Below are 457,091 nucleotides of genomic sequence, written 5' to 3'. Positions count from 1 at the left end.
CGCGATCCGGCGGCCCTTGTACTCTGCGTGCCATGGGAGCGCTGGTAGTCATCGAGGGGCTCGACGGTGCGGGCAAGCGGACGCTGACCGAGGCCGTCACCACCCAATTGCGTGCTGCCGGACTGCGGATCGACTCGCTGGCGTTTCCGCGGTACGGCCGCTCGGTGCACGCCGATCTCGCGGCGGAGGCGCTGCACGGGGCGCACGGTGATCTCGCGGCCTCGGTCAACGCGATGGCGCTGCTGTTCGCGCTGGACCGGGCGGACGCGCGCGACGAGTTGACGAAGTCGTTGGCGGACAACGACATCGTGCTGCTCGATCGGTACGTCGCCTCCAACGCCGCCTACAACGCGGCCCGGCTGGACCAGCCCGCCGACGGCAAAATCGTCGGCTGGATAGGCGAATTGGAGTACGAGCGGTTCGACCTGCCGGCCCCGGCGCTGCAGGTGTTGCTCGATGTCTCGCCGGAGCTCGCCGCGGAACGGGCGCGCAGGCGCGGCGAACTCGACCACACCAGAGCACTCGACGCGTACGAACGTGACGCGGCTCTGCAGCAGCGCACCCTCGCGGTGTACCGTGAGCTCGCTCAACGGAACTGGTATGGGCCGTGGTGGATATTCCGATCAGGTGACGATCCAGCCACGCTGGCTGCGCGATTGGCCGATTTGATTACCCGCTAGGGTTAGATGTGCGGCGGGTTCACACCAGTGTTGGCGTGGCAGCCCGATCCTGGCCTGGGAGATGACAACATAGTAATTATGAAGCCGAAGATTCTGGTCGTCGACGACGATATGGCACTCGCAGAGATGCTCACGATCGTCTTGCGCGGGGAAGGGTTCGACCCGCATGTGGTCGGCGACGGCACACAGGCCCTGGCGGCGGTTCGCGAGATCCGCCCCGATCTGGTGTTGCTGGACCTGATGCTGCCCGGCATGAACGGCATCGATGTATGCCGCGTGCTGCGGGCCGATTCCGGAGTACCGATCGTGATGCTCACCGCGAAGACCGACACGGTCGACGTGGTGCTCGGTCTCGAGTCCGGTGCCGACGATTACATCGTCAAACCGTTCAAGCCGAAGGAACTCGTCGCCCGGGTGCGCGCGCGATTGCGCCGCACCGAGGACGAGCCCGCCGAGCTGCTCTCCATCGCCGACATCGTGATCGATGTGCCCGCGCACAAGGTGACTCGTGGCGGCGCGCAGATCTCGCTGACGCCGCTCGAGTTCGATCTGCTTGTCGCGCTTGCCCGCAAGCCGCGTCAGGTGTTCACCCGCGAGGTGCTGCTCGAACAGGTGTGGGGTTACCGGCACGCCGCCGACACCCGACTGGTGAATGTGCACGTGCAGCGGCTGCGCGCCAAGGTCGAGAAGGATCCCGAGAATCCGGAGATCGTGCTGACCGTCCGTGGCGTCGGCTACAAGGCCGGACCGCCGTGATCCGTCGCGGTTCGCGAGTGGTGGCAGTGTTCGTGCGGACGGAGGCATCGAGCGCCGACGAGGCTCGGTCGTGACCGATCGCTCCAGGAACCAACTGGAGCGGCGACTGGCAGCGATGGGTGCCCGGTTCACCGAGCTGGGCACGTTGCTCGGTCACCTCTGGCAGCGCTCGCTGCAACTGCGGGTCGCGGTCTCGACGATCACGCTGTCGCTGATCGTGATCACGATCCTCGGCGTGGTACTGACCGATCAGATCACCAACCGGATGTTGGACACCAAGATCAACGCGGCGGTCGAGGAGATGGGCCGCGCCCGCAACGCGGTGCACAGCCAGTTGGTCGGCACGCACGACACCGGCGCCCAGCTGAAAGAGGCGCGCAATTCGCTGTCCAGCGACGGCAGCCCGCAGACCGGTGTCGCGGGCAGTTACGACGTGGCACTGGTGATGCTGAGCAGCAGCCAGCAGGAGGTTGCCGCCGGGCCGATTCAGGACGTGCCGAACGAGCTGCGCAACTTCGTGCGGCGCGGACAGGTCAGCCGCCAGTTCACCACCGTCTCGGACTCGAGCGGGTATCACGGACCGGCGTTGATCATCGGCAGCCCGAGCACCGAAGTACCCACGCTGGAGATCTATCTCATCTTCCCGCTGGCCAGTGAGGCGCGCAGCCTGTCGCTGATGCGCGGCACCATGCTGATCGGCGGCATCGTGCTGCTCGTCCTGCTTGCCGCGATCACCGCGCTGGTGACCAGACAGGTGGTGCTGCCGATCCGTTCGGCGGCGCGCATCGCCGGTCGCTTCGCCGACGGCAGGCTCAAGGAACGCATGCTGGTGCGCGGCGAGGACGACATGGCGCGGCTGGCGCAGGCGTTCAACGAGATGGCCGAGAGCCTGTCCAACCAGATCACCCAGCTGGAGGAATTCGGAAACCTGCAGCGCCGGTTCACCTCTGACGTCAGCCACGAGCTGCGCACCCCGTTGACCACGGTTCGGATGGCCGCGGACCTGATCCACGGCAGCAGCGACGATCTCGATCCCGCGCTGGCCCGCAGTGCGGAGCTGTTGGTCAACGAGCTGGACCGGTTCGAGGGACTGCTCAACGATCTGCTCGAGATCAGCCGCCACGACGCGGGCGTCGCCGAATTGCAGGTCGAATCGCTGGACGTGCGGATGTGCGCGCGGGCGGCCATCTCGACGGTGCGTCATCTGGCCAAGGACGCCAGCGTCGAGGTCGTCATCGATATGCCCGAGGAACCGTTGGTGGCCGAGGTCGATCCGCGCCGGGTCGAGCGGGTGCTGCGGAACCTGCTGGCCAACGCCATCGATCACAGCGAGGGCAAGCCGGTGCTGATCAGGATGCGCGGCGACGTCGACGCGAACGCGGTCTCGGTGGTGGTGCGCGACCAGGGCGTCGGCCTGCGGCCCGGCGAGGAGAAGCTGGTCTTCAACCGGTTCTGGCGTTCGGATCCGTCCCGGATGCGCCGCTCCGGCGGCACCGGTCTCGGACTGTCGATCAGCGTGGAGGACGCGAACCTGCACGAAGGCAGGCTGGAGGCCTGGGGTGAGGTCGGCGTCGGCGCGAGCTTCCGGCTGACGCTGCCGCTGGTGCGCGGCAAGAAGCTCGGCGCGAGCCCGCTGCCCCTGGAGCCCGTCCGCAAGCAGGCCGTGGTGCGGCAGGTCGAACTGGAGATCGTGCCGAATTCGATTGAGCCGGAGCTGGGTTCGGCAATCGGCGACGGTGGTGCGGTACCCACGGGTGGGAACGGATCGACGGCGGTAGCGGAGTCTCAGCAGGGTGCCGACGCGGTGCAGAAATCGGGAGACGTACCGTCATGAGAATGCGTGTCGGTTCTGCTAGCAGGCAGCGGCTGTTCGCGTTCGGCGCGGCGGCCCTTGCGGCCTTGGTCGTGCTCTCCGGGTGTGCCAGCCTGCCGGAATCCTCGGCGCCGCAGGCGCTCGGCACCATCAACCGCGAGCCGACCTCGGAGGGACCACCGCCGCCCATCGCCGGGCGCGACCCCGATCTGCTGCTGCGCGACTTCCTGCTGGCCACCGCCGACCCGACCAACCGGCACCTGGCGGCCCGCCAGTACATGACCCCGTCGGCCGCCGCGCAGTGGGACGACGCCGCGGGCACCACGATCGTGGAGAAGCCGGATACCTTGCGCGAGTCGCGAACCGGCGACAAGGCGACCTACCGGATCCGGGCGCGCAAGGTCGCCGAGCTGGACACCAACGGCGCGTACCGCGCCTCGGCGGACCCGCCGCTGGAAAACAAGATCGAGATGACCAAGGTCAACGACGAGTGGCGCATCGACGAGCTGCCCGACGGCGTCGTGATGGACGCCATCGCGTTCGGCAAGATGTATCGGCGCTACGTGCTCTACTTCGTCGATCCGACCAGCAGCGTCGTGGTGCCGGATCTGCGTTGGGCGGCCGTGCCCAAGGCGCAGCTGACCCAGCGGCTGCTCGGCATGCTCGGCGAGGGCACCCAGCCCGCGCTCGCCCCGGTGCTGCGCAACGAGCTGGCCGCGCCGATCACCTTGCGCGGCCCCATCACCAAGGCCAACGGCGATCCGGACGAGGTCGGCTCGCCGATCGGCGGCGTGAAGATCGACTTCGCCGGTGCCTCCGCGCTCAATCCGCACGATCGTGAGTTGCTCGCCGCGCAGGTGGTGCTGACCCTCGCGGGCGCGGACATCCTCGGTCCGTATGTGCTGCTCGCCGACGGCAAACCCTTCGACGATCGGTTCACCGGTAGCGGCTGGTCGACCGCCGACGTGCAGCAGTACAGCCAGCCGACGCTCGGGAACAGTCAGATCGGCCTGCACGCGCTGCGCGGTGGCGCGCTGGTGCAGGTGCCGGAGAACAACGCGCCCATCGCGCCTGCCCCCGGCTACTTCGGCACCGTGAACAACCTGCTGTCCGCCGCGCTTTCGCCGGACAGTCAGCTGGTCGCCGGCGTCGCGGACACCGGGCGGCCCGCTCCGGAACCGCCGCGCACATTGATGATCGGCACCTACGGCGGCAACGCGATTCCGGTCGCCGCGGGCACCAGCATCACCAGGCCGTCCTGGAACATCGACGGCACCGCCGCGTGGGCCGTCATCGATGGCGAGCGGGTGATCCGCGCGGTGCACGACCGGACCACCAACACCGTCTCGGTGCAGGATGTCGACACCTCGGCGCTCACCGCCGCGGGCTCCGGGTCCACCTTCCGGGCACCCATCACCGAGCTGCGGATCTCCCGGACCGGCGTGCGGGCCGCGCTGATCGCCGACGGCAAAGTCTATGTCGCGGTGGTCATTCCGAAGCCCGGCGGCGGCTACGCACTGGCCTCGCCGTTGCCCGTCGCCGTCAACTCGAGTGCGGCCGCGGTGTCGTTGTCCTGGTTCGGCAGTGACCGGTTGATCATCTCCAGGGAAGGCAATGTCGACCCGGTGGGCACCGTGTCGATCGACGGTTCGCAGCCGATCCCGCAGACCAGCCGGAACCTGACCGCGCCGGTGCGCCAGGTCAGTGCGACCCCGGAACATCAGTACGCCGCCGATTCCCGCGCGGTGCTGGAGCTGACCAGCAACCCGGACGGCGGCGAACCCTACTGGCGTGAGGTGCCGGGTCTGGGTGCGAACGCCGTCCCGGTGCTGCCCGGCTGAACCGGTACTCGCGCTCCCGCCGCTTGGGTACCGCAGAACGGGGTGTCCGGCGTCGCGAGCACTTTCGCCGCCGCCACCTGCCGTGGCAGGGGCGTAAATGGCTCTGTGGCAACGGAATCTGGTCGCTGGTAAGCGCGGATCGGTCCGGACGTTGGCAGGTCTGTGTCGGTGGGTGCGCGCAGACTCGGGCGATGCGGACCTTGTTGGATCTGATCCTGCCCGCTTCGTGTGCGGGCTGTCGTGTCGCGGGGGTCGGCTGGTGCGCCGCATGTGCGGCGGCACTCGCGGGTCCGCCGATGCGGGTGTGGCCGCGGACCGATCCGGGGGTGCCGTGCTGGGCGCTCGGACCGTACGCGGGGCCGGGGCGGCGGGCGGTGCTGGCGGCCAAGGAACGTGGGCGCCGGGATCTGGCGGAGCCGCTCGGGCTGGCGTTGGCGGGTGGGCTCGCGCGCTTGCGGGCGGGGGATCGGCCACTGGTGTTGGTGCCCGCACCGAGTCGGCGGGTCGCGGCGCGCAGGCGCGGTGGGGATCCGGTGCTGCGCACGGCGCGGGTAGCCGCGAGTTGGCTGCCTGATAGCCAAGTGGTATCTCTGTTGCGGGTGTGGTGGGGTGTGCGTGATTCGGTGGGCTTGACACCCGGTGAGCGGGCTCACAATCTGCGTGGTTGTGTCACCACGATACCCGCCCACACGGCGTCGCCGCAGATTCCGGGAAACGCCGAGGTAGTGCTGGTCGACGACGTGCTGACAACCGGTGCGACGGCGCGCGAGTCGGTGCGCGCGCTGGCTCGGATCGGACTACCGACACGTGCCGTACTGGTTACCTGTGCTGCTTGACTCCGGGAAATTTGCGTGAACACTGGCGCACTCCCCGATGTCGTACTAGCGTCGCGAACACACACCCGAACCGGGAGTTTGGAGGTGGCGCCTCGGACATCATGTGCCGAGAGATCGTCGATCGGCACGGCTCATTCCCGCCGCACGCACGTTGTCTGTGCGGCCATATTCGGGAGGTACGCGTGACGACTTCTTCACGACCTTCAGTGCAAGACGCCGATCCTTCGGTGTTGGATGACAGCACCTTGGACGTGACCGAACAATCCCTCGCGGACCGAACCAGGGCGCCCCGTGCGGACGTCGTGGTCAAGGGACGCAATGTCGAAGTTCCGGATCACTTTCGAATCTATGTCGCGGAAAAACTCTCCCGGCTCGAACGCTTCGATCCATCCATTTTCATCTTCGACGTCGAGCTGTTTCACGAGCGAAATCGTCGGCAGCGCAAGAGCTGTCAGCGAGTCGAGATCACCGCGCGCGGCAAGGGCCCGATCGTCCGGGCCGAGGCCTGCGCCGACAGTTTCTATGCCGCGCTCGAGTCGGTGACGGCCAAGCTGGAGAGCCGCCTGCGCCGCACCAAGGATCGCCGCAAGGTGCACTACGGAGACAAGACCCCAGTATCCGTTGCCCAGGCGACCGCCGATCTGGTGGACGATTCGCTGTTCACGCAGTCGAACGGATCCACCGCGCACGACCACCCCGACGGCGACCTGCGCCGCCGCCCCGATGCAAACCCGGAGAACTCGGAATACGCGGCCGGACCGGGCCATATCGTTCGCACCAAGGTGCACACCGCGACTCCGATGTCCGTCGACGACGCCCTCTACCAGATGGAACTCGTCGGCCATGACTTCTTCCTCTTCCAAGACCGAGAGACCGACCGACCGTCGGTTGTCTATCGTCGGCACGCCTTCGACTACGGCCTCATCCGGCTCGCATAGTCCAGGGTCCACCACCCCATCCGCCGCTCCGGGCAGTCAGCGCTCGAGTTGGGTGCCCGGAGACCCGCATCGGTCGACACGACCATCAGCCGCCTAGGCTCGGCTTCGCTACGAATTCCGCAGTTCTGTTGTGGCCATGCGATTTTCGCGACTGTTCCAGACCCGTGCGAGATCGAGCAGGCCGCGGATATCGGCGTCGATATCGTTCGACGGTGCGCCGAAGCGATCGACCTCGCGCGGGGCCGTCGCCGGCGCGGTGCCGTTGTGCTTGGCGGCGATGGCCTGCCGCAGCTGCCAGGCGTAGCGCTCATTACTCGGTGAGTCGAGCGCTGTCGCCTGGTCGGCGGGCAGGTACCGGTGCAACTGCATCAGGGCGTCCCGGATCTCCACCGTGGTGCGTAGCAGCCGCGCGTCGGGGCTCGGTTTGTCCGGCGGCAGCACGATTTCCGGCACCGCGGCGGTGAGGTCGACCCACAGCGGACGCAGCGTGCGCCAGCGTCGTCCGGATCGATCCCACCCCGCCGCGGTCAGCACCTGTGCGACCAGCGGGACGGCCAGGATGGAGCAGCCGAGGAAGGTTGCGCCGAACGCCGGTCCGGCCCAGCGGGCCAGCTGTGGGTCGTCGACCGGCCACCAGCCGGTCAGCTGTGCCGCGGACAGCGCGAGCCCGCCGCAGCCGACGACCATTGTCGCTACCAGCGTGCCGTAGAGGAGACGCTCGGCCGGAGGCGCGTCGCCGGAGCGCAATTCGCGCAGCGCCGATCGCCAGACCAGGCGTCCGCAGGTGATGAGCGGGAACCACATGATCGCCCAGACCAGGACGGCCTCCCAGGTCGGCGACTGACCGAGCAGCCGTCCCTGCTGGCGCGCCGATGTCCCGACGATCAGGATGATGACGACCGTGACCACGCCGGCGAGGTCGTAGATCCGCTGCCGCCGTCGCGCCGTGTCCGGGTCGGCACCGGCCCACAGCTTGGCCGTGCCGTACAGGCTCGCGGTCTCCATCATGAGTGCGCCCATGGCGAGTTGGTGGGTGAGACTGCCGATCTGGGGCGCGATTCCGCGTTCCCACAGCACCAGTCCGATGCCTGCCCACCCGAGGGCGCGGTTGAGCAGTCGATCGATCATCGTGTGGTGCAGTAGCAGCCTGCGTCCGAGCACGACCAGCACGACGAACACGATCACCGGCACCGCGAGCACCGCGGGAACGGGGGAGCTCACCGACGGCGGTCGCGGAAGAATGTCCGGTGCAGCAACGAGTCTCGGCGTGGTGGCCGCATGGCGTGCAGCATGACCATGTCGGCGAAGGTTTCGGCGTCGCGTTCGCGAGTGGTGCCGTAGTCCGTGCGGCCGAGGACGTGCGCGATGGATTCCGGCGAAATCGACGGCAGCAGTTCGGCGACGGCGGCCACCGTCGGGGTGGGCTGCGCGGGTTCGCCGTCGGTCGGCTGCTCGGGGCCGTGGCCAAGCAGCATGTGGCCGAGTTCGTGCACGATGATGTGCTCGGCGTGCCACTCGGTGGTGTCCGCGCCGTAGACGATGACGTCGCTGTCCTGCTTGGCGATCCACAGTCCGCTGCCGGTGCCGCAGCCGGTGCCCGCGAGCAGCGCGGTATCTATCGGGAGCAGGCTGATATGTCGGCCGCGATACTGCGCGACATCATCGAGATAGCTCGACAGATCCCACGGGTGCGGTATCGGTACGTCCCGGGTCAGGTTCCGGAACCGGGCCTGCATGGCCATGCGATCGATCTCCTACAGCAAGCTCATTGCCCCCAGTAGGTAGCGATATTACCGACTCGGCGGTACGGGACGATCCGTGCTCTCGATGATTCTGGCGAGAATCGTCTGGTCGACGTTTGAACCACGCAGCGCGATGCTGGAAACGTTGGCATCGCGCATGGTCGCGAGCAGCTCGAGCTCGCGGTCGATGGCCGCGGCCGCCGGACCCGTCGTGGTGAGGTAGTCCGCGGCGACGCCGAAGCTCTGCGCGATCGCCGCCAGCAGCCCCGGTTCGACTGCGGCAGAGGCACTTTCGCCGTCGAACTCGCCGCTGCGTAGTCGCTCCAGCTGGCTCGCCGGGACGGCCCGGTGCAGGTAGTCGGCGGCCTGCTCGGCCACCGTCGCATTGCTGCGCTCAGGGGCGGAGCGGGGGTGCACCACCGCGAACAGTCGATTGATCTTGTGGCTCAGCGTCAGCGTCGCATTGGTCGGCGCGTCGTCGGTCATCTCCGTCACTTCAGTGCCCACCGTTTCGACTCGCGGTCGTGGCCAGGTTGGCAGCCAGCCACCGTGCCCGGAACTGGCCTTCTGTCGCAGCATCCACGTCCTCCGATCGTCCGGCCAACCAGCGCCGGTATCGCCGTTCCTGCAGTTCGGTCGTGTCACTGGCTTCGGCGGGCACCTCGAGCAGGTGCGCGAACGCCATTTCCACGAGTGGGTGTAGTACTCGGCCCGGTCCGCCGTTGCGTTCCAGCATCGAGGTCGCGTAGCGCGCCGAGAGTTTGGAGACCACCCGGTTGAGTTCGCCGATCGCGGCGACCAATTGGGGGTCGGTGGTGCGGCCGTGCTCGACGGCGTCGTTGAGTCGGCCCGCGGTCGCGAGAAGTCCGGTGAGATCGGCGATTTCGAAGCGGATCGAGTCGGGTCCGGCCACGACGGACTCGCCCGGGTGCCGGGCGGTCGGCGCGGGATCGGCGGTGGCGGGCGTACCGCCCGCGTAGGTGCGTGCGGCACTGCCCGGCAGCCAGCGCAGCGGCGCGTCGAGTTTGTTCAGCGTGGTGGTGCTGATCGCCGCGTCGCCGTCCTCGATCTTGCGAATCGTCGGAGCCGACGGCCCCCCGAGGTCGCCGATCTGTAACTGCGTGAGTCCGAGCTCGTCCCGGCGTTCCTTGATGATTCGGCCGAATCTCTTCTGGCGCCGCGACAGCTCCGAAGGGCTATGCATAGTGCGTTCTAGGGTAGGGCGCGACCAGGATCAAAGGCAAATCAATAGAAAATGTTTGAAAAATCGGTGGCAACATTGTTACTGTTCTGATGCGCCGAGTCACACCCGACTTCGGCCTTGCGGAGCGTTCCGAGACGAGCAGGGGCGTTCGTCGGGACGGGCGCCTCCGGTCTGTTGCGCAACGGCGCGCGGCAGGCCGGAACCAGCGACGGTGGAGGGGATCGGCGCTGGGCACGGGATCACCGTCGGCGAAGGGGGTCGACGGTGAACTTACTATGGAGTAAGTTTGGTGGTCATAGATCTCTCGAAAGGAAATCGCATGGACACCAAGGCTGCTCGCCGTGCCGTTATCGTGTCCGGTGCGCGCACGCCGTTCGTGCGTGCGTTCACCGGATACACGCGGATGGATTCCATCGCACTCGCCGATGCCGCCGTCCGGGGGTTGTTGGAGCGGACCGGGCTGCCCGGCGCGCAGGTGCAGGCGATCGTGTGGGGCGGGGTCATCCTGCCGAGCGCGGCGCCGAACATCGCCAGGGAGATCGCGCTCGACCTGCAGCTCGACGCAGGCTGCGAGGGTTACACGGTGACCAGGGCCTGCGCCTCCGGCCTGCAGGCGGTGACCTCCGCCGCGGCCGCGATCGAGCGCGGTGAATACGACATCATGATCGCCGGTGGCAGCGATTCCACCTCCAATGCCGAGGTCAAGTTGCCGCAGAAGGTGGTGCACGCCGCCGCGCCGCTGGCGCTGGGTAAGCCGAAGCCGAAGGACTACCTGTCCGCGGTCGCGCAGCTCGCGCCGTTCACCGATCTGCTGCCGAGCCGGCCGAAGATCGCCGAGCGCACCACCGGCGAGGTGATGGGGGAGTCGGCCGAGAAGATGGCCCGCATCCACGGCATCAGCCGCGCCGATCAGGACGAGTTCGCCGCCCGCTCGCACCATCGCGCCGCCGCGGCCATCGACTCGGGCCGATTCGACGACGAGGTGCTGCGGGTACGTACCCCCGAGGGCACCGAGATCGACCGCGACGGACTGGTCCGCGGCAACACCAGCATAGAAAAACTATCGAAACTGAAGCCGGTCTTCGCCGAAAACGGCACGGTGACCGCGGGCAACGCCAGCCCGCTCACCGACGGCGCGTCCGCCGTGCTGCTGATGAGCGAGGAGAAAGCCCTGGAGCTCGGCTATCGGCCGCTCGCCGCGTTCCGCTCCTGGAGCTACGTCAGCGTCGACCCGACCGACCAGGTGCTCATCGGCCCCGCGATCTCCATGCCGCGCGCGCTGGACAAGGCCGGAATGTCGTTGAGCGACATCGATTTCGTCGACATCCACGAAGCGTTCGCCGCGCAGACCCTGTCCGTGCTGGCCGCGCTCGGCAGCACCGAGTGGGCCAAGACCCGGCTGGACCGGGACACCGCCGTCGGCGACATCGACATCGACACCCTCAACGTGCACGGCGGTTCGGTTTCCCTCGGCCACCCATTCGGCGCCACCGGCGCCCGAATGGTCACCACGATGGCGAACGAACTCGCCAGGACCGGCAAAAACGCTGCGCTGCTGGGTATCTGCGCCGCAGGCGGCATCGGCGCTTCGGCCGTCCTGGAGCGCGTCTAGCGCCTCCGAGCGCGCCCGCCGCGCACAAGTTCGCCTGCCGCGCACGAATCAGCTAGCAATCTCGTGCGCGGCAGAAGAACACGTGCGCAGCGCCGCGTCTCGTGCGAGCCTGCGGCTCCGAGAGGCGCCGCCGCGTGCAGGTTCGTTTGCCGCGCATAGGTTGGCCTGCCGCGCGCGAATCGGTGGGCAATTTCGTGCGCGGCAGCGCAATACGTGCGCGGCGCAGGCCCGGAGCGTCACGCGACGGCGGGGCGTTCTGCGGCGTGTCTGAACGCCTGCCGCGCATGGTTTGGCCTGCTGCGCACGAATCAGTTCGCAATTTCGTGCGCGGCGGAAGAATGCGTGCGCAGCGGGGGTGCTTCGGCTGCGTCAGCGCACGTTGCGGGGGCGGTCCGGGGGGATCGCCGGGATGGTGCCGTCTGCGGTCGGGCGTACGCCGTAGGTGGTGAAGGCGCGGCGGGCGCTCTGTGGTTTGCGGCCCTCGTCGGCGATGATCCGGAGGCAGGTGTCGTGGTTGGTTTCGCCGGGCCGGGCTTCTCGGCGCAAGCGCAGCATGGCGGACGCGAGATCGATGCCGAGCTCATTCGACAGCCGTACGGCGTCGACATTGGCCATGGCAAACCTCCTGAGCTGAAGAACACTGCGTCCGAGAAGAATCCATTGTCCGAGACGGATCCGTCCATGACGTACCCAATCGCTTGGTCGGCGAATCCTCGCGCGTCCGGCTGAACACCCCGCATGCTCCGTGATCTCCCGCACACTGAATCGCAGATGAAAACGTATGTAGGACAGCTGAAAGTGTGTGTCAGGCGCGGTACGTCTCGTGGTGGACCGCGTCGTGCAGCGGGCGGCCGGTGCGCCAGCCGAAACGTTCCAGGTCGGGGATCTGCTGGAATTCGTGGACCGGGCCGATACAGAGCCAGGCGATCGGGTGGATGCCCTCGGGGAGTCCGACCAGGCCGGTGAGGAATTCGGGGTCGTAGAAGGAGACCCAGCCGACGCCGACGCCCTCGGCGGTGGCGGCCAACCAGAGGTTCTGGATCGCGAGAACGGCGGAGTAGACCCCGGTTTCGGGGACGGTGGCGCGGCCGAGCACCTGCGGGCCGCCGCGGCCGTGGTCGTAGCTGACCACGATGCCGGTGCCGCTCTCGATAATGCCCTCGATCTTGATCGGTTCGAGGGTGGCCGCCCGTTCCGGCGGCAGCGCGGCCCGGAACTCGATTCGTTTGTCCGCCACGTGGTCCGCGAACGTGCGCAGGGTGGCCGGATCGCGCACCACGACGAAATCCCACGGCTGCGAATTCCCCACGCTCGGCGCCCGATGTGCGGCTTCGAGAATCCGCCACAGTGTCGCGTCGTCCACCAGCTCGCCGGTGAACTCGGCCCGCACATCGCGTCGCACCCGTATGGCCTCGTAGACGCTCAGCTCGTCAGCACTCACCCGCTAACTCAACCACCCACCCTGGCCAGCATTTCGAGCAGTCGCTAAAAGATCTTCAACAGCAACCATTCGACTCGCCTCGATGAATCCCGAGCCTCTCTCAACGGGACCACAGCAAGTCCGCACGCTGGTACCTCAGGCGTTGCCGATCTCGAGTTGCGGAAGATAAAGCCGGGTACGGTACCCGACGCGCTCAGCACTACCCGATCATTCCCTGGGTGCGTGTACCTACCGTGTGGGTGCAGTCAAGGACTCGCTCGGACGGCCCGGATCGACGGACCCGGGCCGATCGGCTCATTTCGTGAGTTGCAGCTCGCGCGCGGCGGGGGCGGAGCGGCGGGCGAAGCGCTTCTTGCCTTCGGCCAGTGCGGTGCGCAGGCCGCGGCGCTTGCCGGTTTCCGGGTCGACGACCGGGCCCGCGGTGCCGGCGAACTTGCGCTCCGAGGCGGTTTCGGGGGCGTCGTCGACGGTGTCGCGCAGGTACTTGTCCGGCAGCGACAGCTTGACGATGGTGCGCCAGGCCTTGAAGTACTGCACCGGCAGCGAGCCGGTGGTGTACGGCAGGTCGTACTTCTCCGCCAGCTCCCTGACCTTCACCGCGATCTCGGAATACCGATTGCTCGGCAGGTCGGGGAAGAGGTGGTGTTCGATCTGATGGCTGAGGTTGCCGGTCATGAAGTGGGTGAGCGGACCGCCGGAGATGTTGGCGCTGCCCAGCATCTGGCGCAGGTACCACTGGCCCTTGGTCTCGCCGTCGATGTCGGCCTTGGTGAACTTCTCCGCGCCGTCGGGGAAGTGGCCGCAGAAGATCACCGCGTTGGACCACACGTTGCGGATCGCGTTCGCGGCGAGGTTGGCGGTGAGCGTGGAGAAGAAGGCGGGGCCGGTGAGCGCCGGGAAGATCACGTAGTCCTTGACGATCTGCTTGCCCATCTTGGCGAGCGCCTCGCTGCGCTTGCGCTCGAAGTCTTCGCGCTCCGGGCTACCCGGCTTGAACCGGCCAGCGGCCAGCTTGCCCAGCTCCATGTGCTGGATCGCGACGCCGTATTCGAAGAGCAGCTGCAGCACCAGGTTGTAGACCGGGTTGCCCAGGTTGAACGGCTTCCACCGCTGGTCGCGGGTGACGCGCAGCAGGCCGTAGCCGATGTCGTCGTCCATGCCGAGCACGTTGGTGTACTTGTGGTGCAGGTAGTTGTGCGTGTGCTTCCAGTGCTTGGCCGTGCCCGCGTTGTCCCATTCCCAGGTGCTGGAGTGGATTTCCGGATCGTTCATCCAGTCCCACTGCCCGTGCATGGCGTTGTGCCCGATCTCCATGTTCTCGATGATCTTGGCGGTGCTGAGCAGGGCCACGCCAGCCAGCCAGGCGGGCGGTAAGAAGCTGGCGAACAGCACGCCGCGGCCGCTGATCTCGAGCGCGCGCTGCAAACGGATCACATTGCGGATGTACCGTGCGTCGCGCGCACCGCGCGAGGCTTCGATATCCCGCCGGATCGCGTCGAATTCCGCGCCGAGTGCTTCCACGTCGGCCTCGGTGAGATGTGCGTATTCCTTGACATCCGAGATCGCCATGCCGGTTACAGTACCGTAGGTTACGAGACCGTAGGTTACGAGGACCTGAACGCGGGTGTGGCAAATCCCGCATTGCGATCACGATCAGATGGTGCTAGATCAACCGCGTCGACGATACGGCGTAAAGCCTTCTCCCGCACGATATTCCGGCGTGACTATGCCCGCCGGTACCGCGCTTGATCCTGCTCCCTCCGGCGGCCTCGCGCAACTCGAACCGGCCTACTGGCGCGACACGCGCGCCGCCTCGGCTCCGGTCCCCACTTTGCGCTGGAGATATCCGGCCAACCAGCCACTTTGTCGAACTTTTGCCAACGAGACATGTGCCGTTCCGAATATCCACCTAACTTCCAGCGTCCCTGACGAATGGAGTTCGACAATGCGATTATGCAAGGCGTTGCTCACGGCAGTTCTGCTGGCGAGCACCGCCATGGTGGGGGCCGCGCCGCTGGCGCACGCCGACGACCACGAGCGAGTGCGCGTGCTGACCTGGAACATCCTGCACGGTGGTCGTGAGCCCACGCCGGACAATCTGAACGACCTGATCGATCAGGTGATCGACATCAAGCCGGACGTGTTCTTCGCCGTGGAGACCTACGGTTCCGGCGAAACCATCACCGACGCGCTGACCCGCCGCGCGCACAACGGCCGCTACACCGGCGTGAAGATCACCGACCGCCCCGCGGGTTCGGACAATCTGTGGATCTTCACCAAGTACGAGGTCGTCGCGACCTACCCGAAACCGCAGGGCGGCCCGGTGACCGACTTCAATCTCGGCGGGGTCCGGGTGCGGGTGCCGCACGACGGTGAGCTGAATCTGTTCGCCACCTGGCTGACCTACACCGATCCGTGGAACGGCTATCTGATCGACGAGAACGCGATCGATCGCCGCGACGGCCGCGAACCGCGCCACTCCGTCGCCGCCGTCGTGCAGGCCGAACGGGCGCAGACGCAGTACATCACCGACATCGTCAAGAACCAGATACCGAGAATGCTCGGCGGCAACACCGCACCGGTGCTGATGGGTGGCGACTTCAACACGCTGCCCGGCGCGGACTGGACGCCGAGCCAGGCGAACTGTCCCAACCACTTCGGGCTCAGCTACCCGCTGACCGCCACCAAGGCCGTCACCGACGCGGGGTTCGTCGACACCTTCCGCGCGGCCAACCCGAATGTCTGCGCGGTCCCCGGCCGCACTTGGAGCCCGCTGCCCACCGAGAAGCTGCTCACCGATCAGCGGATCGACTTCCTCTTCGCCAAGGGCAAGGTCGAAACGCGGGCGGCCCGCGTCGTCGATCAGCGCATGCGGCAGCACGGTCCGGGAGTCTTCTACTCCGATCACGCCGCGGTCGTCAGCGACCTGAAGGTGCGTTGGTGATCGACTGACAGTCGGGGCCGGTACTCAACGTGAGTACCGGCCCTCGACGGATCGACTGAACTAGGTCAGCGACGCCTGCGTCGCAGCGAAGCCCGCTGCCGCACGGCCTTTCGGCGCAGCGAAGCCTGCTCGGTGCGCGCCCGCTCCTGCAGCGCCACGGTGGCTTCGCGCAGCGCCTCCTTCTCGTGCTCGGCCTTCTCGCGCAGCGCGCGCTTGGCTTCGCGCAGCATTTCCTTCTCCTGCCGCGCCTTCTCCTTGAGCACCACCTTGGCCTCGCGCATCGCCGAACGCAGCCCGCGCCGCTGGCCGGTTTCCGGATCGACGCCGAGCCAGCTTGCGGTGTCCGAACTCGGCAGCGACGGCAGGGTGATGCCGGCGAACTTGCGCTCCGAGGAGGTCTCCGGCGCGTTGTCGGCGGTGGCCTTCAGGAAACGGTCCGGCAGGGCGAGCTTGTGGATGGTCCGGAAGGCGAGCAGGTACTGCTTGCCGAGCGAACCGGTGGTGTAGGGCAGGTCGTACTTGTCGCACAGCTCGCGCACCCGCACCGCGATCTCCGAGTACCGGTTGCTCGGCAGGTCGGGGAACAGGTGGTGCTCGATCTGGTAGCAGAGGTTGCCGCTCATGAACGCCATCGCGGGCCCGGCCTTGAAGTTGGCGCTGCCGAGCATCTGGCGCAGGTACCACTCGCCGCTGGTCTCGCCCTCGAGCTGCTCGACGGTGAACTTCTCGGCGCCGTCGGGGAAGTGGCCGCAGAAGATCACCGCGTAGGCCCACAGGTTGCGCACCAGGTTGGCGGTCGCGTTCGCCTTGAGCGTCGACATGAACGCCGGGCCGGTGAGTGCCGGGTAGAACAGGAAATCCTTGGACACCTGCCGGGCGATCTTGCGACCGAACTCGCGGTTCGGCTCGGACATCAGCCCTTTCGGCGCCTGCGAGAGTTCCTTCTCGATGTCCCAGTCGTGCAGCGCGATGCCCCACTCGAAGGTGGCGGCGAGCACGAGGTTCGCCAGCGGCTGCGCCAGGTGGACCGGGCGCCAGGTCTCGTCACGGGTCATCCGCAGGATGCCGAAGCCGAGGTCCTCGTCCTTGCCGAGCACGTTGGTATAGGTGTGATGGGAGTAGTTGTGCGCTCGCCGCCACTGCGACGACGGACCCGTCTGATCCCACTCCCAGGTGCTGGAGTGGATCTCGGGATCGTTCATCCAGTCCCACTGACCGTGGCTGATGTTGTGCCCGAGTTCCATGTTCTCGACGATCTTGGCGACCGACAGCATCGCGGTGCCGGCGAGCCAGGCCCAGCGGTTGCGGCTGCCGAACAGCACCGCACGCCCGGCCACCTCGAGCGCGCGCTGCGCGGCGATGGTGCGCCGGATGTACTTCGCGTCCCGCTCACCGCGCGACTGCTCCACCGAGCGGCGGATCGAATCGAGTTCCTGCCCCAGTGTTTCGATGTCTGCCGCAGTCAGGTGGGCGAACGCCTGAATATCGGTGATTGCCACCGGGATGTCCTTTCGCTGCTCAATTTGATTTGAGGGTACCCAAAGAACGATGGCGGCGTCCGAGCCGAGGCTCGACGCGCGCTCAGACGTCCAGGGTGCAGTTTCCCGCGGCGGCGGAGATGCAGGTCTGCACCTTGTCGCCCTCGCGATGCTCGTCACCGTTGCGCAGGTCACGCACGTGCCCGGAACTCAGTGTCACGACACAGGTTTGGCAGATGCCCATGCGGCAGCCGAACGGCATCTGCACGCCGGCCGACTCACCCGCCTCCAGCAGGCTGGTCGCACCGTCCACCTCGGCGGTGCGGCCGGTCTTGCCGAAGGTGACCGTGCCGCCCTCGCCGACCGCGGAGCGTTCGATCTCGAACCGCTCCACGTGCAGCCGGTCCGCGACGCCCGCGTCCTTCCAGTGGTGCTCGATCTCGTCCAGCATCGCGGCCGGGCCGCAGGCCCAGGTCTGCCGCTCGCGCCAGTCGGGGAACTTCTCGTCGAGGCCGGTCAGCGCGAACTTGCCGTGCTCGCCGGTGAGGTTGACGTGTGAGTTGAAACTCGGGTGCCGGTCGTGCAGGTCGCGCAGCTCGGCGCCGAACATGACGTCCTCGGCGGTGCGCGCGGAATGCAGGTGCTCCACATCGGTGACCATGCCGCGGCGGTCCATCGACCGCAGCATCGCGAGCACCGGGGTGATCCCGCTGCCCGCGGTGAGGAACAGCACCTTCTCCGGCGGCGGGTAGGGCAGCACGAAGCCGCCCTGCGGCGCGGCCAGCCGCACCACGGTGCCGACCGGGACGCCGCTGACCAGGTGACTGGACAGGAAGCCCTCCAGCATCGCCTTCACCGCGATCGAGATGACGCGCTTGCCGCCCGCCTCCGGATCCGACCAGTTCGGCGGGCAGGTCAGCGAGTACGACCGCCAGTGCCAGCGGCCGTCGATCAGCACGCCGATGCCGATGTACTGACCGGGTTCGTATTTGAAGTCGAATCCCCAACCCGGCTTGATCACCAGGGTGGCCGAATCCGCCGTTTCCTTGCGCACATCGACGATGCGGCCGCGCAACTCGCGCGCCGACCACAGTGGGTTGGCCAGGTGCAGATAATCATCCGGCAGCAGCGGGGTGGTGACGCGTGCCACGGCCCCGCGCAACACGTTCAATCTGCCGCCGCGCTCGGCGACAGCGGCGGCCGGAGCCTCCAGCCACTCGCGCACGCCCCGCACGGAGAATCCCCCAGTTTTCGAGCTCATCGCTGCCGTTCGTCTTCCTGTTCGTCGGATGCGCTGCCCACGCAACAGCCAGGTTACGGCATCGTAGGTTAGCCGAGGGTGTCGTGGCCGTCACCCCAATCATCCCGTGCGATCGACCGTGCGTCATCACGTCCGGGCGATAAGGGAATGTCAGAGCAATTCGAGCAGGAACGGCAATTCCTGCGCCGCGTACCAGGCCAGCTGGTGATCTTCGGCGTCGCCGAGCACGAACTCGGCGTCGGTGTCGCCGAGGTCGGCGGCGTCCACCACATCGACGGCCTTGGCCACCTGGGGCTCGGCCTCGGCCAGGTCGACGTGCACGCAGCCGATCTGGTCGTAGGTGATCAGATCGGCCAGTTTGACGACGGCATCGTCGAGGTCGGGGCGCAGCTTCGCACCGGTCACGTCGGCGGCGATCACCGCGCGTCGATAGACCGGCCGGCCGGACGCGACCGGCTCGGCGTCGTCCGGGGATTCGTCGCTCTCGTCACGTTCGGCGGCGAGCAGGCGCAGCGAGGCGCGCGCGGCCTCGCCCATCGCCACCTCGGCGAGTTCCTCGTCGTCGCCGGAGGCGTAGGCCTCGCGCAGCGCCGGGGTCACCGCGAACGCGGTGCCGCCGATCGGGCGCAGTTCCCGGTTCGTGACGAGCTCGCGCAGCATCGGCACCGTCGCGGGGATGTAGACCCGCATTTTCTCCTGATCAGACGCAGGCACCGAGCATCTCCTCCATGGAATCGCGCACCGACGCGGCCAGCACGCCGATATCGGCCATCGCGTCGCGGTCGGCGTTGAGTCCGTAGAAAACGCGTCCGTCATAGGACGTGATCCCGATACTCGAGGCCTGATTGCGCAGCAGCGGCGACACCGGATACATCTCCAGCATCCGCGCGCCGCCGATGAACATCGGGGTCTGCGGACCCGGTGCGTTGGTGATCACCAGATTGAAAGTGTGTTCTGCGAAGGTACTCGCCGCACGCACGCTCATGGCATGCAGGCTCGCCGGAGCGAACCCGGCCAGGTGCACCAGCGTGCGCGCGCGCACGCCGCGATGCTGCCTGCCGTTGGCCTCGGTGGCGTGCGCGATGTGTGAAAGACGCATCACCGGATTGGGCTCGCCGACCGGCAGATCGATCAGGAACGAGGACACCTCGCTGGCCGGTTTCAGCTGATCCCCGTCCGTCCCTTCGACATACACCGACATCGGCACCACGGCGCGCAGCGTGGTCGACTCGGTGAGCGCCTCGCCCCGCGACAGCAGCCAGTTGCGCAGCGCGCCGCTGACCACCGCGAGGATGACGTCGTTGATCGAGCAGTCGAAGCGCTTGCGGATCTTGCGGTAGTCCTCGAGGTCGGTGCGCACCACGTCGAAGCGGCGGTTGCGCGAGGTGCGCGCGTTCAACGGGCTGTCCGGCGCGCCGGTCGTCGCGGCGCGCACCGCGGAGACCACCGAGTCCATCGCCCGGCCCGCGGCGCCGATCACCGCGAAGGCGTGCCCGCTCGCGTGCCTGGCCACTTCCAGGGCCTCGCGCGGCTGGGCGGCCAGGTGGGTCAACGCCCCGACGAGCAGTTCCATCTCGTTGGGTTCCCGCGGCGCGAGCCACGCGTCGTCGGCGAGCTCGCGCGGCGACGGCCCGTTATCGAGGATCACGTGGCCGATTTCCAGCGCGGTATCCCCGTCGACCAGTGCCGAATGCGTCTTGGTGAAGATGGCGCAGCGGTCGTCGGACAGGCCCTCGATCAGATACATCTCCCACAGCGGCCTGGTCTGATCCAGCGGCCGGGAGGCCAGCCTGGCCACCAGTTCGTGCAGTTGCTCGTCGGTGCCCGGTGCGGGCAGGGCCGAGCGGCGGATGTGATAGGTGACGTCGAACTGGCTGTCCTCCACCCAGACCGGTCGCCCGAGGGCGAACGGGATCTCGCGCACCTTGCGGCGATAGCGGGGGACCAGCGAGAGCCTGGCGTCGACCAGGTCGACCAGGCGGTCGTAGTCCAGCACCGGATCGTCGGTGCCGCTGCCCTGCTCGGTATTTCGGAGGATCGCGAGGGAGCCGATGTGGATCGGATTGCTGCTCGACTCGAGCCGATAGAACGACGCGTCCTGCGGCGTCAGTCTCGTGATCACGCTGCCCGGTGCTCCTTTTTCGATGCCGCCTCACGCCCATTGTGCTGTCGCCACAGGGTTTCAGCTCCTCCGTTGTGGCGTATCCGGTGAAATCGGCGTTCCCCTTTACCCGTCCCGGCTGTCGTGGCAAGCTGTTCGACTCGAGCACGGGGAACTCGATTCGATCACAGGGGGAGACCGGATGCACAGTCGACGACCATCGTTGTCGCCCGCGCCACGGCTGGAGCCGCCGCTGGACGGTGATCGCCCCGGCCGCGTTCGGTCGGATGCGTTGTCGCCACGAGCCGCGTTGCCCTGCCGTCGCATGCCGTCACATAGCGGGTCGACCAATCGGGCGGCACAGCGGCGCGCCCGGCACGACGGACGTCTTTCATCGTACGGCACCGATGGTGAAACAGGTTCCGCGGCAAGTCGATTCGCGGAAAGTTCGCTGCGGCTGGTGTTGGAGGTGCTGGACGGCCGCCGCTCGGTGGTCCAGCTGCGCAGGCTAGCCGCGCCGTCGGTGCTCGCCGCCATCGAGACGCTCGCGCGGTCCGCACCGCCGGGCCGCGGGCTCGGTCCGGCCCTGCTGACCAAGCTTGGCGTCGAGCTGACCGGGCCGAACACCGCTGAGGTGTACGGCAGCTATCAACGCGGGCAGCGGGTCTTCGCGGTCGCCGCGTGCGTGGTGCTGCACCGGCAGGGCTGGCAGCTGACCGCGTTCCGCGTACTCTGAATGCCAGGGCGGACGGTGAGTACCAGGGCGGACGACACGGCCACGCGCTGATCCGGCCGAACGGCGCTGCTCGTCGGCACCTACGATCGGCACCGCATTACCATGGGGCGTGCAGCGGATTCCGCACTCGGAGCGCGAACCCGCACGCCGGCCGTGAGTCCACCCCTCGGCCCGGCGCCGAAGACACGAATGACACACCGACCAGAGGACTGACGAGACCCGTGCCTGCGCTGACACTGACGAGGTTGCTACGGATTGGTGAGGGTCGCATGGTCAAGCGGCTCGCCAACTTCGCCGATCAGGTTCTCGACCTCGAGTCGGAGTACGAGCTACTCACCGACGACGAGCTGCGCGGCAAGACCGACGAGTTCCGTGAGCGCTACTCCGACATGGTCGAGGACGATCACGCGGATCCGCTCGGCGCGCTGATGGCCGAGGCGTTCGCGGTGGCCCGTGAGGCCTCCTGGCGCGTGCTGAACCAGAAGCACTACAAGGTGCAGATCATGGGTGGCGCCGCGCTGCACACCGGCAACATCGCCGAGATGAAGACCGGTGAGGGCAAGACGCTCACCTCGGTGCTGCCCGCCTTCCTCAACGCGATCAGCGGCGACGGCGTGCACATCGTCACCACCAACGACTACCTCGCCAAGCGCGACTCCGAGTGGATGGGCCGCGTGCACCGCTTCCTCGGGCTCGAGGTCGGCGTGATCCTCGGCGGCATGACGCCCGCCCAGCGACGGGTGGCCTACGGCGCCGACATCACCTACGGCACCAACAACGAGTTCGGCTTCGACTACCTGCGCGACAACATGACGCACTCGCTCGACGATCTGGTGCAGCGTGGGCACAACTTCGCCGTGGTCGACGAGGTCGACTCCATCCTGATCGACGAGGCGCGCACGCCGCTGATCATCTCCGGCCCCGCCGACGCCTCCAGCAAGTGGTACGCCGAATTCGCGCGCATCGCACCGCTGTTGAAGAAGGACCTGCACTACGAGGTCGACATCAAGAAGCGCACCATCGGCGTGCACGAGGCCGGCGTCGAGTTCATCGAGGATCAGCTCGGCATCGACAACCTCTACGAGGCCGCCAACTCGCCGCTGGTCAGTTACGTGAACAACGCGATCAAGGCCAAGGAGCTGTACTCGCGCGACAAGGACTACATCGTCCGCGACGGCGAGGTCATCATCGTCGATGAGTTCACCGGCCGCATCCTGGTCGGGCGCCGCTACAACGAGGGCATGCACCAGGCGATCGAGGCCAAGGAGGGGGTGGAGATCCAGCCGGAGAACCAGACCCTGGCCACCATCACTCTGCAGAACTACTTCCGCCTCTACGACAAGCTGTCCGGCATGACCGGTACCGCCGAGACCGAAGCGGCCGAGCTGCACCAGATCTACAGCCTCGGCGTGGTGCCGATCCCGACGAACAAGCCGATGATCCGCGCGGACCAGTCCGACCTGATCTACAAGACCGAAGAGGCCAAGTTCGCGGCCGTGGTCGACGACGTCACCGAGCGGCACGAGCGGGACCAGCCGGTGCTGATCGGTACCACCAGCGTCGAGCGCTCGGAGTACCTGTCCAAGCAGTTCACCAAGCGCGGCATCGCGCACACCGTGCTCAACGCGAAGTTCCACGAGAAGGAAGCCGAGATCATCGCCGAGGCCGGTCGGCCCGGCGCGGTGACCGTCGCGACGAACATGGCCGGTCGTGGTACCGACGTCGTGCTCGGCGGCAACCCGGACATCATCGCCGACCTCATCCTGCGCCGCGAGGGCCTGGACCCGGTCGAGACGCCGGACGCCTACCAGCAGGCCTGGCTGCCGACACTGGAGCAGGTCAAGGCGCAGACCTCGGCTGACGCCGAGATCGTGCGTGACGCGGGCGGTCTCTACGTGCTCGGCACCGAGCGGCACGAGTCGCGGCGTATCGACAACCAGCTGCGTGGTCGTTCCGGTCGTCAGGGCGACCCGGGTGAGTCCCGGTTCTACCTGTCGCTGGGTGACGAGCTGATGCGCCGCTTCAACGGTGCCGCGCTCGAGGCGATCATGACCCGGCTCAACCTGCCCGACGATGTGCCGATCGAGGCCAAGATGGTCTCCAAGGCGATCAAGAGCGCGCAGACCCAGGTCGAGCAGCAGAACTTCGAGATCCGCAAGAACGTGCTCAAGTACGACGAGGTGATGAACCAGCAGCGCACCATCATCTACGGCGAGCGCAACCGGATCCTGCGCGGCGAGGACATGGAGGGCCAGGTCCAGAGCATGATCACGGACGTGGTCACCGCCTACGTCAACGGCGCCACCGCCGAGGGCTACGTCGAGGACTGGGATCTGGACAAGCTGTGGACGGCGCTCAAGACGCTGTACCCGGTCAAGGTCAGCTACAAGGACCTGACCGGCGAGACCGCGGTCGGCGATGCGGGCGACCTGACCCGCGATGAACTGCTCGAGGCGCTGCTCGACGACGCACACGAGGCCTACGAGCGGCGCGAGGCCGAGATCGACGGGCTGGCCGGCGAGGGCAGCATGCGCAATCTCGAACGGCAGGTGCTGCTTTCGGTGCTCGACCGCAAGTGGCGCGAGCACCTCTACGAGATGGACTACCTCAAGGAAGGCATCGGCCTGCGCGCGATGGCGCAGCGCGACCCGCTGGTCGAGTACCAGCGTGAGGGCTTCGACATGTTCGCGGCGATGCTGGAGGGTCTGAAGGAGGAGTCGGTCGGCTTCCTGTTCAACCTGCAGGTCGAGGTCCAGCAGCCGCAGCCGGAGGGCGTCTCGGTCGATCAGGGCCTGCGTTCGCCGGTCGGCGCGATGGCCGCGCCGCGTCCGTTGCCCACCGACGAGGCGCCGGTCGGCAACGGCAGCAGCGCCCCGGCGGCATTGCGCGCCAAGGGCATCGACTCCGGCAGCCAGCGTGGCCTCAGCTACTCCGGTCCGGACGAGGGTGGACACCGCGAGGTGCACAGCGACGCCGAGGAATACGGCGACGGCACCACCCGCCGCGAGCGCCGCGAGGCCGCTCGTGCGCAGGACAAGAAGCGCGCCCCGAAGCCGCGTCGCCGCCACTGACGCTAGCTGAAAAACAAAGGCGCCCAAGGACCCCGGTCCCTGGGCGCTTTGTTTTCTGCGGCAGCCGCACACCTCCTGATTTCCCGCACAAGGAATCGCATGCGAAACCCTGTGCGGGAAATCGAGAGGTGTGCGGCTGATCGGTGCCCGGCCGGTGAGACCGCGTTTGCGGCGGAACCCGCCCGTAGCGGGTCGAACAGGCGTAGTTTCGGCGGTCGTGGACCGCAGCACAGTTGAGGCGTGGGTCGGCGAATACGAGCGGGCTTGGCGATCGCCGGGCACCGATAAGTTAGGCGACCTCTTCGCCCCCGAAATCGGATATCAGGTTTCCCCATGGGCCGAACCGCTCACGGGGTTACCGGCGCTGGCGAAGTTCTGGGAGACCGGACGCGACAGCCCGAACGAGTCGTTCACCATCGAGCCCGAAGTCGTTGCCGTGGACGGACTCACCGCCGTCGTTCGGGCGGAGGTCGACTACCCCGATCAACCCGCCCGCTGGCGCGACCTATGGGTGCTGCGCTTCGATCAGGAAGGGCGCTGCACCTGGTTCGAGGAGTGGCCGTTCGCGCCGGGCCAGCCCGACGGGCAGGAACAATCCAGCACGGCGCTGTCCGGCTGAGTGCCGTTGGGGAAGGTCCCCAGCTGTGTCGAAGCCGTGATCTGGTCGCTAGTCGACAGGTCGGGGAGCGTTGTTGGTCTGCCAGTGGTCATTGGCGTTCAGCGCGGTGAGCAGGAGGCGGATGGCGGCCACTCGGCGCTCTTTGCCCGGCAGTTTGTCCAGCGCGCACTCGGGATCGGCCGGTGGGCCGAGATGGGTGCAGCCGCGCGGACAGTCCTCGATGGCGGCGGCGAGGTCGCTGAAGGCAGCGACCACGTCGTCGGGGGTGATGTGCGCCAGGCCGAAGGAACGGATGCCCGGTGTATCGATGACCCAGCCGCCGCCGGGCAGGGGTAGCGCTACCGATTGGGTGGAGGTGTGTTTGCCCTTGCCGACGCCGGACACCTCACCGACGGCCCGATACGCGTCTGGCACAAGACGATTCACCAAAGTCGACTTGCCGACACCGGAGTGCCCGATGAAGGCGGTGAGCCGACCGGTGAGCAGTTCGAGCACCGGTTCGAGCGGATCGTCGACGCCGCCGTAGACGATGGTGAGGTCGAGATCCTCGAAGGCGGAAGCGAATTCGGATTCGGCGGCCAGGTCGTGCTTGGTCAGGCACAGCACCGGATGCAGCCCACCGGCATACGCGGCGACCATGCAGCGTTCGACGAATCCGGTGCGCGGCGGCGGGTCGGCGAGCGCGACCACCATGAACAACTGCTCGGCATTGCCGACGACGATCCGCTCGAACGGATCGGTGTCATCGGCGGTGCGCCGCAACACCGTTCGGCGATCGGTGACCCGCACGATGCGGGCCAGCGAATCGGGTCGGCCGGACAGATCGCCGACCACGTCCACCTGATCGCCGACCACGATGGGGGTGCGGCCGAGTTCCCTGGCGCGCATGGCGACGATGTGCCGGTCCGGATCGTCGCCGAGCACACAACCCCAGCGGCCGCGATCCACCGACACCACCATCGCGGATTCCGCATCGCTATGCTGCGGACGGGTTTTCGTGCGAGGACGCGAACTCTTGCCCGGGCGCACCCGGACGTCGGATTCGTCGTACTCGCGCTTTCTCAGTGCGCCGCCCCTTGATCGGAGAGCGTCGGATCGAGCATCCGCTCCCACAGCGCAACGAAGTTCGGCAAAGTCTTGGCGGTGGTGCCGATGTCCTCGATCTCGATACCGGGCACGCGCAGCCCGAGAATCGCTCCGGCCGTTGCCATTCGGTGGTCGGCGTAGGAATGCCAACGGCCACCGTGCAATTCGGCGGGCACGATCTCCAGCCCGTCCTCGGTCTCGGTGACCTTGCCGCCGAGCCGGTTGATCTCGGTGGACAGCGCGGCGAGCCGGTCCGTCTCGTGCCCGCGCAGGTGCGCGATGCCGCGCAGCCAGGACGGGGAGTCGGCCAGCGCGGCCAGCGCCGCGACCGTCGGGGTCAGCTCGCCGACGTCGTGCAGATCGATATCGATGCCGGCCAGGCGATCGGGGCCGTGCACGGTCAGCACGCCGTCGAAGACGCGCGCCTCCGCGCCCATCCGGACCAGGATCTCGCGGATCACGTCGCCGGGCTGGGTGGTGAGCCGCGGCCAGTGCGGGATCTTGACCTCGCCGCCGGTGACGGCCGCGGCCGCCAGGAACGGGGTCGCGTTGGACAGATCCGGCTCGACGTCCCAATCCACCGCGCGGATCGGGCCGGGCGTCACCTGCCAGGTCTGCGCCAGCCGGCTGTGTTCGGGCGCCTGCACCTGCACGTCGGCCCGGCGCAGCATCTCCACGGTCATCTCGATGTGCGGCATCGAGGGCAACGCCTTGCCGTCGTGATGCACGATCAGGCCCTCGTCGAACCGCGCCGCCGACAGCAGCAGGCCGGACACGAACTGCGACGACCCGGAGGCGTCGATGGTCACCGTGCCGCCGCGCAGCGCGCCCTTGCCGTGCACCGTGAACGGCAGCGCGTCGCCGTCGATGTCGGCGCCGAGGGTGCGCAGCGCGTCCAGGATCGTGCTGAGCGGGCGGACCCTGGCCTGCGCGTCGCCGTCGAACGCGACATCGCCCGCGGCCAGCGCGGCCACCGACGGCAGGAAGCGCATCACGGTGCCCGCGAGTCCGCAGTCGACGCTCGCGCCTTGCAGCGGGGCGGGGGTGACGGTCAGCGTGTCGTCATCGCCCTCGATCTGCGTGCCGAACGCGCGCAGCGCCGCGATCATCAGGGCGGTATCGCGGCTGCGCAACGCACCGGACAGCGTCGATGGACCGTCGGCCAGTGCGGCCAAGATCAATGCCCGGTTCGTGATCGACTTCGATCCAGGCAGGGTCACGGTCGCGTGTACAGGGACATCGACATAGGGCGCTGGCCAGAAACTCACGTGTTCCATCTTCACCCATCAGCCAACCGGACACACGGGCGGTCGCCTTAATGCAACGCAATTCGCCCGCACGGACTCGCCCCACAGATCCGGCCGCCCGCGCACCGCGATGGTGCGCACAGTGCGGCGGCGAGCAGATCTGTGGGGCGCAACGGATTTCCCGTTCTTACTTGTGCCTGCCGTGCAGGAACGGAACCAGCTTGCGCAGCAGCTTCATCGTGGACTGGGTGCGCGAGTAGCTCAGCAACGCCATGCCGGGAATCGCGAAGCGCTGCACCGCGATCGAGTGCGGGCGGGCGAATTCGCGCAGGCCCGGCTCGCCGTGGATGCGGCCGATACCGGAATCGCCGACGCCGCCGAACGGCAGGCCGGGAATGGCGGCGAAGGCGAGCACCGAGTTCACCGAGGTGGCGCCCACGTGCAGCCGGCGCGCGATCTCCAGACCATTCTTCTTCGAGTACACCGCCGAGGACAGCCCGTACTTGGAGCTGTTGGCCAGCTCGACCGCCTCGTCCACGCCGTCCACGGTGCGGATGGTGACCGTCGGGCCGAAGGTTTCCTCCTGCACCGCCTCGGACTTCTCGTCCACGTCGACCAGCACCACCGGCTCGATGAACGGCGCCTTCACCGATTCCGGGCCGCCGAGCACGGCGGTGCCGCCGTTCTTCAGCGCGGACTCGATGTGGCGGCGCACGATGTCGACCTGGCTGGGCATGGTCATCGGGCCGTAGGAGGCGTCGGCGCCCGAGCCGGGCCCGACCTTCTCCAGGATCTTCTTCACCTCGGCGACGAACTCGTCGCGCACCGACCGGTCGACGTACACCCGCTCGACGCCCGCGCAGGTCTGGCCGCTGTTCGCGGTGGCGCCCCAGGCGACCGCGTCGGCGGCGGCCTTCACGTCCGCGTCACCCGCGACGATCACCGCGTCCTTGCCGCCACACTCGAGCAGCACCGGGGTGAGGTTCTCCGCGGCGGCGGCCATGATCCGCTTGCCGGTCGCGGTGGAGCCGGTGAACGCGAGCTTGTCGACGCCAGCCTTGACCAGCGCGGCGCCGGTCGCGCCATAACCGTTGATGGTGATGAAGACACCCTCGGGCAGGTCCGGGTTGGCCTTGGCGAACGCGGCGGACAGGAAATTGCCGATGCCGGTGGAGAATTCGCTCGGCTTGAACACCACGGTGTTGCCCGCGGCGAGCGCGTAGCCGATGGAGCCGTTGGGGGTGTAGACCGGGTAGTTCCACGGGCCGATCACGCCGACGACGCCGAGCGGGCGCTGCTCGACCCGGGCCGCGAAGTTGGCCATGAACGCGCCGGGGGAGACCTTCTTGGGCGAGAGCACCTTCTTGGCGTTCTTGGCCGCCCAGGCGATGTGCTCGAGCGCCAGCATCAGTTCCAGGAAGGCGTCGTCGAGCGGCTTGCCGTTCTCGGCGTGGATCAGCTGGCAGAACTCGTCGGAATCCTTGACCAACTGACTCGACCAGCGCAGCAGGTGCGTCTTGCGCTCGTCGTAGCTCAGCGCGCCCCAGGTGGCGGCGGCCGTGCGGGCCTTCGCGACGGCCGCGCGCACCGCGTCCTCATCCGCGATCGGATGGGTGCCGATCACCTCGCCTGTCGCGGGATCGACCGACGTGAGGATCGAATCAGGTTTGGTATCGGTGGAAGTCACGATGAGTCTCTCCTCTTGCCGGTGGGTGCTCGGGACGACGTCGATCCCGGATACTCCTGGCGGTGGCCGGTCGGTGCGCATGCGTCAGCGGACGGGCACAGACCACCCATCCTCTGAGAGAATGTTAGGTCAAAACTCTCAACTGGTCACCAGCTATGGATCAATTGTCCATGAGATTGTCGGTGGTGGGTGGGAGTATCGGGATATGTGCGGACGATATGCGACCACCACAGACCCCGGCCGGCTCGCGGTCGAGCTGGATGCGATCGATGAAACCGAAAGCACGGGCGCGGGCACTTTCACGAACTACAACGTCGCGCCGACGACCCAGGTACTCACCGTCGTGGAGCGGCACGAGCACGGCCACAAGGACGACGACCCCAAGCTGCGCCTGCGGCGGATGCGCTGGGGCCTGATTCCGTTGTGGACCAAGGCCGCTGATCCGGGCGTGCCCGTCAAGGGCAAGCCGCTGTTCAATGCCCGCGCCGACAAGGCCGCGACCACCCCGTCGTTCCGCGACGCGGTGAAGTACCGGCGCTGCCTGGTCCCGATGGACGGCTGGTACGAGTGGGTCGTCGAGCCGGATCCGAGCGCCAAGGGCAAGGCCGTCAAGAAGCCCTTCTTCATGGCGCAGGCCGACGGCTCCCGCCTTTACATGGCCGGACTGTGGTCGGTGTGGCGGGACAAGTCCCTCGAGGAGAGCGAGCCGCTGCTGTCCTGCACCATCTTGACCACCGACGCGGTCGGCGACCTGACCCGCATCCACGACCGCATGCCGCTGCCGATGCCGCAGGGGCACTGGGACGCCTGGCTCGACCCGGACCACCCGGCACCGGCCGAGTTGCTGGCGACACCGAGTGAAGCGGCGATCGCGGGGATCGTGGCGCGACCGGTGCCGTCGCTGGTCAACAGCGTGAAGAACAATGGGCCGGAACTGCTCGAGCACCTGTCGGAAAAGGCAGAAGCCGAGCAGATCAGCTTGCTCTGATCGCCCGGCTCCGCCCGCGGAACTACCTCAGAGCGAGCACTTCACGGCCGGGCTCGCGATATTGAGCCCGCACTTGACGATGTCGGTGGCCAGGTCGATGACCTGGGTGGTCACCGTGCCGCCGAGCTTCTCGGCCTTCTTGCCCTGCTCGTCCGGCTTGGGCGCGTTCGGCGTGCTCGGGGCGTCGTCGGTGCCCAAGCCGTCGAACGGGAAGTCGACCTGGGTCGCGCCGGGCGCGGCGGTAGCCGTCGGAGCCTGTAGCGCGACCGCGCCGAGGGCCAAGGCGAAGGTTCCGAGCAGGGCGACGATCACGGTGCGTACACGCTGGTGCGCGGGCATTTCGCATCACATCCTCGAGTCGGACGAATCTGGCCCGTCCATTGACGCACAGATTGTGTCGAATCGAGTGAATTACACGGTCCTCACTGTGGCGGTCACCGCCGCGGTCAGCCGGATCAGGTCGGCGGGCGCCACCTCGATCTCCAGCCCGCGGCGCCCGGCGCTGCACAGGATGCGGTCCCAGGTCAGCGCGGAGTCGTCCACCACGGTCGGCAGCAGCTTGCGCTGACCGAGCGGGGAGATGCCGCCGAGCACGTATCCGGTCGTCCGTTCCGCCTTCGCCTTGTCGGCCATGCTCGCCTTCGACACGCCCAGCGCGGCCGCAGCGGCCTTGAGCGACAACGTATTCGGCACCGGCAGCACCGCGACGGCGAGCGACCCGTTCGCCAATTCGAGCACCAGCGTCTTGAAGATCTGCGCCGCCGTCACACCCAATTCCACGGCGAGCGCGTCCACCGCCTCGGTGCCGTAGGAATCGGCGCGCGGATCGTGCTTGTAGGCGTGCACCCGATGGGCAACTTTGGCCTGGGTCAGCGTCCGGATCGCCGGTGTCGAGGCTCCTGCCATGGCGGAAACCTTAACGACGAGACCCGCCCGGCCCGCAACGGGTTTTCGGGTGCCGGTGTTTCGCGGCGGGAACAGAGGACGTGTCCCGCATGTTGGAAGCGAGTACATAGCGCTCGGACGGGACGGAATGTCCCACCGTCGCCACTGATCAGCCCCGTAAATGACGTGAAGGAGATGTCGGTGCCCGTGCTGCTCGACGAACGTCCGATCTGGACGAAGGCGTCACCGACGGAAGCCGGATTCCCCGACGAATTGCCAGTGCCGGTAGATTTGGCAGGTACGGCGATCGAAGGGACAGGTGTGACGAGCGACCATGCGGCGCGAGCGACGGGCCCGGAGGCGGCAGCGGAGCAGGACCACGCAGGGACCCGTGAGGGCGGCGAAGCAAATCCTGACGCGGTGACCGACGGTGTCGTTGCCGCGGTCGACGAGACCGAGCTGGCCCAGCGGTTCGAGCGGGACGCGCTCCCGCTGCTCGACCAGCTCTACGGTGCCGCGCTGCGGATGACCAGGAACCCGGCCGACGCCGAGGACCTGGTGCAGGAGACCTACGTCAAGGCGTTCCAGGGGTTCAAGTCCTTCAAGGAGGGCACCAACCTCCGCGCCTGGCTGTACCGGATCCTGACCAACACCTACATCAACTCCTACCGCAAGAAGCAGCGCCAGCCCGCGCAGTACCCGACCGACGAGATCACCGACTGGCAGCTGGCGGCTACCGCCGAGCACACCTCGCAGGGTCTGCGTTCGGCCGAGGTCGAGGCGCTGGACGCCCTCCCCGACGACGACATCAAGGCCGCGTTGCAGGAACTTCCGGAGGAATTCCGGATGGCCGTGTATTACGCGGATGTCGAAGGCTTCCCATATAAGGAAATCGCCGACATCATGGGCACCCCCATCGGTACCGTGATGTCCCGGCTGCACCGTGGTCGCAAGCAGCTCAAGGGTTTGCTCGCCGATGTGGCGCGCGAACGTGGATTCAACCGTTCGGGGGAACGCCAGGAGGTCAAGCAGGCATGAGTGAGCGCAGCGAACGAATCACAGGCGCAGCGCCGTCGGGCATGCCGGAACTGAGCGTTAGCGAGGTGCAGGCATGACCGAGCGGGACCCGGACATGGACCTGGACTGCACCGCGGTTCTCACCGATATCTGGCTGATGCTCGATGGTGAGTGCAATGACGAGACGCGTGCTCGGTTGCAGCACCACATCGATCATTGCTCGCCGTGCATCGAGGCCTACGGCGTCGAGGAGAAGATCAAGGGTCTGCTGAGCCGCAAGTGCGGCGGCGACCGCGCGCCGGACGCGTTGCGCGAGCGGCTGACCATCGAGATCCGTCGAACGGTCACGGTGGTGGAGACCAAGATCGACCCGGCCGCCTCCTAGGCACCTCGTAAACAACTGAGCGGCACGCCTTCCTTCGTGGAAGTGCGTGCCGCTCCGCGTTTTTCGGCCCGAGCTCGTGCTCAGGCGTTTGGCCGCTTGCCGTGGTTGGCCGCGTTGCCCTTGCGACTACGCTTCTTACGTCCGCGCTTGCCCATGAGTAGTCTCCCTTCTGATTGAAGGCCATTCTTTCACGTGTGGTTGGCTATACCTTCAGCGGATGCAGGCCGCACGGCTCGGCTGCTCGGACTCGCCGAGTGAGCTGCGGTGAACCAACCGAACGAATGGGGTGTCAGATGGCTGAGGAAGTGCTCGCCGAGCTGGTGTCGGTCGTCTACCAGGTCGTCGCCAAAGAGGGCGATACCGTCCAAGAGGGCGACACCCTGGTCATCCTCGAGTCGATGAAGATGGAGATCCCGGTGCTGGCCGAGGTGGGCGGCACCGTCACCTCGATCGGCGTCAAAGAGGGCGACGCCATCAAAGCCGGCCACCTAATCGCAGTCATTTCCTAGATCGATAGCGGTAGATCTTCATGGCCACGCTGAGCGAGCTGTTAGCCGAACACACCGACCTACCCGGCGTTGCCGTGGATCATCTGCAGCGAGTGGTGGGTGATTGGCAGCTGCTTGCCGATCTCTCCTTCGCCGATCTGCAGCTCTGGGTCGGTGCGGGACCGATCGCGGCGGGCGCCGACATCGTCTGTGTCGCGCAATGCCGTCCGACCACCGCGTCCACCGTGCATCACGAGGACCTGGTCGGCACCCTGGCCCTGCAGGCCGATCATCCGCAGGTGTTCGAGGCGCTGATGTCCGGCAAGATCGTGCGCGCCGATCGGGATGTGGAGACCGCGGGCGTCTATCACCCGACTCCGGTGCACGCGATCCGCGAGGCCATCCCGGTCCGCTGTGGTGACGACGTGATCGCGGTGCTCAGCCGGGACACCGATGTGCAGCGCTCCCGGGTTCGCAGCACGCTCGAAATCGCCTATGTCGCTTGCGCCGACGATCTGTGCCAGATGATCGCCGACGGCACCTTCCCGACCACCGAGGATCGCGCGGCCACCCATTCCAGCCCGCGCGCCGGTGACGGATTCATCCGCCTGGACACCGAGGGCATCGTCGTCTACGCCAGCCCGAACGCCCTGTCCGCCTATCACCGGATGGGCCTGCAGGCCGATCTCGCGGGCCAGGATCTCGCGGTGCTCACCCGCTCGCTGATCACCGATCCGTTCGACGCCCAAGAGGTGGTCGGCGACATCCAGGCCGCGCTGGCCGGACGCACCGGCCGCCGGATGGAGGTGGAGGCGCGCGGCGCGACCGTGCTGCTGCGCACCCTGGTGCTGCGCCCGCACGGCGAATTGGCCGGTGCCGCAGTGCTTGTGCGCGATGTCACAGAGGTCAAACGCCGGGATCGGGCGTTGCTCAGCAAGGACGCGACCATCCGGGAGATCCATCACCGGGTGAAGAACAACCTGCAGACCGTCGCCGCGCTGCTCCGGCTGCAGGCGCGCCGCACCGAGAACGAGGAGGCGCAGGTCGCGCTCACCGAGTCGGTGCGCCGGGTCACCTCGATCGCGTCGGTGCACGAGATGCTGTCGATGTCGGTGGACGAAGAGGTCGACCTGGACGAGGTCGTCGATCGGCTGCTGCCGATCATGGCCGACGTGGCCACCGTGCACACCGCGCGGATCAAGGTGCGCCGCGCGGGCTCGCTCGGTGTCTTCTCCGCCGAACGGGCGACGCCGCTGGTGATGGTGCTGACCGAACTGGTGCAGAACGCGATCGAGCACGCCTTCGATTCCGGCGAGAACGGCACGGTGACAATCCGTTCCGAGCGCTCGGCGCGCTGGCTCGACGTGATCATCAGCGACGACGGCCGCGGCCTGCCTGCCGGTTTCAGCCTGGAATCCTCCGACCGCCTCGGCCTGCAAATCGTGCGGACCCTGGTGACGGCGGAACTCGGCGGTTCGATCGGCCTGCATCCCGGTGCCGACATCGGAACCGATGCGGTACTTCGGGTTCCGCTGGGTAGACGTTCCGGCCGTTAGTAAGCCTTTTCGTTATATGCGTTGTGGCACAAGAGAGCCCGGCACCTCGGGGGTGCCGGGCTTAAATGCGTTTACCGGACCGGGGCTGAATGGTCCGGTAAATCCGATCGTCTGCTAGACGACGGTGCGGGTGCGCGTGCGTGCGTTGCGACGCTTGAGCGCCCGGCGCTCGTCTTCACTCATACCGCCCCACACGCCGGCATCCTGTCCGGACTTCAGGGCCCAGGACAGGCAGTCAGCGGTAACGGGGCAGCGAGCGCAGACCAGCTTGGCATCGGCAATCTGCGCGAGCGCAGGACCACTGTTACCCACCGGGAAAAACAGTTCGGGGTCCTCGTCGCGACAGATGGCCTTGTGGCGCCAGTCCATTCCTCTGCTCCTTTGCTGGGCGCCGCAAATGGCGCCGACGGTTTGTGGATCGTTCACTTGTGCGACTCGAATGTTTCCGCACGGTTGCTTGTGAATGCTTTCACGAACACCGTAGATGTCAATAGGTATCTGGTGCACCGTGGGGAAGCTCACGCTCTATCGGCCCCCGTTAGGGGAACCTGCCCGGTCCTTTGTACTCGCTCTACCCAGTTTTCGCAGCACTACCACGATGTTTTTCGTGCGTTTCCTGCATCACTCTGGTCGCGGCGCCACGACATCCAAGACGGCGGGCACGGCCGTGAAATCCACCACGTTGCGCTTCCCGATAAAGTCGCCATCGATTTGCAGACCGATGGGTTCCTTTGTCTCGATGCGCACGGACGGAACGTTGTCTTCGCGAAACAAATTGCGAGACTTGGGGTTTCCGTCGACGGCCAACAGCTGCCTGGCGAGCAGTAGTGTAGGCAGTACCGCCATGGAACGCACGGCAAACACGCCGAGACCATCCTCGAACCTTGTGCCGGGGTTGGTGTGCACCGGCGTGGTGTTGAGGTAGGTCCACGGTGTCGTGTTCGTTACGAAGGCGTAATGCACGTCGGTAACTGGTTCGTGGCCGGGGACCTCGATCCGGACGCTCGGCTCGTTGCGCTTGGCGCGGAAGAACTGTCGTACGGTTGTTCGAAGGTAGCGGGCGGGCGTGGCGGTCTTCCCGTCGGCGCGGCTTTCGTCGATCGCCTCGCATACGTCGGCGTCCAGGCCGACGCCCGCGCTGAAGGTGAACCACCGGTCATCGGCCAGGCCGAGGCCGATCCGGCGGTCCCGGTCCAGGGTGAGCAGATCGATGAGCTGGTTGGTAGCGGTCACCGGGTCCGGCGAGATGCCGAGGGCCCGCGCGAATACGTTCGCCGAGCCGCCGGGGATGACGCCGAGGCGCGGCAGCCAGGCCTGCCCGTCGTTGAGCTCGGGCAGCGGCAGGAAACCGTTGATGGTCTCGTTGACCGTCCCGTCGCCACCGTGCACGACGATCAGATCCATCTCGTTGGTTGCTGCCCACTGCGCCAATTCGGCGGCGTGGCCGCGATGCTGGGTGTGCGCGACGGTCAGCTGGGTGCGGCTCTCCAGCGCGTGCGCCAGCAGATCCCGAGTCGCCGGAGTGGTCGAGGTGGCATTCGGATTCACGATCAGCAGCGTCCGCACGTCCCGCAGCCTAATCGCCGTCGGATCCGGTCCGAAAAGCCGCTGAACCGCAACGGTCGCGGCGACGACGACTACGGCGGGTCGTAGGCTTGGCGGGTGGCTGAAAGCGTGGGTGACGACGTATCGAGGAGCGCGCCGAGGACGGTGCGTGGCGCGGGCGGGCTGGTGACGCTGGAAGGCGCCGTCGCCGTGGTCGTCGCGTTGGTGTTGATCGTGCGTGGGCTGCTCGGCCACGATCAGTCCAAGGCCAGCGGGTACGGCACGGCCGCCTGGTTCGGCATCCTCGGTGGTGCGGTGCTGGCCGCGGGCATCGGGTTGCTGTTCGGAAAGCGCTGGGGGCGCGCGATCGCCGTGATCGCCCAGCTGCTGTTGCTGCCGGTCACCTGGTCGTTGCTCACCGACTCGCATCAGCCGGTCTACGGCACCCTGCTCGGCATCGTCGTCATCGCCACCCTGGTACTCCTGTTCGCCCCGGCCTCCACCCGGTGGATGGCCGACGATTACGCCATCGAGCCAGAGAAATCCTGATCAACGGGGCTTGACCGCGGTGCGGCCTATCCGGCGACGACGGTGCGAAGTGCGGCGCGGCACGACGACGGTGCGAAGTGCGGCGCGGCACAGGGAGTCGGCGCGCCGGGGTGGTTTCGGGGAGGCGGTAGTCCGGTGTGAGGGCGAGGACACGGGCGCACGCGGTGTCGAGGTCGATGCGGTGGCCGACCGAGACGAAGACGGGTTTGACACCTGTCCTCGTGCGCAGGGCGCTGCCGACGACCGTGCCGTCGATGGTGATGTCGGTGCGGGCGCCGCGGTCGGGTCCGGGTTCGCGGTAGTCGCCCCAGACGGATTTGGCTACGCCGATCGTCGGCACGCCGGTGCGTACGCCGATGTGGCAGGCCAGGCCGAAGCGTCGTGGATGCGCCAAACCCTGTGCGTCACAGATCAGTAGATCCGGTGCGGTGTCGAGGTGCGCCAATACCCGCATGGTCGTGGGTAATTCGCGGAAAGCGAGCAGGCCGGGGTGGTAGGGGAATTCCGTAGTGCCATGTGCGACAGCCGAATCGACGGTTTCCAGGGTGGTCGCGTTGAGCACTACGACTGCCGCGACGACCTCGCCGGTTTCCGCGTAAGCACAGTCGAGCCCGGCGATGGTGCCGAATTCCCGTCCCGGCCCGGTTGTTTCGACCTTCGGTCGCAATTCGTCCTGGATCGCCATGGCCTCGTCGGGCATGGTCGGCCAAGAGTCTTCGTCGATCGGTGCGAGCCAAGTCATCGTCGGTGCGACTACTGCGCTTCCTTGGCAAGCTTGCCGAGCGGCTCGCCGGTGAGGCGGTAGCCGACCCATTCGTTCTGCGGTGCGGCGCCGAGGGATTCGTAGAAATCGATCGAGGGTTTGTTCCAGGTCAGCACGGCCCAGTCGAGCCTGCTGTAGCCGTTGTCGACGGCCTCCTTGGCCAGCGTGGCGAGCAGGGCCTTGCCGTAGCCCTTGCCGCGCGTTTCCGGCTTGACGTAGAGGTCTTCCAGGTAGATGCCGTGCACGCCGTTCCAGGTGGAGAAGTTGAGGAACCAGATCGCGCAGCCGACCAGCTCACCGTCCTCTGCCACCACATGGGCGAAGACCTTCGGCTCCGGGCCGAAAAGCGCGGTGTCCAGCTGGGTCACCGTGACGGTGCACTCGTCGCTGGCCTTCTCGTATTCGGCGAGGTCGTGGACGAGGCCTACCAGGCCGGGCACGTCGGCGGGGACGGCGCGGCGCAGTTCTGCAGTCACAGTGTTACTCCATCAGCGGTGGGAATCAGGTTGTGCGCCAGGATGGTTCGCACCGCGTGCTCGTAGCTGAGCACGGTCAGCGCGCCGGTCGACATGGCGAACCGGCGTCCCTCCGGCAGGTCGAATTCAGCCCAGCGGGCGATCAATGCCCGGGAGAAGTGTCCGTGCCCGACGAGCACGATATCCCGTTCGGGCAGTCGCGGTTCCACCGCGGCGAGCACCCGGTCGGCCCTGGCGCGTACCTCGGCAGCGGACTCGCCGCCGGGCACGGCGCCGGTCCAGATGGTCCAGCCCGGTGTGGTCTCGCGAATCTCCGGGGTGGTCAGGCCCTCGTAGTCGCCGTAGTCCCATTCGGCCAGGTCGTCGTCGACGGTGCCGCCGGTGAGACCGGCCAGCTCCGCGGTGTGGATCGCGCGGCGGCGCGGGCTGGTGAGCACCAGCGGATCGCGCAGCTTCAGCGCGGTCAGCAGGGGGCCCGCGGCCCGGGCCTGCGCCTCGCCGTGCTCGGTGAGCGGCAGGTCGGTACGTCCGGTGTGGCGGCGCTGGGTGGACCAGGTGGTCTCACCGTGTCGAAGCAGCACTAGTCGGGCATCGTCGAGTACGGACATGGATCCATCATGGTTCACGCGCGCCGCGCCCTACCGTCCGGCCGGTGTTTCCGCCGGTCAGCTGGCCTGTCCGAGGGTCAGCACGACCAGCGGCAGCGGTCGCTCGACCTTGGACTGGTAGTCCGCGAGCAGCGGGTTGTTGGCGAGCGCCCACCCGGCGAACTCGTCGTACTCCGCGCCTACGAGGGCGCGTGCGGTGCCCTGGTAGGTCTCGCCCCCGAACTCGAGCGTGACCCGCTGGTCGGCCTTCACGTTGTGGTACCAGGCCGGGTAACTGCCCTCGATGAAGGAACTCACGTACAGGGTCTCGTCGCGGCGCAGCACGCCGAGCGGGACCACGTGCTGCTTGCCGCTCTTGGCGCCGGTGCTCGTCAGCAGCACCAGTTCGGCGCCCGCATAGGAGCCGCCGACCTTGCCGTCGTTCGCGCGGAACTCATCGATGACGCCGTCGTTCCACTGCGCGACGTTTGCCGCGGAGAGTTGATTCCACGGAGCGTCGGGATCGTCGAACGAGGTGATGTTCTTGGCCGAATCCGTTGCGGGGGTCTGCGGTTCGCTCATGCCCGCAGTCTGCCGGAGCCCACCGACAAGTTCGGGTCAGCCGAGGGCGTAGAGCTCGGTGCCGCGCTGCTCGAGGATGGTCGTGCCGAGTACCGCGAGCGAGATGGGCGCGCCGTTGTAGTCGGAGCGGCCCACCGGGATGCGGCCGACCTCGGCGCCGGAGGTGGGATCGAGGGCGGCGATCGCGCCCGCGGTCGGCATCAGCAGCCTGCCCGCCATCATGGTGGGCGAACCGAGCGCGTTGGCCGCGGTCCAGATCGGGTCGAAGGTGCTGCCGTTCAACGCGATTACGCTGTTGCCGGTGAAAACCAGGTAGGCCGAACCGATTCGGGTGGTCGTCGTCTTGTCGCTGAGCGGCGCCGAAAGCTGGTGCACCACAATCGGATTACCGGTCGCGTCGTAGACGGCGAGCCGCGGTGCCGCCGCTTCGACGCCCGCGGCTGCGGGGGTGCCGGGCAGGTAGAGCACGATCCTGCTGTCCGACACGGCAAGTACGCGTGCGTCGGGGGAATCCGCTCCCGGACCGGCCAATACGTGCGAGCCGAATTCCTCGGGCACCGTGTTGTCCTTCGGTGCGGGATTCAGCATGGTCAGCCGGTCGGCCGCGTCGTCGGGGCAGCGTTCCAGCACGCCGAGCCGGGACGGGCTCGAGCCCGACGACAGCAGCGTGCAGCCTTTGCGCGGTTGGGTTTTCACGTTGACCGGTGCGTCGACGAACCCGTATTCGATGGTGCGCACCAGGTCCGAGCGCCACATCTCGAGCCGCTTCGGTCCTTGCGCCAGCACGTAGGTGCCGTCGACCGACAGGCGTACGGACTCGTCCATGTAGCTGCTGCGCGCGGTGCGCCGGGCCCCGCTGTCCCCGGCCAGCAGGGTGGACTGGCTGCAGCCGCGTTCGTCGCGGTAGACCGCGACCACGGTGCTGAACTGGCCTTCGATCCCACAGAGCGGCATGTCGCGCCGGTAGTGCCACAGGTCCTGGCCGGTGCGCGGATCGTGGCCGGTGACCGTGCCGTCGTCGCCGGTGACGACGACGCCTGCCGAGGTCAGTGCCCGGCTGCTCGCGGAGTCGGGCGCATGCCACAGCTCACGGAGCGAGGTGGGTAGCTGGTCGGCCGCGATGGGGGTCGGCACGGGCGAGCTCGCGGTCACCGACTCGGTGCCGTTCGCATCGCCGCGCACCCAGACCAGCACCGCCGCGATCACCACGAGTACGGCGATCGCGGCAGCGGAGACGACATCGGCGCGCGTTCGCCGCTCGGGTGCGAGCACGGTTGCGAGAGTAGCGGATCCGGCCGGTCAGACCGAAGCCGTGGCAGGCTCTACCGTGCTACCACTGTCTTCGGTGGCGTTGTTACCGGCGGGCTTACGGCGCCGGCGCCTGCGGCGCACGGGCTGATCGCCCGACTCCGCGTCATCGGATCCGTTGTCGTTCGAGGCGTCGACGGCAGTGGTTTCGCCGCCGTTGTCACCCTCGCCCGCGGGCTTGCGCCGACGGCGCCGGCGACGGGCCGGCTGGTCGCCGTTCTCGTCGGCGGGTGCGTCATCGGCGGGGTGTGCGCCGTTGCGCTGCGCCGAGTCCTCGGTGCCATTGGCGGCGGTGCCGTTGGTGGCGGCGCCGTCCCCGTTGGTCCCGTTCTCGTCGATCGGCTGGCCGCGCACGGTGCGCTTGCGGTTGCGCTTACGCGGGGCCCGCGCCGTGCGTTCCACCACGACCGCGTCCTCGTCCCGCTCCACCTTGGCCTTGCGGACCATGCCGGACACGCCCTCGGGGATGCCGAGTTCGGCGAACAGGTGCGGCGAGCGCGAGTAGGTCTCCACCGGCTCGGCCATACCGAGGCTGAGGGCCTTGTCGATACCGGCCCAGCGGCCCAGCTCGTCCCAGTCGATCAGCGTCACCGCGATACCGGTGCGCCCGGCCCGGCCGGTGCGCCCGATCCGGTGCACGTAGGTCTTCTCGTCCTCGGGGCACTGGTAGTTGATGACGTGCGTGATGTCGTCGATGTCGATGCCACGCGCCGCGACGTCGGTCGCGACCAGCACGTCGATGCCGCCCTTGCGGAACTTGTTGAGCGCCTTCTCGCGGGCGATCTGCCCGAGGTCACCGTGCACGGCGCCGACCGAGAAACCGCGCTCGGCGAGATCGTCGGCGACCTTCTGCGCGGTGCGCTTGGTCCTGGTGAAGATCATCGTCGCGCCGCGGCCCTCGGCCTGCAGGATCTTGGCGACCAGCTCGGCCTTGTCCAGCGCGTGCGCCCGGTAGACGAACTGCGCGGTGCGATCGTGGATCGCCGTCTCGTGCGCTTCCTCGGCCCGGATGTGCGTCGGGCGGCTCAGGAACGTGCGGGCCAGGGTGATGATCGGGCCCGGCATGGTCGCCGAGAAGAGCATGGTCTGGCGCTTGTCCGGGACCATGGTCAGGATGCGCTCGATGTCCGGCAGGAAGCCGAGGTCGAGCATCTCGTCGGCCTCGTCCAGCACCAGCACGCCGACCTTGCCGAGGATCAGGTGGTTCTGGTTCGCCAGGTCCAGCAGGCGGCCCGGGGTGCCGACGACGACGTCCACGCCGGTGCGCAGCGCCGCGATCTGCGACTCGTAGGGGCGGCCACCGTAGATCGAGGCCACCTTCAGCGGGCCCTGGTGGTTGGTCAGGTACTTGCTCGCGTTCTCCAGGTCGGAGGTGACCTGGATGCACAGCTCACGCGTCGGCACGATGACCAGCGCGCGCGGCGTGCCGTCCAGCGGCGTGGTGCCGGTGTCGGCGGTGGCGATGCGGTGCAGCAGCGGTACGCCGAAACCGAAGGTCTTACCCATGCCGGTGCGCGCCTGACCGATGAGATCTTCACCGGCGAGCGCCAACGGCAGGGTGAGTTCCTGAATGGCGAAAGTACGTTCGATGCCGATCTCGTCGAGCGCGCGGACGATTTCGTCGCGAACGCCCAATTCGGCAAATGTGGGTGCGGTATGTGTCGCGTCCAGTTCAGCGGTCAACAGCGTCTCCGCTACCCCGGGTTCCTGTTCGACAGTGATCTTGCTCAGGTTCGTGCCTTCCTCGTAATCGCGTCCCGCGCGCACGAGGTGGGGCGGACCGGTCGGCCCGCGACGACCACGTCTCCGCCTGTGATACTCACCCGGCCACGCTCCGGATGTCTTCGGGTGCTGCGACTGGGCGGCGACCTCGGGAGACATCGGCGCGGCGCACTGGTGATGCGGAGCTGGTGCGCGCACATTTTCCTGGACGACGAAAGCTCGGCTCGTAATGCCGATCGGCCGGTACCGCGGGGCGGTGCACGCACAGATCTGGCAACTCATCGAGCGAAACTTTTCGTTGTCCGGTGCGATTGTAGCGTGATATTGTGCGCGACTCGAATTAGCGTCGGCGTTAATTCGGAAACCGAACTCCGGTTTCGCCGCGCCGTTCATCGACGTACGCTGCGCGACATGGCAATTCATCCCGCGCGGAAACTCTGGAAGACTCTCGAGCCACTACATGACGTGGTCTATTTCGGGACCGGTGTCAAGGAGGCAGGAGTCGCGATCGGTCTGCGCGGTTACTGGCAAACCTACTTCGCATTTCGGGCGGCGCCGCTCGGTGCGGTGACCCCGGCCACAGTGCAGGCGATCTTCGCCGGTTTCCATCCGGAAATGGTGCGCAAAGCGCTGCCAGGGGCCTGGTCGCGGGCCACACCCGAGCAGTGCCTCGAGGTCCGGCTCGACCTGTCCACCGCGCTGCTGCGTGGTCTCGGCGCGGGCGAGGCGGAGTGTTCCCGCGCGGTCTCCCTGCTCGCGCCCGCGCAGGAACAGGCCGACCCGACCGGCAGGCCGCTCTTCGCGGCGAACGCGGCGCTGCCGTTGTCCGCGGACCCGGTGGGCGCGCTGTGGCAGCTGACCACCTCGTTGCGCGAGCATCGCGGCGACGGCCACGTGGCCGCCTTGGTGACGCACGGCCTGACCGGGCGTCAGGCGATGGTCATGCAGGCGGCGGCGGGCAAGGCGACGGAATCGGTGCTGCGCGGGGCGCGCGGGCTGTCCGAACGGGAGTGGGCGGACGCGTTCGACGAGTTGCGGGCCAGGGGAGTGGTCGAGGGGGAGCCGGTCAGCCCGGCGCTGACCGGCAGCGGTGCCGAACTGCTCGGACGGGTCGAGGCGAGCACGGACGACGCGGCCTGGAACGGCGCGCTCGCGGTGCTGTCCGTCGACTCCGTCACCGAGTTGACCACCTCGCTCGCGCCGCTGGCCGACCGCGTGCGCGACACCATCGTGCCGCCGGCGAATCCGCTCGCCATGGGCAAGGTGTGACCGCAAACCGGACTTGCCTGTTACCGGCGGTACCGAGATGTGAGACATTTTCGGGGTGAATATCGCGGACACCGTCACGACCGCCGCCCGCAACGCGTGGGCGTTGACCTTCGGTTCGGGCGTCGAGGCACCTGATCCCACCCCGTCGACGGTGCTGTGGGACGAGCCGCACCGGCAGCTGCGTCGCTTCGAGCATCGCCCCGGCGATGCCGAAAGCGCCGCGACCGCAACGGATTCCGCGGTGCTGCTGGTGCCGCCGCTGGCCGCGCCCGCCAGCTGCTTCGACCTACGCCCCGATCAGAGCCTGGCCGGGTTCCTGCTGGAGACCGGCCGCGCGCCGTACGTGATCGACTACGGCGACATCACCTTCGCCGACCGGCGGATGGGCTTCGAGGACTGGATCGACGAGATCCTGCCCGAGGCGGTGCTGCGCACCTCCGCCGATCGCGACGGCAAGCCGGTCGATCTGGTGGGCTGGTCCCTCGGCGGCACCCTGGCCTTGCTCGCCGCCGCCGCGCATCCCGAGCTGCCGATCCGATCCATCACCGCGGTCGGCGCCCCGCTGGACTACGACAAGATGACCGGCATCCCGCAGCTGCGCGCGGTCGCCAAGCTCACCGGCGGGATCGGCACCTCGACGCTGGTGCGCGCTGCGGGCGGCGTGCCCGCGCCGCTGACCAGAATCGCGTACAAGATCACTTCCTGGGACCGTGAGCTGACCCGCCCGTGGTTCGTCGCCAGCAATATCGCGCGCACCGAGACGCTGGCCCGAATGGAAACCATCGACCGCTTCATGGCCGAGATGCCCGGCTACCCCGGCCGCTTCTACGGCCAGCTGTGGGGCCGGTTGATCCTGAACAACGACATCGGCCGCGGCGTCGTGCAGCTCGGCAAGCGGCGCATCGAGCTGGCTCAGGTGAGCGCCCCGGTGCTGCTGGTCGGCGGTCCCACCGACGTGATCACCGCGGCCGCCGCCGTCGAAGCGGGCACCCGAACGCTCACCGGCGCCGCCTCGGTTCGCTACGAAACCTCGCCCGGCAGCCACCTCGGCATCCTCACCGGGCCCGAGGCGCGCAATTCGACGTGGGCGTATCTGGACAAGTTCCTCACGGAGAATGCGTGAAATCGGACAAGTTTCGCTCCCCATCGGCATGACCGGTGACGAGTACTAGGCTGGGGTCATGGGAGCACAGTCACCTACCGCGCTGGGTGTTTCGTCGACCGATTCCGTTCTCGCCGATCATCCCGGCGTCGTAGATCTGTTCGCGGTCCTCGCCTACGGCGAGATCTCCGCGTTCTACCGGCTGGCCGAGGAAGCCAAGCTGTCGCCGACGCTGCGCGGCAAGGTCGCGGTGGCCAAGATGGCCTCCGCCGAGATGGGCCATTTCAACGCGCTGGAGTCGGCGCTGGCCGAGCGCGGCGTCGACATCTTCGACGCGATGGCGCCGTTCGTGCGTGCCCTCGACGCGTACCACGCGTCCACCGACCCCTCGACCTGGCTCGAGTCGATGGTGAAGTTCTACGTCGGTGACGGCATCGCCGCCGACTTCTACAACGAGATCGCCGGCGCGCTGCCGCCCGAGGTCGCCGAGGTGGTCCGCGACGTGCTCGCCGAGACCAGCCACTCCGAGTTCGTCGTCGAGGAGGTGCGGCGCGCGGTCGCGACCAGCCGCTCCGAACGCGACCGGCTCACCCTGTGGGGCAGGCGGCTGCTCGGCGAGGCGATCACCCAGGCGCAGTACGTGATGGCGCAGCGCGACGAACTGACCGAACTGGTGCTCGGCGCGGCGGGCGACCTCAATGGCATTGCCGCGCTGTTCGAGCGCATGCAGGCCAGCCACGCCGAGCGCATGGCGAAGCTCGGGATCTGACCCTATTCGTTGACGGCCGCCGGTCGGACCAGTCGCAGGCCGTGCGTCTGCGCCTGGGCCTGATCGGTGAGCCACACGATGACGCTCTGATCGTGGTCGGCCTCGAGGGTTTCGAACGGCACCTGCACCAGACCGTGTACCGGATGATCGATGTGCAGCATGCCGGAAACCCGGGCCCCGACGTGATGCGGCTTCCACCGGGCCGCGAAATCCGGGTGGTGCCGTAGCGCCTCGATCGTTTCCAGCAGCGAGTCGTCACCCGGCCAGCGCAGCTTGGCGCGGGACAGCGCGGCGGTGAACATATCCGCCGCCTCGGACCAGTTCCGCAGCACCTGCCGCGCGGTCGGATCGTGGAACGTGTACCAGGCCAGGTTCGGCTGGCCCTCGTTGTCGAGCAGGCCGAGCGGCGAAACGAAGTCCTCCCAGGCCGCGTTCCAGCCGAGCACGTTGAGCCGGCGGCCGACCACGAACGCCGGTGTCGGCTGCAACGCGCGCAGGATCGACTGAATCGTGTCGGCGACCTTCTCCTGGGCGGATTCGCTGCCGGGACACTGTGATTCGTTGCCGGAGGCCAGCGCCAGCATGCTGAAGTGATGGCGCTCGTTGCCGCGCAGCAACAGCGCGTCGGCGATGGCGTCGACCACCGACACCGAGGGGTTGGTGTCGCGGCCCTGCTCGAGCCTGGCCAGGTAATCCGCGCTCACTCCCGCGCGGACGGCGACCTCCTCGCGGCGTAACCCCGGCGTCCGGCGTCGCCTGCCCTCCGGCATGCCGACGTCGCCGGGTCGCAATTCGGCGCGCCGTGCGATGAGGAATTCCGCGAATCCGTTCCGTGCCATGGGTTCCATCGTGCCGTGTCCTAGGAGGCTTAGCCTCGCCCTGTCAGGTCCAGGATAACGGCGGTCTGGTTAACGGACCGTGGTCCGGCAAAGGTGGTTGGTATGACAACTTCTTCCGAATCCACCACGACCGCCCAGTCGCTCAAGCCCGGCTCCTGGACCCTGGACACCGCGCACTCGTCGGTGGCCTTCACCATTCGCCACCTCGGCATCTCCAAGGTGCGCGGCGGATTCACCAAGTTCGAGACCGAGTTCGTGGTCGACGAGTCCGGCGCCGCCACCCTCGGTGCGACCATCCACCTCGAGTCGTTCGACACCGGCAACGCCGACCGCGACGCGCACATCCGCACCGCGGACTTCCTGGACGCCGCGAACCGCCCGACGCTGACCTTCCGCGCCACCGAGCCGGCGCAGATCGCGGAGAGCTTCGAGGTCGAGGGTGAGGCCACGATCGGCGGCATCACCAAGCCGGTCACCCTGGACGTCGAGTGGGGCGGCGTGCAGGAATTCGGCGCCACCGGCGACCGGCACGCCGGATTCTCCGCCACCGGCACCATCAAGCGCACCGACTTCGGCGTCGGCGGCCCGCTGCCCGGCATGCTGAGCGACAAGGTCAACATCGAACTCGAGATCCAGCTCATCGAGCCGAAGGGCTGATCTCGGACGCACATGGGTAACTCGCCGGGGACGGGCTAACCCGACAAGCCCGTCGCCGCCGGTCGCCAACGTCACCGCATTGGCACCTAGGTCTGGCCTGAATACGCGGAGAGGCGGAAGAGCCCGTCTCCATGTTCGCTGTAGGCGCAGGCATGCGTATGCCATGGCGGCGTTGCCCTGCACTAGCCTTGGATCGACAGCACAGGACTCTTACGTTCGGAGGTTGGCCGTGGAGGTCAAGATCGGTATTTCGGATAGCCCGCGCGAGCTCTTGATCAACAGCTCGCAGACCCCGGAAGAGGTCGAGACGCTGGTGTCCGGTGCGCTGAACGGCAGCGGCGGCGTCGTGGCCCTGACCGACGACAAGGGTCGCAAGTTCCTGATCCAGGCCTCGAAGGTCGCCTACGTCGAGATCGGCACCGTCACGAGCGGTCGAGTCGGCTTCGCCACCGTTTGATTTCTCGGCCTCGGGCCGACAGCAACGAGCCCCTGCAACCTTCGGATGCAGGGGCTCGCTTTGTTCGAAGTACTTCAGTCGATCGGGTGCAGCGGGACGCGCGACAGACCACCCCAGGCGAGGGAGACGGTCGTGTCGACGGCCTCCTCCTTCGGGATGGGCCGGTCGGCCTCCAGCCAGTAACGCGCGGTGAACTGGCTCGCACCCACCAGGCCGACCGCGAGGATTCGCGCCCGGTAGGGGTCCAAGCCGGAATCGTGCGCCACCACATCGAACACCGCGTCGACGCAGGCCTCGGTGGCCTGCTCGACCCGGCGCTGCACCTGCGGCTCGCTGGTCAGGTCGGACTCGAAGACCAGTCGGAAGCCCTGCATCTCGTTGTCGACGAAATCGAAGTAGGCCTGCACGGCGGCGCGCACGCGCTGCCGGTTGTCGGTGGTCGACCGCAGCGCCTGTCGCACGCTGGACACCAGCATGTCCACGTAGTTCTGCAGCACCGCCAGGTACAGCTCCAGCTTGCTGGTGAAGTGCTGATACAACACCGGCTTGCTCACTCCGGCGCACTGCGAGATCTCGTCCATGCCCGCGGCGTGGTAGCCGCGCTGAACGAAGACTTCGCTGGCCGCCGCGAGTAGCTGCAGACGACGCTCATCACGCGGAAGCCGGGTGCCGCGTTTGGCGGGCTCGGACGACGATCTACGAGACGCCATCCGGTCCACGAGGTCAGTCATTTCGGCTCTCCCAGTTGATTCCCCGGCAAGGGGTAAGCACCGGGTATCCCAAGAACGATACTCGGTTGTTGCCCGCCCGCAGACCGGCCCCGGAGAACTGGTGGAGCGCGGTGAGAAATGTCGCACCCCGCGGCCGATGTGGCGTGCCCGACGGCGGCGCTTGCACCCTGTGAGAACCTGGTGTTCGTGACTTTCCGCGCCGACCGACCCGGGGAGCGGCATGCCGACCCTCCGGTTACGTCCGGCGGCGGGCGCGATTCGCGCCGCCGTGCTGGCCCCGGCGCGTCCGGTTCCGTAGGGTCGGAACCCGTGGCAAGGTCAAGCCCAGATGCCCGACCGGGCGCAGCGGCCCGCACGGGTGCTGCGCCACCGCTCGATGCCGAAGACGGCGCCAGCCGTCGACCGGACCGTGCCGCGCGACCCAACGGGGCCGCGCGATCAGCGGATCCCCTTGCTCCCCAGTCCGATTCGCCCGCGCCGCGCCGTGACCGCAACGGCGTCGAGATCTATGACCCGCTCGGCCTCTACGGTCAGCCGGACCGCTCTCATCAACCGTTGCGCGCCAGTTGGGATCCCACCGCCGCGACCGAGGGCCGAACCAGGGACCGTCCCGAGCGCAGCGTCAAAAAGCAAAGCGCCCTAGGACGATTCGTCTCCACCTACGGTTGGCGGGCGTACGCGCTGCCGGTGCTGTTCGCTGTCACGGTACTGGTGGTCGTCGACGCGGTGCGCGGTTCCGACCCGGCGGCCACGGTCAGCGGCATGCCCGGCCTCGGCCATCTGAGCCCCCGCGCCGCGAACAACGGCATCATCGGCGGACCGACCGGGGACGGCCACTTCCCAACCGACCTGCCCACCGGTGCCCTGCCGCAAGGCGGCAACTTCGCCGAAACCGGCACGGGCACCTGGCATGTGGTGCCGGGCAGCACCGCCCAGATCGGCACCGGAACCGACTCGGTCTTCCGCTACACCGTCGAGGTCGAGGACGGCGTCGACACCTCGGCGCTCGGCGGCGACGAGTCGGTGGCGAAGCTGATCGAGTCCACCCTCGCCAACCCGAAGAGCTGGACGCACGACCAGAAGTTCGGGTTCCGCCGGGTCGACCAGGGCGACACCGACTTCCGCGTCTCGCTCACCTCCCGCGAATCCAGCCGCAAGGCCTGCGGCTTCGAGATCCCGATCGACTCGTCCTGCTACAACGCCGACCTCGGCCGGGTGGTGCTCTCCGAGGTCCGCTGGGTGCGTGGCGCGATCGCCTTCGACGGCGACATCGGCTCCTACCGGCAGTACCAGATCAACCACGAGGTCGGTCACGCCATCGGCTATCACCAGCACCAGCCGTGCGAGACCGACGGCGGCCTGGCCCCGGTGATGATGCAGCAGACCTTCGGCACCAAGAACAACGACATCGCCGCCCTCGAGCCGGACGGCGTGGTCCCGATGGACGGCAAGCGCTGCCGCTTCAACCCCTGGCCGTACCCCCGAGGTTGACCCGATCGCCCGTGCGCGACGATAGGTCGGGAAGAACGGTCTGATCGCGGGTGTTGCACATGCAGATCGACCCATTCGATTCGAGGAGTCCTGGACGTGTCATCACCTAAGTCCCTGCCGCCGCTGGTCGAGCCGGCCGCGGAGCTGACCAAGGACGAGGTCGCCCGCTACAGCCGCCACCTCATCATTCCCGACCTGGGCGTGGACGGGCAGAAGCGACTGAAAAACGCCAAGGTGCTGGTGATCGGCGCGGGCGGGCTCGGCTCCCCGGCGCTGCTGTACCTGGCCGCCGCGGGCGTCGGCACGCTCGGCATCGTCGAGTTCGACGAGGTGGACGCGTCCAACCTGCAGCGCCAGATCATCCACGGCGAGTCCGACATCGGCCGCCCGAAGGCCGACAGCGCGCGCGACTCGATCCTCGAGATCAACTCCGGCATCGACGTGCGGCTGCACAAGATCCGGCTGGAGCCGGAGAACGCCGTCGAGCTGTTCGCCGACTACGACCTGATCGTCGACGGCACCGACAACTTCGCCACCCGCTACCTCGTCAACGACGCGGCGGTGCTGGCGGGCAAGCCCTACGTGTGGGGCTCCATCTACCGCTTCGAGGGCCAGGTCTCGGTCTTCTGGGAGGACGCACCGGACGGGCGCGGCATCAACTACCGCGACCTCTACCCGGAGGCCCCGCCGCCGGGCATGGTGCCGTCCTGCGCCGAGGGCGGCGTGCTGGGCGTGCTGTGCGCGTCCATCGGTTCGGTGATGGTGACCGAGGCGATCAAGCTGATCACCGGCATCGGCGAGCCGCTGCTCGGCCGCCTGATGGTGTACGACGCACTGGACATGAACTACCGGACCATCAAGCTGCGCCGCGACCCGGAGCGTCAGCCGATCACCGAGCTGATCGACTACGAGGCGTTCTGCGGTGTGGTGTCCGAGGAGGGTCAGGCCGCCGCGGCCGACTCGACGGTCACCGCGCGCGAGCTGAAGGATCTGCTGGACGCGGGCAAGGAGATCGAGCTGATCGACGTGCGCGAACCGGTGGAGTGGGACATCGTGCACATCGAGGGCGCGAAGCTCATTCCGAAGGACCGCATCCTGTCCGGCGAGGCGCTGTCCGAGCTGCCGCAGAATCGTCCGATCGTGTTGCACTGCAAGACCGGTGTTCGTTCCGCCGAGGCACTGGCCGCGCTCAAGCGCGCCGGTTTCTCCGACGCCACGCACCTGCAGGGCGGTGTCATCGCCTGGGCTCGGCAGATCGACCCCTCGCTGCCCGTCTACTGATCCACCGAAGGACGCTGTGACCCCGGCCGAAGCGGTCGGGGTTGCAGTTCGGCGCGGCGTCCTGTACAGCGTCCACCCCGGCGGTACGGTACGGCCGTGACTTCTGTGGAACCCCCCGAGCACGTGCGTGCCACGTTCGGTCTGCGCGAGGTTTCCCCGGTCACCCTGGGCGACTGGGAGGGTGGCTGGCGGTTCGGGGATGTGGTGCTCAGCCCGGTCGCCGATCACGCGCGCGCGGCCTGGTCGGCGAAGGTGCGCGAGACGCTGAAGGTGGACGGGTTACGCCTGGCCCGCCCGGTGCGCGCGACCGACGGTCGCTACGTGGTCTCCGGCTGGCGTGCCGACACCTATCTCGAAGGCATTCCGGAACCCAGGCACGACGAAGTGGTTTCGGTATCGCTGCGCCTGCATCAGGCCACCACGCATCTCGAGCGGCCCCGGTTCCTGGTGCAGCCGCCGGTGGCGCCGTGGGTCGATGTGGACGTGTTCGTCGCCGCCGACCGGGCCGCCTGGGAGGCGGTACCGCTGCGCAGCCTGCGCGCGGGCGGCACGCTGCCCTCGGCGGACTCGCCCGACGGGCAGCGCAGCATGGAGCTCATCGGCCAGCTGGCCACCCTGCGCAAGCCGGTGCAGACGCCCGCGCAACTGGTGCACGGCGACCTGTTCGGGACGGTGCTGTTCGCCGGCACCTTCACACCCGGCCTCACCGACATCACGCCGTACTGGCGGCCCGCGCCGTGGGCGGCCGGGGTGATCGTGGTGGACGCGCTGGCCTGGGGCGGTGCCGACGACGGACTGTTGGAGCGCTGGCGGGATCTGCCGGAGTGGCCGCAGATGTTGTTGCGCGCGGTCATGTTTCGGCTCGCGGTGCATGCACTGCACCCACGTTCGACACCGGAGGCGTTCCCCGGTTTGGCGCGCACGGCGGACATGGTCCGCCTGATGGTGTAGCGACACAGAAACGTCGGCCGCCGAAAGCCGGAGCCTTGTGGCTCGCTGACTTTCGGCGACCGACGTATTGATTACGTTGCGCCGCTTACACCTTGGCGTAGGCCAGCGACGGCACCCGCTCGACGGCGAACGAGGACCGCAGGTAGAACCACCAGGTGACCGCGCCCATCAGCAGGAACGCCACCGCGTAGCCCCAGAACGCGGGCGCCATCGTGTGATAGTGAATGTTGGACAGCCGCAACGCTTGTTGCAGCAGCCAGCCGCCCGAGGCGCCGACCGCGCCGATCACGCCGATCGCCGCACCGGCCTGCCGCCGGGCCGAGGCGGTCGACTCGGTGAGGTCGAGACCGTGCTCGGCGGCGTACTTCTTGGAGATCACGCTGAAGATGGTCGGGATCATCCGGTAGGTCGAGCCGTTGCCGATGCCGGTCATCACGAACAGCACCAGGAACGAGATCAGGTACAGCGGAAAGCTTTTCAGCTCCAGCGAGGCCATGATCAGCGCCACCGAGACCGCCATGCCGCCGAACACGAACAGGGTGATCTTGGCGCCGCCGATCTTGTCGGAGACCCAGCCACCGAACGGACGGCTGAACGAACCGACGAACGCGCCGAGGAAGGCGAGATTGCCGATGGTGCTGATCCAGCCGATATTGGCCAGGCTGGGGAAGTTGGCCTTGATCAGCGTCGGGAAGGCGAAGGAGAACCCGATGAACGAGCCGAAGGTGCCGACGTACAGCAGCGCCATCACCCAGGTGTGCTGGTTGGTCAGCGCCAGCTTGTAGGACTTACCGTCGGACTTGGCGGTTGCGATGCTGTCCATGTAGCGCAGCGCGCCGACCAGCGCGGCCAGGATGAACGGGATCCACACCAGGATGGACAGCGTGATGCCGAAGCGGTAACCCGCCGGATCCTTGGCCATGATGTGCGTGCCGAGCGTGATCAGCAGCGGCAGCACCAACTGAGTCTGTGCCACACCGAGATTGCCGCCCGCCGCGTTGATGCCGAGCGCCGCGCCCTTCTTGCCCTCGGGGAAGAAGAAGTTGATGTTCGACATCGACGAGGAGAAGTTGCCGCCGCCGACACCGGCGAGCGCGGCCAGGATCATGAACACCCACATCGGCGTGCCCGGCTGGTTGACGAAGTACGCCAACCCGAGCGTGGGAATGAGCAGCATCGCCGCGCTGAACGCGGTGAAGGCCCGGCCGCCGAACTTCGGGATGGCGAAGGTGTACGGGATGCGCAGGGCCGCGCCGACCAGCGTCGGGGTCGACGACAGCAGCAGCGCGTTGCTCACCGCGGTCGGGTCGCCCTTGCCGAGTCCGGCCAGGAAGCCGAAGCCCGCGGCACCCATGCTGGTGACCACGGTGCCCCAGATGACCCAGATGCTGAAGCCGAGGTTCTCGGCGAACACCGAGAAGATCAGGTTCTTGCGCGCGGTCTGCGCACCGCCGGACTCCCAGAATTTCAGGTTGTCCGGCTCCCACTGCTCCAGCCAGCGTCCGCGGGTCTGGTGTTGGAAGGGCGGCGGGTCCGATGGAGCGTCAGTCGCGGTTTCCGACTCGGTGCCGGTGGCGGCTGCGATGGCAGTCATCGGCTTCCTCTCGTTCGCACTCGACCGGCCCTCATCGCGGCACTGGCGCCGCCGGCGGAGTCGAGTTGCTTAGCTACGGTCGTTTCACAACGTAGGGGCCGGTTGTTGCGGCATCGTGGCTTCGCGTGACGTTCGAGGCAATTCCGACTCACACGGACAACGGACGCCAAGTGAGAGTTGCCCATTCGACGTCCGTTCCGGCGAAGTAGTGCTACCGCACCTCGGGGTATTCGGCGATGAGGGTGTTGAGGAAGCAGCGGGCCGCCTCGGCCGCGCGCTGCGGATCACCGTCGATCACCGCGTGTACCAACTCGGCGTGTGCCTCGGGGTACGAGTCGTCGGACTTCAATGTCCGAGCCCGGATCACCTGTTCGATGATCGGCAGCAGCGAGTCGTAGAACTCGAGGTAGACCGCGTTGTGGCTGGCGACCACGATGGCGCGGTGCAGCTCGACGTCGGACTCGATCGCGGCCGGGCTGTCGTCGTTGTACGCCTTGTCCCGCTCGCCGAGTAGCTGGAGTAGGTTCGCGATGTCGGCGTCGTCGCGGCGGCGCGCGGCCAGCGCGGCGGCCGTGGTGTCGAGGGCCAGGCGGAGTTCGAGGACGTCGCGTTCTTCGGCGTCGGCAAAGTACTTGCCGAGTGTCCCGCCGAGGTCGGAGGAGGCGATCACATAGGTTCCCGAACCTTGGCGTCGCTCCAGCATCCCCGCGTGGACGAGGGCCTGGACGGCCTCGCGCACGGTGTTTCGACCCGTTCCGGTGAGCTCGGTCAGCTCCGGTTCGGTAGGGATGCGGGAGCCGATGGGCCAACGGCTGGAACGAATTTCGGCACGCAGCTGCTCGGTGACCTGGGCGATGAGGCTGGTGCGCCGGACTGGTTGCACTGCCATAGAGTACCGCTCATCACAAATCATTGCCTCCTATCATCCGGTCATCCTATGATTTCGCAGTGACTGCAACCCTCCAGAAAACCCCGACCCAGCCGGAATCACCCCAGGTCGGGCAGCGTCGGCGCGCGCTGACGGAGGGTCGTCTCCTTGTTCTCGCGGCCATCGTTATGTCCGCGCTCACCCTCCGCGTCGCCGTCACCGCGTTCAGTCCGCTGGCCGAACGCATCGGTAACGACGTGGGCTACGGCACCGCGGTGGTCGGCGTCTTCGGCATGATCCCGACCGCGATGTTCGCGCTGTCCGGCCTGCTGACCCCCGTGCTCGTCCGTCGCTTCGGGCTGGAGCGCACCGCGCTGATCGCCATGCTGATGGCGGGCACCGGCCAGCTGGTCCGGGTGCTGCTGTCTGGCACCGCCGAACTCCTCGTCTTCTCCGCGCTGGCGCTGGCCGGCATGGGCATCGGCAACGTGGTGATCCCGCCGCTGGTGAAGCGGTACTTCGCCGATCGGCTCGCGGTGGTCAGCTCGCTGTACATCATGTCGGTGCAGCTCGGCACCGTGGTGCCCGCGTTCATCGCGGTCCCGATCGCCGACGCGCACGGCTGGCGGATCTCGCTCGGACTCTGGGCGGTCCTCGGTTTCGCGGCCATGGTGCCGTGGATCGGCGTGCTGCGCGACCGGCGCGGCCGCGATGTCAACGACACCACCGCACTGCCCACCGACGCGCCGCGTGCGGGCCGCGTCTGGCGTTCCCCGGTCGCCTGGGGCATGGCGGGCATGTTCGGTATGACGTCGTTGATCACCTACGCGATGTTCACCTGGCTGCCCAAGATCCTCAGCGACGCCGGAGCAAGCGCCGGGTTCGGCGGCTCGATGCTCGGTCTGTTCGCGGTAGTGGGTCTGGCCGCGGCACTCAGCGCGCCCACGATCGTCACGCGATTCCGCAATCCGTTCCCCGTCGTGGTCGGCTGTGCCGTCTTCTTCATCGCCGCCTTCATCGGACTGCTCGTCGCCCCGATGAGCGTGCCCATCCTGTGGGTGGTGTTGCTCGGCCTCGGCCCGAGCACCTTCCCGATGGCGCTGACCCTGATCAACTTGCGCACCAACACCCCCGGTGGTTCCGCCGCCCTCTCCGGATTCACCCAGGGCGTCGGCTACGCGGTCGCCTGCATCGGCCCGCTGCTGTTCGGCGTGCTGCACTCGGTGACCGACGGCTGGCTCGCGCCCTTCGCGCTGCTCGCTGTCGCCGTGCTGGTGTTGCTCGCGGGTGCCTGGCTGGCCTGCAAGCCGCGCATGCTCGAAGACACCTGGAGCTAGCCACATTCGGACCCACGGCCTGGTATGCCCGGCCGTGGGTCCGAATAGCGGCGTCAGGCCGGGACCCTCGCGACTACGGGTTCTGCGTCACCGTTCGGCGGCGGCGCTGATCAGTTCCGCGATGGCGTCGGGTGCGCCGAGCATGGCGACATGGCCGGTGGCGACCTCGACGGTGGTGGCATTCATCCGTTCGGCCATGAGCCGTTGTCCCGCAACGGGAATCATCTGATCGCGGGTAGCGATGGCGTAGTAGGACGGCAGGCGCTGCCATGCAGGCGGCCCCATGGCTTGTTCATGAGTGTGGCCTCTCTGGTGGTCCTGGTAAGTTGACGGTGTCAACTTATGGTTTCGATAAAACAGCGGTGGAAAGTGTGGTGACTGCGGATGGCCGGCTCGACGGTCCGACGGGAGCACTACCACCATGGCGACCTGCACAATGCGCTGGTGGCGGCGGCTGTCGCGCTGGCCAGAGACGGTGGTCCGCAGGCGGTGGTGCTACGCGAGGTCGCGCGGCAAGTCGGGGTTTCGGCGACCTCCGCGTATCGGCATTTCGCCAACCATCTCGATCTGCTTGCGGCGGTCAAGACGCACGCGCAACGGGCGCTCACCGCGGCCATGCTCGCCGAACCGGTGCCGGATCAGGCCGATCCGGGTTTGGCGGGCCTGCACGCCTTGGGCCGCGGGTATCTCAGGTTCGCCAAGACCGAGCCGGGCTGGTTCCGTGCCGCGTTCGATCAGCACACGCCGACCCCTGCGGGCTCGGAGTCGTTCCGCCTGCTGTCCGAGGCGCTGGACGAGCTGGTGGCCAGCGGGCGCATGCCGGCCGCCCGGCGCCCCGGCGCGGAACTCTCGGTGTGGGTCACGGTGCACGGCCTAGCCGAGTTCCTGCTCGACGGTGGCCCGCTGAGCACGCTCGGGGATGCCGAACGAGAAAACACCATCGCACGGACCCAGCGCTTCATCACCGACGCGCTGACCGGTTGAGCCGCAAGCTGTTCGGGGTCATCAGTGGTGGCGTTGCTGACGCGCCGCGCGCCGCTCGGCATGGCGGTCGTCGCGGGCCGCTCGTCGGGTGGCGCGCTCGTCCCGTTCGGTCTGGTAGCCGGTCGCGTCGGTGATGACCAGGCGACCCCAGGTGACCTGGCCGGTGATTCGCAGCCGGGGCATGCCGGGTTGCGGTCGGCGGCCGGGGGTGAGATCGACGCCCGAGCCGGTGGCGCTGAGCTGATCGGTGTCCACTGCCCACTCGTCCGGCACGATCAGGACGATCTTGCCTGCCCGGCAGTCGACGCGGATCTCGACCTCGTCGTGCGCGCACTCGGCCGTGGTGAAGTCCAGGGTGACGGCCCCCATCGTCGAGGTCGCGACGATCGAGGCGGGCACCTGCCAAGCGCCTGTCTTGACCACGGCGCCAAGGGAACTGTTCAGGATCAAGGGCTCGGGCGTCGGAGAAGTCATGGTGTGTCCCGTCTTTCGGAGTGGGGTTATTCAGGCGCGGTCGGCCCGCGCGCGTTCGTCGACGCTGACGCGGTGGCGACCGGTGCGGTCATAGAAGGCGGTGACGGCCAGTCCGGCGGCGAGGGCGGCCACCAGCCACAGGGCGATGGCGACGACGCTGACGATCACACCGTTGCCGGTGACCGGAAAGATCAGGTCGCGGGCGGCGTCGGTGGTGTGGCGCATCGGCAGGATCTGGCCGAGCCACCGGAACACCTCCGGCTGTAGTTCGGGCGGGTAGGCGCCGCCGGAGGACGGAACGCCGAACACCACGAGGACGATCGTGGCGACCAACGCGCCCGGTGCGCCGAAGACGGCGAGCAGGACGAGCGGAAGTACACCGGCGGTGGCGACCGCGAGCACGGACAGACCCCACAGGCCCAGCGGATGCTGGGCGGGCATGCCGAGCGCGAGCACCGCGACGGCCTCGATCACCGTGCCTGCCACGACCGCGCAGCCGATCATCAGCCCGGTTTTGGCCAGTAGCGTGTGCACCCGGTTGATCGGCAGCGGCGGGTGGGTGGCGCGCTTGTGCAGGAACTCCCGTGGCGTGAAACCTAGGACGCCGTCGACACCGGAGTGCAGCAGTTGGGCGAGCAGGAATCCGGTCAGGATCAGCACCAGCGTGTAGTAGAACGCGGCCATTCCGCCCGCGCTGTGCGCCGGGATCGGTCCGACGGGAGTGAGCGTGACCCGGATCGGGTCGGCGACCAGCGCCGAGGTTCCTGGGTCCGCGGTCGCTGCGGTGAGGTTCGCGGCGCGAGCCGACTCGAATCGCAGCTCGGGGGACAGTTCCGCCAGCACGGCTTGTGCGATGCCGCTGGCGGTACCGCTGGCCGCGGGGCCCGCAATCGGGTTGGTCAGCACAGTGACTCGGACCGTGTCGGGTCCGCCCCGCAGGTCGTTCAGCGCGGCGACACGGGCGGTGAAATCGGCCGGGATCACCACCGCGGCGTAGGCGGCGCCCGTGGTGAGCAGCTCGCGGGCCTGCGCCTCGGTGGTGACGGGAAGCCAGTGTGCGGCCTCGTGTGCGCGCCCGGTCAGGACCTCCCCGGTCAGTACGGTGCCCAGATTCTGGGTGCCGTTGCCCTGGTCGGTGTCGGCCCAGACGATGGGCACCCGCTGGGTCGGGGTGTCGGTGTTCAGTGTGCCGCCGAGGTATCCGACGGTCAGCACGACTGCCAGCAGCGCGCCGAACAGGGTGAACACCCAGATCTTCGGGCTGCGCAGGAGTGCGGTGGCGTGCATATCCTTCGTCCTTTGGTTCGCTGACCGAGCGTGCCGCTCGCAGACACTCCATGATGTTGACGCCGTTAACTTAACCGGCTATGTGAACACCGTCAACATGGCCGAGAGTGACGCTGCCCATAGCTGCCTGCGTGGCGGGTCGTTGCTGCTCGCCGTACTCGACCGGCACCGGTTCCGGACGATCTCACCGTTCGAGTTGCGCGGCGGTGCGGCGGCGTTCATGCTTTCCGCGTCACACCTCACCGGCCGACTAGCGCAAGGCTGGCTTCTTGGTGACGCGCGGAAACCGTTGCGTCACATCCGCGCAACATAGCGCCGAGCTCACCCGGGCGTCCGGGCAACCGTGAGCAACCGTTGATGCTCCGGTCATCGCGCGCAGCATGGCGGCAATACCTGTTTCCTACCGTTGGGCCAACCGGATCATTGGAGGCCCTTCTTGAGCACGCCGACGAATCACTCAGTCGCACCTGCCCTGCGCAAGACCGCCGTGGTCGTCGGCCACGGCATGGTCGGGCACCGGTTCGTGGAGGCACTGCGCTCGCGGGACGAGGTCGGGCAGTGGCAGGTGGTCGTGCTGAGCGAGGAGCGGCTGCCCGCCTACGATCGCGTCGGCCTGTCCGCCTACGTGGGCGCCTGGGACACCGCCGCGCTGGCCTTGCCCGGCAACGAGTACGCCGGTGACGCGCTGGTCGAGCTACGGCTCGGACAACGCGCCGAGACGATCGACCGGGACACCCGCAAGGTCACCACATCGGCAGGCGACACCATCGCCTACGACGCGCTGGTGCTCGCCACCGGCTCGTACCCGTTCGTTCCGCCGGTGCCGGGCCATGACCGACCGGAATGCTTCGTTTACCGCACCATCGACGATCTGGACGGCATCAGAGCGGCCGCTGAAGCAGCCGGACCAGGTGCCGTCGGCGTCGTGGTCGGCGGTGGCCTGCTCGGCCTGGAGGCGGCGAACGCCCTTCGGCTGCTCGGTCTCACGCCGCACGTGGTCGAGTACAACCAGCGGCTGATGCCCGCCCAGGTGGACGAGGGCGGCGGCGCCATCCTGGAACGCCTGGTCACCGATCTCGGCGTGCACGTGCACACCGGCGTCGGCACCGCCTCGATCGAGCAGGCCGACAACGGTATCCGGGTCAGCCTGTCCGACGACTCGTCGATCGAGGCCTCGCTGGTCGTCTTCTCCGCGGGCGTGCGCCCACGCGACCAGATCGCCCGCGACAGCGGACTCGAGGTCGGCCCGCGCGGCGGCATCAGCACCGATCTGGGTCTGCAGACCTCCGATCCGAGCATCTGGGCCATCGGCGAATGCGCCGCGGTCGAGGGCACCTGCTACGGCCTCGTCGCGCCCGGCTACACCACCGCCGAGATCGTCGCCGACCGATTGCTCGGCGGCGCAGGCGAATTCCCCGGCGCGGACATGTCCACCAAACTCAAGCTGCTCGGCGTCGACGTGGCCAGCTTCGGCGACGCGCACGGCACCACCGAGGGCGCGCTGTCGGTGGTGCTGCACGACGCGGCCAAGGGCACCTACGCGAAACTCGTTGTCTCCGATGACGCGCGGATCCTGCTCGGCGGCATCCTGGTCGGCGACGCCACCGCCTACGCCGCGCTGCGCCCGCTGGTCGGGCGGCCGCTGCCCGCCGAGCCCGCCGCGCTGATCTCGCCCGCCGGTGCGGAATTGGGCGCCGACGCGCTGCCCGACGACGCCCAGATCTGCTCCTGCAACAACGTCTCCAAGGGCGCGATCTGCGGCGCCATCGCGGACGGCGCGTGCGATATCCCCGGCATCAAGAAGTGCACGTCCGCCGGAACCTCCTGCGGCGGTTGCGTTCCCATGCTCAAGAAGCTGCTGGAGCAGTCCGGCGTGCAGCTGTCCAAGGCGCTGTGCGAGCACTTCGGCCAGTCGCGCGCCGAGCTGTTCCAGATCGTCCAGGTCACCGGCATCCGCACCTTCTCCGGCCTGATCACCAAGTACGGCAAGGGAACCGGCTGCGACATCTGCAAGCCGACCGTCGCCTCCATCCTGGCCTCGACCTCGAGCGAGCACATCCTCGACGGCGAGCAGGCCGCACTGCAGGACACGAACGACCACTTCCTGGCCAACCTGCAGAAGAACGGCACCTACTCGGTGGTGCCGCGGATGCCCGGCGGCGAGGTGACCCCCGATCAGCTCATCACCATCGGCCAAATCGCCAAGGAATTCGACCTTTACGTGAAGGTCACCGGCGGCCAGCGGATCGATCTGTTCGGCGCCCGCGTCGAACAGCTGCCGCGGATCTGGCAGCGCCTCGTCGATGTCGGCATGGAATCCGGTCACGCGTACGGCAAGTCGCTGCGCACGGTGAAGAGCTGCGTCGGTTCCACCTGGTGCCGTTACGGTCAGCAGGACTCGGTCGGCATGGCCGTGCTGCTCGAAAAGCGTTACCGCGGACTGCGTTCCCCGCACAAGCTGAAGCTGGCGGTGTCCGGCTGCGCCCGCGAATGTGCCGAGGCACGCGGCAAGGACGTCGGCGTTATCGCCACCGAGCACGGCTGGAACCTCTACGTCGGCGGCAACGGCGGGCTCACCCCGAAGCACGCCGTGCTGCTCGCCGGTGACCTCGACGATGAGACGCTGATCAAGTACATCGACCGCTATCTGATGTTCTACGTCCGCACCGCCGACCGGTTGCAGCGCACCGCGCCGTGGCAGGAAGCCCTCGAGGGCGGCCTCGACTACCTCAAGCAGGTCGTCTGCGAAGACAGCCTCGGCATCGCCGACGAGTTGGAGGCGTCGATGGCCCAGCATGTCGCCGGCTACCGCGACGAGTGGGCCGCGGTGCTGGAGGACGAGGAGAAGCTGTCGCGCTTCGTTTCCTTCGTCAATGCCCCCGATGAGACCGATCCCACAATCTCGTTCGACGAAACCGGAGAACGCAAGGTGCCGGTGTTGCTGGGTATGCCGGACCTGCCGGTCGCCACGCACGGGAAATGACGGCTTAACCCCATAGAAACAGCTCGCCTGTACCAATGGGTAAGGCGTTTGGAGGATGACACCCATGACCGTGATCGATACCCCCGGCATCGCCGCAGTTACCGCCACCGGTTGGACCCAGGCGTGCCGACTCGACTACCTCATTCCCGGCCGCGGCGTCGCGGTGTTGCTGAAAGGTGGCCGCCAGGCCGCCCTGTTCCTGCTGGCCGACGGCATGCTGTACGCCGTGGGCAACATCGATCCGATCGGACGCGCGGCGGTCATGTCGCGTGGCATCGTCGGTGACCGCGGCGGCGTCCCCGTCGTCGCCTCGCCGTTGCTGAAGCAGGCGTTCTCCCTGGTCGACGGGCAGTGCCTGGACGACGAATCGGCGCTGCTGCCGGTGTACGCGGTCCGCGTAGCCGACGGCATCGTTTCGATCTCCAACGAGCCGGTAAGTTCCGGGCTCGCTTCCTCGGACGGGTAAACCGCATGACAACCATCGACGCCGGCCCCTGCCTTGCTGGTTTCACCATCGGCATCACGGCGGCCAGGCGAGCCGACGAGTTCGCCACGCTGCTGCAGCGGCGCGGGGCCGACATCGTGTCGGCCCCGGCCATCCGAATCATCCCGTTGGCCGACGACACCGAGCTGGAGCGGGTGACCCGCCAGCTGATCCTCGATCCGCCACGAATCACGGTGGCCACCACCGGCATCGGCTTCCGCGGCTGGATGGAGGCGGCCGAAGGCTGGGGCGTCGCGGAGGACCTGCGCGCGACGCTGGGCGCCACCCGAATGCTGGCGCGCGGCCCGAAAGCCAAGGGCGCCATCCGTGCCGCCGAATTGCGTGAGGAATGGTCGCCCGCCTCGGAGTCCTCTGCCGAGGTGCTCGATCACCTCCTCGCCGAGGGCGTCGAGGGTGTGCGAATCGCGGTGCAGCTGCACGGCGCCACCACCGAGTGGGAGCCGGTGCCCGACTTCTGTGAGGTATTGCGTTGTGCCGGTGCGGATGTCGTGCCGGTGCCGGTGTATCGGTGGATGCCGCCGGAGGAGCAGGGTCCGATGGACCAGCTGATCGAAGCCATCGTGACGTCCAATCTGGACTGCGTGACCTTCACCAGCGCGCCCGCCGTGGCGTCGATGTTGATGCGCGCCAAGGAAACCGGACTGCTCGAAGGTGTGTTGCACGCGTTGCGCGGGCGGGTGCTCGCCGCGTGCGTCGGCCCGATCACCGCGGCGCCGCTGGAGGAGCTCGGCGTGGCGACGTCGATGCCGGGCCGCGCCCGGCTCGGTGCGCTTGCCCGGCACGTCGCCGAGGAACTGCCACGGCGGGCCAATCGGATCTATGCCGCCGGGCACACGCTCAGCGTGCGCGGCGGCTGTGTAGTGGTCGATGGTGCAGTGCGTCAGCTCGCGCCCGCGCCGATGGCGCTGATGCGGTCGCTGGCTCGCCAGCCCGGCCGGGTCGTGTCCCGGGAGAACCTGCTCGCCGCGCTGCCCGGCGGCGGTGACGACACCCATGCCGTCGAGACCGCGATCGCCCGGCTGCGCGCCGGACTCGGTGCGCCGAAGGCGATTCAGACGGTGGTGAAGCGTGGGTATCGGTTGGCGTTGGACGCGGCCGAATGCATCGACAACAACCCGCGACCCGAAGCGGCGCCCGGCGGGCCGACGCGGTATGTGCAGACCTTGGGGACGTCATGAATGACCCCGCCCTAGTGCTGGTGGCGCACGGCACCAGGAGCACCCGTGGGGTACAGATGATCGCCGCGCTGGCCGAGGCGGTGGCCAGGGAGCTCGGCGTCGCGATTTCGGGGCGCGATGCCGAGCTACCCGGGATGCCCGTGCCTGCCGTGCGAACCGCTTTCGTCGATGTGCTCGGTCCATCGCCTGCCGAGGTGCTGCGCGATTTGAGCGAAGCGGCGGGGGAATCCGTTCCGGCCGTGGTTGTTCCGGCGTTCCTCGCCTCCGGTTATCACGTGTATCAGGACGTCCCACGGGAAGTGGCGGAGAGTGGTCACACTTCGGTGGCGGTCACCCCGGCCATGGGCCCGGACCCGGCGTTGGCGCGGATCATGACCATGCGTTTGCGTGCCGCGGGTTGGCGGCCCGGTGACGCGGTTGTCTTCGCTGCGGCTGGTTCCTCGGATTCCCGTGCCCGCCAAGATGTTCGCCGTGCCGCCGCCATGCTCACCGAACGTCTAGGCACTCCGGTTCGGCTCGCGTATATCGCCACCGGAACACCTCGGGTACCGGAAGTCGTTGCTGCGCTGCGTGATTCCGGTGCCGAACGCGTCTTCATCGCGTCGTACCTGCTGGCGCACGGCCTGTTTCAGCAACGTCTGCACGAAGCGGGTGCCGACGGCGTCGCCGAACCCATCGGTGTTCACCCCGCCGTGGTCCGGCTCATCGCCGACCGATACTGCGCCGCCGCGCGGGACCTGGTGCGAACCCGCGTCGTCTGAGCGAAGGGTGCCCGCCGATCCGGGCTAGCCGGACGGGCTCGAGGACGTCTCGGTCGAGGTGCCTGCCATCGCGTAGCGAGAGGTACTCCAGGAGGGCTTATCGCGCCGGGCCGGACCGGGCCAAACGGCTCGGCTCCGACCATATGTGCTGACAGAAGCCTCAGCACGCGCCGATTGTGCTGGAATTACGGCTTGTTCGGGTTCGGATGCCGTAAGTTTGCCGTGGATGATTCAGCGGTGGCTTCCGAATCCGAGGGAGGCGTGTTGACCGGAGCCGACGACGCCGTGTCGCTCGACCGGGCGGAGGCAACGGCACAGTCGATGTATCCACTGTCGACGGCGCAGCTGCGCTGGTGGGTGGCCCAGCAATTGCACCCGTCGGTGCCGATCGCGGTCGCGATGTATCTGGACCTGACCGGTCCGCTCGACGTCGCCCTGATGTCGCGATGCGCCCGCCGCGCGGCCCGCGAACTCCAGTCGCCGAACCTGCGATTCCGCTTGGTCGACGGGTATCCACGCCAGTACGTCGACACCACCGCGGAACTCCCGATACGGCTGGCGGATCTGACCGACCATGCTGACCCGATCGCCGCGGCGCAGGAGCAGATGGAACGCGACTACGGTTCGCCGCTCGATCCGCTCACCGACGATCTCACCGTCGCGACGGTGTTCCAGGTGGCGCCGGACCATCATCTGCTGTACCTGCGCAGCCATCACATCGTCGTCGACGGCGTGGGAGCCGCAGCGGTACTGCGTCGCACGGGCGAGCTCTACCGCTCGGAAGTCGTTGCGGGGCAAGGACTAGGTAGTGCGATCGCGACGTTCATCGGTCGTGAGTCGGGCAGTGGTCATCGTCGACCTACCGCAAGGGTGCTGTGGCGATCGGCGGACGTTGTCTCGGACAGCGAATCCGGCAGTGCGGCAGCGGGTTCGACTCGCACCATGGCCCCCGTTGAGACGACGGTGGACAGCATTGCGGCAATGCGTGATTCGGTGACCGAACCGAAAACAATCCAGCCATTGTCCGTGCCGGAACTACTGGAAGACGAACGCAGATACCAGGATTCGGCCCGCGCCGCAGCCGACCGGGACTACTGGCACAACCAGCTCGAAACGCTCGGCGAACCCCTCGGCCTGGCCGGACGCCCCGCCGCCCCGGAGCCGCGACCGCATCGCGTGACCGCGACGCTGGACGCCGCGACGGCGGAACTGGTCGCCGCCGCCCGCGCCCGCCACGGCGCGACCTTCCCCGAACTGGCCGTCACCGCCTTCGCCTGCTACCTGGCCAGGATGACGGGCCGCGGCGAGGTCACGCTCACCCTGCCGGTCACCGCGCGCCCCACCGCCGCACTACGCCGTTCGGCGGGCTCGATGTCGAATGTGGTGCCGCTGCGGCTGACCGGCCTCGATACCGCCACCGTCGGCGCGGTCATCGCCCAGGTGCGGTCGCGGGTGATCGGCGCGCTGCGTCATCAGCGATACCGCTACGAGGACATGCAGCGCGACCGTGGGCAGCATCACGTGGTGCGCGGGAGCTTCGGACCGGTCGTCAACGTGCTCGGATTCACCGAACCGTTCGGCCTCGGGGCGCTGACCGGGCAGGTGCGCCTGCTCTCCCTGGGCCCGGTCGAGGACCTCCTGATCAACGGCTATCAGGCCGGTCCCGACGAGCGCTCGATCAGCATCGACTTCCACGCCAACCCGGCCCGCTATCGGCCAGACATGCTCGCCTGGCAGCACCGCATGTTCCTCGACTACTTCGGCCACTTCCTCGCCGCCGAATCCTATTGCCCGATACCGGCTTTGGATCTCACACCGCCCGCACCGGTGGCGACGGAGCCCGCCGGCCCGATCCGCGTGTTGCCGGATCTGCTGCGCGCGGGCCTGATGCCGGACGCCGTCGCCGTGCAGGACGGCAGTCGGACGATGACCTACCGCGAGCTGGACGAGGCGTCGTCTCGATGGGCCCGCGAACTGATGGCGGGCGGCGCACGGCCCGGCGAATTCGTCGTGGTCGCCATCCAGCGGTCGCTCGAATCGGTGCTCGCGCTGTGGGCGGTCGCCAAGGCCGGAGCGTGTTTCGTGCCGGTCGACCCGAACGATCCCGCCGATCGGATCGCCACGGTGATCGCGGATTCCGGAGCACGGCAAGGGCTTACGGTCGCTGCGGTGCGCGACTGCCTGCCGTGTGACACCGCCTTCGCCGCCGGGGAGGCCGAACCCATCCTCGCTGGGGAAGGCAGGCAGCGCGCCACCACACGGCCTGATGGCGCAGTCGGTGAGCGCAAGGGCTCGGGTAGGCGCGGCATCCATTGGCTGATGCTCGACGACTCCCGGACGGCGGCAGAGGTCGAGCGCCGAGCCAGCACGCCGATCGACGACAAGGAACGGCCACGGTCGCTGCGGCCGGATCACCCGGCCTACTTGATCTACACATCGGGCACCACCGGTGCGCCCAAGGGTGTGCTGGTTACCCATCGCGGGCTCGGGTCGCTGACCGACTACATCACCGAACACTATGGGGTCGGCCGGGATTCGGTCGTGCTGCACGCCCACGCACCATCCTTCGACGCGCATCTGCTGGAACTGCTCGCCTGCTTCGCGGCAGGCGCCCGACTGGCGGTCGAGCCGCCGTCGGTGGTCGCGGGCGGCGCGCTGGCCCGGCTGATCGAAGACAGCGGCTGCACCCACTTCCTCACGACGCCAGCGGTGCTCGCCACCCTGACACCCGCCGACCTGCCCGGCCTGCAAGCCGTCGTGGTCGGCGGTGAGGCATGCCCACCGGAGCTGGTGCGCGAGTGGGCACCGCACGTCCGCCTGTTCAATGGCTACGGCCCGACCGAAACCACCGTGATGGCAACGCAAACCGCGGCCATGGTGCCCGGTGAACCCATCACGATCGGCGCAGCGCTGCCGGGAGTGCTTGCGGTGGTGTTCGATTCGCGACTGATTCAGGTTCCGCCGGGCGCCAGGGGAGAGCTGTACCTGGGTGGTATCGGTGTCGCGGACGGCTATCTCCGCAACCCGGCAGGCACCGCCGTCCGGTTCATCGCCGACCCGTTCGGCATCGGGCAACGGCTGTATCGCACGGGCGATCTGGTCAGCACGGGCCCGGACGGCGCGTTCGAATTCCTCGGCCGGGTCGACGGGCAGGTCGAAGTGCGTGGACGGCGTATCGAACCGGCTGAGATCGAGTCGGTATTGCTCACGGAGCCGGGGATCGCCCACGCGGTGGTGACCGTCGCCGATGCCGGGCGACCGGAGGCCCGACTGGTCGGATATGTGGTGGCGGCAGCGGGAACTCGATTCGATCCCGCCGAGACGTTGCGCCGACTACGCGGCGCACTTCCGGCCGCGCTCGTCCCGTCGGCGCTGATCGAACTCGACCGACTACCGGTGTCGGGCAACGGCAAACTCGACCGCGCCGCCTTACCGTCCCCGGTAGTAGCGCCCCGTCCCTACCGCGCCCCCGAGACCACGGCACAGCAACTGGTCGCCGAGCACATCGGCAAGGCAACAGGGCAATCGCGCGTCGGCTTGGACGACGACTTCTTCGAACTCGGCGGGAATTCCTTACTGGGCGTTGCAGTCTCGGCGGAACTGGCCGCCGCGACCGATGTCCCGGTGACGGTGCGCTGGCTCTACACGACACCGACCGTCGAGGCGCTGGCCGAACGCATCACCGGCTACGACGCCGCGGATGTCTCCGGTGACGATGCACTAGGCGTCTTACTGACCTTGCGCCGCAGGGGAACTCGACCACCACTGTTCTGCGTCCACTCCGCCGTACCGCTGGCATGGTGCTACGCCGGGCTGGCCCGCTACATCACCGACCGCCCGGTGTACGGCTTGCAGGCGCCGACACTGACCGGCCCCGACCGTTCGATCGACACCATCGACGACCTCGCCGACAGCTACGTCGAGGCGATGATCCGCGTCCAACCGGACGGCCCGTATCACCTGCTCGGCTGGTCGCTCGGCGGCCAGATCGCGCACGCGATCGCCGTCCGGCTGCGCGCCCGCGGCGCCTCGGTCGCCGCACTGGCCATGCTGGACAGCATCGTCTTCCCCGACGGCGCGGACCCGCCACCGGTGCCGCGCATGCGAGATCTGTTGACCCACTTGCTCGGTGACGAACCCGTCGACGCCGACGCGGCCCCCGAGGTGACGGCCGCCGAGGCCGCCGCCGAATTGGCCCGCGCGGGTGCGTCATTCGGCACCGGCCTGTCGGTGACCCAGCTGGAGCGACTGCACCGCGGCTACGTCGACGGTGTCGCCGTCTCGCACAGCTACCGCCCCGGCGTCTTCGACGGTGACCTGCTGTACTTCTCGGCCACCCAGGGCATGACCGAACTCTTCGGAGCCGACCTGTGGCGCCCGTTCGTCACCGGCGACCTCATCGAACATCCGGTCGCGGCCACCCACGCCCAGCTGACCAACTCGGCCGTCGTCGGCGTGATCGGCCCGATCCTGGCCCGCCACCTCGAGCGCATCGCCGTGCCCGCCGCGGCGCGGACCGCACCGTGACCGCCTCGACCGCGCGCAGACACGTAGGCGCGCGTACCGGTTTCGAGTGGTGCAACGTCTATGACGAACCAGGGGAGTGGGCGCGGCGGAACCCGAACGCCGCCAACCTGATTCGCTATATCGGCGACCACTTGGTCCATCCGCATCCCCAATTGGGCAGGGACGGTCCGGTGTGTCCCTTTGTCCGCCATACAATTACGCACCACAGCCTGTGGGCGGCGATCGTCCCGGGCGGCAACGACCTGACCGTCGAAACCATGTCCGCGGCAATGGATGACGCCTTCGAGATCTACCGCTGCCTGCGCACCGACGCGGACGCCCGAATGCTGACCTCCGTCACCATCTTTCCTGACCTCACCCGCCACGAACTGGTCGACGCCGTGCATCTGGCGCACAAGACCGCCGTGGTGGAGCAGGGGCTGATGCTCGGCCAGTTCTATCCGGGCTGCGGCGTATCCGGCCTGTGGAACAAGGACTTCCGCCCCCTCGACGCCCCGCTGCCGATGCTGGTGATCCGGAAGATGATGAACACCGATTTCCCGTTCCTGGTCGGGCGCACGGAATGGTTGTACGCGTATCTGACGCAGGTGGCGCCCGACCTGCCCCGGCGGTTGCGCTGGTCGATTGCTGAGCGCCTGCGCATGACCGATGTCGCCGACGATGCCATCACCGACCTGCGCGTTCATTCGTTCGGCGAACACGCCCGGTGAATGCCGGGAGTCCCGGCGACCCTGATAGATACTCGACGCCATGCGCCGGCCGATGCGTTGCCTGGTTCCCCTTCTCGCGGTTGTCGCCGCGCTCGTCCCGGCCGCGACGGCCGCCGCCGACCCCGAGTCCCGCATCCTGGATGTGCGACCGCTCGGCGGGCGGGAACACGAGGTCGTCGTGCACTCGGCGGCCATGAACAAGCCCATCACGCTGTGGATGTCGCACCCCGGCTCCGGTGCGCCCGCGCTGTACCTGCTCAACGCCGTCGACGGCGGCGAGGACGGCGGGCCGTGGACCCGGCGCACCGATGTCGCGGAGTTCTTCGCGGACAAGAACGTCAACGTGATCGTGCCGATGGGCGGCCGCGCCAGCTACTACACCGATTGGGTGCGCGACGATCCGGCGCTCGGCCGCAACCAGTGGACCACCTTCCTGACCAAGGAACTGCCGCCCCTGCTGGAAGCCAAGTTCGGCATGACCGGCCGCAATGCCATTGCGGGACTGTCCATGTCGGCCACCTCGGCCTTGAATCTCGCGACCGGCGCACCCGGCCTCTATCAAGCGGTCGGCGCCTACAGCGGCTGCCCGCGCACCAGCGATCCGGTGGCACAGGCGTACGTCTCGGCGCAGCTCGCGGTATTCGGCGCGAACGCGACGAACATGTGGGGCGGGCCGGACAACCCGGCCTGGGCCGCGAACGATCCGATGCTGCAGGCGGAACGCCTGCGCGGCCTGGCGCTGTACGTTTCGTCGGGCAACGGCGCACCGGGCGAGCACGACAACATCGGCGACCGCGGCGTCGACGGCAACCCGGGCCGGCTGATCGACCGCATGCTGGTCGGCGGCGTGATGGAGACGGTCGTCGGCGGCTGCACCCGGCCGTTCGTCGACCGGCTGCACGAACTCGGCATCCCGGTCACCGCGAACCTGCGCCCGGCGGGCACCCACGCCTGGACCTACTGGCAGGACGACGTGCACCTGTCCTGGCCGCTGTTCGCCGCGGCGATCGGTGCTTAGCGTTTCGCCCAGAATCTGTCGGTGTCTGGGTCGACAATGCCGCTATGGCATATGACGAGGAACTGGCCGATCGCATCCGGCTGATGATCAAACCGGGGCCGGAGCTGTCCGAGCGGAAGATGTTCGGCGGCCTGGCCTTCTTGATCGGCGGCAATATGGCGGTGGCGGCCAGCGGGCAGGGTGGGCTGCTGGTCCGGGTCGACCCGAAGGAAAGCGACGAGTTGCTCGGCATCGAGTTCGTGCGGCCCATGGTGATGGGTGGCCGGGACATGGTCGGTTGGCTGCGCGTCACGCCCGACGCGGCCGACGACGACGCGGTGCTGCGGGAGTGGGTCGACCGCGGCGTCGACTACGCGCGGACGCTGCCGCCGAAAAAGAAGAAGTAGCCCGCGTCGGTCAGTCGCGAACCTGCCTGCGGTAGGTGACCCGGTCGAACTCGCGGCCGTATTCGTCGACGGCGGTCACGTCCATTTCGCTGGCGAAGACGCCGGGACGGACATCGACGCGCAAGAACGAGTAGTTGCGGAAACGGACCCGCGACCACGGGGCCGCCTCGTCCACCTTGTCGCCGCCGCCTGCCCACACGTAGCTGTTGGGCACCGTGGTGTCCGGTAATTCGTTGCCGCGGTAGGACTCCCGTGATCCCGGCTGGAAGTCGTAGCGGGGTCGCCCGCCGCCGCCGACCGTGTAGTAGACCGTGCCATCGGTTTCCGGATAGACCACCGAGTTGTCGCCCGCGACCTTCGTCGCGACGTTGCCGCGGATCGGGTCGGTGCGTTCGAAAACGTGATTGTGCCCTTGCAGCACCAAATCCACCTGGTACCGGTCGAACAGCGCCACCCAGGCGTCGCGCACCCCGCCGTCGCTGGCGTGTGCGTCGGTCGTCGAATAGGCGCAGTGGTGGAAGAAGCAGACGAGGAAGTCGATGCCGGGGTTCGCACGGTAGGCGGCCAGCGTGCGCTCCACCCAAGTCGTTTGTGCCCCAACGGAATACCCGGTGTTGGCGCGAATCTCGTAGGAGACGTCGTTGGCGTCGAGCGAGAGCACCGCGACATTGCCGTAGGTGAATGAATACGCCGACGGGCAGCCGGACGGCCCGTTGCCCGGAAAGTCGAGCCGCGCCGCGTGCCCGCCGTAGCCGAGGGCGCCGTAGGTCGCCTCCATGTCATGGTTGCCGGTCGCGAACATCCACGGTGTCTGGGCGGCGCTGGCCTCGATGGCGCCGAAATAGACGTCCCACACGTACGGGTTGAACTTGTCGAAGCCGTCCGGGAGTTGCGCACCGTGCGAAACGAATTGGGCGGGCTTGCCCGCGCCGGACGGATCGGCGTAGGCGATGTCACCGGCCAGGATGTGGAAATCCGGTCTGGCCGCGGCGATTTGGCGCAGCACGTTGGTGGCGTGCGGTGCGTTCGGATCGTTGTCCGCCTTGTAGTACTTGTCGTCGTAGTCGCCGGGCGCGACACCCGCTGGCAGCGCCGGAGTTTCGTCGGTGCCCTGATCGCCCATCATGGTGAAGCGGAACGGCACGAGCGCGGCCCGCGCGGTGGGCATCGCGGTGGCCGCGGCGCGGATGTCGCCGGCGAACCCGTCGGCGGTGCGCCAGCGATAGAAATGCGGCACCCGGCCGGGCAGTCCGTCCACCGGCGCGTGCGCGTAGAACTGTTCTGCCGCAAGCACTCCGCCGTCGCTGCTCGGCAGCTGGGTCAGCAGGTTGCGCACCTCGGCCTCCACCGTCGCGCCGAGCGCGGGTGTCGGGCCGTGATCGAGAAACACCTTGGCGCCCGCGGGCTGCCTGGACAGCTGGGCCGCGAAGCGCAGCTGGCTGGTCGAGTCGGGTCCGAACCCGACGTGCCGCCCGCCCACCGCGAGCTGCGCGTCCTGGGCGTAGGCGCGCTGACCGAACGGCGAGGTGCCGACCGCCGCCACGGCCGCGGCCGCCGCCGCCCCGCGCAGGATGTTGCGGCGCGACACCGGATGCCGTCGCAGGTAGTCGCGGTGCCAGTCGTGCTGCTCGGCCATCGTCATCTGGGCGGAAAGCCCGCCTGGGATTCCGGTTTCCGGAATGTCGCCTGCGGGATTCAGCGGATTCGACGCCATACCGACCGATGCTCTACCGCTCGAGCGCCCCCGGCAACTCGACACCACGAGACGAGTGCGAACACTGGGTGAACTCTGCCGATCCGGACGCCCGTATCCAGGTAATCCCGGCAAACCGGCCGTATCCGGGAATCCCGCCGCGACCAGGCCCGATTCGGGTATTCCCGTGCTCCGCCCTGCCCCGATATGCTCCCGCGATGACGCCATTCACCCGCGGAACCGCCGTCACGATCATGCTCGCCGCCGCCCTCTGCACCGGCGCCCCCGCCAACGCCACCCCCGGCACCTACATCACCGCCGTCACCCTCGCCGCCGCCCAAATCCCCGCCGGCCTGCTCCCCTTCGTCGCGGGCACCGACCTCGTCGTCCGCGAAATCACCATCGCCCCAGGCGGTTCCACCGGCTAGCACTACCACGACGGCCCCGTCTTCGGCATCATCCGCGCAGGCACCCTCACCCATCCCGGCCCCGACTGCGTCGCCCCCGTCTACCACGCAGGCGACTTCATCTACGAACCCGAAGGCGACTGGAACGTCCACATCGGCCGCAACCTAGGCCCCGACCCCCTCATCCTCGACGTCGTCTACGCCCCACCCACCGGCAAGCCCCTCTTCGAAGACGCCCCCGCCCCACCCTGCGCCTAGCCCGTTTCGCACCCATATTGTGACTCGAACATACTTTCGATTCTCGAGGTATCTTCGTCGGCATGGTCGGTTCTCAGCATGAAGCGTTGCACCGGATCTTTCAGCACGACCCAGGAATGTTCGCGCGCGCATTTCGCGAATTGAAAGTTCCCCTGGGCGACCCGAGCGAAGTGGCTTTGCTACCAACCGATCTCACCGAGATCAGACCACTCGAGCGCCGAGTGGACACCCTATTACGATTCACCGTGCCCGCGGGCCGATTTCTGCTACTCGTTGAGGCCCAAGGCAAAGACGACCCCGACAAGCCTGCGGCGTGGGCGTACTACCTGGCCCACGCGCACGCGAAATATCGCCTTCCCGCGGTGCTGCTGGTCGTCTGCCACGACCGCGGCACCGCGGCGTGGGCGGCCCGCACCACCCAGCTCGGACCGTCGTTCTGGGCCAGCAGCCTCACCATGTCCCCCCTTGTCCTCGGCCCTGACAACGTGCCGGTCGTCACCGATCCGGCCACGGCCGCCGACGACGTCCCACTAGCCGCCCTCTCCGCAATGACGCACGCCAACGACCCCAGCATTGATGCGATACTGAAGTCGCTGGCCGCAGCACTGCGGGGAATCGACGAAGAAGACGCCCACGTCTTCGCCGAACTCACCGAACTCGGCCTGGGCGATGGCCCGGCCGCCAACACTTGGAGGCAACTGATGTCCCTCGACCCAGCATTCTTCCGTTCGGAGACCTCGCAGCGCCTGCGGGAAGAGGGGCGGGACGAGGGGCGGACCGAGGGGGTTGCGGCAAGCATTCTGCGGGTCCTGGAACGTCGCGGATTCGCCGTAGCGGACGATATGCGAGATCGGATCACGTCGTGCACCGACCTCGAGGTGCTGCGTGGCTGGCTCGATCAATCGGTGACGGTAACCACGGTTACTGAGCTTTTCGAGGTCGGCTGATGACGCTCGACCTGTCGTTCTTCCGTTCGGAGACCTCGCAGCGCCTGCGCGAAGAGGGGCGCATCAGGGGCTTGGCCGAGGTGCTCGCCAGATGCATTCTCGACATCCTCGATGCGCGATCGATCGAAGTCCCGCCTGACGTCCATGTTCGCATCACTTCGTGCGACGACCAGGTCATGCTGCGCTCGTGGCTTCGTCTTTCGGCGACGGTGACCAACGTCGCCGATCTCTCTGCCGCCGGGCAGGCGTAATCGAAGCAAGCCTTCTGACCGACAAACTCTTGGGGGAGTGAGATCTGTGGGCGAACATGTGCGCTGGGCTGACTGGCGTGCCGGAGCGATGAATCGGCCAGGGGCCGAGGCTCGCTACGAGGCGGCGCGTATCCGGTTCGAACTCGATGCCGCGGAGCGTGCGACAAACTCTTTGTCCGCTCAGGATCCATCGGGCAGCATTGTGATCATGGATGACTCGGTGATGGCGGTTGCGGGGGACGAACCGATTGTGGGGCGGGTGGTGGAGTGGGCTCGGGGGCGGGACGATGTTCGGGTTGTGTTGCGGACGGGGTCGCGGGCTCGGGGGGATGGGGCGGTGGATGCGTTGTCGGATCACGATATTGAGCTGTTCACCACGGATGTGGAGTTGTACCTGGGGGAGGATGGGTGGGTGCGTGAGTTGGGGGGAGGTGTGGGTGAATGTCGAGTTGGAAGGGCCGTATGACAATCCGGCGCATCTGGTGTTCTTCGAGGGTGGGGTGAAGGTCGACTTTCAGGTTGTGCCGGTCGAGTTGTTGGCGGAGATGGTCGAGGACGGCCTGGATGAGTTGCACGAGCGGGGGTATCAGGTGTTGTTCGACCGGGATGGGGCGGCGGCCGGGCTGCCTGCGGCGAGCGGGTCGGCGCCGAGCGTAGAGCTGCCGGATCAGCAGGAGTTCACGGAACTGTGTTCGGAGTTCTGGTTCGAAATCGCGCATTTGCCAAGGTATTTGGCGCGAGGTGACATGTGGGTCGTCAAGTCCAGGGACTGGGAGACCAAGGAACTGCTTCGGACGATGATCGAATGGCATGCGTCGGTGCGGTACGGCGTCGGACACGATGTCTGGCATTCGGGCACCAAGATGCTGGAGTGGGCGGCGCCGGGAGCGGGTCGAGCGGGTCTTCGCGATCGATGACCCGTTGCGGCAGGCGCAGGCGACGGCGGATCTGTTCGGTGAACTCGCCAGAGAGGTCGCCGCGGCGGGCGGGCTCGACTATCCGGCGGCCGCCGAAAAGGCTATCCGCCCGTACCTCGATCAGCTACCGCCTCGCTGAAAGCCCAGGTCGGACCCGGCCAGAAAAAACTTTCGAGAAATGTGGCGAGATAGGTCGAAGCGGGGATGACGGCTCCGACCAGAGGGTGACAGCAAGTCACACACCACCGGCAAGGAGCACATCATGTCCGTCAACACTTTCTTCTGGTTCGACAGCGCGGCCGAAGAGGCTGCCACCCTGTACACCTCGTTGCTGCCCAACTCGCGGATCACCGACGTCACCCGCAACGCGGACGGAGTCGCGTTCGTCGCCACGATCGAACTCGACGGCCAGGCGATCACCCTGATGAACGGCGGCCCAGGCCACCCGCTCACCGACGCCGCCTCGCTGCAGATCGTCGTCGAGACGCAGGAGGAGATCGACCAGCTGTGGGACGCGCTCACCGACGGCGGCGAGCCTGGCCCGTGCGGCTGGCTGTCCGACCGCTTCGGCCTGTCCTGGCAGGTCACGCCCGCGGCCCTACAGACGCTGATGAGCGGCGACAACCCGGCCAAGACCATCGCCGTCGGCACCGCACTGCGCAGCATGTCCAAGCTCGACATCAAATCGCTCCAGGACGCCTACGACCACGCCTGAGTGCGGGGACCCGGGGTTAGGGTCGATCCCATGCAGCAATTCGAAGCGACCAACGAGTCCGGCGCAGGCGGCGGCGCTTACGTCGCGGTCCCGGCCGAGGTGGTCGCGGCGCCGGGCGGTGGCGGCCGCATTCCGGTCGCCGCGGTATTCGACGGCGTCGAGTACCGCGGCTCGATCGCCGACATGGGTTCCGGGCCTTGCCTCGGAGTACTGAAGGCGATCCGTACCGAGTTGGGGAAGGAGCCCGGTGACCGTGTCAAGGTCACCGTGGCTCGCGACGATGGCGAGCGAACCGTCGAGGTTCCGGACGACCTGGCCGACGCACTGCGATCGGCCGGTCTCCGCGCCACCTTCGACAAGCTCTCCTATTCGCGACGGCGCGAACACACCACGGCGGTCACCGAGGCCAAACGCGCGGAGACCCGCCCCCGGCGGATCACGAAGGTCATCGAGTCGCTGAGCTGATCCCAGCTCACTCGGCCGCAGGGTCGATGTCGGCGAACGTATCGACCCAACGATGCGGTGGGCGTGGCGGATTGGGCTCGCCGGGCCGGGCGAGCCCAACGGCGTGCCAGCCTGCCGCGACGGCAGCGTCGAGCTCGTCCGGATGGTCGGACAGGAACAGGATGCGGTCGCCGGAAACACCGATCGCGCCCGCGATCTTCTCGTACGAGGAGGCCTCGCGCTTACCACCCGCCGTTGACAGATCGAAGTGACCGCTGACCAGCGAGGCCAATTCGCCGCCACGCGCGAACGCGAACCAATCCTGTTGGTTGCGAACAGATCCCGACGAATACACGTACAACGCGAGACCATCCGCATGCCAGTCCCGCAGTGCGGGAGGAACATCGGCGAAGAACTCACCGTGCAGCGCACCGCTGCGGAAACCCTCCGCGCAGATCAACCCCTGCGCCGCCTTGAGCGACTCCGCCTTGACGTCGGAATCGAGCCACCCCCGCAGGATGGCAGCGACCTCATCGGTATCGGCATCGGGGTGCCCCGCCTGCGCACGGGCGGCGGCGATGATGGGCGCCGCCGCGTCGGTGCGGTTTTCGGCCAACCACGCCGGAAGTCGTTCGCGGGTATACCCGTACAGGTCTTCGCGCACCGAACTGGTTGGGCTGGTGGTCCCTTCGATATCGACGACGATCGTCGTGATCATGAGTTGGTGAGCAACTCGTCGAGGGTCGGGAACCCTTCACTGATCCGATCACCACTGAAATCGCCGACCCAGCCGTCCTCTTCCTCGAAGAACCGGATGGCGATGAAATCGGGCCTGCTACCCATGTCGAACCAGTGCAGGGTGCCCGCGGGCACCGAGAGCAGATCGCCGCCCTCGCAGACGACGGCCAGCACTTCGTGTCCGAGGTGCAGGTAGAAGCAGCCGCGGCCGGCCGCGAAGTAGCGGACCTCGTCCTCGGCGTGCCGGTGCTCGTTGAGGAACTTCTCCCGCGCACCCTTGGCGATCTGCGGCCACTCCGGGTTCGCGTCGTCCGGATGGATGCGGGCGATGTCGATGTGCTTGTACCGCCCGGACTCGTTCAGCTCGGCGACCTGGTCGGTGTAATGCGTGAGCAGCTCATCGGACTCGACCGCGGCGGCATTGTCCACCACCGGCCAGCGGCCGAAAGTGATGCCGTGCTTTGCCAATTCGGTGCCGATCACCGCGTCGTCGGTGGTCCGTACCCGCACATCGGCCGCGTTGTCGGCGGCCATCACCTGGAGCAGGGTCATGTCAGTCCAATCTCGAGTGTCTCGTCGCGCGCACCGAAGGCCTGGCGCCGCCCGGTGCGGGCCACCAGCTCGCACAGCGCCTCCAGGCATTCGGCGCGATCGCGCGCCTGGGAAAGATTGTCCCCCCACGCGGTGATCCCGTGGCCGGAGATGAACAGGACCGGGGGAGCGGCGGGATGGTCGGTGAGATAGCGCTCGATGTCGACGCCGATGCGCGGCACATCCGCCCAGTTCGGGAAGACCGGGATGTCGATGACCGAGGGATCGGTGCCGCCGAGCCCCTTGATCAGCTCGTAGTCGCTGATGCGCAGCACGGTCACCGCGTCGGACGCACCGGAACGGGTCGCCAGCGCCGTCGCATAAGGCGGATGGATGTGCACGACGGCTTGCGCGGCAGTGGCTCGATACGCCGCGGTGTGAATCGTGGTCTCCGCCGAGGGTTTCCGGCTGTTTCCGGCGGTCGGCGTCGAATCGGTTACCTGGACGGTGACCATATCGTCTTCGGTGAGTTCGCCTTTGGACAAGCCACTTCCAGTGATGACGGCAGTGTCACCGGTCCGCACAGAGATGTTGCCCGCGGTGCCTGGCATCCATCCGCGTTGGTACAACCCGCGTGCGATATCGGCAATTGCCTTGCCGGGCAGCGGGTTCGCCGTGCGCGCACCATCGACGGATGACGAGTCGGTCCCGCGATGCACCACACCGAGCTCGGTGACGACCGCCGTAACCAACTCACCGGGCGTCACATCGAACGCCGGATTGAACACCTCGGTCCCCTCGGGAGCCGTTGCGACACCACCGAATCCGATCACCTCCGCGGCGGCCCGCTCCTCCACCACGATGTCGCGCCCGGTCGCCATGTGCGGATCGCGGGTCGATTCCGGCGCCACCACGATGAACGGAATGCCATGATGCCGAGCCGCGAGCGCGAGCGAGTACGTACCGATCTTGTTCGCCACGTCCCCGTTCACGGTGACCCGGTCCGCGCCGACCAGCACGCAGTCGACCTGCCCGGTCGCCATGGCCCAGGCGGCCGCGGAGTCGATGGTCAGCCGATGCGGGATGCCCGCCTCGGCCAGCTCCCAGGTGGTGAGCCGGGCACCTTGCAGCAGCGGTCGCGTCTCGTCGACCAGGACGTTCTCGATCGCCCCGCGATCGGACAGCACCCGCAGCGTGCCGATGGCGGTCCCGAACGCGCTCGTCGCGAGCCGTCCGGTGTTGCAGTGGGTGAGCACGCGCAGCGGGCGGTCCGGGCAGAGCCGCTGCACCAGATCGGCGGCGTGCGTCGCGGCGGCCCGGTTGACCCGGCCGTCCTCGGCGAGCATGTCCAGGGTTTCGGCGAGCACGGCGGCGGCGCCCTGCGCGACCTTGGCGCGCACCCGGCGCACCGCCCACGCGAGGTTCACCGCGGTCGGCCGGGCCGCCGCGATGCGATCGGCGTCGGCCTGCACCCGAACCCCGTCGACGACGCCGTCGACGGTGTGCGCGGTGGTCGCGATGACCACGCCGAACGCCCCCGCGATACCGATGGCGGGCGCGCCGCGGATGGCCAGCACCCGGATAGCGTCGATGACCGCGTCGACCGTGTCGAGCCGCAGCTCGCGGACTTCGTGCGGCAGTCCGCGCTGGTCGATGGTGACCAGCGCACCGTCGTCCCAGATCAGGGAACTGTCGTCCATCAGGCGCATCCTTTATCGCGTGGAGCCGTGTTGTGCCTGGTCAACGGTATCGGACGGGGGCGGCCCGGAGAAAGTCGGCCGAACGTCCGGAACCGGACACGCTGGGCTCCGGCAGACCACGGATTCGCGGGCCGGTTTACCCGGCAGCGGCTTCGGCGCGCAGCTTCGCAGCCCGTTCGCGCGGGTCGTAGTCCGGTCCGACGCCCTCGATCAGCAGCAGGTCCCCGTCGATGTGATCGGTGCGCAGGCGGACGATCGCCTGATACGCGGGGGAGCGGTACCAGTCCCGCGCCGTGTCCAGATCGGGGAATTCGATCAGGACCATGCTGCCCGGCCAGTCGCCCTCCACGATCTCGGCGGGCGGACCGTGGATGACGAAGCGGCCGTGGAACGGATCCAGGGTGTTCTGAATGCGTTCCAGGTACTCGAGGATGTCGGCGTGCGGCCTGCGGGCGCGCAGGTGGGCGAAGCCATAGGCGGACATGAGGGAATCCCTTGTTCGACGGCGCCGCCGAAACGCGACGCCGATCCGAACGTAGGCCGCACGGTAGGGCGAGACAATTACCTCCGAGGTAAGCGCCGATCCGCTTACTCCGCAACGAATTCCGCTTCCCGCTCCACCGCCTCGATGGTGCCCGTCGGCACTCGGATCGGGCCGGGGGTGTACGTGATCGCGCGCAACGTGCCCGTGTAGCGGAAAGCGCCACGACGCTCCCGCAGGTCCCACGAAACCGGCCCGCGGGCATCGACACCGACGGAGATGCCGGTCCACGGCGACATGCCGACCAGCTGCACCTGGTCCCGGAGTTCGGCGACCCGGGTGCCGTCGACCTGGATCCCGAAATCCCAGCGCAGGCGCGGACGGACAGTCGCGGACACCGAGATCCGCCGGGCGCCAGGGGCGAGCGGACCCGTCGACACCGAGTCGTATCTGCCGTAGCTGTTCACCCCGAACGTCAGCCAGCCGTCTTCGATGTACAGCAGATAGCCGCCGAGCGGATCACCATGTGCGACAAGGACTCCCTCCTCGCCCGGCCGATAGTTGTCCAGCTCCGCACTGATCGTGAAGTCCCGGTAGGCGATCAGACGTTGCGAGCGGTAGCGCTCCAACGTCGGAGTGCCCGGCAGCAGCCGCAGCGGCTCGCTCAAGCGGCGTTCCTCGGGCCGCCTGCGGGCCAGATCCTGCCGGGTGAGCAGCGGGAAAACGGTGTTGGCCCAGGCTGATTCGTCCCAGGCAGCGGCCAGCTCGGCGGCCTTCTCCGGGAACTGCGCCGAAAGGTCGTGCAGCTCGGTCGGATCGGCGCGCACATCGAACAGCTGCCAGTTCGGCGCGTCGACGTCGGCGCCGCGCTCGCGCAGCGACAGCAGCTTCCAGCCGTCGCGATAGAAGCCGCGATGCCCGGTCATCTCCGAGTACTGCTCGGCGTGCTTCGTGCGCGCCTGCTGGTCGCGCAGCAGCTCGGCGGCGGAGATACCGTCGAACTCCTTGGCGGGCAAGCCGTTACGCACGCTCGGCCGCTGCAACCCGGCGAGCTCCAGCAGGGTCGGCGCGAGGTCGGTGACGTAGGCGTACTCGTGGCGGATGCCGTTGTCGTCGTCGGTCCTCGGCAGCCCCTTCGGCCAGGACACGAGCAACGGCACGCGCACGCCACCCGCGAAAGTCTGTCCCTTGTAGAAGCGGAACGGCGTGTTCGACGCCTGCCCCCAACCGCGCGGGTAGTGCACGCCGAGTTGCGCGGTCCCGATCAGTTCCTCGTCGAGCGGTACGTCACCGACCCAGTCCGGGTCGTCGATGTGCGCGAATTCAGCGAAGTAGGTGCGGGTTCCCTCCGGTCCGCCCTCGGCGGTGCCGCCGTTGTCGGAGGTGAACACCACGATGGTGTTGTCGAGTTCGTCGAGCTGTTCGAGGGTGTCGAGGATGCGGCCGAGGCTCTGGTCGATGCTGTCGACCATGCCCGCGTACACCTCCATGTACCTGGCGAAGCGGCGCTGCTCCGCCTCGGACAGCGAATCCCATTCCGCCGCTTCATAACCGGGCTCGGTGTTGCGCGGTTTCTGCTCGGTGCCCGCGGGAAATAGGCCTTGCGCGAGCTGAGCGGCGAACCTGTTCTGCCGCAACTTGTCCCAGCCCTCGGCGTAGCGGCCGCGGTACTTGGCCAGATCCTCGGGCTTGGCCTGCAACGGACCGTGCATCGCGACGTGCGCGAAGTAGAGGAAGAACGGCTTGGCCGAATCGTGCGCGCGCAGATCCTTGATGTAGGAGATCGCCTTGTCGGTCAGATCGTCGGTCAGGTAATAGCCCTCCGGGTACTCCTCGACGTCGACTACGGAACTGTCCGAGACCAGCTGATTCGGGTAGTAGAAGGAGTTCAGGCCCTCCAGCGAGCCGTAGTAGCGGTCGAAACCGCGCTGCGTCGGCCACGAATCCCGGTGCGCCGCAGGGTTCATCGTGGCGTCGCGGACCAGATGCCACTTGCCGACCGCGTACGTCGCGTATCCGTTGGTGCGCAGGATCTCCGGCAGCGTCAGCACGTCGTCGGCGAGTTCCAGGCGCAGGCCGGGATATCCGGGATCGGCGTTGGCGACGAAGCCGAAACCCGCACGGTGCGAGTTGATTCCGGTCAGCAGCGCGGCCCGCGACGGCGAGCACAGCGGCGTGGTGTGGTAGTTCGTCAGGCGGACGCCGCGGGCGGCGAGCCGATCCAGGGTCGGGGTGTCGATCTCGGAGCCGAACGGGCCGATGTCGCTGTATCCCATGTCGTCGACCAGCACCACGATGATGTTCGGTGCGTCGGCCGGTGCCGTCGGCGGGTAGGTCCACTCGGGGGTCGAATCCGCGGTGGTGCGTCCGATGGTGCCGGAGAAGGACTCGTAACCGCGCGCATGGGATGGAACAGGCATCCTTCCAGTAAACAGTGGAATATGACCAGGTCACCAGCATTTCACGCAGGGTGCGCGGAACCGGTGCCCGCCGAGTCGCTACCTGTTAGCGTCACCGGCATGGACGCGAATCAGCCCTGCGCACCCCAGGCGGAGTGCGCGCAGGACCCCTGCTGTTCGTGTTGTCCGTCGCGTGGCTGACGCCCGCCACCGCTGATTCTTTAGCCCTTCTCCCGGCGCCGCTCAGGTGCCGTAATCGGCCCATGTCCCGGCCGATGTGTCTTCGAGGATTGTCAGATGAGCTCTTCCCCCGGCGGGTTAGATCGCCGTAACTTCCTGCGTGGCACGGGTATTGTCGCGCTCGCGATCTTCGGCACCGGTGCCCTGGCGGCGTGCACGTCGGCGGTGAGCGAGCAGCAGGCCGCGGGCGGCGACAATGCCGCACCGGTGCGCGGCGGCACCTTGAAGGTCGGCACCCCCGTGGATATCGTTCCCGGCAATCTGCTGACGAACACCGGCGCGACCCCCGCGGTGATCGGACTGGTCTACGAGACGCTGACCCGCTACCCGAACGACAAGCTGGAACCCGCACCGCGACTGGCGAAGTCGTGGACCCTCGCGCCCGACGGCCTCTCGCTCGCCGTCGAACTGCGCGACGACGTCAAGTTCCACAGCGGCCGCCCGTTCACCTCGAAGGACGTCGAGTTCTCGCTGCGTACCTACGCCGACCCCAAATGGTCGGCGCAGCTGAAGAGTACGGCCGCGGCGATCACCGGCTTCGACACCAGCGCGCCGCATCGCATCGTGCTCCAGTTCGCCCATCCGCTCGGCAACGTGTTCGACCTGCTCGACACCGCGCCGATCCTGGACAGCGAATCCATCGAGCAGCTCGCCACCGGCGACAAGTTCGTCGGCACCGGTCCGTTCAAGCTGACCCAGCGGATCCCGAACACCCAGCTGATCTTCGAGAAGAACGAGCAGTACTGGGTGCCCGAGCGTCCGTACCTGGACCGCGTCGAGATCGCGATCATCCCGGACAGCCAGGCGCTGGTGAACTCGCTCAAGTCCGGACAGATCGCGCTGGCGCACGACCTCAACTACCGCGACACCGAAAACCTCGCCAAGAATGGCGGATTCAAGGCCATCGACTACGAGGGCGCCGAACTGCAGCTGTATGTCGGTGCGAACGTGCAGGAACCGGCGCTGGCCGACGTGCGCCTGCGCCAGGTCGTCGCCTACGCGATCGACCGCGAACGGATCATCGCCGAGGTGTTCCGTGGCGCCGGGTATGCACTGAATCTGCCGTGGCCCAAGACCTCTCCCGCCTTCGACGACAACCGCAACAAGAAGTACGCCCGCGACCTCACCAAGGCCAAGCAACTACTCGCGCAGCTGCCCAAGCCGCCGAAACTGCCGCTGACCTACGAAACCAGCACGCCCTACTACGAATCGGCCGCGCAGATCGTGCAGGCGAACCTCGCCGAGATCGGCATCGATGTGACCCTGGATCCGATCGACTCGGCCACCTTCATCAAAAAGCTTGTCGGCGCGCAATTCCCGGGCCTGTGGATCACCGACCACTCGTGGGCACAGTTCGTGCCGTCCACGCTGACCGTCAGCGCCTATCCGTTCAACGCGCGCAAGAACGCCTCGCACTACGAGTCACCCGCCTACGTGGCCGCGGCCGACGCGGCCTGGCAGGTCACCCAGGGCACCGGACCAGAAGCGGTGCGCGCCTACCAAACCCTCAGCGAACAGCTGCTCGACGGGCTGTTCCTCATCGAGATCGGCGCCAGGTTCAAGCAGGTCGCCACCGCCGGCAAGGTGCACGGCCTGTCCTGGACCAAGCGCCGCGAGACCGTGCTCACCGACGCCTTCCTGGCCTGAGTCCGATGATCCGATACCTGTTGCGGCGCTTACCTTCCGCCGTCCTGGTACTGTTCGGTGCCTCGGTGCTGATCTTCCTGCTGCTGCGGCTGGTACCCGGTGATCCGGCGACCACCCTGGCGGGTGCGGACGCCTCGCCGCAGACGATCGCGGCGATCCGGCACCAGCTCGGCCTCGATCGATCCATACCGGCGCAGTACGTGACGTGGCTCGGCGACTTGCTCAGCTTCGATCTCGGCCGCTCCTACATCATCGGCGGGCAGATCGCCGATCTCGTCGGCCGTGGCTTGACCAACACGGTGGTGCTGACCGTGTCGGCACTAGTGCTTGCGGTCGTGGTGAGCCTCGTGGTCAGCGTGGCCTCGGTGGCGTGGCCCAGTCGGTGGCTGAATACCCTTGTCTCCGCAGCGAATACGGTGGCAATCGCGCTGCCCACCTTCGTGACCAGTGTGCTGCTGGTGCTGGTCTTCGCGGTGGCGATTCCGGTGCTGCCCGCGGGCGGTGTGCCGCCGGACGGCTTCATCGCGCGCCCGGATATCGCGGTGCAGTACCTGCTGTTGCCGTCGATCTGCCTCGCCCTGCCGGTGGCGGCGGCGTTGACGCGCTTTCTCACCGAGTCGCTGCGCACCGAACTCGGCAAGCAATACGTGCTCACGGCTCGGTCGCTGGGTATCTCGCACTGGCAGATCGTGACTCGCGGGGCGCTGCGCAATGCGCTGCCGACCATGTTGACGGCGTTGGGCATTCAGACCGGGCAGCTGCTCGGCGGTGCCGTCCTGGTGGAGGCGGCGTTCGCGTGGCCGGGCATCGGCCAGCTCATCGAGCAGGGCATCAGCCGCCGCGACTATCCGGTGGTGCAGGTGCTGTTGCTGCTGTCGGTCTCGGTGTTCGTGGCCATCCAGCTGCTCACCGATATCGCCCACGCGTACTTGGATCCGCGGATCCGGATCGGGGGTCGATCATGACCGAGCTCGCCGTCGAACCCCTTGCGCTGGAGGTTGTTTCCGAGCGGCCGCCGCATCCGCTGCTGCGCGCCTTCCGCACCGGCCAGGGGCTGACCGGCGTGCTGCTCGTCGGCGTGATCGCCGCGGCAGCTCTCTTCGCCGGGGTGCTCACCTCCTACGATCCGATCGCGCAGATCCCCGGCGCGAATCTGCTGGGGCCCAGTGGCGAACACTGGCTCGGCACCGATCACCTGAACCGGGACGTGCTCGCGCGGGTGCTGCACGGCATCCGGATCGATCTGCTCATCGTGTTCCTCGCGGTCCCGCTCGGCGCGCTGATCGGCGCGCTGGCCGGGCTGCTGTCCAGCCTGAACGCGGTCGCGGATGTGCTGGCGCAGCGGGTGTTCGACCTGATCCTCGCCTTTCCGGCGCTCATCTTCGCGATCGCGTTGACCGCGATCACCGGGCCGGGCGCACACGCGGTGGCCGTGGTGATCGTGGCAGCGGAGGTCCCGATCTTCGGCAGACAGATCCGCACGTCCATCCTGCAGGTCCGCGAACAGCCGTTCGTCGAGGCGGCCGAGGTGATCGGTGCCGGGCCGTGGTGGACGCTGCGAAAGCATGTGCTGCCCAACGCCGCCGAGCCGCTGGCCGTGCAACTTGCGCTGTCCATGTCGGTGGCGGTGTTCCTCGAGGGTGCGATGAGTTTCATCGGCATCGGGGTGCGTCCGCCCGATCCCTCACTGGGGTCGCTGATTTCGGAATCCATCGGCAATCTGGACGCCAACCCGGCGATGGCGATCGGCCCGTTGGCCGTGGTCGCCGGGCTGACCCTCGGATTTCTGTTGATCGCCCAGGCATTGGGCCGGGCCAGGAGGATCGGATGACCGAGGACGCGCTGCTCGAGATCCGGGATCTGGTGGTGCGCTTCGGATCACGGACAGTCATCGACGGGGTCGGCTTCGCGGTGCGCCGCGGTGAGGTCGTGGCGCTGGTCGGCGAATCCGGATCCGGCAAGTCGCTCACCGCCCGTGCCGCGCTCGGCCTGCTACCCGATGGGGCGCACGCAACGGGGTCGATTCGATTGGGCGACAACGAGATCGTCGATGCGCCGGAGTCCGACCTCCGTGCCTTGCGCGGCACCCGCGCGGCAATGGTGTTCCAGGAACCACAGACCGCGCTGAATCCGGTGCGGCAGGTCGGCACGCAGATCGCGCAGGCGCTGCGGGCGCACCGCCGGATCTCGAAGTCCGACGCACGGGCGCGGGCGGTGGAACTGCTTCGCATGGTGGACATTCCGGAGCCGGAGCGTCGCGTCGACTGGTATCCGCACCAGCTCTCCGGCGGCCAGAAGCAGCGCGTGGTCATCGCACTCGCGCTCTCCGGCGAACCGGATCTGCTGATCGCCGACGAACCGACGACCGCCCTGGATGTGACGGTGCAGGCGGAGATTCTTGCGCTGCTACGCACATTGCAGCGCACTCATGGCACCGCGATTCTCTTCATCACGCACAACCTCGGCGTGGTCGCCGAGATTGCCGACCGGGTCGTCGTGCTGCGCGCTGGCAAGGTGGTCGAGCAGGGGTCGGTGTTCAACCTGTTCGCCGAGCCGCGTGCGGACTACACCAAGACGCTGCTGGCCGCGGTGCCGCGACTGCCAGTGGACGCGTCGGGAGTGAAGTCTCAGCCCACCGCCCCAGCCGTGCGCCAACCGGTCGACTCCGCGCCTTCGACTGCTCAGTCGCCGCCCGACCGGGTACCGGCTCCGGCGGACTCCGAGCCGTCGCCGGAAGCCGCCCCGGTGCTACGGGTCAGCAACCTCACCGTCGTCTACCGCGGTCGCGGGGGAGCAGGTGAGTTCCGCGCCCTGCACGACGTGTCGCTGTCCCTCGCCCCTCGCGAAGTGGTCGGCCTGGTCGGCGAATCCGGTTCCGGCAAGAGCACACTCGGCCGCACCGCGCTCGGCCTCGTACCCGCGCACGCGGGACAGATAGAGCTGCAAGGAGTTTCGCTGCGCGGCCTGGCCGCCAAGGAACTACGCGCCCTGCGCAAGCATGTCGCGCTGGTGCACCAGGACGTCGCCGCCTCACTGGACCCACGTCGTTCCATCGAGGACTCCATCGGTGAGCCCTTGCTGGTGCACCGCGTCGCGTCCGGTTCCCTGGTGCGCGCGAAGGTCGGTGATCTGCTCGAATCCGTTCGGCTGCCCAGGGATTACGCGTCGCGCCGTCCCGGCGAGCTGTCCGGCGGCCAACGCCAGCGGGTCGCGCTGGCTCGTGCGCTGGCATTGGCGCCGCGACTGCTCGTCGCCGACGAACCGACCAGCGCCCTGGATGTTTCGGTGCAGGCGCAGGTGCTCGACCTGTTCGCCGATCTGCGTGCCGAGTACGGCTTCGCCTGCCTGTTCATCAGCCACGATCTCGCGGTGGTGCATCAGGTGGCGGATCGGGTGGTGGTGCTACGCGCCGGTTCGGTCGTCGAAACCGGTCCGGTGGCAGAGGTTTTCGCGCGGCCGACGGCGGAATACACGCGGCGGCTACTCGACGCGGTGCCGACGCCCGATCCGAGGGTCGCGCGTGGCCGCGGCGATGGTTCGTTGCTGGTGGCCGTCGGCGCCTGAGGCGCGGCGGAACGACCACAACCGCGGCCGCCGGCTCCACTGTGAACCGGCGGCACGCGGTGCAGATCAGTTAGTTGTGGCCCATCCGGCGCTGATCGTCATTGCGCCGGTCGTCGTCCGACTGGCGCTGGTTCGGCATGCGCTGGCCATCTGAATTCGCGCCTGGGCGGTTTGCGCCCTGGTTCTGGTTTTGATCCTGGCGCTGTTGTTGCTGCTGCCGATCCATCTGCTTCGGCATTTTCTTAGGCGCGTTCTTAGACTTTTCAGCCATCTCCACTCGGTCCTTTCCGGGGATTGATATTCGCCTAACGTCACTCACGATAGCGAGCCTCGAGCAATTCCGGAAGGGAAAGTGAAAAAAGCCTGTCACACCGGCGATCCTAGTTGTTTCCGCAGGTAGAAGCGATATTGCGGTGTTAAGGCTTGCGTGCTTCGATTAGAAATCGGGTCGAGTGGGCGACGGATGGACCATTTTCTTCGATCTCGTCGTGCATCGCCCGGAGTCGGTCGTGGTACCGGTCGACGGTGAAGTCGGGGACCATCCACGGCACCTTCCGGAGGAAGTAGACGACCGCTCCGATATCGCCGAACTCGACGCGCAACCGTTCGTATCGGAGATCGATGATTTCGAGTCCGGCGGCCGTTGCCGCGGCGCGATCATCATCGGGATTGCGGCGCTTGCGTATTTCTTCGGTCTGCGCGCCGATGAAGCACTCGACGAGTTCGAAAACGCTTGCATCGCCGACGTGTTGCGCCAGATAGGTGCCCGACGGCCGCAGCACTCGCGCGATCTCGGACCACCACACAGTGACCGGGTGTCGACTGCTCACCAGATCAAAGGCATTGTCCCCGAATGGCAACGGCGGCTCATCGGGATCGGCGACCAACGCCACCCCTAGCGGATGCAGCAGTTGCGTGGCCTTGGCGATGTTCGGCGGCCACGACTCGGTCGCCACCATCAGCGGCGGCAGGTTCCCGGCCCCGGCGAGCACCTCCCCGCCACCGGTCTGAATGTCCAGCGCCGCAGCGACTTTCCCAAGCCGCTCGCCCAGCACCCGCTGATAGCCCCACGACGGCCGCTGCTCGCTGGCCCGCCCGTCGAGCCACCCGAAGTCCCAACCGGCCACGGAGACCGCACCGGCCTCCGCTACCAGATCCTCAAAGCTGCGTCCCATGCCTCGATTGTTGCCGAGAGGTTGCCGCCGCGGCAACAGGTTTCCTACCTGGGCAGCGGCAGGAACTCGACGGTCGCGCCGTCGACGGCGTCGGCGGGGACGATGACCAGGCCGTCTCGGTCGACCAGGCCGCCGAGGTGGGCGGTGCGGATGTGTGGGTCGCCGAGCCAGCCACCCTGTGGGGCGAAGCGGGCGGGGACGACGCGAGCGACCGGGCCCGATATCTCGGCGGCGTTGTGCAGTGGGCCGAGGAGGGGGCGGCGGGGAACGCTGCCGGTGCGGCCCTCGACTAGGGCGGGGGCCAACGCCATCAGGGTGGCCACGGCGGCGAACGGATTGCCGGGTAGGCCGAGAACCGTGGTGCCCGTGGCCAGTTCGGCCACGACCGTGGAGCCACCCGGCCGTAGTCGTAGTCGCCGCACCAGGACTCGTGCCTCCGTGCGGGCCACCGCGGCGCGGAGCTGATCGGCCGCGCCGCTGCCGGTCGCGCCCACGATCACCAGCAGGTCGCACTCGGGCGGCGCGGTGAGCACGTCATCGAAGCCGTTGGGGGTGTCGCGCAGGTGCACCCGATCGGCGGTGCGAATCCCGTACCAGGACAGCAGGTCCGGCAGGATCGGCCCGATCGAGTCACGGGTCTGGCCCGCGTGCAGCGGGCCCTTGCTGCGGATCTCGTCGCCGGTCATCACGATCCTGGCCCGGACCGGTCCGCGCACCGGCGCCGCGGTCACCTCGACGCTCGCGGCCGCGGAGATCAACGCGGCGGTGACCGGAGTGCCCTGCGGCGCAACGAGATCGCCGGGTTGCCGGTCCTCGCCGCGGCGGCGGACATCGTCCCGGATCGGGGTGTCCGGTAGTCGGTGCAGGCGGTCATCCGGTGCCACCCGGACGAATTCGTCGCGCAGCACACCGGTGGTGCCGTCCGGCACGTGCGCACCGGTGGCGATGCGCACCGCCTCCCCGGGCAGCAGCCCGACCGGCCGCTGGCCGCCCGCGAACCCGATATCGCGGCGCAACCGCCACGGTCCCTCGCCCGCCACTGCGTACCCGTCCATCGCGGAGACATCGAAGCGCGGCAGCGGCCCGACGGCCGCCAAGGGCGCGGCGAGCGCCGCGCCGAGTACCGAGCGTAGGTCGGCTTCGTAGCTGGTGAGCCGGAAGAGGTTGGCGCGCAGGATGTTCCGTGCCTCGTCCAGCGCGAGCGCGGGTTCGGCGACCGATGCGCGGGCCTGCCGCACCTCCTCGTCGGTATCGCAGTCGGCGACCCCGGGCAGCGCGATGATCGCGGAATCGGCGGGAATCAGCGCCTTCATCGGCTGATTGATCAGCGAATCCAACCCATCGAGCGCGGCCGCCAGCGCGGTGCGTCGCCACACCCCGATCAGATACTGCGGCCGCCCCGACTCGTCCGCCGCGAACACCGCGTCGGCCCCGGATTCGCAGGTATGCCTGATCAATTCGGTGATCGACCAGGCGGACAGGAACGGCAGATCGGCCGCGAGTACCACCACCAGCGGCGCCGCCGAGCCGAGCGTGCGCAGCCCGGCGCCGATGGCCGCGACCGGTCCGGATCCCGGCGGCACCTCACGAGTCTGTTTGATCTGCGGCGGCAGCTCGGGCCGGTGCGGTCCGACCACGACGGTGTGCGCACACGCGGCGACGGCGGCCAGCGCGGCGTCGAGCATGGAGCGACCGCCGATGACGATCGCCGGTTTGTCGACACCGCCCATCCGGCTGGCCCGCCCACCGGCGAGCACGATCGCGTCGGCAGCGGTCACCGAGCGCAACCTCGAGCTAGGTACAACATGGCGGACATGCTAATTCGTCGCCGCCGCGAACCCGGGAGGCGGACGGCTCAGACGGTCGAGCAGTCCCGCACGGGCCGAAGCAGGCAGAACTCGTTGGTCTCCGGATCGGCGAGCGCGAGGCTCGCCGCGGTCGCCAGGTTCACGCCGTCGCGATCGATCCGGGTGGCACCGGCGGCCCGCAGCCGGGCCTCCTCGGTGGCCTGATCGTCGAACGAGGCCAGGTCCAGATGCAGCAGGTTGCGGCCGGACTTCTCGTCGGGTGTGCGCACGAACTCCAGCCACGAGCCGAGCCCGGTCGCCGACCGCAGCCCGGCGACCTGCTCGCCGCCGTGCGTGACCGGCCAGCCGGAGGCGGCGGCCCAGAACGCGGCCAGCCGCAGCGGATCTCGGGTGTCCATCACGATGGCCGCGACGGCGCCGGTGTCCACGTATTCCTCCCGCGGCTCCAGCACGCAGAATTCGTTGCCCTCGGGATCGGCGAGCACCACCCACGGCACCACGCCCTGCCCGATGTCGACGCGGCGTGCGCCGAGGGACAGCGCGCGATCCACCTGTAAGCGTTGATGGTCGATCGAACGGCTGGCCAGGTCGAGGTGGATGCGGTTCTTGCCGTGCTTGGCCCGCGCGGCGGGCAGGAAGGCGAGGGCCAGGTCGGCACCGTCGGGGTCGTGGGCCGCCACATCTACTTCTTCCGGGCGGTCGATGGTCACGCCCCAACCGAGCAGCTCGGCCCAGAAGTCCGCGATGAACCGCGGCCGGTCTGCATTGAACACGACACACGCCAGGCGGGTGGACATGAGTCAACGGTAACCGTCGGGCGGCTCGCTGCGTGCGCGTTTACGGAAACGGAAAACGCGCCGCCCGCAGGTTCACTCGACCCTCGCGGATCGGCACCCCCTCGGTCGCGAGCAGCCGCAGTTGCCGGTCGGCCAGATGCGCGGCGGGCTTGCCGCCCGCGCCGATCACCCGATGCCACGGCAGGTCCGCGGCGTCGGTGCGCATGATCCAGCCGACCGTGCGCGGCGTGGACAGTCCGGCGGCGGCGGCGATGTCGCCGTAGGTCGCCACCCGGCCGGCCGGGATCGACGCGACCAGCGCACGCACCCGCTCGACCTGATCGTCTGTGGTGGCCATCGCGCTCAGAGCACCGAGCGGATCAACGCGGCCGTCTCGGCGGGCAGGGCCTGGGGCACCATGTGATCGCTGTCCCACTCGTGCACGGTGAGGCGGTCGCCGAGGTGCGCGGTGAGCGCGGCGCGGAACTCCGGCGTGACGAACGGCGGCTGCACCTTCAGCGCCTGCACCAGCACCGTCGGCAGGTCCTGCGGTGGCAATACGAAGGGGCGGGCCAGTTGACCCCAGTAGGAGGTGATCGCGGGCAGGCTCATCCGCCAGGCGAAGCGGCCCTGCGCCGTCGGCACCAGATGTTCGGTGAGCTCGGCCGCCAGCACGTCCGGTGCCACATCGGCCCACGCGGAGGCAAGTTTGTCCTCGCGAGCCCGGGCCACGGACTCGTAGTCGGGCTCGGCCAGCAGCGACTCGGCGATGCCGCCGACCAGATCAGGTGCCAGCGCGATGGCCGGATCCAACAGCACCAGCTGCCGGACCAGGTCCGGGCGGCGCTGCGCGAGATACAACGCACTCGCGCCGCCGAACGAGTGCCCGACCACAGTCACCGGGTCCGTGGTCTCCGCGTCGAGCAGCTCGATCAGATCGTCGACGACGGCCTCGAAGGTCCACGGCGGCAACGAGCTCGATCGCCCGTGTCCGCGCAGGTCAGGTGCGATGATCCGGACTTCGGGGAGATGGTTGGTGGCCAGGTGTTCCCAGCGTTTGCCGTGACCGGTCACACCGTGCAGAGCCAGCACGGCCGGTCCGGTCGCCGGGCCGAATCGATGAACATTCAGAGCAGACACCGGTCCATTCTGACCTGTACCGCAGACGGCCGTTGGGCGAGTCGCGCGAGGGGCGCGTCGGCGTGTCGGTCGTGTCTGTTGCAATAGCCCGCGTGGTGCGATCGGATAGCGCGGTGCGACTTGTTCGCCGGAATGTGGCGGCACCCCGGCCGCGCGCCTGGGGTGCCGACGTTCGCGCGCTGTTGGATGCCGCGGCCGCGGCCGGGCCGACGCGCCCGGGGTGGCGGCCCTGGCAGGTGCTCGGCGGACCAGGCACGGGCAAGACCGCCCTGCTCGTCGACTTCGCGGCCGAGCGCATCGCGGCGAGGGACGATCCGGAATCCGTGCTGGTCCTTGCCCATTCGAAGCAGGCGGCGAGCGCGGCCCGCGACGCCATCACCGCGCGGCTGGCCGGTCCCGACGCCGAAGGCGGGGTACCCGGCGCGACCAGGGAGCCGCTGGCCCGCACCCTGCACTCCTACGCCTTCTCGGTGCTGCGCAGGCACGCGACCGCGCACGGCAACCCGCCGCCGCGTTTGCTGACCGGTGCCGAGCAGGATGCGGTGCTGCGCGAAATGCTGCGCGGCGACCTGATCGACATCGCCGAAGGAGCGGATGGGCTGTGGCCCGAGCGCCTGCAACCCGCGCTCGCCCTCGGTGGGTTCGCCGAGCAGTTGCGCGATCTGATGCTGCGGGCCACCGAACGCGGCCTCGGGCCGGAAGATCTGGTGCGCCTCGGTCGCGAGCACGGTAAACCGGAGTGGGTGGCGGCAGGCAAGTTCGCAGTGCGTTATGAGCAGACGATGCTGTTGCGCTGGTCGGTCGGCGTCGAGGCACCGGAGGCGACGGCACCCGCGCTGGACGCCGCCGAACTGATCGGCGCCGCACTGGACGCGCTGGCCGGTGACGCCGATCTGCTTGCCGCCGAACGGGCTCGGATCCGGTACCTGCTGGTCGACGACGCGCAACATCTCGATCCGCAGGCCGCGATCCTGGTCCGGGCGATCGGGCACAGCGCGCACACCACCGTCGTCGCGGGCGACCCCGATCAGGGGATCTTCGCCTTCCGGGGCGCGGACGCGCGGTTCGTCGCGGACCTGGCCGCACCGGACGGGCAGCGAATCGTCTTGCGCGACAACCATCGGGCCGGCGGGCCGGTGCAGCTGGCGGTCGCCAGGATCGCGGCCAGGTTGCCGGGCAGTGCGCCGCAACGCTTTTCGTTGCCGAAGCGGGCCGATCAACCGGTGGACGACGGCACCGAGGTGCGGGTGCGGGTGCTCGCCACACCGGCGAAAGAGGCCGCGCTCATTGCCGACCACCTGCGGCGGGCGCATCTGACCGGTGGGGTGCCGTGGTCGCGGATGGCGGTGATCGTCCGTTCGGTGCCGCTGTCGTTGCCGCCGTTGCGGCGTGCGCTGCTCGCGGCGGGGGTGCCGGTGCAGCAGCCTGCGCTGGATACGCCGTTGGCGCGGCGGCGGGGTGCGGGCTGGATGCTGTTGTCGCTGCGGGCGTTGCTCGCGGGGGAGAAGGGGTCGGCTTTCGAGCCGGAGGACGCGTTGGACTTGCTCGCGGGTCCGCTCGGTGGCGCCGATCAGATCACGTTGCGGCGGTTGCGGCGTGGTGTGCGGCGCAGCGTGCTGGAGTCCGGGCGGAACAAGGCGCGGTCCGGCCGGAGTGCCGAAGAGGCTTCGGAGAGCGAGTATTCCGAGCCGAGCACTGAGGGGCTCGAACGGGCTGTAGAAAGCTCGGAGCGGAGTTCTGGACTGCCTGAACCAAGTCCCGGAAGTCTGGAGCGGGCCGCCGATGACGCCGATTGGTATGGCGTAGAGCCGGAATGGACTCCGGAGGACTCGGAATGGCGTGGCAGCGAAGCTGAACAGAGTGATGAAGCCGCCGAACCGACGGCTGACGCCACCGACAGCTCCGAACAAGATGCGGCCGATCCCGAGAAGCCTGCTGAGAGTTCTGAAGAGAGTGGCGAGTCCGTCGAACTGCGGCACGGCATCGACCAATCCTCTGCTGAGGTGCTGCGGGATCTGCTGATCGGGGTCGGGGACGCGCGAATCCTGGATCGGCTGACCGATGTCGAGGCCGCACCGCTGCGGCGGGTGCTCGACGCATTGGAGCGGGCCCGCAAGGCGCGTCGTCGCGGGGCGGGTCTCGAGGACGTGCTGTGGGCGCTGTGGACCGCCTCGCGACTGGAACGACGCTGGGTCGGGCAGTCCGAACGTGGTGGCGCGGTCGGCATGCAGGCCGACCGCGACCTCGATGCCGCCGTCGGGCTGTTCGATGCCGCTGCGGCCTACGTGGACCGGCTGCCCCGCGCGAGCATCGAAGGCTTCGTGGAATACCTGGTGCAACAAGAGATTCCGAACGGCTCGGCGCCACGCAGCGCGCCGAAGGAGGCCGTCGCCCTGCTCAGTGCGCACGCAGCAGCTGGCCGGGAGTGGGACGTTGTCGCGGTTGCCGCTGTGCAGGAAGGGATTTGGCCGAACCCGCGGTCGCGCGGCACGCTGCTGAACACCGAGGATCTGGTGGACCTGACCGCCGGTGTCATCGATGGCGGTGAACAGGTGAGTCGCGCGGCGCCGATCCTCGCCGAGGAACGCAGGCTGCTGCTGGTCGCGTGCAGCCGGGCCCGGCGTTCGCTGCTGGTCACCGCGGTGGAATCGGTGTCGGGCGAACGGGATCTGGTGCCGTCGCGGTTCCTTGCCGAGCTGCTCGGGCACGACGAAGACGGTGAACCCGGCGCACTGCCGATCGCCGACCCCGGTCGTGCCCTCGTAATGCATTCACTGGTGGCCGAATTACGCGGCGCCGTCTGCGATCCCGAGTCCGATCCGGATCGTAGGCAACGTGCCGCACACCAGCTGGCGCGTTTGGCCAGTGCCGGTGTGCCCGGAACCCATCCCGACGACTGGTATGGCACAGCGGAATTGAGCTCGCAGCGGACGCTATGGGAGGAGGATGACAGCGCCGTCGGCCTCTCGCCGTCCACGGTGGAGCTGCTGCGTACCTGCCCGCTGCGCTGGGCGCTGGAACGGCACGGTGGCACCGACGGCGACAACCCGCACGCCGTCAAGGGCAACCTGGTGCACACGCTGGTGCAGGCGCTGGCCGGGCAGGTGCCCGAGGCGCAGGTGCGCGCCGCGCTCGACAAGGCCTGGCAGTCGGTCGATCCCGGGTCCGGCTGGCATTCCCGGCAGGAGCTGCGCCGCACCGAGACCATGCTGGAAACCTTCATGGCGTGGGTGCGCAACACCCGCGGCGAACTCACCCAGGCCGGGGTCGAGGTGCCGGTCGACTGTGTGCTGCCGCCGCGGACGGAAGACGAACGGCCCGTGCGGATTCGCGGCCGGGTGGACCGGCTGGAACGGGATGCGCTGGGCCGCTTCGTGATCGTGGATGTGAAGACCGGGAAGTCGCCGGTCACCAAGCAGGCGGCGGTCGATCACGCACAGCTGGCGACGTATCAGGTGGCGGCGGCGATGGGTGCGCTCGACGCGGCGACCGAGGAGGCGGGTGAATCGGGTTCCGCCGACGGTGAATCGGATGCGGCAGCGGATGATTCGGGTGCTGTCCAAGGCGAATTGGATACAGCAACAGGCGATTCGGACGCCGTTGCCGACAAGCTGACCGCAGGCGAATCAGGTGCGGACGAAGACGAGCCGAGTTCCGACGCGGACGAGCCTCGACCAGATGCGGACGGACCGAGTGCGGGCGAACAGCGTTCAGCTGCGGGCCAATCCGGCCCGCTGGGCGAGCCGGGTGGCGCCCGGCTGGTGTACGTCGCCAAGCCGAGTAGCAAAGAGGGCGCCACCCAGCGCATGCAACCACCGCTCGACCCCGAAGCCCTCGACAAGTGGCGCAACACCATTCACGATGCCGCCGCCGCCACCCAGGGCCCGAGCTACCTCGCCATGCGCAATGACGGCTGCCGCCACTGCCCGGTCGCAGGCAGCTGCCCCGTCCAGGACACCGGTCGGCAGGTGACCGACGAGTGAGCGAGAAACGCTTCCGCGTACCGCTGCCGATCTGCGGAGTCGCGTGCCTGTGCTGCACGGTCATACCGGAGCGAGCGATCGACGCCGCGGCACACTCGCGTGTCGGTCGTCGTCGCGGCACCGCCGGGGGTGGCCGCACCAGGCCCCCGGGAACGTCGGCCTGCGACGCCGACGAGGTGCAACCGTGACCGACATGCGGGTAACGCCGCATCAGCTGGCCGACGCGCTCGGTCTGCCGCCGCCCACCGATGAACAGGCGGCGGTGATCGCCGCACCGCCGGGGCCGACGCTGGTTGTCGCGGGTGCCGGAGCGGGCAAGACCGAGACGATGGCCGCGCGCGTCGTGTGGATGGTCGCTAACCGCTTGGTGCTGCCCGACGAGGTGCTGGGACTGACCTTCACCCGAAAAGCCGCGCAGCAGTTGACCGCTCGCATCCGGACCCGGCTGGCCCGGTTGGCCGGTGCGCCGCTGCTGCGCGACCTCGACCCGTCCGGTCAGCTGCGGGCGCAACTGTCCGGCGCCGAGCCGGAGATCAGCACCTACCACTCGTACGCGGGCAGGCTGCTCACCGAACACGGCCTGCTGCTGCCCGTGGAACCCTCGGCGACCCTGCTCACCCAGACCCAACTCTGGCAGCTCGCGCACCAGGTGGTCCGCACCTGGGACGGCGACCTGGACACCGACCGCACCCCGGTCTCGGTCACCGAGGCAATCCTCGCCCTGTCCGGACAACTCGCCGAGCATCTGGTCGAACCGGAACAGCTGGCCGAGGCACACACCGACCTCGAGAAGCTGGTGCACACTCTTCCGCCGGGTCCGCGCCAGCGTGGTGGGCCGAGCCAAGCCCTGCTCGGCATCCTCCAGGTCCAGCGCGAACGTATCGCGCTGCTGCCCCTTGTCCAGCAGCTGGCCGACGCGTTACGTCGCCGTGGCGCCCTGGATTTCGGTGCCCAGATGTCCCTGGCCGCCCGTCTCGCCGCCGAACATCCCGAGGTCGCCGCCGCCGAGCGTAACCGCTTCCGCCTCGTCCTCCTCGACGAGTATCAAGACACCGGCCACGCCCAACGAGTCCTGCTGGCTGCTCTGTTCGGCGGTGCGCCCGAGGCAGATTCGGCCGCGCGCGCCGAGCAGTCATCAGGCGAATCGGCATCGCGGTCGGACGCGGAACAACCATCAGATGGAGTGCAGGGCGGGCCGCGTGCGCACGAACCGCGGCACGTCAGCCAACCGGTCGACGAGGAGTCAGGGCGACAACGTTCGGGCAGGCAGCGGGCCGCCAAACAAGCGAATACCGCTGCCGAGGAAGCCGAATCCCGCCGCCGCCAACGGTTGGCAGTGACGGCGGTCGGCGATCCGATGCAATCGATCTACGGTTGGCGCGGTGCGTCCGCCGCGAACCTGCCGCGCTTTGCCACCGACTTCCCCACCGCCCCCGGCGTTCCCGCGCCGACGCTGCCCTTGTTGACCAGTTGGCGCAATCCGCCCGAGGCGTTGGCGCTGGCGAATCTGGTCGCGGACCCGTTGCGCCGCAAGGCCATCGAGGGCGGTGGTGTGACCGTCGACGCCTTGCGTGCGAAACCCAATGCGGGACAGGGCGTGGTTGCCCTCGCCTTGACCGAGACCGTCGCCGAGGAACGCGACTGGCTGGCCGTACGGATCGCCGAGGAATGGGCGGCCCGCCGCGCCGCGGGGGAACCGCCACCCACCTCGGCGGTGCTGGTGCGCCGCAACGCCGACGCGTCACCGCTCGCGGAAGCCTTACGCGCGCAAGGGCTGCCGGTGGAGATCGTCGGGCTCGGCGGCCTGCTCGCCACACCCGAGGTCGCCGATATCGTCGCCACCCTGCGCCTGATCGCCGAACCCGGTTCGGGTAGCGCGGCAATGCGCGTACTCACCGGCGCCCGCTGGCGCATCGGTGTCGCCGACATCGCCGCGCTCGCCCGTCGTGCGCGCACCCTGTCGATCAGCCGCTTCAACAGCGGTGACGCGCCGGAGATCACCGACGGAAGCACGCTGGCCGCGGCACTGCGCGAAGTGGCGCCGGAGCCCGCCGAACAGGCGGGCCTGGCCGACGCGATCGCCGATCCCGGTCCGCGCGAACAGTATTCGGAGTCCGGTTTCGTCCGCATCGAGGCACTGAGCAGAGAACTCGCCGCGCTGCGTGAACGTAGCGGCCAGTTGCTGACCGAGCTGGTCGCCGATGTGGAGCGCACCATCGGCGTCGGCGTGGAGACCCAGGCCCGGCGCGCCATGTCCGGCACCGGCGCCGGGCGCGAGCACCTGGACGCCTTCGCCGAGGTGGTCGCCGGGTATGCCGCCGACTCGGGCGCGGCGCTGAGCGGGTTGCTGTCCTTCCTGGCCGCCGCCGAGTCGGTCGAAAACGGCTTGGAGCCAGGCGAAGTCGAGGTCGCCAAGGATCGGGTGCAGGTGTTGACCGTGCACGCGGCGAAGGGTCTCGAATGGGAGATCGTCGCGGTACCGCACGTCGTGCGTGGCGTGTTCCCGTCGGGCACCGCGTCGGGCACCTGGCTCGGCGCCCTCGCCGAACTGCCGACCAAACTGCGTGGCGACCGCCAACAGGACGACGCGGCCGAGGGCGTCCCCGTCCTCGACCTGGCCGACCTGTACGACCGCGCTGACCTGGAACGCGCCATCAAGTCACACAAGGAAGCCCTGGAACGCCGCCGCATCGATGAGGAGCGCCGCCTCTTCTACGTCGCCCTCACCAGAACCGAACGCGTGCTGCTCGTTTCGTCGCACCACTGGGCCGAAACCGGAACCTCCCCCAAGGGCCCCTCCGACTTCCTGCTCGAACTGAAGCACGCCAGCGAATCCGCCGACAGCCCCGCCAACGGCGTCGTAGACATCGCCCGCTGGGACGACGCACCCGAGCACGATGCGGTGAACCCCTTCACCGACAACCCAGCCACCGCCGAATGGCCCCGCGACCCACTCGGCGACCGCCGCGACCCCATCGAACAGGGTGCCGCCCTGGTCCGCGCTGCCCTCACCGAGCTCCGCGCCAAGCCCGCCGCGCCGCGCGACACCAAGACGACAGACACCACGGCCGGACAACTGAACCTCGCGCTCGAACCAGCCAGCGTCCCCGAGGGCCTCTTCGACGAAACCACCTTCGCCACCGAGGAATTCAGCGAGCCCTACGCCTTCGAACCGCCGGACGACCTCGACGCCCTGCCGCCGGACCCCATGGACGAACCAACCTACGATCCCGGCCACGTGCCCGACGAGCCCCTCACCGGACCACACATCAGCGACATCCCACCCGACCCGATGCACGACCACATCTCCGACGAGGACATCGCCTTCGCCGCAGCGGAATTCGCCGACGACTACCCGATCACCCCGGCCCCCGACCCCGACGACCCCGACGGCTGGGCCGCCGACGTCGACGCCCTACTCGCCGAATTCGAATCCGAGCAGGCCGCCGCCGAAGAGGTCGAACTCCCCGGCCAGATCGCCGCGACCGCGCTGGTGGAAATGCGCGCCGATCCGGCGAAACTCGCTGCGCGCCTGCGCCGCCCGCTCCCGTTCCCGCCGAGCCCGCTGGCCCGCCGCGGCACCGCGTTCCACGCCTGGGTGCAGCGCTGGTTCGGCTCGACCCGCCTGCTCGGCCTCGACGAACTCCCCGGCGCGGCCGACAGCGCCGCCGCCGACGCGGGCGTCGACGACGAGCTGACCGCGATGCAGGACGCGTTCCTGAACTCCTCGTGGGCCAACCGCAGCCCGATCGACGTGGAGGTACCGTTCGAAACCTCCCTGGCGGGCACCGTGATTCGCGGCCGGATGGACGCGGTGTTCGCCGAGCCGGGCGGCGGCTGGATCGTGGTCGACTGGAAGACCGGCGCCGAGCCGACCCCCGCCGAAGAGCCCGCCGTCGCCATGCAGCTCGCCGTCTATCGGCTGGCCTGGGCCAGGCTGATGGCGTCCACGGAGGGCAGGCCCGAATCGGAGATGCTCCAACGCATCGGCGCCGCTTTCCATTACGTGCGCACCGGACGCACCATCGCCCCGGCCGAGCTGGCCGGCCCCGACGAACTGGCCGAGCTGATCAGGAATTCCGCGCCAACCGGCTCACCTTCAACGCCTGGGTGATCAGTGGAATCTGCAATGGCAGCCGCAGCACCGTCCCGATCTTGAACAGCTGCGAGGCTTTCTTGTTGCCCAGCGCGTCGACGGCCATCTGCACGTTGCCGGGCAGGACCGCGAGGAACAGCAGCGCGGCCAGGCGCCCGCCGAGGCCGCGGGTCCGCGGGATCACCAGTGCCGTGGCGACGCCGAGCTCGGCGACACCCGAGGCGTAGGTGTAGTTCCTCGGCTCACCGGGCAGTGCTTTGGGCACGATCGAATCGAAGGGCTTCGGCATGACGAAATGCAGCACCCCCATGGGGAACAACAAGGCGGCGAGGGCCAGTGCGGGCCGTCGTCCGGAGTTGCGGACGGGTGTGTGCGCGTTATCTGCCATGAGGGCACCTTTACATCTATTAGGTGTTCGCGTCGAGACCGGGTGGTATCGCGGGCAGCGGGTAGGCTCCCGTGCTGTGCTGGCGGGACAAGCAATGCCGGAGACATCCGACGTGAGGTATAGCAGGGCGGGTGCGTCCGGTGTTCGGTGATCGAGCGCGCACGCTCGGGCTGTCGAATCGCCCACATTTCGCCCTGGTCGGCGTGCTGCGCATCCCCGAAGTGCAGACCAGTCCGTGGATTTCACTGTCCCGGCGGGTGTTGTTCGCGGTCGCGCTGCTGTTCGCCGCGGCCCTGGTGGTGTACATCGGCCGGGACGGCTACCACGACAACGCGGGCGATCCGCTCGGCTTCCTCGACGCGTTCTATTACGCGACGGTGTCGCTGTCCACCACCGGTTACGGCGATATCGCCCCGGTGTCGGCCGAGGCGCGGCTGGTGAACATCGTCGTCATTACCCCGCTGCGCATCCTCTTTCTCATCGTTCTCGTCGGAACCACCCTCGGCGTGCTGACGGAACGGTCCCGGCAGGCTTTCAAGATTCAGCGATGGAGGCACAGCGTGCGCAATCACACCGTGGTGGTCGGATACGGCACGAAGGGTCGTACCGCGATCGACGCCATGCTCGGCGACAACGTGCAGCCGGCCGACATCGTGGTGGTCGACACCGATGTCATCGCGCTGGACGCGGCCGCGAACGCGGGCCTGGTGACGGTGCACGGTTCGGCCACCCAGTCCGACGTGCAGCGGCTGGCCGGTGTGCAGAACGCGTCCTCGGTGGTGGTCGCGACCAACCGGGACGACACCGCGGTGCTGGTCACCCTGACCGCCCGCGAGCTCACCAAGAGCGCCAAGATCGTGGTCGCGATCCGCGAGGCGGAGAACACCCACCTGGTCCGCCAGTCCGGCGCCGACTCGGTGGTGGTGTCCTCGGAGACGGCGGGCCGGTTGCTCGGCATCGCGACGACCACGCCGTCAGTGGTCGAGATGATGGAAGATCTGCTCACCCCGGAGGAGGGGTTCGCGATCGCCGAGCGCGAGGTGGAGACGTCGGAGATCGGTGGCTCGCCACGGCATCTCGGCGACATCGTGCTCGGCGTGGTGCGCAGCGGCGTACTGGCCAGAGTCGGCGAGCCGGAGGTGGACTCGCTCGAAGCGGGGGACAAGCTGCTCTACATTCGCCGCGCGGCCAACTGAGCCCGCGTGAGGGGCGCCGGGTGTCCGGCGCGATAGTCTCGATGGGTGCCGGTCTTTCAGCTCAATGGTGTGCCCTTGCTGTCCCGTTCCGTGCTCGATCGCGCCGAGGAGACGCGGGCCGACGCCGAGGCCTTGAAGGAGGGCTGGCGCGACGCCAAGCTGCTCCGGGTGAACGCCCGCGGCCAGGTCAAATACGAGAACAACGCGCTCATCCTGGACAAGGCGATCGAGCTGTCACCCGAGCCGAGCCCCGATGCGGTGTTCCTCGGTATCGATGGCGGTGTCCACCTGTGGGCCGTGCGTGACCGGGACCTGGCGGGGTCGCTGACCGATCTGCGCGGCATGTCGAACACCGTCGACGATCTCACCGCGGCCGTGCTCTCCACCGCGGCCGCCCTGCTGAACTGGCACGACAAGGCGGGATTCAACAGTGCCGACGGCACGGTGACCACGCCGAGCAAGGCGGGCTGGTCCAGGACGACCGAGGGCGGTTACGAGGAGTTCCCGCGGATCGATCCGGCGGTCATCTGCCTGATTCACGACGGCGGTGACCGGGTGCTGCTCGCGCGGCAGCACAGCTGGCCGCAGACGCTGTTCTCGCTGCTCGCCGGGTTCGTCGAGGCGGGCGAGTCGCTGGAGCGCTGCGTCGAGCGGGAGGTCAAGGAGGAGGTCGGCGTCGATGTCCGCGACATCAACTACCTGGGCAGCCAGCCGTGGCCGTTCCCGCGGTCGCTGATGCTCGGGTTCGCCGCGACCGGGGATCCGGAACAGCCGCTGGTCTTCTCCGACGGCGAGATCGCCGAGGCGCACTGGTTCACCCGCGCGGAGGTGCGCGAGGCGTTGGCCGTCGGCGACTGGTCGGCGCAGGGGACGGGCGCTCGGCTGTTGCTGCCGGGTTCGATCTCCATCGCCCGCACCATCATGGAGTCCTGGGCCGCGCTCGACTGAGCGCGAGCGAAATCCGCGCGGGCCGAGTCGGCCCGCGCGGATTTCGGAACTGCGTAGTGCTCAGGCCAGTGCGGCGAGTGCCTGCTTGACGGCCACCAGCGTCGGATTGGTCGCGGTCGAGCCGTCGGCGAACTTCACGGTCGGCACCACATGGTTGCCGCCGTTCACGCTGCCCACGAACTCGGCCGATGCCGGATCTTGTTCGATGTCGATCTCGATATAGCTGATACCGGACTCGTCCAGCTGCTTCTTCAGCCTGCGGCAATAGCCGCACCAGGTGGTCGAGTACATCGTCAGGTCGGGCGTTGCTTCAGTCACGGATTGTGCAACGCCGATCAGGGCGTCGGTGTTCCAGTCAAGTCCTTTTTCGCCGCTCTTGCGCTGGTTTTAGTAAGCGCGCATACTAAATACATGACGATCATCGCCACCGCGCAAGCCAGCTCGACCGCCGCACCCGCCGCCTTCTTCGCCAAGTGGGCCGATATGGCCACCTGGCCGGAGTGGAACAACGACACCGAATGGGTTCGGCTCGACGGCCCGTTCGTGCAGGGCGCGACCGGAACCCTGAAGCCGAAGGGCGGACCGAAGGTGCCGTTCGTCGTCGAGCGGCTCAACGACTCCGAATTCGTCGACGTCTCCAAGCTCATCGGCGCTCGACTGACCTTCGATCACCAGGTCGCCGTGGCCGACGGCCGCACCACGATCAGCGTCACCGTCTCGATCGACGGACCGCTGCGCTGGCTGTGGACCAAGGTCATGGGCGGCGATCTCGCCAAGTCCGTGCGACCCGACCTGGACGCACTCGTCGCTGTCGCCGAGGGCGTGCGGGCATGACCCGGTATTGGCTGGGCGTCGTATCCAGGGAACACGTGCTGCGCGGCGTCGAACTCGGCATCGCACAGGCCAATCACGGCAAGCGCACGCCCGTCGAACGCATGCAGCCCGGCGACACGCTCATCTACTACTCGCCACGCGAGGGCATCCGCTCCGGCGCTCCGGTCCGCGCGTTCACCGCGATCGGCACCATCGACGACCGCCCCGCCTGGCAGGCCGACCCGGTCGACCTCCCCGACGGCGGTTGCTTCCAACCGTGGCGCCGGTCGGTCAGCTATCGGACCGAAGCCAAAGAGACAGCGATCGACGATCTGCGCGACGAACTCGATCTGACCAGGTCACCGAACTGGGGAATGGTATTGCGGCGCGGCCTGATAGAACTCACCGCACACGATCACGCGGTGATCGCGAAGGCGATGGTGGGCGAGTGAGGGAGGCCGATGAGGAGTGAAGGGCTACGTACCGAGTTCGAGCAGGCCGACGAAAGTCCCGGCTTGCTGCTCTGGCAGGTGACCAACCGGTGGCAGGCGGCACAGCGCGCGGCACTCGCGCCGTTCGACCTCACGCACGTGCAGTTCGTGCTGCTCGCCTCGCTCACCTATCTCGCGGTCGCCGGCGACCCGGTGATGCAGCGCGACCTGGCCGCGCAGGCCGCCACCGACCCGATGATGACCTCCCAGGTGTTGCGCGCGCTCGAGCAGAAGGGCCTGGTCGAGCGGCGCGATCATCCGAGCGATCGGCGGGCGAAGTCGCTGGTACCCACCGAGGGCGGTGCGGCGCTGGCGAATCGGGCGGTGGTCGCGGTGGAAGCCTGCGATCGCGAGTTCTTCGGGCCGCTCGGCACGCGGACCGGGCAGTTCGCCACCGACCTGCGTAGATTGCGGCGACTATAGGACCTCGTCGATGCCGAGGCCATGATCCGGCCGCCGCCAAAGCTTCCGGCGCGGCCGATCGGAACCGGCTCCGGCGCCCCACTGACCCGCGGCGTGCGTCTGGCACAGCACGGCCCAGATGCACAGGGCCACAACGCCGTAGACCAGCCCCAGCGCCCCGATGTACGGACCGAAGGCGCCGAGCACGATCGCGAGCACCGCGCATGGCAACGGCCAGGACAGCATCCAGCGCCACCCCGCCCCGCTGCGCGCGCCGCCCAGTCCGGTGATCACGAAATACGCTGCGGTACCGCCGGCCAACGACCACCCGATGCCGGTGGACACATGCCCGTCCGCGTGTTCCACGGCCAGTCCGAGACCGGCTGCGACCGTGGCGATCGCCCCGGTGACCCAGCAGTGCATGGCCATCACGTATGGCCTCGGGATCGACCCGTCCGTCTCCGCACCCGTCATCAGACGCGGCACGAAGCCGTACAGCAGAGTCAGTGCCCACATGCTGGCCAGCACCACGAACGCGCCGAAGCCGAGGGCCAGCACCCGCACATCCCATTGCACGCCACCCACCGCGCCGATCACCGCGATGACGCCCTCGCCGAGCACGATGATCACGTACAGGCCGAGCCGTTCGCCCAGGTGCGCCGAATCGGTATGCAGTGCCTTGATTTTCGGGGGTTCGACATTCTCGAACCGGCGCGAGTTGCGGATCCGGCGATCGATCGCTTCCTGTGCACCGGCCATCATCTGTTCGCCGGTCACCGCGAACATCAGCCATAGATCCAGGGCCAGGCCGAGCGCCCATAGCCAGTACTTCCACGGTTCGGGCACCCAGAGCGAGACGATCCACGGCAGCACGCCGATGGACAGCTGCGCGATCGGCCAGTCGACCACCAGCGTGCCGCGTCCCCAGACCTGCGCTGCGACGAGCCGCACGAGCACGTAGACGGCCGCGAACGTGGTCGCGTGCCGATCCGGGATCCCGGCGACCGCCGCCGCCATCAGGCCGAGGCCGAGCATCGCGCCGAGCATCAGATGGATCCGGGTGTGGTCGCGCGCGATGTTGCCGTACAGCATCATGCACGCCCAGATCGTCCAAAATGCCAGGTAGAGCAGTACATACAGGCCGAAGTCGCCCAGCGAGGGCCCCCGGTGCAGCAGGTGGGTGAGCTGACCGATGCCGGCGACCGCGACGAGGTCGAAGAACAACTCCATCCAGGTCGCGTGCCGGTCGGTCGGTTGAGCGTCAGCTGACGGCGTGTCGTGTGCCACGAGGCGACAGTATTGCGCGCGCGGCGGGAGTTGTCGGCGGGCACTGTCATGATGGGTGCCGTGTCGTCAACCAGTACACACCAACCGACCGGCCGCGAGCTGGACTCGCTCGACCCCGAACAGGCCGCCGCCGTGCGCGCGCCACGGGGTCCGGTGTGCGTACTAGCGGGGGCGGGCACCGGCAAGACCAGGACCATCACCCACCGCATCGCACACCTGGTGTCCACCGGACATGTGAAGGCCGACCAGGTACTCGCGGTCACCTTCACCGCGCGGGCGGCGGGGGAGCTGCGCAACCGGTTGCGCGCGCTCGGCCTCGGCGGCGACGCGAATCAGGTGCAGGCGCGGACCTTTCACGCGGCCGCGCTGCGCCAGCTCAAGTACTTCTGGCCGCAGATCGTCGGCGACGTGCCGTGGCGGCTGATCGACGGCAAGTTCCCGATCGTCGCGCAGGCGGCGACCCGCGCCGGGCTCTCCTCGGCCACCGACAGCGTGCGCGACCTGCTGAGCGAGATCGAATGGGCGAAGGCCTCGCTCATCGCGCCGGAGGACTATCCGGCGGCGGTGGCCAAGCAGCGCCGCGAGATTCCGTACGACGCGCTGCGGGTGGCCGAGGTGTACGCGGGTTACGAGAAGCTCAAGGCGACGCCGGACGGGCTGCTGCTCGACTTCGACGATCTGCTGCTGCACACCGCGGCGGCGCTGGAGGACTATCCGGCGGTGGCCGATGAGTTCCGCGGCCGCTACCGCAGTTTCGTGGTCGACGAGTACCAGGACGTCACCCCGTTGCAGCAGCGGGTGCTCGATGCCTGGCTCGGCGATCGCGACGACCTGACCGTGGTCGGCGACGCCAACCAGACGATCTACTCGTTCACCGGCGCGACCCCCGGTTACCTGCTCGACTTCTCCCGCCGCTTCCCCGACGCCACCGTGGTCCGGCTGGAACGCGACTACCGCTCGACCCCGCAGGTGGTCTCGCTGGCCAATCGGGTGATCGGCGTCGCCCGCGGGCGCATCGCGGGGACCCGGCTGCAACTCATCGGCCAGCGCCCAGACGGGCCCGACCCGGTCTTCGCCGAATTCGAGGACGGCCCCGCCGAGGCCGCTGCGGTGGCCAAGTCGATCAAGCGGCTGATCGACGCGGGCACGCCCGCCGCCGAGATCGCCGTGCTCTACCGGATCAACGCACAGTCCGAAAGCTACGAGCAGGCGCTCACCGAGCGCGGCATCGCCTATCAGGTGCGCGGCGGCGAGGGGTTCTTCTCGCGGGCCGAGGTCAGGCAGGCCGTTTCGGTGTTGCGCCAGGCGGCTTCGCGCGACGATCTGCCGGACGAGTCACGCAGCGGTGCCGCGCTGGTCACCCTGGTCCGCGCGGTGCTGGCACCGGTCGGTCTGACCAAGGACGAACCCGTCGGCGCACAAGCGCGGGAGAAGTGGTCCTCGCTCGTCGCGCTGGTCACGCTGACCGAGGAACTCGTCACGCACGACGACAAGCTCGACCTGTCCGGCCTGCTGCGTGAGCTGGCCGCCCGCACCGAGGCCAGGCACCCACCGACCGTGCAGGGCGTCACGCTCGCCTCGCTGCACGCCGCCAAGGGCCTGGAGTGGGACGCGGTCTTCCTGGTCGGAGTGGCCGACGGCACGCTGCCGATCGCGCACGTGCTGGCCGACGACGGCTCGGTCGGTGACGAGGCGAAGCTGGAGGAGGAGCGACGGCTGCTCTACGTCGGGGTGACGCGGGCGCGCGAACATCTGCAGCTGTCCTGGGCACTGGCCCGCGGCGAAGGTAAGCGGCGAACTCGACGCCGGTCGCGGTTCCTCAACGGCCTGGTGCCCGATGATTCGCCTGCGTCGAGGATTGCGGCGCCCGTCTCAGAGACCGCCAAGGGCATCCGTCCGACCTGTCGAGTGTGTGCGAAACCACTTATCGGCACCTATGCGACAATGCTCGGGCGCTGTCGTCGTTGTCCGGCGGAACTCGATGCCGAACTTCTGGCGGCGCTGCAGGAGTGGCGCGCGGAGAAGGCAGTGGCGTTGCAGGTGCGCGAGTTCGTGGTGTTCACCGACACCACGTTGACCGCGATCGCCGAACAACTCCCAGGTGACGACGCCGCGCTGGCCGCGATCGCGGGCATCGGCGCGAAGAAGCTCGAACAGTACGGCGCCGACGTGCTCGCGATCATTGCCTCGCGGCTGCGCGCAAGACCCCAAAACCGCAGGTAGAAAATAGGTTGTACCACCCGGCGAACTTGCCTATGGTGGGTTTTACGCACCGGGAGGTTATCCCGTTGCGCACAGTCCAAACACAGCACACAACGAGTTAGGAGGGAGGCGACATGAACACAGCACACTTCAAAGCGAGCGGCGTTGCGGTGAATTCACCCGTGTCCGCCTCCCGGGGGATCCTCACCTTGCAGGGGATCGGTGTGTCCGAAATGAGTGTCATCAGCACGCAGGCGCAACTCGCGCCCACGCATGCCCCGATGTGCACCGCCATTTTGGACAAGCCCAGCGCGGGTGGTTGGCACCCGTCTGTCGTCGATACGGCAGACAACGTCGTCGTCGCAGCAGAAGCCGGTTATGAGCCGGCGGATCTGCAGGCAGCACGCCTCCGCCCCGCAAACCAAGCGATCGTGATCAGGACTCGACAGAGATGTCGAATACCTAGGTAGGGAACTTCCCTCCCAGACCTCCTGGCCACGGATCGCACACCGCGAAACCGTGGCCATTCTTATTCGGCCCTTCAGCCAGCCGGCCCCGGTTTCGCGGACAACACAACGAACCGCTGCAACGAGCTGAAGGAGAACGACGTGTTCACCGCCCAGGAATGGCCAACGGCCACTACTGACGTGACATGCGGAACCGTGGCGCCGACCACTCGGACCCGGGAGGGCAACAAGTCCGTGCCTTGTCGAGCCGGAGATCCCGATCTCTGGTTCGCCGAGAGCCCCAACCAGTTGGAGCAGGCCAAGGCGCTGTGCGCCAGCTGCCCCATCCGGAAGGGCTGCTTGACCGCGGCCATGGATCGGCGCGAGCCGTGGGGTGTCTGGGGTGGCGAGATCTTCGAACAGGGGGTCGTCATCGCCCGTAAGCGCCCGCGTGGACGTCCGCGCAAGGTCGCGGTCCCGGCATGAAGCTGGGGTTGGATCGGCGGCGTTCGCAGGGCCCTACGTGGTTACGCTTCGCTACCGCCTCCGGGCCCGGCGCTCACGCCGCAGGAGTAGCTTCCCTCCCTCCGGTCGATGTGCTCGATTCGGTTGGTCCTGACACGGGCCGAGCCAACGAACGAGAAAGCAGACGAACCGCTCACCGTCGCCCGGTGAGCGGCTCGTTTGCGTTGTCGTGCAAGTATTTTGGGGGTATCTGGGGTGGGGATCAGGTTCGTCGTGGCCCGTGGGGTGCCCGGCGGACCGTCAGCCCGTCGGCAACGGCGAGCAGCAGTGTTGTGGTGTCGTCGGCGTGTGCCCACCAGCGGTGGCGCACGCCCGACGGGCAGTAATAGGAGTCTCCGGTGGACAAGGTCACCTCCTCGCCGTTCGCGATGACCGTGATCGTCCCGGAGACCACGTAGATCAATTCGTCATTGTGATGGGTGAATTCGCGCTCGCCCCGCTTGGTTCCGCCGGTGAACTCGAGCGCGCGCAGGTCCCTGGTGCCGTGCACCAGCGAGCGCACCGATCCGTCGTTATCCCAATCGGCCTGATCTAGGCCACCCTCGCCCGCGCGGACGATCACCGAGCCCGGCGTGCTGTCGGCCACCGCGAGTAGTTCCGTCGCCGTGGTGCTGAGCGCGTCGGCGATGCGCTGCAGCGAACGCAGACTCGTGTTGGTCCGCCCGTTTTCCAGTTGGCTCAGAAATGACTGCGACAACTCGGTCTTCGCAGCCAGTTGCGCCAACGTCAGTCGCGCTGCCCGTCTGCGGTCGTGCACGACGTTGCCGAGCCCGGGCCAGCGCGCCTGGTCGTCGCTTCCGTTCTGCTGCACTTACTCAAAACCTCTCTCGTTGCTTCGCACATTGTCAGCAGCGGGGTACTGAATCCTCGTGTTTACATCACGGTGATCGAAATGCTTCCAGCGCCTCCTAGCGTACTGAATATTCAGTGATACTGAATATTCAGGAGGATCGGTGGAACAGAACACCCTCAAACGCCGGGGTACCGGGCTGATCGGCATCGATGCGGCGGCGGCGTCGCCCGGCTACACGCTGTACGCGCCGTTGGCCGGGCGCGGTCTCGTCGAACTGGTCGATCTCGCGGGCGAGGTGGTGCATCGCTGGAACCTGTCGTATCGGCCGGGCAGGCACGCGCGGATCCTCGCCGACGGGTCGCTGGCCTACAACGGCGCGACGCTGGCGCGGCCCGCGTTGTTCGCGATGTGGCGTAAGTACAGCGGCGGATCGATGGGCCGGTACGACAAGGACGGAACGCTGCTGTCGGAGCATCGCGACGACTTCCAGCATCACGATGCGCACCACTACGACGACGGTCGTGTCCTCTACACCAGGGTCGAGCCGCTGACCGGTGCGGCCGCGGCGCGCATCGAGGGCGGGGTGCCCGGTACCGAGGCCGATGGTGTCGTTTGGTCGGACGTCATCAAAGAGGTCGCGCCGGACGGCAGTCTGCTCTGGGAGTGGCGAGCCGCAGAGCAGCTCGATCCGAAAGACTTTGCGCTGCAACCACATTACTGGCGTGAGCACTGGCCGCTGATCAACAGCGTGCATCCACTCGACGACGACACCATCGTGGCGAGCCTGCGCAGCGTGTCCGCGGTGATCACTATCGATCGACGCACCGGCGCCGTCTCGACCCTCGCCGACCGTTCGGTCGTCGCCCAGCAGCACCACGCCACACCGGTCGGCGACGGCAATATCCTGCTCTTCGACAACGGCACCTTCCGCACCGGCGAATCGGTGACCTACAGCCGGATTATCGAAATCGACCGGGCCACCAGCGAAATCGCCTGGAGCTACCAGGACTCGCCGCGCGAGGCGTTCTTCACCCCGTTCATGGGCGGCGCGCAGCGGCTGCCGAACGGCAACACTCTGATCGCCGAGGCCGCGTTCGGGCGCATCTTCGAAGTGACTCCGTCGCAACGGATCTGCTGGGAGTATGTGGTGCCGTCGTTCACCGCGTACCCGGATCCAGATACCGCGCAGGTCTTTCCGGGCATCTCCAACGCCATCTTCCGCGCCTACCGCTATCAGGACATCCCGTGGCTGGAGACGCCGTGAGTGTCACCGAGTCGGCGGCCGTGCATCCGGTCGACGAGGTTCCGCCGCCCGGTCGTGCGCTCGCGTCGGCGGTGCAGCACCTGGTCGTCATGGTCGCGACGCCGATCACCTCGGTGCTGTTGATCAGCCGGAGCCTGCATCTCGACGACGGGCAGTCGCGCGCATTGCTCTGCGCTGCTTTGCTTTTCAGCGGTATCGGAACGATCCTGCAGTCCAGTGGACGGTTCGGGCTCGGCGCCGGATTGCCGTTCGTGATGCTGCCCGGCGGGGCGGCCGTGGTGCTGTTCATTCAGATCGCGCAGGAATCGAATCCGGCCACCGCGAGTGGTGCGGTGATCATTACCGCGCTGGCCGGGATCGTGCTCGTCCCGCTGGCCCGGCGGCTGGTCACCCGGCTGCCCGCAGTAGTGATCGCCAGCATGATCGTGGTCATCGGCATCAACCTGGTGAAGGTCGCGGGCAACCTGATCACCATGCCCGACGATCGGTCGCCGGTACGTTCGGTTGTCTTGGCGGCCATCACCATTGCGGCGACGGTGCTCGCCTATCGACTACTCCCTACCGGCTGGCGGCGTTTGTCCGTGCTGCTCGGCATGGTGGTCGGTAGTGTCGTCGCGGCGAGCTTGGGCCAGTTCCATCTGCAATCGGGTTCCGCGCTTGCTCAGGCGCCTGACCTATTCCTTTTCGGCACACCGCATTTCGACCTGCTCGCCGCGATTCCGTTGCTGGTGTTCAGCATCGGATCGATGGCCGAGGCCACCGGCCAGACTGTGCTCAACGCGAAGATCGTCGACAAGGAGATCGACACTCCGTCGACCGTCGGCCGCACCATTCGCGGCGACGCCGTCACTTCACTGCTGTCCGGCCTCTTCGGCGGGCCGACCATGGTCACCAGCGGCGAGAACATCGGCCTGATCCGCCTCACCAACATTCGCAGCCGCTACGTCACCACCATCACCGGCGTGCTACTCGTCATCGCCGCGTTCCTCGCCCCCATCGGCCGCCTCGTCAATTCGCTGCCGGGTCCGGTCGTCGGCGGCACCGCGGCCATCACCTTCGCCATGATCATCACCGCGGGTCTCGGTATGTTCCGCGACGTCGACTTCACCTCCGACCCCGTACTCCTCACTGCCACAGCGGCTTTGACCGCGGGTCTGCTCCCGATTCTCATCCCCGGCATCTACCGGGGGTTCCCCACGGATCTACGCCTGTTACTAGGCAGCGGAGTAACGATGACCGCCGTCGTCGGCGTGCTGGTGCACCTAGTGTTCGCCACCCGCCTGCGCCGCACCGAAACCAGCGCTGATCGTTCACCTTTGGCGAGGCGGCTTCAGAAATCGAATACCGACACCGTCGTGGCCCGTAATACGCACGCATTGGAAAAGAAGCCATGATCGGAGATCGGCCGCCCGCGCCAGACACCGTCGATGGTGGCGACAACAGGATCGAAATCCTGCGGGCAGATCGGCGGCACGGCGAATTCCGCCAGCTGACGGATGTTTCCGTCGGCCGCCGTCAGGTTCTTACAGGCTTCCTTGGCCTTCGGATGGGTACCGCCGATCGTCGGCGCACAGATCAAGCTGACCACGCGCTTGTCGACGACCTCGATCGCTACCCCCGGCCCGACCGACAGCGACACCACCGACTGCGCCTCTTCGTCCGCTGTGGCACCGACCGGCGCGGCCATCGATGACCCGAGCACCACCGCCGCGCTGATCGAAACACCGACTATCCGACCGGTGCACGACATGGCCATCACCCTTCGTCGACGGAGCCGATCCGACCTCAGTCGAGGTTAATCGACCATCGATCCGGCTCCCCGCAATTGGAGTCGCACGGGCCGAGTCACCGACGTCAGGCGGTATCGCCCCCGCTCAGCTGGCCGTGCGCTCCTCGCGGAAGCCCGGCATCCAGGTGCGGACCAGTTCCATGAAGGGAAGTTCGGCGTCGAGTTGCGCGAGGATGCCGACGGAGCCGCCGAGCACCCGGAAGATCATCACGTATTCCGCCGGGAGTTGCAGGGCGCGTGCGGTTTTCATCTCCTGGCTGGAGATGTCGGAGGCCTTGCCCGCGACCCGCTGCATCCACCGGCGGGTGAAGTGGAACGAGTCGGACTTGATCGGGTCGGTGAAGGGCCGCAGGTAGTCGGCGATCTCCTTGTGCGTGACGGTGCGACCGGGGATGACCCAGCCGTTGTCGTACATGAGCTCGGTGAGTTCCTCGTAGCGCTCCTCGACCGAGAGCGCCAGCATCCGGCCGAGCACGACCGGAAAGCCGTTCGGCATCGGTGCGCAGGCGCCGAAGTCGATGACGGCGAGCTTGCCGTCGGCGAGCATCATGAAGTTGCCCGGGTGCGGGTCGGCGTGCAGCAGGCCGACGGTCTCGGGGGAGGAGAAGTGGAAGCGGCCCATCAGGCCCGCGACCCGGTTGCGCAGTTCGCGGGTGCCCTCCGGATCCTCGGCGCCCGCCTTGATGATCGAGGAAACCGCGGTGCCGTCCAGCCATTCGGTGACGATCACCTTCGGCGCGCTGGCCACCACCTTGGGCACCACGATCTCCTGGTGCCCGTCGAAACCCTTCGAGAAGGCGCGCTGATTGGTCGCCTCGTTGCGGTAGTCGAGCTCTTCTTCGGTGCGCTCGGTGATCTCGGCGAGGATCGGCTTCACGTCGGCGCCGGGGATGACCGTCGCGAGTAGCCCGGTCATCCGGTTCAGTGTCTTGAGGTCCGCGCGCAACGCCTCGTCCGCGCCGGGGTACTGCACCTTCACCGCGACGGTGCGGCCGTCCGACCACACCGCCTTGTGCACCTGGCCGATGCTGGCCGACGCGGCCGGGTTGTCGTCGAACTCCTGGAACCGCTGCCGCCACTGGGTACCGAGCTGCTGGTCGAGCACCCGATGCACGGTCTCCGCGGGCATCGGCGGCGCGGCGGCCTGCAGCTTGGTCAGTGCCTCGCGGTAGTGCTCACCGAACTCCTCGGGGACCGCGGCCTCCATCACGCTGAGCGCCTGGCCGAACTTCATCGCGCCGCCCTTGAGCTCACCGAGCACGGTGAACAGCTGCTCAGCGGCCTTCTGGTTCAGCTGTGCGTTGATCTCGGACCGGTCGCCGCCGACCAGCTTCTTCCCGAACCCCACGGCGGCCCGCCCGGCGATGCCGAGCGGAATCTTGGCCAACTTGGCGTTGCGGGACGAGCGGCGGCGCACAATCTCAGACACGTACCCATCATGGCGGAAGGAACCGCTACTTAGCCATGGCAATCTTGAATCGGCACCGCCGACGGGAGTGACCCCGATCACTTGATCTTCGATCCGGTCGGGGTGCCGGAGCGACTTCGACATGCGGTGAGCCCAGCGGGAATTCGACGGCATCCGCAGTCCGCGTGGCGCGGCCACTGCCGCCGATCGAGCAGGTGCGCGGCCAGGTCCAACTCGAGTGTCGCGTCCAAGGTGGCCAGCTTCCGGCGGGTCGACAGCGCCAGGATGTCTTCTACTTCGCTGACCGCGAGGGCGGCGGTGGCCGCGATCTTGGCCGGGGACGCGTGCCCGACCCGGCCGAGCAACTGCGCGGCCAGGTGCGGCCAGTCCGCGTCGTTGTCGGCGCGCAGCAGATCGGCACAGCGCAGGCAGCTGGTCGCGCCGGGCAGCACGAGCGGCCCGATCACGCCGCGACCGTCGCGCAGCCGCACCGGCAGGTGGGCGATCCGGTGCCGCACCAGATCGTCGATGAGGCGCGGGTCGGCGATCATCGTGTCGGCCAACACCACCAGGTCGGCCTGCCAGCCGGACACCGGCGCCGCGTGCGGCCGGTAGTCGCGCGAACGGCTCGGCCGGACACCGAGTTTGCGCAGCCCCGAGGCGATCGCGTCCGACATCGGGCCGAGCCCGTGCACCCGCACCGACCGGATCCGCCCGCTGCGATCCTCGGGATGTTCGAGCAGTCCGGCCTCGTCCAGCACGTCGAGCAGCGCCATCGCGTCATCCGGCGCGATGCCGCATTCGCCTGCGCGCCAGACGATCTGGGGCCGGGTCTGGGTGCCGTCCAGCAGGCGTAGGAAGGCGAGCACGGTGTCGGCGTCCAGCCCGTCGGCGTCGAGTAGCAGCGCGGTCTCGGGATGCCAACCGAGTTGCACGACGCCGGACGGGCGCACCAGCACGGCGACCTGCGGGGGCAGCATCGGACCACGACACAGTGATGTCATGCCGGGCAGTATGCGCAACCCGCGATGCCCGGCCAGCGCCGAATCCCCTGGTTATCCACAGGGATTCGGCGCTACCAACAGGACAATCAGGCGGACGTGCCGCTGTCCTTGCCCAGGTCCGGTCCGGACTCGCCGCCGTCCGCACGGCGCTCGGTGGCCTCGCCGGACTTCTCCCGCTCGGCCTTCTCGCGAGCCTCGGTCTCTTCGAGCTGCGCCAGCGGATCGTCGAAGGCGGTGGTGCCGCCGCCGATCACCGAATCGATGAAGCCCGCGGGGGAGTCCAGGTCGTTGGAGTCGGGTAGCAGGTCCGGGTGTGCCCAGACGCCGTCACGCTTCTGCACGCCCGCGTCGCTGGTGAGCCTGCGCCACAGCGCCGCAGCCTCGCGCAGCTTGCGCGGCCGCAGCTCCAGACCGACCAGGGTCGCGAAGGTCTGCTCGGCCGGACCGCCGGTGGCCCGCCGCCGACGCAGCGTCTCGGCCAACGCGCCCGCACCGGGCAGCCGATCACCGACGGCATCGGTGACGACGACCTCCACCCAGCCCTCGATCAACGCGAGCAGGGTCTCGAGCCGTTCCAGCGCCTGCTTCTGTTCCGGTGTGGTCTGCGGCTCGAACGTGCCCTGCGACAGGATCTCTTCGAGCTTGCTCGGATCGGTCAACGCCGACGGGTCGATGCCCTGTGCGGCCTCCTCCAGCGCGGAGAAGTCCATCCGGATGCCGCGCGCGTAGTCCTCGACCGCGGCGAGCACCTGCTGGCGCAGCCACGGCACGTGCCCGAACAGCCGCTGATGCGCCGCCTCCCGGGCGGCGAGGAACACCATGATCTCGCTCTCCGGCTGCTCCAGCCCGGCACTGAACTCCGCGATCGCCGCGGGCAGCAGCGCCGCGGTGCCGGACGGGCCGAGCGGCAGACCGATATCGGTGGAGGTCAGCACCTCCTTGGCCAGCTGGCCGAGCGCCTGACCGAGCTGCGAGCCGAAGGCGAGGCCGCCCATCTGACCGAGCATGCCGACCATCGGCGCCGCGAATTCCCTGGCTTCCTCGGGCAGCGACGCGGTCCACATGCCGGAGATCTGCTGGGCGACCGGGTCGCACAGCCGCTGCCAGGTGGACAGGGTCTCTTCGATCCAGTCGTTGGCGGTCCACGCGACGGTCTTGGTCGCGCCCGCGGGCAGGTCGGTCGCGCCGTCGAGCCACAGCTCGGCGAGGTGCGCGGCGTCGGCGACGGCACTCGCGGTGCTCGCCGACACGGGCGTGATGCTCGCGCCGAGCTGCTGGCGGGCCAGTCGCTTGGCGACGTCGTAGTTCACCGGGCCGGCCCCGGCCGAGCCGGGCTGCCCGATGCCGCTGAGCATCTGACCGAGCGAGGTCAACATCTGCCCGAGCTGTGACGGATCGAAACCGCCACCGGGTCCACCCACTCCGAACGGGTTGTTCGACTCGGGACCGCCCGGCTCGTCACCGCGCTTGCGGTCGTCGTCGTCGCGGTTCGAAAATCCGAAGGGGACGTCACTCATATGCTTCACGTTACGCGTGTAGTGCAGGCAGTTGATGTTCGCGCAACGCGAAACCGGGGACGCGCGGGAGCGCCTAATGTCCGCCTCCGGCGTCCTTCGACGGCGGCCATCACTACTGTGGTCCAGGTGAATCGTCGGATCCTCACCCTGGTGGCCGCTCTGATCCCGGTGCTCGTGCTCGGCGCGCTCGGCAGCGTGCTCACTGTGCCGTTCGTCGCACTCGGCCCCGGCCCCACCTTCAACACGCTCGGCAAGGTCGACGGCAAAGAGGTGGTGGACGTCCGGGGCACCGAGGTGGACCCGACCACCGGCCATCTCAATATGACCACCGTGTCGGTGCGCGACGGGTTGAGCATCTTCGAGGCGTTCGGCTTCTGGGTGAGCGGCAAGCACGGCCTGGTGCCGCGCGCGGAGGTCTACCCGCCCGGGGTGTCGCGGGACGAGATCGACAAGTCCAACCAGCAGGACTTCAAGGATTCCGAGGGCAACGCCGAGGTCGCGGCGCTGCACTACCTGAACATGCCGACCGTGGTGCTGCTGCGCAAGGTGGCCGAGGACGGTCCGGCCAAGGACGCGCTGAAACCCGGCGACGAGATCATCAGCATCAATGGCGCGCCGATCACCGCACCGAAGGATGTGGTGACGGCCGTGTCGTCGCAGCCGCCGGGTGCCCAACTGACCGTGCAGTTGCGTCGCGACAGCGCCGAGCAGACCGTGCAGGTGACCCTCGGCCCCCGACCGGATGACAAGGACAAGGGCTACCTCGGCGTGACACCGGGGGAGGGTGCGCGCCCGCCGCTGCAGGTGGACTTCAACCTCGCCGACATCGGCGGCCCGTCGGCCGGGCTGATGTTCAGCCTCGCGCTGATCGACAAGCTCACCCCCGGCGAGCTGGACGGCAGCAAGTTCGTCGCGGGCACCGGCACCATCGATCAGGACGGCAAGGTCGGACCGATCGGCGGCATCCAGTACAAGATGATGGCCGCGCGCGACGCGGGCGCGGAGACCTTCATGGTCCCCGCCGCGAACTGCAACGAGGCCAAGCAGCGCACCCCCGACGGCCTGCGCCTGGTGAAGGTCGAAACCCTCACCGGCGCCGTGCAATCGCTCAACGACATCAACGCCGGTAAGGAAACCGTCAGCTGCGGCTGAGCCGGGTCAGTCGAGCCCGGACCACTCCAGCGTGGCGTGCAGCGCGTCGATCAGGTTGGGCGCCAGGTTCGGGTAGGTGCGCAGGTCCATATCGCCGAAGTCGTCTTCGGTGTCCTCGGGGCGCAGCTGCAGCAGGCACAGCGACGCGCCCTCGCGCAGCACCGCGGCGAACAGGCGGGCCTCGCGTCGATCCGGATGTGCCTCGGCCGCGGCGCGCGCGGCGGCGTCGGCCGCCTCGTGGTCGGCGAGCAGCGGCACCAGCGCCTCGTCCAGGGTGGATTCGGCATCCGGCGGCAGCACCACGATCTCCTGCACCAGCACGCAGCCCTGGACGGCGGGCGGCCAGCTGGTGGTCGCGAGGAACTCGTCCAGTGCCACCGAACCGCCGGTGATGTCGTCCGGAAACAGCTCCTGTGCAACGGGAGTGAGCTCGGCCGCCTCGTCGACCTCCTCGAGCAGCTCGGGCTGGGCCGCGACCAGGTCGGCGGTGGGCACCAGCGCGAACATCTGCGGCGGTCTGCCCCATCCTTCGACGTCGACGAATTCGGCGACCTCGCGGACGGAGCGGGCGAGGACGAGTTCGGCGTGCAGATCTGCGGGGGTCACGGGGGATATCCAATCAAATGGACCGCGCGGGCAATCCACAAACCCGCCGCTTCACACTTCACGTGAGTTTTGCGACTGGCGAACAACAGGCAGAGCGTGGGATCAGTGTCCGATTCCGTAGAGTGGGGCCGACGGTCCGTAAGGACCACCCGCAACATCGGACTGCGGCAGCTCGGCCGGACGTTATCGGCGCGAGAGTGCCGCCGGACCTTGGAGAGTGGCATCGTGGGCATGCGGCCCCCCACCGGCTTACCTTCGCTTTCCCGACGCAGCCGCGTGCTGCTGCTAGCAGCCATTGCCCTTGCGGCATTGCTGTTGCTCGGTCCACGACTGACCGATACCTATACCAATTGGTTGTGGTTCGGCGAGGTCAACTTCCGCAACGTGTATCTGACCGTGCTGCGGACGCGGATCCTATTGTTCCTCGCTGTCGCGCTCTTCGTCGGCGTGGTCGTCTGGCTGGCGTTGCTGCTCGCCTATCGATCCCGGCCGGTGTTCGTGCCGGTGGCCGGGCCGAACGATCCGATCGCGCGCTACCGCACCACCGTGATGAGCAGGCTGCGGTTGTTCGGTGTCGGCATCCCGGTGCTGCTCGGGCTGTTGTCCGGCCTGGTGGCGCAGTCGAATTGGGTCACCGTGCAGCTGTTCCTGAACAGCAGCCCGTTCAACCAGCAGGACCCGCAGTTCCATCTCGACGTCAGCTTCTACGCCTTCGAGCTGCCGTTCTATCGGATGATCCTGAACTGGTTGTTCGTCGCGGTGGTCATCGCGTTCTTCGCCAGCCTGGTGACGCACTACGTCTTCGGCGGGCTGCGGCTCAGCGGTCGCGAGGGCACGCTGACCCGCGCCGCGCGCATCCAGTTGGCCGTGCTCGCGGGGCTTTTCGTGCTGCTCAAGGCGATCGCGTACTGGTTCGATCGCTATGAGTTGTTGATGAGCAGCCGTAAGGAGCCCACTTTCACCGGTGGTTCCTTCACCGATATCAACGCGGTGCTGCCCGCCAAGCTGATCCTGTTGTCCATTGCGGTGATCTGCGCGCTCGCCTTCTTCGCCGGCATCGTGCTGCGCGATCTGCGGGTGCCCGCCATGGCGGCCGCGCTGCTGGTGCTGTCCTCGATTCTGGTCGGCGCGGTGTGGCCGCTGGTGGTCGAGCAGTTCTCGGTGCGCCCGAATGCCGCGGACAAGGAAAGCGAATACATCCAACGCAATATCGCCGCGACCAGGCAGGCGTTCGGGATAACCGACGACAAGATCACGTATCAGGACTACAAGGGCGAGAGCGCCAAGAGTCCACTGCAGGTTCCGGTCGACGCCGCCACCATCGGCAATGCCCGGCTGCTCGATCCGAACATCTTGTCGCCCACGTTCACTCAGCTGCGTCAGCTGAAGAACTTCTACGGCTTCCCCGAGTCGCTGGACATCGACCGCTACAACCTCGACGGCGATGTGCAGGATTACATCGTGGCGGCTCGCGAGCTGTCGCCCGCCGCGTTGAGCGGTAACCAGAAGGACTGGATCAACCAGCACACCGTCTACACGCATGGCAACGGTTTCGTCGCCGCGCCCGCGAACCGGGTCAACAAGCCGCAGTCCGAGGACCCGAACGCGACCGGCGGCAGCAGCGACAGCGGCTACCCGATCTTCATGGTCAGCGACCTGTTCACGCCGACGGACAAGCAGCGGATCAAGGTCGACCAGCCGCGCATCTACTACGGCGAGGTGATCTCGCAGGCCAGTCCGGACTACGCCATCGTCGGCGCCAAGGACGCTCAGCGGGCCCGCGAATACGATTCCGATACCGCGCAATTCACCTACGACGGCAAGGGTGGCGTGCCGATCGGCAACTGGTTCAACCGGCTCGCCTTCGCCGCCAAGTACGCCGAGCGCAACATCCTCTTCTCCTCGGCCATCGGTAGCGACTCCAAGATCATCTTCAACCGCGCCCCTCGCGATCGGGTGCAGAAGGTGGCGCCGTGGCTGACCACCGACGGCAATGCCTACCCGGCGGTCGTCAACGGTCGGATCCAGTGGATCGTCGACGCCTACACCACCCTCGACAACTACCCGTACGCCCAGAAGACCTCGCTGGACAGCACGGTCGAGGACAGCATCGACAAGAAGACCGGCAGGCTGCTGCCGCGCAAGGAGGTCAGCTACATCCGTAACTCGGTGAAGGCCACCGTCGACGCCTATGACGGCACGGTGACCCTGTACGAGACGGACTCGACGGATCCGGTGCTCAAGGCGTGGCGCGGGGTGTTCCCCGGCGCGGTGAAGCCGGAGAGCGAGATCTCGCCGGAGTTGCGGGCGCACTTCCGCTATCCCGAGGACTTCTTCAAGGTGCAGCGCGAGATGCTGACCAAGTACCACGTGGACGATCCGCGAGAGTTCTTCACCAACAACGCTTTCTGGTCGGTGCCGAGCGATCCGACGATCGAGGGCGGCACGTTCAACCAGCCGCCGTACTACGTGCTGCTCGGTGACCAGCAGACCAACAAGCCGGTCTTCAATTTGACCAGCGCGATGGTCGGCTACAACCGGCAATTCCTGTCGGCCTATATCTCGGTGCGTTCGGATCCGGACGGCTACGGCAAGTTCACCATTCGTAGATTGCCGACCGATACGCAAACACAGGGTCCACAGCAAACACAGAACACAATGACGACCGCGCCGGAAGTTTCGCGCGAGCGCACATTGCTGTCCAACTCGAACAAGATCAAATACGGCAATCTGCTGACGTTGCCGATTGCCGACGGCGGCATCTTGTACGTGGAGCCGTTCTATAACGAACGCAATACCGGGCCGAATACCTCGACCTTCCCACAATTGTTGCGAGTGCTCGTTAGCTATCGCGACGAGGCGGGCAGTGTGAAGGTCGGTTACGCGTCCACGTTGGCGGAGGCACTGAATCAGGTGCTGCCGGGCGCGGGTTCGCTGGCGACACCGTTCGGTGGCGATCCGGCGGTCCGGCCGAAACCCGGCACCGCGCCACCGCCGGTGGAGGGGACCACGCCGCCGCCGAACACCGGTGGCACGCCGACGCCGCCACCGGGCGGGGTCACCCCGCCGCCCGGCTCGTCGGCCGCGAAGGACGCCGCCGCGGCGGAGCTGAACCGGAAGATCGATGCCGTGCGAAATGCCATGCGCAGCGGCAACTTCCAGGACTTCGGCAAGGCCCTGGATGAGCTGGACGCGGCAGCGAAGGCATACCAGGACGCCGGTCGCTGAGCTAGGTCCAGCCCGAAACATGAAGCGGCGCTGCTATCCCCAGGGATAGCAGCGCCGCTTGCGTTGTGCGGTAAGGCTTTTACCGACCGGCGATCGACTCGATCAGCGAGCCGTTCTGCTGCAGGATCTGCTGGTACTGGGCGTCCAGGCCGTGCTGCTTGGCCAGGTCGCTGCCGACGGACTTGGCCTGCTCGACGAGGGCCTTGGGGGTGCCGGGAACCGCGGGGAGGGCGGGTGCGGCGGGCTCGGAAGCCTGCTCCGGCTCCAGAACCGCCTGGGGCTCCGGCTCGGAGGTGCCCGGACGCAGGTATTGGCCGCACACCGGCCAGGCGCCCTGTCCCTGGGAGGCGAGCACGTTCTCCGCGACACGGATCTGCTCGTCCTTGCTTGCGTTGTTGGCGGAGCCGTGGCCACCGTTGGCGGCCCAGGTGCTCTGCGAGAACTGCAGGCCGCCGTAGTAACCGTTGCCGGTGGCGATGCCCCAGTTACCACCGCTCTCGCATTGTGCGACGCCATCCCAGTTGTGGGCAGGCGCGGCCGATGCGGTCGCGGTGGAGAGTGCGAACGGGACGGCAACAAGGGCGCCGGTAACAGCGGCAAAGCCGAGGGCGCGGGCGTTGAACTTCCGGTTCTCAGTCATAAGTGCATTTCCCTCCCTGCGCCTACCAACTCGGCGATCGAGCACGCCGGTCCCTGCCCCCAGGTTGTCGGGGATCCTCGAACCGTGGGACAGGGTCGCCGGTATTCGAACGGTTCGAGTTCGAGCCCTTCACGGATGATCCGGGCCGTGAACGCACGGTAACGAAGAAATCTCGGCAGATCACGTCTTGATAACACTCGAATTGCATGAAGCGAATAACCCGAATATGGCCCTTTGTGCAGGTCGCAAATGCCGCCGACACGCATTCTGGACGGTCTGTTATAGCAACGTTATGTGTTCGAGATCACTACGAAATTGTGACCCAGGTCACGTTTAACGAGTTGCCACGCCCGGTGATAGGCCCATCTGTATCGACCAACCGAACCGCCGCCAGCTCGACCCATCGTGTGACCCTGCTCTCCGTCCCCACTTTCCCGCCGCCGGGACTCGCGCCGCAGCCTGCCCCCAAGCAGGGGAAATCCGCCCACAACCAGGCGATTTGGCGTCAACGTGAACCCGTGTGTAATGTTGTTTTTACCGACGCGGGGTGGAGCAGCTCGGTAGCTCGCTGGGCTCATAACCCAGAGGTCGCAGGTTCAAATCCTGTCCCCGCTACAACGACGAACGGCCCGGAACACACAGTTCCGGGCCGTTCGTCATTTCTATGAGCACTTGGTCGCGCCCGAAGCCGGTCAGCCTGCGGCCACCTGGACACCCTCTGTTCAAACAAGAGAAGAAGGAGCAGGGGAAGCTCGCCGACCAAGTGCGCCCGCCGAAGTCGTGAGGCGTACCCGTTGCGGGCCGGTCAGCGGCCTTCTGTCGGCACGGTGAAGTGGTGGGCGCTGATCCGGAGGTGGTGGCGCATGTAGAGGCGGTGGGCGGCGGCGCGGTCGGGGCCCACTCCTGAATCGAGATGGACGCCTTCGCAGTTCAGCCGCTGTGCTTCCTGTTTCGCCCATGTCATGAGCAGATCCGCGTGGCCGTGTCCGCGCGCGGTGGCGGCGGTGATCAGGTCGTCCACTTACAGGTGATGACCCCACGCGCTGTGCCATGCCTCGCGGAACCCCAGCACCGAGACAGCCGAGTCGTCGCTCCCGGTGAACACCCCGGCGAGCCGGTAACCACGCGGCCGCAGGTCGGTGTCGACGAAGTCGACCAGTGCGTCGGGCGTGCCCCACCTGGGGCGCAGCTCGAGCAGCGTCGCCGCAGCCAACTTGGTCTGGTCTGCGCTGATTTCGCGAATCTCGGTCACAGCAGCGACGTTAGCGGTGCCGGCCCGCCCGAACCGAGGTCCACTTCGCGCCAACTCCGACAGGCCATTACACCGTTCGGTACCCGGATGTGACCGCTCAGGACGGTGCGCGCTGAGCGAGCAGACCATCGATGATGACCCGCAACTTCCACGACTCCCGCGCGCTGCCGCCCGCGGTGAGCAGTGGGGCCAGCTCCCGGATCGTGGGGTAGTCGTCGGCGGGCAACGCTTGGTAGACGGCGTCCAGCCGAGCCGCGGTGGCGTCTATCGTCTCGGCGGTGCTGTCGGTCCTGGCCGCCGCCTCCAAGGCGGCCGAGGCGATGTACTGGCCGAGCAGGTCGACGGCCCAGACGCCGGCGGCGTCCTGGATCCCGCCGAGCCGAAGCAGGCGCAACATCTCCTCGACGAGCCGCAGGATGTGCGGGCCCGTGGGCGCCTCGGTGAATCCGACGGCGGCGAGGTCGCGGTGGCCGGCGAGCACGGCGACTACGCGTTCGACGAGAAGTTCGAGGCGGGCGCGCCAATCACCGTCCGCGTCGGTCGGCAGCTCGACGGCGGCCACGGCGCGGTCGTGCGTCAGCAGCATCAACTCGCGGCGGTCGTGCACATAGACATAGAGAGAGGCCGAGCCCGTATCGAGAGCCTGGGCCACCCGGCGCATGCTCACCGCCGCGCAGCCCAACTCGTCGACCAGATCGAGGGCGGCGGCCACGATCGCGTCGAGGCTCAACGGGGCCTTCGCGGGACTGGTGCGGGGATTGGGGCGGGGGCTGCCGGGCATGGGCCGATCCTATCTTGACAAACAGTGTTCGGAGCGAGCACCGTTCTGAACGATCAGTGATCGTTACGATCACTGATCGTAAGACTGAGCGCAGTCAGATCAGGAGATGCCATGAGCAAGGTGATCGTCTTCGGGGCGGCCGGACGGGCGGGTCGAGCCATCGTGACGGAGGCGCTGAGCGCCGTTCACGATGTCACCGCGGCGGTACGCACTCCGGCGAAGCTGTCATCGGCCGATCAGCCGGAAAGGTTCACCGTGGTCCGCGCCGACGTACGCGACGCGGACAGCGTCCGTGCCGCGGTCGCGGGCCACGACGTGGTGGTGAGCGCGATCGGCCCTTCCGGTCGACACGCAGATGCCCTGTATTCCGACGGCGCCCGCGCCATGGTCTCGGCGATGCGAACCACCGGAGCGACCCGCCTGATCGCCATCACCTCCAGCGGCGTCCGCCGAGACGACCCGAACCACCCGCTGTGGTACCGCCTCGTCGCTCGAACCCTGATGAACGAGCTCTACGGCGACATGCGCCTGATGGAATCCATCATCAGCGAATCCGACGTGGACTGGACCTTCGTCCGCCCCGCCCGCTTGACCGACAACCCACCGACCGGGACCTACCGCGTCCAGGACGGCGAAACCCCAAGCGGCGGTTGGCAAGTGCCGGTAACCGACCTGGCCCGTTTCATCGTCGGCGAACTCGACGAGCACCGCTGGTCACACGCCGCACCCACCCTCGCCCAATGAACTCACACCTCGTCCAGCGCACGCCTGCCGGTGATCGGCCCCCAAACCCCGACCAGCGCAACCATCGCGAGCAGCGCGACGGTGATCACGGAGAACACCAGCCCCGGCCCGTTCGGCCGATCGAGCAGCGGCAGCAGCAGGAACGGCAGCAGCGCGGTGCTCACCTTCGACAGCGAATAGGTCGCGCCCGATGCGGTGCCGCGCACGGCGGTGGGGAACGACTCCGGTAGATAGGCGTGGATCGCGTCGGAGAAGACATTGCTGGCGATCGTGAACAACCCGCCCGACAACAGGATGAGCGGCACGCTGGTGGCGAAGCCGAAGGTCAGGCCGAACAGTGCCATCAGTGTCGCGGTCCCCATGACGAGATACTTGCGTTCTATCCGCTCTATCAACGGGATCGCCAACAACGACCCCAGCGGATAGCCGAGATAGGTGATGGCCAAGTAGCTCAACGAGGTCACCACCTCGAATCCCTTGCGGTCCAACACGAGTACGGCCAGGGTGCCGAACCCGTAGTAGCCGAACACCTGCAGGATCATCACCGCGGAGAACAACGTCGTCCTGGCCCGATACGGCGGCCGGACGATCGCACTGAACGGCAGGCCGACCGTCTTGTTCTGCTGCCGGGCCAGCCAGTGCGGCGACTCCGGCATGTCCCGCCGCGCGACGACCACCACCGCGGCGCCGAGCCCGCCGATCACGAACAGCCAGCGCCACCCGTCGACCCCGAAGGGCTGCAACGGAACCAGCCATTTGGCGAGGAACCCGACGGTCGGCACCGCACAGAAGCCGATCGTGTACGCCATGGCGATCATGCGCCCACGCACCTGCGGCGGAACGACTTCCGACAGATAGGTATCGGACACCGTCATCTCGGCGCCGATGCCCAGCCCCGCCAGGAATCGCGTTGCCATCAGAAAGAGGATGTTCGGGCTGAACGCACCGAGCAGCGTGAACCCGGAGTACAACGCGATGTTGATCATGAACATCCGGCGCCGACCGAACACATCCGACAACCGGCCGATCACCAGTGCGCCGAGGAACTGACCGGCGAACGCCGACGCCAGGATCCCGCTGAGCTGAAACGTGGACAGGTGCATCTCCTGCTTCAGCACCCCGGTGATGGTCCCGGCGAGGAACAGCTCATACAGATCGAAGAACAATCCGGCACCGACGAGAGCGACCAACTTGCGATGAATGGGACGAACCGGAAGTTCGTCCAGCCGTAGCGGTTCCCGGCCGACGTCGGATGTTGTGGTCATCCCGCCATCCTGCTGATCAACCCCTGTTCCGGCAACAAATGAGCGTGGTGTGTCCGGTTCGTGAAGCTTGCCCCGCCGTTGCCGGAACGTGCCCATCCGGAACTGCGATTCGCCCCTTTCCGGCAGTGTGCGGTGGTTGACTTGGCCGCGTGCCGGCCGCGTCCGGCCGCACTTCTGTACACCGAGGTCAGGAGGCCACGGATATGCCCACTCACGACGGAAGCTGGCAACCGGGGACACCGTGTTGGGTCGACAGTCAGGTCGACGACACCACCCGCGCCCGTGAGTTCTACGGGGCGCTATTCGGCTGGGAGATCATGGATAGCCCGCCGGACGCGGGCGGCTATCTGATGGCGCTACGCCACGGCAGGCCCGCCGCCGGGATCGGGCCCAAGCCCGACGGTATGGCGACGCCGTCGGTGTGGTCCACCTACTTCGCCGCCGACAGCGCCGACGCGATTGCCGAAAAGATCACCGCGGCAGGCGGTTCGGTGATGATGCCGCCGTTCGACGTGCTCGACGTCGGGCGGATGTTCGTCGCCGCCGACCCGGTCGGCGCGGTCTTCGGGGTGTGGGAAGCCAAGGCGCACACCGGTGCCGGCATCTACAACGAGGACGGCGCCTACTGCTGGAACGAACTGCACACCGACCAGTACAAGCAGGCGCAGGAGTTCTACGCGGCCGTATTCGGTTGGCACTACACCGAAATCGGTGACGGCCAGAACTTCGTCTACTCCACCTTCGGTCTGACTCCGGACGGTGCTCCGCTCGGTGGCGTCAACGACGCGAGCAAGACGCCCGGCGATTCCCCGTCGCTCTGGTTGACCTGGTTCCAGGTCGACAACACCGACGCGAGCGTCGCCAAGGCGACCGAGTTGGGCGCGACGGTCCTGATGGGCGTGCACGACAGCCCGTTCGGCCGGATGGGAGTACTGCAGGGGCCGCAAGGCGAGGCGTTCGGCGTCATCGACCCCGAGACAACAGTGAGTGAGCCGCAGGCAGGCGCGTAATCCACCCGAAAGATAAAGGAAGGGCCAGCGTTTCGGCGCTGGCCTTTCGTCTGAGTTCGGTAGCTACGGCTTTTTGATCGGGGGCACGGCCACATCGGTCCGCCGAGTGGTCGCCTTGACGGCCCTGTTCTCCGCTGCCGCAGCGGCATTGGCCAGTTCGACATCTTCGGGGTGGGCGGCGGCTTTGTCGGCCGCCCGAACCGCTCGATCGGCTTCGAAAGCGCCGAGGAAGCTGTTGGCGGCGTCTTCGGTGGCGAGGACGGCGCTCAAGGCGGCGCGGGCAGCGTCGGCGGCGGCCTGCGCGGCGGTGGCGGCGGTCGAGGCGGCCTCGGCGGCCTTCGTCGCGCTGTCGATCCCGGTGTGGATGGTGTCGCGCGGGCTGCCGGTCTTTGCCTTGCCACTGGTTTTCGCGCTCGGGCTGTCGGCGCGGCCGGCGGATTCGGCGCGATCACGAGCACTCGCCGCCCGCTGCCGAGCCTGTTTGATCAGCGCCTGCTGGGTGGACTTCTCGACCGAACGAGCACCGGGCGCCTGGCCGCCGACATCCTGGGCACCCGCGACACCGGCTCCGGACAGCAACAGAGCCGAACACGCGACAACCATGACAACGGCTCGGGGGCGATCCCTACGCATAGCGCTCCATCCATGGAAGTAGACCAGGCAGTCTCATTAACCGTACGTCCATTAGGTCGGTTTTCTGGAGACCTCGGGTGGGCCCGCCGTGTCGCTCGGCGGCCCGCTGATCAGCGATATCCGGGTGGCGTGCGGGAGATCAGACCGTGCTGATGGGCATAGACAACCGCATGGATACGGTCACGCACACCGAGTTTGGCGAGCACCCGGGACACGTGGGTCTTCACGGTTTCCTCGCCGACGCCGAGCAGCGCGGCGATCTCGGCATTGCTGCGGGCATCGGCGAGCAGGAGCAGCACCTCCAGCTCGCGGGCGGTGAGGTGCTCGACCTCGGGCGGGGTATGCGGCGGGGCGAGGGTGGTCGCGAAGCGGGCGGCCAGACGACGGGTCATCGACGGATCGATCAGTGCGTCCCCGCGGGCGGCGATACGGATGGCGGCGACGAGCTCCTCCGGCGGCAGGCTCTTCAGCAGGAACCCGCTCGCCCCCGCCTGTAGCGCGCGATAGAGGTTGGCGTCGCTGTCGTAGGTGGTGAGCACCAGGACATGGGTGCCGCCCGCCGCAACGATGGCCTCGGTCGCGGCGAGCCCGTCCAGTTTGGGCATCCGCACATCGAGGATCGCGACATCCGGTCGCAGCCTTGCGGTTTCGGCGATGGCCGCACGACCATCGCTCACCTCGGCGACGCAATCGAAATCGGCTTGGCTGTCGACGACCGCACGCAGCCCGGAGCGGAACATGCTGTGATCGTCGGCGATAAGCACCCGGATCGGCCGGTTCATGATCCACCGATCGGAACGGAAACCGTGGTGTGCCAAGAGGTTCCGGCCGGGTCGGGACCGTAGTCGAGTTCGCCGTCGAAAAGCTCGGTGCGACGGCGGATCCCGCCGAGGCCGCGCGGCACGGCGGTATCGGACGCTGCCGGTACGGGTGGAATCGGATTGGTAGCCCGGATCACCACCCGATTCGGCTGATACACCACCGCGAGCCGGGCATGCGCACCGTCACCGTGGCGCAGCGCGTTGGTCAGCATCTCCTGCACGATCCGATACACCGTGACATCCAACGACTCCGGCAACTCGACCACCGCGCCACGCACGGCGACCTCGACCGTCAATCCGGCGGCCCGCACGTGCTCGACCAGCCCGTCGATATCGGCGAGCCCGGGTTGCCGCTGCCCCTCGTCGTCGCGGCCGTGCAGCAGATCGAGCTGCCGTCGCAGGTCCACCATCGCGGCCCGGCTGCTCGACTCCACCGCCGCCAGCGAACGGGTCGCCGCGCCGTTCATGGTGTCCGCCATGGCCATTCGAGCCGCACCCGCGTGGATGCCGATGGCGCTCACATGATGCGAGATCACATCGTGCAGGTCCCGTGCGATAGCCGCGCGCTCCTCGGTGACCGCCCGCTCCAGCGCCACTTGCTGTTCCTGCCGCCGCAGCCGTTCCCGCTGTTCCAGATCGGCGATGTAGGCGCCCCGGGCCGCGGTGTACCGCCCGACCAGCCATGGCACACAGCCCGCGGCCATCGTCGACGTGATCAGCAGTCGCCAGTCGTGTTCGGCGTGGTCGCGCGACAGCAGGTGGGAGGCAGCGACGCCACCGCACAGCATGAGCATGGTCAACACCGATTTCGGTCCCGAGAGCCACGCCCCGGTCCGGTACCCGGCGACCAGCAGGCCGACCCCGGCGAATTGCCCATCGAAACTGTGCCGGTGCAGCAGCCAGGCGGCCAGCAGCCGGACCGCGACCTGGGTCACCGCGACCACGCCCGCGGTGCGTGGCGGCGCGGCCAGGGCCAGATCACTGACGACGATGCCCGCCATCACCGCGACGGTCTGCCACGGTGCGACGGCGAACACGCCACACAGTCCGAGCGCGACGGCGTCGATCACCGCCGCGACCGCCGCGACCACCAGCGACTGGCGGGCCAGCGACCTGCTCACGTCCAACAGTTCGCCACCGCCTTCGGGTCGTCGGAGCCGTCGCGGGCGATCCTAGCGAGATCTGCTACCCGGTCCGGGCTGCCGCACGCTGACTCTGCCTGTCGATCGACGCCGTCGCGTCCCCCGCGCGGGGGACGCCGAATCCCTCGGCGGCGCGATGTTTGCGCAGGCCATCGCCCGTACCGTCGGAAATCTAGGCCGGACGATCAAGGAGATCACGTGGACCGAGTGGAGCTGTTGACCTATGCCGTCCCCGCATTCGCGTTGTTCATGCTCGTGGAGTGGATCGCGTATCGCCGCGATCCGGATCGTCCGAAGAACGGCGGGACGGGGCGCGACACGGTATCCAACGTGGCGACCTTCACCCTGGGCCGGCTCACCAAACCGCTGACGCAGTACCTGATTCCGTTCTCCGCGGTGGTGGCGGCCGCCGCGATCACCCCGTTGCACTTGTCGGCGAAGTCGTGGTGGGTGTGGGTGCTCGGCCTGGTGGTCACCGATTTCTGCTACTACTGGGCGCATCGCGCCGATCATCGGGTCCGGTTGCTGTGGACGTCGCACAGTGTGCATCACTCCAGCGAGCACTTCAATCTGTCCACCGCTATCCGTTTGCCCTGGGTGCATCCGGTGGCCAATCTCCTGCGTGGAATGGCTTGGGTGCCAGCGGCTTTGCTCGGTTTCCCGGTCTGGATGATCTTCCTGTTGCAGAGCATCGGCCTGCTCTACCAGTTCCCGATCCACACCCAGCGGGTCGGCACGCTGCCCCGTCCCATCGAGTTCCTGTTCAACACCCCGGCGCACCACCGCATCCACCACGGCTCGAACCAGCCCTACATCGACCGGAACTACGGCGGCATCCTCATCATCTGGGATCGCATGTTCGGCAGCTTCGCCGCCGAATCCGAGCCCATCCGCTACGGGCTCACCAAGAACATCGGCACCGACAACCCGATCAAGGTCAACTACCACGAGCTGGCCGGACTCGTCCGCGACGTGCGCGGCGCCACCACCTGGCGCGGCCGCCTCGGTTACGTCTTCGGCCCGCCCGGCTGGGCCGAGCACGAGCTGGTCGTGCCGGAACCGTTGCCTCAGGTCAAGTCGGTCCAACTCACCTGATCGAGACCGGGCGGTGCCGCGCATCGCCCGGATTCGCCTGTCCGGCAGCTTGTCTCATGCACCATCGAGGAAGAAGCGAAGGCGGGCGATGCTCGGCGAGCCCTCGGCGAATTCGACGAACGCGACCCCACGGGTATCGCCGAAACGCACCGACGCCGTCACCGTACGACCGGCCGCGATCAGCTTGCCCCACCGCATGTTTCGCGCCCGATTGGTGAACTCCTCCACCGAAACCGGTGTGCCCGCTGGCAATTCGACAACCGCATAGTGCCCGAGCAGCCCGCGGACGCGGACGATATCTGTACTGCCCGCCGCGGCGAACAGCCGGGACGTCACGCGCCGACCCGTCCGTCCGATCCCGCCGAGCGCCCGCATCATGCCGAGCGCGCCGTCGACCCCCAGATTGCCGATCAGCTGCGGTCCGAGCCGCAGCGCGGCACCGAGCCCGCTGGGCCCGGTTCGCAGGAGCTGCACGATCATCGGCCCCAGCTCCCAGTGTGCGGCCAGGCGCGCGATCTTCCAGTCGCCGTCTTCCTCGGCGAGCTGATAGCGCAGGTGCATCGGCACCGAGACCCTGGCTCCGGTCGACATGGTGGTCTCGATGGTCAGATCGCGCACCACCGTCGGCGGCTGCACGATGTCGCGTTCCACCCGGAAGGCAATGCCGTTCGGGCCGATGAAGGTGTCGTAGAACCGCTCGATGGCGGCGCGGCCGACGTGCGGGCGGGAGCCGACCGGGTCGTTCACCTCGGCGTCGGCGGCGAAGAGGTCGACCCACGCGGACTTGTCGTGCGCGGCGACCGCACGCGGTGACGCCTGGACGGCCGTCAGTAGCTCCGCGGCCGAGGGTTCCAGCGGCATGACAGATCCTCCGATGTCGACGATGACTCGACCCATGGTAGAACAAGTTCCAATTGGGCTATCGCGTTCCGGGGCCGCCAGACCGGCTATCCGACGGCGATACCAGCGGCTTCCCGGCAGAACAGCCAGAGTCGCCATGCCTCGTCGGGGGTGTAATGCGTGCGGCTCAGGTAGTGCTCCGGGCGCACTCGGCGGTCGTGCCAGAACCGGCCGGACGGTAGCGCGGCCGAGGTTGCGGCGAGCCAGATCGCGGTGTCGGCACCTTCCGCGGGGGTGCGCAGCAGTGGCCGCATGAGTCGATGGAAGGCGGGTAGCGACGTGATCACACCGGGTGTATCCGCCCAGCCGGGATGCATGCTGTGTACCGAAATACGCTGGGGTGCATAGTGTTCGGCCAGTAACGGGGTCAGCGCGACTTGCATGCGCTTGGTGCGGGCATACGCGGTCGTGCCGGAGTATCGACCGTGCCGGTATTCGGGATCATCGACGGCGAGCCGCTGGGCGTACATGCCGCCCGAGGACATCAGGATCACCCGCGACCCGTCGGCCGCGTCGAGCAGCGGCACGAGCCGGTCGGTGAGCAGGAGCGGGCCGAGTACGTGCGTGGCCAGCGTCGTCTCGTGCCCGTCGGCGGTTTCGATGCGCCGGGGTGGCAGCAGGCCCGCGTTGTGGATCAATACGTCCAATTGCGGTAGTCGATCGGTGAGCTCGTCCGCGCAGGCTGTCACCGAACTCGGGTCGGAGACGTCGCACACCGTGACGGAGACCTCGGCCGCCGGATCGGCCGCCCGGATCTCCTGACACGCCTGCTCACCTCGCTCGCGGTCGCGCACGGCAAGAACCACCGAGCAGCCGAGCCCGGCCAGTCCGGCCGCAATCGCTTTGCCGATACCGGAATTCGAACCGGTCACCAGCGCTGTGCGGCCTTGCATGGCGTCCCGTTGTGGATCGTCCGCGGGCCAGCCGCGGCGGCGCAGCCGGAAACCGAGGCGGCTGTAGCCCGGCACGATCGTCCGGTCGAGCATGGTGTCGAAGAACGTGGGTGTACCTGACGCGTCGGTCATGAAGCAATATCTCCTGTGTGATGCGAAAGTCAGCGAATAACGATGCATGAACGTTGCATCGGGCCGTCGCCTCGCTAGAGTCGAGGGATGGGCATCGAGTGTTCGAGCGTCGTCGCGGCACCCCGGTCCGAGGTCTTCGACTGGCACACCCGACCAGGCGCGTTCGCGCGGCTCGCGCCGCCGTGGCAGCCGGCCTCGGTGCTGGCCGAGGCCGATTCGCTGGCTGACGGCAAGGCGGTGCTCGGTCTGCCCGGCGGGCTGCGCTGGGTGGCCAAGCATGATCCCAACCGCTACGACCCGCCGCAGCGGTTCGTCGACCAGATCGCCGTCGACGGGCTCGGCTCGCTGCCCGCGGGCTTGCTGCTGCGCTGGCGGCACACACACGATTTCGAGGTCGTCGACGATACGCACACCAGGGTGCTGGATCGGGTCGAGTCGCCGGTGCCCGCGTTCGTCCTGCGCCCGATGTTCGACTACCGATATCGCCAACTGGCCGATGATCTGGCCGCCCACGCCGACGCGGCGCGAGCGGGCTTCGTGGCCAAGACAATCGCCGTGACCGGCGCGTCGGGACTGGTCGGCTCGGCACTCACCGCCTTCCTGACGACCGGTGGCCACACCGTGCTCCGCCTGGCCCGGCATTCGCCGCAAACCGGCGAAAGGCAATGGAACCCGGACGATCCCGCGCCCGACCTGCTCGACGGGGTAGACGCGGTGGTGCACCTGGCGGGCGCGTCGATCGCGGGCCGATTCACCGACGAACACAAGCAGGCCGTCCTCGACAGCCGAATCGGCCCGACCGAGCGGCTCGCCGCGCTGGCCGCCCGCGCGGGTGTGCCGACCTTCGTCAGCGCGTCCGCCGTCGGCTACTACGGCTACGACCGCGGCGACGAGCGACTGCTCGAAGACGCTCCGCGCGGCGACGGTTTCCTCGCCGACGTGGTCGATGCGTGGGAGACGGCCGCCGACGCCGCCAGTGGGGTCCGAGTCGTCAAGGTGCGCACCGGCATCGTGCAATCGCCGCGCGGCGGCACCCTGCGCCTGCTGCGGCCGCTGTTCGCGACCGGGCTCGGCGGCCGGATCGGCGACGGCGAGCAGTGGCTGTCCTGGATCGGCATCGACGATCTGGTGGATATCTACCATCGCGCGCTGTGGGACAGCACCCTGTCCGGTCCGGTGAATGCCGTTGCCCCACAACCCGTTCGCAACAGCGAATACACCCACATCCTGGCCGGTGTGTTGCGCAGGCCCGCACTACTGCCGGTGCCCGAGTTCGGCCCGGCGCTGCTGCTCGGCGAGCAGGGGGCGCGTGAACTCGCCGCCGCGAGCCAACGGGTCGTGCCCGCCGTGCTGGACAAGGCCGGACATCGTTTCCGCACACCGGATCTCGCCTCGGCGCTACGACATCTGCTCGGACGCGCCCGCCGCTGAGCCACGAGTTCAGCGGGTGAGCAGTATCTGGTGCACATCGAGATAGCCGCACCGGAACCCGGCTTCGGCGTGCGCCAGATACAACCGCCACATCCGCCGGAAGATCGGATCGAAGCCCAGTTCCGCGACGCGGTCCGCGCGGGCATTGAACCGCTGCTGCCAGAGCCGCAGCGTGTGCGCGTAGTGCTCGCCCATCGACAGTTGTTCGCGGACAACGAGTTCGGTACGGCGACCGGCCACGTCGGCGAGCAGCCGGGTGGACGGCAGGAAGCCGCCCGGGAAGATGTACTTCTGCACCCAGGTGTAGGTGGAACGGGTGGCGAGCATGCGGTGGTGCGGCATGGTGATCGCCTGGATCACCGCCCGGCCGCCCGGCGCCAGCACCTGATCGATGGTCTCGAAGAACGTCTCCAGGTATTCGTAGCCGACCGCCTCGATCATCTCCACCGAGACCACCGCGTCGAATTCGCCTGTCACCCGGCGATAGTCGAGCAGATCGATGGTGACGCGATCCGAGAGCCCGGCGGCGGCGATGCGATCCAGCGCCAGTGCGCGCTGTTCCGTGGACAGCGTCACCGAACGCACCGTCGCGCCACGGGCGGCCGCGCGCAGCGCCAATTCGCCCCAGCCGGTGCCGATTTCGAGCAGCCGGGTGCCCGGCCCGACACCCGCGCGGTCGAGTATCCGATCGATCTTGGCCTGCTGGGCGGCGGCGAGGTCGGCCCAGCGCGGCGGTGGCGCGGTGGCCGGGAACAACGCGCTGGAATAGGTCAGCGTCTCGTCCAGGAACAACTCGAAGAGATTGTTCGACAGGTCGTAATGCCTGGCGATATTGCTCCGGCTGTTCGATTCGCTGTTGCGTTCGGCGACGGGGTGTTTCGACACGTAAAGGCGGCGTAGCGCCCGTAGCGGTGCCGGGACGAGCGTGTCGATGTGCGCGGCGAACACCGTGAGCGTCGCGGCCGGATCGGGTGCCGACCAGTCGCCCGCCATGTAGGACTCGCCGAAGCCGATCAGCCCGCCGGCCCCGAGCCGGGCGGTGAAATCATCCGGTCGATGCAGGATCAGCCGCGGCGCGTCCGCCGCGCCGGCGCCGAGGACCGTCCCGTCCGGGTACTCGACCCGGATCGGCAACGTGCGCACGGCGCGCCGGAACAGCCGGTCCGCCACCGCCGCGGCGATCGCGGCCCTGGTGCCGGTGGGCACCCGCTCGACATCGGGCCAGTACGCCGAGGGTCGTGCTGTGACGTGCGATTCTGTACTCACGACTCCGCCTCGCTAGCGCTCGGCTCCGTCGCGCGCACCAGCACGCTGTGTTTTCGGTTCGCTCGCTGACGCTCACTCACCACGAATACTCCTCGAAATGCTTGGCCGGTCGGGGGACGAGAGGCAGGCCGCGCGCCCAGAGATGCACGCCGTGCCTGCGAATGAGCGCCGAGACCACAAGTGGGGCAAGGGGTACCGCCACTGTCGCGCGCAGGATGGTACGGACGGTGGCCGAATGGCAACGTCCGGTCATCGAGGCGGCGAAAATCGGCTGGTGCTCGGTGAGGGTGATGGATACCCGCAGGCGATCGGTGGGTTCGGGCAGCCGCATCCGGTAGTCGCCGCGTACCTCGTTGAACGGGGAGACATAGAAGCGCTTCTCGGTGGTCGCGACGCCGTGGTCGTCGGTGCGCACCAGGTAGCAGTGCCGTTCGCCGTAGGTGTTGTGCACCTCCGCGATGACGCAGACCAGGTCGCCGGTGTCGTCGCGGCACCAGAACAGGGTCAGCGGGTTGAACACATAACCGAGGACCCGCGCGTTGGTGAGCATCAGGACACGACCGCCGCGCAGGTCGATGCCGTGCTCGGCGAGGTAGCCGTCGACGTTCTCGCGTAGGGTGCGGTTCGGGTCGCCGAGATGGTCGGCGGCGCGGAATCCGGCGAACGGGCGCAGCCACCGCGGCAGCCTCGGCATGTCGTCGAGATCGACCAGCCAGCTGTAGCTGCGGTGGCTGAACTCGTGATGCAGCGGGGCGAGGCGCACGTGGTGGATCCGGGTGCGGACGATCTGCGCTGACGTGTTCACGAGGTACGCACTGCTGCAACAGGTTTGGCAGTCCAGCTGGCGCCGAGCCGCTCGGCGGCACGCAACCCCGACAACGCACCGTCTTCGTGGAAACCCCAGCCGTGATAGGCGCCCGCGAAAGCCACTCGTGCACAACCGATCTCGCCGAACCTGCGCTGCGCCGCCACCGAACTCGGGGTGTAGCGCGGATGTTGATAGACCATCCGGTCGATGATCAGATTCGGATCGACCCGGTCCCCGTCGCCGAGGGTGACCAGGAAACGCGGCTCGTCGTCGAGCCGCTGCAGCCGGGTCAGGTCGTAGCTGACCAGCACCCGATCCGTCTGTGCCGTGCAGGACGGCAGCCTGTAATTCCAGGATGCCCGTGCTCGCGCAGCCCGTGGCAGCACCGACACGTCGGTGTGCAGCACCGTGTGATTCACCGAATATGGCATGGCGGAAAGGATTTCCGTCTCCGCGCCGGTCGGTTCGGCGAGCATACGCAGCGCCTGATCCGGATGGGTCGCGATGACGGCGGCGTCGAACACTCTGATCTCGTCCGCGTTGTCGCGTACCGCGATGCCGTCGGCGAGGCGGTGCACGGCTCGCACCGGAGTGTCGACCAGCACGGTGTCGAGTTGTTCGGCGACGGCGCGGACATAGGTGGCCGAGCCGCCGGTAACGGTGCGCCAGGTGGGGGACCCGAACACCGTCAGCATGCCGTGATGGTCGAGGAAGGTGAACAGGTACCGGGCCGGGTATTGCAGCGCGGTGGCCGGATCGCACGACCACACCGCCGCGACGAGCGGTGTCAGGAAGTGCGTGACGAAGTAGTCGGAGAAGCCGTTCGCGAAGACGAATTCCGCCAGGGTGCGGCCTGTTTCGGCCTCGTGGGCAAGTTCGGTGCGGGCCAGTCGATGGAACCGCGGCACCTCGGCGAGCAGGCGCAGATAACGTCCACGGACCAGGGATCGCGGGGTGGCGAACAGTCCATCGACACCGCGCGCGCCCGCGTATTCGAGGCCGCAGCCATCGCAGCGCACCGACATGCTCATATCCGATTCCTGGGTCGCGATGCCCAGCTCGCCGAACAGTCGCAGCAGCGTCGGGTAGGTGCGGTCGTTGTGCACGATGAACCCGGTGTCCACGCCCACCGCCGCACCGTTGCGAGCGGTGACCTCATGGGTGTCCGCGTGACCGCCGAGTCGGTGGTCGGCTTCGTAGAGGGTCACCTCGGCGGACCGCGACAACACCCACGCCGCGGTCAATCCGGCTACTCCGCTGCCGATGACGGCGATCCGGCGGACGCCGTCCGTCCTCGGCTCGGTGTGCTGGCCCATATGTTCCTCCTCGTCGCCCGCGAAGGCTGGTGGCCGACCGGTTGCCACCTCGATTAGGTGAGCAGGTCGCCGATGCCGTCCCGACGAACCGTTCCGCCGACTCCGTTGCCTCGATTATGCATCGTTTAGCATTTGGGGCAACATCCGATGGATCTCCTGGGCAGCGCTGGAACCGACGCGTGGTCATCGACAGGGTGCGGTCGGGAAGGACTTCGCCTGGGTGTCGGCGGCGGATTGCTCGCGGAGTGAAATCAGATCCGGCGCGTGAACGGACCTCGTGTACGACCCGAGCGGGTCAGCTCAGGTAATCGATGGCGTCGGCCAGACTCGCGACGCGTTCCGCCGCCTCGGGCAGGATCACCGAATCCCAGCCCGGCCCGCCGACCAACACCCGCGACCCCGCGTCGAGGCAGGCGCGCACCGCCGAGGTCAACGCGGTCGATTCCTGCTGTGACCACAGCATCACCGGGACGGGCTGATCGTGCCGCGCGAGGCTGTCGGTCAGCGCGCCGGTCGGGACATCCGCGCCGAGCATGTGCGCGTTGACCGCACGCTCGGCGAGTCCCGCACGCAGCACTTCGAGCGGAAGTGCGTGCGTCTCACCGCTGGTGCAGGCCAGCACCACCGGCCTCGGCGCGGGCGCATCGGGCGGCGGATTGGTGCGATGCAGCACCGAGGTGATGCACCACGACAGCATGTGCTCCACGTCGATACAGCGCTCGCCCGCACCCTGGCGCGCGACGATGTCGGCGAATGCGGGGCGGCACAACCGATCCCAGGTGTCCACCACGCCGTAAGCGCGGAAGTGGGCCTCCAGATAGCTGGACACCGCGCGCGTCTCGAGCACGAATGCCGCAGCGAGCAACGGGATTCGGTCGCCGAGCCGCGGCGTGGGCCCGCGCACTGCCGCCGCCGCACCCGCCGGGCTCGCGCCGTCCTGGATGAGCGTCAACATCTGCCCGAGCAGCGCGATGTCGGCCTCGGTATAGAGCCGATGCTTGCCGGGCCGATGCAGCGGCGGGCCGATGTTGTAGCGGCGGTTCCAGCTCCGCAGCGTCGCCGTCGGGATGCCGAGGCGCTCGGCAACCGCGCGGACCGTGTATCCGGCCGCGTCGGAAGCGGGAGCGGAACCGGCGGACATCTCCCTATTCTGCCTGTTCCGGTTCGCCCGGTTCGCCATGCCCGGGCGGCCGCGCATCGCGCGGAGGGTCCGGCGCCCGCGGCACGGCGATCAGCTCCGCACCGTGGTCGCCGCTGTCGCGCCGCACAGCAGGCCCCAACCTGCCGCGACCGCGATCGCCTTGCCGCGCTGTGGTCGGCCGCGCAACGCGATCCCGAGGATCGTGGCATCGGACAGATCGGCCATGACCCGCGCGGCAATCGCCAGCCGGAGTGCGTTCGTCGTCGGTGCGGCCAGCATGGCCAGCCCCGACGCGACGTCCCGAAGGGCGGTCATCCTGGCGACGGCACGCAAGGCGGGATCGTCATCGGACCAGCCGCACGGTCCGAGCATGACCGCGGGCCGCGCCGCGACCGCGACGCCGTACCCCGCCGTCAACGCGCCAGCGATCCGGGGCAGCCAGGGCAAGGTCACGGGTTCCTCCTCGATTCGGGGCATTGAATCAATCATGCATCGTTATGAGCTAACATGGGCAGTGTCGTCGATTTCCGAGGAGTTCGCGTGACATCTCGAACGAAGCGGTATCCCGTTCGCCTGTTCGTTGCCATGGCCGGATCGGTCGGCGCGATGTTGGCGGCGGGCAATGCGCAAGCGGCCCCCGTTGCCGCACCTGCGCCGGTGTCGTCGCTCGATCTGAATCGGTACCTCGGTACCTGGAATCAGCTCGCGGCGGTGCCGCAGTACTTCAACCTCGTCTGTGCTCGCGATACGCAGGCGAACTACGCGCTGGACCCGCAGGGCAACGTCTCGGTGCGCAACACCTGCACCACCTGGTCGAACATGAACAACGAAATCACCGGCACCGCAACGGTCAACGACCGGATGACGGGTGCGCAGCTGCACGTCAGCTTTCCTGGCGTGCCCACCCAAGAACGGATCGACGGACCGACCAACTACATCGTGACGGCGCTCGGCCCGGACTACTCGTGGGCGGTCGTCACCGATCCCGGCCGGACCTCCGGTTTCGTCCTTGCCCGCGCACCGATGCTGGACGCGGACGCGTGGCAGCAGGTGCGCGCGGGAATCGTTGCGGCAGGCCAGGATCCGTGCCTGTACCTGACCTCGCCGACCACCGGTGGTCTGGCCGACATCGTTCCGCTCTGCACACTCTGACCTAGTTCTACGGCGCCCGCGAGGGTCGCGTCGACGGTGTCCAGCATTGAGCCGCCGGGCCATCGTGGCGCCACCCTCGTGGCCGCCGGAAGAGTTGTCCCTTCATCCGCGAAGAGGAGTAGATGACCGTCACCATCGCCTTGTTCACCCGTGACCTGCGGGTGCACGACAACCCGGTGCTCACCGCGGCCCACCGCGAAGGTGCCGCGGTGGTACCGCTTTTCGTCGTCGACGACGCCATCGCGGCCGGTCGATTCGCCGCGCCGAATCGCGCGCGGTTCCTGGCCGCCGCGCTGGGCGAGCTCGATGCCGAGCTACGGGCCATCGGCGGTCGGCTGGTGGTGCGGCGCGGTGATGTCGTCGCGGAAGTGGCGAAGGTGGTCAGTGAGGTGCATGCCGACAGCGTGCACATCGCCGCCGACGTGAGCGGGTACAGCCGCAGGCGCGAACAAGCGCTGCGGGAACGGCTGGAGCAGTGCGATTGCCTGCTGCACACCCATGCGGCCTCGATCACCTCCGCCGATCCAGAAGCGCTCGTACCCTCCACCGGGCGGGACCATTTCGCGGTCTTCACCCCGTACTTCCGGCGCTGGGCCGACACACATCAGCGCAAGCCGTTCGGGAAGCCCCGCGAGCTCACCATGCCGCCGGTCGCCAGCGACCCCCTGCCGGAAGCCGAGGAGCTCTGCACGGGCCCGACCTCACCGCAGCTCTCGGTCGGTGGCGAAACGACTGGACGAAAGTTGCTGCGGGACTGGCTGTCCGGACCGATCGCGGGGTACGAGGAAAGCAACGACGACCTCGCCGCCGACGCCACCTCCCACCTGTCGCCGTATCTGCACTTCGGTTGCGTGTCGCCGGTGGAGCTGGTGCACCGGGTCGACATGGCGACGCCCGGCGGCCACGCCTTCGCCCGGCAACTGGCCTGGCGCGACTTCCATCACCAGCTGCTCGCCGCCCGCCCGGACGCCGCTTGGTCGGACTATCGGCCCCGATCGCTCAGCTGGCGCGATGATCCCCAAGCCGTCGCGGCCTGGCAGGACGGACGCACCGGCTATCCGGTCATCGACGCGGCCATGCGGCAGTTGCGTGCCGAAGGCTGGATGCCGGGGCGCGCCAGGCTGATTGCCGCAAGCTTCCTTGCCAAATCACTGCGCGTGGACTGGCGCGTCGGCGCCGAACACTTCCTGCGCTGGCTGGTCGACGCGGATCTGGCGAACAACCAACTCAACTGGCAGTGGGTGGCCGGTACCGGCACCGATACCAGGCCGAACCGCGTGCTCAACCCGCTGCGCCAAGCGAAGCGCTACGACGCCGAGGGCGAATACGTGCGCCGCTGGCTGCCCGAACTGGCGCACATCTCCGGCGCCGCGGTGCATACGCCGTGGCGCGAGAACATCGATCCCGCCGTCTATCCCGCGCCGATCATCGAATGTGTCGGGATGTAGCGCACCGATTTCGACGCAGATGAAGCGATGCCCTTCCTAATCCGGGGTGCCAGGTCTTGAATCGATGCATCGAGGCTTTGCCTTCCTCGAGGAAAGGGGCCTGTGATGATGGGCACCGTCGATTTCGTGATCACCATCGGTCGCGTACTGGACACATTGCAGAAAGCGCTGTTCCTGCTGATCCTGCGCGGTTGACCGCCCCGCCGTGGCGGTCCCGCGCAGATATCGGTTCGTCGCGCACGAACCAGCTGGCAATTCCGTACGCGGCAGGCTAATTCGTGCGCGGCGCCCGCGTGGTCGCGATCACGTGCGAGTCCACGAAGTGGGTACCCGAGCCGCCGAGCTGGCTGGTGTGTCGCGGGTACTCGACGCCACCATGCCGCGCGAAAACGTCGCTCGCATAGTGCGTTTTCTCCAATTGCTGCGAGTCCGCGTCGGCCCTTCCGTCATCGGCTCGCTCTACAGCGCCGGTTCCGAGGTCACTCATCGCATCGATGTGAGCAGGTACGCGGCCCAGCGCAAAGCCGCTGTCGCCGCGCATCGTTCGATCATCGAGGGCTCCGGCTCCTTTGCCGCGATCGCCAAAGTCCTGCTGCGACTGCCGACGCCGGTCCTGGGCCGAGTGATGCACTGGGAGTGGTACATCGAAGAGGACGCTCAGCCGGTGGCCAATCCGCTCGACGACCTCTTCGAGCCCGCACCGCGCTGACTCCGCACTTTCCTTGGCACCCAACCGATGTCGGTCAGGTTGACGCGTCGACCGCCTGACCGCGGGGCAGCACGACCGTGAAAACGGCACCCTCACCTGGCTCGCTGTGCACCGTGACCCGACCGCCGTGCGCCGCGACCAGCGCGTGCACTATCGACAGACCGAGCCCGCTGCCGCCACTCGCCCTGGTCCGCGAGCTGTCCGTGCGATAGAAGCGCTCGAAGACGCGGGCGGCGGCATCGGGTGACAAACCGGGCCCGGAGTCGATCACGTCGACGCGGACCTCGTCACGAAAGGGCTTGAGCCGCACCATGACCGCGGCCTCGGGTGGGGTGTGTGCGAGGGCGTTGCCGAGCAGGTTGGTGAGCACCTGTCGCAGTCGATGTTCGTCGCCGATCACGTCCATCGTGCCCTCGCCGGTGTCCACCACCACGCCGATGCGTCGCTCGGGTGAGGACGGTGTCGGCTTCTGGCGGGCGGCCATGGCTTGGGCGTTGTGTACGGCATCCCCGGCCAACGCAAGCAGATCCACCGGTTTGCGCTCCAGCGGGCGCTTTTCGTCCAGCCGCGCCAGCAGCAGCAGATCCTCTACGAGCAACCCCATGCGCTCGGCCTCGGACTCGATGCGCCCGACCACCATGGTGGCGTCGGTGCTCGCGCCCTGCCGGTACAGCTCGGCGAAGCCGCGAATGGTGGTAAGTGGCGTGCGCAACTCGTGGCTGGCGTCGGCGACGAACCGCCGCATCTTGGCCTCGGAACGGCGGGCCGCCTCCTCCGACGCCTCGGTGGCCGCCACGCCGTACTGGATCTGGGCGAGCATCTCGTTCAACGAGCGGGCCAGATGATCGACCTCGGTGTCCACGCCGCGCACCGGGACCCGCCGGTGCAGGTCGCCGCCCGCGATGGCCGCCGCGGTGACCTCCACCTCACGCAGCGGTCGCAGGCTGCGTTGGATCACCAGGTAGCCCACCACGCCCAGGGCGACCAATGCGATTGTGCCGGTGGCGATCTCGAAGAAGATCAAGCGGGAGACCGTCTCTCGATTGTCGGTCAGCGGCAATCCGATGGTGGTCGAGCCGAACTGGTTCGAGGTGGTCAACACGCGCCAGTGCACCGACGAGTCGTCGGCGGATCCGACCGTCGTCGGGGTGTCACCGGGCTGTCCGCTGAGATCCGGTACGCCCGAGGCGTTTCCGCCGCCGGGGATCTCGAAGAACACCTGACCGCCCGCACTCTTGTGCAGCTCGAAGAAGCGGCGCGGTTGGTCGCCGAGCGATCGGAGCTGCTGCGGCGGTCCGGGGGAATCGGCCGGAACCCATTGCACGGAAACGTCGTTCGTGCGCACCTGCTTCATCGGTCGCGGCTGTGCCCAGCTCCGGGTCGCGTCGTAGAGCTGTTCGTCGGTGCGCTGGGTCAACGACTGGCTCAACGCCGACGTCACCGCCGCTCCCGACGCGATCAGCGCCGACGCCGTGAGCAGCAGCAACGCGATCACCAGCCAGATCCGCAGCGGAACCGACGCCACGCGCCGGGACAGTCGTGCGCGCGCGTTCATGTCCGGCTCGACTGTGCTTCGCGCGGCCGCGGACCAACGCCGAGCGCGCCGATCCCGATTCGTGCGAGAGGTGTGCCGATCATGAGCCCCATGATTGCGCCGCTACCGCAGTCGGAGCTGCGAGCGAGCTGGGTATCTGCTGTGAGGGAGCGACCAGGGGCGCCCGCACCGCGCCGTTGCGCTACGGACACCCGGGCCGGTTGGCTCATGCCGATCAGCAGCGATGCGGCGTAAAGAACTAGTACCCATTCAGTCACCCGGCCACCCATACGTTCTTCGCATAGCAAAGGAGGCTGGCCTGAACCCTTCCGCATGGTGTCGTGGGCGAGCGAGGACTTCGATCGCGTGCGCGGATTCGCTGAATCTCGGAGAACCGTAACGGCGTGCTGGATACCGTGGCGGCATTGACCGATCCGGTATCCGTGGGGAGTGGCGATGACGATCATCGATGCGTGGGCGCAGCATCCGACGCTACGGATGGTGGAGCACGACATGTTCGATTCGCTGCGGCGGTGGGGTGCGCCGATGCCGACCGAACAGCCGCCGGTCGCCGCCACCGTGGCGGCCATGGACGCGGGCGGGGTGGACCTTGCGTTGATCAGCGCCTGGTACGGGCCGGAGGGGGTGTTGATCTCCAATGACGAGGTCGCCTCGTTCGTCGCGGAATCGGATGGCAGGCTGGTCGGTGTCGCCTCGGTGGATCTGCGCAAGCCGATCGCCGCGGTCCATGAATTGCGCCGTGCGGTAACCGAATTGGGGATGAAGGCGCTGCGCATCGTGCCGTGGTTGTGGGGCCTGCCGCCGAACGACCGCCGCTACTATCCGCTCTACGCCGAGTGCGTCGAACTGGGCATCCCCTTCTGCACCCAGGTCGGCCACACCGGCCCGCTGCGCACCTCGGAGACCGGGCGGCCGATCCCATACCTCGACGACGTCGCCCTCGACTTCCCCGAACTGACCATCGTCGGCGGCCACATCGGATACCCGTGGACCACCGAAATGATCGCGGTCGCAACCAAATACCCGAATGTCCACATCGATACCTCGGCCTACACCGTGCGCCGATACCCACCCGAACTGGTGGCGTATCTGAAGGCCCACGGCCGCGAAAAGGTCCTGTTCGGCACCAACTTTCCGATGATCATGCCGGACCGTGCCCTCGCCGGACTCGATGATCTGGAGCTGGACAACGAAGTTCGCGAGCTGTTCCTCTCCGGCAACGCCCGCCGCGTCTTCCGCCTGGACGACGCGTGATCAGGGATGCCTGATCGGTGCCCTGCTTCGATGGCCGGTATCGGGATCCACCACTGACAACTCGAGCTGACCTGCTTCACCAGGTGCAAACGGCTCGAAATGGCTGAAGTGGAAACCTCCGTGCGCATCGGTGTCGGCCTGACCCCAGTTCCGCGTTGTCGGCAGAAGGGACCAGCCCGCCACATAGATGTGCACGGTGGCGTCGCGAGTCCACCCAGCACCCTCGACGTTGTATGTGATGCCGGTAGGCAAAAGACTGGTGCGAACCTCCACCGAGAACCTGCCCTCGGGCCGAACCTGTTCCGCGACAATCGTTATGGGCTCGGCAACGGCGAGCGGCTGCGCTGTCAGCCCGAAGGCGGCCACCGCCAGCAGCGCCGCGAGTGGAATCCGTGTCATCGAGGGGCCTCCTCAGGCAGCTGCGGCGTGCGCATCATGCTCACCGACATGTGACCGTCTACACCGTAGATAAGCAGCCCGCGCGGTGAATCACCAAGCGGTCCTTCGCTGATCACACCCTGCTCATCGGTGTCGAGATATGCCACCAACTCCCAGGTCCCCACAAGGTCCGTCGCGCTCATGCGTCCATCATGCTGCCCACCGCAACCGATATTCGAACTTCCGACTCTCGGTTAACACCGCTGGACACCGCGGCGAAACACCACTTACCCAGCGCCGAGCCAACCGCGCTGATCCGCAAGGTCGCAGGACGCCGACGATGGAGGCCAACCGTGTTCGACCGCACCCACCTGCTCGCCCTACCCGTACTCGCCGCCGCCCTGGCGATCACCGCGGGCCCCGCCGCCGCCCAACCCAGCGACCTCGACGAATGGACCCCCGTCGACTACACCGAATACCTCGCCACCGACGCCGAACACAGCGGCGGCCTCTATTTCCGCACCCCCGACGGCCGCAACTGCGGCTTCCACTGGAACAGCGGCCCGGCCGGCTGCGACGCCGTCTCGCTCGACGCCCCCGCAGGCACCAACCAAATCCGCTCCTCCATCATCGAACCCGCCCATTTCGTCACCGCCGACCGCCCCACCTTCACCCACCCCAACGGCGCCAAGATCCTCCCCGAAGGCCACAAAGTAACCTTCGCCGGCACCACCTGCGGCATCGGCTACCAGGGCACCGTCGACTGCGAAACCGGCAACCACGGCTTCATCCTCTCCGCCGTCTACAGCGTCCTGTACTGACATCCACGAGTCACCCACACATCACCGGACATGATGGGTCGGTGGCTGAATTCTTGGTGCTGGTCAACGGATTACCGGGATCCGGCAAGTCGACGTTGGGCCGACCGTTGGCGGCGGCGTTGGACGGCAAGTTCTTGTCGAAGGACGCGGTCAAGGAAGCCTTGATGGGCTGCGTCGACGACGATGCCGTGATTCCCGCGCTGGGCGGCGTCGCGATGGATGCGGTGTGGGCGTTGGCGCGGGCGATCTCGGGGACTGTTGTCATCGACTCGTGGTGGTTCAGGCCACGGGACTTGGTGTTCGCCAGTGCCGGGATCGAGAAGACCTGTGCCGAACGGGTTGTCGAGGTTTGGTGCGATGTTCCCGTCGAGGTGGCGAGGGCTCGCTATGCAAGTAGGCGCCGGGCGGCGATGTATGGCGATGGGCAGCGGCTTGCCGATGACTGGGATACGTGGGCTGAGCAGGCCGCACCCCTCGGGCTTGGGCCCATTGTTCGAGTCGATACGACGCAACCGGTTTCCTACGTGGACCTGGCCGCGCGGATCATGCGGCTAGCGGTGTTGTGATCGCGCGGCCGGGTCGGGTGGAGACCGGGCAAGGTTCAGTGGCGGCGGATGCGGAGGATGTTGTCTTTGCGGGTGCCGGGTTGGCCTTCGGGGCCTGGTTGGTCGCGTTCGGCTAGGGCGTCTACTTCTACTGTCCATTCGGCGGGGGTGAGGTCGAGGGCGGCCAGGACCTCGGTGGTGGTGGGGAAGTGGACGTCGTGGGGTGGGGTCTCTACCCAGGAGGGCCATTCGGCGTGGCCGACGATCAGGAGTTGGCCGCCGGGGGAGACGGCTTCGGCGGCGCGGCGGAGGATCCGTTCGCGTTCGTCGGCTTTGGCGACGGGGGAGTGCAGGTATTGGGCGGTTACCAGGTCGAATTGGCCGGTGGGGAAGGAGTTGGCGAGGTCGTGTTGCTGCCAGTCGATGTCGGTGATGCCTTGCTCGGCAGCGCGGGCTCGGGCGCGGCCGAGTGCGGTCTCGGAGACGTCGACCGCGGTGACCCGCCAGCCGCGCTCGGCCAACCAGATCGCGTCGGCACCCTCGGCGCAACCCAGGTCGAGAGCGGAACCCGCTGGGGCCGAATCCATTTCGCGGACCAACAGGAAGTTGGGCGAGCCCGACCAGACGCGTTCCCGCTCCTGGTAGAAGTTCTCCCAGAACTCGACTGTGCTGCCGTCGGTCTCGTGGGTGTGTGTCTCGGTCATGGACACCACGATCCACGCGCGAGGGAGATAGCGGCAAACTTCTTTGCTACTTCGGCAACAACTACTCGGTAGTCGGCTCGGTATCCGTGCGTTTCACCAGCGAGGTCTTCTCCTGCGCAACCGCACGGTCCTCGACGAGCATGGCGGCCCGATGGTCGGATCCCCACCCCGCGTGCGCCTCGGTCCGCATCCGCTCGACCATGTGCGGATAGTGCAGCTCGAACGCCGGACGCTCGGACCGGATCCGCGGCAACTCGTAGAAGTTGTGCCGCGGCGGCGGACAGGTCGTCGCCCATTCGAGCGAATTCCCGTAACCCCACGGATCGTCCACGGTGACCACCTCCCCGTAGCGATAACTCTTGAAGACGTTCCAGATGAACGGCAACATCGACCCACCGAGGATGAACGCACCGATGGTGGAGATGGTGTTCAACGTGGTGAAACCATCGCTGGGCAGGTAGTCGGCGTACCGCCGCGGCATCCCCTCGGCCCCCACCCAGTGCTGCACCAGGAACGTCGTGTGGAACCCCACGAACGTGGTCCAGAAGTGCCACTTACCGAGGCGTTCGTCCATCATCCGCCCGGTCATCTTCGGGAACCAGAAGTAGATACCCGCGAACGTCGCGAACACGATCGTCCCGAACAACACGTAATGGAAGTGCGCCACAACGAAATACGAGTCGGTGACGTGAAAGTCCAGCGGCGGGCTGGCCAGGATGACACCGGACAACCCACCGAACAGGAAGGTGGTCAGGAACCCGAGTGAGAACAGCATCGGCGTCTCGAACGTCAACTGCCCGCGCCACATGGTGAAGATCCAGTTGAAGAACTTCACCCCGGTCGGCACCGCGATCAGGAACGTCATCAGCGAAAAGAACGGCAGCAGAACCGATCCCGTCGCATACATGTGATGCGCCCACACCGCCACCGACAGCGCGCCGATCGAGATGGTTGCGTACACCAGCGCGCTGTACCCGAACAGCGGCTTGCGACTGAACACCGGGAAGATCTCGGTGACGATGCCGAAGAACGGCAACGCCACGATGTACACCTCGGGATGCCCGAAGAACCAGAACAGGTGCTGCCACAGCAGCACACCACCGTTGGCCGTGTCGTAGATGTGCGCGCCGAGATGCCGGTCGATCGCCAACGCGAACAGTGCCGCGGTCAGGATCGGGAAGGCAAGCAGCACAAGGATACTGGTGATCAGGATGTTCCAGGTGAAGATCGGCATCCGGAACATGATCATGCCGGGGGCACGCAGGCAGATGATCGTGGTGATCATGTTGACGCCGCCGAGGATGGTGCCGAGACCGGACAGGATCAGACCCATGATCCACAGGTCGGCACCCGCGCCCGGGGCGTGCTCGAAGGTGCTCAGTGGCGTGTAGCCGGTCCAGCCGAAGTCGGCGGCGCCGCCGGGCGTGATGAAGCCCGCGGTCGCGATGGTGGCCCCGAACAGGTACAGCCAGTAACTGAACGCGTTGAGCCGCGGGAACGCGACGTCCGGCGCCCCGATCTGCAAGGGCAGCACGGCATTTGCGAAACCGAACACGATCGGTGTCGCGTAGAAGAGCAGCATCAGCGTGCCGTGCATGGTGAACAGCTGATTGAACTGTTCCGTCGACAGGAACTGCATCCCCGGCCTGGCGAGCTCACCGCGCATCAGTAGGGCCATCAGCCCGCCGATGAAGAAGAAGGTCATCGCCGTGACGAGATACATGACCCCGAGCACCTTCGGATCGGTGGTCGTGATCATCTTCCAGATGTAGGAACCCTTCGGCCCCATCCGCCGCGGATACGGTCGAACCGCCTGAAGTTGTTCGGTCTGCGTCACACTCACGACCGCCGCCACCTTCCGAACCGCCGTCTGGAGGCCGGCGCGACCGGCCTGCATCAACCAAACCATGTGACCGCAGTCTCACGCCACCCCTAGATCGACTTTGCCAAAGGTTTGCCATAGCGGCTTGAATTGGGTTCTCCAACTGGGCTTCTGTGCGCGATTGCCCGTGCCGAGCCCCCGCCGAACTGATACGCCCTGGATATCAGGGATATCTGCGACCGTGGCACGATGCGCCGCGCCGCATCGGTGCGTACCGTGAGGGCACTCGAGACCACAGGCGGGGGCCGAAATGAAGAGTTGGATTCGCTGGGCAGTACTGCACGGCCTGCCGCGCAGGTACCTCACAATGCGTGCCCGCGACGGCGAGCCCCTGCCCCAGATCCTGATGGGCTCCGGTGCCGAACAAGACCCCTACCCGTTCGGTGACCGCATTCGCGAGCAAGGCCGACTGGTCCGCACCTCGATCACCTGGGTCACCGCCGATCATGAGGTTTGCCGAAAGATACTGCGCGACAAAAACTTCGGCGTGTCGACGCCGGACACGCTGGAGCTGCCCCGACCGCTGCTGCGCCTGGTGCGGGCGACCGACCTGAAGCTGGCCAACCCGATCGAGCCGCCATCGATGCTGATGGTCGACCCGCCGCAGCACACTCGATATCGCAAGCTCGTCGCGCAGGAATTCACGCCGCGCGCGATCGGTCGGCTGCACGACCGCATCGTCGAGGTCACCGACGAACTGCTGGCCGGGCTGGCGGCGCGCCGAAACGCCGACCTGATCGAGGACTTCGCGAAGCGGCTCCCGGTGGCGATCATCTGCGAAATCCTCGGTGTGCCAAAAGAAGAGCAGGACTACATGCTCGAACTGGGGCACGCGGGCGCGCCGCTGCTGGACGTCGGCATCTCATGGCGCGCGTTCAGTCGCGCCATTGCCGCCTTACGGGCGAGCGAGGAGTTCATCGAAGGACACGTCGCGCGGCTGCGGGTCGACCCCGGCGACAACATCCTGAGCGAACTGGCGGTCAGCGGCATCCTGACCATGCCCGAACTCAAGGCGACCGCCGCGCTGATCGCCGGTGCGGGCTTCGAAACCACCGTCAACCTGCTCGGCAACGGCATGGTGGCGCTGCACGAGCACCCCGACCAACTCGACCTGCTGCGGGCCGAGCCGGACCGGTGGCCCGGCGCGATCGAGGAGATCCTGCGCTTCGGCAGTCCGGTGCAGCTGACCGCCCGAACCGCGTTGTGCGACACGGAGATTGTCGGCCACCCGATCGCCCGCAGCGAGTCGGTCACGCTGCTGCTCGGTGCGGCCAACCGTGACCCCGCCGTGTTCGCCGACCCGGGCGCCTTCGATGTCACCAGGGCGAACGCGCGCGAGCACCTGTCCTTCAGCAGCGGCGTGCACTCCTGCCTCGGCGCCAGCCTGGCCAGAATGGAGGGCGCCGTCGCCCTGTCCGCGTTGTACGAGCGCTTCCCCGAGTTGCGGCTCGCCGGCACCCCCGAGCGCCGCGGGCTGGTGAATCTCCGTGGCTATCAACGGATACCGGCCGCGCCGGGGCTGCCCGCGGTCAGGCGGACGGTATGAGCCCGCTCAGCAGTCGAGCGGGTCGCGGATGAGCATGCCCTCGACGGCGCGCAGGCGGTCGCTCATGGTGGAGAGCAGGTCGATCGAGTCGTGCGAGAGGCCGACCGCGGTGTTCATCAGCCTGCGCAGCCGCGGGCTGTCGATGGAGCGGGCCACCGTCGCGTCGTAGTCGGTCGGTGTGGTGTCTAAAGGTCGGACGAGCTGGTCGAGATCCACGGCGAAGTACTCACAATCGGTCATCTGGCCCCCTGGGACCATTGTGGGCGCGCTGGGCCGCGCGCCTGCGCGATGTGCCGCCGGCGAGTACTGCCTGATGCCGCGACGCACACCGCATTCACTTCGTCGCTGCGCCGACCCGGAACGTTTCGTGTGTAGTTCTGGACAATACGAACGTAAACGCCAACTACACATCATTCCACCGTGAAACCATGGGTTCGGCCGAACGAATACCGATCTGGTGAGGGGCCGACATGGGCAATCTCGACGACAAGGTAGCGGTGATCACCGGCGGAGCCCGAGGTCAGGGGCGTGCGCACGCGGTGGCGCTGGCGGCAGCGGGCGCGGACATCGTGGTGTGCGATATCGCCGAACAGGTCGCGAGCGTGCCATATCCGATGAGTTCGGAGTCCGATCTGGCCGAAACGGCCAAACTGGTCGAGGAAACCGGACGCCGCTGCGTGCCGCTCAAAGCCGATGTGCGCAGTCGAACGGAAATGAACGCGGTCGCCCAACGCGCCATCGATGACTTCGGTCACATCGACATTCTGGTCGCCAATGCGGGCATCGCTTCCAACTCGATGATCGCCGAGATGGACGACGCGATGTGGCAGGACATGATCGACATCAATCTCAACGGTGTCTTCCACAGCTTCCGCGCGGTGGTGCCGCACATGATCGAACGCCGATGGGGCCGCATCGTGGCCACCTCCTCCATCGTGGCCAGGATGGGCGTGCGCAACGCGGGACACTATGCGGCGGCGAAGTGGGGCGTGCTCGGGCTGGTCAAGTCGCTGTCGCTGGAGGTGGTGGAGTACGGGATCACCGTCAACGCGGTGCTGCCCGGCGGCGTGGACACGGACATGATCCAGAATCCGGCCATGTATCGAATGATGCTGCCGGACAAGGAGAATCCCACGAAAGAGGACGTGATGGCGATGTTCGCCTCCGGCCCGCCGAACTCCGACCTGATCGCGCCGGACGAGGTCGCCGACGCGGTGTTGATGCTCGTGTCCGAGCGCGGACGGCACTTCAACGGCGAGGCCTTGACGATCTCCGGCGGGATCAGCGCCAACACCGTCTGATCCCCGACCTCCGACGAAATGTGACCTGCATCGCAGTCGAGCGGGTGCCGGAACTTTCCCGGCACCGCATCCGACCGGTCAGCGAGACCTGGTTCAGGTGCAAACTTTCGTTCTCGAGGATGGTGGACGGCAACGTGCAGGTGAAACGCTCGACAGTCCACCTTGTCTGGCTGGTCGCGGCGGCGGTTCTGCTTGCCCTGGTGATCGGATCGGTGGTGGAAGCGGGCGACGCGCCTTATCGGGCTGCCGGTACCGCCTATCCCGGTTTCGCGGACGTCCTCGGCTACGTGCTGCTGCGCGTTGCCGCCGCACTCGCCGGCGCGACCGCGCTCGGCGCGCTGGTCTACGCGGTGTGCTGTACCGCCGTCACCGGTCGCGGCCGCCTCGACGTCGACGGCTACTCCGGTCTGCGGCTCGCCGAGCGAGCCGGTCTGGTGTGGCTGGTGTCGGCGCTGGCCCTGATCCCGGTGACCGCGGCGAATGTGGGCGGGCTGACGGTCTCCGGGCTCTTCCGGATAGGTGCACTCGGGGCGCTGATCGACGCCAGCGAGAAACCGAAGGCGTGGATCGTGGTCGCCGTGCTGGCCGGTGTGGTGACGCTGGGTGCTCGAATCCTGTTGTCCTGGAACGGGGCAGCGGTGTTGCTGATGGTGGCCGCCATCGCCGTGCTGCCGCCCGCGATGGTCGGCAATGCGGGGGAGGGGCCGAATCACGACTACGGCACCGGCGCGATGATCATCTTCCAGCTCGCGGTGTCGGTGCTGCCCGGGCTGCTGTGGTGCGTCGCGGACCACCTGCGCCGCAACGGGTCACATGCACCCACCGCGGTCCGCCGTGGCGCGACGATCGCGTTGCTGTGCCTGGCCGCGGCCACCCTCAGCGGGCTGGTGCTCTGGGTGATCCTGCTGCCGTGGTCGGATGTGTTCACCACCGGCTACGGACGACTGGCGCTGGTAGTGGTCGCCGTCGGCGCCGACCTCGTGCTGACGATGCGCGCCGTACTGAAACACCGTGACCCCGGCGCCCGCACCGCCTTCCTGATCGCCTGCAGCGGAGCGCTTTCCGCGGTCGCGCTCGCCGCGACGGTGGCCATGGCGGTACAGCCCGCCCCGGCCTTCGCCGACCGATCGTTCACCGCGCAGGAGGTGTTCCTCGGTTTCGACCTGTTCGATCGGCCAAACCTGCTGCGCCTGATGACGTTGTGGCGCTTCGACATTGTGCTCGGCACCGCCGCGCTGGCCGCGATCGTGCTGTACGTGCTCGGCGTGCTGCGGCTGTGGCGGCGCGGCGACGAATGGTCGCGGTGGCGGACCATCTCGTGGATCGGCGGCTGCGTCGCGCTGCTGATCGCGACCTCGTCCGGCATCGGCACTTACGGATTCGCGATGTTCAGCATGCACATGATCACGCACATGGCGTTGAACATGTTCGTGCCGGTGCTGTTGGTGCTCGGCGCACCGGTGACCCTGCTGCTGCGCGCCGTTCCGGCGGCCAAGCGCGGCCAGGTGCACGGTGTGCGCGAATGGGTGCTCGCCCTCCTGCATTCGCGGCCGACCGCGGTGATCGCGCACCCCGCGACGGCGCTGTCGTTGTTCGTGATCTCGCTCTACGGGCTGTATTTCACGCCGCTGTTCGAGAGCCTGATCCGATACCACTGGGGGCACGTGCTGATGAACGTGCACTTCCTGATCGTCGGCTACCTGTACTACTGGGGCATCATCGGCATCGACCCCGGCCCGCGGCGGCTGCCGCACCTCGGCAGGCTCGGAGTCCTGTTCGCGGTCATGCCTTTTCACGCCTTCTTCGGTGTCGCGGTGATGTCGATGAACTCCGTCATCGGCTCGCGCTTCTACACCAACCTGCAGCTGCCGTGGAACATCGATCTGCTCGCCGATCAGCGCGTCGGCGGCGGAATCGCCTGGGTCTCCGGCGAAATCCCGATCCTGCTGGTGGTCGGCGCGCTGCTCACCCAGTGGGTGGCGCAGGACCGGCGCACCGCGGTGCGCACCGACCGCAAGCACGACGACTACGGCGACTCCGACCTCGCCGCGTACAACGCCATGCTGGAGCAGCTGGCGCAATCCCGCCGCTGACCCCTGCCGACCGAATGCGCCCTTCAGCCCATCCTGCCCGCTGAAGGGCGCCTTCGGTCGGTTGCCCCTGGTTGACCGAAGGTGGCCGTCGGCCTGTGTGAGGGGGTGAAGGGCGCCTTCGGTCGGTTAGCGGTTGAAGCGAACTCGCCGCAGCCGCAGGCTGTTCGAGACGACGAAGAACGACGAGAACGCCATGGCGGCACCGGCGATCAGCGGATTCAGGAAGCCGAGCGCGGCGATCGGAATGGCGATCACGTTGTAGCCGAACGCCCACACCAGGTTTCCCTTGATGGTGCGCAGCGTGGCATGCGCCAGCTCGATGGCATCGGCGACCGCGCCGAGATCCTCGCGCACCAGGATGACGTCGGCGGCCGCGATCGCGACATCGGTGCCCGCGCCGATGGCCATGCCGAGGTCCGCGGTGGCCAGCGCCGCCCCGTCGTTGATGCCGTCGCCGACCATCACCACGCGTCGTCCCTGCTCCTGCATGCGGGCGATCAGGTCGACCTTGCCCTCCGGAAGCAGTTCGGCGACAACATCATCGATGCCGATCTCGTCGGCCACCGACTGCGCCGCGTAGGCGTTGTCGCCGGTGAACATCATGACCCGCAGGCCGAGCCGGTGCAGCCGGGTAATCGCGGCGGCTGCGGTCTCCTTGACCGTGTCGGCCACCGCGATCACCGCGACGACCGCGCCGTCGACGGCAACCAGCACAACGGTGCGTCCGGACCGTTCCTGTTGCCGGACAGCACGATTCAAGTCCTGCGGGATGCCGATGCCCTGATCGTCGAACAGCCGCGACCGGCCGACCAGCACCCGGCGGCCGGCCACCAGGCCGCGCGCGCCCAATCCCGGTAGGGCTTCGAAGGATTCGACCGAGGGCAGTTCGTCGACCGTCTCGCGCGCGTGGCGGGTGATCGCCGCGGCCACCGCGTGTTCCGATGCCGCCTCCACCGCACCGGCCAGGCGCAGCACCTCCGCCGCGCTGAACGGCTCATGCTCGATCACCGCGACCACACTCATCGCCCCGTTGGTGACGGTGCCGGTCTTGTCCAGCACCACGGTGTCCACGTCGCGGGTGGCCTCCAACGCCTGATGGCCTTTGATGAAAATGCCCAGTTGCGCACCGCGTCCCGAGGCCACCATCAACGCGGTGGGAATGGCCAGACCCAGCGCGCACGGGCACGCCACGACGAGCACCGCCAGGGCGGCCGCCGCCGCGCGATCCGCACCCGAGCCGGTAGCCAGCCAGACCACGAACGTCACGGCCGTCACCAGGAAGACGAACGGCACGAACACCGATGCCACCCGGTCGGCGATCCGCTGCATGCGCGCCTTGCCGGTCTGCGCCTGCTCGACCAGGCGGATCATCCCGGACAGCTTCGTATCCGCCCCTACCGCAGCGGCTTCCACGATCAGCCGCCCGGTGAGCGCGGTGGTGCCGCCGATCACCGCCATGCCCGTATCGACATCGACCGGGATCGATTCACCGGTCATCGCGCTGGCGTCGACGCTCGACTCGCCGGACACCACAAGGCCGTCCGTGGCGATGGTCTCGCCGGGCCGCACCACGAAGCGCTGCCCCTCCACGAGTTCACCGATGGGCACCCGCATTTCGCGGCCGTCGCGGGTCAGCACGGTGACCTCGCGGGCGCCGAGCGCGGCGAGCGCACGCAACGCACTGCCCGCCGAACGCTTGGCCTTCGCCTCGAAATAGCGCCCCGCCAACACGAATGCGGTGACGCCTGCGGCAACCTCGAGGTAGATCGCGTCACTGGCCCAGATCGCCGCCCAGACCCCGTCGGGCGCGGGCCCGGAACGGTTGGGGTGCAAGAACATTGTGTCCAGCGACCACAGCGTCGCGGTGAGCACGCCGACCGAGACCAGCGTGTCCATGCTGGCCGCGCCGACCTTGGCGTTGGCAAAAGCCTTGCGGTGGAACGGCGCCGCCGACCAGACCACCACGGGCAGCGCGAGCACGGTGAGGATCAACTGCCAGCCGGTGATCCGGGTGCTGGGGATGGTGGCGAACATCACCGACAGGTCGGCCAGCGGGAAGAACGCCATCAGCGCGACGACCAGCCTGCGCAGCAGATCGTTGACCTGCGCGTCCTCCGGGGCCGAGCTGATCGGCTCGGTGCGGTCGGTGATCGGCGACGCACCGAACCCGGTGGCGTCGACCTCGGCGCACAACTGCTCCGCGGTGATCTCGCCGACCGCGTCGATCGTCGCGATCCCGGTGGCGTAGTTCACCGACGCGGTGATCCCGTCGATCTTGTTGAGCTTGCGTTCCACCCGGGTGGAGCAGGCCGCACAGCTCATTCCGGTGACGGCGAGGGAGATGCGATTCGGTTCGGTAGTCGAGTCGGTTCGAGTGATCGGGTCGAGCTCGATGGTCATGAAGTTCCGTTCATTACGCGGCGGGATCTTGGGTCGAGCGAAGGTGGCGGGTCCGCCTGCCGAGCTGGGCACCCGGCGGTAGCACCAGATCGGTCGGGACGCGGTCGCTGGTCGGCGGTGAGGTTTCCGGGCGTCGTGTCCGGTGCACGACCACGACCAGCACCAGGGCGACGACGAGCAGTCCGTGCGAGAGCACCCGGGAGATCGGGACCACGCCGGAGTACAGGTCGGACACGACGAACGCGCTCAACGCGGCAACCAGCGCGCCGAGCACCGGCAGCACACCGGCGGCGGCGTGTGGCCGCAGTGCGCAGTAGATGAACCCGACGCCGATGGCCAGGCTCCACGCGGTGCTCTCGTTGAGCAGGTGGCGAGTCATCTCGGCGGCGTGGTGGTGGCTCATGCCGAAGTCGAGCCCGGCCAGTTGGGCCAGGGCCAACACGCATTGCAGAACGCCGAGCACACCGAGCAGGACACGGGCCAACGCGGTGCGTGAGGTGGGTACCGCGGCGCGCAGCCTCGCCAGCGGCGACGGCTGCGGCCGCTCCAACTCGGCGGCGGCGAAGATCGCGTCGGTCAGGTCCGGCGCGTACGACGACGCACCGCGCAACAACTTCGAGGTCTCCACCGCGGCGACGTACCAGGAGCAGCACTCGGCGCACTGCTCCAGGTGCTCGTCCACCCGGGCCGCGGGAACGGTTTCCCGCTCGCCGTCGATCCGGGCCGACAGCGCCGTCCGGCACACTTTGCACTCCACGTCCAGATTGTCGTCTATCCGGACACCGAAGTTCCCGGCGGTTGTTATTGGTGGCCGCGCTCACGACTCCACCTCGCTAGCGCTCGGCTCCGTCGTGCGCGCGGGCGCACTGTGTCTTTGGTTCGCTCGCTGACGCTCGCTCACGACTCCACCTCGCTAGCGCTCGGCTCCGTCGTGCGCGCGGGCGCACTGTGTCTCTGGTTCGCTCGCTGACGCTCGCTCACGACTCCACCTCGCTAGCGCTCGGCTCCGTCGTGCGCGCGGGCGCACTGTGTCTCTGGTTCGCTCGCTGACGCTCGCTCACGACTCCACCTCGCTAGCGCTCGGCTCCGTCGTGCGCGCGGGCGCACTGTGTCTCTGGTTCGCTCGCTGACGCTCGCTCACGACTCCACCTCGCTAGCGCTCGGCTCCGTCGTGCGCGCGGGCGCACTGTGTCTTTGGTTCGCTCGCTGACGCTCGCTCACTGAGATCGGCGTGGTGAGCTGCGTTACCTCGCCCGGGGCCGGTCCGCTGACGCTGCGGTCGCCGGTTATTGTCGGCACCATGCCGACGCCCGCCGAGGATGACGAGACCACCCGCCTGGCACTGGCGGCGGCGCGTGGCGACCGGCGGGCACTGGAGGGTTTCATCCGGGCGACCCAGAAGGATGTGTGGCGGTTGCTCGCCCATCTGACCGAGGTCGGCCGGGCAGACGACTTGACCCAGGAGACCTACCTGCGCGCGCTCGGCAGCATCAAGCGCTTCGAGGGCCGCGCCAGCGCACGCACCTGGCTGCTGTCCATCGCTCGCCGGGTCGTGGTCGATCAGGTGCGGATGGCGGTGGCCCGCCCGAAGATCGCGCACGGCGTCGACTGGGTCGCGGCGGCCGACCGGCAGGTGCCGCGGCGCGACGGGCTGACCGAGATCGTCGAACTCAACCTGCTGCTGGACGATCTCGCGCCGGAGCGGCGTGAGGCGCTGGTGCTCACCCAGGTGCTCGGACTGTCCTACGCCGAAGCCGCCTCGGTCTGCGGCTGCCCGGTGGGTACGGTCCGCTCCCGCGTGGCCCGCGGCCGCGAAGATCTAGTCGCTGCAACGCGATTCGGCATGCGGCGCAGCGCCAACGGCTGACGCCGGACGGGCTCAGGGCGTGGCGTCCATGCGCTGGGTGCCGATGACCGACAGCAGCTGTAGCGCTTGCTCCGACGGTGAACCCGGGGTGGCGGTGTAGATCACGACGCGCTGGGCTCGGTCGGTGATGTCGAGGACGTCGCAGTTGACGGCGATCGGGCCGACCAGCGGATGCTCGAAAGTCTTGCAGAGGGTGGGTTCCGCACGGACGTCGTGCGAGGCCCACAGCTCAGCGAACTCCGTGCTGCCTGCGCGGAGTTCGGCCACCAGCTCGGCCACTTCGGGATCGTCGGGGTAGCGGGCCGCGGTGGCGCGCAGATCCTGAGCCGAGCTGCGGGCGAACGCATCTGCGTCCGATACGCCATACAACCGCCGCCCGTTCGGGCGTGGCCCGAGGAAGGCCCGCCGCACCAAGTTCCGGTCGCGTCGCGACAGCGCGGAGAAGTCCTCCATCAACGCGCACGCCAGATCGTTCCAGGCGATCACCTCATACGTCGCGGACGTCACGATCGCCGCGGCCTGCGGCAGCCGACGCACCAGGTCGAGGATGCTCTGCCGCACCTCGCGCGACGGCCCGGCCGGCGGGCCGGGCGGTGTACCGGCGAGGTGGTGCAGGTGGTCGCGCTCGGCGTCCGACAGGCGCAGTGCGCGGGCTAAACCGCTCAGCACTTCGCGGGACGGGCGCGGCCCACGGGCCTGTTCCAACCGGGTGTAGTACTCGGTCGAGATGAAAGCCAGCTGCGCCGCCTCCTCGCGCCGCAGGCCCGGGGTGCGGCGTCGGGACCCGGCGGGCAGACCCACGTCGGCCGGGGTGATCCGCTCGCGCCTGCTGCGCAGGAAGTCCGCTAGTTCTCGTCTGTCCACACCTTCAGTGTGCTCGGAAGCCGCAGCACCGAGCCAGGTACAGCCGGTACGTGGCTCGGCTTCGCATCCGGGCCGAGGCTCGATGCCATGGACAACACACTGACTACATCGGGCCTACTTGCAGACAAGGTCGCCTTCGTCACCGGTGCCGGACGCGGTATCGGCGCCGCCGCGGCGCGGCTGTTCGCGGGGGAGGGTGCCCGAGTGGTGCTCGCGGCCCGGACGGAGGCGCAGCTGAAGGCAGTGACCGAGGAGATCAGAGCAGCGGGCGGCACCGCGGACTACGTCGTGTGCGACCTGGCCGACCCGGCCGGCGTGCGCGCCGCCGTCGACCACACTGTCGACCGCTACGGGCGGCTCGACGTCGCCTTCAACAACGGCGCAGCGGGGGTGCCGCCCGGCCCGATGGACCAGGTGCAGGAGGCTGATTTCGACTATGTCTACGCCGTGAACCTCAAGGGTCCGTGGCTGGCCATGGTCGCCGAGGTCGCCGCCATCCGGGCGACCGCGGGCACGGGTGCCATCGTCAACACCTCCAGTGTCGGCAGTCTGATGGGCAACCCGGAATTGCCCGCCTACGGCGCGATGAAGCGGGCGGTCAACAGTCTCACCGAATCGGCGGCCGTCACCTACGGCCCGGAAGGCATCCGCGTCAACGCGATCGCTCCGGGCACCACGCTGACCGAGATGATCCATGATTGGGAAGCTGGCTCGCCCGGTGTCATCGAGCGACTCAACGCGGTCACACCGCTGCGCCGCGCGGCCGATCCTGACGAAATCGCCCAGGCCGCCGCGTGGTTGCTCAGTGACCGCTCCTCCTATGTGACCGGCACAGTCCTGCGCGTCGACGGCGGCCTGCGCGCGTGAGGTCAGGCGTCTGCCAAAGGTTTTGCGGCGTAATGCAATCGGATGACACCGTCGTCGTGACGGGTTGCGGTGGCGTGCACGCCGAACACCTTTCGGAGTAGTTCGGGCGTCATCACCTCCAGCACCTCGCCCGCCGCGACGACGCTGCCGTGGTCGAGGACGACCAGCCGGTCGCAGCAGCGCACAGCGAGATCGAGTTCGTGCAGCACCGCGAGGGTGGTGATGCCGGTCGTGCGGATCAGGTCGAGCAGTTCGAAGCGGGCGCGGACGTCGAGGTGGTTGGTCAGTTCGTCGAGCACCAGTAGGTGTGGCTGTTGCGCGAGCGCCCGTGCGAGCAGGACGCGTTGGCGTTCGCCGCCGGACAGCGAGCCGATGGTGCGGTCGGCGTAGGCGGTGACGCCGGTTCGTGTCATGGCGTCTTCGACGGTTCGGTGGTCGGTCGCGGTGTCCCGGCTGAACAGACCGTGATGCGGATTGCGGCCGAGGCCGACCACCTCGGCGACCGTGAGTTCTGTTGAACCGGAGCCGTTCTGGAGCACCGCCGCCGTCGTGCGTGCCGCCGTGCGGATCGGCATCGCGGAGATGTCGGCACCATCGATCGCGACGATTCCGGTGGTGGGCTGTAGTGACCGATAGATGGTGCGCAGCAGGGTGGTCTTGCCGCTGCCGTTCGGGCCGACGATGCCGACGACCGTGCCCGGCGGTGCGTGCAGTGACACCTTGTCGAGGACGGGGACGTCGCCGAACGTGACACTCACTCCGGCAACGGACAACTCGGCCGAGGATGTCATGTGAGTCCGCCGTTCCGGCGCAGCAGCCAGAGGAAGAACGGTGCACCGAACGCGGCGGTGAAGATGCCGAGCGGCAACTCGTTGGGCGCGTCGATGGTGCGCGAAAGCAGGTCCACTGCAACGAGATACGCGGCACCGACCAAAGCGGACAGCGGTAGCACCCGCCGATGGTCCAGGCCGAAGGCGAGGCGGACCAGATGCGGAATCATCAAGCCGACGAAGCCGAGTCCGCCTGCCACCGCGATCAGCACACCGGTCAGCAGCGAAGCAAGCACCAGCAGGATGATGCGGAGCGCGCGCACGTCGATGCCGAGCGCGGTGGCCTGTTCGTCGCCGGTGCCGAGCACGTTGAGCCGACGGCCGAACGCGAGCACCACGGCGACAGTCAGCAACACGACCACGGTGACCGTGCCGAGCCGATCCCAGCTGGCACCGGCGACGCTGCCCATCGTCCAGAACATCACCGCCCGTAGCTCATTCGGTGTGGCGCGCAACTGTAGGTAGTTCGTCGCAGCGAGGAGCAGATAGCCCACCGCGACACCGGCCAGCACCAACCGGGTCGGAACCAGGGTGCCGCGCTGCTGCCCGAGCAGGAACACCACCGCGATGGTCGCGATCGCACCGCAGAACGCCGCGGCGGCCACCCCGACACCGCCGAGTACGCCGCCTGCGGTGACGACTACAGTCACCGCGCCGAGCGAGGCGCCGGAGGACAACCCGAGCACATACGGGTCGGCCAGCGGATTGTTCACCAGCGCTTGCAGAATCACGCCCGCCACCGCGAGACCGCAGCCGCACAGCGCGGCCAGGATCACCCGGGGCAGCCGGTAGTTCCAGACGATCTGGTCGACGGTGAAGCCGACATCCGGTGTCTTTCCGGACAAATGGGCCAGAATCACCCGGCCGGTGTCGGCGGCGGACACAGTGACCGAGCCCACGGCGATCGACAGCAGCATCACGGCGAGCAGCACCGCGGCCGACGCGGCGAGCGCGATCGGTAGCGGTGTCGCCGCCAAGGGCGGACGGGTGGTCGTGCGGGTCATCGGAACTGCTCGGGGTGCACCAGTTTCGCGATGCGCTGCACGGCGACATCGTTGCTCGGGCCGAGATAGATCGAATCCGCCAGCACCGCATAGTTATTGGTCTTGGTGGCGTTCCACTGCGGGAACTGCGCGAGGATCCGCTTGGCAACCGCGTCGATGTCGGGGCTGCGGTAGTTGACCACGACGAGCCCGTCGATCGGCGTCACCGCGAGCTGCTCCTTGCTGATCGTCACGAAGGTGGTGCCGTCGTCGCGGTTGAACGGGTTCACCCCGCCCGCCTTGTCGATCACGTCGTTCCAGAGGCCGCCCGCCGCGATCGCGGAGAAGTCCGAGGAGTCACCCATACCCATGCCGGGGAAGACGAGCAGCACGTTCTTCTTCGGTTGCCCGGCGACGCGTGCCGCCGTCTCGGCGATGGCGCGTTGCGAGTCGGCGATGAGGCGGTCGGCTCGGCCGGGCACGTCCAAGATGGTGCCGAGATCGCGTAGCAGGGCGTAGCTGTCCTCGATCGTCGGTGTGCCGGTGACGGCACCGGTCACGCCGCAGTTCGCCCGGGGCACATAGGTATTGGCACCAGCGGCGGCAAGCTCCTCGCGGGTCGCGAAACCCTGATCGGCGGCGAAACCGCCACCGCCGGTGGAGATCACCAGGTCGGGGCGCTGGTTCAGCATCGCCTCGCGGGGGATGTCCTGGAGGCTGTTCGGCGTGATGTTGCCGGTCGGGAGGGCATCGATCGCGGCGGCTCGGTCCGGCACGTCGGAGGCGCCGTAGGACTGTGCGTTCGCGACTACGCGGTCGCCGACACCGAGCGCGATGAGCGAGGACACCTCGCCGACAGAACCGCCGTTCATCACGACGACCCGCTTCGGTGTCTCGGTGAACGTGTAGGTCTTGCCGCAATTCTCCAGGGACACCGGGTATTTGGTGACGCCCTCGGTAGCCGACGACGGCCTGTTGTCCGCCGCGTCGGTCACCGAGGTCGTGCAGCCGGTGACGGCGAGGGTGCTTGCCGCGAGTGCCAGCAGCAGCGCGCGTTTCATCAGCATTGGTGCCTCTTCGATCGTTGCGCCATGGCCGGGACGGCCGGTGGCGTAGGGAGGAATCGGGTCTCGATCAGGTAGTCGATCCCGGCGGTGAGTGCGGCTGCCGAATCCGGTTGGGGGAGAGCTGAATCGATGAGTTCGGCGCGGAGGTTGTCGCGTCCGTAGGTGACGGCATCGCCAGGGGGTGCCAGGTGGGCGGTGTGCGCGCGGGCAATGCTCAGTGCGTGGTCGTTCTGTGCCGACGCGCGATCCGCCATGGCGGTCAATCGGGCGTGCCAGGTCGAGGCGGGGATGGCCGCGACCGGGTAGCCGCGATCGCGTAGCGCGTCCACGATGGTGGCGAACGCGAGCGGGCGTTGGCTGGTCAGGTGGAAGGTGCGGGCCGTCGGCCGGTGGGCGACAAGGTGCGCGATAGTGTCGGCGACCCAATCCACCGGCACCATGTCGATGGCGCCCGCGTCGTAGATCTCGGCCGGGACGGCCTCGAGCACGACCATCGCGCGGATCAGGCTCCAGAACGCGTCATCCGGGCCGGAGGCTCCGGTCAGCGAGTGACCGCCGATGCGACCGGGCCGGTACACCGTGACCGGCACGCCGCGGTCGGCGGCGGCGTACACCAGACCCTCGGCGACCCACTTGCTCGCGACGTATCCGTTGTGCGGCAACGAAGTCGCGGCCACCCGGCGTTCTTCGGTCAGGATCGGTGGGTTGCCGTCGACGGCGAATGCGGTGTCGACGGAGGACACGAAGTGGACCGGTTTCGGCGTGCCGGTGGTCGCGAGCCGCAGAATGCGTTCGGTGCCTTCGACATTCGCCGGACGCAGCCGAGAGTACGGCTCGAAGTGATGGACTCGGGCGCCGTTGTGGACGATGACATCGACGGCGTCGGCCAGCTCCTGATAGCGCGCGGGTGACAGGCCGAACTGGGGGAGGGCGAGATCGCCCGCGATCGCGGTGACCTGGCCGGTGCGGCCATCCGCTGGTGCGTTGTCGAGACCATAACGGGCGAACGCGGATTCGATGCGGTGGAATGCTGCGAGGTCATCGTCCGCTCGCACCAGGCAGTACACGTGTACGTCGGTGCGTTCGAGCAGAGCTGCCAGCAGGAACGCTCCGAGGAATCCGGTGGCGCCGGTGAGCAGCACCGTACGCAGCTTCGCCGATGGTTCGGCCGTCGCGCGGATTGCGACATCGAGTTGGGTGTCTGCCTCTAGATCCGCTGCCGTCCAGGTCAACTCGTCGCTGTCGCGTCCTGATCCGAGGCGTTCGGCGAGCCCGGCGACGGTAGGTGTGTCGAACATCGCGCGCAGATCCCACCGCACCCCGAAGGCCTCTCTGACCCCGTTCAGCACCCGCGCCGCGCGCAGCGAATGCCCACCGTGCGCGAAGAAGTCGTCATCGATGCCGACCGACTCGACCTCGAGTGCCTCAGCGAACAACCGGACCAGCGCGCGTTCGGTGGGCGTACGCGCGGGCCGCTCGGTGAACGCGGTATCCGGCGGTGCAGGCAATGCCGCGCGATCCAGCTTTCCGTTCGTGGTGTGCGGCAGGCGATCCAACATGACGAACACCGACGGCACCATGTAATCGGGCAGCCGATCGGCCATGTGCCTGCGCAGGGACTGAGCCTCTGGTTCGCCCGCGCCAGAGGTAGGCACGACATAGGCGACGAGGACCTCCGCGTGCAGGTGTACCGCGGCCGCGTCGACCTGCGAATGTGCCGCAAGTGTCGACTCCACCTCGCCGACCTCGATTCGATAGCCGCGCAACGACATCTGGCTGTCGCCGCGACCCAGGTACTCGAGGTGACCGTCCTCGTGCCATCGCACCAAATCACCGGTGCGATAGAGGCGGCTGCCGTTCGCGTCGAACGGGTCGGCGACGAATCGCGACGCGGTCACCGACGACTGGCCGAGATATCCCTGCCCGACCGGTATTCCGCCGACATACAGTTCGCCGACGACCCCGGGCGGCACCAGGCGCAGGGCTTGGTCCAATACGTGACAACGGCCGTTGATAACTGGGACTCCGATGGACGGCGCGGTATGTGCGGCGACGGTGGTCCACGTGGCGTCGACGGTGCATTCCGTTGGGCCGTACAGGTTGTAGACAGTCACACCCGGCTCCTTACGCAACGCAGCCCACAGCGCCGGATCTGCGGCCTCACCGCCGAGCGCGATCACCGTCGGACGATGTACGCCGGTGAGTAGCCCCGCCGCCAGCAGTTCATGGGCGAAAGTCGGTGTGACATCGAGAAAGTCGATGCGCTGCTCGCCGATGTATCGCACCAGACGATCCGGATCGCGTCGCAAGTCGTCATCGATGAAGTGCAACTCATGCCCCGCGAGCAGCCAGAGCAACCCTTCCAACGCGGTATCGAATGTCATCGACGCGGTGAGTGCGGCCCGCATCCGCCGCCCGCCCTGCGTCGTCACCGCGGGCTCGATCAACTGCTCGCGATGGTGGTGGTACAGGTTCACCACCGAACGATGCGAAATCACCACGGCCTTGGGCGTCCCGGTGGTGCCCGACGTATGAATCACCCAGGCCGGATGGTCGGGGTGCAGCCGGACCGGAAGAGATGGCTGTTCACCGGCTGGTTGTGTTGCGCTAGTAGGTAATTCGTCGAGCCTGACGGCGCGGTCACGAAGGGCGGCGGGGATCAGTGCCGCCAGCTCGGTTGTGGTGATGATGGCGGCGAGTTCTGGCCCGTCGGCGAGGCCCTCGAGGAGCAAGGCCAGTCGCGGGACAGGCTGACCGGGATCGAGCGGGACATAGGTTGCACCACAAGCGAGTACGGCGAACAGTGCGGCGATCGCGTCGCTGGTGCGCGGCAGCATCACCGCTACGGAGTCGCCGCGATCAGTACCTGCTGCGGTCAGCACGCCACTCAATACCCGTGTTCGCGCGGCGAGTTCGCCGTAGGTGAGAGAGCGCTTCGCGCCTTCGGCATCGGTTGCGACGAGCGCGGTAGCCGTCGTGGTTCGAGACACCTGAGCGGCCAGCAGGTCATGCACGGTGCTGTCGGGCCGAGGGCGGTCGATGCCACGGCTTCTGGCGCGTAACCACTCTCGTTCCCTGGATAGGAAGAGGTTGGCCGCATCGAGGGGCTGATTCGGCTCGTCCAGGATGCGGCGGAGGAAGGTCGTGAAGCGCTGTAGATGGGTGGCCAGCTCGGCCGAGGTATAAGAGCTCGGATGCCCGTCGAGATACAGCGTGGGCCCGGTGCCGTCGATCCGGTCGTACAGATTGAAGACCAGGTCGTCGATCATGCCCGCGGTGACGTTGTGCACCGCGCTGGTGCAGTCGCCGAAGCGCAGGTCGTAGTCGAACAGCATGATGTTCACCGACGGGCCGTACATGCTGCGGTCGCTGCCGACCAACCCCAGGTCACGGCGCACCTGCTCGCTGCGATACCGCTGATGGCGTCGGCTGCGGACCAGGTGACGGGCGACCCGGCCGGTCAGCTCCGTCAGCGTCGGATCATCCGTGAAGTCGGCCCACAGGGCGACACCGTTGAGCGTCATGCACGGCACGCGCAGTGCGGGCGTGCCGGTGCGCAGCATGACCGGAAGCGCGAGACACACCTCAGCGGCTCCGGTCATCCGGTGCACGTACGCGGCAATCGCAGCGGTGAGCACATCGGTCCAGTTGGCGCGGGAGATCTCCGCGACGCCACGTAACAGCCCGACCGTCTCGGAATCCAGCGCGGTGAACTCCCGAAGTGTCTGGCCCGCAACCGATATCGAGCGCGGAGCCGCACCGGACAAGGTCACCGGGGCAGGGCGATCACGAAGGTAGTCGAGCCAGAACCCGCGGTCGCGGTCGAGATCCGCGGAATCGGTGTACGCGGCATCCGCCTCGATGACAGCGTCCCAGGATCCGAATGCGTAAGGCGGCGGCTCGGTTCCGGTCACGCTCGCCGTGTACAGCTCGGCAACACGTCGCGCGATCAACGCCATGCCATAGCCATCGAGCAGGATGTGATGCACCCGGTGGTACCAGAGCGTCCGCCGTGCACCGAGCCGGAACACTATGTGCGCGAACAGAATCTCGCTGGTCAGATCGACCGGTTGCGAGACATCGAGGTGCATCAGATCCAGCGCGGCGCGCAGTGGATCCGGCTCGCCCGAAACGTCTACCACCTGGACATCCCAGTCGGGTGATGCCACCACCTGCTGCGGACCGTCATCGATGAACCGAATGTGTAGCGCGGCAGCCTCATCAACCGTCGCGCGGATCGCGGATACCAGTACGTCTACCGCTACCGGCCCGGAAACATCCACGTATTCGGCGATATTGAAGACCGCCGCACCAGGATCGAGCTGTTGACCGAGCCACACGCCCAGCTGTGCGGAGGTCAACGGCCGCGTGGCGACCGAAGTCACGGCCCTGGCCGCGGCGCGAGCAACGGCCACCACGCGGCGAGCGTTGGATTCTCGGCCAAGTCGACGAAAGCCGGTGCGGCGCCACGCGATTTCCAACGCTCGATCAAGCCGATCAGCCGCACCGAATCCAATCCGGCGGCGAACAGATCGTCGGTGTCGGCCAGCTCGTGTGGCTCCAGATACAGCACATCGGCGATATCCGCCCGTACGGTGTCATAGGTGAGTGATTCCATCGCGCTCAGTTCACCTGCCTCTCCCGGTCGGCCCAGAACCGGTCGCGCAGCTGCCAGCGCAGGATCTTGCCGCTCGGATTGCGCGGAATGCGTTCGATGAACTCGAATCGCACCGGAATCTTGAACCACGCCAGGTGCTCCCGGGAGAACGTCATCAGCTCGCGCGCTCGAACCTGCTCGCCGGGTCGGCACGCGACGAACGCGTACACCGATTCACCGAGCGCGTCGTCCGGTACGCCGATCACCGCCGAATCCGCCACGGCCGGATGCCGGGCGAGAGCGTTCTCGATCTCGGCGGGATAGATGTTCTCGCCGCCGACAATGATCATGTCCTTCAACCGGTCTCGGATGTACAGGTAGCCGTCGGCGTCGATGTATCCGGCGTCCCCGGTATGGATCCAGCCATCGACGAGGGTTTCCGCGGTGGCATTCGGCAGATTCCAGTAGCCGAGCATGGCGGCCGGTGAGTGCAGGCAGATCTCACCGACCTCGCCGGGCTCCCGCGCCGCGCCGTGCGCATCGATGATCCGCACGGACACACCGGGATACGGGCGTCCCGCCGCCGCCAACCGGGGATTGCCCGCGACATGATCCTTGGGCGGCAGGCAGATCGCGGTGTTCCCGGTTTCGGTCAGCCCGTAGATCTGCGCGAACTCGGCACCGAAGAGCTCCAAGGCTTCCCGCAGCAGCGTCTCCGAAATGGGCGATCCGCCATAGACGACCTTGCGCACCGAGCCGACCGCCTCCGGCGTCACGCGTGGCTCACCGAGGATCAGCCGCAGCATCGACGGGACGACGCACATCGTGGTGATCCGGGCTTCCTCGATGATGGCCACCGCGGTGCTGCTGTCGAATCGCGGCATCGCCACATTGGTGACCCCCGCCATGAAACCCTGCATGGCCCACCAGATTCCGCCGACATGAAAGCCGGGTATGCCGATGAGGTTGCGGTCGCCGTCGCGGAAGTCGATCCAATCCAGCCCGGCCTCGTCGAGCGCGTCCGCGATGGCGAAGAAGCTGCGCTGCGCCAGCACAACACCTTTGGGTAGTCCGGTGGTTCCGCTGGTGTACAGCTGGATCACCGCGTCATCGCGACCCGACGGACGCTCGTCGGGATCCGGATCAGCGACATCGGCCAGCCAACCGGCGAACTCGTCGCCGTCCAGCAGGACCGACCGCACGGCCGGTGCGGCGGACCGGGCGATGTCGGCGGTATCGGCGTCGACCAGCACGAGCGCACTGCCCGAGTCGCGAATGATGTGTTCGACCTCCGGCGCGGTCAGCCGGAAGTTGATGGGCACCAGCACCGCGCCGAGCCGCGCGCAGGCGAAGAACAGGCCGTAGTAGTAGACGGACTCCTTGCCCAGGTATGCAACGCGGCTGTTCTTGCCGATGCCCGCGGCACGCAGGGCGCGGGCGAGCCGGATGCTGTCGGCACGCAGCCCCGCGTAGTCGAGTCCCACTCCGGCGCAAGCGATGGCGAGGGTGTCCGGCCGATTCCGCGCGTGCTTGGCGAGGATCGAGGTCACGGTGGGTGCACTCATCGCACCGCTCCCAATGGGCGGGCCGCCGTCACGATGGCCAACCGAACAGTGCCCGCGCACTGCCCGCCCTCGTTGTCCCAATACCGAAACGACGTGTCCAGCGAGGTGAACGGTGCACCGTCGACCGAACTTGTCCGTTCCTGACTACCGCCGAGGACGAACTCGCCGTAGAACCGCCGCGGATCGATCGGCCGTCGATATTCGCTGTCGAGCCGGGTGATCAGGATGTCGGGCAGCTGGCGTCGCCAGTAGTCGTCCATGGTCCAGTCGCCGAACAGCGATCCGGCGCGATGCCGCACCAGCACCGCGATGGTCTGATAGAGCATCTGGTTGTAGCAGATGTTCACCTCGACCGAATTGAGATGACCGGTCGCGTCGATGTAGCAGGATTCGGGAATCTCGAATGTTCCAGTGGCAGTGGCTTGTTCGCCCTGTGCCTCGACCGTCAGCTCGCGCAGATAGCGGCAATGCGGTTTGTAGCAGCGCAGCACCTCCGACAGCAGCCACGGATCGTTCGGGAACACCTCGCCGGTCATGCCGGGATGCCCTCGTCGTCGTACACGGTGACCCGGTGCGACACCGCGGGCTCGCAGGTGGAGTTGTGCAGCGCCCGGTGCACCAGGCTGCGGTTGTCCCAGATGAGCAGATCGCCCCGGTCGAAGGTCTGCAGACGGATCGCGGGATGCTCGAAGGTGTCATCGAGCTGCCCTGTGGCAGAAAGCAATTCGTGCAGCAGATCGGGTCGGTCGGTGCCATCGGCCGCGGTGATCGACTCGGTGAGGCCCTCGCTGACGTACACCACGGGCTCCTCGGTGTGCGGGTGCGCGTGCACCGTAGGCAGCGTCACCGGCGGCGTCTTACGGTCGATCTCGGCGAGTAACTCCGAGACGGGCTTGTAGACATCGCTCGGCCGGATCTTGAAGTACCGGCGGACGCTGTGCGTCGCCACCGTGTCGGCGACCGAACGCCGCAACTCGGGGCTGAGCTGCTGGTATGCGCGGGCCAGGTCGATGAAATAGGTGCCGCGACTGTGCGTGGGCACCACCTGGGTGTGGGTGAACGTCAGGTCGAACGGGCGCGCCATGAACTGGTAGTCCGAATGCCAGAACTTCCCGGTCTTGGGCACGCCGACCCGCTGCTTACCGGTGTCGACATTGGACGAGACGAACACCTCGGGCACGTCCGGGTGGTGGTAGATCGGCTCGTAGTACCGGACCGGCTCGCCGAAACCACTTGCCAGCGCCACGAATTGGCGCGGATCGAGCTCGATGCCCTTGATCACCGCGATCCGCTCGCGGTACACGGCACGCTTGACCGCGCGGATGTCCTCGTGCGATGTGGGGTCGAAGTCCTCGACCAGCACACCGAAATCTCCCTGCGGGCTGATCCGCATGGCTGTTCGCTGCATAACCACTTAGTCGTCCCACTACGCCCTGTAGTTCCCGGCAATTTCGCGTGTTTTGTCCGTGTCACGGCGATCGCTGTGAGCTGGCCGACACTCGGCGAACACTGGTTGCACGGCGAGCCCGACTGGGGCTAGCGTCCTTCCGCGGTACCGAGTACCGCTCCGCACGGCGACCCGACCAGTCTCGGCTGACTCGCCAATACTGCTTCTTCGCAACAACTTTCGTATTCAACAGGGCACCGTCGGTGTACTGGCGACCGCGCGCCCGGATTGTGCCGAGGCGAGAAGATGAGGGATCCCCATGGGTAGAACAACATTCGTGACACTGGCCGCGTGCACGGTTGCCGCGCTGGTCGGTTCGGCGGGCACGTCACACGCCGACCCGGCACCGGAAATGCACTACACCGCAAGCGCGGTCGACAAGTCGGTGGTGCTGACCACCGATGCGGGCTCACTGACCGCGGGTGACGGGCAATTCCTGATCAACGACCGCACCGGACGGCTGCTCGTTTCGATGCCGCTCAGCTATCAACGCGACAACAAAGTGTGGCCCATCACAGCGAAGATCGACGGCAACACCGCGACTCTGACCCCGAGTACCGACCCGGCCGCCGCCCAGCCCGCCCAGCCCGCCCCGGCCGAGCTGCGCGACATCGCCATCGACCCGCAATCCACCGACTTCAACACCGCCGTGATGAACTTCGCCACCGTCGCCGGCCTCGGCGTCGCCCTCGGCACCCTGATCGGCACGGCCATCGGTGCGGGTATCGGCTGTGTCGCGGGCGGCGCGCTGGTCGGCGCGGCGGCGGCCGTCCCGACCATCGGTGTCCTGGCCGTCCCCGGTTTCCTCGGCGGCTGCCTGGTGACCGGCGCCGCCGCGGCCCCCATCGGCGCGATCATCGGCACCATCGCGCTCGGCGTCCCCGCCGCGGTCATCGGCGGCCTGCTGTTCGCGGGCGCGATGGGCAAACAAGCGACGAGCTGAGCGGCTCAGGACCTGGCGAAGTCATCCGGATCGCGCAGGCCCGCCTCCTCGGCGCGCGCCCGGACGACGCCGCGAATGTTGCCGAGCCGGTGCGACTGCTGTTCGACGCTGTACAGAGCTGACCTGCCATGCTTCACTAGGTAGACAGGTCTGTCCCGTGTGGAGACAGGCCGAGGAGTCGGCATATGTCCCTCAACGACAACGAGCGGTTCGCTGCCCCACCTCTGGACCGGTCGGCACTGGAAGTCGCTGACGTGCTTCGCTTTTCGGTGTGCTGTCCGCGCCGCAATATCGCCATGATGCAGGTGGGCGGCGAGATCGATCTACGTACCGCGCCGAGCTTCCGTGATCAGCTCTGCCGGGTGTTCGGCGCCGGTCCCGTCCTGGTCGTGCTCGACCTGTCACCGGTCACCTTCCTGGGGGCCGCCGGACTTCGGGTACTGGTCGACGCCCAGCGCCAGGCCGAAAAGGCCAGGCGCCGAATGGTTTTGATCACCGAGGCGCGCTGTGTCGATCGCGCGCTCGAGGTGACCGGCTTGGCGCCCAGCTTCCATCGGGTGAGGTCGCTGGGCGCCGCCCTGGCCGACGGCACGGTCGGATACGAAGAGACGGCCTAGCTTTCGGCTCAGTTCAGCCTTTTCCCGACCCGGTGCCGAGCGGTGTCGGCGAACCGACCGCCGCGCTTACGTGCGGTGTCGGCGAGTTCGGGACCGCGCTCCCGCGCGGTGTCCGCCAGCTCGGCACTGCGCTCCTTGGCGACCTCCGCGAACTCGGCGCCGCGCTCCTTGGCGAGCTCGGCCCATTCCGCGCCGCGATGCTTGGCCACATCGGCCAGTTCCGCCCCGCGTTCCCAGGCGAGTTCGGCCAGCTCGGCGCCGCGCTCCTTGGCGAGCTCGGCCCACTTCGGTCCGCGCTCCCGCGCGAGCTCGGCCCATTCGGCGCCGCGGTGCTTGGCCACATCGGCCAGTTCCGCGCCGCGCTCCTTGGCCGTCTCCGCCAGCGGGGCGGCGTGTTCCTTTGCGGCAGCGGCCCATTCGGGGCTGTGGTGCTGCACGGACTCGGCGAGCTCGGAACCCTTGGCGGCCGCCGCGCTGCCGAAACTGCCTGCCGCCGAGGCGACTTCGTGCGCGCGACGTTTCAGCACCTCGCCGGTCGTCCCGTCCGAAGAGCCGGTGAACGGCAGTGCGGCGGTGACCGTCGCGGCGGCATCACGGGCGGCGCGCTTACCGCGCCAGCCCAGCGAAGGCTTGCCCTCGGTATCGGCGGCGGCGATCATCAGCCCGCCGAGCAGGCCGAGGTCCTTGAGGAACGCGTTCCGCTTGCTCGCCTTCTGCGCCGGGTCCGGTTCGTTCCAGAAGTCCTGCTCGGTGACCGTGGCCGGGATGACGGTCGCGGCCAAGACCAGCGCGGCCAGGCGTGGCGCCTTGCCGAGCGCGAGCAGCACACCACCAGCTACCTGAGCGCCCGCATTGATCCGTACGACAGTCCCTGGATCACTCGGCAACTTCGCGGCGTATTCCTCGGGCAGCTGACGCTGGCCTCGCTGCACCAGCTCGGTCGCCGCCTTGACGCGTGTTTCCGGGTGCCGCAACGTATCGACACCCTCCACGACAAAGACAGTGGCCAAAAGCGGGCGGGCAAGTCGGCGTAACAACATGACGGATCCCTTTCCTCGACGGCTCTATTCGACCGGGTTCCCGGAAGGTGTCGCATCAAACCCGGTGGACGGGGAGTAACGGGCGTATCGGACGTCGAATCTACACCGAGTAACGGCAAATATTTGGCGAACGATCAGCAGGGTGTGGATCCGAGTAGATCCGCCCGACATGGTCCGCCATGCTCCGCCGGAAGGTACCGCCGATGAACTTCATCACCGCCCCAACGGCTTTCGAGGCGATCGTCGCCCCGCTCCCGGTCGCGCCCGGCTGCACCTTCCGCTTCGATACGGTCCCCTGCCGACATCGCGCCGAATGGTTCATCCGTAAGCGCGCCTGCTGCCACACCGAGGGCGTCGACTTCATGTGCGATACGTGTCACACCCGGATCCACTGGCTGCTCAACATGGGCATCGAATTCGAGTGCGCCGGTTGCGGTGTGCGTTCGGACAGTTTCATGGAGCTGTACCCGACGGCGGCACCGCTGTGAGCCGAGTGCTCAGGAACCGCCGACGGCCTTCGGAACCGTGGACCGGCTCGTCGTCGCCAGGAAATCGGTGATGATCGAGGTGATCCGGTCCGGGTCCTCCACCATCGGGAGGTGGCCGCAGTCTGGCAGCTCGACCGCCGTCTGGACGTGCAGCTTGCGATTGAGGCGGCCGCCCGCGCGGGCTGAGAGGATGCGGTTCTGCCGGCCCCAGACCGTGCAGATCGGGGGGAAGTCAGCGGGCGGGTCGAACCGGTCGAAGGCGGCGTAGGCCGGGAAGTCCTGGACGAGCTCGTGCAAGGCGAGCAGGCGGCCGCGATCGGACCAGTGCGCGCGCAGGCGCGGGGAGTGCTGCAGCTGCTGGCTCTTGCCGCGGGAACCGAGCTGGTTGGCGACGATCATCGAGACGGCGCGACCGGGCAGCGCGAGCCTGCGGGCCAGCGGTCCCAGCGGCAGCCGCGCGTCCGCCCAGGCCATGGCCGCGGACTGGCCGGAGCTGACGGTGTCCCAGGTCAGTGGATTGATCAGGACGAGCGCCCGGACCCGGTCCGGATGTCCCATGGCGTAGCTCAGCGAGGTGGCGCTGCCCAGGCAGTTGCCGACCAGCACCACGTCGTTGAGACGGTGGGTATCCAGGAAGGCGCCCAGCATGCGCACATAGTCGGCGAGGCGGTAGCCGTCCGCAGGCTGGTCGGACTGACCGTAACCGGGCAGGTCGAGGGCGAAGACCTGATGGTCGCGCTGCAACGCCGCCACCTGGTCGTCCCAGATATGGCGTTGGGTGCCCGCGTTGTGCAGGAACACCACCGGCGCGCCGCTACCGGCGCGCTCGAAGGCCACAGCCCTGCCCTGATGCTCGAAAATGTCCACATTGACTCCTTGCGAGCGGCCGGGCGAACACGTCACCCGATCCGCTGCCAATTTTACGATGTTGTCAAGCGGTGAGCTGGGACTTCGGCGGTTCTGGTGTTCGCTGGATTCGTCGTAGGCGGGTTACACCTCGATGCCGGTGCGCACCACCTTGCCGGTCGCGTTGCGCGGCAGTGCCGTGGTGGTGAGGCGCCAGCGGGCAGGCACCTTGTAGTACGCGATCCGTTCGGCGGTGAAGGCGCGTAGCTCTTCTTCGGTTGTCGCCGAGGCGTTTTCGATGACGACCAAGGCGGCGACCTGTTGGCCGAGGTCGGGGTGCGGTACGCCGACGACCGCGCATTCGCGGACCGCCGGGTGTTCCTCGAGGCACTGTTCGATCTCGGTGGGGTAGACGTTCTCGCCGCCGCGCAGGATGAGATCCGAACGGCGACCGGACAATCGGAGCCTGCCGTCGGTCAGCACGCCGATATCGCCGGTGCGCAGCCAGCGGTCCGCGGTGATCGCGGCCGCGGTCGCCGCCTCGTCGTCCCAGTAGCCGAGCATCACGTACGTGCTGCGCAGACAGATCTCGCCTTCGACGCCGTCGGGAACGGGGTTGCCCGCGCTGTCGCGGACCTGCACGGTGGCCCCGATCACGGGGCGCCCCACCGTATCCGGGAAGGCGGCGAGTTCGGCGGGGCTGGCCAGGGTGGCCGCGGTGCTGCACTCGGTGAGTCCGTAGCTGGTCACCAGCGCGGTCTTGGCCACCGGAAGTTGTTCGCGCAGTTGGTGTTGCAGCGCCGCGGAGGACGGCGCCGAGTTCAGCGAGAACGAGGCCAGCGAGGACAGGTCGTACCGGGACAGATCCTGTTCGAGCAGTCGGGTGGCCATGGTCGGCATGGCACCCCAGTTGGTGATGCGCTCGCGCTCGATCAGCCGCAGCACCCGATCCGCGTCGTACGAACCCTGGTAGATCACCGCCGTGTCGCCGGTCACCAGCCGGGGCACCACCAGGTTGTGCAGGCTGGCGATGTGGAACAGCGGGGAGGTGAGCAGGAACCTGCGGCCGCTCGGCGGCTCGGTCGCGCCCGCGAACTCGGCGCCCAGTGCGTCGTTGAACTGGTGATAGCCAATGACCGCCAGCATGTTTCGGTGCGAATGCACCGCGCCCTTCGGCCGTCCGCTGGTGCCGCTGGTGTAGAGGATGACCGCCGGGTCGTCCTCGTCGATTTCCGCGAGCGGAAGTGCGCCGGAACCGAATTCGGCGCTCAACGCGGGCAGTTCGTCCTCCATGGTGAGCACGGGCACCCGAATATCCAACTCTGCCACCAGTGCCGCGCGTTTCGCGTCGACGACCAGCACGGCGGGCTTGGTGTGCTCGACGCCGTAGGCGATTTCGCGCGGTGTCCACCACGCGTTGTAGCCCACCGCGATCGCACCGAGGCATTGCGCCGCCCAGAACGTCATGACCCATTCGGGGGTGTTCGCGGCGAGAATGCCGACGCGGTCGCCCTTTTGGATGCCGTAGCGGTCGCGCAGCGCCCTGGCCAGCCCGCCGACCGCCGCCGCGTGGTCGGTGAACGACATCCGGCGGTCCTCGGTGACGAGGTAGTCGCGCTCACCCCAGGCGATCGACCCGGCCAGCACATCGCCGAGCGACTTGCCGCGGTCGCGCAACACCGGCAGCGGTGCGCCGAGCACGTCCTCGACCACCATCTCGAAGCGCCCACCGGGGCCGGTCAGCCGGGCCACCGCCGCAGCGGCGAACGCCTGCGGGTTAAAAGGCTTTGTCATCTACCGCCACTCCCTAATCTACGGAACCAATACCGCGCGGCCGGTGACCAGACCGCGCTCCAGCCGGTCGAGCGCGTCGCGGCCTGCCGCCAGGTCGTAGCGCTCGACCTCGACCCTGAGCTTGCCCGAGCGGGCCAGGGCGACGGACTCGATCAAGTCGGATTTGGTGCCGCCGTACGACTTTCGAACGGAGGCGCCCCATGGCCAACCGGGCCCGCCCGCCGGACCCGCAGTGATCTCCGGTGCGCCGCCGCCGAGGCCGATCATCCGGTAGGCGCCGTTCGGCGCCACCGATTCCACGGCGAGCGTGGCGGTCTGGTCGACGCCGACGAAGTCGAAGACCGCGTCGGCCCCGCGACCGTCGGTGCGGTCGAGAATGTCGCGCGCGGTGCCGGCACCGGCGAGCAGCCCCTCGGCCGCGCCGCACCGGGCGGCCAATTCGAGCTTGTCCGCGCCGATATCGACGGCGATCACCCGGGTCGCGCTGGTCGCGGCGAGGATCTGCACCGCGACATGACCGAGCCCGCCGATGCCGATCACCACCGCGACCGAACCGGGCCGAAGGTGTTCGCGGGCACCACGAATCGCGTGATAACTGGACAGCGCCGCATCCGCGAGCGGGGCCGCCTGCACGAAGTCGAGGTCGCCGATCGGCACGAAAGAGCTTGCCGGAATGCGGATGTACTCGGCCATGCCGCCATCTGGCCCCAACCCGGGACACGGCGGCATCGCGGTGCGCCCCGCGGCCAGGCAGACATTCTCGTTGCCGCGCACGCATTCCCGGCACACGCCGCACGACCAGCACAGGTAGACGATGCCGCGGTCTCCGGCGGCGCGGCCGTCGACCTCCGCACCGACCGCCTCGATGGTGCCCGCGACCTCGTGTCCGAGGGTGAGCGGCTCGTCGCGTATGCGGAACGGAATGTGCAGCACATGCAGGTCGGAATGGCAGATCCCGGCCGCGCCGACCCGCAGCAGCAGATCGGTCGGGCCGATCGCGGGGATCGGCACCTTGCGCAGCTCCAGCACACCCGGCTCGGTGAGTTGCAGCGCCCGCATCACGCGCCGACCCCTACCGCGTTGAAGACCGAGCGCAGGTAGGCGTCGGCGCGCGCGGAGCCGATCAGGCCCGGTGCCATCTTGTTCATGGTGTAGGCGAAGGTGATTCGGCGATCGAGGTCGTTGACGACGATGGCGCCGCCGAGTCCGGCCCACCAGCACACCCGACCCTCGGGAACCTGTGGTGCGGTTTGCGACTGGGGGAGTCCGTACCCGATGCCGAAGCGCAGCGGCACCAGCAACGCCAGATCAACGCCGTCCGACTGCTGTTCGAAGATCAGGTCGATCGTCTTCTCCGACAACATCCTTCGGCCGTCCAAGGCGCCGCCGCAGGACACCAGCGACTGAATGCGTGCCACCGAACGGGCATTGCCGTGCCCGTTCACCGCACCGATCTCGGCCTGCCGCCAGGCGGCGCTGTTGGCCTCCTGGAGATCGAGCAGCGGACTGGTGAGGGTCTTGACCAGGATGCTCGTCTGATCGAGCGAGGCCATGTCGAACTCCAGCTGCGGCGGCGGGATCAGCGGCGCGATGCGGTGGTGGTGTTCGGGGCCGGTGCCGATATGGAAGTCAGCGGCCAATGGACCGGCGAGCTCCTCGGCGAAGAACTGCCCGAGGCCGCGGCCGGTGATCCGGCGGATCACCTCGCCGACCAGGTGCCCGTAGTTCAGCGCGTGATAGCCCGACGCGGTGGCCGGTGCCCACCAGGGCGGCTGGGTGGCGAGCCGGGCGCTGGCCGCTTCGGTGTCGAAGATGTCGGCCAGCTCGACCGGTCGTTCCCAGCCGGAGACACCGGAGGTATGCCCGAGGATGTGCCGAATCTCGATGTCGCCCTTGCCGTTCGCCGCGAACTCCGGCCAGTAGTGCGCGACCCGCTGCCGCACGTCCAGCTCGCCGCGATCGACGAGCAGTAGCGCGGACAGCGCGGTCATCGTCTTGCTGATCGAGAAGACGTTGACCAGGGTGTCCTCGGTCCACGGCACCGTGCGTTCGATATCACGGTGCCCGCCCCACAGATCGACGACGGGTTCGCCGTCGACCGTCACACAGATGGCCGCGCCGAGCTCCTCGCCCGAGGCGATCTGGCTCGCCAATTCTTCTCGTACACCGGCGAATTGGTCGGAACAGAATCCAGAAGTAGTCATCGTCTTACGCGTTCTCGAGCGCCCTGGCGGGCACCGGTAGGGCGTTGCCATTGGCTGCGGCGCGCTTCGCACCCTTGGCCATTTCCTTGTTCATGTCACGCACATACGGCTCGAACTCGATCTGGATGGTGTGCCGCGGCGAATTGTAGTAGCGCCCACTCCGGCGCTCCTCGGCCGCGCGGATCGCCTCGTGCATCTCCGACTCCGAGGGCGGCAGGTACTTGCCGGTCAGGTAGGCGGCGACCAACTTGCTCTGCTGCTCAGCGAAGTTCACCAGCGTCGGCAGGGGTTGTGCGAGCCCCATGAAGAACAGGTTGTCCACGCCCGGCTTCATCATCTGCTTGAACAGCGGGATGCGATTCTGCTCGTCCGGCACCAGGTTCGGATCCGAGAAGAACGGGAAGCTGATGTGATATCCGGTGGCGCAGACGATCACGTCCACCTCCTCGGTGCTGCCGTCGGCGAAGCGCACGCGCGAACCCTCCAGCGCGGTGATGGCCGGCTTGAACGCGATGTCACCGCAGCCCGCGCGGTGCAGGAATTCCTCGCTGGCCGACGGATGCGCCTCGAACGGCAGGTGATCGGGCTTGGGCAGCCCGTAGAACTCCATGTCGCCGCGAAACTTGCGGACGAAGCGCTGCTTGAGTTTCATGCTGATCTTGCGTGGAATCCACGGCGGCACACTCTGCTTGTCGCCGACCTTGCCGTTCACGTATTTCGGCAACACCCAGACGCCGCGCCGGGCCGAGACGGTGAGCTTTTCCGCGACGAAGCGCTGCGACAGTTCCGAGGCGATGTCCAGCCCGGAATTGCCCATGCCGACCACCACCACCTTCTTGCCGCGCATATCGACCGGATCGAACGGATCGTTGTAGGCATGGCTGTGGATCAGCACGCCGTCGAATTCGCCGGGGTAGTCGGGGGTGCGCGGATCCCAGTGGTGCCCGTTGCAGACGATCAGCACGTCGTAGTCGCGGGTGCGGCCGTCGGTCGAGGTGACCAGCCAGCGGCCGTCCGCCTGCCGTTCGGCCGCGGTGACTTTGGTATCGAACAGGATCTTGTCCCGGAAGCCGAAATGGTCGACGTAATCCTTGAAGTACTGGAACAGCTGCGAATGGTGCGGGAAATCCGGCCAGCCTGCCGGCGCCGGATAGTCCTCGAATGCCAGCCGGAACTTGCTGGTATCGATGTGCAGCGACTGGTAGCACGCCGACATCCCGTTGGGATTCTTGAAGTACCAGTTCCCGCCGACCTCGTCGGACGCTTCGAACAGGTCGAATGGAATACCGAAGTCCTGCAGACGTTTCGCGGTGGTGATCCCGGACGGGCCCGCGCCGATGATGCAGACCTTGGGCAGATCGGTTTGAGTCAATTCACTTGTCCTCGTGCTGGGAGGGCTGTCACCCTGCCTGCGGCGGCGCGCCCGGCGCCGAAACCGTCCGTAGCCGTTGGGCTTCCGGAGTGACGTAGGCAACAAGGTAACACTCGGTAGACACGGTGTCTAGTGAATGACGTATTGTCTAGTGAAGGCGGTGGATATCGCGCAGATCAGTAGACTTGCTCACCGAAAGTCGCACGTCAGCAGAACTTTCGACCGACAAGAGGTGGCCGTTGCGTACGAACCCGAATCCGGCGGGCAGCAGTCTGCGGGACGAGCAGAAGCAGCAGACCAGGGCCCGGCTGATGGCCGGTGCGAAGGAGCTGTTCAGCACGCGCGGCTACGCGGCGGTGCGGGTCGACGACATCGCCGCCGCCGTCGGCTGCAGCCGCGCCACCTTCTATCTGCACTTCACCAGCAAGCTCGAGGTGCTGCGCGCGATCGCCGAACAGAGCACCGCGCCGAGCGCCCTGCACTTCTACGAGGACCTGGACCGGGTGCTGGACACCGGCTCTCGCGCCGAATTCGTCGCCTGGATGACCCGGGCCATCGAGTGGTTCCACGAATACCGCGACCTGCTGCCCGCCTGGGACGAGGCGACCGCGCTGGAGCCGGAGTTCCGCGAGATCGCCCGCAACGGCATCATCGCCCTGCCCAACGCGATGACCTCCTACCTCGCCCGCTGGCCCGCCGAGCGTGCCGACGAGGCGCGGCTGCGGGTGGAACTGCTTGTCGCCCAACTCGAGCGCTTCTTCACCCGCTGGGCGGTGCAGGGGACCATCAATGTGTCGGCCGAGCGGGCCGCCGAGGTGCTCACCGATATCTGGTTCCCCGCGCTACAGGCGCCTGCCGCAAAGAGCTGACCGACGGGGCGATTCGTGCGCTCCGGCCGCCGTAGCTCGGTATTCGCTGGCTTCGCGGGAATCGTGTTCTGGGACTCGATTTCGTAGCGGCCTGCAAATCTGTCGGTGCGGTGCGGCATCATCTGTGCACGCAGCCATCCACGAATATTGCTCGGAGTCACCATGCCGTCGCCTAAAACCAAGCCCAAGCCATTGTCGGACAGCGAGATTCAGCGGATCGCCACGGATATCGCCGGCGGCCGACCGCCCATGGTGTGGTTCACCGCTGCCGCGGTGGGCGTGCCGGAAGGACGGTCGGGAAAGGTGATCTCCCTCGGCGACCCGGCCGATGGAGACTTCCTGCAGGTCCGGCCCACCGGATCGAAGGATGTACTGTCCTTTTCTCCGACAGAAGTGACGTTGACCAAGCCGCCACGAGGGGCGGCAACCGTTTCCACTGCCCAGCCGAAGTCGACAACCAGGAAGGAATCACCCGTGACCCAGCCGTCGACCTTGACGAGCACTGCGACACCAACCACTCCCAGTTCTGTCACGCCGCCACCGGTCGTCCCGAAACCCGTTGCGAGCACCCCGGAATCGGACGAACAAGACAGCGGCGCGAGCAAGCCCGCCGCCAAGTCGACCCCTGCGGGTACCGCGGCCAAGGCCGCCAAGGCACCCGCTCGACCGAAGGCGAAGACGCCCGAGGTCACCGTCACGCTGACCGGAACCGCCGACGGCGAATGGTCCGTCGATGTGGTCAGCGGCAAGAAGCGCGCCGTGCGTGGTCTCGCGGTGCCGAGTTCCGCTGTGGCGCAGGCTGCCAAGATTCTGCATCCCGAGGTGGCCGAAGTGGTGGCGGGCATCCTGGACGCGGCACGCGAGGCGCAGGAGGCCAAGGTGCGGCAGTTGCAGGAAGAGCTCGAGGCGGCCAGGCGGCTGCTCGACGAGCTCGTCGACTAGTTCAGACCGCGGTGCTGGTGGATCTGGTGCTCGTGCGCCAGATCCGCCGTCCGGACTCGTTCGCGCCGTGCCGCGCCGGGTCGTTCGCCATGTGCCGCACGGAGTCGGGCGCGTGCCGCGCGTCGTCGTGGAACGCGTAGCCGAGCGAGTATTCCTTGGCGTGGTACATGGCCGAGTCCGCGTCGCGGATCAGGTCGTAGATGGTCGACTCGGTGCTGCGCGGGCTGCCGCAGGCGATCCCGATGCTGGCGGTGATCGGGATCTCGCCCGCGCTCAGCTCGAACGGCCGGACGAACGCGCCCAGTAGCCGCTCGGCGAGCGTCGCGGCCTCCTGCCGGTCGAGCGGGGAGAGCACCACGAATTCGTCACCGCCGTAGCGGGCGACCACGTCGTCGCGCAGCACCACCCGTCGAATTCGAGAGGCCGCGTTCGCGATCAGTTCGTCGCCGACGGCGTGTCCGTAGCTGTCGTTGACCATCTTGAAGCCGTCAAGGTCGATGAACAACAAACACAGCGGCTGCTCCGCCCAGCGCTCGCTGTTGCGGTTCAGCGCACGCAGCAGGGCCGAGCGATTCAACAGTCCGGTGAGCATGTCGTGGTCGGCCTGATACTGCGCCCGCCGCTCGCTGCGGGAGCTGCGCACGATGGCCCGCTCGCTGCGCACCAGCACCCCGATGAGCAGCAGCGCGAACATCGACGACACCACCACCCTGTTCAGCGGGTCCAGCGAGGAGCCGACCACCGGCACCAGCGACGCCACGATCAACGCCACCGCGATGAAGCTGGCGCGCTGGCGTGAGTGATGCGGATGGATCTGCCGCGGTGTTCCCAGACTCGTCATCGTCGGGTGGAGTGCCGCGACACCGACGATCGCATACGCCGCGAGCAGTGGCGCCAGCTGTATATCGCGGCTGATCGTCGCGGTGCCCGCCGCGGTCAGGTTGTCGGCGAGATCGCCGATCAGCGCCGCGATCAGTCCGAGATGCACCAGGTCCAGCGAGGTTTCCGAGCGGGTCGAGGTGGCCACCGAATGCGCGACCAACGTCAGCAACATCGCGTCGAGCACCGGGTAGGTGGCGGCCACCGTCGTGTTCAGCACGGTGTCGTGCGACTGGAGGATCGGCGAGATGAGGAAGGTCCACGACGCGAGGAGCGCGCCCAGCCCGATCAGCCCCGAGTCCAGCAGCAGGTCATAGTTGCTGCGCACCTGCCGCGGGCGCAGCCAGATCAGGGCGGCGAGGCCGACCGTCAGATAGCCGAGCAGCGTGAACGCGTCATTCAGGCTGTTGTCGGCATCGCGCAAGGTGGCCCCCGTCGCGGACAGCACGGCCGAGCACGACAGCAGATACCAGGGCAGCGGATTGGCGGGCCGGTGTGCCCACAGGCCGAAGCCGATCATGGCCAGCGTGCCCGCCACGATGACCGTCATCGTGAGATACGACATCAGGGCGGAATCGACCGTCAGATGGAGCGCGATGATGACTCCGCTGACCCCGAGGAGCAGTGCGTACCATCGTGTTCGGAGCAGGCATCGCCGCGCCGACTGCCGCTCTGCGACTGTCATCAGCCCCCCCTAGGTCGCTCCATCCCCGGTGAACCAAGCCCCGTAGAAGGTTAGTGAGTCCTCCACCGAGACCTCGAGGTTCGCTGTGCCGAGCATCGTCAACACGCGTTCAGTGAACCAGGACCGAGTGTTGTTGTACGAGCAGATGTCCCAACCGACCGCAGCACGGTCGGCAACCAGAACTTGGACAACTGATTCGATCATGGCATGAAATGCGGGTCCTTGTCGCGCACTTGGCGCAACAAGAGTGATACCGACATAGTAGATCGCCTTGCGCGCCGCATGGTCCGGGAATCGAGCGGTGAGGTACTCCGGACTGATCCACGAGACAGTGTCGAGGTGGTTGGTCAGTGTGGTCAGCCCGATCGGTTCCCCGGCATCGTTCCATACCACGTGTTTATCCACCCTGGGATCGACCATTTCCGCGCGGAATTCGTCGCGATCCAGCACCTGCTTGACGAGCGTTTTAGTGCGTAGCGGGCCGAAGGCCTCCTCGTAAAGGCGGTGGAATATCTCTATCTGGTCGTCCGGGATCTTGGTTTCGATGGTGATGTGTAGGTTGTTCACTGGCGCCAACTCCAAGGGATGGTGTGGGTACGCGGCCAGCCCCAGTGCGCAGATCAGAGCGTTGTCGGAGCGAGTTTCGGTCGTGCACAGGCGGACCGGACCGAAGGTTATCGGCCGGTTGAGTGTCATGTCTTCAAGGCTTGACAGGATCGCTTGTGTGCCCGCCCAACGCGTGCGCCCGCCGCAGGGGAATCGGCCCGGTGAACGCCAGCTCTGCCGGTGTCGTCGACGCTAACGCTTCATCCGGGGTCGGCAGCCGCGACAACGATGCCACCTGGTGTATCACTGTGTGGCGGTCGATCTCGTTCTCGCGACGGAGGTTGTGCAGCATCTGTGGCTGCGACATTCTCCGCTGCGGATACCACTCGTTACGCGCCAACTGCAGATACCCAGTGTTTGTCCCGCCAGAAGTCTTGCGGGACAACACTTCCACGTACACGAGGCCACATTTTAACACCGGCACTGATTAGCCGCATCCGGAATCACCCCACGTCAAGACACGCAGCGACACGCCTGTGTCGCTTGGCAATTGCGTGACCACCGCTGGACCGCGAGCCTCTGACCCGGGCACTCCCGTACCGTCGCGATCGTGAGCTGGGTCTTGAATGACCCATATTTCGTCTTCATCCCTAGAATTGCCGAGATGACGTACGAACCGGCGGTGTGGGCCGCCGTCGTGATGGGGGCGGTGACGGTATATCGGATGCGCTGGTGGCGGGGCTTCCCTGAATCGCGGCTGTTCACAATGGCGTTCGGAGCGATCAGTTCCGCTTACATCCTGGCCGTATCGCCGGTTGTCGAAGGACTCAACCAGATCTCGATCAACGTCACGGGCAACGCGATCGCACTGCTCGCCTCCGTCCTGCTGGCGACGCTGTCCTTCAGCTCACTTGCCACGGTCGCGCTCGAAATCCTCACCGGCTCTCGACATTCCGGCCGTTATGTCGGCACCGTATGGGCGATGGGGGCGGTGGTGATGATCGCATGCTGGTTCACGGGTGACGCGCGCCACTCCAAGACATTGAATTCGTTTACTGCTCTGGACGTGTCCGCGCGGGTTTTCGCCATCACGTACGTGGTTCTGTCGATCGCCACAGGGCTGGTGACCTTGGTTGCCACCTGGCAGGTACTTCAGCGAAAAGGCTTGCGCCCCAAGCTCCGTCGTGCCGCTGCAGGATTGTCTGTGACGGCAGCCTGCTTGATCGGGCTGGCCGCTACACTGCTGTTCAACGCGCTGGTGTTGGACTTGTCGTCGGGAAGCGCCCAGATCATCGAGCAGATTTGGTGGGTGCCTATTACTATCGCTCTCACGGTCGCGGGGTTGTGATCGAAGCGCGGTGGTGGGACAGGGTTTTCCAGAATCGCTCGTTATACCGAATTACTCCAGACCAATCATTCGGCCATAGATTCTTGCCGCACGAGCGGATGATTCCTCCCCACCGTCGAGAACCTCGAGTGGTCCGGTCGTGTGATGAGGACGAACGTGAATCGCGCACCTCCGCCAGCTGGAAGCAGTGTTCCCGTGGCGTGTCTCGTAACGTGTGGCAGGGCCAGTGGACACGACAGACCAGGAGAGCAAGTGCGGATGTGGGTTGCGCCGGGACGGGTCAACATCATCGGTGAGCACACCGATTACAACGACGGTTTCGTCTTGCCCATCGCGCTGCCGCTGGTAGTCGAATGCCAGGCCAGGGTGCGGACGGACGCGCAGGTGCGGGTGGTCTCGCGGCAACGACCAGCCGAGGTCGTGCTCGTCGCGGTGGCTGATCTCGCGGCCCAGCGTGATCGGGTGCCCGGGTGGTCGCGGTACCCGCTCGGCGTGGTCGCCGAATTCGTGCGCCGCGGCCACCCGATCGGCGGGGTGGACCTCGAGCTGGACGGTGCGGTGCCGATCGGCGCCGGGCTGTCGTCCTCGGCGGCGCTGTCCTGTGCGGTGGCGATCGCGCTGCGAGATCTGTTCGCGCCCACCGTCACCGATCGCGAGCTGATCGAGCTCGCCCGCGCCGCGGAGAACGACTATGTCGGCGCGCCTACCGGTTTGCTGGATCAGTCGGCCTCGATCCTCTGCACGGCGGGGCACGCGCTGTTCCTCGACGTGCGGCGCTTCGCCGCTGACGGCACCGGGGCAGACGCGAATGATGTTGCACACGAACAGATTCCGTTCGATCTCCAGCGATTCGGACTGGAGCTGTTGGTAATCGACACCGGCCAGCCGCACGAGTTGGTCGACGGCGGCTACGCCGAGCGACGTGCCCAATGTGAGGCTGCCGCCGCGCAACTCGGCGTGCCCGCGCTGCGCGACATCGATGCGGTGACCGCGCTCGACCGGATCGCCGACGACGTGTTGCGCCGCCGGGCGCGACACGTGGTGACCGAGAACGCCAGAGTGTTGACAGTTGCCGAAAGATTGCGAAGCGGTGCGGATCCGCGCACGATCGGGCCGATCCTCACCGCGGGACACGCCTCGCTGCGCGACGATTTCGAGGTGTCGACGCCCGCGCTGGACGCCGCCGCCGACGCGGCGGTCGCGGCCGGGGCGCACGGCGCGCGGATGGTCGGCGGCGGATTCGGCGGCAGCGTCATCGCACTCGTCGATCGCGAGCACACCGACGCCGTGGTAGCCGCCGTGCGGAATCGGTTCACCGCCGCCGGCTTTGCCGAGCCGCGCACGTTCGTCGTCGGCCCGGCGGCCGGCGCGCACCGCGCCGACTGAGCGACCGCGCGGGTTTGTACCCGATTGTGGCCCACGAGTGAGGCACAATCACGCAGAGTAGGTGTCGGCCGACACCATTCGGCCGGCGACGAGTGAGTCGCGCGCGCTTCGCTCGTCGCCCGGTTTCACCGCCAGGAGGGACGCTGTGCCGCTTGCCGATTCACCAGTTCTGACGTCCGCGCTGTTCGCCGCCGAACCGCGGTCGACGGCATCGACCTATTTAGACGCTTCATCGACTCTGCGGCTGGATGCGGCGCCCGTCGACTTCGCCCTGGTCGCCCTGTATTTCGTGTTCGTACTCGGCATCGGCCTGCTGGCCAGGCAGCGCGTCTCGTCCAGCATCGACTTCTTCCTGTCCGGGCGCTCGCTGCCGGCCTGGGTGACCGGTCTCGCGTTCATCTCCGCGAACCTCGGTGCGGTCGAGATCATGGGCATGTCGGCCAACGGCGCCCAGTTCGGCTTCCCGACCTTCCACTACTTCTGGATCGGCGCGATCCCGGCCATGCTGTTCCTCGGCGTGGTGATGATGCCGTTCTACTACGGCTCCAAGGTGCGCAGCGTGCCCGAGTTCATGCGCCGTCGCTTCGGCACCGGCGCGCATCTGGTGAACGCGCTCAGCTTCGCGGTCGCCCAGGTGCTGATCGCGGGCGTCAACCTGTATCTGCTCGGCACCATCCTGAACGTGCTGCTCGGCTGGCCGCTGTGGCTGTCGGTGGTGATCGCGGCGGTGATCGTGCTCTCCTACATCACCCTCGGCGGGCTGTCGGCCGCGATCTACAACGAGGTGCTGCAGTTCTTCGTCATCGTGGCCGCGCTGCTGCCGCTCACCCTGGTCGGCCTGCACAAGGTCGGCGGCTGGGATGGGTTGCGGGACAAGGTGACCGCGTCGCCGGGTGGCAGCGCGCAGCTGCAATCGTGGCCGGGCAACGAGCTGAGCGGATTCAGCAACAACATCCTCTCGGTGATCGGCATCGTGTTCGGGCTCGGGTTCGTGCTCTCGTTCGGCTACTGGACCACCAACTTCGTCGAGGTACAGCGCGCGCTGGCGACGCACTCCATCTCGGCGGCGCGGCGCACTCCGATTCTCGGCGCCTATCCGAAGATGTTCATCCCGCTGATCGTGATCATTCCCGGCATGATCAGCGCGGTGCTGGTGCCGCAGATGAGCGAGTACAAGGCGGCGAAGGTAGCGAATCCGGACTTCACCGGGGACACCACCTACAACCAGGCGTTGCTGTATCTGATGAAGGACGTGCTGCCGAACGGCCTGCTCGGGGTCGGCATCGCCGGTCTGCTCGCGGCGTTCATGGCGGGCATGGCGGCCAACATCTCCGCGTTCAACACGGTGTTCAGCTACGACCTGTGGCAGCAGTACGTGCGCAAGGAACGCCCGGACGGGTACTACCTGACCATCGGCAGGCTGGCCACCGTCGGCGCGACGGTGACCGCGATCTTCACCGCCTTCATCGCGTCGAGCTTCAGCAACATGATGGACTACCTGCAGACCCTGTTCAGCTTCTTCAACGCACCGCTGTTCGCGACATTCATCCTCGGCATGTTCTGGAAACGGATGACGCCGACCGCGGGCTGGATGGGTCTGGTCTGCGGAACCGGTTCCGCCGTGGTGATTTTCATCCTGCATCAGACCAAGGTGTTCCACCTGTCCGGGCAGGGTTCGAGTTTCGTGGCCGCCGGTACCGCGTTCGTGGTCGATATCGTGGTCAGTGTGCTCGTCACGCAGGTGACCAAGCCCAAACCTGTGGAAGAGCTTGTCGGCCTGGTCTATTCGGAAACGCCGAAGGAAGTGCGCACCGATCCGGATCAGGCCTCGCTGCCCTGGTACCAGCGTCCGGTACTGCTCGCGGGGATCGCCCTGGTTCTCGTCATCATTCTCAACATCGTCGTCGGATAAGGAGCCGCAATGCTTTTCGACATCCGCACCATCGTCGGCGCCCTACTCGGCTGCTACGGGGTCGTCCTGGTAATCACGGGCCTGGTCAGCAATACAGCTGCCGATCAGGCCAAAACCGGCAATATCAACATCAACCTCTGGGCGGGGCTGGGGATGTGTGTAGTCTCCCTGCTCTTCATCGCCTGGGTTGTGTTGCGCCCGATCGTCGTGCCGGAGAAGACCCCGGTCGCGGACATCCCGGACGAGCCGTCGGAAACCCCCTGAACTCATCCCTGACAAGTGCGAAACCCCGTCCGGACAGTCCGGGCGGGGTTCCGTGTTTTCGGGGCTTCGCAGAGCTGTTCGGACGACCGATCGGTCTGGTGATTCTGTTCACAAGTTGCTGACCAGCAGGTATTACTGAGTGAAATGCGTTTGTTCGATGCCCGGCGCGGCCCGTAACGTCACTTCGGTTTGTTCAACCAACTAACCAGAACGGAGTGAAACGCCATGAAACCAGTGACCGAGCGCGACATCAGGTCGTCGTTCATCAACTGTTCCAAAACGGAGGCCAAAAAGCTGCCGGTGCCAAAGGATCTCGACGATCGCCCCTGGGACGATCTCGACTTCCTCGGCTGGAGCGACCCGTCGCTGCCGGGCCGGTGCTACCTGGTCTTCCCGAAGGATGACGACGAGCTGATTGGTGTCGCGCTGCGCTACGAGACCGGCGGGTCGGGTCGAGCCCAGATGTGCTCGATCTGCCTGACCACGCACACCGGCCGCGGGGTGTCTCTGCTGACGGCGGCCAAGGCGGGTCCGTCCGGACGCAAAGGCAACACGGTTGGCACCTACATGTGCACCGACCTGGCCTGCTCGTTGTACGCGCGCGGCAAGAAGACCCCGGCGCTCGGCAATCGGTATCGGGAGAATCTGAACCCCGAGCAGAAGGTCGAGCGAGTGATCGCCAATATGCAGGCGTTCATCGCCAGGCTCTCCAGCTAGCTCCAGCCGCTAGCTGACCTGGTCCGCTAGCTGACCCAGCCGCACCATTCGAAATGGAGGTAGATGCCATGCGCCGACACTTGACACTCGGCCCGCCGAACCCGCACCCCGAGTTCCGCGATAGCGCAAGCACACTCGGGGTGCGCGAGGTTCCTCTCCGGTCGAGACGGCCTGGCTGCCGCACAGGTAACCAGACCGCCTCATCCGGAGAGGAACCACCACTAGCTACGCGGTCCGCATCCTCGCGTGACACCCACCAGCACGTCGATCGCGAGGAAGGGGAGCAGGCTCAGCCCGACCAGCGGGACGAACCAGCCGACCAGCAACGCCGCGGCCAGCACCGGCACCGCCAGCCACGGCGAGCTCCGGCGCAACGCACCTCGCCGCGGGGCCCGGCCCAGCGCGGGTCGTCCCGTCCGTCGGGTCGGCCGCCTGCGCCACCACATCAGGTAGCCGCGCACCAGCACGGTGATCAGCCCGATCGTGACGGCGAGCAGCAGCAACTGGTTGAGCAGGCCGAACATCAGGCCCATGTGGAATTGGATGCCCCAGTTGGTGAGCTTGGCCATCAGCGGCCAGTCGGCGTATGCGAGCCGGTCGGTGACCGCGCCGGTGGCGCCGTCGACCGCGACCGCGTCGACCGTGTAGGTGCCGGGCATCCGCCGTTCCTTCACCGCGAACGCCTGACCCGGTTTGGCCGGGATGGTGATCTCGGCGCCCTGGGTTACGCCGTTGGCGCGTGCGGTCGCGTAGACGCGGTCGACCTGGGCGATCCGGTCGCTCGGGTTGACCGGTGCTGGTGCCGGTGTGTGGCCGCCGTGATGATCGCCGCCCGAATCATGTTCGGGCGCAGCGGCTCCCGGCAGTGCCGTGGTGATGGTGGGGGTGACCCAACTCAGCTGCTGACGCACGTCGGTGATGTTCGCGCCCGCGTAGGTCGACCAGGTCATGCCGGTCGCGGAGAGCAGCAGGATGATCGGCAGCACCCACATGCCGACGGAGCCGTGCCAGTTCACCGTGCGGCCGCGGCTGTTCTGCGAGCGGTCCGGTGCGAAGAGCCAGGCCGCCGAGTTCCGGCTCCGCCGGGTGCGCACTCGGCGCACCCACACGACGAGACCGGCCAGCGCGATGACCCACAGCCAGGACGCGGCCAGCTCGCTGTAGAGGCGGCCGGGTTCGCCCAGGTGCAGATCGCGGTGCAGGCGATCGATCCAGGTGCGCATGGGGAGGGCGCCGGAGCTGCCGTAGACGACGGCATCGCCGACCGGCTGAGCCGTGTACGGGTTGACGAAGACCGCGCGGCGCTCGGATTCGCCGAGCGAGGGATCGTTGAAGAGCACTCGGGTGGTGTCCTCGGCGCCCGGGGCGGGTGCGACCGCGGCCAGGTTGAGGTTCGGCTGGGTCGCGACGGCGGCGCTGATCTGCTCGGACAGTGGCTTCGGTGCGCCGCCTGCCTCGACCGTCAGCAGGTCGCGCGAGACGATCGACTCGAGGGTGGGCGAGATCGCGTAGAGGGCGCCGGTGACGGCGGCGACGAGAATGAACGGGGCGACGAAGATGCCCGCGTAGAAGTGCAGTCGCATGGCCAACGCGTACAGCCCATTTCGAGCCACCGGGTTGCCGCGCGCGGGGGTCTGCTGCGGCGCGGGTTCCGGTGCTGGCGGGGGTAATTCGGCGTCGGGCTTAATGGTTTCTGTTGTGCTCACGGTCATTTCGTTTCTGCGGTTCGGGAACCCGGTGGGGGAAGTGCGGCAGGTGTTCGGGCGACAACACATGTCGAGCGCTGCCGTCGGATCGACACGATTCAGCGCTTTTGCGCACGGCAGGGCCTGGTGTGTGGCAAGGCATCGCGAGGTCGACACAGTGCGAGTGCCGTAGCGGTGACGATGTACCGACCGCGGCGACGTTCTCATGCTGCGATGTGCCGGTGGATCGACTCGGGCACGCGACGACTTGCCGAATGTTCGCGGGTACGAGTAATACGCACGCGGGAACACGCGCTTCGTGCGTTGAGCGCTAAGGCGAGGTCAGCTGGCGGCGGCGAGTGGTGGTCCGCGAGTCCGCAACGACTCGGCGGCGAAGACTCGCAGGATGACCCGGTCACGATGGGTGGTGCGCAGCGGAGCCGGGTCGGCGAATACGGGCGCGGGCCGGTGCGGTCGCAGCACCTGGAAGAGCACCGAGGTGCCGGTCCGGTAGGCGGCTTCCGCGCCGCGGATCACGATGGCGGCGGCAACGGCCGCGAGCAGATGTGCGGCGAGCATGGTCGGCGTCAGCTGGGCATCGCCGTGATGCAGATGGCCCGAACTGAATCCCATGGTCAGATGGCCGAGCAGCTGCCCGCCGACCAGCGCGGTGATCAGTCCGACCGATGTGTCACGCAGCGGCGCGAGCCCAGCCACCAGCGCGCCGATCACTGCGGCGGCGGCGACCAGCAAGGCGAGCGTCGTACCGTCCGGCGACATGCCCCCGGACGCCCAGCCGTGTGCCGCAACGGAAATGGTTCCCGAGATCGCTCCGGCCGAACCACCGCGCACCCGCGCGACGGCGCCGCGATGTGCCGCGGCGGACCGGCCGAACTCGATACTCACGCGCTGATAGTAGCCGACGAATTGCGCGCATCTTCCCCAGCGACAAACGCCGGAAAAACAGCTGGAATCCGAATGCGCTGCTGCGGCGCCGATCACATGCCGATCACGACGTACCTACGTGATCTCCCCACACGATTTCTGCTGCGAATCCGTGCGGGGAGATCAGGCGGTTCAGCTGGCTTCGATTTCCATCTCGATCAATGGCTTGCGCAGCAGCTTGCCGGTGGCGTTGCGGGGCAGCTCATCGAGGAAGATCACCTCGCGCGGCACCTTGTATCGGGCCAGGTTCGCCTTGACGAAGTCCTTGATCTCCTGCGGATCGCGCTTGGAATCCGGGCCGGGGACGACGAACGCCCGCAACCGCTTTCCGAATTCGCGATCATCCACGCCGACTACCGCGGCCTCGAAGATGTCCTCGCGCCCGGCGATCAGGTTCTCCACCTCGAGCGGGAAGACGTTCTCACCGCCGGAAACGATCATGTCGTCGTCGCGGCCGTCGATGTACAGCAGGCCGTCGGCATCGAAATGCCCGACGTCGCCGCTGTTCATCATGCCGTCCACGGTCTCCTTGGTGCGGCCGTCGGTGTAGCCGGTGAACGCGAAGCCGTTGTCGACGAAGATGGTGCCGGTGACGTTCGGCCGGGTGATCGGCTTGCGGTTCTCGTCGAGCAGCACGATCCGGATGCCGACCGGCGCCTTGCCCGCGGTGGTCGGCGCTTTGCGCAGGTCTTCGGGGGTGGCGACCGTCATCACGGCGCATTCGGTGGAGCCGTACAGGTTGTAGAGGCTGTCGCCGAAGTAGTCGAGGGTGCGGGTGACGACGTCGGGCGCGATGGCCGAGCCCGCCGCGAAGATCACCTTGATGGTGCTCGGGTCGTACTTGGCCAGCACCTCGTCGTCCAGGTCGAGGATGCGCTGCAGCATGGTCGGCACGACCACCAGCGAATCGGCCCGATACTTCACGATGTTCGCGAGGGTCTGCTCCGGGTCGAAGCGGCGCTGCTGGAAGATGACCCGGTTGCCGAGGGCCACGCCGATGGTGAACTGGGAAAGGCCGGTGCCGTGGAAGATCGGCGCCGCCATCACCATGGTGCCGTTGTGCGGCAGCGGCACCCGGTCGACGAACTGGGCCGAGGCGAACGGGCTCACCTTGTCGCGCGGCGCGCCCTTGGGCGTTCCGGTGGTGCCGCTGGTCAGGATGATCATGCCGCCCGCCTTCGCGGGTGCGGGCAGCGACCCGGTGGACTGGCCCGCGGACAGCGACTCGATGGTCGCGATCGACGGATCGACGTTGTCCTTCTCGTCGACCCAGGTGAGCACCCGCGGAATCTCGGCGGGAATGGCGCTCATCAGGTCGACGAACTCGCTGTCGTGCAGCACCGCCTTCACCTTCTCGCGCGCGGCGACGTCGGCGAACTGCGGCTTGGCGAACCCGGTGTTCATCAGCACCGCGCGCACGCCGAGCTTGCCCGCAGCGAGCAGGCTCAGCACCATGCCGCGGTGGTCGCGGGCCAGCACCGCCACCACGTCACCGGGCTTGATGCCGTGTGCCGCGAGGCCGCGGGCAAACGCGTTCGACTGCTCGTTCAGCTGGCCGAAGGTCAGCTCGCCGCGCTCGTCGACGATCGCGCCCGCCTCCGGCCTGGTCTGGGCGGCGTGCATGGCGACGCCGGCGAACGGGCCGAACTTGACCACGTTGAACGCGGAACGCAGGGCGTGATCGAGCCGGAGCGGATTGAACAGCCGCCGCTTGACCATGACGTTCACGCCGAGGGCGAGATCGCCCGCCTTGCGGGCTGTGCCACTCAACGCGGGGAAGGAGACAACCATTCGACAACAACCTTCCGGCGGTCCCACCCGATGCGAGCCGATGGGTGGTGCGGACCGCAGCTTCGGGATCCAGTGCTATCGCTAACAATAGCAAGCATCTGTAACCCGGTGTGTCAGGTATCTCAACAGCAGCTACCGATGGGTAACCAGTTGGGGTCGCCGCGCCGGGATCAGCTGGTGACCTCGTACTCCACCAGCACCCGGCGCAGCAGCTTGCCGGTCGGGTTGCGCGGCAGATCGTCGAGGAAGACCACCTCGCGCGGCACCTTGTAGCGGGCCAGGTTGTTCTTCACGTAGGCCTTGATCTCCTCGCCGTCGGGCGTGTGGCCCGGCTCGGGAACGATGAAGGCGCGCAACCGCTTTCCGAATTCGGGGTCGTCCACGCCGACGACCGCCGCGTCGAAGATGTCCTGGCGCTCCAGCAGCAGATTCTCCACCTCCTGCGGGAAGACGTTCTCGCCGCCGGAGACGATCATGTCGTCGTCGCGGCCGTCGACCATCAGGAGACCGTGCTCGTCGAAGTGACCGACGTCACCGCTCGACATGAAGCCGTCGATGATCTGCTTGTGGCGGCCGTCGGTGTAGCCCTCGAACGGCGTGCCGCTGCGGATGAAGATGCGCGCGGTCGTGTTGATCGCGCTGACCTGCTTGTCGTTGTCGTCGTAGAGCCGCACCTCGCAGGTGATCGGCGCGCGCCCGACGGTGCCGGGGGCCATCGCGAGCTCCTCCGGATTCGCGACGCTGGCGACCGAGCATTCGGTGGAGCCGTACAGGTTGTACAGGACGGGCCCGAACGCCTGGGTGGCCTTGATGGTGAGCTCCGGCGACAGCGCCGAGCCCGCCAGCAGGATGACCTTCAGCGAGGAGGTGTCGTACTTGGCGCGGATCGCCGGGTCCAGTTCCGTCATCCGGTGCAGCATGGTCGGCACCGCGACCAGCATCTCCGCCTTGTTGTCGGCGACCAGCTTCAGCGTCGCCTCGGCGTCGAAGCGTCGGCGCATCACGATTTTGTTGCCCATGGCCATGCCGACGAGCCAGCTGGCGAACCCGGTGCTGTGGAAGATCGGCGACACGACCACCTGCGCGCCCTTGGACGGGAACGGGATTCGGTCGAGGAACTGCGCGGTTGCCAGCGGCGACAGCTTGGCGCGGGTGGCGCCCTTGGGCAGGCCGGTGGTGCCGCTGGTGAGGATGATGAAGCCGCCCGGCTTGCTCGGCTTCGGCAGCTCGGCGCTGGAGTTGCTGGTGATCAGATCGTCGAGCGTCTGTGCGCCCTCGGGCAATTCGATGCCCTCGTCGACCCAGGTGAGAAAGCGCGGGAGGTCCGCGGGCAGCGCGTCGAGCAGGCCGAGGAACTCGCTGTCGTGCAGCATCGCGGTGACCTTCTCGCGCTGGCAGACCTCGGCGAACTGCGGCTTGGCGAACCCGGTGTTCATCAGCGCGACCCGCACGCCGAGCTTGCTCGCGGCGACCATGGCCAGGATGAGACCGCGGTGATCGCGGGCCAGCACGCCGATGACGCTGCCCTCGGTGATCCCGGCGGCCTGCAAACCCCGCGCGATCGCGGTCGTCTGCTTGTCGATCTGGCTGTAGGTCAGTTCGCCGCGCTCATCGGCCAAGCCGGGGGAGTCCGGGGCGATGCGGGTGTTGTGCCGGATCAGCGTGGCCTGCGGGCCGAATATCTGCGTTTCCTTCACTGTCCGAAGGGTTTCCAGCGGCTTGCGGGGATCGGAGACCCCGCGAGACCGGAGCACCCCGAGCGCTTTGACGTTCTCGATCGCGTGCGCCACCTTCATGTCGGACACCTCCACAGCAAACTCGCGTCGGTACTCGACCTAGCGATATCGAACGGCGTAACTGAGGTCATAACCGTAGCAGCGGCGTGTCGGGTGTCACATGGCTACGTCTCTTGCGCGGGCGTCGGCGTTTCGTGCCGGGCCGCACCGGTGGCTATTTGACAGCGCTTCGCGGAGCGCGTTCGATACCGGTAGGGGGTAGTCGAACAGAGAATGGAGCTGAATCAACGATGATCATCAAGCTTGTTCGATCGACTTCGGTACCGGCGGACTGCTCGTGCGGTCCGTCCTGTCAGTGCGGCTGCCAGGCCGGCGGCTCGTGCAGCTGTGGTGGCAATAGCTGCTGAGCCTGCGGTCAGCGTCGTGCGCTGGCCAATGCGATGAGTAGTGGTACCACCCGGGCCGCGGGCACCTCGAAACGTCCGCGGCCCGCGGTGTGCAGCCAGCCGACCGCCGCGAGCTGGCGCAGATGGTGATAGACCTGCCCGGACGTGCCGACGCCCTCCAGGCCGACCAGTTCGGCCGCGGTCCTTCGGCCACCCATGATCTCCCGCAGGAGTCGTAGCCGCACCGGATTGCCTAGCGCGGCAAGGCATTCCGCCGTCTCGGCCCAATCGTCTTCGATCAGGTCGCCGGTGGTGAACGTCGCCTGCCACCCGTAATGCTCGTCGGTCGGTAGCCGGATCGAACCGGCGAAAAGGACGCCGCCGTTCGGCTCGTCATCCGCGACGAACTCGTCGTGCAGGCGGATCGCCGCCCATCGATCATCTGCGGACACTGCCGCTTCTTTCCCGTTTCCGTACTCGCCGTCGGCCAATTCGTCGAGCCGCCGTTCGAGTTCCGCAACCCGCTCTTCCAGACTCACGCCACAAAAGCTACGGAACTACGTAATTCCGGACAAGAGGTCAATCGAGGGTGGTCCGGTGGCACTTCGGGCCCCACGGCACATACCGCGGGGCCCGAAGTGTCGACTCGATCAGTTGTAAACGGCGCCGAACGAGGGCACCGAGATGGTGCCGAGCTGGTACTGGAACCCATCCGGATTCGCATCGCTCACCGGCACCGACCAGCGGTGCCACAGGCTGCCGTACACCGCGGCCACGATCATGCCGCCGCCGGTGTCGAGCGGCCGAGTCCGGATCGTGGTGTCCACCGGAACGTCCTGGTGCTCGTAGAGCAGCTCGGTCCCGCTGCGCCCGCTGGACAGGTTGATCCACAGCACTTCCAGCTTGGCGCCACCCTGATTCGGCGCGATCGTGCCCGGTCCGCCGAAGAATCCGAACCGGAATCCGTCGATGCCGAGTGCGATGCCCGACCCGTACACGCCCGGCCCGTCACCACGCCCGATATCCGACTGCGCCGGAATCTGGAACGGCTGCGCGGGCAAGGCCACCTGCCCGGCCTTCACCTGTCCGGTGGCCACCAGCCGGTCCACCGCCTGCTCGGCCGCCGGATTACCCGCGGCAGCCGCCCGCAGCTGCCGCACGGCACCGGCCCAGTCCACGGTCGCCGGTTCGGCACCGGCACTACCAGCAAAAACACTCGCTACCACCGCCGTGGCGGCAAAGACGGTAGCGAGGCGACGGGTCACGCTCAGTCGTTCCATATCCAGTTGCTCCTAGAGGTCTCTGGTACAGCTCGAAAGAAATTCGTCCGCTGATTGTCGATCAAGAACCGCGGGCCGTTATGGTGACTCACCAGACGAAATCGCCTTTGGCCTCGGCGAGCGGCTTCTCGCGGTCTTCGTTCCAGATCCGGGCGTATGCCGTGCCCGACCCCGGTTGTTCGAAGCCCATGTCGTGGAACCCGATGGTGTCGATGGCCTTCGTCCGGTCGGTGCCGTCGCAGGTGATTTTCTTGCTGTACTTGCGAGTCGTGATGGGCTCGTCGCCCTTTGCCGACGGCCGTGTCTGCTGGACTCCGGCGGTAATGCCCTTCGCTGCGCCCTCGGCGCAGTTGTAGGTGAACGTGACGATCATCTTGCCGCGACTCACGTAGTCCACGCCGGTGAGGGTGATCGTCGGCGGCGGGGTTCGGCAGATGCCATGGCGGGCAAGCCGCTACATGAGGCGACCGCGGCGACGATGGCAGCGGCGACACGGACTTTGGAAACTGTCATAGAGCACGCTCTCCTGTCGAGTGGTGACGAGGGATGTGGTGCGTGATAGCGGCAGATACCGTAACCCGTTCGCGGACTGGAGATGTGAACGCCTGGGGGTGCCGCGCCGGTCGCGGAATGTGAAACGGAAGTGTTCGCACGAGTTTTCGAATGCGGCCGAAAGGTGTTGGTGGGCACAGGTATTGTGGTGCCACTTCCTTCCGAGGGGCGATGGACACGGTCCAGACATCGCGCCCAGGAAGGAGGTGGTGGGGAATGGCAAAACATCGTCGGAGTAAGAGCAAGGCCCCGGTCGATTACGGCATCATCTTGACAGCCGCTGTCGTAATCGCCGGGGCGCTCATCCTGGTCCGCCGAGTTTGGCTGGCTAGGTAACCCACCAGGTGGGGCCGCTGTTAGCGCAGCGGTCCTACCGCTCGGCATCACTCGCGTGATGATCCGATCCTACCAAGTCCCCCCGCCTGTGTGCAGGTAGTTCGAGGCGTCCTGCTGCGGTGTCTTCCTCGGTGAAGAGTGAGCCGTAGCGCTTAGCTTTCTAGGATGCTAGCATTCTAGCGTGGGCGACGAGGAGATCAAGCAGTTCAACGTGTATCTGCCGATCGGGCTGATCAAGCGGGTCAAACACCACTCCATAGAGTCGGGCCTCTCGCTGTCGGCGTTGGTCGCCGCTGCGCTGCGCGCCTACCTCGACGACGCCGACAGGCAACGACGGAACGCGACAGAGAAGGAAACCTGATGACGACCAATGGCATTGAGGCCGTGTTTCTGGAAACCCACAACTGGGGTAAGGCGGCGAAGTTCTTCCAGGCACTGGGCTATGAACTGGAGTTCGCGACCGACCACGACTCCGGTCAGCTCCGAAACGGTGACGGCCCTTACGTATTCATCGCCGAGGTCCCCAAGAACAAGACGCCCGGGATGCAGCTCGTGCTGAAGGCGACCGATACGGACGCGATCGCGGCCGATCCCACCGTCGAGGTGGTCACGCCGCTCGAGGAAACCCATTACGGGACAAGGGAGATGACCGTTCGTGACCCGGACGGGCGGCTCTGGAGCCTGCAGGCTCCGGCGGAGCAGTAACCGTAAGGAGAACGCCTGATGGTGACAGCAGACGAGCAGACCGAGGCGCCGGACAACACTGCCGTGCGAGTGGCTCTGTGGCGGGCGATGCACGTCCGGGTCGACTCGCCACCGCACGTGCTCGAAGACGAGGTCGGCCTGCAACTCGTCGCCCCCGACGACGATTGGCGCTCCCGTCCGGACATGGATCCCGTTGGCACCAGCGGATTTCGGGCATCGATGGTGGCCCGCGCCCGTTTCATCGAAGACCTGGTTGTCGGGCAGGCCGACCACGGCGTCACCCAATACGTCCTCCTGGGTGCAGGTCTGGACACCTTCACCCAGCGCAGACCCGAGATAGCCTCCCGCCTAACAGTTTTCGAGATCGAACAACCCGGCACCCAAGCCTGGAAGCGGCGACGGCTGATCGAACTCGGCTTCGGCATCCCAGACTGGCTGCGGCTGGTGCCAGTCGATTTCGAGGCGAACGAATCCTGGTGGGAGCAACTGATCACGGCCGGTTTCGATCCCAGCCGACCCGCGGCCTCCGCCCATCGACCGGCGAGGACTTCCTCGTCGCCACCACGTGACAGAAACCGGCACCGATCCAAAGTGGATCGACGCCGGTTTCCTGTTGTGCAACTTACTACTTCAGCTCGGCACTCGTCTTGCCGAGCACCCGGCGAGCGACGATGAGCTGCTGGATCTGCTGGGTGCCTTCGAAGATGTCGAGGATCTTCGAGTCGCGGCCCCACTTCTCCAGCAGGGTGCGCTGCGAGTAGCCGATGGCGCCGGCCAGTTCGACGGCCTTGAGGGAGACGTCGGTGCCGGTGCGGCCCGCCTTGGCCTTGGACATCGAGGCCTCGAGCGAGTTCGGCTTCTTGTTGTCGGCCATCCACGCGGCGCGCAGCGACAGCAGGTAGGCGGCCTCGTAATCGGCTTCCATGCGCAGGAATTCGGCGGCCGCGGCGTGCTGGTTGTTCGGCGGGGTGTCGTAGGAGATCTCGACACCGGCGTCGGTCAGGATGGCACGCAGCTCCTCGAGGGCAGCGCGGGCAACGCCGACCGCCATCGCGGCAACGAGCGGACGGGTGTTGTCGAAGGTCTGCATGACCCCGGCAAAACCCTTCTCCACGTTGACCTCCGGGCTACCGAGGATGTTGTCCTTCGGAATCCGGCAGTCCTGCAGCAGCAGCACGGCGGTGTCGGAGGCCTTGATGCCGAGCTTGTGCTCGAGCCGGGCCACCGAGAGACCCGGAGCGTCACGCGGTACGACGAACGACTTGATCGCCGCGCGGCCCAGGCTCTTGTCGACCGACGCCCACACCACGATGTGGGTGGACCGCTGGCCCGCGGTCACGAAGATCTTCTCGCCGTTGAGCACCCACTCGTCGCCGTCGAGCACGGCGGTGGTGGTGACGGCGGCGGAGTCGGAACCGAACGATGGCTCGGTGATCGCCATCGAGGCCCACACCTTGCCGAATCGCTTCAGCTGCTCGTCGGTGGCGACGGCCGCGATGGCCGCGTTGCCGAGTCCCTGGTAGGGGATCGAGAGCATCAGGCCGACGTCACCCCAGGAGGTCTCCAGGGCGTTCAGCAGCGCGGACATGTTGCCGCCGTTGGAGTTTCCGAGCAGCTCGGTGGCGTGCGTGTCCGACTCGCTGTCGTCCTCGCGGCCACCGGCGGCGCCGCCGATCTTCTGGGTGCCGGAGTCGGCGAGGCCTTCCACCATGGCGGCCATGGTGTCCAGCTCGACCGGGTAGTCGTGCTCGGCGAGGTCGTACTTGCGCGAGATCGGCCGGAAGATCTCGGTCGCGACCTGGTGGGCCTGGTTGGCGCTGGCCCGCAGCTTCTTGGGGAGTTCGAGGTTGATCATGGGAGGTCTCCTGGAAGGTAAGGAACGGGCCGGTTAGATGAGCACGACACCTTCGGCGACGCCGATACCCCGCAGATCGCGGTACCAGCGCTCGACCGGGTGTTCCTTGGTGAAGCCGTGGCCGCCGAGCAGCTGCACGCCGTCCAGACCGATCTGCATTCCCTTGTCCGTGGCCAGCTTTCGGGCCAGCGACGCCTCACGGGCGAAGGACAGACCCTGTTCCGCGCGCGAGGCACCCCGCAGGGTGACCAGCCGCAGGCCGTCGAGCTCGATCGCGATGTTGGCGACCATGAAGGCGACCGCCTGACGGTGCGAAATCGGCTCGCCGAATGCTTCCCGCTCGTTCACGTACGGAATCACGTAGTCCAGCACGGCCTGTCCGGTGCCGACCGCGAGCGAGGCCCAACCGAGGCGGGCCAGCCGAACGGCGTCGGCGTAGTCCTCGGCGCGCTGCTTGGCGTCACCGTCACCGAGGATCGCTTCGGCGCCGACCGCGACGTTGTCGAGGAGCAGGCGACCGAGACCGGCGGCGCGCAGACCCATGCTCGGGTCCGCCTCGACCACCAGGCCGGGGGTGTCCGACGGCACGATGAAAAGCGAAGGGCGGCCATCGAGTTCGGCGGCGATGAGGAACAGCTCGGCATCCGCGGCGGCGGGCACCAGGCTCTTCACACCGGAGATCCGATAGCCGCTCGGCGAGCGAACGGCCTTGGTCTGCAACGCGAACGGGTCGAACAGCGCGCGCGGCTCGCTGATCACCACGGAGGCCTGCGGCACGTTCTCGCCGGTGAAGGCGGGCAGGTAGGTCTTCTGCTGGGCGTCGGTGCCCCACTGGGACAGCGCCACCGCGACACCGCTCGGCGCGAGGATCGGCAGCGCCAGGCCCATGTCGCCGTGCGCAAGCGCCTCGGCCACAAGGGAATTGGTGACCGCACCGCGCTCCGAGGCAGCGCCCTCGAGCTCCTCGGGGACGTTGATCAGGGTGATGCCCAGCTGGGCGGCGCGCTCGAGCAGGTCGCGCGGGGCCTTCGCGGCGGCGTCGGCGTCGTAGGCGGCCGGGCGCAGGATCTCGGCGGCGAATTCGCGCACCGTCTCGGTGATCATCTGCTGCTCGTCGCTCGGGGTGAGGTCGAAGAAGTCCTTCGTCTTCGCCTCGTTCGGCGCGAGCCGCTTCGGCTGACCGTTACCGGTGACCTTGGCGAAGGCACGGGTGGCGGCGCCGAGCGTGCGGAAACCGGTCTTGGTGCCCTCGTAGGTGACTCGCTCGATCGGCTTGCGCAGGTTGTACTTCTCGGCGAGCTCCGACCCGGTAATGGTCGTCATCACCCGCATGGCCGCGCCCATCCAGTCCCGCTTGGGGTGGCTGAGGCCGACTGCGGACGTGTCTGGACTTCGCTTCGTTGCGCTGTCTCGAGTGCTCATCATCACCTGTTTTCTCGGGTGGGTGGGGTGAGGTCTTGGCCCCGGCTATCTTACTCCTGAGTAAGACTATCTTACTCCAGAGTAAGAACCGCGTCGAGGTGCAGCATACGCCCCATATCTATGCCAGGCTGGTCGGGTGCCCATTGTCGCGGTGCTGTTCGCCGTTGTTCTGATCGCATGTACCCCGCGCTACGGGTATCACCGCGACGAGCTCTACTTCTTGGCGGCCGGTCGCCACCTCTCGTGGGGGTACCCGGATCAGCCCCCGCTAACGCCGCTGGTCGCGAAGGTGATGGCGGCGATCGATCCCGATTCGTTATTCCTGCTGCGGCTGCCCGCGGTGCTCGCGGCCACCTTGGTGGTGGTGTGCGCCGGGCTGATGGCCCGGGAGTTCGGCGGCGGGCGTGCGGCCCAGGCGTTGGCCGCCGGGGCGGTGGCGAGTGCGGCGCTCCTCATGGGTACCGGGCACTTGTTGAGTACGGCGGTGTTCGATTTGGCCGTGTGGTCGGTGGTGTCGCTGTTGGTGCTGAAGTTGATTCGGGAGATCGGTGGACCAGACAAGGTCGATCGGCAGGGCGAGGCCGAAGATCATGCCATCGTGCCGGAGCGCCGAAATGCGTTGTGGCTCAGCGGCCCGCGGTGGTGGCTGGTGATCGGCCTGGTGATCGGCATCGGTCTGCAGAACAAGCTGCTGCTGATCTTCCCGGTGCTCGCGCTGTTGGTGTCGCTGTTCGCGTTCGGCCCACGAAAGCTGTTCGCCACCAAGTTCTTTCCGATGGCTATCGGGATCGCGGTGCTGATCTGGCTGCCGTATCTGGTGTGGCAGGCGCGCAACGGGTGGCCGCAGTGGGAGATGAGCCAGGCGATGGCGGGCGGGTCGTCCGGCACGTCGGATTCGCCGATCATGTTCGTGCTCTTGCAGTTCGGGCTGATAGGTGCGCTGCTGGTGCCGCTGTGGATGTTCGGTTTGTGGCGGCTGGCTAGGGACAGCCGATATCGAGCGTTCGCGGCGGCCTACGGCCTGCTCTTCGTGCTGTTCGTGGCGGTCGGCGGGAAGGCGTACTACCTGAGTGGGATGTATCCGATTCTGCTCGCGGCCGGGGCGGTTCCGGTCGCCACGTGGCTGGGCGAGCGACGAATACGTTGGGCGGCAGTGAGTTTCGTGGTCGTGGTGAACGCGGTCACCTCTGCGGTGCTGTTCCTGCCGGTACTGCCGATCTCGATGCTGAAGGACTCGCCGGTCCTGGCGATCAACTACGACGCGGGCGAAACGATCGGCTGGCCGGAATTCACCCGCCAAGTCGGCGACGTACGCGCCCGACTCGGCCCCGACATCGCGATCCTCACCGACAACTACGGCGAGGCCGGTGCCATCGAACGGTTCGGCGCCCCCTACAACCTGCCGAAACCCCACTCCGGCCACAACTCCTACTGGTGGTGGGGCCCGCCGAGCGATACCGCCACCGAGGTGCTCACGATCGGTATCGCGCGCGACGACCTGGCGCGTGCGTTCACCGACATCCAACCCGCAGGTCGCATCGACAACACCCGCGACATCGACAACGACGAGCAGGGCGCACCCCTCTTCATCTGCCGAAACCTTCGTGCTCCCTGGTCCGAGCTATGGCCACAGGCAAAGCACCTCGGCTGACCGCTCGAGGACAAGACGGCACGCTCACCCGGGGGGACACACCAACAACGCGCGCCGAGCGGGACGTGGCGGCGGGCCTACTCGACCGATGCCGCCGCCATGCGCCGTTCGGTGCCCGAGTCAGAGCCGGTGATGGGCGAGGAAGTCTTCGACGGTTTTGCGCCATTGATCAGGCTGCTCGGCCATGAGGACGTGCCCAGCCGCGATCTCGACGTAATCCGCGCCGGGAATGGCCTCGCCGAGGAAGCGGGAGTTCGCCGGGTCGATCAAGAGATCCTCGGTGGCGTTGACGACCAGCGTCGGCACGGTGATGCGCGCCAAATCGCTGGTGGTGTCGACGATTTCGACCAGGCTGGCCTGCTGGAGTGTGCCGCGCGGAATGGTCGTCGCGCCGATCCGCACGAACTCGTCGACCTGGTCGGCGGGCAGTCCGTTGAGGAAGGCGGCGCTGAACGCCTGCGACAGGGCGAGGCGAGAGAACGTCGCGGTGTCACCGCGATCGAGCAGGTCCTGCCAGATCTGCACGGCGAGGCGGGCCCGGTTGTCGGCCTTGGCGAACCCCGCCGCGAGGATCAGCCCGCGCACCCGATCCGGATGTCGCACCGCGGCACGCACGGCGACCGTGCTGCCGAGCGAGTAACCCACGATGGAGAACGTCTCGACCCCGGCGTCGACCGCGGCCGCGACGAGCGCATCGGCGAGACCGTCGAGGGTGAGCTGGATATCGCTGTCCGGATAGTCGGAGGCGACCACGGTGTGCGTCGCGGCCAGTGCGGGGATCAGGGCGCCGAAGTTGGTATCAATGGTGCCGCTCGCCCCGTGTGCGAGGACGAGGCCGGGCCCGGTGCCGGTCACCGTGGTCCGCAGGGGAATTGCTGTCATGCCAGCCAAGTTAGGAATTCACATGAGTGTGAAGGCAAGCCGAGGGTGAGCGAGGTCATATGTTGATCGGAGAACTGGCGCGCCGCACCGCCGTGAGCACCCGCCTGCTCAGGTACTACGAGGAGCAGGGCCTGCTGCAACCGCAGCGCGATTCGCTCGGCTATCGCGCGTATGGCGACGACGCACCGGACCAGGTGCGCCACATCAGGGACATGCTGGCCGCGGGTCTGTCGACCGAGGACATCCGCAGCTTGCTGCCGTGCGCGATCGACCACGTCGACAAGTCGATTCAGGCGTGCGACCAGTCGCTGGACATCGTCGAGAGCCGCCACAGCGAGTTGGACAACAAGATCGCCGTACTCGAGCGGCAACGCGAACTGCTCGCGGTGCAGCGCACGTCGATCAGAGAGCGAATGCCCGCACGCTGACCGGTACCCGGTAACCAGCGCGAGCCAGCCCAGAACTCCTGGACTGGCTCGCGCTGAGTCGTCTCGACGCTATTCGCGCACGTAATACCGCAACGTGCCATACGCGGTCAGCGCGGCGAAGACGATGCCCACCGGCGCGATCACCAACGCGACCATCGCGATGTCGTCGCCGGTGATCCGCGGAAAGACCTTGCTGGCGAACAGATCTCCGAGCGCCCGATCGATCACCAACGGCCGCGCGAGCAACAACCCGACCACCGCGACGAGCGAACCGGCCAGCGCGGCAACCACCGCTTCCAACAGGAACGGCAACTGCGTATACCAACGCGTCGCACCGACCAACCGCATGATGCCGACCTCGGTCCGCCGGGTGAACGCGGCGATCTGCACCATGTTCGCGATCAACAGCAGCGCGGCCAACGCCTGCAGTACGGCCAGACCGAACGCGGCATTGCGCAGCCCGTCGAACAGGCTGACCAGCCGGTCCACGATGTCCTTGTCATTGCGCACCATGCCGACGCCTGGTCGTTGATAGAACTTCTCGTAGATCTGCGGATACAGCTCCGCGTTCTTCATCTTCACCCGCAGCGACGCGGGCAGCGGTGTCTCGCTGACGTACTTGGCCAGCTCGGGCTGGTCCTTGAACGTCTTCTCCTTGGCCTCGCGGACGGCGTCGTCGCGGCTGAGGTACTGGACCGATTCGACGTCCTTGGTCGCCTTCAGGTCCGCCATCAGTGCCTTACACGGATCGCGGGAGCAGTCCGGATCGTTGGCGGAGATGTCCTCGGTGAGATAGAGCCGCACCTCCAGTCGATCCAGGAAGTACTGCTCGGTCTTGTCCGCGATCCGCACCGCGAGCAGACCACCGCCGAGCATGGTGAGCGAGACCGCGACGGTCAGGATCATCGCGACGGTCATCGTGACATTGCGCCGCAGACCGGCGAAGACCTCGCTGAACAGGAAGCTCGCGCGCATCAGCGATCCACCCCGTAGACACCGGTCGCCTCGTCGCGCACCAGCCGGCCGCGATCGAGTTCGATCACGCGCCTGCGCATCGCGTCGACGATGTGATTGTCATGGGTGGCCATCAGCACCGTGGTGCCGATTCGGTTGATTCGCTCCAGCAGCATCATGATGTCGCCGCTGGTATCGGGATCCAGGTTGCCGGTCGGTTCGTCGGCCAGCAGCACCAGCGGCCGGTTCACGAAGGCGCGGGCGATCGCCACGCGCTGCTGTTCGCCACCGGAAAGCTCGGACGGTAGTCGATCGGATTTGCCGCCGAGACCGACCATGTCGAGCACCTCGGGGACGGTGCGGTCGATGAACTGACGTCGCTTGCCGATCACCTCCAGCGCGAACGCGACGTTGTCGTGCACCGACTTCTGCTGCAACAACCGGAAATCCTGGAACACGCACCCCATCCGCTGGCGCAGCTTCGGCACCTTGCGGCCGGGCAGCTTGTCCACTCGGAAGTCGGCGACCTGGATCTGCCCGGCGGTGGGGCTCTCCTCCTTCAGCAGCAGCCGCATGAAGGTGGACTTGCCCGAGCCGGACGGTCCGATGATGAAGACGAACTCGCCCTTGCCCACATCGACGGTGATGTTGTCCAGCGCGGGTCGCGTCGAGGTCTTGTACGACTTGGTGACGTTCCGCATGGTGATCACACCAGCCCCCTAGCCGGGCGTCGTAGACCCGCACGTCCAGGCGTCTGATCCCTTGTCTTGCAGGGCATTTCGCTCCAATCGTGGCACTGCTCTACATCGGTGTACATCGGTCCGCATCGGCACAAATCGGGCTCAATTCGTGCTATCGCGGGGTACCGGCCGACATTCCAGCAAATCCAGGGGTAACCCGCGCCAGCGATCCTAGCCCGTGCCAGGGCAGGGCTACAGGACCATGGACGATGAGCGAGGCGGCGTCCTTGAGCTGTCGCAGCATCCCAACGCGATTCGGCGCTTGGCCGTCCTATCGACTCGGCGTTAGTCGCCCGTGAAGTCGTCTCCGTACTGCTCGCGGACCGACGCCGCGATCGCTTCGAGCTTCGGCGCTGCGGCCGGCGGTTGGCTTGACCATCAACGGGTGCGTTCTATGCCGCGTGCGTCTGGTCCCCTGCCACCTCGTTGGACGCTGGGTGCTTGTCCAGGCGGAGTCCGTACGGCCGCCTCCGGCGCCTGTGCGTGCGACAGCGCCAGTCGCACATGCTCCGGCACCTGAGGTTGATTCAGCATCTCGCGATACGCCGCGTCCCGTGCCTGGTCCAACTTGGCCTGCTTCCGCGCTGCCTCGCGTGCTTCGGCTTCTCGCTGCTGTGCAGCTGTCTCGCGAGCCTTATCGGCTGCTGTGCGCTCGGCGCGTTCCGGAGTGGCCTTCTCGGGTGCTTTGCCTGCCGGGGTCGACCCGGCCGTAAGCCTGGCCTGAACTTCCTGCACGGCCTTCTCCGCAACTGCGCGGGTGGCCCGATCGCGCTCGGCCTGCGGTGTTTCACGGGTCTTAGCCCGTTCGGCTCGCTCTTGTGCCTGCTCAGCGCGTTCAGCCTGTATCCGTTGTGGAGCTTCGGCTCGGCCACGCTCAGCGCCTTGGCTGAACCTCTGCACCGCCTGGAACTTTTCTCTCGCTTCACGCGCCTTCGCGAGCATGACTTGCTTGTCCCGACGTTTTTGAAGGTCTACGCCCTTTTGCTCACGTGCTTTCTGCGCCACCCCCGGCAACTCGAGTTGGACGGCCTTGCCCTCCTTCTCGAGCTGCTTGCTTCGCTCCAATTCCACGCCCCGCGCCCAAATCGCACGAGCATCGGCGCGTGATATCTGTAGATGCGTGAACTTGTTCGGGAATTCCTCACGGATCTTGTCGATGATTTGCTGACAACGTTCGGATACGACCTCGCGTTCGACCGATCGCAGGGTGTGATGCTTGATCTCACCCTTTTTGATCAGCTCGTATACGACCTCAAGCTGTTTCTCGTCCTTCGGCCCACCGATTCGGCCTGACTTGTCTTCGATGGTGGACATCTGGCCGTTTTCGACTTTGACCTTGTCGAACTGGATTTTGTCGGATCCGTGTTCGTATTTCCGCGAGTCGGGGACATATCCATTCTCGCGGTCGCGGAAGTGCCGATCAGAGCCGGTCTCGAAGATCTGTCCGCGCCGATTCGGATCGAATCCTTGCCGGTCATTGTAGTATCCGTCGCCAGGCAATTCGCCGCCCCCGAGCTTGCGAAACAAACATGACAGTCGATGTCACACGAAAGGAGGTTGACCGGTAGATTCTGCGCCCAAGTCCGCAAATGACTGCCCGAGGTCGTTGTCCCCACGCAAAAGCCAGAACCCAACGGACGCCAGTTCGTAAAGTTCGATGAATTCGTTCTCGACAATGAATTCGACAAAAAGGTTGGCGGTGAATGTCTTCCAGTTCTCGAACTCGAAAACCAAACCGGGCCTTATTCCATCGTAGATGGATACTCGTTCACTATCGTTGTACCCAGGTGGGATATTGGACAGATCTACCCATCGTGCATCGAGGTACTGCACGAAGCACTCTCCCGTGAAGCACACCAGCTGATCTACGATGTCCGCGTTTTCGGGTTGTGACACAGATTCGAGATCGGGAAGTATTTTCCGGATCATGTCGTTGACGCCGCATATCTCGTGCGACTCGAAGTCCCAAGGCTCCTCCGGCAGCGGGGGTAATCCAGCGCGGCTGAGGAAGTTTCGTACCTGCGCCGCGTGGCGGTCACGGTCAACCCATGTAGCCCATTCTGACTGCTCGGCATTGACGTCCAGATCCATCGTCAGCTGTTCGTCGTCACTCACGTCTACTCCTCTCGTCGTGCCTGAACGGCCCGGTGTCCCGCGCCCAGGGGTCAAGATACAAGCAGCTCATGACAAAGATCGGTCTTCCCCGTTCGCGTCCTCGGGGCGCTGAGCACGGCGGAAGCGCTCACCTGCGGCGGTGAGCCGATCGCGGACAGGGCCGGACCGTGGTGCACTCTGAGCGTTGAAAGCGTCTGTAGCCCTGAGCCATTCGGCTGGAGCTGCCTCGTACTCGTTCATGGCCCCTCGTACAGTCGCTCGTTCGGTAGTCGGTCCAATCCTGTTGGTGAACCAGGGATTACGGTTGCTTCATCGACGTAGTGGTGGTCTCGGTGCTCTTGCACGAAGTTGTCGGCGGCGGTCGGGGATGCGGCGTAGTCCAGTCGTAAGCCGTGCAGCACGACGGTGAGGTGCACGTCTGGCTCCTCGGGATCACCAGCCACGATGCACCGCCAACGGTCTCGGATCGCGATTGATACCGGTACATCCCCGGATCGCTACAACCACCGCGTTGCATGAGGGGTGAAACATATTGCGCGGTAGGTCAATCCATCGTCTGCTGCCACCTCCAGGTTCCGCTGTCGGCGACGGCAACGCGATAGCTCCGGAACGCACGATCATGACGTTCAGCCGGAACAGGTCACTGAACTGTCGTGTGTCGTCATCGGGTACGTCAGACCGGACCAGGGTGGCATCAGGACCTTATTCTCAAGCGGTCTGATTCGGACAACTGCTGGCTTGCGGCGACCCGGGTACGCGGTCTGCAACAGGCCCCTGATTTCCAGCACATGAACGACGGGTTCCGTGACCGCTTCGGCGATCCCGCGTGGATGGATTGACATGCCGCCGTCTCTGAACGGACCACCCGGCGCCGTCGAACGGGCCGCGTGTCAACAACAAGGCGGCCCCCTGAAGGGCCGGTGATTTGCTCTCTACAGAAGGTGTACCCGGACATCGGCAAGAGAGCGGGCATTAAGAATGCGCTGCCAGCCAACCGAATTGGACGGCTGACCATCGCGCGCTCGACGGCATTACCGGGCATCGCGAACAAGGTAGATCACCTCGTCGCGATCATCGGTAATGCTGTGGTCCACCAGCCACACCGACCTACATAACGAGCGGGCCGGAGGGCCGTCACGACATAACGTCGACCAGGACCTTGCCGACCGCGCGGCCCTCGACTGCCCGGTGGGCATCGGCGGTGCGGTGGAGCGGAAACCGGACCAGGGGCAAGCCGTGCTCCTCGCCGACCGGCAGGGCGCCGTCACCGACGGCGGCGGCGACGTCTGCGACGGCCGCGGCACGGACGTCAGGACCGGCGGTGTAGAGCACGATGAACTGCATGCGGGTGTTGCGCACCATGTGCTGTCCCACGTTCAACTCGACCGGATGACCACCGTCGTTGGCGTAGGTCGAGATCGTGCCGCGAGGCCGCAGCACGGCCAGGTCCAGGGCGAGGTTCGCGCCGAGCGCCACCTCGGCGACGATGTCCACGCCTTCCGGGGCGATCGCGCGGATCTCGGCGGCCGGGTCACCCTCGCGATAGTTGACCACGTGGTGGGCGCCGGCGGCGGTGGCCAGCCGTGCCTTCTCGGGGCTGCTGACCGTGCTGATCACGGTGGCACCGGCCCAGCAGGCGAGCTGGATCACCGCGTGCCCGACCGTCCCGGCCCCGCCCGCAGCGAGTACCACCTTGTCCGCCAGCGCGCCGGGCCGAAGCCGGCGCGGCCCGTCCTCGGCGACGGTGAGTGCGCGTTGCGCGGTGAGCGCGGGAACACCGAGGGCGGCGCCGACGTCGAAACCGGCCTCGTCCGGCAGCGGCACGGCCTGCCCGTCCGGCACGACGGTGAACTCCGCGGCCGTGCCGGTGGGCCGTCCCGCGGCGGCCAGGAACAGCCATACCCGCTGGCCGACCCGACTCTGATCGACCCCCGTGCCGACGGCGTCGATCACACCTGCGCCGTCCAGGTGCGGCGTGATCTCCGGGAACGCCATGGCCTGGGCGGCGCGGGCCTGCCAGTCGGTGGGGTTGACCCCGGACACGGCCACCCGGACGCGGACCTCGCCGGGAGCAGGCACGGGCGGTTCGCGGTCGACCAGCTGCAGAACGTCGGGACCGCCGTTGGCGCGGTAGACGACGGCCTTCACGACGACGCGCCGATCGCGACGTTGTTGGACCGAGACTCGACGGCGTCGAGGGTGGCCAGCGTGTCCGCGTCGAAGGTGATCTCGCCGACCGCCATGTTGGCCACCAGGTGGGCGGTGTCGCCGGTGCCGGGGATGAGCAGGATATTCGGCGCGTGGTGCAGCAGCCAGGCCAGTCCGACCTGGGACGGGGTCACGTTCAGGGACTCGGCCACGGCGTGCACGGCCGGTTCGTCGGTGACTTTGGGCAAGCTCGGGAATCCTCCGCCGAGCGGGAAGAACGGCACCCACGCGATGCCCTCGGCCGCGCACAGCCGCAGCATGTCCTCGTCGTCACGGGAGACGAGGCTGTACGCGTTCTGCACGCAGACGATGCCGGCCGGCAGGGCGCGGCGCAGGACATCGAGGGTGACGCTGCTCAGCCCGATCGCGCCAATCTTGCCCTCGTCACGTAGGCCGGTCATCGTCGCCAGCTGGTCGTCGAGGTCGACCACCTGGTCGCCCTCCGGACGCAGTCCGGGGCCGGTATCCATGCGTCGCAGGTTGACCACGGGGAGCTGGTCGACGCCGAGACTGCGCAGGTTGTCCTCGACGCTGGCCCGCAGCTGTTCGGGCCGCTGTGCGATCCGCAGCGGCACTCGCCCGCCCGGGTCGGGGTCGGCGCCGACCTTCGTGACGACCAGCACGTCGTCCTCGGGGCACAGGGCCTCGCGGATCACGGCGTTGGCGAAGCCGAAGCCGTAGAACTCGGCAGTGTCGACATGGTTGACGCCGAGCTCGACAGCACGCCGGAGCAAGGCGACAGCCTCGTCGTGGCGGTCGCGCAGCCGCGGGAGTTGGGCAGTGCCGTAGCCGATCCGGGACACGGAGCGACCGGCGATGGAAGCGGTGGAGGTGTTGATGACGAGTCTCCTTGGTCGGTGATGCCGCTACCTTATGGAATTGTGATGACAGATTTCAATAGTTGTCAGTCAGATGACAAGGTTTGACCGCCGGCTCCGTGGCGACATAGGTTCACGAGGCCGATGACGTGACCAGCCGACAAGGAGGCCCGATGCGCGCAGAGCCGCTCGACGCGGAGACGATCGTGTCGGCCACCGAGGAGATCCTGCGCCGTCACGGTCCGGACAAGACGACGGTGCTCGACGTCGCACGGCAGCTGGGCGTGAGCCACGGCAGCGTGTACCGGCACTTCGCGTCCAAGGCCGCGCTCCGCGAGGCCGTGATCCGGCGCTGGCTCGACCAGGTGCGCAACGAACTCGCTACTGCGGCGCACAACTCCGAACTGCCCCCGGCCGAGCGGTTGCGAGCACTGCTCACCACCATGTTCGCCATCAAATGGGCGAAAGCCAGGGAGGATCCGGAGCTGTTCGCCACCTTCCGAGTGCTGGCAGCCGAGCACAGCACCGTATCCGCCGACCATGTCGGCTTCCTACTCGCCCAGGTCCGCGACATCATCATCGACGGCGTCGCTACCGGCGACTTCGTTGCAGACGACCCGGAAGTGATCGCACGGGCCGTCCTGAACGCGACGAGCCGCTTCCACGACCCGACACACGCTGCGCAATGGCACTTCCCCGAGACCGAAGCGGACTCCGCGGCGGTCGTCTCGCTCATCCTCGACGGACTTCGGGCCCCGATGACGTCCGCGAGGTGACGTTGGTCCGCAGTCGTAGGGCGGTTGCTGCTCGGAACTAGAGATGTCTGACGCACAGACCATCCTGTAATCGGCATGAGCGCGCATTCAGAAGTGCTGCCAGCCAACTAATTCGGACGAAGGGCCAACACGCGCCATATGGCCTCTGCGGACGTTCATAGCGGGGTTCTGACAGGCCCGGCATGGAAAGTGTCGAGCAGCTCGCACAGGACCTGGACGTGACGTTCGTGCTCTGATGCAAGGGCAGTCCGCGACCGCTCGACCGTCACCATCACCGGAAAACCCCTGGCCCTGAGCGAACCGGTCCGTCTAGCCTCACACCGGTGCAGCTCCAGATCAGCGTCCACCGCGCACGACTGGGACGGGACGAATACCGGGTCATCCGGCCCTCCCGCCCGATCAGGGGTGCTGTGCTCACCGACAGAAATCCCCGGTACAGCTTCGAATTGACTGCAGAGGCAGCTTTCCAGGTCACCGGTCTGTGGCTGCTCGCGGCCCGATCCCGGCACAGCCTCGTGCATATTCCATTGCGCGGTAACCCGCCACCGGACCCCGATTCCCCGACCACGGCTGGCGAGCTCGATCTGGTGCTGGGCCATTCCCACGGCGGTTTCGCACCCAATCAATGGAAAGCGCTGCGCCACAGCCTCGATCGCGGCCGGTCACAGACGGTGGTATGGAACCCCGACGACGTGCTGGACTGGCAGGAGGTGCACCGCGACAACGCCAAGTGGCGCTGGCGGCGGCCCGCCGGGGCTCGGTTGCACGAGCAAGTGCAGGCGCACACTCTGATCTTGCTGGGCACCGCGGGCAACTTCTTGCACACCGCCCGCTACATCCTGGACCTGGCGCTGTGGCAGCCCGAACCCGACGGCTTGGGTTATCGCTCCGCGACCCTGCACCCCTCCGACAGTCAGCTCGATCGGCGCGGCCAGGGGATCAGTCTCATCCGGTGGAGCTGAGGCTCAGCTGGCGACAGTTCGGATCTGGACTTCGACGTTGCGGACGTTGCGGAGGCATTGGTGGCCGACCGTCCGAGGCCGGCCACGGTCCGCTCGGAACGCGCGCTCCGCGGCAATATAGGACGTTTGCACCTGGAGCCCGGTCGAGCCGCGATGGCAGACCGGCGTGCCGGTCACACGTTGAGCCTCACTGGCGGCGCGTGGCAGGCTCGTGCTCAATGATCGATCCACCGTCACCGAAGCCGAACTAGGCACGGCCAGAACGGCTTTCGCCAGAACGCGGCCAGCCTTACAGCCGGGACGAGCCCACCCCCGGGCAGGGCTGGGTCAGGACGATACGTTTGCTGCTGTCGACTGGTTGCGACCAGGCGCGTTCGACATCGGACAGCGGGATCGGGTCGGCCTCCACGGCGAAGGTGCCGCGAGCGATCTCGGCCAGGACGGCCGAAGCTTCGGCCGCCATCTCCGGGCCGGTCAGCGAACCCTGCCCGCTGCCGATCACTTCGAGCCGTGACGACCGCAGTGCGCCGGCCGACAGTGCTGCCCGGGCGCCGACCATCTCGCCGAGGTTGATCCAGGTCAGCGGACGTGCCGGGTCGGAGCGTGCGGAGACCAGAGCGTCCATCGTCGCGGTGGCTGGTTCACCCCAGAGGAAGTCAAGGACCACGTCGACGTCCGGGGGCAGCGGGTCGCCGATCAGGGCGGTTTCGGTGGCGCCGTGAATCGTGGCCAGACGTGCCGGGTCGCGGCCGACAGCGGTCACTTGCGCAGCACCGAATAGCCGGGCCACTGCTACGGCCATGCGCCCGGTGCCGCCGGTCGCGCCGAGGACCAGGAAGTTCTGCCCCGGTTGCAGGGAGATCCGCCGTTTCAAGGCGAGCCAGGACGCGATCACACAGTTCAGCGTCGCCGCCACCGTCACCGGGTCGGACCCGTCGGGGAGGACGAAACTGCGCCGAGTGTCGATGACCACCTGTTCAGCCATCGAGCCGTGCCGGCCACCGAAGGACACGAAGAACCAGAGTCGGCCGTCCGGACCGCGGCCCACCCCATCGAAGCCCGGCACCAGGGGCAGATCGTCGGGGGAGCTGGTGTAGTGCGAACCATCGGCCTGCATGCGGACCCGCGGATGGAGCCCGGCGGCCAGGACATCGACCACGATCTCGTAATCGTTTGTCACCTGCGGCGAGGGCGAGTCCATGTAGCGCGGTGCCGTGCCGTAGGCAGTGACTACTGCAGCCTTCATTTCCGGAGTCCTTCCAGATCGGAGCGAGTGGATCAGCGTCCCGGGGTAGAGAAGACCACCCAGGTACGCGAGCTGAGTCGGAATATCGGGGACGAGACGGCGGCTCTCGGCCAGAGATCCGACGTCGTGCGGGTTGGAGCCGAGCGAATCGGCCAGGTCAAAATCTAAGCGAACGCCGACGTACGGCCTATGCTTGAAAACCCTGATTTTGTTCGCGATCGTCCGGAGGGCCGATGGATCCACTGAGCGAGGTACTGTCGCTGCTCAAGCCTCGAAGCGTCAGCACCGCCGAAGTCGACGCAGGCGGAGCATGGGCGATCCAGCTCGACGATCTGGCCGGGCAGATCAAGTGCTACATCGTCGTCAAGGGCTCGTGCTGGCTGACGATCGAGGGCGGTGACGCGCCCGTCCGGATCCCCGAGGGCTCCTGCTTCGTCATGCCGACCGGTCGCGGCGCCGTCATCGGCAGCGGACAGGACGTAGAACCGGCACTGGCCTCGGAGGTACTAGGCCCGACTCGCAGCGGCAGGGTCATCACGTACCAGGGTGGCGGTGACGCGTACGTGATCGGCACCCGGTTCGAGTTCGCCAGCCCAAACGCCCCGACTCTGCTGCGGTCCATGCCCCCCGTCATGCCAGTGGAGACGTCCGGCGACCGCGCCCGGCTGCGGGGATCGATCGAGCTCATGATGGAGGAGTTCCGCGAGGCACGCCCGGGCTCGGATCTGATAGCTCAACAGCTGGCCCACCTGATACTGGTCCAGGCGCTCCGGCTCTACATGTCCACCCGTTCCCACAACGACATCGGCTGGTTCGCCGCCCTGGCCGACCCTCAGTTGAGTACGGCGCTGGAAGCCATGCACGCCAACCCCGCCCACCCATGGACCGTGCAGAAACTCGCCACCCTGACCGGCATGTCCCGCACGACGTTCGCCGAACGTTTCCGCGCCCGCGCCGGCGAGACCCCGATCGCATACCTGACTCGCTGGCGCATGATATTGGCCAGCGAGAAGCTTCGCGCCAGCGAGGATACGGTCGGCCGGATCGCAAGCTCCCTGGGCTACGAATCCGAACACGCCTTCAACACAGCCTTCAAGCGCGAAATGGGAACCCCGCCCGGCCGCTACGCCCGCGCCGCCCGCCCTATTGGCTCGTCACACAACCTTGACCGGGTAATGCTTCCAGGTTCGGGTCAGTGAGGTGGTGGCTAATCGGATCCCGGGGTGCACAGGCGTCGCGCCAGCAGAGGTACGCGGCGTCTCGAGTCTCGATGTTGGCGCCGCACCGGGTTTCGATCGATTGCCAACACAACGGATCGATATCCGCACGTCGGCAGATCCGGACGTTCGTCACCCGGCCGGCTCGTCCTGGACGACGGGTCAGCCGAACACACTCAATTCGGCATTACCGCGCGTTCTGCGGGCACGCCCATCCCGCGTGACACGCTCGTCGTTGACGTCAGATCGGACCGTAGCAGCTGATCTCAGCTTCGTCGTCCGACATCAGAACTCGCTGATGAGCGACGTCGGAGTTCGCCGCCGTAGCCAAGCGCTATAGGAAACGACCGTGCGTTGGTGGACGTCCACGACTGAATTCGTGCCATAAACGTGCTATGGGGGCTGAATATCAGTATTTGTGCAGCTCAGAGCGCCCGGCAGTGATTCCGCATGGTGATCACGGGGAGCCAGTGTAGCCAGCAACTCCGTGTCCACCGCGTTGCCGATCACCGATGCCCGGCGAGTCCGCCGAGCTCAGTGTGGCGTTTGTCTGGATCAGCGCGGCGCGACCGCTGGATTCACCGCTGCTGGAACGGTGTTCAGGCTGGGTTCCGAGCCTGGCGCAAATGGTTGATCCGGCTTGACGAATAGGTAAAGCACGAACGTGGCGACCCAAGTAGCTATCAGGATCGCGGTGGAGCGACGTGGTCTCGATTCCTTCAGGAGTGCGGTGGGTCGCACCGCTTCCTTCAAGAGCGAGATGGTTCTACGTGGTCTCACTGATTCCCTCCCGGCGCAACGCCGCGGCTACTCGTACCCGCAGTTCGCGTCCGACTTCGAACTGTTTGCCCGGCAAGGTGCGGGCAACCATTCGGATATTCATCTGGTCAACGGTCAAGTCCTCGACGCCCATCACCGTGGGCTCGTCGAGTAGCAGTGGTTTGAGTCGAGGATCTTCGTACGCCTTTGTACCGACCTCGTGCAGGATCTCGTTGACCCTGGTGATGTCCGCGCTCGCGGACACCGGAACGTCGATTGCGGCGCGTGCCCAATCCTTCGACAGATTCGTCACTTTCACGATCTGGCCGTTGGGCACGGTGATCACTTCACCGTCGGAATTGCGCAGTGTGGTGATCCGCAACGTGACGTCTTCGACCGTACCCTCTGCCATCTCCGCGGCTCCAGTCACCGCGATGCGAACTACGTCACCGAAGCCGTATTGCCGTTCGGTGATCAGGAAGAACCCGGCCAGGATGTCCTGCACGATGCGCTGCGCGCCGAAACCGAGCGCGGCGCCGAGCACCGCGGCGGGCGCGACCAGGCCGGTGACCGCGAAGCCGAGCCGCTGCAGCACCTCCATGCCGATCAGCACGTAGGCGATGGTCAGCACCACCCAGGTGACCACCTGCGCCAGCGCGTGCCGGTGCTTGGCCGCCTCGGTGCGCACCAGCGCGTCGCCGCCGCGGAATTCGGCGTCGATCTTGCGGGTGATCCGATCCCGGAGGAACGTGGCGAACCGGCTGAACAGGATGGCGCCGAGGATCAACAGCACGATCTCGAGCCCGTTGGAACGTAGCCAGTTCGTGGTTTCCGAGGTCGTTGCGAGTGACATGGTCAACACCTCGACTGAACTCCCAACTGGACGCACGCCAGACAGGTTACCGCCGTACGTCCTACCATTCCGTGCAAGCGGCCGCGTCTGGCGGCGATTGCGCTACCCGCAACGATTTAGTTCGGCTGTTCCCGCATGCGCCAGCGGATGCCCGACTCGATGAAGCCGTCGATATCGCCGTCGAGCACCGCCGACGGGTTGTTGACCTCGTAGTTCGTCCGCAGGTCCTTGACCATCTGGTACGGGTGCAGCACGTAGGAGCGCATCTGGTTGCCCCAGGACGCGCCCTCGTTGGTCTTGAGCGCGTCCATCTCGGCGCGTTCTTCCTGCCGCTTGCGTTCCAGCAACTTGGCCTGCAGCACGCGCATGGCCGAAATCTTGTTCTGCAGCTGGGACTTCTCGTTCTGACAGGTGACGACGATGCCGGTCGGGATGTGCGTCAGGCGCACCGCCGAGTCGGTGGTGTTGACGCTCTGGCCGCCGGGACCTGAGGACCGGTACACGTCGACGCGGATATCGCCCTCGGGAATCTCGATGTGATCGGTGGTCTCCACCACCGGCAGCACCTCGACCTCGGCGAACGAGGTCTGGCGGCGGCCCTGGTTGTCGAACGGGCTGATCCGCACCAGGCGGTGCGTGCCCATCTCGACCGACAGCGTGCCGTAGGCGTAGGGCGACTTCACCGCGAAGGTGGCGCTCTTGATGCCCGCCTCTTCGGCGTAGGAGGTGTCGTAGACCTCGACGGAGTACTTGTGCCGGTCGGCCCAGCGGATATACATGCGCATCAGCATCTCGGCCCAGTCGGCGGCGTCCACGCCACCGGCACCGGAGCGGATGTTGACCAGCGCGTCGCGCTTGTCGTACTCGCCCGACAGCAGGGTGCGGACCTCCAGGGCCTCCACGTCGCCGTGCAGCGCGGCACGTTCGGCGTCGGCGTCGGCCAGCGCGGCCTCCTGCGACTCGCCCTCTTCGCCTTCGGCCAGTTCGTACAGCACCGGCAGGTCGTCGAGCCGCTGCCGCAATTCCTCCACGCGGCGCAGCTCGCCCTGCGCGTGCGAGAGCTCGCTGGTCACCTGCTGAGCGTGATCCTGGTCGTTCCACAGATCGGGATCTGCGGCTTGGTGCTCGAGCTCGTTGATGCGTCGGCGCAGCTCCTCGATGTCGAGGACCGATTCGACCGTCTTGAGGGTGGCGTCGAGTTCGGCGAGATCAGCGGAAACGTCAGGATGCACGATGGTCAAGCCTACTGGTATGGCGCAGCTACCAAATCAGCAGTGCGGCTCGAATGGGTTGCGTTCGGCGAACGGTGATCCGGCCGCGCTCGGAGCTAGACCGCGCGGAGGGCTCCTGGACGCAGGCCCGCGAGTTGATCGAGGGCTGTGGCCGTGGCTTCGTCGGCGGGGAGGTGGACGATCAGGTGCTGGTCATCGTCGGCGGAGAGGTCGAGGATTTCGTAGGCGAGGCGCAGTTGGCCCGCGTCGGGGTGGGTGAAGCGGGTGATGCCAGTGGCGGCGGGGAGGCTGGGGACGGTCTCGACGCGGTCGGTGAATTCGGGGCCGACGGTGACCGTCAGTTCGTCGGCGAGCGCGGCCATGTGCGGGTCCTTGCGGAACGGGCCGCGTTTGAGGGTCGCGACCGTCTGGTCGGCGAGGTGGGCCCAGTCCGGGTAGGTGGCGCGGGCGCGCGGGTCCGTGAAGACGAAGCGGGCCAGGTTCGCGGGAGCGGTTTCGAACAGGCCGAACGGTGCCATCAAGCGGCGGTAGCCGTCGGTGTGCGCGAGGACCTCGGTGAGTCTGTTGACGACCACCGTGGGTGCGGGTTCCAGACGGTCGAGGATGGCGCGGACGGTCGGGCGCACGTCGCGCTGCGGTTGGGCGCCGCCCATGCAGTTGAAGCCGACGTCGGCGGATTTGGTGAGGACGTGCAAGTGCACTCGTTCGCTCGTGCTGAGGCGCAGCGCATCGGCGAGCGCGGACAGCACCTGCGGTGACGGGCGGCGATCGCGGCCTTGCTCGAGCCGCGTGATGTATTCGACGCTCACTCCGGCCAGCGTCGCGAGCTCAGCGCGGCGCAGGCCGGGCGTGCGGCGGCGCGTTCCGGCGGCCAGGCCGACCTGGGCCGGGGTGACCGCCTCGCGCCGGGTGCGGAGGAACAGGCCCAGCTCGTTGTCGCTCACCCTTCGAACGTAACAAGCGGCGGCGGTCGGAGGGTGTCCCTGCCACTACCACTCTCACGGCGGTCTTCCTGGGCGTCGCGGCAGCCAGCAGATTGGGACCTGCGGCCGAGACCTCGGTCGCCGAATCTGTTGGAGGAACTCGATGTCGGCATTGAAACTCGCGGTGATCATCGGCAGCGTCCGGGAAGGACGCTTCGGACCGGTGGTGGCCGAATGGTTCACCGAGCACGCCAGGAGTCACGGGGCGTTCGAGGTGGACGTCATCGACCTGGCGGAGGCGCATCTACCGCTGGCGTTGCCCGCCGTGTCACCAGCGCTGGATCCGAATCCGGAACGGCCGGACGGCATGATCGATCTGACCGAGCGGCTCGACGCGGCCGACGCGTTCGTGATCGTCACGCCCGACTACAACCGCAGCATCCCGGCCGCGCTGAAGGCCGCCATCGACTGGCATTTCACCCAGTGGGACGCCAAGACAATAGGTTTCGTCGGGTACAGCGGCGCGAGCGGTGGGTTGCTCGCCATCGAGCATCTGCGGCAGATCTTCAACGAGCTCAACGCGCATACCGTCCGCAACTACGTTTCGTTTCCGCGCTACTACCTGCTCTTCGACGCCGAGGGGCAGCTCAGGGAACCGGACGAGCCTGCCGAGGCGGCGTTGGCGATGCTCGACCAGTTGCAGTGGTGGGCCGATGCTTTGGCGGCGGCGCGGACGGTCGGCGCAGTGGCATGACGTGATGTGTATCCCGGCAGGCAGGTCCGACCTTCCGCCCTGCTCACGGGCTCGCGGGCGGGTGGTCGGTGGTCGCGCGGATCGGGTGGTGGGGTGACCCGATAGGGTGCGGAAGTGGCTGTGGACTCTGCTGATCTCGAACTTGCGCTGCGGTTGGCCGATGCGGCCGACGGCATTACCCGGGCGCGGTTCGGTGCGCTCGATTTGAAGGTGGACGCGAAGCCGGACCTGACGCCGGTGTCGGATGCCGATCTGGCGGTGGAGAAGGCGATCCGGCAGGTGCTGTCCGATCATCGGCCCGACGATTCGGTGCTGGGGGAGGAGTTCGGTGGCGACGCCGAGTTCACCGGGCGGCAGTGGGTGATCGATCCGATCGACGGCACGAAGAACTTCGTGCGCGGCGTGCCGATCTGGGCCACGCTGATCGCACTGCTCGAAGACGGTGTGCCGGTGGTCGGCGTGGTGAGCGCGCCCGCGCTGTCCCGGCGCTGGTGGGCGGCGGCGGGATCGGGTGCCTGGACCAGCTTCGATGCCGAAGTGCCGAAACCGATTTCGGTGTCCGCAGTTGGTGAGCTCAGTTCGGCGAGCTTTGCGTTCTCCAGCCTGTCCGGTTGGCGGGATCGTGGTTTGCGGGAGAAGTTTCTCGCGCTCACCGACGATGTGTGGCGGGTTCGTGGCTATGGCGATTTCTATCCCTATTGCTTGGTCGCGGAGGGCGCGGTCGATATCGCCGCCGAACCCGAAGTCTCGCTGTGGGATCTGGCGGCTCTCGACATTCTTGTTCGCGAGGCAGGTGGGACCTTCACCTCACTCGAGGGGCAAGCGGGGCCGCATGGTGGGGACGCGGTTGCGACGAACGGGCTGTTGCACGACGAGACGTTGAGTCGTTTTCAGCCCTGAGTCGGGTGCGGTTGCCGCGCTTGTTCGGTGTGGACGGCCGGTCCACTTGCTCAGAGGTGGAGTTCCGGCGGGAACCCGGTCCAGCGCAGGTCCGGTGGCAGGTGGCCGGTGTCGTTGAAGAACAGCACCGAATCAGGTCTGCCTGGGGCATAACGGATCACCGTAAGTGCGGCATTGGCTGGACTGATGCCCATCCAGCGCCACTTCGGTGCGTCGAGCGCGGCCCGCACCAGCCAGCCGATGAGGAAGGCGTGCGTGACAACCAGCTCGTGCCGTGGGGTGTCGCCCTCGACCGGGCCGGTGAACTGCTCGACGGCCGCCCGCGCCAGCTGCGGTCCGCGCTCGCGCTGCTCGGCGGGGAACTGGGCGAGGAAGCCGAGGATGTCATCCGCGGCCGTCGCGGGCAGCTCGTCCTTCCGCGGCAGGTAGGGCAGGTAATCACCGGCCGAGTCCGTGGCGCGCAGCGGCACACCGTCCAGGCGATCGCCGATCAGCTGCGCCGTCTGCGCCACCCTCGGCAGCGGACCGTGGTGGACCTGCGTGAGCGGACTACCACGCAGCCGCTCACCGAGCAGCCAGGCCTGACTGCGACCTCGTTCGCTCAGTGCGCTCTCGTCCGGTGTCGCCTCGCCGTGCCTGGCGAGATAGAGGTACCGGGTGGCCGTTCCGGTCATCAGGCCAGCATCTTCTCCATCAGTACAACGTTGATCGTGCCGTGGGATTGGAACCGGGGTGGGAGCGGCGCCTCGCGAAGCTCGGTGAAACCCCTTGCGGTGTAGTACTTCCGGAGCACCGGATTGTTGGCGGCGAAGTCGAGACGCTGCCGAGTGATGCCGTTGGCGAGGGTGTGGTCGGCGCAGAACTGGATGATCCGGTCACCGAGGTCGTGTCCGCGCCATTCGGGGGCGACCATCAGCCCGTGGATGTAGCCCGCCTCGGCGTCGTCGGCGCCCCAGAATTCCGCGTCGCGCCAGACCACCCGTACCACGGCGATCAGCGTGTGGGTCTCGTCGCGCCAGACGAACCATTCGCCGCGCGCCACTTCCTCGGCGACCGTCGCGGCGGGGTACTCGCCGGGTGCCCACTGCACGATGTCGTTGTCGACCATCCACTGGGCGAGCCGGTCACGCAGCTTGGCGATGTCCTCGGCATCGTCCGGTGTGGCCGCGATCATGGGAGCCGATTCCGGCATGCTTGGTTCCTTTCCGCGAATGCGCGCCCGATCCGCGCTCGGAATTCGGGCGGGCTCCTTCGTTTCTACCTGTTGGGGGTAGCCGGGGTGAGGTCTATGCCCGACGGCGGGCGTAGTCGGCGCAGTGTTCCGTCCATGCCGGTGATGTACAACGCCCAGCCGTTGCCGTCGCGCGCGATGCGGACCGAGGTGGTCCCGTCCGGTGGGTTGCGCATCGGGCCTGGCTTGATCAGGCCGGTGACGATGGCGCAGGCGGCACCGGTCGTTGTGTTCACCTGGTTGATCGAGCCGAACGCATGGTCGGCGACGTACAGGGTGTCCGCACGGGTGGCCTCCATGTCGTCGGGTAGCGAGATCAGGTTCGGGATTCCAGCGACGACGACCTGCCGGTCGGGGGCGTCCAGCGGGATGCGGAAGATCCGCATGGTCATGTTGTCGGCGTAGACGGACTTCCCGTCGGGGGCCAACGCGATGCCGTTGGACAGCGGCACATTGGACCAGGTGCGCGTGTAGTCGCCCGTGGACGGCCGGTAGCGGGCGATCCCGGTCGGTGGTCCGTTGGTGCCAATGGTGGTGAACAGCAGATCGCCGTCGGGTAGTAGCAGCAGACCGTTCGGGCCGTTCAGACCGTTGAGCAGGACTGTTACCGCGCCGGTCGCCACCTCGTACCGCTGCAACGTGCCAGGAGCCTCCGTCAACCCGTCCCCGGTGAGGAAGTAGACGTGCGGGCCGTCAACCCGCACGCCCGCAGGGTGATCCAGCCCGGTCAGAACCTTCTCGAATCGACCGGCGCTGTCCACATGGGCGAGGAACCCGTCGAGGAGGCCGGTGACATAGAACCCGCCGTTGCCGTCGGAGTCGAGGTTCTCCAAATTGCCGACCCCCTCGACCAGCGTGGTCGCCTCCCACCCGTCCGCACACATCGGCGCAACGGTATCGGCGGTCGCCGTCGGGGCCGCGGCGACGATCCCCGCCGCGACTGCCGCGGCGACAAGCAGTGCCCGAATTCGATCACTCCCCATCCCTATTGCCATGTGCGCCAACCTAACAGCAGCTACAGACATGGGCAGTGCGGTGATTTCGGCCATCCGACAGGACCCGCAGGTCAGTGCCTTCGGCTTCGCGGCGCCGGTGATGGTTTGTCCACATGTGGACCGTTCGACACCCGAGCTGGGAAATCCGGGCGACGTACCGGTAGCGCCGCGAGCGCGCGCTCGTAGGATGGGCCGGGTGACTCCCACCGATGCATTCGCGGCCACGGCGACCGACACCGACCCCGGTGTGGACGCCGGATCCGGTGCGGCGCAAGAGGTTCTACGCCGAGTGTTCGGCTACGACAGCTTTCGCGGCGATCAGCGCGAGATCGTTGAACACGTGGTCGCGGGTGGTGACGCCCTGGTGCTGATGCCGACCGGTGGCGGTAAGTCACTGTGCTATCAGGTGCCCGCGCTGGTGCGGCCCGGGGTCGGGGTGGTGATCTCGCCGCTGATCGCATTGATGCAGAACCAGGTCGACGCGCTCAGCGCGCTCGGCGTGCGCGCCGGGTTCTTGAATTCGACCCAGTTCCCGGACGAACGCCGTGCCGTGGAGGCGCAGTTCGTGGCGGGGGAGTTGGACCTGCTGTACCTGGCGCCGGAGCGGTTACGGCTGGAGACGACGGCGCAGCTGTTCGATCGCGGCAAGGTGGGGTTGTTCGCCATCGATGAGGCGCACTGTGTCTCGCAGTGGGGCCACGATTTCCGGCCGGACTATCTCGCGCTGTCCATGCTGCACGAGCGCTGGCCCGATGTGCCGCGCATCGCGTTGACCGCGACCGCGACCGCGAAGACCAGCGACGAGATCGTGCAGCGACTCGACCTCGGCGCGGCCCGCCGCTTCGTCGCGAGCTTCGACCGGCCGAATATCCAGTACCGGATCGAGCCGAAGAACAAACCCGATCGTCAGCTGCTGGAATTCATCCGCACCGAGCACGCGGGCGACGCGGGCATCGTCTACTGCCTGTCCCGCAACTCGGTGGAGAAGACCGCGGCGTTCCTCACCGAGAACGGTGTCAGCGCGGTGCCGTATCACGCGGGCCTGGACAACCGCACCCGTGCGGACAACCAGACGCGGTTCCTCCGCGAGGACGGCCTGGTGGTGGTCGCGACCATCGCCTTCGGCATGGGCATCGACAAGCCGGACGTGCGCTTCGTCGCGCATCTCGACCTGCCGAAGTCCGTGGAGGGCTACTACCAGGAGACCGGCCGGGCGGGCCGCGACGGGCAGCCCTCCACGGCGTGGATGGTGTACGGCCTCAATGATGTTGTGCAGCAACGCAAGATGATCGAGTCCTCGGAGGGCGACGCCACCCATCGTCGTCAGCTGCAGTTGCACTTGGACGCGATGCTCGCGCTGTGCGAGACGGTGAGCTGTCGCCGGGTGCAGCTGCTCAACTACTTCGGTCAGCACGACCAGCAGGCGTGCGGTAACTGCGATACCTGCCTCACGCCGGCCGAATCCTGGGACGGCACCGTTCCCGCGCAGAAGCTGCTGTCCACCGTGCTGCGGCTCAAACGCGAACGCGGCCAGAGCTTCGGGGCGGGCCACATCGTCGATATCCTGCTCGGCAAGAAGAACCCCAAGGTGCTGCAGCACGATCACCACGAACTGAAGGTCTTCGGGATCGGCACCGATCTGCGCGATCTCGAATGGCGTGGCGTGGTGCGGCAATTGCTCGCGGGCGGGCTGCTCGCGGTGCACGGCGACTACGGCGTGCTGACGCTCACCGACGCGAGCAACGAGGTGCTCTTCGAGGGACGTCAGGTGCTGCTGCGTCGCGAACGCGAACGGCCGACCAAACCGGCGCGCGCCGCCAAGGCGGGCAAGGCCCCGGCCGCCGACATGGCACCGGCGGATGCGCCTGTGTTCGAGCGGCTGCGCGAATGGCGGGCCGCGACCTCCAAGGAGCAGGGCGTTCCCGCGTACGTCGTCTTCCATGACGCCACCCTGCGCGAGATCGTGGCGCGCAAGCCGACGAGCCTGGCCGAGCTCGGCACGGTCAACGGTGTCGGCGAGAACAAGCTTGCCAAGTACGGCGAACAGGTGCTGGAGGTCCTCGCCGGAGAGTGACATTCTGCACCTTCTGGTCAAATGGCCAGAAAGCCGGTTTGACACTGCGGTTTGTGTGAAAATCGCTGTGCAGCAGTGGTATTCACTCGCCGCACGGCTAGCCGACCCATGCGGACATGCTAATGGGAAATCGTCCGGTAACCGCCTGGTTGCCCGCTATGCCCTTTTTGTTCAGAAGACGACGCAAGGCTCCAACCAACCGACGTATCTACGAACAATGGAGTTTTCGCTCATGCCCCCTGTCTCGTCGCGTTCTATGCCCCGCCGGTTCCGTGCGGGCGCCATCCTGGGCGCCGCAGTTCTCGTCGGGACCCTGGCCGCCTGCGGTTCGTCCGATTCCACGAAGCAGGGCAACGGCGATCTCCTGAGCCCCAACGCCAAGGGCACGGTGACCGAGAACGGTGGCGCGCGCCGCACCACCGGCGACCGGACCGACGCGCTGCGCGCCTCGCTCAACGGCAACCAGGCCAAGAACGTCATCCTGCTGATCGGTGACGGCATGGGCGACTCCGAAATCACCGTGGCGCGCAACGTCGCCGAGGGCGCGGGCGGCTACTTCAAGGGCATCGACGCCCTGCCGCTCACCGGCTCCTACACGCACTACGCGCTGGACAAGAACACCGGAAAGCCGGACTACGTCACCGATTCCGCCGCCAGCGGCAGCGCGTGGTCCACCGGAACCAAGACCTACAACGGCGCCATCGGCGTCGACCTCAAGGGCGCCCCGCAGACCAACCTGCTGGAGATCGCGAAGGCCAACGGCAAGGCCACCGGCAACGTGACCACCGCCGAAATCCAGGACGCCACCCCGGCGGTGCTCGGTGCGCACGTCACCGACCGCAAGTGTTACGGCCCGGAGGAGACGGCGCTGAAGTGCCCGACCAACGCGCTGGAGAAGGGCGGCCTCGGCTCGATCAGCGAGCAGCTGCTCAACACGCGCGCCGATGTCACCCTCGGCGGCGGCTCGAAGAGCTTCGACCAGAAGGCGGCCGGCGGCCAGTGGCAGGGTCAGAGCCTGAAGGACCAGGCCAAGGCCCGCGGCTACAACCTCGTCGCGGACAAGACCGGTCTCGACGGCGTCACCAAGGCGGATCAGGACGCGCCGGTGCTCGGCCTGTTCAGCTCCGGCAACATGCCGGTCCGGTGGGCCGGTGACAACGCGGTGCAGAACGGCCTGAACCTGCCCGCGCAGACCTGCAAGCCCAACCCCGAGCGCGCCGCCACCCAGCCCGACCTGGCGACCATGACGCGCAAGGCGATCGACCTGCTCAAGCCGCGCAAGGATGGCTTCTTCCTGCAGGTCGAGGGCGCCTCGATCGACAAGCAGGACCACAACGCCAACCCCTGTGGTCAGGTCGGTGAGACCGTCGACCTCGACGAGGCCGTGCAGGCCGCGCTCGAATTCGCCAAGAACGACGGCAACACCCTGGTGATCGTCACCGCCGACCACGCGCACAGCAGCCAGATCGTCCCGCTGGAGACCAAGTCGCTCTCGCTGACCAGCAAGGTTGTCACCAAGGACGGCGCCGAGATGGGCGTCTCCTACGGCAACGCCGAAGCGGGCGGCTCGCAGGAGCACACCGGCACCCAGCTGCGCGTCGCCGCCTACGGCCCGCACGCCGCCAACGTGGTCGGTCTGACCGATCAGACGGACCTGTTCTTCACCATGTCCGACGCGCTCGGCCTGGACCGGAACAAGAAGCCGGTCGCCGCGGCGAAGTAGTTCTCCCCAGTTGATCCGGCCCCACCCGGCATCGCCATTGCTCGCCCGATGGGCGAAGATGGTCGCCGGGTGGGGCACCGGACTGTGGAGGACATCGCATGCGTGACAACAGTTTTGGTCGTCGGAGCTTTCTGGCCGGCGCGGCGGGCGTCGTATCGCTGGTCGGCCTGTCGCCCGCGCAAGCGGTGCCGGTCGCGCCCGGTGTCACCAAGTTCGGCTTCCCGACCGGGCGCCAGTTGCGCGTGTTGGTGACTGGCGATGCGGGCACCGGAACGCGCACCCAGTGGGCGGTCGCCAATGCCATGCGCGAGTTCCATCGCCGCGAACCCGTCTCCCTCGCATTGGGTCTCGGCGACAACATCTACGAGTTCGGCCCCAACAGCGGCACCGACCGCCAGTTCGCCGACAAGTTCGAAACCCCCAATGCCGGACTGGATTTCCCGTGGTTGATGGTGCTCGGCAACCACGACACCAGTTCCGTACTGCCCGGTGACGGCGGCTGGCTGGTGCGCGGTAACCACGAGGTCGAGTACCACGCGAACTCGCCGCGCTGGTGGATGCCGAGCCGGTACTACTCGGTGCGGGTGCCCGAGCAGAACCCCGTCATCGAGTTCTTCGTCCTCGATCTCAATCCGCTCGCTGCCTACATTCCGCCGATCCTCTCGCCGTACTGGGCGGTCGACGGGCCGTTCATGAACGAGCAGCGCGCCTGGCTCGACCGGGCTATCGCCGGGTCCAGCGCCACCTGGAAGGTCGCCTGCACCCACCACCCGTACCTCAACAACGGCCCGCACGGCGACGCGGGACGCTACGAGGGCCTGCCCATCGAGCCGATCAACGGCGTGCACGTGAAGCGGTTCATCGAGGAGCACGTCGCGGGCGCCTGCCAGTTCCTGCTTTCCGGGCACGACCATTCGCTCCAGGTGCTGGAGCCGACCATCGAGTCGAAGGGCACCCGGCAGATCGTGTCCGGCGCCGCCGCCAAGACCGTCGCCGCCGAACCCGCGGCCACCCCGCATGGTGCGCACCCCGCGCTGTTCGAGAACTATCACGACCTCGGTTTCATGGTGTTGGATCTCACCCCGACCAGTGTCGACCTGCGCGTGTTCACCGTCGACGTCGCGACCGCGGCCGCCACCCAGGCCTTCACCCGACGTCTCGCCTGAGTACCAACTATGTTGCGGCACGCGGGAATTGCGGCGTGTCGCGGCCGTGCGAGCTACCGTGCTGGGCATGGCTACCGGTGATGGCCCGGACGACGGGGGCGACTCGTCGGGCAGTTCCCCCAGCTCCGAGGTGCCGGACGCGCCGCCGAACACCCGCAGGGGGACCGACCCGACCGTGGAAAGTGTGTGGCTGCGCCATCGCCCGCCCCCGCGACCCGGTAGACCCCGGTTCTCCACGGTGTTGCTCGTCGCCGCCTTCATCGCGCTGCTCACACTCTGGGTCACCGTGCGCCCCGGCGGCTAGCCAGTGTTTTGAAAGTGGGTGAGGGCGGGCAGGTGCCCGCCCTCACCCGTGTCGGAGCCATTGGTCGATGGCTGTGATGTGGACGGTGGCCTGGTAGCGGACGGCGAGTTTGTCGTATCTGGTTGCCATGGCACGGTTTTCCTTCAACTGGCCGATACCGCATTCCACGGCATGGCGTTGCTTGTAGTCCTCGGCGTCGAACGCTGGTGGTCGCCCACCGGCGGAGCCTTTCTTCTTGCGGTTGTCGGTTTGGTCGGTCTTGATCGGGATGGTGGCTTTGATCCCGCGTCCGCGCAGGTGTGCGCGGTTGGCGCGGGAACTGTAGGCCTTGTCGGCGCGTACCCGCTCGGGCCGGGTGCGCGGGCGTCCCTTCCCGAGGCGGGGCACCGCGATACCGGCGAGCACGGCGGTGAACTGTGGGCTGTCGCCGCGCTGACCGGCGGTGATCAGGAAGGACAGCACCTTACGGCCCTGCTCGGACGCCAGGTGGGTTTTGGTGGTCCATCCACCACGGGAACGCCCGAGCCCGTGATCGGCGGGCTCGATGTCGACCCCGCCAGGCGGCTCGGACTGGGCGTGGCCGTCGCGGCGGGCCCCGGCGGCATGCCGATGCGCTCGGGCGATGGTGGAATCCACACTCACCTGCCACCCGATGCGACCGGCGGCATCGGCGAACGCTTGCAGCATCTTCCAGATCAGCGTCCACACCCCCGCACGCTGCCAGCGACGGAACAGCCCATATACCGTCTGCCAGTGCCCGTAATACTCGGGCACGTCCCGCCACGGTGTCCCGCATCGGGTGCGCCATCGAATCCCGTCGATGAGCTGTCGTTTCGTCCACTTCGGCGGGCGGCCCGCCTTTTTGCCACGAGGCAACAGCGGTTCCAGCCGCGCCCACTGGGCATCGGTCAGATCCGCGCGCCTCGCCACCGATACGCTGGTCACGAGGTCTCCGGTATTCAGGTTCTTCTTCGTCGCTGAACCATCTACCGGAGACCTCCCTTCATCTGGTCACCGACACGCCAACGCAGGCAACACCTTCCGCATTCCACGGGTTGAGGGGCGCCGCTACACGGCGCCCCTCAACCCGAAACACTTTCAAAACACTGGCTAGTACCGCGAGTGCCGCGCCCCGACCTGGGAATAATCCGGTTGCCGCGTCACTTAAGGTTGATCGTTATGAAGGAACAGGGGCGCAAGGTCATCGCGACCAACCGCCGGGCGCGGCACAACTACACGATCCTGGACGTCTACGAGGCCGGGATCGCGCTGGTTGGCACCGAGGTCAAGAGCCTGCGTGAGGGCAAGGCCTCGCTGGTCGACGCGTTCGCGACGGTCGACAACGGCGAGGTGTGGCTGCGTGGGCTGCACATCCCGGAGTTCAGCCACGGCACCTGGACCAACCATTCGCCGCGCCGGATCCGGAAGCTGTTGCTGCACAAGCGCGAGATCGACCGCCTGGTCGGCAAGTCGCGCGAGGGCAACCAGACGCTCGTTCCGCTGTCCATGTACTTCTCCGACGGCAAGGTCAAGGTCGAACTGGCTCTCGCCAAGGGCAAGCAGGACTACGACAAGCGCCAGGATCTGGCGAAGCGCGACGCCGAGCGTGAGGTCACTCGCGAGCTAGGGCGGCGGATCAAAGGCATGCGCTGACCGCCGTCCTGTTGGCGCTGGTAGCCGCGCTCGGCTACGGCGTGAGCGACTTCTACGGCGGTGTCGCGGCCCGAAAGGTGACCGCGCTACGGGTCGTCATCTACTCGTATCCGCTGTCGGTCGTGCTCGTGCTGATCCTCCTGCCGTTTGTCGGCGGGACCTTCGACGCCGCGTCTATGGGTTGGGGCCTGGCAGCAGGTGTCGCCAGCGGTGTCGCCGTCTGGTGGTTCTATGCCGCGCTCGCCAGCGGTCCGATGGCCGTGGTGTCACCACTGACCGCGGTGCTGGTAGCCGGTGTTCCGGTATTGGTCGGCCTGGTGATCGGGGAGCGACCCGGGCCGCTCGCGTTCGCGGGCATCGTGTTCGCGTTGATCGCGGTGCTACTGGTCAGCCGGGAATCGCCGGACGCCGTCACCGAGGAGATCACCGGTGGGCGCGAGTTGCGGTTCACCAAGAAGGTCGCCCTGCTGACCGTCGGATCCGGTCTGGCATTCGGCTTCATGTTCGTCTTCCTGCACGAAACCGCCGCGTCAGCCGGGCTGTGGCCATTGCTCGCGCAGCGTGGCGCGGCCACCGCGGTGGTGTGGGTAACCGCCTTGTCGGCCGGGCAGTTCAAGCGATTGCGCGGTGAGCCGTTGCGGCTGGCCTGCTACATCGCCGTACTGGACGTGATCGCCAACATCGCCCTGGTACACGCGTTCCACGGATCGCTGCTCTCACTGGTCAGCGTGATCGGCTCGCTGTACCCCGCGGCCACCGTCCTGCTCGCGATGGTGCTGCTCGGTGAGCGCGTCGGACGCCTGCAGCAGATCGGCATGGTGCTCGCCCTCGTCGCGGTCGGACTCATCGCCGCGGCCTGAGGACACCCGCCGGATAATGGGAAGAACCGGGCTCTGGCCGGTGTTAACATGAACAGCCCGGCAAGGTGCCGGGACGTGCGGGGCTGAACGGTTTCGACTTTGTACGTAGATTCAGGGGAAGCGTGTCGGTGCAGGCGAGAGACCACCGTAAGCGTCATCGCAACCAATTAAGCGCCGATTCCAATCAGCGCGACTTCGCTCTCGCTGCCTAAGTAGCAGAGCAAGTCTGTCAGTCCGGGTTCGTCCCTCGACCCGGGTACTGGCATCAGCTAGAGGGAATTACCGTCCTGGCCGGTCGCGGACCAGGATGGGACATCAAACAGCGACTGGGATCGTCATCTGAGCTTGTTCGCGAGACCCAGAGATCCAAGTAGAGACACAGCGAACTGCACACGGAGAAGCCCTGGAGACGCGGCAGAGGACCCGGGTTCGATTCCCGGCAGCTCCACCGCAGGCCCTTCACTTGCACCGCAGGTGAAGGGCCTTTTTCATGCCCCGACTACCCGCAGATTGGGCTGAGTGGGCACATTCTGGGCACACCTCGCAGCGGCGGCCCGGAATCCGACGCCCGTTCGGTCGGCCACGCCGTCGAGATCGTCATCGAACAGGTGCCCATAGTTGTCGAGCGTCATGGTCGCCGACTTGTGGCCGAGCCGGCGTTGGATCTTGGCTCAAACGAAGAGTGGTCGTGGACACGGTCCGACTGACCGGTTGTACCAAATTCGACCAGCGGGCGATATACCGCCTATAGCGATCCGACAATCTAGGAGACATTCATGAAGGTCAAGGTGGACGCTTCCGATGTCACCATCGCCCTCGGCAACAAGGGGATCACGTTCGATATCGCCGACGAAGAGGGCAAGCACGTCGGACACCTCCGGATTGGGCAGGCCACCATCGAATGGCGGCGAGGACGGACGCGAGCCGGAAACGGCACAAGGGTCAAGCTTCAGAAGCTGATCGAGTTACTCGAAGGACAGTAGGGCGACCTACGACAAGAAGAGGCGAGCCCGCGCTATTGCCGCCGAGCGCTCATTCGGTCTCGTCACGCCGAGGTCAGGACGTTGCCGCTGTGGCCGCCCGTTATGTGGCCGTTCAGCGACCAGGGCCAACGGTCGGCGGTGACTCGTCTTCGTCCTCGATGCGCCGCCGAATGGCTTGCACGGTGCGGTCTTTCGGGATGTGCTCGGGCCACAGGATCACGGCCACCAGAACTGCCAGGGGCAGGCCGATCACGGCCGCCCACCCGAGCACGATCCATCCGAAGCTCATCGAGTTTCGTTGTCCTGTAACCAGATTGGCTTTACGTCAATCACTCGCTGGGACACCGCCGCAATGGCATCAGCGTGGAGTTCCGCGTACTCGTCGGGGGTGACCGGCCATCCGTCCGGGCCGACCATCGACCATGTGCCGTCGGGGTGTTGGAGGTAGCGCGGCCCGTCGTCCGGGGCCAGCGCCAGTTTTCGAGCGTCTTCGTCGTCGCGTCGTGCGGGAAGGCCCACCACCCGCCCCCTTCGATTGCTCGGTTGATGAGCGCCCACCGCTGGGGACCAATGGGGGCACCGTGTCTACGCGGCTATAGGGGACGACCGGCGATCGGGTTGTGTTTCTCTCCGTAGCCGCGCGTTGTGCACACAGCGTCTCGTTGATCAGTGGGACGACGGAACCTCCTACGTTTCCCACTTCGGGACGTCCCGAAGGGTGTACAACGTCCCTATGTCGAATGAGCGGTTACGGGCCGCCATGGCGGCCGGAGGATGGACCCAATCCAGCTTGGCCGAGGCGACGGGGGTCGATCCGAAATCGGTTGAGCGATGGGTGAATCTCGGTCGGATCCCTCGTCGGCGTACCGCAATTCAAGCCGCGGAGACCCTGGGTGAGGACGTTCACGCCCTGTGGCCCGCCCTGCGGCAGGCGCGCACAGCCCGCGCTGTCAGCCCTGAACTCGTCGCGCTCTACGACCAGCGGGCCGACGTCCCGGCGTCGATGTTCGTCAACCTGTTCGCGGCAGCGCGCCAACACATCGACGTCCTGGTGTACGCGGCGGTCTTCCTCCACGAGGCGTACCCCAGGCTCAATGACCTGTTGATCGAACGGGCCGAGGCGGGCTGCGCGATCCGGATAGCCGTGGGTGATGCCGACAGTGCCAACGTCCAACAACGGGGCAGGGAAGAGAAATTCGGCCACGGCATCGAATCCCGTTGCCGTCTCGCGCTGATGCACTACCGGGCTCTGCACGCAACGCCCGGTGTCGAGCTGCGTACGCACGACACGACCCTCTACAACAGCATCTACCGTGCCGACAACGAAATGGTGGTTAACCTCGATCTTTCGCCGGGTTGATGTGCTGGCCTGATCGGGTTCGGATTGGGTGTTTCGGTCGTAGTTTTCCGGTTGCGGGCAGGGCAGCTGGCCCGCGCAGCGGGCTGGCTGCCGGGTTCCACTGGCCCGGGTGGTTGGTTTCCTTGGTTGCAGGGACGGTTTCTGGCTGGTCAGCCGGGTTGCAGGCGTGCTGCGGCGGTGGTGAGCAGTTCGGTGTAGGGGGCGTGCCGCGCCAGGTGCAGTGTGGTTTTGCGGGCATGGCGGGCGATGCGTCCGGCGGCTGAAAACAGCCGCAGCCGTAGCGTTTTCGGTTCCCAGCGACGTGCGGGGTGGTCGTGCAGGGCGAGTGTCTGCATCCAGGCGGTCAGGTCGAGTGCGAGCGCGACGACGGCGAGCCAGATGCGGTTGGCGTCGAAGCTGTGGAACGGAAGATTGCGCAGGCCAGTGTCTTTCGCGTTTCTGATCCGGTCTTCGCAGCGGGCCCGCTGGCGGTGACGCAACTCGAGGTCGGGCAGCTGGCCGCGGGTGGTGTTGGTGACGAACGCGGTCAACCGCATCCCGTCGCGGTCGGTGAACCGCAGCTGAGCACCGGGGTGTGGTCTCTCTTTCCTGACGATGAGCCGCATGCCGGGCGGCCATCCGGTCAACTCGGTGATGCCGGTGACTTCCACGACCCAGGCGCCGTCGCGGACCTCGCCGTCTGCGTCGTAGGCCGGTGTCCAATCCTGCGGATTCAGGTGGGTGCCCATGGCGGTGACGATCTCGTCGGTGAGAGTGAACCCGACCGAGTACTGCAGCCGGCGGCGGTGGCAGTAGTCGAGGAACTCGTGGGTGCCGCCACCGGAATCGGTGCGCACCAGCACTTTCCGGCCGACCCGCCATCCCGGCTGCCACGGCAGCTGAGCGAGGGCATCGCGGAGAACCTGCTTGTGGTCGGCAGCGGTATTACTACCGGCGTTGCCCGGCCGCAGCATGGGCGCGGCGGGCTCGCCGGTGCCGGTGCGACCGTGGTCGATGAACGACCACAGCGAGTGGAAGCCGAAGCCCCGCTTGAACGTCGGTGTGGCGTTCTGTTTTTCCGAGTGCGCGTCGGTCAGGGTGGCGTCGAGATCGATGATTAACGGATCATCGATGTTGATCCCGTGACCGGGGGCGTTCGGCCCAGCCACGGCCCACGCCTGCGCCCGCGCGTCCGCGCGTGCAGAAGCGATGGCGGCCAACGCTTTCGGTGCCTGGGCAGCCAGCGCGGTGATCGTCCGCGACACCGTCGGATCCGAGGCCACCAGACCGAACACGCCCGGCTCGGCCCGTAACAACGCCACATCCGCGGCGCAGTCACCACCGACCGCGAGTGTCACCGCCAAATCCAGCACGATCTTGCCCGGGTCGTGGACAGCCATCGGTTTGCGCCACGGCCCCAACTGTTCCGACAAACCCCAGGTCAAACCAGTTATCTCGGCAGTACGCAGCAGCAGTGCCGCACCTGCGTGTGACACCACGCCCGCACCGTCACCGTCGATGGTCAGCCGCGGATACGGCGATATAGACTTGCCCACCAGAAAGGTGCTCCAAAACCTCGATCAATTCAGCCTTCGCAAGTCGAATTATCGCAGGTCGGAGCACCTTTCGCCATTCCCGCCGCAGGTTAGGCGCCATTACCATGATTGGCCGAGGTTAATGCCCACGTGTGGGGAGTGAATGCCTACGGCGCGCCCGTCTGGCACCTGCGCCGTACCGTCGACGGGGGCCTGTTCGACACCTATACCGACAGTTTCGACGCGGTCTGGCACACGGCCCGACCGGTGGAAGGGTAAACCGATGGCGCGCACCGAGTTCTACGACGACCCCGCCGCACCCGAGCCGAACAGTCTCGTCGTCGCGGCCTCCGCTGTGGTGTGTGACGACCAGGGCCGCATCCTGCTACAGCGGCGTGCCGACAGCGGCTTATGGGCATTGCCCGGTGGCGGTATGGAGATGACCGACAGCCTCCCCGGTTGCGCGGTACGAGAGGTCAAGGAAGAAACCGGTCTCGACATCGAAATCACCGGGCTCGTCGGCACTTACACCGATCCCCGCCACGTAATCGCCTACAGCGACGGCGAGGTCCGACGCCAGTTCAACGTGTGCTTCCTGGCCCGTGTCATCGGGGGCGACCTCGCCATCTCCGATGAGTCCACCGAACTGCGGTTCGTAGCCCCCGCCGAGCTGGACAGCCTCGACATCCACCACACGCAGCGACTCAGGCTGACCCACTACCTGGAGGGGCGACCTGCGCCATATCTCGGGTAGAGATTCGGTGTAGGCGGGTGGTGAGAGGCTTTCTCCGCCCTGAACATTGTTTCGCACGGGTGTGTGGGCATATTTTGGGCACAATCGGCCGGAAAAGAGGCTGATTCACCGTGAAACACAGTGATGTGTTTTCGCAGGTAGAACCCGGATCGCTACCCCTGCCAGAGGCCTGATCCGGGTTCGATTCCCGGCAGCTCCACCGCCAAGGCCCGGTCCACATGACCCGGCCTTCGTTGTTCCAATCCCCACCTCATCTGCCATGCTCCACGCCAGTCCCAACCTCGGCTCGCCAGTCCCGATGCCACGCCCCCGGACCGCCTCCCCGCCCGCCAGTCCCGATCCAGCGCGCCGCCCGCTCAGTCGCCAGACTCGATGCTGCGCCGCTCTGGATCAATGATGCGAAGGTCCGAGAAGTTCAGACAGGTGCCGACTGCACCAATCAGACTGTCAGGCATGAGTGTTAGGAGCGACTGGACGCTGGAAATCATCCTCGAACAGGCCCGGGATCGCTGCAGCGACGACGACGTACGATCCGCGGTACAGGACGCGCTCGGTCACATCAACGGCGGCAACAGTGGTCGTCGCGGCGGCCGTCGACTCATCGATCTTATGCGCGTCGCGTTTGAAAAGGCCAAAAAATGCGAGGGTGACGACGTAACTCAGCGACTGCATGAAGGTATCGCCTATTCCGAAGGTCATCTTTACAAACAGGATATGGACGACCGCTATCCGCTGTTCCGAGTGCAGCGCAGCGATATCAACCTGAAATTTGTGAGTGAAATGATTACCGCATCGAGTGCATACTGGCGCGAGATCGCTAAGGGGTTTTTGGAGAAGCAGCCAGACGCGACGGCATCAGAGCTTGTGTTACATATTGAGAGTATATCCGAGAACGTACCGTTCATGGATGCGCCGCAAGATCGGCCCGGACGGTACCGAATAGCCCGCGGGCGTGCCGAGACGGCAGCGTGGATCGCAGAAGTGTTAGCTAACCGCATCGACATCGAGGATATAGACGACGCTGCACGCAGAATCGTCACCAGTCCCGACGCACTCGCAGTCATTGCGGCAGATAAGGCAGGCTTGGTATTGCTCCAAGCGGTGGAACTCCAGCGTCGCCACGACGGCCTGGTCTCGCTCAGGGCTATCATCGAGAATCCCGACTCGAATGAGCGAGATATCCATCTCGCTCTGAGTGAACAATTGTGGATATTTGGTGGTCGGTTCGTGGGAGTCGCGCCGCATCGCCGACTGGTATCGGGTGATGAGCTGGATATACCACTTTTGCGCCCGGACGGCTCCCTGTGCGTTGTTGAGCTCAAGCAGGCTAATGTCCGCGTGGTCAAGAAGCACAGAAATTCTTTAGTGGCCACCGACAACGTGCACGCGGGTGTCGGTCAGGCGCTGAACTATCTATGTGGTCTTGATGAGGACCGTGAACGTGTCCTGGCCGAGTTTTCGATTGACACCCGGCGAGCCAACGCGATCGTACTTGTCGGTCATCCGAAGTTCCAGCCTGATGTACCGGAATCTGCGATTGATGAGACTTTGCGTGTTCAGAACGCTCATCTGAACAGGATCGAAGTGTTGACCTATAAGGAATTGTTGGATGCTGCCGAACGATCATTGACTACCGAACCCTAACGCAACCTCGGCCTTCTGTGTTTTGTTGGTTGGGATCGGAGTATCGAACAACGTGTTCAGTTGCTATCAGAGGAGACGGATCTACCGATGAGTGGCACCGGAATCAGGCCCGAGCGGGCAGATAAGCCTCAGCGGCACAAGATAACTGGCGATGTTCACCTGTTGCTGCGTCGTGGTGACGAAGTGTTGTTCGGTCGGCGCCGCAACACTGGCTTTGCGGATGGTGCGTGGCATCTGCCCTCCGGGCATCTCGAGGCGGGTGAGTCCGTTGTTGATGCTCTGGTTCGTGAGGCGGAAGAAGAGATCGGCGTGCTGATCGAGGTAGGAGACGTGGGGTTCAGTCACGTTATGCACAACTCGTCGGCTGGTGGTCGTGTGGCTTTCTTCTTCACGGTGTCGAAGTGGCAGGGTGAGCCCGTCAACCGGGAGCCTGAGAAGTGCAGTGGCCTTGGCTGGTTCGCGCTCGATGCGTTGCCCGATCCGATGATCGAATACTGCCGGGTGGCGATGCGGCGCATCGGTGGGGGAGCATCCTTCTCGACGTTTGGCTGGTAGATAGCGGCAGGCGTGTATGCACTGGCTCAGTGCGGTCCTGCGGCGATCAGACGGTCATTGAGTCCCGGGCGTCGTTGGCGGCCTGCACGAATGCCTGGATCCTGCTGGTGAATCCGGTGTTGAGCCAACCGAGACCGAACTCCAGAGATGGTGCGTCGGGGACGGGGACGTAGGTGACGTCTGGGCGGAGATAGAACTGCGGCGCTTGTTCGGTGGTGAGGTAGACACCTTTGCCCGCCCCGACGAGAGCAAGAATCTCCGGGAACGTGGCGGCGGTCGGGCCGGGTTCGATGGGTTGACCGGATGGAGTGCGTTTGGGGTGGTGGAACTCATCGAAGTACGCCGGGAGTTCTGGGGGATTCTGGATCATCTTGACCTGGGCCAGGTCTTCCAGGGACAACGAGGGGCGACGAGCGAAGGGGTGTGCGGACGAGACGGCGAGCATTTTCGCCTCCGAGTACAGGGCGGGCCCGATTGTCATATCGGGTTCTTCCATTGGGAAGCAGCACATTTGGAGTTCGGCGTCGCCGCTGCGTAGTCGTCCTGCACCGTCGCTGAGCTGCAACTCTGTGATCTGCACGGTGCAGTCGGGGTGCCTGGTGTGGAAGGAGTCGCTCACTTGGAGCAAGAAACGTCCACCGGCCGACCCGAAGTAGCCGACGCGCAGGATGCCGTGGATTCCGCGGCCGGCATTCTTCGCGTTCTTGACGCTCTGCTGGACCTGGTCATAGGCGGGGCGGAGTTCCTCGCGCAGCTGCGATCCGACCGGCGTGAGGGTGACTTTGCGGCTGGTCCGTTCGAACAGCGCGACGCCGACCTGACGTTCCAGCTTTTTGATCGTCTTGCTGATGTGCGCGGTTGACACGCGCAACCGGTCTGCGGTGCGGCCGAAATGCAACTCATCCGCGAGCGTCAGGAACGCTTCTATCTCGTATCGCTCCACTGTCGCTCTCGTAATCATTAACCACCGGTTAACGGTCTTTGGGTGATTTGCCGTTGATCACGCCCGGTGGACGCTTGATCGTAGACGGGTCTGTTGGACACGTTTCAGAAAGGTCGGCATGACATGTCGGTAGTCAACATTCCGCACATCAAGCACAGATTCGTCGAGGTCGACGGAGTGCGGGTCTTCTACCGGGAGACCGGCCCGGTAGACGCGCCGGTGCTGCTACTGCTGCATGGCTTCCCGTCGGCATCGCACCAGTTCCGGCGGCTGATGGATGCGCTGGGCGGCCGGTACAGAATGATCGCGCCCGACTACCCGGGTTTCGGGTACACCGAAGTTCCGGACGGTTTCCGCTACTCCTTCGACCGGCTTGCCGACGTCATCGAGGACTTCGTGGAAACCCTCGGCGTAACCGAATTCGTGCTGTACGCCTTCGATTTTGGCGGGCCTGTGGGTTTCCGGCTCGCCACCCGGCGCCCGGACTGGATCGCCGGGCTGATCGTCCAGAACTCCAATGCCTATGACGAGGGTCTGTCCGACATGGCTCGGGCGATGAGTGCCAACGTGCCGGGCGTTGAAGGCGCAGAGGAGAACGTCCGGCAGATCCTGGAGCTGCCGGTCACGCGCAGCCAGTACGAGGGCGGCACAACCGATGTCGAGCTCATCGCACCCGACGGCTGGACCCTGGACCAGCATTTTCTGGACGCACCGGGCCGCAAGGACGCGCAGGTCGAGCTGGCCCTCGACTACCACAGCAACCTGACGCTCTACCCGGTCTGGCAGCAGTGGCTGCGCGACCACCTGCCGCCGACGTTGATCATCTGGGGCCGCAACGACGCCTTCTTCCCCGAATCAGGCGCCCACGCCTACCTGCGCGATCTCCCGGACGCCGCACTCCACCTCTTCGACACCGGCCATTTCGCCCTCGAGGAGAACCTCCCCGAAATCGCCCCGCTCATTGCCGATTTCGTCGATGACCTGCACAAGGAGAAACCCATGAAGATCGCCGTCATCGGGGCCAGAGGCAACCTCGGCAGTGCGGTCGCTCGCGAAGCCGCCGCCCGCGGAATCCAGGTGACCTCGCTCGACCGGGACACGATGGACGTCACCGACCCGGCTTCGGTCAAGGACGCCGTCGCCGGTCATGACGCCGTGGTGGTTGCGATCAAGGGAGACGATCGGCTGGTACCGCGCGGAGCCGCGACCCTCCTCGAAGCGCTTCCCTCGCCGGAGTCGACCGCCTGGTGTTCCTCGGTGGCGGCGGCAGCCTCGAATACGCACCCGGGCAGCGCTTCGTCGACTCGCCCGACTTCCCGGCCCAGTACCTGGAGACGGCCCGCGACCAGTCCGAAGCCCTGGAGATCTTCCGCGGTTCCGACTCGACCGTCCGGTGGTCCTACGTCAGCCCACCCCCGGTCCACCTGATCCCGGGCGACGCCACCGGAACGTATCGAGCCGAGGCTCGGGACACCCCGATCGCCGACGTCAACGGTGAAAGTCGCATCAGTGTCGGCGATTACGCCTCCGCCATCGTCGACGCGCTCCAGAACGGTTCGTTCATCCGTCAGCGCTTCACCGTCTCCTACTGAGCTGTAACCCGATGCCCGTCCGCGTAATCGGACGGGCACTCCGGGCCGAGTCCATGGACGTGACTACCGATGTGTTGTGATTCGACGGGCACTCGACGCGCGACCAGGTAGGCAACGACCGGAGGTAGTGGATGGTGGGAGCAGGCTTCGAGACCAAGCTGAGCCGCCGTACTGTCCTTGCCTCGGCCTTGGCTGCAACGTGGGTGCTCGCGGGGTGTTCATCGGACAGCAAGACCGCTGCTGATACGACGCGGGATCCAGCTCATACCGACGTCTTGTTCGTCGGCGCGCACCCCGACGATGAATCGAGCAACCTGTCCACCTTCGGACGGTGGCACGACGAGTTGGGGTGGAGCACCGGCGTCGTCACCGTCACCCGTGGTGAGGGCGGCGGCAATGCCGTTGGACTGGCGGAGGGCCCCGAGTTGGGTCTGATCCGCGAGACGGAGGAGCGCAAGGCGACTGCCCTCGCCGGGATCGAGAACATCTACTACCTCGACAAGCCGGACTTCTGGTACACCCTGTCGGCACCGCTGACCGCGCGCATCTGGGACGAGCAGGACACCCTGGCCAGGTTGGTGCGGCTGGTCCGCCTGACCACGCCGCACACGATCGTGGTGATGGATCCCCGGCCGTTCAACCAGCATGGCGGACACCAACTTTCAGCCCGTCTCGGTATCGAGGCGTTCCAATTAGCAAGCGACCCAAAGGCTTACCCCGAGCAGCTCACAGACGAGGGTCTGGCGCCATGGCATCCCACCAGCCTCCTCGCTCAGAATTACGGGTTCAGCTCGCTGCTCGGACCCGACGCACCCGAACAGCGACGCACAGATCCCGACACCGGCTTGCCGATTCTCGGCGTGTGGTCCGGCACCCGTTCACGCGCACACAACATGACCTGGGCACAGATCGAGCGCGACGCGACTCGCCTTTATCTGACACAGGGTTTCGCCGCGAAGCCCGCGCAGGTGCCGTCGGACCCGCAGCAGCTCGAATCTGATTGGTTCACAGTCTTGGCCGAGGATGGCAGGTTCGTCGAGGTGCCGGTGCACCGGCAAACGGGACTGAAACCGCTGTACGCCGAGTTCGCCGATTGGGCCGACCGAACCGGGTTGCCGTGGCTGGCCAACCGAGTCCAGCCGGACTATCCACCGAATCCGACCACCACGATCCCGGCCGTTGCGATCGCACCGGCGCTGAACGGTGTCGAGGGACCAGGGGAGTACCCGGGACCCGCACTGCCACTTGCTATTTGGCAGGGCGGCGGCAGCTGCGCGGCGACCGCAAAGCTGGCCAGGCACGGCGACGACCTGTACGTGTTGGTCAACGTGACCGACGACCATAAAGGCGCCGAACTGGCCGCTGATGACATCAAAAGGCATTGGCGCACCGACTCGGTCGAGATCACCCTCGACCCCCGCGGCGATTCCGACGACACCTCAACCACTTTCAAAACCGGCATCCTGCCGTACACGCGAGGTGGCCCCGCTGCCGAGCGTGACGCCGACAACCAGCAGGGCGCTGCGGTACCGGGGATGCAGGTAGCCGCGATCGTCACCGAGCCGTATCGGGGCTACTCGGTCGAGGTGAAGATCCCGCTCACCCAGCTTCCCGCACCGGTCGATCCCGCCAAGTTCGCGATGAACATCCTCGTCTACGACTCCGACACCGACGACAAGACCGGCCAAACCCGCTTGGCCTGGTCACCATTCGGCAGCGCCCAGGCCGACCCTTACGTCTGGGGCACCGCAACCCTCGCCGGCTACCAGCCCCCGCCGACCGCTGAAATACCGCCCGCCATACTGCAAACCGCCGCCCACAGCGCCGACTCACCCGCATCGCTGGCTCAGACCAGGCGCACCGGAGTGCCGATCGCGGGCAACCCGAGACCTCGTCCCACCCGCTAGCTCAGCCCGCCTCCATTCCTCCCGGTACGGTGAAAACACCAGCGAGTTAGGGACTTTGGTCCCTGTGGAGGACGTCATGACCGAGCAGCGATCGCGCGCTTACGACATCGAAACGATGCCGCGCGGCGGACCGAACGCCTCACGGCTGGACCGGCAGATGCAGACCGGCGTGCTCGAATACATCGACCGCTACGACGTGTCGGACAAGATCAAACAGGTAGTCATCAGCGAGCTCGAGCGCAGAGGCGATCGTGACTGGCACGAGGACAATGCCCGCACCGCACTGTCATTGGTCGCCGATATCGACAGCCCGCGGATCCTCGAACTCGGCGCGGGCCACGGGAAACTGTCGGCGAAGATCCTCGAACTACACCCCAGTGCCACGGTCACCGTCACCGACCTGGACCCCGCCTCGGTCGCCAACATCGCCTCGAGCCCCCTCGGCACGCAGCAACGCGCAACCACCCGAGTTGTCGACGCCACCGCCATCGACGCCCCCGACAACAGCTATGACCTCGTCGTATTCGCCATGTCGTTTCACCACCTACCTCCCGCGCTGGCCTGGCGCGCCATCGCCGAAGCCACCCGCATCGGCACAAAGTTCCTGGTAATCGACCTCACCCGACTACCGACCCCGGCCCTCCCACTGATCCCCGCCTTAGGAATCCTCATCGCGGCACCAGGCGCACTACGCCAAGGTCCACTGACAATCCTGCCGTTCCTGCACGACGCGATCATCAGCATGCTGCGCGCCTACCGCCCCCAGGCCCTCACCGCCCTCGCCGAATTCGCCGACCCCGCAATAACAGTCGAGTTCCTACCCAAACAACCACCCCTCATGTGCGCTGTCTTCTCTCGATCCTGATCGAGTGCCGACACCAACAGCGCTGCACGAAAGGCGGTTTCAGCTAGCCGAGGACGTCTGCTCTCGAAACCCAGTCGGTCGGTTGGAGGAATCGGGCGGTGTCGGCTTCTGGGCTGCCTGGTTGCGGGGCGGCGTGGAAGTGCCAGGTTGCGACAGGTGGGAGGGACATCAGGATGGCTTCGGTGTTGGCGTGGGTTTGCAGGCCGAAGCGGGTGCCTCGGTCGTGGGCGAGGTTGAATTCGACGTAGCGGCCTCGGCGGAGTAACTGCCAGTCGCGTTCTCGTTTGGTGTAGGGCATGGGGGAGCGGCGGTGCAGGATGGGGAGGTAGGCGGGTAGGACCGTGGCGATGCCGTCGGTGACCAGCGCGAGTAGGGGGTCGTAATCGCCGGTGAGGCGGTCGAAGAAGACTCCGCCGATGCCGCGCATCTCGTTGCGGTGGGGGATCAGGAAGTAGGCGTCGCAGGCGGCTTTGCCAGTGGGGTACCAGTTCGGGCCGTGCCGGGTGCACCAGGTTCGCAGGGTGCGGTGGAAGTGGATGGCGTCTTCGTCGAATCCGTAGGTGGGGGTCAGGTCGCAGACTGCGCCGAACCACCAGGTGTGGGAGTCGATTTCGAAGTAGCGGAAGTTCGCGTGGAAGGACGGGGCGAAGGGGTTGGTGGGGTGCAGGACCAGTGAGATTCCGGTCGCGGTGAACGGCTTGCCTGCGATATCCGGTCCGGGTGCGGCGACTTCCGGCAGACCGCTGCCGCTGACCAGCGAGACGTTCACCCCGGCTCGTTCGAAGATCTGCCCACCCTCTAGCACACAGGCCAGTCCGCCGCCGAGTTCCGGCCGCTGCCACGGGGCGGGCTGGAACCGTCTTGTGTCGTCGAGCTTTTCGAACGCCGACACCAACTGTTGCTGCTCGATGATGAGCTGATCGGCGATGGTCTGTGCACGTGAATTCCCCACCCCGGCCTCCTCGGTCTCCCATCCGCTTCGGCTGGTATCCAGCATCGCACGCGATGTCTATGTCGGGGAACCCGAATTCTCGTGGCACCGAAGACTCGGCCGTACCGGGTGAAAGTCGTCGGGTACGGCACGCCGATACGGGCTGGTGTGGAAAGTAGAGTTGCGGCGACTGAAACTCCGAGCCATTGAAGGGGCGGCGCCGATGCTGGCCGATCAGCTTGTCGCGAAGTTCAACGCTGTTGACACGACTGCGCTCTGCGATGCCGACAAGTCGATTCGGTTGGTGGACAGCGCGATTCGGCTGCGGTCGGCTGAGGTGCGGGTGGTCGGGCCTGCGTTCACGGTGCAGTGCCGGGGTGACTTCTTCGCGGTGTTGCGGGCGATCGAGTCCGCGTCGCCGGGTGATGTGATTGTTGTCGACGGTGGTGGCAGGGAAATCGCCTTCGCTGGAGAGATGTTCGCCCGCGGGGCGGTCGTTCGGCGGCTCGGCGGGATCATCGTCGACGGGGGATATCGTGACATCGGGTATGTCCGTGGTTGCGGGCTGCCGATCTACAGCCGGTTCATAACTCCTATGGCGGGGACCACGTCTCAGCTCGGTGAACTGCAGATTCCGGTGACCTGTGGCGGTGTGCCGGTGGCTCCCGGTGATCTGATTCTTGCCGACGAAGAAGGCATGATCGTGGTCGAGCCCGAGCGGGTCGAGTCCCTGCTCGATGCCGCTGCGGCGATCAAGGAGGCCGAAGCCGGGGTCGTCGCGAAACTGGATGCGGGCTTGACCTTGAGTGATGGAATCAACGTCGCCGCACACACCGAGGCCCTGCGAAGCGGCGAGAGCTCGACCCTCCAGTTCCTGCCCTGAGCGTCAACCGCGGGCTACTTCGCGCAGCGAGCCAGCTTTCAGAGCTGCGGCCCTATCTCCCGGATGACCTGGATCAGCAGATCCGCTTCGGGCTCGGTGATCCGCCAATTCACAAAGGTGGGGCGCAGCGCCGTCATTCCTCGATAGGTAGTGGTGCCGACATACACGCGCCCATCTTCGAGAATGGCTTCGCCGAGTCGGGCGTTCAGAGCGTTCAGGTCCGATTCCGGCACGCCTGGCGGCCGGTAGCGGAAACAAGTGACGCACAACTGAACTGGTGCCAGAAGTTCGAAATCGGGTGCCTCGTCGACGACAGTGCCGAGGTGGGCGGCCACGTCCAGATGACGTTCCACCATTTCCCGATAACCGGCACGGCCGTAGGCACGCAGTGTCGCCCAAATGGGGAATGCCCTTGCCCGACGCGAGGATTCGGGACCGTGCATGTTGTAGCTGATCTGTTCGTCATCGAGAGTCGGCAGATAGGCCGCGCCCCAGCCACCGAACGTCTTGCCGAGCAACGAGTTGTCCTTGATGAACGAAAACCCACTCTCCTGAGGCACATTTAGCCACTTGTGCCCGTCGGCGGTGATCGAGTCGGCCCGCTCGACACCGCGAGCGAGATGCGCCGTGCGTGGCGAGACGGCCGCGAACAGTCCGAACGCACCGTCGACGTGTAACCACGCGTGGTACTGCTCGGCAAGATCGGCCAACTCGTCGATGGGATCGGAGTCGCCGGTGTTCACCTCACCGAGATTGCCCACGATCACCGCGGGCGCTCCATCGAGCTCGGCCAACGCCCGCTCCAACGCCACCAGATCGATCCGCCCGGCATCGTCACGAACGAAGGTGCGCAACGTATCTCGCCCACAACCGAGGATCTGCAGCGCCTTGCGGGTGCTGGCATGCACATATCCACTGGTCAGCACCGGCATCTGCGGTAGCGCCGCCAAACCTTGGGCGACCACGTCCACCCCGTGCCGCTCGGCCCACCAGCACCGGGCCGCCGCCAGACCGGTCAGGTTTGCGAAGGTGGCGCTCGGGGTGAGCACCGCGCCGAAGTCTTGCGGCAGACCGAACAGGTCCTTGAGCCATCCGAGCACGACGGTCTCGGTGCGCGACGCCAACGGTGAGGTGACCCACAGCCCCGAGTTCTGGTCCAGCAGCGCGGTTATCCAGTCACCGGCCAGCGCCGCCGGGGTCGCCCCGCCCACCACGAGATGGAAGAAGCGCGGCCCGGAGGTGTGCACCGACGCCCGGGTGCCGACCGCGAGCAACTCCTCGACCGCCGCCAGCGCGCCGCCGCCGTGCTCGGACAGCGGTCCGCCGAGGTCGTCGATGAGCGGGTCGTAGGTGGCGTCGTGCACCAGACGCTCCGGCAGACTGTCCAGATACGGTCCCGCCGCCTGGTGTACCAATGTCAGCGCGTGCGCCGCGACATCCTGTTCTTTGAGCGGATCAGCCATGCCTCACCGAACCGCGCACAAGCCCCCTTTGTAAATAGCCAGTCGGCCAAGGTGATTGGTCACCGGCAATCGCGGCACGCCGAGGCCATATGTCGTCTTCGGGCTCAGAACAAACAACAAACAGCCGAAATCGCCGCTTCGAGATTTGAGTGTCAAAGTAACTTCATAGGAGACTTCAAGTAGCTGGCTAAACTGTCGTCCGTGACAGCGGACCTGCCTGAAGCGGACCTGGGTTATCGCCTGCTCGCCGAGCTCCGCACGGTATCCGACCAGCTCGACGCCGCGCTCGTCAGCGTCCTGCGTGAATTGGATCTCACCGTGCCCTCCGCGAACTTGCTCTGGCATCTCACCCCGATGGCCGCGCTGCCATCGATGTCGGAGCTCGCCCGCCGAACCTGCAGCGACCCGTCGACGGTCACCTTCATCATCGACAAGCTGGAGAAACGCGGCACCGTCGAGCGACTACCCGGACCGGACGACAAGCGGGTGAAAGTGGTTGCCCTGACCGCCGCCGGTGTGGCGCAACGGGAAAGGCTGGTCGCGGCGATGACGCAGCATCTGCCGCTGCGCCGACTGTCCGCCAGGGAACAACGTCAGCTGCACCGGTTGCTGTCGAAAGCCAATTCCAGCGCATGAGCAGCAACGAGAGCTATTAGCTATCAATAGGTTTCGCTATCGTGCAGCTGTTCTCGTCGATTACCCGAATGAGAATCTTTCTGGCGCTTGGAGTTACGAAACCCCCGCTAACCTGAACGCATGATCACGCTCAAGAAAGAAGACGGCGCCGCGGATCTCGCCGGCGTCACCAAGCTGAGTGTCGGCGTGAGCTGGGATCCGTCGGCGGGGACCAGCGGCGGGGCACTCGGCTGGGCACGCCGCAAGAAAGGCGTCGACCTGGACCTGATCGCCATCCTCATGCAGGGTGCCGAGCCGGTCCGCTTCGCCGGACTCGACTCGCTCGACCCGCTCGGCAACAGCTCCGTCCTGCACAGCGGTGACGAGCAGACCGGCGCCGCCGCGGGCGACGACGAGACCGTCTCGGTCACGTTCTCGGACGTGCCGGGCGGCATCGACGCCATCGTCTTCGTCGCGGCTGCCTTCAAGAAGGGCAGCTCGTTCGAACGCGCCAACAACATCAGCTTCAAGGTCTATGACGCGAGTGGCGGCAGCAGCCAGCAGGTCGCCGACATCTGGCCGTCGCTGCTCGGCACGGACAACGCCAATGCCGTCGCCCGCGCCTTCCGCTCCGGCTCCGCGTGGCAGCTGGAAGTGCTGAACCGCAAGGGCAAGATCAAGCAGGGCGACAAGCAGGCGCTGCTCCGCTTCGCGATGGCCTAGTTCAGGTCAGGTGATCGAATTCGCCGCTGACCCAGCGGATGTGCCGCTCGGCTGACCGGCGCACGGCCTGCGCGGCGTCGTGGTCGATGGTGTGCGGATCACTCGATGTGCTCGGTCTTCGCGACGGAGATCGGGTCGCCCGCGGTGAAGACGTCCAACAGCATGTCCTCGTCGTGGTAGCCGGCCAGCGCCGTCAGGCCCTTGGTGGTGCGGGCGATGGCGTGCACGTGATCGCCGGACAGCGGGTACTCGGGCACCTTTCGGCGCCAGTGCACACAGAGCAGTGTGCCGTCGGGTTCGAGGTGCTCGACCGCGTGTCCGAAAGCCAGCCGCAGGCTCACGGAGTCGAGATAGTAGCAGACCTCGCTGAGGACGATCAGGTCGAAGTGTTCGTCAGGCCAGGGCTCGCCGAGTGCCCAGCGGCGGAATTCGACTGAGCCGCGCTCGGATTCGGGCAGTCGATCGATGCGCTGCCCGGCCGAGTCGAGGGCTTGGGCGGCGATGTCGGTGCTCACCAGTCGATCGCATCGGTCGGTGAGCTCCGCAGAGAGGGTGCCGATCGAACAGCCCGGCTCGAAGGCGTTGCGGTAGCGGGTCTTCGGCAGCGCCGCGATGGTGAGTGCGCGCTTGCGTCGCTCGTACCAGCGGGTGGTGAAACCCCACGGGTCCGGGTCGCGGGCGTACATGTCCTCGAAATAGTCTGGGGCCAGCCGGGTCTCGTTCATACGAAGAACGTTTCGGTGTTGCCGGTGAACCGGTCCAGCACGTATGGCGGCAGGATCGGTTGGTCGGCGGGATCGTCCGACATCGGCAGGATCTGGCTCTGGAATTGCGCGATCGCGCGCACCTTGGCGTCGACCGCCGTCGCGGGCAGGGTCAAGGTCCGGGCGCGGCTGGCGGGGACCACCGGGTGTTCGGGAGTTGCCCAGTGCCACATCCACACCGGGAATTCCAGCAGCCGGGTCGCGGTGCCCGCACAGGCCGCGGCGGCGGCCCGGCCGACCGCCTCGTGGTCCGGGTGGCCGTCGCGCCGCCAGGTCGTCGCACACCACGCGCCCGCGTGACTGCACTCGGCCAGGATGTCGGACAACGCGTCGGTCACCGCAGTCTCGGCGGCGGCCACTCGGCCGTCGCCGATGCCTAGTCGAATCGGCGGGTCGACGCCCAACTCCTGTGCGGCACGCCGAGATTCCGCCACCCGCAGATCAGCGAGTTCGGTCGGCGAACAGGTGGGCGAGCCGGGATGGGACGCTTCGCCGTCGGTCACCGTGACGACGGTGACCGGCAGGTCGTGCGAGCGGGCCAGTGCGACCAGACCACCCACACCGAGCACCTCGTCGTCGGGGTGCGGCGCGACGACGATCAGGTGTCGCCACCCGGTGAGGGAGAGTTCCGGGCGACGGTTCCGCCACCGGGTCCAGGTGCGCTCGGGAGTGCCCCGGGCGGCGAGATCGATCAGCGGTTCGGCAACCATGAGAACTCCTTTTCCGCGTAGTCACGGCCGAGATCGGCCAGATCCCGCTCCGCATGACTCTGGCGGAGGTAGACGGTGAGGTCGGCGACGCGACGCGCGTGCTCGGCGTCGCCGCACAGCGGACCGGCCCCCAGCGCGCGCCCGACCCGGTCGATGGTTGCCGTGGCCGCGTCCTCGACCACCGCCCGCACGGTCCTGGCGCGCAGCCGCGCGGTTCCGGAACGGTCGGCCGGGTCGGCGTCGATCTGCCGCGCGGCGTCCGCCAAACACAGTGCGGCGGCGTGCAATCCGCTCATTACCGCACCGAGGTGGGCCAGGGCGTGCTCGTCGGTGGCGCGGTCGTGCAGGGTGCGGGCGACTGCGCAGGCGCCGCCGTACCAGCAGGCGGCCACGCCGATGGCGCCGTGCCAGAAGCCCGGCCGGGTGAGATACGCGCCGGATCCACCGACGGGCTCGGCGGCCGCCTCGGTGAAATCCACTGCGCCGGAGTCGGATTCCTGCATCCCCACGGCGTGCCAGGTATCCGGCACGGGGCGGACCGATGCTTGGCCGAGGTCGACGGCGAACAACCTGCGCTCGTCCCCGGCCCGCGCGGTGACCAAAGCATTGGTGCAGATCGATGCGCCCGAGCACCACGGCTTGCGGCCATCCAGGGTCCACCCGTCGGGCCCGAATCGCGCCTGTAGCACCGGTTTCGGTGGCTCGGCGGCCCATACACCCCAGATCTGACCGCGCTCGACGACTGCACTGCCGAGCTCAGCCAGAATCGCCTCGGCATCGGCGTGCGCTTCCACCATCCGTCCGATCACCACATTGCCGAACGCGAAATCGGCGAGCGAGCGCCAGCGATCGAGGGTGCGGCCGGACCCGGGATAGGGCAGCTCCAGTCGACCGGAATCAGCGAGCCGCAGTAGCGCGCCCGCAGTCGCGCTGGGCGCGGCCGCATCGTTCAGCACCTCGGTGGGCGGCATCAAGCACTCCTGCTCTCGGCGCGGTACGTATTCTCGAGTCGTCGCAAATGGGCAGCGAACCCCTGCGGCGCCCGCCCGACCCGGCGCGCGGAGGTGGTGACGAGGACGTCCTCGGCCCACGCGATCCGCGCACCCGCCGCCCCCATGCGGGACACCAGGTCGACGTCCTCACCGGTCCGCAGGTGCCGGAAGCCCCCGACACGCCAGTAGGCATCGGCTCGGAAGCCCAGATTCGCGCCGTGCACATGGCCGTGCGCGCTGCCCGTACGGTATTGCTTCTCATAGCTCTGCCGGGTGCCTGCGGCATGGTCTGCCCAACTCCGCACGCCGACGATTCCGGCAACCACATCGCTTCCGGTGCGCGCGTACTCGAGCTGAATACGCAACCACTGCTCATCGACTTCGGAGTCGGCATCCGTTGTCGTGAACCAGGTCTCGGCCGCGCAGGTCGCACCCGCGTGCTTGAAGCCGAGCGCGCGAGCGGCGCCGACATTGCGCTCATCGATCGCCATCACGTCGACATCGGACGTGGGAACCTGCGCGGAACCATCGGTGCACCCATCCAAGACGAGTTGCACGCGGACCGGAACGTCGACCCGTCCCGCCGCCCGCGCCAACGCCGATAGGCAGGCGGGTAGCAGCCGCTCCTCGTTGTGTACCGGAACGACGACCAGAATCCGCGCGACGGCACCGCCGCGCACGAAACCTTCGGGCCGGTCGACGTGCGGGGTATGGACTCTGTCGCGGGGACGGGAGTCGGTCATGGTTCTCGGCTACCCGGCGACGGCCCGGGCAAACGGTCAGCGAGTCTCGATGTGGTGAACCTCGCTGCTCTGGTTGGGCTGCTCGTCGGCGGGTATGACCGCCGAAGCACGCTCGGTTCCGGCGTGTACGACCAACGTCAGGAGGACATCATGCTTGGTCTCGGGATTATCGGGTGGATCATCATCGGCGGTCTGGCCGGCTGGCTGGCCAGCAAGATCATGAAGACGGACGCCCAGCAGGGCATTCTGATGAATATCATCGTGGGCATCGTCGGTGGTCTGCTCGGCGGTTTCCTGCTGAAGGTGCTCGGAGTCGACGTCGCAGGCGGCGGGCTCTGGTTCAGCTTCTTCACCTGCATCGCCGGCGCCGTGATCCTGTTGTTCCTGGTGGGTCTGGTCACCGGTCGACGAGTTTCTCGATGACAGCGGCCGCCCAGCAGAACCGACTATGACGCGGAGGAGCCGATTATGACCACGGTTGCCGAAATGATCGTCACTGCGCTGGCCGACGAAGGCGTCACCCAGGTCTGGGGTGTCGTCGGCGATGCGCTCAATCCGATCACCGACGCGATCCGTCGCGAGGATCGAATCGAATGGATCGGCGTGCGACACGAAGAGGTCGCCGCCTATGCCGCGGGCGCGCAGGCCCAGCTCACCGGCACCATCGGGGTGTGTGCGGGCACCGTCGGCCCCGGTTCGATTCATCTGCTGGGCGGTCTCTACGACGCCAAGAAATCACACGCACCGGTGCTGGCCATCTGCGGTCAGGTGCCGACCTCCGAGATGGGCAGCGAGTACTTCCAGGAGGTCGACAACGACGCGGTCTTCCGCGACGTTTCGGAGTTCACCGCAACGGTCACCAACGCGGCGCAGATGCCGCGGCTGCTCGAACAGGCCGTGAACGCGGCGGTGTCCCGTCAGGGCGTCTCCGTGCTGACCATTCCGGGCGATATCGGTGGTCTGAAGCTGGATACCGACGTGCGCCCCCGCTTCGTCGCGCGCGACCGCACGATCATTCCCGGCGTGACGGAGATCGTGCAGGCCGCGGAGACCCTCAACAAGGCGGCGAAGGTCACCCTGCTCGTCGGCATCGGGGCCAGGGAGGCGCGCGAAGAGGTGTTGCGGCTCGCCGAACAGCTCGCCGCGCCGATGGTGCTCACCATCAAGGCGAAGGAAGGCCTCGAGCAGGACAACCCGTACGCGGTCGGTCAGACCGGTTTGATCGGGAACCCGGCCGCCAACTCGGCGCTCGAGGACTGCGACGTGCTGTTCATGGTCGGCACCGACTTCCCGTACCGCGACTGGTATCCCACCGGCAAGACCGTCATCCAGCTCGACGCCCGGCTCGACCACATCGGTCGCCGCACACCGGTCGACGTCGCGCTGGTCGGCCACGCGGGCCCGTCGCTTCGCGAACTTCTGCTGAAGCTGGACACCAAGTCGTCCGACAAGCACCTGAAGAAGGCGCAATCGGAATATCAGCGCTGGACCGGACTCCAGCAGCGGCTGGCCGAACCCAAGCACGACCGCAAACTGCTCGGCCGGATCCGTCGTCACCTGGACAACCCGGACCAGCTGATCCGTCCGGAAGCGGTGGCCGCCGCGGTGAACACGCACGCGGCCGACGACGCGATCTTCACCTCGGACACCGGTATGTCCACGGTGTGGCTGTCCCGCTTCCTGAACCTGCGCGGCTCCCGCCGGCTGCTCGGCTCCTACAACTTCGGGTCGATGGCCAACGCCATGCCCCAGGCCCTCGGCGCCCAGATCCTCGACCGCGAACGTCAGGTCGTGGCCTTCTGCGGGGACGGCGGGCTGATGATGCTGCTCGGCGATCTGCGCACGGCGGTCACCTACGATCTGCCGGTCACGCTGGTGGTGTTCAACAACGGGCGCCTCGGCATGGTCAAACTCGAGCAGGAAGAGGGCGGCCTGCCCGAGTTCGGCACCGTGCTCGACAATCCGGATCTGGCCGCGGTCGCGGCCGCGATGGGGCTGGAATCGCGTCGGGTGACCGATCCCGACGACCTGGACCAGGCGGTCGCGGACGCCTTCGCGCAACACAGGCCGGTGCTCCTCGATGTCGTCACCAACCCCGACGAGATCTCGATACCCCCGAAACCGACCTTCGACCAGGCGTGGGGCTTCGCCATCGCCAAGGTCAAGGAGACCCTGGAGAGTCGCGCTTGACGGGTTGCCGCCCCCGCTGACCTGCCCACGGTCCGATCATCGGTGGATCCCATGACAACCGTCCTCGGAATGGCTAGTGTCCGAGGACATTCCAAGGTGATCGGGTTGGGGCGCGGTTCGTGCCCCGGCGTGCCCCGGTGGCCTGTTCGAAATCGGGAGAACGCGTGAGATTCACAAGAGCTGGTGCGCTGCTCGCGGCGGCGCTCATGGCCACAAGCCTGGGGCTGACCGCATGCTCGTCGGATGACGGTGACGATGCAGACATCGTCACCACCAATGCCGGTGAGCCGCAGAATCCGTTGGTGCCCACCAACACCAACGAGAACATGGGCGGCAGAGTCGTCGACCGGTTGTACGCGGGGCTGAAGTACTACGACAAGGACGGCGTCGCGCACGACGAATTGGCGCAGTCGATCGAGACCACCGATCGGACGAACTACAAGATCACCATCAAGTCGGACTGGAAGTTCTCCGACGGTACGCCGGTGACGGCGAAGTCGTTCGTCGACGCGTGGAACTACGGCGCGCTCGCCACCAATGCCCAGCTGCAGAGTTACGTCTTCGCCCCGATCGTCGGGTTCGACGAGGTGCAGGCGAAAGACGCCAAGGTACAGACGATGTCGGGGTTGAAGGTGGTCGATGACCGCACCTTCACCGTGGCATTGAAGCAGCCGTCGATCGACTTCGAAACCGAACTCGGTTTCGCGCCGTTCTATCCGCTGCCCGAGGTCGCGTTCAAGGATATGAAGGCGTTCGGTGAGAACCCGGTAGGCAACGGCCCGTACAAGTTCGCGAAGAACGGGGCCTGGGAGCACAACGTCAAGATCGACCTCGTGCCCAACCCGGAGTACAAGGGTGGCCGCCCGCCCAAGAACAAGGGCCTGCGGTTCGTGATGTACCAGACGTTCGACACGGCCTACGCGGATCTGCTCGCGGGCAACCTCGACAGCCTCGATGTCATTCCCGACGGTGCGATGGCCAGCTACAACAAGGACCTCGGCGACCGCGCGATCACCAAGCCGATCGCGTACAAGGCGGCCATCGGTATCCAGACCAATGCCCCGCACTTCGGCGGCGAGGAAGGGCTGCTGCGTCGTAAGGCGATCTCGATGGCGATCAACCGAGAGCAGATCTCCCAGAACATCTTCCACGGCACCCGCGTTCCCTCGCTCGACTTCACCGCGCGCACGCTGCCCGGGTTCAACCCGAACCTGCCGGGCAATGAGGTACTGAAGTACAACCCGGAAGAGGCCAAGAAGGTGTGGGCCCAAGCCAACGCCATCTCCCCATGGTCCGGTCGCTACGAGATCGCCTACAACTCCGACGGCGGCCACCAGGGCTGGATCGAGGCCACGGCGAACAGCATCAAGAACACCCTCGGTATCGAGGCCATCGGTACGCCGTACCCGACGTTCAAGAACATCCGGGACGCGATCAACGCCAAGACCATCGGCACCGCGTTCCGCTACGGCTGGCAGGGTGACTACCCGACCATGCTGCAGTTCCTGACCTCGCAGTACTACAGCTTCTCCGAGACGAACAACGTCAACTACAACAACCCGGAGTTCGACAAGCTGCTGAATGCCGCGCTGGCGGCACCCAACCTGGACGAGTCGTACAAGATCGTCGCCCAGGCGCAGGCGCTGCTGCTCAAGGACATGGCCGACATCCCGATGTTCGACTACGCGGCCGCCGCGGGTCGTTCGGAGAAGGTGAAGAAGGCCGAGCTGGCCTGGAACGGCCTGTTCGACTTCGAGGGCATCGAGAAGTAACCGACCGCGAAAGGCCCGCTGACACATGTTGTGCCAGCGGGCCTTTCGGCTGTCTCAGCCCTGTTGGGTTGGTACGACGATCACTCTTCGAGCCGATACTTGCGCCGCCCGAGCAGCGCGACCTTCGCGCCGTCGGCCGCGAGCCGCTGGGCGGTGGCGGCGCCGATTCCACTGGATGCTCCGGTGACGACCGCGACGCGGCCGGTGAGGTTGTTTGTCATGATGACAACATTCGTGCTGGTCACTGCCGGAAGGCAAAATTCCTTGTCACGCATTCGCCTTGAAGCCTTTGAGAAGGGCACGGCCACGCTCGCTGCGAAAGGGCACCCGGTTGTGCCTCGTTCGCGTCCTTCTGCTCGGCCTTGAGTTCACCTGAGAAAACCACACCGGACACGGCCGAATCACCGCCCGGGTGCCCCGAATAGAAGAGGCACACCGCAACAGCTGCCGTTCCAGCGCATCCGGGTCCTGGATCACACCATGTTCTCTTAGATGTGAGCCGAGTCCGCGTCGGCTTGCCGGCCCTCTTCGGGAAGCCGATGTCGTCGGCGATCAACGCCGCGTCGAGGTCATCGAGCCGATCGGCAACGTAGTCGCGCACATCGTCACGGACACCATCGAGATCTCAATCCGCGCGCCGCAGCAACCGTTGCGTCCCGTCCGGAGCAGTCCATCCCTACCGTGCAGGCAAACTACCCGAACCGGGTGTCGTTGCAGTACTAAGCTTCGTAACGAAGTGTTTCCGCAGAGCTATATCGGTGGGTACGAGAGCGAAGTGGGGCTCCCGACATGCACTGGTAGCTGTGCGAACGCTCGGTCGAGCGAGGGGAATGTACGTGGTCGAATGGTTTCAGGAAGTGCCTACGGAGAGCAGCATCGTGCTGCCTCCCGATCCGCGGGTGCTGGATTCCATCGGTCGCAACCACTCGCTGGAGACCGCGCTCGCGGACCTCGTCGACAATGCTGTCGACGCACAGGCGACTCAGGTCGTTATCCGTTTCATCCGCACCCAACGGGGGCTCGTCGCCCTGTATGTCCTCGACAACGGATGCGGGATGACGGCGGAGACCATCAATACGGCGATGACGATCGGGGGCAAGCGCGAGTACAGCGGCAACGATCTCGGCCACTTCGGTCTGGGGCTCAAGGCTGCCTCCTTCAGCCAGGCCAAGAGCCTGACCGTGATGTCCCGCTTTGCTGGTCGGCAGCCGGTCGGACGACGGTGGCGACCGGATATCGTGTCCCGCAGTGACTTTCGTTGCGATGTGGTTGCGTCGTCGTTCGTCGCCGCGGAGCTCGACAAGGACTGGCCGTTCAACTCAGCGAGCAGCGGCACGCTGATCCGCTGGGATGACGTCTCCGCGTTCCCGGCGACTACCGATGCCATGCAGATCGAGGTGTATCTGGACCGCACGATCACCCTGATCTGCCAACACCTGGGGTTGACCTTCCACAGGTTCCTCGCTGATGGTCGCCTCCGGATCGACGTCGAGGTGTTGGACGTCGAGAACGCTCTCCTAAGCATGAAGGTCCCGGTAGACGCACTGGATCCCTTCGGTTATCCGCAGTCGGGGTTGGACGACTATCCGAAAACTCTGATCGCCGAGATGGATGGGCATCGAGTCGAATTTCGTTGCCACCTTTGGCCCAAACCCTCCAACCTTCCCCAATATCGCCTCCTCGATCGCTCGGACGACCATCAGGGCCTGTACTTCTACCGCCGCGATCGCCTGTTGCAGTCGGGTGGATGGGATGGAGTCCATGCCGCGGATCGGCGGCTGAAGTTGGCTCGCGTCGAACTCGATATCGACGGTGACATGGGCGGCCTGTTCCAGATGAACCCGGAGAAGTCGCGGGTGCAAACCGGCCCCGAGTTCGCACGTTTGGCTGCGACCGCCCAAGCGCACGACGGGACCACGCTGCGCGGATACCTTGAGGTCGCGGAAAGCCTGTTCCGAAAGTCGCAGGCGCGAGTGTCGAGACGGACCGCGATGATCCATCCGGGACAAGGCCTGCCGCCCCGTGTGCGCACCACCATCCAGAACGAGATTCCGGCAGTCCGCGGTGAGGATCCCATCGCGATACGCTGGGATAACTTCATCGATGACGCGTTCTTCCGAGTCGACCGGGACACGCAGACCCTCTGGTTGAACAAGCGATACCGCAATATGCTGCTCGGCGGTAAACACGGCGGCCTCAACGATGTCCCACTAGTCAAGTCTCTGCTGTACCTCCTAGTCGCGAACGTCTTCGAAGGTGAGTATCTCGGCAAAAAGGACAAGGACAACATCGAGATGTGGCAGTCCATCCTCACTGCGGCGGCACGAGCGGAGCGACAGTGACCGAGGACCATTCAGTCGACGGACGTCACCTGTCCGCAGAGGGGTTTGACCAGTACGTCAACAACCGGGTGCCGATGACTCTACCCGTCGCCGGCACGCCAGCCGCCAGCGTCTTCATCAATCCGATCACGCCGGAACTCGGTCTTCGTATCGAGATCCCCACTGTCAGTGCGGCACCGGATACAGGTCTCAGCAACATCGCGACGCGGGTCACCACTTTCGATGGCCACTGGTACATGGAAGTCGTCGTGACCAACGGAGCTCTGTTCCGAGACGCGTATCCGGTTCTGTGCGCGATGATCGATCGCGTCCAACTCGATGGAATGAAACCCGCGGTCGCCCTGCGCGCGACGCTGGCGAAACTTTCGTCGCTGCTCCTTTCCCCAGCGACGCTCTCCCGGGAGCGTGAAGTCGGACTGTTCGGCGAGCTGCTGGTGCTCGGTGGGCTCGTCGATCCTCTCGGCGCGCGAGACGCGCTGCAGGCGTGGCGCGGCGGGGATGCCGAAGAGCATGACTTCGGGCTGCCTGAGCTCGATATCGAGGTCAAGACAACCTCGGGTGAGCGGCGTACGCACTGGATCGAGTCGCTCACCCAATTGGTGCCGACCGGCGTCCGACCCCTGTGGGTCGTCTCGCACCAGATCACTTCGGCAGGGGCAGGAGCGGGCAGGACGCTCCCCGAGCTCGTGGACATCATCCGGAGTCAGGTGTCCGACGACGCGCTCCGCGACAGGTTCGAGACCGAACTTGTCGGATCCGGCTGGTATGAATCTGCCAGAGACCAGCTCTCGACCGTCTGGACCAGGCGGACCCCGAGCGTCCCGCACGCTGTGATCGGCGACTTCCCACGTCTGACGCCGGACGCCGTCCGGACGGACTGGGTGCCGATGGGTCGGATCTCAGATGTGAAGTATCGAATCAACCTGGACGGATTCGAAACCACTCAGCCGGTCCCCGACATCGTCTCCAGGGCAGCCGAATTCGAAGGATGACTATGACCAACGCACTTGCCGAGGCATACAGCACCGCAATTCGTGGCATGGCGAACAATGCGCCCAGGGCCCTGGTCCGTCGGGCACTCATCGAGGCCGAGGACCTCGATCCGTCCCTCGACGCGTCCGAGGATCGGATGCGGGAATACGTAGCGGCGGCCGCGACGAATGACCCACTCCGCAGGGCACTGCACCTCAATATCGCGAGGTGGGACAACGCGCCGGAAGACAGCAACCCCTGGACCAACCAGACACCGGCGAACTCGGAGGAGCGTCGCGCGACGATCATGGCCGCACTCGGTCTTTCCGAGCTCACGGCCAAGGAGTTCGCCCAGCACTTCCCGATCACCCATCAGAGCGGCCCGACAGTCATCGCCTCCCCATGGGATCCGTGGTACAGCGACGAGATACAGCGCGATCGGGCGTTCTATTGGACGCACTACGAGAACTATCTTCGCGAGGGCCGGGGTTGGAGTGAAGGTTCGATTCACGATCTCGACCGTGCGACGAACCATGTCGTCGAGCGCCTCATCGATCCCGCACGACCGAAGCCGGGCCAGACCAAAGGTTTAGTGGTGGGTTACGTGCAGAGTGGTAAGACCGCAAACTTCACCGGGGTCATCGCCAAGGCCATCGACGCCGGGTACCGGTTGATCATCGTCATGACCGGAACAACCAACATGCTGCGTGAACAGACGCAACGCCGCCTGGACATGGAATTGGTCGGCCGGGAGAACGTGCTGCGAGGAGCGGACGAGTCCGATGAGACCGCACGCCAACGCGTCGATTATCTCGATGATGAGGATTGGGCGAAAGGGAGGTTCGTCGGCCACGGTGTCCGGCCCTCAGAGGTGGGCCGCCCCGATATTCACCGGATGACCACCCGGGACTTCGATTACCGAAAGCTCCAACAAGGCCTGCCCGCACTCGAATTCGAGCGGCGCGATCGAACCAAGCCTCTATGGCATCCGGAGAACCTGTACACCAGTGATGCCCGGCTGATCATCGTCAAGAAGAACAGCTCCGTCCTGAACAACATGGTGAAAGACCTCAAGACGACAGGTGACCGGCTCGGCGACATCCCAGCGCTGATCATCGACGACGAGTCGGATCAGGCCTCCATCAATACGACCGACCCGAAGACTTGGACAGCGGAGAACAAGAAGCGCACCGCGATCAACAGGCACATATCCAACCTGATCAGAATGCTTCCGCGGGCACAGTACGTAGGCTACACCGCGACACCATTCGCCAACGTCTTCGTCGATCCACACGATGTGGAAGACATCTTCCCGAAGGACTATCTGATCGCACTGGAGCGGCCCTTGGGATACATGGGAGCCTCGGACTTCCATGACATGGACTCATCCATTCAGGACGACGAGAAGACGTTCGCCAACTCGGCAGAGAAAGCCCATCTGAGGATCCCGGACGCACGGAACAACGACAAGGACGCCGAGGAGGAGCGCCAACTCCAGACCGCGCTCGACTCGTTCGTCTTGGCGGGAGCCATCAAGCTGTTCCGACAGGAGATCGACCCCGAGAAGTACAGCCGCCCGTTCCGACACCACACGATGCTGGTCCACGAGACGATGCGTAAGGACGGGCACCGCAGTCGCGCGGATGCGATTCGCGACAAGTGGCGGACCGGTGGATACCTCACCGGCAGCGCACTCAGCAGATTGCGTACCTTGTACACCGAGGACTTCGCCCCCGTGACAGACGCGTTGAAGTTCGGCGATCCGATGCCCAGCTCCTTCGATGAGCTCGCCCCGTACATCAGCCGGGTCGCACGTCGGATCGCACCGAACGGTGCCCCTGTGCTGATTGTCAACAGCGAGAAGGATATCGAGCAGGAGGAACTCGACTTCGACAAGCGGCCGATATGGCGGATCCTGGTCGGCGGCAACAAACTGGCGCGTGGCTTCACCATCGAAGGGTTGACCGTCACCTACTACTCGCGGAACGCCGGGCACGCCGAGGCACTCATGCAGATGGGCCGCTGGTTCGGATTCCGGCCGGGGTACCGAGACCTCGTGCGGCTGTTCATCACCGCCCCGGTGCGCAACGCCCTCGAAGCCGCATGCTGGGACGAAGAGGACTTCCGCGCGGAGCTGCGGCAGTACGCGGCGATGGTGGATGGCCGTCCGACCGTAACGCCGGAGGATGTCCAGCCCTTGGTATCACGGCATGGACTTCGGCCGACGGCGCCGAACAAGATGCAGAACGCCGAACTCGTCGAGCGCAGAACGCTGTCCAAGGAGCCCAGCTCCGGTTACCCCGCGATAAACAATCAGGCGCTCTTGGACGCCAATATCGATGCTTGTATCCCGCTCCTCCTTGCGGCCAAGACGAGCGTCCAGTTTCCGACGGCGGGTCGGCCATTCGATGCACTGACTGGCCTGGTCACCCACGAACAGATGGTGGAAGTATTGAAGAGACTGACCTGGAAGGAACCGAAGCACTTCGCAGCGGACCTGGCGTGGATCGCCACACTTCCGGATGACGTATTGCGTGAATGGCAGATCGTGATGCCGCAACAGAAGAATCGTACAAAAGTCAATATTCGCGGAGTCGGAAAATACTCCATTCATGGCCGAATGGTCGACCCCAACGGCCATATCCGAGGCAACGCGGAAAGCCTGCACCGCACAGCATGTGATCTTCAGGTGGCTTCGACCGAACATACCGGATTCGCGCTTCTCTACCCCGTTATCGACAAGACGACGACAGGGGATGAGATAGCGGACGACGGCTACCCCCAGGGTGTGGTCATGGCGTTGAGTCTTCGACTGCCGCGCGCGGCGGCACCCAAAGATCGCAACCCCCTGGTATACCGAGTCAAGAATCGCGCGATGCCGAAGTACGCGATCGTCGATACGGACTAGGACGTCGCTGGTCGACATCCACTCCGTCGACCCGCTGCGCTCGCCTTGACCGACCTGGGCATGTCCCGGGATGATCAACATTCACCACCGACAAGTAAGGATCACACCTGTGCCGAACCCGCCAGCGTCGACACCGAAGACCTCGGTCGAATTGTTCGCTGGCGGAGGAGGTCTGGCGATGGCCGTCGATCGTGCCGGGTTTCAGCCCCTCCTCCTGAACGAGTTCGTCAAGCACGCCTGCGACACCCTGGAAGCCAACGGGGCTGAGCCGAGAGGCGAGGACGAACGGGTACCCGAGCACGGCAAAGGGCTACTGGTTCGTGGTGACGTCACCACTCTCGATATGCGCTACCTGCGCAACAAGATCGATCTCCTGGCCGGCGGGCCTCCGTGTCAGCCGTTCAGCCTAGGCGGTATAGCCAAAGGTGACGAGGACAAGCGGAACATGTTCCCGGAGATGTTTCGCGCGATTCGGGAGATTCAGCCGAAAGCTGTTATTTGCGAGAATGTCCGCGGCCTCCTTCGGCCATCGTTCAGGCCGTATTTCGAGTACATCCTCCGCGAGCTCGAATTCCCGTTTGTCGAGCGAGACGATTCCGTTCCCTGGACGGAGCACAATGCCACCCTACAAGGTCGTCAAAAGATTTCCTCGGGAGACGCGACCGAGCGCTACCAGGTGTACAAATTCGAAGTCAACGCCGCCGACTATGGCGTCCCGCAGATCAGAAATCGCGTCATCATCCTGGCATTTCGCAGCGACCTCAAGATCGACGAGTCGATTCTTTTCGAAAAGGTGAAGAAGACCCATTCGGAGGCCGCATTATATCAATCTATCGCGAATGGCCAGTATTGGGAGAATCATCCAGGAGTACCAAAACACGTTCGAGAGCGGGTCATCGCGGAACTCCCTGCGCAGTCATCGCTCGATTTCGACGAACTGAACCTCCGACCATGGCGCACGCTCCGCGACGCGATCTCCCCACACGAGGGGCCGCTGCCGCGACTGCCCAAGATTCGCTGGAACCGGCTCGACCGCGTGCAGTACCCGGACACGCCGATGGATCACGTCGGGTGGCCGGACGCGCGCATATACAACGGCCACACCCCCAATGTCCTCGACCGCCCCGCGAAAACGGTAAAGGCTGGCGTGCATGGGGTTCCCGGAGGCGAATCGGTCCTGCTGACAGATGATCTGATACCTGGGTCCAAAGGTGCTCGTCGACGCTATCGCCATCGGTACATGACGGTTCGCGAGGTGGCTCGCGTGATGACCTTCCCCGATGACTGGATCCTGAGTGGTCCGCGTAGCGAGAAGATGCGGCAGTTGGGCAACGCGGTTCCGCCATTGCTGGGAGAGGTCTTCGCCAGGGCCGTCGTCGAGGTCCTGGAGGATGTCGAGAACCGCGCGTGACAGTGGTGCCCGCTCGATCGTGGAAGCCGCAAACCGGTCGCCCTAGAACCGCAGTGGACAGCGAGCAGAATCGCAGTGCCGGTGGCGCTCATCGGCGCGTTGTACCGCTGGACGATGGTCGCACTGCAAAGGGTTCCGTCGTTTTGCGGCCGAACGCCGCTGGCCGAAGCGTCCGCGCGTATCTGAGATGGCGGTCCGATGGTCGTACCGTGTCCAGGTCTTTGGGAACAGTGAGCAACTCGTCGTCCCGGTTCGAGAACCTGGTCGAGGGGTGGGAGCTGGCGCGCGCGGTCGGCCGCGTGCGAGATGAGGTACCGCCTGCGGAATCGTGGGCCTCATCGCCTTCAGTACAAGCGGTGATGCGGGCAAATCGGGGCCGCGACACCAGCCCGGAGCTCCAGCTCCGGGCACTTCTGTTCGAACACGGCCTTCGGTATCGTGTCTCCGTGCGGCCGATCTCGGAGCTCCGGCGCACTGCGGACATCGTCTTTCCGCGCGCTCGTGTGGCTGTGTTCGTCGACGGATGCTATTGGCACGGCTGCCCCGAGCATTATCGCCCATCGACCAAGAACTCGGAATTCTGGGCCACGAAGATCGCCTCAAATCAACTGCGTGATGTGGACACCAATCGTGCACTGGCAGAGGCAGGATGGACTGTCGTTCGTTGCTGGGAGCACGAAGGTCCTGAGGTGTCCGCCGAACGTGTGATCGACGCGCTCGACAAGTCGTCGCCCTGACAGACCGATGAGAGAGAGTGCCGTGCCCGAGATCAGTGTTCCACCCGAGGTTCGCGACGCCGTCCTCCGAGAACTGTACCGACAGGTCGGCATGCTCGACTGGGAAGAAATGTCGTCACGCGACAAGACCAAGTACTACACGCAGTGGGTGGAAGACCCCATGATCGGGGGCGAGCTGGCCGACTACTACACCGCCGAAGGAATGCGCGTCTGGATCAAGGACGGCCCACTGAAGGAATACGCCCGCGCATTGGAGAATGTCGGTCCGTTCGCGAGGTATGCCACTCGGCGACTATCACCACCCAGCGAGTTCATCCGCGAGGTTCTCGGCGACTCTTGGACCATGGTGCCCGGCAGCCTCGGGGAGAAGCCGATGCACTGTCGAGCGGAATCGGGTGCGACGCGACGATACCTCTGCTGGGGACGCCCTCGAACGTTCCGAGACCTGTTGTGGGCGGCCGTCAATCAGGCGGTCACCGGCGGAAGCCGGCCACTGATCATCGTGTTCGTCACCGGAACCCAACCGGTCGAGGACAAGCTCGAGCCGCAGCACGAACGGATCGCCCAACACTGCGGCGTCGACCTCGCCTACGTCCGCCGTCAGTTGACGGAATGACCGTATTCGGCAGTGGGGCGAGGCGTCGACACGCTCCCGGGTCCGTCGAGCGAGAAACCTGCGACGGCCTGCTCCAGCCGATTCGAGTTCCCGGCGGTCGGCACCTGAGGTCGTGAGCGAGATGTGCTGCCAGGCTCTTTCGCCGCCCGTGCTCAGGATCTCGGACGGCTCGTGGTCGAAGTAGGTGCCGTCGGTCATCAACGAACGAAGCCGGTCCGCCTAGACTAGGAACTGAGCGAGGTCGACGACGCCCTCGGCGGCGACGTCCTTCGCGATCAACTCGCGGAACGTACGCGTGTTCACCCGGTAGGCCTCGATCCGGCGGTTCGTAGTCCTCGCTGGGAGCCGCCCAACCCGACCGTCCCGCAGAAGAGTTCCATCATGGTGATTATAGATCACGGCGCCATGCTGTCCCCGTTCGCGAATACAGGATCAACGGGATGACACGTCCGCTCACACCTACTTGGAGCTCCCATCGGGTTCGGTCGGGTGCCGGTGAGACAGCCTGTTGTGCACAGGGTTTCGTCGTGGCAGCACCGTGGATCGTGGATGATGAGCGGTGGACGGTTATCGAACCGCTGCTACCAGTGAGGCCAGCGGGCACACCCGGTCGGCCCAGCACGATCCCCAACTGGTTGCTCTACTCATCGCGAAAGGCCCGCTGACACGTGTTGTGCCAGCGGGCCTTTCGGCTGTCTCAGCCCTGTTGGGTTGGTACGACGATCATTTCGGCGACATTGACCCGCTTCGGGGCGCCGACCGCGTAGGCGATCGCGTCCGCGATGTCTTCGGAGACCAGGATTTCGATCTCGCTGCGCCACTCGGCGAGGCCCGCCTTCTGGTCTTCGTCGAGCATGCCCGCGCCGAGTTCGGTGCCGACGAAACCGGGTTCGATGGTCTTCACTCGAACGCCGCGCGGCCCGAACTCGCTGCGCAGGTTACGGGTCAGGTGTGCGACGGCGGCCTTGGTCGCGCAGTAGACGCCGTAGTTGGGGAACGCCAGGTGCCCGCCGACCGAGCCGACGTGCACCAGGTCGGCGCGTTCGCCGTTGCCCGCCGCGGCGAGCAGGTCATCGATGAAAGCCCTTCCGGTGTAGAGCAATCCGTTGATGTTGGTGCCTACCATCTGGTCCCACTCGTCGGTATCCGCCGACTCGTACGGGGCGCCGAGCATGACGCCCGCATTGGCGACCACGAGGTCGATCGGTCCGAACGCGGCCCGCACGGTCGACGCGGCGTCGCGCACCGACTGCTGCACGGACACGTCGGCCTCGACGGCGAGCACCTCGCCACCGATCTGGGCGGCCAACTCTTCGAGCCGATCCTTGCGCCGCCCTAGCAGCGCGACCTTCGCGCCGTCGGCCGCGAGCCGCCGGGCGGTGGCGGCGCCGATTCCACTGGATGCTCCGGTGACGACCGCGACGCGGCCGGTGAGGTTGTTTGTCATGACCACAACATTCGTGCTGGTCACGGCCTCGTGCCAGGGTACGGACTTCCTGGTAGTGGGAGGGCCACCCAGCGGGCGCGGCCCTCACCTACCCTCGAAGGATGGACTCCGATAACCGACTGGGCGCCTTTCTCCGGGCACGGCGCGAGCTGGTGCGCCCGGAGGATTTCGGGATGTCCGGTGGCGGCCAGCGCCGCGTGGCCGGGCTGCGGCGCGAGGAAGTCGCGATGCTCGCCGGGATGAGCGCCGACTACTACGTGCGGCTCGAGCAGGGGCGGGACAAGCATCCGTCCGAGCAGGTGGTCGCCGCGCTGGCGCGGGTCTTTGCGCTCGATGAGGAGGGTGCGGCGCATCTGCGGGAACTGGCTCGCCCGGTGGTGCGGCGCAGGCGGGCGCCGCAGCGTCCCGAGCGGGTGAGCCCCGGTCTGCTGGCGTTGATGCAGGCGTGGCCGAACACGCCCGCGTTGGTGTTGGGCAGGCACCTGGACGTGCTCGCCGCGAATCCGCTTGCCGCCGCGGTCAACGCGTGTTCGGTGCCGGGCATCAACCAGGTGCGGATGATGTTTCTCGATCCGGAAGCGCGAATCATCTACCCGGACTGGGCTATTCACGCCGCGGAGACGGTGGCGAGCCTGCGGGCCAGCGCGGGCGATCTCGATGACCCGCGGCTGACCGAACTCGTCGGTGAACTGTCGCTGAAGAGCGATGAGTTCCGCCGACTGTGGGCGCGCCACGATATTCGGGGAAAGATCGCGGGTACCAAACGCTTTCGCAATCCGATGGTCGGGGAGCTGAAGCTGTCGTATGAGACGTTCTCCGTGAACGGCGCGCCGGGGCAGCTGCTCATCGCCTACCACGCGGAACCCGGCTCCGCGTCGGAGCGTGCGCTGGCATTGCTCGGCAGCATGATCGCCACGGGGGAGCTGCCCCTTCGGAAATCGCACGCGTCGTCGCTCGACTAGCCGGTCGGTTCGTTCAGCGATCCGGCTACTGGCGGTGGTTGCGGCAGCCGGACATACTCGATCGTGGGCGTGATTGCCGCACGGACAGACCTGTGCAGTTCTTCGGGAACTCGATTCCCGGCATCGGTGACCGGGTTACCCTTCGGGTGCGGGCAGTGACGCCGATTCGATTGCGGCTGGACCCGATTGGGGGCAATGGTGACCGGACAGGCAACAACGGCGACCGAACTGCTTGCGGCGGCGCGCGCCTTCGCGCCGGAACTGGCGAAGCGGCGACAGGAGATCGACGCCGCGCGCCAGCTGCCCGCCGACATCGTCGAACGGCTGCGGGCGATGGGCATCTACGCGATGGGATTCAGCGCCGAGCTCGGTGGGCCGGGACTGACCTCGCTGGAGCAGCTGGAGGTGTTCGAGGCACTGGCCTATGGCGACACCGCCACCGGTTGGTGCGCGATGATCGGCGCGGCGACCGGCGTCTACGCCGGATTCCTCGACAAGCAGGCGCTCGCCGAGCTGATGCCGACGCGAGACCTGATCACCGCGGGGCTGATCGCGCCCTCCGGACGCGCCGTCCGGGTTGACGGCGGCTATCGGCTGACCGGTCGATGGAAGCTGGGCAGCGCCATCAACCATGCCGACCTCGTGGTCGCCGGTGCGATGATCTTCGATGGCGACGAATTGGCGCTCGCCGATGGTGCGCCGATCGCCAAGATGTTCTGCATGCGCCGCGACCAGGTTCAGGTCTTCGACACCTGGGACAGCACCGGTCTGCGCGGCAGCGGCAGCAACGACTACGCGGTCGATGCCCTGTTCATCCCCGAGCATCACTGCTTCGACTTCTACGAACCCAGAAGCGGCACAGGCAAACTCGCCGAACCCGAGACGCTGGCCCGGGTGATGCCCGGCATTCCGCTCGGCGCGACGCGCGCCGCACTGGATTACGTTCGCGATCTCGCGCAGGGCAAGGTGGTGGCGGGGACCGGGCGGAAGTGGGCCGATGACTATCGGGCGCAATACATTCTGGGTGAGTGCGAGATGGCGTACATCGTCGCGCGCGGCGCGGTCTTCGACAGCATGCGCACGCTGTGGGATGCGTTGGACGACAAGCGTTTCGCCGAGCTGCCCGCGGACATTCGGATCCAGACCTTGCTGACCCGCACGCATTCGTACCGCGCCTGCCGCCACATCATCGCCCGCCTGTGCGAGCTGGTCGGCACGGATTCGGTCTACAAGCCGAGTCCTCTCGACGTCTGGTTGCGCGACACGAGCACCATGACAACCCATCTCATGGCGCACGACCAGATGATCCAGACGGCAGGCGCGTTCCTGCTCGGCGGTAAGCCGGAATTCCCGCTCGTGCTCGGCGTGCGCTAGGCGGTCATTCGAGGCGCTTCACGTAGCGGTGGGCCGGTACGGCGACTGCGCCAGGGGCGTCGTGGCTGAAGGGACCTTTGTCGGACCAGCCGTGTTTTTCGTAGAACTTGCGGGCGCGGGCGTTGCCGGGGACGACGGCCAGCCAGGCTTCGTGGTGGCCGTTGGCGCGCACCCGGGCTTCCGCAGCGGCGAGCAGGATCGCGGCGATGCCGGAGCCGCGGTGGTCGGCGGCGATGTAGACCTGATGGACCTCGTCGTCGAGCACCATGACGAATCCGGCGATCGCGTCGCCTACCGTCGCGACGGTGGTGTTCGGGATCTGTTCTGCCGCACGGGTATCGAAGGACTCGCGGGGGCGGGCCGCGATCAGCTCGTCGGGGACGTTCCCGAGGTGTGCGTCGCACCAGCCCGGGTACCAGATCTCCGCGATCGTCAGCGCGTCCTCGGGCCGCGCCGCCCGTAGCGCCCCGGCCGCAACACCGTCCGTCATCCGCGCACCTTAACAACATCGCCCGACGAGGGGGAAGGTGCTGTCGGTGGTGGGTCTGCTGTCGGCAGACACAGGGACATTCAACGGTTCAGCGGCGATAGACCTGACGCATGATCGAAACATCGCACCTGGACTACCGAGGACAACTAGCCGACAGATTGTTCCGCCATCGGACGATCCAACTGACCGGTGAGGTCGACGACGCGATGGCCGAGCGGGCGTGCAGCGAACTGGTGCTGCTGGCCAGCGAGGACGACAAGCGCGACATCGTCCTCTACATCAATTCGCCGGGCGGCTCGGTGCTCGCCGGGCTCGCCATCTACGACACGATGAAGCTGATCCCGAACGACGTGGCGACCGTGGCCGTCGGATTCGCCGCGAGCATGGGGCAGGTGCTGCTCGCCTCGGGCACCAAGGGCAAGCGAATCAGCTTGGCGCACAGCCGGATCATGATGCACCAGCCTTCCGCGGGTATCGGCGGCACCGCGATGGACATCGCGATCCAGGCGGAGAACCTGGAGTACATGAAGCTGCAGTCGGAGCAGATCCTCGCCGCGGAGACCGGGCATTCGCTGGAGGAGATCCGAACCGACAGCGACCGTGACCGCTGGTTCACCCCGGAGCAGGCGCGCGAATACGGCATCGTGGACGAGATCGCCGCCGACTTCGCCCAGATCGCACCATTCACCAACGCACACCGAGCGGGGTTGTGACCATGAGTGAGCGAAGCGAACGAATCAATTACACAGCCGCCTTGGGGCATGACGGAGCCGAGCGCCAGCGAGGCGTAGTCATGTCCCAGTACACGATTCCCCATGTCATCGAACGGACCCCGAACGGCGAGCGCTCGTTCGACGTCTTCAGCCGGTTGCTCAACGACCGAATCATCTTCCTGGGCACCGAGATCGACGACGGCGTCGCGAATGTGGTGATGGCGCAACTGTTGCACCTGGAGTCGGAGTCGCCGGATCGCGAGATCAGCCTCTACATCAACTCGCCGGGCGGCTCGAACACGGCGATGCTGGCCATCTACGACACCATGCAGTTCCTGCGGACGCCGGTCGAGACCTACGCCATGGGTCAGGCGGTGTCGGCCGCAGCGGTGCTGTTGTCGGCGGGCACGGCCGGGCGACGGTACGTCCTCAACCACTCCCGCGTGCTGCTGCATCAGCCGTCCGCGCAGGGACAGGGGACCATCTCGGACCTGGCGTTGCAGGCCGCGGAGGTGATGCGGATCCGCTCGCAGACCGAGGCCATCCTCAGCAAGCACACCGGTCAGAGCGTCGAACAGCTACGCAAGGACACCGCGCGCGATCGCGTGTTCACCGCGCAGGAGGCCGTGGAGTACGGCCTGGCCGACGAGCTGATCTTCACCCGCGACCGCTGACGGTCAAGCCGCGACGAGCAGTTCTACGCGCGCCTCGGAGACCGGGCGGCGGCGCATATGCCGCAATGCGCCCAGTCTCCGAGCGCCGCGGAAGAGCAGCGACTCGATCGGCAGCCCGAGCGCCCCGCAGATCGAATGCAGCATCTCCGAGGACGCCTCCTTGCGTCCCCGCTCGATCTCGGACAGGTACTGCTTGGACATGCCGACCTCAGCCGCGACGTCGGCCAGCGTGCGGTCCTGATCCTGGCGCTCGTCGCGCAGTACTTCGCCATACACGGCACGCAGCAGCGGCGAGACCGTCTCGATCCGATCCTGGCGGGATTCGGGTGCCTCGACCCGTCCCCGTCGTGGCTCGCTGCGACGGTGCGCATCGAGATCGACTACGACGCCATCCTCTTCTGCTGCCATATCGACGAGTCTTACACCTCGCGGATCTGATCCGGCCGATGTTCGCCCACGGCAGACAACTACCCGGCAGCGAGCGTCAGCCGGGCGGCGTAGGTGCGCAGCAGGTCGATCAGGGCGGGGTCGTGCACGGCGATGCGACCGGTCGTGCCGATCGCCGCCAAAGCGCCGACAAGCGTGCCGTCATCGGCGTGTACGGGTACGGCGAGGGCGCTGCGGCCGACGCGACATTCATCGATCTCGGTGGCGACGTCGGCGGTGGTGACCCGGCGCAATTCCGCGGCCAGCACGATGGGGGAGGTGATGGTTGCCGCCGTGACTCGGCGCAGCAGGCCACCGGCGAGTGCCGGATGTGCGGCGAGCAGGAGTTTGCCGATCGCCGAGGCGTGCAGGTGCGTGCCGAGCAGCTGCTCGCCGCTGAGTTCGTGGTCGGGGTCCTTGTCCACCAATCGAACTCGATCGTCGGTGAACGCGGCGAGATGGATGCCGAAGCGGACCTGGCCGCGCAGTTCGTCGAGAATCTGGCCGTTGTCCGCGGGCGGCGGTGCGGCTCCGGCGAGTTCGCGGGTGCGGCGGCCGAGGGCGAAGCCGGACAGGTCCTCGATGCGCACCAGGTAGCCGTCGGCGACGAGCAGGTTAAGCAGTCGATACGCGGTGGCGGGCGGGATACCGGTATGTGCGGCAATGGTTTTCGCGGTGTCACCGGAGCCGAGTTTGGCCACCGCCTCCAGCAGGGCCAGCGCCTTCTGCACGGCGCGCGGCTCGTGCCCGCTCGGCGCGCCGTGGCGTTGCTGCGTGGTCACGGCCCGCTGGCGTCGGTGCGCTGCGCGCCGACCAGGGCGATGGTGCCGCGCGCGTTGACGGCGAACACCCCGGCGCCGGGCAGCACATCGGCCGATTCGGGACTGTCGAAAACCCCGATGGTGGTGAGGCTTCGCGGGTGGGCGTCACGTAAATAGCGGTGCCACAACAAGCCTGCCGTGACCACGGCGACGGCCGTCACGGCGAAGGCGAGAACGCTACCGGGGGCGCCGAATACGAGCAGGGCACCGAACATCGCGACGATGGCCGAACCACCGGCCAGCGCGAAATACGCGTCCTGAGGACGTATTTCGTGGATTCGGCGTAAGAACCGCACCGAGGCCAGCGCGACCAAGAGATACGCCGCGGATAGTGCGGTCCGGACGACCATCTTCGCCTCGTTCGGCACCCCGTCGAGCGCGGCGAAGGCCAGGACGCCGCCGGTCACGACGAGCACGATCGCCGCGAGTGCGACGTGCGGGGTGCGCAGGTGTCGGCTCACCTGCGTGAACATCCGTGGCAGCACGCCTTCCAGGCTCATCGAATAGACCAGTCGCGACGCGGCATTCGACGACGCCATGGCGGACGCCAGCCAGGAGCAGGTGAGTCCGGCGTCGAGCAGGATCACCACGAGCGGACTCACCCCGGTCGCGGTGCCGTGCAGGTAGGCGTTGACCAGTACCCCGGCCCGCCCGGACCAGGCGGCCCAAGCCGCGAAGATGAACAAGGAACCGCAGAGCACCGGCGTGAGCAGCACGGTGCGCGGCACCGTCACCAGCGGCCGCCGCGTCTCGGGTGCGAAGAAGGTGGCGCTCTCGAACCCGGCGAGCGCGAACATGGCGGACAGGGCCACCAGCAGCACACCCGGTCCATCGGGGCTCGGTGACGTGATCGGTACTTCCCCTGGCGTGCCGGACAGCAGCATCAGCCCGGCGATGAAGGTCAGCGAGCATGCCTCGACCGCGAGGATCACCACCGCGGCGAACCGCACACCACGGATGAGCGCGCCGCCGATAGCCGCCGCGATCACCAGATAGACGGCGCCGACCGGCCATCCGTGTAGGTGGAGGCCGAGCTGTGCGGCGACCGCGATCGCCGACTGCCCGCCGAAATACATGGTGAGCGCCGCGCTTCCGAGGTACTTCACCAGCATGCCGACGCCGCAGGTCAGTGCGGCCCGGGTGCCCAGCCCCTGGAATACGAACGTGTACAGACCGCCGGACGCGGCCAGTCGCCGGGCGAATTGCGCGACGCAGTAGGCGATCAGCGTGGTTACCACCGTCGCGACGACGATCGTGATCAGTCCGGGTAGCAGCGTCTCGTGGCTGAGCATGGTGACCGGCAGCACGACCATCGACGCGGCCGGTGCGGTCGTGGCGACCGATTGGCCCAGCAGCTCGGCACCGGACAGTTGCCTGCGCCCGAGGGCGCGCAGCGGCGAAATGGCCGGGCGCTCCGGCTCACCCGCCGAGAACGACCGCGCGACGGCGTCGGCAAGAGCAGTCATCGCCACACCTCCACACACTTTGTGCGGTGAAGTTATCTGCGTCGCGTTAAGCGGATATTGCGGTTGCGCTTCTGTTGCCGGTCGGCGAGTGGGAAACACAGCCGGTACCGCTCTCACTCGGTGACCGGCGAATCGTTGCCTCGCCGTAGCGATGCCGACTCGCACCCGTCCGACGATTTTCCCAGCACGGACATCTCGGCGGATGGAGCTCGAATTGACTGTCACCAGGCGATCTTTGATACAGGGCCTCGGCGTGACCGGTGGCGCGGGACTGGCCTACGGCGCGTTGTCGACGCTGGGCCTGGCACCCGCGTTGGCCGAGGCGCCGCAGCGCTTCGACCCGCCCGCGATGGGTGATCTGATCGGCCGGGCCTCCGGCAAGAACTCGGTCGTCGTCCTGGGTGGGGGACCGGCGGGGCTGTGCGCGGCCTACGAATTGCGTAAGGCGGGCTACGACGTCACGGTGCTGGAGGCCAGGCAGCGTCCGGGCGGGCGGGTCTGGTCGATTCGCAACGGGACCACCGAGACCGACCTGAACGGCGAGACCCAGCGGTGCACGTTCTCCGACGGGCACTTCTTCAACCTGGGTGCCACCCGCATTCCGCAGGGCCACATCACCCTGGACTACTGCCGCGAATTGGATGTCCCCATCCAGCCTTTCGGCAATCAGAACGCGAACACGTTGGTGCACTACAAGAGTGACACCGCGCTGTCGGGTCAGCCGGTGCAGTACCGGGCGGCTAAGGCCGATGTGTACGGATACCTGGCGGAGCTGCTGCAGAAGGCGGCGTCCAGGGGAGCGCTCGACGACGTGCTTTCGGGCGCGGACAAGGAGGCGCTCTCGTCCTTCCTGCGGGACTTCGGCGACCTGTCCAGCGACGGTCGCTACGTCGGATCCGCCCGTCGCGGTTACGATTCCGAGCCCGGTGCGGGCCTGAAGTTCGGTACGCCGCGGCAGCCGCACGCCATGTCCGACGTGATCCGCGGTGGCCTCGGCCGGAGCTTCAGCTTCGAATTCGATTACGACCAGGCCATGATGATGATGACCCCGATCGGCGGGATGGATCGCATCTACTACGCCTTCCAGCGCCGGATCGGCCTGGACCGCATCAAGTTCGGCGCCGAGGCGACCGCGCTGCACAACACGACCGACGGGGTGCGGGTCGAGTTCACCCAGGGCGGCAAGCAGCAGGCCATTACCGCGGACTACTGCGTGTGTGCCCTACCGCCGAATCTGGTCGGCCGCCTCACCAACAACCTGCCCGCCGATGTGCTCTCGGCGCTGAAGGCAGCGGTGCCGGTCTCCTCCGGCAAGCTCGGCATCGAGTACTCGCGGCGCTGGTGGGAGCTGGAGGACCGAATCTACGGCGGTGCCAGCAACACCGACCAGGACATCGCCCAGATCATGTTCCCCTACGACCATTTCAACTCCGATCGGGGCGTGGTGGTCGGCTACTACAACACCGGCAAACGGCATCAGGCGTTCGAATCCCTCACGCACAAACAGCGTTTGGCGAAGGCGGTCGCCGAAGGCAAGACGATCCACGGCGAGAAGTACGGCCGCGACATCACCGCCTCCTTCTCCGGCAGCTGGCGGCGCACCAGGTATTCCGAGGGCGCCTGGGTCGGCTGGTCCGGCAGCGACTCGCACGGCGGCGTCGCCACCCCGGAGTACACCAAACTGCTCGCGCCGGTGCAGCGCATCTACTTCGCCGGCGACCACCTGTCCAACGCGATCGCCTGGCAGCACGGCGCTTTCACCTCGGCCCGCGATGTGGTGACCGCATTGCACACCCGCGTCGCCGCCAGCTGACCTCATCCAGGAGTATCGAATGACCCGACCGTATGCCGCCGCCGCTCTGCTGGCCGCCGCGCTCGCCCTCACCGCCTGTTCTGCCGACTCCGAGGAGACGGCGGCGCCGACGGTGCGTACCAAACCCGTCCTCGAGGCGGGGCAGTCGAATCCGATGATCGCGCAGGGCGTGGCGATCGCCAATGGTGCCGCGCTCTACAAGACCAGCGGCATCGGCCCTGTCGCGACGAACAAGGCGGCAAGGGAGGGCAGCCCCGAGTTCTATATCGACACAGCACAATTCACCGGCGGGGTACTGCCACCGGGTGTCACGGTCACGGAAGCGCAAGGCATGGCGGTGCTTTCACGGATCAAGGAGAACCTGGAGGCGCAGGGCCTTGCCCTGGACAATGTGACGACCATGCGGGTCTTCCTGGACAACGCGCCAGGCACCGATCGAGCGGACTACGCGGGATGGAATCGCGCGTACCGCCAGTACTTCGCCAATACCAACCTGGACAGCGGCGATACCGAACTCGTGCCGCTCGGCACGGCCGCCCCCGCGGCGCCGGCGGTCCGTAATGCCGCACGACCGACCCGTTTCGCGCTCGAGGTCGCCAGCCTTCCGGCCGCAGGCTGGTTGGTGGAAGTCGAGGTCGACGCCGTCTATCCCACGAAGGGGGCCGAGTCGTAGCTCAGGCGCCGTTGGTGTCGATGTATTCGATGCCGGTGATGATGTCCGGGTCGATCACGATCAGCTGATTGTCCAGCACGGTCTCCGGATGCAGGTGGACCTGGTAGTGCGCGAGTTCCTGCTGATCGGTGACGGTGTCGGCGACGCCGGTGATGATCACGCAGCGGCCGAGGTTGGTCTGATGATCGATGGTGTCGACCTCGTAGGCGACGACCTGCCGGTGCAGCGTGCGGATCATGGCCGGGTCGGCGGCGATCACGATGCAGCCGTCGACGATCGTGTGCCGGACCGGGCGGATCGTGGGTAATGCATGCCGCGAGAACGCGATACGGCCGAATCGGACGGTGTGGAGCAGGTCCAAGGAGTCCTCTACCGACAGCTCACGCGTCTCGCTTGCGCGGTAGGCGGGCATGCCTCCATTCTTCCACCTGTTGTGGTTCGTTTCGGGGCATGGACAGCCGATGGCGCAAATTGCACGAGTATCCGTAAAATTAGGCAATGCCTCGAGTCTCGCAGCATGCTCGGGAGTGGTGTCGAGCCATGTGTTGATCGAGGAGGATTACATGCCCTATTCTGCGCGGCTCGGCTATACGGGTAATCCCACCCGCGTCCGGCTGCCGCACCGATCCGCCGAGCTGCCCATCGAAAAGCCGGGCAGTAGTACGGAATTCGCCGACGCCAGCGATCGGCTGGTCCGCCATCTCTTCGACGTCGGCCTCCAACTCCACCACGTTCTCGATGCCCTCGAACCGACCGCCCAGCCGCAGGTCCGTGACACCATCACCGCCCTGGTCGACGATCTAGACATGCTGATCCGCGATACCGGCCTCGCGATGCTCGCCCTGGCCAGCGAACGTCAGGGCCCCGCACCGGCCGACGGCCAGGTTCCGCGAGCCCGCCTCCGTCGGCGCTGATCCCTGCCCTTATTCGGCCACCGGGCGTGCCGTCACGCCCGGCTGCCTGACACTCGCGATTGACCCGTGCGCTTCAGGTGAACTGCCGAGGATGACTTGACGTTCGTCGTGTGTTGTTGCTGGGTGTGTTGAGTCACTTTGCGGGAGTGGTTGTTGACGTACCCCTGTGTTTGGGTGGCTGTGGGGTGGGGATGACGGCAGGGCTCCGGCGTTGTCGGATGCGGTAGCGCTGATCTGCGGAAACATAGTGGGCGACACGACATGTCGGCGTCTTGGGCGGGCACGGGTTCTTCGGAGACGATGAAGGTCTCTTACGCCTGAAATCGATCCCGGAGTTGCCCCGTGCCCGCTGGAACAGTATCCCCTGCCGAGACCGTTGTGGGGGTGTTGGGGCAGTGCTGCGGCGAGGGGAACGCAATCAACGCAACCATTGCGCCGTCGTTGCTGGAAGTGCTTCGCGAGGTCCCCGATCCGCGCGATCCGCGCGGGATCCGGTACCCGTTGGCGACGCTGTTGGCGATCGCGATCCTGGCCGCTGCGGCGGGCATGCGGTCCTTCGCCGGGTTCGTGACCTGGACGCGCACGGCCCCGGTGGAAGTGTTGGCGGAGTTGGGTACTCGGTTCCGGCGGCCCAGCGAGAAGACCTTCCGTTCGGTGTTGAGCAGGCTTGATGCCGCAGACCTGGACCGTCGGCTCGGTGAATACTTCATGATCGTCGTCGCCACCACGGTCGACATCGAGGCCGGGGAGTTGTTGGCGGTCGCGTTGGACGGCAAAACGGTGCGGGGTGCCCGCACCGGTGGTGGACGCGCCCCGCACCTGGTGTCGGTGTAGGCCCACCACGCCCGGATGGTCCTCGGTCAGATCGCCGTGGCGATGAAGACGAACGAGATCCCCACTGTCCCGACCCTGCTGCGGCTGCTGAACCGGACCCGAATGTTGGTAACGATCGACGCAATGCACACCCAGGTAGCGACGGCGAAACTTATTTGCGGACAACTGAAGTCGCACTATTTGATGACCGCGAAAGAGAATCAGCCGAAGTTGCTCGCGCGGATCAAGGCCCAGCCGTGGGCGCTCGTGCCGACCGTGCTGCGTGATGCCGACGACAAGGCGAGCCATGGCCGTTTGGAGACCCGGACCTTCAAGATCCTCACCGCGCCCCGCGGTATCGGATTCCCCTACGCCCGCCAGATCATCGAGATCACCCGCGAACGGGTCGAGGTCAGCACCGGCAAACGGAGCCGCGAGGTCGTGTACGCGCTGTGCAGCGTCGCTTTCGAGCAAGCCCCGGCCAAAATGATTGCCGCATGGTTGCGGAACCACTGGGATATCGAGAATGCCATCCACTGGGTTCGTGACGTGACCTTTGACGAGGACAGGTCGACCGTGCGGACCGGGAACGCCCCACAGGTCATGGCGACCCTCAGAAATACCGCGATCAACCTCCACCGGCTCCAAGGAGAAATCAACATCGCCGAGGCATGCCGCACAACGGCATTCACTCCGGACCGAGCGCTACACCTCGTCACCAAAGGACAAAACTACTGGTCAGAGCTGGCTTAACCGACAACGCCGTAGCCCTGGGGATGACGGATTTTGGTCGGGGGCAGCGTAGGGAGGGAGTGCAGTGGTAGCGATCGATGTCGAGCGGTCGGTGGGTTGGGGCGGGGCCCGAGTGGCCTGGCGGGGTGTCGCGGCGCGTGGGCTCGGCGGAGTGCCTCCTACTGCGTTGGTGCTCGCCGGGATCGTCAGTGTGCAGATCGGTGCGGCGCTGGCGATGCAGTTGTTCGCCGCGACCGGGGCGGCGGGCGCGGTCAGCATGCGGTTGGCGTTCGCCGGGGTTGTGCTGCTGGTGTTCTGGCGGTCCTCGTTGCGGATCGGGTGGCGGGCGGTGCCGGTCGCGCTGGCGTACGGCACGGTGCTCGCGCTGATGAACCTGGTGTTCTATGAGGCGCTCGACCGGATTCCGCTCGGGATGGCGGTGACCATCGAGTTCCTCGGTCCGCTGGCCGTGGCGTTGGCGGGGTCGCGGCGCTGGATCGATCCGGTGTGGGCGGTGCTGGCCGGCGGCGGCGTGGTGCTGTTGACGCAGGCCGATGGGGAAGTCGAGTGGGTCGGGGTGTTGCTGGCGCTGGCGGCGGGGGTGCTGTGGGCGGGCTACATCCTGTTGAGCGCGGCGCTCGGCCAGCGGACCAGCGACGGCGGCGGGCTCGCGATCGCGATGGCGTTCGGTGGCGTGCTGATCGCGCCGGTCGGCATCATCGACGCGGGCAGTGCGCTGCTCGACCCCGCCGTTCTCGCGGTGGGATTCGGGGTGGCGCTGCTGTCGTCGGTACTGCCGTACTCGGTGGAATTGGAGGCGCTGCGGCGGATTTCACCCCGCGTGTTCGGTGTGCTGATGAGTCTGGAACCGGCCGTGGCGGCGCTCGCCGGTCTGATCGTGCTCGGCCAGTTCATGAACATCCAGCAGTGGGCGGGCGTCATCTGTGTGGTGGCCGCGTCGGCCGGAGCCACCCGTACCGCCGAGAAACGTTGACAGGCCGCGATTTTCGCAACGCGTCGAGCGGGTTGGCTGCCCGGTGGGTGGGATGTGTGGTCGACGGCGGATCGGGCCGCGTGTTACGACGGGCGGTGTGAATCCGATCGGACCGCTCGGCGCTGCCGACGAAGGCTTCAATCATCAGATCGTCGACACCGTTGCCACGGTCGGCACCAGTGACTTGGCGTGGACCGAGAAGGTGTGTGCGATGGCATGCGCACCGGACGGGTCGGTGCAGCTCGGATTCGGGTTGGGGCAGTACAAGAATCGCAATGTGCTCGACGGGTACGCGGGGATTTCGCGGGGCGTCGAGCAGGTGACGGTGCGGGGGAGCCGGACGTTGATGCCTACGCCGGAGACGCTGGCGGTGGGGCCGATCGAATACGAGATCGTGGAGTCGCTGCGGCAGATTCGGTTCCGGTTGGCGGAGAACGATTGTCAGCCGGTCGCTTTCGACTGGCTCTTCGAGGCGGCGTTGCCTGCGCAGCTGGAGGATCGCACGCACATGCGGCGCGGGTACCGGGTGATGTCGGATCTGGTGCGTTATCACCAGATCGGTACCGCCTCGGGGTGGGTCAGTATCGATGGGGTGCGGACCACGTTCGCGGACTGGGTGTCGACGAGGGATCACTCGTGGGGTGTGCGGTACGACGTGGGGGTGCCGCTCGGTGATGTGGAGTCGATGGATCTGCCGCCGGAGGTGTCGTTCCGGATGATCTGGGCGCCGATCCTGATGACCCGCCCGGACGGTTCACGGTATGGGCTGCACCTGCACTACCAAATCGTCCAGCTGGACGGGTTTTTCAGCAAGACGGTGATGGGTGGGGTGGAGCACGCGGACGGCCGGTTCGAGAAGTGGACGGACCTGGTGCCCGAGCTGTCCTTCGACCCGGAGAACCGGCGGCTGCGTGGCGGCGAGATCCAAGCGACGACCGAAGACGGCACCGAGCGGGTGCTGAAGTTGGCGGCTGTGTCGGACACTGGGTTTCATCTCGGCGCCGGACTCTACTTCGGATTCGAAGGGCGACACCATGGTTCGTGGCTCGGGCCCGGTCTGCACCTGGACGGCGAGCGGATCGAGGACTGCTCCACCTACGAATCCGCTTGCCACCTACACCAGATCCGCGACACCGTGGTCCGGGTAACCGATTCCACCGGCGCGACCGGCGTCGGCAACTGTCAGCCGATCATCACCGGCGGCGACGAATCCCTCGGGTTGACGAAGGAATCGTCCTTCATGTGAAGAGGCTCGGCTCGATACCCCGGCCTCGTTATCCGTGGTGTGTCACTAGCCGCCGTTCGCGCCGTTTCCGCCGTTCCTGTCGTTCGCTTCGTCGCACTCAGCGTCGTCCTCAGGACAATCGCCGTTCGCGTCCGTACCGGCCCTGCCGTCTGCGACGAACTCCAGGCCGGGGTACTCCGCCTTGACGCCGAACTCGTCGATGAACGCCACGCTCACGTCGCCTTTGGCACCCTTCGTCCATTTGCCGCCCTCGCCCGCTTTGACTTTGACCGTTACCTGGTCGGCCTTGCCGGTGCAGTTCGTCTTCCCGTCGAAGTCCTGCTGAACGAAGCCCGACGCAGCCTCGGTCTTGCCGTCCTTGGCCACTTCGTCGACCATGACGCTGATCTTCTCGTGCTTGGCGTTGGTGCAGTTGTAGACGACGTCGACCATCAGGGTCGATCCGTCGTTGGGGTCGGTCGCGACAGCGGCGACGGACAGGGACTCCCCGGCGTCGGCCGATGCCGTACCGCCCATACCGATCTGCATCGCTGCGGCGATCGCGAACGCGCTGCCGACCAGAACCTTCGATGTACGCATAGAAACGCTACCTCCCATTGCTGTTTCGGCGACGCCGGTGGCCGAGCCGAGAGCCACCTGCGCGTCATGAATTCTTGGTATTGCTGCCAGCTCGCGCTGTGCAGCATTGTCCGGGGCCCAATTGCCGACCGGAATCACGGCCGCAAGGGCAGGCTATGCGCGGCGGCCGCATGCCTTACCAGCGGAATCAGATGGATCGCGGAAAGGTTAGCGCATGCCGTGGGGTGCGGCAAAATGCCAGTTCAGGAGGCATTTCCAGGAATTCGTGCAATGTTTCGAAATGACTGGAAATTACACCCATCCAGAACTGTCGTGGCAACGAATACGTTATTAGAGCTCGAATTGGTCGCCGACTGACAAACGTCGGTGAATTCTGCCGCTAGGTAGCCCGGGGCGGTCCCGCCAGCGCGGCACGGATCTCACCGATACTCGGATTCACCAGTTCGTGCCCGTTCGCGAGGACGGTCGGCGTGATCTCGTCCCCGCCGGTGATCGCCCGCACCTCGGCGGCGGCCTTGGGATCGCGGATGTCGACCCTGCGGAACGGGATGCGCGCAAGCCGCAGGCGGGTGCCGAGTCGCAGGCAGAACGGGCAACCCCAGCGCCAGTAGACGGTGATCGGAGTAGCGGGATCGGTCATCGTCAGTCCTCAGCGCGTTCGTTGTCCGGGGCAGCCGGTGCGTTCCTTTGAGCGTATACCGGCACTTTCATCCATGTCAGCGCCATATCGCTTGCCGGACTCCGCGCGAGGGCCGCCCGGAAATTCGGTCGACCTGGACGGTCGCTATATCTACGGTCAGGAGCGTGTTCGATCGACCTCTCGATAACGGGCAAGCCACCGAGATCCTCCGTTCGGTCTGGCCGGATGTGGTCGTCACCGACGTCCGCGCCCGGACCGGAGGGCAGTTGAGCTCCGTCCATGAAGTGCGATGCGCGGAGCCCGCGGAGTCGGTGATTGTGAAGGTCTATGCCGATCAATGGCGGTGGAAACAGGCCAAGGAAGTCTCGGTGTACCGACTGTTGCGCACGCACGAAGTCGGTCCGATTCCGGAGATCCTGCGGGTGGAGCCGGACATCGAGCCGCTCGGTTGCGCCTGCACTGTCATGACGATGCTGCCCGGTCAGCCGCTCTCGCACATCAGCGCCTACCTCGACGATGCGCAGATCGCTCATCTCTACCGCCAATTGGGCGCGAAACTGGCCGCGATCCACCGCATCGAACAATCCGCCTACGGCTATCTGACGACCCGGATACTCGATCCGGAGCCGGACAACACCGCCTACATGACGCGCCAGTTCGCCAAGAAGCTCGCCGAGTTCGCGGAGCTCGGCGGTGACTCGGCACTGCATGCCGCCGCTCATGCTTACGTCGCGACCCGGACAGGTCTGTTCCGTCGTTGCCAAGCACCGGTGTTGTGCCACAACGACTTCCATGAAGGAAACGTTCTCGTCGAGCGCAACGGAGACGGCTGGACGGTGACCGGATTCATCGATGTGGAGAACGCCGTCGCCGCGGACCCGCTCCTGGACCTCGCCAAGACCGACTACTACTCCGTGCACGGCGACCCGGTAAAGCGGGCCGCGCTCGTTGCGGGCTATGGCGAGCTCCCCGACGACTGGTCCGAGAGATCGAAGCTGTACCGGCTCTATCACGCCCTCGAACTGTGGGACTGGTTCGCCTCCATCGGCGAGACCGCGCCGCTATCCGGGATCGCCGACGACATCCGCCAACTGATCTGAAACATTCGGCCGTTTGTGTCACAGCGGTGCGCCGGGCGAGTGAGGATGCAAGGTAACTCGCCGGGGCGTGCTGTTCCGGCGCCCAGGACTAGGACCGGATTCATGACGGATAGGACCATCAGGATGCGCGTTGGTGCTGTTGCGGGAATTGTGGGAATCGCGGCGGTGGCCGCGCTGAGTGCCGTGCCGAATGCGGGGGCGACGGTGACGCAAATCGGTATGTTGCCGGGAATCAATGCCGGATCGGCGACCAATTACGGGACGGGTTGTAGTTATCAAGCGCGGGCGACATTGACCGATGTGGTGCAGCCGGTTGTGTTCTACGACAACGCTGTTCCGTTCGCGGTGGTCAAGCCGTCCGGTGGGACCGCGCTGGCCGATTGGGTGCCTGCGACGCAGGGGCTGCACACGATCAGTGCCGTGCAGGCGCCGGACGACAGCGTGATTGCGAGCGTGGATGTCCGGGTCGGGACCGGCGTGCACCTGGGCTATGGGTGCAACGTCTTCGGCGGCTGAGCCCTACTCGCCGTCGACCAGATGCCGTAGGAAGCGGTCCGGTTCGGCGAGAAAGTCCCTGGTCAGTCGGACCGGCAGCGCTTGGTCGTAGCTGACCTCGCCGATGGCACCGTCCTCGGCGATCTCGTAGATCGTCGCACCGGGTAGCGCGAGCAGGATCGGCGAATGCGTCGCCACCACGAACTGGCAGCGCCGTGCGGTCAGGTCCGACAGCAGCGCCAGCACGGCCATGCAGCCGCGGGGCGACAACGCCGCCTCGGGCTCGTCCAGCAGATACAACCCGTTCGGGAAGAAGCGATGTCGCATCAGATCCACGAACGACTCACCATGCGAGCGCTCGTGCGGCGACACGCCACCGAAGACCGCCAACTGATCCGGCCCGAGTTCCTCGGTTTCCGTGGCGACGTTGTAGTACGACTCGGCGCGCAGGAAGAACCGGCTGCGGGGCTTATCGATGCCCCACTTCACCACCACGTGGTCGCCGAGAACCGACTCGGTCGACCGGGTGGTGAAGCGATAGTGCTGGCTGCCGCCCTCCGGATTCATTCCGAGGGCCACCGCCAACGCCTCCACCAGGGTCGACTTTCCGCTGCCGTTCTCGCCGACGAAAAAGGTCACGCCCGGCGACAGCGGCAGGCCGCCTGCCTGCGCGAGATGCGTCACGGCGGGCAGGCAAAACGGATACTCGTCCATGTCGACGCCATTCGACGCGAGCCGCATCTCGCGGATGTATCCGGTGGTCTCGACGTCCCTGCGCACGCCCCATCGTAAGCACAAAGAGCAATGTCGGAATTGCCTGGTCAGAATTTGTTTTCGCCGACTGGTGGGCACGGCGAACCGGGGCTACCATCACCCCATTCAGTCGCCCGTGAGGAGAGCAGTGATATCGAAGACTCTGCTCGGGACGGCTATGTCGTCAGGGGGATTGTGATGATCAGGGTCGAGCTCGACCTGCATTCCGACAAGCCGAATCCGAAGTGGCAATTGGCGCCGGGGGACGAAGCGCAGCTACACGGTTTGATCGCCGCGGCACCGCGGTCCACCGTGGGTGACGTCGAAAACGACGGCGGCTACCGGGGTTTCGTCGCGCAGCTGTCGGACGAGGAGATCCTGCGCGTGCGGCGCGGCATCATCGAGATCGCGCGCGGTGAGCAGCGCACGTATCGCACCGACGGCGATCGCGCGGTCGAGCGGTGGTTGCTGGCGACGGGGCGGCCGACGCTCGCCTCGGGCGACTATCAGACTGTCGTTGCGGCGCTGTGGGATTGACGCGCGCGTAACTGCCGCTGTCTCCATGATCCGAGATCCGGGCCGCCGAAACATGGCCCCACCAGGTATCTAGCTCACGAATCCGAGCTCCCGGCAGCGGATTTCGGTAACGCACTCTTGACGCTTTGAACATTCTGACGCAATATGTTCAATATGAGCAGCGCGGCGCAGGAAACTCCTTGGGGAGACGCCTCCATCGAACTGGTCCGCGGCGCGGCGGAATGCGTTCGCCGCTTCGGGGTCAACGGGTTTCGGCTGACCGAGGTCGCCAAGATCGCCGGAGTGTCCCGCGGGACGGTCTACAACGGCTTCGGCGACAAGGAAACCGCGATCAACGCCGGGCTGGCGTACCTGTGCAACGCCTTCATCGAGGGGTTGGCGGCGGGCGTGCGTCCATTGCCGACGCTGCGCGAGCAGATTGGCGCGGCGGCGGCGATGATCTACGACCACGTCAAGACGCCGCAGGCCTTTTCGCCCGCGCTGCGCACCGAAAGCATCATCGTCACGCTGCTGGAGCATTACGGCGACAACCTGTGCCACAGCTGGGCCGCATTCTGGTCGACGCTGGTCATCGATGCGCAGGAGCGTGGCGAAGTGGACGGCGGGTTGGGGCCGTTGCATGCGGGTGACTGGATCGTGCGCGTGCTGCTCAGTTTGGAGATCTTGCCGTTCGCGGTGGCCGGTTTCGGCAGCGCGGACGACGTGCGGGCGCGCACCAGCGACTTCCTGCTGAACGGTCTCGCACCCCGTGTCACCTAGAGAGTAGAAACAGATGGCAAGTGAAGACTTCGAGGTCGCGATCATCGGTGCCGGACCGGGTGGCATCACCGCGGCTCATCACCTATTACGTTCCGGCATAACGAATTTCGTGATCCTGGAGCGGGCGGGCGACTTCGGCGGCAGCTGGCGCGACAATGTGTACCCCGGTCTCGCCGTCGACATCCCGACCCTCTTCTATCAGTTCCCCTTCGCGCGCAAGGCCGATTGGTCGCGGCTGTTTCCCGAAGGCGCCGAGATTCAGCGGTACAACCAGCAGGTCGCCACGGATCTCAACCTGTACAAGTACTTTCGCGGCAACTGCACGGTCGAACGCGAGGTGTGGAACGACCGGGACCAGGTCTGGGTGCTCGACATCGCCGGAGACGAGCCGGTCCGGGCGCGGTTCGTCATCAACGCCGTGGGCGGTTACATCAACGCGAAATCGACCGACACCATCCCGGGCACCGACGAATTCGGCGGAACGATACTCCGGCCGAACTCCTGGGATCCCGGATACTCCTGTCGCGGTAAGCGAGTGGCGGTGATCGGCACCGGATCGAGTTCGGTGCAGATCGTCGCGGCGGTGGTCGACGAAGCCGAGCGGGTGGACGTGTACCAGCGGACACCATCGTGGATCCTGCCCAAGCCCGACTTCGCGTTTTCACCACGCGCACAACGGATTCTGGGCCTACCGGGGGTCGCTGCGGTGATCAACGGATCGGTGTTGGCGATCATGGAGATCCCACTGCAACTGATCTGCAACGTGCTACCGGTACTGCCGCGCAAACTGCTCGCCACACTGCTACCGCAATACGACAAGATCTGGCGCGGACTGTATCGAATCCTGTTGCGGAGCAAGGTAAGTAACGACACCGACCGGAAAGCGATGGTGCCGCGATACGGCATCCTTGCCAAGCGCCCCGTACTGTCGAGCAGCTTCTTCGCCGCGCTCGAGTCGGATTCGGCCTCGCTGGTCGCGAATCCGATCGAGCGAATCACCGCCGACGGCACTCGCACCGCGGACGGCACGGAACGTCCGTACGACCTCATCGTCCTGGCAACAGGCTATGAGCTGTTCACCGATCCCGAGACTTACCAGCCCGGAAAGACCCTGGGCCCCAATGGCTTCGACCTGGCCGACGAATACCGCAGCAATGGACTGCGCAGCTACGGCGGCTCGGCCCATCCCGGCCTGCCCAACCGCTGGTCACTGGTCGCGCCGCAAGGTTTCGTCGGCGCGGCCTGGCACACCTTCGTCGACCTCACCGCCCGGCATGCCGTCCGGATCATCAGCGAGACCGGGCGCCGGGAAGCCGCTGTCGCACAGGTCCGTACCGAGGCGTTCGGCCGCTGGGTGCGCAAGATGCGCAGGCACGGCAAGGTCATCAGCACCTATACCGTCGACTGCAATCCCGGTCTGCGCACCTACTTCGTCAACTCGCAGCGCGAGGCGCTCTACTACCGGCCGCAAACCATCAGTGGCGCACTGTGGTTCAGCCGGTTCTCGTCGATCGACGACTACTCCTTCACGTCACACAACTGAATCCATCGAGAATCGAGGGAACACTATGACCGCACTCGCCGGGAAAGTCGCGCTGGTGACCGGAGCCGCTCGCGGACAAGGACGTTCGCACGCGGTCCGGCTGGCCCGGGCCGGGGCCGATGTCGTGGCCGTCGACGTCTGCGCGCAATCCGCGAAGTTCAGCGGCTATCCGATGGCCGAACCCGAGGATCTGGCCGAGACGGCCCGGCTGGTCGAGGCCGAGGGCCGCAAGATCCTGACCAAGCAGGTCGACGTGCGCGACCTGGCCGGACTGCAGGACGTGGTGACCGACACCGTCGCCACCTTCGGCCGCCTCGACACCGTGGTCGCCAATGCCGGGGTGTGCACCTGGGGCCGGCTCTGGGAGATCTCGGCCGAACAGTTCCAGGAGGCCATCGACATCAACCTGGTCGGGGTGTGGAACACCGTCAAGGCGACGGTGCCCGCGATGATCGAGGCGGGCAACGGCGGATCGATCATCACCGTCAGTTCGGTCGCGGGCGTCAAGGCGCCGCCGGGCTGCGGCCATTACGCCGCAAGCAAATTCGGCGTCGTCGGCCTGACCAAATCGCTGGCCGTCGAGCTCGGCGAGTACGGCATCCGGGTGAATACCGTGCTGCCGTACGGCACCAACACCCCGCTCGGCAACGACACGTCGATGTTCTCGATGTTCGAGCAGCATCCGACCTTCGTCTACAGCTATTCAGCCGAACCTGCTGAAAACCGACGGACTGGTGGAACCCGAGGAGATCTCCGAGGTCGTCGTGTGGCTGGCCGACGACGCGTCCGGCGTCATCACCGGCGCTCAAATCCCCGTCGACAAGGGCTACCTGGCCAGGTAGCCCGGCATGACATCTGTCATGCCGCAGTCGTGATGGTTGACAGATCTGATCACTCGTCGGCGTCCGTAGCGTCAATTCTCGTAGCGCACCGCTGAATACGCCGACGAGGAGCATCCCGATGACCATCACCGCATCCGACACCAGCAAGGTCGACCAGCCCGTCGAGTCGTCCGCCAAGCAGTTCGGCTGGGTAGCGTCGATCGCCCGCGATATCGCCGTCCCGGTCGGCGCCTACTTCGTCATGCACGCGCTCGGTTACAGCGACTTCGCCGGGTTGCTCGCCGGGACCGTGCTCTCGGCCGTGATGGTGATCGGGCAGGCGATCCGGTCGCGGCGGCTCGAGCTGATGTCGTCGATCATTCTGGGCGGCTTCGCCTTCGGGCTCGTCGCCTCGTTGATCAGTGGCGATCCGCGGATGATGATCGCCAAGGATTCCGCGGCGACGGTGCTGATCGGTCTCGCGTTTTTGATCAGCGCCTTGATCGGCAAGCCGCTGACCTATGTGGTGGCGCGCAAGGCGGTCAGCGCGGGCGGTGCCGCCAGGGTCGCCGAGCTCGAGGCGGCCTACCGCACCGATCCCGCCAAGCGCCGCGCCTTCACCGCGCTGACCGTGATGTGGGGCGCGGGCCTGGTGGCCGAGGCCACGATCCGGATCGTGCTCGCCTACCAACTGCCGATCCACACCATGGCGTGGCTGTCGCCGGTGCTGATGATCGCGGTGGTCGGGCCGCTGATCGCGGTCAGCATCGTGGCCCGCAATCGGGGCCGCCGCGCCTGAGTAGCGGCGGTGCAGGCCCGGTCCGACGCGGACCGGGCCTTTCCGTATGACATCGGCCACACGGTTCGCGCAGGTAGTGTCGGTTTCGTGGAGTTTGCTACCTAACGGAATGGAGAAAGCTGTGCAGATCCAGATCAATACCGGAAGCGGCATCCACGGCGGCGAAGATCTGATGCGGTGGGCGGAAGCCGAGATCGCTTCGGTGCTCGACCGTTTCAGCGATCAGCTGACGCGGGTCGAAGCCCATCTGACCGACCTGAACGGCGAGAAGGGTGGACCGGAAGACAAGCAGTGCGTGCTCGAGGCCCGGCCCGCCGGACAGCATCCGGTGGCGGCCACGCATCGTGGCGAGACGCTCGAAGAAGCGGTTCGCGGTGCGGCGGACAGCATGGCGCACCTGCTCGACAGCAAATTCGGTCGGCTGCACCACGCCAAGGGCGGCGAGACGATCCGGCACATGGCCGCGCCGGAGTAGGCGTCAGGCCCCGGTCGTCGAACCGGGGCGGACGATCATCAGCACGGTGACGACGACCCAGAGCAGGTTGAAAATGCCTGTGTCCATGCCGAGCCGGCGGATCAGCGTCGGCGTGGTGCCGGGCAGGTCGGCGAGGATCTTGTGCTGGCCGGGCAGGATCAGCAGCACGAGCACGCCGGCGGCGGCCGCGGTCAGGCCGATCGAGACGATGAGCCAGGTGTTGGTGAGCACGCCGAGGCTGAGTGCGGTGAGCGCGCCGAAGACGGGGACGAGAATCCCGAGGTAGGCGTAGACCCGGCAGATGCGGTGCAGCGTGCTCAATACGGCGGGCTCGCTGCCGCCGCCTTCGGCGAGGGCCCGGCGGGTGGTCGGCGCGAACATGCTCGCCGCGACCGTCACCGGCCCGACGGCGAGGATCACGGCCAGCACATGGACCGACAGCAGAAACTTCGTCACAGCGGCGAGGCTAGCGGTGAATCGGCCGACGAGGAACAGGCGAAACTGCCACACGCCGGTTGATTCTCGCCAACTGCCTTGCCGTCGTCATTTGCTGAATGTCACAGGTCACAGGCATTGGCTCGAATCCGGTAGCGACCTATCCTGGTGCCATGCATGTCGTGGCTGTGCTCGCCCTGGACAAGGTCATCCCCTCGGACCTCACGACGCCGATCGACGTGTTCGGCGCGGCCCGGCTGCCGGACGGTCGGGCCGCCTACCGGGTGCGGGTCTGTGGCGCCACGCCGACGGTGGATGCCGGGGCCTTCACGCTGCAACCGCCGTTCGATCTGACGGGCTTGGCCGATGCGGACACGATCATCGTGCCCGGCGTCGCCGATCTCGCGCTGCCGGTCCCGGACGAGGTCCTCGACGCGCTGCGGCAGGCGGCGGCCCGGGGCACGCGGATCGCCTCGATCTGTGTCGGCGCGTTCGTCCTCGCCGCCACCGGGCTGCTGGACGGACAGCGCGTGACAACGCACTGGGCCGCCGCCACCGAGTTCGCGGCGCGCTATCCCGCGCTCGAGGTGGACCCGGATGTGCTCTACGTCGACAACGGCCAGCTGCTCACCTCGGCGGGCGCGGCCGCGGGAATCGACCTGTGTCTGCACATGATTCGCCGCGATCACGGATCCGCCGTCGCCGTCGACGTGGCCCGCCTGTCCGTCGTTCCGCTGGAACGCGAAGGGGGACAGGCGCAATTCATCGTGCATGACCAGCCACCTACCCCGCGCGGCTCGGTGCTGGAACCCGTAACTCGTTGGCTGCAAGACAATTTCGCGAAGGACCTGACCCTCGACGAGATCGCCGCGCACGCCGGGATGAGCACCCGCACGCTCAACCGGCGCTTTCGCGAACAGACCGGAACCACGCCGCTGCAGTGGTTGCTGCGGGCTCGGATTCGGCAGGCTCAGTATCTGCTGGAATCCACCGCGCATCCGGTGGACCGGATCGCGGGACAGGTCGGATTCGGTTCGCCGACCGCCTTCCGGGATCGTTTCAAGCGGGTGGTCGGCACCAGCCCGCACAGCTATCGTGCGGCCTTCCACGGGTCCGCCGTCGGGGGCTGAGTCGCGCCGAAAGTAGTCACGTCAAACCGGAGACACTTGCTCCGTTTCTGGTTAGAATTCATCCGTCGAATTCCCGATCCACCATCTAGGCGAGGGACAGGTTAGCTATGACCGACAAAGACGGAACACCCGAGCTCGACCCATCGAGCATCGATTTCGAACAGGCTTATCAGGGCAGCACCCTCGTCGAGGGCATCGTCATGGACCGGCTGCCGTGGGAGATCGGCAGACCACAGCCGCTGCTCGTCGAGTTCGAGCAGGCGGGCCGGATCACCGGTGACGTGCTCGACATCGGTTGTGGCCCAGGGGATACCACGGTCTATCTGGCCGGACTCGGATACCAGGTGACCGGCCTGGACTTCGCGCCGACGGCGATCGAGAAGGCCCGCGCCAAGGCGGCCGAACTCGGCGTCGCCGCATCGTTCGCCGTCGCGGACGCGACCGTGCTCACCGGGTACGACGGACGGTTCGACACCGTCGTCAGCAGTGCCCTCGCGCATTGCCTCGACGCTGAGCAGCGCAAAGCGCACGTGGCGGCGCTGCACCGGGTGATGCGGCCCGGCGCGCGGTTGATCCAGTTCTGCTTCTCCCAGGCCGCCTTCTCCGACACCTACGCCCCGTACGCGATCGGCGAGGACGAACTGCGTGCCACGTTCCGGGCCCCGGACTGGAACCTCACCGAGCTGCGCCCGGGCACGCTGACCGCGATCAAGCCGTCACCGGAGTTCAAGGCGGTGATGGACCGCAGCGGTGCGCAGCTGGATTTCGACGCGGAGGGCTCGATGTTGCTGCCGATCTGGGTAGTGGAGGCTGAACGGGTCTGACCGCGACCGATGAGTTTCCGAGTACGGCTCCGTCAGATCAGACAACACAGGCACTACTGATCCAGGAGTTGGACGATGAGGAAAATCACCGCAGGCATGTTTGTCGCCCTCGACGGCGTCGTCGCGGACCCGCAGGACTGGCACTTCCCGTACTTCAACGAGGAGATGGGTGCGGCGGTCACCGCGCAGTTGGGGACCGCCGAAACCCTGCTGCTCGGCCGCGTGACCTACGAAGGCTTCGCGGCGGCCTGGCCGGACCGGGAAGACGCGGGCGGCGAGGACGCGGGCATGGCCAGGTCGATGGGCGACGCCCGCAAAATCGTTGTCTCGCATCAGGATCTGGAACTCACCTGGCGCAACTCCGAGGTGCTGAAGGGTGATCTGATCGAGGCGGTGACCGCGCTGAAGAACGAGCCCGGCGGCGATATCGGCATGAGCGGCTCGGTCTCCATCGTCCGCCAGCTGCTGGCGGCCGGGGTGCTGGATGAGCTGCACCTGCTGGTGCACCCGATCACGGTCGGCAAGGGCCTGCGGCTGTTCGGCGACAGCGACGAGACGCTGCCGCTGCGGCTGCTCTCCTCGGAGACTTTCAGCACCGGCGTGCTGCACCTCGTCTACGCCAAGGACGAGGCGGCGCCCACCGGCGGCTACGAGGAAGCGAAAGCCGCACTGCCGCAGGATCAGTAGTCGATTCGATGCGGGCCGCCGTGCGCGGCCCACATCGCGGGGTTCTCGAGCAGGTGGGCGAGCTGCTTGACGACCTGGGTGGCCATGACGGCCTGCCCCGCGGTGGCAAAGTGAATGCCGTCCGCGCTCAACAGGTTCGGGCGATCGTTGATCGGGTGGTCCCACATGTCGATCACGGTGGCGCCGAATTCCGCGGCCAGCGCGCGGGTGAGGTCGTTGACCCGGCGGACGCGGTCGCGCCAGTCCGGAAAGACCGGCACGACATAGGCTTTGCCGAGGGTGAAGACGGTCAGCTGAGCGCCTGTGCTTGCCGCCATGCGATACATGTCGCGCAGCGTCTGCTCGATTTCGCCGAAATCGGGTGTGCGGCGGACGAGATCGTTCGCGCCGGACGGTAGGTGCAGCAGGTCGGGGGCGAACTCACGCATCCGATCGGCTTGGCGCCGTAAGGTTTCCAGGGTGGTCGCCCCATCCTCGGCGGTATTGAGATACGCGAGGTCGGGACGCACCCGCCGCAGGATGTCGGCGACGCGATCGGCCCAGCCGAGGGTCGCGTAGCCCGGGCTCGGATCGCCGGTGCCCGCGGAGAGGCTGTCGCCGATCACGGCGAATCGTTGCCAGGGGGCGTCGTAGAGCAGTGCCGCGGCCTCCAAGGCTGGCAGGCAGAACGGATCGGTTTCTTCGGTGGTGGGGATCGCCACGGTCATAGAACAAACAATACGTCCGTACGTATGTCTAGCTCAAGTGGTTTCAATCCTCGGTATCGGCCGACATCGCGTGCAGTAGGTCGCGCAGCGCTTGCTGTTGCGTGGCGCTGAGCGAGCCGAGCGGGGATTCGGTGCCGAGGAGCTCGACCGCTGCGGCGCGGCGGCGCTTGCCGGTGGGGGTCAGCACGATCTGCTTGGCGCGGCGGTCGGTCGGATGCGGTTCGCGGCGGATCAGGTCCTGCTGCTCGAGGCGGTCCAGGACGAAGGTCGCGTTGGACGGCTCACAGGACATGCGGGTGGCCAGTTCGCGCGCGGTGATCGGCTCCGACAGTTCGCGCAGGGCGATGACCTGCGACGGGGTGAGTTCGAGCTGCTCGGCTACGCGTCGGACGTGCACATCGAGGCGGTGGGTGAACTGGTGCACCAGCTTGCAGACGTCCCGGTCGAGTTCGGTGTCCACCGTCGGTGGGGGCTGGCGCGTCATTGCTCCGAGTCTAGCGCTCTTGGTTCGAACTGTGATAGTTCTAGTTCGTATCATTTGAGTTAGAACTATCTGAGGATACTGTGATGCGGCCTGCTGTCTATTCGTTGATGTTGGTGGTCTTCAGTCTCACGACCGGGGAGTTCGTGATCGCCGGGATTCTGCCGGAAGTGGCTGGGGGATTGGATGTTTCGGTGTCGTCGGCGGGAATGCTGGTGACCGCTTATGCGATCGGCATGATCGTCGGCGGGCCGGTGGTCACCGTGTTGACGGCTCGGGTGGCGCGCAAGCCGCTCGTTGTCGGGCTGGTGCTGGTCTCGGTGCTCGCGAATCTGGGCTCCGCGATCGCACCGAATTACGCTGTCCTGCTGGTGATGCGGGGTGCGGCGGGACTGGTTGTGGCCACGTTCTTCGCGGTGGCGATCGCTACCGCGGTGTCGACCGCGGCGCCCGGCAAGGCGGCTGCTGCGGTGGCTCGGGTGGCGCTCGGGATGAATCTGGGCATTGTGTTCGGGACGCCGATCGGTGCTGTTATCGGCCAAAGTCTGGGTTGGCGTGCGACTTTCGTCGCGGTGGCGTTGTGTGCGGCCGTCGCGTTGCCGTTGGTGCTGCGGTTCATGCCGGATCGGCCCGGTGCGGTGAGCGGCTCGGTGCTCGGTGAGTTGCGGGTCTTCGGTGACCGCGAGGTGTGGTGGGCGATCGGGCTGATGGCGCTCGGCAATATCGGTGTGGTCACTGTTTTCACGTTCATCACGCCGCTACTCACCGATATTGGTGGGTTCGCAGCGAGTACGGTTCCGGTCCTGCTGTTGGTGTACGGCGTTGGTGCGGTTGTCGGCAACCAGGCCGGTGGGTGGCTGGCCGATCGGGCGTTGCTGCCTTCGGTGGCGGGGCTGCTCGCGGCTCTGGTCGGTGCGCTGGCCCTGTTCTGGATGGTCGGTGGCAATCAAATAGCCGCGGTGGTAATGACTTTCGTGATCGGTGCGCTGGCGTTCGCGATCATTCCGGGGATGCAGACGCGGGTAGTCGCGTCTGCTGTCGCCGCGCCGACACTGGCAGTCGCGGTGAACGCGTCCGGGTTTCAGCTCGCGGCGGCGTGCGCGGGCTGGTTGGGCGGCAGGGTGATCGGCGCCGGGTCGGGCCTGCGGTCGATTCCTCTGGTCGGCGCAGGGCTCACTGCGGCGGGGTTGGCGTTGGCGTTGGGTCTGCTGTGGCGTGATCGCACGGTGACCGAAGCGCAGCAGGCCGTGGCCGAGAGTCGTTAGCGCGCCAGTGCTTTGGCGACGATGCCACCGGTGATCGCCTTCGTCAGATAGTGCGTGGAGTCGTGTGGGCTCGCACCGTTGTCCAGGGGCTCCTCGGTGATCGGGGCGACGTCCGCGCCGGGGAACGGCGGGAAGTACGGTGCGAGGTCGAGGTGGGCGGCGACGAGGTCATCGCGGTCGACCAGGTTGTGCCAGCTGGCAACGGCTTTGGGAACGGTGGAGGGCTGCGGGCGCAGCCGGTCGTAGATGACAGTGCGCAGGCCGAGCGGCGAGCCCATGGTCAACAGGGCCACCTCCTGGTCGACGCGGTGCAGCGCCTCGTAGGCCACCACCGAGCCGAGGGAGTGCGCGACAACGAGTTTCGTGTCCGAGCCGAGGTGGGCGAGTACCTGCTGTTGCGCGTACTCCCGCACCGCCGGGTCGGTGAAGTAGCGGGTGACCTGGGAAAGGGCCCGCACCACGAACTTCTCGGCGAGCCCGACCCCGAACGGCGCGAACCAGCGCAGCCGGACCAGCGCGTTGAGTGCCGGGCGCAGTGCGGCTTTGGCGCCCTGCGGCCGGGCGTCCAGCGGTGGCAGGGCGGTCAGCCGCTGGGCGGTCGCCCGGTCGCGCTGGTCGCCCGCGTACTCGGCGGCCGTCGCCAACCACTCCTCGGCTAGTTGTTCCATCAGCGCGAGTTGCTCATCGTTCAGGTCGCCGACCGCGGTGCCCTGGGCGCCCTCGGCCAGGAACTGGTTGCCGTAGAACGCCATTCTGGTCGAGATCTCGCCGGGTAAGCCGTTGCGCCACAGGCGATCAGCGAGTTCGTTGTCGCCGTGGTTGCGCACCCCGCCCGCGAGCCCCGGCAGCCACTGCGCTTCCAGGGTGTCGGCCGCGGCCTGCTCCTGGGCGATCCCGTGTACGAGGACGATGGTTGCCAACGTCCCACCCCTTTCGTCGGACGGTCAGGTCCTGCGACGTCGTCTTGCGTTATCTTCGCCCACTCGGCTCTGCTTGTCGCGCGCGGATTTCAGTCCGCGCGCCACTTGATCGAGCAGCCCATGCTCGGCCGGTGTGGTTCCGGTACCGGCTTGCCGTCCAGGACGGTTTCGATAGCGGTGCGTAATTCGTTGCCGGTCAATGGTTTTCCGTTGCCGGGGGTGGATTCGTCGAAGGCGCCGCGGTAGGCCAGAGCGAGGGCGGCGTCGTAGAGGAAGAAGTCCGGGGTGCACGCGGCCTGGAAGGCACGGCCTACTTCCTGTGCCTCGTCGATGAGGTACGGAAACGTCCAGCCTGCGCGAATGGCTTGATCGCGCAGCCGGATCGGGGCGTCGTCGGGGTAGCCGGTGGCGTCGTTGGTGCAGATCGCCACCGTCGGCATGGGTAGTGAGTCGACAACTGCGCCCAGCGCTGATTCGAGGTGTTTGACGTAGGGGCAGTGGTTGGACGCGAAGACGACGAGCAGGCCGGGCCCGGCCGCGAAGTCCGCGCGCGAATGTGTTCGCTGGTCCAGGTCGGGCAGCGTGAAGTCCGGTGCCGGTGTGCCGAGGGGAACCATGCGGGATGCGAGCGCCATGGATGTGCTTCCGTCGGGATCGAAGACGGGTACGAGCCTAACTCCGCTCGGTGGTGTTCGCCGGAAATCCGGTTTACGTCGCCAGATCGGACGGATCGGTATTCGCGCCGCACACCACGACGCACACCTGCTCGCCGGGCTCGGGCCGGAAAACCGGCGGGTTGGCACCGCCGCGCAGTGCGGCAAGCGCTGTGGCGGCACCGTATTCGACGGCGAGGCGGCGGTCTTCCCAGACGGCGCGGCGGGCCGCGATGATGTCCGCGTCGTCGACGAGCACCGAGGTGACGTTGTAGTTCTGCGCCGCGTACAGCGCCAATTCGGTGGCCCGGCGGGCGCCGAGCGAGTCGGCGGCGATCGAATCGACGTCCACATCGACCAGCTGCCCAGCCTCGATCGACGCGTTGAGGGCGCGGCAGCGGGTGGGCTCCACCGCGATCGTGCGGACGCCGTAATGGTCTGCGGCGGTCGCGATTCCGGCGAACAGGCCACCGCCGCCGACCGCGACCACGACGGTGTCGAGGTCGGGGAGCTGCTGATGGATCTCCGCCATCAGGGTGCCTGCGCCCGCGGCGATCAGCGGGTTGTCGTAGGCGTGCGACAGCAAAGCGCCTGTCTCGGCGGCGAATTCGCGACTGGCCGCGAGCGCGTCGGCGTACTGCGTGCCGATCAGCGTGACCTCCGCGCCATAGGAGCGCAGCCGGTCCACCTTTACCTTCGGGGCGGTGGTCGGCAGGAACACCCTCGAACGGACGCCCTGGCTGCGCGCGGCCCAGGCGCAGGCCAGCCCGGCATTGCCGCCGGAGGCGATGGTCACGCCCGCGTCCGGCAGCGTGCCGTTCTCCCGATGCGTGAGCAGGAAATTCAGTGCGCCACGGGCTTTGAAGCTGCCGGTGTGCTGGAGGAGCTCCAACGCGAACCACAGCTGTTCGTCGTCGCCGGGCGCGATGGCGATCGGCCGGACCTGGCCTGCCACCCGCTCGACGGCGGCCTTGATATCGCTGTGGGTGAGTTCCATCGGCTTCCTCAGTGTTCGCGGCGGTGCGGTGCGAACTCCAGGGTAAGCAGCGCGGCGGCCGCGATGACCACCTCGCGCCAGCGGATCAGCACGTATCGCTGGTCGGTCAGCGCGTGGAACTTGCGCAGGAACCGATACAGCGACTCGAGCCGGATCAGCGGATCACCCAGGTGCACAGCGGCATAGATCAGTTTCGCGGTGCGCGACTTGTCCTTGTCGGCGAACAGCTCGGGAAAGGGCGCGAAGGCCAACGAGATCCGGTGGATGTCGTGCTCGCGGGCGTAGTCGATCAGGTCGATGATCATCCGCTCGTCCAGGCCGTTCGGGGCGTCCTTGCGCCGCCACGGCACGTCGAGGGTGAGTTCGCGGCCACGGTTGGAGATGCCGTAGCGCTGGAAGCCGGACAGCGTGCCGTCCTCGTCCTTGGCCATGACCACCAGCATGTTCGGGTTCCGCCCGTCCAGCAGATGGTCGAGGATCATCGAGAAACCGCGGGTCTGCCTGCCTCGGCCCCACGAGTCGACGATGGCGAGCAGCCCGTCGCGTTGCGCATCGGTGAGCGCGGACTCGTCCACGATCTCGGTGCTGACGCCGAAATTGCGGGTGCGGCTGACGGCTTGGCGCAGGTTACGGAAGTGCCTGCCGACCATGGCGAAGTTGTCCACGTCGACCACCACGTCGCGGCCGATCGGGACGGCATGCAGCCCACGGTGATCCAGCGCGCGGCGCTGCCACATCTCGGCGAGCTCGGGGCTCGCGCCGAGTATCGCGACGCGCCAGCCCTGGTTGATCGCGAATTCGGAGAACTCCGTGAGCAATTCGGGGAAGGCCGCGCGGTCGCCGATCGGGTCGCCCGCGACCACGGCGATGCCGAAGCGGGTGCGGTAGCCGATGCCGGCGGTCGAATTCGCGTTGAAGAAGTAGGTTTTCGAGGAGTGCAGGGCGAACGGCGCCAGCGGGTCCAGTTCGGTCCGGCCGACCAATTCGGCGACGCGATAGAGCTGTTCGGGCTGCGGCCTGCTCGACTGCGGCAGCACCATGATGAATCCGCTGGAGGCGAGCAGCACGAAACCGAAGCCGGGGTGTTCCGCGCGGTAGGCGAGACTGGCGATGGCCAGCACCAGGACGGCGACCGCGAAGTGCGCCAGGGTGATCGGCCGCCGCAGGTGCAGGCCGCGGGCCACGAACACCCCGGCCACCGCGATGCCGACGAACCACGCGTGATCCGCGCCGTCCTTTGCCGCCGGGTGGGCCGCGTACACGAGGAATACGCTGACGATCAGCGCAACGCCGATGAAGACCGGACGAGTAGATGGGCTTGCCGTGAGTGCGGCCTGCCGGTACCCGGTGAGTGCCGAGTAGCGCTGCGCCGCCGCTGCCGTTCCCCGTTCGTCACTCACGCCGATACTCCGCCCCGTTGTCGCGTTCCTCCATCCACACCAGCTTCGCCATGTGGTCCTCCCGATGATCGCCTACTCACAACACTATGCGGAACCGGCGGTTCCGGCGGCAACGGCCCCCGAAAACCGGCCGGTTGGTCGCGTAGCGGCACAGTCCGGCCTGGCGGCTGGAGTCGATGCCGACTCCAGCCAAAACATCGGATGATATGGCCTTTATTCCGGGGCGAAGGCGCGATTCAGTAGAGCCAGGAGATCGTGCAGGTGACGCTGGTATGCGTCCTCGCGATAGGCGGGGGTGTCCCGCATGGTGAAACCGTGCGCGGCGTCCGGATAGACGACCGAGGTATAGCGCACGCCCGCCTTGTCGAGTGCCTGCTCGAGGCGGGTGATGTCCGCGGGCGGCATGGACGAGTCGTGGTCGGCGTGCGCGACGAACAGTTCGGCGGTGATGTCGGCGGCGGTGTGGTGCGGGCTGTCCGGCCGATCGTCGGCCGCCAGATAGCCGCCGTGGAAGCTGCCCGCGGCGGCCACCTGGTCACCGAAGGTCGCCGCGGTGCGCAGCGCGAGCCTGCCGCCCATGCAGTAGCCCGTCGTCGCCAGCGCGCCAGGCGCCACCAGATCGTTGGCCGACAGCCACGCGAGATAGCCGTGCGCGTCCTGCATGGCTTTGTCGGGGGTGAGTGCCTCGCGCACCGGGCCGAGGGCCGCGAAGAACTGTCCCATCGCGTCCGGCTCGCTGAAATCCGGCAGGGGCATCACGGGGGCGTGGCCGGAGCGGTAGAAGATGTTGGGCGCGAGTACGGCGAACCCGTGCGCGGCAATGGTTTCCACCATCTCGCGCAACCACGGTCGCAGGCCGAGCGCGTCCGGATAGAACAGCAGGCCGGGATGTGCGGCACCGTCGTCGGGATGGGCGAAGTAGGCGTCGGCGGTGCCGTCGGGCAGTGGAATTTCGACCGCGTGGAACGCGACAGGTGAAGTCATCAGACGAGTCTCCGTGGAGTAATGGTGACAACGAACGAGCCAACATTACTCCGGCAAATTACTGAATAAATCGTCGTTTTCGGGCGCGTGTAGTCTCCATTCGACTCCGAAGTTGTCATGCTCTGTCTGTTGGCGGCGTGCACCTTGTCACGATGCGCACCCCACAGTTCGATCGCTGGTCCGTACCAATCGCCTGGTAAGTGGGCGCGACGAGAGGGTTTGATCTGTGAAATTGATTTGGTTGGTGGGTCCGGCGCTGGTCGCGGTCGTGGTGTCGGGGTGTTCCGACGACAAGTCATCGAGCAAGGAATCGTCCTCGTCGAGTAATCCGGGGACATCCAGTTCGGAAGAGACCACGCCCGCTGCCGGTGACGACAGCGAAACCGGTGGTGGCGTGCGGATCGCACTCGGCGAGACCAAGAAAGTCGCGGTACCCGCCGACGCGGTGATGGATATCCGGGTGCCCGCGGAGTGGGGATCGGCCGCAAATGAGCTGCGCTGCACGGTGGTCGACAGTTCCGGCCGGAACGAAGATCTACGGTCCTCGGACGTGAAAAAGACCGAATCGGTGAATGGCAAGGACTGGATGACGGTGTGGACGTTTTCCGCCGCACCGGTCGGCGATGTCACGGTCGGCTGCAAAGACCCCGAATCGAAAATCGCCGCCGCCCACCCGGACGCCTTCGTGCGGGTCGTGCCGCGCGGAGTGTCGCCGGTTCCAGCGCAGCGCTGAGCCTGCTTCAGCCCCGCTGGGAGGCGGGCGCCCAGTTCGGATCGTTGGCGCGGGAGAACTCTCGATGCGGGTCTACCGCGTAGACGATTTCGACCGAGCCGCCCGGCAGTGCGCGGGAGCTCTCGAAGGTGAGCCCGATGTTCGGATCCAGCGAATCGGTCAGCCGCATGCCCCCGCCGAGCAGGAACGGCAGCACCACCAGTTCGAGCTTGTCCAGCGCGCCGAGCGCACGAAACGTCTCGACGGTGTGCGGCCCACCGATGAGGTGGACGTCGCCGCCGCGATTGGCCGCGCGCAGCTGCTCCAGCAGGCGCACCGGATCGCTGTCGACGGTGACGTGGTCGGGCGTGCCCGCCGGACGATGCGAACCGAGCACGAACACCTGCAGATCCGGCCACGGCCACCGATCATTGGTGAGCGCGGGCTCGAAGGTAGTGCGGCCCATCAGCGCGGCCTCACAGCTGCCGAGGAACTCCGCGATGCCGTGGCTGCCCGGAGCATGGACGGGGTCGACCACCTGCGGCGGCCATCCATTCGGGGTGGTGACATACCCGTCGGCACTCGTGCACAGGCGAGCCAGGATCTGCATGGTCATTCCTCTCCACGGCGAGTTCGGTCTTACGTAAGACGATGGTGCGTGCCGAAACTCATCGCAGGGTGTCGTCCTCCACGGCAGTCTCTCAGCACCGTCCCGGCCGCATACGGTGTTCCGTCGAACGGGTGGCCCGCAACCCCGGCGCGACCATCGAGCACGTCGAGCCGGAGACCTGTGGCGAGCAGGGACGTCGCCGAGAGACCGAACATACGGTGGAAGGTCTCACTGAAGTGGGACAGCGTCGCGAAGCCCGCGTCGACCGCGCAGCGGGTCAGATCATGTCCAGCTGTGTAGCCCTTCGCTACGTACAGCATTCGGGCCCACTGGCGATAGCGGCGGAAGCTGGTTCCGGTGTGCTGGGTGAACAGGTGCTGGAAGTGCGATGGGGACAACTCGAATCGGGCCGCCATATCCCTCGCGCCGGCTCCGTGCCCCGGATCGGTCCGGAGCATGCGCGCCGCCTGGACGATTCGCGGGTCGATCGGCTCGATGATCGGTATGCCCGCGAGGTTCGAGATGTGGTCGAGGTCCAGTGGCTGGTCGGCGCAGGCGGCGATCAGCTCGGCCTCCGTCCGGTGGGTAAAGCCATAAGGCCCGACCATCTTCCGCATGACGCTCGGGCGGCGTGCCCCTTGCGCGGAGTCGATGAAGAGGTACAGCGTGCGTCCCTCGGTGGCGAAGAGTCGGTGCACCCAGCGAGCGGGCGCGAACGCACTGCGCGTCACGACCTCACCGCATTCGGCGGCATGAAAGACGAAGGGCGCGTCCACACCGACGGCCAGGCAGGCAATCGAGGTCGAATGCGCGTCGAGGTCGGGCGTCGGACCGAGATATCCGGCGTGACCGGCCCTGATCCACAGCACCGGCGGATCGCACGTTTCCGAAAGCGCTCTGCCCGTCATGAACGCGAGGCTAGTGCGGTGACCGAAGATTCAGCACAGACAACGAGCCCCGATCCACGTGAGTCCGCGGCGTTGGCCTCGCTTACTGCGGGCATCGACGCCGATGTGCGGCACCATTTCGCCGAGATCGACGGCTTGCGTATCCACTACGCCGAGGCGGGCAGTGGGGATCCGTTGATCCTGCTGCATGGTTGGCCGCAGCACTGGTGGGAATGGCGCCAGCTGATCGGCCCGCTGGCGCAGCGATATCTGGTGATCTGCCCGGATATTCGTGGGATGGGATGGTCGCAGGGGCCGACCACCGGCTATACGTTCGAACGGCTGGCGCGTGATCTGCTCGAGCTGATGGACCAGCTCGGCGTGCGGCAGACCAGGCTGGTCGGCCGAGACTGGGGGTTGGTCATCGGATATCGCGCCTGTCTCAACTGGCCCGACCGGTTCACGCAGTTCGTTGCACTTGCCGGGGTGCATCCATGGACGGTGCTTGGGGCCACATTGCCGGTTTATACCCGGCCATGGCACGTGTATGCACTTGCGGCGCTGGGGCGTTCGCGGTCGTTGCAGTCGCGGTTGATCGCACGTAGCTTTCACGCCTGGCGGCATCAAGGGCAGTTCACTGATGATGAGATCGATGTGTATCTGCGGCGGATGCGCACGCCGGATGCCTTTTCGGCGACTCTCGGCTTCAATCGCAACCTGATGGTGCACGAGGTTCCGCATTTCGCGCGCCACTATCGCATGCTTCGGCTACGAGTGCCGACATTGCATTTGAACGGGGATCGAGACCCGCTGTCGGCGGGTGTGCCGGAGAGCTACTGCGACTATGCCGAACACATGAGCCTCGAGCAGGTCGCCGATTGCGGCCATTTTGTCTCCGAGGAACAGCCGGATGTCCTCGCTGGCCGATTGCTCCAGTTCTTCGATGCGCCGACCGAGCATGGCCGGTTGCCGTGCTTGGCAGAGACTCGCGGTTAAGGCGGAGGCTGATGCCGGGTGCGCCCGGGCCACCGCCGAACATCGCCACTGGAAGTGTCAGGGGTCGACGGTAGCGTCGAGGTGTGGACGATGCCTGGGATGAGGTGGGGTATCGGGAGCGGCCGTCCAGGTTCGGGGAGGCCGTTGTGTGGACGCGGACGGTTACGGGGGACGACGTCGCCATGCCGGTGTTGCCGGATGGGTGTATTGATCTGCTGTGGGTTGGTGGGCGGCTGGTTATTGCCGGGCCGGACACGCGGGCTTATCGGCCGGTGGTGGCGGTGGAGACGCGGTATGTGGGGATTCGGTTCTTTCCGGGGACGGCGCCCGCGTTGCTCGGGGTGCCTGCGGATGAGTTGCGGGATCAGCGGATCGAGCTGGGGGATGTGTGGTCGTCGGGGGTGGTGCGGAGGCTGAGTGAGCGGCTCGGGGAGGCGGACGATCCGGTGCTGGCGTTGGAGGGGATTGCGTTGCGGCGGGGCGCGGAGGTGGCGCCGCCCGATCCGGTGTTGCGGCGGGTGGTGGCGGCGTTGGACGCGGGGTGGTCGGTGGGGGCGACTGCGGAGGCGGCCGGGCTGAATGCGCGTGGGTTGCATCGGCGTTCGCTGGCGGCGTTCGGTTATGGGCCCAAGACTTTGGCGCGGGTGTTACGTATGCAACGGGCGTTGGCGGCGGCGCGGAGCGGTATGCCGTTCGCCGACACCGCCGCGTCGACCGGGTTCGCGGATCAGGCGCATTTGGCGCGGGAGGTGCGTGATCTCACGGGAATGTCGTTGGGGCAGGTGCTGACTCGGTCAGGTGCGACGGTGCCGGAAGGAATCCGCCCCTTGTCAGCGGCTGGCTGACCACGCCGTGTCCATCGGGGCGGGTGACTCGGTCGGCTGGGGCGGTGTCGGAGTCGGGATGCGGCTAGGTCGGCCCGCGGCGGTGACCGACCATTCACGGCGTCGGCTCAGTCGGCGGTCGGGAGGGCCGCGTAGAGGTCGATGCCGTTGCCGTCCGGGTCTTGGATGACGGCGTAGCGCTGGCCCCAGAAGGCGTCCCACGGCTTCATCTCGCCGTGGTAGCCAGCTTCGATGAGGGTGGCGTAGACGGAGTCGACCTCTGCGGGGTCGGCGCAGCGGAAGGCCAGGCCGATGCGGCCCGCGCTGGTCGGGGGTTGCCAGTCGGTGTGGAAGGACTTGATGGTGGCCTCGGTGTCGAGGGCCAGCCGGAAACCGTTGGGCAGGGCTACTTCGGCATGCGGCTCGTCCTCGGAGCCCGCGGGGAAGTCGAGGCCGAGGCGGCGGTAGAAGGCGACCGAGGCGCTCATGTCGGTGACCACGATGCCGATGACGTCGAGTTGAGGAGTCATACCTGCACGGTAACCAGCCGCGCCACCGCCGGTCTTGAAGGAATCGGACAGCACGAGGTTCTTCGCACAGGCGGTTCGTCTTTCACATACGCACCGGCCGTGCGGCGGGTGTGCGAGGAACGAAGCGGATGTGCGAAGACGCTCAGCGCGCGAGGGCGGGGACGAGTTCGGCGATCAGGTTTTCGACGAGGATCTGGATGCGGTCGCGGATGGTGCGGACCACGTCGATGGTCTGGTCGGACGGGTCGGGGAGGGGCCAGTCGCGGTAGCTGATGCCGGGGAAGAAGGGGCAGGCGTCGCCGATGCCCATGGTGACGACCACGTCGGAGATGCCTACCGCGTCCATCGTCAGCGGCTTGGGGGTCTGGCCCGAGATGTCGATGCCGACCTCGGCCATGGCGGCGACGGCGACCGGGTTGAGTGCGGCGGACGGTGCGCTGCCCGCGGTCCGGACGTCGATCCGTTCGCCCGCGAGCGCATTGAGGAACCCGGCGGCCATCTGCGATCTGCCCGCGTTGTGCACGCAGATGAACAGCACGCTGGGCTTGTGCGGCATAGAAGCGCCTTTCGGTGAGCGGAGCTGAAGCAAGGATTGTCTGTGCTGCCAGATAAGGGTTATCCGGCGTGTTGGGGCCGAAACGCTGTCGAAGCGTACGGGATACGTATACCAGCGCGACGAAGATCGTTACTGCGGACAGGCCCTCGTCCGCATTGACGCCCGATGCTGTTCGGCGTCACCACAGCTCAGCGGCTTCGAAAGTTGTTGCCGCACAGTGGTTACGAGAATGGTCATCGATTGACCCGGTCCGACGCAGTACGGGCTCGGTAGGACGCGTTTTTCGGACTGGACGGTTTTGTAAGAGTGCTGGCGGCGCCGTCGGTCCGAATGGTTGTGCGTGTCGAGAGTCGTTGGCGTGCAACGGGTTGCCCGGCGCGGAATCGACGGGTATCCAAACTGGACGGTATCCCCTGTGTGCACGGCGGTGGCGAGCGCGTCCTCCGACGTGTCGGTGGCTACTGAATCCATTGCCACACAACAAATACGGCGCTGCGGCCACAATGGCCACAGCGCCGTAGCGGCAAATCCTCAGATCGGACGGAAGTCGATCATCTTGCGCAGCCGCGCACGATCACGCTCGAGGCGACGCGCCTCATAAGCAATCGGGAAGTACCGCACGCGTTCCGGCAGCAACGGAACGGCACGAGCGATCACCCAGCCCAGCGCCCGCAGCTTGCGCTCATCGGACTCACTCCAGGTCAGGCCGAGCTTCTCCCGCGCGACCTCGGGTGTCGTACCGACTGTCACGAAGTACTGCATCCGCCCGACCGGGGCGACGGCCCGCCGCCAGATCGGCGCGAAAACGCGCGGCAACTGCTTCGGCGGCGCGACGGACCGGATCACCCGCAGGTAGTCGCGCGCGGTACCGGTGGCCTGCAACTGATTCGCGACCATGTCGGCGAAGAACGTCTCGAACTCGGTGTAGCTCGCCGGAATCTCCTTGGGCGCCACCGAGAAGTTGCGCATCAACTGCACCATCTCTTGGTAGACCGCCTCCTTCTCCGTCGGGGAGAGCGGGTTGCGCGCGAAGTACTTCGCGTTCTCCGCGAAGGCGAACGTTCCGGTGTGCAGCACCCAGGCCCACGGCCCGGAGGCCAGCGCCTTGTGCCGGACGCCGTGTGCGTCGGTGGTGTTGAGCGAGGCGTGCATGGTGCGCAGCCGATCGGCCTCGGCGATCGCCTCCTCGCCGCCGTAGATCCACATCATCACCGACGCGATGCTGCGCAGCGCGCGCCCCATCGGGTCGGTGCGGAAGGTGGAGTGCTCGTCGACCACCGCGGAGATGCTCGGCTCCATCGTCTGCAAGAGGAAGGCCGAACCGGCGGTCAGCGAGAAGGTGATCAGTCCGGTCTCATCCCACAGACGCGTCCCCGGCTCGAACGGGCGGCGCGCAGGCGTCTGCGTGCTGGTGGATTCGAGGGCGGCGGTCATCGTGATCTCCTTTGATCAACACCTCTAAAGCGATGAGAGGATTAGCGTAACATTCTCTCATCGTCTTTGTAGGCCGAATCGTGCGGTGGTTCCGCGATGCCCCGCCCCCTAGGCTTTGGTGCTATGACGAGCGAGTGGCGCAGCCGCGACGGCCGCATCGGGGTGCTCACCGGCGCGGGCATCTCCACCGACTCCGGCATCCCCGACTTCCGCGGCCCGCGCGGCGTGTGGACGAAAGACCCGATCGCCGAACTGCTTTCGACCTACGACAACTACCTGGCCGACCCGGAGCTGCGCCAACGCGCATGGCTGGCGCGGCGCGACAACCCGGCCTGGCAGGCGCGACCCAATGCCGCCCACCTCGCGCTGGCCGAGCTGGCGCAGGCCGGGCGCGCGATCACGATCATCACCCAGAACATCGACCGGCTGCATCAGCAGGCGGGTTCCCCGGCGGACCGGGTGATCGAGATCCACGGCAACATGTTCGAGGTGGTCTGCGTCGAATGTGACTACCAGACAACGATGGCCGCGACCCTGGACCGGGTCGCGGCGGGCGAGGCCGACCCGCCGTGCCCCAACTGCGGCGGCGTGCTGAAATCGGCGACCATCATGTTCGGCCAGCAGATGGACCGGCGCACCATGATGAAGGCCGCGCTCACCGCGCAGACCAGCGACATCTTCCTGGCGATCGGCAGCTCGCTCCAGGTGGAGCCCGCGGCCTCGATGTGCGCCATCGCCGTCGAGAACGGTGCGGACCTGGTCATCGTCAATAACGAAGAAACACCGTATGACTCGATGGCCACCGAGATCGTCCGCGAACCCATCGGTACCGCGGTCCCGCGACTGGTCGCGGAGATCCTCGCCGCCCGCGCATAACCCGTCTGTGCGGTCAGTCGACGGGCCCGAGGACGCGGTTCAGGTATGCGTTGCTGAAGCGGCCCTTGGGGTCGAAGCGGCGGCGCACCTCGGCGAAGCGATCCCAGTCGGGGTAGCGCCCGCGCAACGTGTCCGCGGTCTGGAAGTGCCGTTTGCCCCAGTGTGGTCGGCCGTTGTACTTGTCGAACACGGCCTCGCACGCCCGGAAGTACGGCTCGTACGCCATGCCTCGGTACTGGTGCACCGCGATGTAGCAGGTGTCGCGCCCGGTGGCGGGGGACAGGAACGCGTCGTCGGGCGCGACCCAGCGGACCTCGATCGGCATCGCCGTATGGAACTTCGTGGAGAGTTCCTTGATTTCGCGGATCGCCGTCACGGCGTGCTCACGCGGAATCGCGTATTCCATCTCGGTGAACCGAAGCAGGCGCGGTGACGCGAAGACCCGGTAGGAGCGGTCGACCTGGCGACGGTAACTACCCGCGTAGGCGGCACCGCGCTGGATGTACGGCACCAGCCGCGGCTGCCAGCGGCCGAGTTTGCACAGCGCGTCGAAGGTGTAGTTCGACATCAGGATGTCGGTGAACCAGTCGACGGCCTTGCCGCGCGGCTGTTCGGGCAGGTCGACGGGGTTGTTGCGTTTGGTCATCGCTAGCGGGCTGTGCCCGAACATGTAGAACTCGAAGTGCTCGTTGTCGTCGACGTGGGAATCCAGGTCGGCGAGGATGTCGTCCACCGCGACCGGTCGTTCGATGCCTTCGAGCACGAACGACGGCACCAGCTGCAGCGTCGCCGCGGTGATCACGCCGAGCGCGCCGACGCTGACCCGGGCCGCGCGCCAGCCCTCGGGATCGGTCTCGGCGTTCAGCTCGACCCGGCTGCCGTCGGCGAGCATCAATTCAATGGAATGCAGTGCGGCGGAAAGGTTTTGCAGAGTGGACCCGGTGCCGTGGGTGCCTGTCGCGGTGGCGCCCGCCACGGTCTGTACGTCGATATCGCCCAGGTTGGGGAAGGCGAGGCCGTGCTCGTGTAGCGCGTTGCTCGCGGCGTTGAGGGTGATGCCCGCCTCGACCCGGACGCGGCCGGTGGCGGTGTCCACGTCGAGGACGCGGTTGAGGTTCGCGAGGTTCAGCAGCACACCGTCGGTCAGCACGGTGTCGGTGAACGAATGCCCGGCGCCCGCGACGCGCACTACCTGTCCGGCATCGCCGGCCCGGCCGAGGATCTCGGCGACCTCATCGGTGGTGCGCGGGGAGGCGATGGTCGCCGGCGCGCAGTGTTGATCGCCAGCCCAGTTCACCCACGAGTTGGTCATGTGACCAACTGTAGGGGATCAGCGTGTGATATGGCCTGCTAATAACGTAGTTGTTACCTTTTGCGTCCCGCGCACGCGCCTTTCGCCTGCTCCACCTCGGTGTCGTTCAGCGGTGGTACGAGCAGCTGCTGGGGCGGCGTGCCGTCGGCCCGCACGCCGTTGAGCACGATGGCCATGTAGCGCTGCCAGACGTCGGGATTGACCGGCCTGGCGAACTCGGCGATGCCGTCGACCATGTGGATCAGCGCGAAGAAGTCGGACGGCTCGATGCCGGGAGCGAGCACGCCCGCATCGCGCGCTCGATCGACGATGGCCATGACGGTCGGCTTGATCCGGTCGCGGACGACGACGAACCGGTCGACATCGTCTTCGAGCTCGAGCATCACTTCGCTGAAGCCGCGGTTCATCGCCATGTGCCGGCAGGCGTACTCGAAGAACTCGACGAGTCCGAACCAGGGATCGGCGTGCCGCAAGGCATTGTCGGCCGCCTCGGCGAACTCGCTGATGCTCTGTTCGAAGACCTCGGTGATCAGTTCTTTCTTGTTGGCAAAGCGGCGGTAGACGGTGCCGACGCCGACCCCTGCGCGTTCGGCGACGTCGTCGAGGGTGATCTCGAGTCCGTGGTCGGCGAAGAGTTCGCGCGCGGCGGCGATGATCCGCTGCTGGTTTCGGGCGGCATCGGCACGCAGGCGCCGGGGTGGAGAAAGGGCCGTGGCGTGATTCACACTCACATCCTATCAAGTATCGGGATTAAGCGGAGGCGTTCTCTCCGTTATGGTGGTAGCTTCTTACGGTAACCGGAGGCGTCAACTCCGCATCAATACTTGAGACAAAGGGGACACATGACTACCACGTTCGACCGTGGGGCACCCGCCCCCGCTAAAACGGACCAGGGCCGTCGCGGCTCGCACGCCCTGCGTTGGTGGGTGCTCGCCGTCCTCGGCGTGGCGCAGCTCATGGTCGTGCTGGACGCGACCGTCGTGAACATTGCCCTGCCCGCCGCCCAGCGTGACCTCGGCTTCACCGATGGTGACCGGCAGTGGGTGGTCACCGGTTACGCGCTCGCGTTCGGCAGCCTGCTACTGCTCGGCGGGCGGCTCAGTGACCTCTTCGGTCGCCGCAACACCTTCATCATCGGCCTGATCGGCTTCGCCGGCGCCTCCGCGGTCGGCGGCGCGGCCACCAGCTTCGAGATGCTGGTCGCGGCGCGCGTCGGGCAGGGTGTGTTCGGCGCGCTGCTGGCTCCGGCCGCGTTGTCGCTGCTCACCGTTACCTTCACCGAACCGGGTGAGCGGGCCAAGGCCTTCGGCATCTTCGGTGCGGTTGCGGGTGCGGGCGGCGCGATCGGCCTGCTGCTCGGCGGCATGCTCACCGAGTGGGCCAACTGGCGCTGGGTGATGTTCGTCAACCTCGCATTCGCTGCCGTCGCACTGGTCGGCGCGGTGCTGCTGCTGGCCAAGCACGTGACCACCGACCGACCCAAGCTCGATATCCCCGGCACCATCGTGGTGACCGCGGCGCTGTTCGGCATCGTGTACGGCTTCTCGCACGCCGAGTCGACCAGCTGGACCAACCCGGTCACGCTGAGCTTCCTCATCGGTGGCGCGGTGCTGATCGGCGTGTTCGCCTGGCTGGAGACGCGGGTCGCGCATCCGCTGCTGCCGCTGCGCATCGTGTTGGACCGCACCCGCGGTGGCTCGTTCCTGACCGTGTTCATCATGGGCATCGGGATGTTCGCGATCTTCCTGTTCCTCACCTACTACATGCAGCTGAGCATGGGCTACTCGCCGATCAAGACGGGCCTGGCGTTCCTGCCGATGGTGGCGGGCATGGTCCTGTCGTCGACCACGGTGCCGTCGCTGCTGCTGCCGAAGGTCGGCCCGAAGATCGTGATGGCCGGTGGCTTCCTGATCGCCGCGGGCGGTATGGCCTGGCTGACCCAGATCGGCCTGGACACCGGGTACTCCTCGCACATCCTGCCCGCGCTGATCCTGCTCGGCCTCGGCCTCGGTGGTGCGATGTCGACCGCGTTCCAGGGTGCGACCTCCGGGGTGCATCACGAGGACGCCGGTGTCGCCTCGGCGATGATCAACACCAGCCAGCAGGTCGGTGGCTCGATCGGCACGGCGCTGCTCAGCACCATCGCCGCCTCGGCCGCGACGAACTACCTGTCGACTCGTGGGCAGGATCCGTTGACCGTCGCGCAGTCCGCGGTGGAGAGCTACACCACCAGCTTCTGGTGGGCGACAGCGATCTTCGTGGCAGGCGCGGTGATCACCGCGGTGCTGATGCCGAACACGGTGCCGGTGCCGTCTGAGGGCGAGCCGGTGCTCGCGCACTGACGTTCCGCTCGAACGACACAGCGCCCGCGTTCAACGATGAACGCGGGCGCTGTGTTTTTGGCCGCGCGGGCGCGGCGTGTTCGCGGCCCCTGGGTGTCTCGCGTCCGAGTGGTCGAGACTCGCGCCTGCGGCGCATGCGCTTCGACCACTCGGACGCGAGACGGGCCGCGAACGGCGCTCGATGGCCTCGCGCGTGGTTGGTCGCCGAGGCCTCGAGTGTTGCGTTCTGCTCAGCAGTTACTAGGGGCCGGGAGACCCGCGAAGCGGTCGCCGAGGTAGTTGAACGCGTTCATCGCGCCCGGTGCGATCGCGGTGCCGTGGTCGGCGCCGGGGATCATGTCGAGCTGAACGCGGACACCCTGGCTGCAGTACCGGCCGAGGACATCCCGCACGAGCTGCGGTGACACCTGGTCGTTGGCGCCGTGCCATTCGTAGATCGGGGTGCGCGGGACGCCGGGGTAGATCTCGATGCTGTTCTCGTGCAGGATCCGGACCACCGTCGGGTCGGCATCCATCGCGCCGTAGAAGACATCGCTGAAGCTCTTGTTCGCGCCCGCGTCGATGATCTGGTTGGTGCAGGCGTTGGCGATCTGGTCGCGCAGGCCGTAACCGGCCGGGTTCAGGATCCGGTCCATCTGCAGCTCGGCCGGGTACTCCCGCTCCAGCCCGATGGCGGCGGCGAAGCCGAGGCCGAACAGCGGGCTGCGCTGCAACCCGACGTCCTGGGCCAGCTTGCCGATGTTCATCGGGACACCACCCTGGGCCGCGCCGACGATCGGCAGCTCCGGTGCGTACTCGGGTGCGAGCGCCGCGGCGAATCCGGTCGCCATGCCGCCACCCGAGTAACCGGCCATGCCGACCGGGCTACCGCCGAGATCGGCTGGGCCGAAACGCTTTACGGCGCGAATGCCGTCGAGGGTCAGCCTGCCGCCGAGCCGCGCGGCACCGTAGGCGCTGGTCGGTCCGAGATGATCGGGCACCGCGACCGCCCAGCCCCTGGCCAGCAGCGCGTTCAGCGCGGGCCCCTCCTGCATGGTGCCGTTGAAGATGCTGTGCGAGGGCGCGCACTGCATGCCCAGCGAGTTGACGAACGGCTGATACGACACGACCGGGCGGTTCATGCCGCCACCCGGCGGCAGCAGCAGCGTGGTCATCGCGCCGATCGGCGCGTCGGCCGAATTGGTCGATCGGTAGAGCAGCTGCCAGGCCGTCGCGCCGGGGAATCCGGCCGCGGGCACCTGCCTGCTGCGCATCACGTCGCCCGGCTGGAAGTTCGCGACATCCGGCGGCGCGCTGTAGAAGCCGTCGCCGTCGGGTACCGGATAGATCGGTGCGGCCGTCGCGGGGGCGAGGTGTCCGAGCCCGGCCGAGGCCGTCGCGAGTGCCACGATCGAGAGTCGACGCAGAGTACGGCCGACGGCTAGCTGCCGTCTGCCTGAGGTTTGCTGACGCCCCGGTGGGCTCGGTTCCGCCGTCTCCGGGTGCGCATTCGGTTGTGCCCGCTGTGCCGCCATCGTTGCTCCGACCTTGTGAGTGAGGGGTGGAGGCAACTTCGGCCAAACCTTCAGGCCATTCGTACGCGGAACTCGGGCAGATGTCAATGAACAACGCTGTTCGTAGTGTCCGGAACGATGGGTCCGGCTGAACGGACCGACCGGTCCAACCGATAACATTGCGCAGGTGGCATTCGGCGCGGGAGGTCGGCAGGTGGGGTGGCCCTGCTGATCGAACCGATGGTGCTCGAAGGGATCTCGCTCGGCGGCGGCATCGGCGCGCGGGCCGGCTATGGCATCGGCGCGCGGCGGCTGACGTGGCAGGGACTGGTCCCCTGGACGACCCGCGCGGTAAATGTCATGGGATGCTTTGCTATCGGGATTCTGATGGTTCTGATCACCGAGGTGTGGGTAGCCCACAGACTGCTACGCCCCTTTCTCGGTATCGGAGTGCTCGGCGGCTTCACCACCTTTTCCACCTACCTTCGCGAGGTTCGTAGACTGCTCGAATCGGGCGCCGCGGTCCACGCGCCCGGCTGTCCCGGGGGGAACGGTGGTGGCGTCGCTGGGTTGGACAACTGGAACCGCTCGGCGGTCAACGGCACGACGGAAGGGGGCCAGGCAGTGGGAGAAGCAGGACAGTGGCAACCCGCGGCGCGACTGACGGTGCTGCTCGACGAGGACGACAAATGGCGGCACACGCCCCTGTATCACGAGATCATCCGGCGAGCCCGCGACACCGGCCTGGCCGGTGCGAGCGTGTGGCGCGGCATCGAAGGATACGGTGCGGCTTCCCGTATCCACACCACGCGCGTCCTGGACATGGCCGACCATCTGCCGCTGGTGCTGATGCTCGTCGACGAACCCGCCCGACTGCGCGCCTTCGTCGAGCAGAACGCCGAACTGTTCACCACCCTCAACGTCGCCCTCTCGCCACTGGAGCTGTGGCAGGGAGCCGCCCGATGACCCTGCCGCTCGGCGGCGCGCCCGTGCCGCACCGCGTAGACCGTGTCGTACCAGCACGTTTCGGTTCTCTGCTGCCGCTGCGGACGCCGACCGTTAACATTGTCGGTTCGGCGCTGCTCGGTGGATCGGTCGGCGCGGCTGCGGGCAACCGGCTGCCGGCCACCACCGGTACGGGCTTTCGCGGCCTGATCGCGGTCTTCGTCGCCGCGGCTACGACACAGTGGTTGTGGCCATGATCCTGATGACGAGCAGGGCGCAGCCGATACGGAAGGGAGACCCGAGCATGGCCCATGATCGAGCAGGGCGACTCGCGCGTCCCACCGACCTGGAAGACATCGCACATCTGGTCACGGCGTACTACAGCCGGATTCCGGATCCGGAGGATCCGGCGCAGCAGGTAGTTTTCGGCACGTCGGGACATCGCGGCTCCAGCCTGGACACCGCGTTCAACGAGGCGCACATCCTCGCGATCACCCAGTCGATCGTGGAATACCGTGCGACCCGCGGGATTACCGGTCCGGTGTATCTGGCCAGGGACACCCACGCGCTGTCCGAGCCGGCCATGGTCACCGCGCTCGAGGTGCTCGCCGCCAACGACGTGACCGCGATGATCGACGCCCGCGACCGGTACACCCCGACGCCCGCGCTGAGTCACGCTGTGCTGCGCCACAATCGGGGCGGCACCCGGAACCAGGCCGACGGCATCGTGATCACCCCGTCGCACAACCCGCCGCGCGACGGCGGCTTCAAATACAATCCGCCGCACGGTGGTCCGGCCGACAACACCGCCACCGACGCCATCGCCGCGCGCGCCAACGAACTACTGCGCAGCGGGCTCGCCGGGATCAAGCGCACCACGCTGCAGCACGCGCTGGAGACCAACGTCCAGCGCTACGACTACCTCGACCACTACATCGCCGACCTGCCGAATGTGTTGAACCTGGACGCGATTCGCGGCGCGGGCATCCGGCTCGGCGCCGACCCGATGGGCGGCGCGAGCGTCGACTACTGGGAAGAGATCGGGCAGCGCTACGACCTCGAGCTCGAGGTCGTCAACCCGTTCGTCGACCCCACCTGGCGATTCATGACCCTCGACAGCGACGGCAAGATCCGGATGGACCCGTCCTCGCGCTACGCGATGGCCTCGCTGATCGCGATCAAGGACGACTACGACCTGTCCACCGGCAACGACGCCGACGCGGACCGGCACGGCATCGTCACTCCCGACGGCGGGCTGATGAACCCGAACCACTTCCTCGCGGTCGCCATCGAATACCTCGTCGCGAACCGGATGGGCTGGGACGCGCTCACCAAGATCGGCAAGACGGTGGTGACCTCGTCGATGATCGATCGAGTGGTCAGCGTGCTCGGCCGCGACGTGCACGAGGTGCCCGTCGGCTTCAAGTTCTTCGTACCCGGATTGTTCAGCGGCAGCCTCGCTTTCGGTGGCGAGGAGAGCGCGGGCGCGTCGTTCCTGCGGATGGACGGCACCGTCTGGACCACCGACAAGGACGGCATCCTGCTCGCGCTGCTCGCCGCCGAGATTGCCGCGGTCACCGGCCAGAGCCCGTCGGCGCGCTACGTCGAACTCGAACGCCGCTACGGCAGTCCCGCCTACGCGCGGATCGACGCCGCCGCGACGACGGAACAGAAAGCGCTACTCGCGAAGTTGACTCCGGACATGATCACCACCGAGGAGATCGCCGGTGAGCCCATCACGTCCGTGCTCACCAGGGCGAAGGGCAACGGCGCGCCGCTGGGCGGGCTCAAGGTGACCACCGAGAACGCGTGGTTCGCCGCCCGGCCGTCCGGCACCGAGGACAAGTACAAGATCTACGCGGAGTCGTTCCACGGTCCCGAGCACCTCGCACAGGTGCAGGCGGCCGCGGAGGAAGTGGTGGGACAGGCGCTAGCCGGTGAGTAGATCGTGGGCAGTCGGCACGGCACGGTCCAACGGCCGGGCGGAGCCACTGCCTATCGAGATCTGGGTGCTGGTCGGCGGCGCGTTCGTCATCGCCATCGGCTTCGGGCTGGTCGCGCCGGTCCTGCCGCAGTTCGCCCGCAGCTTCGGAGTCGGCGTCGCGGCGGCCTCGGCGATCGTGAGCGCGTTCGCGTTGATGCGGTTGCTGTTCGCGCCGGTGAGCGGACGGCTGGTGCAGCGGCTGGGGGAGCGGTCGGTCTATCTCGGCGGTCTGTTGATCGTCGCGGTGTCCACCGGCGCCAGCGCGCTGGCCCAAAGTTATTGGCAGCTGATGGTTTTGCGGTCGCTCGGCGGGATCGGGTCGACCATGTTCACTGTGTCGTCGCTGGCGCTGGTGATCCGGATGTCGCCGCCCGCCGCGCGCGGGCGGGTGTCCGGGCTGTGGTCGACCGGCTTCCTGATCGGGTCCGTCAGCGGGCCGATGGTCGGCGGGGCGCTGTCCGGGCTCGGCCTGCGGATGCCGTTCGTGATCTACGCGGTCGCGTTGCTCTTGGTGACCGGCGCCGTCTATCTGGCGCTGCGCAATTCGCAGCTGGCCGCGCCGGAACCCGTTGGCGGCGTGCGGATGATGTCGTTCCGGGAAGCGTGGGCGCGGTCGGAGTATCGGGCGGTGCTGTGGTCGAACTTCGCCAACGGGGCCGCGATATTCGGTGTGCGGATGGCGTTGGTGCCGTTGCTCGTCGTCGAGGTGTTGCATCAGACGCCGGGCATGGCGGGGGTGGCGTTGACCGTGTTCGCGGCGGGCAATGTCGCGGTGCTGTTCCTGGCCGGTCGGTACTCGGATCGCTGGGGGCGCAAGCCCTTCCTGATCACCGGGTCGCTGATCTGCGCGCTCGGCACGGCTGGTCTCGGCGTCGCCGACACGCTGCCGTGGTTGCTCGGCACCTCGTTCGTGGCCGGTCTCGGTGCGGGGTTGTTCACGCCGACCCAGCAGGCCGCGGTCGCCGACATCATCGGGCCGAACGCCCGCGGTGGGCCTGTGCTCGCTGGGTTCCAGATGGCGGCGGATCTCGGGACCGTGCTCGGTCCGGTCGCGGTGGGTGCACTGGCGCAGCAGGCGTCGTACGGTCTCGCACTCGCGGTCACCGGCGGGCTGCTCGCCGTAGCGGCGGTGGGCTGGGCAGTTGTGCCGGAGCCGTCGCGTAAACGGGAAGAGCCGTCGCGCAAGCGGGCTGTGGAAGACGAATGCGACCACATCTGTGGTGCGGACGGGGCTGATCATCAGCTCGCGGTCCACGATGCCGAGGTCGACCATGCGGTGAACGAGGTGGCAGGCGCGCCCAGTGCCGACAGTCCGGTGCCGCCGATCGCGGAGCCTGCTGCCGGGCAGGTCGACGGCGATGCTCTCGGCTCTGGCCGCCCGGCGCGGCACGCAGGACCGACTCCTTCGGACACCGAGCCGACTGCCCGCGACTCGATTTCGCGGTAACTAGCGCGCATTACGTCGGGCGCGTCCAGGTTGTTGCGCCGCAGCGGGCAGCGGTGGGAACTGCGCACGGAATTGCCTCCGGCGCACGGAATTGCTGGATGAATCGCGCGCGGGTCCCTGATGTCGGCGCGGCAGATCCGCCCGGCTTCCGCTGTGAGTACACCTCGGGCTGTGCTAATCACCCTCCGGCCGATACGTGCGTCGGCCCGTCCGCGCACGTATTTTGCCTGCTGCGCACCAATCCGCTGGCCGAAATGCGCGCGGGGCGCGAATGTCTGCGCGGCGGATTCGAGCGCCCGGCTTCCGCATTGAGTGCGCCTCGGCCGTGCTACTCGCCCTCCGTCCGGTGCGTGGGTCGGCTCGGCCGCGCATAGGTTTGCCTGCTGCGCACGGAATTGCTGGATGAATTGGGCGCGGGGCGCCAATGCGTGCGCGGGGCTCTCGCTGCGTGCACTGAGAGCGTGCTGGCGGCGCAGCGGCTTCACATATGCCCTTCATTCGGCGCATAGCGGTCAGCGGTTCGACAGCTATGCGCAGGCGGACCCAGGTGTGCGGAGGTTCGCAGCGGGTGGGGGTTGGCGGCGGGGGCGTGGCGTGGTTGCGGCAGAGTGTTGGGGTGAGCGAATCGCGTTCGAACTACACCCCGCGGCCCATGTCCAGCAAGACCACCTACGCGTTGGGCGCTGTCGCCCTCGCGTTGATCGCGGTGATCGTTTTCGTGGCGATCCGCAATGGGCATGACGAGGTGAGCGTGCGGAACGACGGGTACGGGTCCGCGCACGACCCCGGCGTGCACGTGATGTTGGAGCCGGACGGTTCGATCTTGCTCGGCAGGCCGGCCGCGCCGAAGACGATCGACATCTTCGAGGACCCGATCTGCCCCGCCTGCGGCAACATGGAGCGCGTCTACGGTCAGGAGATCGCGCAGAAGATCGACGAGGGCAAGCTCGCGGTGCGCTACCGGCTGGTCAACTTCCTCGATGCCCGCTCGCGGAGCAAGGACTACTCAACGCGCGCGATAGCCGCCAATCAGTGTGTCGCAGAAGGCGGTTCGGGCCCGGTATACGCTAAGTTCCATACGGAACTGTTCACCACCAAGCGTCCGAGTGAAGGCGGTGCGGACCTCAGCAATGACGAACTCGCCGCGCAGGCCCGGATCGCGGGCGCCCCGGAATCGGTGCTGCAGTGCGTCTCGACCGGTGCCAAGGTCGACGCGGCCCACACCAGTGCGAAAACCACCACAGACGCACTCGAAGCGCTCCTCGGCGGCTCCGCGGCCACGCCGTCGGTGTTCGACGGCAAGACCAAGATCGACGTCAGCAAAGAGGACTGGGTGGACGTGCTCACCCGCTGATGTCGACTTGACACGGATCGGCCAATTGCGCCGCGCGACATCCACCTGCGTGGCTAGGCTTTTCGAAAGCGGTCAAGTGTCCGAGTATCGCGCGTAAAGGGATGAACGATGACGAATTCCGAGTCGGCCCCAGTCGAGTTCGACGTGTCGAAGCCGAGTATCTCGAGAGTCTATGACGCGCTACTCGGCGGTAAGGACTATTACCCGTCCGACGAGCTCGTGCTCGAGCATCTGCGCGAGACCATGCCCGAGGTCGATGAACTGGCCAAACTGAATCGGGCGGTACTCGGTCGCGGGGTTCGCTATCTGGCCGGCGAAGCGGGCCTGACGCAGTACCTCGACCTGGGTGCCGGGCTGCCCACGATGGAAAACACCCACCAGGTCGCGCAAGCGTTGCAGCCGGAATCGAAGGTCGTCTACGTCGACAAGGACCCGATCGTGTTGGCGCACGGGCGGGCGCTGCTCGGGGAGAACGGTCAGACGCGCGTCATCACCGCCGATCTGCGCGACCCCGCCGCGGTGCTGGCTCATCCGGACGTGCAGAAGATGATCGATTTCTCGCAACCGGTGGCCGTCATGTTGGTCGGCATGCTGCATCACCTGCACGACGACGAGGATCCCGAGGGTGTCGTCGACGGTTATCTGGATGCCGTGCCCGTGGGCAGTCACCTGTTCATCACCCACTTCCTCGATACCGGTGACGAATCGCGCGCGTTGGAGAAGTCGTTCCTCGACTTCCTCGGCACCGGGCGATTCCGGACCCGCGAGGAGATCATCCGCCTGTTCCGCGGTTGCGAACTGGTGGAGCCGGGTTTGGTGCCGCTGTCGTATTGGCGACCGGACGGCATCGTGCGCGACAAGCTGACGCTCGTCGAGGAAATCATCGTCGGCGGGATCGCTATCAAGTCCTGAGCTTGTGATTTAACCTGCCCGCCTCGGCTTGGTGCCCTTCTTGTGGTGGGTGGGGCGGGTGTGCGCCTGGCCGGTAGCCAGGATGAGTCCGACGTCGTGACGGGTGGCGCGCTGGCGGTTTTTCGAGCCCGTGGGGCGTCCTGGACCCGGCTGGGTGAGTTTCGGTGCAGCCGTGGGAGATCCGGTCTTCGTGCGGATGTAGCGAAACCCGCGCCGCACTCTTGCTGGTGTAAGTCTTTGTGGCTCAGCGGGTTTCTCCCACGGGCGTCGTAGGTCTTCGGCGAGTGGCCGGGTCAGCCGTAGCTGGGTGTAGGCCACCAAGGTCAACCAGGTCCATCGGTCGGCTGCTTGCGGGTCGCGCAACTGCGGGCGGGTCCATCCGAGGGTTTGTTTCCACATGCGGAATGTGTGCTCGATATCGAAGCGGCGCAAGAACATTCGCCAGCATCGGTCCACATCGTCGGCGGTGGCCTCGACCCCGGACCACCACAGCCACACCGGTTTGTTCACCCCGCCGCTGGGCAGATGCTCGACCCGTAGCCGGATCACGGTGCCTTCGATGATCGGCAGTTCGCCCTCGTGAGTACTCCAGGCCGAGCGGCGGGTCAGCATCGGATGAACACGATCCCACGCCTGGACGGCCGCGGTTCCGTAGAGGCGGGTGTCGGTGCTGGTCACGACGTCCTCACCGCCCCAGGTGCTGGGATCTTTGAACACGAACTCAGCCCCGTGTTTGGGCGGGCGTCCGCCGGCCGGGTTGTGTCGGTGTTCTCCGGCCGCGCGGCGCAGCACCCGGTCTGAGCGCATGCGGGCCAGGATCTGCACCGGCAGATCACGCAGCAGGTAGGCGATGCGCGGGGCGTCGTAGCCGGCGTCGAGCACGAACAGCATGCGCGGGTCCTCCTCGCGCCACTGACCGGCGGCGATAAGCCGCTGCGCGAGGTCGCGGATCTGGGCGGTGGTCACCGCGGCGAGGTCGGCGCCGGGTGCCAATCGCTGCGCATCCAGCGGCGCGGTCCATGAGGTGCGGCCGGTTTCGAGGGCAGCGATGATCGAGTACGGCCAGCCGGGGATCATCTGATGCTCGTTGCGGCCACGTCCGTAGGTGTGGCAGAAAGACCGATCCGGGCACGTCGCGCCATCCGGACGCAACCATGGTGAGACGTCGACGGCCATCACCAGGCGCCCACCGGCCGCCCTCGGCAACCGCACACCGGCCAAAGCCGTTCGGAGACGTTCGATTTCGACCTTGCCGTGGTTCACCGCGTCGTAGAGGGCACCGTGTCCGCGGCGGTGTTCGGGCGCGAGGGACAACCCGACCAGCGACCGGACCGGCCCGTCGGTGCACAGCACCGCCTCGCACAGCTCGAACAACGCATCCGCCCGCGCGGTCAGGCAGTCATAAAAGCCCTGCCGGAACGCTACAAGTTCCCCGAGCGCGCTGCCGCGCCCGCCATCGGTCATACTGATCAATGCAGCCCTTGTCTGAAGTTCCTTGTGTCGCAACAGGAATCATCAGCCAAGGGCTGCTTGCATGATCAACCGGGGTCACACCACCGGCTCGCACTGGTTAAATCACAAGCTGAGTTCGGGTGGGGCCGGGCCGGACACACCACCTTGTCGCGGCCCGGCCCGCTCGACGTGGGCGATCCGACTCCAGGAGATCCCCGGGACCACCGGCGCCGAGCATTCGGTTGGTTCGGGGGCCGAGCCGACGAACCCGTCGAAGACTCGGCCCGCCCGGCGGGGTGTCCGGCGTCCCCAGTCAGCCGGACCGCCGAGCATTCGGTTGGTCGGAGGGCCGGACCGTCGCATCCATCACCCGACGGCCCGGCCCGTTCGACGGCACGGGCTGAGATCCCCCTGCACCCGCGCGTCGAGTTGTGCGGCCGAGCCGCCGACTCCACCAGTCGACGGCTCGGCCGGTTCGACGGCGCGGTCCTGCTTCCCCAGTCGGCCGGGACCGCCGCGCGTCGAGTTTTCAGTTGGTCAGTGGGGAGCGGCTGCTCGATGGTGTGAGCTGATTTCCGCATTTCGTCGGTCCCGCCGGTTCAGTACGCTCGGTTGATCGCGGGAGTTGTTGCGTCATCGGGTATTTCGTCTTCCGGGGTGATTCGGCACAGTTGGCGGTGGACCAGGACGTGGCCGCGGAATGGGTAGGCGATGTCGTCGGGGAGGTTGCTCGCAGGTGCTGTCTGCGCTGCACTCTCTTTCGGGCTGGCCGGCACGTCGATGTCCTTGTGCGGGAACAGATATCGGGCGCCTTCACTGGAGGTGGTGTGCACGTCACCGGTCGGCGCGGTCCACTGCAACCGATCCGGGTCGGCCAACCAAGTCTCCCACGGCACTTTCTTGTTGTCTGCCAACGTTTTCAAGCGGTGATGGCGGGCGCACAGTACCGCCGCGTCGGCGCGCGACGGATCCAGCTCGGATTCGGCGGCGGGAATCGTGCACCCCGGGAACCGGCACATCCCGTCCAACGCCCGCACTTCCCGATCCAGACGCGGTGCCGCCGACCTCGCGACCTGTTCGGCGGCGACCTGATCGTCGGCCTCCGGTCGTTCCGGAATCACTTGGAACCGAGCATGTTCCGCGAGTATCCGAGCCAACGCGGCATCGATCGGTCCATACCCCGCCAGAAACGCGGGCGCGTCCTGCATTCCGAGCAACGTGTCCGCCGGAATCCCGATCTGGATCAACGGCCGCCGCGGCGCTTCCGCCACATCCTTTTTCGGACATCGCGCACCGCGCCCACACGCACACCGCAACTGCCCCGACCCGTCGGCCAACGCCACCAGCGCATCGGCCCGTCGCTGCGGCATCGTTCGCGGATCCGACGCGCACACCTGCAAACTCATCTCCCGCAGCCGCATCGCCACCGTCTGCGCGCCCGGTGCGGGCAGCAACCCGTCGAACACGGCCATGCTGTCCTGCATCGCCCGAATCCGGACGTCCCGATCATCCTGCCGCCGCTCCCGCCGCCGTTGCGCCCCACCGGGATCCAACCGCGCCGCCCAGCGCCGCGCCGCCTGTCGCAACCGCACCGGCGTGGTTCGCTCCGCGGTCTCCAGCAACCGCGGCTCCAACTCGCTGAGCGCACCCCTGTCCACCGCACGTGTGCTGTCGATGATCACCCGCACCTTCGCCAGATCGACCCGCCCCGCAGCGAACTCCGCCCGCGTACGCGGCAACCAATCCTCCAGCGCCAAACCGACATCGATCATCGCGGCCGCCGACCCCTCGTCGACCTGCAACGCCACCGCGGCCTCCGTCGCCGCGAACTCACCGGCCCGCACCCCACCGGGCCCCGGCTCCGCACTCGCCGCCCGATGCCGCCGATACAACTCGCGCACCGCGAACACCTCCGCCGCCTGTGCGGCCGCCGAAGCCCCATGCGCAGTCCGAAGGGCGTCGATCAGCCCCTCATCGCTCATGGCCTGAAAGTCCAGCACCGAGAGATCGCTTCCTTCGAACATGCGTTCGAGTGTACGACCGTCGACCCTCCACCGCCACCCCCGATTCAACGCGATTTGGCCGCCACCACACCCGTGGTGTAACTTCGTTCAGGCAGTCAGGGAAACCTGAAGGCAACCCACTCGGGGCTATGGCGCAGCTGGTAGCGCACCACACTGGCAGTGTGGGGGTCAGGGGTTCGAGTCCCCTTAGCTCCACCACGTACGTGCAGGTCAGGGCTATGATGTTACGACTAACAGGTCGTCATCAACAAGAGCCATCAACAAACTGACCTCACGTCGGGGGACAACCGGGGGACAACACGGGGTGTTGAGTGGCTCTGAACGGAGCCGTTTCTATGTCGAGCGTTCGAGTCGAGACTCACGACGACGGATCGTCCTACACGCAGATTCTCTTTCGTGTCGTCAACCCGCAAACCGGCAAGAAGACCGTCCAGACCTCAGAGTCGTTCGTCGATCACGGCGCCGCGCTCGCCTGGAAGGCGATCCTGGACAAGGTAGGGCCGGACAAGGCGCGCGAGATCCTCGCCTCCGAGAAGGCCGCACGCGCGGCGAAGGTGGTCACGCTGCGCACGTTCGCGCCGACCTATCTCAAGAGTCTGACGGGCAAGCAAAAGGGCACGACCGACAAGTACCTGAGCTACTTCGAGAACGATATCTACCCGTACATGGGTGATCTGCCGCTGATCATGTTGTGCGAGGCGGACGCGGAGAAGAATTCCATTGTCCAGGACTGGGTTTCGGATATGGAGGCCGACGGCTCGGCGGGCAAGACCATCGCCAACAAGCACGGTGTTCTGAGCGCGTGCCTCAAGCTCGCGGTGCGCCGGCGCTTGATGCCGTGGAACCCCTGCGAAGATTCCGACCTTCCACCAAGGACCTACGAGCCCACGTTTCTCGAGCCCGAGGAGTTCGACCGTCTGCTCGAACTCACGCCTGAGCGTTGGAAGCCGACGGTCCGGTTCCTGGTCCTGTCCGGGTGCCGGTGGAGTGAGTACACCGCGTTGCGTAAGCGGAACGTCATCAGGGATCGTGAGCACGAGAGCGACTGGTTGTGCCGTATCGCTCGCGCGTGGAAGTACACGGGTACGGCCGAGCAGCTGCTCGGCGATCCCAAGTCCAAGGCGGGCATTCGTACGATCAACGTCCCGAGCGAGGGTCTGGACGGGTTCGATCTCGGCACGCTCAAGGCCAACGATCTGATCGTTTCCACCGAGGCGGGTGGGCGGATCTCGAGCCAGCTGTTCCACAACAAATGCTGGCGTCCGCTGGTGTTGAAGTTCGAGGCCGAGGTCGGCAAGAAGCCTCGGCCGCACGATCTTCGGCACACCTGCGCTAGCTGGATGATCAACAACGGCGCCGAGTTGACCGACGTTCAACGACACCTCGGGCACGAGAAGATCACGACCACAGTCGACCTGTACGGACACTTCGATCGGCGATCCGGCCGACGAGCCTCGACCGCGGTATCGAAGGCGTTGGTTCGCACCACAGTTGGTGAGGCCGCTGCTTAGGGTGGAGGCTCGACCAATGCGAGTCTCTCAACGCCATTCGTCGTCGAAGTTTCCTTGCTCGGGTGCGGGTTCGACCGACAGAAGTCGATAGGTTTTATCGCCGTAGCGTCCAAGGCGTTTGTGCCATTGAGTGGTAGCGAGGCGGGCAATGACGTGGCGGCCGAGTAGCTCATGCACTTGGGGAATGAGGTCGGCCTCGACTGCTCCAGATATCTCGGATCTGTCCGCGTCGACAAGGTAGAAGACTCGGCGTGTGCCGCGCATTCCGTCGAGCAATCCCTCGACAGTTTCTTCATCTTCGATGAATTCTTTGTCGCTGAGGAATTTGGTCAACAACTGGGCTTTGTCGTACGACAAGACCGAAGTTAATTCGTTCTCGCCGGTCCGGAATTGGAGGCCGAGTCCATCTTCGGCTTGCAACGCTGCCCTGCTGATTCTGTGTACCGCCTCACGGACCAGCGGCGGTGCCCCTAGGATCCCTTGCAGGGATTCGTCCGCGGTTTCGGGGAGTGTCTCCATGAGCTCTGCCAACGCTTTGGACGCACGTCCGGCGTATTGGCCGATATCGAGTCCGTACATCTCCGGCGCGACAGCAGGTACCCGAAATACGATGGTGCTTCCTGCCTGGCCTTCGAGCACGATTTGCGCACGTTCTCGATCTCGTCTGGAAATTCCTGTGCCGCGTGCTCGTGGGTTTCTCCGATAACGGTCGATCAGTGCCGTGGCGCTCTGGAACTGCTTGAGAATTTCTCCGGCGGCGTAGGCGCCTATGATGTCTTCGCCGCGCATCTCCACTCGAAGAGTGTCCATGAGAGGAAAAGCATTCTCGCCGGTGTGGCTTTCCCATGCCATCAACATGGCTTCGCGTTCGTAGTGGTCTCCGGGCGAGTCGCCGAGCTCGGCGAGGATGTCATCACGGAGACGGCGCAGCTCGGCCCACGGATCGGGGGTCATACCGTCACCTCCACAAACCCTTGTCGCCGAGGAACTAGAACCTGTCCGTCCGGATCTCGGCCGCTGCTACAGATGCCTTGCCAGTACGGCTGCGTCTTCGGCGTAGCCAGAAAAGCATCCACCAACCCACCGACAGGTTTGAGCCGAATGATGCCCGTTGCTGCCGGACTCGACACGAAGCCATCTCGCAACGTAAGCAGACTCGGCCATCCGTCGTGGTCGAGTATCGCCATCATGTGGTCCAGATCCCGGCATTGATAGACGGTGATCGCGTGTCGCGGCGGCTCGTTGGTGAAGGACAAGAAGTCGCCACCGATCCAGGTCGGCGCCTGTCCGGCTGCTTCGTTCATCAGCTCGGCCTGCAACCGCAGCGCTGAGAAGATTCGCTCGCGCTCCGTGCGATGCACGCTGCCGTCGACGAATCGGTCGTAGAGCTCGAGCAAGGTAGTCGGGTAGGGGTCATCGCGGTAGTCCAAGCAGCCATCGCCATTGACCACCGGTATCGCCATCACTTCCCCCTGTTGGACTCCTCGTACCGCACTGCCACGTCATCGCCATAGGTTGACGCCTCGATCTGCTCGGCCATCCGTCGCCGGAGGCCGGTCTCGTCGTACCCACCCTCGTGCGTCCCGCCTATTGCATGATCATTCTCATCTAAATTACCTGGCGTTACAGCATCTTTGAATATGTTGAGTTTCCCAAGGTCGCGTACCCACGCGATGTCGAAGTTCGTCCGGCGAATCCGATCCATGCGGTGGGAGAGTCCCTCGACCAGCTCCTCGACACTGAGATCGCGCACATCGGTGCGGACGGTAACGGTGCTCGCGGCCTCTTCGGTCTCGAGATAGCCGGCCGCGACCAGCGCCTCGACCGGGCTCGCACCCAAGGCGCGAGCGAACCGGATCACATTCTCTGCGCGTGGGGTGCTCTGGCCTGTCTTCCATCGCGATATCTGCGAGGGATCAAGATCAGCTACCTCAGCAATCTCCTTGAGGTTGCGTCCCGGTGCAATCCGCTCCACATATGCCCACCAGTTCCTGTCCATGCGGGTCACTGTACTTGCATGTATGCAATCACGGGCGATAACCCTACTAATCGGTAAGTCGCAGCTAGCAGGCGGTTCGGCTCACGTGCGGCCTAATCCTCAGTGCGTCAACGCAAGTGATGTCGCGACACGCCGTGCACGCTTACACTCACATGCTTGTAATTCACTCACATGTATGGATACAGTCGGCGCGTGATCGCAACAACTGAGCTACCCCGGAGGGGGAACGCACCCGTGGCGCGCCTGGCGTTGAAGCACGAGGGATTGGCGAAGATCCGTCGTCTCGCGAAGATCGAACAAGACAGTCGGCTCGCCGAGCTCATGCACATCGACCCGGCCACCATCTCCCGCGTGCTGCGCGGAAAGGCCGCACCCGGTGTCCGATTCATCGCGGGCATCGTCGACGTGTTCGGGTCGGAGTGGTTCGACGAGGTGTTCGAAGTCATCAGCGAGACCGATGACGAAGACGGCACCGACTAAGTACCGCCACGCGGCCATACGCGTCTTCCCCCACCACGGCGGCCGGTCATCCGGCCAAGAACGCCCGACCGCCGCGGTATCCCTTCACCTCAACCCCGAAAGGGCTGAAGCATGCCAGACCATAGCAACAACGCAGCACCGTCCTCCGGCGGATTGGCACGGATCCGGGTTCCCGGCACCGACGAGTCGCTGGTCGCCACCCTCATCGATGACACGGCGTTCGTCGCGCTCAAGCCGATGTGCGAAGCGCTCGGCATCGATACCGAGAGCCAGCGTCGCAAGCTCAAGGCCAAGTCGTGGTCAGTTGCGGTGATGAACACCGCAACTGGGGCTGACGGCAAGAACTACGAGATGTTCATGATCGACCGCCGCACGATGACGATGTGGCTGGCCACGATCGACGAGAACCGCGTCGCCGAGCAAGCCCGCCCGACCGTGCAAGCCTTCCAGCGCGAGGCCGCCGACGCCCTGGACGCCTACTTCCACACTGGCGGCGCGATCAACCCGAACGCCACCACCGACCAGCTCGGTCAGCTGGCGCGACGTGCCCACATGCAGATGGAGGTCATCCGGCTCGCCGACGGCATTATCGATGCGAAACATCTGGAAGCCAAAGCGCGCATCGTCCTCGCCTCGGCAATGGGCGAGAAGCCGGAGATCGATCCGGCGAACGTGCCGCTGTACGTCAGCGACTACCTGAAGGCCAAGGGCCTGGCCTCGGACATGATCGCGGCCAAGGCATCCGGCTTCGGGCGCCGGCTCAAGGGCCTCTACGTCTCCGAACACGGGCAGGCACCGCAGAAGTTCTACCAGGAGTTGCCCAACGGCACGGTGCGCGAGGTATTCGCCTACACCCAAAATGACCGGCCGCTGTTCGACCAGGTGTGGAACCGCCACTACGAGGGCGTGACCCGCGCAGTCGGAGGTGCGGCATGACTCCGATCGACGAGTTGCGTCTCTACACCGTCTCCGAGGCCGCCGAGCGGCTCCGGGTCACCGAGGACTGGTTGCTGAAACGTCTGCGCGCCAGGCGATTACCCGGCCGCAAGAGCGGGCGCAACTGGACCATGTCGGCCGACGACATCAGAGTCTCGATCGAAAGCATGGCCGTACCGGCCATCGTGGTGAAGCCGGACCCGTCCGGTCTCACCCCGACCAGCCGCCGCCGGGCCAACCGTCGTGCGGGTGCGGCATGAAACCTATCCTGTGCCGCTATGCCGACGGCACGCCCGTGCCCGAGGTCGAGGCCGACATGATCATGCGAGCGTTGGGTTTCACCTGTGCCCGTGAGGCTGAGCGCATCATCGGTGATGGCGAGCGTCGCCGTCGTGAACGTCGCGACCTGGGCGCGGCTGAGTTCACCGACTCCCGCGCGGAGTGGGACGAGGCACACGCGACTCTCGCCGAACGCGGCGTGCTGACCGGCAATCTCACGGCCGACGCCCGCCGGATCACGCGCTACCTGGCTACGAGCGCGGCATGAACGCCAGCGTTCGGCACACCGACCTGTCCGAGCTGCCGCCGGATCTCGCCGACGCGCTGCGTTATGGCGCGGTCGTTGTCGTGATCGGCCACAACCCAGACGACCCAGACACGATGCGGGTCGAAACGTTCCGGCTGGTGCCGCCACTCTCGGTACCGCGCAAGGTCATTGCCGCCATCGATGTAGCTCGCGCGCTCCAGTGGACCGCCGACGAGGTCGTGACCGAAGGGCAGGCGCTGTGATCGGCCGTAGGCGGTTCGCCGCCTATGCCGTTTGCCCGGACTGCGACGGCACCGGCGCGGCGGTCGGGGGATTCGAGGGTGAGGACTGCCCGACGTGTTGGGGTACCGGCGAGGTTGACGACAACGACGGCACCGCTGAATGGGACCGTGCGCGCGACCGCGCGACCGATGCATGGGCCGGGGTGTGGTGATGGCGCGATACACCGATCACGACGAGCTGGCCCGCGAGGCACTCACCACCTGGGTTCAGACCGCGGAAGCGCGGGTGGCCCTGTGAGCGCCTTCATGCCGCCGATCCGGCGCAAGCAAGCCGGACGCAATCACTACTACGTCGACGGCAACGGCACCCGGATGCCCGGCGTGACAACGATCCTCGGCAACGGTCTGCCGAAAAAGGCGCTCATCAACTGGGCAGCGAACGCGACCGCCGACGCCGCGGTGAACGGCTGGGACGAACTCGCCGAGCTGCCCGTCGCAACCCGCCTCGACCGACTCAAGAAGGCCCGGTACGAGGACCGCGACGCCGCCGCCCGCCGAGGCACCGAGGTGCACGGGCTCGCCGAGCAGCTCGTGAAGGGCGAGCGGGTCACTGTGCCCGAGGAACTGCGCGGACACGTCGAGGCGTACGTGAAGTTCCTCGACGACTGGGACGTCGAGCCGGTGCTCGTCGAGTTCGTCGTCGCCTCATACCGGTACGGCTACGCCGGAACCTGCGACCTCATCGCCGACCTGACCATGCTTGACGGACGGGTCGTGCGCTGGCTGCTCGACATCAAGACGACCCGATCGGGTGTGTTCGGTGAGACCGCCCTACAGCTCGCCGCCTACCGGCACGCCGACATCCACCTCGCCGCCGATGGCACCGACCAGCCGGTGCCCGAGGTCGAACGAACCGGCGTCGTGCACGTGCGCGCCGATGGCTACTCGCTCGTGCCCGTCGAGGCGGGCGAGCAGCAGCTCACCGATTTTCGCTACGTGCAGCAGGTCGCCCGGTTCGACGACGAGTCGCGCGGCCTCATCGGCGAGGAACTCACCCCACCCGACCCGGACGGCGACACCGCCCGCGTCATCTACGAAAGGCCCAGCAAATGAACCAGATTCAGCCCTACCGGTTCGGCGAGACAACCGCGATTCAGCTTGCCGAGACCACCACGCAGAGCCGCGGCGAACGGTCGCGGGAATGGCTCGAATTGTTCTTCGAGACGGCCAAGGCCGCCGAGGTGCTCGCCGGAACTGATTTCGTGCCGACCACGATGAAGGGCAAACCCGCGCAGGTCGCCGCCGCGATGATGAAGGGCTACGAACTCGATATCGACCCGCTCGACGCACTCGGAAACATTTTCTCCGTGCACGGCCGTATCGGGTTCTACGCCGAATTCATGCGCCGCAGGATCATTCAGGCCGGGCACGAGCTGCGCATCGTCGAGGCGAGCGACACCCGCGCCGTGATCGAGGGCCGCCGCGCCGGCGCCGAGGAATGGCAGCGCGCACAGTTCACCGCGGCGCAGGCCAAGGCCGCCAAGATCGACCTCGGCGGATACCCCGAGGACAAGCTAGTCGCCCGCGCGACCTCGCGTCTGTGCAAGCGCGTGTTTCCCGAGGTGCTCTCAGGCGCGGCCGTGGCCGAGGACCTCATGGACGAGCCCGCGCCGGTGTCATCGGTGCGAGTCGCGGCCGAGCGCGTCGACGTCGACGAGGACCCCGTCGAGCCCGGCACCGTGGCGCGCAAGCGCCGCACCCGCCGAGCACCCGCCGAGCAGCCCCCGACCGAGCAGCCCCCGGCGGCAGCAGCAGCCCCCGCTGGAGAAACGGTGCCCGCCGACGCGCCTGCGCTCCCCGGTGACGAGCCCACCTCGGCCGAGCCGATGAGCACGACCGCGCAGCAGCAGAAGCTCGCGATCCTGCTCGACGGGCTCGGCGTCAAGGTCCGCGACGACAAACTCGCCTACCTCGGCGAGCAGTTCGCGCGCGAGTTCACCAGCTCGAAAGAGCTGACCAAGACCGAAGCCGCGGGTCTTATCGACTATCTCGAGCGGCCCGTCGACGAACCCAATCCCGCACCCGCACAAGGAGAGTGAACATGCCGAAGCTTTCTGCAAACCTGCCCAAAGGTGACGCCGATGGACTCGGACCGATCGCCCGAGACTTGATCGAGTTCCCGCACCGCCAACACGTCGTGATCGCTGTCGTCGACTGCAAGGGAGTCACTACCGATTTCGATACCGGCGCCACCGTTCCTACCGTGCGAATCCGGCGAATCGAGGTCGTCGACCGCGCCGACCTGCCCGAGGCCGAGCGCCTCGTACGCCGCGCGCTGGAACGCCGCTCCGGTCTGATAGTCCTGCCGCTCGACCTCGAGGACGAGCTGACGGTCGCGTTCAAGCGCATAGACCCCAAAACCGGCGAGCTTCTCGACGACGAGCCCGTAGATACGACACCGGAGGACTGATGCCGTGGTTCAAGGTCGATGACGGATTCGCCAACAGCGCCGCGGTTGTGCGGATTCCGCGGCGCTACCGCGTTACGGCCGTCGGCCTGTGGACACTGGCGGGCACGTGGTGCTCGAAAGAACTCACCGACGGCTTCGTACCCGTCTATCTGCTCGACGAACTCGGCGCGAGCAAAGCGATTGCCGAGCACCTGGTGAAAGCGGGGCTGTGGCACACCGTCGAGGGCGGCTGGCAATTCGCCTGCTGGGCACCGGATCAACCCACCCGCGCACAGGTACTGGAGGCACGGGAAAAAGAGGCCGAACGCAAGCGGCGATGGCGCGAGGCGAAGACGGGAAAGTCTCGCCCGGTCGCGTCCGGCGAACGTCCCGGCGGGACAACACCGTCCGTCCCGCCGGGGTCACACCCGGAGTCCGTTCTTCCCGACCCGACCCGTCCCGACCCGACCCGACCAACTACTTACTTAGAGCGGCAATCTCACGTAAGCACCGCGCACGACGACGAAACGCCGCGCGGTCCCGCCGTCGACGGGCACGGCTGGAAACTTGTCCGGGAAGCCATCCCGGACGAGCACCCGCACGCCACCCGAACCGATCTCGCGATCCGCGCCGGTGCGCTGTTGAAGTCCGGCACTCCCGAGGCCGATGTGCGCGAGGCGCTGACGTTGTGGCTCGGTAAGCCCAAACTCGGCCCCGCGACGCTGCCCTCGCTGGTGTCCGAAGTCGTCCGTAACCGATCCCGGCCCACTACACCGACCGGTGACGGTGCCGCGACCACCAAGGCCCGCGGTTGGCTCGATCTCGCCGAGGGCCTCGACCACGGCCCGCCCGGTATGGAAGCAATCGACCCGAACCCGCTCGAGCAGAAAGCGATCCAGGCATGACCACACCCGCCGAAGCCGCCCAGGTTCTCGCGAAATGCGCGTGCTACGACCCCGTATTCAGCCGCCCGGACACCGCGCTGGCCGTCGGATGGGCCGAAGCGTTCACCCGCTACAACCTCACGCTCGCCGACCTGCTCGACGCCGTCACCCGGCACTACTGCGAATCCGCAGACCGTGCCATGCCCAAACACCTCATCCACCACGCCCGCGAGCTTCGACGCGACCGCGCCGAGCGCGAAAAAGCCCATCTCGCAGCGCTTCCCGCACTGCCCTCCACATCCGCGCGTCGCGCCGAGGTCATGCGCCTCGTTCGCGACCTCGCCGACCGAAAGGCGGTCTGAATGCCTGACGCCGACGTGATCGCACTGCACGGACCGCGCGTGCAGCTCAGCCAGAACAACCAAGCGTTACGCACATTCGCCATTGCTCGCACTGAGTGCCCCGACTGCCCAGCGAAAGTCGGCGAGCCGTGCGTACGGTGCACCGCCGCAGGTAGCTGGGTCCAAACGCGCATCTTGCACACTCGTCGCACCCTCGCCGCCGAGCGCCTCATCACCGACAAGGCCACCCGATGACCCGAACACGCAAGAGCGCCAAGGTCGCCGGCACCCGCCACGAAACCGCGACCGCCGTCTACCTCGCACAGCACGTCGACGACCGCATCGAGCGACGCGCCCGCAACGGTGCCAAGGATCGCGGCGATCTCTCCGGAATACGTGTCCACGGCGGGCGCCTCGTCGGCGAATGCAAAGACTACGGCGGCCAGCTCAAGCCCGGCCCCTGGCTCGACGAGGCCGAGCTCGAGCGCGGCAACGACGACGCGCTCGCGTCATTCGTCGTCGCCAAGCGGCGCGGAATCGCCGACCCCGGCGCACAAATCGTCCTGATGACCGTTCGCGACCTCGTCGCGATCCTGACCGGCGTCCGACCCGAGGAGGCATGAATGCCCGCCCATGAACCTTGGTATCTCGCCTACGAGCGCGACGTACTCGGCGAGCCCGGCAAGCCCTGGCCCACGCGACCGCGCCCTGTGCCTCTACCCGAGCCACCCGCGCGGATCGAATCGGCCACGGCAGCCCAGGCAGAGCCCGGAGCGATGCTGCTCGGCTTGCTGCTCGCCGCAATCTGCGCTGCCGTCGCGGCGGTGCGCCGATGACGGAAACACCGTGCGCCGAGTGCGAGCGGCCGGTCGGCGACGGCCTACCGTTGTGCCAGACCTGCGCCGACAGCGTCGTCACCGACCTGCGCGAAGCTCCGAGCCTGCTCGCCGAACTGGCGATCACGCGCGCCGGACTCGGACGGCTCGGGCCGCATTCGGCCGGCGGGCGATCGGCCGAAACACCGCTACCGATCCGAGCCACCAACTATCGCGCGACTATGCAAGGCGACCGCGCCGTGTCACGACTGGAAATCACCGTGAACGGCTGGACACGCGCCCTCGCCGAGGATCTGCGCGTCACCCCGTATATCGACGGCCCGGCACTCGTCGAGCTGGCGCGCCAACACCGAGGCGACACCAGCCGCGACCCCGGCACGCTGCCGATCACCCCGCCGAGCCAACTCGAGCAAGCCGCGGTGTGGCTCGCCCAGCACCGCCGCCAACTACGCGCGCACGAGGCCGCGCACGAGCTGCTCGTCGAGGTATCCGGCGCACTCGCCGAAATCCGGTCCATCGTCGACCGACCTGTCGAACGCCGCTACCTCGGCCCATGCCCGGCCCAGGTCGCGGAGGGGATCGAATGCCGATGGGAACTGCGCGCCCAACTCGGCGCGTCCTGGGTGCGTTGTGGCCGGTGCCGAACCCAACACGACATCGCCGAGCTCCTCGACGCCGTGCGCGCAGCGGCCGAGGATCTGCTGTACAGCCTTGGCGACCTGGTCCGAGTGACCGAGAGCATCGGTGCTGCCGTGCCGAAATCCACGCTGTACAGGTGGGCGCGGGAGCGCCGGATCGAGCCGCGCGCATGGCAGCACAGCGACGCCCACGGCGTCCGGATCACCGACCACCCGATCGACGCCGATTCGGTGCATGTCTACCGGCTCGGTGACGTGCTCACCCTGACACGGCGCGAGGGCTAAGGCTTACTGTTTGTATAGGAAATTGCGGTCTTGCTGTACAGTGGCACTCGAAACCGCTACTGACGACCCGACCCCGGATGTCGAACAGGGCGGTTTTTTCATGCCCGAATGAGGGCCGACCGGCCCTGCACGGCAGGGAGGCCGCACCCATGGACGAACCCACCGACCTATCCGATCTCACCACCGGCGACGCCGAAATCATCCGCGGCGAAGCCCTCGCCACCATGCGCGAACTTCCGACCGCATCGTTCGATGCTCTGATCACCGACCCGCCCTACTGCACTGGCGGTACGTACAGCTCAGACCGCGTCGCACGCACCGCCCACCAGAAGTACACCGACTCCGCGTCGTCGGCGCGGCAGACATTGCCGGACTTCGGTGGCGATCAGCGTGATCAGCGCAGTTTCACGTTGTGGTGCACCTTGTGGTTGACCGAGGCCCTGCGCCTGGTACGCCCCGGCGGGCAAGCACTGGTGTTTACGGACTGGCGGCAACTACCGGCATTGACCGACGCTGTGCAGGCCGCCGGATGGCGCTGGCGCGGAATCGTGGTGTGGGCCAAGACATCCGCACGCCCACAGCCAGGGTTCCGCAACGATTGCGAATACATCCTGTGGGCATCGAACGGGATCATCGACCGCGATCACCAACCACCGTGCCTGCCCGGCGTATACACCGTCGCCAGCGCCAGAGGCAGAAACCGTCACCACATCACCGCCAAACCCGTAGACCTCATGCGATACCTGGTCCGTACCGTGCGCCAGGATGGGCGCATTCTGGATCCGTTCGCCGGATCGGGCACCACCGGTGTCGCCGCACTCGCCGAAGGCCGTCGATTCCTCGGTATCGAAGCGGCCCCCGCCTACGCCAAGATCGCTACTCAACGTCTGGCCGAGTAGCCAGCATCAACGACGCGGTGTAGCGCAGCGGTAGCGCGCTGGCCTCATGGGCCAGAGGTCGCCGGTTCGAGTCCGGCCACCGCCACGATCGAGCCCCGATCAACCATCTCTGATGTCAGGAGTACTGCTGTGCTGTCCACCTTGTCTGCTGTCCTGTCCGCTGTCGATTGGGTCGAGGTCGCTACCGGTCTCGCGAAGATCATCGGCGCATTCGTCAAGGCCGCGTTCTAGCCGGGCTCGTCTCCTAATGGCTTGGTCTCGAGAGCCTGGTCGATACCGAGGCGTCGCGCAACCGCAAGCCGAGCGGATCCGACAACGGGATCGCTGGACGTGCCAGAAGTGCGGCGACCATGGTTACGAGGTCGACCACGTCGAAAACGTTGCCGCAGGGGGCAACGACGACGACGCGAATCTGTGGGTGCTGTGCCAACAATGCCACCAGATCAAGACCGCCGACGAGGCGGCGACGGGCCGAGCTCGGTACAGCCGGAAGCGAGCGATCAAGCCGCACCCAGGGCTCAGACAGACCGGGGCGGTAGCCCCCTCCCCCCGGTCGCAGCGCGGGCGGATGGCATAGGGCCTGCCAGTTTGTACGAATTCCGAGGTTCTGCCGGCGTCTGAGTAGGGGGTGAGCAGATGCCCGGACCAGCTCCGAAACGCAACCCTCGCCGCCGCAACGCCGGGCCGGAATGGCGCTCGCTTCCCACCGAGGGACGCAGCGGCCCCGCGCCGAAGTGGCCGACCGGACGCTCGACCGCCGCGCAACGCGAGATCTGGGAATCGCTATGGGCGACACCGCAAGCGGTCGCGTGGGAGTCCCTCGGCTGGACGCGCGTAGTCGCTCGCTACGCACAGGTACTCGCCCGCTGCGATAGCCCGAAAGCACCGGCCTCGATCCTGGCCGAGGCCCGCCAGCTCGAGGACCGGCTCGGCCTCTCGCCGATGTCTATGCGCCGGTTGCAGTGGGAAGTCACCGAAGCACCGCGCAACGACCGGGACGCGCAGGTAACTAGCATTGCCGATTACCGAGCCCTCTGAACTACCGCCGGGCTACCGACTCGACCCGATCACCGGCGCCTGGCTCACGATCCCCTGGCCGAGCGACCCGGACGAGAAAGCTGCGCTGATCGCGTCGTCACTGGGTCCATCGCTGATCGACTGGGCCGAATGGCGCACCGACGAACCAGGATTGACCGACTACCTCACCGGCGAGCCGTGGCGATTCACCGATGGACAGAAACGGTTTCTGATCCTCTGGTACGCCTACAACGAGCGCGGCCGGTGGCGATACCGCTCCGGGGTGAAGAGGGGCGCAAAGGGAACCGGCAAAGATCCGTTCGGCGCGGCGATGTGCGATCTCGAGCTCGTCGGGCGTACGCAGCTGGTGTGGGATCCCGAGGCCGGCGGGTGGAACGGCCAGCGCCACATGTTGCCGCTGGTACAGATCGCCAGCAACAGCGAAGCGCAGAGCAAAGACATGCTCAGGATCGCGAACGCGATGTTCGGCAGCGAGGCCCGCGATTACTACGGCATCGATTGCGGTGAGACGCGGACCATCCTGCGCGACGGCGGGCGTACCGAGGTTTTGACGGCGTCGGAAATGTCGTCCGAGGGTGACCCGGCGACGTTCATCGCGCTCAACGAAACCCACCACATGACCGCGTCATCAGGCGGGCACAAAGTCGCCGCGGTGGCGCGCCGCAACGTTGCGAAGTCACCGAAAGCGTTGCAGGCGCGGGTGTGTGAGTACACCAACGCGCACCGCGAAGGGATGGATTCCGAGGCCGAGCGCTCGTATGAGGCGTGGCAGAACCAGGTGTCGGGCCGCGTGCGCAAGCTCGACATTCTGTACGACAGCATCGAGGCCGACCCGGCAACCGATCTCGCCGATTACGTCCAGCTCATGCGCGCGCTCGAGCAGGCGTACCAGGATGCGCCGTGGGCCGATCTCGAGCGGTTGGCCGACGACATCCAAGTCGACACCCGCACCACCGAGGCCGACGCGATCCGCTACTACCTCAACGGGTTGGCGGCCGCCGAGGATGCCTGGGTCGACCCCCGCCGCTTCGACGCGCTTGCCCGGCCCGAGGTCGTGGTCGCCGACGGGGAGCGGATCGCGATGTTCTTGGACTGCTCGAAATCCGAGGACGCGACCGGGCTGGTAGCGGTCCGGCTGTCCGACGGGCATGTGATGACACTCGGTGTGTGGCAGCGACCGCACGGTGAGCGCGGAAAGAATTGGCTGGTACCGCGTCACGAAGTCGACGCCGCGGTGCGCGCTGCAGAAACCCGGTACCGGGTTTTCTGGTTCGGTGTGGATCCCTCGCCGGCGCGTGAGGACGAGTCCGAGTCGTCGTACTGGCTGCCACTGATCGACGCGTGGCATCGCGATTTCGGGCGCAGGCTCGCGGTCTGGGCTACCCCTGGGGCGCAGGGACATTCGGTCAAGTTCGACATGCGTCTGTCCCAGCGCGGCGGCGCGGAACGGAACAAGGCGTTTACCGAGATGGCCGAACTCGTCGTGACCGCGATCGACGATGACCAGGCGCTCACCCACGACGGTGACGCGACGTTGCGCTCGCACGTCCACCACGCCAAACGGCGGCCGAACCAGTGGGGCACCAGCCTCGGCAAACAGTCGCGCGACTCGAAAAGCAAGGTCGACCTCGCGGTCTGCATGGTCGGCGCGCTGCTCGGGCGCCGCATCGTTCTCAACTCCGGCAAGGTCCGCGCCGGCGGTAGCGGAAAGGTGGTGATCATGTGACCGATCTCGTTGCCCTGGCAGAAATCCCGCAGGTCACCGGCCTGGATCACACCGACCAGAACACCCTCGACCGCCTGATTCGCCAGTTCCGCCACAAGTGGCCGCGCAACCACCTGCGCGCCCGCTACTACGACCACAAAAACGTGCTCAAAGACTTCGGTATCTCGATCCCGCCGCAGCTCAAGACCGTTGAGACCGTCGTCGGGTGGCCCGAGAAGGCGGTCGACTCTCTCGCCCGCCGGATCCGGCACGACGGGTTCGTGCTTCCCGGTGGGGACGCGGACAGCCTCGGCATTACCGATATGTGGACCGCCAACCGCATGAACGTCGATGCACCGCAGGCACATACCTCGGCGCTGATTCATTCGTGCGCGTTCATCGCAACCACCCTCGGCGACGTGGCTTCGGGTGAACCGGATGTGTTGATGACGGCGCGATCGGCGTTGTCGGGCACTGGAATCTGGGATCCGCGGCGGCGGCAACTGTCCGCGGCGTTGTCGATCGTCGCCTACGACGAGGCATGGCCGCATGACCACCGCATTACCGAATTGGTGATGTATCTGCCCGATCGGGTGGTGATCATGAACCGCAACAGCACCGGCAAATGGGCGATCGACGTGCGTAAGCACACGCTCGGGCGCGTCCCGGTCGAACTGCTGGTGTTCCGCCCGCGCCTCGACCGGCCGTTCGGTGCCTCGCGCATCTCCCGCGCGGTCATGTCGATTACCGACGAAGCCGTGCGGACCGTCCTGCGCACCGAGGTATCGGCGGAGTTCTACAGCTCCCCACAGCGCTACATGCTTGGCGCAGACCCCGACGCTTTCGTCGACGCCAAGGGCCGCGTACGTACCGGGTGGGAGGCGATTCTCGGACGGATGCTGGCGATCGGACGCGATGAGGACGGCAACGTGCCCGAGGTCGGCACCTTCCCACAGATGACGATGCAACCCCACATCGAACACATGCGCAGCGTCGCAACACGATTCGCTGGCGCGACCAACCTGCCCGTCGGGGCGCTCGGCGTCGTGCAGGACAACCCCTCCTCAGCCGAAGCGATCTACGCCGCGAAAGAGGAACTGATCACCGAAGCCGAATACGCCTGCGACGTGTTCGGCATGGCCTGGACCAACGCCGTGCGCACGGGTCTCATGCTGCGCGCCAAACGAACCGAGATGCCCCCCGAATGGGCGCGGCTGCGCGTGAACTGGCGCGACCCGGCAACCCCGTCGCGCAGCTCGGCCGCCGACGCCGTGCAAAAGACCGTGACCGCGTTCCCGTGGCTGGCCGAATCGCGAGTAGCGCTCGAACAACTCGGCTGGGACGAGACAACGATCGAACGGGCGATGGCCGACAAGCGACGGTCAGCGGTAGGCGCGTTGACTCAACGGCTCACCGCCGCGCAGCAGCAGCCACCGGAGACACCGGCCGAGACACCGACATCCGAGAACGGGCAGCCTCGGCGGTGACGCCCGTCATCGAGCGGCAACAGCTGCTCGACCAGCTGAACATGCTTGCAACACAGGACATTACGGCGCTGTGGCAAGAAATCTCGCTCGCCAGCAATGAGCAGTTCCGCGACATCGTCGTTCAAGCATTCCCGGAACTGCTCGAGCCGTACACGGTGGCCGCGGCCGAACTCGGTGCCGAGTGGTACGCCGAGTCGGCCCCGCCGCAGGCCACATATCAACCAACCTCGTTCCTGCCCGAGCCGGGCGGGCTGACGAAGTCGGCCGAGTGGGCGCTCGGCGCGACCGGCGAGGCAGCACTCGACCGGCTCGCCGGCATCGCCCAACGCCAGATCTGGAACGCCAACCGCGACACCATCATCGGCAACGCCGAGACCGAACCAGGCTCGACCTGGGCACGCGTCGCGCGGCCCGGCGCGTGCGCGTTCTGCGCCATGCTGGCCACCCGCTCGGATTTGTACGCGTCCAAAGCCGCTGCGCTGCGCGTGGTCGGGCGCGGCAAGTACGGCCGGACCCGCGGTAGCCGCCGCCGCGGCGAGCGCTATCACGACCGTTGTCACTGCCAGGCCAAAGAGGTGCGGCCCGGCCAGGTCTACACCCCACCGGCCTACGTGCAGGAGTGGGAAGACGCCTACATCAAGGCCACCCGAGAGACCCCAGGAATCGGCCGCTACGGCGCAATCGACACGAAAGCCGTTCTCGCGCACATGCGCGTGACCCTCGCCGAGAACCGCGCCGCGACACAGCGACCCGTGCCTGCTCCGGTCCCCACGATCGCCGAGACGCCGCGACCCGACACATCTACCCCGCCCGCCCCGTCGGCGGTCGCCGACTCACCAGCACCGCGGCCGCGCAAGGGATCACCGTTCGCCGGTCAATCCACCGACGACCTGATGAGCCGGTTCACGGCCAAGATCGAGGCCGAGGAATTCGACGACGAGTTCGACGCCCTCGAGGCCGAGATCAATCGTCGCGACCGGCGCGCACAGGCCGAACGCGACCGGCGCACCGCGGCGCGCGAAGCGAAAGCCCAAGCCCAAGACGACGAGTACGAGCGGCTGATGCTCGACGGCGTCGACGACGAGACCGCCATCGAGCAGGCGTACGGGGTGCCGGTGCCCGAACAGCGACGCCGCAACGCACGCTCGACCCTGGCCGGATGGGGCTACGACGGCAAGGGCCTCGACGACCAGGTGAGGGCGTGGCATCGCGACGAGGCACACCGGGCCTGGCTGTCGGCCGAGGACGCGACCAACGGCTACATGCTGTCCAAGGCTGGCGAGAAATCCGGTGTGGACCCGCGGCAACTGTGGTCAATGTCCGAGGACCGTGCCCGCAAACTCGCCAGCGAGGAACTGCGCGGATGGTGGGATGAGCACGGGCGCATCACAGTCGCCGAGCTGAAAGCGCAGATGCTCGACCCGGTCGAGCTGGCTCGCATCCAATCGCGTGGACGGGACTACTTGCAGTGAGCGACTACCGCGACGCCTACACCGCCGGACGCGCCGCCTACGACCGCGGCGAACCGTCGGTGCCGAACCCGTACATCCCCGCCAACCCCCATGCGGGACACCCGAACCCGGCACTCGCCGCCGACCTCGACAGCAAAGCGGCGCGCCTGGCGCGCATGTGGCTCTCGGGCTGGCAATCCGGCCGCGACGCCACCGAATCCGCGCGCAGCTAGCGCAGGTACACGCCCACCCCCGGCGGACAAACGGGCGGTATTCGTCCCGACCGGCGCGAGGCCGGCCGGAGTTCTCCGCGATGGAGGAGCACCACCAATGAACGACTCGACTCTGCCTGTCCATCCCACTTTCGGTACCGCAATCGGGTTGCGCCGCAACGGCGCACCGATCTGGCCGGTACGCGGCGCATCCACCGAGGGCGATCCTCCGGCCGCCGACCCACAACCGCCCGCCGACCCGGCACCCGCACCGGCCGATACGGACTCGCCGCCGACCCCGTCCACCGATGAGGGCCTGGGCGACGGCGGGAAAAAGGCACTCGACGCCGAACGCCAAGCGCGTAAGGACGCTGAGAAGGCGCAGCGAGCGGCCGAGGCCAAGGTAAAAGCGTTCGAGGACGCGCAGAAAACCGAAGCCGAGAAGCAAGCCGACCGCCTCGCCGCGGCCGAAAAGGACGCCGCCGACGCCAAGGTCGAAGCGCGACGCTTCAAAGTCGCTGCCAAACACTCGATTTCCGACGAGGACGCCGAGCTTTTCCTCACCGGTGCCGACGACAAGACCATCGGTCGCCAAGCCGAGCGGATTGCCGAGCTCATGTCAGGCAGTGCAGCACCGGCACCTCAACCCGGCGCATATGTGCCCGGCGAAGGGCGCACCCCCGCGAACCCGAACCTCGATGAGCAGATCGCCGAGGCGACCAAGGCGCGGGATTTCCCTCGCGCTATCGCGCTCAAGCAGCAGCGCGCAGCGCAGCAACGACCATCCTGATAGGAGGCTGACATGTCCGGAATCACCGGCATCGGCACAACTTTCAACCTGCCGAACTTTCACGGCGAGCTCTACGCGCTTACCCCGGCCGACACCCCGCTGTTGTCCGCGATCGGCGGAATCGGCGGCGGCGGCCAGGTCGACTCGACCTCGTTCGAGTGGCAGACCTACGACCTGCGCGACGCCGCATCACGACCGCGCCTCGAAGGGGCCGACGCACCCAACGGTGAGGAACGCGTCCGCGCGCGGGTCGAAAACGTTTGCCAGATCTTCCACGAATCGGTCTCGACCTCCTACACCAAGCAGGCCGCGACCGGGCAGTACGCGACGCCGAGCTCGGCCCCGTTCTCCTCCGCGGCCGGTGAGCCGAACCCGGTCGGCAGTGAACACCCCTGGCAGATCATGCAGTCGCTCAAACAAATTGCGCGCGACGTGAATTACACGTTCTGGCACGGAAACCTGGTCAAGCCGACCGACAACACGGTCGCGCGCCAAACCGCGGGCCTGCTGTCGATCATGTCCAGCAACGTCCAGGTTGCGGGTGGGCCGGGCGCGGTGAAGCGGACCGGAGCAACCTCGGCGACTGACACGGTCACCGTGACGCATTCGCTCGTGGTCGACGACAAAGTCGTGTTCACCGCGGTCGGTGCGGCGACCGCGATCGTGCCGCACCGTGCTTATTGGGTGGTGGCCAACTCGACGACCGCGAGTTTCAAGGTCTCCGTCACCAAGGGCGGTGCGCCGATCACCATCGGCACCGCGACCGGCATCGACTTCTACGAGGCCAAGGCCGCCCAGGTCGTCACCCCCGATCTGATCGGGCAGCTTCTACAGAGCGTGTTCGACAACGGCGGTATCACCGAGCAGGGCACCGCGACTCTGTTCGTGCCGTCGGGGCAGAAGCGCGCCATCTCCAAGGCGTACGCGACCGCCTACAGTTCGACCGCGGGAATCATGGGCGGAACCCGCAACGTCGGCGGCGTCGACATGCAGACGATCATCACCGATTTCGGTGAGCTCAATATCGTGGTCGACCGGGTGCTGCCCGCCGACGCGGTCGCCGTGGCGTCGCTCGAGCAGGTCGACCCGGTATTCCTGAACATCCCTGGCAAGGGTGTGCTGTTCGAGGAACAGCTCGCCAAGACCGGCGCGTCGGACAAGACACAGCTCTACGGCGAAATCGGGCTCAAGTGGGGCAACCAGGCCGCGCACGGCGTCCTGCGCGGACTGTACGCGTAGCGGGCGGGCCGACCCATGGCATGGGCAACAGCGCACGATGTGCGGGACCGCTGGGTCGGCCCCGACCCGTTTCCCGCTGAGGTCACCGACCAACAGCTCGGCACGCTGATCGGTGATGTCGAGGACTCGGTCGTTTCCGAGTTCCCCGACATACAGCGGCGCATCGACGACTACGACACCCCGCCGACACCGCCGAACCTGCGCGCCATCCCGAAGAAGCGCGTAGTCAAAGTGGTGTGCCGCGTGGTCTTGCGCCACCTGCGCAACCCGGAAGGGACGCGGTCGAAAACCCAAGGCACAGGACCGTTCTCGATGGCCAACACCTACGGCGGCGAGGACTTGGGCGCGCTGTACCTCACCGACGAGGATCGCGACGAGTTGGCCGGCCTCGGCCCGCTCGGCGGCGGACAGAAAGCGTTCACCGTCGACACCATCCCGACACCGTCGTGACCGAATTCGTCACCCGCCACCGCGGCGGCGGCCGCGACAGCGACAACAACCCGATCGGATGGGTCGACACCGCGCTCGAGGTGTTCGCGGTCGCGCCCGGCGCCACCGCCGAATACGTCGAGCGAGGCCGCGACGGCGACCGCGTCGACTTCACGATCTACCACCGTGCGGCCCTGGACATCACCAACCGCGACGAGGTCACCGTGCGCTCGCGCCGGTGCCGCGTGCAGGTCGAAGCGTGGGTCTCGCCCTACACCGGCGCTACCGGAACCGTCGTGTTGTGCAGCAGCGGGGAGGGCTAGCCATGGTCCGCGTCACTGTGACCCTCAACCACGGCGAGGTTGGTCGCTTGCTGCGTACCGCGTTCGGCGAGGACGTGGCCGCACTGGCACGCCGTCTCGCGGCGCAAGCCGGCAAGGGCGCACGGGTGCACCTGTACACCACCGACCGGCAGGCAGCATCTGTCAGCGTGCCCGCGTACCGGCAAGCCAAGCACGGTGCACTCACCAAAGCCGCGGCCGCGGTCGGGCTCATCATGCGCGGGAAGCTATGAGCGGCAGACCGTTCCGTGTGCCCGCCGACCCTGCGCGGATCGCCAAGAACTACCTCGCGGCCGTGGTGCCCGCGCTCGCGCCACCGCCGCCGACCTTCGCCATGGTCCTACCGCCGGACTGGACACCCGTAGCCGCGCCGGTCGTTGTCGTTTTCGACGACTCCGGACCGGTGGTGTGGCCGGTGAGCACCTCGCCGACTCTGCGGGTCACCGTCTGGGCGGCCGGGCGAGACCGGTCGCGCCGCATCGCCGGTGTCTGTCTCGGTGTGCTACTGGCGCACCGCATTCCGGGTATCGGCTCGATCACCGATCCGACCGGCCTCGTCGAGGACATCGACGCCCACACCAAGGGCGTCATGTGCTCATTCACGGTGCGGGCGCTCGCTCGCACGCTCGCGGTCTGACCGCGTCCTAGCCACCTGCCCCGATCCGCCTGGGTGGGGAAATCACCGAATCCTCACGAAAGGGGATACGCATGTCTCTGGTCCGCAATCCCGACGCCGTCCAAATCTTCGCCGACGCAGCGATTTTCGTCGGCAAATCTCTCTCGCCGAACATGCCCGCGACCATCGCCGCCGAGTTCGATGCGACGTGGGACAACCTCGGCATCCTCAACGGCGACGACGGCGTGAAGAACGCGCGCGAGTGGGACACCACCGAACATTTCGGCTGGGGCATCGGGCTCTACAAGAAGGGCTACAAGAACTACAAAGAGAGCAGGGTTTTCACCTGCCTCGAATCCAACGGAACGACCCGGCGTATCGCGCACCCCGGTTCGACCGCGTCCCAGATCCGCGTGCCGCGCCCCGGCAACTTCATCTTGGGATTCGAGTTCGTCAATGACCTCGGCGTGCCCGAGCGGCTGATCACGGCGCGGCCGGCGACGTGCTGGATTCCGAATCTCGACCGCAACGAAAGCGATCCGACCGGCCATGAGGTCACCGCCGACATTTTCGCGCGTGGTGACGGCCTGCTCTACACGCGCCAGTACACCCCGATCAACGAGGCGCAGCTCGTCACGGTCCTCAATGCGACCGCAGGCACGTTCAAGCTGCTCTATGACGGCACCCCTACCGGCACGATCGCCTACAACGCCGCCTCGACCGTGGTGCAAGCCGCGCTCGTGGCGATCCTGGGCACCGGCAACGTCACCGTGAGCGGCTCCGCCGGCGGCCCGTACACGGTCACCCTGGCCGGAGCCTTTGCCGGACAGGTCAATTCGCTGTTGGCCGCTGATGTAACCGGGCTGACCGGCACCGGTGCGACGGTCAAGGTCGAACCCGCGCCCGTGCCGTAACCAGACGCGGCGGGCCGGAGTTTCTGGCGTGGTTTCCCCGTGCCCGCCGCACCCTTGCCAACCACGCCAGCAGGGAACCACGCCGTGCCGAACCCGATCCTTCCGACCGAGGACGAAATCCGCACCGCGGCTAGAGAACTCGGTCTCACCGACCCGCACGGCAACTACCGGCCCCGCGACCGCAGCCGGATCGCGGCCGCCGTGCAGGCGGCCAAACAACACGAGACCGCGGCCGCCGCCCCCGGCGGCTGGTCGACCGCACACCAGATCGCCTCGTTCTGGGGCGAACTGATCGGTGCCGGCGTCGACGCAGCCAGCACAGCGCCGCTGCTCGCTGAGGTCGGCCGCTATCTGCTCGAGACGCAAGGGTTGCGCCTCGATTCCGACAGAGAGGAAACCACGTCATCATGACCACGCCCCGATCCCCGCGTAAGACCCCCGCCAAGCGCGCGATGCCCGCCCGTCCAGCCGGGGTGAAGCAGCCAACCGACCACCTCAAGCCTGCCGCGCAGCGTGAGGCCGAGGCCGACGAGACCGTCGAATTCGAGTTCGAGGGTGTCGTCTACACCGCGCCGGCCAACCTCGACCGGACCAAGGGTGTCGCGCGCGCTCTCGACCAGCGCCGCGGCACTGTCGCGCTCGAGCTGCTGCTCGGCCCCGCCGAGTTCGCCAAGTTCCTCGAGACCGACCCCTACGACGCCGATTACGGCAAGATGCTCGACGCCTGGGCCGATGCCTGCGGTTTCGAGAACGCGGGAAACTAGCGACCCTGCTGCGGCTGCTGGCCGACGTACCGGACAAGGTCGAGCGGGATCTGTCCCGTTACCACCGTGTCCGGTACACCGACCGGTGGCGGGCCGACGAGGCCGGGGTGCCGCTGCTCACGCTGCGTGAGATCTGGGTCCGCATCAACGACCTACCCGGCGACTCGGCTATCGCCGCGCACGAGAACAACGGCGTGCCGCGGTGGGGGACATCTGAGCACCTGCTCGCCGACATCTGGGGCGCACTGACCGGCCAACAACATGCCGGGCGTCCGAAATCCGTGGCCCAACAAGCTATTACAGCTGCCCGCCGTCGAGCGACGAAGCGGGTCGAAACACGGTTCATGCGCCGTCGCCGAGCGATGGGCATCGACAGCCAGTGAGGCGGTGATCTCTTGCCAACCGCTTACGCCACCCTCGATGTCATCCCCACAGTCCGGGGAATCAGCGGCAGAATCGAGCGGCAGATTTCGGCGCCGCTCACCGCCGCCGGGCACAAGGCAGGCCGGGACGCCGGCGACGCGATCGTGTCGAGCATCGAAGCCAAGAGCTACGAGGCGACCGGCGCGTCGGTAGCGGCCAGGATCCGGGCCGGGTTCACCTCGGGCATCGCCGGTATCGGTGCCGGGTTCGGCGTCGCCACCAAGGCGGCCGGGCTGTTCGTCGCCAACGCTTCCACGATCGCGACGGCTATGGGCCTGGCGTCCAAGGTCGTGCGCAGTTTCAGCGCAGCGACGTTCATTTCAGCGCTTGCACTGCGATCGGTGGCGTCTACGGGTTTGACCAGACTCGCGGGGGCGCTGCGCATCATCGCAGCGATTGCCAGTCGGGTAGCGCGGGAAATCGGCCAGATCACCGCGGCGTTCCTCTTGCTACAGGGCGTCGTGCGGGTCGTGTCGTTCATGACGAACTTCGCCAAGCGGCTAGCGATGATGACCGTCGGCACTGCCGCTGCCATCGGCGTTGTCTCCGGCCTGGGCACCATGATCAGCGGACCGCTGATTTCGGCGCTCGGCGTCGGCGTGGTGGCACTCGGTGCGTTCGCCGGCGCTGCGGTCGGTCTCGGTGGCCCGGCATTCCTCGCGCTGAAAGTCGGACTCAAGGGACTAACCGACGCCGCCGGTACTTTCACCGAGCAATTCAAGGACGCCGACGACGCGTTCAACAAAATGGTCGGCCAACGTATGGGGCCGATGCTCACCGCGGTCCGCAGTCTGCGGCAAGAGATGGTCGATGCCTTCTCCAAAGAGCTAGCTAAAGAGTTCGTTACTGGTGCGGGTTCTGCGTTCAGTCGTGTCGGTGCCCTAGCGGACAATCTACGGCCGAAGATGGGCCTTCTATCTGCGGTCGTAGCGCAAATCGGTTATGAGATCACAGCGTCGCTGACCGGTCCGGCCGCAACAGGCGCATTCCGCAATATTACGGATGCGTCCATTAATTTCTTTCAGCATCTCAATGCCGGCGAGAACGGGCTAGCGCACGTTGCTTCGGGACTGGTCCAGTTCGCGAGCACTGCGGCAACCACGTTCCAAGATTCGAGTGCGCGGGTTAATGAATTCGCGTTGAATCTCGGGGACAAGCTGACCTCTATTACCCCGGATCAGATTCGCAATTCGTTTGCCCAACTCCGGCAGGTATTCGAGAACATCGGCAACGTAGCGGGGCCGCTGTTCTCGCTGTTCCGTCAGATGGGACAGGTTTCGGCAACCGCTCTCGCACCTGGATTCGCTGCCATCGGTCGGGCTGTCCGGGATGCCACGCCGGGCCTGATCAATATGGCGAACATCATCATGCCCGCCATCGGCGAGGTTATGCAGCGGCTCGCCCCGCTGATTCCCAAGCTCGTCGACGCCTTCACCCCGTGGGCAACCGTGCTCGCGACGATCGCCCCGCCGCTGGCCACCGTCGTAGCGCACATGGCACCACTCGCCCCGTATCTGCTGATGGCGGCGACAGCGTTCCGGGTGGCCGGCGCGGCGATGCTGGTGTGGAACGCCACGATGTTCGCGGCCTCGGTGGCTCAGGGTGTTTTCGCTGCCGCTACCGGCCGTAGCGCTGTCACGCTGACCGGCAACACGATCGCCCTCGCCGCGCACCGGGTCGCCTTGATCGCTGGTGCTGTCGCTGCCCGCGCGTTCGGCGCTGCCATGGCGTTCGCCACCGGACCTATCGGCCTGATCGTTTTGGCAGTTGCCGCGGTCGGTGTCGCCTTGTGGGCCTTCTTCACCAAGACCGAGACCGGTAAGAAGTGGTGGGCGGCGATCTGGAACGGGATCAAGGTCGCGGTCTCGGCGACGTGGGAATTCCTGAATGTCGCCTGGAAAGGGATTCTCACCGGTATCCAGTGGATCGGCGACAAGGCGAACTGGCTGTGGACATCGGTATTCCAACCGGTATTCGGGTTCATCGGTTCGCTGATTTCGTCGTGGTGGACCGGCGTCGTGCAACCAGCATTCAACGGGGTAAAGGCTGCATTCGAGGTTGTCGGCAACGTGATTTCGTGGTGGTGGAACAGCATCGTCACTCCAGCATTCGCGGCCGTGGGCGCGACCATCTCGTACTTCTGGGACAAGGTCGGCTCGCCAATATTCAACAACATAAAGGTTGCAGTCTCGGCGGTGGGCGACGTTATTTCGTGGTGGTGGACGAGTATCGCTGTGCCAGCGTTTCAAGCAGTCGGCGCGATCATTTCGTGGCTCTGGGACACTGTCGGGTCGCCGGTATTCGAGAACTTCAAAACCGGAATCGGTCTGGTCGGAACAGCAATATCTTTCTTCAAAGACAACGTGGTCGACCCTGTATTCAAGGGCATCGGTGCCGCGATCGAGTTCGCGTGGAAAAACGTCGTCTCGCCGACCTTCGACAATATGAAAAAGGGCATCGGCCTTATCGGCGACGCTTTCGGTGCGGCCGGTGGCGTCATCAAAACCATTTGGTCCGGGATCGCCGATACGCTGCGACCGGCGGTGCACTTCCTCGGCAACATCCTCGCCAAGGTCCCGAGCAAGCTCGGCCCTATCGAGATCCCCGGTGCCGGGGTCGCCCAAGATCTCGGCAAGGCAATGCAGTCGTTCCGGACCGGCGGCATGGTGAACGGCCCTGGCACCGGGACCTCTGATTCGATCGTGGCGCGAGTCTCGCGCGGTGAGTACATCGAACCGGCGGCCGTCATCACGCCGCAGACTCTCCCGATCCTGGAAGCGATCCGTGGTGGCTGGGTGCCCTCGCCCGAGCTGCTGCACGCCATGGTGCCCGGTTTCGCCGGCGGCGGCCTGGTCGACGTGCAGCAGTGGGCACGCGGCGAGGCGGGCAAGCCCTACGGCTACGGCAAGGTTGGGCCGCAATCATGGGACTGCTCGGGCATCGCCGGGGCGCTGTGGGCCAAGGTCAGCGGGAAGAACCCGAACGCGCGCTACTTCACGACCGACTCGGATTTCGCTGCGCTCGGGTGGAAACCAGGACTCGGCGGCGCTACCGATCTGAGCATCGGCACCAACGGCGGCAGCGGCACCGCCGGCCACATGGCGAGCACGGTCGGCGACCTCAATGTCGAGGCCAGTGGCACCGACGGCGTCGAGGTCGGAGCAGGCGCGCAAGGTGCCGCGGACTTCCCCAACAAGTGGCACCTTCCCGTTGGCGGCAACCCCCTCGGCACCGGCGGCGCGAGCGCGGACTCGAACGGGTCCGGCGGCTTGGGCTCTGGTGCTGGCAGTGGCACCGGCGGGTCTGGGACGAGCGGCGGCACGAACTCATCGGGCGGCACGGCGCGCCCGTCCGGGACCGCGGTCCCGGTGTGGGTCGATAACTGGCCGTCCTCGCTGTCGTCGAGCACCTCGGCCGCGAGCACCGCGGCCGCGGATACGACCACCGCGCCGGGAACCTCGTCGGTCAACCCGACCAGCGACAACACCGACACCAGGTTCGACCAGCAGGCGGCCATCACCGCGGCGTTCGCCAAGTTCAACGCGGCCATGTCGGGAGCCGGGAGCGAGTTCCTCAAGGGGCAGCGATCCAGCGTGCCGGGGATCGGCGGCTACGCCGACGGGATCGAGAAGACCGTGCAGAACATCACCCTCGTTGTCGCCGATGTGGCCGAGGCCGTCAACCGCATCACGCGCGAGCAGAAGCGCCAGACGGCCGGGAAATAGGGGGCTGACGTGGGTGTATACGCAACGGTCGAGTTGCACGGGTGTGACGGCTCGTATTGGTGCCTGTCCGGCGACGGTGCCGGCGAGCAAGGCGTCGTGCTGGGCACCGGTCCGCAGGGGCTCTACGACGCTCCGGTCAAAGTGACCATGAAGCGCGGCGCGTTCGAGATCGGGGGCAAACCGGCCAAGATCGACCGGCCGCACCGTGAGATCGACCTACCCCTCGGCGCGTTCAGCGACGATCCGGAGGAATGGGCCGACATCGACAGTCGGTTGCGGATGGCGTTCGACTACGAGGTCGACCCGTGGGACCCGCACGCAGGATCGGCGCGGCTGGCGATCACGACACCGCGGCGCAGCGGTACCCGCTGGCTCGACGTGCTGTTGCTCGAGTCGCCGATCATGGCCATGGACACCGACCCGTGGGATTACGGGCACAGTGACCTGCCCGCGACGCTGGTTGCACCACAACCGATGTGGCGTCAAGACGACTGGCTCGGCGACGCCGAACACCCCGCCGGATGGCAGATCGAGGGAGCCTCGTCCGGGTCGGGTGAGGTCTGGCTGTGCAACCCGACTGATCGGCCGATGGCGCACGAGTGGGTGATCACCGGCGACGGTATCGCGCACCTGCCCGATTTCAGCTGGACCGGTCCCAAGGGCCGGCGGGTGCCGGGTGTGGATTTCCGCACCGGCCGCGACGATTCGGGCCGAGTGCTCAACCTGCCGCCGATCGGTGCCGTGAACGGGCACGGCGCGACGTGCCGGACCGACCGTATGCGTATCCCGCTCGAGGACACGACCGGCACGAACATCACGGGGCTTATGGGCGGTAACCGGCTGCTCTACGTGCTGCCGCCCTACACCCCGTGGACTGCGGTCCCGGTCTCGGCATCGTCGGTCACCTCGCCGAAATTCGGCATCTTGGCCCGGCAGCCGCGGTTCTGGTCGCGCCCGTGGGGACTAGAGAGGTTCTGACGTGGCTGTAATGACCGCGGACACCCTCGCCGAGTGCGAGGCGATCTGGCAGGTAACCGAGGAACGCGAGCGCCAGCGCCAGGCACGGAGCCTCGAACCACCCGAGACCACGATCTACGACGGCGAAATGCGCCTACAGGGCTGGCTCGACGCCGAGTACCTGGGCGATTTCGAGTGGAAAGACAACGACACCGGCGCGGGAATTACTGAGATTCCGTGGGATCACTATGTAGCGCAATGGATTTGGGACGAGTGGGGACGACTACAGCGCGGCGAGAAGCGGGTCGTTGTGATCGTCGTCGAATGCCCCAACGGTGCCCGCTGGTCAGGAAAGCTCGAGAGCTGCTCGGCCGAGAAGCGCGAGGACGGCACGAAATGCCTTACCGTCCAATGGCTTTCGGACTACGAGACGGTTCGTTGGTACACCGTATGGAGTAACGCGGCCCTGCCGAGCGTCCTGCAATTTCCGCGCGTTTTTCTGCTGGCTGGTGGCGCGCGGTGGTGCCTGCTGACGGCCCTCCATCTCCAGATCATGCGCGCCGAGCAGAACTGGTGGAATCTGCCCGACGACCCGCTCAATCCCGCCTCGTGGGTGCCCGCCTCGGTCGAGAACTGGTCGGTGGTAGTCAAGCCGCACAGCTACCTCGACGATCTCAACGACGGCATTCTGTGGGCGTTGTTGGCTAGCCGATTCAAGAACTGGCACGCCCTCGCGACCCCCATCCTCGAGGACGCCGAGCTGTCGGTCGTATGGCGACGCTACATGCCGAATCTCGGTGATGCGCAACCGATTCCGGGCCTGAACCTGCGGCCGGGCGCGCTGGTAATCGACATCGTCGACCGCTCGGGGTTCTACAACCAGGGCACCTCGCGCGGCGGCACGCTCTGGGATGGCCTGATCCGCACCGTCGCGAGCTTTGTCGGCAACTTCATCGACCCCGTGGTCGCCGAGGTCGCCGACATCGACGAACCGACCTACAAGGTCCCCGGACTGCTCGGCACGAGCAAGACCACGCCGTACGTGGTGTGGCTCGAGGGCACCGAAACCGGCATCCAGTCGAGCAAGTTGACCCGCTGGCCCTCCAAGGGCAAACAGGTAGTGGTCGGCGGGCACAGCATGTTCGGCGTCAACGAGGCGATCTCAGCGGCCGTCCAGCTGGCATTCGACCTGCTCAGCGCTGCATTATTCGTTCCCGCGGTGGGCGGCTCGGTCGATACCCTGCTCGCCCCGCTCTACACCGACACCGTGCTCGCCTGGATGAACGTCAAGAGCCTCGAACGCTCTCAAAACGACGGTTGGGCTGGGTACTTCGAGCATTTCCAGGACGGCGCAGATCGCGCATTCACCCTCGAAAGCCTGCTAGTCCTGCGGGCCGGGTTCGCTGCGACCCGCACTCGATTCGGTGCCGAGGTCAACGTAAACGACGGCAGCCCATGGATTTTGGGCGACCAGGGCAAGGGTCACTGCTGGGTCGGCGACCGCATCGGATTCGGTCTCGTCGGCGACCGCACCGGCCGTATCCATGTCGACCGAATCAGCTCGATTCGACTGCGCTACAGCGATTCTGAGCCGCTGTCGTGGATACCGACGATCGGGGACACCTCCGCGGACAAAGACCCCGCAGTGCGCGCGATCGAGCGACTCGAGATGGCGTTTTCTGCGCTGCACGATCTCGGCGTTTTCGGCTGAGAAACCCACCACGCCACCGCGATAGGAGAACCAACCGTGCCGCAACTCGTCTACTTCCAGATACCCGCCAAACGTCGGCCCGCCTGCTCGTCGTTCGCCGTCGGTGGTGTGATCGACCGCCCGCGACATCTCGCGATGCGCCTGCTCGTCGGCGAACTTGCCCAGTTCGACGAGGTCGAGGACGAGATCGACGAGGCCACACAGGTCCCGGTGCGCTACCGCGGCCGTGTCATGGCTGCACCACTGCACGCGATCAGGCCCGTGCTGTGAGCGAGCAGACGCCACCGCAAGCACCGGCCGCCGATAACCCGCCCCCGCTGCGGCACGAGTGCACGGTCTGCGGCACCCGGCGTTGCCCATGCGTCCACTGTCACCGCAAGTGCGGACTCGACCACTCACCGCGGCTACCGACCGGCGCGTTCCCCACTGTCGACAACTGCAACTGTGACTGCCCGACCGAGGCGTTCTTGCCGTTCCTGGTCGGTCTTCCCGGTATGCGCGGGGCCAGTATGGCGATTCCGATCGCCGGACTCAGGCAGTGGTCGCAACGGCTGTGGAACGGTGGCGCGCGCCGCGTCGAGCGACAGGTCGAGTTCTACTGGCCGCCCAAGGCAGGCGAGCTGAACCCGATGTTCGCCTCGGGCGAATGGAAAGCCGAGCCCCCGCCGGCGGATTGGTCCTCCGAGGTCGACATCAACGCGCTATCGGGTGTCATGCAAGCCGAACTGCAACGGCAGTTCGCCGAGCGTGAGGCCGCCGCCGAGGCTGCCCGTCCCGCCGATGTGGCGCGGGCGACGGTCTCGCATATCACCCGATTCGACCCGAACGAGCACACCGTCGCCGTCGTCCTGGCGCACCTGCGCACTGCGAGCCCGGCCGAGGTCGCGCGGGTTATTGCGCGCGAGCGCGCCACAAGCCAGCGCGCCGGAATTCTCAAGCGATACAAGGAGACCTGACCATGCCCGAGAAGATCCTCGATCACGCCTACTCGGTGCAAGAGACCGGGTATTGGTGTGGTCCCGGCTCGACACAGATCGCGCTCACCGCTCGCGGTATCGACGTGCCCGAGGCCGACCTCGCCGCCGAGCTGGGCACCGACACCGACGGTACCGACTGGATCGGCCAGATAACCGGACTGCTTGCCCGGCGCACCGGACAGCCGTACGTCACGGTCGAGATTGCGAACGATCCGCCGACACGCGAACAGGTCGAACGATTGTGGGCAGATGTGGTCGCCTCGATCGAGGGCGGCAACGCGATCGTGGCGAACATCGTTGCCGTGCCGAGTAATCGGCCGCCGGGCTACCCGGCTCAGACGATCTATCACTACGTGACGATTGTCGGGCACGACGGCGTCGGCGCGGTATTGGTCGCCGATCCGGCGCGGTTCGGCGGTATCGAGCACTACTGGCTGTCGGTGCCGATGATGGCCTCGCTCATCGCTCCGAAGGGCTACGCCGCGGCACCGACCGGCGACGCCGAGGGCGCGGTATGGGCCGAGGTACTCGCACAGTTTGTCGGCCCGATCGGCGGTGCGTGATGACGCGCTGGGGCATCGACATCTCGGGTTGGCAAGCAGGCATCGACCTCGACGCCGTCGCGTGCGAGGGATTCGCGGGCGTCATCGCCAAGGCCACCCAAGGCGCGAACTACACGAGCCCGGCCTACGCCGAGCAGAAGGCCGGCGCCCAACGAAACGGGCTGGCATTCATGGCCTACCACTACATCGAGCAGGACGCGAGCGCGTCGGCGCAGGTCGACAACTACGAGTGCGCCGAGCCCGACCGCGCGGTGCCGGTCATGCTCGACCACGAACAGGGCTCCGGGGATGTCTCGGTGCTGCGTGCCGTGCACGCCGAGTTCGTCGGCCGCGGCTACCGCGTCGCGCTGCTGTATCTGCCGCGCTGGTACTGGCGCGACCACATCGGTAGCCCGGACCTGTCCGGCCTGCCCCCGTTTATGGCCTCGGCCTACGGCAGCGACCAGCCCGGTGATACCGCGGCGCTCTACCCCGGCGACACCGCGCCGGGCTGGAACGACTACGGCGACAACCGCGTCGCCGTCCTCCAATTCACCCAACGCGCCATAGTCGCCGGTCGACAGATCGACGCATGGGCCTACCGCGGCACCGCCGCGGAATTCGACGCGCTGTTCGGCGCAGAAAGCGAGATACCCGTTATGTCCGATGCACAGGAAGTCGCAACCCAGTTGTTCGGCCCGGACCGCGCCGGGTTCGAGATCCTCGGCCGCGCAGTCGAAACCGACCCTGCACGCAATCGCTACCTCACCGAGGCGGTTGCCGTGATCCTCGCCCAGCTCGGCGGCGGCCCCAACTTCGAGGGCTGGTCCCAGCTCGGCGACGGCGAGAACAACGCCACCCCGCGGCGCACCCTCGTCGACGGCATCGCCCATGTGATGCGCCAGAACGAGCAGATCCTCGCGGCACTAACGGACAAGGCCGACCGGTGACCGGGCGAAACGTGCGACCAGACGCACCGACACAGGTCGCCTATCCGTGGCGGGCAGTGGTGCGCACCGGGTTTCAGCTCGTCGTCGGCATCGCCGCGGCAATGCCGCTCATCGTTGCCTCGTCCGGGTTGCCGCAAACCGCGGCCGGTGTCGGTCTCGCGCTCGGGATTTCGGCCGCCATCACGCGCGTGATGGCGATCCCTGCCGTCGACGCCGCTATCGGCCGATGGTTGCCGTGGCTCGCGGCGTCCGGCACGTCCGAAGGGTGATCGCCCGTGGCGCTGGCATTCACGACCGGAGGTGATGACGTGCAGGAGTGGGCAATAGCTCTCGGTGGCCTGCTCGGCGGCGGTGGCCTTACCGGCGTAGTCGCCGCCCTCCTCGGCAGGCGAACCCAACGCATCGACGCACTCGCCAAGCTCGAACAGATCGCGACCGGTATCGCCGAGAAGGCCACCGCCGCCGCGGACGTGCGGGCCGCCGCCGCGGATTCCCGTGTCGAGCAGGTCGAGCAGCAGCTCGCGGTGCTCAAGCGAGAATCCGATGCCGCGGCCACGCGTCGCCGCTTGGCCGCTGCGGCACATGCGATGTGGGACGAGCAGGTAGCCGCGACCCTGCGCGACCTCGGCGGGTCGGTGCCACCGCCCCCGCCGCTCGAGGTGCCCTGACATGACCCAACCCGACGGCGCGAATCCCAACGGCGCACACAACCCCACCCGGCCCGGCAGCTTCCTCGAATGGCAGAACCTCACCGAGGCGAGCATCTACGACAAATCCAAGGCCCCCATTGTCGGCACGACCGGCTCGGCCACCAGGGCGCAGCAAGACATCGCGGCCACCGACCGCAACGTGATCCCCACCGGGTCGGGTCTGTGGAACACCTACGTTCGCGACGCCGACCCGACATTTCCCCGGATCCTGTTGACCCCCACCGCGAACAGCACCGGGTCGGCAGGGTCGAGCGGCGGCGGCTCACATTCGCACTCGATTACCTTCGACGATCCACCCGACTACCAACCGGCCGGACACGGTGCGAATTTCACCGAACTCGGGTTTCTCGAATGCTCCAAAGACCGGAAGTACAGCCGCATCACTCTCGGCACTGGCAACTCGAATACCGCGCTCGGTATCCAAGCAATGTTCGCCATGGCCTACCTGATGAACAAGACCACGGGCGACCTCACCCTCATGGCCGCGACCGGCGACATCAAAGACACGATATCCGCGACCAACCGCGAGTACACGCTCGCGCTTCCGTCCTCTTTCGACGCACTCAAAAGCGAGGTATGGGCGGTCGGTGTCTTGCAGGTGACTGCGCTCGGGCAGACCTGCAAATCCCTGCTTGCCCGGTCGGTGTGGCCGATGACACCGCCGCCCGGCGTACGGCCGTCCGCGCTCTATGCCTACGCGCCCGCGTCAACGACCCCGCTCCCGACGATCGCCTACTCGTCGTTGACGTTCGACGCCCGGTTGATTCCGTACTACGCGCTGAGTTAGGAGGCTCCGACATGCCTATCGGATGGCGAGCGATCCAAGACGACATCTACCTCACCGCAGGCGATTTCATCGTGATACTCACGCACCCGGCCGGGGTGCTGCCGCCGGGTACCACCGCCGAAATCGTCTGGCAGACAACGCCGACGCCGACCACATGGCCCGCCACCGTCGACGGCGCAACCGTGGCGTGGCGAGTCCAGCAACCACAAGTCGCCGCCATCCCTGCCGGAACCCGGTTCACCCGGTGGATTCACTACCCGAACCCGGCAACCGGCACCACCGACGATTACGAGTGGGTCAAAGGCGTAGCTCGCCGGTGATCCTGAGCCGCAAGGAGATTCACTATGTCCAGCACAACCGCCGTCAAGAACGGCATGGCCGATCACTGGGCGACGCTCGGCAACACCTACAGCCTGCACACCGGCGACCCCGGCGCGGGCGGCACCGCCAACGAGGCCACCGGCGGCGGCTACACGCGGCAGCCGACCACGTGGGGCGCAGCAGTCGGCGGCACCGTCACCGGCTCACAGCTCGTCTTTCAGGTAGTGGCGGGCAGCTACACGCACATGTGCCGGTGGAACGGGACAACCCTGCTCACCGTGCTCGACACCCCCGACGCCGCGGTGAGCCCAGCCGGCGAGGTCAAGGTGACCCCGTCCTACACCTACCCGAGCGGCGCTGACTAGATGCTCTCGGCGTTGCCGTGGCCGGGACCGGACACGCGACAGGTCCGGTTTCCCGGACCCGACTCGCGCACGGTGCCGTTTCCGGGGCCGGACGCGAGGGCTGTGCGCTGGCCGACCCCGCCGCGGTTCTCGGTCTCGCTGCTGGCGCAAGCGCTCGGCGGCGGTTATGCGAGTGCTGCGGTGTCGGTCATCCCGTGGCGCCGCGCTGACGCGGTCGGCGGTGGCGTCGCTGCGGTGTCGGTCGTGTCGTCGGTCGCGATCCTGGCGCCGGCCACCGGCGGTGGTGTCGCCTCGGCCGTAATTGTCGGTGCCGAGATCCTGGCAACCGGGGTCGGTGGTGGTGTCGCCTCGGCGACGATCGTCGCCTCGGTCGTCCTGGTCGCCGATGCGCTTGGCGGCGGCTCGGCAGGAATTGTCGGCCGTCCGGTCGCCTCTATTACGGCGACGGCGGTCGGACTCGGCGCGGGCACAGCGACGCTCACCCCCGGCGCGCTGATCGCCGCCGCAGCGACCGGCGGCGGACTCGCCTCGGCGGCCGTCGCTGTGGCCGCGAAGTTCGTCGCCGCAGCGACCGGCGGCGGCACGGCGACCGTTCTGCAGCGGGTCGGCTACCGGTATTCCGATCCGTTCAACCGCGCCAACGCCGCCACGCTCGGCCCGGATTGGCGGCTCGACCGGAACACGCAGTTCAAGATCGACACCAACCGGGCGCAGATGAAAACCATGGGCAACGGTGACGGTCGCTCGGGTTGCTGGGTGTCCTACCAAGGCGGCGGCACCGCCGCCGGCCGATTCGGCACCGACAACTACGGCGTGAAAACACAGCTCATCGCGCCGGTAGGCAACCTGGCAACCGACAACTTCACTGGCATAGTGCTCGCCGTCGCCGACACGTTCGGCGCAGGCACCATGTGCTACGCCATCGTCTCAACCGGCCTCGGGTGCGCGATCTACACCCAGGCCGGACTACCCCCAACATCCGGCGTCTCGACAGGCCAGACCGGACAGCAGAACCGGGCAGTGTCCGAGAACAGCATCCTCGCAACGGATCTGATCGAGTTCCGCCGACTACCCGCCGCCGCGGGAACCGTGTTCACGCTCTACCGCAACGGCGCGATGTTCCTGTCCTGGCCCGACACCGACAACGCCGTGTCGAGCGGGCCGACTAATCGCCGCTGGGGCATCCTCACCGAAGGCAACTATCCGCTGTTCCAATCGGAGTTCAGAGCACCAGCCGTCGACGCGGTTGTCGAGGCATACGACCTCTAGGGATTGCCCGCCGCTTAACCGGCGTCGATGAGCACTAGCAGGTGCCGCCCGCTGCGTCTCGGATTCCTGCGATCGTCGCCTGTCGGTCGCTCTCGCTCAGTGTCGGCCATTCCGGCGTCTGAGGCAGATTCGAGATCGTGTCCTCGGCTGACTGCCGTGCAGCGTCCGCGCTGATCGCCCGCAGTTGATCGAGCAACGGCAGTATGTCCTCGCAACTCTGCTGTCGTAATCTGCTGCCCGGCCGCTCGGCAGACGTCCCGGCCGTGTTCGGCACGGCTGTGGACGGCGACGCGGCTGTCAAACTACTCGTCGCGGCCGGAGCCGCAGTCACGGCCGTGGCCGGCTCGGTCTTGTCCTCGGTCTTCGTATCCGAGCCACACCCCGCGACCGCTACCGCGGCAGCAATGGTCAGTACTGCAACGAATCTCATGATTACCCCTCATTGGCCCCGACGTTGCCGTGACGCTACCGGCGCAGTTGCGGGCACGCATCGGTTCCGCGTGACGTACAACACCTGATAGGTTCGCTCCCATGTCTCGCCGCGACGACAAGACCGTCGGCCTCATCCTGGTGACGTACCAAAGCGCGGAGGATCTTCCGCCCTTCTTGGAATCACTAACGGCTGCGGTCGAGCCGTTGGCGCTCGACGTGATCGGCGTCGACAACGTTTCATCTGATCGAAGCGTCGAACTTGTCGAGGAATTCGGCGGCCGGGTAATCCGCAACAGCGAGAACGTGGGCCTTGCCGCCGCGATCAACCAGGGAGCCGCAGCGACCAACGCTGAATGGATCTTGGTCGCCAACCCAGATACAAGGCTTGCGCCGGGGTCAATAGCTGCGCTCGTCGAGACGGCGATGGCCGACGACGGAATCGGCATGATCGGGCCGCAGGTGGCCCGGCTCGATGGGACGCCGTACCCGACTGGGCGCCGGTTCCCGTCGCTGGCGGTCGGGATCGTGCACGCGCTGCTCGGCGGGGTATGGCCGGGGAATCCGGCGACCCGTAGGTATTTCGGCGAGCCGGTCACTACGGTCAGCGATGTCGACTGGATTTCCGGCTGCTGTATGTTGTTCCGCCGCAGCGCATTCGATTCGATCGGGGGGTTCGACACACGGTATTTCCTGTACTTCGAGGAGACCAAAGCGGCATTGGACATGCACCGCGCCGGATGGCGAGTGGTCCTCGACCCGAATGTCGAGATCCGCCACCGTGAAGGCGGCAGCATGCGGTCTGCGCCGTTCCGCAAGATCCGCAGCCACCACCGCAGCGCGTTGCGGTTCTATTGTGACTACCACCAGCGTTCTCCATGGTTGGTGTTCGCGCCGGTGATAGCAGCTGGGCTGGTGGTGCGAGGTGCGATATCGGTACTGCGGACCGCGATCACGCAACGTGCCGCCCGCTAGCTGAACGGCTGCTCGTCGAGCCGGATCCCAGAAGCAAGGTCGTCGAGCAGCTTGTGCAGGATACGGTTTCCCGTGCGCGAGCTGGGCATGCACTGCACACAGTCGTCGGCGACGCGCCGTTGCGAGGACACAGCGACCACGTCCAGCACTTGGGAGCGCTTGACCGAGCCGAGATCGTAGCCAGTCTGGGCGAACCGCGGCTCGGCTTTGAGATCGCATGGCGTCAGATGCCCGTAGGCGCCGATGGTCGGTCGGAAGTACCGGCCGAGGCATTCGGTCGTGCGCGAGCGGTCCGGGCTATGTCCGTTGGCGATCGACACCAGCTCGTCACCGATGTCGATCCGCGTATCTACAGGCGGGCGTCGTCTGATCGCGCGCACTTGATCGCGCACGACCGTGAGCTGATCGGGTGTCAGTCCGTCAGTGACGCCCACCTCGTCTTTGCGGAGGTCGAGCCAGTCCGCGCTGGTGTCGGCAGCGAAGTCGACCATGGCCGCGATCTGGTCGTAGTTGAACGGCTGGATCACGAAGCCGATTCCGACAGTGGGTAGCACATCACGCTCGCACAGCAGAGCACCAAGGTTGCCAACGACCCGGTCGAGCGCATGCTGACCCGGTCGCGTGCCTGCAATGCGGTCGTAGGTGATGGGCTCGGGTGAGTGGATGCTGAACCGCACCCGGTGACATCGCAACAATGCCTCGAACAGTGGACTACCCGGCCGGATGCTGAAACCGGTTGTGTAGACATGGATCTCGAACCCCAGTTCGGCAGCTCTGGTCAGAATCGATGGCAATTCGGGGTTGATCAGTGCCTCACCGCCGCCCGAGATGACAAGGCGGTGCACGCCGTTCTCACGAAGCTCGCCCAGCAGGCGAATCCATCCACCGGCGGTCATCAGGCCGCCGGTGTCGAGTTGTTTGGTCGCGTAGGTGAGTTCCTGCTGATCTGACCACAGGCACATCGCGCACCGGTAGTTGCAGGTACCGCGCGTGGGATGGATCTCGACGGTTTCCGACAGCACCGGTTCGTGTGCCCGGATCCGCTCGGGGCGGTCGGGCACTCGCTGCCATTCCTGCACTGTCGTAGTTGCGAACGACCAACGCATGCGGTGCGGGTAGTACATCGAATTGACCAGCCGAGTCACGGCCGCGCTGCCCTGACATGCACGGTAGGCCGCGCGCACGATGTCGAGACTGGTACAGAGGTCGTCAGCCAGCCGTGCGGCCGGAGTCGACGGCTCAGCCAGATGGCACAGCAGCGCGGCGCGGACCAGCTCATCGGCGGGCGCCGCGCGCACAGCTTCGGCGTAGATTCGCGCGAGGGTCGCATCGGCGTGCATGACCTGACTCGCTATCTGGACTGCCGCTGCGGTCATGACATCACCGAACCGGTTGCCGCGATCGACAGCTCACCCAGGACCATCGGCCATTCTTCCGGACCTAGCAGCGTGACCAACGATCGCCGCCGGTCGAACACGAGAACCTTCCCGGTGGGATGACGCGTAATCCGGTGCTCGGTCGGTTCGGCACGCAGCCGTGCCGCGACCGCAGCGGCATCAAGGTGGTTGCTCATCAGCCAGTGCTCGTCAACGCTGGCGATCGGAATCATGTCGACTGTGGGCGGCTGTCCCTTGATACGGCCGATCAGATGTTGCGTCGCTTCCCGGTCTGCCTCAGCTCCGAGTTGGAACTTGTGCCGGGCTTCGGTCTCGCGTGGAAGCTGGCCTGCCGAACCGGTAGCGAGCAGTGACTCGGCCGTCTCGATCAAGTCCGGAACACGCTGCGCGTGAACAGATCCGACGACGGCGTTGCCGACCATTTCCCGGCCCCACGTGCTTGCCTGTAGCCGGAACTCTCCGTTAGGCCGAATGTTGCACAGCGTGTCCTTTACCTGCTCGGAGAGCTGTTGCAAGGTCATCATTCGCCCTGGGTTCGTAACGTCGCTGGACAGCCCGGTAGCGGGCCAGAACGAATTGAACGTCAGATACACCCCTCGGTCGAGCAACTGCCGGTGGTGCTGGTCCACCAGAGCTTGCACGCGATGGAAATCGTTCTCGTGCAACGCGAGTCCGGGATAGTGCTCGCGCGCTTGGCCCGAGAAGCTCGGCGCGCACAGGTGGTGTTGTTCGGCTAGCTGATGGTCGGCCAGGTACTCGGTCAGCTCGACCACGCGTTCCCAGTTGCCCTGGTGCACAACAGTGATGACCGTGATCGGCTTGCCGGTGTCGCGCAGACGCCGCAGCCCTTCGAGCACCTTCGGCAGGTTCTTGCCTCGGGCGAATCCGTGCAGCTCGTTTGTCACGCCATCGACGCTGGTGCAGATACGTGTCAGGTTCGATACCTCGAGGCCGTGCCGGGTAGCCGAGGTGATCTTTGTAGCGTTCGTGATCAGCGTCGATGCGCAGCGCTTGAGCTGGTGGGTAGCTTCCAGAATCCCTTGCAGGTCGTCGTGCAACGTGATCTCGCCGCCGGTCAGGACAACCTCGAGGATCCCGGTTTGTTCGGCGGCAGCGAGGGCCTGCACCACTTCGGCGAGCGGTAACTGACGCTGCAACCACACCTCTCCGGGGTGGCAGTACTTGCAGCGCAAGTTGCATTCGTTGACGGCGTCGATGACCAGGCGCAATAGCCGCCCGGTGGGCTCGATATGCGATCCGACTTGCCCGGCGTATCGAAATGGGTCGCTTGTCTTCATCTGTATTCCCTTGTGTGCGTTAATAATTCCGTCTTCTTGCTTAGCCAGCGGTCGACGTGGTCGTCGGATAGCGCCCTCACCGAACACATCCCGAATCAGGTACGGGCGGCGGCCAGTGATGCCCACGCGGATAGGTCTGTTCGGGGGTGATCAGGTCGCACAGTTCGGTGATCGCCCGCTCACCTCCGGCGAGGTGAGCGAGATTTGCAGTTAGCACGGCCTCGGCCTTGGCTGCTCGGATGTGCTCGATCATCAGCGCGTTGTGTGTCTGCGCGTCGCCGCTCTGGTCGAACTCGATGACCTGCAACAAGAAATAGCCGTGCGTCGCAGCCAACAGCCGCAGCGTGCCGCCGTACAAGCGGGAAAATTGGGGTGACGGGGTGAGTCGAAGACATCCGATAGCGATGGGTTGCACCTGCCCGTCACCGCCTCAACGGTGATACGCAGGACCGGACCGCGTCAACGACCTCGGTGCCTGGTGGCCGGAATCCGTCGCGAGGTTCACACACCCACTCTCGGTAACTCAACAGTTCCGAACCGAATCGCGGTGAAGGCAGCGCGACCTCAGCACCGATCGGAACGATAGATACGTTGTGGCGGAACAACTCTGCGCACAACACGATGTCGCCGGGGAGGTCTGGACAAACCAGGAATGTCCACCGTTTCGAGCGTGGGTGCGAAACGATCGGCCCGACACGGCCGTTGGGCCGCTCCTCCATACGCACCCTGACTCGCGCGCCGATGTGGGCGGGCATCGTGACCGCGCCGACGCTTCCGGCTGGGAACACGATCCGTGCCAAGTCGGGCCGCACGAGGGCGGGTAACCCACACGTGACTACGTAGAACCGGCATTGTGATTCCAAGGCCGCAGCACGCTTGACGTGGAGAAGCTCGGTGTTCTCCATGGCGGATCACTCGGTCCCGGCCGCTGGTGGTCGCTGACCGGAATCAGGTTCGACCATGCGAGCTTTCAGCTCGGCGACGCCATCCGCGCGCGACAGCCCCGCGACCTTCTCCCGAACTTCGCTGGTGATCCAGCCGCCCTTTTCCATCTCCGCGAGCAGGCCGGCGAACTCTTCAACCGTGGGCATGTTCGCCTCGTAGAACAGGATCTTGCCCGTTACCCCGTCCGCCTTCAGTGGTGGCGGTGGCCCGCCGGCCGAGAACTTCGCTACCTGCTCGGGCGTACCGAATTGCTCGAGGTGAAACCTCTGCCCGAAATAGATCTGTTGCGGCGTCGCGGCACCGCCGCCTTCTTCGTCGTAACCCATCGCTTACGCCTCCGGCTCGCTCGTTGGTGGGTTCCAAGCACCCGGCGTCGAGGAGGCGCCGCACCGAGGGGCCGGGCCGTTCGTAGCGAGTCGGTGTGCCGATAGGGGGAACGCCATCTACCCCGCACCGGGTGCACAGCCCCAGATTCCTCTGCTGCGGTACCTGCGAGGAATGTCGTTTGATCGCCCTTTCGGGGGAGATCCGGGGGAGATCAGGTACCGATTGCCGACGCGGCTGATCCGTTGGTGCGATGATTTCGATAGAGGTTGCCGAGCAAGGACAACAGACCATTGCCTGAACCGAACCATCAACTTCGCACGGCTCGCGCTCGAATTCGTTCCCAGACGACTGGGCACGAGTTGGAGCGTGCCGAGCTAGCTGACCTGGTGAATGCCTGGGTCTATCGCACCAGCGGGCGTGTGATCGAGCTGTCCGGCAACTACATCGGCAAACTCGAACGGGGTGCTTTTCGGTGGCCGAATGAGGATGTCCGTGCCGGTCTCCGTGCCGTACTCGATACAGCGACCGACGCCGAACTCGGATTTCGTCCCGTGCGTCGCGCCGCACGCGTCACTACCATTGAGCCGGATAGGGATTCGCCGATAATTCTCCAGTCGGCAGCGAAGGAGGTCGACGACGTGCTACGCCGTACGTTCCTCCTCAGCGCTACGGCGGCTGGCGTCGGCACGATGCTCGGGTTGGAGTCTGCGCGTCATGGCCTGAACCGCGCGGTGACCGGCGGTGCACTAGCCGATCTGGCGGACTGGTACGAGGTCGTCCGAGAGTACGGCGATGTATACGTGACGCAAACGTCCGCCGAACTGCGCGAGATGCTGCTCGTTGACATCCTGAATCTTCAGATGGCACTGAGCATGTCGACGGACCAGAGCGAACGTCGCGAGTTGTACAAGGTCGGTGCGCTCCTGAGTCACTACATGGCGCAGGCTGTCGGCGATGTCGGGCAGCGACGGGACGCAGCGCGTTGGTGGCGCACAGCCCGGTTGACCGCTGATTCCTCCGGTGACCTGCACACCATGCTCTACATCCGAGGACGGAAGGCGATTCGCGCAATCTACGACGGACAGCCGCCGCAGGTGATAATCGACGAAATAAGCGAATCCGACGATCTGATCGAGCAAGGACCGATCGCCGGCCGGCCAAGTCTGATTGCGGCCCGTGCGCAGACCCTTGCACTGCAAGGCCGCGCCGACGAGGCCGAGGAAGCTCTCATAGATTTGCGAGATACGTTCTCTGCATTGCCATCTGACATGACTGGCGACCACAGTTGGCACTGTTGGGCCTATCCCGAGGAGCGTCTGAGGTTTGCAGAGAGTTTCGTGTACTCACATCTCGGCGATGTGCACTCCGCTGAGAAGGCCCAACAGGCAGCGCTCGCGCTCTATCCACCTAGCAGCGTGCGAGGACCAATCCAGATCTACCTCCAACATGCTCTGTGCCTGGTCCGCAGTGGAGGCCACGAAGACGGTGCCAGTCACGCGACCGAGACTATCGAGGGCCTGCGCAGCGACTACCGAACGAGATTCGTGATGGGTCTAGGCGAACAGGTGCTAGCGGCGGTTCCTCCCGAGCGACGACACAGGCCCGCGGTCAAGGATCTGCACGAAGTACTACGCGCAGACGCCGAGCGTTCACTGAAAGCAGTTGAATCGTGATCACTGACGACGCCGGATTGAAGCTGGTCCGCTACGACGCTGCGGAAACGCTCCGCCACGCTGAGGAGATACAGGCTGTCTACCTCGCTGCACATCTCCCACAGCAGGACAATCCGTGGTACAGCCCGGCGAAATTCTGGGAGCGGCTCGAGGACTTGTACGCGCCGATCCCTGACTTTGAGTTGGTAGCCGGTTGGCGAGATGACCGCATGGTTGGCTACGCCTTCGGCACGCCATATCGCCGGCCGCAGGATGTTCGGAACAAGGCGGTGCACGTCTTCGCCGAGGTCGCCGCCGAGCCCGTAGATGCACCTGTCTACATCTTCCGAGAGTTCGCCGTCCACCCGGACCATCAAGGTCAGGGATATGCACGAATCATCCACAACGCGTTGTTGTCGGAGCGCCCCGAACGGCTTGCCTACCTCCTCGTACGCGTAGGGAACCCAGCGAGATCGATGTACGAGTCGTGGGGCTGGCGAGGCATTGGCCAAGACCAGCCGTTTTCTGATTCTCCAGTCATGGACGAGATGGCGAAACAGCTCGACTGACCAAGGTGGAAACGCTCGCCGCACGACGCCGACACGCTCACACATCAGCGGGCTACCCTGACGTTCCCAGGTCCGGGCAATTCGCCCAGTAGGTCCCTTGCATCCACTCGTTCCAGCGTTCGCACTGGCTCAACAGGCCCTCAGCGGTATACCCGTCGAACAGCGGATTCCAGTCGGCATCGGTGTCCAGGTGGTCAGTCATGAACAGTTGGACGCGCCAAGTTGCGCGGTCGGTTCCGCCAGGCGGCCTGAATGTCCTGAGGTGTCCTCCGCCTGTCACCTCACTACGTCCGGCGCTGCGCCGACGACACCCTACGGACCGGCCGAGGGCGCGCTGATCGCACTCGCACGGCACCGATGTGCCGTGCCGCCGATTCGACTCCGGCTTTCACTGCGCCGCGCAAGTCCTCGGCGTGCTCGCGGCGAGCATTGTCGAGCTGTTCACGCAGGCCGCTGATTTCGCGATTATGGGCCTTCCGCTCGTTGGCGAGGTGCGACTCAAACCGCTCGGCATCCAGACGTCGACCGTTGGCAACTCGCGCCATCTCGTCGGCACGCGTTTCGGCCTTTCTCTTCGCGGCTTCGACCTCCTCTAGCCGTGTACGCATAGCTCCCAGTTGACGGCCCGCGTCGGCCGCGGTCTGCTCGCCCGCGGTCTGCACACGGGCGGCGGCGCTCTCGACCGCGTCGGCTCGTTGCTCGGCATCGGCTATCGCCTCCTCAGCTGCTTCCTCGGCGAGGTCGCGGGCCGACACCGCGGCGTCGCGCTCGGCGCGCATGAGCACGGCGGCGTGCTCGGCCTCGGCTTGCTTGGCGCGCGCCTGTGCGACATCCGCCTCGGCGGCTGCGCGAACAGCGGCAATCTCGCCGTCGATCGCTGTTCGATCCGTGACAAGCTCGAGCACGGCGTCGGTGTCGCCGAGCAATTCGGCGAGCGCGGCGCGGTGGGCGCTCAGCTCGGCGACCAGCTGGCCAAGCTCGGTGAGCCCAGCTGTGACCGGCTGATCGGCGACCGCGAGTCGGCCGCCCTTCGGCCTTTCGCGGAAAGCGGTCTGTGCGTTGTGGTCCGGGCGGTCGCAGTAGGACGAGGGACGACCGGGGCGGCCGGTCGCGGCCACGCGGCGGCTGCACTCGGGAAACCGGCACTTGCGGGGGCGGATCTCGAGCACGCCGAGATTCGTTTCATTGGATTTCATTTCGTCTCGGCGAGTGGTCATCTGAGTACTCCTGGCGCGATCGGTCCGGTGGCCGTCCGTGTTGATGGATCAACGCGTCTCGGCGTCGATCCGTGTTGATGCCATCAACATCGGTTCGGTAAACCAGCAGGTCGCGGTAGGTCTCCGGGAAGTCACCCAAAATTGCTAGATAGCAGCTCAGAGGGCATAAACCCAGGAAAAGTAAGGGGTTCGAGTCCCCTTAGCTCCACCTTGGGGGTCTTACTAGAACACAGGGCTGAACCAACACCCTGTAGTAAGATCCTGACACCATCCGTTAATGCAGGTCCGTCTCCTCGTTGAGGGGCGGGCCTGTTGGTGTTTTCTGGTTCGGTGCTGGTATCTGGGTCGGGGGTGCTGGTTTGGGTGGCCTGCTGGATTGTGTGGAGTTGTCCGAACGGTTCCCGGAGGCTGCGGTCGGTGATGTGGTCGTCGTCTACGTAGAGGCCGTGGAAGATTGTTTGATTGAGTAGACGGCGCTGTTGGTCGTCGCAGCGGCGGTAGAGGTCTTGGGGGTTTTCCAGCAGTTCGAGGGCGGCTTCGATGAGCCGGGCGCTGTCGGAGAGGTTTTCGGTCGTGGTGGTGAGGCGTTCGGTCAGGCGGTTTCGCTGGTGTGCGAGTTCCCGGAGCTTGGTTTTGATTTTGGGTTGGGGGATGGTGGCGTCGGCCGCCAGGTCGATGAGGTTCTCCTCGCGGATGTCGAGTGCCTGTAGTTCGGTGGTGAGTTGGTCGTGGAGAAGCCGTTCGGCGGTTTCTTGTTCGTCGATGACGCGGGCGATGTGGGCGCGGATGTCGGCGATGAATCGAGCGCTGAATCGGATTGAGGCGTAATGGGTTTCGACAGCGTCTTCGATGAGTGTGACGTTGATGTGGGGTGCTTGGCAGCTGCCGTTCTGTTTGTTGCGGCAAAAGAAGTAGGTGTATTCGGCGCCTCGGGAGTTGGTCGTGTGCTGGACGATCATTCGCTGGGTGATGCCTGCTCGATGACAGAGTCCGCAGAACAGGGAGCCTTTGAGGTAGTGGTGATGTACTCGTCGGCGTTCTTTTGCGGTGCTGCGTGGTTGGAGGATGTCCTGGACGCGGTCGAAGAGGTCGTTGTCGATGAGTCGCTCGTGACGGCCGGGGATTTCCTCGTCCTTGTAGATCACGTAGCCGAGGTAGTAGCGGTCACGCAGCATTTGGGAGAGTTTGTTGATCGATACTTGCTTGGCGGGGTGGCGGGCGGTAGGCCGGGTGCGCAGGCCGCGGTCGGTGAGTTCATCGGACAGTTCGTCGAGGGTGTAGTTGCCGGTGGCATACAGTTCGAAGGCAAGCTGGACGAGGGGCGCGCGTTCTGGATCTACGGCGATGGTGCGGATCTCGCGGCCGTCGAATCGGTCGAAGACGTTGAGATAGCCGAGTCGGGCGCGACCGATCGTGCCGCCGTTGCGGGCTTTCTGGCCCATCTTGTAGGTGATATCGGCACCGGACTCGCGTGACTGGTATTCGTTGAAGGTGGCCAGAATGCCGTGCATCAGTTGGCCGACTGGCGAGTCGTCGATGGACTCGGTGGCTGATACGAGGGCGACGCCGCGTTTGCGGAGATCGGCCATGACGATGGCGTCGTCGAGGCGGTTGCGGGCCATCCGGGAAAGTTTGTAGACGATGATGTAGTCGACGTCGTGGAGGTTCCGCACTCGGGTTAGCATTTGTTGGAAGGCGACTCGTTTCGACATTTCGGTCGCTGTGCGCCCCGGCTCGATATATTCGTCAACGATGGTGATGCCGAGTTGTTCTGCTTTGCGCTGACACGCGACGCGCTGGGCAGGAATCGATATTCCTTCGGGGTCGTAGTCGGTTTTGACCTGGCCAGCCGATGACACACGCAGGTAGATGACCGCACGACTACCCGGTTCCGCTGTTGAGGAGTCTGCAGATAGGGCGACGGGAACAGCGTTATCGTCCGGCCGCTCATCGTCGGAATCCTGGTATGCGCTTGTCATTACGCAACTCTTCTCGTTTTGTTCGGAATGGCGACCTTCGGGATGGCGGATGCCGCTCGGATTGATGTATCGAGTGATGTTCGTCGAATAATCGATACTTGCTCAGTTCTTTGTTACCGCTCGCTAATTGGATGTATTCTACCCAATTAAACGCGGCATTTTATGCTGCGTTTGAATGGTTCTCGGTCCCTTCCCTTCGGTTGCCATTGGCGATCCTTGTAGGTGTGGGTAACTCCTTCTGACGGTTCTCCTCGCCAAACGTTTTCGCCAGGCTAACAATTACTTTTGCGAGCTGGTGAACATCTGGTGGGTCATGCCGGATGTCGCGAATCGCGACTCGCCGAGCACCGTGATGGGGCTGTTTGCGTTTGGTGTGGTGCATACGTTCCTCCAAGAGCCGAGGCGATGACCTGCACTGTGGCACAGGTCGTCTGCGTACTTGTTCACACCGGAAACCGGGCCTGAATTCAACACCTGTCCTGCGAAAAGATTGCGCATCTCGTATCGGAGCGAGCGCGGCACCTGCGGACGGCTCACCGCGAAGCAGTGGCGAAGGAGAACCCACGCGGGTCAACAGCAGTGCTGGCCGGGGTGGCCCGGCACCGCAAGGTCGACAACCTGTGCAGGCCGCCCCCTTCCTGGCCGCAGCCAAAATTAGCGGCACAGCGGTAGCCAGGCGCGCCTGACCTATTCCGTCCGATCGTGCGGGGACTGAGTAAAAGGGACGATGTCGAGAAGCGCTTGTGGTCTGTCGCTACCGTGAGGCAAGGACTTCCAGGTGCAGTGGACCTTGCACCACTCTTGGTTATCGCTGAAACGGACTCGGAACGCAGCACTGACTGTTGGAGTGCCAGTGAGCAGCCTGCGGCGGCAGTCTCCGATCGTTGCGGTGTCCTCGGGGTGCATTTCAGGATTGTGATGGTGCCATTGGCTGATGGGTGGCGTGCCGTCTGCGATCCAGTCGTAGACCAGCCAGGATTTGATATCGATCATTCCAATGGTGTGGCCGTGTGAGGTGGGTATTTGGCGCAACGCCGATGATCCAAGGTCTGGGTGTGGAGCGGGCTCGGCAGCACTGATGTCGTAGAGGATCGCCCTGACAGCAGGTCCTCGATCTGTTGCTGCTGCGGCGGCTAGGTAAATGTGACGGCGTTCGTGCGTGTCGGTGTTCGCGGAAGTGACCGTCCCTGCCCATCTTCTGATGTCGGGAGTGGTGTCGAAGAGTGCGAGGAATCCGAGTAGGTCATCCCATCGGTCGATTCGGGATATCAGCTCGGGAAGTGTTTGGGCTGAGTATCTCTCGTTTGGCGGGATGCCGAGGAATGTGGCTGCGGCTGTTGACAGGTGTGCCACACCTGAGCGCGTGTCCCACTCGATTGTGCCGACCGGGGGCGGCAAATTGCGTGTTCCGACGTGGAGGTAGACGCCATGTGCATGGTTGGAAGGGCCGAGGATCGGCACTGCTTCGATGCGCATCGGTGGCCCGGATGGAAGCCGGAATTCTTCAAGCTGGTAGGTCGCGGTGGTCGCGGCTTGCCGCACGATCGTTGGGAGCTGTCGCGCGACTGCGGCATTGACGGCGAGTTGGACTCTGGTGAGCTTGGCAAAGTAGCGCCGGTAGTTGCCGTCGATGATGACTGAAGCGGATCCGGGACCGTTGAGGGTCTCGATCAGCGCCGATCCGGCGGGAGTGCGCGTTTGGTTTCGGACGTCGTCCGGGCGTCGTCGCGGCATTGCTGCCGGAGACGGATGTGAGGTTTCGGGTGTGAAGTCTGAAATGGTCATGGCCTGCTGCCCCCCAGCTCGGTCCCAGTCCGACGTTGTATGCAAAGTACGTAATCGTGGCTACTGGAGAGGATGAGCAAATCTTCGGTTACCAGCCTTGCCCATGCGGGGACGCGGACTCCTGATGGGGCGCACATGGCGGACGGCGCTGGGCAGCGCAGGGCTGACTCCCGAGCCGCAATCCACCGTTCAGCCCTGGGTGCACGCCCCGATTTCGATGCCCGTGTGTGGGCACAAAGGTGCAGATGAGTCGATGACGGCAGTACTGCCTGTCGCGCGGTGAGGTCGTGAACCATATCGGCCATGTGAAGCATCCCTTTGCTTGAACACGATGCCGGTTGGTCTTCGTTGTTACGAAGACACCACCAAGTGTCAGCGGGACGCGCGGTACCGAGAGAAACAAGTACTGGCCGTCTCCAGCAAATGGTAATAGCTGGCTGCTATAGGCGACGGTAGCTCAATTGCCGGAAAATTTCCAGCGAAAACCGAGCTTGATCATGATTCTTTCGAACGCACCTTGACCAACGCCGCTGTTGGAGCCACGTGTTTGTCCAGCACCACCAGTGAGGCGACGATGTGCAGCGGGATCCATCCTCCATCGCTGCCGCGGACCCGGATGCTTCCCTCGACGGGCGCTGTCCGCACCGCTTTCGCGAGCGCCTCGGCCTTGGCGACGTCATCCGGATGTATCGCCGGATCCCGCTCGGGGCGACCGGTCATCTCGCACTGCACAGTCGGCATCGGTGCCGACAGCCACCGGATCGCGCTCAGCGTCCGCAGGTCGACCAATGCCGCATGTGCCCCCGCATGAGAAGCCAACTCCGCCTCCATGAGGCTGTCAGCGAAAGTCAGCGGATCTGCGATAGCTGAAGACCCCTCAGTGATGTCTTGTGTCACCCCGTGTAGCCACCGGTGGCCGTCCTCATCGACAGTCAGTCTGGCGGCGAAGTGGAAATCGCGAAGGACCTCGTCGTACCTCCAGATTTTCCACACTTCATGGACCTCGGTACCGACTTGGCCTGCCATCACTCGCGCCAGCGCAACTTCTTGATGCCGGGCAGCAGTCGTCACGCCGAACATCGATTGGACCCGGGATATCTCGGTCAATGCCCGTTCCGGGGGCATTCGGTATACCGCGTGGACCTCAGGCGTTGCGAGACACGTGCCCCGATCGACATCCCACACCCACGCACCCGTGGGGAGTGGCTCGGGCGGGTCTTCTGCCTCCGGTCCGGCCCAGACCTGCACGGCATTCACCACGCCGAGCGGGGACCGAAACGGTTCAGCGACAACGTGGAACCCGCTCGAGCGGGTCTTCGGACGGTACGGCTCTTTCGACTGATAGGCCCGAGCTACCGCTTCCAGGATCGCCTCACGGTGGGCGCCTCGCAGTTCCTTCTCCAGCGGTCGTAACGGTCGCACTTTGCGTCCGATCGTCATCACTTGTGGCGCGCTACCCCCGAGCGTCTCGACCAGAATCCAGTTCGTCGCCATAAGAACGACGATAGGCCAGTCGGTAGGCCCCCACCGGTGTGTTGCGGACCGCAATTTCGCCGTGAGAATGAGCGGTGCTCGGGACAACATGGTTGCTCATCGGTTGCGCGGTCGTTGTGATCGGGGTTACATTGATCTTCATCCCCCGATTGCAGGGGTTTCCCGGTAACCGCGCAGCGGAACCGGATGAAGACTCTGGAAGATTCCGCGCTGATCTGGCGTGCAAATCCTTGGGAAGCGAACGGCATCCGAGGTACGCGGTCGTTGTGGGTCTCCAGAACGGGGCTCCCTTTGCGTGAACCGACTTCTGCTCTGGTACAAGCGAATTCGGGGTGCGCGTCTGGGGCTGGCGTAGGAGCAGTTGCTATGAAGCCTGAACTTCGGCACGGAAATGAAGTAACCGGTGCACTCAGTTGCCGTCTGTCGGATCAGAAGCGTTCGGCGGAACTGGTGGAATCGGCGTTGATCGTGGTTGCTCGCGCGACCGGTAGCGAGCACACGACCGTTGGGATCTGGTTGGTGTGGATGCGGGAGCGGCGGGTGATGTCGTGGGAGTGGGTCAACCGCCTCGATGTGGCGGTCCCCGCCTGCATGCCGACCGGTGCCGATCAAGTAGTGGTTATCGCGGTCGCCCCGTTCCGGGTCGCGGGTGCGGTCATCAGGCGCGTGGATGTGATCTGCGAGCAAGCCGAGGCAGCAGGGCTGGTCGCCGACGCGGTGCATGTGACGGCGTTGCACGCTGGGGCGTTGTGGACGCGCCTGCGTACGAGTGGTTTCGGTGGGATCGTCCCCGAACTCACCGCTGCCGACCGAACGGCGGCACGCCGCCGCAGATTCACTCGGTTCATCGGAATCGGCGCACCGTGGCGGATCGCGATTCTTGTCATGGCACCGGTTGTGGGCGTTTTCTGCGCCATGACCGGATACGCCGATCCCGGCGGCCAGGCCGGGGTAATCGTCGCGCCGGGCACCGGGCAAGCAGGCGTCACCACCGCACCCGCGGCCCCTGTGAGCTCGCTCAACCACGAGCCCGGCCCCGCCGTGGTGATGGGCGTTCCAGCCTCACCTGCGCCGGTTCCGCAGCCGATGACTCCGCGCGTGTGGTCGGGGTCGGACCGGTACGACGAACCCGGTCAGTACGCAGCAGATGACGTCGTCGACAACACCCTGCACGTCGGTGCGTCTACCGTTGCCCGCCCGGAGTGGTTTCCGCCCGAACTAGTCGATCCCGAGCAAGCATGGAACGGCTATCTGGCTCACGAGATTACGGTCGGTCTCGATCAGGCGGGCGCGCTCGTCAGGGTTGGTGGAGATGTCCTCAGCGATGCCGGGTTCGGCGACCTCGCCACCGTGGCGTCGGAAGTCGCTTCGGCCGCGGTGACCGATGGGAGTGCGGCGGTCGGTTCCGGTGACGGCGAAGTCCGAGGGCCTGGCATCGCGGAATTGACGGAGATCGCCGCAGCGACATTGCCGGAGTGGGAAACCCCGATACCAGTGTCGGACGGGATGTTCGAAGTCATCGCGGCAGGGGAGCCGGTGTTGCCGCGAATCCAACGGGAGATCGATGGGTGGCTATCCCAACAACCACCCATCCTGGGCTGAACGGGGGGTTATGCAATGCGCGCAGACGGCGTTTACGAGCCGGACTCTGAGATGATCGCGATCGACGAACCGGCCAGCCCGACCTGGGGGTTCGCGGAATTGCTCGCCGATCTCGCCAGAAATAAACACAGCACAGGCGATCCACGATGGCTTGCTCCATTACCTGGGCGTGCACGAGTTGGAGGTACTCGATACCGCAGAGCCGCTGCGTTATTGGCTGTGGTGTCAGTGCTCGGGGGCGGTGCTTTCCTCGCGCTTGATTCCGACGGCGCAACAGCAGAGGCCAGCAGCACGGCCTCCTCGGTGCAGACACCACCTGCACGACCCCCAGCGTCTCTGGTCCTGACCGGAAACGCATACGAGCGTTGTGGCCCAGATGCCGAACCCGGTGCTGCATGGCAGCGACCCGAGGGTGGCCACCAGGCCATCATGGCTTTCGAGTACGCGTATTACGTCGCCCGCGATGCGGGCCAGGCCCGAGGCGTGGTGGCTGCGGATGCGGCCGTGCCACACGAGGATCAGATCCAGGCTGGGATCGATTCGGTGCCTGCAGGCACGACATACTGCGCTCGGATCCAGGCTCTGACGGTGGGGCAATACCTGCTCGAGCTCACCGAGTGTCGTCCAGGTGAACCCGAAACCTCATGGCGGCAAAGGATTTCGACCATCGAGCTCGATGGGCATGCGGTGATCATCTCGATCGCGGCAGCTTAGCGAAGACAGCGAGTCAAGGACCGAGCAGGAAATCATCAGCGAGAGGGGGTAGGACGATGTTGATCGCGATTACCGGTGTTGGACTCCGGACTGGGGTGACGACCGCTGCGGTGGCCATGGCTGCGGCGTGGCCCGGACCTGAACCAGCAGTGTTGGTCGAGGCCGATCCACACGGAGGCCATCTGGCCGACCACGTCGGTAACAGGATCGGCCTCGGGTTGGCGCGGCTCGCCGCGGCGGCACGGACGGGCCCGTATGGCTTGGCGCAGCTGGTCGAGCACGCCCAGCTGCTTCCGACCGGTGTGCCAGTGATCACCGCACCTACCCTCGCTGAGCGGGCTCGCGCGATGCTGGCTGCTGCGGCGCGCCGTCCGCGAGTGCCGGAAGACGCTGATTTGGTGGTGATCGCGGACTGCGGTAGGGCTCACCCGTGCTCGGCGGCGATGCCGATCATGCGCGGCGCCGACGCCTTGATCGTGCTCGTGCGCGCCGAGGACACCGACCACGGTCTCGCGGCACGGCGGATCAACGAGATCGGCGGGTGGAACACTCGAGCTCGGGCGGTCGTGGTGGTGGGTTCGGATCCGGCCGGCGAGTCCATGGCCGACCTCGGAGTACCGGTGATGGGACGACTCCCCCGCGACCCTCGTGGCGCGAACGCAATTCTGCACGCTGATAAGGTCTCTCGTCACAGCGGCGCACTCGGGGCCGCAGCACGCGAGATCACTGTGGCACTGCGAGCTCAACTCGTGGCTGAGGTGGCCCATCGCTCTGAGCAGCATCGGTCGGGACAGTGGTGGCGTGGCCGCCGTACCAGTGGCGACCTGATGCCCACGGTGTATCGCCTCCAAGGACTTTCATCGATCCCGCAACGCAGCGACGTAGCCGAACCGAACACCATGCGGGCATGCCACCAAAGCCTGAAATCAGCGGGCAACGACACTGAACCGGACAACGTTGCGCGCAGTGTTTCCGTGCGCGGCAGCCACCCACGCGGTACCGGCCAAATGAGCCCGCAGAAACCCGCACCAACGAACAATCCCGGTGCTCCGGCCACCACGCTGACGGTGAACGTTTTCGGGCCGCTGCGTGTCACCTGGCACCCTGGACCCGGTTGCGCTGAGGGCGTCGATATCACCGGCAAGCTACAACGACGTGGCCGTGAACTACTGACTTTGCTGGCTGTGCATCCTGACGGGGTGACCCGTACCGCGCTGATCGATGCCCTCTGGGGTGAACAAGGCCCAGCCCGGCCAGCCAACACGATCAACACCACCGTGAACCGTCTGCGCGCCGCGCTCCTCGCCGCGACCGACGGCACCGCGGCCGAGGTCATCTGCGATGACCGGATCCTGTATCGGCTGAACCCGGCCAGAGTCAGCGTGGACTATCGGCGATTCATCGAGGCTGTGCACTCGCGGCGGCAGGCAGACTGCGACCAAGCCCGCGTCACCGCATACGAGCAGATCATCGACGTGGCGAGTGGAACGCTGGCCGAGGACCTCCACACCACCTGGGTCGAACCGATCCGTGAGGCCGCACGCCGCGACGCCGTCAATGCCCTGGCCGCCCTGGCCCAGATGCTCGTCGCCGACGACCCACGCCGAACCCTCGACCTCCTCGAAACCGCCGTCACCACAGACCCACACAACGAACAGATCTACCGCGACATCCTGCGCTTACACGCGCGACTCGGCCAATACGACGCCATCGCCCGAACAATGGCTCTGCTGACCCGACGACTCACCGAAATCGGAGAACAACCCAGCCTCGAAACACGAGCAGTAGCCCAGCGGCTCCAACACGCCAAAGACCACTAGGGCCGCCTCGGGGGGAAATCTCGACCGCGCGGAACGCTTTTCCCTTGGATGGCAACTCGTATCACGAGTCTCTTCGGTCGCGCCGAGGGAATTTGTGCGCGACCTCTCTGTGGTCGTGATCTTCATAGCAGTATCGAGCGTGCTCTTGCCTCTGCAAGCAGCGAGGCTAAAAGACCTGATCCGCATATGGCTCGGGCAGATGGATGCGCTAATGTGTACTCCATGGATTCTGGGATATAATCACCAAACAGTAGATAGTTGGTTATCCTGCATTATTTGTTAATTGCGGCTGGTTGCCATTCCGCATTTCACGTCGTCGCTATTGAATATTCGGGTGGCCTGTTTTTGGGTGCGCTTATCGCGCCCGAATGATTATTCGAACGATCTCTGTACGGGGTTCGCGGCGGGATGGACTCGCTGAGCGGCTCTCGCGAATACGCTGTGGCCAACGGGTGGTCCAGGCGGGGGTCCGCGCTCCGCTCCTGCGACAGATCCGCCTATGCGACCACCATTGCCGCAGCATCTGTGCAGTTGGCGGCGTGTTTCGCGGTGCGATGACCGCCCAGACTGTATGGCACCAGCAAGGGGAGAAACATAGGGCGGGCAGCGGTGTCAGGACGATCGACTCCCCTCCGGCAGTGGTACTCAATCCTCGTTACGAATTTCATCAGCTCCGCTGATTCTTCATTAGTCTCATCCCGTTGCTATGTTTGTTCCTTGTCGTGTTGCCGTGCCGTCGGAGCTGAGTAGCGTTCAATCAATTGTCATTCTTTGCGGCGATTTCCGGATGAAATGGACTCGAAATCGAAGATAATTCATGAAATTACTTGGCGAATTGTATTGAACTGTGACGGCGAGTCGAGTTAGCGTTGATGTGCACCCGAGAAATCCGGAAACCATCAACCCGAATTCCGATAGCGCCACCCGTATGCAACGATCCGGTGTGAACGGCACGGCGTCACTATTAGCAAAGGAGAACGCGATGACATCACCCACTACGTCGGCGGCACCCGTCGCGGGGGCTCGACTGGGTAATGGGGAGTTACGGCGTATGGTCGCGCGGGTACTGGTCGACAACCCGGGAACTGATTACAGCCCCCGGGAAATCGCGAAACTTCTCGGCCATTCATCCGGCGCGATCGGCAACGCCCTGGCGGCACTGGTGACAGGGGGCAGCGCTGAACAGACATGCGCCGCGCCGCGCCGCTACCGGGCCAACGCGGGCACCGCTGCCGTGGCCGCTGTCGCACCCACCCCAGCGTCCCCGGTAGCTCCCGCCGCGCCGCGACGCGCCCGCAAAACCGCCCCAGCACACACCCTGCCCAGCCCTGCGCCCCCGGCGGGGCGGGGTGTGACCGGTCCGGTGGCGCGCCCTAGCGGGCAGCTGTACCACCCGCGCGCGCTGGCCGGGATGGCTGATGTCGATGTGCTGGCCCGCATGCGTGCCAGCGAGATGCCGGTGCTGTTGTACGGGCCACCCGGAACCGGCAAAACCGCGCTGATCGAAGCCGCCTACCCGGATCTGCTGACCGTGCAGGGTGACGCCGACACCACCGTCGCGGACTTCGTAGGTGAGTACATCCAAACCCCCGACGGCCGATACGAGTTCGTGCACGGCCCGCTGGTGCGCGCGATGCGGGAAGGCCGGGTGTTGTTCGTCGATGACGCGACGTTGATCCCGCCCAGTGTGCTGGCGGTGGTGTATCCGGCCATGGACGGGCGTAAAGAGATCGTGATCAAAGCCAACAGCGGCGAGGTAATCACTGCTGTGTCAGGGTTTTTCGTCGTCGCCGGACACAATCCGGGCGTACACGGCGCGATCTTGTCCGATGCTTTGTCGTCGCGGTTCGGGTTCCAGATCCACGTGTCCAGCGATTTCGAGCTCGCCACCCAACTCGGCGTCCCAGCGAACGCGATCAGGGTCGCGCGCAATCTGGCCACCTGCCACACCAAGGGCCAGATCGGGTGGGCACCGCAGCTACGGGAACTGCTGGCGTTCAAGAAGATTGCCAACACCCTCGGCATCGCGACCGCTGCGGCGAACCTGGTCGGCACCGCCCCCGAAGACGACCGCGCCATCGTCGCGGGAGTCGTCAAATCCGTGTTCGGCACCGACTACCAACCGTTGGCGCTCGGCACCCGCATCACCTAACCCACCCGCCCAGCCCGTCGCCCGAATTATGGAAAGGACACCCCATGGCTACCCACGTGATCGCCGATCCCGCTACCACCCCCGCCCCGCCACCGACCGGGAAGGGCTGGGACATGCTCTCAGCCGCGCTGACTGCCGAAGTCGAGCCCATCGCTGAGCGTGACGATCTGATCGTGACGATCGCCCCCGGCGCGGCACACGGGCACCCGGCGGTGTTCTTCCCCGCCCATGCCGCGATCGAACTTGACGGTAACCACTTGGGGATCGACCCCGCCACCGCCAAACCCCACCGGAACAGCGACCGCACCCGCTACGCCCCCACGTGGGGCGCGCTGACCCACGAATGCGCCCACGCCCAGCATTCGGTGTGGGAACCGCCCATGGTCGCCGATCCGGCCGTGGTCGAGGTCGCGATGCTGCTGGAAGAGTCCCGCATCGAGGGCGCGCATATCCGTCGCCGCCCCGATGATCGGCATTGGTTGCGCGCCAGCGCCACCGAGTTCGTCATCGGCGACAACGGCGGACCCACCGGTGCCGCCGCGCTGCCGATGAACGACTACGCCGCCGCCCACAATGCCGCGCTGCTGCTGGGCCGCGTGGACGCGGGCATCCTCGAACCCGCCGAAGCCGCACCCGCCGCCGCCGCGATCGAGTCGGTCCTCGGGACCGACAAACTGGCCCAGCTGCGCGCCATCTGGCGTGAAGCACACGTCACCGCCGACGACGACGCAACGACCATGCTGGACTTGGCGCGCCGCTGGCTCGATATCGTCGGCCCCGACCCGCACGCCGAACCCGATCCCGGCTCGGAATTGTCGAAAGCCGTTACCGCCGTCGTCGCCAACGTCGCTCGTGCGGTCGCCGCGCACGTCATCGAACCCGACCCGGCCGAAGTCGCGGAAGCCAAAGCACGCGCCGAGGCACAGCGTGCCGCCGCCACCGAGGCCATCGCGCGCACGGTGTTCGGCACCCGATCGGGGGTGAGCACCGCCGTGCACACCACCCGCGCACCCAGCGACGACGAACGCAGTGCCGCCCGGGTTTTGGGCCGCGCGCTGACGACCGCGAGCGGGCGTGAACGCGCGGTGATCAAGACCACCTCGGCGCTGCCACCCGGGCGGTTGCGGATGCGGGGCGCGCTGGCCCGCGACGCCCAACGCGCGGCGGGCGCGGTGCCCACCGCTGAGCCGTTCACGCGTGTTGTCCGTAAACCGGTCCCGGTCCCGCCGTTGCGGGTCGGTATCGCCTGCGACATTTCCGGGTCGATGAGCTCCTACGCCGAACCGGTCGCCTCGGCAGCGTGGATTATTGCCAACGGTGCCCGCTTGGCGACGCTTCTCGCCGGAACCGCTACCGCCACAGTCACATTCGGAGAGAAGGTCGGACCGGTCACCTATCCCGGGCTAGCACCCGCCTACGTGAGCGAGTTCTCCTCCGGTGATTGCTGGGAAGCCATCGACGAGGCCATCGACGCACTCGACGGCGCGCTCGGATTGTCGCGCCCGGAGAACACACGGCTGTTGGTGATCATTTCCGACGGAGACTTCCGCGCCGATCCCCGCGCGAAAGCCCAGAAACGGATCAATCGACTGCGTGCCAGCGGGTGCGCGGTCCTGTGGCTGGCACCGCACAAGCGTGCCAATCCGTTGACCGGCGCGACCGTGCACACCGTGACCGACCCCGCCACCACTGCCCACGAAATCGGCCGCGCCGCGACGACCGCCGTGCGTACCGCCTGAATGCGCCGCCACCATCTGCCGGGCCTAGCCCGGTCGAATGTTAGGAGCCAGTGATGGCACGAAAGATATTGACCCACAAGGGTTCTAGCCACATCACGAAAGTAGGTGAATGAACATGCACAGCCCGAGCAGCAAGCGGCCAGACAGGTACGATTGGGAACGAGCACGGGGGCAGATCCTTGCATTCGGTGAAAACAAAACGTTGACCCGGTGGTCGATAGACCCGCGTTGCGTGGTGAAACGAGAGGCACTGAGGACCCGTCTCGCGTTGGGGTGGGAACCCGAGGACGCCATCACCCGACCCAAACACGAGCGGCCCCCGCTCGAATTCACCCACCACGGGCGGACTCTGACCTTGCGGGGATGGGCAGAACAAAGCGGAATCAAATACCAAACCCTGTACCGACGGATCACCAAGGGGCGCATGACATTTGCTGACGCGCTCGCCAAAGGGCCCGACGGAGCGCACTTCTTGATTCCGGTGACCGCCTTCGGGGAAACGAAACCGATGTACCGATGGGGTGTCGATCCCCGCGCGAACTGCTGCACCGAAACGCTTCGGCGACGACTGCGCGAGGGATGGAATCCCGAAGATGCGATCACCCACGAACCCGGCAACCGCAGCACATTCGGTACCGGTGTGCCCTTCGACGCGTTCGGTGAACGTATGGGACTTCAGGACTGGGCACGTCTGACCCAGATTCCGGCGGAGGTGATCAGGCAACGAATGGACGACCACGACCTCACTCTCGAAGCCACCCTGCGTTCGTTCGGATGGGTGCCCGACGACACCGCTGCCGTCGAGCCGGACCTGATACGCATCCGACCCGATCAACTCAGACCAGGCGACACCATCGTGTCTGTCGCTACCGGTGATGCAGCCACGGGTGACAGCCCTCGTATCACGGTGCGGCGAATCGACATTTCCTGACCCTGTCATGACACCTGGCCACACGTTCGGTGAACCGGACCTTCACACGTCACCCTGGTACGAGATACGCCCTGAGCCCCCGAATGAGTTCGGTGGCCCAGGACGTGGTTCGTCGGAACGCTGGCTGTTGTACTGGTTGGTGCGTTCGATCAAGTGGGTCGCGGGCGGGCCGGGCACACGTGTGCGATTCCGTGCTGTGCCTGGCAGTTCTAACGAGAGAAGGTGCGGATTCGCGCGGGTCGAACAGGCTCCAGCTTGCATGCAGGCTGGCCGACACCACTACGAACACCACGTATTGCCTGTCTCGCCAACCAACTTACCGTCGAAGCCTGCGCCGGGCTCATGTTGGGCCGCAGCTTGATCGCGCACGAGATTCTTGTGCTATGCGTTTCAAATGCCTTGTCGCTGAGCAGCTATCGCCTCCGCTGTCGGTCCCTTCCGCTAGATTTCGGGGATGGGTTACCTGATGAGCATCGACCGCCTGCCGTACCTTGTAAGGGACGACACGTCAACTGTGGACTCCTTCAGTGAGCCTTTCCTCGCGAGCCTGGGCCGGCCACCCGCGGCATTCCCGCACCTTTGCTACTTTTTCTGCGAAGTTCCTCGACAGAGAACCACTGAAACGAAGCTCACCCACGTTGGTGTGGTGTTCGGCCAGGGTCCCCACATGACTCCGCGCTACATCAGGTTGGATGTGAATAATATTCGTGCTTTGCAGAATCCGATCACTAAGATCGAGCTCAGAAGTGCGATCCGGAAGCCCCACAGTGACAATCTGGCTAAGATCCTTATAAAGGGGCAGGGAGTGTTCACTGAAGCTGCCGACAACGCCATCGTTGACGCCATTACCAGGCTGCGCCCTGAGTTTGCCGATATTCTGCGGAGGTTGCGCGAGCTTAGGAGGGGAACAGTTCGGTCACCTAGCGCGGATAGGTGGGAACTAGGTATGGACGCACTTCGGACAGCATTGCGTATCGGAAATTTCGATAGCGAACGCTTGAGAATGTGGCAAGCGCCAGACGACGAGGCGGCGCCGGTTTTGTCGGGCATCAAAGAGAGTCCTACCGAAAAGGACCTGATCGCACATGATTTTGAGGCGATGCCTGGTTGGAAACAGCAGAATCGCCCCAAAGTTCATGTTCGAATCTTCAGCGACGGTATACGTCACATGGAGATCGTCAACGTAGATACTGACATGCCGGAGCGTGTGCTAGGTGTCGACCTAATTTATTATCATCGGGAATCACGCAGCAGCGTTATGGTCCAATATAAGAAGTTGGAGGAAGGTAAGGAAGTTCACGTCAATAAACGCCTTGATGATCAGCTCGATCGCATGGAGCAGCTGTCCGGGTTCAACCGTGAGCCGGGTAGCCATGAAGACTGGCGAATCGGCCAAGATTTCTGCTATCTGAAATTGTGTCGCACTAGAACAGATTCTGGTGAGATCGATCCGTTCAACATGGAACTTCTGCCAGGTCTCTACCTGCCGCTGTCATATGTACGTTTAGCGTTACTCGATGAAAGAGTGCTGGGACCCAGGGGTGGACGATACCTTGGCTACGACCGCGTCGAACGGTACATAACCAATACTCTGTTCCTCGATCTGGCAAAGGAGGGATGGATCGGGAGCACAGGGACCACGCGAGAGGACCTAGTTGCAATGGTTAACGAGTCACGCCGAGCAGGTCACGAGACCATCGTTGCTGACGATCGCAGCCCAGAGACGCCGAGACAGCGCCTCCAGCGGCAACGATCGCGAGACCGAGGCAGAGGGCAGCGTCGAGCATTGCCCGGTCAAGAAACACTGTTCTGACACATCAATACACCCGAAATAATGGCCCCTGATCTCCGGGCGGTTTTTTCTACAACCACACATCGCCATTCTGCGGTTTCGCCTGGATCGACAGCGCACGTGCCCGGCCCGGTCGAACCGAGCCGGGCCGGGCACGTCCTGGGGGACTTGGTGAGCACCCTATGTATCGAGTGCCGTCTGGAGCGGTGAACCCTCGCTGAGCGCGCCGAGATTGTGACCGCCGTGCAGCCGCCAGGTCGTCTGGCTGTCGACCGCGTGGCTACCGGTCGTGCGGGCTACGATCGCGTGCGCTGCCTCGGATGGTGTGCGGTAGTGCATGCCTGTCAAAGGGCCTGAAATCACGTACACGGCGGTGGTGCGGGGGTCGAACACAGCTTCTGTGCGTTCGTCGTGGTAGATGGCGAATATCGGTACCGCCGAGGTGTTCTCGGATGAAGGCGATGTGGTGAGTAGCCGTGTCGCTTCCTCGGCGATGTCGAGCCATACCTCGATGCTGTCGGGCCCATGTGCGGCGGAACAGAACACGGCGTGTAGCGCTGCGGCCAGTGTGGCGGGGCGTGAAAGCGGCTGTGGGGCAGTCGGTGTGAGCGTTTCCGGTAACGCGGAGTTGCGCCTGTGCGGTCGAATACCGTTGGCAGCTCTATCTGTTCGAGGGCTCATCGCTGGCCTACGGTGATGTCCAGGACAACCGTCCACCGGTCCGAGTCGATCGCGGTTTTTGCTTTGGCCGCGTTGTTCCCGACGATCTCGGTGATCCCGCTGTCAGGGCGGCGGGCCCAGGCGATGGTCCGTTGCTCGGCTTCCGAGGCGCTGGTGGCGTCGATGGCCACAACGACGACTCGGTCAGTAGCGGGATAGTGGGGAATCTGTTCGACGTGCCAGCAGTCCGGCGGTACCTCAAGCAGATCGCCCGAGTTTGCTTGAGTTGGTCGTGGGCAGGTGATCGCGTTCTTGGCGGCGGCAGGGTTGTCGAAGATACGGCCATCTGGCAGCAGCAGGCCACCGTCACTGGTGATGACCCCGGCATCGCCGGTACCGAGCCCGATTTTCTGGCCCGGCCGCAGTGTCCCGGCCTCAATCAGTTCGGCGATCCGTACCCGGCGGGTGCGGGGGAAGGGGAATCGGTCGTCGTGGAAGGCGTAGTCGAGCTGCCAGCCCGGTGCACATGTGCCGCAGATCGAGCCCTCGTGGTGATCGCACTGGGTGGGGGCGTGGACCCGGAATGCGACTTCACGAACGTGCTGCACCCGTTTTCCAGTGCTGGAGTAGTGGGACTCATCGAGCAGGGCGATCAGTACCTCGCCATTTCTTGCGCGCCCAGCGGTCGTCGTGGCCTCGGGAGCGATGGTGTCAGGGATACGGTGCTCGATCACGTCGTCGCCTGCGGTGAACCGGTACACGATTCCGCTGGTTATGGCGTTGTCGTAGCTGTCGAGTTCGTCGATCTTCACGGTGAAGCACTGGCCGTCCTCCGCGGCGATCACCTCCGGTGACAATGCTTCTGGGGTTGTGCCGGTGTGCTGCCAGGCCAGGGCGTACTGAGCGAGGGTGCCACACACCGCCTCGTCGTTGTATCGGTAGACGTAGCGCGGGCCTAAGCCGCGGATCGCGGTCTGCGCCAACTCGGCGAAGGCTAGATCGCTGGCTGAGTGGCTGTCATCGTTTGCCATCGGAGTCTCCTTCGGTTCGTCGCTCATGGGTGGTCGGATCGGTTGCGGCGTTCTCGGGCGTGGTCAGGGCGACGGTCCAGCGGCGGGGCCCGATACGGTCGAGTGCGAGCGCACTCCAGTCCTCGCCCGCTTGTGCGTGCCACTGGATCCAGCTGATGGCCCGTGCGACGGCGTGGCGGCGATCCTCGGCAGTGATCGCGATGACGATCACGTGATCGGCGGCGACCGCGCTGGCGGGAATGGCGAGCTGCTGCACGTCCCACAGATCCGGCCACATCTGGCATGTTTCGGTTTCGGCAAGCTCGTTGTGAGGTGGTTCTTCGGCCTCGACCTGGACAGCGTTGGCGGCGGCCGAGGGCTTGGCATAGACACGGCCGTCGGCCAGCATCACCCCATCGTGGGTGACGACCGCCGTCACGCTGAAAGGCTCCAAGGGCCGTACTGAATCGCCCGCTTCGAGTTTCCCGGTCCTGATCAGGTCGCCGATTGAGAGACAGCGTTCGACTCGGGCGAAGGGAAACGGGTCGTCGAACTCATAGTCACGTTGCCAGCCACTCGCGCAATCCGGGCAGATGGTTCCGCCGAGGTGCAGGCATTCCTCGGTCGGGGCCACGACGAATTGAACGAGCCTGACTCGCTGGATACGGACCCCGGTTTCCATGTGGGTGTAGGACTCATCCAGTCGCGCGGTGAGAATCTCATACATCGCTGGCCCCCGTCTCGGATTCGATACCGGGAATCGGAATGGGTGGGGGTATGACGAAAAAAATGCCACCGCGATAGATGGCGTTGTGCAACGCGCAGGCGCTGGTGATGTCGTCGCGGCCACCGTGGGCGAATGCTTTCTCGAGTGGGCCATAGGCGATCAACAGCCAATGGTGATGGGTGCGGCCCGGACAACCCAGCCGCTCACAGGTCGCGCCGATGTGGAGAGGTTCGTCAACAAGGTAACCGGCCTCGGCGAGTGTCGCCGCTACCGCGCCGACACACTCGGCGTCGGGACCATAGATCGAATGCGCATATTTGGGCATGACAATTTCTCCCTGTTCATGACTTAATCGCGTCTAATCCGGCGCGGCACCTTCGGAGACGCTGTGCGCCTGGAGGTTGGCATCGGATGACGAGGCCGTCTCCGATGCCACACGCGCCGGTCGAGCTATGCAGTGGCGAGACGGAATTTCTTCGGAGCCGCCGAGGTCTGGGTGGCGATGCCGGTCTCGGTGAGTTTGACCAAGGCGTTGTGCACCGCGCCGCTGGAACGGTCCAACTCTTTCCCGATCTGGTGCGGACTGAATTCATCGGCCGGGTGATCGCGCAAGTGGTCTTCGACTTGCCCGCGCAGTGCGCCCGGAGCCAGCTTCTCCGGCTTGTCGGCGCTGGTGTCCGCCGGTTGCCCAGCTGCGGCGTCGGCGGGTTCGGTGTCGGCAGCCGGTTCTGCGGTTGGCTGCGATGGTGTTTCCTCGACCGTGGCTGGTTCTGGGGTCGTGGTCGCGGAGTCGTCGCTGTCGGTGGTTTCCGTCTCCGGGGTCGCTATGTTGACGTCGGCGGTTGTGTCGTCGACAGGTCCGGAAGTGGTTGTGTTGGAGGTGGTTTCGGGTTCGGTGGCGAGGAAGATGTTCCATCGGTCGGCGGAGTGGGGGTCGCTTCGGTGGATGCGTTTGACGCGGCCATCGACAGACCATCGAGCCAGGATTTTCCGGGCAGTGGATCCGCTGATCGCGGCGATGTCGGCCAGTTCGGCGGCGGTGTGGTCGGGGTTGGATTCCAGTGCTGACCACAAAGCGTTTTCGGAATCTGTTTTCACGGGGGTTGTTGCGGTGGTGGACATGACTACTCCAGTGGTGTTGGTTGGCTTGGTCGTCATGTCCCGGCCGAGACAGGTGGCCCCCGGTTGCGCTACCGCTTGTGTGGGGCCCCACCTATATGGACGCTCGATACCCGATGAAATGTCAAGCGATCATCAAACAAGACACCCATCTTGTTTTTTAATGGCCCTGTATGTGGCAATGCCGTGTGATTTCAGGGTCTATTTCGCGTGGGCCGATTCCTTCCCAGTGTCTCGCTGAAAAGGTGTTCGCGTTGCCCGGCGGAGACACATCCCGGGCATCGGGTATCGGTGTGTTCGCATTTCTGCTTTAAGTGTTGATAGGGCGAGTGGTTTCCTTAGCCCTGTGGCGGGTTTAGCGGGTGCGGTCGATACTCTCGGTCAGATAATCCAGGACTTGGCGTACCCCGTCGGTGTAGCCGGTCTGGTGGACACCGGAACCGTAGAACGCGGCTGCGTCGCCGCCCTGGCGTGCCAGATCAGCCAGCGCAGCAGCGGTCGCGGAGTCGGTGGAGGTGGTCAAGTTCGAGGCCAGGCTGACGATTTGACCGGCACCTTGCCCGGTCAGGGCTTGTGCTGCGGTCGCGGCGAGGTCCGCGGCGATCGGGATGAGGCCGACTAGTTCGAGCCCACCACCGAGCCAGTCTCCGGCCCTGGCCTTCTCAGCAGCCCGCCACGCCACCTCCTGGCCCGCACCGATGTCCGTGGCGGCTCGGGCGACATCGATGCGGGCGAGGATGTCGGCGACCTGTGCGGCGACCGCTGTCCATCCCGAGGTGTCCAACGGAGCCGCCATCGACAACGCCTGTGCGGCCAGGTGCAGGTCTACGTGATCGACCATACGAACTAGCGGGTTGAACGCGATGTTGAGATCTCCAGTGATCTGATGGGCTCGTCCGATATCTGCGGCGGCCAATGCTTGCGGGAGTTGGGCGAGGCCGTCGACAATGGCGGGGATGTTCGCCGCGACCCCACTCAACCCACCGAGCACGATCGCAACTTGGCGCACCACCGACGACGGATCCAGCCCCGAGGCGCCCGTCGAGTTGGCCGACGCTGCGTTGATCAGTGTGCCGTTGCCGGTGAACGCGCGTCCCAGTGCGGCGATGACCGGTGAGTCCTGATGTGAGGTCGCACAGTACAGATCGCCTTGTGCGCATACGGTTCTCACCTTTGCGCTGAGCTGACCGAAGTCCTCCCGGGGCCCGCCGATGCCTTCGCCGGGGCTGGTCTCGCCGAGCTCGGCGGTGGTGGGGTCGCGGTGTGGGTCCGAGAGCAGCCCGACCGCGAGGACACGGTCCGCGGGGATCGGTCCGGCACCGCGGCCGATCTGTGAGGCGACCTCGCCGGCGGCGTCGGCGCCTTGGCTGTAGCCGGCGAGTACAACCTGAGTCGACTCACACAGTCCAGCCAGCAGGGCCCGCAACCCGTCCACTCCTGTCGTTTTCGATGTCACATAAGGCAAGGGCACTGCGGTGTAGGGCAGGTAGTTGACCGCGATGTCGGGGCCATAACGGGCGGTGAGTCCGTCACCAATCGGGGACAGCAGCCCCGCCGGTTGGCCCGGGTTCGCGGTCGGGCCTGTTTCGCCCGTGCCGGGCACCAGCACGGCCGTCCAGCGCGCGCACCCCCCAACCCCGCCCGGGTCGGCTAGGACGTGCCCAGCGGCGACGCTGAGAGAAACTGTCGCCGCGCACGCGACCGCGAAAGCGGTCAGCGTTGCAGCCCCACGACGACGCCGGGGTTGCTTGCTGTCGTCTCGATGTGTTTCGGTGCCGGTGTTGACCATCGTTGCCTCCGAGAGTTCGAGTCCGATGCGGGCGGTGTGATCCCCGCACCCTTCGACTCCGGTCTCCGGCTGGTTTTTCAACAACCGAGACACAAACCCGTTCCGGGATGGCCCGAGGCGCGAAACATGAAGTGCCCCATGCTCGGGACAGAACGCTCCGGAACATGGGGCACGACAGTGTGGTCTGGCACGCGCCTCGGCAACCGCCGAATTTTGTCGCGGTGCCCAGGCGTGTTTCGCCCAGGCGAGTGTGCGCCGTTCGACGTCGGTGGCGTCATGGCCACGACCACGAGCCGTTTGCGGTTCGGACAGCGGGGACCAGTTCGGTCTCGATGAAATGTCAAGCAGTCATTCAAAACAAGACATCCATCTTTGTTTATTCGATGCCGAATGCGTGCTGAAATTACCTTTTGTCGGTTTGGTATCGTGGCGGTTGATCCCAGGGAAGTTTCTCGGTGAAGAGATGTTCTCGCTGCCACTCGGAGACGCACTGCGGGCAGAGGGTGTCGGTGTGTGCGCATTTGTCGGCGGCGGCGAGTGGTATCTCGACCTCGTCCATGCGGAAGACGAGCTTATTTGTTCCGGGAAGGGTGTATGAGGAGTCGTGTAGGGCCCGGATTGTGGCTTTGTTGCGCATTGGCCGGTCTCCTTTTCTGTCCGAGGCAATCAAGCCGCTGGCGTCTGGGTCATCGTCGGCAGATTGGTCGGGCGCGTAGCGTCGAAATAGTCATCTCCGGAATACCGATACCGCTGGATTTGTACGGGCTGGTCGAAGGTCGCAGCGTTGACCATGAGTCCAGACCCGAGAAAAAGACCGACGTGGTGAATATTTCCGGCGTCGCCGTAGTAGACGAGATCACCCGGCAGGAGCTGATCTTCCGGGATCGGGGTTCCGGCGTGGTATTGGTCGGCAGCGGTGCGGGGCAACTCGATTCCGGCGGCGGCGTAGGCGGCTTTGGTTAGCCCGGAGCAGTCCCAGCCGCCCTCGGAGCCGCCATCTCCGCCCCACACATATGGTTGACCGAGCTGGGAGCACGCGAAGGCGATCGCTGTGTAAGCGGCAGGACCGGGGGCTTGGGTATCGCGGCAGTCACCACCGAGGGCCGGTGTCTGGGTGCTGTAGCGGGCGGCCTGGTCGAGAACTTGGGTGACGTACCAGTCGGCATGGTTATATGCCCAGATCGCGGAGCGTATATCTGCTGGCGCACCGGAGTCACACAGGTAGTAGGCGGCGGCGTGAATAGCGTCGGAAGGGTTGTACCGCGAAGGTGGGCTCGCGCCACCCGGTGGGAGCGGGTGCCGTGCCACGACACCGTCGAAGGTGGGAGCCAGGAACTGCATCGACCCACCAGCTCCCGCGAAATTCTCCCCTGACGACACCCCGGGCAGCGGGGACCGTCCGTGATCGGTTTCGACTTTCCCGATCGCGGCCAGCACCGCCCAATCCAGGCCGGGACACATCCCGGCGGCCCGCTGGTAGAGAACGAGACGGTCGGCGGGGATGTCGGAGACCGCCAGGGCGTTGGGAGTTGTCCCGGTGCCGAGTGATGGGGCGACCGAAACGGTGGCGGCCCGGTCGATCGCGACCACGGTGCCGGTCACCGCTCCGATCACGACCGAGATGAACATGATCGCCCCGCCTCCGGCGGCGAGGGCCTTGGCGAACATCACTGATCGCTTCGGGTTGGCGACGGTGGTAGCGGTGCGGGCGGGGGAAGGATGGTCAAGGGATCGACGGCGGTGTCGTCGGTGCTCTGCTCAGGGGGAGCTGTGACCCGAGGCCAGGCGTCGGTGAGTTTGTGGAGTTCGACTCGGCCTGTGGTCCCGGATGCGTGCAGGGGCAGCCAGACTCGGTCGGCGGCGCTGGGATGCGGGCTGGTCGGGTCGAGCAGGTCCGCGGCGGCGGTGGCAATCGGCACCGCGCCGGGGTCATCGAGTGCGCTGGCCGCGTCGCGGAGTGCGCGGCGGGCGTTGGCTTCGCGGCGGGCGGTCGGTAGCCAGAACAGGACCGGGGTGAGGATGCCGGTGGAGCTGGCCAAATCGGCGTAGCCCTTGAGCTTATTGGCGACTTTGTCGAGTTTTTCTGTGGCGAGGTCGAATTCGAGGAAGAAATCCAAGCGTGCCTGGTTGCGGTTCCAGCGGCCGTATCCGTCGGGCTCGGTGAGGTCACCGTAGAGGCGTTTGCAGCGGGTCTGTGACCACCAGGTCGATAGGGTGCCCGTGTCGGTGTCGTGGTGGAAGTTATGGGTGGCCAGGCTGATGAACCACTCGTTGACGCCGATGGTGTGGGCCAGGCGCATGCTGACGGCGATGCCGATGGATCTGTCTCGGCGCCACCGTAGCTCGCGGACCTCGATGCCGTGCTCGGCGGCCAGCACCGCGGCGCCGCCGGTATCGAGGACGTAGTGGGCGGGGGCGGGGCCGCCGATTGCGCGTTGCGGGGTGAATCGGTCGATGACGCCGTAGCGGTAGAGCTCGAGTAGCCGTCGCCGCCCGACGCGTTCGCAGGTGAACGCTAGCTCGTTGATCTGCTGGCTGGTCAGGACGCGATGCTCGGCGAGCATCCGCAGCAGCCAACGGTCGCGGTCGGTGAGTCGTGCGGCGAGCGATAACAGATCGAGTCGATGACGGGGCTGGGTGTCGTGGCGGCGGGGTGCACGGTACTCGGCCTGGCGGGTCGGGTGGGTCATCATGGCGGGCCTCCATCTCGGGCGCGAGGATGAAATATTCGGGGAGACAACAGCAGTCAGCGACGCCGCGCATCGGTGCTCGTTTGCCGCGTGGTCGGCGCGGCCGTGGCCGGGGTGGGTTGGGTGGTGTTGTGGGCGCGGGCGATGGCCCGGATCTCCCGCGCTCGTCCGGGTACCGGTGGAGGCAGTGGTGTGGTGGTGAGGGTGAATGGTGGGGCTTGCTGACCGTTGACGAGCAGCCGGGCGGCGGCGTGGTAAGCGTCCAAATGGGTCAGGTCGTGCTCGGACAGGAACGGTGCGGTGTGCCGTGCCAGCTCCCGTGCGTCTTCCGGCGAGGCGGTGAAGGTGATTTTGTTGCGGGCGTTCGCCGAGATCCCGTCGCGCAACTCCCTGGGCAGTTGGCCGAGGTTCTGATGGGCCAACACCAGCGAAAGGCGCAGTCCGCGGGCTTCGGCGAGCATGTCCTCGATCGGGGAGCTCAAATTCAGGAAGTTATGGGCTTCGTCGAGGACCAGGCTGGCGTCGCGACGCGAGGTAGCGGGAGTGCGCGCTCGGGCAGCGGTGGCCTGCCAGGTGCGGGCCACGATCAACGACCCGACCAAGCGTGTCGTTTCCTCACCGAGAGAACCCTTGGGCAACCGGGCCAGGCAGATCCCGCCGTGGTCGAGGACCTTGCCCAGATCGACAGTCGAGGGGCCTGCCGCGATCGAGGCTTTCACAAACGGCCGCAACAGAAACGCCCGTAACTTGTTCAACAATGGGCCGATGACCTGGGTACGGCCCGCATCGGACAGTGCCTCATACGAGGACCAAAAACCTTGCAGGACAGGGTCTGTCACCGTCTTGGTGATCCGCGCCCGGAAACCCGGTTCGATCAGCAAACGCGGCAGATCCGCCAGGGTCGCCACACCACCCTGGTTACACAGCGTGAGCAGGCTCGCGCGCAGGACGTCGTCGGTGCGTGGGCCCCAATATTGGGCGTAGATGCGGCGAAAGATCGTCACGAGATTGTCGGTCGTGCGATCGACATCGGCGCGGTCGGCGTCGAGAGGGTTCAAACACGGTGGCCGGGAGCGGGAATCAGCGTCGAAGAGCACCACCCGCTCGGCGTGACGATGCGGTAGCCGGTCCAGGATGTCGGTGATGAGGTCGCCTTTGGGGTCGACGACGACCACCGAACGTCCGGCCTCGGCATCGTCGAGGATCATCCGCCCCAGCAGTGTGGACTTACCGACACCGGTCGCCCCGAGGACATGGAGGTGATGACGTGCGTCGGTGACGCGCACCGCGACAGCGCGCCCGGTGCCGGTGTCGCTGACACCGAGAGGTTTGGCATACGCGCCACCAATGGCGATCGTGGGAGACGGAGCGACCGCGCGGGCACCGGCGCGCGCGACGCCTGGGATATCGGAATCGGTGGGCACGTGCGCGATCCCGGCCAGCTCGGGCACCGACAGCAGATCGCCTCGCCCGAGATACCTTCCCCGCAACGCTGTTTCGAGTCGCCAACGGCGGTGTCGGCGGTAATAGTTGTGGTCGGTGCAGGCGGCGAACACCGCGCCGATCGTGTGCGCGCGGCCCCGGGTAACCGCACGGGCCCCACCGATCACCGTGCCCTGGGCATCAAGGGGAACCTCCGTGCTGACCGCGTAGCGAATCACCGTCGCCCAATGCGCCCCACGAGCTTTGGTGGCCGCTGCCCGGGCTTGGGTGGTGTACTCCATCGCGGTTTGCCGGTCCGGTGAGGTGGGTAGCCGCGCACCCTGATAACGGCTCGCGTGCGCCCGACCGGGCGTGATCAGGTCCAGCAGATCAGCGAATACCGCCACGTACCATCGCCGTCCGATGCCAGCGCGGATGCGGCGTACGCGGCGGCCGGTAGCGGGGCGGGCGAGGATCTGCACGCAGGCGGCCTGGCCCGCTTCGAGGTTGGAGGCGGCGGCGATCAGGTCCCGGATCGGATCGTTGCCGCTGTAGTCCAAGCGGATCGGTAGTCCCTCGCGGCGAGCCAACCGTTGCTCACCACCGATCAGGACTTGTCGGTGTCCCGGCGTCGGGCCCGGTAGTGGTGAGTTCGCGTGCTCGGCGGTGCGGGTCCGTGCCCCGGGCCAGGCGGACTCGACAGCGCGTTCGACCAGGCCGGGTGGGATGGTGGCGGGCACCCAGATCGTGATCGTGACGCCCGTCTCCGGGGTGATCCGATACTCGAAGCCCAGGTGCGGTTGCCCGAACAGGGCGCGTTTCCATGCCGGTCGTGTCACTCCGATCAGGTGCGCCCACAACCCGGCTGCGCCGGCGGGATCGACCTTGGGTGGGGCGAGGACAGTGACCTCGCGGGCACCTGCGGCTAGCCGGCGCCGACGGCGACGGGCGAGCACGACGAGGGTGGCGAGCACGGCCGCCACCGCCGCGGCCACGATGACTCCGCCTGGGCTGAACAGATGGCGGAGGTGCTCACCCAGATCCGGAACCGGATTGCCGGTGCCCGGGTCACGCAAGAAATCGGGCAGCCACGCACGATGTGCTGGGATCGGCAGGGCAGCAACGGTATTCATGCCGCGTCCTGCAGGTCGATGTAGGAGTCACCGTCGCCGTCGTCAAGATCACTGTCGGTGGCGATGGCGTCGAGACCCTCGTCGGTGTCGGTGTCGGCGGTACCGATGTAGACGTTCGTGTCGCTGGTTGTCTGGGTGAGCTCGCCGGGGTTGCTGGTGATGAGGTCGTGCTCGGCCGCGGAGGCGACCGCGGCGAATACCGCCCGATGAGCGCCGGTGGAGAGCAGGCCGTGTCCGCGTGCGGCGGCAAGCAGGAACCGGCGTTCGCCGTCGGAGACCGAGAACGCCGCGGTGACTTCGTTGATGGCTTGCGGAGCCTGACGTAACAAGATCTGAGTGGCTGAGTTCGCCACGATTGCTTTACCCAGGTCACTGCCGAGGACGTCGGCGCAGTCCTGTGTAGCGACAGTTAGTCCCGCCCAGAGTTTGCGGAATGCTTTCGCCGCCCGGAGCAGGAATTCGGCTCCGGCGGGTTGGCGCATCAGGATCCACGCCTCGTCCACATTGACCAGGCGCGGGCGGCGCGTTCCGGGGTTGGATACCCGCCGCCACGTCGCGTCCAATGCGAGCAGGGTGCCGATCGTCTTGAGCTCATCGGGTAGCTCGCGCAGGCTGAACACGATCATCGCCCCGTCGGGCACGGTGGTCGTCGGTCCATCGAGCAATCCGGCGAACGCTCCGTCGCCGACGTAGGGCTGCAACGCCGCGGCGAGGTCGACCCCGACTCCGGCACCGCATTCGAGGAGTTGTTCCCGCAGGACCCGCATGGTGGGCGCGGGTGTGGTCCAGGTGGTGGGGTCCTCGGTGATCCCGACACTGGCATAGGAGGCGGTGATCGCGGCATCCAACACTGCCCGCTGCGCGGGTGTCGGTTCCCCGAACAGGACACGGAGGACGGTGTGCAGGAACAGTTTCCGACGGTTCAATGCGTCAGCTGGTGCGGCACGGCGACCGTCGGGACGGGTGTGGACTTCCAGATCGAACGGGTTGAGCCGGACACCGGCCGCGCCGAGGTGGATGTAGGTGCCGCCGACGGCCTCTGCCAGGCGCCGGTATTCGTCCTCGGGATCTATGCAGATGACCTCGATCCCGCGATAGAGCGAGCGCAGCATCTCCGCTTTGAGGAAATAGCTTTTACCCGACCCGGAACGACCGAGAACAACCGCATTGTGGTTGTCGACGGTCGAGGCGAACCGATCCCAGAACAGAAGCCCTGATCCGGCGTCGTGTCCGTAGAGCACGCCGGTCGGGTTGGTGACAGTGACCGGGTCCTCGGCGGGCAGCTGCGGGCTGCTGAACGGGAACGCTGCCGCCAGCGCTGCGGTGTCGAAGGTGCGGCGCAGCTTCACCAGATCCAAGCCCAGGGGCAGCGTGGAGACCCATCCTTGGACGCTGCGATAGCTGACGTGGCAGGTGTCGATGAGCAGGCTCGCCGCCAATGCACGGACTGCGGCGACTTCCTCGGTGAGCTCGGCCGCGGTGCTGGCGTGCACGGTGAGATACACCCCGACACGGAACAACCGGCCTTCACCACGTGCCACGCGGGAAGAGAGGTCGTGGGCGTCCTCGACTGCGACCTCGATCTGCGGGTCGGCCATGCGACCGTGGTCGGCGTTGTGCATCCGCGCAGCCTCGAGACGCCCGAGCTGGCGTCGCAAACGCGATGCCGCTGTCACCGGGTCCACCGGTTCGATATGCAGGGCCAGCTCGAGGCGACCGGGGTGGGTCAGTAGCGGTGCGAGCCAGCCGGGGTGGACCTCACGCGGATATCCGGTGATCGCAAGTGTGGCGACGTGATCGGAGCCGACGTCGAGGTGCCGGGCGCCGATCGACAGTGAGTCCGGGGCGAACTCGTGCCCGACACCGCTGTGGCGGTTGCTACGCCACCGGCCCAACCATCGACCCCGAACGTCATCACCACCGATGGCCGCGTCGGCCTCGGTGGGGGCGTCGTCGTCGAGCTCGGTACCCGCGAACTCGGAGTCGCCGGTGGTGATGACCGTTGTCCTGGAGGCGGTTTCAGCCGACGACGGAACAAGGCTGGCGGGGTTGGCGGCATCGGTGAGGATGGCGGCGGCTTGCGCGTCGTCGAGGGCGGTGACGGTGATCTCGGCGGCGGCGAGGAGCTCGCGCGCCTCATTCAGCCGCCGCAGCAACCGCGACTCCGCCGCACGCCGCACTGTGGCGGTGAGCTGCTGGTGACGGGCGCGGTGACGCCCGACCATCAACCATTCGAATACCGCACCCACCGACGGCCCACCCAAGGTGCCCGCCGGAATCGTGGCCAGGTCCAGGGGTTCGCGGAACACCAGCAGCACCTGGCGGCACAGCAAGTCACCGTCGCGTCCCAGTTCACCGAGATGGTTCGCGTGATCGAGGGCAGCGAGGGCCAGATCCGGCGACATCGCCTCGGTTGCGGCCTGCAGCTCGGTGATGCGGCCGTGCAGATCCAAGCGGGCGGTGCGGATCAGGATCTGCACCCCATGTCCGGACAGCGCGTGCAGGTACCGGCTGAGGCCGTCGACGAGACCTTCTTGTTCGTCGGGTGTGCGCAATCCGAGATTGACCGTCCCGGCCGCCGCGATCACCGCGAGGCCGTCGCGGCCGAGGTCCACGACACCGACCTGGTCACTGCCCGCCGAGGTGACCGCTCCAGGAAGATGAAGATCCGAAGGCGAAAGCGGTTGCGGGGTGCCACCTTCGCTGCCGTCGGCGGCACGTTTGGTCAGCCATCGTGGAGCGGGATCGATGCCTTCGGGGGCGAGGAGTTGGGTGCGTGGCCGTAGGTGTTGGTGGATCGCGGCGAGCAACAGCTGGTCGGCGGCCAGCCCGTCGCGGGTCGTCAGGACCGTGACCGCGACCGTGACGCCGACCGGGACAGCAACGGCGAGGAACACCGGCGGTGTGATCACCGTGCGGGTGAGAATCCAGGCGAGGTAGCCCAGCAGGGTGGTGGCGGCGAGGACCAGGAGCTGGCGGGCGGTGAACGGGCCGACGATGCGGTCCGCGCGCTCGACATCAGCGGGGATACGGATCGGAGTAGTCATTTCGTGGAACCTCCAGAACGACGTGCACGGGATGTGACGGGCAGGTTCGGCAACGGCAGCTGCAGTTGCCGTCCCGGACGCGATGACGGCGGCGGTGATGGCGGTGTCGGCGCGACCGCACGCGGTGGTGCGGCGGAGGCCGGTCGTCCCGGAACTCGGCGGACCCCGAGGGGCAGCGGATACTGGCCACTGCGGGTGGGCCGGTTGCCCTTGAACGGATCGGGGTCGAAATCGAAGGCGAGCTGACCGCGGTGACTCGGCGCCGGTGGAGGTGGCGCACCAGAGCGGCGGGTAGTCCGGACTCGGGCCACGGTGATGGGCAGCCGGTACTGACCGTCCCGGCCCAGCGGCGGTGTCGGCTCAGGTGCCCACAACGGCAAACTCAGCTGACGGCCTCGCCGCTGATTCGGTTGCACCCGTTGCTGGCTGGGCGTTGGGGGAGTGCTTGCGGTGGGCGCGGTGTGTGGTTGCGGCCGGGTGGTTTCGACTCGGCGGACACCCGGCAAGGGCAGCATCAGTTGCCCGTCGCGGGTAGCCCGGACCCGCGCATATGGGTCGGACTCGCTGCCAGCCGCGCTGCCGCTGCGCGCACCCACGGGAGCAGGCCCGCCACGGCGCGGGGTCGGGCCTGCGCCGTGGCCTTTGATCAGTCCGAAGGTTTTGTAGGCAATGAAGCCCTTGACCAGTGAACCGGCCATCGAGCGGCCATGGCCGATGTTGAGCGCCGACAGCAGCCAGAACGGGATCTTGACCAGAATCGTCATCAACGCCAGCGCTACGAGCAGGTTCACGATCCCGGTCTGGGTGGGGGCGAAGAACACGAACCCACCCGGAGACAGGAACACTCGCAGCGCGGTGACCAGGACCAGCGATTGCACGACCTGGATCGCCAGGCACGCCCCGAACGCGCGCCACCACCAGCGGGCGATCGACTCGGTGTGGGGCAGCCCGTGACACATCAACGCCAGCGGAGCGGCCACGATCAAGACGATGGTGATGGCGACCCGCACGACGTAGGTGATCAGCAGCACCGTGATCGTGACGGTCAGAACGTTGAGCAGCAGGATCATGAAAATCCCTGAACCCGGGCTCGTGGCCGTGAGCTGTTCGAGCGCAGCGGTCGCCGAGTTCGGGTCCAGTGCGTCTCCGCCGATGGCGGCAGCTAGTGCGTTGGCCCAACTGATGGCCTGGGTGGCGATCAGCATGCTCATCGCCCCGGCCACGAATCCGACCACCAGCCGTGGGGCGAGTTCGTGCAGGGGCCACCGGGTTTGCAGTGTTTCGTAGGCCATCAGCAGCATCCCGGCCGCGATCACGATCAGCCCATAGCACGCCAAAACCATCTGCCATGACGAGTCCCACAACTCCCCGACCCTGGGTAGTGACTGCGGTTCGGGGGTGGTGAGCAACGTTGTGGAGAGCAGATCCAGCAATGGGTTGAGTGCCGAATCGACCACGCGTTGGAAGAACCCGTCGATAGCTTTGGCGACACAGCCGCTGATGTGTCGGACACCGCATTCGGGGTCCTCACTGCCCGCACCTGTGGGGCCCGACGGTGCCGGGCTGGGGGCTGGTTGGGCCGGTGTCGGGGCCGTTGGTGGTGTCTGCCACCGAGTCGGTGATGGCGGCGTGGGTTGAGTCGGCGTGGGTTGGGTCGGGGCTGGTGGGGTCGGTGTCACGACCGGGTCCGCGGCAGCGAGCGCGGTTCCTGATCCCAGCAGCGCCGCGAGTAGTGCCAGGACCCCGAGTATCCGTCGCCATCGACGGGGGGTCGTTGACGGTGGGGGTGGCGGGTGGATCGCTCGTGGGTCGGCGGGTTGCCGTGTTGGTGTCATGGTCAGCCGCCGACGATTGATTTGAGGACGCTGACGATGACCGGTGCGAGCAGCGCGAGGCAGTAGCCGATGGCGGCGGCCCGGATGGCGGATTTGGCTTTCTCGACCTCGCCAGGGTCACCGGAGCAGATGAGGTAGCGGGCGCCGCCGATAGTGAGGCAGACGGTGGCGGCGGCGGCGAGGATTCCGACGATCCAGTTGCGCAGGTTGTTGAGGACTTCGTCGAAGGAGCTCGCGATCGCCAGCACCGAGATCGGTTGTGCCGAGGCCGGTCCCGCAACCGCCGCCAGTAGGGCTACGCAAGCCACGACGACCAACGCCACGAGTCGGCCTCGACCTCGATACCGGCGCGTCGTTGGGGCCGCGGTGCCGCTGCGGGGCTCGAGGACAGGGAATGAGTTCATGCACATCGGCGCACCTCCGGAGACGTCGCCGAAGCCGGGGTGCGCTTCGGCGGGGCGGTCTGAGCGGGGGCCGCTGATGGGTTCCCGCACCCTTTGACACCGGCGGCAGGGACGGTTTTCAACAGCGGCCGACCAGATTTCTTGGCCCGGCGCTGTGGCCGCCGGGCCGTGGTGAGAACCGAGGGCGAGGACAAGGCGGCGGCCTCGACGACGCTGGTGCGGGCGCCGTCGGTGTCGCGGGCGGCCTGGGCCAGGTGGGCGGCCAGCTTGTGCTCGGCGCGGCGGCGAGTCTGCTCGAGCGCCTTGTAGGACACACCACGTTCGGCCGCGACTGAGGTCAACATTCGCCGCTCCAACCGGGTGCAGGCGATCAACTCGGCTTCACGCTCGCTGATCACCCCTTCGGCGACCGCTTGGGCGAGAACGAATTCCGGATGGCCGACCGGGGCGCGCATCACCCATCGCTGGGCCGGGGAGTTGCCGTCTGCGCCGGTGGGGTTGACCAGCCACTGCTGCGGGGTCGGGCACTCGGTGGTGTCCTTCGCGCAGGCGTAGCCGCTGCGGTAGGCCGCCCAGCGCAGCCGGTGCAGCACGAACCGGCGATCCAGATCCACCTGCGCCAACGCGGCCACGAACCCGGCCAGAATCGCCGCTTCGAGATCGCGTTGGTCACGCGCCCATCGCGACAACCGGGCCGCGACTCCGGTCAGCATCGGCCACGCGATCCCCGCACACGCCAGCGTGGCGTCCCCACCCTCGGCGCGCGAGCGGCCCACCAGATACACCCACGCCGCATCGACGGTGGTGATGGGTAGTGCCGGGTCGAGCAGCAGGTCGCGTAGCTGATCGGCGCGCAGATCCTGATCGCCCAATCCCGCGACGACCCCGGCCGTCAAAAACACCGGGTTTCGTGCGATCTGATCGAATTTCGACCGCACTACTGCCAGCGCGGCCCCTCGTCCCAGTGATCCGGAATTAATCTCCATCATCATCAGCTCCGTTGAGTAGGCGTGAAAAGAAACGACGACTCAAGGGAAAAGACGCGACGCCACCAAAACGCCACCGAAGTACCTCCAAATGACCTCGAGATGACTTCACGGCGCCGGTTAAGTCCGCCCGCGAGGGCAGATTCCGGGCAGGCTTCAGGACTTCTGACGACTGCCTGAAACCACGATTGAGCAGGGTCTGTGGCGTTTTGGTGGCGTTTTGGTGGCAGTGCGGTGGCGCTGGATCAAGGTAGAAGTCATGCCGGTTCAGAACTCCGAAAATAATTATTTTGGGCGTGACGCACGCCGACGACTATTTGTCCCTGTGCGACGCGAATTCGACTGGACTGTCGTTGGCAATGACATCTCATTGAATAGAGAAATGTTGAATAGGGGGATCTCTGTCGGTGTGTATCGGATGCAAACACTCACGCATTTGTTCATCCGAGAGGGGTCTTCCATGACCGCACCCCAACCCGCCCGGCGATCGGGCAGGGCGAAGTCCACCACCGCATCCCACCGGCCAGACCGTTCGATCCCGACGACGATCTGGGCGGCTGGAACCGACCCGACCCAGGCCACCGCCGGGTGGCCGATACCGGTCGTGTCCCGCGCTGTCACCGAGTTCAGTCACTCGAAAGCCAAGGTCATCCTGCTGGACTGGCCCACCCACCCCTTCGGCTCCCACCGCAACTCCGACGCTCACCGCTCACGCAGAACAAGTAACGACGTCGCGGCGGTGGTCGAGTCGCTCGACCGGACAGTGACGGTGATCGACGCAGCCTCGGCATCGGGAGTCTGGGTCGCTGCCTCGTGTGGCGGGGCGGATCTGGTCATCACCAACCCGACACCCGAACATCACGACCTGAATGCGGGGGACTCGATCGCCGCAGCGGCAGCGGCGTTGCTGTGTGAGGCAGGGGTGCTCGTGGTGCTCACCCACAGCCTCACCACCAGCCGTGGTGAGCTCGTCGATCCGACCAGCCACGTCGTGGCCGCCGCCCAAGGTGCTGACCTGCTCTACCTCCAGCACATCGTCGCGGTCCCGATCCGAGAAGACACCGTCCTCGCCGCTGCCCCGGACTTCGAGACTCTCACCCCGATGCCGGTGCATCGCAGGATCCACACCGACGTGCTGGTCTTCCTCCAGCCCCACGACTTTCAAGCCGGTAACCCCGGCCTCCCCGCCTGACCCCCGACGTCGCCAGCCACCACGACCACCTGCGCGGTCGTCGACGACGACCGCACCCACGAAAGGCAACGCCCATGACCACAACAACTCCACAACCCCGCCAAGCGGGCGATCCCACCGCGGTCCCGGTGTCGGTGTGGGCGACCGCGCAGTCGGCCCCCGCCGCGCAACGCAGCGGCCGATATAGCCCTGAGGGCACCGCGCACCCGGCGAAAATGTTGCCCGCGATCGCCGCCCATGCGATCACCGCCTACACCAAGCCCGGCGACCTCGTCCTGGATCCGATGTGCGGCATCGGAACCACCCTCGTAGAAGCGCTCCACTGCGGCCGGCGAGCCGTGGGAGTCGAGTACGAAGCCCGCTGGGCCGAGATCGCGCGCACCAACGTGGGCCTGGCCCGCGAGGCAGGTATCGAGCACGACGCCGCGGTATTCACCGGCGATGCACGACGGCTGAGCATCGTGCTCCCCGCCGAGTATTTCGGCGCCGTCGACCTTGTGATCACCTCACCCCCCTACGGGGACTCCACCCACGGGCAGGTCTCCGTGCGCCCCGGCGAAGGTGTCCACAAACGCGACCACCGCTACGGTGCGACACTGGACCGCGGCAACCTGGCCAACCTCGGCCTCGGCCGCTTGTTGACCGGATTCACCCGCATCCTCACCGCCACCGCTACTTTGCTGCGCCCCGGCGGATACGTCGTCGTCACCGCACGGCCTTGGCGACAGCACGCCGAACTCATCGACCTACCCGCCCACATCATCACCTGCGGCACCCTGGCCGGGCTCGTCCCTGTGGAACGTTGCGTCGCGCTACTAGGACGTCTCGTCGAGGGTGACATCGTCGGTCGCAGCTCGTTCTTCCAGCGCGACTTCGTCGTCAAGCAACGGGCGGCCGGGCTGCCGATGCATTTGATAGCGCACGAGGACGTCTTGATTTTCCGGTCGCCGACACACGCCGAGGCCCGAACCCAAGCGAACGACATCGATCGCAGTGCCATCCCTGTTGCGGGGCTTCCGCGTTATTTCCACACTCCGCCCGCCCTGGCTGCCTGAAACCAGGGCCCGTGCGTGTCACAGCAGGGGACCGTACGCTGCTTGAAAGTGACAGCTGCGCGGGCAACCGAGGCAGCGAGCGGTCGGTGCGTCGGCGGCTGCACTCCTGGCGTGAAGCGACGGGTTAGGCCCTGTGCTGACCGCGCCGCCGCCGATCACGCCGTGTCGGTTCACTGGGCGGATGATAAGGCCCCGGCACAAGCTCACCGCCGACCTACAGCGCATTCTCGACCGCTGCGACACCCTCCGCGAGTTCGATCGGCTCGTCACCGGCTTCGCCGACATGCAAGCGGTCCTTGGGACGAGGTGCTGACTTGCGGAGTTTCAGCATGCTGGCCAACTGGCCAGGAGTAGCCGTCATCCTGAGACGAGCGGCCACCAGTTCCAGGACCTCAGACCGCATCCGCGAGTTGCAGGAAGTCGAACTCGCCGTCGGTCGCACCGGCGACGAAGGCAGTCCACTCAACCTTGTTGAAGCGGAGCCGGATGCTTTCCGTTGCGACCAGCGTGTCGTCACCGTCATGTTCAAGGGCGATGCTGCCGCTAATGGGGCGACCGCCCAGAGCTGCGGAGATGAAGTCCGACCATTGGCAGGCCGAGAACTCGATCACTCCTTGGTCGTGATGTTTGGCGTGGCGAACGAAGACGCGTTCTGTCGCTGGTGCAACATCGACACAGCCTTCTCCGTTACCGCTGTAGCTGGACGTTCGCCACGGCAGGCGGTCTGCGGTGCTCATCTGTACTCCTACTTCCGAAGGGCTGCCAGCCGACGTTGGATGGCTTTGGCGGAGTCAGATTCCGACAACGCCGCCGCACACAGTCGGTTGGTAGCCATTTTATAGAGCTCCACTTGGTCCTGATCCTGGACGTAGAGCGCGCCCGCCGGATACTCGATGTACCCAATGCTGTTGGCGGATGGGAAGTTGAGAACAATGAAGTCACCGTCGAGACCATCGTGAACGGCAACGCTAACCGGCATCACATGCAGTTCGACGGTTGGGAGCTCAACCAACGCCAAGAGATGTTCGAGCTGTTCCCGCATCACCTCCGGACCGCCCGCCGCACGATCCAGAACGTACTCTTCGATGACGGCACGCAGGTGTAGCGGGTTCTCGTCAATCAGGCGTTGGCGTGCCATTCGGCCTCGGACAACTCCGGGTGCGTCCGCAGGCGGAACACGAAGGTGCCCTTCAAGGAGGGCCGCAGCGTAGCCGGGAGTTTGGAGCTGGCCCGGCAGGTGCATCGAGGTGTAGCAGAACTGGCTCTCCGCGAGCCCTTCCAGCCCTACGAAGGTGGTGAACCAGTTCGGGAAGGATGCACCGAACGGTGCCCACCATGTCGTCTGGTCGGCCTGCCCAGCTAGAGCTGAGATCCGTTCGACGTCGGCCGGTTTGGCACCGTAGAAGCGCAGCAACACCGTGACTTCGGCTGGTTGCTGCGTGGTTTTGCCGGTTTCGAGATAGTTGATCTTCGTGGGAGTGCAATCAAGCTCTTTACCCGCCTGAGTCTGAGACTTGCCGGCCTTCTCGCGTGCGAACTTCAGCTCTCGGCCGATCAGAAAACGCAGGGCGTTCGGGTCCGCCCGCCTGCCTCCATCGGTCACACCGGCCTCCATATCTACGACATCCAGTAGCACCCTAACTGGCTCACTGGTCGTACATCGACATGTATTGCTGGATGTAAATTTACAGACTATATTACCGACATCATTGTGATGTGCATTACATGTAGGTGTACTGCCCATCCAGGACTCCGAGGTAGCAGACAGGGGTGATGACGATGCAGCTCCGTTGCCGGGTGTGGCCGTGCGGGCCGTCCGACGTTAAGGCGGTGACCACATGAGTGTCGAAATTTACGGATATATGCAACTTCCGCTCGTGGGTTCTCAGAGCGCGGAAGTAGAGGCCCAGATGGAAGCGCTCGCTGCCGACTGCGGTGGCAGTCTCGCAGGGCGGGTGTTCTGCGAAGCTGATTCACCGGCCGCAATTTTGTGGTCGTTGCTGGTCGCTCTGGATGAGCGTTCGGGTGGCCGGATCATGGAGCCACTGCATGAACTCGCGGCCCGAAACGGTGTCGATCTGGCCCGACTGGTTGCTTCCCCGCCACCGACACCGGCGTTCATGGCGATGTTGAATGCGTTGTCACGGTGGGGCGGCGAGTATGTGATCGCACCGGACCCCGCCCATTTCGATGGTCTCGGCGCACCGAGAAATGTTGTACTGGAACGCATCTCGCAAGCCAGTCGATCGGTGTCGGTGGAGTATGTGCATCCGGTCTCGATGCCGCGTGCTATTCGGTTGGACCGAGGCGAGGATCGTCTCGCCGAGGAAGACGAGGGATGGGATGAAGACCGCCCGGTGGAACTGGGTGTTGAGCAGGTCGACGCCTACGGTTTGGCACTCGAGGTCATCCGGCTCAGTTCCCACCGGTACCTCTCCCGGACCGGACTCTGCGATCTGGTCGACCAGGTAGATGCGCTACTCACCGAAGTCGTCAGCGCGGCAATTCGTTTCACCGCTCGTGCGAACCAGACACCGGGTGCGAACCAACTGACCGTGCGCTGGCTGCGCTACCCGGATCGGTTGGTGGTGACGTTCGAGGAGACCCGCGAACACGCCCACGAACCGATCAGTGTCGCACTGCAAGGGCTGTGCGATCAGCATCGCGCCAGTGTCGGCCGCGACCGGCGCGAAGGCGGGGGCACGGTGACCTGGTTCGACCTTCCCTTGCCGCTGTACCGCTCATACGGCAAGGAAACCCGGCCACCATTCACGGCCCAGACACCCGGGGGCCGGTCATGACCGTGCACGCGTATGCGATTGTGCGCCTGGATTATTCGGGTCCACAGGCCGATGTTCACGTTGCCGGTCTCGAAACGCTAGCCGCCAGTCATGGTGTCGAGTTGGCTGCTGGTGGAGTTCTTCTGGCGCAGTCGGATTCGAGCTTCAGCCGGTTGCTCGCCGGTCTGGATTTCGAGGCCGTCGATGTCGTGATGGTGCCCTCGGCCGCGCAGATCAAGGGTTGGCTGGGCGTCTTGCGGCACAGCGCTGAGGTATGGACAGCGCTACCCCCACAGCGCTGGCCTCGATGCCGCGCAATCCCAAGGCAGACTGCCGAATCCGTTCCCAGACCGATGTAGCCGGACGGGTGTGGTCGCGATGTCGCAGTGTCATCTGACTGTCTGTTTCTACGACGGAACGGTCCTGCATTTCTGCGGCGAGGAATGCGCCGCCCTCGCGTTCGCGCACGCGGCCAACATCCAGCATCTGGCAATGGTCACGATCGACCACAACCTCCTCCCGGGGTTGAAACCCTTTCCCTGCCAACGGTTGTGGATGCCCTAGGCAACTACGCCAGAAAGCGCGGTGCCCCATGACTTCTGTAGAGCTGACCGACCGGCCGTCGACGAATTGGGCGGCGCTGGCCACCACCGCAACAGTGCCCATGAGAAGCGATCCAGTCGGCCGTGCGGTCGAGGCGGCGTCTTGGTTCTGTCAGCACTGGAACGTCCACCGGGACGCGCTATTGGTCGAGAACACTATGCGGCTGATCGTCGCCGATGTCGTGCACCGCTGCTGGTTCGAGCACCAACCCCAGCTGCGTGCACAAGCGGTCAGCGTCCGGATCCGCTGGACCGACATCAACACCCTGGTCATCGAGGCATGGGACACACCGCCCCATCAACCCATCGGCAACGCGCCTCGCCTGCGGTATCGGCTGTTCCAGACAACACGACTACGCGTCGGCCATGGCTAGCCGAAGTCGAAACCGTCACGCGGCCCGCGGACTCCCGGTCAAAGCCACAAGGCCCTCATCTGCCCGCCCGACACGGCACGCCAGAAGGGACACCCGAGAATGCTCGAAACCACACAGCTCTCCAGTCAACAACCCGCAACACCCCATCGACCAGATCCCAGCAAGAGTCTGGTGATTCTGGACACCGACATCGGTTACGACCCAGACGATTTCGTCGCTTTAGCTATAGCGGCGCGCACAGTAGATGATCTCGCCGTCATCACCGCTGACGAGACACTCGGGCGTCGCGCGCGCCTGGCCCGGTGCGCACTCGATGCCCTAGACCGCCACGACGTCCCCGTCATCACCGGCATTGACCTCGGCGGAAATCACCGATTTGTGATGCACGACCACCCGTGCCAGCCACCCCACCGACCCGACGACCCCGTCGATATCGTCGACGAGCTCCTCGACGCGATCGCCGGAGTGTGTGAAAGAACGAGCGGGCCGATCGTGTGGGTCGGGATGGGACCGATGACCAACCTCGCTCTGGTCTTGTGCAGCTTCCCCGATCTGGCCGACCGCCTGTCGGTGGTTCAGATGGGGGGCTGGCTCGATCACTACCGCGATAAAACCCGCGCCTCGCACAATCTGCACACCGATACCTCCTCGGCAGGACTGGCACTACGTGCGGTCCAGAGCCCGCGACTGGTGCTGTCGGACTTCACCAACTCCCCCCACATCGACATCACCGCCGACTCAGCGTTGTTGCGCCACTTACGATCCACGACCGCCACCGGGTGGCAGCGCCTGCTCGCGGCGAACTTCCAGGCATGGTTCGCCCGCCGCAGCGGCAGCTGGATGCACGACCCTTTGACCCTCAGTGCTGCGCTCGATCGGCGTTTCGTCGCCTTCCGCACTGAACGGATACGGATCGAACGCGACGCCCGCCTCTACCGCGACCCCGACGGCCGCCCGATCGACGTCGCCTGCGCGGTCGACTACCCGGAGTTCCTGGAATGGATGCACGAAACCCTGCTCCGATGAACCACCACCGTTCCGACCTCAGGAGGTCCGCTGTGGACCGGATTCCCGGCAAGGACCTGCTGCTGGCGGCATGTCGCGGGATGCCAATGCTCGACCCGACCCACCCGATGCTCGACGCCGCCGCCGAACTAGCGAAGGTCCACGAGACCCGCGATATCACCGCAGCCTGCGACGGCGGGAAGTTGGCGCTACGGCGCATCGAGTTGATCCGAGAGATCGACGAATGGATCGCCAAGGCGGCACCGCCGCCGTTGCCCGCCGCCACCCTGCACACCGAAACCCTCGGCCAGATCGTCGACCGACTCGCCCAGCTGACCAACCAGACCTTCATCGCCCTCGCCCACGCCCCCGACGACCTCTACCAGGACTCCTGGGCTCGACTGTGCGATCTCGCCTCCGGCTACCAAGACCTAGTCGACGAACTACACAACGGCACCCGCCGCCTCCCCAGCACGTTCCTCCACCTCTGGTAACCCGTCCACCACATGGCCCGAGCGGACGGAAGCACCCACCAAACCCGACCGGCCACGCAGTCACAGAAGGGACAGCAGTCATGCCAACCGTGATGCTCGACCACCCAGGCTGGTTCCACGCCCCCGACGGACGCACCCACCGTCTCGTCACCGACGACAGCCACCAGCTGTCGCTCGTGACCGCTGAACACCTCGCTCAGGGACTGTTCATCGACTGCACACCCATCGGCCCGGTCGGGGGACGCACCGATATCGGTTACTTCGATCCGGGCACACTGAGCGGCCCGCTCACCCTGACCGCACCGCTTCGCGCCCTGGGTCCGGTCTCCCGGCTGGCCAACCCCTGGCTCTGGGACGCCCTCGGCACCGCCATCCTCGGACAACTCGCGACACCCAAACAGATCCGACACCTCTACACCCGGCTGTGCCACGCCTACGGGCGGCTGGTCCGAACCCACGTCGGCGACGTGTGGCTGTTCCCCCGCCCAGAAGTGCTGGTCGGGTTGGGATTGGAAGACCTCATCGACCTGCAACTGCGGGTGAAACAACCGACCCTGCATCTGGCCGCCAGCGCCTACCTCGACCACGGCGAGAGATGGAGCCGGTTCCTGAGCTCCGACGCGAAACCCACCGACCTGGTCGAGGCCATCGCGGCGGTCCTGCCCCAGCTCGACCAGCAGACGATCCGTCGCGCGGTCGCCGATCACAGCAACGACTTCACGATCTATCCGGTCGACTCCCTACTGCGGTCGAGCGTGTGCCGATTGTCCGCACGCCACTCCTGGCCCGTCGACGACACCGAATTCCACACCGAATGGCAGGCCATGACCGGCGATCAGCAATCAGCGTGGACCGTGCTGACCCTGGCAGCGGGAACCGGCTGCTGCATGACAGCGTCATCGATGGACGAGGCCAGCCGCCCCGATTCGTAAATCCGGCCGCCTGGCCCAGGTTTGACCCCGGCGATGCGCGCAGTACGAAGTCAACGATCGCACCGTGCTCTGGTGCGAACTCGCACACCATCTTCACGACGTCGCCAGGACACCTCTGAACTCATGACGCCCCGCCGGAAATCCAGCCGACACGAAGTCGTACAAGTCCGAAAGCCGTGCGTAGCAGTACATATTGCCGCGTGCATAAGCGCAAGGGGGATCCGGCGTCACCGGCCAGCCCGTCAACAAACTTGCCAGGCCCATCGAAGAGGCGGAAGCCCGGCCACCCCGGCGCAGATGCCCGGCCCAGACCTAGGAAGACGAGGTGGCGGATGGGATTCGCGGAGAACTGTGGCAAATACTGGCGAGGTCGCTATCGGACTTCCGACGGCAAACACAGGACCGTACTGGACGACAACGGCAAACCCGTCAGGTTCGCGACGAAAGCCGAAGCTGAGCACGCCGCCGACGCCGCAGCGGTCGAGTTCCGGCGAGGCGATGGCGCACAACTCGACTTCCGAGCTGAGCGCGAACGGCTCAGCCGCGAAGCAGTCGCGCTGCTAACAGCGGCGGCGCGGCAGGAATGGCGCCCCGGACACCGGGCCGACTTCACGGAGTTCCTTGCCCACGTCTTCGCCGCTGTAGCGGCGAACCTAGGTGGGATCAGCCACCTTTTGGCAGAGGGACCTTCCTCCAGCGCGGAGTCTGTCCGCATCCGCCAGCTGCTTCATGTAACCGTAGTGAATCACGGCGAGTGCTGATAGCCGCGAGTTCCCGATACGGCAATGAACCAGCGCACTTGGACCTGAGCCTGCATTCCTCCCGTAACACTAGGGCGTCGATACGCTGGCTCAGTTCGGAGGAATGGAAACCGTAGCTGGTCGGCTACGAATGGACGATCATGCGATCGGGTACCTGGCCATCGAGCCACGCTGCCGCGATTTTCCTGACCACAGCCCGGTAGAGCATGTCCTCGGAGCCGGTCTCAAGGGAGATTGTCTCGGCCTCCTTGTCCAGCACCAGCGTCTGTTGTACGCCTTCGACGTCGGTATATCTATAACGGACGTGCTGGTTATCCTCATCCAGCTTCTGGATCTCTGCGTAGAGCGCCATCATTCGCCCCTTGGTGTACGTGGGTTGTATTCGGCTGCCGGGTGGTGACTTGATATCGATGCTATCTGGTCGAGACGGCTGACGAGCCACTTGCGAAAGCTGCTGTAGTCAGCGCTCGTGACCATGAATGCGGCGCTGCTGCCGGATTGGATACGATCGGCTTCGTCGAGACTGATGTTGGCGGGTGTGGCGGTGAGGAATGGCATTCCGATCCCGAGGGAAAGCGTCAACAGTCCGTGGAGGCCAAAGCCGGGGACAACATCATCGAACCATTCATCCATATGCCTGCGAAGTAGAACGCGTGCAGGATCATCGCTATGGGCGATGACCTTGTACTCAGTGGTCTCCTCTGTGATTACGGTGGTTACGTGGAAGGTTATATCGCCCGGCACAATCCAGGGTCGCAGATCAGCATCGAGGATTGTGCGGGCCGCGGAAGGATCCATGATGACGTTTTGTCCGCCACTGTCGGGAAATACCCTGAATGCCGCTTCCTGCTGTGTGACAACCAGTTTGGCGGACAGGGCAGGGCTGACTGTGAGTAGTTCGGCGAGATTCGACATCGGCCCTAGGCCGATCCAGCCGACTTGGCCGTCATGTCGGTCGAGTACTTTCGAGACCGCCGCGGCGATGTCGGTCGGTTGGGCGGGCACATACCCGGGGATGAGGGTCTCGGCAGCCCAGTTGAACCTGTTGCCGAGATCCCGGCCTGCCACGACTGGGACGTCGGTGCGTCCTAGTAGATCGAGCAGGTAGCGAGCCAGGCGTGCTCGGTCGCCGTCGCGCTCATCGCTCGTGAGCACGAGCTCGAGGCTGGGCAGGCCGGCTGCAACGGCAAGTGCGAGAGCATCGTCGGGTTCGCTGCCGATATCGCTGTCGAGGATCAACGGCATCTGTGATGGCTCTGGCCAAGTGTCCATTCTGCTCAGGAGCAGTTGCTCGGCGAGTGAGCCCGGCCTGGCATTGACCAGCGGGTCCGAGGATGTGCCGCTTCCGTCTGTCATCGGGGTTCCCTCTCCGGTGCGTGGACTCGCATGTTACTCGGATCTGCAGTCGCTGGTAAAACGGACATAGTTCTCACCATGGCTTCTATGGATATCGTCATTTACGAGCATGGCTACAGTATCGTTCTCGATCAACGGTCTCGACTGAGACCAATTTCCTGCGCTCTGGCCCGTGATCGTTCGGCACGGTCCCGTGCTTCTTTTATTCGAGTCTCACGCTCACGCGCTAATCGTTCAAGACCTACTGATCGTAGCAGTCGCGTAATGGGATCACGCCCCTCCAGCTCTAGCGCCCGTTGTTGCGCTATTTGAGCCACACGCTGTTGGTGGTCTCTTTGGCTCCAGTCGAGCATTTCCCGTTGGAATTTCGTCACTTCTATACCCGCTTGTAGATACTCCCGTTCCTGTTGTATTTGCTTGAGTTCTTTCGCGTCGAGCCTTCGTTCTTGCGCATCGAGTTCGCGGACACGTTTTGGCAAGGCTCGTCCTTCTCTTTCGCGTTCGAGTTGCCGAGTGATCTGGGCACGTTCGCGTTCGATGATCTCGCGTTCTCTGGCGTCGAGTTCGCGTTCGAGTAGTTGCTCTCGGGTGAGTCGGCGTCCGTCTTGTGCGAGTTCGCGTTCTTGGTCGACACGAGCACGTTCTCGCGCGTCGATTACTTGTTCTTTTCCGTCGAGCTCGCGGACTCGGGCGCGCTCTGGACTCTCACGTCCGTCTTGCTCGAGCGCTCGTGCGAGTTCGAGTTGCCTTACGACGCGTTCGCGTTCGCGTTCGATGATTTCGCGTTCTCTGGCGTCGATTTCTCGTTCTCGTGCGTTGAGTTCGCGTTGCTTTTGTTCTTCTGCGGTCGGCTCGCGGCCTTCTCGTAAGAGGGCACGTTCTAGGTCGATGCGGGCAAGTTCACGTCCATCGAGTTCGAGTGCTCGGGTATCGAGTTCACGGATCCGCTCCGGCGTCTCCCGTCCTTCTCGTTCGCGTTCGAGTTGCCGGGTGATTCGGGTGCGTTCGCGTTCGATGATCTCGCGTTCTCTGGCGTCGAGTTCGCGTTCGAGTAGTTGCTCTCGGGTGAGTCGGCGTCCGTCTTGTGCGAGTTCGCGTTCTTGGTCGACACGAGCACGTTCTCGCGCGTCGATTACTTGTTCTTTTCCGTCGAGCTCGCGGACTCGGGCGCGCTCTGGACTCTCACGTCCGTCTTGCTCGAGCGCTCGTGCGAGTTCGAGTTGCCTTACGACGCGTTCGCGTTCGCGTTCGATGATTTCGCGTTCTCTGGCGTCGATTTCTCGTTCTCGTGCGTTGAGTTCGCGTTGCTTTTGTTCTTCTGCGGTCGGCTCGCGGCCTTCTCGTAAGAGGGCACGTTCTAGGTCGATGCGGGCAAGTTCACGTCCATCGAGTTCGAGTGCTCGGGTATCGAGTTCACGGATCCGCTCCGGCGTCTCGCGACCCTCTATCGCGTGTTCACGCATTCGGATGGTCTGTGCCCGGGCACGTTCGATTGCTACACGTTCTCGGTCGTCGAGTTCGCGTTCAACTACTTGCTCTGGGCTGAGTTCGACGCCTTCTCGAGCGAGGAGGCGTTCTCGATTGATTCGGTCGGTTTCGCGTCGGTCAAGTTCTCGATCGCGGTCATCGAGGGCCTGCTCGATGCTGTCTAGTTCCTGACTGTGCTCCGATGAGTCGCCTCTGAGCGTGCGATCATAACGCTCGATCTCCTGCTGATCTCGCATCCAGTCGCGCATGAGGCGGGCACGTTCTCTGGTATCCAGATCCTCTTCACGTGCGTCTGCGGCACGCTGCTCTGGTGTGGGCTCATCGCGTGCTCGTTGGTCGCGCTTGTGCTCGGACGCGTCCAACTTTGCCTCGTCGACGTCGCGAGCACGTTGCCTCTGTTCGATCATTTGTTCGAATTCGTCGCGCTCACCCGGTGTTTGTGCCCAATATCTTTCACTATTGTGGCTAGCGAAGATTTCCTTTCGCCTGTCGCGGTCGCGCCTAGCTTCGTCGCGAGCATTTTCGCGTTCAGCTAGAGTCATATCGGCGCGATCATGTGGATCTATCATCTTGGGGCTCAGGACCTCTGCATCGCTGCGCTCAGGTCTGGTCTGTTCAGGTGGCTGTGCGAGCCCTTGTTCGTACCTGGCGGCGAGTGCATTACCGCGGTCAGGTTCCCATTCGGGAACATCCTCGCCGCGGCCATAGCGCTGTGCCTCCTCGATGGTGCTGACCAAAATTTCAGCGTGTCCGGTAACCAATCTGCCATGGGAATCCCGGCTGATGTGGACGATATCTCTTGCCCCTCGGGCTTCTTGCAGGACGTTGGCAACAAAATGCTCGTACGAATTCGCTGATGTCAGCGTGCCGCCCTCTGGTCCATCATCGCGAATAAAGACCATGCGTATTGGATTTACGCCGACCTTAAGGTCGATCGGGACTCGCTGACGATTGCTCGTCCATGCCTCGAAAGCTTTGGGATCAAAATCGACTCGCCGAATCGCGGCCCAAACCTCATTCCGTAGCTTCTCATACTCTCTATCAATATGGTTGAGTTGCTCTCTCTCGATTCTTCGTATCTCCCGCTTGCTCGTAATACCCTGCGCTTGCGCAATAGACTTTGCCTTCTGTTCAGCCTGTTGCAAGAATTGTTGCTTGACGCCCCAAATCTCGACCTCGAGGCGCTCTTGAATTCGCGGGTAATGACTGTACGGCACGGTTCCGTGTCGCATTTCCTCTGGCCAATGAGGAGGAGGAAACACGCCTTCTTGGTTGGGTGCCGGGTTGACAGGCGCTACTCTGTCCAGTTTTGAGGTATTGCAATGGTCGCACGCCGGAGTGACGTTGTGGGGGCCCAGGTCGCCGCTGCTTTTACGCGGCAAGACATGATCGATGTCCGTCGCGATGTTGCATCGGCAATACGAACACAGTGTTGGGGGGAGTGTGGGGTCGGCCTTAGCGCCGACATTGAAGAGCCTCCGTAGCTCGTTAGTGATGTCAGAATTCGTGCCTTCTCCGAATCTGGACCCCCGTGGTATCTCCCATATTCGCTCCCCGTTCGGGCCGGTTATATCACTTGGTCGGCGTATTTCGGCGCCGGTCTGCCCAGGTACTGGTTGTCTGCCGTCAGGAATTTGTTCAGCCGAGGGCTGGGTTCGTTCCTCTCGATGAACTGGACCATCCCACGCAGTATCCTCGCGCGGCGCCGGTTGTCGATTTCGTTCCCAATTCGCTATCTCATTTGCAGCTCTGTGTGCATCGGCGTAGGTCGCGTCGGGGTTGCGCGTTAGGTAGTCGTGTTCGGCGAGCTCATGCTCCAAAAGCCGTACGTCGGACTCGGTATACTTCCCCGACCTGAGCCGCACCCAGGCCTCAGCGATGTCGGGATTTGCTTCGAAATGCGCATGGACGATGCTGCCATCGACGGCGGTCAGCGGGTGCTGCTCGTAGAAGAGATGGTCTTTGATGGCTTCGATGTCAGCGTGGGTATATCGGGATCCGTCGGCACGTCGGACCGTGTCCAGTTGTTCGACGATCGCATTGATGTCGTCGGCGTTCCGAATGGAGTTGTAAGCATCGACAGCCGACGGCAGCTCGTCTCTGAGAGATGAGATTTCGGTGGGCTTGCCTCGAGGGTCGTCTTGGCGTGGCGGCTGGGTGTGCGGTTCGGATGGATTTCTGGCGTCGATCGGCATGTCGGCGTCGACGCGGGTTCTGTCGTGGAGGGGCGTCGGACGTCGCGTCGGCGTAATTTCGGGGTCGACGATTGACCGAGCGTCCAGCCCTTTTGAGTTGGACTCGCGGGTATGGGATTGCTCGTGAGGAAAATCCGAAGGCTCATGCCTCGGTTGAGAGTCGCGACCAACGGCATCGGTTGCCTGTGGCGAGCCGTCGCGTGCTGGCACAACGTATTCAGTGGCCGGGTGCGCAATGCCGCGGTTGGTTCCGGTGGGTGCGTCATCGACTGCGCCAGTACGTGGTACTCGATCGTCTGGGAGTTCTCTTGCGTGCGTTGGATGCTCACCCGCCACAGGGGTGGGTAGATCAGCGTCTAGAACTCGAATGTCCCTTGGGCTGGCCAGGTCCCGTCCGTCCGGTTGCGCATCTCCGCCCATGCGACTGTGCGCGCTGTCGTCCTGTCGGTCGGGCTGTAGGACAGGCTCTGCTTGTTGATCACCAGTCGATGGTCGAGATTCGATTCCGGGGGCTCGGTTAACGACGTCGCTTCCATCAGGTACTCGATCTCCTGCGAGTCTTCCCGTGTCCGTTGGATGTTCATGCGCCACCTCGGTGGATATACCTGATGTCCTTGAACCGGTTGTCCCGTACGGATCGCCTCGTCGTACATCTCCCCGATCAGATCCGGGGGGAGACTCGAGTGCGCGGTCACCACTCCGGTGTGGGCGTTGATCACGTAGCTCCCCAGTCCCAGTCCCAGCCCCTCCTCGATTTGCTCCGGTGTCAAGATTTTCTGGCAGGCCCAACCGAACTCGGTCTGGAATATCTGGAACTGTTGATCCGTCCCGAAGATGCGTTCCAGGTACTGTTTCGCCTGTTCCCGGGTTCGAATCTGTTCTGGCACTGTGCGATCCTCCAGTTGCGTCGTTGGTCATGAACCACAGTTCGGACGACCGGCCAGTAAGACGCGGCGGCGGCGAATCCGACATCGTTTTCGCTTGCGGATCCCACCACACAGGACCATCGGCACCGTGCGGGTAGACGATGACCGTGGCGTGAGATGACAAGCTCACCGGCGTTCCATCCTGGTTGTACAGAAACTCGCCAGTGTGTGGATCGCGGGCGTGCCAGGAGTTGACGAGCAACGCCGATGATCCAGGACCCATCTGCTTCACCCAGTCTTGAAGGGACTGGAATTGCTCAGGTATCGGCATACCTGGGCCATCGAAGGTTTGCCACCGACCGCCGAGAAACCTCTGAGCTCGGTCAGGACCACCCGTCTCGCCGTTGGTGTCGATGCGGCCGTCTGGCAGCAAATCGAGCCATCGGGGCGCGCCGACCTGGGGGTCACCATGGAAAGATGACAAGGCAGACAACGCCAGCTCGATGCAGTTGTTGTTGCGCCCAGGCCATTGCGACCCGCCATCGTTGATCAATTCCCCGTACGGATTGGTTCGTGGGTCCGCGCCGATCACGAACTGGTTGCCCGCACGCAACGCATCCTCGACCGCTGCCTGAAACGCTGGGTCCTCTATTGGATTGAGCCGTCGGGGGCTGAACTCTCTGGTTTCAGGAAGTTCGCGGAACTTGGCAGGAGTATTGGCTCGTGCGATGTCGTTGCTGATCTGCCGGATATCGGCCGGGCGGAGTTCTTGGAGTGGCCCGGTGTCGGAGAGTCCGAGGTGTTCGCGGATCCGGTCTACCAGTGCGCTCGGTCGATCGTTGGGGTGCCAAGTGTTCGGCCCGGGTGTGTGGTCGACGATGGCGTGAAGGTGAGCCGTGGAAGGGTCGTTGGTGAATACGACATCCACCATGAGCCAGTCGCCGCTGAGCAGCCGACGTCCGTCGTTGAGAGCAAGATCTATTGCCCGGTGCGAGTTTTCGATGAGGTTGTGTAGTTCGTGGGGAGAGATGTGGTCGCCAGCTTCGATGTGGACTCGCACGCGGGCAACGGCCACATGTTGATTCGGTCCTTCCGCGTAGCGCCGTACTTCGTAGGCGGGGGTATTGTTTGCTCGGCTTCGGGGAACATCGATGACTCGGTCGTCTTCGGGCGTTTGGTGCCGGTAGTTGTCACGGGCGTTGCGTGTGTCGAGTGCCCGTTGCGTTTCCGGGTCGATCGGCCGACGGGGCTCGGGCGGATCGGGATGGTGCGGTGATTTTGATCCTGGCTCCGGTGCCGAGAGGGGGTCGTGGTCTTGCCTCGCGTCGCGGTCGCCAAGGCGGTGCCGCGGTTCTCGGTGTGCGGGAGCAGTGGGGTGTCCTGCGTCATGTGGCCCAGGCGCGGCATGCGTGGGACTCGGTCGCCGTGGTGCAAAGCCGTCAAATGTGTGCGGGGTTTGGTTTCGGGGTGGCGAAACGGGCATGGTCGACGCGTGTGATTGCGGTGGCGTCGACCGAGGACGAGGTGTCGGTGGTAACGATTCAGGGGCTCGTGTCGACGGCAGGCTGGCGACCGGCGGGCGGGATTCAGCGGTCTGCGGCGGTGCGGATTCGGTACGTGGCCACCAATCGGGTAGACGAGCGGAATTGGCGACGTAGTTGGGATCCTGGTGGGCCCATCTCTGCGGCGTCGACTCCGGCGCAGGTGGCGGCACCGGTGAACGTTGCGCCGTGGCGGACTCGTCCATCGGCTTCTGTTGGGCTGTAGCTGATTCCGGACGATGGGGTGGTGCCTGGATGCCGCGGTCGCGTTCCTGTGGACGAGAACTGTCCGGATGCGTCTGCGCTACTGGGCGATCGACAGGCTCAGGAGGGGGAAGCCTGAGGCGTTCCGCTTCGGGATGCGGCTGGACCTGCTCATGCGGTCGTCGATGGCTGTCCCTGTTTTCGGGTATCGCGTCAGAGTGTGGCCAGTGCCGACTATCCGATGACTGCTCGTCGCGGAGCGTTGGTGAATCATATTGGCGGACAGGAGTTTCCGTCGTTACTCCGTCGTCTCGCCGCGTTCCCGATCGATCCGTTTCAGTTCCGAGTCGCCCCAGGCTTGCCAGATCTTGATCTGCTCCTCGGTCGCGGGACGACGCCCGCTCGCTTCCATCTCTCGAACGGTCTCCAAGTTCTTGTCTACTACTGCTTGTCTCTCTGGGGACAGCGGGGGCAGCGTCGCGTCGTGTTCCTCCACTTTCCGCATGATCGCTTCCCAGTCCTCGGGACTGATGGGCATCGGGACTCCTTCCGAGATCTTGAAGATGTATGTAGACCTTTTGGCCGTCGCGAACAACCGACTCGACTTGGAACCGAGTGCCCGGCGGGAACACGACCTCGTCCTGCTGGCTGCTGGCCCATGACACATCCTTGCCGTGACGGGAGTCGATGACGAGCTCGATATTTCCACCGGGCATGGATGACCCTTTGTCCGCCGAGGCGAAGCCGTGGTCTGTCGGTGTATTTCCGCGCCGGTATTCGTCGATGAATTTTGCCAGTTTGACGGGATCGTCAATGTAGAGCGACCGATAGATGACCCCATTATGGTCGGGCAGTTTGTTGTATGCGCTTACCAAGGCCCGGATCTCGACGTCGTGTTTGTCGAGTAGTGCTCGGTCACCATTGCGAGTGCCGTCGTTGACCGGTTCGTTCAATGACATGAACTGGTTGCGGCGGATGAGTTCGATCTCCGCGTCCGACAGCCGTGCAAGTTCGGGGTACTCGCTGATCTTCGTGGCGCGGATCTCGGCGGCCTCGGGCCCGATGGTGCGGTTGCGGGCGTATTCACGCTCGGCGGTGGGGTCGTGGTAGGCGGGGTTCGAGTAGTAGGGCTTGTCCTCGACGGGCAGCTTGGTTCGGTGGGGATCGCCGGCCGGTTCGAGTCGTCCTGGTGGTGCCGCGATATCGCGCGGTGCGTGCTCGCTAGAATTCGCGGGGGGCTTGTCTTGGACTGGTGGCCTGTGCTCGCCGGGCTCGGGTTTCGGGTGCGTCGCCGAGGTATTCGGGGCACGTGTGTCACTGCTCGGATGCGGGGGCACCACGACTGCCACGGTCGGCGGCGTCTGGTCGCCGACCGCGCGTGTGTGGGTTGCTGGCTGGGGTGTGGGACGTTCGGTGGGGTCGGGCCGTTGCGCAAAGTCCGGAGTAGGTCGGGCGGAGTTTCGGTCAGGCGTGCGGGGGCCGGTGTTGTGGTCCGGGCCCAGAGGTTGAGTCGCCGAAGGACCATGCCTACTGGGGGTCGTGGCTGGTCCGGGGTCGCTGCCGCGCGGATGCTCCGGTGTTACGGCTTCTCGCGGTGACGGCGGGGGCGTATCGCGTGGCACCGGAGTGGGACTGGCTGCCCCTTCGTGCGTCGGGCTTGAGGCTGTCCGGCTGGTCTCGGTGGAGAATGTCCGGTCGGTCGACGGGAGCGGTGCTGAGTCGACACGTGCGGCGCTGCTGATGGTTTCGCGAGCCGGAGGTGTTGCCGCAGCGCGATCCGGCATGTCGACACCGCTGGGCGAGCGGGGTGTTTCGGCGACGCGTTGCGGTGGCGCGCCACGGTCGGTGGGCGGGGCCGGGGTCTCCGAGCGGGGTGTGGGTTCCACGCGTTGTGGGGTGTCAGCGGGGACTCGGGGGGCGCTCGTCGCCGCGGAACGGTCCCCGGAGGAGCCGATTCCGTTGGGCGGCACTGTTTCTGGCGTGTGTCCGGTGGGGCGTCCCGGTGTGGGCGTCGCGCTTGTCGCTGGCGGTTGTGCGGTTGAGCCGTGGTCTGGTGCTGGAGTTCCGGCGGTCGCTGGATGAGGGTCGGAGGGAACGGATCGGGTTTCGGCGGGCTTACCGGTTGTCGAATCCGATTGGGGCACAGCTGGATTCTCGTGAGTTGCCGCAGCGGCCGAGGGTACGCTCGGAGCATCGTTGACCGCCGCAGTGGTGGCGGTTGCTGGTGTGGTGTTCGTTTCGGTGTGTGTTGTGGCAGGTGGCGCTGTGTCGGTTTGCGTCGCCGAAGCCGAAACAGCTGCGGGTGATGATTGTTTGCTGCCAGTCGACGTGGGGGATTCATGGATAGGCTCAGGGTGTGCGCTCGGTGTCGGCGTGGCCTCGGGTGCGGTATGCGGGGTCCCGCCAGGTTTCGTCCTGGCGAACCCCGCAGCACCGGCACCATCGACTACCGTGCTGAAATCGAGATGGCCGCCGGTGGTGGCGGCCGAAGCCGCTGTTGCCGCGGTATTACCGGCGATGTTGGCCGGGATCACGACGGCGCCGCGGGCAAGGATAGCGCTGGCAGTGTTGGTTCCGATATCGGTGCCCAGCGTGCTGGCCAGGTGCTGGGTAGATCGCTCAGCGATCGGCCCCGCCACCGCACCCGCGACGGCTCCAGCCGCAGCCGCTGTACCCACCGAGCGCAGGTCGATGCCATCGCGATGACCTTGCGCCAGTTGAATGCCCTGAGCAGCTACATCGGTACCTGTACCGAATCCTGCGCCGATGACCGCCTGGGTGCTCGCCTTGAGCACCACCTCTGAGGCCGCCTTCTCTCCCAGCTTGGCGGCGACTGCCAAACCGGCTCGCTCAGCCAGAAAGGCCGCACCTTTGAGGGCAAGTTTATTGATGAGTTCTTCAACAGTCTTACGGATGAACAATTTGACCGCGAACAAAGCTGCGGCATCGAGAACCTCGCCGACGCCGGGGATGAACGCCATCGCGACCATCGCGGCAACCGATATATAGATAGCGATTTTGGCGTATTCAATGTCTGTAGCGCCCTGTTCAAGCTGCTTGGCGAAGCTGTCGCAAGCCTGGATCATACTTTTCAGGTCGCTACCGTCTCCGCCGACGATGTCTTGCCAATAGCTCGACATCGCGTCGTGGGTCTTGCCGTCGATAGCCGAAAGTGCGGTGTTCATCGCATGGTCGGCGGGCTGCTGCAGTTCACGCAACGCGGTAGCCATATCCGACCAGTGCCCAGCCACCCGGCGCATGGCGTCTTCATCCCCCTCGGGCCAATGCCCGATCAGGAAGTCCTCAATCCAGCCGGCAACACCGGAAAAGTGCGGAAACCACAGAGTCACGCCAGCTCCCCCGACTACACCTGCCGGATCTGGTCAGCGTTATGTTCATCCCGGGCTTGTAGACCGTTGGCTGTGACGGTGATCCGTTCGCCTGTCGATTTCAGCGCATCCGCCAACTTCGCCAACGCGGTCAGGTGTTGTCCGACGCTACCGTCGCCGTCGCCTTGTGGATAGTTCTTCTCGAACTGCTGACCGGGCTTGTCCTTGCCCCAGCAGTGCCCCTCGGACTCGATACCCTGCTTCAGCTTTTCCAAGGCGGTATTCACGTCTTGGCCGAGCTGCTCGAACTGCGGCGTGACCGCCCGCAGTCGATCTGGATCAGCCCACAGGTTGCTCACGGTCGCACTCCCTCATCAGGTTTCGGTCCGGTCCCTAATCTCTTCGACGCGACGGCGGCCTCGACGGTTCCATCGATTTCGTTTCAGCTTATCGTGATCGCCTACTGCGGCTCCTGCGGCAGCTGGGACAACTTCGCCTGCAGGCCCCGCAAACTCGGTGCGCCCGGGATGATTTCGTTGAGATCGGGCATGCCGTCCACGATCGAGGTGATGGGGGCCAATACCTTCTGTCGGGCCTCGGTCGCCGCTTCGACTGCGCCACGGATCGCGGTATTGAGCTCTTCGGTCAGCTGGCGTGGGGTGCTGCGGCGGTAAGCATCATCGGCGATGGTTATCTCGGTCACCACTCCGGAGGCGTTCACGGTCACCCGCGCGAGGCTGGTCGGTGTCGTTGCGTGCACCTTCATCGCGGCCAGTTTGCGCTGGACAGCACCCAATTCCTCAATCTCGCGATCGAAATCGTCCTGAATCACATCTAACGTCGAACGAAGATCGGCGTTCGACGACCGTATCTGCTCCCGCTCCCACTGCTCCATGCGATCACTTCCCGTCGGTTCCATTACGAGACCGGCACTTCGGCTTCACACCGCTCAGGTGGCTCCGACCGCAACTCGCGAATCCTCGGCTGATGCAGCGCTATTCCAGCCAGGATTTCGGATTACGGTAGCCTCCCTCTTCATCCTCTTCGGTCCAGTCGGAGGGGAGGACATACACGTCCCTGCTGCGTTTCGATGCTGGTGTGCGCTGGACCGGTGAGGCCGTCGCCGGTTCGAGAGTACCGCGCACGATTCGGTCGTGTTCCTCCCGCGCCTCGCCTGCCGTCTGCTCTTCCGGAGTTTCCTGCTGGTCTTGGTCCTGCGGGATCAGCTCACGGCGGAGCTCATCGAACAACTCTGTGCCGCTGCGCGTCGTACGTGCGTCGGTCTCGAGGAACCGGGTGATTACTGTGCGTGAAGCCGATGTGTATTCGGCGATGATTCGGTCCATCTCGGCCGCGTAGTTCATCTCTGATCACCCATCTCGATCTCGATCCGCACACCGTCGTTACGCAAGGACGACACGGATGCTGGATCAGATTGTGGCGCTTCGAGTGGGGGTGCTTCGATCGGCAATTCGTTGTGTCTATCCGCAACCGCTGCCTCAGCGACCAACGGCCCTGCCTGCGCCAGTTCAGGTTCCGGCGAGGATTCGAGCACATTCCCAACTGGATCCGGAAGGACACTCCACAGCGGCTGGGGTGGCACAATTCCACTGGATTTACGGTCGTGGTCGGTCGCCCCGTTCCCTCCGGATGCACCGCCCATCGGGGAACCGCTCATCGGGGAGCCGCTCGGTATCGGTCCTGCAGCCGATTGCGAGGCCGGGGCGAGCGGGCTGGACGAACTGTCCGTCCGCGTGATCGGTGTGGCCGGTCTCGCTGGAGTTCCCGGGTCACTAGTCGGGGTTCCAGAATCATGGGACACACCAGCCGCGGTGGATGGCACCGTCTTGTCGTTCTCGATGGTGAAGACCGGAGCCCCATCCCTGAATCCCATCGAGTACTGCCGGGCCTTACCGTCGTGATCAGTGACCGTCGCTTTGATCGTTCCATCGGCGGCCTGGGTCAGCGCCACGTTGTCGCCACCCAGATTGAGGTTTGCCAAGGCTTTAGCACCGGCCGGCGTGCTGGTAACCGGTATACCGGCGTTGGTCTCGGTGTTGTTCTTGGTCTCGGTCTTGTTGTTCTTGGTGTCGGGGTTCAGCCCACTCAGTCCGTGTTGTATCGCGGTATCGAGCTGGCTGATGCCTTGCTGCACCGATTGTCCAACCTGGCTTATGCCCTGCTGCACCGATTGTCCGACCTGGCTGGCCACGCTCGTCAGTGTCTGCAGCGGATTCAGTGGGGTTGTTGTCGTCGACGCTACCGTTGTTGGCGTCTGCGTGGGCGTCGGAGTCGTTGTCTGCGTTGGTGTTTGAGTCGCGGCCGGACGAGTATCGGTGCTTGCCGTGGTGGTCTGCGTCGGCGAAGTCGGCTGCGGTGCCGTCGGCTGCTGGGTCGGCGAAACCGGCTGCTGCGTCGGTTGTTGATCCTTGGGCTTGGGAAACGGTGTCTGGTCGTGGTTGTCCAGCAGGTCCGTTACCGGCTGGTATGCCTGTTTGATGTAGTGGTCGGCCAGCGCGCACTGATGGACGAACGCGGTGAACGCCTCACGCACCGCTGGCGCGAAATGGTTGGTCAACCAATCTTTGATCGCCGCTTGGAGCTTCGGGTATTTGCTGCTGTCCCCGTAGCCGCCGCCAAAGTGCAGTTGCTCGTCTGCGATTTTCGGCGCGTCGCTCAGTTGCAGGGACCAGTAGCCTTCCTTCGCCACGGTGATCATGGTGCTCACCGGATCTTCAGTACCTGCAAGGCGCATAGCGTGCCCCGCCACCGGACACTGCGCGGTATTGAATCCGGCGACGAAATTCGCCTTGTCCTGCACGATCTTCAACAGCACCGCAGGCAGCCCGTTCAGTGCGCTCGTGACCGCTTGCAGGTATTGGTTCTGCTGGTCGGCATGCGCGGAGAAACCGGCAAGATGATCCTGTGCGGCCGAGCCCGCCTGTCCCTGCCAGACTTCGGGCACGGCATTCGCCACGCCAGCCAGGTCGGCCTTGATTGTGTCGGTGCTCGGGTGGTTGTCGGTTCCTGTGGCGGCCTTCTGCAGAGCATCGGCCAGAGTGGTCAAACTGGTAAGGTCCATACCCCGCTGTTGGTCGTACCACTTGCCGTCCAGGCGGCGCATCTCGCCATCGGGATCCTTTGTCGCGTCGATAGTCTCGCCACCGATCACCGCACCGTCAACGTTCAGCGGCGCCACCACGATACTGTCGAAGCCGGGTAGCTTCAGGACATCCCACACCCGGTGGTAGCGCACCAGCGCCAGGCGGAACCATTCCAATCCGGGGGCAGCCTGATTCAGCACGTCGTTGACATTCGTGGCCGTGAGGTTCGGCTTCTGGTTCCAAATCTCCTGGGTGAAGATATTTTTGCCGTCTTCCCGGAAGAAGCGTTCGAGATCCTTCTGCGTCTTGGTCAGGCCGTCCTGATACGTCCTTTCGTACTGTCCGGGATTCGTCATGCGTTACCCAACTCGCGCGCAGCCGCCTCGGTCTGGGCCCGCCGCTGTTCATCTGTGGATATGTTCGCAGTGACTGCCTGTTGCAGCGCTGCCGCCGTTGCGCCCGAAGCCTGCGACCACGAATGCAACATGGCGACGATCCCATCAACCCCTGTCGCGAGCTTGCGTCCCTGCTCCTGGTAGTCCTGCCCGGTGTGTGCCGAATCGAATCCGGCGTTCGCGATCCCCGTCGCGTGAGCACGCGTCGCGTCGGCTGTCGGCTCGATCGCGCGAGCCATAGCCAGTACTGACTCTGGGACGAAAAGCATTACCCCTCCGCATCTTCCAAGCCACCCACAGAGCTGACCCACTGCGAGCAGGACGCTGGCACGATGATGACAGATGCCACGGCAAGCCGCCAGAGGCGGGACCAAAGCTTGCGACGTCATTGTCCGCATGTCACTCCGGATGAGCGATGCCGCACATCTCCGGTTAATACGGCCTGTCAGCCCTATAAGCAGAGGCGACATGCGGATGGGGAGCCGGTGTGTACTGACTGAGAGATCGGTTACAGGACATCGTCGGCGTCCTCTCTGAGTCGTTGAACGGCACTGTCGACCCACGAAGTGAACTGCAGAGATAGTTCCTGCGGCGTGGTCGGACGGATTTTGATGTGGTCGGCGGTTCGCCGCTCGGTATAGCGGCCGTCACCGCTGATGTCGTACCAGCGCACCGTATTCCGAGGAGCGGGGCGATCAAGTATCGATCCGACCAGCAGACCTGCGCTGCCGCCGCCGTCGGATGAACGGCCCAGCAAGCGGTTGTACTGCTCGCGTGCCGCGTTGCGAGTCGCGTTTTCGAAGTAGCCGTCGCGATGCAGATCCAGATCCTGCACATGGAAGATCGCAGGCTTCATACCACCTGGATTGCACCCTGGGAGAAAGTTCACGATGCGGGCGGGTAGGGCATCGGTGCGACACATGCGGAGCCGGATCGGGCCGTCCTCGCCATTGATGGCGGACTGGAACATCACCACGGCGTGCTGCAGGTTCCGTGCCCCGACGATCCGATACTCCCGCGTCGTGTCGTTACTGCTTCTGTGTTTGGTTGTGCCACCGCGGATTTCGATTCGCATGTCCGACGTGGTCAGCGTGTGCAGAGCGAGCTGCACCTGCTCGAATTCGTCACGACTGTAGCGTTCTCGTACCGTGCTGCGGTGGGCGTCGAAGTCCTCGGAGTACGCGAAGCGGCTGCGGTAGTGCAATGGCCGGGGAAACCGATCGTTCGCGTTGCTCAACCAGAGAGCGGCGAAATCGTCAGGTTCCCAAGTCCATTCAGCCGTCATTCGGTCCCCAAGGTCGTGCTGGAAGCGTGGAGTTCTGACCGGAGAGTGTTCATCAGTTGTCTCGATCGACCCAACGCTGATTGGCTCGGCCGATGTAAATGAACGCAAGTGAGGTGAACTTTCCGGCTCGAACACAGGTTCAGTCTTCGTTGTCGAGTGGCCGCTAGCGGGAGAGCACCAACCACTTGGTGTGCTGATTATTCCGTGCCTCGTTGTTGGCTGCGATCGCGTGCGAGCCTTCCAGATGCTGCTTGCGACGTCGGCTCGCCTGTGGTCGGCACTGGTGCCGCCGCTGGCACGTTTCCGCCAATTGCATTGCCGGGAAGTGTTTTTGGCACCTCGCCCAGTAGTTCATCGGTGTTGTTCTGGTTGATGAGGTAGTCCGGCGACTTGTGTTCGGAACCTTCGTCTTTCTTCCCGCGACCGGCACCGGCACCAGGTGCCATCATTCCTGGCGTGCCTGCCACGCCGCGGCCCGTGGCTGCCGCAGCCGGGGATACACCTGTGCCAGGTACCGCTGGTCTGCCAGGGATGCTGCGGCCTGGTCCGCTGGGTGATCTACCGGGGCTGCCCGTGCGTGGCATGCCGCTCGGGACCCCTGTAGGTGTGCTGGCGGCGGGAACAGTCGGGGTGCCGGTCGTTGGGGTGCCTGTGGTCGGGGTGGCGTTCGGTAGGTCCTGAGTCCCCGGGTTGGCGCCAGCGGGAGTGGTCGACGTCCCAGCAGGATTGGTTGAGGCAGTCGTCTGTTCAGTTGCGGGCTGCTCACCGGGGGTGTCGGCGGTTTTGGGACTGTCCGGGCTGCCATTGCTGGTTTCACCGGTCTCGGTAGAGCCAGGGCCATGGCTGGTGTTTTCGGGACGACCACCGGTGTCCCCACTGTCACCCGGTAGCGGTGCGGGGATGTCCAGCGGCTGGGTCACGCTGGCCGGTCGCGGTAAAACCGGTATCGCGGAGTCGGTTTGGGCGAATGGCGTCACATACCGGTGGGCCATCTTGTCCCGTGCGTCGTCCTCGGCATCGCTGCGCTCACCTTCGAGCACGTTCCTGTTCCATGGCCAACCGTTGGGTTTGTACCAAGCCGGATCGCTGATCAACTCGGGTATCGCGTTCTTTGTATCGGTAGCTGCGGTCGCTGCGGCGGTCACCTGTGCGTGCACTGCGGTGAACGCACCCGTCAGTTGATCCGCGTCTGTCGTGTAGCGCTGGATCGCCGCTACCGACGCCTGCGCTGCCTGCCCTTCCCACGCCGCCGCAATGGACGACTGCATGCGCTGCCGGAACGCCTCAAGCCCCTGGCTCCACTTCGTTCCAGCCTGGCTGTACTTGGTTGCGGCGCCATTCGCCGGCTCGGCGGCGACTTGGTCGAACGTTTCCTTGATGCCCTTGTGAGTCCAGCACATCGGGAACTCGGTGGCGGGTGGAATCTTGGGTCCTTCGTTCCCGCTCACCGCTGCGGCCCCTGCTCTAGGGACGTCAGCTCGGCCTGGAACCGAGCGGCCCACTGGCCGTCCTGCCCCATGAAGCGATTCCGTACTTCTTGATGGAGCAGGCGGATGTCCTCGACGATGCGGTAGTGCTCCTCGAGGACGTCATAGAACGAGTCCGGCCCGCCCTGCGCCTTCTCACGAAACCGCTGAGCCATCGTCGGCGCGGACGTCAGCTGAGAACCCGCATGATCACCGATCCCCCAGGTCGTGATCTGGGAGATCTCAGTCATGGTTCGTTGGATCTCGCGAATTACGAGCTCCTTGAAGTTTTCGCACTCATGGTCGATCTTGGCGAACTCTTCCGGTTCCATCCGCACGTTCAACCGGCCCTCACGAGCTTCCGTGATCAGGTTCGCCAGTGGGCTCGGCTGTGCATCGTCGGCCATGAGCGCTCCCTCCCGAGCAATGGTTCAGTGTCGGTTTCTTATGCACCAGCTGGCACGCTGGGCATGACCTTCTCGGCCAGGCTGCGGGCGAGCTGGCAGGAGTCGAGCGACCCGGTGTCCTTGTTGGACGGCGGGTTGTTCAGGTTGAACTCGAGACTGCCGCCCTTCATCTCGACGTCCACCGTGCAGGCCTCCATGACGTGTGGGCCCTCGAACTGGCGTGTCGAGATCGCCCGGCGGCCGTCGATGGTGAACTCCTGGGCATCGGTGAAATGACGGTCACGCACCGCCCCCACCGACAGATTCGTAGTACGGATGCTCACCGAATATCCGTTCCGCCGCACCCACGCGCAGCCGCGCCACATGACACCACCCGGCGCATCCACGTCCGCACGGTCGGTAGCCCTCAGGTTCTCCGAAGCCAGCACACTCTCCGGAATGCCCGTGCATGGGTCGAACCCTTTCGGCACGTCTTTGGCCAGCCCCGACCCCGACGTGCTGGTCGTGCTCGCTGCGGGTGTGCCGCCACCGTTTACAGACGACCCACAACCGGCGAGCACCGGCCCGGCCGCGACCACCGCCGTCGTCAGGAACACTCCGGCGATTGCCCACATGCCCACACGCCCTGTGTTCCCCTCGACCGCGTACTCCGTTGAGGCGTCCCGCTGCCCTTTGTCCGGTAGCGCCATCGATGTCTACCCCCTCGTGATGCGGCACCCGGTGCCCGTCGCGGGGAGTTTATCAATCTTGGAGCGATCCTGGAGCGGAGCGTACCCATCGACTCCCTCACGAGCCGCCGATTCGTGGGGGAGCTCCTCAGTCGGTCTGAACTCCACAAATTCTGTTCGGGCGATTCCAGTCCTCGCCGTCATAGTCGGATGTCGTTAGGAAGTGGAACCCGTTCGGCGACCGCGGCAGCCAAGTCACGAAGCGAAAGCTGCCCCCTTCAACGGCGCGCCAGCCACCGCCTCGCCTGAATTCGCATGTACGGAAGCGCCCCGGGATGTCAGACCCGACGGTTACCTTACAAAGATGACTCCAGCACGAGGTGCGGCAGAGTTTTTCAATCGAACGAATACCGTCACCTTCGCGAGTGGGTGGCCTGCCTTGACGGAGTCGTTGAGGCTCAAGGACTCCCCGCTCAAATCATTTATGGCACAGCGGTTTCCGTTTACCAAGCCGATCTTCGATCGGTACAAGTCCTCGGTGGGCCCGCTGGTGGTTGGCAGTGACTCGCCCACAGGCGGGGGAACCGGTGCGGGGGGGCTTCGACTATCTCGTCCGGTTTCTCGTAGATCCGCAGCCTGATGTCCACCTCCCCGCGATCGGTGCGTTTCGGTTCAGGGGAAGAATGCCGACCGCTCTTGCCGAACTCGCTGCAGCCCTCCCTGCTGTGGCACCGCCAGCCGAGGCAATAGATGAGCCCGTCGCCGTAACGAAGTTCGCAGGGCCGAATTTCTCGACGCACCAGGATCCGGAGTTGCTCGCACGGGGCCGCTGGGCGCTGTCGTACCTGACCGAACTCGGACGTGGGATTCCTCCCGAACGATCTCCTCTGGCTGACTTCGCCCCCAGATCTGTCAGCGGCGCCGATCTACTTGGTATGGCCTCGCCAGCCGCGCTTGCTCAACTCGCGGCGTTGCGCGAACAGGCCGAAGGAGTCCTCTTGCCCGCGCTGAGGTCGCGCGTCGGCGAGTGGGCAGTCGGGCCGACGTTCGAGGGTTCGGTGCTGATGAACGCCGATGCGGACCTGATCGCGGCCGGAACACTCGTCGAAATCAAGACCGTACTCGGAAGTAAACGTAAGGACGGCAGCCGATACGCCGTGCTGGATGCTCCCAGTTGTTCCAGATGGTCGGCTATGCGTTGCTGGACTCCCAGGACGAGTTCGCCATCCGTGAGGTCGCGTTCTTCAATGCCCGCTACGGCCACCTCGCCTGCTGGGGGCTACAGGAACTCTTGGACTTTCTGCCGGGGCGTCAGGTTGATTTGCCCACTCTCAGAAGCGAATTCGCACGCTTCCTTCGCGAGCCGCTGCTCGGTGGATGAGGTTTGTACGGGTACTGTTGTGCCACTGGAATGGACGTCGCCCGCAGCCCTATGACCGTTTGATCGCCACCACCCTGACCTCGACGTTCATCGTGCGAAGCTCGATCAACGACCCAACTAGGGACATCTGAGAGAACGGAAACAGCGAGTTGGTGGTGATCTCCTCGCCCTCGTTGAGCAGGATCGCGAACACGACTTTCAGGGTGCCGATGTCCCGGACCATCGGGTGGTCGGGATTGTGGCGCGCGATGCGATCGCGGAACTTCCTCGCGACTTCTTTGTCGTTGCGCAACACTGTGACCGCGTTGACGGCCTGTGCGAACAGGTGGCTCAGCGGTGCGCTGCTGGTGGCCTTCTTGACGCAGATCAGCTCGCAGCCGGGGCCGAGAACGTCGCATATCTCAAGCCCACCGCCACGGTAGAAGCCGGTGACTATCTGCTTCTTATCGAACAGCTGGTATCCGGCTTGCTTCGCAACTTTATGGTTGAACCAGTCTTCGTCGTGGGAGTCCTGCCCCTTTTTCGGTCCGCTGGTGCGCCGGTTGCCTTTCGTCCAGGTCGGGAAGGTGATATCGCTGGTGGAAGTGAAGAGTTCGTGGAGCTCTTCGCGCAGGGTGTTGAGGTACCAGGCACCGATCTCATGCCAGCAGCCCTGCCCGTAGTAGTAGCGTTCGTCGTCGGATTCCACTTCTGCGACCAGCCAGTCGGTGCCCCGAGTTTCGGGGCCAACCAGCACGGTCTGGTCCGAATCCTCGTACATGGTGACCCGGAGTTGGTGCAGGTCAAGCAGACGACGGTGTTCGTCGCGGTCGTGTATCTGTGCCAGCAATGCGCCCAGGTCGATGTCATCGACGCCAGTTGCATTGCCGCCCAGCTTGATTCGGAACGATCGCGCGGCACCGTAGTAGTCGGCGCAGTTGTCGGGCAGGGTGATCCCGAGCCGCGCGTTGTCGGGGTCGCCAAGCAGCTTCGCCAGGATCTGGTCAGCGGCGAGGGCTGCCAGGCTGTTCTTGTGCAGTCTCCGGAATCGCTGAACGAAGGCGACGCCGTGGAGCGGGTCTTCCTTGTCGCAGACCCGTTCGATCTCGGCGAGATCGGCCAGAAATTGGGTGGGGGTGGCGGCGAGCGGCAGTTTGATGGCGTGACCCGAACATTCAACCCGCACCGCCCGCGCCGCCCGCGACGTGCGGGACTTGGCGGTGAGGTTCAGATACGCGCCACCGCAGATCCTACGGACCAGCGAGCTGAACTTGTTGAGACCGAACCCGGCGACGTCGCTACCGCCAAGCATGGTGTAGTCCTCGACCCGGCCCCGCCGATCCATGATCTCGCTGCGGAATCGGGTGACATCGTTCTCATCGAGGCAACGCACTGCGAACCCTAGTCCGAAGTCATCGTCGCGGTAGGCGGGGTCGAGAATGTGGTGTCCCATGCTGCCGTAAGTCAAGGCATAGAGCCTGCCAGTGGTGCGGGTGAGCAGCAGGCCTCCGGTCTGGCTGGTGGTCACCGACACCTGAAGGCCGGTGAGGCCCTGGGCGGACGGGCACCATTCGGCTCGCTCCGGGGGCGTCGCGCCGCTGACCAGCAGCCCGATTAGCCCGTCGTGGCTGAATTCACGCACCTCATAGCTGTCGTCGTGGAGGTACTTCTCGCGAACGAAGGTGCGCAGGTCGACCGGGTCGCCGACGGGGTCGATCAGGCGGTGCAGGCTCGACCACCGGGTAGCGGTCTTCGGCATCTTCGCGCTGTCCAAGCTGATCTTCCTATCCATCGGCGTTCAAGGGCGGTGAGCTGTCACCTCGTACCCGCTGGTCAGAGGTCGTGTTACGGGCTGGTCAATGAGTTTCGAGCCCTATGCCTCCCGAGTGCGTCTCGGAGGCGATGACGGTACAGTATCAGCATTGTGAACTGTGTCAACAATGTTCACAAAGATTATGACTTTCCCTATGTGAACCAGGTCAACTAGTTGTGGCGTGAACATTGTCCGAGTACGGTGACGGAACATGGAGGCCGAACAGGAAGACATCACAGCCGCCGCCATTGCGCGGCTGGCCGGTGTTGGCCGCGCGGCGGTGTCGAACTGGCGCAAGCGATACCCGGACTTTCCCGACCCGATCGGTGGCAGCGCCGCCAGCCCGGTTTTCTCCCGCAGTCAGGTTTCGGCCTGGCTGGTGGAGACCGGAAAAGCTGACCAGCTCGCGACTGCGGGGCGAACCGACACCGGCACACAGCGCATCGAGGAGTCGTCGACTGCCTATCGAACGGTCGCCGATCTCAGTTCAACGGAGTTATTGGGACGCGCCATGGCGGCACTGCTGCCCTGCGCGACGGCTGCAGAGGGGTTGGCGACCGCAGAGGCTGCGACCGTGCTGGATCCGGCTTGCCGACGCGCGACCCCGCTCGCTGCGGTGGCCGAGCGTTTCGGTGACCGAGTCACTGTCATCGGGCAGGCTGCAACCGAAACAGACGCCAGAGACGCGGTCGACTCGCTGCACGGTTACGCAAAGCCGCCCTATGACGTTCGGGTTGGCGATTCGCTGCATGGCAGTGCGTTTCGGGAATACCTCGGCCGCACCGCCGCGGTCGTGTGCGTGGTACCGCCCGATCGGACCCCCTCACCCTTGGAGTCGATGGCTGGTGATATCCGCTGGGAGTTCGGCGTCCCCGACACCCGGGACGTGGAGTTGGCGTGGGTCCAACACTGCTATGCCCACCTGCGGCCGCAGGGGGTTGGTGTGGTCGCCGTGTCGCCGCGCACCTGCATGCAGCCGTCTGGACAAACCATGCGAGCCGCGCTCATCCGCGCAGGCGTCCTGCGGGCGGTGATCGCCTTACCCGCCGGCATCGGGGCGAACTCCGAAACACCACCATGCCTTTGGCTGCTACAAAGACCGTACGGGCTCACCGACCGGCCTATCATTCGCCTGATCGACCTGACTCACCTCTCCGACCCGGCTGAAGTGCCACAGGACTACGCGTCCTGGCAGGAACTGTTCAGTGATGAGGACCCAGCGGTGTCCACCACCGTCTCTGTGGTCGACCTGCTCTACGGCGACACCAATGTTCTTCCATCTCGTCACCTCTCTTCCAGAGGCGACGCCACGGCAGCCGATCTCACGCGCGCGATGGACCGGCTTCAGGCCCTCTACCACCACCTGGGTCGACGGCTGCCGCATTTCGCCGCCGCGCCGACGCCACCGAGACATGCCTTTGTAAGCCTCGCCGAACTCGAACGGTCCGGAGCGCTACGCATCCGCACCCGGGCCACCGAACCACACGCTGGCGACCTCCTGATCCGCACGCTGAACCGCCCTCCCGTAGTCGCAACCGACGACGATGTTGACGACTCCGGTGTCGCCTATGTTGTCACTACTGACCCCGAGCGGCTCGACGTCCACTTCCTGGCGATGTTCATTCGGACCAACTCCAACGCCGTGCCCGTTGCCAACACGCTTGGCGCTGTCAGCCGCGACGACCTGCGGCGATGCCGGATCCCGCGCCTCCCGCTCGCCGAACAACGCCGCTACGGCAGCGCGTTCCGGCAGTTGCAGGACCTCAAACAAGTGCTGAACTCGCTGGCAAAGACCGGCAATTCCCTGATCGACCAGACACTGCACGGGCTTACCCTGGGTGCGTTCGCTCCCCCGCCGCTTCCCACGAGCAACACTGACCGCACCAACCACATCAAACGCGATATGGACTAACAGTGACCTCCGGACCCACACACGAACAGATGGCCGCCCGAATCTGGTCGATCGCTGACCGCCTGCGCGGAGATTACAAACGCCACGAATACGGCAGCGTGATCCTGCCGTACACCGTGCTGCGTCGACTCGACGCCGTAATGGGCCCCACCCGGCAGGCCGTGCGGGACAGGGCCGAAGCGACCAAAGACATCGAGAACAACCAAAAGGTGCTGGAGGGAGCGTCGGGTCTGCCGTACTTCAACACGTCGAAACAGGACTTCGAAACGGTCGGCAGCGACGACAGCGGCGTCGCCAAGAACCTCCGCGACTACCTCAGAGGGTACTCACCCAACGTCCGGCTGATCATGGAGCGGTTCGACTTCGACAACCAGATCACCCGACTCGCCACAACGAAACTGCTTTACCAAGTCCACAATCGGTTCGTCGCGATGGCCGACCTCGGCCAGCTCAGCAATGAGGATATGGGCTACGTCTTCGAGCACCTCATCCGGAAATTCGCCGAGGACTCCAACGAAACCGCTGGTGAGCACTTCACTCCTCGCGAAGTCATCGAACTCATGGCCAACCTGCTCATCGCCCCCGACAGCAGCACCGTTGCCGGACGAGGCCATGTCATCAACATCCTCGACCCGGCCTGCGGGACCGGTGGCATGCTCAGCGTCGCCGCCGACCACATCACTAATATCAATTCTCGGGTCAACCTGTTCCTGTTTGGCCAAGAGATCAACGCGGAATCCTGGGCGATCTGCGAGTCTGAGATGCTCATCCGCAATCAGCGCGGCACCATCCACTACGGCAATTCGTTCAGCGATGACGGCTTCAAAGACACGACCTTCGAGTACATGCTCGCCAACCCTCCCTTCGGCGTCGAGTGGAAGAAGGTCGAGCCAGAGGTCAGAGACGAAGCTGACCGCGGCCACGGCGGCCGGTTCGGCGCCGGTCTCCCGCGCATAAACGACGGCTCCCTACTGTTCCTCCAGCACATGATTTCCAAGATGGTCCCGGTCGAGGACGGCGGCACCCGCCTGGCCGTTGTTTTCAACGGCTCTCCGCTGTTCACCGGTGCCGCCGAGTCCGGCGAATCCAAGATCCGGCAATGGATCCTCGAAAATGACTGGCTCGAAGGAATCGTCGCCTTACCCGATCAACTGTTCTACAACACAGGCATCTCCACCTACTTCTGGATCCTCTCCAACCGAAAGAGCCGAAGCCTGCGCGACAAGGTGATCCTCCTCGACGCCCGCGACCAGTGGGAGAAGCTGCGCAAGTCTCTAGGCGACAAACGCAAATTCATCACCAAGGACCAGATCGCAGACATCACCCGCTTGTATCTCGACGCCGTCACCGTCGGTGCCGATTCCGACCACCCCAGCCACGGCAAGGTGAAGATCTTCCGTACCCGCGACTTCGGCTACCACCGCATCACTGTCGAACGGCCCCTCAAGCTTCGCTTCGAAGTCACCGACGACACCCTCGATGCCCTCGCCCACGCAAAACCCCTCGCCGATTGGGCCGATCGCGACGATTTCATCGACGCCCTCCGCCCACACATTGGGGCCATGTGGTGGACCAAGAAAGAAGCCACCAACGCGCTCCACAAAGCCGCCGCCGACCACGCCACCCCATGGCCGAAAGCCGCCGCTCTACTGAAGGGTATCTGGGCCGCCGTGTCGATCTCCGACCCCGAAGGCGAAGTCCAGAAGAAGCAGGACGGCACCATACTGCCTGACCCCGACCTGCGCGACTACGAGAACATCCCCCTCGACGAGGACGTTGAGGTGTACTTCTCTCGAGAAGTGATCCCGCACGTTCCCGACGCCTGGATCGACTACAACAAGACGAAGGTTGGCTACGAGATTCCGTTCACCCGACACTTCTACGTCTACTCTCCGCCGCGGCCGCTGGCGGAGATCGACGCGGAGCTACGGGAGCTGGAGAACAGGATTCAGAAGCTGTTGGGTGAGGTGACCGGGTGAGTCACCAACGTGTGAAGTATCAATACCGAGTCATCGACACCCGTGCGGGAATCCGTCAGCTTCCTCTTATGGCGGTGTCGATCCACCACGGTGTCGTCAGACGTGACAGCCTGACTGACGACTTACCGCGCGCCGAAGACTTGAGCAACTACAAAGTCTGTTCAGCCGGTGACATCGTCCTGAATCGCATGCGAGCATTTCAGGGCGCCATCGGGATTAGTCCTGAGCGTGGGCTCGTCAGTCCAGATTACCTCGTACTCCGACCCAACGCAGACGTAGACTCAGGATATTTACATCACGTCTTTAAATCGACCTGGTTTGTCGGCGAAATGACGTCCCGCCTCCGGGGAATAGGCAACATCGAGAGCGGAGCAGTTCGTACCCCGAGGATAAATCCAGAAGATCTGGGAGACATATCAATACCGATCCCGCCACTTGGCGAGCAACGAAGAATTGCCGACTTCCTCGATACGATCGTGGCACAAATAGACCAGATGTGCGATGCGCGAAGAGCTCAACGCGCAATCCTTGAAGAACGGCGACGTAGCATCATCGATAACCGTATCGATAACCTTAAGCCGGCCCGGTGCATACGCCTCGGATACCTATCCATCGTTCAATCTGGAATTACCGTCGACGCTAATCGTAAGGTAGATAAAGACAGTATCTATTACCCATACTTGCGAGTCGCCAACGTCCAAGAGGGCTACGTTGACCTGACCGAGCTGTCAACGATTGCAATTCCCAGAGCGATGGCGAGGTCGTCGAGACTTCGAAACGGCGATGTCCTCATGACGGAGGGCGGCGATCTGGATAAACTCGGGCGCGGCACCGTGTGGCGCGGAGAAGTAGACAACTGCCTACATCAAAATCATGTCTTCGCCGTACGCCCCAGGCGTGACATAGTAATTCCAGATTATTTGGCTATGCTAACAGGATCATCATTCGCACGTATCTATTTCGAGAGCACCGGCAATAAAACAACCAACCTCGCCTCGACCAGTAGTAGCAAGATTCGAGATTTCCGGATTCCCGTTCCCGATCTAAATACTCAGCGAACAACTTTCGCAGAAGCAGAAGCAGAACAATCCTACGTGCATCAACTCGCGCGAGAGCTCGATCGCCAACTCGCAGTACTTGTCGAACGCCGCCAAGGTCTGATTACTGCAGCCGTCACCGGGCAGCTCGACGCCACCACAGCTCGTCCGTCCCTCTCCTGAATCTGAAAGTGCCGCATGACCCCAAAAGCCGCAAAAGAGGTCGCGTTCGAAATCGCAGCAGAGAAGGCGCTGCTCTCGCAAGGTTGGTCACGTCCAGAGGGCGCGTTCGATGCGGAGCTTGGCTTTTACCTGGAGCCGATGTTCCGGTTTGTTACCACAACTCAGCCCAAGCAGTGGAAGCGTCTCGTCATCTTCGAAGGCGGCGATGAGGTGCAGGCGCGCAATCTGCTCTCGCGCCGGGTGGCCACGGATGTGAACGAACGCGGGGTCCTCGACGTCCTGCGGCAAGGGGTGAAGGAAAGAGGGCTGCAATTCGACTTGGCGTACTTCCGGCCGGGACATACGCTTGCGATTGACGCGCTTGTGGGTTACGAGGCCAATGTGCTGACGGTGGCGCGGCAGGTGTACTTCAGCAAGCGGTTCCCCGACAAGTCGGTGGACATGGCGTTGTTCGTTAATGGGCTGCCCACGGCGACAGTGGAGCTGAAGAATCCGAACACGGGGCAGAACGCCGACCATGCGATGGCTCAATACCGCGAACGGGATCCGAACGAGCTGCTGTTCGCGAAGCGGGCGCTCGTGCACTTCGCGGTGGACCCAGACCGGGCATTTCTCACAACGGCGCTGCGGGGCGCAGATACACGGTTCCTTCCTTTTAATGTTGGCACGAATGGCCCGGGAATATCCGGCAGCGCCGGGAATCCGCCGACGGAGGGCGACCGCTATGCCGTTTCCTATCTGTGGGAGCAGATTTGGCAGCGGGACAACTGGCTGGAAATCCTGCAGCGGTTCATCCATCTGGTGCTGCCGGACAAGAAGGGGCTGAAGGCGGACCCGCATACCTTGCCGCGGATCTTCCCCCGGTTCCATCAGTGGCACGCGGTGCACCGGATGGTGGCGCATGCGCGGGAGCACGGTGTCGGGCACAGTTACCTGATTCAGCATTCGGCTGGCTCGGGGAAATCGAATACCTTGGCGTGGCTGTCGCATCGGTTGTCGAACCTGTTCGACGCAGGTAACCAGCAGGTCTTCCACAAGGTCATCGTGATCACCGACCGCTTGGTGCTAGATCGTCAGTTGCAGAAGACGATTTACCAGTTCGACCACACTCCGGGCGTGGTGCGGAAGATCGATACGGACTCGAAGGAGTTGGCGCGGGCGTTGATGGACTCGACCGCGAAGATCGTCATCTCGACGTCACAGTTGTACGGATATGCGTTGGACAAGATCGACCAGGAATTGGCGCATCGGCGGTACGCGGTGGTGATCGACGAGGCACACTCCTCGCAGGGTGGGGAGTTCTCGGCCAATATCAAGAAGGTCGTCGGCGCCAACGCTATGCGGGAAGAGGGTGAGGACGAAGCCACCTATCAGACCCGGGTGCGAGGCAAACAGCCTAATCTGTCGTACTTTGCGTTCACGGCGACGCCGAAGTCTTCCACGCTCAAGCTGTTCGGCATGTTTGACCCGACGCGTCGCAACCCGCACACCGGTAAACTGGGCATGCAGGTGCCGTTCCACGTGTATTCGATGCGACAGGCGATCGACGAGGGTTACATCCTCGACGTGCTGGCGAACTATTTGACGTATAAGAGCAGATGGAGGCTACGGAACGCCGCAGCCGACCACCGGAAATCGCAGTTGACAAACCCCGACGTGGCCGCACGGCGGGCGCGACGGGAACTTATCCGGTACGCCGAACTGCATCCGAAGGCGATCAGCCAGAAAGCCGTCCTGATCGTCGATGACTTTCGGGAGAATATGGCCTGGCGGCTGGAAGGGCGAGCCAAAGCGATGGTGGTAACCAGTGGGCGTGAGCACGCGCATGATCTCTATCAGGCGATGAAGACATATATCGCCCGTGCTGGCTTCACCGACTGCGGCACGCTGGTGGCGTTCTCCGGATCGTTGAAAGACAAGGAGACCGACATCGATTTCTCCGAGTCCATGCTGAACGGATTCTCCGAAACTCAACTGCCGGAGATGTTCCGCTATGTGAAAGCCGATGATCCGTATGCCGCCACACGACGCCAAGACGAGTACCGGCTGCTGGTGGTGGCTGATAAGTATCAGACTGGTTTCGATGAGCCGTTGTTGTGTGGCATGTATGTCGACAAGGCCCTTACCGGAATCGCGGCTGTCCAAACACTGTCTCGGCTAAACCGAATCCACAACCTCAAGACGCAAGAGGATGTCCGAATCCTCGACCTTTTCAACAAGGTCGAGGCGATCAAGGAGTCGTTCAAAGATTGGTACGAGGCTACGATCAGTGACCCGCCGGCTTGGGATGTGTTGTACCAGAAGCAGCGGCTGGTGATGTCGTATCAGATTCTAGTCGCCTCCGAGATGGACTCATACATGAAGATCCTGCAGGAGGCCGCCACCAGCAAGTTGACCTCAACCGCCGAGAGCAGGCTGCACGCGCAGTTACATAACCTGATCACCCCGGCTCTCGACCGCTTCGCCGCCCTCGACACCGACGACGAACGCGAGGGCTTCCGCGGTGAACTCTCGGGCTACCTGAGCGCCTACAGCCTGATCGCTCAAGTGGTCGACTGGGGTGACCCGGACCTTGAGCGACTGTACGAATACGGCCGGACGTTGCTCAAACGGTTGCCAGGACGCCCGACCGTCGCCGTAGACATTGGCGACCCCGATCTGACCCACTACCGGCTGTCTGAAACTGGCCGACACAACCTGGCGCTGACGCCCACCGGCGACAGAGACGTCCGCGGTCACGCCGCCGACGGCGGGTATCACGAGCCAGATATGCGCCCCCTCGCCGAGGTTATCGACGAACTCAACGAGCGGTTCGGGCTCGACCTAGGTACCTCCGACCAGATCCTCTTCTACCAGCAGGTCGCGGGCATCGTCGAGAACCCGACAATGGAGGAGATCGCGCTAATGAACGGGGAGGAACGCTTCGCCCAGGTTATCGACGGTGCCCTCGACGGTGTCGTCGCCGAGAACGCCGAGCGGAACCTACGGTTCGCCAAGGTGTATTTCGACAATGACGAGTTCCGCAAGGTCTACAAGGAGGAAGCTACCAAGCAGGCGTACCGGATCTTTACCTCACCTGTGCGGGATCAGGCCCTGAACCGGTTGCGGGAAGCGATGCGACGCGACACCCTTGAAGGCACTCCAAAGGGTTAATCGGACAAGAGAATTGGGCATAGTGGGGAATCTCGGTATGACAGAAGGCGACGGAGGGTGGCTACTCGCGGGACGGTACCGCGTCAAAGGCATCGTCGGCCGCGGTGGGATGAGCGAGGTGTTCTATGGCCACGACGAGCGTCTCGACCGGGCTGTGGCGATCAAGTTCCTGAAGCTGGGTGATGTCGTCGTCGCGGACAGCCCGGAGAACGCGGCGATCGTGGACCAACTCAAAGCCGATCGCGTCCGGTTCGTCCGCGAGGTACGGACCATGGCCAGCATTGAACACCCCGGTATCCCCGCGGTGTTCGACACCGACCAGGAGCAGGACGGGCTGCGCCGCCAATGGATAGTGATGCCGCTGCTACGCGGCGCAACACTGGCGTCTCTGCTTGAGACCGACTTCGCAGAGACCTTGCCGAGCATCGCCTGGGTCGCCGCTGTCGGAGCGCAAGCGGCCGCCGCCCTAGACTGTGTGCACACCGCAGACGTCGTGCACCGCGATATCAAACCTGCCAACGTCATGGTGCTCGACGACGGCACTGTGAAGGTCCTCGACTTCGGCATCGCGCTGGCACGCGGCGCCGGCGCGATGCCACGCCTAACGCAGATCGACCGTACCGTCGGCACCGCGCCGTACATGTCGCCCGAACAGTTCAACTGGGAACCGGTTACCCCGGCCTCTGATATCTACTCGCTGGGATGCGTCCTTCTCGAAACGATCACCGGAGACCCGCCATTTCCCCTGATCGAAGGCTCCCAGCAGTCGCTACGCGCACAACACCACGGCTCCGCACGGCCGTCGGCAGCATCGCGACGACCTGACGTTCCTCGCGAGGTCGATCAACTGATCACCTCGATGATGTCGGTCGACCCGCAGCAACGCCCAACGGCGAGACAGGTGTACGACGCGTTGCGCCAGTGGGCCGCGACCGGTACAGCCACAGACGGTTACCGCGATCCGACGCGCCAGTTCCACAGCCCGCTCCTGACACTCCCTGCGCCTACCCGCTCCAGGCAACCAAGCGATGCACTGTCTCCCGTCGAGTTCGAGTCGCTCCAGTCAGCGGTCGGAGAACTCTTCAGGGAAGGACACTTTCAGCAAGCAATCGACCTGCTCGAAGGAACGCTGGCCGAGCGTAAGGCTGATGCCGTCGACGTTGTGATTATCCGACACACCCTCGGTACCGCGTTGCACTTCGCGGGGCGGTACCGGGCCGCGGTCTCGCACCTTGACTACGTTGCCCAGCAAGTGCGACGGCACCAGCAAGAAGACTACTTCAGCCTCGACTGTGCGTTCCTGATCGGCTCGGCCTATGCGGCCCTTGGCGAACCCACCAAGGCACTTCCCCATCTGGTGTTCTATCTCCACAACGCCACCGACGAGTTCGATACTCAAGCGCACGAGCGTCGAAGAGAAGCGGAGTACTTGGTCGCGGCGATGCACGAGGCTGAAGGTCGCACTGACGAAGCCATCGATGAATACCGGCAGCTCCGGGGTCGCGTTGCCGAAGAGCTTGGGGCCGACGCTGTGCAGGTCGCGAGCATCGACAGGCGAATCGCGCATCTGAACAGCAGGAATGGTGCCAAAGAGGTATGAGTCGGCCGAATAATCGACAGCGTTCGGCCGACCGCGTAGCCGCCCGCGAAGCGACTCGTCATCGAGTCACTGCCAGCCGTGACGAGGGCGAGACTGTTGCCTGTTGTAGAGCAATCCGCGGCGGCGTGGGAGCAAACAATGAACAGCTGCACCTCAAGGTCCCGGGGCCAGTCAATCTCGCTCAAGTCAGCATCGGCGATCGGTAGCAGGAAGCCGATGCCCCGAGGTACAGCGAGGATCTTCAGGCTGCAGCGTTTTCGCGCCATGCGCCCGCCGGTCGGCCTAGCGAAACCTCGACAGCAATGTCGGACCCTTATGGTTCCATGATCGTCAACTTCCACTAGGGCAGGATGATTGACATGGATGATGCAGAATTGGTTGCCATCATTGAGCTTGATGCCAACTCGAACGAGGATGCCTGGACTCAGGCCAATTGGATTGGGAAGCTCGCTATATACAAGGCGGCGGGGGTAACCGACCAGAGCGCCGTCGAGAAGGCCCCCGTGACTTGGATCAGCGGCGGCCGTGGGTTGGCTGTCACCGCAGCCGATGGTCGAACCTACAAAGCAGAAATAGTCACACGTGAAACCGGAGGTCCCGCCACAAGCATCCCGCGCCGCGTCCTATACCCCGGAGACCCCGACTGGCCATCTCGAATCTGACGACCACAGGAAGGGTGATTCAGGTACTCGAACTTCAGGTTATTGCCAGCCGGACGGCGCCCGGTTCGGTTCGGCCCAATTATGCCGCGTGATCAGTCGACAGCGGTTCCGGGGTGCATGACCGCAACGCGGTAGTCGGGCCGACGATCGGATCGAACCTGACAACGCGGCGGCATTCGCGGCCACCGAGCGGGCATGTGCGGTCAGCCGGTTGGGTAGCTGTGCGAGGTCATCGATGATGGTGGGGATGTTGGCGGCGAACCCGGCCAGGCCGCCGAGCGTGATCACCACCTGCGGCGTCACTGAGGATGGATCTAGCGTCGACGACACTGTGCTGGGGTTGGTATCGAGTGAGGGGATTGCCGGTGACGGCACGCCCGATCGCCGAGAGCGCCGGTGAGATTTGCGGAGAGGTCGAGCAGTAGAGATCGCCGTGGGCGCACACAGTTGCGTACTTGGCGGCGAAGGCGTCGGGGCCGCCGATCATATGACCTCAGTGGCGTGGTCGGCTGTGGGTGTCGCGTCGAGGGATGCCGCGGCGTTCGAGCGCGGAGCGGACGGTGGTGTGGGCGACGCCGAGGTGGTCGCCGATTCGCTGGAGTGATTCGCCGTGCTGGTATCTGGTGACGGCGTGGTCGATTTCGTCGTCGGTGAGGCGCCGCTGTTCCCGGATGTTGGCGCCTCCTGTGCGGAGGATGGTGAGGATGCTGGCTTTGGCGAGTTGCCATTGGGCGGCGAGTTGTTTGGCGGAGGAACCGGTGTCGTAGGCGGCGATTATCTCGGTTCGGTCTGTGTCGGTGAGTCGTCGTTCGAGTTTCCGGGCCCGGGATGGGATCTCCCGGCGGGGGAGCGGGGGAGTTGGTCCGGTGGGGTCCGGCAGCTTGGTCAGCAGCTTTTCCAGTGCGCCTACCTGCATCTTTGTGTTGTAGTAACCTCCCCCAAGGTCCACTCAGCGGACAGAGTCCGCATGGATTACACCGGATCCCGGGGCTCTTTTCAACAGAGCTTCGGGATCTTTTGCTTGTTCTGGCAGCAGTTTTGTCAGCGTGGTGGCCCCACTTTCGCGTGGACTCACACGTCCAGGGGCGTCGTCATGGAGCGCAGGACGCTCGGCCAGCGGACTGACTGTGTCGGCGCCGGGCTAGGGTTTGATGGAGGCCGCGGTATCAAGCCCTCAATCCACTCGGATGCGATGCAGCGCCGGAATCAGGCAGCTCGCCTAGTCGTGGAACGCTGCGACGAGCTGTCTGCCTTGAGTAGGAGAACGGACAGCAACAGTGGGCGCGACGGACTTGAATACGTGCTGGAAGCAGAAGCTCGTGATCGAGATGCTCGGTCGGCTGACACCTGCACAAGCCGACGTGATGCACATGTCTATGGACGGATGGAAGCCATCCGAGATTGCCGAGCGCACAAGCGTTTCTGCTGACCGTCGATGTGTGGCACCGGCACAGGCCGTGGGAGTCCGCAAAGCGCCAGTTGCAGTTAATACGTAAGTTTTGCGAGCTTGTTGCTTCCTCGTGCTAGACGGAACTGCTCGCCGAGGTCCGGCGGGCTTGCGGACCCTCGATTCGTCGTCGACCTGCCGGTTGAGCGCCGGTACCTCGGATCGTCCCCGACCCCTACGCAAGGCTCGCCGCCAACCGCATCGAGTCGGTGGTGCTGCCGTTCTGAGCACCCTCAAACCGCGGGCTCTCGCCCTGGGAGGATGCGGAGGTTGCCGTCGCCGCTTCCATGCCGACGTTGCGGGCGGCGGTGGCTCGCTGATGCGCTCTCCGGCTTGCGAGGCGAGGGCGAGCGTACGCGCAGTTCTAGCATCCGTCTATCCTGGGTTCTGCTGAAAACGAGCCTGCTGTCTTTCTGTGAAAGATGCTGTCCGCAAATGGAATTCGTTGGATGCCGGATTTCGTCTCCTCGACGGGACGCGATGCAGGGGAGGCTGTTGCGATCGGTGGATTCGCGGTGGCCAGCCGATCGCAGAAGCCGATTTCGTGCTGTGGGCAGATGACCACTCGAACGCTCATGCGGGGTATCGCGGTGTGAGTCGCTGGAAGGCCGTTCGCGGAGTACAGGGATTGTGGGACTGGCTCTGTGTGGAAATCACCCGGATCAGGACATCAACAGGCCAACGCAGCCAACACCTTTCAACCCACCAACACCAGAGCGCCCCATCAGCACCTATCACTGCGCAACACGACATACTCGCTGAGGGATTGACAAACGTCGGAGCTTAGGTGATCCTCTTGGAGGCGCTATAGTTGTGCCTTCATCCCTTGATTCGCGGGATTCCCTCCCCTCCCGGCCGGTATGCAGCCGAACTTCGACTGTTGTTGCCGTACAGCCACTTTGGTGGATCTGAGAGACGTGCTCGGTTCCTGCGCCGCGTTTAGCTCCCCAGTCGGCATGGGCGTTGGCTCCCCATTTGATCCAACTGTACCGTTATCCGGGTGGCAGGGGGTCTTCGTCCCAATATCGTTCGTTATCAGTCAATCCCGTGTGATGGAGTGTGCATCGATGAGCAACGTCTTGAAGTAAGGGTTTCCAAACAAGTTACGCAGCATGCTGTAAGTCTGTACATCGTCAGCGTGCGCGATCGGCAAGACGCTCGATTCTGTGAGATGTCCTCCTAATAAAGCTATTTGAAACTCTGACCCCTTCTGTTGCCGCGTGGGATGACTGCCTGGTGTGTCGAATCCACATGGACTACATGTTAGTTTCGAGCGAACCGCAGGCATGATCCATGCGTAGATTCCAAACATGCTGGCCTGGTAACGAATTGGAGGATCAGCTCTGAACGGGAACCTGAGGTAGGGCACTGAAGTCCGCGGTTGTAATACGAGCCGCGGCGCGTGTAGTTCCGGCATCACGAATTCCGTCTGGAATGGGTTGGTCCCGTTGCTGCTGTTCTGTCGGATTTACGCTGCCCGTCTATGGGCTCGGGGATTGTGGAGTGTGATGAAATATCGCTGTCAGGGCGACGCTTCGGTGCGTTGGCTCTTTGCTAATTGGTATCGCTTGAGCGCGGTGGCGCTGTCAATTCTGCTGGTCGCGACATTGGTGCAGATAGTGGTGTCGCCGCCAAGTGCGGCGGCTCCGTTGCCGCCGCGGGCTGTGCCGCTGCTGGCCTCAGGGGACGGCCCGTCTTCGAAGCTCGAGCTCGAACCGGAGCCCCCTCTGCCCGCCGCCGATTTCGTGCCGTTGGGGCGCGCTGGGGCGGTCGACAGTCCTGGTGCGGGTCCGCGGAAGCGGGCGCCGGAGGATCTGAAGACGGTGTTGGTTGCCCCGGCCGATAACGCCATTCTGGCTTCCGAGACACCCCTGTTGAAGGTCGCCGTAACCGGCGCTGGAGAAGGCACGAAGTTTTGCTTCAAGGTGTCGACCGGTTTCGACGGTCGCACCGGCAGCGTGGCGCAGTCGGGGTGTCTGCCGGAACCGCAGTGGACGGTACCGCGAAATGTGGTGGCGAACGGGGGCCGATACACCTGGACCGTCGAGACCGTCGCCAAGGGTGCGCAGACACCGACACCGGCGAGCTGGGTCGGTCATTTCACCATCGATCAGCGCACGGGTGATCCGAAACCGACCCCGACCGATTCGCTGGGGCCGGTGACAGTGAACTTGTTCAACGGCAACGTCCGTCTCGATGCCGCAGGTCCGACCTTCTCGGCGCTGGGTGGGCCCGCGGGGGTGACGTTCGCCTACAACTCACGCCAAGGTGAAGCCCGGGGTGTGCGGGCCTCTTATTTCAACGATCCCGCCCACAACGGGGTCCCCGGTGACGTTCCGGTGCTGGTGCGCACCGAATCTGAGGTGGACCTGTTCTGGGGTAACAAATGGAACGACGAGACCAACCGAGACCCGCTACCGCCCGGTCTGGCCGACGACTGGTACGTGATCCGGTGGGAGGGCTATTTTCAAGCCCCGGTCGACGGCGATTACCGCTTCGCGGGCGCGCACACCCCCGGAGCGAAGATCTGGGCCGGCGATCGGCTGGTCTACAACAACCCTGAGGCCGGGGGCATCTTCTATGACAAATTCACCGAAGCCGGTCCGAAACGTGCCGACGAGGTGACGCTGGCCGCTGGTCAGCGGGTGCCGATCAAGGTCGAGCTATATAACCATTCCGCTGATCCGCCGGCGATGGTGTTGTGGGTCAAGAGCACCCAGGGTGCGCCAAGTCTGCGCATACATAATCTGGGGCCCCGGATCGTGCCAGCCCAGTGGCTCTATCCCGCTGATCCGCCGCCGTTGCCTGCGGGTTGGACGTTGTCGATGCCGGCCAGCAGCTACAACCACGCCGCGATGCTCGACGGCGCGGTGGTGCTCACCGACGGTGCGGGCGGCAAACACAGCTGGGCCAAGACTGCCGGTGGTTATCGCGCACCGCCGGACCGCGATGGGGTGGTGGCCTTCGATACCAAGGGTCGGCTGTCGGTCTCCGAGAACGGTGTGGTGTCGCTGTTTCATGCCGACGGCACCCTCGCAGAAGTCTCGACCGTGCTCGACAGCAAGAAACCCGCGTCGTTGCAGTACCGCTACAGCGGTTCCCCGGCACGGCTGACCGAGATCGTCGACCCGGTATCGGGGCGCTCGCACACCCTGCACTACAACACCAACGGCAGCGATAGCTGCTACGGCGGAGTGCCGCTCCCCTCGGGGGCCAACTCCGCACCCGCACAACAGTTGTGCCGCATCACCTATTGGGACGGCACCGAAACCCGGCTGTGGTATCTGCTGAACGTTCTCGCTCGGATCGAGAACCCCGGCGCGGCCATGCAGGACTTCAGCTACACCAACCTCGCCGAAGTCCAGAAGGAATACCGCAAGACCAGCAGCGAGATCAAACGCCAAGAACTCCTCGCCAGTATCGGGCCATTGAGCTTTGTCCGCGGCAACCTGGGCCACGACTGGGCTTCGATCCAACAGTTCCCCTCCCAGGCGCTCGTACACACGGCGATCCAGTACAAAAAGTTCGTCGAAGAGCCGGGGGTGCCCGAACGCCTGCGTGCTGTCGCTGTCACCGGACCGTCCCCCGATGGCGGTTACCTGGGCAAACGGCCCACCCACTATTACGGCTACGACATCGGCGGCAGGCAAGCGATCGTCAACGTCGACGGGATCGGCGGGCTCAACTCGCCACCGGAAAACACTGTTACCTGGGACGATGCTGGTCGCCTTCTTGCCTCGACTAACGCTGTTGGCGACACCGTCCGCAGCGAATGGAACGCGAAAGACCAGCGAACAGCCACGATTGACTCGACCGGTCGCCGCTCGACGGTGATCTACGACCACGCGGACCGGCCGACCGACAGTTATGGTCCGGCTCCGGCGGCCTGTTTCACCGGCCAGTTGCCGACCCCGCAGTGCGCGAACACGATGCCCCACACCAATACTCGGTACGACAAGAATCTGGCCGGGTTGGAGGCCGCCTACTACGACAACCCGTTCACTTCCGGAGTCCCGAAAGACTGGGCGACCGGTGTCGGCTCCGCCGACGGCAGTCTGAAACGTAGCTGGGGATCGACCCCGCCGGTCGCGAACAAGGGCGGCTGGTCTGGCCGATTCACCGGCGAAATCAAGTTCCCCGCGACCGGCGACTATGCACTCGGGTTCACCGTCGTCGATGGTGTCCGGGTGTGGATCGATGACGTGCTCATCGTGGACAGCTGGACCGATAAGGCCGCCACCGCTGTCCCGGGCACCTACACCAACACCACAGCCGGTAGTTGGCATCGTGTTCGGGTCGACTACTACAACCGCAGTGGCAAAACCGGGGCACTCGATTTCACCTGGAAACCCCCGGGCGCTGGATCCGCTGTCACAGTGCCAGGGCAGAGCCTGGCACCCCGCTACGGTCTCCAAACCGACCAGATCGCTGAGAACACCTCCGGCGGCGACACCGAACGCGCGCCCGCGAAGAAACTCGAGACAAGTTACTCAGACCCCAACAATGGGATCGACCCCGTGCTCGGACTGGCAGTGTCCAAAACCGGAGACCCGGGCGGCATCAACCTGACCGGCCGGACGCTGATGGAAAAGCCCGGCCAAGGCTATCTGCGGCAACTGGCCGCAGCCCTGCCTGGCGGTGACCTCACCAATGCCGACAAGCGCGGCACTGTCACCTACTACGGGGACCGCGAAACCCGCTCGAACCCTTGTCAATCGAACTCCGCAGCTGCCGACCAGGGCGGCATGGTCAAAACCGTTCGGGGACCCAAGAACTCGGACGGATCAGCCAACGCGGTCGAGTCGGTGTACGACGGCGCAGGCCGTCTTGTCGCTGCCCGCACCAACAGTGAGCCGTGGTCGTGTGTGAGCTACGACGCCCGTGACCGCGTCGTGGAGAAGTCGTTCCCGGCGATGGGTGACAAACCGGCCCGCACCATCACCTACGACTACGCCGTCGACGGCAACCCGCTGAAGCTGAAGGTCAGCGACAACAGCGGATCGACCACCACCACGATCGACCTGCTCGGCCAGACCGTGTCCTACACCGACGCGGGCGGGGTCACCACCACCAACGCCTACGACCCTGCCGGGCGCAAAATCAGCGAAACCACTTCGGTCAAGGCGGCTACCTCCACCCTGAACTACCACTGGGATGACGCGTCCCGACTGACCGGCCTGGACCTTGACGGGGCCGGGGTCGCAACCCCGGGCTACAACGCGGGAATCCTGGACAAGGTCGCCTACGGCAACGGATCCAACCTCGCGATCACCCACAACGCCGCCGGCTCAACGACCGGCCTCTCCTGGAAGATATCGGGCTCCACCGTCGCCAGTGCCGTCACCCGATCGCGTGATCAACGCATCACCGACGAAACCATCACCGACACAGCTGGTTCCGGCACCACCTACAACAGTTCCTACACCTATGACGGTGTCGGTCGCCTGGTCGCTGCCGCCGTGCCGCACCACAAGCTCACCTACAGCTTCGCTGGCGACAACGGGTGCGGGCCGAACAAAAAGGCAGGGTCCAACACCAATCGCACTGCCTTCACCGACAGCTTCAACGGTGCTCCGGCGACCACCACCAATTACTGCTACGACGACGCAGACCGGTTGCTGTCTACCAACGGGGCTACCGCCCTGTCGTTCACCTACGACGCTTACGGCAACGCGACCAAAATCGGTACCGACACCCTCGGATACGACTCCACCCTCCGACACATCTCCACCACCACCGCGGCCGGACGCTCCGTCGTCTACACCCGCGACGTCACCGACCGCATCACCACGCGAACCGTCCGCGACAACGCCAAACCCGCACAAGTCACCCGCTACGGTTTCACCTCCAACGCCGGCGGCCCCGATTTCGTCCTCGACGATTCCGGAACCCTGCGCCAACGAATGCTGAAACTACCCGGCGGCGCTCTGCTCACCAAGAACTTCACCGACACCAAAACCGCCAACTGGTCCTACCCCAACATCCACGGCGACATCCTGCTCACCACCGACCACACCGCCACCCGCACCGGCGCACTCCATCTCTACGACCCCTACGGCCAAAACATCGACCCCGCCACCGGCACCATCGGTGACATCCCGATCCCGGCCACCGCAGAGGGCGGGATGGACTTCGGATGGCTCGGCCAGCACACCGTCCCCATCGAACACGTCGCCAGCCAACAAGCCCTCGAAATGGGAGTACGCACCTACCTACCCATCCTCGGCAGATTCCTGCAAGCCGACCCCATCTCCGGCGGATCAGCCAACAACTACGACTACGTCAACGCCGACCCGATCAACACCCTCGATCTCACCGGTAAAAAGGCCGACCCCACCGTCCACAGATGGTTGGTCGATCAATGGGGAGAACCCGTACCGTATAGGGTCGGATACTGGGATCCGGTTGCGGATAAAGGCCTGGGCCTTGAGAAGGCTGTCGGAAAGCACAATCTCACCAACTCCGATGTTGTGGCTGAGGTGGTCAGAAGTCCGACGACATCAGACTTGCAGCCCGACGCAAAATGGGTTTACCGAAAAGAATTCGTACGCCAGATTAAACAACGAAACGGAACCTGGATGACTATCGACGAGGTGTGGGTCAGAGTGGTGATAGATTATGGGCCATTGAAGGACGATCAGAAAGCAGGAGAAGGCGGAGTGATAACCGCGCACTGCGAAGGTACGACGAGATGCCCGGACTGGATCAACCAAACGCTCAGTAACCAGAGCAAGACGTTTTCGGGGCCTCCGCACCGATGAGCGACGAACGCGTGCTGACAGGTGGAAGCGACTCGACGTGTCCCTTCCACCTCGGCGGCCGAGGGACCTGGTACCTCAAAGGCCGGACAATCCGCACTAGCTGATCTCATGGTCGGGTCGCTCTCCCGGGCCTGTCGCGTCAGTCTGGTCTGCCGCTCAATCCGACTGGCGCCAGGCTCGACCGCAGCTTCCGCGCGATGGCAGGCATCGAACCTCCTTCGATGTACGGCTTGCCGGTGGCGCGCCTGACCATTGAGACTGGGGTGAAGAAGATGGTCGCGAATGATATGGGCGGCGGCCATCGGCCATGGGGCTGGCCAACGTGGTCGATCCAGCCAGTCGTGTGGTCACGATCCGGTCGCAGGCCGCGTGAACGTCCGGCCACGCCTGTCGACCATGTTGTCCGCGGCCTGCTCGGGCCGAATTTCTGATCGGGCACGAGCGCCGGCCGGACTTCCCAAGCGCAATCCATGCTTGGACATGACCATGGTCATCAGGCTGTTCAGTCCAACATCGGCTATCCGGACCCGCCGCTCACGGCTTACGCTTCCCTCATAGCAGTCTGGCTTTCCGTGTGGACGGCGCTCACCTCGACGCAGAACCTTGGGTGGGTGTAGTCGGTAAGGTTCCCCACCAGTGAATATCGCAATCATCGACTCGGAGGTGGTCCAGCACCGTGCCGGGCGGCTCACCGATATCGAAGTCGGCGACATCGCGACCATAACGCTTCGGGTCCGGCGCGGCAGGCAGCTGTGAGGCGTACATGCTGGAGAACGTGTTGTCACGAGCGTTGTAACTCGAGCGTCGCAACGCGAGACGGCCATCGAAGTACGGGGATCGGTAGACTACCGCGAACGTCCACTCGTCCTCGACCCATGCATCCTCGACAACGATGCGCCAAGCCTCTGTGGTGTTGCTGATCATCAGCCATCTTAAACATTCGACCACAGCTTGTTCGGACCATCGGGGCGAAACAACCGCACCGAACTCCTCTGCGAGGCATCGATGCGCAGCGGTGATCTCGCGAGGGTGCGGCTGATAGTTGGGGTTCGTCAGGGGCCGTCGCCGATGCTCTGACTCTGGGTTCACACTGATCATTATGTGACCAGAACGCCAGTGTCCGCTAACTAGCAGGATGAACCGCCCCCAATTTCCTGCCGCTCTGGCCTGTCTCAAACCGATGACGATTCAGTCTGGTCCGCAGGGTTCTGGCTGGTGAAGGTGCGGCTCGTGACTCGATTATGAGTGGGGTGGACGGCCAAGCGAAGGCGTCAGGGGCGCCGTTCACATGACCTTCAGTGGTGTGGTCGGCTGTGGGTGTCACGTCGGGGGATGCCGCGGCGTTCGAGTGCGGTGCGGATGGTGGTGTGGGCGACGCCGAGGTGGTCGCCGATTCGCTGGAGTGATTCGCCGTGCTGGTATCTGGTGATGGCGTGGTCGATTTCTTCGTCGGTGAGGCGTCGTTGTTTCCGGATGTTGGCGCCCGCTGCGCGGAGGATGGTGAGGATGCTGGCTTTGGCGAGTTGCCATTGGGCGGCGAGTTGTTTGGCTGAGGACCCGGTGTCGTAGGCGTCGATGATCTCGGCTCGGTCGGTGTCGGTGATTCTTCGTTCGAGTTTCCGCGCCCGGGGTGGGATCCCCCTGCGGGGGAGCGTGGGAGTTGGTCCTGTGGAGTCCGGCAGCTTGGTCAGCAGCTTTTCCAGCGCTTCTACCTGCATGTTTGTGTTGTAGTAAGGTCCCCCAACGTCCACTCTTGGGCATAGTCTGCCCATAGGGGTACTGGCAGTCCCGAGGTCCAAATTCCACTGGACCTCGGGATTTTTTCTTGGCGACCTCGGCCTAACCTCGGCCAATCATGGTAATGGCGCCTAACCTGCGGCGGGAATGGCGAAAGGTGCTCCGACCTGCGATAATTCGACTTGCGAAGGCTGAATTGATCGAGGTTTTGGAGCACCTTTCTGGTGGGCAAGTCTATATCGCCGTATCCGCGGCTGACCATCGACGGTGACGGTGCGGGCGTGGTGTCACACGCAGGTGCGGCACTGCTGCTGCGTACTGCCGAGATAACTGGTTTGACCTGGGGTTTGTCGGAACAGTTGGGGCCGTGGCGCAAACCGATGGCTGTCCACGACCCGGGCAAGATCGTGCTGGATTTGGCGGTGACACTCGCGGTCGGTGGTGACTGCGCCGCGGATGTGGCGTTGTTACGGGCCGAGCCGGGCGTGTTCGGTCTGGTGGCCTCGGATCCGACGGTGTCGCGGACGATCACCGCGCTGGCTGCCCAGGCACCGAAAGCGTTGGCCGCCATCGCTTCTGCACGCGCGGACGCGCGGGCGCAGGCGTGGGCCGTGGCTGGGCCGAACGCCCCCGGTCACGGGATCAACATCGATGATCCGTTAATCATCGATCTCGACGCCACCCTGACCGACGCGCACTCGGAAAAACAGAACGCCACACCGACGTTCAAGCGGGGCTTCGGCTTCCACTCGCTGTGGTCGTTCATCGACCACGGTCGCACCGGCACCGGCGAGCCCGCCGCGCCCATGCTGCGGCCGGGCAACGCCGGTAGTAATACCGCTGCCGACCACAAGCAGGTTCTCCGCGATGCCCTCGCTCAGCTGCCGTGGCAGCCGGGATGGCGGGTCGGCCGGAAAGTGCTGGTGCGCACCGATTCCGGTGGCGGCACCCACGAGTTCCTCGACTACTGCCACCGCCGCCGGCTGCAGTACTCGGTCGGGTTCACTCTCACCGACGAGATCGTCACCGCCATGGGCACCCACCTGAATCCGCAGGATTGGACACCGGCCTACGACGCAGACGGCGAGGTCCGCGACGGCGCCTGGGTCGTGGAAGTCACCGGCATCACCGAGTTGACCGGATGGCCGCCCGGCATGCGGCTCATCGTCAGGAAAGAGAGACCACACCCCGGTGCTCAGCTGCGGTTCACCGACCGCGACGGGATGCGGTTGACCGCGTTCGTCACCAACACCACCCGCGGCCAGCTGCCCGACCTCGAGTTGCGTCACCGCCAGCGGGCCCGCTGCGAAGACCGGATCAGAAACGCGAAAGACACTGGCCTGCGCAATCTTCCGTTCCACAGCTTCGACGCCAACCGCATCTGGCTCGCCGTCGTCGCGCTCGCACTCGACCTGACCGCCTGGATGCAGACACTCGCCCTGCACGACCACCCCGCACGTCGCTGGGAACCGAAAACGCTACGGCTGCGGCTGTTTTCAGCCGCCGGACGCATCGCCCGCCATGCCCGCAAAACCACACTGCACCTGGCGCGGCACGCCCCCTACACCGAACTGCTCACCACCGCCGCAGCACGCCTGCAACCCGGCTGACCAGCCAGAAACCGTCCCTGCAACCAAGGAAACCAACCACCCGGGCCAGTGGAACCCGGCAGCCAGCCCGCTGCGCGGGCCAGCTGCCCTGCCCGCAACCGGAAAACTACGACCGAAACACCCAATCCGAACCCGATCAGGCCAGCACATCAACCCGGCGAAAGATCGAGGCTAATGGGACCGTCTGTTCGGCAACCGAACGCACTGAAATGCCGATTTTCGAGCGCGAACACGGTGATCGAGTCCGTCGGCAACGGTCTTCACCACATCAGAAAGATCGCCTCCAGGCCTACGACGTAGCCGATGACCACCGCGGCCGCACCACCAAGCACCGCCACAAGCCGGGACTTGCCGCGCCACCGAAGTGTCACCACCACGAGGGTGGTGAGCACGAGAATTCCGATGAGCAAAGCTACGGCAGGTGCGTGATCAGAGTGCATAACGTAGCCAGGTGCGTGATTGGACTCCACGGTGGTCGAATCGGCTCATCGGGAGTCGATGTTCCACCGAGCAGGGCTGCCAGGAGATCATGGCCAAACTGGCTATGCCCAGCCGAGGTGTGCGCTCACGCCGCGACCCGCGCGTTCTGAGCGGACAGTGGCCAGGCCTCGGAACGGTTGGCCACCAACACCTCTGGAACGTCCGGATCTGCATGAGCGATCGATGATCAGGCCACCACGGTGGTAGCGGTGAGATCCAGGTTGGAACGTGGGCCCGGAATTGTGGGCGCCCGCAGAACTCCTCCTCGCGTCCCAGCCAGGCCGCCAGATTGCGTCGGGGACCATGCGACCGGGCTGCTGGCCATCGCTGGGCTATGCCCAGCTCCCCAGTGATCTTGGTGAATGCTCCCCATTTGATTCGACTGTACCGTTGTTCAGGTGGGCGGCCGTCGCCCCAATATCGTTCGGTATCAGGCAAGTTCGTGTTGGCGGAGTGTGTATCGATCAATGACATCCTGAAGAGAAGTTCTCAAACAAGTTGCATCGCAGGGGTGTACGTCAGGGCATCGGTCGGTCCGGTGGGTTGCACGTTGACAACTGCTCAAGCATGCCGGATATCCCACCCCCCGTCATTTAACCCTGCTCAGTCCCTAACTGATGGTGTAGACGCGCCCTGACTCGATGTGTCGAACCGCATAGGGCTGCAACGTTATCCGATCCGTAACGACAATTCTACTTCTGTGTCGCATCTCAATCTGTTGACTCTTTTCGCATTGGAGCCCTGCTACTGGATGGAGATCTGAAGTAAGACACCGAGGGCTGTAATGGCGATGTGGTCGAATATTGTCCAGTTTCAGCCGATCCAGATTCCACTCGGAATTGATCTGCCCTCTTGTAGCGGTTTGTCCAATTCGGGAGATCCGTCGATGGGCTCGTTATTGGGGAGTTTGATGAGTACTCACCGTCGGGTACCACGCTGCGTTGGTGGCCCTCTTATCTGCATGGCTCGAGCAGGATTGCGTGGGCGGCCGTATTGGTCGCCGCGCTGATTGCCACATTGCTACAGGTTGTTGTAGCGCCGCAGGCTGCTGCGGCACCGAAACCGAAGGACCCGCGCGATGTTCCGCTGATAATGTCGAAGGCTGTTTCGAAGCCTTCGCTAACCGGTAAGCAGGCCCAACCGGAGGCCGATTTCACGCCACTGCTCGCTGGCGGCGCGGCTGCTGCTCCGGCGAAGGGTGGTTTCGATCCGAAGACCTCGAAAGAGTCGGCGCGGACCGAGGATACGGTCGAGTTCACCAACACCAATGGCACCAAGACGATGGTGCTCTCGCAGGTCCCGGTCAGCGTACGCAACAGCAAGGGCGGTTGGGATCCGATCGATACCCGGCTGGTGGAGCAGAAGGATTCCAAGCGTGTCACCGCAGCGCGCACCGGTGTCGGGATCGATCTGGCCGAGTTTGCCAACGACCCGAATCTGTTCCGGGTCAACCAGAACGGCACACCGGTCACCCTCGAGTTGAAGGGTGCCGGTAAGGCAGGCCGTAAGGTCACCGGGTCGACCGCGACCTATGCCAACGCCCTGCCGAACACCGATGTCACCTACGACGTGACCGCGGACGCGATCAAAGAGTCGATCATCCTGAAGTCGGCTTCTGCTGTGGGAGAAGGGCGTTGGGTATTCAAGTTGAACACCGGTGCCCTGACACCGAAGGTCGACGGCAAAACCGTCAAGATCAGCGACAAGGCCGGCAAGGTCGTCGCTTCGCTGCCCCCGATCGAGGTCTGGGATTCTTCGGGTAGTGAGAAGGACAAGAAGCCCTCGGCGCGTACTGATGGCAACTACACCCTGTCCCGTGACGGTGAAGCATGGCAGCTCACCGTGGCTGTGGATACCAAGTGGTTGAAGGACTCCGCCCGCAAGTTCCCCGTGGTGGTCGACCCGACCTACACCTTCGGATTCGGTCAGCAAGCCGAGGCCATCGCCTACCTGAAGGGCGCGGCCCCGTGCACGGTAGCCGACGACTGCGGCATTCGAACCGGCAACGCAAGGTCCGTACTGGGCCAAGATTCGTTGTGGCGCACGGCACTTCGCTACAATCTCACGCCGCTGGCGGGCAAGACCGTGACCGGCGCGCGCATGGACTTGAAGGTGGCGACCCCGCTGTCGGAGATGAAGCTCCCCTCCAAGGTGACCCTGTACCAGCCCACCACACCCTTGGGTTACGCGGCGATCGGTCCGGAGCTGGCCTCAGCCAACATCGGCGAATCAGGCTCCCTGACTGGGCCTGCGCTGACCACCTACCTCGGTGATCGTGTCAAAGCCACCGACAAGAACGCCTGGCTGATGCTCGGCGGCGCTGACGGCACCACCTACACCTATAAACAACTACAAGCCGCGTTGCTGGTCGACTACGGCGACGGCACCAACCCGACCGACCCGACCAATCCCACACCGGGCCCGCAGGTGAATATGATTGCACCGGTGGAGGATTCGGTGGTCGCGACCGACATGCCGGTCCTGGAGGTCAGTCCGGCCGCGTCCGGTACCAAGTACTGCTTCAAGATCTCCACCGGTTTCGACGGCCGCTCCGGCAGCGTCGTTGACTCCGGCTGCCTGAACGCACCGAAGTGGACGGTGCCTGAGCATGTGCTGCACGACGGCGCCCGCTACAGCTGGACCGTAGCGACAGTCGCATCCGGCGCAACAACGCCAACGCCATCGAAATGGGTCGGCCACCTCACCATCGACAAGCGCATCGGTAAAGCGGGGCCCGCGCCGATCGAGCAGATAGGGCCGGTCACGGTCAACTTGTTCAACGGCAACCTCCAGACTTCTGCCGCGGGACCGGTATTCGAGGCGATGGGCGGGTCCGCCGGAGTCACATTCGCCTATAACTCGCGCCAGGGCAGCGATGGGCATGGTGTGCGGGCGTCGTATTTCAACGATGCCGACCACAATGGTGCTGCGGATGCGACGCCGGTGATGGTGCGCAGTGAGGCTCAGGTGAATCTGGACTGGGGCAATGTCTGGTCCAACGTGCCGGAAAATTCTCCCTTCCGGGAAGATCCGATGCCTGCCGCGTTGGACAAACAGTGGTTCGTAGTGCGGTGGGAGGGTTACTTCCAGGCTCCGGTGACAGGTGATTTCAGCTTCGCGGGCTCACACGCCGACGGCGCGAAAATTTGGGTCAATAACAAACTTGCCTATGACAACCCGAACAAGGCCACTGTCGGTACAGATTTCTCCACCGCAACGGCGAAGAAGGACACCGATGCCTCATTGACTGCTGGCCAGCGTGTCCCGATCAAGATCGAGCTGTATCACCGTACGACCGATAGGCCGCAAATGGTGCTGTGGGCCAAAAGCACCACAGGAGCAAACACTTCGCGCACCACCAACTGGAACCCTCGGATCGTCACGACCGAATGGTTGTTCGCCCAGGACCCGGCACCGCTTCCGCGCGGGTGGACGCTGGGTTTGATGGGCAGCGAGTATGTCCAGGCCGAGATGCTCGATGGGGCGGTCGTGCTCACCGATGCCACAGGCGGCAAACACGGCTGGGCAAAAGCCTCGAACGGCGGTTACACCCCGCCGAAGGGTGGCGACGGTGTCCTAGCCGTTGATGCCAGTGGCCGGATCTCGATCACCAAAGACGGTGTGGTGTCGGTCTTCAACGTCGACGGCACCCTCGCTGCGGTGTCGAAGGTCGCCGACAGTAAAAAGCCCGCCTCGCTGCAGTACCTCTACAGCGGAACTCCCGCACGATTGACTCAGATCAAGGACCCTGTTTCGGGTCGGGCACACACGCTGTACTACAACACCGATGACAGCAACAACTGCTATGGCGGAGCATCTTCCCCACCGGGAACCCATTCAGCGCCACCGCAGAAACTGTGCCGGATCAAATACTGGGACGGCACCGAAACCCGGCTCTGGTACATCGTCGGAGCTCTCGGCCGGATCGAGAACCCCGGTTCCGAAATTCGGGACTACAGCTACCTGAATTTGGCAAACGCGAAACGCGATTACGACGAGGCAGGCAACGACACCGAGAAGAAGCTGAAGGCGATCGACGCCGTCGGGTCGCTGAGCGATGTCCGTGACAGCTTGGCGGTGGACTGGCGGGCCACACTGCCGTCCTACAACTTGAACGCCGAACGTTGGCTGATCGAGTACGACGAGTTCCGTGAAGACGTCACTGTCCCTCGGCCTCCGCATTCGAGGCCGATCAAGGTCATCGCTCCCAAGTGGGACGGCAGCGACATGGGATTCCGACTGACGCACGGTTACCGATACGACATCGTCGGCAAAACCGCCTATGTCGATATCGCTGGCATCGACAAGATGGGTGTTCGCACCGCGACTTGGGACGATGCCGGTCGTCAACTTACCCATACCAATGCGCTCGGCGACACCATCCGGTCCGAATGGAGTACGAAGGACAAGCTGACCGCCAGGGTCGACACGATGGGTCGGCGCTCGACGCTGGTGTATGACCACGCGGACCGGCAGACCGACGAGTACGGTCCGGCGCCAGGGGCCTGTTTCGACGGGCAGTTGCCGAAGCCGGAGTGCGCAGCGACAATGCCACATACCCGAAAGGGATACGACGAGAACCTGAATGGGCTCGAGACTGCGTTCTATGACAACCCGTTGTTGGCTGGAGTGCCGACGGAGTGGGCGACCGGTGTCGGTTCCGTCGACGGAAGTCTGGCGCGTGAGTGGGGTTCGACCCCGCCGGTCGCGAACAGCGGTGGCTGGTCCGGTCGGTTCATGGGCGAGATCAAGTTTCCCAACAC

At 66.0% G+C, this 457,091-nt stretch carries 428 protein-coding genes, 3 tRNA genes, 1 other RNA gene and 6 pseudogenes (1 of these 438 running past the window's edge); 236 read left to right on the top strand and 202 right to left on the bottom strand.

Going from position 1 to position 457,091, the window contains the following annotated elements; all coding sequences use genetic code 11:
* The first annotated feature begins 32 nt into the window (after positions 1–32).
* From ACQPW1_RS41455 to hpf, 6 genes are all read left to right on the top strand, one after another.
* The gene (locus ACQPW1_RS41455; RefSeq protein ID WP_433658598.1) at positions 33–680 is read left to right on the top strand and encodes a dTMP kinase; all 648 of its coding nucleotides are present in this window, start codon (positions 33–35) and stop codon (positions 678–680) included.
* Between the two features lie 78 nt (positions 681–758).
* Positions 759–1,436, top strand: coding sequence for an MtrAB system response regulator MtrA (gene mtrA / locus ACQPW1_RS41450; RefSeq protein WP_069163595.1), 678 nt, complete (start codon positions 759–761; stop codon positions 1,434–1,436).
* Between the two features lie 115 nt (positions 1,437–1,551).
* Positions 1,552–3,270, top strand: a complete 1,719-nt coding sequence (gene mtrB / locus ACQPW1_RS41445) for an MtrAB system histidine kinase MtrB (protein ID WP_433665483.1) — start codon at positions 1,552–1,554, stop codon at positions 3,268–3,270.
* Positions 3,267–5,090: an MtrAB system accessory lipoprotein LpqB gene (gene lpqB / locus ACQPW1_RS41440; RefSeq protein ID WP_433658595.1), complete on the top strand. Its 1,824-nt coding sequence runs from the start codon at positions 3,267–3,269 to the stop codon at positions 5,088–5,090. Before mtrB ends, lpqB begins: the two co-directional genes overlap by 4 nt.
* A gap of 191 nt (positions 5,091–5,281) precedes the next feature.
* On the top strand, positions 5,282–5,926 hold the full coding sequence (locus tag ACQPW1_RS41435) for a ComF family protein (protein WP_433658593.1): 645 nt from the start codon (positions 5,282–5,284) through the stop codon (positions 5,924–5,926).
* 227 nt (positions 5,927–6,153) lie between these two features.
* Positions 6,154–6,864 (top strand): ribosome hibernation-promoting factor, HPF/YfiA family, encoded by a 711-nt coding sequence (gene hpf, locus ACQPW1_RS41430; protein ID WP_433658591.1) that lies wholly within the window; start codon positions 6,154–6,156, stop codon positions 6,862–6,864.
* Between the two features lie 108 nt (positions 6,865–6,972).
* On the opposite strand, the gene ACQPW1_RS41425 is transcribed toward hpf, so the two are convergent.
* From ACQPW1_RS41425 to ACQPW1_RS41410, 4 genes are read right to left on the bottom strand one after another with little or no spacing between them, the layout of a single operon-like run.
* The gene (locus ACQPW1_RS41425) at positions 6,973–8,085 is read right to left on the bottom strand and encodes an MAB_1171c family putative transporter (protein WP_433658589.1); all 1,113 of its coding nucleotides are present in this window, start codon (positions 8,083–8,085) and stop codon (positions 6,973–6,975) included.
* Positions 8,082–8,606: a hypothetical protein gene (locus ACQPW1_RS41420; RefSeq protein WP_433658587.1), complete on the bottom strand. Its 525-nt coding sequence runs from the start codon at positions 8,604–8,606 to the stop codon at positions 8,082–8,084. Before ACQPW1_RS41420 ends, ACQPW1_RS41425 begins: the two co-directional genes overlap by 4 nt.
* A 48-nt stretch (positions 8,607–8,654) precedes the next feature.
* Complete coding sequence (locus ACQPW1_RS41415) at positions 8,655–9,101, bottom strand: hypothetical protein (RefSeq protein WP_433658585.1); 447 nt, start codon at positions 9,099–9,101, stop codon at positions 8,655–8,657.
* Between the two features lies 1 nt (position 9,102).
* Positions 9,103–9,810, bottom strand: coding sequence for a helix-turn-helix domain-containing protein (locus tag ACQPW1_RS41410; protein WP_433658583.1), 708 nt, complete (start codon positions 9,808–9,810; stop codon positions 9,103–9,105).
* A gap of 319 nt (positions 9,811–10,129) precedes the next feature.
* On the opposite strand from ACQPW1_RS41410, the gene ACQPW1_RS41405 reads away from it, so the two are divergent.
* Complete coding sequence (locus ACQPW1_RS41405; protein WP_433658581.1) at positions 10,130–11,422, top strand: acetyl-CoA C-acyltransferase; 1,293 nt, start codon at positions 10,130–10,132, stop codon at positions 11,420–11,422.
* Positions 11,423–11,791: 369 nt separating this feature from the next.
* Here the strand turns inward: ACQPW1_RS41405 and ACQPW1_RS41400 are convergent, their stop codons facing one another.
* The 3 genes from ACQPW1_RS41400 to ACQPW1_RS41390 all read right to left on the bottom strand — a co-directional run bounded on the left by ACQPW1_RS41400 (position 11,792) and on the right by ACQPW1_RS41390 (position 14,432).
* Positions 11,792–12,037 carry a hypothetical protein gene (locus tag ACQPW1_RS41400; RefSeq protein WP_433658580.1) on the bottom strand — a complete coding sequence of 82 codons (246 nt, stop codon included), beginning with the start codon at positions 12,035–12,037 and terminating at the stop codon, positions 11,792–11,794.
* A 190-nt stretch (positions 12,038–12,227) separates the two neighbouring features.
* Positions 12,228–12,848 (bottom strand): 5,6-dimethylbenzimidazole synthase, encoded by a 621-nt coding sequence (gene bluB, locus ACQPW1_RS41395; protein ID WP_433665482.1) that lies wholly within the window; start codon positions 12,846–12,848, stop codon positions 12,228–12,230.
* A 309-nt stretch (positions 12,849–13,157) separates the two neighbouring features.
* The gene (locus tag ACQPW1_RS41390; RefSeq protein ID WP_433658579.1) at positions 13,158–14,432 is read right to left on the bottom strand and encodes a fatty acid desaturase family protein; all 1,275 of its coding nucleotides are present in this window, start codon (positions 14,430–14,432) and stop codon (positions 13,158–13,160) included.
* Positions 14,433–14,808: 376 nt separating this feature from the next.
* Between ACQPW1_RS41390 and ACQPW1_RS41385 the strand changes: the two genes are divergently transcribed.
* Positions 14,809–15,807 carry an endonuclease/exonuclease/phosphatase family protein gene (locus ACQPW1_RS41385; RefSeq protein ID WP_433658577.1) on the top strand — a complete coding sequence of 333 codons (999 nt, stop codon included), beginning with the start codon at positions 14,809–14,811 and terminating at the stop codon, positions 15,805–15,807.
* A 65-nt stretch (positions 15,808–15,872) separates the two neighbouring features.
* Here ACQPW1_RS41385 and ACQPW1_RS41380 read toward each other — a convergent pair whose 3' ends face one another.
* From ACQPW1_RS41380 to ACQPW1_RS41365, 4 genes are all read right to left on the bottom strand, one after another.
* On the bottom strand, positions 15,873–17,306 hold the full coding sequence (locus ACQPW1_RS41380) for a fatty acid desaturase (protein WP_433658575.1): 1,434 nt from the start codon (positions 17,304–17,306) through the stop codon (positions 15,873–15,875).
* Positions 17,307–17,388: 82 nt separating this feature from the next.
* Positions 17,389–18,546 (bottom strand): ferredoxin reductase, encoded by a 1,158-nt coding sequence (locus ACQPW1_RS41375; protein ID WP_433658574.1) that lies wholly within the window; start codon positions 18,544–18,546, stop codon positions 17,389–17,391.
* Positions 18,547–18,696: 150 nt separating this feature from the next.
* Positions 18,697–19,236: a DUF6912 family protein gene (locus tag ACQPW1_RS41370; RefSeq protein WP_433665481.1), complete on the bottom strand. Its 540-nt coding sequence runs from the start codon at positions 19,234–19,236 to the stop codon at positions 18,697–18,699.
* Between the two features lie 10 nt (positions 19,237–19,246).
* Positions 19,247–20,668, bottom strand: coding sequence for a WS/DGAT/MGAT family O-acyltransferase (locus ACQPW1_RS41365; RefSeq protein ID WP_433658572.1), 1,422 nt, complete (start codon positions 20,666–20,668; stop codon positions 19,247–19,249).
* 304 nt (positions 20,669–20,972) lie between these two features.
* Here ACQPW1_RS41365 and ACQPW1_RS41360 point away from each other — a divergent pair, with 304 nt between their 5' ends.
* The 3 genes from ACQPW1_RS41360 to ACQPW1_RS41350 all read left to right on the top strand — a co-directional run bounded on the left by ACQPW1_RS41360 (position 20,973) and on the right by ACQPW1_RS41350 (position 25,073).
* Positions 20,973–21,383: an Rv3235 family protein gene (locus ACQPW1_RS41360; protein ID WP_433658571.1), complete on the top strand. Its 411-nt coding sequence runs from the start codon at positions 20,973–20,975 to the stop codon at positions 21,381–21,383.
* 221 nt (positions 21,384–21,604) lie between these two features.
* Entirely contained in the window at positions 21,605–24,454 is a 2,850-nt protein-coding gene (gene secA, locus ACQPW1_RS41355; protein ID WP_433658569.1) for a preprotein translocase subunit SecA, read from the top strand.
* 217 nt (positions 24,455–24,671) lie between these two features.
* Complete coding sequence (locus tag ACQPW1_RS41350) at positions 24,672–25,073, top strand: nuclear transport factor 2 family protein (protein ID WP_433658567.1); 402 nt, start codon at positions 24,672–24,674, stop codon at positions 25,071–25,073.
* Between the two features lie 48 nt (positions 25,074–25,121).
* On the opposite strand, the gene rsgA is transcribed toward ACQPW1_RS41350, so the two are convergent.
* From rsgA to ACQPW1_RS41335, 3 genes are all read right to left on the bottom strand, one after another.
* Positions 25,122–26,138: a ribosome small subunit-dependent GTPase A gene (gene rsgA, locus ACQPW1_RS41345; protein WP_433665480.1), complete on the bottom strand. Its 1,017-nt coding sequence runs from the start codon at positions 26,136–26,138 to the stop codon at positions 25,122–25,124.
* Positions 26,135–27,436, bottom strand: a complete 1,302-nt coding sequence (aroA, locus tag ACQPW1_RS41340) for a 3-phosphoshikimate 1-carboxyvinyltransferase (protein WP_433658565.1) — start codon at positions 27,434–27,436, stop codon at positions 26,135–26,137. Before aroA ends, rsgA begins: the two co-directional genes overlap by 4 nt.
* Before the next feature lie 157 nt (positions 27,437–27,593).
* Positions 27,594–29,093: an aldehyde dehydrogenase family protein gene (locus ACQPW1_RS41335; RefSeq protein WP_433658564.1), complete on the bottom strand. Its 1,500-nt coding sequence runs from the start codon at positions 29,091–29,093 to the stop codon at positions 27,594–27,596.
* Positions 29,094–29,298: 205 nt separating this feature from the next.
* Here ACQPW1_RS41335 and ACQPW1_RS41330 point away from each other — a divergent pair, with 205 nt between their 5' ends.
* Positions 29,299–30,081: an SOS response-associated peptidase gene (locus tag ACQPW1_RS41330; protein ID WP_433658562.1), complete on the top strand. Its 783-nt coding sequence runs from the start codon at positions 29,299–29,301 to the stop codon at positions 30,079–30,081.
* 27 nt (positions 30,082–30,108) lie between these two features.
* On the opposite strand, the gene ACQPW1_RS41325 is transcribed toward ACQPW1_RS41330, so the two are convergent.
* Positions 30,109–30,420: a hypothetical protein gene (locus ACQPW1_RS41325; protein ID WP_433658560.1), complete on the bottom strand. Its 312-nt coding sequence runs from the start codon at positions 30,418–30,420 to the stop codon at positions 30,109–30,111.
* A 72-nt stretch (positions 30,421–30,492) separates the two neighbouring features.
* Positions 30,493–30,987, bottom strand: a complete 495-nt coding sequence (ybaK, locus tag ACQPW1_RS41320; RefSeq protein WP_433658558.1) for a Cys-tRNA(Pro) deacylase — start codon at positions 30,985–30,987, stop codon at positions 30,493–30,495.
* Between the two features lie 399 nt (positions 30,988–31,386).
* On the opposite strand from ybaK, the gene ACQPW1_RS41315 reads away from it, so the two are divergent.
* Both ACQPW1_RS41315 and rsrA read left to right on the top strand, forming a co-directional pair.
* A complete protein-coding gene (locus ACQPW1_RS41315) occupies positions 31,387–32,004 on the top strand; it encodes a sigma-70 family RNA polymerase sigma factor (RefSeq protein ID WP_433665479.1) in 618 nt (205 codons plus the stop codon).
* Positions 32,005–32,077: 73 nt separating this feature from the next.
* On the top strand, positions 32,078–32,368 hold the full coding sequence (rsrA, locus tag ACQPW1_RS41310) for a mycothiol system anti-sigma-R factor (protein ID WP_433658556.1): 291 nt from the start codon (positions 32,078–32,080) through the stop codon (positions 32,366–32,368).
* An 80-nt stretch (positions 32,369–32,448) separates the two neighbouring features.
* Here rsrA and ACQPW1_RS41305 read toward each other — a convergent pair whose 3' ends face one another.
* Complete coding sequence (locus tag ACQPW1_RS41305; protein WP_022597109.1) at positions 32,449–32,523, bottom strand: 50S ribosomal protein bL37; 75 nt, start codon at positions 32,521–32,523, stop codon at positions 32,449–32,451.
* A 138-nt stretch (positions 32,524–32,661) separates the two neighbouring features.
* On the opposite strand from ACQPW1_RS41305, the gene ACQPW1_RS41300 reads away from it, so the two are divergent.
* Entirely contained in the window at positions 32,662–32,877 is a 216-nt protein-coding gene (locus ACQPW1_RS41300; RefSeq protein ID WP_433658554.1) for a biotin/lipoyl-binding carrier protein, read from the top strand.
* Positions 32,878–32,897: 20 nt separating this feature from the next.
* On the top strand, positions 32,898–34,412 hold the full coding sequence (locus ACQPW1_RS41295; RefSeq protein ID WP_357380762.1) for a sensor histidine kinase: 1,515 nt from the start codon (positions 32,898–32,900) through the stop codon (positions 34,410–34,412).
* Positions 34,413–34,526: 114 nt separating this feature from the next.
* On the opposite strand, the gene ACQPW1_RS41290 is transcribed toward ACQPW1_RS41295, so the two are convergent.
* Both ACQPW1_RS41290 and ACQPW1_RS41285 read right to left on the bottom strand, forming a co-directional pair.
* A complete protein-coding gene (locus tag ACQPW1_RS41290) occupies positions 34,527–34,781 on the bottom strand; it encodes a WhiB family transcriptional regulator (RefSeq protein ID WP_011211115.1) in 255 nt (84 codons plus the stop codon).
* Between the two features lie 252 nt (positions 34,782–35,033).
* Complete coding sequence (locus ACQPW1_RS41285) at positions 35,034–35,978, bottom strand: diacylglycerol/lipid kinase family protein (protein ID WP_433658552.1); 945 nt, start codon at positions 35,976–35,978, stop codon at positions 35,034–35,036.
* Positions 35,979–36,074: 96 nt separating this feature from the next.
* Here ACQPW1_RS41285 and ACQPW1_RS41280 point away from each other — a divergent pair, with 96 nt between their 5' ends.
* Entirely contained in the window at positions 36,075–36,506 is a 432-nt protein-coding gene (locus tag ACQPW1_RS41280) for a hypothetical protein (RefSeq protein ID WP_433658550.1), read from the top strand.
* Here the strand turns inward: ACQPW1_RS41280 and ACQPW1_RS41275 are convergent.
* Genes ACQPW1_RS41275 through ACQPW1_RS41250 form a run of 6 tightly spaced genes read right to left on the bottom strand, consistent with a single transcriptional unit; the run spans position 36,421 to position 41,908 of the window.
* The gene (locus ACQPW1_RS41275; RefSeq protein ID WP_433658548.1) at positions 36,421–37,248 is read right to left on the bottom strand and encodes an endonuclease V; all 828 of its coding nucleotides are present in this window, start codon (positions 37,246–37,248) and stop codon (positions 36,421–36,423) included. The genes ACQPW1_RS41280 and ACQPW1_RS41275 overlap by 86 nt on opposite strands.
* Before the next feature lie 11 nt (positions 37,249–37,259).
* Positions 37,260–37,745 carry an N-acetyltransferase family protein gene (locus ACQPW1_RS41270; RefSeq protein WP_433658546.1) on the bottom strand — a complete coding sequence of 162 codons (486 nt, stop codon included), beginning with the start codon at positions 37,743–37,745 and terminating at the stop codon, positions 37,260–37,262.
* A complete protein-coding gene (locus ACQPW1_RS41265; RefSeq protein WP_433658544.1) occupies positions 37,742–38,353 on the bottom strand; it encodes an acid phosphatase in 612 nt (203 codons plus the stop codon). Before ACQPW1_RS41265 ends, ACQPW1_RS41270 begins: the two co-directional genes overlap by 4 nt.
* Before the next feature lie 57 nt (positions 38,354–38,410).
* Positions 38,411–38,914, bottom strand: coding sequence for a nitroreductase/quinone reductase family protein (locus ACQPW1_RS41260; protein WP_433658543.1), 504 nt, complete (start codon positions 38,912–38,914; stop codon positions 38,411–38,413).
* A 36-nt stretch (positions 38,915–38,950) separates the two neighbouring features.
* Positions 38,951–40,186 carry an Rv3212 family protein gene (locus ACQPW1_RS41255; RefSeq protein ID WP_433658541.1) on the bottom strand — a complete coding sequence of 412 codons (1,236 nt, stop codon included), beginning with the start codon at positions 40,184–40,186 and terminating at the stop codon, positions 38,951–38,953.
* A 27-nt stretch (positions 40,187–40,213) separates the two neighbouring features.
* Entirely contained in the window at positions 40,214–41,908 is a 1,695-nt protein-coding gene (locus ACQPW1_RS41250; RefSeq protein ID WP_433665478.1) for a DEAD/DEAH box helicase, read from the bottom strand.
* Between the two features lie 447 nt (positions 41,909–42,355).
* On the opposite strand from ACQPW1_RS41250, the gene ACQPW1_RS41245 reads away from it, so the two are divergent.
* The 3 genes from ACQPW1_RS41245 to ACQPW1_RS41235 are packed head-to-tail and all read left to right on the top strand — an operon-like array spanning position 42,356 to position 45,084.
* Positions 42,356–43,213 carry an SCO6745 family protein gene (locus ACQPW1_RS41245; RefSeq protein ID WP_433658539.1) on the top strand — a complete coding sequence of 286 codons (858 nt, stop codon included), beginning with the start codon at positions 42,356–42,358 and terminating at the stop codon, positions 43,211–43,213.
* A gap of 55 nt (positions 43,214–43,268) precedes the next feature.
* On the top strand, positions 43,269–44,336 hold the full coding sequence (locus tag ACQPW1_RS41240) for an alpha/beta fold hydrolase (protein WP_433658537.1): 1,068 nt from the start codon (positions 43,269–43,271) through the stop codon (positions 44,334–44,336).
* A 58-nt stretch (positions 44,337–44,394) separates the two neighbouring features.
* Entirely contained in the window at positions 44,395–45,084 is a 690-nt protein-coding gene (locus ACQPW1_RS41235) for a ferritin-like fold-containing protein (protein WP_433658535.1), read from the top strand.
* A 2-nt stretch (positions 45,085–45,086) separates the two neighbouring features.
* Here the strand turns inward: ACQPW1_RS41235 and ACQPW1_RS41230 are convergent, their stop codons facing one another.
* Complete coding sequence (locus tag ACQPW1_RS41230; protein ID WP_433658533.1) at positions 45,087–45,923, bottom strand: helix-turn-helix transcriptional regulator; 837 nt, start codon at positions 45,921–45,923, stop codon at positions 45,087–45,089.
* 102 nt (positions 45,924–46,025) lie between these two features.
* Here ACQPW1_RS41230 and ACQPW1_RS41225 point away from each other — a divergent pair, with 102 nt between their 5' ends.
* Together ACQPW1_RS41225 and ACQPW1_RS41220 are read left to right on the top strand one after the other, a co-directional pair.
* Entirely contained in the window at positions 46,026–46,580 is a 555-nt protein-coding gene (locus ACQPW1_RS41225) for a YceI family protein (protein WP_433658532.1), read from the top strand.
* A 229-nt stretch (positions 46,581–46,809) separates the two neighbouring features.
* Positions 46,810–47,037 (top strand): DUF3107 domain-containing protein, encoded by a 228-nt coding sequence (locus tag ACQPW1_RS41220; protein ID WP_433658530.1) that lies wholly within the window; start codon positions 46,810–46,812, stop codon positions 47,035–47,037.
* 74 nt (positions 47,038–47,111) lie between these two features.
* On the opposite strand, the gene ACQPW1_RS41215 is transcribed toward ACQPW1_RS41220, so the two are convergent.
* Positions 47,112–47,768, bottom strand: a complete 657-nt coding sequence (locus tag ACQPW1_RS41215) for a TetR/AcrR family transcriptional regulator (protein ID WP_433658528.1) — start codon at positions 47,766–47,768, stop codon at positions 47,112–47,114.
* Positions 47,769–48,272: 504 nt separating this feature from the next.
* On the opposite strand from ACQPW1_RS41215, the gene ACQPW1_RS41210 reads away from it, so the two are divergent.
* The 3 genes from ACQPW1_RS41210 to ACQPW1_RS41200 all read left to right on the top strand — a co-directional run bounded on the left by ACQPW1_RS41210 (position 48,273) and on the right by ACQPW1_RS41200 (position 51,491).
* Positions 48,273–49,259, top strand: a complete 987-nt coding sequence (locus ACQPW1_RS41210; protein ID WP_433665477.1) for a DUF3152 domain-containing protein — start codon at positions 48,273–48,275, stop codon at positions 49,257–49,259.
* Positions 49,260–49,355: 96 nt separating this feature from the next.
* Positions 49,356–50,540, top strand: coding sequence for an adenylyltransferase/sulfurtransferase MoeZ (gene moeZ, locus ACQPW1_RS41205; protein ID WP_433658526.1), 1,185 nt, complete (start codon positions 49,356–49,358; stop codon positions 50,538–50,540).
* 96 nt (positions 50,541–50,636) lie between these two features.
* Positions 50,637–51,491 carry a TIGR02569 family protein gene (locus ACQPW1_RS41200; RefSeq protein WP_433658525.1) on the top strand — a complete coding sequence of 285 codons (855 nt, stop codon included), beginning with the start codon at positions 50,637–50,639 and terminating at the stop codon, positions 51,489–51,491.
* Between the two features lie 85 nt (positions 51,492–51,576).
* Here ACQPW1_RS41200 and ACQPW1_RS41195 read toward each other — a convergent pair whose 3' ends face one another.
* Positions 51,577–53,085 carry an MFS transporter gene (locus tag ACQPW1_RS41195; protein ID WP_433658523.1) on the bottom strand — a complete coding sequence of 503 codons (1,509 nt, stop codon included), beginning with the start codon at positions 53,083–53,085 and terminating at the stop codon, positions 51,577–51,579.
* Between the two features lie 211 nt (positions 53,086–53,296).
* Positions 53,297–53,968 (bottom strand): FadR/GntR family transcriptional regulator, encoded by a 672-nt coding sequence (locus ACQPW1_RS41190; RefSeq protein WP_433665476.1) that lies wholly within the window; start codon positions 53,966–53,968, stop codon positions 53,297–53,299.
* Positions 53,969–54,033: 65 nt separating this feature from the next.
* Between ACQPW1_RS41190 and ACQPW1_RS41185 the strand changes: the two genes are divergently transcribed.
* The gene (locus tag ACQPW1_RS41185; protein WP_433658521.1) at positions 54,034–55,290 is read left to right on the top strand and encodes a CynX/NimT family MFS transporter; all 1,257 of its coding nucleotides are present in this window, start codon (positions 54,034–54,036) and stop codon (positions 55,288–55,290) included.
* Positions 55,291–55,377: 87 nt separating this feature from the next.
* On the opposite strand, the gene ACQPW1_RS41180 is transcribed toward ACQPW1_RS41185, so the two are convergent.
* The gene (locus ACQPW1_RS41180; protein ID WP_433658519.1) at positions 55,378–55,575 is read right to left on the bottom strand and encodes an alpha/beta fold hydrolase; all 198 of its coding nucleotides are present in this window, start codon (positions 55,573–55,575) and stop codon (positions 55,378–55,380) included.
* Between the two features lie 99 nt (positions 55,576–55,674).
* On the opposite strand from ACQPW1_RS41180, the gene ACQPW1_RS41175 reads away from it, so the two are divergent.
* A complete protein-coding gene (locus tag ACQPW1_RS41175) occupies positions 55,675–56,274 on the top strand; it encodes a WHG domain-containing protein (protein WP_433658517.1) in 600 nt (199 codons plus the stop codon).
* Between the two features lie 21 nt (positions 56,275–56,295).
* Here the strand turns inward: ACQPW1_RS41175 and ACQPW1_RS41170 are convergent, their stop codons facing one another.
* Both ACQPW1_RS41170 and ACQPW1_RS41165 read right to left on the bottom strand, forming a co-directional pair.
* Entirely contained in the window at positions 56,296–56,748 is a 453-nt protein-coding gene (locus tag ACQPW1_RS41170) for a hypothetical protein (RefSeq protein WP_433658515.1), read from the bottom strand.
* A gap of 30 nt (positions 56,749–56,778) precedes the next feature.
* Positions 56,779–58,035: a YhgE/Pip domain-containing protein gene (locus ACQPW1_RS41165; protein ID WP_433658513.1), complete on the bottom strand. Its 1,257-nt coding sequence runs from the start codon at positions 58,033–58,035 to the stop codon at positions 56,779–56,781.
* 97 nt (positions 58,036–58,132) lie between these two features.
* Between ACQPW1_RS41165 and ACQPW1_RS41160 the strand changes: the two genes are divergently transcribed.
* From ACQPW1_RS41160 to ACQPW1_RS41120, 9 genes are all read left to right on the top strand, one after another.
* Positions 58,133–58,348: a hypothetical protein gene (locus ACQPW1_RS41160; protein ID WP_433658511.1), complete on the top strand. Its 216-nt coding sequence runs from the start codon at positions 58,133–58,135 to the stop codon at positions 58,346–58,348.
* Between the two features lie 159 nt (positions 58,349–58,507).
* Positions 58,508–61,018, top strand: coding sequence for a nitrite reductase large subunit NirB (nirB, locus tag ACQPW1_RS41155; RefSeq protein WP_433665475.1), 2,511 nt, complete (start codon positions 58,508–58,510; stop codon positions 61,016–61,018).
* A gap of 64 nt (positions 61,019–61,082) precedes the next feature.
* Complete coding sequence (gene nirD / locus ACQPW1_RS41150; protein WP_433658509.1) at positions 61,083–61,484, top strand: nitrite reductase small subunit NirD; 402 nt, start codon at positions 61,083–61,085, stop codon at positions 61,482–61,484.
* A 5-nt stretch (positions 61,485–61,489) separates the two neighbouring features.
* Positions 61,490–62,701: a uroporphyrinogen-III synthase gene (locus tag ACQPW1_RS41145; protein ID WP_433658507.1), complete on the top strand. Its 1,212-nt coding sequence runs from the start codon at positions 61,490–61,492 to the stop codon at positions 62,699–62,701.
* Positions 62,698–63,462 (top strand): sirohydrochlorin chelatase, encoded by a 765-nt coding sequence (locus ACQPW1_RS41140; RefSeq protein WP_433658505.1) that lies wholly within the window; start codon positions 62,698–62,700, stop codon positions 63,460–63,462. Before ACQPW1_RS41145 ends, ACQPW1_RS41140 begins: the two co-directional genes overlap by 4 nt.
* 237 nt (positions 63,463–63,699) lie before the next feature.
* Complete coding sequence (locus ACQPW1_RS41135) at positions 63,700–67,989, top strand: amino acid adenylation domain-containing protein (protein ID WP_433658503.1); 4,290 nt, start codon at positions 63,700–63,702, stop codon at positions 67,987–67,989.
* The gene (locus tag ACQPW1_RS41130) at positions 67,986–68,699 is read left to right on the top strand and encodes a DUF6875 domain-containing protein (protein WP_433658501.1); all 714 of its coding nucleotides are present in this window, start codon (positions 67,986–67,988) and stop codon (positions 68,697–68,699) included. Before ACQPW1_RS41135 ends, ACQPW1_RS41130 begins: the two co-directional genes overlap by 4 nt.
* 40 nt (positions 68,700–68,739) lie before the next feature.
* Entirely contained in the window at positions 68,740–69,717 is a 978-nt protein-coding gene (locus ACQPW1_RS41125) for an alpha/beta hydrolase (RefSeq protein ID WP_433658499.1), read from the top strand.
* 44 nt (positions 69,718–69,761) lie between these two features.
* A complete protein-coding gene (locus ACQPW1_RS41120) occupies positions 69,762–70,103 on the top strand; it encodes a TfoX/Sxy family protein (RefSeq protein ID WP_433658497.1) in 342 nt (113 codons plus the stop codon).
* Between the two features lie 10 nt (positions 70,104–70,113).
* On the opposite strand, the gene ACQPW1_RS41115 is transcribed toward ACQPW1_RS41120, so the two are convergent.
* On the bottom strand, positions 70,114–71,817 hold the full coding sequence (locus ACQPW1_RS41115; protein WP_433658495.1) for a metallophosphoesterase: 1,704 nt from the start codon (positions 71,815–71,817) through the stop codon (positions 70,114–70,116).
* A gap of 197 nt (positions 71,818–72,014) precedes the next feature.
* Here ACQPW1_RS41115 and ACQPW1_RS41110 point away from each other — a divergent pair.
* From ACQPW1_RS41110 to ACQPW1_RS41075, 8 genes and pseudogenes are all read left to right on the top strand, one after another.
* A pseudogene (locus ACQPW1_RS41110) lies at positions 72,015–72,461 on the top strand (cupin domain-containing protein).
* 170 nt (positions 72,462–72,631) lie between these two features.
* The gene (locus tag ACQPW1_RS41105; protein WP_433658493.1) at positions 72,632–73,408 is read left to right on the top strand and encodes a hypothetical protein; all 777 of its coding nucleotides are present in this window, start codon (positions 72,632–72,634) and stop codon (positions 73,406–73,408) included.
* Entirely contained in the window at positions 73,408–73,659 is a 252-nt protein-coding gene (locus ACQPW1_RS41100) for a hypothetical protein (protein WP_433658491.1), read from the top strand. Before ACQPW1_RS41105 ends, ACQPW1_RS41100 begins: the two co-directional genes overlap by 1 nt.
* 88 nt (positions 73,660–73,747) lie before the next feature.
* A complete protein-coding gene (locus ACQPW1_RS41095) occupies positions 73,748–74,125 on the top strand; it encodes an aminoglycoside 6-adenylyltransferase (RefSeq protein ID WP_433665474.1) in 378 nt (125 codons plus the stop codon).
* Complete coding sequence (locus ACQPW1_RS41090; RefSeq protein ID WP_433658489.1) at positions 74,076–74,576, top strand: aminoglycoside 6-adenylyltransferase; 501 nt, start codon at positions 74,076–74,078, stop codon at positions 74,574–74,576. Before ACQPW1_RS41095 ends, ACQPW1_RS41090 begins: the two co-directional genes overlap by 50 nt.
* A 4-nt stretch (positions 74,577–74,580) precedes the next feature.
* Positions 74,581–74,715: a hypothetical protein gene (locus ACQPW1_RS41085; RefSeq protein WP_433658487.1), complete on the top strand. Its 135-nt coding sequence runs from the start codon at positions 74,581–74,583 to the stop codon at positions 74,713–74,715.
* Positions 74,716–74,838: 123 nt separating this feature from the next.
* Entirely contained in the window at positions 74,839–75,291 is a 453-nt protein-coding gene (locus ACQPW1_RS41080) for a VOC family protein (protein WP_433658485.1), read from the top strand.
* A 30-nt stretch (positions 75,292–75,321) separates the two neighbouring features.
* Positions 75,322–75,756: a DUF1905 domain-containing protein gene (locus ACQPW1_RS41075; RefSeq protein ID WP_433658484.1), complete on the top strand. Its 435-nt coding sequence runs from the start codon at positions 75,322–75,324 to the stop codon at positions 75,754–75,756.
* 7 nt (positions 75,757–75,763) lie between these two features.
* Here the strand turns inward: ACQPW1_RS41075 and mtnC are convergent, their stop codons facing one another.
* The 5 genes from mtnC to ACQPW1_RS41050 form a co-directional block, all read right to left on the bottom strand.
* The gene (gene mtnC, locus ACQPW1_RS41070; protein WP_433658482.1) at positions 75,764–76,453 is read right to left on the bottom strand and encodes an acireductone synthase; all 690 of its coding nucleotides are present in this window, start codon (positions 76,451–76,453) and stop codon (positions 75,764–75,766) included.
* Positions 76,450–77,025 (bottom strand): 1,2-dihydroxy-3-keto-5-methylthiopentene dioxygenase, encoded by a 576-nt coding sequence (locus ACQPW1_RS41065; protein WP_433658480.1) that lies wholly within the window; start codon positions 77,023–77,025, stop codon positions 76,450–76,452. Before ACQPW1_RS41065 ends, mtnC begins: the two co-directional genes overlap by 4 nt.
* A complete protein-coding gene (mtnA, locus tag ACQPW1_RS41060) occupies positions 77,022–78,704 on the bottom strand; it encodes an S-methyl-5-thioribose-1-phosphate isomerase (RefSeq protein WP_433658478.1) in 1,683 nt (560 codons plus the stop codon). The genes ACQPW1_RS41065 and mtnA overlap by 4 nt, the downstream gene beginning before the upstream one ends.
* Before the next feature lie 136 nt (positions 78,705–78,840).
* On the bottom strand, positions 78,841–79,188 hold the full coding sequence (locus ACQPW1_RS41055) for a DUF1330 domain-containing protein (RefSeq protein WP_433658476.1): 348 nt from the start codon (positions 79,186–79,188) through the stop codon (positions 78,841–78,843).
* Between the two features lie 104 nt (positions 79,189–79,292).
* Complete coding sequence (locus ACQPW1_RS41050) at positions 79,293–81,605, bottom strand: arylsulfatase (protein ID WP_433658474.1); 2,313 nt, start codon at positions 81,603–81,605, stop codon at positions 79,293–79,295.
* Positions 81,606–81,881: 276 nt separating this feature from the next.
* On the opposite strand from ACQPW1_RS41050, the gene ACQPW1_RS41045 reads away from it, so the two are divergent.
* From ACQPW1_RS41045 to ACQPW1_RS41030, 4 genes are read left to right on the top strand one after another with little or no spacing between them, the layout of a single operon-like run.
* Positions 81,882–83,471, top strand: a complete 1,590-nt coding sequence (locus ACQPW1_RS41045) for an ABC transporter substrate-binding protein (protein WP_433658472.1) — start codon at positions 81,882–81,884, stop codon at positions 83,469–83,471.
* Between the two features lie 5 nt (positions 83,472–83,476).
* Positions 83,477–84,436, top strand: coding sequence for an ABC transporter permease (locus tag ACQPW1_RS41040; protein WP_433658470.1), 960 nt, complete (start codon positions 83,477–83,479; stop codon positions 84,434–84,436).
* Positions 84,433–85,302, top strand: coding sequence for an ABC transporter permease (locus ACQPW1_RS41035; protein ID WP_433658468.1), 870 nt, complete (start codon positions 84,433–84,435; stop codon positions 85,300–85,302). The genes ACQPW1_RS41040 and ACQPW1_RS41035 overlap by 4 nt, the downstream gene beginning before the upstream one ends.
* Entirely contained in the window at positions 85,299–87,035 is a 1,737-nt protein-coding gene (locus tag ACQPW1_RS41030; RefSeq protein ID WP_433658466.1) for a dipeptide ABC transporter ATP-binding protein, read from the top strand. Before ACQPW1_RS41035 ends, ACQPW1_RS41030 begins: the two co-directional genes overlap by 4 nt.
* A 70-nt stretch (positions 87,036–87,105) precedes the next feature.
* Here ACQPW1_RS41030 and ACQPW1_RS41025 read toward each other — a convergent pair whose 3' ends face one another.
* The 6 genes from ACQPW1_RS41025 to ACQPW1_RS41000 form a co-directional block, all read right to left on the bottom strand.
* Positions 87,106–87,306: a hypothetical protein gene (locus ACQPW1_RS41025; protein WP_433658465.1), complete on the bottom strand. Its 201-nt coding sequence runs from the start codon at positions 87,304–87,306 to the stop codon at positions 87,106–87,108.
* A gap of 145 nt (positions 87,307–87,451) precedes the next feature.
* Positions 87,452–88,210, bottom strand: a complete 759-nt coding sequence (locus ACQPW1_RS41020; protein WP_433658463.1) for a class I SAM-dependent methyltransferase — start codon at positions 88,208–88,210, stop codon at positions 87,452–87,454.
* Positions 88,211–88,254: 44 nt separating this feature from the next.
* Positions 88,255–89,988: an NTP transferase domain-containing protein gene (locus ACQPW1_RS41015; RefSeq protein ID WP_433658461.1), complete on the bottom strand. Its 1,734-nt coding sequence runs from the start codon at positions 89,986–89,988 to the stop codon at positions 88,255–88,257.
* Between the two features lie 77 nt (positions 89,989–90,065).
* Positions 90,066–90,815, bottom strand: coding sequence for a VOC family protein (locus tag ACQPW1_RS41010; protein WP_433658459.1), 750 nt, complete (start codon positions 90,813–90,815; stop codon positions 90,066–90,068).
* A gap of 40 nt (positions 90,816–90,855) precedes the next feature.
* Complete coding sequence (locus ACQPW1_RS41005; RefSeq protein ID WP_433658457.1) at positions 90,856–91,152, bottom strand: MGMT family protein; 297 nt, start codon at positions 91,150–91,152, stop codon at positions 90,856–90,858.
* A 5-nt stretch (positions 91,153–91,157) separates the two neighbouring features.
* Positions 91,158–91,934: an alpha/beta fold hydrolase gene (locus ACQPW1_RS41000; protein ID WP_433658455.1), complete on the bottom strand. Its 777-nt coding sequence runs from the start codon at positions 91,932–91,934 to the stop codon at positions 91,158–91,160.
* A 95-nt stretch (positions 91,935–92,029) separates the two neighbouring features.
* On the opposite strand from ACQPW1_RS41000, the gene ACQPW1_RS40995 reads away from it, so the two are divergent.
* Both ACQPW1_RS40995 and ACQPW1_RS40990 read left to right on the top strand, forming a co-directional pair.
* A complete protein-coding gene (locus ACQPW1_RS40995; protein ID WP_433665473.1) occupies positions 92,030–95,917 on the top strand; it encodes an ATP-dependent helicase in 3,888 nt (1,295 codons plus the stop codon).
* A 193-nt stretch (positions 95,918–96,110) separates the two neighbouring features.
* On the top strand, positions 96,111–100,031 hold the full coding sequence (locus tag ACQPW1_RS40990; RefSeq protein ID WP_433665472.1) for an ATP-dependent helicase: 3,921 nt from the start codon (positions 96,111–96,113) through the stop codon (positions 100,029–100,031).
* Here the strand turns inward: ACQPW1_RS40990 and ACQPW1_RS40985 are convergent.
* Positions 99,988–100,401 carry a DoxX family protein gene (locus ACQPW1_RS40985; protein WP_433658453.1) on the bottom strand — a complete coding sequence of 138 codons (414 nt, stop codon included), beginning with the start codon at positions 100,399–100,401 and terminating at the stop codon, positions 99,988–99,990. The two genes, ACQPW1_RS40990 and ACQPW1_RS40985, sit on opposite strands and share 44 nt — an antisense overlap.
* A gap of 140 nt (positions 100,402–100,541) precedes the next feature.
* Here ACQPW1_RS40985 and ACQPW1_RS40980 point away from each other — a divergent pair, with 140 nt between their 5' ends.
* Both ACQPW1_RS40980 and nudC read left to right on the top strand, forming a co-directional pair.
* Positions 100,542–101,597, top strand: coding sequence for a potassium channel family protein (locus ACQPW1_RS40980; protein ID WP_433658451.1), 1,056 nt, complete (start codon positions 100,542–100,544; stop codon positions 101,595–101,597).
* Between the two features lie 45 nt (positions 101,598–101,642).
* A complete protein-coding gene (gene nudC / locus ACQPW1_RS40975) occupies positions 101,643–102,545 on the top strand; it encodes an NAD(+) diphosphatase (RefSeq protein ID WP_433658449.1) in 903 nt (300 codons plus the stop codon).
* Between the two features lie 60 nt (positions 102,546–102,605).
* Here nudC and ACQPW1_RS40970 read toward each other — a convergent pair whose 3' ends face one another.
* Entirely contained in the window at positions 102,606–102,836 is a 231-nt protein-coding gene (locus ACQPW1_RS40970; RefSeq protein ID WP_150402880.1) for a mycoredoxin, read from the bottom strand.
* A 120-nt stretch (positions 102,837–102,956) separates the two neighbouring features.
* On the opposite strand from ACQPW1_RS40970, the gene ACQPW1_RS40965 reads away from it, so the two are divergent.
* The 3 genes from ACQPW1_RS40965 to ACQPW1_RS40955 are packed head-to-tail and all read left to right on the top strand — an operon-like array spanning position 102,957 to position 104,272.
* Entirely contained in the window at positions 102,957–103,379 is a 423-nt protein-coding gene (locus ACQPW1_RS40965) for an SRPBCC family protein (protein WP_433658447.1), read from the top strand.
* Positions 103,376–103,810, top strand: coding sequence for an EVE domain-containing protein (locus tag ACQPW1_RS40960; protein ID WP_433658446.1), 435 nt, complete (start codon positions 103,376–103,378; stop codon positions 103,808–103,810). Before ACQPW1_RS40965 ends, ACQPW1_RS40960 begins: the two co-directional genes overlap by 4 nt.
* Before the next feature lie 9 nt (positions 103,811–103,819).
* Positions 103,820–104,272, top strand: a complete 453-nt coding sequence (locus tag ACQPW1_RS40955) for a MarR family winged helix-turn-helix transcriptional regulator (RefSeq protein ID WP_433658444.1) — start codon at positions 103,820–103,822, stop codon at positions 104,270–104,272.
* On the opposite strand, the gene ACQPW1_RS40950 is transcribed toward ACQPW1_RS40955, so the two are convergent.
* Positions 104,267–105,538, bottom strand: a complete 1,272-nt coding sequence (locus ACQPW1_RS40950) for a low temperature requirement protein A (protein ID WP_433658442.1) — start codon at positions 105,536–105,538, stop codon at positions 104,267–104,269. The two genes, ACQPW1_RS40955 and ACQPW1_RS40950, sit on opposite strands and share 6 nt — an antisense overlap.
* Before the next feature lie 48 nt (positions 105,539–105,586).
* Here ACQPW1_RS40950 and ACQPW1_RS40945 point away from each other — a divergent pair, with 48 nt between their 5' ends.
* Positions 105,587–107,761, top strand: coding sequence for an ATP-dependent DNA helicase UvrD2 (locus ACQPW1_RS40945; RefSeq protein WP_433665471.1), 2,175 nt, complete (start codon positions 105,587–105,589; stop codon positions 107,759–107,761).
* A 587-nt stretch (positions 107,762–108,348) separates the two neighbouring features.
* A complete protein-coding gene (locus ACQPW1_RS40940) occupies positions 108,349–108,672 on the top strand; it encodes a WhiB family transcriptional regulator (protein ID WP_433658440.1) in 324 nt (107 codons plus the stop codon).
* A 241-nt stretch (positions 108,673–108,913) separates the two neighbouring features.
* Here the strand turns inward: ACQPW1_RS40940 and ACQPW1_RS40935 are convergent, their stop codons facing one another.
* Positions 108,914–109,522 carry a helix-turn-helix domain-containing protein gene (locus tag ACQPW1_RS40935; protein WP_433658438.1) on the bottom strand — a complete coding sequence of 203 codons (609 nt, stop codon included), beginning with the start codon at positions 109,520–109,522 and terminating at the stop codon, positions 108,914–108,916.
* 142 nt (positions 109,523–109,664) lie between these two features.
* On the opposite strand from ACQPW1_RS40935, the gene ACQPW1_RS40930 reads away from it, so the two are divergent.
* Positions 109,665–110,768, top strand: a complete 1,104-nt coding sequence (locus ACQPW1_RS40930; RefSeq protein ID WP_433658436.1) for an aryl-sulfate sulfotransferase — start codon at positions 109,665–109,667, stop codon at positions 110,766–110,768.
* Entirely contained in the window at positions 110,765–112,162 is a 1,398-nt protein-coding gene (locus tag ACQPW1_RS40925) for a uracil-xanthine permease family protein (protein ID WP_433658434.1), read from the top strand. Before ACQPW1_RS40930 ends, ACQPW1_RS40925 begins: the two co-directional genes overlap by 4 nt.
* Here the strand turns inward: ACQPW1_RS40925 and ACQPW1_RS40920 are convergent.
* The 4 genes from ACQPW1_RS40920 to ACQPW1_RS40905 form a co-directional block, all read right to left on the bottom strand.
* Positions 112,099–112,455 (bottom strand): SSI family serine proteinase inhibitor, encoded by a 357-nt coding sequence (locus tag ACQPW1_RS40920; protein WP_433658432.1) that lies wholly within the window; start codon positions 112,453–112,455, stop codon positions 112,099–112,101. The two genes, ACQPW1_RS40925 and ACQPW1_RS40920, sit on opposite strands and share 64 nt — an antisense overlap.
* Before the next feature lie 187 nt (positions 112,456–112,642).
* Positions 112,643–113,986 carry an ABC1 kinase family protein gene (locus tag ACQPW1_RS40915; protein ID WP_433658430.1) on the bottom strand — a complete coding sequence of 448 codons (1,344 nt, stop codon included), beginning with the start codon at positions 113,984–113,986 and terminating at the stop codon, positions 112,643–112,645.
* Positions 113,987–114,063: 77 nt separating this feature from the next.
* A complete protein-coding gene (locus ACQPW1_RS40910; protein WP_433658428.1) occupies positions 114,064–114,969 on the bottom strand; it encodes a hypothetical protein in 906 nt (301 codons plus the stop codon).
* A gap of 86 nt (positions 114,970–115,055) precedes the next feature.
* Positions 115,056–116,486, bottom strand: coding sequence for a zinc-dependent metalloprotease (locus ACQPW1_RS40905; RefSeq protein WP_433658426.1), 1,431 nt, complete (start codon positions 116,484–116,486; stop codon positions 115,056–115,058).
* 126 nt (positions 116,487–116,612) lie between these two features.
* Here ACQPW1_RS40905 and ACQPW1_RS40900 point away from each other — a divergent pair, with 126 nt between their 5' ends.
* On the top strand, positions 116,613–117,638 hold the full coding sequence (locus ACQPW1_RS40900) for a YlbL family protein (RefSeq protein ID WP_433658424.1): 1,026 nt from the start codon (positions 116,613–116,615) through the stop codon (positions 117,636–117,638).
* Between the two features lie 6 nt (positions 117,639–117,644).
* Here ACQPW1_RS40900 and ACQPW1_RS40895 read toward each other — a convergent pair whose 3' ends face one another.
* Positions 117,645–118,244 (bottom strand): PPA1309 family protein, encoded by a 600-nt coding sequence (locus ACQPW1_RS40895; protein ID WP_433658422.1) that lies wholly within the window; start codon positions 118,242–118,244, stop codon positions 117,645–117,647.
* A 225-nt stretch (positions 118,245–118,469) separates the two neighbouring features.
* Here ACQPW1_RS40895 and ACQPW1_RS40890 point away from each other — a divergent pair, with 225 nt between their 5' ends.
* The gene (locus ACQPW1_RS40890; protein WP_433658421.1) at positions 118,470–121,472 is read left to right on the top strand and encodes a UPF0182 family protein; all 3,003 of its coding nucleotides are present in this window, start codon (positions 118,470–118,472) and stop codon (positions 121,470–121,472) included.
* Between the two features lie 79 nt (positions 121,473–121,551).
* Here the strand turns inward: ACQPW1_RS40890 and ACQPW1_RS40885 are convergent, their stop codons facing one another.
* The gene (locus ACQPW1_RS40885; protein ID WP_433658419.1) at positions 121,552–122,112 is read right to left on the bottom strand and encodes a transglycosylase family protein; all 561 of its coding nucleotides are present in this window, start codon (positions 122,110–122,112) and stop codon (positions 121,552–121,554) included.
* Between the two features lie 541 nt (positions 122,113–122,653).
* On the opposite strand from ACQPW1_RS40885, the gene ACQPW1_RS40880 reads away from it, so the two are divergent.
* A tRNA-Met gene (locus tag ACQPW1_RS40880) sits at positions 122,654–122,727 on the top strand.
* Positions 122,728–122,917: 190 nt separating this feature from the next.
* Here ACQPW1_RS40880 and ACQPW1_RS40875 read toward each other — a convergent pair.
* The 3 genes from ACQPW1_RS40875 to ACQPW1_RS40865 all read right to left on the bottom strand — a co-directional run bounded on the left by ACQPW1_RS40875 (position 122,918) and on the right by ACQPW1_RS40865 (position 124,145).
* The gene (locus tag ACQPW1_RS40875; RefSeq protein WP_433658417.1) at positions 122,918–123,133 is read right to left on the bottom strand and encodes a GNAT family N-acetyltransferase; all 216 of its coding nucleotides are present in this window, start codon (positions 123,131–123,133) and stop codon (positions 122,918–122,920) included.
* Positions 123,134–123,364 carry a hypothetical protein gene (locus ACQPW1_RS40870; RefSeq protein ID WP_433658415.1) on the bottom strand — a complete coding sequence of 77 codons (231 nt, stop codon included), beginning with the start codon at positions 123,362–123,364 and terminating at the stop codon, positions 123,134–123,136.
* 97 nt (positions 123,365–123,461) lie between these two features.
* A complete protein-coding gene (locus tag ACQPW1_RS40865; protein ID WP_433658413.1) occupies positions 123,462–124,145 on the bottom strand; it encodes a TetR/AcrR family transcriptional regulator in 684 nt (227 codons plus the stop codon).
* Positions 124,146–124,256: 111 nt separating this feature from the next.
* On the opposite strand from ACQPW1_RS40865, the gene ACQPW1_RS40860 reads away from it, so the two are divergent.
* Positions 124,257–124,889 carry an NAD(P)-dependent oxidoreductase gene (locus ACQPW1_RS40860; RefSeq protein WP_433658411.1) on the top strand — a complete coding sequence of 211 codons (633 nt, stop codon included), beginning with the start codon at positions 124,257–124,259 and terminating at the stop codon, positions 124,887–124,889.
* Between the two features lie 2 nt (positions 124,890–124,891).
* Here ACQPW1_RS40860 and ACQPW1_RS40855 read toward each other — a convergent pair whose 3' ends face one another.
* The gene (locus ACQPW1_RS40855; RefSeq protein WP_433658407.1) at positions 124,892–126,154 is read right to left on the bottom strand and encodes an MFS transporter; all 1,263 of its coding nucleotides are present in this window, start codon (positions 126,152–126,154) and stop codon (positions 124,892–124,894) included.
* Between the two features lie 203 nt (positions 126,155–126,357).
* Between ACQPW1_RS40855 and ACQPW1_RS40850 the strand changes: the two genes are divergently transcribed.
* Entirely contained in the window at positions 126,358–127,164 is an 807-nt protein-coding gene (locus tag ACQPW1_RS40850) for a VOC family protein (RefSeq protein WP_433658406.1), read from the top strand.
* Positions 127,165–127,227: 63 nt separating this feature from the next.
* On the opposite strand, the gene ACQPW1_RS40845 is transcribed toward ACQPW1_RS40850, so the two are convergent.
* The 3 genes from ACQPW1_RS40845 to ACQPW1_RS40835 form a co-directional block, all read right to left on the bottom strand.
* Positions 127,228–127,797: a hypothetical protein gene (locus ACQPW1_RS40845; RefSeq protein ID WP_433658404.1), complete on the bottom strand. Its 570-nt coding sequence runs from the start codon at positions 127,795–127,797 to the stop codon at positions 127,228–127,230.
* Between the two features lie 110 nt (positions 127,798–127,907).
* The gene (locus tag ACQPW1_RS40840; protein ID WP_433658403.1) at positions 127,908–128,579 is read right to left on the bottom strand and encodes a response regulator; all 672 of its coding nucleotides are present in this window, start codon (positions 128,577–128,579) and stop codon (positions 127,908–127,910) included.
* The gene (locus tag ACQPW1_RS40835; protein WP_433658401.1) at positions 128,576–129,739 is read right to left on the bottom strand and encodes a sensor histidine kinase; all 1,164 of its coding nucleotides are present in this window, start codon (positions 129,737–129,739) and stop codon (positions 128,576–128,578) included. Before ACQPW1_RS40835 ends, ACQPW1_RS40840 begins: the two co-directional genes overlap by 4 nt.
* Positions 129,740–129,958: 219 nt before the next feature.
* Here ACQPW1_RS40835 and ACQPW1_RS40830 point away from each other — a divergent pair, with 219 nt between their 5' ends.
* A complete protein-coding gene (locus tag ACQPW1_RS40830; RefSeq protein WP_433658399.1) occupies positions 129,959–130,855 on the top strand; it encodes a sterol desaturase family protein in 897 nt (298 codons plus the stop codon).
* Between the two features lie 54 nt (positions 130,856–130,909).
* Here ACQPW1_RS40830 and ACQPW1_RS40825 read toward each other — a convergent pair whose 3' ends face one another.
* Both ACQPW1_RS40825 and ACQPW1_RS40820 read right to left on the bottom strand, forming a co-directional pair.
* On the bottom strand, positions 130,910–131,716 hold the full coding sequence (locus tag ACQPW1_RS40825; protein ID WP_433658397.1) for a nuclear transport factor 2 family protein: 807 nt from the start codon (positions 131,714–131,716) through the stop codon (positions 130,910–130,912).
* A gap of 86 nt (positions 131,717–131,802) precedes the next feature.
* A complete protein-coding gene (locus tag ACQPW1_RS40820; protein ID WP_433658395.1) occupies positions 131,803–132,780 on the bottom strand; it encodes an SDR family NAD(P)-dependent oxidoreductase in 978 nt (325 codons plus the stop codon).
* Between the two features lie 87 nt (positions 132,781–132,867).
* Here ACQPW1_RS40820 and ACQPW1_RS40815 point away from each other — a divergent pair, with 87 nt between their 5' ends.
* Positions 132,868–134,211: a TIGR01777 family oxidoreductase gene (locus ACQPW1_RS40815; protein ID WP_433658393.1), complete on the top strand. Its 1,344-nt coding sequence runs from the start codon at positions 132,868–132,870 to the stop codon at positions 134,209–134,211.
* 9 nt (positions 134,212–134,220) lie between these two features.
* Here ACQPW1_RS40815 and ACQPW1_RS40810 read toward each other — a convergent pair whose 3' ends face one another.
* The 5 genes from ACQPW1_RS40810 to ACQPW1_RS40790 form a co-directional block, all read right to left on the bottom strand.
* Positions 134,221–135,477 carry a class I SAM-dependent methyltransferase gene (locus ACQPW1_RS40810; protein WP_433658391.1) on the bottom strand — a complete coding sequence of 419 codons (1,257 nt, stop codon included), beginning with the start codon at positions 135,475–135,477 and terminating at the stop codon, positions 134,221–134,223.
* A 76-nt stretch (positions 135,478–135,553) separates the two neighbouring features.
* Positions 135,554–136,282 carry a DUF1365 domain-containing protein gene (locus ACQPW1_RS40805; protein ID WP_433658389.1) on the bottom strand — a complete coding sequence of 243 codons (729 nt, stop codon included), beginning with the start codon at positions 136,280–136,282 and terminating at the stop codon, positions 135,554–135,556.
* Complete coding sequence (locus ACQPW1_RS40800; protein WP_433658387.1) at positions 136,279–137,601, bottom strand: NAD(P)/FAD-dependent oxidoreductase; 1,323 nt, start codon at positions 137,599–137,601, stop codon at positions 136,279–136,281. The genes ACQPW1_RS40805 and ACQPW1_RS40800 overlap by 4 nt, the downstream gene beginning before the upstream one ends.
* 295 nt (positions 137,602–137,896) lie before the next feature.
* Positions 137,897–138,742: a MerR family transcriptional regulator gene (locus tag ACQPW1_RS40795; protein ID WP_433658385.1), complete on the bottom strand. Its 846-nt coding sequence runs from the start codon at positions 138,740–138,742 to the stop codon at positions 137,897–137,899.
* Between the two features lie 90 nt (positions 138,743–138,832).
* Positions 138,833–139,195, bottom strand: coding sequence for a hypothetical protein (locus tag ACQPW1_RS40790; RefSeq protein ID WP_433658383.1), 363 nt, complete (start codon positions 139,193–139,195; stop codon positions 138,833–138,835).
* A 132-nt stretch (positions 139,196–139,327) separates the two neighbouring features.
* Between ACQPW1_RS40790 and ACQPW1_RS40785 the strand changes: the two genes are divergently transcribed.
* The 3 genes from ACQPW1_RS40785 to ACQPW1_RS40775 all read left to right on the top strand — a co-directional run bounded on the left by ACQPW1_RS40785 (position 139,328) and on the right by ACQPW1_RS40775 (position 142,051).
* The gene (locus ACQPW1_RS40785; RefSeq protein ID WP_433665470.1) at positions 139,328–139,894 is read left to right on the top strand and encodes a lipocalin family protein; all 567 of its coding nucleotides are present in this window, start codon (positions 139,328–139,330) and stop codon (positions 139,892–139,894) included.
* Between the two features lie 122 nt (positions 139,895–140,016).
* Positions 140,017–141,342, top strand: coding sequence for a cryptochrome/photolyase family protein (locus tag ACQPW1_RS40780; protein WP_433658381.1), 1,326 nt, complete (start codon positions 140,017–140,019; stop codon positions 141,340–141,342).
* Between the two features lie 322 nt (positions 141,343–141,664).
* Complete coding sequence (locus ACQPW1_RS40775; RefSeq protein ID WP_433658379.1) at positions 141,665–142,051, top strand: hypothetical protein; 387 nt, start codon at positions 141,665–141,667, stop codon at positions 142,049–142,051.
* 34 nt (positions 142,052–142,085) lie between these two features.
* Here the strand turns inward: ACQPW1_RS40775 and ACQPW1_RS40770 are convergent, their stop codons facing one another.
* On the bottom strand, positions 142,086–143,606 hold the full coding sequence (locus tag ACQPW1_RS40770) for a sensor histidine kinase (protein ID WP_433658377.1): 1,521 nt from the start codon (positions 143,604–143,606) through the stop codon (positions 142,086–142,088).
* A gap of 435 nt (positions 143,607–144,041) precedes the next feature.
* Here ACQPW1_RS40770 and ACQPW1_RS40765 point away from each other — a divergent pair, with 435 nt between their 5' ends.
* The gene (locus tag ACQPW1_RS40765) at positions 144,042–144,860 is read left to right on the top strand and encodes an amidohydrolase family protein (protein WP_433658375.1); all 819 of its coding nucleotides are present in this window, start codon (positions 144,042–144,044) and stop codon (positions 144,858–144,860) included.
* On the opposite strand, the gene ACQPW1_RS40760 is transcribed toward ACQPW1_RS40765, so the two are convergent.
* Positions 144,861–145,259, bottom strand: coding sequence for a hypothetical protein (locus ACQPW1_RS40760; protein WP_433658373.1), 399 nt, complete (start codon positions 145,257–145,259; stop codon positions 144,861–144,863). It abuts the gene before it with no gap.
* Positions 145,256–145,441, bottom strand: a complete 186-nt coding sequence (locus ACQPW1_RS40755) for a lipocalin-like domain-containing protein (RefSeq protein ID WP_433658371.1) — start codon at positions 145,439–145,441, stop codon at positions 145,256–145,258. Before ACQPW1_RS40755 ends, ACQPW1_RS40760 begins: the two co-directional genes overlap by 4 nt.
* Before the next feature lie 150 nt (positions 145,442–145,591).
* On the opposite strand from ACQPW1_RS40755, the gene ACQPW1_RS40750 reads away from it, so the two are divergent.
* Positions 145,592–146,059, top strand: coding sequence for a hypothetical protein (locus ACQPW1_RS40750; RefSeq protein ID WP_433658369.1), 468 nt, complete (start codon positions 145,592–145,594; stop codon positions 146,057–146,059).
* A 41-nt stretch (positions 146,060–146,100) separates the two neighbouring features.
* Positions 146,101–146,625 carry an AAA family ATPase gene (locus ACQPW1_RS40745; RefSeq protein WP_433658367.1) on the top strand — a complete coding sequence of 175 codons (525 nt, stop codon included), beginning with the start codon at positions 146,101–146,103 and terminating at the stop codon, positions 146,623–146,625.
* Between the two features lie 35 nt (positions 146,626–146,660).
* On the opposite strand, the gene ACQPW1_RS40740 is transcribed toward ACQPW1_RS40745, so the two are convergent.
* Entirely contained in the window at positions 146,661–147,308 is a 648-nt protein-coding gene (locus ACQPW1_RS40740; RefSeq protein WP_433658365.1) for a class I SAM-dependent methyltransferase, read from the bottom strand.
* A 61-nt stretch (positions 147,309–147,369) separates the two neighbouring features.
* Positions 147,370–149,097 (bottom strand): aa3-type cytochrome oxidase subunit I, encoded by a 1,728-nt coding sequence (ctaD, locus tag ACQPW1_RS40735; RefSeq protein WP_433665469.1) that lies wholly within the window; start codon positions 149,095–149,097, stop codon positions 147,370–147,372.
* A gap of 343 nt (positions 149,098–149,440) precedes the next feature.
* On the opposite strand from ctaD, the gene ACQPW1_RS40730 reads away from it, so the two are divergent.
* Positions 149,441–150,736, top strand: coding sequence for a cytochrome P450 (locus tag ACQPW1_RS40730; RefSeq protein WP_433658363.1), 1,296 nt, complete (start codon positions 149,441–149,443; stop codon positions 150,734–150,736).
* Between the two features lie 6 nt (positions 150,737–150,742).
* Here the strand turns inward: ACQPW1_RS40730 and ACQPW1_RS40725 are convergent, their stop codons facing one another.
* Positions 150,743–150,976, bottom strand: coding sequence for a hypothetical protein (locus ACQPW1_RS40725; RefSeq protein WP_433658361.1), 234 nt, complete (start codon positions 150,974–150,976; stop codon positions 150,743–150,745).
* A gap of 230 nt (positions 150,977–151,206) precedes the next feature.
* Between ACQPW1_RS40725 and ACQPW1_RS40720 the strand changes: the two genes are divergently transcribed.
* Positions 151,207–152,037, top strand: coding sequence for a mycofactocin-coupled SDR family oxidoreductase (locus tag ACQPW1_RS40720; RefSeq protein ID WP_433658359.1), 831 nt, complete (start codon positions 151,207–151,209; stop codon positions 152,035–152,037).
* A 119-nt stretch (positions 152,038–152,156) separates the two neighbouring features.
* Positions 152,157–154,130, top strand: a complete 1,974-nt coding sequence (locus tag ACQPW1_RS40715; RefSeq protein ID WP_433658357.1) for a cytochrome c oxidase assembly protein — start codon at positions 152,157–152,159, stop codon at positions 154,128–154,130.
* Positions 154,131–154,256: 126 nt separating this feature from the next.
* Here ACQPW1_RS40715 and ACQPW1_RS40710 read toward each other — a convergent pair whose 3' ends face one another.
* Both ACQPW1_RS40710 and ACQPW1_RS40705 read right to left on the bottom strand, forming a co-directional pair.
* Complete coding sequence (locus ACQPW1_RS40710) at positions 154,257–156,530, bottom strand: heavy metal translocating P-type ATPase (RefSeq protein ID WP_433658356.1); 2,274 nt, start codon at positions 156,528–156,530, stop codon at positions 154,257–154,259.
* Between the two features lie 13 nt (positions 156,531–156,543).
* Positions 156,544–157,287, bottom strand: coding sequence for a zf-HC2 domain-containing protein (locus ACQPW1_RS40705; protein ID WP_433658354.1), 744 nt, complete (start codon positions 157,285–157,287; stop codon positions 156,544–156,546).
* Between the two features lie 543 nt (positions 157,288–157,830).
* On the opposite strand from ACQPW1_RS40705, the gene sigC reads away from it, so the two are divergent.
* Positions 157,831–158,397, top strand: coding sequence for an RNA polymerase sigma factor SigC (sigC, locus tag ACQPW1_RS40700; RefSeq protein WP_433658352.1), 567 nt, complete (start codon positions 157,831–157,833; stop codon positions 158,395–158,397).
* 12 nt (positions 158,398–158,409) lie between these two features.
* Here the strand turns inward: sigC and ACQPW1_RS40695 are convergent, their stop codons facing one another.
* Positions 158,410–159,261 carry a helix-turn-helix transcriptional regulator gene (locus tag ACQPW1_RS40695; RefSeq protein ID WP_433658351.1) on the bottom strand — a complete coding sequence of 284 codons (852 nt, stop codon included), beginning with the start codon at positions 159,259–159,261 and terminating at the stop codon, positions 158,410–158,412.
* 87 nt (positions 159,262–159,348) lie between these two features.
* Here ACQPW1_RS40695 and ACQPW1_RS40690 point away from each other — a divergent pair, with 87 nt between their 5' ends.
* Positions 159,349–160,128: an SDR family NAD(P)-dependent oxidoreductase gene (locus tag ACQPW1_RS40690; RefSeq protein WP_433658349.1), complete on the top strand. Its 780-nt coding sequence runs from the start codon at positions 159,349–159,351 to the stop codon at positions 160,126–160,128.
* Positions 160,129–160,130: 2 nt separating this feature from the next.
* Here the strand turns inward: ACQPW1_RS40690 and ACQPW1_RS40685 are convergent, their stop codons facing one another.
* Genes ACQPW1_RS40685 through scoE form a run of 8 tightly spaced genes read right to left on the bottom strand, consistent with a single transcriptional unit; the run spans position 160,131 to position 170,578 of the window.
* Positions 160,131–160,919: an ABC transporter ATP-binding protein gene (locus tag ACQPW1_RS40685; protein ID WP_433658347.1), complete on the bottom strand. Its 789-nt coding sequence runs from the start codon at positions 160,917–160,919 to the stop codon at positions 160,131–160,133.
* Positions 160,916–161,962, bottom strand: coding sequence for a FecCD family ABC transporter permease (locus ACQPW1_RS40680; protein WP_433658345.1), 1,047 nt, complete (start codon positions 161,960–161,962; stop codon positions 160,916–160,918). The genes ACQPW1_RS40685 and ACQPW1_RS40680 overlap by 4 nt, the downstream gene beginning before the upstream one ends.
* On the bottom strand, positions 161,959–163,008 hold the full coding sequence (locus ACQPW1_RS40675; protein WP_433658343.1) for an ABC transporter substrate-binding protein: 1,050 nt from the start codon (positions 163,006–163,008) through the stop codon (positions 161,959–161,961). Before ACQPW1_RS40675 ends, ACQPW1_RS40680 begins: the two co-directional genes overlap by 4 nt.
* Positions 163,002–167,426, bottom strand: a complete 4,425-nt coding sequence (locus ACQPW1_RS40670; RefSeq protein ID WP_433658341.1) for an amino acid adenylation domain-containing protein — start codon at positions 167,424–167,426, stop codon at positions 163,002–163,004. The genes ACQPW1_RS40675 and ACQPW1_RS40670 overlap by 7 nt, the downstream gene beginning before the upstream one ends.
* Positions 167,390–167,626: a phosphopantetheine-binding protein gene (locus ACQPW1_RS40665; RefSeq protein WP_433658339.1), complete on the bottom strand. Its 237-nt coding sequence runs from the start codon at positions 167,624–167,626 to the stop codon at positions 167,390–167,392. Before ACQPW1_RS40665 ends, ACQPW1_RS40670 begins: the two co-directional genes overlap by 37 nt.
* A gap of 5 nt (positions 167,627–167,631) precedes the next feature.
* Positions 167,632–169,170, bottom strand: a complete 1,539-nt coding sequence (locus ACQPW1_RS40660; protein WP_433658338.1) for a long-chain-fatty-acid--CoA ligase — start codon at positions 169,168–169,170, stop codon at positions 167,632–167,634.
* Entirely contained in the window at positions 169,167–169,706 is a 540-nt protein-coding gene (locus tag ACQPW1_RS40655; protein WP_433658336.1) for an FcoT family thioesterase, read from the bottom strand. Before ACQPW1_RS40655 ends, ACQPW1_RS40660 begins: the two co-directional genes overlap by 4 nt.
* Entirely contained in the window at positions 169,703–170,578 is an 876-nt protein-coding gene (gene scoE / locus ACQPW1_RS40650; protein ID WP_433658334.1) for a (3R)-3-[(carboxymethyl)amino]fatty acid oxygenase/decarboxylase, read from the bottom strand. Before scoE ends, ACQPW1_RS40655 begins: the two co-directional genes overlap by 4 nt.
* A gap of 298 nt (positions 170,579–170,876) precedes the next feature.
* On the opposite strand from scoE, the gene ACQPW1_RS40645 reads away from it, so the two are divergent.
* Positions 170,877–171,560, top strand: coding sequence for a hypothetical protein (locus ACQPW1_RS40645; protein ID WP_433658332.1), 684 nt, complete (start codon positions 170,877–170,879; stop codon positions 171,558–171,560).
* A 5-nt stretch (positions 171,561–171,565) separates the two neighbouring features.
* Here the strand turns inward: ACQPW1_RS40645 and ACQPW1_RS40640 are convergent, their stop codons facing one another.
* Positions 171,566–171,697 carry a hypothetical protein gene (locus ACQPW1_RS40640; RefSeq protein ID WP_433658330.1) on the bottom strand — a complete coding sequence of 44 codons (132 nt, stop codon included), beginning with the start codon at positions 171,695–171,697 and terminating at the stop codon, positions 171,566–171,568.
* Between the two features lie 48 nt (positions 171,698–171,745).
* Between ACQPW1_RS40640 and ACQPW1_RS40635 the strand changes: the two genes are divergently transcribed.
* Complete coding sequence (locus ACQPW1_RS40635; RefSeq protein ID WP_433658329.1) at positions 171,746–172,177, top strand: STAS domain-containing protein; 432 nt, start codon at positions 171,746–171,748, stop codon at positions 172,175–172,177.
* Between the two features lie 8 nt (positions 172,178–172,185).
* Here the strand turns inward: ACQPW1_RS40635 and ACQPW1_RS40630 are convergent, their stop codons facing one another.
* Complete coding sequence (locus tag ACQPW1_RS40630) at positions 172,186–173,217, bottom strand: DoxX family protein (RefSeq protein ID WP_433658327.1); 1,032 nt, start codon at positions 173,215–173,217, stop codon at positions 172,186–172,188.
* 203 nt (positions 173,218–173,420) lie between these two features.
* On the opposite strand from ACQPW1_RS40630, the gene ACQPW1_RS40625 reads away from it, so the two are divergent.
* Complete coding sequence (locus ACQPW1_RS40625) at positions 173,421–173,705, top strand: hypothetical protein (RefSeq protein WP_433658325.1); 285 nt, start codon at positions 173,421–173,423, stop codon at positions 173,703–173,705.
* 9 nt (positions 173,706–173,714) lie between these two features.
* On the opposite strand, the gene ACQPW1_RS40620 is transcribed toward ACQPW1_RS40625, so the two are convergent.
* The 5 genes from ACQPW1_RS40620 to ACQPW1_RS40600 form a co-directional block, all read right to left on the bottom strand.
* Positions 173,715–174,572 carry an alpha/beta fold hydrolase gene (locus ACQPW1_RS40620; RefSeq protein ID WP_433658323.1) on the bottom strand — a complete coding sequence of 286 codons (858 nt, stop codon included), beginning with the start codon at positions 174,570–174,572 and terminating at the stop codon, positions 173,715–173,717.
* Between the two features lie 123 nt (positions 174,573–174,695).
* On the bottom strand, positions 174,696–176,345 hold the full coding sequence (locus ACQPW1_RS40615; protein ID WP_433658321.1) for a class I adenylate-forming enzyme family protein: 1,650 nt from the start codon (positions 176,343–176,345) through the stop codon (positions 174,696–174,698).
* Between the two features lie 18 nt (positions 176,346–176,363).
* Complete coding sequence (locus ACQPW1_RS40610) at positions 176,364–177,404, bottom strand: NAD(P)-dependent alcohol dehydrogenase (RefSeq protein ID WP_433665468.1); 1,041 nt, start codon at positions 177,402–177,404, stop codon at positions 176,364–176,366.
* On the bottom strand, positions 177,404–178,549 hold the full coding sequence (locus tag ACQPW1_RS40605) for a serine hydrolase domain-containing protein (protein WP_433658320.1): 1,146 nt from the start codon (positions 178,547–178,549) through the stop codon (positions 177,404–177,406). The genes ACQPW1_RS40610 and ACQPW1_RS40605 overlap by 1 nt, the downstream gene beginning before the upstream one ends.
* 4 nt (positions 178,550–178,553) lie before the next feature.
* The gene (locus ACQPW1_RS40600) at positions 178,554–179,921 is read right to left on the bottom strand and encodes a flavin-containing monooxygenase (protein ID WP_433658318.1); all 1,368 of its coding nucleotides are present in this window, start codon (positions 179,919–179,921) and stop codon (positions 178,554–178,556) included.
* A gap of 239 nt (positions 179,922–180,160) precedes the next feature.
* Here ACQPW1_RS40600 and ACQPW1_RS40595 point away from each other — a divergent pair, with 239 nt between their 5' ends.
* Complete coding sequence (locus tag ACQPW1_RS40595) at positions 180,161–180,790, top strand: TetR/AcrR family transcriptional regulator (RefSeq protein ID WP_433658316.1); 630 nt, start codon at positions 180,161–180,163, stop codon at positions 180,788–180,790.
* Positions 180,791–180,952: 162 nt separating this feature from the next.
* Positions 180,953–181,732, top strand: coding sequence for a DUF6319 family protein (locus ACQPW1_RS40590; RefSeq protein WP_433658314.1), 780 nt, complete (start codon positions 180,953–180,955; stop codon positions 181,730–181,732).
* Between the two features lies 1 nt (position 181,733).
* Here the strand turns inward: ACQPW1_RS40590 and ACQPW1_RS40585 are convergent, their stop codons facing one another.
* Together ACQPW1_RS40585 and ACQPW1_RS40580 are read right to left on the bottom strand one after the other, a co-directional pair.
* Positions 181,734–183,296, bottom strand: coding sequence for a diguanylate cyclase domain-containing protein (locus ACQPW1_RS40585; protein WP_433658312.1), 1,563 nt, complete (start codon positions 183,294–183,296; stop codon positions 181,734–181,736).
* A 9-nt stretch (positions 183,297–183,305) separates the two neighbouring features.
* Positions 183,306–183,992 (bottom strand): hypothetical protein, encoded by a 687-nt coding sequence (locus ACQPW1_RS40580; protein ID WP_433658310.1) that lies wholly within the window; start codon positions 183,990–183,992, stop codon positions 183,306–183,308.
* A 460-nt stretch (positions 183,993–184,452) separates the two neighbouring features.
* Here ACQPW1_RS40580 and ACQPW1_RS40575 point away from each other — a divergent pair, with 460 nt between their 5' ends.
* From ACQPW1_RS40575 to ACQPW1_RS40555, 5 genes are all read left to right on the top strand, one after another.
* Entirely contained in the window at positions 184,453–185,190 is a 738-nt protein-coding gene (locus tag ACQPW1_RS40575; RefSeq protein ID WP_433658309.1) for a hypothetical protein, read from the top strand.
* A 258-nt stretch (positions 185,191–185,448) separates the two neighbouring features.
* Entirely contained in the window at positions 185,449–186,576 is a 1,128-nt protein-coding gene (galK, locus tag ACQPW1_RS40570) for a galactokinase (protein WP_433665467.1), read from the top strand.
* Positions 186,577–186,757: 181 nt separating this feature from the next.
* A complete protein-coding gene (locus tag ACQPW1_RS40565; protein ID WP_433665466.1) occupies positions 186,758–188,488 on the top strand; it encodes a sodium:solute symporter family protein in 1,731 nt (576 codons plus the stop codon).
* A gap of 9 nt (positions 188,489–188,497) precedes the next feature.
* The gene (locus tag ACQPW1_RS40560) at positions 188,498–188,752 is read left to right on the top strand and encodes a hypothetical protein (protein WP_433658307.1); all 255 of its coding nucleotides are present in this window, start codon (positions 188,498–188,500) and stop codon (positions 188,750–188,752) included.
* Positions 188,753–188,977: 225 nt separating this feature from the next.
* A complete protein-coding gene (locus tag ACQPW1_RS40555; protein ID WP_433658305.1) occupies positions 188,978–189,469 on the top strand; it encodes an FBP domain-containing protein in 492 nt (163 codons plus the stop codon).
* A 221-nt stretch (positions 189,470–189,690) separates the two neighbouring features.
* On the opposite strand, the gene ACQPW1_RS40550 is transcribed toward ACQPW1_RS40555, so the two are convergent.
* The 7 genes from ACQPW1_RS40550 to ACQPW1_RS40520 form a co-directional block, all read right to left on the bottom strand.
* Positions 189,691–191,181, bottom strand: coding sequence for a PepSY-associated TM helix domain-containing protein (locus ACQPW1_RS40550; protein ID WP_433658303.1), 1,491 nt, complete (start codon positions 191,179–191,181; stop codon positions 189,691–189,693).
* 315 nt (positions 191,182–191,496) lie between these two features.
* Complete coding sequence (locus ACQPW1_RS40545; protein WP_433658301.1) at positions 191,497–192,060, bottom strand: hypothetical protein; 564 nt, start codon at positions 192,058–192,060, stop codon at positions 191,497–191,499.
* 171 nt (positions 192,061–192,231) lie between these two features.
* Complete coding sequence (locus ACQPW1_RS40540; protein ID WP_433658300.1) at positions 192,232–193,890, bottom strand: acyl-CoA synthetase; 1,659 nt, start codon at positions 193,888–193,890, stop codon at positions 192,232–192,234.
* A 170-nt stretch (positions 193,891–194,060) separates the two neighbouring features.
* Positions 194,061–195,686, bottom strand: a complete 1,626-nt coding sequence (locus ACQPW1_RS40535) for an acyl-CoA synthetase (protein WP_433658298.1) — start codon at positions 195,684–195,686, stop codon at positions 194,061–194,063.
* Positions 195,687–196,041: 355 nt separating this feature from the next.
* Complete coding sequence (locus tag ACQPW1_RS40530) at positions 196,042–196,551, bottom strand: ArsR/SmtB family transcription factor (RefSeq protein ID WP_433658296.1); 510 nt, start codon at positions 196,549–196,551, stop codon at positions 196,042–196,044.
* A gap of 111 nt (positions 196,552–196,662) precedes the next feature.
* Complete coding sequence (locus tag ACQPW1_RS40525) at positions 196,663–197,292, bottom strand: hypothetical protein (RefSeq protein ID WP_433658295.1); 630 nt, start codon at positions 197,290–197,292, stop codon at positions 196,663–196,665.
* Positions 197,293–197,380: 88 nt separating this feature from the next.
* Positions 197,381–197,689: a hypothetical protein gene (locus ACQPW1_RS40520; protein WP_433658293.1), complete on the bottom strand. Its 309-nt coding sequence runs from the start codon at positions 197,687–197,689 to the stop codon at positions 197,381–197,383.
* Positions 197,690–198,361: 672 nt separating this feature from the next.
* On the opposite strand from ACQPW1_RS40520, the gene ACQPW1_RS40515 reads away from it, so the two are divergent.
* The 3 genes and pseudogenes from ACQPW1_RS40515 to ACQPW1_RS40505 form a co-directional block, all read left to right on the top strand.
* Positions 198,362–198,541 (top strand): CopG family transcriptional regulator, encoded by a 180-nt coding sequence (locus tag ACQPW1_RS40515; RefSeq protein WP_433658292.1) that lies wholly within the window; start codon positions 198,362–198,364, stop codon positions 198,539–198,541.
* Positions 198,541–198,885, top strand: coding sequence for a VOC family protein (locus ACQPW1_RS40510; RefSeq protein WP_433658290.1), 345 nt, complete (start codon positions 198,541–198,543; stop codon positions 198,883–198,885). The genes ACQPW1_RS40515 and ACQPW1_RS40510 overlap by 1 nt, the downstream gene beginning before the upstream one ends.
* 87 nt (positions 198,886–198,972) lie before the next feature.
* A pseudogene (locus ACQPW1_RS40505) lies at positions 198,973–199,416 on the top strand (class I SAM-dependent methyltransferase); the annotation flags it as partial.
* A gap of 94 nt (positions 199,417–199,510) precedes the next feature.
* Here the strand turns inward: ACQPW1_RS40505 and ACQPW1_RS40500 are convergent.
* Positions 199,511–200,740, bottom strand: a complete 1,230-nt coding sequence (locus ACQPW1_RS40500; protein ID WP_433658288.1) for an acyl-CoA dehydrogenase family protein — start codon at positions 200,738–200,740, stop codon at positions 199,511–199,513.
* Between the two features lie 33 nt (positions 200,741–200,773).
* On the bottom strand, positions 200,774–202,168 hold the full coding sequence (locus tag ACQPW1_RS40495; protein WP_433658287.1) for an acyl-CoA dehydrogenase family protein: 1,395 nt from the start codon (positions 202,166–202,168) through the stop codon (positions 200,774–200,776).
* Between the two features lie 130 nt (positions 202,169–202,298).
* Between ACQPW1_RS40495 and ACQPW1_RS40490 the strand changes: the two genes are divergently transcribed.
* Positions 202,299–203,813 (top strand): ArnT family glycosyltransferase, encoded by a 1,515-nt coding sequence (locus tag ACQPW1_RS40490; protein WP_433658285.1) that lies wholly within the window; start codon positions 202,299–202,301, stop codon positions 203,811–203,813.
* A 120-nt stretch (positions 203,814–203,933) separates the two neighbouring features.
* Here the strand turns inward: ACQPW1_RS40490 and ACQPW1_RS40485 are convergent, their stop codons facing one another.
* Positions 203,934–204,695, bottom strand: coding sequence for an alpha/beta fold hydrolase (locus ACQPW1_RS40485; protein ID WP_433658283.1), 762 nt, complete (start codon positions 204,693–204,695; stop codon positions 203,934–203,936).
* A 59-nt stretch (positions 204,696–204,754) separates the two neighbouring features.
* Here ACQPW1_RS40485 and ACQPW1_RS40480 point away from each other — a divergent pair, with 59 nt between their 5' ends.
* Positions 204,755–205,123 (top strand): MerR family transcriptional regulator, encoded by a 369-nt coding sequence (locus ACQPW1_RS40480; protein ID WP_433658281.1) that lies wholly within the window; start codon positions 204,755–204,757, stop codon positions 205,121–205,123.
* Between the two features lie 69 nt (positions 205,124–205,192).
* Here ACQPW1_RS40480 and ftsX read toward each other — a convergent pair whose 3' ends face one another.
* From ftsX to ACQPW1_RS40445, 7 genes are all read right to left on the bottom strand, one after another.
* Entirely contained in the window at positions 205,193–206,098 is a 906-nt protein-coding gene (gene ftsX / locus ACQPW1_RS40475) for a permease-like cell division protein FtsX (protein WP_433658279.1), read from the bottom strand.
* Positions 206,098–206,787 carry a cell division ATP-binding protein FtsE gene (ftsE, locus tag ACQPW1_RS40470; RefSeq protein WP_433658278.1) on the bottom strand — a complete coding sequence of 230 codons (690 nt, stop codon included), beginning with the start codon at positions 206,785–206,787 and terminating at the stop codon, positions 206,098–206,100. The genes ftsX and ftsE overlap by 1 nt, the downstream gene beginning before the upstream one ends.
* Positions 206,788–207,195: 408 nt before the next feature.
* On the bottom strand, positions 207,196–208,344 hold the full coding sequence (locus tag ACQPW1_RS40465; protein WP_433658276.1) for a hypothetical protein: 1,149 nt from the start codon (positions 208,342–208,344) through the stop codon (positions 207,196–207,198).
* A 15-nt stretch (positions 208,345–208,359) separates the two neighbouring features.
* A complete protein-coding gene (locus ACQPW1_RS40460; protein ID WP_433658274.1) occupies positions 208,360–208,932 on the bottom strand; it encodes a hypothetical protein in 573 nt (190 codons plus the stop codon).
* A 236-nt stretch (positions 208,933–209,168) separates the two neighbouring features.
* Positions 209,169–209,348 (bottom strand): hypothetical protein, encoded by a 180-nt coding sequence (locus tag ACQPW1_RS40455; RefSeq protein WP_433658272.1) that lies wholly within the window; start codon positions 209,346–209,348, stop codon positions 209,169–209,171.
* A gap of 718 nt (positions 209,349–210,066) precedes the next feature.
* The gene (locus ACQPW1_RS40450) at positions 210,067–211,080 is read right to left on the bottom strand and encodes an NADPH:quinone reductase (protein ID WP_433658271.1); all 1,014 of its coding nucleotides are present in this window, start codon (positions 211,078–211,080) and stop codon (positions 210,067–210,069) included.
* Complete coding sequence (locus ACQPW1_RS40445) at positions 211,077–211,979, bottom strand: aldo/keto reductase (RefSeq protein ID WP_433665465.1); 903 nt, start codon at positions 211,977–211,979, stop codon at positions 211,077–211,079. Before ACQPW1_RS40445 ends, ACQPW1_RS40450 begins: the two co-directional genes overlap by 4 nt.
* 152 nt (positions 211,980–212,131) lie before the next feature.
* Here ACQPW1_RS40445 and ACQPW1_RS40440 point away from each other — a divergent pair, with 152 nt between their 5' ends.
* Together ACQPW1_RS40440 and ACQPW1_RS40435 are read left to right on the top strand one after the other, a co-directional pair.
* Positions 212,132–212,734, top strand: coding sequence for a TetR family transcriptional regulator (locus ACQPW1_RS40440; RefSeq protein WP_433658269.1), 603 nt, complete (start codon positions 212,132–212,134; stop codon positions 212,732–212,734).
* A 446-nt stretch (positions 212,735–213,180) separates the two neighbouring features.
* Positions 213,181–213,696, top strand: a complete 516-nt coding sequence (locus ACQPW1_RS40435; protein WP_433658267.1) for a hypothetical protein — start codon at positions 213,181–213,183, stop codon at positions 213,694–213,696.
* Positions 213,697–213,985: 289 nt separating this feature from the next.
* Here ACQPW1_RS40435 and ACQPW1_RS40430 read toward each other — a convergent pair whose 3' ends face one another.
* A complete protein-coding gene (locus ACQPW1_RS40430; protein ID WP_433658265.1) occupies positions 213,986–214,942 on the bottom strand; it encodes a quinone oxidoreductase family protein in 957 nt (318 codons plus the stop codon).
* A 233-nt stretch (positions 214,943–215,175) separates the two neighbouring features.
* On the opposite strand from ACQPW1_RS40430, the gene ACQPW1_RS40425 reads away from it, so the two are divergent.
* Positions 215,176–216,141, top strand: coding sequence for an AraC family transcriptional regulator (locus tag ACQPW1_RS40425; protein WP_433658264.1), 966 nt, complete (start codon positions 215,176–215,178; stop codon positions 216,139–216,141).
* A 784-nt stretch (positions 216,142–216,925) separates the two neighbouring features.
* On the opposite strand, the gene ACQPW1_RS40420 is transcribed toward ACQPW1_RS40425, so the two are convergent.
* The 3 genes from ACQPW1_RS40420 to ACQPW1_RS40410 form a co-directional block, all read right to left on the bottom strand.
* On the bottom strand, positions 216,926–217,771 hold the full coding sequence (locus tag ACQPW1_RS40420; protein ID WP_433658263.1) for a mechanosensitive ion channel family protein: 846 nt from the start codon (positions 217,769–217,771) through the stop codon (positions 216,926–216,928).
* A 116-nt stretch (positions 217,772–217,887) separates the two neighbouring features.
* The gene (gene prfB, locus ACQPW1_RS40415; protein WP_433658262.1) at positions 217,888–219,003 is read right to left on the bottom strand and encodes a peptide chain release factor 2; all 1,116 of its coding nucleotides are present in this window, start codon (positions 219,001–219,003) and stop codon (positions 217,888–217,890) included.
* 95 nt (positions 219,004–219,098) lie between these two features.
* Positions 219,099–219,947, bottom strand: coding sequence for a helix-turn-helix transcriptional regulator (locus ACQPW1_RS40410; RefSeq protein ID WP_433658260.1), 849 nt, complete (start codon positions 219,945–219,947; stop codon positions 219,099–219,101).
* A 142-nt stretch (positions 219,948–220,089) separates the two neighbouring features.
* Between ACQPW1_RS40410 and ACQPW1_RS40405 the strand changes: the two genes are divergently transcribed.
* Together ACQPW1_RS40405 and hisN are read left to right on the top strand one after the other, a co-directional pair.
* Positions 220,090–220,680 carry an NADPH-dependent FMN reductase gene (locus ACQPW1_RS40405; RefSeq protein ID WP_433658258.1) on the top strand — a complete coding sequence of 197 codons (591 nt, stop codon included), beginning with the start codon at positions 220,090–220,092 and terminating at the stop codon, positions 220,678–220,680.
* Between the two features lie 114 nt (positions 220,681–220,794).
* A complete protein-coding gene (gene hisN / locus ACQPW1_RS40400) occupies positions 220,795–221,580 on the top strand; it encodes a histidinol-phosphatase (protein ID WP_433658256.1) in 786 nt (261 codons plus the stop codon).
* Between the two features lie 50 nt (positions 221,581–221,630).
* Here hisN and ACQPW1_RS40395 read toward each other — a convergent pair whose 3' ends face one another.
* The 3 genes from ACQPW1_RS40395 to ACQPW1_RS40385 form a co-directional block, all read right to left on the bottom strand.
* Entirely contained in the window at positions 221,631–222,254 is a 624-nt protein-coding gene (locus tag ACQPW1_RS40395; RefSeq protein WP_433658254.1) for a histidine phosphatase family protein, read from the bottom strand.
* Positions 222,254–222,772: a GNAT family N-acetyltransferase gene (locus tag ACQPW1_RS40390; RefSeq protein ID WP_433658253.1), complete on the bottom strand. Its 519-nt coding sequence runs from the start codon at positions 222,770–222,772 to the stop codon at positions 222,254–222,256. Before ACQPW1_RS40390 ends, ACQPW1_RS40395 begins: the two co-directional genes overlap by 1 nt.
* 65 nt (positions 222,773–222,837) lie before the next feature.
* Positions 222,838–223,806, bottom strand: coding sequence for an SMP-30/gluconolactonase/LRE family protein (locus ACQPW1_RS40385; protein ID WP_433658252.1), 969 nt, complete (start codon positions 223,804–223,806; stop codon positions 222,838–222,840).
* 196 nt (positions 223,807–224,002) lie between these two features.
* Between ACQPW1_RS40385 and recQ the strand changes: the two genes are divergently transcribed.
* From recQ to ACQPW1_RS40365, 4 genes are all read left to right on the top strand, one after another.
* On the top strand, positions 224,003–225,880 hold the full coding sequence (gene recQ, locus ACQPW1_RS40380; RefSeq protein WP_433658251.1) for a DNA helicase RecQ: 1,878 nt from the start codon (positions 224,003–224,005) through the stop codon (positions 225,878–225,880).
* A 256-nt stretch (positions 225,881–226,136) separates the two neighbouring features.
* Entirely contained in the window at positions 226,137–227,603 is a 1,467-nt protein-coding gene (phoA, locus tag ACQPW1_RS40375; RefSeq protein WP_433658250.1) for an alkaline phosphatase, read from the top strand.
* A 98-nt stretch (positions 227,604–227,701) separates the two neighbouring features.
* Positions 227,702–228,769 carry a metallophosphoesterase gene (locus ACQPW1_RS40370; RefSeq protein ID WP_433658248.1) on the top strand — a complete coding sequence of 356 codons (1,068 nt, stop codon included), beginning with the start codon at positions 227,702–227,704 and terminating at the stop codon, positions 228,767–228,769.
* 67 nt (positions 228,770–228,836) lie between these two features.
* Positions 228,837–229,073, top strand: coding sequence for a hypothetical protein (locus tag ACQPW1_RS40365; protein WP_433658246.1), 237 nt, complete (start codon positions 228,837–228,839; stop codon positions 229,071–229,073).
* Between the two features lie 42 nt (positions 229,074–229,115).
* Here ACQPW1_RS40365 and ACQPW1_RS40360 read toward each other — a convergent pair whose 3' ends face one another.
* A complete protein-coding gene (locus ACQPW1_RS40360; protein WP_433654540.1) occupies positions 229,116–230,018 on the bottom strand; it encodes an IS5 family transposase in 903 nt (300 codons plus the stop codon).
* Between the two features lie 234 nt (positions 230,019–230,252).
* On the opposite strand from ACQPW1_RS40360, the gene smpB reads away from it, so the two are divergent.
* From smpB to ACQPW1_RS40340, 4 genes are all read left to right on the top strand, one after another.
* Positions 230,253–230,726: an SsrA-binding protein SmpB gene (gene smpB / locus ACQPW1_RS40355; protein WP_357380491.1), complete on the top strand. Its 474-nt coding sequence runs from the start codon at positions 230,253–230,255 to the stop codon at positions 230,724–230,726.
* Between the two features lie 8 nt (positions 230,727–230,734).
* Positions 230,735–231,586 (top strand): EamA family transporter, encoded by an 852-nt coding sequence (locus ACQPW1_RS40350; RefSeq protein WP_433665464.1) that lies wholly within the window; start codon positions 230,735–230,737, stop codon positions 231,584–231,586.
* 79 nt (positions 231,587–231,665) lie between these two features.
* Positions 231,666–232,037, top strand: a transfer-messenger RNA (tmRNA) gene (ssrA, locus tag ACQPW1_RS40345).
* Positions 232,038–232,362: 325 nt separating this feature from the next.
* A complete protein-coding gene (locus ACQPW1_RS40340; RefSeq protein WP_433658243.1) occupies positions 232,363–232,569 on the top strand; it encodes a hypothetical protein in 207 nt (68 codons plus the stop codon).
* Between the two features lie 112 nt (positions 232,570–232,681).
* Here ACQPW1_RS40340 and ACQPW1_RS40335 read toward each other — a convergent pair whose 3' ends face one another.
* Together ACQPW1_RS40335 and ACQPW1_RS40330 are read right to left on the bottom strand one after the other, a co-directional pair.
* Entirely contained in the window at positions 232,682–232,858 is a 177-nt protein-coding gene (locus ACQPW1_RS40335; RefSeq protein ID WP_433658241.1) for a hypothetical protein, read from the bottom strand.
* Complete coding sequence (locus ACQPW1_RS40330; RefSeq protein WP_433658239.1) at positions 232,855–233,088, bottom strand: hypothetical protein; 234 nt, start codon at positions 233,086–233,088, stop codon at positions 232,855–232,857. Before ACQPW1_RS40330 ends, ACQPW1_RS40335 begins: the two co-directional genes overlap by 4 nt.
* Before the next feature lie 214 nt (positions 233,089–233,302).
* On the opposite strand from ACQPW1_RS40330, the gene ACQPW1_RS40325 reads away from it, so the two are divergent.
* Entirely contained in the window at positions 233,303–233,929 is a 627-nt protein-coding gene (locus ACQPW1_RS40325) for a helix-turn-helix domain-containing protein (protein ID WP_433658238.1), read from the top strand.
* Between the two features lie 149 nt (positions 233,930–234,078).
* On the opposite strand, the gene ACQPW1_RS40320 is transcribed toward ACQPW1_RS40325, so the two are convergent.
* Positions 234,079–235,464, bottom strand: a complete 1,386-nt coding sequence (locus tag ACQPW1_RS40320; protein WP_433655183.1) for an IS1380 family transposase — start codon at positions 235,462–235,464, stop codon at positions 234,079–234,081.
* Between the two features lie 129 nt (positions 235,465–235,593).
* Between ACQPW1_RS40320 and ACQPW1_RS40315 the strand changes: the two genes are divergently transcribed.
* The 4 genes from ACQPW1_RS40315 (at position 235,594) to ACQPW1_RS40300 (ending at position 238,396) form a co-directional block, all read left to right on the top strand.
* Complete coding sequence (locus ACQPW1_RS40315) at positions 235,594–235,722, top strand: hypothetical protein (RefSeq protein WP_433658236.1); 129 nt, start codon at positions 235,594–235,596, stop codon at positions 235,720–235,722.
* Between the two features lie 4 nt (positions 235,723–235,726).
* Entirely contained in the window at positions 235,727–236,197 is a 471-nt protein-coding gene (locus ACQPW1_RS40310; RefSeq protein ID WP_433658234.1) for an NUDIX hydrolase, read from the top strand.
* A gap of 453 nt (positions 236,198–236,650) precedes the next feature.
* Positions 236,651–237,841, top strand: coding sequence for a Shedu anti-phage system protein SduA domain-containing protein (locus tag ACQPW1_RS40305; RefSeq protein ID WP_433658232.1), 1,191 nt, complete (start codon positions 236,651–236,653; stop codon positions 237,839–237,841).
* A gap of 87 nt (positions 237,842–237,928) precedes the next feature.
* On the top strand, positions 237,929–238,396 hold the full coding sequence (locus ACQPW1_RS40300) for an NUDIX hydrolase (protein ID WP_433658231.1): 468 nt from the start codon (positions 237,929–237,931) through the stop codon (positions 238,394–238,396).
* Between the two features lie 46 nt (positions 238,397–238,442).
* On the opposite strand, the gene ACQPW1_RS40295 is transcribed toward ACQPW1_RS40300, so the two are convergent.
* Positions 238,443–239,339, bottom strand: coding sequence for a LysR family transcriptional regulator (locus ACQPW1_RS40295; protein WP_433658229.1), 897 nt, complete (start codon positions 239,337–239,339; stop codon positions 238,443–238,445).
* A gap of 123 nt (positions 239,340–239,462) precedes the next feature.
* Here ACQPW1_RS40295 and ACQPW1_RS40290 point away from each other — a divergent pair, with 123 nt between their 5' ends.
* From ACQPW1_RS40290 to ACQPW1_RS40280, 3 genes are all read left to right on the top strand, one after another.
* Complete coding sequence (locus ACQPW1_RS40290) at positions 239,463–240,767, top strand: alpha/beta fold hydrolase (RefSeq protein ID WP_433658227.1); 1,305 nt, start codon at positions 239,463–239,465, stop codon at positions 240,765–240,767.
* Between the two features lie 295 nt (positions 240,768–241,062).
* Complete coding sequence (locus tag ACQPW1_RS40285) at positions 241,063–242,838, top strand: sugar-binding protein (protein ID WP_433658225.1); 1,776 nt, start codon at positions 241,063–241,065, stop codon at positions 242,836–242,838.
* Between the two features lie 76 nt (positions 242,839–242,914).
* Complete coding sequence (locus tag ACQPW1_RS40280) at positions 242,915–243,703, top strand: class I SAM-dependent methyltransferase (RefSeq protein ID WP_433658223.1); 789 nt, start codon at positions 242,915–242,917, stop codon at positions 243,701–243,703.
* 43 nt (positions 243,704–243,746) lie between these two features.
* Here the strand turns inward: ACQPW1_RS40280 and hemF are convergent, their stop codons facing one another.
* On the bottom strand, positions 243,747–244,655 hold the full coding sequence (gene hemF, locus ACQPW1_RS40275; protein ID WP_433658221.1) for an oxygen-dependent coproporphyrinogen oxidase: 909 nt from the start codon (positions 244,653–244,655) through the stop codon (positions 243,747–243,749).
* A gap of 202 nt (positions 244,656–244,857) precedes the next feature.
* On the opposite strand from hemF, the gene ACQPW1_RS40270 reads away from it, so the two are divergent.
* Complete coding sequence (locus ACQPW1_RS40270) at positions 244,858–245,517, top strand: RraA family protein (protein WP_433658220.1); 660 nt, start codon at positions 244,858–244,860, stop codon at positions 245,515–245,517.
* 38 nt (positions 245,518–245,555) lie between these two features.
* Here the strand turns inward: ACQPW1_RS40270 and ACQPW1_RS40265 are convergent, their stop codons facing one another.
* The gene (locus ACQPW1_RS40265) at positions 245,556–246,980 is read right to left on the bottom strand and encodes a pyridoxal phosphate-dependent decarboxylase family protein (RefSeq protein WP_433658218.1); all 1,425 of its coding nucleotides are present in this window, start codon (positions 246,978–246,980) and stop codon (positions 245,556–245,558) included.
* A gap of 201 nt (positions 246,981–247,181) precedes the next feature.
* Here ACQPW1_RS40265 and ACQPW1_RS40260 point away from each other — a divergent pair, with 201 nt between their 5' ends.
* Entirely contained in the window at positions 247,182–247,616 is a 435-nt protein-coding gene (locus tag ACQPW1_RS40260; protein WP_433658217.1) for a MarR family winged helix-turn-helix transcriptional regulator, read from the top strand.
* Positions 247,617–247,736: 120 nt separating this feature from the next.
* Positions 247,737–248,318, top strand: a complete 582-nt coding sequence (locus tag ACQPW1_RS40255) for a TerD family protein (RefSeq protein WP_433658215.1) — start codon at positions 247,737–247,739, stop codon at positions 248,316–248,318.
* Between the two features lie 98 nt (positions 248,319–248,416).
* Here the strand turns inward: ACQPW1_RS40255 and ACQPW1_RS40250 are convergent, their stop codons facing one another.
* Genes ACQPW1_RS40250 through ACQPW1_RS40235 form a run of 4 tightly spaced genes read right to left on the bottom strand, consistent with a single transcriptional unit; the run spans position 248,417 to position 251,527 of the window.
* Positions 248,417–249,043 carry an SAM-dependent methyltransferase gene (locus ACQPW1_RS40250; protein WP_433658213.1) on the bottom strand — a complete coding sequence of 209 codons (627 nt, stop codon included), beginning with the start codon at positions 249,041–249,043 and terminating at the stop codon, positions 248,417–248,419.
* Entirely contained in the window at positions 249,040–249,792 is a 753-nt protein-coding gene (locus ACQPW1_RS40245; protein ID WP_433658211.1) for a PIG-L deacetylase family protein, read from the bottom strand. Before ACQPW1_RS40245 ends, ACQPW1_RS40250 begins: the two co-directional genes overlap by 4 nt.
* On the bottom strand, positions 249,774–250,763 hold the full coding sequence (locus tag ACQPW1_RS40240; RefSeq protein ID WP_433658209.1) for an acyl-CoA dehydrogenase: 990 nt from the start codon (positions 250,761–250,763) through the stop codon (positions 249,774–249,776). The genes ACQPW1_RS40245 and ACQPW1_RS40240 overlap by 19 nt, the downstream gene beginning before the upstream one ends.
* Entirely contained in the window at positions 250,763–251,527 is a 765-nt protein-coding gene (locus ACQPW1_RS40235; protein ID WP_433658207.1) for a glycosyltransferase, read from the bottom strand. Before ACQPW1_RS40235 ends, ACQPW1_RS40240 begins: the two co-directional genes overlap by 1 nt.
* A gap of 150 nt (positions 251,528–251,677) precedes the next feature.
* On the opposite strand from ACQPW1_RS40235, the gene ACQPW1_RS40230 reads away from it, so the two are divergent.
* The 3 genes from ACQPW1_RS40230 (at position 251,678) to ACQPW1_RS40220 (ending at position 255,489) form a co-directional block, all read left to right on the top strand.
* The gene (locus ACQPW1_RS40230) at positions 251,678–251,950 is read left to right on the top strand and encodes a GlsB/YeaQ/YmgE family stress response membrane protein (protein ID WP_433665463.1); all 273 of its coding nucleotides are present in this window, start codon (positions 251,678–251,680) and stop codon (positions 251,948–251,950) included.
* Between the two features lie 45 nt (positions 251,951–251,995).
* On the top strand, positions 251,996–253,717 hold the full coding sequence (locus ACQPW1_RS40225; RefSeq protein ID WP_433658205.1) for a thiamine pyrophosphate-dependent enzyme: 1,722 nt from the start codon (positions 251,996–251,998) through the stop codon (positions 253,715–253,717).
* A 206-nt stretch (positions 253,718–253,923) separates the two neighbouring features.
* A complete protein-coding gene (locus ACQPW1_RS40220) occupies positions 253,924–255,489 on the top strand; it encodes a peptide ABC transporter substrate-binding protein (protein WP_433665462.1) in 1,566 nt (521 codons plus the stop codon).
* An 80-nt stretch (positions 255,490–255,569) separates the two neighbouring features.
* On the opposite strand, the gene ACQPW1_RS40215 is transcribed toward ACQPW1_RS40220, so the two are convergent.
* Together ACQPW1_RS40215 and ACQPW1_RS40210 are read right to left on the bottom strand one after the other, a co-directional pair.
* A complete protein-coding gene (locus ACQPW1_RS40215) occupies positions 255,570–255,710 on the bottom strand; it encodes an SDR family NAD(P)-dependent oxidoreductase (RefSeq protein ID WP_433658203.1) in 141 nt (46 codons plus the stop codon).
* 302 nt (positions 255,711–256,012) lie between these two features.
* A pseudogene (locus ACQPW1_RS40210) lies at positions 256,013–256,165 on the bottom strand (IS701 family transposase); the annotation flags it as partial.
* A 181-nt stretch (positions 256,166–256,346) separates the two neighbouring features.
* On the opposite strand from ACQPW1_RS40210, the gene ACQPW1_RS40205 reads away from it, so the two are divergent.
* From ACQPW1_RS40205 to ACQPW1_RS40180, 6 genes are all read left to right on the top strand, one after another.
* Complete coding sequence (locus ACQPW1_RS40205) at positions 256,347–257,831, top strand: ATP-binding protein (protein ID WP_433658201.1); 1,485 nt, start codon at positions 256,347–256,349, stop codon at positions 257,829–257,831.
* Positions 257,828–258,823 (top strand): PD-(D/E)XK motif protein, encoded by a 996-nt coding sequence (locus ACQPW1_RS40200; RefSeq protein ID WP_433658199.1) that lies wholly within the window; start codon positions 257,828–257,830, stop codon positions 258,821–258,823. The genes ACQPW1_RS40205 and ACQPW1_RS40200 overlap by 4 nt, the downstream gene beginning before the upstream one ends.
* 2 nt (positions 258,824–258,825) lie before the next feature.
* Positions 258,826–261,711 (top strand): Z1 domain-containing protein, encoded by a 2,886-nt coding sequence (locus ACQPW1_RS40195; protein ID WP_433658198.1) that lies wholly within the window; start codon positions 258,826–258,828, stop codon positions 261,709–261,711.
* A 70-nt stretch (positions 261,712–261,781) separates the two neighbouring features.
* Positions 261,782–263,122 (top strand): DNA cytosine methyltransferase, encoded by a 1,341-nt coding sequence (locus ACQPW1_RS40190; RefSeq protein WP_433658196.1) that lies wholly within the window; start codon positions 261,782–261,784, stop codon positions 263,120–263,122.
* Positions 263,123–263,352: 230 nt separating this feature from the next.
* Positions 263,353–263,859, top strand: coding sequence for a very short patch repair endonuclease (locus tag ACQPW1_RS40185; RefSeq protein ID WP_433658194.1), 507 nt, complete (start codon positions 263,353–263,355; stop codon positions 263,857–263,859).
* A gap of 22 nt (positions 263,860–263,881) precedes the next feature.
* Complete coding sequence (locus ACQPW1_RS40180) at positions 263,882–264,475, top strand: hypothetical protein (protein ID WP_433658192.1); 594 nt, start codon at positions 263,882–263,884, stop codon at positions 264,473–264,475.
* A gap of 697 nt (positions 264,476–265,172) precedes the next feature.
* Here the strand turns inward: ACQPW1_RS40180 and ACQPW1_RS40175 are convergent.
* The gene (locus tag ACQPW1_RS40175; RefSeq protein ID WP_433658190.1) at positions 265,173–265,922 is read right to left on the bottom strand and encodes an SDR family oxidoreductase; all 750 of its coding nucleotides are present in this window, start codon (positions 265,920–265,922) and stop codon (positions 265,173–265,175) included.
* A gap of 101 nt (positions 265,923–266,023) precedes the next feature.
* On the opposite strand from ACQPW1_RS40175, the gene ACQPW1_RS40170 reads away from it, so the two are divergent.
* Positions 266,024–266,884 (top strand): helix-turn-helix transcriptional regulator, encoded by an 861-nt coding sequence (locus ACQPW1_RS40170; RefSeq protein ID WP_433658188.1) that lies wholly within the window; start codon positions 266,024–266,026, stop codon positions 266,882–266,884.
* Positions 266,885–267,082: 198 nt separating this feature from the next.
* Positions 267,083–268,258 carry an acyl-CoA dehydrogenase family protein gene (locus tag ACQPW1_RS40165; protein WP_433658186.1) on the top strand — a complete coding sequence of 392 codons (1,176 nt, stop codon included), beginning with the start codon at positions 267,083–267,085 and terminating at the stop codon, positions 268,256–268,258.
* A gap of 4 nt (positions 268,259–268,262) precedes the next feature.
* On the opposite strand, the gene ACQPW1_RS40160 is transcribed toward ACQPW1_RS40165, so the two are convergent.
* The gene (locus ACQPW1_RS40160; RefSeq protein ID WP_433658184.1) at positions 268,263–268,748 is read right to left on the bottom strand and encodes an N-acetyltransferase family protein; all 486 of its coding nucleotides are present in this window, start codon (positions 268,746–268,748) and stop codon (positions 268,263–268,265) included.
* A 110-nt stretch (positions 268,749–268,858) separates the two neighbouring features.
* Between ACQPW1_RS40160 and ACQPW1_RS40155 the strand changes: the two genes are divergently transcribed.
* Both ACQPW1_RS40155 and ACQPW1_RS40150 read left to right on the top strand, forming a co-directional pair.
* Positions 268,859–269,461, top strand: coding sequence for a ClpP family protease (locus tag ACQPW1_RS40155; protein WP_433658182.1), 603 nt, complete (start codon positions 268,859–268,861; stop codon positions 269,459–269,461).
* An 80-nt stretch (positions 269,462–269,541) separates the two neighbouring features.
* Positions 269,542–270,135, top strand: a complete 594-nt coding sequence (locus ACQPW1_RS40150) for a ClpP family protease (protein WP_433658180.1) — start codon at positions 269,542–269,544, stop codon at positions 270,133–270,135.
* A 3-nt stretch (positions 270,136–270,138) separates the two neighbouring features.
* On the opposite strand, the gene ACQPW1_RS40145 is transcribed toward ACQPW1_RS40150, so the two are convergent.
* Genes ACQPW1_RS40145 through ACQPW1_RS40135 form a run of 3 tightly spaced genes read right to left on the bottom strand, consistent with a single transcriptional unit; the run spans position 270,139 to position 272,848 of the window.
* Positions 270,139–270,543, bottom strand: coding sequence for a helix-turn-helix domain-containing protein (locus ACQPW1_RS40145; RefSeq protein WP_433658179.1), 405 nt, complete (start codon positions 270,541–270,543; stop codon positions 270,139–270,141).
* 59 nt (positions 270,544–270,602) lie between these two features.
* On the bottom strand, positions 270,603–271,343 hold the full coding sequence (locus ACQPW1_RS40140) for an IclR family transcriptional regulator (protein ID WP_433658177.1): 741 nt from the start codon (positions 271,341–271,343) through the stop codon (positions 270,603–270,605).
* Positions 271,340–272,848 carry an APC family permease gene (locus ACQPW1_RS40135; RefSeq protein ID WP_433658175.1) on the bottom strand — a complete coding sequence of 503 codons (1,509 nt, stop codon included), beginning with the start codon at positions 272,846–272,848 and terminating at the stop codon, positions 271,340–271,342. Before ACQPW1_RS40135 ends, ACQPW1_RS40140 begins: the two co-directional genes overlap by 4 nt.
* Positions 272,849–273,086: 238 nt before the next feature.
* Between ACQPW1_RS40135 and ACQPW1_RS40130 the strand changes: the two genes are divergently transcribed.
* A complete protein-coding gene (locus ACQPW1_RS40130; RefSeq protein ID WP_433665461.1) occupies positions 273,087–274,661 on the top strand; it encodes a flavin monoamine oxidase family protein in 1,575 nt (524 codons plus the stop codon).
* Positions 274,662–274,680: 19 nt separating this feature from the next.
* Complete coding sequence (locus ACQPW1_RS40125) at positions 274,681–275,334, top strand: Rid family hydrolase (protein ID WP_433658173.1); 654 nt, start codon at positions 274,681–274,683, stop codon at positions 275,332–275,334.
* 1 nt (position 275,335) lies between these two features.
* Here the strand turns inward: ACQPW1_RS40125 and ACQPW1_RS40120 are convergent, their stop codons facing one another.
* Positions 275,336–275,746: a pyridoxamine 5'-phosphate oxidase family protein gene (locus ACQPW1_RS40120; protein ID WP_433658172.1), complete on the bottom strand. Its 411-nt coding sequence runs from the start codon at positions 275,744–275,746 to the stop codon at positions 275,336–275,338.
* Positions 275,747–275,897: 151 nt separating this feature from the next.
* On the opposite strand from ACQPW1_RS40120, the gene ACQPW1_RS40115 reads away from it, so the two are divergent.
* From ACQPW1_RS40115 to ACQPW1_RS40100, 4 genes and pseudogenes are all read left to right on the top strand, one after another.
* Positions 275,898–276,248 carry a hypothetical protein gene (locus ACQPW1_RS40115; RefSeq protein WP_433658170.1) on the top strand — a complete coding sequence of 117 codons (351 nt, stop codon included), beginning with the start codon at positions 275,898–275,900 and terminating at the stop codon, positions 276,246–276,248.
* Positions 276,249–276,590: 342 nt separating this feature from the next.
* Positions 276,591–277,814: pseudogene (locus tag ACQPW1_RS40110) on the top strand (ISAs1 family transposase).
* A gap of 64 nt (positions 277,815–277,878) precedes the next feature.
* Positions 277,879–278,787 (top strand): EamA family transporter, encoded by a 909-nt coding sequence (locus tag ACQPW1_RS40105; protein WP_433658168.1) that lies wholly within the window; start codon positions 277,879–277,881, stop codon positions 278,785–278,787.
* A gap of 97 nt (positions 278,788–278,884) precedes the next feature.
* The gene (locus ACQPW1_RS40100) at positions 278,885–280,033 is read left to right on the top strand and encodes a hypothetical protein (protein WP_433658167.1); all 1,149 of its coding nucleotides are present in this window, start codon (positions 278,885–278,887) and stop codon (positions 280,031–280,033) included.
* 45 nt (positions 280,034–280,078) lie between these two features.
* Here the strand turns inward: ACQPW1_RS40100 and ACQPW1_RS40095 are convergent, their stop codons facing one another.
* Both ACQPW1_RS40095 and ACQPW1_RS40090 read right to left on the bottom strand, forming a co-directional pair.
* Positions 280,079–280,612 (bottom strand): hypothetical protein, encoded by a 534-nt coding sequence (locus ACQPW1_RS40095; RefSeq protein ID WP_433658165.1) that lies wholly within the window; start codon positions 280,610–280,612, stop codon positions 280,079–280,081.
* A 379-nt stretch (positions 280,613–280,991) separates the two neighbouring features.
* Entirely contained in the window at positions 280,992–281,252 is a 261-nt protein-coding gene (locus ACQPW1_RS40090; RefSeq protein ID WP_433658163.1) for a glutaredoxin domain-containing protein, read from the bottom strand.
* Between the two features lie 164 nt (positions 281,253–281,416).
* Between ACQPW1_RS40090 and ACQPW1_RS40085 the strand changes: the two genes are divergently transcribed.
* Positions 281,417–282,352 (top strand): phosphotransferase family protein, encoded by a 936-nt coding sequence (locus ACQPW1_RS40085; RefSeq protein ID WP_433658161.1) that lies wholly within the window; start codon positions 281,417–281,419, stop codon positions 282,350–282,352.
* A gap of 102 nt (positions 282,353–282,454) precedes the next feature.
* Positions 282,455–282,868: a hypothetical protein gene (locus ACQPW1_RS40080; protein WP_433658160.1), complete on the top strand. Its 414-nt coding sequence runs from the start codon at positions 282,455–282,457 to the stop codon at positions 282,866–282,868.
* Positions 282,869–282,871: 3 nt separating this feature from the next.
* Here the strand turns inward: ACQPW1_RS40080 and ACQPW1_RS40075 are convergent, their stop codons facing one another.
* A complete protein-coding gene (locus ACQPW1_RS40075; RefSeq protein ID WP_433658158.1) occupies positions 282,872–283,627 on the bottom strand; it encodes an AAA family ATPase in 756 nt (251 codons plus the stop codon).
* Positions 283,628–283,798: 171 nt separating this feature from the next.
* Here ACQPW1_RS40075 and ACQPW1_RS40070 point away from each other — a divergent pair, with 171 nt between their 5' ends.
* From ACQPW1_RS40070 to ACQPW1_RS40045, 6 genes and pseudogenes are all read left to right on the top strand, one after another.
* The gene (locus tag ACQPW1_RS40070; protein WP_433658156.1) at positions 283,799–284,137 is read left to right on the top strand and encodes a hypothetical protein; all 339 of its coding nucleotides are present in this window, start codon (positions 283,799–283,801) and stop codon (positions 284,135–284,137) included.
* 153 nt (positions 284,138–284,290) lie between these two features.
* Entirely contained in the window at positions 284,291–284,896 is a 606-nt protein-coding gene (locus ACQPW1_RS40065; RefSeq protein ID WP_433658154.1) for a TetR/AcrR family transcriptional regulator, read from the top strand.
* A 13-nt stretch (positions 284,897–284,909) separates the two neighbouring features.
* Positions 284,910–286,439 (top strand): flavin-containing monooxygenase, encoded by a 1,530-nt coding sequence (locus ACQPW1_RS40060; RefSeq protein ID WP_433658152.1) that lies wholly within the window; start codon positions 284,910–284,912, stop codon positions 286,437–286,439.
* Between the two features lie 25 nt (positions 286,440–286,464).
* Positions 286,465–287,281, top strand: a pseudogene (locus tag ACQPW1_RS40055) (mycofactocin-coupled SDR family oxidoreductase).
* A gap of 118 nt (positions 287,282–287,399) precedes the next feature.
* Positions 287,400–288,059, top strand: a complete 660-nt coding sequence (locus ACQPW1_RS40050) for a VC0807 family protein (RefSeq protein ID WP_433658150.1) — start codon at positions 287,400–287,402, stop codon at positions 288,057–288,059.
* A 121-nt stretch (positions 288,060–288,180) separates the two neighbouring features.
* Positions 288,181–288,534: an HPF/RaiA family ribosome-associated protein gene (locus ACQPW1_RS40045; protein ID WP_396973167.1), complete on the top strand. Its 354-nt coding sequence runs from the start codon at positions 288,181–288,183 to the stop codon at positions 288,532–288,534.
* A 3-nt stretch (positions 288,535–288,537) separates the two neighbouring features.
* Here the strand turns inward: ACQPW1_RS40045 and ACQPW1_RS40040 are convergent, their stop codons facing one another.
* The gene (locus ACQPW1_RS40040) at positions 288,538–288,990 is read right to left on the bottom strand and encodes a hypothetical protein (RefSeq protein ID WP_433658148.1); all 453 of its coding nucleotides are present in this window, start codon (positions 288,988–288,990) and stop codon (positions 288,538–288,540) included.
* A gap of 152 nt (positions 288,991–289,142) precedes the next feature.
* Here ACQPW1_RS40040 and ACQPW1_RS40035 point away from each other — a divergent pair, with 152 nt between their 5' ends.
* The 3 genes from ACQPW1_RS40035 (at position 289,143) to ACQPW1_RS40025 (ending at position 291,610) form a co-directional block, all read left to right on the top strand.
* Positions 289,143–290,099, top strand: a complete 957-nt coding sequence (locus tag ACQPW1_RS40035; protein ID WP_433658146.1) for a GlxA family transcriptional regulator — start codon at positions 289,143–289,145, stop codon at positions 290,097–290,099.
* Positions 290,100–290,206: 107 nt separating this feature from the next.
* Complete coding sequence (locus ACQPW1_RS40030) at positions 290,207–290,923, top strand: class I SAM-dependent methyltransferase (RefSeq protein ID WP_433658144.1); 717 nt, start codon at positions 290,207–290,209, stop codon at positions 290,921–290,923.
* 75 nt (positions 290,924–290,998) lie between these two features.
* Entirely contained in the window at positions 290,999–291,610 is a 612-nt protein-coding gene (locus ACQPW1_RS40025; protein WP_433658142.1) for a dihydrofolate reductase family protein, read from the top strand.
* On the opposite strand, the gene ACQPW1_RS40020 is transcribed toward ACQPW1_RS40025, so the two are convergent.
* Together ACQPW1_RS40020 and ACQPW1_RS40015 are read right to left on the bottom strand one after the other, a co-directional pair.
* Entirely contained in the window at positions 291,604–292,317 is a 714-nt protein-coding gene (locus tag ACQPW1_RS40020) for an SGNH/GDSL hydrolase family protein (protein ID WP_433658140.1), read from the bottom strand. The two genes, ACQPW1_RS40025 and ACQPW1_RS40020, sit on opposite strands and share 7 nt — an antisense overlap.
* Before the next feature lie 43 nt (positions 292,318–292,360).
* The gene (locus ACQPW1_RS40015; RefSeq protein WP_433658138.1) at positions 292,361–292,801 is read right to left on the bottom strand and encodes a MarR family winged helix-turn-helix transcriptional regulator; all 441 of its coding nucleotides are present in this window, start codon (positions 292,799–292,801) and stop codon (positions 292,361–292,363) included.
* Positions 292,802–292,884: 83 nt separating this feature from the next.
* On the opposite strand from ACQPW1_RS40015, the gene ACQPW1_RS40010 reads away from it, so the two are divergent.
* Complete coding sequence (locus tag ACQPW1_RS40010; RefSeq protein WP_433658136.1) at positions 292,885–294,063, top strand: MFS transporter; 1,179 nt, start codon at positions 292,885–292,887, stop codon at positions 294,061–294,063.
* Here ACQPW1_RS40010 and ACQPW1_RS40005 read toward each other — a convergent pair.
* From ACQPW1_RS40005 to ACQPW1_RS39985, 5 genes are all read right to left on the bottom strand, one after another.
* Positions 294,060–294,983, bottom strand: a complete 924-nt coding sequence (locus ACQPW1_RS40005) for a hypothetical protein (protein WP_433658135.1) — start codon at positions 294,981–294,983, stop codon at positions 294,060–294,062. The two genes, ACQPW1_RS40010 and ACQPW1_RS40005, sit on opposite strands and share 4 nt — an antisense overlap.
* A gap of 89 nt (positions 294,984–295,072) precedes the next feature.
* Positions 295,073–295,618 carry a thioredoxin family protein gene (locus tag ACQPW1_RS40000; RefSeq protein ID WP_433658133.1) on the bottom strand — a complete coding sequence of 182 codons (546 nt, stop codon included), beginning with the start codon at positions 295,616–295,618 and terminating at the stop codon, positions 295,073–295,075.
* A 73-nt stretch (positions 295,619–295,691) separates the two neighbouring features.
* The gene (locus tag ACQPW1_RS39995) at positions 295,692–296,633 is read right to left on the bottom strand and encodes a threonine/serine dehydratase (RefSeq protein ID WP_433658131.1); all 942 of its coding nucleotides are present in this window, start codon (positions 296,631–296,633) and stop codon (positions 295,692–295,694) included.
* An 8-nt stretch (positions 296,634–296,641) separates the two neighbouring features.
* The gene (locus tag ACQPW1_RS39990; RefSeq protein WP_433658129.1) at positions 296,642–298,033 is read right to left on the bottom strand and encodes a bifunctional lysylphosphatidylglycerol flippase/synthetase MprF; all 1,392 of its coding nucleotides are present in this window, start codon (positions 298,031–298,033) and stop codon (positions 296,642–296,644) included.
* 213 nt (positions 298,034–298,246) lie between these two features.
* The gene (locus ACQPW1_RS39985) at positions 298,247–299,017 is read right to left on the bottom strand and encodes a dienelactone hydrolase family protein (protein WP_433658127.1); all 771 of its coding nucleotides are present in this window, start codon (positions 299,015–299,017) and stop codon (positions 298,247–298,249) included.
* A gap of 226 nt (positions 299,018–299,243) precedes the next feature.
* Between ACQPW1_RS39985 and ACQPW1_RS39980 the strand changes: the two genes are divergently transcribed.
* Positions 299,244–299,750, top strand: coding sequence for a hypothetical protein (locus tag ACQPW1_RS39980; protein ID WP_433658126.1), 507 nt, complete (start codon positions 299,244–299,246; stop codon positions 299,748–299,750).
* Between the two features lie 7 nt (positions 299,751–299,757).
* Here ACQPW1_RS39980 and ACQPW1_RS39975 read toward each other — a convergent pair whose 3' ends face one another.
* Together ACQPW1_RS39975 and ACQPW1_RS39970 are read right to left on the bottom strand one after the other, a co-directional pair.
* The gene (locus ACQPW1_RS39975; protein ID WP_433658125.1) at positions 299,758–300,345 is read right to left on the bottom strand and encodes a dihydrofolate reductase family protein; all 588 of its coding nucleotides are present in this window, start codon (positions 300,343–300,345) and stop codon (positions 299,758–299,760) included.
* Positions 300,346–300,368: 23 nt separating this feature from the next.
* Positions 300,369–301,247, bottom strand: a complete 879-nt coding sequence (locus tag ACQPW1_RS39970) for a helix-turn-helix domain-containing protein (RefSeq protein WP_433658123.1) — start codon at positions 301,245–301,247, stop codon at positions 300,369–300,371.
* Positions 301,248–301,265: 18 nt separating this feature from the next.
* On the opposite strand from ACQPW1_RS39970, the gene ACQPW1_RS39965 reads away from it, so the two are divergent.
* Both ACQPW1_RS39965 and ACQPW1_RS39960 read left to right on the top strand, forming a co-directional pair.
* Positions 301,266–302,222: an alpha/beta fold hydrolase gene (locus ACQPW1_RS39965; RefSeq protein ID WP_433658121.1), complete on the top strand. Its 957-nt coding sequence runs from the start codon at positions 301,266–301,268 to the stop codon at positions 302,220–302,222.
* Positions 302,223–302,305: 83 nt separating this feature from the next.
* Entirely contained in the window at positions 302,306–303,067 is a 762-nt protein-coding gene (locus ACQPW1_RS39960; RefSeq protein ID WP_433658119.1) for a helix-turn-helix domain-containing protein, read from the top strand.
* A 107-nt stretch (positions 303,068–303,174) separates the two neighbouring features.
* Here ACQPW1_RS39960 and ACQPW1_RS39955 read toward each other — a convergent pair whose 3' ends face one another.
* The 3 genes from ACQPW1_RS39955 to ACQPW1_RS39945 form a co-directional block, all read right to left on the bottom strand.
* Positions 303,175–303,576, bottom strand: a complete 402-nt coding sequence (locus ACQPW1_RS39955) for a VOC family protein (RefSeq protein ID WP_433658117.1) — start codon at positions 303,574–303,576, stop codon at positions 303,175–303,177.
* Positions 303,577–303,718: 142 nt separating this feature from the next.
* On the bottom strand, positions 303,719–304,132 hold the full coding sequence (locus ACQPW1_RS39950; protein WP_433658116.1) for an arsenate reductase ArsC: 414 nt from the start codon (positions 304,130–304,132) through the stop codon (positions 303,719–303,721).
* Between the two features lie 531 nt (positions 304,133–304,663).
* The gene (locus tag ACQPW1_RS39945) at positions 304,664–305,566 is read right to left on the bottom strand and encodes an oxygenase MpaB family protein (protein ID WP_433658114.1); all 903 of its coding nucleotides are present in this window, start codon (positions 305,564–305,566) and stop codon (positions 304,664–304,666) included.
* A gap of 123 nt (positions 305,567–305,689) precedes the next feature.
* On the opposite strand from ACQPW1_RS39945, the gene ACQPW1_RS39940 reads away from it, so the two are divergent.
* Positions 305,690–306,442: an SIR2 family NAD-dependent protein deacylase gene (locus ACQPW1_RS39940; protein WP_433658112.1), complete on the top strand. Its 753-nt coding sequence runs from the start codon at positions 305,690–305,692 to the stop codon at positions 306,440–306,442.
* A gap of 13 nt (positions 306,443–306,455) precedes the next feature.
* Here the strand turns inward: ACQPW1_RS39940 and ACQPW1_RS39935 are convergent, their stop codons facing one another.
* Both ACQPW1_RS39935 and ACQPW1_RS39930 read right to left on the bottom strand, forming a co-directional pair.
* Positions 306,456–307,754 (bottom strand): D-arabinono-1,4-lactone oxidase, encoded by a 1,299-nt coding sequence (locus tag ACQPW1_RS39935; RefSeq protein ID WP_433658111.1) that lies wholly within the window; start codon positions 307,752–307,754, stop codon positions 306,456–306,458.
* Positions 307,755–307,807: 53 nt separating this feature from the next.
* Positions 307,808–308,479, bottom strand: coding sequence for a TetR/AcrR family transcriptional regulator (locus ACQPW1_RS39930; protein ID WP_433658109.1), 672 nt, complete (start codon positions 308,477–308,479; stop codon positions 307,808–307,810).
* A 117-nt stretch (positions 308,480–308,596) separates the two neighbouring features.
* On the opposite strand from ACQPW1_RS39930, the gene ACQPW1_RS39925 reads away from it, so the two are divergent.
* A complete protein-coding gene (locus tag ACQPW1_RS39925; RefSeq protein ID WP_433658108.1) occupies positions 308,597–310,096 on the top strand; it encodes an MFS transporter in 1,500 nt (499 codons plus the stop codon).
* 230 nt (positions 310,097–310,326) lie between these two features.
* On the opposite strand, the gene ACQPW1_RS39920 is transcribed toward ACQPW1_RS39925, so the two are convergent.
* The gene (locus tag ACQPW1_RS39920) at positions 310,327–311,502 is read right to left on the bottom strand and encodes a lipase family protein (protein WP_433665460.1); all 1,176 of its coding nucleotides are present in this window, start codon (positions 311,500–311,502) and stop codon (positions 310,327–310,329) included.
* Positions 311,503–311,808: 306 nt separating this feature from the next.
* Between ACQPW1_RS39920 and ACQPW1_RS39915 the strand changes: the two genes are divergently transcribed.
* From ACQPW1_RS39915 to ACQPW1_RS39890, 6 genes are all read left to right on the top strand, one after another.
* Positions 311,809–312,555, top strand: coding sequence for a DUF190 domain-containing protein (locus tag ACQPW1_RS39915; RefSeq protein ID WP_433658106.1), 747 nt, complete (start codon positions 311,809–311,811; stop codon positions 312,553–312,555).
* Positions 312,552–312,791, top strand: coding sequence for a hypothetical protein (locus ACQPW1_RS39910; protein WP_433658104.1), 240 nt, complete (start codon positions 312,552–312,554; stop codon positions 312,789–312,791). The genes ACQPW1_RS39915 and ACQPW1_RS39910 overlap by 4 nt, the downstream gene beginning before the upstream one ends.
* Before the next feature lie 47 nt (positions 312,792–312,838).
* Positions 312,839–314,479, top strand: a complete 1,641-nt coding sequence (gene pgm, locus ACQPW1_RS39905) for a phosphoglucomutase (alpha-D-glucose-1,6-bisphosphate-dependent) (protein WP_433658102.1) — start codon at positions 312,839–312,841, stop codon at positions 314,477–314,479.
* Complete coding sequence (locus ACQPW1_RS39900) at positions 314,472–315,965, top strand: MFS transporter (protein WP_433658100.1); 1,494 nt, start codon at positions 314,472–314,474, stop codon at positions 315,963–315,965. Before pgm ends, ACQPW1_RS39900 begins: the two co-directional genes overlap by 8 nt.
* A gap of 616 nt (positions 315,966–316,581) precedes the next feature.
* Complete coding sequence (locus ACQPW1_RS39895; RefSeq protein WP_433658098.1) at positions 316,582–317,319, top strand: DsbA family protein; 738 nt, start codon at positions 316,582–316,584, stop codon at positions 317,317–317,319.
* 108 nt (positions 317,320–317,427) lie between these two features.
* Complete coding sequence (locus tag ACQPW1_RS39890; RefSeq protein ID WP_433658097.1) at positions 317,428–318,231, top strand: SAM-dependent methyltransferase; 804 nt, start codon at positions 317,428–317,430, stop codon at positions 318,229–318,231.
* A gap of 9 nt (positions 318,232–318,240) precedes the next feature.
* On the opposite strand, the gene ACQPW1_RS39885 is transcribed toward ACQPW1_RS39890, so the two are convergent.
* Both ACQPW1_RS39885 and ACQPW1_RS39880 read right to left on the bottom strand, forming a co-directional pair.
* On the bottom strand, positions 318,241–319,695 hold the full coding sequence (locus ACQPW1_RS39885; RefSeq protein ID WP_433658095.1) for an NF041680 family putative transposase: 1,455 nt from the start codon (positions 319,693–319,695) through the stop codon (positions 318,241–318,243).
* Positions 319,696–320,282: 587 nt separating this feature from the next.
* A complete protein-coding gene (locus tag ACQPW1_RS39880) occupies positions 320,283–321,707 on the bottom strand; it encodes a DUF222 domain-containing protein (protein ID WP_433658093.1) in 1,425 nt (474 codons plus the stop codon).
* Positions 321,708–321,829: 122 nt separating this feature from the next.
* On the opposite strand from ACQPW1_RS39880, the gene ACQPW1_RS39875 reads away from it, so the two are divergent.
* Positions 321,830–321,905: transfer RNA gene (locus tag ACQPW1_RS39875), tRNA-Ala, on the top strand.
* A 137-nt stretch (positions 321,906–322,042) separates the two neighbouring features.
* On the top strand, positions 322,043–323,218 hold the full coding sequence (locus tag ACQPW1_RS39870; RefSeq protein WP_433658091.1) for a tyrosine-type recombinase/integrase: 1,176 nt from the start codon (positions 322,043–322,045) through the stop codon (positions 323,216–323,218).
* 27 nt (positions 323,219–323,245) lie between these two features.
* On the opposite strand, the gene ACQPW1_RS39865 is transcribed toward ACQPW1_RS39870, so the two are convergent.
* The 3 genes from ACQPW1_RS39865 to ACQPW1_RS39855 are packed head-to-tail and all read right to left on the bottom strand — an operon-like array spanning position 323,246 to position 325,217.
* Positions 323,246–324,172 carry a hypothetical protein gene (locus ACQPW1_RS39865; RefSeq protein WP_433658089.1) on the bottom strand — a complete coding sequence of 309 codons (927 nt, stop codon included), beginning with the start codon at positions 324,170–324,172 and terminating at the stop codon, positions 323,246–323,248.
* Positions 324,169–324,681, bottom strand: a complete 513-nt coding sequence (locus ACQPW1_RS39860; protein WP_433658088.1) for a hypothetical protein — start codon at positions 324,679–324,681, stop codon at positions 324,169–324,171. Before ACQPW1_RS39860 ends, ACQPW1_RS39865 begins: the two co-directional genes overlap by 4 nt.
* The gene (locus tag ACQPW1_RS39855; protein ID WP_433658087.1) at positions 324,681–325,217 is read right to left on the bottom strand and encodes a helix-turn-helix domain-containing protein; all 537 of its coding nucleotides are present in this window, start codon (positions 325,215–325,217) and stop codon (positions 324,681–324,683) included. The genes ACQPW1_RS39860 and ACQPW1_RS39855 overlap by 1 nt, the downstream gene beginning before the upstream one ends.
* 192 nt (positions 325,218–325,409) lie before the next feature.
* On the opposite strand from ACQPW1_RS39855, the gene ACQPW1_RS39850 reads away from it, so the two are divergent.
* From ACQPW1_RS39850 to ACQPW1_RS39625, 46 genes are all read left to right on the top strand, one after another.
* The gene (locus tag ACQPW1_RS39850; protein WP_433658085.1) at positions 325,410–325,697 is read left to right on the top strand and encodes a helix-turn-helix domain-containing protein; all 288 of its coding nucleotides are present in this window, start codon (positions 325,410–325,412) and stop codon (positions 325,695–325,697) included.
* Between the two features lie 111 nt (positions 325,698–325,808).
* The gene (locus ACQPW1_RS39845; protein WP_433658083.1) at positions 325,809–326,633 is read left to right on the top strand and encodes a phage antirepressor N-terminal domain-containing protein; all 825 of its coding nucleotides are present in this window, start codon (positions 325,809–325,811) and stop codon (positions 326,631–326,633) included.
* A complete protein-coding gene (locus ACQPW1_RS39840) occupies positions 326,630–326,893 on the top strand; it encodes a helix-turn-helix domain-containing protein (RefSeq protein WP_433658082.1) in 264 nt (87 codons plus the stop codon). Before ACQPW1_RS39845 ends, ACQPW1_RS39840 begins: the two co-directional genes overlap by 4 nt.
* Positions 326,890–327,180, top strand: a complete 291-nt coding sequence (locus ACQPW1_RS39835) for a hypothetical protein (RefSeq protein WP_433658081.1) — start codon at positions 326,890–326,892, stop codon at positions 327,178–327,180. The genes ACQPW1_RS39840 and ACQPW1_RS39835 overlap by 4 nt, the downstream gene beginning before the upstream one ends.
* A complete protein-coding gene (locus ACQPW1_RS39830; protein WP_433658079.1) occupies positions 327,177–327,422 on the top strand; it encodes a hypothetical protein in 246 nt (81 codons plus the stop codon). Before ACQPW1_RS39835 ends, ACQPW1_RS39830 begins: the two co-directional genes overlap by 4 nt.
* The gene (locus ACQPW1_RS39825) at positions 327,419–327,613 is read left to right on the top strand and encodes a hypothetical protein (protein WP_433658077.1); all 195 of its coding nucleotides are present in this window, start codon (positions 327,419–327,421) and stop codon (positions 327,611–327,613) included. Before ACQPW1_RS39830 ends, ACQPW1_RS39825 begins: the two co-directional genes overlap by 4 nt.
* Before the next feature lie 82 nt (positions 327,614–327,695).
* Complete coding sequence (locus ACQPW1_RS39820) at positions 327,696–328,514, top strand: hypothetical protein (RefSeq protein WP_433658076.1); 819 nt, start codon at positions 327,696–327,698, stop codon at positions 328,512–328,514.
* On the top strand, positions 328,511–329,500 hold the full coding sequence (locus ACQPW1_RS39815) for a hypothetical protein (protein ID WP_433658074.1): 990 nt from the start codon (positions 328,511–328,513) through the stop codon (positions 329,498–329,500). Before ACQPW1_RS39820 ends, ACQPW1_RS39815 begins: the two co-directional genes overlap by 4 nt.
* Before the next feature lie 2 nt (positions 329,501–329,502).
* Positions 329,503–329,871 carry a hypothetical protein gene (locus tag ACQPW1_RS39810; protein ID WP_433658072.1) on the top strand — a complete coding sequence of 123 codons (369 nt, stop codon included), beginning with the start codon at positions 329,503–329,505 and terminating at the stop codon, positions 329,869–329,871.
* Entirely contained in the window at positions 329,871–330,755 is an 885-nt protein-coding gene (locus ACQPW1_RS39805; protein WP_433658070.1) for a hypothetical protein, read from the top strand. Before ACQPW1_RS39810 ends, ACQPW1_RS39805 begins: the two co-directional genes overlap by 1 nt.
* Positions 330,752–331,096, top strand: coding sequence for a hypothetical protein (locus tag ACQPW1_RS39800; RefSeq protein ID WP_433658068.1), 345 nt, complete (start codon positions 330,752–330,754; stop codon positions 331,094–331,096). Before ACQPW1_RS39805 ends, ACQPW1_RS39800 begins: the two co-directional genes overlap by 4 nt.
* A complete protein-coding gene (locus tag ACQPW1_RS39795; protein ID WP_433658067.1) occupies positions 331,097–331,330 on the top strand; it encodes a zinc finger domain-containing protein in 234 nt (77 codons plus the stop codon). It abuts the gene before it with no gap.
* Positions 331,327–331,698: a hypothetical protein gene (locus tag ACQPW1_RS39790; protein WP_433658065.1), complete on the top strand. Its 372-nt coding sequence runs from the start codon at positions 331,327–331,329 to the stop codon at positions 331,696–331,698. Before ACQPW1_RS39795 ends, ACQPW1_RS39790 begins: the two co-directional genes overlap by 4 nt.
* Complete coding sequence (locus ACQPW1_RS39785; protein ID WP_433658063.1) at positions 331,699–331,911, top strand: hypothetical protein; 213 nt, start codon at positions 331,699–331,701, stop codon at positions 331,909–331,911. It begins immediately after the preceding gene.
* Complete coding sequence (locus ACQPW1_RS39780; protein ID WP_433658061.1) at positions 331,908–332,834, top strand: hypothetical protein; 927 nt, start codon at positions 331,908–331,910, stop codon at positions 332,832–332,834. Before ACQPW1_RS39785 ends, ACQPW1_RS39780 begins: the two co-directional genes overlap by 4 nt.
* 149 nt (positions 332,835–332,983) lie before the next feature.
* A complete protein-coding gene (locus tag ACQPW1_RS39775; RefSeq protein WP_433658059.1) occupies positions 332,984–333,733 on the top strand; it encodes a DNA-methyltransferase in 750 nt (249 codons plus the stop codon).
* A 13-nt stretch (positions 333,734–333,746) separates the two neighbouring features.
* A tRNA-Met gene (locus ACQPW1_RS39770) sits at positions 333,747–333,818 on the top strand.
* Between the two features lie 162 nt (positions 333,819–333,980).
* Positions 333,981–334,310, top strand: a complete 330-nt coding sequence (locus ACQPW1_RS39765) for an HNH endonuclease (RefSeq protein ID WP_433658058.1) — start codon at positions 333,981–333,983, stop codon at positions 334,308–334,310.
* Between the two features lie 59 nt (positions 334,311–334,369).
* The gene (locus ACQPW1_RS39760) at positions 334,370–334,771 is read left to right on the top strand and encodes a hypothetical protein (RefSeq protein WP_433658056.1); all 402 of its coding nucleotides are present in this window, start codon (positions 334,370–334,372) and stop codon (positions 334,769–334,771) included.
* Positions 334,749–336,497 (top strand): terminase, encoded by a 1,749-nt coding sequence (locus ACQPW1_RS39755; protein WP_433658054.1) that lies wholly within the window; start codon positions 334,749–334,751, stop codon positions 336,495–336,497. The genes ACQPW1_RS39760 and ACQPW1_RS39755 overlap by 23 nt, the downstream gene beginning before the upstream one ends.
* Positions 336,494–337,963 (top strand): phage portal protein, encoded by a 1,470-nt coding sequence (locus tag ACQPW1_RS39750; RefSeq protein ID WP_433658052.1) that lies wholly within the window; start codon positions 336,494–336,496, stop codon positions 337,961–337,963. Before ACQPW1_RS39755 ends, ACQPW1_RS39750 begins: the two co-directional genes overlap by 4 nt.
* Positions 337,960–339,435: a hypothetical protein gene (locus ACQPW1_RS39745; protein ID WP_433658050.1), complete on the top strand. Its 1,476-nt coding sequence runs from the start codon at positions 337,960–337,962 to the stop codon at positions 339,433–339,435. Before ACQPW1_RS39750 ends, ACQPW1_RS39745 begins: the two co-directional genes overlap by 4 nt.
* Entirely contained in the window at positions 339,432–339,647 is a 216-nt protein-coding gene (locus ACQPW1_RS39740) for a hypothetical protein (protein WP_433658048.1), read from the top strand. The genes ACQPW1_RS39745 and ACQPW1_RS39740 overlap by 4 nt, the downstream gene beginning before the upstream one ends.
* A gap of 97 nt (positions 339,648–339,744) precedes the next feature.
* Complete coding sequence (locus ACQPW1_RS39735; RefSeq protein ID WP_433658047.1) at positions 339,745–340,416, top strand: hypothetical protein; 672 nt, start codon at positions 339,745–339,747, stop codon at positions 340,414–340,416.
* A 12-nt stretch (positions 340,417–340,428) separates the two neighbouring features.
* On the top strand, positions 340,429–341,655 hold the full coding sequence (locus tag ACQPW1_RS39730) for an SU10 major capsid protein (RefSeq protein ID WP_433658045.1): 1,227 nt from the start codon (positions 340,429–340,431) through the stop codon (positions 341,653–341,655).
* A gap of 15 nt (positions 341,656–341,670) precedes the next feature.
* Positions 341,671–342,105, top strand: a complete 435-nt coding sequence (locus ACQPW1_RS39725) for a Gp19/Gp15/Gp42 family protein (protein ID WP_433658043.1) — start codon at positions 341,671–341,673, stop codon at positions 342,103–342,105.
* Positions 342,102–342,407 (top strand): hypothetical protein, encoded by a 306-nt coding sequence (locus ACQPW1_RS39720; protein WP_433658041.1) that lies wholly within the window; start codon positions 342,102–342,104, stop codon positions 342,405–342,407. The genes ACQPW1_RS39725 and ACQPW1_RS39720 overlap by 4 nt, the downstream gene beginning before the upstream one ends.
* A 2-nt stretch (positions 342,408–342,409) precedes the next feature.
* Positions 342,410–342,658, top strand: coding sequence for a hypothetical protein (locus tag ACQPW1_RS39715; protein WP_433658039.1), 249 nt, complete (start codon positions 342,410–342,412; stop codon positions 342,656–342,658).
* Positions 342,655–343,062, top strand: coding sequence for a hypothetical protein (locus tag ACQPW1_RS39710; protein WP_433658037.1), 408 nt, complete (start codon positions 342,655–342,657; stop codon positions 343,060–343,062). Before ACQPW1_RS39715 ends, ACQPW1_RS39710 begins: the two co-directional genes overlap by 4 nt.
* Before the next feature lie 152 nt (positions 343,063–343,214).
* The gene (locus ACQPW1_RS39705; RefSeq protein WP_433658035.1) at positions 343,215–343,955 is read left to right on the top strand and encodes a hypothetical protein; all 741 of its coding nucleotides are present in this window, start codon (positions 343,215–343,217) and stop codon (positions 343,953–343,955) included.
* A gap of 84 nt (positions 343,956–344,039) precedes the next feature.
* Positions 344,040–344,366, top strand: a complete 327-nt coding sequence (locus tag ACQPW1_RS39700; protein WP_433658033.1) for a hypothetical protein — start codon at positions 344,040–344,042, stop codon at positions 344,364–344,366.
* Complete coding sequence (locus ACQPW1_RS39695; RefSeq protein ID WP_433658032.1) at positions 344,363–344,719, top strand: hypothetical protein; 357 nt, start codon at positions 344,363–344,365, stop codon at positions 344,717–344,719. Before ACQPW1_RS39700 ends, ACQPW1_RS39695 begins: the two co-directional genes overlap by 4 nt.
* 107 nt (positions 344,720–344,826) lie before the next feature.
* Positions 344,827–345,102 carry a hypothetical protein gene (locus tag ACQPW1_RS39690; RefSeq protein WP_433658030.1) on the top strand — a complete coding sequence of 92 codons (276 nt, stop codon included), beginning with the start codon at positions 344,827–344,829 and terminating at the stop codon, positions 345,100–345,102.
* A gap of 12 nt (positions 345,103–345,114) precedes the next feature.
* Entirely contained in the window at positions 345,115–348,867 is a 3,753-nt protein-coding gene (locus ACQPW1_RS39685; RefSeq protein WP_433658028.1) for a hypothetical protein, read from the top strand.
* A gap of 9 nt (positions 348,868–348,876) precedes the next feature.
* On the top strand, positions 348,877–349,845 hold the full coding sequence (locus ACQPW1_RS39680; RefSeq protein WP_433658026.1) for a hypothetical protein: 969 nt from the start codon (positions 348,877–348,879) through the stop codon (positions 349,843–349,845).
* Position 349,846: 1 nt separating this feature from the next.
* Positions 349,847–351,535, top strand: coding sequence for a phage tail protein (locus ACQPW1_RS39675; RefSeq protein ID WP_433658024.1), 1,689 nt, complete (start codon positions 349,847–349,849; stop codon positions 351,533–351,535).
* Positions 351,536–351,571: 36 nt separating this feature from the next.
* Positions 351,572–351,805 (top strand): hypothetical protein, encoded by a 234-nt coding sequence (locus tag ACQPW1_RS39670; RefSeq protein ID WP_433658022.1) that lies wholly within the window; start codon positions 351,572–351,574, stop codon positions 351,803–351,805.
* The gene (locus ACQPW1_RS39665; protein WP_433658021.1) at positions 351,802–352,491 is read left to right on the top strand and encodes a phage gene 29 protein family protein; all 690 of its coding nucleotides are present in this window, start codon (positions 351,802–351,804) and stop codon (positions 352,489–352,491) included. The genes ACQPW1_RS39670 and ACQPW1_RS39665 overlap by 4 nt, the downstream gene beginning before the upstream one ends.
* Positions 352,492–352,493: 2 nt before the next feature.
* Positions 352,494–353,075, top strand: coding sequence for a C39 family peptidase (locus tag ACQPW1_RS39660; protein ID WP_433658020.1), 582 nt, complete (start codon positions 352,494–352,496; stop codon positions 353,073–353,075).
* Positions 353,075–354,004: a glycoside hydrolase family 25 protein gene (locus tag ACQPW1_RS39655; RefSeq protein ID WP_433658018.1), complete on the top strand. Its 930-nt coding sequence runs from the start codon at positions 353,075–353,077 to the stop codon at positions 354,002–354,004. The genes ACQPW1_RS39660 and ACQPW1_RS39655 overlap by 1 nt, the downstream gene beginning before the upstream one ends.
* A complete protein-coding gene (locus tag ACQPW1_RS39650) occupies positions 354,001–354,273 on the top strand; it encodes a hypothetical protein (RefSeq protein WP_433658016.1) in 273 nt (90 codons plus the stop codon). Before ACQPW1_RS39655 ends, ACQPW1_RS39650 begins: the two co-directional genes overlap by 4 nt.
* Before the next feature lie 6 nt (positions 354,274–354,279).
* Positions 354,280–354,672 carry a hypothetical protein gene (locus tag ACQPW1_RS39645; protein WP_433658014.1) on the top strand — a complete coding sequence of 131 codons (393 nt, stop codon included), beginning with the start codon at positions 354,280–354,282 and terminating at the stop codon, positions 354,670–354,672.
* A 1-nt stretch (position 354,673) separates the two neighbouring features.
* A complete protein-coding gene (locus ACQPW1_RS39640; RefSeq protein ID WP_433658012.1) occupies positions 354,674–355,501 on the top strand; it encodes a hypothetical protein in 828 nt (275 codons plus the stop codon).
* An 11-nt stretch (positions 355,502–355,512) separates the two neighbouring features.
* Positions 355,513–355,821 carry an LtfC-like domain-containing protein gene (locus tag ACQPW1_RS39635; RefSeq protein ID WP_433658010.1) on the top strand — a complete coding sequence of 103 codons (309 nt, stop codon included), beginning with the start codon at positions 355,513–355,515 and terminating at the stop codon, positions 355,819–355,821.
* Positions 355,822–355,845: 24 nt separating this feature from the next.
* Positions 355,846–356,187 (top strand): phage tail fiber protein, encoded by a 342-nt coding sequence (locus tag ACQPW1_RS39630; protein ID WP_433658008.1) that lies wholly within the window; start codon positions 355,846–355,848, stop codon positions 356,185–356,187.
* Positions 356,188–357,456, top strand: coding sequence for a hypothetical protein (locus ACQPW1_RS39625; protein WP_433658006.1), 1,269 nt, complete (start codon positions 356,188–356,190; stop codon positions 357,454–357,456). It abuts the gene before it with no gap.
* Positions 357,457–357,490: 34 nt separating this feature from the next.
* On the opposite strand, the gene ACQPW1_RS39620 is transcribed toward ACQPW1_RS39625, so the two are convergent.
* Entirely contained in the window at positions 357,491–357,886 is a 396-nt protein-coding gene (locus ACQPW1_RS39620; RefSeq protein WP_433658004.1) for a hypothetical protein, read from the bottom strand.
* A 101-nt stretch (positions 357,887–357,987) separates the two neighbouring features.
* Between ACQPW1_RS39620 and ACQPW1_RS39615 the strand changes: the two genes are divergently transcribed.
* Complete coding sequence (locus ACQPW1_RS39615; protein ID WP_433658002.1) at positions 357,988–358,860, top strand: glycosyltransferase family 2 protein; 873 nt, start codon at positions 357,988–357,990, stop codon at positions 358,858–358,860.
* On the opposite strand, the gene ACQPW1_RS39610 is transcribed toward ACQPW1_RS39615, so the two are convergent.
* From ACQPW1_RS39610 to ACQPW1_RS39595, 4 genes are all read right to left on the bottom strand, one after another.
* A complete protein-coding gene (locus tag ACQPW1_RS39610) occupies positions 358,857–360,236 on the bottom strand; it encodes a radical SAM protein (protein ID WP_433658000.1) in 1,380 nt (459 codons plus the stop codon). The genes ACQPW1_RS39615 and ACQPW1_RS39610 overlap by 4 nt on opposite strands.
* Complete coding sequence (locus tag ACQPW1_RS39605; RefSeq protein ID WP_433657998.1) at positions 360,233–361,642, bottom strand: radical SAM protein; 1,410 nt, start codon at positions 361,640–361,642, stop codon at positions 360,233–360,235. The genes ACQPW1_RS39610 and ACQPW1_RS39605 overlap by 4 nt, the downstream gene beginning before the upstream one ends.
* Positions 361,632–361,889 carry a hypothetical protein gene (locus ACQPW1_RS39600; protein ID WP_433657996.1) on the bottom strand — a complete coding sequence of 86 codons (258 nt, stop codon included), beginning with the start codon at positions 361,887–361,889 and terminating at the stop codon, positions 361,632–361,634. The genes ACQPW1_RS39605 and ACQPW1_RS39600 overlap by 11 nt, the downstream gene beginning before the upstream one ends.
* A gap of 577 nt (positions 361,890–362,466) precedes the next feature.
* Entirely contained in the window at positions 362,467–362,826 is a 360-nt protein-coding gene (locus tag ACQPW1_RS39595) for a hypothetical protein (RefSeq protein WP_433657994.1), read from the bottom strand.
* A gap of 387 nt (positions 362,827–363,213) precedes the next feature.
* Between ACQPW1_RS39595 and ACQPW1_RS39590 the strand changes: the two genes are divergently transcribed.
* Both ACQPW1_RS39590 and ACQPW1_RS39585 read left to right on the top strand, forming a co-directional pair.
* Positions 363,214–364,500, top strand: a complete 1,287-nt coding sequence (locus ACQPW1_RS39590; RefSeq protein ID WP_433657992.1) for a hypothetical protein — start codon at positions 363,214–363,216, stop codon at positions 364,498–364,500.
* A complete protein-coding gene (locus tag ACQPW1_RS39585) occupies positions 364,497–365,048 on the top strand; it encodes a GNAT family N-acetyltransferase (RefSeq protein ID WP_433657990.1) in 552 nt (183 codons plus the stop codon). The genes ACQPW1_RS39590 and ACQPW1_RS39585 overlap by 4 nt, the downstream gene beginning before the upstream one ends.
* Before the next feature lie 284 nt (positions 365,049–365,332).
* On the opposite strand, the gene ACQPW1_RS39580 is transcribed toward ACQPW1_RS39585, so the two are convergent.
* From ACQPW1_RS39580 to ACQPW1_RS39560, 5 genes and pseudogenes are all read right to left on the bottom strand, one after another.
* Positions 365,333–366,265 carry a hypothetical protein gene (locus tag ACQPW1_RS39580; RefSeq protein ID WP_433657989.1) on the bottom strand — a complete coding sequence of 311 codons (933 nt, stop codon included), beginning with the start codon at positions 366,263–366,265 and terminating at the stop codon, positions 365,333–365,335.
* Between the two features lie 131 nt (positions 366,266–366,396).
* The gene (locus ACQPW1_RS39575) at positions 366,397–368,244 is read right to left on the bottom strand and encodes a recombinase family protein (RefSeq protein ID WP_433657987.1); all 1,848 of its coding nucleotides are present in this window, start codon (positions 368,242–368,244) and stop codon (positions 366,397–366,399) included.
* Positions 368,245–368,931: 687 nt separating this feature from the next.
* Positions 368,932–370,029 carry a GAF domain-containing protein gene (locus ACQPW1_RS39570; protein WP_433657985.1) on the bottom strand — a complete coding sequence of 366 codons (1,098 nt, stop codon included), beginning with the start codon at positions 370,027–370,029 and terminating at the stop codon, positions 368,932–368,934.
* A gap of 495 nt (positions 370,030–370,524) precedes the next feature.
* On the bottom strand, positions 370,525–371,109 hold the full coding sequence (locus ACQPW1_RS39565; protein ID WP_433665459.1) for a hypothetical protein: 585 nt from the start codon (positions 371,107–371,109) through the stop codon (positions 370,525–370,527).
* Between the two features lie 138 nt (positions 371,110–371,247).
* Positions 371,248–371,523, bottom strand: a pseudogene (locus tag ACQPW1_RS39560) (GAF domain-containing protein); the annotation flags it as partial.
* A gap of 366 nt (positions 371,524–371,889) precedes the next feature.
* Here ACQPW1_RS39560 and ACQPW1_RS39555 point away from each other — a divergent pair.
* From ACQPW1_RS39555 to ACQPW1_RS39525, 7 genes are all read left to right on the top strand, one after another.
* Entirely contained in the window at positions 371,890–373,125 is a 1,236-nt protein-coding gene (locus ACQPW1_RS39555; protein ID WP_433657984.1) for a hypothetical protein, read from the top strand.
* Positions 373,126–373,176: 51 nt separating this feature from the next.
* Entirely contained in the window at positions 373,177–373,839 is a 663-nt protein-coding gene (locus ACQPW1_RS39550) for a hypothetical protein (RefSeq protein WP_433657982.1), read from the top strand.
* 56 nt (positions 373,840–373,895) lie between these two features.
* On the top strand, positions 373,896–375,659 hold the full coding sequence (locus ACQPW1_RS39545; RefSeq protein ID WP_433657981.1) for an AfsR/SARP family transcriptional regulator: 1,764 nt from the start codon (positions 373,896–373,898) through the stop codon (positions 375,657–375,659).
* A gap of 982 nt (positions 375,660–376,641) precedes the next feature.
* Entirely contained in the window at positions 376,642–377,811 is a 1,170-nt protein-coding gene (locus ACQPW1_RS39540) for an AAA family ATPase (protein WP_433657979.1), read from the top strand.
* A 44-nt stretch (positions 377,812–377,855) separates the two neighbouring features.
* On the top strand, positions 377,856–379,550 hold the full coding sequence (locus ACQPW1_RS39535; RefSeq protein ID WP_433657977.1) for a vWA domain-containing protein: 1,695 nt from the start codon (positions 377,856–377,858) through the stop codon (positions 379,548–379,550).
* Positions 379,551–379,974: 424 nt separating this feature from the next.
* Positions 379,975–380,481, top strand: a complete 507-nt coding sequence (locus tag ACQPW1_RS39530) for a hypothetical protein (protein ID WP_433657975.1) — start codon at positions 379,975–379,977, stop codon at positions 380,479–380,481.
* A gap of 454 nt (positions 380,482–380,935) precedes the next feature.
* Complete coding sequence (locus ACQPW1_RS39525; protein WP_433657974.1) at positions 380,936–382,294, top strand: hypothetical protein; 1,359 nt, start codon at positions 380,936–380,938, stop codon at positions 382,292–382,294.
* Positions 382,295–382,950: 656 nt separating this feature from the next.
* Here ACQPW1_RS39525 and ACQPW1_RS39520 read toward each other — a convergent pair.
* The 5 genes from ACQPW1_RS39520 to ACQPW1_RS39500 all read right to left on the bottom strand — a co-directional run bounded on the left by ACQPW1_RS39520 (position 382,951) and on the right by ACQPW1_RS39500 (position 387,578).
* Positions 382,951–383,964 (bottom strand): hypothetical protein, encoded by a 1,014-nt coding sequence (locus tag ACQPW1_RS39520; RefSeq protein ID WP_433657972.1) that lies wholly within the window; start codon positions 383,962–383,964, stop codon positions 382,951–382,953.
* Positions 383,951–384,670 (bottom strand): hypothetical protein, encoded by a 720-nt coding sequence (locus tag ACQPW1_RS39515; RefSeq protein WP_433657970.1) that lies wholly within the window; start codon positions 384,668–384,670, stop codon positions 383,951–383,953. The genes ACQPW1_RS39520 and ACQPW1_RS39515 overlap by 14 nt, the downstream gene beginning before the upstream one ends.
* On the bottom strand, positions 384,663–384,995 hold the full coding sequence (locus ACQPW1_RS39510; RefSeq protein WP_433657968.1) for a hypothetical protein: 333 nt from the start codon (positions 384,993–384,995) through the stop codon (positions 384,663–384,665). The genes ACQPW1_RS39515 and ACQPW1_RS39510 overlap by 8 nt, the downstream gene beginning before the upstream one ends.
* Positions 384,996–385,120: 125 nt before the next feature.
* Positions 385,121–385,792 (bottom strand): hypothetical protein, encoded by a 672-nt coding sequence (locus tag ACQPW1_RS39505; protein ID WP_433657966.1) that lies wholly within the window; start codon positions 385,790–385,792, stop codon positions 385,121–385,123.
* A gap of 352 nt (positions 385,793–386,144) precedes the next feature.
* Positions 386,145–387,578 carry a cutinase family protein gene (locus ACQPW1_RS39500; RefSeq protein ID WP_433657964.1) on the bottom strand — a complete coding sequence of 478 codons (1,434 nt, stop codon included), beginning with the start codon at positions 387,576–387,578 and terminating at the stop codon, positions 386,145–386,147.
* 337 nt (positions 387,579–387,915) lie between these two features.
* On the opposite strand from ACQPW1_RS39500, the gene ACQPW1_RS39495 reads away from it, so the two are divergent.
* Positions 387,916–388,176 carry a hypothetical protein gene (locus ACQPW1_RS39495; RefSeq protein WP_433657963.1) on the top strand — a complete coding sequence of 87 codons (261 nt, stop codon included), beginning with the start codon at positions 387,916–387,918 and terminating at the stop codon, positions 388,174–388,176.
* Between the two features lie 68 nt (positions 388,177–388,244).
* Here ACQPW1_RS39495 and ACQPW1_RS39490 read toward each other — a convergent pair whose 3' ends face one another.
* From ACQPW1_RS39490 to ACQPW1_RS39460, 7 genes are all read right to left on the bottom strand, one after another.
* Complete coding sequence (locus ACQPW1_RS39490; RefSeq protein WP_433657961.1) at positions 388,245–389,246, bottom strand: NlpC/P60 family protein; 1,002 nt, start codon at positions 389,244–389,246, stop codon at positions 388,245–388,247.
* Positions 389,246–390,271: a replication-relaxation family protein gene (locus ACQPW1_RS39485; protein ID WP_433657959.1), complete on the bottom strand. Its 1,026-nt coding sequence runs from the start codon at positions 390,269–390,271 to the stop codon at positions 389,246–389,248. The genes ACQPW1_RS39490 and ACQPW1_RS39485 overlap by 1 nt, the downstream gene beginning before the upstream one ends.
* A gap of 53 nt (positions 390,272–390,324) precedes the next feature.
* Entirely contained in the window at positions 390,325–392,823 is a 2,499-nt protein-coding gene (locus ACQPW1_RS39480; protein WP_433657957.1) for a type IV secretory system conjugative DNA transfer family protein, read from the bottom strand.
* On the bottom strand, positions 392,820–395,870 hold the full coding sequence (locus ACQPW1_RS39475) for a VirB4 family type IV secretion system protein (protein WP_433657955.1): 3,051 nt from the start codon (positions 395,868–395,870) through the stop codon (positions 392,820–392,822). The genes ACQPW1_RS39480 and ACQPW1_RS39475 overlap by 4 nt, the downstream gene beginning before the upstream one ends.
* Positions 395,867–397,327 (bottom strand): hypothetical protein, encoded by a 1,461-nt coding sequence (locus ACQPW1_RS39470; protein ID WP_433657953.1) that lies wholly within the window; start codon positions 397,325–397,327, stop codon positions 395,867–395,869. Before ACQPW1_RS39470 ends, ACQPW1_RS39475 begins: the two co-directional genes overlap by 4 nt.
* Before the next feature lie 380 nt (positions 397,328–397,707).
* On the bottom strand, positions 397,708–398,109 hold the full coding sequence (locus tag ACQPW1_RS39465; protein ID WP_433657951.1) for a pilin: 402 nt from the start codon (positions 398,107–398,109) through the stop codon (positions 397,708–397,710).
* Entirely contained in the window at positions 398,106–399,098 is a 993-nt protein-coding gene (locus ACQPW1_RS39460; RefSeq protein WP_433657949.1) for a hypothetical protein, read from the bottom strand. Before ACQPW1_RS39460 ends, ACQPW1_RS39465 begins: the two co-directional genes overlap by 4 nt.
* Positions 399,099–399,555: 457 nt before the next feature.
* Here ACQPW1_RS39460 and ACQPW1_RS39455 point away from each other — a divergent pair, with 457 nt between their 5' ends.
* Both ACQPW1_RS39455 and ACQPW1_RS39450 read left to right on the top strand, forming a co-directional pair.
* Entirely contained in the window at positions 399,556–400,287 is a 732-nt protein-coding gene (locus tag ACQPW1_RS39455) for a hypothetical protein (RefSeq protein WP_433657947.1), read from the top strand.
* 74 nt (positions 400,288–400,361) lie between these two features.
* Positions 400,362–401,342 carry a TRM11 family SAM-dependent methyltransferase gene (locus tag ACQPW1_RS39450; protein WP_433657945.1) on the top strand — a complete coding sequence of 327 codons (981 nt, stop codon included), beginning with the start codon at positions 400,362–400,364 and terminating at the stop codon, positions 401,340–401,342.
* 214 nt (positions 401,343–401,556) lie between these two features.
* Here the strand turns inward: ACQPW1_RS39450 and ACQPW1_RS39445 are convergent, their stop codons facing one another.
* The 3 genes from ACQPW1_RS39445 to ACQPW1_RS39435 are packed head-to-tail and all read right to left on the bottom strand — an operon-like array spanning position 401,557 to position 402,945.
* Positions 401,557–401,745 (bottom strand): hypothetical protein, encoded by a 189-nt coding sequence (locus ACQPW1_RS39445; RefSeq protein ID WP_433657943.1) that lies wholly within the window; start codon positions 401,743–401,745, stop codon positions 401,557–401,559.
* The gene (locus tag ACQPW1_RS39440) at positions 401,735–402,079 is read right to left on the bottom strand and encodes a DUF397 domain-containing protein (protein WP_433657941.1); all 345 of its coding nucleotides are present in this window, start codon (positions 402,077–402,079) and stop codon (positions 401,735–401,737) included. Before ACQPW1_RS39440 ends, ACQPW1_RS39445 begins: the two co-directional genes overlap by 11 nt.
* 8 nt (positions 402,080–402,087) lie before the next feature.
* Complete coding sequence (locus ACQPW1_RS39435) at positions 402,088–402,945, bottom strand: helix-turn-helix domain-containing protein (protein WP_433657939.1); 858 nt, start codon at positions 402,943–402,945, stop codon at positions 402,088–402,090.
* A 433-nt stretch (positions 402,946–403,378) separates the two neighbouring features.
* Between ACQPW1_RS39435 and ACQPW1_RS39430 the strand changes: the two genes are divergently transcribed.
* The 7 genes from ACQPW1_RS39430 (at position 403,379) to ACQPW1_RS39400 (ending at position 408,290) form a co-directional block, all read left to right on the top strand.
* Complete coding sequence (locus ACQPW1_RS39430; RefSeq protein ID WP_433657937.1) at positions 403,379–404,143, top strand: ATP-binding protein; 765 nt, start codon at positions 403,379–403,381, stop codon at positions 404,141–404,143.
* Entirely contained in the window at positions 404,140–404,481 is a 342-nt protein-coding gene (locus tag ACQPW1_RS39425) for a hypothetical protein (protein WP_433657936.1), read from the top strand. Before ACQPW1_RS39430 ends, ACQPW1_RS39425 begins: the two co-directional genes overlap by 4 nt.
* Positions 404,482–404,714: 233 nt before the next feature.
* Positions 404,715–405,098, top strand: coding sequence for a hypothetical protein (locus ACQPW1_RS39420; protein ID WP_433657934.1), 384 nt, complete (start codon positions 404,715–404,717; stop codon positions 405,096–405,098).
* Positions 405,099–405,197: 99 nt separating this feature from the next.
* The gene (locus ACQPW1_RS39415) at positions 405,198–406,124 is read left to right on the top strand and encodes a nucleoside hydrolase (protein ID WP_433657932.1); all 927 of its coding nucleotides are present in this window, start codon (positions 405,198–405,200) and stop codon (positions 406,122–406,124) included.
* 32 nt (positions 406,125–406,156) lie between these two features.
* The gene (locus ACQPW1_RS39410; RefSeq protein ID WP_433657930.1) at positions 406,157–406,597 is read left to right on the top strand and encodes a DUF4254 domain-containing protein; all 441 of its coding nucleotides are present in this window, start codon (positions 406,157–406,159) and stop codon (positions 406,595–406,597) included.
* Between the two features lie 80 nt (positions 406,598–406,677).
* Positions 406,678–407,529, top strand: coding sequence for a hypothetical protein (locus ACQPW1_RS39405; protein ID WP_433657928.1), 852 nt, complete (start codon positions 406,678–406,680; stop codon positions 407,527–407,529).
* Between the two features lie 332 nt (positions 407,530–407,861).
* Positions 407,862–408,290 (top strand): hypothetical protein, encoded by a 429-nt coding sequence (locus ACQPW1_RS39400; RefSeq protein ID WP_433657926.1) that lies wholly within the window; start codon positions 407,862–407,864, stop codon positions 408,288–408,290.
* A 124-nt stretch (positions 408,291–408,414) separates the two neighbouring features.
* Here ACQPW1_RS39400 and ACQPW1_RS39395 read toward each other — a convergent pair whose 3' ends face one another.
* The 11 genes from ACQPW1_RS39395 to ACQPW1_RS39345 form a co-directional block, all read right to left on the bottom strand.
* Positions 408,415–408,642: a hypothetical protein gene (locus tag ACQPW1_RS39395; protein WP_433657924.1), complete on the bottom strand. Its 228-nt coding sequence runs from the start codon at positions 408,640–408,642 to the stop codon at positions 408,415–408,417.
* Positions 408,642–409,646 (bottom strand): nucleoside hydrolase, encoded by a 1,005-nt coding sequence (locus tag ACQPW1_RS39390; RefSeq protein ID WP_433657922.1) that lies wholly within the window; start codon positions 409,644–409,646, stop codon positions 408,642–408,644. Before ACQPW1_RS39390 ends, ACQPW1_RS39395 begins: the two co-directional genes overlap by 1 nt.
* Before the next feature lie 131 nt (positions 409,647–409,777).
* Positions 409,778–419,290: a toxin glutamine deamidase domain-containing protein gene (locus ACQPW1_RS39385; RefSeq protein ID WP_433657921.1), complete on the bottom strand. Its 9,513-nt coding sequence runs from the start codon at positions 419,288–419,290 to the stop codon at positions 409,778–409,780.
* Positions 419,291–419,304: 14 nt separating this feature from the next.
* Positions 419,305–419,628 (bottom strand): WXG100 family type VII secretion target, encoded by a 324-nt coding sequence (locus tag ACQPW1_RS39380; protein WP_433657919.1) that lies wholly within the window; start codon positions 419,626–419,628, stop codon positions 419,305–419,307.
* A 101-nt stretch (positions 419,629–419,729) separates the two neighbouring features.
* The gene (locus ACQPW1_RS39375) at positions 419,730–420,164 is read right to left on the bottom strand and encodes a YbaB/EbfC family nucleoid-associated protein (protein ID WP_433657918.1); all 435 of its coding nucleotides are present in this window, start codon (positions 420,162–420,164) and stop codon (positions 419,730–419,732) included.
* A 100-nt stretch (positions 420,165–420,264) separates the two neighbouring features.
* Complete coding sequence (locus tag ACQPW1_RS39370) at positions 420,265–420,633, bottom strand: hypothetical protein (RefSeq protein WP_433657916.1); 369 nt, start codon at positions 420,631–420,633, stop codon at positions 420,265–420,267.
* Complete coding sequence (locus ACQPW1_RS39365; protein WP_433657914.1) at positions 420,630–422,729, bottom strand: hypothetical protein; 2,100 nt, start codon at positions 422,727–422,729, stop codon at positions 420,630–420,632. The genes ACQPW1_RS39370 and ACQPW1_RS39365 overlap by 4 nt, the downstream gene beginning before the upstream one ends.
* Positions 422,726–423,007: a hypothetical protein gene (locus tag ACQPW1_RS39360; protein ID WP_433657912.1), complete on the bottom strand. Its 282-nt coding sequence runs from the start codon at positions 423,005–423,007 to the stop codon at positions 422,726–422,728. The genes ACQPW1_RS39365 and ACQPW1_RS39360 overlap by 4 nt, the downstream gene beginning before the upstream one ends.
* A gap of 269 nt (positions 423,008–423,276) precedes the next feature.
* Positions 423,277–424,188, bottom strand: coding sequence for an ESX secretion-associated protein EspG (locus ACQPW1_RS39355; protein WP_433657910.1), 912 nt, complete (start codon positions 424,186–424,188; stop codon positions 423,277–423,279).
* A 1,309-nt stretch (positions 424,189–425,497) separates the two neighbouring features.
* Positions 425,498–425,926 carry a hypothetical protein gene (locus ACQPW1_RS39350; RefSeq protein ID WP_433657908.1) on the bottom strand — a complete coding sequence of 143 codons (429 nt, stop codon included), beginning with the start codon at positions 425,924–425,926 and terminating at the stop codon, positions 425,498–425,500.
* A gap of 38 nt (positions 425,927–425,964) precedes the next feature.
* On the bottom strand, positions 425,965–426,540 hold the full coding sequence (locus ACQPW1_RS39345) for a DUF3558 domain-containing protein (RefSeq protein WP_433665458.1): 576 nt from the start codon (positions 426,538–426,540) through the stop codon (positions 425,965–425,967).
* Positions 426,541–427,768: 1,228 nt separating this feature from the next.
* Here ACQPW1_RS39345 and ACQPW1_RS39340 point away from each other — a divergent pair.
* Positions 427,769–427,975 (top strand): hypothetical protein, encoded by a 207-nt coding sequence (locus ACQPW1_RS39340; RefSeq protein WP_433657907.1) that lies wholly within the window; start codon positions 427,769–427,771, stop codon positions 427,973–427,975.
* Between the two features lie 49 nt (positions 427,976–428,024).
* Here the strand turns inward: ACQPW1_RS39340 and ACQPW1_RS39335 are convergent, their stop codons facing one another.
* Entirely contained in the window at positions 428,025–429,728 is a 1,704-nt protein-coding gene (locus ACQPW1_RS39335) for a DUF6119 family protein (protein WP_433657905.1), read from the bottom strand.
* 250 nt (positions 429,729–429,978) lie between these two features.
* Here ACQPW1_RS39335 and ACQPW1_RS39330 point away from each other — a divergent pair, with 250 nt between their 5' ends.
* The 6 genes from ACQPW1_RS39330 (at position 429,979) to ACQPW1_RS39305 (ending at position 440,293) form a co-directional block, all read left to right on the top strand.
* Complete coding sequence (locus ACQPW1_RS39330) at positions 429,979–431,679, top strand: N-6 DNA methylase (RefSeq protein ID WP_433657903.1); 1,701 nt, start codon at positions 429,979–429,981, stop codon at positions 431,677–431,679.
* 2 nt (positions 431,680–431,681) lie between these two features.
* A complete protein-coding gene (locus ACQPW1_RS39325; protein ID WP_433657901.1) occupies positions 431,682–433,658 on the top strand; it encodes a type I restriction-modification system subunit M in 1,977 nt (658 codons plus the stop codon).
* Positions 433,655–434,878: a restriction endonuclease subunit S gene (locus tag ACQPW1_RS39320; RefSeq protein ID WP_433657899.1), complete on the top strand. Its 1,224-nt coding sequence runs from the start codon at positions 433,655–433,657 to the stop codon at positions 434,876–434,878. The genes ACQPW1_RS39325 and ACQPW1_RS39320 overlap by 4 nt, the downstream gene beginning before the upstream one ends.
* Before the next feature lie 15 nt (positions 434,879–434,893).
* Complete coding sequence (locus ACQPW1_RS39315; protein WP_433657897.1) at positions 434,894–438,031, top strand: type I restriction endonuclease subunit R; 3,138 nt, start codon at positions 434,894–434,896, stop codon at positions 438,029–438,031.
* Between the two features lie 37 nt (positions 438,032–438,068).
* The gene (locus ACQPW1_RS39310; RefSeq protein ID WP_433657895.1) at positions 438,069–439,631 is read left to right on the top strand and encodes a protein kinase domain-containing protein; all 1,563 of its coding nucleotides are present in this window, start codon (positions 438,069–438,071) and stop codon (positions 439,629–439,631) included.
* 359 nt (positions 439,632–439,990) lie between these two features.
* A complete protein-coding gene (locus ACQPW1_RS39305) occupies positions 439,991–440,293 on the top strand; it encodes a hypothetical protein (RefSeq protein WP_433657893.1) in 303 nt (100 codons plus the stop codon).
* Between the two features lie 39 nt (positions 440,294–440,332).
* Here the strand turns inward: ACQPW1_RS39305 and ACQPW1_RS39300 are convergent, their stop codons facing one another.
* Complete coding sequence (locus ACQPW1_RS39300) at positions 440,333–440,596, bottom strand: hypothetical protein (protein WP_433657891.1); 264 nt, start codon at positions 440,594–440,596, stop codon at positions 440,333–440,335.
* 190 nt (positions 440,597–440,786) lie between these two features.
* Entirely contained in the window at positions 440,787–441,209 is a 423-nt protein-coding gene (locus tag ACQPW1_RS39295) for a helix-turn-helix domain-containing protein (protein ID WP_433657889.1), read from the bottom strand.
* A gap of 2,108 nt (positions 441,210–443,317) precedes the next feature.
* Between ACQPW1_RS39295 and ACQPW1_RS39290 the strand changes: the two genes are divergently transcribed.
* Entirely contained in the window at positions 443,318–448,501 is a 5,184-nt protein-coding gene (locus ACQPW1_RS39290) for a PA14 domain-containing protein (protein WP_433657887.1), read from the top strand.
* Between the two features lie 1,295 nt (positions 448,502–449,796).
* Here ACQPW1_RS39290 and ACQPW1_RS39285 read toward each other — a convergent pair.
* Positions 449,797–450,219 (bottom strand): helix-turn-helix domain-containing protein, encoded by a 423-nt coding sequence (locus ACQPW1_RS39285; RefSeq protein WP_433657885.1) that lies wholly within the window; start codon positions 450,217–450,219, stop codon positions 449,797–449,799.
* Between the two features lie 243 nt (positions 450,220–450,462).
* Between ACQPW1_RS39285 and ACQPW1_RS39280 the strand changes: the two genes are divergently transcribed.
* Complete coding sequence (locus ACQPW1_RS39280; protein WP_433655183.1) at positions 450,463–451,848, top strand: IS1380 family transposase; 1,386 nt, start codon at positions 450,463–450,465, stop codon at positions 451,846–451,848.
* A 260-nt stretch (positions 451,849–452,108) separates the two neighbouring features.
* On the opposite strand, the gene ACQPW1_RS39275 is transcribed toward ACQPW1_RS39280, so the two are convergent.
* Positions 452,109–452,240, bottom strand: coding sequence for a hypothetical protein (locus ACQPW1_RS39275; RefSeq protein WP_433657883.1), 132 nt, complete (start codon positions 452,238–452,240; stop codon positions 452,109–452,111).
* Positions 452,241–453,420: 1,180 nt separating this feature from the next.
* Here ACQPW1_RS39275 and ACQPW1_RS39270 point away from each other — a divergent pair.
* Positions 453,421–457,091 carry the 5' portion of a PA14 domain-containing protein gene (locus ACQPW1_RS39270; protein WP_433657881.1) on the top strand. The gene runs 370 nt beyond the window's last position, so 3,671 of the gene's 4,041 nt are visible here — the first part of the coding sequence; the start codon lies at positions 453,421–453,423; its stop codon lies beyond the right edge, outside the window.

Source organism: Nocardia sp. CA-128927, from assembly GCF_050955855.1.
Lineage (GTDB): Bacteria > Actinomycetota > Actinomycetes > Mycobacteriales > Mycobacteriaceae > Nocardia.
The sequence above is the reverse complement of the archived record's forward strand: the minus strand, read 5'-3'. Positions and strand labels throughout refer to the sequence as shown.

What these genes read in the sequence shown, in the direction of transcription:
- ACQPW1_RS41455 (WP_433658598.1), top strand. Translation starts at nt 33, where the DNA reads ATGGGAGCGCTGGTAGTCATCGAGGGGCTCGACGGTGCGGGCAAGCGG.
- mtrA (WP_069163595.1), top strand. Translation starts at nt 759, where the DNA reads ATGAAGCCGAAGATTCTGGTCGTCGACGACGATATGGCACTCGCAGAG.
- mtrB (WP_433665483.1), top strand. Translation starts at nt 1,552, where the DNA reads ATGGGTGCCCGGTTCACCGAGCTGGGCACGTTGCTCGGTCACCTCTGG.
- lpqB (WP_433658595.1), top strand. Translation starts at nt 3,267, where the DNA reads ATGAGAATGCGTGTCGGTTCTGCTAGCAGGCAGCGGCTGTTCGCGTTC.
- ACQPW1_RS41435 (WP_433658593.1), top strand. Translation starts at nt 5,282, where the DNA reads ATGCGGACCTTGTTGGATCTGATCCTGCCCGCTTCGTGTGCGGGCTGT.
- ACQPW1_RS41420 (WP_433658587.1), bottom strand. Translation starts at nt 8,606, where the DNA reads ATGGCCATGCAGGCCCGGTTCCGGAACCTGACCCGGGACGTACCGATA.
- ACQPW1_RS41410 (WP_433658583.1), bottom strand. Translation starts at nt 9,810, where the DNA reads ATGCATAGCCCTTCGGAGCTGTCGCGGCGCCAGAAGAGATTCGGCCGA.
- ACQPW1_RS41405 (WP_433658581.1), top strand. Translation starts at nt 10,130, where the DNA reads ATGGACACCAAGGCTGCTCGCCGTGCCGTTATCGTGTCCGGTGCGCGC.
- ACQPW1_RS41400 (WP_433658580.1), bottom strand. Translation starts at nt 12,037, where the DNA reads ATGGCCAATGTCGACGCCGTACGGCTGTCGAATGAGCTCGGCATCGAT.
- ACQPW1_RS41390 (WP_433658579.1), bottom strand. Translation starts at nt 14,432, where the DNA reads ATGGCGATCTCGGATGTCAAGGAATACGCACATCTCACCGAGGCCGAC.
- ACQPW1_RS41385 (WP_433658577.1), top strand. Translation starts at nt 14,809, where the DNA reads ATGCGATTATGCAAGGCGTTGCTCACGGCAGTTCTGCTGGCGAGCACC.
- ACQPW1_RS41375 (WP_433658574.1), bottom strand. Translation starts at nt 18,546, where the DNA reads ATGAGCTCGAAAACTGGGGGATTCTCCGTGCGGGGCGTGCGCGAGTGG.
- ACQPW1_RS41370 (WP_433665481.1), bottom strand. Translation starts at nt 19,236, where the DNA reads ATGCGGGTCTACATCCCCGCGACGGTGCCGATGCTGCGCGAGCTCGTC.
- ACQPW1_RS41360 (WP_433658571.1), top strand. Translation starts at nt 20,973, where the DNA reads ATGCCGTCACATAGCGGGTCGACCAATCGGGCGGCACAGCGGCGCGCC.
- aroA (WP_433658565.1), bottom strand. Translation starts at nt 27,436, where the DNA reads ATGGAACACGTGAGTTTCTGGCCAGCGCCCTATGTCGATGTCCCTGTA.
- ACQPW1_RS41330 (WP_433658562.1), top strand. Translation starts at nt 29,299, where the DNA reads ATGTGCGGACGATATGCGACCACCACAGACCCCGGCCGGCTCGCGGTC.
- ACQPW1_RS41325 (WP_433658560.1), bottom strand. Translation starts at nt 30,420, where the DNA reads ATGCCCGCGCACCAGCGTGTACGCACCGTGATCGTCGCCCTGCTCGGA.
- ybaK (WP_433658558.1), bottom strand. Translation starts at nt 30,987, where the DNA reads ATGGCAGGAGCCTCGACACCGGCGATCCGGACGCTGACCCAGGCCAAA.
- rsrA (WP_433658556.1), top strand. Translation starts at nt 32,078, where the DNA reads ATGACCGAGCGGGACCCGGACATGGACCTGGACTGCACCGCGGTTCTC.
- ACQPW1_RS41300 (WP_433658554.1), top strand. Translation starts at nt 32,662, where the DNA reads ATGGCTGAGGAAGTGCTCGCCGAGCTGGTGTCGGTCGTCTACCAGGTC.
- ACQPW1_RS41295 (WP_357380762.1), top strand. Translation starts at nt 32,898, where the DNA reads ATGGCCACGCTGAGCGAGCTGTTAGCCGAACACACCGACCTACCCGGC.
- ACQPW1_RS41290 (WP_011211115.1), bottom strand. Translation starts at nt 34,781, where the DNA reads ATGGACTGGCGCCACAAGGCCATCTGTCGCGACGAGGACCCCGAACTG.
- ACQPW1_RS41275 (WP_433658548.1), bottom strand. Translation starts at nt 37,248, where the DNA reads ATGACTTGGCTCGCACCGATCGACGAAGACTCTTGGCCGACCATGCCC.
- ACQPW1_RS41265 (WP_433658544.1), bottom strand. Translation starts at nt 38,353, where the DNA reads ATGTCCGTACTCGACGATGCCCGACTAGTGCTGCTTCGACACGGTGAG.
- ACQPW1_RS41260 (WP_433658543.1), bottom strand. Translation starts at nt 38,914, where the DNA reads ATGAGCGAACCGCAGACCCCCGCAACGGATTCGGCCAAGAACATCACC.
- ACQPW1_RS41245 (WP_433658539.1), top strand. Translation starts at nt 42,356, where the DNA reads ATGGCAATTCATCCCGCGCGGAAACTCTGGAAGACTCTCGAGCCACTA.
- ACQPW1_RS41235 (WP_433658535.1), top strand. Translation starts at nt 44,395, where the DNA reads ATGGGAGCACAGTCACCTACCGCGCTGGGTGTTTCGTCGACCGATTCC.
- ACQPW1_RS41230 (WP_433658533.1), bottom strand. Translation starts at nt 45,923, where the DNA reads ATGGCACGGAACGGATTCGCGGAATTCCTCATCGCACGGCGCGCCGAA.
- ACQPW1_RS41225 (WP_433658532.1), top strand. Translation starts at nt 46,026, where the DNA reads ATGACAACTTCTTCCGAATCCACCACGACCGCCCAGTCGCTCAAGCCC.
- ACQPW1_RS41215 (WP_433658528.1), bottom strand. Translation starts at nt 47,768, where the DNA reads ATGACTGACCTCGTGGACCGGATGGCGTCTCGTAGATCGTCGTCCGAG.
- ACQPW1_RS41195 (WP_433658523.1), bottom strand. Translation starts at nt 53,085, where the DNA reads ATGACTGCCATCGCAGCCGCCACCGGCACCGAGTCGGAAACCGCGACT.
- ACQPW1_RS41180 (WP_433658519.1), bottom strand. Translation starts at nt 55,575, where the DNA reads ATGGGGCCGCCTGCATGGCAGCGCCTGCCGTCCTACTACGCCATCGCT.
- ACQPW1_RS41175 (WP_433658517.1), top strand. Translation starts at nt 55,675, where the DNA reads ATGGCCGGCTCGACGGTCCGACGGGAGCACTACCACCATGGCGACCTG.
- ACQPW1_RS41170 (WP_433658515.1), bottom strand. Translation starts at nt 56,748, where the DNA reads ATGACTTCTCCGACGCCCGAGCCCTTGATCCTGAACAGTTCCCTTGGC.
- ACQPW1_RS41165 (WP_433658513.1), bottom strand. Translation starts at nt 58,035, where the DNA reads ATGCACGCCACCGCACTCCTGCGCAGCCCGAAGATCTGGGTGTTCACC.
- ACQPW1_RS41160 (WP_433658511.1), top strand. Translation starts at nt 58,133, where the DNA reads ATGGCCGAGAGTGACGCTGCCCATAGCTGCCTGCGTGGCGGGTCGTTG.
- nirD (WP_433658509.1), top strand. Translation starts at nt 61,083, where the DNA reads ATGACCGTGATCGATACCCCCGGCATCGCCGCAGTTACCGCCACCGGT.
- ACQPW1_RS41145 (WP_433658507.1), top strand. Translation starts at nt 61,490, where the DNA reads ATGACAACCATCGACGCCGGCCCCTGCCTTGCTGGTTTCACCATCGGC.
- ACQPW1_RS41140 (WP_433658505.1), top strand. Translation starts at nt 62,698, where the DNA reads ATGAATGACCCCGCCCTAGTGCTGGTGGCGCACGGCACCAGGAGCACC.
- ACQPW1_RS41125 (WP_433658499.1), top strand. Translation starts at nt 68,740, where the DNA reads ATGCGCCGGCCGATGCGTTGCCTGGTTCCCCTTCTCGCGGTTGTCGCC.
- ACQPW1_RS41120 (WP_433658497.1), top strand. Translation starts at nt 69,762, where the DNA reads ATGGCATATGACGAGGAACTGGCCGATCGCATCCGGCTGATGATCAAA.
- ACQPW1_RS41115 (WP_433658495.1), bottom strand. Translation starts at nt 71,817, where the DNA reads ATGGCGTCGAATCCGCTGAATCCCGCAGGCGACATTCCGGAAACCGGA.
- ACQPW1_RS41100 (WP_433658491.1), top strand. Translation starts at nt 73,408, where the DNA reads ATGACGCTCGACCTGTCGTTCTTCCGTTCGGAGACCTCGCAGCGCCTG.
- ACQPW1_RS41095 (WP_433665474.1), top strand. Translation starts at nt 73,748, where the DNA reads ATGAATCGGCCAGGGGCCGAGGCTCGCTACGAGGCGGCGCGTATCCGG.
- ACQPW1_RS41080 (WP_433658485.1), top strand. Translation starts at nt 74,839, where the DNA reads ATGTCCGTCAACACTTTCTTCTGGTTCGACAGCGCGGCCGAAGAGGCT.
- ACQPW1_RS41075 (WP_433658484.1), top strand. Translation starts at nt 75,322, where the DNA reads ATGCAGCAATTCGAAGCGACCAACGAGTCCGGCGCAGGCGGCGGCGCT.
- mtnC (WP_433658482.1), bottom strand. Translation starts at nt 76,453, where the DNA reads ATGATCACGACGATCGTCGTCGATATCGAAGGGACCACCAGCCCAACC.
- ACQPW1_RS41065 (WP_433658480.1), bottom strand. Translation starts at nt 77,025, where the DNA reads ATGACCCTGCTCCAGGTGATGGCCGCCGACAACGCGGCCGATGTGCGG.
- mtnA (WP_433658478.1), bottom strand. Translation starts at nt 78,704, where the DNA reads ATGGACGACAGTTCCCTGATCTGGGACGACGGTGCGCTGGTCACCATC.
- ACQPW1_RS41055 (WP_433658476.1), bottom strand. Translation starts at nt 79,188, where the DNA reads ATGTCCGCCTATGGCTTCGCCCACCTGCGCGCCCGCAGGCCGCACGCC.
- ACQPW1_RS41050 (WP_433658474.1), bottom strand. Translation starts at nt 81,605, where the DNA reads ATGCCTGTTCCATCCCATGCGCGCGGTTACGAGTCCTTCTCCGGCACC.
- ACQPW1_RS41045 (WP_433658472.1), top strand. Translation starts at nt 81,882, where the DNA reads ATGAGCTCTTCCCCCGGCGGGTTAGATCGCCGTAACTTCCTGCGTGGC.
- ACQPW1_RS41040 (WP_433658470.1), top strand. Translation starts at nt 83,477, where the DNA reads ATGATCCGATACCTGTTGCGGCGCTTACCTTCCGCCGTCCTGGTACTG.
- ACQPW1_RS41035 (WP_433658468.1), top strand. Translation starts at nt 84,433, where the DNA reads ATGACCGAGCTCGCCGTCGAACCCCTTGCGCTGGAGGTTGTTTCCGAG.
- ACQPW1_RS41030 (WP_433658466.1), top strand. Translation starts at nt 85,299, where the DNA reads ATGACCGAGGACGCGCTGCTCGAGATCCGGGATCTGGTGGTGCGCTTC.
- ACQPW1_RS41025 (WP_433658465.1), bottom strand. Translation starts at nt 87,306, where the DNA reads ATGGCTGAAAAGTCTAAGAACGCGCCTAAGAAAATGCCGAAGCAGATG.
- ACQPW1_RS41020 (WP_433658463.1), bottom strand. Translation starts at nt 88,210, where the DNA reads ATGGGACGCAGCTTTGAGGATCTGGTAGCGGAGGCCGGTGCGGTCTCC.
- ACQPW1_RS41010 (WP_433658459.1), bottom strand. Translation starts at nt 90,815, where the DNA reads ATGTCCACCCGCCTGGCGTGTGTCGTGTTCAATGCAGACCGGCCGCGG.
- ACQPW1_RS41005 (WP_433658457.1), bottom strand. Translation starts at nt 91,152, where the DNA reads ATGGCCACCACAGACGATCAGGTCGAGCGGGTGCGTGCGCTGGTCGCG.
- ACQPW1_RS40990 (WP_433665472.1), top strand. Translation starts at nt 96,111, where the DNA reads ATGCGGGTAACGCCGCATCAGCTGGCCGACGCGCTCGGTCTGCCGCCG.
- ACQPW1_RS40985 (WP_433658453.1), bottom strand. Translation starts at nt 100,401, where the DNA reads ATGGCAGATAACGCGCACACACCCGTCCGCAACTCCGGACGACGGCCC.
- ACQPW1_RS40970 (WP_150402880.1), bottom strand. Translation starts at nt 102,836, where the DNA reads ATGTACTCGACCACCTGGTGCGGCTATTGCCGCAGGCTGAAGAAGCAG.
- ACQPW1_RS40965 (WP_433658447.1), top strand. Translation starts at nt 102,957, where the DNA reads ATGACGATCATCGCCACCGCGCAAGCCAGCTCGACCGCCGCACCCGCC.
- ACQPW1_RS40960 (WP_433658446.1), top strand. Translation starts at nt 103,376, where the DNA reads ATGACCCGGTATTGGCTGGGCGTCGTATCCAGGGAACACGTGCTGCGC.
- ACQPW1_RS40955 (WP_433658444.1), top strand. Translation starts at nt 103,820, where the DNA reads ATGAGGAGTGAAGGGCTACGTACCGAGTTCGAGCAGGCCGACGAAAGT.
- ACQPW1_RS40945 (WP_433665471.1), top strand. Translation starts at nt 105,587, where the DNA reads ATGATGGGTGCCGTGTCGTCAACCAGTACACACCAACCGACCGGCCGC.
- ACQPW1_RS40920 (WP_433658432.1), bottom strand. Translation starts at nt 112,455, where the DNA reads ATGGCCGCGCCGGTCGGTGCCACAGCGGACGAAGAGGCGCAGTCGGTG.
- ACQPW1_RS40910 (WP_433658428.1), bottom strand. Translation starts at nt 114,969, where the DNA reads ATGACATCACTGTGTCGTGGTCCGATGCTGCCCCCGCAGGTCGCCGTG.
- ACQPW1_RS40905 (WP_433658426.1), bottom strand. Translation starts at nt 116,486, where the DNA reads ATGAGTGACGTCCCCTTCGGATTTTCGAACCGCGACGACGACGACCGC.
- ACQPW1_RS40885 (WP_433658419.1), bottom strand. Translation starts at nt 122,112, where the DNA reads ATGACTGAGAACCGGAAGTTCAACGCCCGCGCCCTCGGCTTTGCCGCT.
- ACQPW1_RS40865 (WP_433658413.1), bottom strand. Translation starts at nt 124,145, where the DNA reads ATGCCCGGCAGCCCCCGCCCCAATCCCCGCACCAGTCCCGCGAAGGCC.
- ACQPW1_RS40860 (WP_433658411.1), top strand. Translation starts at nt 124,257, where the DNA reads ATGAGCAAGGTGATCGTCTTCGGGGCGGCCGGACGGGCGGGTCGAGCC.
- ACQPW1_RS40855 (WP_433658407.1), bottom strand. Translation starts at nt 126,154, where the DNA reads ATGACCACAACATCCGACGTCGGCCGGGAACCGCTACGGCTGGACGAA.
- ACQPW1_RS40850 (WP_433658406.1), top strand. Translation starts at nt 126,358, where the DNA reads ATGCCCACTCACGACGGAAGCTGGCAACCGGGGACACCGTGTTGGGTC.
- ACQPW1_RS40845 (WP_433658404.1), bottom strand. Translation starts at nt 127,797, where the DNA reads ATGCGTAGGGATCGCCCCCGAGCCGTTGTCATGGTTGTCGCGTGTTCG.
- ACQPW1_RS40840 (WP_433658403.1), bottom strand. Translation starts at nt 128,579, where the DNA reads ATGAACCGGCCGATCCGGGTGCTTATCGCCGACGATCACAGCATGTTC.
- ACQPW1_RS40825 (WP_433658397.1), bottom strand. Translation starts at nt 131,716, where the DNA reads ATGCCGCTGGAACCCTCGGCCGCGGAGCTACTGACGGCCGTCCAGGCG.
- ACQPW1_RS40820 (WP_433658395.1), bottom strand. Translation starts at nt 132,780, where the DNA reads ATGACCGACGCGTCAGGTACACCCACGTTCTTCGACACCATGCTCGAC.
- ACQPW1_RS40815 (WP_433658393.1), top strand. Translation starts at nt 132,868, where the DNA reads ATGGGCATCGAGTGTTCGAGCGTCGTCGCGGCACCCCGGTCCGAGGTC.
- ACQPW1_RS40800 (WP_433658387.1), bottom strand. Translation starts at nt 137,601, where the DNA reads ATGGGCCAGCACACCGAGCCGAGGACGGACGGCGTCCGCCGGATCGCC.
- ACQPW1_RS40795 (WP_433658385.1), bottom strand. Translation starts at nt 138,742, where the DNA reads ATGTCCGCCGGTTCCGCTCCCGCTTCCGACGCGGCCGGATACACGGTC.
- ACQPW1_RS40785 (WP_433665470.1), top strand. Translation starts at nt 139,328, where the DNA reads ATGGCCGGATCGGTCGGCGCGATGTTGGCGGCGGGCAATGCGCAAGCG.
- ACQPW1_RS40780 (WP_433658381.1), top strand. Translation starts at nt 140,017, where the DNA reads ATGACCGTCACCATCGCCTTGTTCACCCGTGACCTGCGGGTGCACGAC.
- ACQPW1_RS40770 (WP_433658377.1), bottom strand. Translation starts at nt 143,606, where the DNA reads ATGAACGCGCGCGCACGACTGTCCCGGCGCGTGGCGTCGGTTCCGCTG.
- ACQPW1_RS40765 (WP_433658375.1), top strand. Translation starts at nt 144,042, where the DNA reads ATGACGATCATCGATGCGTGGGCGCAGCATCCGACGCTACGGATGGTG.
- ACQPW1_RS40760 (WP_433658373.1), bottom strand. Translation starts at nt 145,259, where the DNA reads ATGACACGGATTCCACTCGCGGCGCTGCTGGCGGTGGCCGCCTTCGGG.
- ACQPW1_RS40755 (WP_433658371.1), bottom strand. Translation starts at nt 145,441, where the DNA reads ATGAGCGCGACGGACCTTGTGGGGACCTGGGAGTTGGTGGCATATCTC.
- ACQPW1_RS40740 (WP_433658365.1), bottom strand. Translation starts at nt 147,308, where the DNA reads ATGACCGAGACACACACCCACGAGACCGACGGCAGCACAGTCGAGTTC.
- ctaD (WP_433665469.1), bottom strand. Translation starts at nt 149,097, where the DNA reads ATGGGGCCGAAGGGTTCCTACATCTGGAAGATGATCACGACCACCGAT.
- ACQPW1_RS40730 (WP_433658363.1), top strand. Translation starts at nt 149,441, where the DNA reads ATGAAGAGTTGGATTCGCTGGGCAGTACTGCACGGCCTGCCGCGCAGG.
- ACQPW1_RS40725 (WP_433658361.1), bottom strand. Translation starts at nt 150,976, where the DNA reads ATGACCGATTGTGAGTACTTCGCCGTGGATCTCGACCAGCTCGTCCGA.
- ACQPW1_RS40720 (WP_433658359.1), top strand. Translation starts at nt 151,207, where the DNA reads ATGGGCAATCTCGACGACAAGGTAGCGGTGATCACCGGCGGAGCCCGA.
- ACQPW1_RS40715 (WP_433658357.1), top strand. Translation starts at nt 152,157, where the DNA reads ATGGTGGACGGCAACGTGCAGGTGAAACGCTCGACAGTCCACCTTGTC.
- ACQPW1_RS40710 (WP_433658356.1), bottom strand. Translation starts at nt 156,530, where the DNA reads ATGACCATCGAGCTCGACCCGATCACTCGAACCGACTCGACTACCGAA.
- sigC (WP_433658352.1), top strand. Translation starts at nt 157,831, where the DNA reads ATGCCGACGCCCGCCGAGGATGACGAGACCACCCGCCTGGCACTGGCG.
- ACQPW1_RS40690 (WP_433658349.1), top strand. Translation starts at nt 159,349, where the DNA reads ATGGACAACACACTGACTACATCGGGCCTACTTGCAGACAAGGTCGCC.
- ACQPW1_RS40685 (WP_433658347.1), bottom strand. Translation starts at nt 160,919, where the DNA reads ATGACATCCTCGGCCGAGTTGTCCGTTGCCGGAGTGAGTGTCACGTTC.
- ACQPW1_RS40680 (WP_433658345.1), bottom strand. Translation starts at nt 161,962, where the DNA reads ATGACCCGCACGACCACCCGTCCGCCCTTGGCGGCGACACCGCTACCG.
- ACQPW1_RS40675 (WP_433658343.1), bottom strand. Translation starts at nt 163,008, where the DNA reads ATGCTGATGAAACGCGCGCTGCTGCTGGCACTCGCGGCAAGCACCCTC.
- ACQPW1_RS40665 (WP_433658339.1), bottom strand. Translation starts at nt 167,626, where the DNA reads ATGGAATCACTCACCTATGACACCGTACGGGCGGATATCGCCGATGTG.
- ACQPW1_RS40660 (WP_433658338.1), bottom strand. Translation starts at nt 169,170, where the DNA reads ATGAGTGCACCCACCGTGACCTCGATCCTCGCCAAGCACGCGCGGAAT.
- ACQPW1_RS40655 (WP_433658336.1), bottom strand. Translation starts at nt 169,706, where the DNA reads ATGACCGGCGAGGTGTTCCCGAACGATCCGTGGCTGCTGTCGGAGGTG.
- scoE (WP_433658334.1), bottom strand. Translation starts at nt 170,578, where the DNA reads ATGCAGCGAACAGCCATGCGGATCAGCCCGCAGGGAGATTTCGGTGTG.
- ACQPW1_RS40645 (WP_433658332.1), top strand. Translation starts at nt 170,877, where the DNA reads ATGGGTAGAACAACATTCGTGACACTGGCCGCGTGCACGGTTGCCGCG.
- ACQPW1_RS40635 (WP_433658329.1), top strand. Translation starts at nt 171,746, where the DNA reads ATGTCCCTCAACGACAACGAGCGGTTCGCTGCCCCACCTCTGGACCGG.
- ACQPW1_RS40630 (WP_433658327.1), bottom strand. Translation starts at nt 173,217, where the DNA reads ATGTTGTTACGCCGACTTGCCCGCCCGCTTTTGGCCACTGTCTTTGTC.
- ACQPW1_RS40625 (WP_433658325.1), top strand. Translation starts at nt 173,421, where the DNA reads ATGAACTTCATCACCGCCCCAACGGCTTTCGAGGCGATCGTCGCCCCG.
- ACQPW1_RS40615 (WP_433658321.1), bottom strand. Translation starts at nt 176,345, where the DNA reads ATGACAAAGCCTTTTAACCCGCAGGCGTTCGCCGCTGCGGCGGTGGCC.
- ACQPW1_RS40610 (WP_433665468.1), bottom strand. Translation starts at nt 177,404, where the DNA reads ATGCGGGCGCTGCAACTCACCGAGCCGGGTGTGCTGGAGCTGCGCAAG.
- ACQPW1_RS40605 (WP_433658320.1), bottom strand. Translation starts at nt 178,549, where the DNA reads ATGACTACTTCTGGATTCTGTTCCGACCAATTCGCCGGTGTACGAGAA.
- ACQPW1_RS40590 (WP_433658314.1), top strand. Translation starts at nt 180,953, where the DNA reads ATGCCGTCGCCTAAAACCAAGCCCAAGCCATTGTCGGACAGCGAGATT.
- ACQPW1_RS40585 (WP_433658312.1), bottom strand. Translation starts at nt 183,296, where the DNA reads ATGACAGTCGCAGAGCGGCAGTCGGCGCGGCGATGCCTGCTCCGAACA.
- ACQPW1_RS40580 (WP_433658310.1), bottom strand. Translation starts at nt 183,992, where the DNA reads ATGACACTCAACCGGCCGATAACCTTCGGTCCGGTCCGCCTGTGCACG.
- galK (WP_433665467.1), top strand. Translation starts at nt 185,449, where the DNA reads ATGTGGGTTGCGCCGGGACGGGTCAACATCATCGGTGAGCACACCGAT.
- ACQPW1_RS40560 (WP_433658307.1), top strand. Translation starts at nt 188,498, where the DNA reads ATGCTTTTCGACATCCGCACCATCGTCGGCGCCCTACTCGGCTGCTAC.
- ACQPW1_RS40555 (WP_433658305.1), top strand. Translation starts at nt 188,978, where the DNA reads ATGAAACCAGTGACCGAGCGCGACATCAGGTCGTCGTTCATCAACTGT.
- ACQPW1_RS40550 (WP_433658303.1), bottom strand. Translation starts at nt 191,181, where the DNA reads ATGACCGTGAGCACAACAGAAACCATTAAGCCCGACGCCGAATTACCC.
- ACQPW1_RS40540 (WP_433658300.1), bottom strand. Translation starts at nt 193,890, where the DNA reads ATGGTTGTCTCCTTCCCCGCGTTGAGTGGCACAGCCCGCAAGGCGGGC.
- ACQPW1_RS40535 (WP_433658298.1), bottom strand. Translation starts at nt 195,686, where the DNA reads ATGAAGGTGGCGCACGCGATCGAGAACGTCAAAGCGCTCGGGGTGCTC.
- ACQPW1_RS40525 (WP_433658295.1), bottom strand. Translation starts at nt 197,292, where the DNA reads ATGGAACGACTGAGCGTGACCCGTCGCCTCGCTACCGTCTTTGCCGCC.
- ACQPW1_RS40510 (WP_433658290.1), top strand. Translation starts at nt 198,541, where the DNA reads ATGACGACCAATGGCATTGAGGCCGTGTTTCTGGAAACCCACAACTGG.
- ACQPW1_RS40500 (WP_433658288.1), bottom strand. Translation starts at nt 200,740, where the DNA reads ATGATCAACCTCGAACTCCCCAAGAAGCTGCGGGCCAGCGCCAACCAG.
- ACQPW1_RS40485 (WP_433658283.1), bottom strand. Translation starts at nt 204,695, where the DNA reads ATGACAGCAATTCCCCTGCGGACCACGGTGACCGGCACCGGGCCCGGC.
- ACQPW1_RS40480 (WP_433658281.1), top strand. Translation starts at nt 204,755, where the DNA reads ATGTTGATCGGAGAACTGGCGCGCCGCACCGCCGTGAGCACCCGCCTG.
- ftsX (WP_433658279.1), bottom strand. Translation starts at nt 206,098, where the DNA reads ATGCGCGCGAGCTTCCTGTTCAGCGAGGTCTTCGCCGGTCTGCGGCGC.
- ACQPW1_RS40440 (WP_433658269.1), top strand. Translation starts at nt 212,132, where the DNA reads ATGCGCGCAGAGCCGCTCGACGCGGAGACGATCGTGTCGGCCACCGAG.
- ACQPW1_RS40430 (WP_433658265.1), bottom strand. Translation starts at nt 214,942, where the DNA reads ATGAAGGCTGCAGTAGTCACTGCCTACGGCACGGCACCGCGCTACATG.
- ACQPW1_RS40425 (WP_433658264.1), top strand. Translation starts at nt 215,176, where the DNA reads ATGGATCCACTGAGCGAGGTACTGTCGCTGCTCAAGCCTCGAAGCGTC.
- ACQPW1_RS40420 (WP_433658263.1), bottom strand. Translation starts at nt 217,771, where the DNA reads ATGTCACTCGCAACGACCTCGGAAACCACGAACTGGCTACGTTCCAAC.
- ACQPW1_RS40405 (WP_433658258.1), top strand. Translation starts at nt 220,090, where the DNA reads ATGTCGGCATTGAAACTCGCGGTGATCATCGGCAGCGTCCGGGAAGGA.
- ACQPW1_RS40395 (WP_433658254.1), bottom strand. Translation starts at nt 222,254, where the DNA reads ATGACCGGAACGGCCACCCGGTACCTCTATCTCGCCAGGCACGGCGAG.
- ACQPW1_RS40390 (WP_433658253.1), bottom strand. Translation starts at nt 222,772, where the DNA reads ATGCCGGAATCGGCTCCCATGATCGCGGCCACACCGGACGATGCCGAG.
- ACQPW1_RS40385 (WP_433658252.1), bottom strand. Translation starts at nt 223,806, where the DNA reads ATGGCAATAGGGATGGGGAGTGATCGAATTCGGGCACTGCTTGTCGCC.
- phoA (WP_433658250.1), top strand. Translation starts at nt 226,137, where the DNA reads ATGCCCCGCCGGTTCCGTGCGGGCGCCATCCTGGGCGCCGCAGTTCTC.
- ACQPW1_RS40370 (WP_433658248.1), top strand. Translation starts at nt 227,702, where the DNA reads ATGCGTGACAACAGTTTTGGTCGTCGGAGCTTTCTGGCCGGCGCGGCG.
- ACQPW1_RS40365 (WP_433658246.1), top strand. Translation starts at nt 228,837, where the DNA reads ATGGCTACCGGTGATGGCCCGGACGACGGGGGCGACTCGTCGGGCAGT.
- smpB (WP_357380491.1), top strand. Translation starts at nt 230,253, where the DNA reads ATGAAGGAACAGGGGCGCAAGGTCATCGCGACCAACCGCCGGGCGCGG.
- ACQPW1_RS40340 (WP_433658243.1), top strand. Translation starts at nt 232,363, where the DNA reads ATGAAGGTCAAGGTGGACGCTTCCGATGTCACCATCGCCCTCGGCAAC.
- ACQPW1_RS40335 (WP_433658241.1), bottom strand. Translation starts at nt 232,858, where the DNA reads ATGAGCTTCGGATGGATCGTGCTCGGGTGGGCGGCCGTGATCGGCCTG.
- ACQPW1_RS40325 (WP_433658238.1), top strand. Translation starts at nt 233,303, where the DNA reads ATGTCGAATGAGCGGTTACGGGCCGCCATGGCGGCCGGAGGATGGACC.
- ACQPW1_RS40310 (WP_433658234.1), top strand. Translation starts at nt 235,727, where the DNA reads ATGGCGCGCACCGAGTTCTACGACGACCCCGCCGCACCCGAGCCGAAC.
- ACQPW1_RS40305 (WP_433658232.1), top strand. Translation starts at nt 236,651, where the DNA reads ATGAGTGTTAGGAGCGACTGGACGCTGGAAATCATCCTCGAACAGGCC.
- ACQPW1_RS40300 (WP_433658231.1), top strand. Translation starts at nt 237,929, where the DNA reads ATGAGTGGCACCGGAATCAGGCCCGAGCGGGCAGATAAGCCTCAGCGG.
- ACQPW1_RS40290 (WP_433658227.1), top strand. Translation starts at nt 239,463, where the DNA reads ATGTCGGTAGTCAACATTCCGCACATCAAGCACAGATTCGTCGAGGTC.
- ACQPW1_RS40285 (WP_433658225.1), top strand. Translation starts at nt 241,063, where the DNA reads ATGGTGGGAGCAGGCTTCGAGACCAAGCTGAGCCGCCGTACTGTCCTT.
- ACQPW1_RS40280 (WP_433658223.1), top strand. Translation starts at nt 242,915, where the DNA reads ATGACCGAGCAGCGATCGCGCGCTTACGACATCGAAACGATGCCGCGC.
- ACQPW1_RS40270 (WP_433658220.1), top strand. Translation starts at nt 244,858, where the DNA reads ATGCTGGCCGATCAGCTTGTCGCGAAGTTCAACGCTGTTGACACGACT.
- ACQPW1_RS40265 (WP_433658218.1), bottom strand. Translation starts at nt 246,980, where the DNA reads ATGGCTGATCCGCTCAAAGAACAGGATGTCGCGGCGCACGCGCTGACA.
- ACQPW1_RS40255 (WP_433658215.1), top strand. Translation starts at nt 247,737, where the DNA reads ATGATCACGCTCAAGAAAGAAGACGGCGCCGCGGATCTCGCCGGCGTC.
- ACQPW1_RS40250 (WP_433658213.1), bottom strand. Translation starts at nt 249,043, where the DNA reads ATGAACGAGACCCGGCTGGCCCCAGACTATTTCGAGGACATGTACGCC.
- ACQPW1_RS40245 (WP_433658211.1), bottom strand. Translation starts at nt 249,792, where the DNA reads ATGGTTGCCGAACCGCTGATCGATCTCGCCGCCCGGGGCACTCCCGAG.
- ACQPW1_RS40240 (WP_433658209.1), bottom strand. Translation starts at nt 250,763, where the DNA reads ATGCCGCCCACCGAGGTGCTGAACGATGCGGCCGCGCCCAGCGCGACT.
- ACQPW1_RS40235 (WP_433658207.1), bottom strand. Translation starts at nt 251,527, where the DNA reads ATGACCGACTCCCGTCCCCGCGACAGAGTCCATACCCCGCACGTCGAC.
- ACQPW1_RS40230 (WP_433665463.1), top strand. Translation starts at nt 251,678, where the DNA reads ATGCTTGGTCTCGGGATTATCGGGTGGATCATCATCGGCGGTCTGGCC.
- ACQPW1_RS40225 (WP_433658205.1), top strand. Translation starts at nt 251,996, where the DNA reads ATGACCACGGTTGCCGAAATGATCGTCACTGCGCTGGCCGACGAAGGC.
- ACQPW1_RS40220 (WP_433665462.1), top strand. Translation starts at nt 253,924, where the DNA reads ATGGCCACAAGCCTGGGGCTGACCGCATGCTCGTCGGATGACGGTGAC.
- ACQPW1_RS40215 (WP_433658203.1), bottom strand. Translation starts at nt 255,710, where the DNA reads ATGACAAACAACCTCACCGGCCGCGTCGCGGTCGTCACCGGAGCATCC.
- ACQPW1_RS40195 (WP_433658198.1), top strand. Translation starts at nt 258,826, where the DNA reads ATGACCAACGCACTTGCCGAGGCATACAGCACCGCAATTCGTGGCATG.
- ACQPW1_RS40190 (WP_433658196.1), top strand. Translation starts at nt 261,782, where the DNA reads ATGATCAACATTCACCACCGACAAGTAAGGATCACACCTGTGCCGAAC.
- ACQPW1_RS40175 (WP_433658190.1), bottom strand. Translation starts at nt 265,922, where the DNA reads ATGACAAACAACCTCACCGGCCGCGTCGCGGTCGTCACCGGAGCATCC.
- ACQPW1_RS40170 (WP_433658188.1), top strand. Translation starts at nt 266,024, where the DNA reads ATGGACTCCGATAACCGACTGGGCGCCTTTCTCCGGGCACGGCGCGAG.
- ACQPW1_RS40160 (WP_433658184.1), bottom strand. Translation starts at nt 268,748, where the DNA reads ATGACGGACGGTGTTGCGGCCGGGGCGCTACGGGCGGCGCGGCCCGAG.
- ACQPW1_RS40155 (WP_433658182.1), top strand. Translation starts at nt 268,859, where the DNA reads ATGATCGAAACATCGCACCTGGACTACCGAGGACAACTAGCCGACAGA.
- ACQPW1_RS40150 (WP_433658180.1), top strand. Translation starts at nt 269,542, where the DNA reads ATGTCCCAGTACACGATTCCCCATGTCATCGAACGGACCCCGAACGGC.
- ACQPW1_RS40145 (WP_433658179.1), bottom strand. Translation starts at nt 270,543, where the DNA reads ATGGCAGCAGAAGAGGATGGCGTCGTAGTCGATCTCGATGCGCACCGT.
- ACQPW1_RS40135 (WP_433658175.1), bottom strand. Translation starts at nt 272,848, where the DNA reads ATGACTGCTCTTGCCGACGCCGTCGCGCGGTCGTTCTCGGCGGGTGAG.
- ACQPW1_RS40125 (WP_433658173.1), top strand. Translation starts at nt 274,681, where the DNA reads ATGACCCGACCGTATGCCGCCGCCGCTCTGCTGGCCGCCGCGCTCGCC.
- ACQPW1_RS40120 (WP_433658172.1), bottom strand. Translation starts at nt 275,746, where the DNA reads ATGCCCGCCTACCGCGCAAGCGAGACGCGTGAGCTGTCGGTAGAGGAC.
- ACQPW1_RS40115 (WP_433658170.1), top strand. Translation starts at nt 275,898, where the DNA reads ATGCCCTATTCTGCGCGGCTCGGCTATACGGGTAATCCCACCCGCGTC.
- ACQPW1_RS40095 (WP_433658165.1), bottom strand. Translation starts at nt 280,612, where the DNA reads ATGCGTACATCGAAGGTTCTGGTCGGCAGCGCGTTCGCGATCGCCGCA.
- ACQPW1_RS40090 (WP_433658163.1), bottom strand. Translation starts at nt 281,252, where the DNA reads ATGACCGATCCCGCTACTCCGATCACCGTCTACTGGCGCTGGGGTTGC.
- ACQPW1_RS40080 (WP_433658160.1), top strand. Translation starts at nt 282,455, where the DNA reads ATGACGGATAGGACCATCAGGATGCGCGTTGGTGCTGTTGCGGGAATT.
- ACQPW1_RS40070 (WP_433658156.1), top strand. Translation starts at nt 283,799, where the DNA reads ATGATCAGGGTCGAGCTCGACCTGCATTCCGACAAGCCGAATCCGAAG.
- ACQPW1_RS40065 (WP_433658154.1), top strand. Translation starts at nt 284,291, where the DNA reads ATGAGCAGCGCGGCGCAGGAAACTCCTTGGGGAGACGCCTCCATCGAA.
- ACQPW1_RS40060 (WP_433658152.1), top strand. Translation starts at nt 284,910, where the DNA reads ATGGCAAGTGAAGACTTCGAGGTCGCGATCATCGGTGCCGGACCGGGT.
- ACQPW1_RS40050 (WP_433658150.1), top strand. Translation starts at nt 287,400, where the DNA reads ATGACCATCACCGCATCCGACACCAGCAAGGTCGACCAGCCCGTCGAG.
- ACQPW1_RS40035 (WP_433658146.1), top strand. Translation starts at nt 289,143, where the DNA reads ATGCATGTCGTGGCTGTGCTCGCCCTGGACAAGGTCATCCCCTCGGAC.
- ACQPW1_RS40030 (WP_433658144.1), top strand. Translation starts at nt 290,207, where the DNA reads ATGACCGACAAAGACGGAACACCCGAGCTCGACCCATCGAGCATCGAT.
- ACQPW1_RS40025 (WP_433658142.1), top strand. Translation starts at nt 290,999, where the DNA reads ATGAGGAAAATCACCGCAGGCATGTTTGTCGCCCTCGACGGCGTCGTC.
- ACQPW1_RS40020 (WP_433658140.1), bottom strand. Translation starts at nt 292,317, where the DNA reads ATGACCGTGGCGATCCCCACCACCGAAGAAACCGATCCGTTCTGCCTG.
- ACQPW1_RS40015 (WP_433658138.1), bottom strand. Translation starts at nt 292,801, where the DNA reads ATGACGCGCCAGCCCCCACCGACGGTGGACACCGAACTCGACCGGGAC.
- ACQPW1_RS40010 (WP_433658136.1), top strand. Translation starts at nt 292,885, where the DNA reads ATGCGGCCTGCTGTCTATTCGTTGATGTTGGTGGTCTTCAGTCTCACG.
- ACQPW1_RS40000 (WP_433658133.1), bottom strand. Translation starts at nt 295,618, where the DNA reads ATGGCGCTCGCATCCCGCATGGTTCCCCTCGGCACACCGGCACCGGAC.
- ACQPW1_RS39995 (WP_433658131.1), bottom strand. Translation starts at nt 296,633, where the DNA reads ATGGAACTCACCCACAGCGATATCAAGGCCGCCGTCGAGCGGGTGGCA.
- ACQPW1_RS39985 (WP_433658127.1), bottom strand. Translation starts at nt 299,017, where the DNA reads ATGACTTCACCTGTCGCGTTCCACGCGGTCGAAATTCCACTGCCCGAC.
- ACQPW1_RS39975 (WP_433658125.1), bottom strand. Translation starts at nt 300,345, where the DNA reads ATGACCATGCAGATCCTGGCTCGCCTGTGCACGAGTGCCGACGGGTAT.
- ACQPW1_RS39970 (WP_433658123.1), bottom strand. Translation starts at nt 301,247, where the DNA reads ATGACGGGCAGAGCGCTTTCGGAAACGTGCGATCCGCCGGTGCTGTGG.
- ACQPW1_RS39955 (WP_433658117.1), bottom strand. Translation starts at nt 303,576, where the DNA reads ATGACTCCTCAACTCGACGTCATCGGCATCGTGGTCACCGACATGAGC.
- ACQPW1_RS39950 (WP_433658116.1), bottom strand. Translation starts at nt 304,132, where the DNA reads ATGCCGCACAAGCCCAGCGTGCTGTTCATCTGCGTGCACAACGCGGGC.
- ACQPW1_RS39945 (WP_433658114.1), bottom strand. Translation starts at nt 305,566, where the DNA reads ATGACCGCCGCCCTCGAATCCACCAGCACGCAGACGCCTGCGCGCCGC.
- ACQPW1_RS39940 (WP_433658112.1), top strand. Translation starts at nt 305,690, where the DNA reads ATGACGAGCGAGTGGCGCAGCCGCGACGGCCGCATCGGGGTGCTCACC.
- ACQPW1_RS39935 (WP_433658111.1), bottom strand. Translation starts at nt 307,754, where the DNA reads ATGACCAACTCGTGGGTGAACTGGGCTGGCGATCAACACTGCGCGCCG.
- ACQPW1_RS39925 (WP_433658108.1), top strand. Translation starts at nt 308,597, where the DNA reads ATGACTACCACGTTCGACCGTGGGGCACCCGCCCCCGCTAAAACGGAC.
- ACQPW1_RS39910 (WP_433658104.1), top strand. Translation starts at nt 312,552, where the DNA reads ATGACCCTGCCGCTCGGCGGCGCGCCCGTGCCGCACCGCGTAGACCGT.
- pgm (WP_433658102.1), top strand. Translation starts at nt 312,839, where the DNA reads ATGGCCCATGATCGAGCAGGGCGACTCGCGCGTCCCACCGACCTGGAA.
- ACQPW1_RS39890 (WP_433658097.1), top strand. Translation starts at nt 317,428, where the DNA reads ATGACGAATTCCGAGTCGGCCCCAGTCGAGTTCGACGTGTCGAAGCCG.
- ACQPW1_RS39885 (WP_433658095.1), bottom strand. Translation starts at nt 319,695, where the DNA reads ATGACCGATGGCGGGCGCGGCAGCGCGCTCGGGGAACTTGTAGCGTTC.
- ACQPW1_RS39880 (WP_433658093.1), bottom strand. Translation starts at nt 321,707, where the DNA reads ATGTTCGAAGGAAGCGATCTCTCGGTGCTGGACTTTCAGGCCATGAGC.
- ACQPW1_RS39870 (WP_433658091.1), top strand. Translation starts at nt 322,043, where the DNA reads ATGTCGAGCGTTCGAGTCGAGACTCACGACGACGGATCGTCCTACACG.
- ACQPW1_RS39865 (WP_433658089.1), bottom strand. Translation starts at nt 324,172, where the DNA reads ATGACCCCCGATCCGTGGGCCGAGCTGCGCCGTCTCCGTGATGACATC.
- ACQPW1_RS39860 (WP_433658088.1), bottom strand. Translation starts at nt 324,681, where the DNA reads ATGGCGATACCGGTGGTCAATGGCGATGGCTGCTTGGACTACCGCGAT.
- ACQPW1_RS39855 (WP_433658087.1), bottom strand. Translation starts at nt 325,217, where the DNA reads ATGGACAGGAACTGGTGGGCATATGTGGAGCGGATTGCACCGGGACGC.
- ACQPW1_RS39845 (WP_433658083.1), top strand. Translation starts at nt 325,809, where the DNA reads ATGCCAGACCATAGCAACAACGCAGCACCGTCCTCCGGCGGATTGGCA.
- ACQPW1_RS39840 (WP_433658082.1), top strand. Translation starts at nt 326,630, where the DNA reads ATGACTCCGATCGACGAGTTGCGTCTCTACACCGTCTCCGAGGCCGCC.
- ACQPW1_RS39835 (WP_433658081.1), top strand. Translation starts at nt 326,890, where the DNA reads ATGAAACCTATCCTGTGCCGCTATGCCGACGGCACGCCCGTGCCCGAG.
- ACQPW1_RS39830 (WP_433658079.1), top strand. Translation starts at nt 327,177, where the DNA reads ATGAACGCCAGCGTTCGGCACACCGACCTGTCCGAGCTGCCGCCGGAT.
- ACQPW1_RS39815 (WP_433658074.1), top strand. Translation starts at nt 328,511, where the DNA reads ATGAACCAGATTCAGCCCTACCGGTTCGGCGAGACAACCGCGATTCAG.
- ACQPW1_RS39810 (WP_433658072.1), top strand. Translation starts at nt 329,503, where the DNA reads ATGCCGAAGCTTTCTGCAAACCTGCCCAAAGGTGACGCCGATGGACTC.
- ACQPW1_RS39805 (WP_433658070.1), top strand. Translation starts at nt 329,871, where the DNA reads ATGCCGTGGTTCAAGGTCGATGACGGATTCGCCAACAGCGCCGCGGTT.
- ACQPW1_RS39800 (WP_433658068.1), top strand. Translation starts at nt 330,752, where the DNA reads ATGACCACACCCGCCGAAGCCGCCCAGGTTCTCGCGAAATGCGCGTGC.
- ACQPW1_RS39795 (WP_433658067.1), top strand. Translation starts at nt 331,097, where the DNA reads ATGCCTGACGCCGACGTGATCGCACTGCACGGACCGCGCGTGCAGCTC.
- ACQPW1_RS39790 (WP_433658065.1), top strand. Translation starts at nt 331,327, where the DNA reads ATGACCCGAACACGCAAGAGCGCCAAGGTCGCCGGCACCCGCCACGAA.
- ACQPW1_RS39785 (WP_433658063.1), top strand. Translation starts at nt 331,699, where the DNA reads ATGCCCGCCCATGAACCTTGGTATCTCGCCTACGAGCGCGACGTACTC.
- ACQPW1_RS39780 (WP_433658061.1), top strand. Translation starts at nt 331,908, where the DNA reads ATGACGGAAACACCGTGCGCCGAGTGCGAGCGGCCGGTCGGCGACGGC.
- ACQPW1_RS39775 (WP_433658059.1), top strand. Translation starts at nt 332,984, where the DNA reads ATGGACGAACCCACCGACCTATCCGATCTCACCACCGGCGACGCCGAA.
- ACQPW1_RS39765 (WP_433658058.1), top strand. Translation starts at nt 333,981, where the DNA reads ATGGCTTGGTCTCGAGAGCCTGGTCGATACCGAGGCGTCGCGCAACCG.
- ACQPW1_RS39760 (WP_433658056.1), top strand. Translation starts at nt 334,370, where the DNA reads ATGCCCGGACCAGCTCCGAAACGCAACCCTCGCCGCCGCAACGCCGGG.
- ACQPW1_RS39735 (WP_433658047.1), top strand. Translation starts at nt 339,745, where the DNA reads ATGAACGACTCGACTCTGCCTGTCCATCCCACTTTCGGTACCGCAATC.
- ACQPW1_RS39730 (WP_433658045.1), top strand. Translation starts at nt 340,429, where the DNA reads ATGTCCGGAATCACCGGCATCGGCACAACTTTCAACCTGCCGAACTTT.
- ACQPW1_RS39725 (WP_433658043.1), top strand. Translation starts at nt 341,671, where the DNA reads ATGGCATGGGCAACAGCGCACGATGTGCGGGACCGCTGGGTCGGCCCC.
- ACQPW1_RS39715 (WP_433658039.1), top strand. Translation starts at nt 342,410, where the DNA reads ATGGTCCGCGTCACTGTGACCCTCAACCACGGCGAGGTTGGTCGCTTG.
- ACQPW1_RS39710 (WP_433658037.1), top strand. Translation starts at nt 342,655, where the DNA reads ATGAGCGGCAGACCGTTCCGTGTGCCCGCCGACCCTGCGCGGATCGCC.
- ACQPW1_RS39705 (WP_433658035.1), top strand. Translation starts at nt 343,215, where the DNA reads ATGCCCGCGACCATCGCCGCCGAGTTCGATGCGACGTGGGACAACCTC.
- ACQPW1_RS39695 (WP_433658032.1), top strand. Translation starts at nt 344,363, where the DNA reads ATGACCACGCCCCGATCCCCGCGTAAGACCCCCGCCAAGCGCGCGATG.
- ACQPW1_RS39660 (WP_433658020.1), top strand. Translation starts at nt 352,494, where the DNA reads ATGCCCGAGAAGATCCTCGATCACGCCTACTCGGTGCAAGAGACCGGG.
- ACQPW1_RS39655 (WP_433658018.1), top strand. Translation starts at nt 353,075, where the DNA reads ATGACGCGCTGGGGCATCGACATCTCGGGTTGGCAAGCAGGCATCGAC.
- ACQPW1_RS39640 (WP_433658012.1), top strand. Translation starts at nt 354,674, where the DNA reads ATGACCCAACCCGACGGCGCGAATCCCAACGGCGCACACAACCCCACC.
- ACQPW1_RS39635 (WP_433658010.1), top strand. Translation starts at nt 355,513, where the DNA reads ATGCCTATCGGATGGCGAGCGATCCAAGACGACATCTACCTCACCGCA.
- ACQPW1_RS39630 (WP_433658008.1), top strand. Translation starts at nt 355,846, where the DNA reads ATGTCCAGCACAACCGCCGTCAAGAACGGCATGGCCGATCACTGGGCG.
- ACQPW1_RS39625 (WP_433658006.1), top strand. Translation starts at nt 356,188, where the DNA reads ATGCTCTCGGCGTTGCCGTGGCCGGGACCGGACACGCGACAGGTCCGG.
- ACQPW1_RS39620 (WP_433658004.1), bottom strand. Translation starts at nt 357,886, where the DNA reads ATGAGATTCGTTGCAGTACTGACCATTGCTGCCGCGGTAGCGGTCGCG.
- ACQPW1_RS39615 (WP_433658002.1), top strand. Translation starts at nt 357,988, where the DNA reads ATGTCTCGCCGCGACGACAAGACCGTCGGCCTCATCCTGGTGACGTAC.
- ACQPW1_RS39610 (WP_433658000.1), bottom strand. Translation starts at nt 360,236, where the DNA reads ATGACCGCAGCGGCAGTCCAGATAGCGAGTCAGGTCATGCACGCCGAT.
- ACQPW1_RS39595 (WP_433657994.1), bottom strand. Translation starts at nt 362,826, where the DNA reads ATGGGTTACGACGAAGAAGGCGGCGGTGCCGCGACGCCGCAACAGATC.
- ACQPW1_RS39580 (WP_433657989.1), bottom strand. Translation starts at nt 366,265, where the DNA reads ATGACCACTCGCCGAGACGAAATGAAATCCAATGAAACGAATCTCGGC.
- ACQPW1_RS39575 (WP_433657987.1), bottom strand. Translation starts at nt 368,244, where the DNA reads ATGACAAGCGCATACCAGGATTCCGACGATGAGCGGCCGGACGATAAC.
- ACQPW1_RS39570 (WP_433657985.1), bottom strand. Translation starts at nt 370,029, where the DNA reads ATGACCATTTCAGACTTCACACCCGAAACCTCACATCCGTCTCCGGCA.
- ACQPW1_RS39565 (WP_433665459.1), bottom strand. Translation starts at nt 371,109, where the DNA reads ATGTTCGGCGTGACGACTGCTGCCCGGCATCAAGAAGTTGCGCTGGCG.
- ACQPW1_RS39555 (WP_433657984.1), top strand. Translation starts at nt 371,890, where the DNA reads ATGAAGCCTGAACTTCGGCACGGAAATGAAGTAACCGGTGCACTCAGT.
- ACQPW1_RS39550 (WP_433657982.1), top strand. Translation starts at nt 373,177, where the DNA reads ATGATCGCGATCGACGAACCGGCCAGCCCGACCTGGGGGTTCGCGGAA.
- ACQPW1_RS39545 (WP_433657981.1), top strand. Translation starts at nt 373,896, where the DNA reads ATGTTGATCGCGATTACCGGTGTTGGACTCCGGACTGGGGTGACGACC.
- ACQPW1_RS39540 (WP_433657979.1), top strand. Translation starts at nt 376,642, where the DNA reads ATGACATCACCCACTACGTCGGCGGCACCCGTCGCGGGGGCTCGACTG.
- ACQPW1_RS39535 (WP_433657977.1), top strand. Translation starts at nt 377,856, where the DNA reads ATGGCTACCCACGTGATCGCCGATCCCGCTACCACCCCCGCCCCGCCA.
- ACQPW1_RS39530 (WP_433657975.1), top strand. Translation starts at nt 379,975, where the DNA reads ATGACATTTGCTGACGCGCTCGCCAAAGGGCCCGACGGAGCGCACTTC.
- ACQPW1_RS39525 (WP_433657974.1), top strand. Translation starts at nt 380,936, where the DNA reads ATGGGTTACCTGATGAGCATCGACCGCCTGCCGTACCTTGTAAGGGAC.
- ACQPW1_RS39520 (WP_433657972.1), bottom strand. Translation starts at nt 383,964, where the DNA reads ATGGCAAACGATGACAGCCACTCAGCCAGCGATCTAGCCTTCGCCGAG.
- ACQPW1_RS39515 (WP_433657970.1), bottom strand. Translation starts at nt 384,670, where the DNA reads ATGTATGAGATTCTCACCGCGCGACTGGATGAGTCCTACACCCACATG.
- ACQPW1_RS39510 (WP_433657968.1), bottom strand. Translation starts at nt 384,995, where the DNA reads ATGCCCAAATATGCGCATTCGATCTATGGTCCCGACGCCGAGTGTGTC.
- ACQPW1_RS39505 (WP_433657966.1), bottom strand. Translation starts at nt 385,792, where the DNA reads ATGTCCACCACCGCAACAACCCCCGTGAAAACAGATTCCGAAAACGCT.
- ACQPW1_RS39500 (WP_433657964.1), bottom strand. Translation starts at nt 387,578, where the DNA reads ATGGTCAACACCGGCACCGAAACACATCGAGACGACAGCAAGCAACCC.
- ACQPW1_RS39495 (WP_433657963.1), top strand. Translation starts at nt 387,916, where the DNA reads ATGTCAAGCAGTCATTCAAAACAAGACATCCATCTTTGTTTATTCGAT.
- ACQPW1_RS39490 (WP_433657961.1), bottom strand. Translation starts at nt 389,246, where the DNA reads ATGTTCGCCAAGGCCCTCGCCGCCGGAGGCGGGGCGATCATGTTCATC.
- ACQPW1_RS39485 (WP_433657959.1), bottom strand. Translation starts at nt 390,271, where the DNA reads ATGATGACCCACCCGACCCGCCAGGCCGAGTACCGTGCACCCCGCCGC.
- ACQPW1_RS39480 (WP_433657957.1), bottom strand. Translation starts at nt 392,823, where the DNA reads ATGAATACCGTTGCTGCCCTGCCGATCCCAGCACATCGTGCGTGGCTG.
- ACQPW1_RS39475 (WP_433657955.1), bottom strand. Translation starts at nt 395,870, where the DNA reads ATGACTACTCCGATCCGTATCCCCGCTGATGTCGAGCGCGCGGACCGC.
- ACQPW1_RS39465 (WP_433657951.1), bottom strand. Translation starts at nt 398,109, where the DNA reads ATGAACTCATTCCCTGTCCTCGAGCCCCGCAGCGGCACCGCGGCCCCA.
- ACQPW1_RS39460 (WP_433657949.1), bottom strand. Translation starts at nt 399,098, where the DNA reads ATGATGGAGATTAATTCCGGATCACTGGGACGAGGGGCCGCGCTGGCA.
- ACQPW1_RS39455 (WP_433657947.1), top strand. Translation starts at nt 399,556, where the DNA reads ATGACCGCACCCCAACCCGCCCGGCGATCGGGCAGGGCGAAGTCCACC.
- ACQPW1_RS39450 (WP_433657945.1), top strand. Translation starts at nt 400,362, where the DNA reads ATGACCACAACAACTCCACAACCCCGCCAAGCGGGCGATCCCACCGCG.
- ACQPW1_RS39445 (WP_433657943.1), bottom strand. Translation starts at nt 401,745, where the DNA reads ATGCGGTCTGAGGTCCTGGAACTGGTGGCCGCTCGTCTCAGGATGACG.
- ACQPW1_RS39440 (WP_433657941.1), bottom strand. Translation starts at nt 402,079, where the DNA reads ATGAGCACCGCAGACCGCCTGCCGTGGCGAACGTCCAGCTACAGCGGT.
- ACQPW1_RS39430 (WP_433657937.1), top strand. Translation starts at nt 403,379, where the DNA reads ATGGAGCCACTGCATGAACTCGCGGCCCGAAACGGTGTCGATCTGGCC.
- ACQPW1_RS39425 (WP_433657936.1), top strand. Translation starts at nt 404,140, where the DNA reads ATGACCGTGCACGCGTATGCGATTGTGCGCCTGGATTATTCGGGTCCA.
- ACQPW1_RS39420 (WP_433657934.1), top strand. Translation starts at nt 404,715, where the DNA reads ATGACTTCTGTAGAGCTGACCGACCGGCCGTCGACGAATTGGGCGGCG.
- ACQPW1_RS39415 (WP_433657932.1), top strand. Translation starts at nt 405,198, where the DNA reads ATGCTCGAAACCACACAGCTCTCCAGTCAACAACCCGCAACACCCCAT.
- ACQPW1_RS39405 (WP_433657928.1), top strand. Translation starts at nt 406,678, where the DNA reads ATGCCAACCGTGATGCTCGACCACCCAGGCTGGTTCCACGCCCCCGAC.
- ACQPW1_RS39400 (WP_433657926.1), top strand. Translation starts at nt 407,862, where the DNA reads ATGGGATTCGCGGAGAACTGTGGCAAATACTGGCGAGGTCGCTATCGG.
- ACQPW1_RS39395 (WP_433657924.1), bottom strand. Translation starts at nt 408,642, where the DNA reads ATGGCGCTCTACGCAGAGATCCAGAAGCTGGATGAGGATAACCAGCAC.
- ACQPW1_RS39390 (WP_433657922.1), bottom strand. Translation starts at nt 409,646, where the DNA reads ATGACAGACGGAAGCGGCACATCCTCGGACCCGCTGGTCAATGCCAGG.
- ACQPW1_RS39375 (WP_433657918.1), bottom strand. Translation starts at nt 420,164, where the DNA reads ATGGAGCAGTGGGAGCGGGAGCAGATACGGTCGTCGAACGCCGATCTT.
- ACQPW1_RS39370 (WP_433657916.1), bottom strand. Translation starts at nt 420,633, where the DNA reads ATGAACTACGCGGCCGAGATGGACCGAATCATCGCCGAATACACATCG.
- ACQPW1_RS39365 (WP_433657914.1), bottom strand. Translation starts at nt 422,729, where the DNA reads ATGACGAATCCCGGACAGTACGAAAGGACGTATCAGGACGGCCTGACC.
- ACQPW1_RS39360 (WP_433657912.1), bottom strand. Translation starts at nt 423,007, where the DNA reads ATGGCTCGCGCGATCGAGCCGACAGCCGACGCGACGCGTGCTCACGCG.
- ACQPW1_RS39350 (WP_433657908.1), bottom strand. Translation starts at nt 425,926, where the DNA reads ATGGCCGACGATGCACAGCCGAGCCCACTGGCGAACCTGATCACGGAA.
- ACQPW1_RS39345 (WP_433665458.1), bottom strand. Translation starts at nt 426,540, where the DNA reads ATGTGGGCAATCGCCGGAGTGTTCCTGACGACGGCGGTGGTCGCGGCC.
- ACQPW1_RS39330 (WP_433657903.1), top strand. Translation starts at nt 429,979, where the DNA reads ATGGAGGCCGAACAGGAAGACATCACAGCCGCCGCCATTGCGCGGCTG.
- ACQPW1_RS39315 (WP_433657897.1), top strand. Translation starts at nt 434,894, where the DNA reads ATGACCCCAAAAGCCGCAAAAGAGGTCGCGTTCGAAATCGCAGCAGAG.
- ACQPW1_RS39310 (WP_433657895.1), top strand. Translation starts at nt 438,069, where the DNA reads ATGACAGAAGGCGACGGAGGGTGGCTACTCGCGGGACGGTACCGCGTC.
- ACQPW1_RS39305 (WP_433657893.1), top strand. Translation starts at nt 439,991, where the DNA reads ATGGATGATGCAGAATTGGTTGCCATCATTGAGCTTGATGCCAACTCG.
- ACQPW1_RS39295 (WP_433657889.1), bottom strand. Translation starts at nt 441,209, where the DNA reads ATGCAGGTAGGCGCACTGGAAAAGCTGCTGACCAAGCTGCCGGACCCC.
- ACQPW1_RS39285 (WP_433657885.1), bottom strand. Translation starts at nt 450,219, where the DNA reads ATGCAGGTAGAAGCGCTGGAAAAGCTGCTGACCAAGCTGCCGGACTCC.